We start from the raw sequence: 447167 nt of genomic DNA on the forward strand, positions 1-447167 counted from the left end.
CTGCGGCACGTCGATGCTGACGTGGTAGGTGTGCGGCTTGCCCTGGCCCGGTGCCTTCTCAAGCACTTCCAACACGGTCGGCCGGTCACCCTCCTCGGCAACCGGCTGCACGCGTACGCACCAGTTGCCGTCCCGCGTGCAGTCATAAAGCCCCGACGGTCCAGTCTCACTCGCGATCAGTACCTGTCCCAGCGGCTCCATCACGTTGCCGGCGGCATCGCGCTGCTGCGGCAGGATCGCGCTCTGGGCCAGCGCCAGCAGCGGGGTCGCCAGCAATGCAGTGCACAGGGTGGCGCGGACGGCGGCGGTGGGCATGGATGGCTCCTGCGGATGGGCTTCCGATGGTAACCGTTGCCCGGGCGGCGTCGAGCCATGCTCGTCTGCTGTATGTCGGCAGGAGCAGCCGAGCATAGGGTCGGCTCTACATCATCCGCAATCGCAGCCACCCCAGCCCTTGGCCTTCGAGGTCTGGCCGATACCGGGATTGAACGTGTTGCTCGGGTCCAGCTGCCTGTAGAACCCGGCCAGCGCCGGCTTGGCCGGGTACAGGTGACCGACATTGTGCTCGGCCGGGTACTCGGCACCACGCTGGTCCAGCAATGCCCACATTGCGTGCTCGATCGCCATCGGGTCTTCACCCTTGCGGGCGATGTAGTCCTGGTGGAACACGTGGCACAGGAAGTGCCCGTAATACAGCTTGTGCAGCAGGCGGCCGTCGATATCGGCCGGCAACTGCTCGAACCAGTCGCCGTCATCTCGGCGCAGGGCAATGTCCAGCGCCACGATGTCCTGCACCTGCCCGCGATGCACTTCGCGGTAGCGCACCGCGGCACCGGCCACGGCGAAGCGATGCAGGAACGCCTTGCGCCCCTCCTCGGCCGTGCAGTGGAAAAAGCCGCCTTCGTGCCCGGCGAAGAAGCCGCGCAACCAGGCCTCGGTTTCCGCAGCGTCCTGGGCAGAGACCTTCAGCAACAGGTGATGCTCGTAGCGCTGGCGGAACTCGCCCATGCGCTTGGGCAGGTGCGAGGGCAGCAGGCCGGTCAGAACCTGCATCACCCGGTCAGTCACCCCACGCAGTCCCAGCCGTTCGAACCAGCCGTCGACGCGGCTCTTCAATGCGAACGCGGCAGGTACACGTGCGGTGCCGAGGCGATCGATCAGCAGGAAGCTGTCCTTGCCGTAGCGCTCGCCGATGTCATAGGCATCGCGGTGGATGTACTCACCGGCAATCGGCAGGCGCTCGAAGCCGGTCAGCAGCTGGCGCCGGATCGCCGTGAGGCTGTCGGTGCGGTTGCTGCCGATGTAGAAGACTTCGGCGGCCTCCTTTTCGAAGGTATCCAGGCGCACCGCGAACACCGCCAGCTTGCCGGCCGAACCGGCAGCCTCGTAGTGGCGGCTGGGATCAGCATTGAAGCGCGCCGGGGTATCGGCGTCGACCTTGCGCACTTCGTCGGCGTAGCGCGGATCGGAGGCTGCGCGGCCGTCCCCGTCCCCCACATCCGACGCACTGTAGTCGCCCGCCTGCAGGCGCTGCAGGATCTGCTCGGGCGTATCGCCCAGCGCGATGCCGAGATGGTTGACCAGCTGTAGTTGGCCCTGCGCATCGACCCGCGCGTACAGCGCCAGCTCGGTGTAGGCCGGGCCACGGCGCACCAGCGCGCCGCCGGAGTTGTTGCAGATGCCGCCCAGCACCGAGGCGCCGATGCAGGACGAGCCGATCACCGAATGCGGTTCACGGCCCAGCGGTGCCAGCGTCTGCTCCAGGCGGTCGAGCGTGGCACCGGGCAGGCACAGCACCTGGCGGCCTTCGTTCAACAGCTGGATGCCGGTCAGGCGCAGCGTACTGACCAGCACGATCGGCCGGCCGTAGTCATCGCCGTCCGGGGTCGAGCCACCGGTCAGCCCGGTATTGGCCGCCTGCAGGATGATCGCCGCCCCACCCTGCACCGCTGCCTGCAGCACGCGCCACAGTTCCAGCAAGGTACCCGGGCGCACCACCGCCAGTACCGGGCCATCGCCGAAGCGGTAGCCGCGACGGAAGCGGCGCGTGCCCTTGTCGCCGGTCAGCACATGGCGGCTGCCGACCGCGTCGCGCAACTGTGCCAGCACGGCATCGTGGCCACTCATGGCAGGCTGACCAGCGAATCGCGGCCGATGTCGGCGATGCGGCGCGCACCGGTCAGTGTCATCGCCACGCGCATCTCCTTGGCGATCAGGTCCAGCAGGTTGGCCACGCCGGCCTCGCCCTGCGCGGCCAGCGCATAGACGAAGGCACGCCCCAGCAGCACGGTATCGGCACCGAGCGCCAGCATCCGCACCACGTCCAGGCCGGTACGGACGCCCGAATCGGCGAGAATCTTCAAATCACCCTGTACCGCGTCGGCAATCGCCGGCAGTGCGCGTGCGGTGGACAGCACGCCGTCCAGCTGGCGGCCACCGTGGTTGGAGACCACGATGCCATCGGCACCGAACCTGACCGCATCACGCGCGTCATCCGGGTCGAGGATGCCCTTGATCACCATCGGGCCCTTCCAGAACTCGCGGATCCACTCCAGGTCCTTCCACGAAATGGAGGGATCGAAGTTGCTGCCCAGCCAGCCGATGTAATCCTCCAGCCCGGTCGGGTTGCCACGGTAGGTGGAGATGTTGCCCAGGTCATGCGGGCGGCCGAACAGGCCGACATCCCACGCCCAGTGCGGATGGGTGATGGCCTGGCCGATACGGCGCAGCGAGGCGTTCGGGCCGCTCATGCCCGAGTGGGCATCGCGGTAGCGCGCACCCGGCACCGGCATGTCCACGGTGAACACCAGCGTGGTCACGCCCGCGGCCTGTGCCCGCTCCAGCGCATTGCGCATGAAGCCACGGTCGCGCAGCACGTACAGCTGGAACCACATCGGCCGCTGGATGGCCGGTGCCACTTCCTCGATCGGGCACACCGATACGGTCGACAGCGTGAACGGGATGCCGCGGCTGTCGGCCGCGCGCGCCGCCTGCACTTCACCGCGCCGGGCATACATGCCGGTCAGGCCGACCGGCGCCAGCGCCACCGGCATCGCCAACGTTTCGCCGAACAGCTCGGTTTCCAGGCTCAGGTCGGACATGTTGCGCAGGATGCGCTGGCGCAGCGCGATGTCGGACAGGTCGGAAACGTTGCGCTTCAGCGTGTGCTCGGCATACGCGCCGCCATCGATGTAGTGGAACAGGAACGGCGGCAGCCGCCGTTCGGCAGCAGCACGGTAATCGGTGGAGGCGGAGATGATCATGGGGTCAACCGTGTGGGGAAGGTAGACGCGAGGCCCGCGCACGCCGGGCTTCGTTGTCATCGAGCGTGCGCAGCGTGGTGTGCACGAACTCGAGGTGGGCATGCGCGGCGGCGCGCGCGCGTTCGGGGTCGCCGGCCAGCACCGCGTCCATCATCTCGCGGTGCTGGTCGGACAACGGCGAGAAGGTCCTCGCCGAGGTATAGAGCTTCTCGCGGCTCTGCGAGATGTTGGTCTGCAGCAGCTCGAACAGTCCGCGCATCACCTGCAGCAGCACCAGGTTGTGCGAGGCCTCGGCAATGGACAAGTGGAAGGCCGCGTCGGCCTCCGCTTCACCGGTGGGGTCGTTCTTGCCGTGCGCGTCCATCATGGTCTGGAAGGCCTGCGCGATGCGCGTGCGGTCCTCGTCGGTGGCTCGCAGCGCCGCATGCCAGGCGGTGGCACCTTCCAGCGCGTGGCGGATCTCCAGCACGTCGAAGCGGTATTCCGGGTCGCCCTGGAACAGCGGCAGGTACGGCGCCAGCGGTTCATCCAGCGCCTGCCGCGCGCGCGCCGCCGGTTCGGCCACGTAGGTGCCGCCACCGACCCGTGCGGTCAGCAGGCCCTGGCTGGCCAGCTGCGCGATGGCCTCGCGCAACGCCGTTCGCGAGACCCCCAGCTGCACCGCCAGGGTGCGTTCGGCCGGCAGCCGGTCGCCCGGCTGCAGCCGCTGTTCCTGCACCAGGCCGCGCAGCTGTGCGGCCACCTTGTCCGAGATACGTTGCGTGCTCATGGCGCCATTGTGGCCCGAAGCGCGTAACAGGGGGTCAGGCCGCGCGGCATGGCTCAGGGAATCATCCATGTCAGCCAGTAGGCCTGGGCCAGGGTGATCAGGCCGACCATGGTGGTGAAGACCAGGCTGTGCTTGACCGTGAAACGGAACAGGTCCGATTCCTTGCCGGCCAGGCCAACCGCCGCGCAGGCAATGGCGATCGACTGCGGCGAGATCATCTTGCCGGTGACGCCGCCGGTGGTGTTGGCCGCCACCAGCAGCACGTCGGACACGCCGATCTGCTGTGCGGTGGTCGCCTGCAGCGCCGAGAACAGCGCATTGGACGAGGTGTCCGAGCCGGTCAGGAACACGCCCAGCCAGCCCAAGAACGGCGAGAAGAACGGGAACGCGTCTCCGGTGTGCGCCAATGCCAGCGCCAGCGTTGCCGACAGGCCCGAATAGTTGGCGATGAACGCGAAGGCCAGCACCATGCCGATCGAATAGATCGGCATGCGCAGCTCACGCACGGTTTCGCCGAAGGTCTGCAGCGCCGACCGGGCCGGCATGCGCAGCGCGATGATCGCGATCACCGCCGCGAGGATGATCGAGGTGCCGGTGGCCGAGAACCAGTCGAATTTGTAGACCGCCTCATAGCTGAGCGGCGCGTCCACGATCGGTGGCATCTTCTGCACCCTCTGGTCGAGGCCCGGCACCGGGAGCTTCAGCACCCAGCCTTCCAGCGGGCCGCCTGCCGCGAACAGCGACTTGAACGGCTTGATGCTCCACAGCGTGACCATCGCGGTGAGGATCAGGAACGGCGACCACGCCTTGGCGATCTGGCCGACGCTGTAGCGCGGCGCCTCCAGTGCCTGTGCGGTCGCCTCGGCGCTGGTTTCGGTATCGAAGCGGAAGATCCGTACCGGCTTCCAGCGGCGCAGGAACAGGGTCAGGCAGACCAGCGACGCCAGCGAGGCGGTGATGTCCGGCAGTTCCGGACCGATGAAGTTGGAGGTTAGGTACTGCGCGATGGCGAAGGAGCCACCGGCCACCAGCACCGCCGGCCAGGTTTCCTTGATGCCACGCCAGCCATCCATGATCGCCATGATCCAGAACAGCACGATGACGGTCAGGAACGGCAGCTGGCGGCCGGCCATCTGGCCGATCTCGAAGGCATCCAGGCCGGTGACCTGCCCGGCCACGATGATCGGAATGCCCATTGCACCGAACGCCACCGGCGCGGTGTTGACGATCAGGCACAGGCCGGCGGCATACAGCGGCTTGAAGCCCAACCCGACCAGCAATGCCGCGGTGATCGCCACTGGCGCACCGAAACCGGCCGCGCCTTCCAGGAAGGCACCGAAGGCGAAGCCGACCATCAGCATCTGCAGGCGCTGGTCTTCGGTCACCGACAGGATCGAAGCGCGGATGATGTCGAACTGACCGGTCTTGACCGAGACCTTGTAGAGGAACACCGCGCCGATGATGATCCAGGCAATAGGCCAAAGGCCGTAGACGAAGCCGAAGCCGGCCGCACCCAGCGCCTGGCTCAGCGGCATGCGGTAGAACAGCAGGGCCACGCCAAGCGCGATGGCCACGGTGATCGTGCCGGCCAGCCAGCCCTTCATGCGCAGCACGGCCAGGGCAACGAAGAAGAACGCGATCGGCAGCAGCGCGATCAGGCTCGACAACCACAGGTTGCCGGCGGGGTCGTACAGGTGTTGCCAGGGCTGCATGAAGACTCTCGACTGGATGCGGAAGGTGCCCCACCGCAGGCGGTGGATCGCCGTGGCTGTCGATTATTGGTCGTACCAATAATGATTTCGATCAGACCACTTGCAGCGGATTTAACCGCCACTCCGGCGAGGAACCTATTAGACCATAGGGCTAGATGCCATATTGGTCCGACCATTTAGTCCGCAAGGTAGTGCCGGCCGCTGGCCGGCAATTCGAGATTCCCTACGAGATCCGTTTCTCCAGCCGCCGCATCACTGCCAGCACCAGCACGCACAGCACGCTCACGCCGATGGCAATCACGTACTTGCTGATCCCCACCGCAATCCCGATGGCCGCCGCCATGATCAACGAGCTGGCCGTGGTCAGGCCGCTGACCTGGTCCTCGCGTGACCCACGCAGGATGGTGCCAGCGGCAACGAAGCCGACACAGGCCACCACCGCTTCGATCAGGCGTACCGGATCAACCTGCAGCAGGTCGCGGTAGCGCTCCTGCTGGAAATGCTCGGCCACCGAGTCGCCAAGGCCGACGATCAACGCGGCGGCCCCTGCGATCAGCATGTGCGTACGCAGGCCAGCGGCGTGCTTGCCCATCTCGCGCTCGACGCCGAGCACGCCGCCGAACAGCATCGCTGCGGCAACGCGCAGCAGGATCGAGACATCCTGGGTAAGTTCCATGGGAAAGCTCCGGAATTTTCCCGGAGCGTCGCGCGGCGATCGTGGGACGGCGGTGAAGGCGATGGCACGCCTTCTTCACCGCACGCATTCCTCCACGCATGGCGTGGATCTACTGACCGCATTCGCTCACTGCGCCAGGTAGCCACCATCGATGGCGTAGTACGCGCCGGTCGCGAACGAGGCATCGTCGCTGGCCAGCCAGGCCACCAGCGCCGCCACTTCCTCGGCCGTACCCAGCCGCTTCAAGGCGTGACGGCCTTCCAGCGTGGCGCGCACCTTCGGGTCCATCTTCTCCAGCAGCGGTGTGCTGATGAAGCCCGGGCCGACCGCGTTGACACGAATGCCGTCGGCGGCATGTTCCCACGCGGCGGTCTGGGTCAGCCCGACCACGCCGTGCTTGGCCGCCGCATAAGCGGTGGAACCGGCATACCCCACCTGGCCCAGGATCGAGGCCATGTTGATGATGCTGCCGCCGCTTCCAGCGGCTCGCATTGCCCGGATCTGCGCACGCTGGCACAGGAACACGCTGGTCAGGTTGACGTCGATGACCCGCTGCCAGCCATCGATCGGATAGTCACCGCTGCTGGCGGCCGGCCCGCCGATACCGGCGTTGTTGACCGCCACATGCAGGCCGTCGAGTTCCTTGATCGTGCGCTGCACCGCCGCCTCCACCGCTGCGTCGTCGGTGACGTCCAGCGCGATGCCAATCGCCTGTGCTCCGGCATTGCGCAACTGCGCCACGGTGGCATCCACCGCATCCTGCTTCAGGTCCCAGACCGAGATCCGCGCGCCGGACGCCGCCAGGGTCTGCGCCACGGCCAGACCAATGCCGGACACGCCGCCGGTCACGATCGCGGTCTTGCCGGTGAGTTGGTAATCAATCATCTGCGTTCTCCATCAGTGGGGGTATCGAAGTGGCCTGCAGCAGCCAACCACCCCACCCTACGCGCATTCCTGTGATGGCCTGGCTGACACCGCGTCTACGGGCGATCGTTCCAGCCATGAAACCTCAACTCAAGTTGATGTATGGAATTACGTACGGATATGCATGCAAAACGCCGGCGTATGCTCGGCGGCATTTTCACTTTGGCCGTAATCGTCAATCGTTTTGACCCTATTGGAATCAAAAGCGCGCGAATCGAGGCGACAATGGGAAACGTTTCCAGTTTCTTCGACACACTCCATTCAACCTGGCGTTTCCCCAGCCATCCAGAGTGCCCACGCCACTGCTTCCCAGCATGCCTGCGCGGGTAACGACCGGATCTGCATCTGCGTTGCAGAGCGCGTGGGCGAGGTCATGCCAGCGTCCACCTCCAAAGTACGTGCCGAGCGATGTCCCGATACTTCACTTTTGCCGATTACCGCCGCTTCGGCCACCGTCATGGCTTTGATTACCGCGCTGACCCGGAACACCTGCGCGACGACCAGTGGGCCGGCCATGGCGAGGTCAACGAGCAGTTCCTGCGCGGCGGCATGAGCCTGATCGCCTCCGACGTCCATAATCGCTTTCCTTATGTAGCGACCGCCCAGCAGAGTCCCGGCCTGGCCATCCGCGTGATGCTGCAGGGCCAGGTCGATGTGCGCATTCCGCGACGCGGTGGTTTCACCCTGCGCGCCGGCACGGCGATGACCGCGCACCACCGCGAGCAGGTCGAGATGACCGGTGCGCACCCCGGCGAAACGCGCATGCGCGGCGTCAGCGTCATGGTGCCCGGCCAGATCGATCCGGATCTGTTCCATCTGCCGCAGCTGGAGACCGCGCTCAACAGCCACCTGGAATGCCGCCACTGGGCCATTCCGCATACCCTGCTGCCGGTACTCGGCCAGTTGTTCGACAGCCCATGGGAAGATGGCATCGACGCCTTGTGGCGCGAGGGCGTTGCTCTGCAGCTGCTGGCCGTTGGCCTGAAGGCCGAGGATCTGCAGACCGACCCTGTACGAACGCTGCGGGCCGGCCAGCGCGAGCGCCTGGAGCGCGTGCGTACCTACCTGCATGACGACCCCAGTCACGCCCACAGCCTGGTCGAGCTGGCCCAGCTGGCCTGCATGAGCCCCAGCTCGCTGCGCCGTCATTTCGCCCAGCAGTACGGCTGCTCGGTGTTCGACTACCTGCACGAGCAGCGCATGCGCCACGCCGAACAGGGCCTGCGCGAGGACGGCTGGACGGTCGAGCAGGCCGCCGCCGCCAGCGGCTACCGCCACCCCAGCAACTTCGCCGCGGCATTCCGCAAGCGTTTCGGCCTGGTCCCCAGCCGCTGGCGCACGGGCCCTTCGAAGGTGGGGTGAGGATCCCCGCTCCGGTAGGTGTCGATCTTGGTCGACACGCTGCTGCGCCATCGCGGATGCCGGCCAGCGGCCGGCACTACCGCAGCCGCCTGAATCGACCTGCCATGGCTCCGCTCTGGTGGGTGTCGACCTTGGTCGACACGCTCCCGCGCCATCGCGGATGCCGGCCAGCGGCCGGCACTACCGCAGCCGCCTGAATCGACGTGCCATGGCCCAGCCTTGGTAGGTGTCGACCTTGGTCGACACGCTCCTGCGCCATTGCGGATGCCGGCCGGCGGCCGGCACCACCCCAGCCGCCGGGTATCGCACACCCGGCGGATCTCACTAACCTCAATACACCGGCAGATCGATGTAGCTCGCCTGCGCCGCGCTGTGCCAGACCCGCTGCGTGGCCTTCTGGTAATCGCCCGGCTTGGCCAGGTAGATGTTCGGCACGTAGGTCTGCGGGTTGCGGTCGTACAGCGGGAACAGGCTGGACTGCACCTGCACCATCACCCGGTGGCCCTTCTGGAACGTGTGGTTGGCGTTGGGCAGGTCGAAACGGTACGGCAGCACCTGGTTGGCGGCCAGCGGCTTCGGATCGCTGAAGCTTTCGCGGTAGCGGCCACGGAAGATCGCCAGCGACACCGGCAGCTCGTAGCCCCCCATTTCCGGCGTCGACGCTTCCTGGTCCGGATACACGTCGATCAGCTTCACCACCCAGTCACTGTCGGTGCCACTGGTCGAGGCCTGCAGGTGCACTACCGGCGCGCCGCCGATGCGCAGCGGCGCGGTCAGCGGTTCAGTGATGAAGGTCAGCACGTCCGGGCGACCATCGACAAAGCGCTGGTCCTTGACCAGCCAGGTGGTCCACATATCGCGGTCACCGAAGCGGACCGGACGCGGCACGAACGGCACCGGCTTGGCCGGGTCGGACACGTACTCCTCGAAGTCCCCCTCGCCCGCCGCCGGCGCCTGGAACGCCAGCTTGCCGCCGGCCCGCAGGTACAGCGGCTTGCTGCTGGCGGCACAGCCCTTGTCGCAGCTGCGCGGCCAACCCTTCAGGCGATCCCAGTGGTTTTCGCCGGTGTTGTAGACCAGCACCGGCGGCGTGTCCGCCTTCGGCGCACCGTCCACCAGATACTGGTCGAAGAACGGCTTGAGTACATCACGGCGGAACTGCAGCGCGGTATCGCCATCGAACTTCAGCGCGCCCAATTCGCTGCCGCTGTAGTTCACCTGGCTGTGCCGCCACGGCCCCATCACCAGGTAATTGCGGTTGTTGCCGCTGTCGCGCCCTTCCATTGCCTGGTAGGCGTGGTTGGCGCCCCACATGTCCTCCTGGTCCCACAGGCCCTGCAGCCACATGGTCGGCACCTTCAACGGTGTTTTCGCCATCACCGCGTCCAGCGCCTGACCCTGCCAGAAGCCGTCATAGGCCGGGTGCTCGACCAGCTTCTTCCACCAGGTCAGCTGGTCCACGCCGGTGAAGCGCGCGTAATCGCCAGCCGAACCGATCCGCAGGAAAGTGCTGTAGTCGTCATAGCCGAGGCTGGGCAGCGGCGTACCCTTGCCGCGCTTCTCGGTCTGCATCGCGAAATAGTTGAAGTTGACCTGGCGGAACGCACCGTAGTTGAGCCAGTCGTCGCCCATCCAGCCATCGACCATCGGGCTCTGCGGTGCGGCCACCTTCAGCGCCGGATGCGGGTCGGTCAGCGCCATCACCACGGTGAAGCCCTCGTACGACGAGCCGAGCATGCCGACCTTGCCATTGCTCTCCGGCACGTTCTTCACCAGCCAGTCGATGGTGTCCCAGGCGTCGGTGGAGTGGTCGACTTTGGTGTTGTTCAACGGCCCGCGCAACGGCCGGGTCATCACGTAATCGCCTTCAGAGCCGTACTTGCCACGGATGTCCTGGAACACGCGGATGTAACCGCCGTCGACGAACACCTCGTCGCCCTGCGGCAGCAGGTCGCGCATGCGCGGCGAATCACTGCGGCTGGCGCGGCCAGCGGCATCGTAGGGGGTGCGGGTCAGCAGGATCGGGGCATTGCGGGCGCCCTTGGGCACCACGATCACCGTATACAGCTTGGTGCCATCACGCATCGGCACCATCACCACGCGCTTGTCGTAGTCACGACCGACATCGGGAGCAACGAAGGGCTTGCCGCTGATGTCCGGGGTCATCGGCGGGGTATCGGCGGCCAGCACGGTGCTGGACAGGCAAAGGGCAATGGCTACAGCGACGGCACGCACACGCATGGACAACCCCTCCCGGCAGGAAAGCCTCAAGCCTACTCCTGCCCCGAGCCGTGAGGTGTGGGCGGGCTTTGCATTCTGCGGCGGATGCAGGCAGGACTGATGGCACATGTGCCCGCGGTGCCGCCGCGCTCGCCAACGACCGGTAGTGCCGGCCGCTGGTCGGCAACTTCATGATCCTGGGGCGCGTTACGCGGTTGCCGGCCAGCGGCCGGCACTACCGGTCAGGCCATCGGCACTTCGTGCAACGCAAGCCAACGCCAACGCCCCTGCTCCTGGCGCAGCACCGCCAGCGACTCTCGCCATGTGGGCTGGCCGCCATAGAGCGAATGCCCTTCGCGATAGCGCAGCACCGCCAGCGGTGACAGCGCATCCACCGCCTGCACGGCTTCGATGGAAATCTGCAGCCCTGGACGCGCGCCATGGGCACCCGCGAACAGTGCCTGCACGGCATTCCGGTCCAGCCTGCGACCCGCGATGCCGACCATGCTGAAGTCCGCGCTGAAGTGCGCCATCAGATCCTCCAGCGCATCGGCGCCGACATCGGCACGGAACCAGGCCTGCAGCTTGTCGTGCAGGTGGTGGATTTCATGTTCTGCGGTGGTATCCATCAGATGTTCTCCGGTTGCGAAAGGGTGAGCAACTGCGGCCGGCGCAGCAGCGCCATCGGCAGCAGGGTCAGTACCGCGGCCAGACCCAGCGCCATGCCGGTGGCATGGGTCGGCAGCCATTGCATGGCCAGTGCCAGCACCATCGCGATGGCCGCGGTGCCCAGGCAGAAGCTGAGCTGGCGGTTGAGGTTCCAGAGTGCACTGGCATCGCCCAATGCTTCGCCCTCGACCCCATGGAACGCCAGCGTCTGCGCGGTGCTGCTGCACAGGCTGCCGCCGGCGCCCATCAGCGCGAACAGCAGCCCGGCCAACGCGAAGGCCGGCTGCGGCAGCATCGCCATCAACAGCAGGCCGCTGGCCTGCAGGAGCATGCCCATACGCAGTACCGTGGCCGGGCCGAAGCGCGCCAGCAGGCGCTTGCTGGCCGTGATCGCAATGGCCGAGGCCAGCGCCCAGGGCAGCATCAACGCGCCGATGCGTGCCGCGCTGTAACCGGCCTGGTGCAGCTGCAGGGTACTGACCAACTGGCTGCCGATGAACACACCCGGCACTGCCAGATACACCAGCATTGCCAGGCGCAGCCCGCGATGGGACAGCAGCGACCAGCGCAGCAGGGGCTGCGCCTGCCGACGTGCGTGCCGCAGGTGGGCCGCCGCCAGCAGCAGCGCGACCAGCAGCAACACGGCACCGGCACCGCGATGTCCGGACTCGCCCAGCCAGGTCAGCGCCAGCAGCAACGCGCCCAGCGCCAGCATCGCGGTAGACAGCGCATAGGCCTGCAGGCGCGGCGCACTGCGCGCGCCATCGGCCGGCATCCAGGCCAGCACCAGGCCGATCGCCACCACCGCCAACGGCAGACTGGCCCAGAGCACGCCGCGCCAGGACAACCACTGCACCAGCAACCCGCCCAGCGCCGGCGCCAGTGCCGGCACCAGCAGCGCCACCAGCAGGATGCGGCGGGTCAGCGCGCCACGCTGGTCGGACGTGCATTGTCGGTACGCTGCCGCCTGTGCCACCGGAATCAGCAGGCCACCGGCCAGCCCCTGCAGCAGGCGCCAGCCCAGCAGCCAGCCGATACCCGGTGCGGCGCCGGCCAGCACAGCGGCAACCGCGAACAACAGCAACGCCACCAGCAGCAGGCGACGCTCACCACAGCGCGCGGCCAACCAGGGTGCCAGCGGAATCACCACGCTCAGGCCCAGCATGTAGGCGGTGCCCACCCAGGCCAGGGTGCTGATATCGGCGTGCAGCTCCGCTGCCAATGCCGGATAGGCCACCGTGGCGATGAACATGTTGACCAGATCCAGGGCGAACACCAGCAGGAAGATCGCCTCATGGCGCAGGCGGGGGGACGGCATCGGCGGCGCTCCAGCAGGGAAGCGGCCAGCATGCCGTGCGGGCCTTGTTGGAAAAACACGACAGCAACTGCAACACTGTCAAATCCAATTTGACAATGAATTGCCATGGTCAGCCTCGATCGCTTCGATATCTTCCGCGCCGTGGTCGAGGCCGGCAGCCTCACCGCAGCAGCCGATCGGCTCGGCTTCAGCCGCGCGGTGGTCAGCTTCAACCTGAAGCGGCTGGAGCAGGAGCTGGGCGTGACCCTGCTGTTGCGCAGCACCCGCCACCTGGCCCTGACCGAGGCCGGCGAACAGTTCCTGCAGCACTGCGTGCAGGCGTTGGACGCCGCACAGGCAGCGATCGATGCCGCGCGCCGCGACCAGCACCAGCTTCAGGGCGTGCTGCGCCTGACCACCACGCCGGAGTACGCCCAGCTACGCTTGATTCCTGCGCTGGAGGCGTTCCGTGCGCGGCACCCGGCGCTGCAGCTGCACCTGTCCACGTCTCCCGCGCCGGCGGACCTGATTCCCGAGCGCTTCGACCTGGCGATCCGTCTTGGCCGTCTGCCGGATTCGGGCCTGCACGCCAGCGAACTGGAACGCCATCCACTGTGCCCCGTGGCGGCTCCGTCCCTGCTGGCACGCCTGCCCTCTGCCGATGCTGCCGACGACCCCGTGCAGCTGGGCACCCTGCCCCGCCTCGGCTACCCGCGCCTGGCCGACGTGCCGGTGGTGGCGCCGGATGGCAGCGACGCCCTGTTTGCCACCAACCCGGGCAATGCGGTGGTGCGCGTAGATGGTGCCAGCAGCCTGCGTGCCTTCGCCGTGGCCGGCGCCGGGGTCACCGTGCTGCCACGCTGGCTGATCGAGGACGACCTGGCCCAGGACCGGCTGCGCCCGGTGCTGCGCCAGCACCGCTTCCCGCAGCAGAGCGTATACGCGGTCTACCCGCACAGCACGCAGCCCTCACCGAAGGTGCGGCAGCTGATCGATTTCCTGCGCGGGTGGTCTGAAAGCGGGCGCGGGTAGCCTCCTGCGGCCAATCGCCAGGCCGCAGTGAAGTTACAGAGGGTACGAGCCTCCACGAACATCGCCAACCCAGCTATCGAACAAACTCCCCGGTGTCAGATCGTCACTGTGTGAGAACTTTGGTTCATACGACATTTTCGCCCGCATCTCATTGCTCCCCACAACGTAGTGAATGCGGATCTCAGTAGGCATCTCAGCGCCGAACTCATTGCACTTTTCTTCAAGCGCATCTATTTCATCCAGCCCAGCATCAAGCACCCAAGCCAAGCTCTCATTCAACGAGTCATACATCCCACCTCCAGATTTTCGGACGTCATTCAGCTGTTCCTTCTCCACCACAGAACCGTTAAGTCTGTAGAAGAAATCAAACATTGAAATCCCATCTTCACTCGCAACGAAGATGAATACTTCGTCAGGCGTCGCACCGGCATAATCGAGCGCGAGTCGAACCATGCTCGCCTGAGCGTCTGAAACGTGTTCCTCAAAGATCTTGTTCATTGTTCGATCCTCGTAGCACTCGCTTGAATTGGCACTGACACTGAGTTGACCGAGTGAGTGCGCTCCGTGCTGCTCGGCTCGAGATCACACCTGCTGCAGCCTTCGCTGGGCTGACGCCGCCACCATCTCGTCAGGGTCACCCGTTAGCAGCTCCAGGACCTCCCTGGATACCTTTGGATTGCAGGCGATTCGGTGACGGACGCTTGCATCGGAATCCCTTGCAAGGCGTGACATCAATGCTGGATCCAGCCGGCGCTTGCTCGCAATTTTCCAGCGGACATCTACGTCATCGCTGGCAGCCAACTGCTCGATGATGGCTAGGGGAATCGTTTTGTTTCCGGCAACGCAACGCGCCAGCTCCGGATAGGTCGACAGGATATCGCGCCACGTCTGATCGTCAGCGTGCCGCAAAGCGAACGAGGTATCCGACTCGTTTTCACACAACCGTTTGAATTCCCATGCGCTCGCGATCATTCGCTGGCTCTCCTGCGCCAGCCTTCCAGTATTGGCTGACCGGCAATTGACCTCCAGTGGCAGAAGCGACATGACTATCCGCCCCGGCGCCTGCTGTTCCATCGTCCGCCGGGCATGGCCCGGCGAGCGCAGCGGCACCCCACAAACAGAAACGGCCCCTTTCGGGGCCGTTCCTTCAAGCATCAACAACCCGCAGTATCAGCGCAGCACCTGCTCTACCAGCTGCACGTCCACCGTCTGCAGCGGCTCGGCCGCATTGCGCGACAGCTGCACCTGGTAGGTGCCGCTGTCGATCTTCCACTGGCGCGCCTGTGCATCGTAGTGGGCCAGGGTCTTCGGCTCGGCTTCGATGCGGATGCGGCGCTGTTCGCCCGGCTGCAGGTTCACCTTGTCATAGCCGATCAGGCGGATCGGTGTGGTGCTGCCAGCCGGAAGCTTCAGGTACAGCTGGGCCACGTCGGCACCGGCACGCTTGCCGGTGTTGCGGATGTCGACGCTGGCGACCAGGCGCGAGCCCTCCACGCTCACCTTCAGATTTTCATAGGTGAACGAGGTGTAGGACAGCCCGTGGCCGAAGGCGAAGGTCGGGGTCAGGCCCTTGGCCGCCATCCACTTGTAGCCGACGTTGGCGCCTTCGATATCGAAATCGAACACATCACCGAACGGCTTGGCCGGCTTGAAGCCGAGGCCGTCGATGTGCGGGCGTGGCAGCTGCGATTCGTCCGTCACCCAGGTCACCGGCAGGCGGCCGGACGGATTGGCCTGGCCGGTCAGCAGCGCGGCGATGCCTTCGCCACCACGGATGCCCGGGTACCAGGCCTGCAGCATCGCCGGCACCTGCGCCAGCCACGGCGTGCGCACCGGGCCGTTGGTTTCCAGCACCAGCACGGTCTTCGGGTTGGCCTTGGCCACTGCCGAGATCAGGGCATCCTGGTTGTCCGGCAGCTGCATGTCCGGCAGGTCCACCGATTCGGCGGCCCACTGGGTGGCGAACACGATGGCCACGTCAGCCTGCGCGGCGGCCTTGGCCGCAGCGGCGGCATTGGTCCCGTCCACATACTCGATGGTCGCGTCCGGGCGCGCCGCACGCAGCGATTCCAGCGGCGAGGACGGGTGGAAGATCACCGGGCCCGGCCAGGTGGTCGGCATCACGCCCGGCACCGCATTGGTGCCCTTGGCGGTCACGCCCACCATCGACGAACCACCGCCACCGATCACGCCTTTGTCGGCATGGCCGCCGATGATGACGATGTGCTTCACGCTGTCGGCCAGCGGCAGCAGGTTGCCCTCATTGCGCAGCAGCACGCTGCCTTCTTCCACCGTACGCTGGGCGACGGCGAAACCGGCCTCGGCATCGACCTTCTGGTGCTGCGGCGGGTTGTCGAAGTTGCCATGCAGGAACATCGTGCGCAGGATGCGCGCCACCATGTCGTTCAGGCGCGCCTGCGGCACCACGCCACCGTGCACGGCCAGGCGCAGCGGTTCGTCGAAGAACACCGCCGCGTCGAACACTTCACCGGCCGACTGTTGATCGAGGCCGGCCAGCGCCGCCTTCGAGCCACTGTGCACGCCACCCCAGTCGGACATCACGAAACCGGGGAACTTCCATTCCTGCTTCAGCACCTGGTTCATCAGGTAGCCGTTCTCGCAGCCGTAGGTGCCGTTGATCTTGTTGTACGAGCACATCGCCACACCGGGGCGACCGGCTTCAAGCGCGATCTCGAAGGCCAGCAGGTCCGACTCGTGCATGGCCTGTTCGCCGATGCGCACGTCGTGGAAGTTGCGGCGGGTCTCCATGTCGTTCAGCGCGAAGTGCTTCATCGAGGAGATCACGTGCTGGCTCTGCACGCCCTGGATCAGCGCGCCAACCATCGAGCCGGCCAGCAGCGGATCTTCACCGGCATATTCGAAGTTGCGGCCGTTGCGCGGGTCGCGCTGCAGGTTGACGCTGCCCGACAGCAGGATGTTGAAGCGCTGCTGCCATGCCTCGCGGCCCATCGTGGCGCCACCGGCGAAGGCGACTTCACGGTTCCAGCTCGATGCGGTGGACGGGCCCGACGGCATCGCCGTGGCGAAATCGCCCGGGCGGATGCCACCCGGATTGGTCACGCCGACGCCGGCATCGGCCGATTGCTGCGACGGAATGCCCAACCGCGCCACGCCCGGCACGAAACCGGCCGAACCGACTGCGCCTTCCGGCAGCGGGCCACCGTCCTTGCCCAGCCCGAAGTAGCTGTGCAGCATCTGGAACTTCTCATCCTCGGTCATCGCCTTCAGCAGCAGCGCAGCGCGCGCGTCGGCGTTGAGGGTGGTGTCCATCCACGGCCTGTCGCCATGCGTGTCGGCGGCGTAAGCCAGGGTCAGCAGGGTGGCGCGCAGGGTACTGCCTTCCACCTTGAACGGCGCACTGCTGGCGGCCTGGAAGCCATCGCTGAAATAGCTGGCATCGGCTTCCAGCGCGACACGCGCCGGATCGAAGCCTGCGGCCTTGGCCGATTCACCGGCCACCGCGCCGAGCAGCACCGCCGGTGCACCCAGCCGCGAACGGGTGACCAGCGCCGGCAGCTGCGCCGCACCTGCACCGGCATCGGTATAGACCGCCACGGTGTGGCGGCCATCGTCCAGGCGCAGGTAGTTCAGGCCCGGCTGGTCGGGGCCGGATTCAGCGGCGATCGGCAGCCGGGTCAGCACTGCCTGGCCGCGCTGGGTCTGGCCATCGTCCTTGCCGGCAGCAATGAAGCGGTACTCATAGCCCAGGCCATCGGCCAGCACCTGCAGCGGATCGACCTGGCCGATGCCGCGCTGCACCTGGCGCACGCTCACCGCGTCCACCTGCAGGGTCTTCAGCTGGGCGGCCAGGGCCGGCATCGCCTCGGCGGTCGGGGCCTGTTCCAGGGTCAGCACAGTGAACGCGGCAGGGTCGGCCCAGGCCGGGGCGGCCAGTGCGGCAGACAGGGCCAGGGACAGTGCAAGCGGCTTTGTAAACGTTTTCATCGGCAGGCGTAATTCCGTTGCCAAGGCAATCGGTCCAGGGAAAGTGCCGCCGAAGGGTGCAGCGTTCATGCCGCGCAGGGGTTGCCAGGCAACGTCCCGCAGGCCGATGGACGGGCCGGTCTGCGCGCGGGACCCTCCTCCCGGCGTGACAACCTGCCTGCCCGGGCCGCGCAGGGCGACCCAATCCTGTGAAGATTGTGCGAGGGCGTTCACACCTGTCAACAGGACCTAAGTCACAGGGGCAACCCGGCCAGCGGTTATCAGGCCATCACTGGCGGTCATCAGTGCGCCGCGCGGGCCTGCCGATAATGGAGATCCCTGGCCACGAACCGAGCCCATGACCGTCCACCGCGACTTCGACCATCTCTGGCGTGACCGCTGCGATACGTCCAGCCAGCGCGCGCCGCGCGTGCTGATCCGGGTGTTCGTGGCCCCCGGTGAGCTGGAGCGCAGCGTGGCGTTCTACGAGCAGCTGCAGGGCGTGGTGGCCGATGCGGGGTTCCCGTTTCCGGAGGCCGGCCTGCGTCTGGCGATGGTCGGGGCGTTCCTGTTGATCGAGGGCAGCGAGGCGGCGCTGGCGCCGTTCACTTCGACCACGGGGACACTGCTGGTCGATGACGTTCGGCCCTATCACGACAAGCTGGTCGCGGCTGGCGCCGAGATCATCTTCCCGTTGCAGGTGGTACCGACCGGGGCGGCGTTCAACGCGGTACATCCCGATGGGACGGTGGTCGAGTACGTGCATCACCGGCCCGACCCGCACGGGCGGTGAGGGTGCGCCCGGCACCCGCGGTAGTGCCGGCCGCTGGCCGGCAACCTCAGAAGCAACAGCCGAAGCAAAAGCGGGCTTCCTGTGGGATGGCGGGGTGGGTCCGGTTGCGGGGGACGCCGTGAATCCGTCCCTGGAGGCTCGGTCGCGCCATCCATGGCGCTCACGCCCCCGCAACCGGACCCACCCCGCCTTCGACAATTCGCCGCAATCTGCAGTAGATCCACGCCATGCGTGGATGCTCTTCGATCAATCGTCGAATTGATCGATTTCGATGGAGATTCATCCACGCATGGCGTGGATCTACAATCCCTCCATGTCCTCCCCTGCCCTGCCCTGGAATGGCACGTTGCTGCTGGATGCGCACGCCGCCGTGCTTCACGGCCATGCCGGTGACAGCGCCTCGCATGCGCACTACGCCCATCAACTGCTGTTGAGCGACGGTACGCCCTGGCAGATCGAAGTCGATGGCGTACGGCAGCAGGGCCAAAGGCTGTGGCTGCCCTCCTTCCAGACGCACGCGATCCTGTCGGCGCCGGAAGCAGGCTGCACGGTGTTCCTCGAACCCGCGCATGCCGATCCCGCACAGATCCAGCAGCACCTACACGTACTGCCGGGCAACGTGCTGGAACTGCACGACTGGCTGCCACGACTGAGCCGCCCGCAACCGCTGGACCGCCGCGTGCAGGCGGCGTTGGCCCGTATTGCCCAGCACCTGCCCGGCCCGGTGCCGGCCGCCGATATCGCCGAGGCGGCGCACCTGTCGACCAGCCAGCTGCACCGGCGTTTCCAGTCCGAGCTGGCGGTGACCCTGCGCGGCTGGGTGCTGTGGCAACGGCTGCGCAACGCGCTCATGCATCATCTGCGCGGGCACAGCCTGACCGACAGTGCGCATGCCGCTGGATTCGCCGATCTGGCCCATCTGTCACGCAGCCTGCGCCGCATGTTCGGCATCGGTGCCGCGCAGCTGCAGGGCCTGCAGCTGCACGCGGCCTGACATGTTCGATCATTCGCGCCTGCGCAGGCCTTCCGGCAGCTCCGGCACCTCGCCATGCGGCAGTTCGCGGAACGGCGCCAGCAGCTGGCCCGGATAATCGCGCGGATAGTCCGGTTGGCTGCCGATGCCAAGGTCGCGTTGCTGCAGCCGATAACCCGGCGCATCGAAGGCGGTCCCCAGCAGATGGTCCCAGGCGGTCAGGAACAGGCCGAAGTTGACGTCGCCAGCGGTGCCGTAACGCATGTGGTGGAAGCGGTGCAGCGGCGCCCAGGCCATCACCCGGCCGAGCACGCCGGGACGCATGTCAACGTTGGAGTGCTGCAGCAGCAGCTGGATGGCAATGGCGAAAGCCAGCACCGCAGCCACCGGCATCGGCAGGCCCAACAGCAGCAGCGGCAGCACGCCGCCCACCGCTTCGGCCGCCTGGTGAAGCGGGTGTTTCATCAGCCCGTTGAAGCCGTACATGCGGGTGACGCTGTGGTGCACCGCATGCAGCCGCCACAACCAGCCGATGCGATGGCTGGCGTAGTGCACCAGGGTGATGCCGAGATCAGCGCAGACGATGGCCAGCAGCACCTGCAGCGCGAATGGCCACTGCACCGGCCACAACTGCCACGGAATGATTGCCGCCAGCAGCGGCACCGCCGCGATCGACAGCAGGTTCAGGCTTTCGTTGACCAGTGCATGCAGGGTGTCACGCAGGCTGTCGCCGTGGTCGTGGTTGAACGCGGGGTCGTACGGCCAGGCACGCTCGGCGGCGAACGAGACCGCGATGGCGGCCGCCAGCAAGGCCAGCAGCCACAACGGATCACCGTGGCAATGGCCGACCCAGACGACGGCAGTGGCAACGAAGCCCAGCAGGAACAGCGGGGCATACAGGCGGAGCATCCAGTGCTTCATGGGCAACCCGGAAAGTGAGGGGCCTGCATGCTGGCGCCGCGTATGGGGTGCTGGCTTGAACAAACGACGCAACCCGCACGCACCGGGTAGACGCCGACCTTGGTCGGCGCCGCGTTTCCCACATCCACGCATGGCGCGGCTCTACAATGGCGCCCTCATCGCGCCCGGGGCCGGCATGGATTCCTTCAACCTGATGCGTGCCTTCCGCCGCATCGTCGAACGCGGCGGGCTGGCCCGCGCTGCCGAAGACCTGGGCATGTCGCCGGCCGGCCTGAGCAAGCAGCTGCGCACGCTGGAAGCGCATCTGGGCGTGGTACTGCTGCAGCGGACCACGCGGCGCATGAGCCTGACCGAAACCGGCCACGCCTATTACCGCGAATGCTGCCGCCTGCTCGACGAACTGGAGGCGCTGGAACGCGGCATCGCCGAACAGCGCGGCGACGTGGCCGGGCGCCTGCGCGTCAATGCGCCGCAGTCGTTCGCACTGAGCACGCTGTCGCCGCTGCTGCCGCGCTTCCTGCAGCAGCATCCACAGCTGTCGCTGGACCTGGTGATGGAAGATCGCCTGCTCGATGCAGTCGGTGAGGGTTTCGATGTGTCGCTGCGGCTGCGTGCCGAGCTGGATGATTCACGCCTGGTGGCGCGCCGGCTGGCGTCGCTGCAGCAGGTGCTGTGCGCGGCCCCGTCCTACCTGCGGCAGCATCCGGCACCGCAGGCGGTGGACGATCTGCAGGCGCACAGCGTGCTGGCCTACAGCCTGTCCGACTCGCCCGGCAGCTGGCCGCTGCTCGGCCCCGATGGCCAGGTGACGATCACCCTGCCGGCGCGCGTCACCGTCAACAACAGCCTGCTGCTGCGCGACCTGCTGGTGGCCGGCATGGGCATCGGCGCCCTGCCCTCGTTCCTGGCGGCACCGGCACTGGCCCGTGGCGAACTGCAGCAGGTGCTGCCCGACCACCGCTATCCGCCACGCTTCGTGCATGCGGTCTACCCCACGTCGCGCCACCTGCAGCCCAAGGTGCGTGCGTTCATCGATTTCCTGCACGCCGAGCTGCCCGGCTGCGCTGGCCTGGATTCGTAACCGCCAGCGAAAACTGAGCTGCCCGCGGCGTGCTGTTTCGGCCACGCCGCGCTGCCTAATCTGCCGCCTCCCCTCTCACCGATGGCAGGCAGATGTCTTCCGTTCCTTCCCCCGCCACCGCCGCGCCGGTGGTCGATTTCTTCCACGACGTGGTCTGCGGCTGGTGCTTCGTGCTGGCCCCGCGCCTGCAGCAGGTCTCGGCCGAACTCGGCATCCAGGTGCGCCACCGCAGCTTCGTGCTGCAGGACTCGCGCGCGCAGATGGTCGAGGTGTTCGGCTCGATGGAGCGCGCCAAAGCGATCATCCTGCGCCACTGGACCGACTGCGCCGCGCATGAAGACACCGCGCGCATCGATATCGAAGGCATGCGCGCACAGGACTTCGAGTATCCATCCGGCTGGCTCGGCGCACTGGCCTGCCAGGCCGCCGGCATGCTTGGTGGCAACGACGCCCATGGCGCGATGTTCGATGCCGTGCAGTGGGCGCACCTGCACCAGCACCGCAACATCGGCGATGCCGAAGTACTGCTGGATATCGCCGAATCGCTGGGCCATCCACGTGGCGCCTTCGCTGACCACATGCGCAGCGACACAGTGCGCCAGCGCGTGCAGGCCGATCGTGCCGAAGCCGCTGCCCTCGGCATCCGTTCCATACCCACCGTGATCGGCGGCAACGGCCTGCGCCTGCAGACCCTGCCGCTGCCACACCTGCGCCAGGCCCTGGCGCACCTGGTCGCGGCCTGAGCCGCACCATCCCCCCACCCTGCAAGGAGATTCCCCATGACCCCACGTACCCTGGCCACCGCGCTGGCCCTGCTGCTGGCCGGCACCGCCGCTTCCACCACCGTGTCCGCGCACGAACGCGTTCCCTCCGACCAGCAGGTCGGCACCAGCCCCTGGGGGCCGAAGGACGAGATCGGCCGCCTCAACCTGATCACCGAGGCCTCGCGTGCGGCGATCCTGTCGCGGGTCAGCGGCGGCAAGGCCTATGACCTGGCCACCGAATACTACGTCGGCATGCCCAGCTGGCAGGATGCCGGCGACCCGCACTACCAGTTCTGGATGACCCACACCCCGCGCGGCACGGTGATGGACGACCCGATGGGCGTGGGCGAAACAATGAACCTCACCCGCAGCTACACCGGCACCGCATTCTCGATGTACAGCCACACCGGCACCCACATCGATGCGCTGAACCACTTCGGCATCCACGGGAAGATCTGGAACGGCTTCGAGGCCGACAAGCACCTCGGCGATCGTGGCTGGAATGTCACCGGCATCGAGAAGTTCCCGCCGCTGATCGCGCGTGGCGTGCTGATCGACGTGGCCGCCGCCAAGGGCGTGGACATGCTGCCTGACAGCTACCGCGTCACCCGCCAGGACCTGAAGGATGCGCTGGCACGCCAGAAGGTGAAACTGCAGCAGGGCGACGTGGTGCTGATCCGCACCGGCCGCATGCGCCTGTTCGAACAGCCCAAGGCCTACATGGCCAACCCGCCGGGCATGGGTCTGGACGCGGCACGCTTCCTGGTCGAGGACAGCGGCGCGATGATCGTCGGTGCCGACAACCTCAGCTTCGAGACCTTCCCCTCGGAGGTGTCCGACGACTACGTGCCGCTGCACACCTACCTGCTGGCCCAGCAGGGCGCGCCGATCATCGAGCTGGTGGCGCTGGACGAACTGGCCCGCGACAAGGTCTACGAGTTCGCCTTCATCGGCGGCCCGCTGAAGATCCGCGGCGGCGATGCCGCGCCGCTGCGCCCGGTGGCGCTGCCGGTGCGCCCGTAACCAGGGCCTGTGGGTGCTGACCTTGGTCGGCACTCCTTCCCCCCTTCAGCAACCTGAAACCGGACCCTCCGATTTTATTAGTAATTCTACTCACAAGGCGAGTAGCATGTCTGGTCTCAGCCCCTGATACCGGCCCGTCGATACTCGCGCCATGCCCGCTGTTTCCGCCCGTTCCTGCCGTTTCCAGCCCGCCCGGCGCCTCCCCTGGAGGGCCGGCTGATGGGTGCCGTCGTCGCCCTCGACCGGCTGCTGGACGGGCGCCAGCTGTGGCGCGGCCCGGCCCGCCAGGGGCCGGCCAGCGACCACCTGGCCAGCGGCCACCCGGCACTGGACGCACGCCTGCCCGGCGGTGGCTGGCCCACCAGCGGGCTGTGCGAGGTACTGCAGGCGGCGCCCGGGGTGGGTGAGCTGGCGCTGGTCTGGCCGGCGCTGGCCAAGCTGAGCCTGCGTGACCGCCCGATCGTGCTGGTCGCCCCGCCCTATCGCCCGCATGCCCCGGCCTGGGCGGCAGCCGGGCTGGACCTGGCCCAGCTGCAGATCATCCACGCAGCGCCGAAACAGGCGCTCTGGGCCACCGAGCAGTGCCTGCGCTCTGCCGCCTGCGCGGCGGTGCTGTGCTGGCCACACCAGGCCGACGATCGCGCCCTGCGCCGGCTGCAGGTCGCCGCCGACAGCGGCCAGTGCCTGGGCTTCGTGTTCCGCGAGGCGCAGGCGGCGCGCAATCCCTCTCCGGCCAGCCTGCGCCTGCAGCTCGACCACGGCCAGGTGCGGGTGCTGAAGTGCCGAGGCGGCCTGCCGCCGGCGCAGCCGTTGCCGCTGGCCATCGCCCACTGAGGCCGCGCCATGCACTGGGCCTGCCTGTTGTTGCCGCAGCTGGCGCTGGACAGCGTGCTGCGCCTGCAGCCGGATCCGCAGCGCCCACTGGTGCTGCTGCAGGGGCCGGCACAGCGTCGCGTACTGCGTGCGGTCAGCCCATCGGCACGCGCAGCGGGGCTGCGCCCGGGCATGCTGCTGTCGGCTGCACAGGTGCTGGTGCAGGACATGCACCTGCACGATTACGATCCCAACGCCGAACAGCACACCCGGCAGCTGCTGGCCAGCTGGGCCTACGCCTACAGCTCGCAGGTCAGCCTCGATTTCCCGCATGCACTGGTGCTGGAGATCGGCGCCAGCCGCGCCCTGTTCGGTGACTGGCTGACGATCCAGCAGCGGCTGCGCAACGAACTGCACGAACTCGGCTTCCGTCACCGTCTGGTGGCCGCACCTACCCCACATGCCGCGCGCGTGCTGGCCAACGTCCACGACGGCCTCGGCATCGATGCACAGCAACTGCCGGCGGCGCTGGCGCAGTTGCCCCTGCCGCGCTGCGGCCTGCCCAACGAGGCGGTGACGGTGCTCGGCCGCTCCGGCCTGCGCACGCTGGGCACAGTGCTCGAGCTGCCGCGCGACAGCCTGGCCCGGCGCTTTGCCCCCGAGGTCCTGCAGCAGCTGGATGCACTGCGTGGGCTACCCACCGCGCCACTGCGCTACTACCAGCCACCGGACCGTTTCGATACACGCATCGAATTCGAGTACGAGATCGAATCCAGCCAGGCCCTGTTGTTCCCGCTGCGTCGCCTGCTGCTGGACCTGGCCGCGTTCCTGTGTTCGCGCGATGGCGGCGTGCAGCGCTTCGACCTGCATTTCGAGCACGACCTGCTGCCGGCCAGCGTGCTGACCATCGGCCTGCTGGCACCGGAACGCGATCCCGCGTTGCTGTTCGAGATCGCGCGCAACCGCATGGAAGCGTTCGCCCTGCCGGCCGGCAGCCGCGCACTGCGCCTGCAGGCCGAACAGCTGCCACCGTTCGTGCCCGCCGCGCGCGACCTGTTCGATACCCGCCCGGCACAGGCGATGCCCTGGAACCAGCTGCGCGAGCGCCTGCGCGCGCGGCTGGGCGATGACGCCGTGCAGCCGCTGGCGGTGCAGGCTGATCATCGCCCCGAACGCGCCAGCGGCAGCCAGCCTGCGGCCAAGCCTCCGTCGTACTGGCCGCTGCGCCCTGGCTGGTTGCTGGACACTCCGCAACCGCTGCGTGATCCGCGGCTGCGCATCGTCACCGGGCCGGAGCGGATCGAATCGGGCTGGTGGGACCAGGCCGACGCGCGCCGCGACTACTACGTGGTGGAAACCGCACACGGCCAGCGCGGCTGGGCTTTCCGTGAGCGCAACGATCCGCATGCGCCGTGGATGCTGCACGGCTGGTTCGGCTGAGCCGCCATGCACAGCGAACTGCCCGGCTACGCCGAACTGCACTGCCTGTCGGCCTTCAGTTTCCAGCGTGGTGCTTCGATCGCCGAAGAGCTGTTCGCGCGCGCCGCCGGCCAGGGCTACCGCGCGTTGGCGATCACCGACGAATGCTCGCTGGCCGGCATCGTGCGTGCCTGGCAGGCGGCGAAGGCGCATGGCGTGGCGCTGATCGTCGGCGCCGAATTCCAGGTCGAGGACGGACCCAAGCTGGCCCTGCTGTGCACCGACCAGGCCGCCTATGCCGGGCTGTGCCAGTTGATCACTACCTGCCGGCGGCGCGCGGCCAAGGGCGAGTACCGTTGCCTGCGCGAGGACCTGCTCGGCCTGCCCGACGGCCTGCTGTGCCTGTGGCTGGACCGGCAACCGGCCGCCACCGACCTGGAACTGCTGCGCGCCGGCTTCAATGATCGGCTGTGGCTGGCGGTGGAACTGCACCACGAACACGACGACGCACGCCGCCTGCAGCAGCTGCAGGCCTTCGGCGAACGCCACCGCCTGCCGCTGGTCGCCAGTGGCGATGTGCACATGCACGTGCGACGCCGCCGCGCCCTGCAGGACACGCTGACCGCGATCCGCCACCGCTGCAGCGTGGCCGAAGCCGGCTGGCGCCTGTTTCCCAACGGCGAGCGCCACCTGCGCCCGCGTACCGCGCTGGCCCAGCTGTATCCGCCCGAACTGCTGGCCGAGACCCTGCGCATCGCCGAACGCTGCCACTTCACCCTGGAACAGCTGCAGTACACCTATCCACGCGAGCTGGTGCCGGAGGGGCATGACCCGGACAGCTGGCTGCGCGAGCTGGTCGAAGAAAAGATTCCCTGGCGTTGGCCAGAAGGCATCAAGGACGCACAGCGCAAGCAGATCGAACATGAGCTGGCGTTGATCCGGGAGAAAAACTACGCCTCCTACTTCCTTACCGTGCATGACATCGTGCGCTTCGCCCGCAGCCAGGACATCCTCTGCCAAGGGCGTGGCTCGGCGGCCAATTCGACGGTGTGCTTTGTGCTGGGCGTGACCGAGATCGATCCTGCGCGCAGCAATCTGTTGTTTGAACGCTTCATCTCCGCCGAGCGCAATGAGCCGCCGGACATCGACATCGACTTCGAGCACGAGCGCCGCGAGGAAGTGCTGCAGTACGTGTTCAAGCGCTATGGCCGCGAGCGCGCCGCACTGACCGCAGTAGCAATCAGCTACCGTGGCCGCAGCGCGATCCGCGACGTCGCCCGTGCGCTCGGCCTGCCGATGGACCAGGTCAACGAACTGGGCGCGGCGATGGACCACTGGGGTGGCAGCATCCCGCTGCCGGAAACCCTCCGCGAGCGCGGCTTCGACCCGGACACGCCCTTGATGCGGCGGCTGCTGGCATTGACCGCCGAGCTGATCGACTTCCCACGCCACCTGTCTCAGCATCCGGGCGGTTTCGTCATCTCCGAGCATCCGCTGTCGACCCTGGTGCCGGTGGAAAACGCGGCGATGGCCGACCGCACCGTCATCCAGTGGGACAAGGACGATCTGGATGCCACCGGCCTGATGAAGGTCGACTGCCTGGCGCTGGGCATGCTCACCGCCATCCGCAAATGCCTGGCGATGTTGAAGCAGCACGGCCTGCATGAAGGACGCATGGATGCGATCCCGCCCAAGGATGCAAAGACCTTCGACATGATCTGCGCCGCCGACACCATCGGCGTGTTCCAGATCGAATCGCGCGCCCAGATGGCGATGCTGCCGCGCATGCAGCCACGCACGTTCTATGACCTGGTGATCGAGGTGGCGATCGTGCGCCCTGGCCCGATCCAGGGCGACATGGTGCACCCCTATCTGGAGCGGCGCCGGATCCTGCGCGAACAGGGACCGGACGCGTTGAACGACCCGGACAACCCGCTCTACCCACCGCAGCTGGAACGCGTATTCGCACGCACGCTGGGCGTGCCGCTGTTCCAGGAACAGGTGATGCAGCTGGCGGTGGAAGCGGCCGGCTACACGCCGGGCCAGGCCGATGCCCTGCGCCGCTCGATGGCCGCATGGAAACGCCGTGGCGGCTTGGAGCCGCATCGCGAGAAGCTGCTGTCCGGCATGCTGAAGAACGGCTTCAGCCGCGAGTACGGCGAGCATCTGTTCGAGCAGATCAAGGGCTTCGGTGATTACGGTTTCCCGGAAAGCCACGCCGCCAGCTTCGCCCTGCTGACCTATAACAGCTGCTGGCTGAAATGCCATCACCCCGCCGCGTTCACCGCCAGCCTGATCAACAGCCAGCCGCTGGGCTTCTACAGCCCCGACCAGCTGCTGCAGGACGCGCGCCGGCACGGCATCCGCGTGCTGCCGGTGGACGTGCGCCACAGCGACTGGGACTGCACCCTAGATTTCAGCAAGGGGCCGGCGGCGATCCGGCTCGGCCTGCGCCTGGTCGATGGCTGCAATGAACCCGCCGTGCAGGCCATCATGCGCGAACGTGCGCGGCGCCCGTTCGACGATGTCGGCGACCTGTGCCAGCGCACCGCCCTGGACCGCCGCCAGCAGGGCCTGCTGGCCGATGCCGGTGCGTTGCGTGGGCTCAGTGGCCATCGCCATCGTGCACGCTGGGATATCTCCGGCGTGGAAAACCGGCTGCCGCTGTTCGACCAGGCCCGCGCCACCGCCGAAGCCCGCGTGCCACTGCCCCTGCCCAGCGCCTGGGAGGACATGCAGGCCGATTACCGCAGCACCGGCACCACCCTCGGCCGCCATCCGATCTCGTTCCTGCGTGCGCAGCTGCGCAGCCGTGGCTGCCTGGATGCCGCGCAACTGGCGGGCCATGGCCATGGCCGTCGCGTGCGCATCGCCGGCCTGGTACGCATGCGCCAGCGCCCACAGACCGCCAGCGGTGTCACCTTCCTCACGCTCGAGGATGAGACCGGCATGGTCAACGCCGTGGTCTGGCGGCACCTGGCCGATCGCCAGCACCGGGTGCTGGTCGATACCCAGCTGATGCAGATCGATGGTCGCCTGGAACGCGTCGATGGCGTCCAGCACGTCATCGTGCAACGCATGCATTGCCTGGATGAACTGCTGCAGGGACTGCGCAGCCACAGCCGCGATTTCCACTGACGCCGGGAATCACCGCGTAACGGCCACTGGGTGATGTCGAGCAGGTAGAGGTAGAGTCGACTGTCAGTCGACTTGCGCGCGCCAGCGCGGGAATCTCCGTGATCTGATCGAACAGCAGTCGACTGACAGTCGACTCTACCCATCCCCTTTTGCATCCGCTATCGTCGGCACATCCAAGGAAGGACCACCCGATGCCCCGTGCGCTGCTGCTGACCACCCTGGTGGTCTCCACCCTCGCCCTGCTTGTTTCCGGCTGGACCGCCTGGAACCTGCATCGCAGCCAATCGCCACAGCGCATCATCGAAGCACGCGGCCTGGTCATCCACGATGCAAGCGGCCAGCCGCGGGTGATCCTCGGCGCACCGGTCCCCGACCCGCTCAGCCAGGGCCGCACCCAGGGGCCGCGCGCCACCGCCCTGTCTGGCCTGATCCTGCTTGGCCCCGACGGTTCCGAGCGTGGTGGTTATGGCACCAGCGACCGCGGCGGCGAAGCCCTGCTCACCCTCGACGATGCCACCGGCACTACCGAAGTATTCAAGGTCGTCGCCAACCCGGATCGCGGCGCCAGCCTGATGGTCAAGCACCAGAACAACACCGGCGCCATGCTCACCTCCTGGCAGGGCAAGCCGGAGCTGATGTTCGTCGATGACAGCGGCCAGTCCTACTACGTGCGCCCTGGCGCCAACGCCGCGCCCTGATCGGCTTCTGTAGCGTCGAGCCATGCTCGACGCTACACCCCACACACGGCCGCCAGGTCATCGGCCAGCTGCCGCAGCTGCGTCGTCCCCAGCGCCGCACAGGTGATGCGCAGGCCATGTCCCGGCGCCGCCACCGCGAACACTTCGCCCGCCCGCACATGCCATCCGCGCGAAGCCAGTGCCAGCACCTGAGGATGGCTGTCAGCCGACAACGGCAGCCACAGGTTCAATCCCTCCATTGGCAGCGGCGTCGGCATGCCACGCGCGCGCAGCAACTCCTGCAGCGACTGCAGGCGCTGCTGGTAACGCTCACCTGCCGAGGCGATCTTCGCCCGCTGCGTTGCCGACGCCAGCACCGACGTCGCCGCATCCTGCAGCAGATGACTGACCCAGCCGGTGCCGGACGCCAATCGCAGCCGCAACCGCATCGCGGTTTCTTCATCGCAGGCCAACCAGGCCAGGCGCAGGTCGGGGCCGAGCGGTTTGGACAACGAACGCAACAGCGCCCAGCGCCGGCCATCCAGCGGCAATACCGAGTGGTAGGCCTGCTGCGAAAGCAGCGCGTAATGATCGTCGACCAGCACCGCCACCTGCGGGTAGGCCGCCAGCAGCTGGCGCAACGCCCGTGCCCGCTTCGCATCCAGGCTGGCCCCGGTCGGGTTGTGCGCACGCGGGGTCAGCAGCACCGCGCGTGCACCGGCCTCCAGCGCCTGCCGAAGTGATTCGACCTGCATGCCATGCGCGTCCACCGCCACCGGCAACGGCGCGTGGCCCACGGCATTGAGCACATTGAGGCTGCCGAGGAAGCACGGATCCTCCACCGCGATGCGATCCCCCGGCAGCAGCCAGGCCGCCAGCAGGCGTTCAATGCCATCGACCGCGCCATGGGTCAGCTCCAGCGCATAACCCGCCGGGCAGTCCGCATCCAGCGAGGCGCGCGCCAGCGCCTGCAACCTCGGGTCGACCGTGCCCACGCCATACAGCCGCGGTGCGGCCGGGGCCAGGCGCAGGTTCGGCAGCAGGCGCGGATCCGGATTGCCACCGGCCAGGTCCTGCAGCGCCAGCCCGGGCGTACTGCCCTCGCGCGCCAGCGGCGGCGGCAGGCCACGCACCACCGTGCCGCGGCGGCCCGCCGTGCTGGCCAGGCCCGCCGCATCCAGGCGCTTGTAGGCAGCGGCCACGGTGTTGCGGTTCACGCCCAGCTGCTCGGCCAGTTCACGCACCGGCGGCAGCACGCTGCCGGCCGGCAAGCGGCCCTCGCCGATGCCCTCACGGATGCTGTCGAAGATCGACTCGGCACTGTGCCCGGTGATTTTCATTTTGTCCTATGCCAAAATATCTCTTGTCCTGTGCCAGTGTATCCCACCCTGGCCGCCCTGCATTGGAGGTGCCCGCATGCCCCTTGCCGCCGCCGACTGGCCCGTCGCCCAGTCCGTTGAACAGATCGCCGCCAACCTGGTCACGGTGCGCCAACGCATCGCCGATGCCTGCGCCCGCGTCGGCCGGGACCCGGCCAGCGTGCGCCTGCTGCCGGTCAGCAAGACCGTCGATGAAGCCCGCATCCGCATGGCGGTGGCCGCAGGCTGCCACGAACTTGGCGAGAACAAGGTGCAGGAGGCGCAACGCAAGGCCGAAGCGATGGCCGACCTGGACGTGCACTGGTCGGTGATCGGCCATCTGCAGACCAACAAGGCGCGCTACGTGGCACGCTTTGCCAGCGAGTTCCAGGCGCTGGACAGCCTGCGCGTAGCCGAGGCCCTGCAGCAGCGCCTGCAACTGGAAGAGCGCACCCTGGATGTGTTCGTGCAGGTCAACACCTCGGCCGAACCCAGCAAGTACGGACTGGAACCCGACGCGGTCGAGGCCTTCGTGCAACAGCTGCCAGCCTTCGATCGCCTGCGCGTGCGCGGCCTGATGACCCTGGCCATCTTCACCCCCGACGTCGAGCGCGTGCGCGCCTGCTTCGTGCGCCTGCGCGAACTGCGCGACCAGCTGCAACGCACCGCCCCGCCCGACCTGGACCTGTCGCAGCTGTCGATGGGCATGTCCGGTGATTTCGAAGTGGCCATCGAGGAAGGTGCCACCGTGGTCCGCGTCGGCCAGGCCATTTTCGGCGCCCGCGCCACCCCGGACAGCTTCTACTGGCCGAACAGCGGAGCCCCGGCATGAAGCACGCGGTTGTCCTGCAGCACGTTGCCTTTGAAGACCTCGGCACCCTGCAGCCACTGCTGTTGGCGCAAGGCTGGCAGCTGCAGTTGCTGCAGGCCGGCGTCGATGCGCTCGATGACGCCGAAACCGCCGACCTGCTGGTCGTGCTGGGCGGTCCCATCAGTGCCAATGACACAGGGACCTACCCCTTCGTCAACGACAGCATTGCCCTGCTGCAGCGCCGGCTGCAGCGGCAGCGGCCTACCCTCGGCATCTGCCTGGGTGCACAGCTGATGGCGCGCGCACTCGGTGCCAGTGTCGCTCCCAGTGGTGGCAAGGAAATCGGCTTTGCGCCACTGCTGCTGACCGATGAAGGCCAGCGTTCTCCGCTGCAGTCCCTGCAGGGCATTCCGGTACTGCATTGGCATGGTGAGGCGTTCGAACTTCCGGCCGGCGCACGCCGCCTGGCCAGCACGCCGGCCTGCCGTCACCAGGCGTTCGCCATCGGCAGCCACGCATTGGCCCTGCAATGCCACCCGGAACTGGATGCCCGCCAGTTCGAGCGCTGGCTGATCGGCCACACGCTGGAGCTGGCCCAGGCCGGCATCGATCCCAACGACCTGCGTGCGCAGGCGCGTCGCTATGGCGCACCGCTGGCAGCGGCCGCCACCGCGATGTTCGACCATTGGCTGCAGGATCTGCCGGAGACACCGCAATGAACTACCGATTGCAGATCCACCGCGATGGCGCCCACTGGGGCCACTTCGACTGCAGCGGCCCCGATGCCCTGCAACGCATGGACGCCATTGCCGCACAGCTGCCTGCCGATCAGGGCTTCCAGCTGAAACGGCAGAAAGGTGTCGGCGAAGAGCGCATCCTGTCCAGCAATGCCGATGGCCTGCGGGTACTGGCTTCGCAGATCCAGTACCGCGACATCTGACCCGATGGTAGTGCCGGCCGCTGGCCGGCATCCGGATCTTCCGGCCAGCGGCCGGCACTACCGCGGCTGTTCGCCCGCGTGCGAAGCTTCACGCATGTTGACCCTGCAACGCGGCAACCACCACGGACTGCTCATCGCCCCGCGCTGGCCCTCCACCCGCATCCAACTGGAAGAAGAGGTACTGCAACGCCTGCTCGACGCGCAGGCGATGCTGCCTGCCGGGTTGCGCCTGCTGCTCACCCGTGGCTTCGAACCCGGCCACAGCCGTCTCGGCGGCTTCCGCCGCGCGGTACGACGGCTCGGCATCGCAGCATTCCGCACCTGCTACCCGCAACGCCGCGATGAGATCGATGCCATTTTCGGTGCCAACGGCCACGACATCGATGGCCGTCATGTCGATGTCTCACTGGTACTGCACGGCAAGCGGCTGCGGCTGCTGCCCCTGGGCGTGTTCACCCCACCGCGCTGGCAGGATCGTCGCGTTGCCCGTCATTCCGAAGCCGTCGTGCAGGTGAAGCGCAGCCTGCAGCAGTGCGGCTTCGAGCTGCATCACAACGCCACCGAAGCCCTGCAGATCCACTGCGACTATCGTCCGCGCTGACGCCGCGGTGACCCATGCGTGCCGTGCCTCGCGCCATTGATGCAAATGATTCTCTTTTGCCGTAAGGTGCAGCCGCTGCCCTTGCCGCCGCGGGCTGTTCCCTTTCCCAGTTGTCGCCCGCCCCGTGTCCACGCCTGTCGAACCGACGGATGTCGCGCAGCTGTGCGCGGCCCATTACCGGCCGCTGCACGCCCATGTCCGCCGCAAACTCCCGCAACGCAGCGACGCCGATGACGTCGTCCAGGAAACCTGGCTGCGTGTCGTCAAAGTCGCCGCCAGCGGCCTGCTGAGCAACGGCCGCGCCTATCTGTACCGCGTCGCCCACAACCTGATCGCGGATCACTACCGGCAGCGCCAGCGCCGTCGCGAAGAGGTACTGGATGACACGCAGTTGCAGGCCATCGCCGATCCTGCACCACTGCCCGAGCAGCGACTGCTCGACGCCGAACAGCTGCGCCACCTCGACGCGATCGTCGCCGCGCTGCCACCGCGCTCGCGCCAGGTGTTCCTGCTGGCGCGGGTTGAACGATTGGCGCTTGCCGAGATCGGGCGCCAGCTCGGCATCAGCCGGCAGACCGCGCACGGCCATCTGCTGCGCGCCCTCGTCGCCCTGCAGCAGGTGCCCGGCGCATGAGCCAGGACGCGATCGCGCGCGAAGCCGCACGCTGGTGGCTGGACGGGCACGACGGTGACCGCGACGAGAACGCGTTCGACCAGTGGTTCCAGGCCGACCCCCGACATGCCGCGCAGTACCAGTATCTGCAGCACCTGTGGCAGGCCGGCGCGACGCTGCCCAGCCTGCAGCGGCAACAGCAGCGCAGGCAACGCCGTCGCCTGCGCGAAGCCGGCATTGCGGTGCTGTTGCTGTGTGCGCTGGGTCTCTACAGCCGCCATGCCTCGCCGCCGGTGGCGCAGGTACTGCGTACGGCCGCTGGCGAGATCCGCGATGAGACCCTTCCGGATGGTTCGCATGTCCTGCTGTCACCCGGCAGCGAAGTGAAGGTGCGCATCGATGGGCAGCGCCGCCAGCTCCAGCTGCAGCGTGGCCAGGCCTGGTTCCAGGTCGCCGCCGATGCCGACCGGCCCTTCCAGGTACACACTCCGCAGGGCACCGTCACTGCACTGGGGACCGCATTCGATCTTGCCGTGCAGGGCAACAGCAGCGTGGTCACCGTTACCGAGCATCGCGTGCGCGTGGACAGCGGCAACGCCAGCATGCTAGCCAACGACGGCGAGCAGCTGCGCTTCGATGGGCAGTCAACAGCCCATGCAACAACCACCGCCCCGGGAACACTGGCCTGGCGCGAGCGGCGCCTGCACTGGGTCTCGGCCCCGCTGGCCGACGTCACGCAGGGCCTGGACCGCTGGCACGGCGGGCACACGTGGGTCGTCGGCGAGCAGCTGCGCCAGCAGCCGGTCACCCTGCTTGGCAGTGCCGACGGTGCAGCCAGCAACCGCGACCAGTTGGCCACTCAGTTGCAGGTGCGCGTGCTGCGCCTCGGCGACGGCATACAGGTGTGGCTGCCGCCACGCAGGGAACAGCGTGATGGACCCTGACATCCGGCCTGCGGCTGCGTCTACCCAGGATGACGACGCTCTGCGTCAGCCCCTGGAGCCCCCGATGCTGTGCCCCCGCCCCCTTGTCCTCGCCCTGTCGCTGGCCTGCGCCAGCACCGTTCCACTGCTGCCAAACAGCGCCCACGCGCAGGCCGCCACTCGAAGCTACGATCTGCCCGCCCAGCCACTGGCGGCCGCGCTGGACGCCTACAGCCGGCTGACCGGTGTCGATCTGGTGATCGGCGCGGCGCTTCCCGCTGGCCATGCCGCGCCCGCCCTTCGCGGTGACTTCGACGATGCGCAGGCCCTGACGCGCCTGCTGGCGGGCAGCGGCCTGCGCCCGCGCTTCATCGATGCGCGCCGCGCCACTCTGGAGCCGGCGCCGGCCGAGCGCGGCGATGGCAGCCGCCGCACCGGGCCCTTGCGGGTGCAGGGCAATACCGCGCACGGCCATTCCCCCGGTGCAGGTGCCAGCCAGTATGTACCAGCCACCCGCGATGGCTTTGCGCCTTCGATCGGCAGCGAGCGCGTGGCGATGGCCGAACGCCAGGAAGGCAACAGCCTGCTGCGCTCGATGCCTGGCACCCACAGCTTCCATTCGCGCAGCCAGCCGGGCCTGCAGGTCAACATCCGCGGCATGACCGGTGCTGGCCGGGTCAACACCATGATCGACGGTGTCACCCAGACCTTCCGCAACAATGCCGGGCATGGCTCGGGTGGTCCGTTCGCCTATGTCGATCCTTTCCTGCTGGCCGGCCTGGACGTGCAACGCGGTGCGGTCGCCGGTGGTGATGGTGCGGGTACGCTGGCCGGCAGTGCCAACTTCCGCACGCTGGATATCGACGATCTGCTCGGTGAGGGCCGTGACTGGGGCCTGCGTGCAGGCTATCGCAACGGCAACAACGGCTACGGCAGCGGCCGTACCTTCGCCGGTGCCTGGCGCCACAGTGAAGAGGGTGGCGACCGCCAGTTCGGCCTGCTGGCCGCTGCCAGCAGCAGCCGCAGCAGCGAATACGCGACCGCGCGTGGGCAGAAGAACAACGCCGACCCGGGCAGCCAGCAGCCCAGCAGCTGGCTGTTGAAAGCACGCCTGCAGCCCAGCGACCAACACCGGCTGGACCTGAGCCACATGCGTTACGAAAACGACTTCTACCACAACTATCCGTGGCAGATTTCCGCGCGCAACCAGCGCGCCAGCTACCACTACACGCCCTATTCGCCGTGGATCGACCTGCGTGCAACCTTCGCCGGCAACAAGACCCGGCTGTTCTATCCGCCAGTGGAGGATTCCAGCTACATCGGTCGCCGCACCCACAGCAGCCTGAGCAGCTGGACCGTTGATAACACCAGCCGCTTCGACATCGGGGCACTGCAGGCGCGCTGGAACACCGGCATCAAGCGCCAGTCGGACATCTATGTGGCCGATACCCCCGTCCTGCGCGGTGCCAACCCGCAAGGTCGCAGCCAGCTGGACAGCGTGTTCAGCACGCTGGAGCTGCAGTACGGCATCTACGCGCTGACCGCCGGCCTGCGCCAGGACCGCTTCGGCATCCGTGGCCACATCCCGGTGTGCTCGGATGTGCCCGGCCAGTGTGCGGAGATCAATGGCGGCGGCATCGACGTGCGTCGCACCGAGCGCGCACTCAGCCCCAGCCTGGCGGTATCCTGGCAGGCCACCGACTGGCTGCAACTGTTCGCAGAAGCCTCGCGTACTTCCCGCCCGCCGCGGGTGCAGGAGATGTTCTTCGAGAAGATCCCGCTGGAAGGCATGAGCGATGCCGATGGCGTGGGCGCCAACCCGTTCCTGCGCCGCGAGCGCTCGCGCAACCTGCAGTTCGGCGCCAACCTCAGCACCGACTCGCTGCTGGTCGACGGTGACCTGGCACAGCTGCGGATCACCCGCTTCGACAACCGCATCCGCGACTACATCAAGCCGCAGTACCTGCTGATCGTGCATCCGCCGGAAGTGGAACCGTTCGTGGTGCCGATCGACAGCGATCCGCAGCTCACTGCCTGGACCGATCCCCTGGACGTGGACGACTTCAGCACCACCACGCGCTGGATGAACCACCCCGGCGTGGTGCGCATGCGCGGTATCGAACTGGAAGCGCATTACGCCAGCGAGCACTACCACGCCACGCTGAGCTGGACCCGCTCGCACACCAGTGCGCCGGCCATCGAGTTCGTCAACCTGGAAGACATCACCGCCCTGCCCGACCGCTACTGGACGCTGGACGTGGGCGGCCGCTGGTGGCAGCAGCGCGTGCAGGCCGGCCTGCGCGCCGAGTACTCCGGGCCGACCGAGGAAGGCTACGACTTCTTCCAGACCCGCAAGACCGGCGGCACCGGCGTGCTGCTCGACTTCTACGCCAGCTTCAAGCCCCAGGCCAACACCACGCTGTGGCTGAACATCGAAAACCTGCAGAACAAGGCCTATGACAACAATGCCTCGATCGACAGCATCTTCAGCCCGATCCTGGACCGCGGCAACGGCCGTGGCCGTACCGTCTCGATGGGCGTCAATGTGGCGTTCTAGCCGTCGCTGGCTGCCCGTATGCCTGCTCGCGCTGGCGACCGTGGCCAGCGCGCAGTCGATGCCTGGCTCAGTGATCGACCTGGCCAACGGCCGGCACCTGGACGAAGCCGCGTTCGTGGCGCGTGCGGCGGACGCCCGGAGGCTGATGCTGGGTGAGCGCCATGACCTCGCCGGAGACCACGCCGCCCAGCGCTGGCTGCTGCAGGCGCTGCAGCGGCGGCGCCCGCAGGGTTCGCTGGTGCTGGAAATGATCGCCAGCGAGCGCCAGCCACGCCTGCAGCGGGTGCAGCGCTGGCTGGCCAAGGGCAACCAGGCCGAAGGTGCACGCCTGCAGGAACTGCTGGAATGGGATACGCGTTGGCCGTGGGCCGCGTATGGCGGGCTGGTACAGGATGCTGCCGATGCAGGCACGCCGCTGTTCGGCGGCAACCTGTCGCGTGCCGAGGTCAACGCGCTGCTCGCGTCCACCAAGGGCGTACGGTTCCCGGTGGCCGCTGCCCGCCAGCGCCTGTCGGCGGTGGTGCTGGCCCAGCACGCAGACGCAGCACCGATGCTGGAAGGGATGCTGGCCGTGCAACAGGCCCGCGACACACGCATGGCACAGGTGCTGCTCGATGCGCCCGCGCCGGCGCTGCTGGTAGCGGGGCGCTGGCATGTACTGCGCGGTACCGGGGTACCGGGCTACCTGTCACCGGCTACGCCTGCGCTGGTGATCGCATTGGCTTCGCCGGGTGAAACCGTGGATGCGGCGGATGCCGATCTGCTGTGGGTGCTGGACGATGAGTGAGCGCGGCCAACACTGGCAGGCGATCGCGATCACCGCCGTCCTGCACCTGCTGCCCTTGCTGCTGTTGGTGCACTGGGTGGCAGCGCCGCCGATGCTGCCGCCGCCGGAGCAGGACGTGCGCATCAGCCTGCGCCTGCTGGCGCCGGCCACGCCGCCACAGCCCGTAGAGGAGCGCCAGGCCGACACCCCCAGCCAGGCGCAGCAGGCGCGCGCATCGCAACCGGCAAAGTCGCCCTCGCCACCGAAACCCACCGCCGCGCGCGAGGGCGAGTTGGCCGCCAGCGAAACGGGCGGGACGGGTCGAACGCCGCTGCCGGTCGCCCCGCCGGCGGCCGCGACCGATGCCAGTCCCGCACCGGCATCGATCACGGCCGCTCCGCCCGCTCCAGACGCGCCACCGGCGGACTTCCAGGCCGGCGCCGCCAGCGACCAGTGGGAAGCCCGCCTGATGGCGCGGCTGGAGCGTTACCGCTATTACCCTGCCGCCGCACGCTCGCGCCGGCAGCAGGGCACTGCCTGGGTCAGGGCCAGCATCGACCGCGAAGGCCGCCTGCTGGCTCTGCGGCTGGAACAGTCCAGTGGCCAGCCGATGCTCGATGACGCTGCGCTGCAGACCTTCCGTCGCGCGCAGCCGCTACCGTCCATTCCCGATCAACTGAAGGCACCACAGGAACTGGTGGTGCCGGTGGAGTACTACCTGCGCTAGGCGGCGTAGGCCTCCGCCTCGATCTCGAACAGCATGCCGTCCAGCGCCAGTCGCGGCACCGGGATCAGCGTGCAGGTGGGCGCCGCACGGTTCGGCCAGCGTCGCCGCACCTGGTGGGCGATGATGCCCAGCCGGTCCTCATCGTGGCCGACCACCAGGATGCGCAACCGCGCCACATCAACCAGGCTTGCCTGCGCCGAGCGCAGCGCGGTCTGCAGGTTGTCCAGCGCCTGCCCGACCTGGTCTTCGAAGCTGGGCGAGAGACGGCCCTGCGCATCTTCACCGCCCTGCCCGGCCACGTGGATCACCCGTGCCGGCAGGCGCACCACCGCCACGTGTGAGTAGCCGTTGGCCGAAGGATCGTAGAGGCCCGGTGGATTGAACAGCTCCAGCAGGCCATGGCTGAAGTCCGGTGTGGTCAGCAGGTTCATGCCGCGCGCCTCGTGGGGGTTGCCGGCAGTCTGTGACCTCAACCCCGGTTGAGGTCAAACGGATCCGGTGCAACAGACCGGTCTGCCACGCGCAACGATCACGCGATCCCGTGGAATCGAGCCTGCTCGACTTCCGCTGACGAAAAGCAGTCGAGCAATCTCGACTCTACAGAAGCGTGGTCACGTCCACGCTGGGTCTGCGGTGAAATCGATGGTCAGCCAGAACGTGCTGCCCCGAGCATCCAGCCTGACCGCGATCTCGTCACGCATCGCATCGACCTCGCCCACCGAGCCCAAGGGCGTAGCCGGATCGGCCAGCACATGGATCTCGATGAAGCGCATCCGCCCCATCTTCGCCACGTGGCTGGTGAAACCGGCATAGCCACGCTCGGCCACGAATGCCTGCATGACCTGCTGCACGCGCCGGTCCAGATCATCCGGCGCCACCTGGAGTACTTCGCGCATGGCCTTCCACGCACTGCGCGCCGGTACCGGCAGTACCGCCAGGCTGATCAATGCCAGCACGATCGAATCCAGGTACGGCACCCAGTGGTGCCACTCACCGCCATGCAGGACCAGGGCCAGTACGAAGGCCAGCACTACCGCCAGGCTCATCAAGCCACCCAGCAGCCAGCCCCGTACATCCAGCCACAACAGCGCCGAGCGCAGGCGCCGCGCCCGCTGGGCGACGAACGCCGCCATCGCCAGGTTGCTGGCACTCAGCAGCGCCGCCCACCACAGCGCGGGCCCGAATTTCACCTCGTGTCCGCCCGTGGTCAAACCGATCACCGCGTTGGCCAGCGCATACACGCAGGCCAGCGACAGGATCACACCGCCCAGCGCCTCGACCATCGGCTCCAGGTGCCAGTAGCCGTACTGGAAGCGCGGGCTCTGTTCCCGCGCCACCAGCCGCAGCACCGACAACGACACCAGGGTCAGGGCAACGTCGACCAGGCTGTACACACCGTCGAACAGGATGGCCTGCGATCCCACCAGCAGGCCACCGCTGAAGCCGACCACGCTGACCGCGATGGTGACCCCGATCGAGAACTTCAGGATGCGTTGCTCGCGCGCGGTATCCATCGTTCGCCGAAGGGCCGACCGTCGCCGGTCAGGCCTTCAGTACCTCCACCTTGTACGAGGTCACATCGCCCTCGTTCTCGATGATGAGCCCGTGCACGTCCGACTCGAAGCCCGGGAAGCGGGCATTCTGCTCACGGGCGATGCGCAGCGACTGGATGATCGGCTCATCGCTGTCGCCAAAGCGCTCGCCCGGCATGATGGTCGGAATGCCCGGCGGGTACGGCACCAGCATGGTCGCGGCGATGCGACCACTGACCTGCTCGATGTCGACCCGCTCGATCTCGCCCTTCACCAGGTGGTTGTAGGCATCGGCCGGGGTCATCACCGGGGTTGGCAGATCCACGTACATCTCGCGCATCACCTTGGCCACCGCGAACTCCTGGTTGAACGCATGCAGCGCGTCGCACAGGTCACGCAGGCCCCAACCGGCGTAGGCATTCGGATAGTCGGCGGCCAGCGTCGGCAGTGCCTGGCTGAGCGGCGCATTGCGGTCGTACAGTTCCTTGAAAGCCATCAGTTCGGTGACAAGGGTGCTCCACTTGCCCTTGGTGATGCCCATCGAGAACAGGAACAGCACCGAGTACAGGTTGGTCTTCTCCACGGTGATGCCGCGGCCCCACAGGAACTTGCTCAGCACCGCCGCCGGAATGCCCAGCTTGCCCATGCTGCCGTCCATCGCCAGGCCCGGGGTCAGCAGGGTCACCTTGATCGGGTCGATCAGAACATAGTCATCCACCAGGTTCTCGAAGCCGTGCCAGTGCGCATCCGGCTGCAGGTACCACTCCTCGCGCTTGGCCACCATCGGTGCCGGCGTATCGCCCTTGTCCAGACTGCGCTCGACCTGGGTCGGTTGCCACACGCTGAACCACCAGTCGTCGCGGCCGAGATCATCGCGGACATGCAGCATCGCGCGGCGGAACGCGATCGCCTCGTCATGCATTTCCTGCACCAGCGAACGGCCGGCGTCGCCTTCCATCATCTTCGAGGCCACATCACAGGCCGCGATCACTCCGTAATGCGGGCTGGTCGAGGTGTGCATCATGAACGACTCGTTGAAGCGCTCGGCATCCAGGTTGCGCTGCGCCGAGTTGCGCACGTGGATCATCGAGGCCTGCGAGAACGCGGCCAGCAGCTTGTGCGTGGAATGCGTGGTGAAGATGATCGCATCCTGCTCGCGCGGCTTGCCCTTGGCCATGCCGTAGTGGTTCTCGTAGAACGGATGGAACGCAGCGTAGGCATACCAGGCTTCGTCGAAATGCAGGAAGTCCACCGCGCTGCCGATCTCGTCGGCGATCTTCTCGGCGTTGTAGCACAGGCCATCGTAGGTGGAGTTGGTCACCACTGCGATGCGCGGCTTGGAGCCGGCCTTGTAGGCCTTGCTGGCCAGCGGGTTGGCGGCGATACGCTGCTGCAGCGACTCGGGCGTGAACTGGTCCAGGCTGATCGGGCCGATGATGCCATGCGCGTTGCGGCTGGGGGTGAAGTACACCGGCACCGCGCCGGTCATGATCAGCGCGTGCAGCAGCGACTTGTGGCAGTTGCGGTCGACGAACACCACGTCGCCGCGGGCCACTGTGCCGTGCCAGACGATCTTGTTGGCGGTGGAGGTGCCGTTGGTGACGAAGAAGGTATGGTCGGCACCGAAGTTGCGTGCCGCCTCGTTCTCGGCGTCCTTGATCGGACCAGTATGGTCAAGCAGCGAACCCAGTTCCGGCACCGAGATCGACAGATCGCTTCGCAGCGTGTTTTCGCCATAGAACTGATGGAACGCGCGGCCGACCGGCGATTTGGTGAACGCCACGCCGCCCGCATGGCCAGGCGTATGCCAGGAATAGTTCGACTCGGCCGCGTGATGGATCAGCGCCTTGAAGAACGGCGGCAGCAGGTTCTTCATGTAGTCTTCGGCCGCTCGCATCACCTGTCGCGAGATGAAGCTCTTGGTGTCTTCGAACAGGAAGATGAAGCCGTGAATGTACTTGAGCAGCTTGCTCGGCACCTTCTCGATGGTGCGGCGCTCGCCGTACAGGAACACCGGCAGGTTGGCGCGGCGCGCGCTCTGCTCGCGCAGGAAGGCGGTCAGGCGCTGGAACTCGCCATCCACCTCTTCGCTGCCATCGATCGAGATCAGCACCGCCGACGCCGCCACGTAGGTGCGGGCACCGGCACGGGCATCGTCCAGGTTCAGGCCGCACAGCACGCGCTGGTCGTTGCTGCGCAGCTCTTCCACCAGGGCGCGGATCAGGATGCCGCCGATGCGCGGCGACTCGTAGTCGTTGTCGATGACAATGACCGGGTAGTCCAGGGACTTGAAGTACACGTTGATTCTCCTTGTCTAACTCAGGAACGCTGGGCGCCGGCGCTGATCGCCGAGGCCTCGCGGGCGCGCTGCCGCTGCTGGCGGCGCTCCTCGCTGAAGAAGGGATAGAACACGGTGATGAACAGCACGAACAGGAACGCGTACTGCACGATGGTTCCCGACGAGCCGTAGATCGCCCACAGGCAGTAAACGACGGTCAGGCTGGTCAGGGTCCAGAACGCACCGGTGTGGACCAGGGTGTGCGAGCGCTCGACCACGAAGTAGCAGGCCACGCACGAGTAGATGTAGGGCAGCAGGGTCAGCACCACCGCCGCCGATGTGATCACGTCGAACTGTGCCGACGCGGTTTCCGAGGTGGAAGTGACCAGCACCGCCAAGGTCATCAGCACGGCCACGATCAGCACGCCCTTGACCGGTACGTCGTCCTTGTTGGTCTTGCTGAAGATGCTCGGGAACAGGCCGTCATCGGAGGCCGCCTTGGCGCTCTGCGCGGTCAGCAGGATCCAGCCGCCCAGCGAACCGGCGGCACCGATGAAGGCACACAGGCTGACCAGCGCACCACCCCAGCCACCGACGGCCTTGGCCGCAGCCAGTGCGAACGGCGCATCGGAAGTCTGCAGTTCGCCATTGGGCACCATGCCCATGATCACCGAGGAACTGGCGATATAGGCGATGGCGGCCAGGAACACACCGGCCAGGGTGGCACGGGCCACGTTCTTTTCCGGGCTCTCGACCACACCAGCGGTGACCGAGGCCGACTCGACGCCAATGAAGGCCCACAGCGTCAGCGCCGCGGCGCTGGAGATCGCGCCGAAGTTCGATTCGCCGGACACGTTGTAGGCGCCCTTGAAAATGTCGGCATCGAAGAAGAACCAGCCGAAGATGGCGATGCCCAGGATCGGCACCAGCGCAAAACTGGTGGTGACGGTCTGCACCCGGCTGACGAACGCCGGACCGATCACGTTGGCGAAACTCAGCGCCCACACCAGGATCAGCACCGCGATGCAGCGCACCAGCGGCTCGGACAGGATCGGGAAGAAGTAGCTGAAATAGCCCACTGCGGCGATCGGAATGGCGACGTTGCCGATCCAGTTGGCGAACCAGTAGATGGTGTTGGTCTGGAAGCCCATGTACGGCCCGAACCAGTCGCGCGCATAGGCGTACGGGCCGCCCGCCTTGGGTGCCAGCTTGCCCAGCTTGGCGAACACGAAGGCCAGCAGCAGCGCACCGGCGGTGGTGATCAGCCAGCCCCAGATCGAGGCGGTACCGATCTTGGCCAGACTCGACGGCAACAGGAACACGCCTGAGCCCATCATGTTGCCGGCGACGAGGAAGGTGGCTCCGACCACCCCGATTTTCTTTGCTTCTGCCATGACAATCTCCTGTACTGGCATGAGCCCGGTACAACCGGGCGTGGGGACGGTTACGCTGGCGTACGACCGCTGGCGCTTATTTGATGAAGTTGTATTGCAGGCTGCCCTGCACCCGGACCGTGTCGCCGCGTGCGCCGCCCTGCTGTTCCAGGCGGCCGTACAACAGCTCCATGCCCATCGTCCAGGACGGTGCGGGGCTCCAGATCAGGTTGAATACGCCGTACCGGCTCTGTCGGAAGGCATCGGCCGCCAGTGCGGCGTTCCGCTCCAGGGTCAGCTGGCCGAAGATCAGGTTCGATCGCCACAACTCGGACCAGTAGTGGGTATAGCCGACGAAGCCGCCGTGCAGGTCCAACGCGTCGAGGCGGCCATCGGCACCGACCACCGCGTCCAGCCCGGAGCCGGTCAGGTCGGCGGTATAGCGGCTGAGGCCGCGTCCTCCCAGCGCACCGAACAGCAGCAGGTCGCGCTCGCCCACCGAGGCCGAGCCACTCAGCTGCAGGCCGCCGGCCATTCGCCGGTCGCGCTCGCCATCGCCGTCATAGGCCAGGCTGCGCGCCACCGCGCCCACCTGCAGGTGGCCCCAGTCGCGCTCCATGCGCGCGGTCACGGTTACGTCCGGCAGACGGTTCACCGCAGCCCGCTCATCATTGGCACCGGCAAGTTCAGTCTTCGGGTCTTCGGCCGCCACGGTCAGCGTGTTGCCCTTGCCCATCGTGAAGCTGTGGTGGATGCCGGCCACCAGCAGATAGCCGGCGCCGCCCGGCCCGGCGAAGTCCAGCGTGTCGGGCAGGCTGTCCGGGTCCATGAAGCTGGAGTAGCCATAGCCGGCATAGGTATTGCCGAGCTGTCCATACGCATGCCGCAGGCGGAACTCGTAGCCATCGCTGCTGCCGAAGAAGTCGTTCTCCAGATAGAAGCGCAGGTTGCCGTGCGTGGTTGGACGCCGCGCCTCGAAGCTGAAGCGGGTCTGCTTGGCGTGGATGTTGAAGTTGGAGACATCGCGGTGGCTGCCGCCCACCGGCATCGACGAGGGAATGAACTGATCCTCGTCGCCGGCCGCGCGCGAATCGGCGATGGCATCCAGCTTGGCGTAACCGCCGATGCGGATCACCGTATCAGTGCCGGGTATGGCAAAGAACCCCTTCAGATCCGGGTCGGTCGGGCCCGCCGCACTGTCCGGTCGCGATGCCGCAGTGGACGGATCAGCGACCGAATCGCGCTGCGGCAGTACCGGCTGCGCCACGCCCGGCACCTGGGTGCGATGGATCACGTCGGAAGGGGCGGCAGAGGCCATCGGCGCCATTGCAGGCGCGGCTGTTGCCTGCACAGGCGCAGCATCGCGCTGCTCAAGCCGGTCCAGCCGTTGCTGCATGCGTTCCAGCGCCTGGCGCATGGCGGCCATCTCGCGCCGCAATGCCTGCGCATCCTCTGCATCACCCTGTTGAGCGTACGCCGGCGTGATCGCCAGTGCCCCCAGGCATGCCAGACTCAGTACGGCCAAACGCATTGCATCCTCCCCTGACGAACACTCGCATCACGGTTCCGGAGCGCATGCATGCGCCGCCCTGGCTTCGCGTTGCCGTTGCTGGAAATGCGGGTACTGCGTCGACGACATCGGCCAGCCTGCGCACGGCAGGCAACAGGACGATGACACTGCCCCGCCTGCACCCATGTCGACTCCATCAAGGCCGCGCTGCCAGAGAGGTGGCGACCGCAGCGGTCTGGGTAACAAGCACAGAGTGAGAGTGTCGTGAATGGCTGTGCCGGCCGACCCTGATCAGGGCGTGGCGAGCGCGGCATCCATCGCGCATTGACGCTGTATTCCATGCGTCAAAGGCTAGTCTGTTTGTCGCTTTTGGCCTTGATTGGAATCAAGGCACGATGCTTGATCTCAGTCACGATTCAGACGTGACGACGAACAGACAATGCGCAAGCGGTTGTGTTCGCCTGAGGCAGGAACGCAACAGGCCCGCATGTCACCATGCGGGCCTGTGGTCTACATCATCATGCAGGCGTGGATCAGCGCGGACCAAGCACCGTCTGCAGGTCGTCGCCCTGCGGCAATCCGGCCCGGCGCTGCACCTGGCCCTGTGCATCCTGGAACAGGATGCCCGGGGTGCCCTGGAACCCCATCTCCAGCATCAACACCTGGTTGGCGTCGAGCTTGCCGGCGATCTCGCGGCTGATGTTCGGCAGCGCTTTGATGCCGCCACGGTCGAACTGGTGTTCGTTCTCCAGCAGCGCCGCGCTCGGATCACGTGCGGAGAGGATGGCTGCGGCCTTGGCCGGACTGTCCTCGCGGATCACACCCACCATGATGTGGCGCAGCTGTACCTTGCCGGCGTCGACCCACGGACGGGCCGCCTCCCAGAACTTGTGGCAATACGGGCAGTTGGCATCGCTGAAGGTATAGACCACGCGGGGCGCGTCGGCCTTGCCATCACGTACCCAGGCGCTGGCTTCAAGCTTGGTCCACATTTTGGCCGACATCGGTGCGGCAACCAGCTTCTCGACCGCTTCGGCAGCCACATCATTACCTTCGGCATCGAACAGGCTGCCCACCAGTACGTGCTTGCCATCGGCCGTGACATAGGCCGCTGCAGGCTGCTGCCCTCCCACCACGCCAGCAAAACCGCGCAGGCCGTCCGGCGCATCGAATTCGGCAACGACCTCGAAGCCGTGCTTCTCGATGCCCTTCAGCACCGCTGGGCGGTCGCCCTTGGCGGCAGATGCCGGAGCAGTCGTCGCCGATGCCGTGGCGGCCTTGCCCGGCGGCGTCTGTGCCTGGCTGCAGGCGGCCAATGCCAGCATGACCGGCAGCAGGAGCACCGCCGGGGCGGTGCGCAGGGAAATCGACAACATGGGAACTCCGTAGTGAGATGCCCGCGCAGGCTACCGCAGCCGGCGCAGTTTGTGTTCAAGGCCGGCTGCGGTCAGTTCGCCCAGGTGCAGTTCACGCAGGCGCCCATCGGCACCGAAAAAGAGCGTGGAAGGATACGCCTGAATGCCGAGCACGGTGGAAGCAGCAGCGTCATCATCCAGCAGCACGTTGCCCAGCATCAGTCGTTCGCCGGCGAGGAAACCCTGGACCTCATCCAGGGTTTCACCCTGGTTGAGGAATACGAACTGCACGTCATCATGTGCCTGTTGTGCCGTCGCCAGCACCGGCATCTCACGGCGGCAGGGCCCGCACCATGTGGCCCACAGATTCAGCACCAGCGGCTTGCCGCGGAACTGCTGCAGATCGATACGATCGCCTTGAAGGTCCGCCACCTGCAGCGCCGGCAACGGCATCTGCCGCTCCTGCCATGCCGACAGCAACTGGCCACCAGCGACCCAGAACAACACGCCTACCAGTGCGCTCGTCAGCACCGGTGCACGCAACTGACGCCACGGCCGCAGACGCCATAATCCCCACGACAGCCCGGCCACCAGCACCACCATCAGGTGATAGCCACCATCGGTGACCTGCAGAATGCTCCAGGGCTCCGAACGATAGAGCGCGAAATTCAGCACAACAAAACTGACACGACCACACAGCAGGCCGATCAGCAGCATGTCCAGCACGATGCCTGCTGCCGACGGCAGCGGCATTCCCACTGCCCTGCGCGGCCAAAGACGGGCAACGATCATGGCCAGCAACGTGCACATCAGGATCAACACCACCGGCATCGGTACCGGTCCAACACTCGACATCAGCCCACCTGTTCAAGTTCCACTGCCTGCATGGTCAAAGCGTCACGCCCAGGTTGCAAGCGCTCGCCCGCCACCCATGGTCAGGCCGCACTCCGCCCCAACTGCATTCCGGGGGACGCCTGCAGGCCGCGCAGACTTCCGGCCACCGACGGCATCAACGGTCGCTCCCGCCGCTTGCAGTTGACGTGGCGGCGATAGTTGGCCGGTGTCATGCCCACGATGCGGAGGAACAGACGCCGGAACGCGCTCTGATCAGCGTAGCCCACCCCCCAGGCCACCTCCTCGATGCCTGCGCCCTGCTGCAGCAGGGTCTGCGCCTTGGCAATGCGCAGCCGTTGGCAGTATTCGATCGGCCGCAGACCGGTCGCCCGGAGGAAGCGCCGCTGCAGGGTGCGCGGTTCCAATCCGGAAACCTCGCAGATTGCGGCCAGAGTGGCTCCTCGTGCGGCAGTGGTATGCAGCCAGCGCTGGGCCTTCAGCACATCGCGGTCACCGTGGGCGAAGTTGGCACTGAAACGCTCAAGATCCTGCTGGATTCCTGCGGGCACGACGATCCCAAGCTGTTGCGCGACCGCGCTCGCCACGCCCTGCCCGTGCAGCCGGTACAGCAAACGCAGCCCGAGGAAACGCCATGCCTGCGATCCGCCAACCGTCAGCAGATCGCCATCGTCGACCAGCGCCCGCTCACTGGGCACCCAGCTCACCGCCTGCGCCTGCAACCCTGGATGTCGCCCCAGATCGGGGCCGCTGACCGTTCTTCCGGCCAGCAGTCCCGCACGGGCCAGTACACCGACCCCGTCGCTGGCAGCAGCCAGCAGGCTGCCCCCGTCGTAGTGGGCCCGCAACCAGTCCAGCAGGACCTCTTCGGCGCGCAGACAGGCTCCGGGGCTGATCTGGCCGGGAACCGCGATCACCGCGGGAATGGCGGCGTCGAGCATTTCAGCACCCGCGATGCGGTGTACACCGGTCTGGCTGGCGGGAACGATCCAGCGGGTGACAAGCACACGCTTGAAGGGTCGGCGCTGCTGTTGGGCCAGGCGGTTGGCGACGTGGGCCATTTCGGCCAGCACAGAGGCGGCGGAGGGGTCCCCTCCCGGATATTCGACCACCGCAACCTCTACGAATGCTTCGTTCCTGACTCCCTCCACAGACCACCTCCTCGGTTCGTTGCAGGCCATCGAACGGCCGGTTCAGGCGAAGGGTAGGAACAGGCCCATCTGCGGGGCTATGAAGAAAGTTGCAAAGTGGGCTGAATGCGCGCACCGAGCTGAAGCCTTGACTCTCGACCAGACTCCAGGCTTCACAATGGCCGGCAGGATCCGCAGGAAAGCTGCCATGAACATTGGACAACTGGCCCGTCAGGCGGGCGTGCCGATCGATACGGTCCGCTATTACGAACGGCAGCAGCTGCTGCCGACGGCGGCGCGCTCGGCCGGGGGTTACCGCATCTTCGGCGAGCCGGATCTGCGCCGGCTGCGCTTCATCCGCCGCGCCAAGGCACTGGGCTTCAGCCTAGAGGAAATCGGAGAACTGCTCGCGCTCAGTGATCACCACCAGCAGGACATGGGCAGCGTGCGTGACACCGCGCAGGCCCGCCTGCAGGACATCGCACAACGGATGGCCGAACTGCAGCGCATGCACATCGCGCTGTCGCAGCTGGTCGACGCCTGCCCCGGGCATGGCGCGCTGGACCAGTGCCCGATCCTGGCCGCTCTGACCGACGACACCACCGCCGCAGGCGACTGACATCGGCTTCGCAACACGCGTGAAGAAAAGTGCAACAAATGCTTGCCAACCCCCTGGGGCAAGGCTATTATTTCGCTCCTCAGCGACGTGGGGCCATAGCTCAGCTGGGAGAGCGCCTGCATGGCATGCAGGAGGTCAGCGGTTCGATCCCGCTTGGCTCCACCAATCTTTCGGCATTAGGCCGTCGAAAGGTCGCTAAAGAACATTGATGAGAATTGCGTCCCCATCGTCTAGAGGCCTAGGACATCACCCTTTCACGGTGGCGACCGGGGTTCGAATCCCCGTGGGGACGCCACTCATCACGAACAACGAGGACCCGGCCGATAACCGGGTCTTTTTTGTTCACCGCCTACCGGTATTCAGGGTGTGGCGTTGCGGTTCCCCTGCCCTCGTGGCTGCGGTTGAAACCGGAACGAAAAAAGTTCAAAAAAGACTTCCACAAACGTGAACACGCAGGTATGATAGGCGGCTCGGTAACACGGGGCCATAGCTCAGCTGGGAGAGCGCCTGCATGGCATGCAGGAGGTCAGCGGTTCGATCCCGCTTGGCTCCACCACTTTCGACATTAGGCCGTCGAAGGTTCTACAACTTGAAGTTTTTCGTGCGTCCCCATCGTCTAGAGGCCTAGGACATCACCCTTTCACGGTGGCGACCGGGGTTCGAATCCCCGTGGGGACGCCAGTTTCAAAACGGACTCTGCTCCCGGCAGATCATCCGGAGTTTCATGGGGCCATAGCTCAGCTGGGAGAGCGCCTGCATGGCATGCAGGAGGTCAGCGGTTCGATCCCGCTTGGCTCCACCACTTCGACATTAGGCCGTCGAAGGATCTACAACTTGAAGTTTTCGTGCGTCCCCATCGTCTAGAGGCCTAGGACATCACCCTTTCACGGTGGCGACCGGGGTTCGAATCCCCGTGGGGACGCCAATTCTTGAAAACCCTGGCTTCGGCCGGGGTTTTTCTTTGCCTGAGATTCCCGGGAAAGCCCTGTCCACGCATGGCGTGGATCTACTGCAGGGCCGGGATGGATCCGGCGGCCGGTTGGCCCAGTAGATCCATGCCACAGATCCATGCCACGCATGGATGGCCTCAGCCTGAACACACCTCAGAACCGGCGATACATCCCGATCGATGCAGGTGCGGTGGGTGCGAAACCAAACTGCGCGTACAACCGGTGCGCTTCACCATCGGCCAGAAGGCTGACGTATGCAGACGGCGGCAGGTTCGCCTGCATCCAGCCATCCAGGCGACGCATCACTTCCTTGCCCAGGCCCTGCCCCTGCAGGCGCGGCAGCACGGCGATATCACAGACCTGCAGGTGGCACCCACCATCGCCAACGATGCGGCCCATCGCTACCAGCTCATTGCCCTGGTAGGCGCACACGCCATACAGGGTATTGGGCAGCGCGCGTGCCGCCGCCTCCTGGCTCTTGGCACTGAGGCCCGCCAGCACACGCAGCTGGCAATAGTCTTCGACCGTGGGGACAGCCTCGCGGAACTGGCAGCTGACGGAATCATTCATGCGGTATCTCCCTGTAGGTCGGGCTATCCTGCCGCATCCACGTCGCAACGACTGCGACCCAGGCCTGCAGAGTTCCCATGTGCTATTCCGCCCTGATCCGCGCTGACTACGCCAAGCTGGTCCGCGAGTTCGGTGCCATCCTGTCGCTGGAGGAGTTCGCCGAACTGTACGCGCACGATCCCGGCAAGAAGCGGCCGAAAACCCCCAAGGCCATGGACGACGGCTTTGCCGGCGCGCGCACCGAACAGGGTCGCGACATCGTTGCGAAGATCCAGCAGTGGCATGCGCAGGAACGCCAGAATCTCGAGGCGGAGCTGGCCCGCCAACGCGAGCGCCGCGATATCGCCCACGCGACGCTCGCCACCCGCCCCACCCAGAAGGCACGCAACGACCTGCGCGTGGCCGGCAACCGCATCGAGCGCGCCCAGGCCCGGCTTGAGGACCTGCACCGGGTACAACTACTGCCGCGCGACAACCGCATTTTTCCCGGCACCTACGCGCCGGTGATGGTCAGCGAGAGCGGCCGACGGGTGATCAAGCCGATGCGCTACCAATGCCGGCTGCCGGACAAGCCGGCACGCAACGACGTGCTCTACCCCGGCACCTACAACGCACGACGCGACAGCCTGGAAGGCTATTGGCGCGGCGCGTTCGGCCTTCGCCACGGCGTTGTCGTGGTGCAGGCGTTCTATGAGCACGTACCACGCCACGCGATCGCAGGGCGCGCGCTTGGCCCCAGTGAAAAGGAACAGGATGTGGTGCTGGAGTTTCGCCCCGACCCGCCCCGCGACCTGCTTCTGGCCTGCCTCTGGGCGGAATGGGAGGGACCGGAAGGACGCCTGCTCTCATTCGCCACGATCACCGACACCCCGCCACGCGATGTCGCCGCGGCAGGTCACGATCGCGGCGTGATACCGATCCGCAGGGAGCATCTCGATGCGTGGCTCAACCCCGATCCGGACAACCTGGCCGGGCAGTACAGCATCCTCGACGACCGCGAGGACATCCGTTACCTGTACGAGGAGGCCGGCTGAAGCGCCGTTCTCACGCCGTTGCGCTGGAACGGCCCACCGCACGGCTCAGCGCCCGGGTCAGGTCCGCCGACAGATACGGCTTGACCAGCAGTACTCCGGACAGCATAGACTCGGGCAGCTGCTCAGCCAGCATTCCGGTGGCAAGCACGAACGGTACGCCTCGCGCCGACAATGCTGCCGCCACCGGCTCGCTGGTCTCGTTGCGGGCCAGGCGATAGTCCAGCAGGGCCACATCGGGGACCGAGTCTTCCAGCACGCGCAATGCTTCAGCCACGCTCGCCGCCAACCCGACCACGGTCGCGCCGGCATGCACCAGCTGCATCTGCAGCAAGGCTGCGCTCATCTCGTCGTTCTCGACCACCAGCACCCTCAGGTCCTGCAACACTGTCATCGGCTATGGCTCCTGGAGGCATTCAAGCCGGCGCAGTATAGCCATCGCAGAGCCGATGCCGACAGGAAACGCCTCGATCTGCCTTGCCCCTATGAAAGCCCTGCCCTCCTCGGTTACACTCACACGCTGCCTGCCGGTGTGGCGGAATGGTATACGCAGCTGACTCAAAATCAGCCGGGGGTGACCCCATGAAGGTTCGAGTCCTTTCACCGGCACCACAGCATCAAAGGCCAGGTCCATGACCTGGCCTTTTGCTTTTCAGGCGATGCAGGCCCATATAGCCGCTCCGGTGTCACTGTGCTGACGCAAAACTGCGACCGCTGACAGGGTTGTCGCTAGACGTAGTGCACACTTTTCTTGCCAGCCTCACGTACATCTGCCTATCGTGATCCCGCCGGATCCGGGGGTGGGGGACTGCATGACGTTGCGTGCTGCACTGTTTTTTCTCGTCACGCACGCGCTCGTCATTGCCTTTGTCGGCCCGCAGGACCCGGTCGGCTCCTACCTGATGCTGATCACCGCCCCGCTGCTGGCTGCACTGGCCTGCGTACGGCGTGCACGTGTCAGCCAGGCGGCCTGCCAGTGGCGACTGCTCGGCGCGGCCGTCGGCCTGTTCTCTCTCGCGCTGCTGGCCCTGCTGTACCGCAATGTGGCCGGCCTCGCCCCTGCGCAGATGACCGCCTCAACACTGATCCTGTACGTGTTCTACCGGATCCCCCTGACCTACGTCGCTGCAAGCCCGGGCGGCGGGAACCGCTACATCCGTGCGGTGGACCTCGGGATCATTGCCCTGCTTTGGCTGCTGTACTACCTGCATGCGCGGGCCATGGCGCCGCTGAACACCGCCTTGTGGACGCAGTGCCTGAACACCATGAGCGGCGTGCAGAACAGCCTGGTGTTCTGCTTCGCACTGATCCGTTTCCTGGCCGAGGACGATCCGGACCGCCGCGATTTTTTCCGGACGCTGACGATCTACGCGCTGGGCTACTTCCTGCTGGCCTTCTACATCAATACCTATCAGCCGCAGGTGCCCGACGGCAATTGGGGCGACCTGCTGATCAGTGGACTGTTCGTGCTGCTGGCCATCCTGGCGGGCAGCCATCGTCGCTGCCCGGCAGTGGAGGTATCCCGCAGCCTGCGGCGCATCGTCGATGCCGGCGTACCACTGATGCTGCCCTTGCTGCTGATGCTGGTGGCGCTTCTGGTCGCGCGCCTGCAGCCGACCCTGGCCACGGTCGGCTTCATCGGCTCCCTGCTCGGCTATGCGCTGCGCAGCGTGCTGAGCCAGATCGAGATCCAGCGCCAGCGCGATGAACTGGAAACGCTGGCGCGGCGCGATCCGCTGACCGGACTGGGCAACCGGCGCAGCTTCGATGAATCGCTGGATCGGGCCCACCGCCGCGCGCGCCGCCAGGACCAGGGCCTGGCGGTACTGATGATCGACATCGACCACTTCAAACGGCTGAACGACACCTACGGCCACCCGGAAGGTGATCGGCGCCTGCGTGCCGTCGCCGGCATCCTCGATGGCTGCCTGCAACGGGGCGACGATCTGCTGGCCCGCTATGGCGGCGAAGAGTTCATCGCCGCCCTGCCCTCGCCCGATGCCACCCACGCCCTGGGCCTGGGCGAACGGCTGCGCGCTTCGGTCGAAGCCGCAGCCCTGCCCGCCCCCGTGGCCACCGTCACCATCAGCATCGGCGTGGCCTGGCAGGCACCCGGCGAAGACGGCGATCCGCGCGGCCTGGTCGAACGCGCCGACCAGGCCCTGTATCGCGCCAAGCATGCCGGTCGCAACTGCGTACGCGGCGAGACCGAAACCAAGGAAGAACAGTCCGGTCGCCGCGCCTAGACCGCATGCAGCGCCGCCGCTCCGTGCCGGTGCCCGGCACCGCCCTGCAAGCGGAAGCTGGCCACCGTCTGCAGCAGCTGCGCCGACTGCTCTTCCATGCTGCGTGCTGCCGCCGACGCCTCCTCGACCAGGGCCGCGTTCTGCTGGGTGCCCTGGTCGATCAGATCGACGGCATGGTTCATCTGCTGGATGTCGTCGCTCTGCTGCTGCGAGGCAGTGCTGATTTCGGTCATCAGGTCGCTCACCCGGCGCACGTTGGTCACGATCTCGTCCATGGTGCGGCCCGCGCTCTCAACCTGCGCCGTACCGGCACCCACATTGGCAACCGACTCATCGATCAGGTGCTTGATCTCCTTCGCTGCGCTGGCCGAACGCTGCGACAGCTCGCGGATCTCGGTGGCAACCACGGCAAATCCACGGCCGTGTTCACCGGCACGCGCCGCCTCCACCGCTGCGTTCAGCGCGAGAATGTTGGTCTGGAAGGCGATGCCGTCGATCACCCCGATGATGTCGACGATGCGCCGCGACGAGGCATTGATCACCGCCATCGTCTCGACCACCTCATGCACCACACTGCCGCCGCGCGCAGCGACATCGGCGGCTCCACCGGCCAGCTGGCTCGCCTGGCGCGCGTTGGTGGCGGTGCGCTGCACGGTCTCGGCCAGGCCCTTCATCGACACCGCGGTTTCCTCGAGCGAAGCCGCCTGCTGCTCGGTGCGCTGCGAGAGGTCGCTGTTGCCCTGTGCGATTTCAGTCGCGCCGACCGCGATGGTGTCCGCGGCGAACTTGATCTGGCCGATGATCGCGGCCATCGCCTCGACCAGCGAATTCACGCCTTCGCACAGTTCGGCGATCGAGCCATTCTTGTCGGCGGTGGCCACGCGCTGGGTCAGATCGCCCTGCTTGGCCGCGGCCACCACCTCGCGGGTCTGCGCCACCGCGCGCTGCATGGCCTGGTTTTCATGCACCTGCGCGGTGATGTCGGTGGCGTACTTGACGACCTTGAACGGCTTGCCATTGAGGTCCAGGATCGGGTTGTAGGATGCCTGGATCCAGACCTCACGCCCGCCTTTGCCAAGGCGCCGATACTGGCCGGCGTCGTATTCGCCGCGCCCCAGTTTCTCCCAGAACTGGCGATATTCGATGCTGCTGCGATGCTCGGGCTCGACAAACAACGAATGGTGCTGCCCGCGCACTTCGTCCAGGCTGTAGCCGGTGGCGGCCAGGAAATTGTCATTGGCCGACAGGATGCGGCCATCCATGCTGAACTCGATCACCGCCTGCGACTTGGTGATCGCGGCCAGTTGCCCCGCCGAGTCGGCCGCCTGCAGCTTCTGCGCGGTGATGTCGGTCGCGAACTTGACCACCTTGTACGGCCGCCCCTGGCGGTCCAGTACCGGGTTGTACGAGGCCTGGATCCAGATCTCGCGCTGGCCCTTGCCGAAGCGGCGGTACTGTCCGGCGTCGTATTCGCCGCGCCCCAAGCGCGCCCAGAAGTCGCGGTATTCGGCGCTGCGCGCCAGCTCGGGGTCGACGAACACGGAATGATGCTTGCCCTGGATCTCCTCCAGCCGGTAGCCCATCGCCTGCAGGAAATTGTCATTGGCCTGCAGGATGGTGCCGTCGAGCGCGAACTCGATGACGGCCTGCACGCGATGCAGCGCGGCCACCTGCGCTTCCAGCTCGGTGCGGTCGGTCATCGCCTTCTCTGTGCCGGTGCGTTGCTGCGGCGCCAGTACGCCAAGCAGCGCACGCCACGGCGACCAACGGGTGTGCAGCTCGGCCGGCGCCTGCGCGCCTGCCGTGAAGCCTGGAATAAGCATTGTCTGATCCTCGGTGTCCGGTAAGCGGTTGTGACCCGACGGGCGGGATGCCCGGCGACAACATCAGTTGCCAGGGACTACAGGTGCCAACGGCACCTCTCGAGCGACTGCCAAGAACGTCTGCTGCGGGTGCGATCGGCATCTGGGAGCGGCGGAACACACTGCGCGGACCGCCCATCGGGGGCAGCCTGGGGTCCTGCGGCGGGTGACTGGAGCGGGATCCAGAGGGAGTATCGGCGATGCCGTCAGCCGCTTTAGCGGGATTCCGCGACGTCCGTCGCAACTCCGTGCATTGCAGCCGGAATGCGGTAGACGATTGCCGTGTACTTCACGCCCTGCTCACGTGCTACAGGCAGTCCCCCGAGGGACTCAGCGAGGGAACAGCTGGACAGGTTCTGCTCGGCCACCGGATAGCGGAACGCAGCACAGCGCAGGCGCCCTGAGGCGGCCGACCACACCGCCGCCACGGCTTCGCGACCATAGCCGTGCCCATGCATCATTTCTGCGATCCAGATGCCCAGTTCGGGTTCTGCGTCACGGGCTCGATGCAGGCCTGCCAGGCCAAGGAATACACCGGGGCGTGAACGGCCGGAGGTGCAGCGCGGACTGTCGATGATCCAGTCGTCGGACGTCATGTTCTGCATTGCCTGGGCGCTGGGTACAGCATCGCTCAGCAGAAGGATGCAGCTCAAGGCAAAAAGGTTTACATGACCAATGCGGGATTCCGCGGCAGGAGAATATGACCAGCATGAAGGTCCCGCAGGATGCTCATCGACATGGAGATCGCATGTTCCCTCGCTTTGCCAGCCTTCTCTTCCTGGCCGTGTGCAGCAGCAGCGCGCTGGCCAACGACACCGCCTATCGACCGGCCTTCCACCCGGACCAGCTGAAGGGACCGCCCGCAGGGCGCCCGAACGAAGTGCTGGTGCTGGGCAGCCCGCACCTGTCCGGCCTGCCGGAGACCTTCACGCCGGCGATGCTGGAACCTCTGCTGCAGCGCCTGGAAGCCTGGCGGCCCACCGCGATCGCGGTAGAGAACCTGTCCGGCCTGCAGTGTGACTTCATGCGCCGCAATCCGGCCCGATACGCCGAGAGCGTAGCGGACTACTGCGTCGATCCGGCACCGGCGCAGGCCGCCACCGGCCTGGACGTGCCAAGCGCCAACGTGGAGATGGAACGCCTGCTTGCGGATTGGCCGAAGGCGCCAACCGCCGCCCAGCGACGCCGACTGGCCGCAGTGTTCCTGGCTGCGGGCGAGAGCAGCTCGGCAGTCGTCCAATGGCTGCGGCTGCCCAGGGAAGAGCGACGTGCCTCGGACAGCCTGACACCGGAGCTGGTGCAGTTCCTCGACACGCGCATGGCACGCCGCAACGAGGCCGGCCTGGTGGCCGGCGTCCTCGCCGCGCGCCTGGGGCTGGAGCGGCTGTGGGCGGTCGACGACCACACTGCGGATTCGCCTACACCGGAATCGCAGCAGAAGGCCTACGCTGCCGCCATACGCGGTGCCTGGGACAATTCCTTCGTCAAAGCGCGCAGGGCGGCCGATGAACGACTGGAAGCCAATCTTGCTCAATCGGATGGGTTGCTCGCGATGTATCGCGCCTACAACGCACCCGAGGCCGCGATGCTGGCCTTCAACAGCGATTTCGGCGCGACGCTCGTCGAACCCTCGCCGGAAGGCTTCGGCCGCAACTACGTGGGCTACTGGGAAACCCGCAACCTGCGCATGGTCGCCAACATGCGCGACGTGCTCGGCCAGCACCCGGGCACCCGCATGCTGACCATCGTCGGTGCCTCGCACAAGGGCTACTACGAGGCCTACCTCAACCAGATGCACGATGTGCAGCTGGTCAGTGCAGACGCAGTATTGCGTTGACGGGATGGGTGCCGGCCACCCACCGGCACTATCCTGCAGGGCCCCATCCAGAGGCGCCTGCATGCTCAAGGTCATCGCCGAAGACTTCATCCATCCCGATGCCGTGGACACCGTGCTTCCGCTGTACCGGGAACTGGTCGCGTGCACGCAGCGCGAGCCGCTCTGCCTCGGCTATGAACTGTTCGTGGACCAGAAGGATCCCGGGCACTTCGTCTTCATCGAGCAATGGCCTGACCGCGCCGCCCTGGACATCCACTGCGCCAGCGAACATTTCCAGCGGCTGGTGCCGCAGATCAATGCCTTCCAGCGCGCGCCATGCCGGTTCCTGCTGATGGATGCTGCGCCTCTGTAGTGCCGGCATCAACGCGACGGTGATCCCGGCGCCTGTGCCGCCACAGCACCAGGCTGGCCGCCACCGTGCACGCCAGGGTGAGGGCCAGCAGCGCCACCACGCTCGCCTGCAGCACCGGCAACATTGCCTGGGCGAGACGGTCCTCACGCACCTCCTCCAGCCGGAGCCCGGCCGCCAGGGCCAGGCACCAGCCGACCAGGGCCGGGGCGAAGGCACGCACCGCCATCGGGTTGCAGACATTCATGGGATCACCTGTAAGAGAGGAGGTGCGCGGAGTATTTGCGCCCGCCCTCTCACAGGCTGAGATCAGCCCTCGACGACCTCGGAATCATCGCCCGGCAGCTCACTGGCCTCGCCCTGCACCTGCACGTTGTTGCGGCCCATCGCCTTGGCCCGGTAACACTGGGCATCGGCCGCGGCCACCGCCTGATCCACGCTCATCCCCCCGGCCAGCGGCGCGATGCCGATGCTGGCCCCTACCCGCAACCGGTCCTGGTCCCACGGAATCGACAGCGACGCCAGGGTGTGCAGCAGCTCGCCGCCAATGCGCGCTGCACGACGCGGCGTGCAACCGGACAGGATCACCGCGAACTCATCGCCGCCCAGCCGCGCCACCACATCCGAATCGCGCACCCCGTGACGCAGAACGCTGGCCACCGCCCAGAGCACCGCATCGCCAGCCAGATGGCCCCAGGTATCGTTGATCGGCTTGAACCGATCCAGATCGATGTACATCAGCGACGCGGCCTGGCCGGTACGTTCGACACGGGTGATCGCCTGCTGCAGATGCACCTCGAAGCCACGGCGGTTGCTCAGTTCGGTCAGCGGATCGATCTCGGCCAGATGACGCGCCTCGCGCTGGCGGGCACGCTGCTGGGTATCGTCGCGCAGCACCCAGACCGCGCCTCGCACATGGCCCTCGTCATCGCGCAACCAGGCGCGGGTCAGGTCCACCGGCACCGTGGCGGCACCCAGGCGCAGCAGCAGGTCGGCATGCAGGTCGACCGCATTGCTGTCCGGATCCAGCAGTACCGACACGTCCAGCACCGAACCCGGCGCGTATTCGGTGGTCAGCGCCAGCACATCCTGCACCTTGTGTCCGGCCAGCGACAACGCGCCATCGCCGGCCAACATGCGTACTGCAGCGGCATTGGCGTAATCGATACGGCCATCGAGGCTGACGCTCAGCACCAGGTCGGCCACGGCATCCAGGGTGATGCGGCTGCGCTGTTCGCTCTCGAACAGCCGCTGCTCGCTGCTGCGCTGGGCGGTGATGTCCTGGATCTGCGACACGAAATGCAACGGCTCGCCATGCTCGTTGCGCACCAGCGAGACCGACAATCGGGCCCAGATGACCTTGCCATCGCGATCGAGATAGCGCTTTTCCAGGTGGTAGTGGCTGCGACGCCCGGCCAGCAGGTCCTGCACCAGGGCCAGGTCGGTCTGCAGGTCATCAGGATGGGTGAGGCGCTGGAAATCCACCTGCAGCAGCTCTTCCCGCGGATAGCCGAGGATCCGGCACAGCGCATCGTTGACGTCCAGCCATCGCCCTTCCAGTGACACCAGCGCCATGCCCAGCGCAGCCGAGGTGAACGCACCGGCGAACTTCTCCGCGGACAAGCGCGCTTCGGCCCTCGCCTGCAGGATCTCGGTGATGTCGATGGCCATCCCGACATAGCCGATGCGTACACCGTCGGCACCGTCCATGCGGCTGATCGAGAGGCGTACCTGGCGTGGCTGGCCGTCCTTGCGCAGCAGCGTCCATTGCCGCGAATAGGTCTGGCCATCGGCACGCGCACTGAGTGCCTCGAACACATCTGGCAGTTGGCCATCGGCATCGGCCAGCGGTCGCAGCCAGGCATTCAGTTCCTGCGGATCGTGGAAGGCATCCAGCCGGCGCTGGCCGACCACATCCGCCGCGCTGTAGCCCAGCAGGCGTTGCGCGCCCGTGTTGAACAGGGTGATGGTGCCATCGATATCGGTGGCGATCACCGCCACCTCGTCGGAGGCATCGACCACGGCCTGCAGGCGTTGCCGTGTTTCGGCCGCATCCTGTCGGGCCTGCTGCAGCTCGGTCACGTCGGCATGCGCACCGGCCATCCACAATGGTTTGCCCTGCGCGTCCCATTCGAAGACGCGGCCACGGTCCTGGATCCATATCCACTGGCCATTCTTGTGGCGCATCCGCAGCAGGCACGCGTAGTTGTCGGTGCGCCCCTCGAAATGCTCGTCCAGTGCCGCGTCCGACAGCGCTATGTCATCGGGATGGACCAGCTTCAGGAAGGTCTTCTGGCAGACCGGCTCCAGCTCTTCCAGGCGGTAACCGACAATCTCGGCCCAGCGCGCGTTGACCCGCATCTCGCCGTTCTGCACGTTCCATTCCCAGGTGCCCGCGGCGGTGCCATCGATGATCATCGCCAGCCGCCGACGCTCTTCGGCCAGCGCCTGCAGGCGGCGCTCCAGCAACCCGTTGCCGTTGGTGCCCTGGCCCGCCATCACCGCTGCCCCCGGCCCGCGCAGGCAGGCAGCGGCCGCAGCGCGACGCTGCAGACCTCAACGAAGACGACGGGTCCTGCTGGCGTCATGGCCCTCCCCAGCGACAGCGGGGTGGCCGGACGCCTCCCCTCAAGCGCAAGTGTGCGCAATCACGGGGAAAATCGACAAGTCCCCCGCCACGAATCAAGCGTGACGGGGAACACGGTCCTCAACTACGCTTGGCGCGGGCGAAGGCCTCGGCCAGGGCGTTGTTGGCCGGGGGCGCGGACGCGGCGGGACGGCCGCCATTGCCCTGGCCCCGGATCGGCCCGCGGTTCTGGCCGCCTGCATCCCGGCGCGGACCCTGCCCATGGCCGCGCTCATCACGCTGGCCCGGGCGGCTGGTGGCCTGCCCGGGGGTATCGTCCAGGCGCCGGGTCAGGGCAATGCGCTTGCGCGCCACGTCCACCTCCAGCACCTTCACCTTGACGATATCGCCAGCCTTGACCACGTCACGCGGGTCCTTCACGAAGGTGTCGGACAGCGCCGAAATGTGGATCAGGCCGTCCTGGTGCACGCCGATATCGACGAAGGCACCGAAGGCCGCCACGTTGCTCACCACGCCTTCCAGCACCATGCCTTCGCGCAGGTCCTTGATGTCCTCCACGCCTTCGGCGAAGCGCGCAGCCTTGAACTCCGGACGCGGGTCGCGGCCCGGCTTCTCCAGTTCCTTCAGGATGTCGCGCACGGTCGGCAAGCCGAAGGTGTCATCGGTGAACTGCTCGGCCTTCAGGCCACGCAGGAAGCTGCCATCACCGATCAGCGCCTTGATCGGGCGTGCGGTGCTGGCCACGATGCGCTCGACCACCGGATAGGCTTCGGGGTGCACCGCCGAAGCATCCAGCGGCTGGTCGCCGTCGGCGATGCGCAGGAAGCCGGCGCACTGTTCGAAGGTCTTCTCGCCCAGGCGCGCAACCTTCAGCAGATCCTTGCGGCGCTTGAACGGGCCGTTCTCGTCACGATGGCGCACGATGTTCTCGGCCACCGTGGCCGACAGGCCGGACACCCGCGACAGCAGCGCGGCCGATGCGGTGTTCACGTACACGCCCACGGCGTTCACGCAGTCCTCCACGCGCGCATCCAGCGCCCGTGCCAGCCGGTACTGGTCCACATCGTGCTGGTACTGGCCGACACCGATCGCCTTGGGTTCGATCTTGACCAGTTCGGCCAGCGGGTCCTGCAGGCGACGCGCGATCGACACCGCGCCACGCAGCGACACGTCCAGCCCCGGGAACTCCTTGGCCGCGAACTCGGAGGCCGAGTACACCGAGGCGCCCGCCTCGCTGACCACGACCTTCTGCAGCTTCGGGTTGGCGGCAGCCTTGATCGCTTCGCCGGCCAGCTTGTCGGTTTCGCGGCTGGCGGTGCCGTTGCCGATCGCGATCAGTTCAACGTTGTGCTTGGCGCACAGTTGCTTGATCGTCTGCACCGACTGGTCCCACTGGCGACGTGGCTCATGCGGGTAGATGGTGTCGGTGGCCACCAGCTTGCCTGTGGCATCGACCACGGCGATCTTGCAGCCGGTGCGGATGCCCGGGTCCAGCCCAAGCACGGTCTTCGGGCCCGCCGGTGCGGCCAGCAGCAGATCCTTCAGGTTGTCGCCGAACACCGCGATGGCCTCAGCCTCGGCCTTCTCGCGGGCCTGGTTGAACAGGTCCAGCAGCAGATGGGTGTGCAGCTTGGCGCGCCAGGTCAGGCGGCAGGCGTCCAGCAGCCAGCGATCGGCGGCGCGGCCCCGGTCGGCGATGCCGGCCCTGCGCGCCACGCGGCCTTCGGCGTACTGGTGGCCGGCCTCGGCATCGCTGCCCGGGTCCAGTTCCAGGAACAGGATCTCTTCGCGGCGCGCGCGGAACAGCGCCAGCAACCGGTGCGAAGGAATCTTCGCCAGAGATTCGGCATGTTCGAAATAGTCGCGGTACTTGGCGCCTTCGGTTTCCTTGCCCTCGGCCACGCGGGCACGGATCACGCCGTTCTCTCCCAGCCAGGTGCGCAGCTCGCCCACCAGCGCGGCGTCCTCGCCCCAGCGCTCCATCAGGATCGCGCGCGCACCTTCCAGCGCAGCCTTGGTGTCGGCCACGCCCTTGTCGGTGTTGACGAAGGCGGCCGCGAAGGCCTGCGGATCCTGCGTGGGGTCGGCTAGCAGTCCATCGGCCAGCGGCTCGAGACCGGCCTCGCGGGCGATCTGGGCGCGGGTACGGCGCTTGGGCTTGTACGGCAGGTACAGGTCTTCCAGCCGGCTCTTGGTGTCGGCGGCCAGGATGTCGTTGCGCAGCTCGTCGCTGAGCTTGCCCTGCTCGCCGATGCTGGCCAGCACCGCCGCACGGCGCTCCTCCAGCTCGCGCAGGTAGGTCAGCCGGGTTTCCAGGTTGCGCAGCTGGGTGTCGTCCAGGCCCCCGGTCACTTCCTTGCGGTAGCGCGCGATGAACGGAACGCTGGCGCCCTCGTCGAGCAGGCCGACGGCGGCGCGCACCTGGGCGGACTGGGCACCGATCTCGTCGGCGATGGTCTGGGCGATCTGCTGGGCGAGCGCGCTCTGGGCGTTCTTGGCGTCGTGCATTGCTTCAGGTCTGTGCCGCGGTACGGGAAGATCCCATTCTGGCAATCCACGACGGAGCCGGACAAGGCATTGACAGGGGGCGAGGTTCAGCGGCGGGGCCGGAGTGGACGCCGGCATCCTGGCGGAGAGAGGGCTCGGACTGGCCCTGGGCTGGGATGCCGGCGCGGGCGCGCGATGGTGGGCGCGCCCTGCCGCGTGTTGCGAAGGTCAGCGGTAGTGGCGGGCGGCGCGCTGCATGACGATCTCGTCACGCATGCCTTCCAGGGCCATCAGGCGGACCTTGCCGACACCCTGCAGTTCCATGAACCGCTCCGTGTAGAACTCCGGCCCCAGCGCGGTGTCGGCGCGGGATTTGCTGAAGCCGTAGGGCACCACGCCCTTCTCGCCATCCTTGCTACCACCGACATAAAGAACGATTGCCATGTGATGTATTCCTCCAAATTGCTACTGCGTACTGCACTCGATGAACGATGCTGCGAGCTCATCGAGGGAGAGCTTACCGCGTCGAACCTGACTGGAACGTCACGAAGGCTAATGACGATCGGTTGCATGCAGATGACTGCGGGATCGCAGCAGAATGCTTACGGATCTTTAACTTCCCTCTAACGAATCCGTGGGGGATTCCCGCCAACGGCGCAGCCCCTCGTGGTGGTTTGGTTGTTCGCGGAAAGCTGGTTTCCCGGGGGCTGGCCGGGAGGGTGGGTAGTGCGGGGACGCCGTGAACCCGTCCTTGGGGGCTTGGCCGCGGCATCCATGCCGCGGACACCCCGCCCCACCCACCCTCCCGGCCGCTGACAGGTTCCTGATGCCTGCCTCCCCCCACGGAAAAGAAAAAAGAAGATCAAAAGCAAAAACGGCTTGGCCGGCTGATTTGTTGCTTCCTGTAGAGACCAGCCAAGCCAAGCCATGCCCCGCTCGCGAGCAAGCGCAGCGCGCGACCCGCTTCTGCTGTTCTATTTCTTCTCCGTGGCTGGACGCGCACGGAAACTGTCAGGGGCCGGGCGGGGTGGGTTCGCGGGACCGTTGGCGCCATGGATGGCGCCATCGAGCCCCCAGGGACGGGTTCACGGCGTGTCCCGCGAACCCACCCCGCCCGGCCCAATCGCATGAAACGCATTCCGCGACCACCCACGAGGGGCTGCGCCGTTGGCTGGAAACTACGGCCACCAGCCACGCCCGAACCGGGCGAAATGATCGGCCGCCCGTTCGAACGGATTGCGCGCACTCACCCCGCCGCACAGCAGGTACACCGGCAGGTACAGCGGGCCCAGCACCATGTACTGGTACACGTGCGCCCGTTCGTGATCATCCAGCCGGATCAGCGGCTCCACGCCCCACCCTGCCTGATGCGCATAGGTGCGGCAGGAAATGCCCAGGTCATGGCCGGTATGCAGGATCACGTTCCCCAGAGTGATCGCCCCACCTGGCCCCCACGGCCAGCGGTCGAACACCAGCGCGCAGTCACGGCCGCTCCAGCGCAATGTCGCGCCGCCAAGCATGCCGGCCAGGCCGCCGATCACGCCGAGCAGGGAATTGGGTGACGTCCACACCGCGCCCAGCACCTGCAGCGCGCGCAGCCAGATCGGCCAGGGCGTTGCTCCAGTCTTCAATCGGCCTCGTTGGGGATCAGGAGCCACAGGATCAGGTAGACCAGGATGCCAGGGAAGGCGGCGGAGGCCAGCGAAACCAGCACGTAGATCACCCGCAGCAGGGTCGCATTCCAGCCGAAGCGATGGGCAATGCCGCCCATCACGCCGGCAATCATGCGGTCGTTCAATGAACGCGACAGCGTTTTGGGCGTGGTGTTCATGGCGGCAGCTCCGGGAAACGGACAAGGCAGTCGAACATGGCTCGACTCTACACTGCCCCCATGTCTACGGCGTGCGGTGGCGCAGGGCCTGCAGGCGTGCGCCGAACCAGGCGGCTGCGGTCTGTTCAGGCTGCCCCGGACACTGGATGCGGTAGGGTTTGCCACTCATGCTGCTCTGGCTGGCAGCGCGCTCGATGAACTGCTCGCCGCTGTCCACCATGCCCTTTTTCAGCAGGTAATCGTACTTGCGCTGCAGGTGCGCGCGCGCGTCGCTGCCGTCGTACCAGCTGCCATTGCGCTGGAAACGGCACTGGGAGCCATCCAGGCTGGCGATCAGCTGGGCGATCTCCCGGCGTGCATCCGTACTGGGTGCGGCGTGGGCAAGTGGTGCTGTCAGCAGTGCCGCAAGAATCAACAAAATCCGGTACATCATCACCCCCAAGTCAGTCGAGCATGGCTCGACTCTACAGATCGCGCGCCTTCAACCAGCCATCGATCGTGGCCGGTACTTCGCGCTGCGCGCGGCCGGAAACGTAGATACCAATATGTCCACCACGGAAACTGGACTCGGTGTAGTCGTCCGTGCCCAAACGCCCGCGCATCGCGCGCGAGGCATCCGGTGGCACCAGATGGTCCTGCTCGGCATAGATGTTCAGCACCGGCAGCGTCACCTGCGACAGATCCACCGCTTCCTCGCCGATCCGCACCGTGCCGTTCACCAGCCCATTGCCCTGGTAGAACTGCTTGATGAAATCGCGAAACGCCTCGCCCGCCAGGTCCGGTGAATCGAAGATCCACTTCTCCATGCGCAGGAAATCCTCCAGCGCGGCCTTGTCATCGAGGATGTCGAGCAGGCCGACGTACTTCTGCACGTTCAGGCGGAATGGCTTGAGCATCAGGTAACTGGCATTCATCAGGTCGGCCGGGATGTTGCCCAGCGTGTCGACCAGCAGGTCCACGTCCACCTGCCGCGCCCAATGCGAGAGCATGTTGTCAGCCGTCTGGAAGTCGACCGGGGTGACCATGGTGATCAGCTTGCCCAGCTTCTGCCGGCGCAGCGCGGCGTAGCAGAGTGCGAACACGCCGCCCTGGCAGATGCCGAGCAGGTCCACCGGGTCACCACTGCGCGCACGCAGCGCATCGACCGCGCCGTCGATGTAGCGCAGCAGGTAGTCCTCCAGGGTCTGGAAGCGTTCGGACCGGTCCGGGTAGCCCCAGTCCAGCACGTACACGTCCTGGCCCAGCGCCAGCAGCTTCTGCACCAGCGAACGGTCGGCCTGCAGGTCGACCATGTACGGCCGGTTGACCAGCGCGTAGACGATCAGCAGCGGCGTGCGCCGGGTCGGTGCCTGTTCGCCGACGAAGCGGTACAGCACCACCTTGCCGTCACGCCAGACTTCCTCGCGCGCGGTCACGCCATAGTCCACGTCTTCCACCTGCGGCAGCAGCTTCAGCCCTTCCATCAGCTTGCGCTGCATGGCCAGGGTTTCCTGCATCAGGTCATCGGCGTTGAAGCCCAGTGGTCCCTTCATCGGTCACGCGCCCGAGTGGAAGCGCGAGACGCAGCCTTCTTCGCAGACACCTTCTTTGCAGGCGCCTTCTTCGCCGGCGCGGCCTTCTTCGCGGCTTTGCGCGCGGCCGGCTTCACCTTCGCCGGTGCCGGCTGCGACACCGGATCGACCGCGGCGGTCCCCGCCAGCACCGCCACCTGTGCCTGCAGGCGGCGAAGGCTGCGCTCCAGTTCGGCAATACGGCGATGCGCGGCGTCCATCTCGCTGCGGGTCGGCAGGCCGATACGCTCACTCGTCTGTTCCACCTCGCGCTGCAGGCCGGCGCGCAGGCGCATCTGCGCGTTGCCCAGCGAGGCGTACACCTGCTGGAACGGTTCGGACATGGCGACCTTGGCGTAGGCCTCCTCGGCCACTTCGATCCACAGGTCGAACATCGCGCGGGCGCTGGTCAACTGGCTGCCGGGCTGTTCGTGCTCGGCCAGACGCTGCTCGAACAACGCGAAGGCCTCGTCCAACGCCTGCCTGATCTGATCAACGTAGGCGCGCGAATGCTGCTGGTACTCCTCCTGCGCCCGCAGCAGCGCCTGCCAGCGCGCCTGGTGCTCGCGGCCGGGGCCGAACGCCGGGCTCTGCAGCCACGGGCCCGCCTGCAGCTGGAACTGCTGCAGCCATGCGGCGAATTCGGGCACGGTGGCGCCGGCGTGGGTGCTGCCACGGGCGCCCTGCAGCATCCACTGCAGCATGCCATCGCCCTGCCCCTGCACCGCCTCGCGCCAGGCCTGGGCCACATCGGCACTGCTGGCGTCGCGGCCGGCAAATCGTGCGGCGACCTCCTGCATGGTGCCGTACCAGCTGCCCGCCTGCTCCCGGAACCGGCGCACGGCATCTTCCGGTGCGCCCTGCGCCTGCTCGGGCAACAGCTGGCCCCACCAGTCGAACAACCGCTGCCAGCTGCCGGGGTCGTCACCGGCGGGTGCGCCGGGCGTGCTCGCATGACGCAGGGCATCGCCCCAGGCGCCGAAGTACTGCCGGGCCAGGGTCTCGAAATCGCTGCTGCCGGCGTCGTGGGCCGAGCTGGTCATTGCAGGCCTCCGCTGGGCTGGCTCATGGCTTGGGGATACGCAGGGTCTTGCTGATCATCAGCGACCCGGACAGGGCGAACAACAGCACCATCGGGTGCAGCTGCCACGGGCCGATCTGCCACTGGCCGAACCAGATGTTCTGGCCGATGGCATCGGTACCGGCGGCAATCGCCAGTACGATCACCAGCACCAGGCTGGTCGGGATCGGGGTGCCCTCGAAATACGTGACCTTGCCCTCGTCGCCGGCCAGCGCCTCGGCAGTGACGTTGTAGCGTGCCAGGCGGCTGACACCGCAGCAGACGAAGTAGCTCAGCACCAGCCAGTCCCAGCCGCCCTGCATGCCGCAGGCATAGGCCAGCGCCGCCGGCGCCACGCCGAAGGAGATCACGTCCGACAGCGAGTCCAGCTCGCGGCCGAGGGTGGAGCTGGACTTGCGCCAGCGCGCGATGCGCCCGTCGAGCGCGTCGAAGATGAAGGCCAGCGGGATCAGCGCCATGCCGAACAGCAGGTAGCCGCGCTCGCCGTCCTGCAGGAAGCGCATCGCGGCAAAGACCGCACCGGTGCCGCAGAAAGCATTGGCCAGGGTGAACCAGTCGGCCAGCTGGAATTCGCGCAGCATCGAGAAGTGACGTTTCATGGGGTCTCACGGAGCATCAAGGCCCACAGGTTACCGCGAGCGCCGCCGCTGGCGACAGCGCTGGTAGGCCCCGCCTTCACCGCTCCCTCACCTGCCCTCACCGACGGTGAATTTTTCGCCACCCATCTTGACAGCCTAGGGGGGTGGCGCCTGTCGCGGCTTATCCACAAAGTTGCCCACGCGTAATCCACACCCCCTGTGGACAACCAGATCTCACCGACTGCGACGCTGGACATTTCCTCATCACCCGGAAGCGGGGTTTCCCTACTTCCCAAGCCACAAGGTCGGCGCTATGGTCACCGGCGGACCCGCCGCCGCCACGTCCGAAACTCTGCAACGGACGATGATGATGCTGGATGCTCCCACCCTGGCCGCACAGCTGCGGCAGCCCCACGGCGAGGCCGCGCTGGCGGTGGCCGACTCGATGAACCACAGCAACGGCGCACTCAACCTGGCCGCAATCGGGCTGCTGGCCGTCGGTGCCGGCGAACGGGTCCTGGAGGTCGGCCCGGGCAATGCGGCCTTCGCGCCACTGATGCTGCAGGCCACCGGCAGCCACTATCTGGGCATCGAGCTGTCCACGGCCATGGTCGAGGCCGGCAACCAGCGGCTGGCCGACGCCGGGATGGCCGAACGTGCGGCGATGCGACACGGCGACGCCCATGCACTGCCGGTCGCCGATGCCGCGATGGATGCCGCGCTGGCGGTCAACACCCTGTACTTCTGGCCAAACCTGGCCCCGGTGCTGGACGAACTGGCGCGGGTGCTACGCCGGGGCGGCCGCCTGTGCCTGGCCTTCGGCGATGCCAGCTTCATGCGCAGCCTGCCATTCGCCGCCGACTTCCAGCTGCATGAGCTGGACACGGTGGAGCTGGCGCTGCGGGTATCGGGCTTCCGCGTCTCGGCCTGGCGCAGCCACCGCGAATCCGCGGCCGGCAATGACGGCCAGACCCGAGAAAAGCACTTCCACCTGCTGCTGGCACAGCGGCACTGAAGTGGTAGAGCCGGCCGCTGGCCGGCTGCTCCGGCCATTGCGGATTGCCGGCCAGCGGCCGGCACTACCCAACCTGCACCTGCCGCCAGCGAACAAAGCAGAACACCTGCATCCGCGCCGGATGCGATCCGACCGAGTGGTAGAGCCGGCCGCTGGCCGGCTGCTCCGGCCATTGCGGATTGCCGGCCAGCGGCCGGCACTACCCAACCTGCACCTGCCGCCAGCGAACAAAGCAGAACACCTGCATCACCAGCATGGCCAGCAACCCCAGCGGCCATGCCCACCACAGCCCGGCCAGACCGTGCCGGGACTGCAGCCACATCGCCAACGGCAGCTCCAGCAGCAACACGGCAGCCATGCCCAGCAATGCCGGCAACAGCACCGTGCCGCTGCCGCGCATCACTCCGACCAGCACCGCACTGCCTCCCATCGCCAGCACGCCCCACACCACCGTGCGCAACTGCTGCGTGGCCATTTCGCGCGGCTCTGCGGCCGCCAGGATCAAGCCAGTCAGCCATGGCGCCAGCGCCATCACCAGCAGCACTACGACTGTCAGCATCGCCAGACCCAGCATCACCCCGGTGCGGGCGATGGCAGGCAGCCGTGCCGTACGCCCCGCTCCCATCGCATGCGCGGCGAGGATGGTGGCAGTGATCCCTAGGGACATTGCCGGCAGCTGCACCCAGCTCATCAACTGATTGACCGCACCGTAGGCGGCCGTGGCCGTGTAGCCATAGCGGTTGATCCAGCCCAGCAGCACGATTTCGGCAATGGCCAGGCTGAGCATCTGCAACGAAGACGGTATGCCGATGCGCAGCATCGAACGGATCAGCGCTCCATCAAAGCGGATGGCTTGCAGCAACTCATGCCCCGGGGCCAACGGGTGCCCCATCCGCTGCCACCGCCACATCAGCCAGGCCAGGGCCAGCAGCGAGGCGAGCGCCGCCGAGACTGCCGCACTGGCCGCGCCCAGCTGCGGCAGGCCGGCCCAGCCCAGGATCAGCAGCGGCGTGCACAGCAGGCCGACCACCGTGGCCAGCAGCAGCGCATGCAGCGGCGTTTTGGCATCGCCCACCGCACGGCCCACCGCAGTGGCCAGCCACAGCAGGAAGAACGCCGGTGCCGCCAGCAGCAGGACACGGGCATAGACGATGGATTCGCCGAGGATCGGCGCTGGCGTGCCCAGTGCCGCCAGCAGCTGTGGCGCGAAACCGCCGCCGACCGCCATCACCAGCACTGACAACAGCAGAATCAGTGCCACCGCACTGCCGGCCACCCCGCGAGCCTGTTGCGGCCGGCCCGCTCCCCAGGCCTGGCCGATCAGCACCATCGCACCGGTCGCCAGACCCATTACCAAGGCCAGCAGCAGGAAGAAGACAGGGAAGAACGCTGCGGCGGCGGCCACCGCCTGCGTACCCAGCAGATGGCCGAGGTAGATGTTGTCCAGCGTGCCTGCGGCCAGCTGCAATGCGTTGGTCAGCAGCATCGGCAGCAGCAGGTTCAGATAGGTGTGCCAGAGGGGCGGCGCGACCGGGGGGATGGGATGTGCGGGGGTGTCCATGGGGTTCTCTGGGCAAGGCGCTGCCCTGCCCGGCGTTTCCGCCAGCAAAGCAAGCAAATGGGAGCGGGCGGCCGTGGCCCGCGATCAGGTGGCGCCGCCGCTCAGCAACGGCGCAGTGGCTCAGCCGTCTGCGTGGTCCGAAGAATCATCGAAGGCCAGGCGCAGGGCGTGATTGCGCACATCCTCCGGCCAGCTGCGCAACGCCATTTCCAGGCCCGCCCGGTCGTGCGCGAACAGGACACGGATGGCCTCCTCGAAACCCGGCAGGTCTCCGGCGATGGTCTGCAGGAAGTGATAGGCACGCTCGCTGTGGCGGCGCTGCCGGTCCTTGTCGGCACCAGCACGGCTGGCCGCCTCCACCAGTTTGCGCAGCACTACCGAGGCCCCGCCGGGCTGCTCGGCCAGCCACGCCCAGTGGCGCGGCAGCAGGGTCACTTCGCGTGCGACCACGCCCAGCTTGGGGCGGCCGCGGCCACGCGGAGTTGCCGGCGCCTCTTCGGCAGTAACGTCGGCATCCGCCTCGACGGCGGCGGGAAAGGCTTCGACGACCCGCGCCAGCAGTTCTGCGTCACTGCCGCGCGTATCGAAATCACGGGTGCGGCCGGTAGCGTTGTCGAACACAAGCAGCGGACCGGCAGCGTTGCCGGCGCGCAGCTGTTTCAGCGCAAGCGCTGCCACTTCCGGTGTACCGGAAGCGACCAGGCGGTGGCCGTCGAAGCAACTGAAGGGAGGGAGTCGGGACGCAGGCATGGCAATGGCATCGGAGGTGATGCGCGAATATTGCCCGGGTAATTTGTGTTCGTCAATATTGCCCGGACATTAATCAGCCGGAAGAGCGTGCCAACCAAGGTTGGCACCCACCTGGAAGGTTGATCCCCACTCGAAAGATCGCCCCCCTCCCGATTCGCCGGGTTACAGCCGGCTGTAGGACCAGCTGACCATGCGGCCGTCCTGGTACGGCATCACGCCGTGGAAGGGGCGCGGGTCGGCGTCGAACACCAGTGGCAGGAAGTTGCGGTCGCCCTCCCACATCGGCAGCGTGTCCAGCTTGTCCAGGTCCACCCACTCCAGCGTGCCCTCGTGGTTGCCGCCGTGCGGGGTGCCTTCGAAACTGTCGATGACGAACACGAAGCCCAGCCAGTCCTCGCCGTGCTTGCCGAAACCCGGCCAGCTGATGGTGCCGCGCAGGCGCATGCCGGTGCAGTCGATGCCGGCTTCCTCGGCGATCTCGCGGCGCATCCCTGCCGCAACGTCTTCGGTTGGTTCGATCTTGCCGCCCAGCCCGTTGTACTTGCCCAGGTGGTGGTCACCGGGCCGGGTGTTGCGGTGGATCATCAGCACCTGGCGACGATCGGGCGACAGCACGTAGCCCAGGGTGGCGACGATCGGGGTGTACGGCATGGGCAGCATCCAGCGGCAGGTCAGCCGTGGATTATGGCCGATCAGCGCACCAGCGACAGGCGGCGTTCGGCAGCCGCAGTGGCGCCATCAGGATCGCGGCGCAGGGTGGCCACGCCGTGGCCGCGCTCGGCGAGGTATTCCAGCCACTTGCCGAGGAAGGTGTTCATACGCATGCGGTGGCTGATCAGTTCCGCCGGCGGCGGGTACAGGCCCATGGTGTCCTGCCAGCGGCGGCCGACATAGCAATGGGTGGTCTCAGCCTGGCGCGCGTCACGGTACAGGCGCACGTAGGCCGACGGATCGGGCTCGCCGGTGACCGGGTCGGCCAGGTCGTAGGTCAGCCGCAGCTCCACCGTGTAGCGGTGGCACTCGATCACGTCCAAGCGGACATCCAGGCCGTCGCCGATCGAGGAGATGTAGCTGCCCGCCACCAGTCCGGCCGGTTCGAACAGGCGCACCAGATGGCGATAGTTCTCCGCGTACAGGCCCATGAGCCAGCTCAACCGGCTCAGGCGGGGAATGCGTTCGGTACGGGGCAAGGCTCGGGCCATGGGTCGATCCTACACGTTGGTGCTTCAACGTGGGGGCGTACATGCGCAAGCCAAGCCCTGGGGTAGTGCCGGCCGCTGGCCGGCAGCGCAATATCGCGGCCGAGGGTCCATCGATCAGCCGGCCAGCGGCCGGCTCTACCGGCTCTACCGGCTCTACCGGCTCTACCGGCTCTACCGGCTCTACCGGCTCTACCGGCTCTACCGGAATCAATACAGCTCGCGCTGCAGCCCCAGCGTGGCCAGCACCTTGCTGGAAATCTCCTCGATCGAGGTATGGGTGGTGCTCAGCGTCGGGATCCGCTCCATCTGGAACATCACCTCGGCCGCGGCCACCTCGCGCTTGCAGGTCTCCAGGTTGGCGTAGCGCGAGTTCGGGCGGCGCTCCTGGCGGATCTGCTGCAGGCGGTCCGGGTCGATGGTCAGGCCGAACAGCTTGCGCCGGTAGTTGCGCAGGCGTGGCGGCAGGCGATCGCTTTCCAGGTCCTCGTCGGTCAGCGGGTAGTTGGCCGCACGCACGCCGTAATGCAGGGCCAGGTAGATGCAGGTGGGCGTCTTGCCGGCGCGCGACACCGCCACCAGGATCACGTCGGCATCGTCGTAGTTCACCGCGATACCGTCATCGTGGGTCAGGGCGAAGTTCATCGCGTTGATGCGGCGGTGGTAGGTGTCGAAGTCGACCATGCCGTGGGCCTGGCCGACCCGGGCCAGGCGCGGGCTGGCCAGTTCACGCTCCAGCGGCTCGATGAACGGCGCGAACACATCCAGCATCAGCGCCCCGCTGTCGGCCAGGATCAGGCTCAGGCTCTGGTCCACGCAGGAGTTCACCACGATCGGCCGGACCTGGTACCGCTCCCCTGCCGCCTGGATCCGGGCACAGGCTTCACGCGCTTTTTCGGGGTCGTCGACAAACGACATCCGGTCGGTAATGAAGCTGAACCCGGAGAACTGGGTCAGGAGGCTATGCCCAATGGTTTCAGCGGTGATACCGGTTCCATCGGAAACGTAGAACACCGGACGGATGGTCGACATGCGCGCTTTTACCCCCTACGAAGCTTAAAAAGGCCGCCAGCACAAGCTTGTGCCGACGGTGCTCTGCCCGGCATCATATCGGCTTCTTCCTACGGACGCGGCCACTCAGCCCGCCTCGGGCGATGGCCAAACGGAGCATCGCGCTTGAACGAGAACATCCTGTGGTTGCACGAACTGCGTCTGGCCGATCTGGCCCGCGTAGGCGGCAAGAATTCGTCCCTGGGCGAGATGATCGGCAACCTGGCCGGTCTGGGCGTTTCGGTGCCGGGCGGTTATGCCACCACCGCTGAAGCCTTCAAGGACTTCATCGCGCACAACGACCTGTCCAAGCGCATCTTCGACAAGCTGGCCACGCTGGACGTCGAGGACGTCAACGCGCTGACCGCCGCCGGCAAGGAAATCCGCAGCTGGGTGATCGATGCGCCGCTGCAGCCGCAGCTGGACCAGGACATCCGCACCGCCTACGCCAAGCTGAGCGCCGAAAACGGCGGCGGCGACGTGGCCGTGGCCGTGCGTTCGTCGGCCACCGCCGAGGATCTGCCGGATGCCTCCTTCGCCGGCCAGCAGGAGACCTTCCTCAACGTCACCGGTGCCGACGATGTCGTGCACAAGGTCAAGGAAGTGTTCGCCTCGCTGTACAACGACCGTGCGATCGCCTACCGCGTCCACCACGGCTTCAAGCATGAGGACGTGTTCCTGTCCGCCGGCGTGCAGCTGATGGTGCGTTCGGGCGTCGGTTCCTCCGGCGTGCTGTTCACCCTGGACACCGAGTCCGGCTTCCGCGACGTGGTGTTCGTCACCTCTTCGTTCGGCCTGGGCGAAATGGTCGTGCAGGGTGCGGTCAATCCGGACGAGTACTACGTCTACAAGCCCACCCTGCAGGCCGGCAAGCCGGCGATCCTGCGCCGCTCGCTCGGCAGCAAGGCGATCCGCATGGTGTATTCGGATGTCCCGGGTGAGCGCGTCAGGATCGAGGACACTCCGGTCGAACTGCGCAACACCTTCTCGATCAGCGACGAGGACGTGCAGGAACTGTCCAAGCAGGCGCTGGTCATCGAAAAGCACTACGGCCGCCCGATGGACATCGAGTGGGCCAAGGACGGTGTCAGCGGCAAGCTGTTCATCGTGCAGGCGCGCCCGGAAACGGTGAAGTCGCGCAGCCACGCCACCCAGATCGAGCGCTTCGCGCTGACCGAAAAGGGCGGCAACGTGCTGGCCGAAGGTCGTGCCGTCGGCGCCAAGATCGGTTCGGGCGTGGCCCGCGTGGTCAAGACGCTGGACGACATGAACCGCGTGCAGCCGGGCGACGTGCTGATCGCCGACATGACCGACCCGGATTGGGAACCGGTGATGAAGCGCGCCTCGGCCATCGTCACCAACCGTGGTGGCCGCACCTGCCACGCCGCGATCATCGCGCGCGAGCTGGGCGTGCCGGCCGTGGTCGGTTCGGGCAACGCCACCAAGGTCATCGAAGATGGCCAGCTGGTCACCGTCAGCTGCGCTGAAGGCGATACCGGCTTCATCTACGAAGGCAAGCTCGGCTTCGAGCGCACCACCACCGATCTGGGCAACATGCCGCCGGCCCCGCTGAAGATCATGATGAACGTGGCCAACCCGGAACGTGCCTTCGACTTCGGCCAGCTGCCGAACGCCGGCATCGGCCTGGCCCGCCTGGAAATGATCATCGCCAGCCACATCGGCATCCACCCGAACGCACTGCTGGAATACGACCGCCAGGACGCGGCGACCAAGAAGAAGATCGATGAGAAGATCGCCGGCTACGGTGATCCGGTCAGCTTCTACGTCGACCGCCTGGCCGAAGGCATCGCCACCCTCACCGCCTCGGTTGCACCGAACCCGGTGATCGTGCGCCTGTCGGACTTCAAGTCCAACGAGTACGCCAACCTGATCGGCGGCAGCAACTACGAGCCGCACGAAGAGAACCCGATGATCGGCTTCCGCGGCGCCAGCCGTTACGTCGACCCGAGCTTCTCGGCCGCCTTCGCGCTGGAGTGCAAGGCCGTGCTGCGCGTGCGCAACGAAATGGGCCTGGACAACCTGTGGGTCATGATTCCGTTCGTGCGCACCCTAGAAGAAGGCCGCAAGGTCGTCGAGGTGCTGGAACAGAACGGCCTGAAGCAGGGCGAGAACGGCCTGAAGATCATCATGATGTGCGAAGTGCCGTCCAACGCACTGCTCGCCGATGAGTTCCTGGAGATCTTCGACGGCTTCTCGATCGGCTCCAACGACCTGACCCAGCTGAGCCTGGGCCTGGACCGCGACTCTTCGATCGTTGCGCACCTGTTCGACGAGCGGAACCCGGCAGTGAAGAAGCTGCTGTCGATGGCGATCAAGGCAGCACGAGCCAAGGGCAAGTACGTTGGCATCTGCGGCCAGGGCCCGTCCGATCACCCGGATCTGGCCGAATGGCTGATGCAGGAAGGCATCGAGTCGGTGTCGCTGAACCCGGACACCGTGGTCGATACCTGGCTGCGCCTGGCCAAGCTGAAGGCCAACGGCTGATGCCGTGATGGCTACAGGCTGACGTCGTGTTCATCGGCGTCGGCCGATACTGCTGCTGCATGCAAGCCCCGCCTCTGCGGGGCTTCGTGTTTCTGGCGTGCACGCACGCCCTGCCCCACGCAGACACCGTTTCTCAGCAAAGGACTTCCGCATGATCGCCGCAGCAGCACCCGCCGCCCCCGCCGCAACGCCTTGGTTCCACTCGCTCGACTGGGAACGCCTGCTGGAAACCTACGGCGTGCCGTTGCTGGCCGCGATCGTGGTGCTGCTGGTGGGCCTGTGGGTGGCACGTCGCTTGTCCAATGCAATGCCGCGCGCCACTGCGCGCATGGGTGTGGACCCGATGCTGGGAAGCTTCCTGCGAAACGTGGTCTATGCCACCTCACTGGTGATCGTGGCGCTGCTGGCCATCGACACACTCGGCGTGAAGATCACTCCGCTGCTGGCCGTGCTCGGCACCGCTGGCCTAGCGGTCGGTCTGGCATTGAAGGATTCGCTGTCCAACATCGCCTCGGGCGTGATGCTGGTGACGCTGCGCCCGTTCCGTGTCGGCGACGTAGTGACGGTGGCCGGGCAGACCGGCACCGTGCGCGAAGTGCGCATCTTCCAGACCGTTCTGACTGGCGCCGACAACCAGCACACCACCATTCCGAACACGCTGATCACCGCCGCGCCGATCATCAACCTGACCGCCGAGCCGACGCGCCGCGTCGAACTGGTGATCGGCATCGGCTACGAAGACAACATCCAGCTGGCACGCGACACCGCGCTGGCGCTGATGAAGGCCGACCCGCGTGTGCTGCAGACCCCCGCACCGGACGTGGTGGTGTACGAACTGGGCGCACACGCCATCAACCTCGGCATCCGCTGCTACGTGAAGTCGGCCGACTGGTTCGGCACCAAGGTCACCCTGCTGGAGCAGCTGAAGCTGGGCTATGACAAGGCCGGCATCAACATTCCGTATCCGCAGCAGGACATGCACCTTTACCTGCATGGCAAGGATGGTGGGGTCATGGAGGCTGATGCGCTGGTGCGCGACAAGCCGTGATCCGGCAGTGGAATGCCGGCCAGCGGCCGGCACTACCCCTCGCCGCCTGACTGAAATGCCGGCCAGCGGCCGGCACTACCCCCCTCGCCGCCTGACTGAAATGCCGGCCAGCGGCCGGCACTACCCCCCTCGCCGCCTGACTGAAATGCCGGCCAGCGGCCGGCAGCGCCCAGGATCAGGCCGCGACGCTCTCTTCCAGCGCCGGGTAATCAGTGAAACCCTCCGCACCACCGCCAAAGAACGTGGCGCGATCCGGCGGATTCAGCGTCGCACCCGTACGCAGGCGCTCGGGCAGATCCGGGTTGGCGATGAACGGCCGGCCGAAGCCGATCAGGTCAGCCCAGCCTTCGGCCAGTGCCTGCTCGGCGCGCTCGGCGGTGTACTTGCCGGCGTAGATCAGCGTGCCCGGGTAGACCATGCGCAGCGCCTGCTTGAACGCCACCGGCATCGGCGGTGCATCGTCCCAGTCGGCCTCGGCAATGTGCAGGTAGCCCACCCCCATCTCACCGAGCAGGTGTGCGGCAGCCAGATAGGTCGCCTGCGGCGTATCGTCCACCGCCCCCTGCAGCGTAGTCAGCGGCGCCAGGCGCACGCCTACACGCTCGCCACCGGCAACCTCGACCACCGCCTGCACCACCTCGCGCAGGAAACGCAGGCGATTCTGCAGTGAGCCGCCGTAGGCATCGGTACGCTGGTTGGCCTGCGAATCGATGAACTGGTTGATCAGGTAGCCGTTGGCGCCGTGCAGTTCCACACCATCAAATCCCGCGGCCAGCGCATTGCGCGCGGCCTGCGCGTAATCGGCGACGATGCCGGGAATCTCGTCCTCGCGCAGCGCGCGCGGCATCGAGTGCTGGATCATCTCGCCCACACCGGCTTCGGGACCCGCCCCAGTCGGGTCGACGAACACTTTCACGCCTTCGGCGAGCAATGCCGAGGAAGACACCGGCGCCGCGCCATCGGGCTGCAGGGCCACATGCGAGACACGGCCGACGTGCCACAGCTGGGCGTAGATGCGGCCACCGGCGGCGTGCACCGCATCGGTCACCTGCCGCCAGCCCTGCACCTGCTCGACGCTGTGGATGCCCGGGGTCCAGGCATAGCCCTGGCCCTGCTGGCTGATCTGGGTACCTTCGCTGACGATCAGGCCGGCGCTGGCGCGTTGCGCATAGTAGGCGGCCATTTCCGCGGTGGCGACGTTGCCATCGGCGGCGCGCGAGCGGGTCATCGGCGGCATCACGATGCGGTTGGGCAGCGTCAACGCGCCCAGGCGGTGGGGGGTGAACATCATGGCGGCAATCTCTTGCGGGGGGAGTGCCGCAAAGGATGGGGATGCCGGCTGCCAGGCAACAGGCATGCACTGGCAAAACAATTGTTCCCTCGAGGCAAGGATCACCCGCCACGAGGACTCATCCACGCATGGCGTGGCTCTTCTACTCCAGCCTTGGCTCGATCTTTACCGCACCATGCGCCACGCGGTCATAGCAGGCGCGCACCACGTCTTCCCCGTACTTGCGCTCCAGCCGGCGCACGATGAAGTGGCCGCGCGCCATGTCCTGGTAGTAGTCGGTGAACATGGTATTCAGTGTTGCACCGGCGGCAGCACCGACGATCGGCACCGCCTGTGCGGCGAATTTCTCGGTAACCACCACGCCGAAGCGCGCCGCCACCTTTTCCACCATCTTCGCCAGCAGCTTTCCAGCTTCTTTCGGTGCCACGCCCAAGGTCAGGTCGCGGCCGGTCACCACACGCCCAGCCAGTTCGGCCGAAAGATGCCGCATCACGTCGGTGGTGAAGCCACGGGCCAGGTAGTAGCCGGTCTCGCTGGCGTCGTCGCGCGGCGAGTTGCCACCGAGCGCGAACACCTCCAGGCACGCCTGCCGGGTGCTGAACTCGGACAGGTCGAAGCCCTCGCTGCGGGCCACGTCGGCCACGGCGCGCATCATGATGGTGGTCGACACCGGCAGTTCGATGAACAAGGCCGCGAAACCAAAGGCACCGCCGACCGCGCCCGAAGTGGCTGCCGCCAGCTTGTGCCAACGGGTCGACGCTCCCTTGCCGGGGGTGTTGTCCATGCTCCACAGCGCCGCCTGTGCGGACTTGGACAGCGCCGCCTGCACCGCTCCGTGTATGCGACCGGAGACCGCCTTGGGCAGCGCCTTCACCGCGAACTCCAGCGGCGTGCCGACCAGGTTGGCCATGCGCGCGGTGAGGGTCGGCGCTTCCAGCAGGGCCACCGCCCGCTGCAGGTCGGACCAGTCGCGGGCGTCGTGGGCAATGTCGCGGGGAAGCAGGATGGGCTCGTTCATGGCGCCGATCTTAGCGCCGGGGAGTTGAACGGTTCGTCGCGAGGCACGACAGAGGGGTCGGATCCCTTGCCGCGGGAAATGGATCCGACCCCGACGCCTTGCCGGCCAGCGGCCGGCACTACCAGTTCGCGTGTCACCCGGTCGCGCCGGGCCATGCCCGGCGTTGTTGTTCAGGCCGTGGGCAAGCCCGCCAGCGTGCCCATGAACTGGCGGTAATGGCGCAGCTCGGCGATCGAGTCGTGCACGTCGCTCAGTGCGGTGTGGTTGCTGTTCTTGCCGACGCCAGCGGCCACGCTCGGCGCCCAGCGCTTGGCCAGTTCCTTCACCGTGGATACGTCCAGGTTGCGGTAATGGAAGTACTTCTCCAGGCGCGGCATCTGGCGGTGCAGGAAGCGGCGATCCTGGCAGATCGAGTTGCCGCACATCGGCGAAAGGCCGGCCGGGATCCACTGCGCCAGGAAGTTCACCGTCTGCGCCTCGGCCTGGCCGAGGGTGGTGGTGCTGTCCACCACGCGCTGCCACAGGCCCGAACGACGATGCTGGTTGCGGTTCCACTCGTCCATCGCCTCCAGCGTTTCCAGCGGATGATGGATGGCGAATTCCGGACCTTCGGCCAGTACGTTCAGCTGGGCGTCGGTGACCACGGTGGCGATCTCGATGATCGAATCGTTGTCGGTGTCCAACCCGGTCATTTCCAGGTCGATCCAGATCAGTCGTTCGTTGGCCGCGCCGGTGTCCGCCATTGTGTCGCCTCGTTGCTGGGCAGGCGCGCGGCCTACCGGTGAAGGAAAGAGGCGCCCATCATACCCGTTCGCCCCTCAGCCCTCGCCGACGTGGTCTTCCAGCAGCAGCGGCGGCTTGCCACGCTTGGCGCGGAAATAATTGGTCAGGCGCGTACTGGCTTCCTTGGCCAGCACCCCGCCGTGGATCTCGACCCGGTGGTTGTGGCGGGCATCGCCGAGCAGGTCGAACACGCTGCCGCACGCACCGGTCTTGGGGTCGCTGGCGCCGTAGACCAGGCGCGAAACGCGCGCATGCACGATCGCCATCGCGCACATCGCGCACGGCTCCAAGGTCACGTACAGCGTGCTGCCAAGCAGGCGATGGTTGGCCAGCAGCTTTCCACCGGCCCGCATGGCCACGATCTCGGCATGCGCGCTGGGGTCGTGCGAGGCGATGTTGAGGTTCCAGCCCTCGCCCAGCAGCTGGCCGTCGGCGCCCACCAGCACCGCCCCGACCGGAATCTCGTCGAACTCACGCTGCGCGCGCTCGGCCAGGGCCAGTGCATGGCGCATCCAGTGTTCATCGGCATCGTGCACCGGTACACCCAGGACATCGGTCATGGCGGTTCTCGCTTTTCAACTGGGCCAGGATGGCCGCCGGGGGCGCATTGTACGCCCGGGGCCGTGCAGGCGCCGCTAGCGCGCGTCGAAGCGCTCGCGGGCCGCATCGAGCGCCGGGAAGTTGTGCTCGGCCCAGCGATCCAGGGCGGACAGCGTCTCGACCAGGCCGCGCGCGACCTCGGTCAGGCGGTACTCCACATGCAGTGGTTTGCTGCCCCGGTCACACCGCTCGACCAGCCCATTGCGCTCCAGCTGGCGCAGGGTCTGGGTCAGCACCTTCTGCGAGATGCCTTCGATCTTCCGCAGCAACGCGCCGTTGCGAAGCGGGCCCTGCGCCAATGCCGGCAGCAGCAGCATCACCCACTTGCCTGAAATCAGCGCCAGCGCATCGCGTGCCGAACAGTCGGCGGCATAGACATCCCCGGGAAAGGCCATGGTTACCTCAAGGTGCGTAATTGCCGGCGCATGCCGGCACCGCGAGGATGGTCGCACACTCCTCGAACACCTCGCCCCATGCGCGCCCTGATCCTGCTTGCCCACCCCGAGCCCCGCTCCTTCAATGCACATCTGGCCGCTCAGGCCGCCGAGCAACTGCGGCATGACGCGCTGCAGGTGGACGTGGTCGACCTGTATGCGGAGGGCTTCGATCCGCTGGAAGCGGCTGACCACCATCCGCATCGCCTGCATCCCGGCCACTTCGACGCCCAACGCGAACAGCGGCACAGCGCCGAGCAGGGCAAGCTGCCCGTCGATGTGCAACGTCACCTGCAACTGCTGCGGGCCGCAGACCTGCTGATCCTGCAGTTCCCGCTGTGGTGGTTCGCGGCGCCGGCCATCCTGAAGGGCTGGCTGGACCGCGTACTGGTGTACGGGCCGATGTACAACAGCCGCCTGCGTCATGAGCACGGAGCGATGCGCGGCAAGCGTGCGTTGCTGAGCGTCACCACCGGCTCATCGGCACGGGCCTGCGCAGTCGACGGCCGCGAGGGAGATACCCGGTTGCTGCTGTGGCCCTTGATGTACAGCCTGCGCTACGTTGGCTTCGACGTGATGGAACCGCACGTGGTGCACGGCGTGCGTTCCGGGCTGGGACCGGAGCGCGTGCAGGCCCACGACGAGGCACTGGCTGCAGCGACCCACTACTACCGCGAACGCCTGGCGCAATGGCCGCAGTGGCCCACCGTGCCCTTCAACGACAGCAGCGATTTCGAGGACGGCGTTGTGCTGCGCGCGGAGGCCACTACCTACAGCCCCTTCATCCGCCATCGCAACGCCGGATGAATCCACATCTGCGCGCTGGATCGGGACGCGCCATACTACGCACTCTTTGCAAGCACCTTGGCGAACCCATGATCACCCTCCGCCCCTCCCGCGCCGACGACGGCGCCGCTCTTGTCGACCTCTGGCGCCGCGCCGTCGACGCCACCCACGACTTCCTCAGTGCCGAAGACCGCCAGGCCATCGATGCCGAAGTCGCCGGTTTCCTGCCGCAAGCGCCGATGACCGTTGCTGTCGATGCGCAGGATCGGCCGCTGGGCTTCATGCTGATCGACGGCACGCACATGGAAGCGCTGTTCATCGATCCGGACGTACGTGGCACCGGCATCGGCCGGCAACTGCTGCAGCACGCACTGGCCCAGCATCCGCAGCTGAGTACTGACGTCAACGAACAGAACGCACAGGCCGTCGGCTTCTACCTGCGCATGGGCTTCGTCGAAACCGGACGTTCACCGCTGGATTCGCAAGGCCGTCCGTATCCGCTGATCCACCTTCGGCACAACGGCTGACATCCGTCGGCAGCAGCCACGTGCTAGCGTGGTTGCTTTCGACCAAGGAATGCCGCATGGATGGTGCCAAAGCCCTGTTGACCCTGTTTGCGCTGGGCATCAGCCTGGTCTGGATCCTGGTGCCGTTCGCCATCTTCGCCGTGCGCAACCTGCTGCGTGAAGTACTGGTCGAGCAGCGCCGTACCAATGAACTGCTTGAACACATCGGCGGTTACCGCATTCCGAAGCCGCAACCCGAACCGACCGTCTGGCGCGCGCCCTGAGCAGAAACGTGCCAGGCCCGGATCAGGCCGTCGCCTCGAAGGCCGGTGAGTACTGCACTTCGCCCTGTGCCAACGGAGGCTGCAGGCAAAGTGCCTGGAAGTACTCCGGCGGCACACCCGGCAGCACCAGGCCCGGCTCGGCACAGAAGCCGAAGCGACTGTAATAGGCGGGCTCGCCCAGCAATACACAGCCATGTGCGCCCTGCTGACGCAGTGCTTCAAGTGCGGCATGCATCAGGGCCGCACCGATGCCCTGCCCCTGCCAGGCGGGCAATACCGAAATCGGCCCCAGGCCAAACCAGCCCGTGCTGCCATCGCTGATCGTCACCGGCGACACCGCCACATGGCCGATCACCTTCCCGTCCATCTCGGCCACCAGCGAAACGCTCAGCTCCCCGCGCGCGCGCAGGGCGTCGACGATGAACTGCTCGGTATGGCTGCTGTGCGCAGCGTTCCGGAATGCGGCCTCGGTGAGCGCATGGAGGGTGGCGTGATCATCAATGGCTTCGGCACGGATGGTGTAGTTCATGGCGTAATGCTCGCTTGCGTGAGAGTCGCGTGAATAGGCGACCGTTGTCACAAATTGGCGGCGAAATGTCGAACGCGAAGCGCAATCGCCTGGTCAACCCCGAATCGCCTGTGCCGCAATCGATTCGGCGACGCTGCCGAACGCTGAATGCGTCAAAATTCCGTCACCGACACCTTGCCGTAGCTGGCGCCAGGTTTCCAGAACACTCCATAATCGATAAACCTGTCACCAGGGAAGGATATATGGACACGGACGCACGATGCAGGATGCCGCCATGGATGTAGCCACGCCGACACGCGATGGACGCCACCTGGTACCGATGGGCCTCTTGATGGCGCTGACGGCCTGCTCGCCTTACGCGGACGCAGAGCGTGACGTTGCCGCAGGTGGACGCGGCCTGGCCAAGCTCAACCCGTCACCGCAGCAGGGCTACGAGCTGGTACTGACCCTGAAGGATGCCCCCGGTCCCTTCGCGGTGGTCGAGGGCGTTGCCCAGTACGACGTCAGCAACCACAGGGACTGCGGCCGGGTCCTGTGGGCGACCGGTACCGCCAGCCGTATCACCAGCCAGGAGTTGGTGGAACTACACAAGGTCGACGAGAACGAATACCGCGGCACGTTCTACCTCGACCGCATGCAGGACGAGGACTACTACGGGCGTGGCGTCTGCCATTGGACGCTGACGGGTGTCGGTGCGATGTTGCGCGCTACGACCGGCGAGGCGGATACGCGATTCCTTACGTTCGTCGACAAGGAGCGCATGGAGAGCGACTCACCTCTTACGCTTTATTACCCAAACCTTATCTATCCGCGCGCCGACACTGTCGCCAACTTTGGCGCCAGTGGCGAGGAAGATCCGTCGGGGTACAGCGAAGATCTGCGCGACGCGCTGTTCTCAACCACCACCACTGTGCAGAAGCTCGTGCCATGAGCTGCCAGTTCAACAACCCCTACCCCCAAGGAGGCCGACATTGCGCCACAAGATGATCCCGTGCCTTGCTCTGCTTCTATTGACCGCCTGCAACCCGGAGACCGCCATGAACCAGGAACGTGCCGCTGCCGAAGCCGATGTCGCCCAGGGTGGGCGCGGCCTCGCCAAGCTCAACCCCAGCCCGCGCAAGGCCTATGAACTGGTATTGCGCCTGAAGGATGCACCCGGCGACTTCGCACTGGTCAAGGGCGTAGCGCAGTACGACGTCACCAACGAGGATCAGTGCGGCCACATCGAGCCGGCCACCGGCACAGCTGCACGTATCACCAGCCAGGAACCGGTGGAGCTGCGCAAGGTCGCTGAGGGCGAGTACCGCGGCACGCTATATGTGGACCGCATGCTGGATGAGGACTACTACGGTCGTGGCGTCTGCAAGTGGGAGTTCACCGGTGCCGGGGCAATGCTGAAGGCGACGGGTGCCGAAGAAGAGACCCGCTTCCTCACCTTCGTCGACGCCAAGCCGCTGACCGAAGGTGGCGCCCATACGCTCTACTATCCGGATCTGGTCTATCCGAAGGCAGATCGCGTTCCCAACTTCCCAGCCAGTGGCGAGCCCGATCGCAGCAACTACGCCGCTGATCTGCAGGACAAGCTGTTTACGATCACCCTCTCCGCAAGTGAGGTCGCGCCGTGACCATCACCTCTCAGGACTACGCCGCGTTATCCAATGACGCCTACAAGGATCGGGCCGTCGGCCGACGTGAACCCGGCCAAGAAGAAAAAGTCACGTTAAACGGCCATGAGTACAAGATACTTGAGCATGTCAACAATCGTCTCAACGGCTATCAGGGCACCGTCTATCAGCGCGTAGACACCAAAGAGATCGTCATTGCGCATCGTGGCACCGAGCAGATCGCTCGCGATGCGATTCTGACCGACGGCGGCATGGTGGTTGCGCGCACCAACGTACAGGCGCCTGACGCGATTGCTTTGACACAGAGGACGCTCGAAGGCGCTGCGCTTCAATCCCGCTTGAACGGTGTGCCCGCGCCCCAGGTCACCGTCACCGGTCACTCCCTCGGCGGCGCTCTTGCCCAGATCACCTCGCACCACTTCAACGTCAAGGGCGAGACCTTCAATGCCTACGGCGCGGTCAGCCTCAGCTATCGCATTCCGGAAGGCGGCAACACCATGATCAACCACGTCATGGCCTCCGATCCGGTCAGCGCCGCGTCACCGCATTTCGGCCAGGTACGCATCTATGCCAAGCCCGACGAGATCAAGACGCTCGCGGCAAACGGCTTCAGCAATCACGCCCTGCGTGATCTGATTCCGGACCGCCCGATCATCGCGGCCACCAGCTCGTTCGGTGCGCACAAGCTGGGCAACTTCCTCAACGAAGGCTCGGTACTGAAGCACCCGGAAACGCAGAAGCTGGCGAAAGACAACGCCAAGATGATCGAGGAGTATCGCGACGACGTCGAGTCACTGCGTCGCGGCGTCACCCGCGCTGCACGCGGCATCCCGGGCGGCGCCATCGATCTGTACGACCACATCCGTGGCCCGCTGCAACCCGGTGAGCCGGCCCGTCGCGAGGCGGAGAAGAACGGCCATCACACCAGCATGCTGCGCATGGACGATGCCAACCACCTGGGCAACCCGCTGTTCAACGACGCGATCCGCGGCGTGCACGCACATGACGTGCGCGTTGGCCGCGTGCCGGACGTGATGAGTACGCAGCTGGCGGGCAGCCTGGCGGCGGAGATGCACGCTGCAGGCGGCAAGCGCATCGACGAAGTGGTGATGAACGCCGATGCCTCGCGCAGCTTCGCCGTGCAGGGCCAGGGCGGTGACCCCGCCCACCTTCGCGTGTCGGTGGATACGGCAGTGGCGATGAACACGCCGCTGGAACAGAGCAGCCAGCGCATCGACCAGCAGGCTGCAGGCCAGCGCCTTGCGCTGGAGCGCGACCAACAGCTGGAACAGCAGCAGCATCAGACCCGCAGCCTGCAGGCCTGATGGACAGCGCGGGAGCCGGTCATTCCGGCTCCCGCCTCAGCACCGTGACTCAGGGGCTGGTGGCCGCGACCGGCGCAGATGCACTGGCGGTCACGAACAGATCCGGCCCGGAATCCGGGAAGCCGCCGCAGGCGCGATCGCCCGGCGCGACCGGATCACACGGCCACTGGCTGCGCGAGACCTTGTCGCGCAACTCGAAGCGATCGCCGGTCCAGACCACGAAGGCGAGATGCTCGCGGTTCCAGTCACTGAACGCACGCGCCCCACCCTTCGGCACCGTCTCCGGATACTGCACGAACCAACGCATGGCCGGCCCGAACTGCAGCTTGCTGTGATCCAGCGTGATCCTGCCCCCACGCGCCAGCTGGCGTGCGCGATCCGCCTCGGTCACCTGTGGCATGGCCGGCATCGCTTCGGCGGTAACATCCCTCGGCGGCGCATCGCCACGCACCTGGTACACACGCTGGCCCACATAGGCCTCGCGGCAGCTACCCGCTGGCACACGTACCGGCTCCGCGCTGTAGTCGTCGCGGTTGGCGACCTGGTCGCTGCAGGTGAACGGCGCGGACACCAGGTAGAACGTGCTGTCGGCGTCGCGCCCTTCCAGCGAGCGCACCCAGACGTCGCCCATCCGCACGATGAAGTCCGGGCGCTGGCCGTACCCAGGCACCGCCTTGAACCAGGCCTTCTGCTGTACCTCTCGCTCGCGCCAGTTGCGCGGCGGGTGGATGTCCTGCTCGGGCAGCGCAACCAGCAGAGCGGCCAGATGCGCCGGCATGGTGCCCTGGCAGGCGCCGGTCAGCAGGTCGCCCTGGGTCGCCAGTCGCCCGGCCAGATCCACCGGGCAGCGCGCACCGAGCGCCCGCTCGGTCGCCCGCTCGGGCGGCAATGGCACGATGGCCAATGCGGGCGGTGCGGGTGCTGCCGCCGGAACGGTTCGCTCGACGGTGGCAGGCGGTGCCGTCCCTGCAGGCGCATCAGCGATCGCCTGTGCCGTGGCGTGCGTTTCCGCGACGGGCGGCGCTGTCTCCTGAGCCTGTGCCGAGGCTGCGGCAAGTCCAAGTGACAGCAGCCAGAGCGGCGGCAGGCGGCGCGCGGATGCATTGCAGCGGGCAGCGGCCTGCAGGGCATTCAAGGGAACGATTCGCATGTGGTGTCCTTACGGGTGGGTTTCCATGTCGGCGCCACAGGGCGCCACGCGTCGTACGCAAAACAACGGCGGGCACCCTGCCCGCCGGCACCAAGTGCTACAGGGATCGAGAACGCTGCTCCTGCTCGCGGGCGAGCGCGGCCGTCGGATCCTGCTGCGCAACGCTGGCCGCCAACTGCTGGCTGCTCTGCGCCAGTGACTGCTGGGAGGCCTGCTCCCGGTCAACAGACGCACGCAGCATGGCCGGATCACCCAGCGCGCCCTGCACTGCAAACAGCGTACGGCCGTCGTTGCCCGCCAGCAGATGATCGATGCGCGACAGGCCGGCCTTCTGCGCCCCCAGCGCCAATGCGCCAGCGGTATTGTCGAGCTCCTGTGCACTGCGCAGTCCACTTTGCGGCCCCATCTGCCGCAGGTGCTGGCGCGCATCCTCGAACAATGCGTTGCCGGGCTCACCGGCATGCGACATGTCGCGTGCAACGGTCTGCGCCGGCGCACCGACTTCGCCGCGATCCAGTCGCGCCATCACGTCCGGCGTCAACTTCTGCTGCCAGACCTCAAATCGTTGCCGGCGCGCCTCGATGCCATTGAGCGCGCCGTTGAGCGCATAAGTTGCTTCTCGCACATCATGGCGCGCCCCCTCCGGCACCCGTGTCTGCCACTGCCATACGGCAATACGGCCTGCGTGCTCGGGCTGCGCTGCCAGCTCCGGTTGATTCACCAGGTCCAGATCCAGCGCCTTGCCGGCACGCTCGTAATTCTCCTTGCCGACCAATGGCAGATAGCCGCGGCCGTGGTACTTCAGCGCGTCACCAGGCGCGTCGTTGCCCATGCGCCCGCCGTACATCAACTCAGCCAGGTTTTCCGGGCGACCACGCAGCGCTTCCTGGCGGGCGCTCTCCAACGCGGCGTTGCCATTGCGCCACGCAGCCTCCACCGGGATCTGCGAGATTCCCCGGGTGAAGTTGAAGCTCTCGTTGAGCCGGCTCAAGCCGCGCGACTCGTGCCCTGCCTGGGCCATGAAATTGGCCAGTTCAAGCGGGGAGTCGATGCCGGCTTTGGTCGCCTGTCGCAACAGCTGCGACTCTCTATCGGTCGACACAGTGCAACTCCTGAATCTTCATCAGCGCGGATTCCCTTCCGCCGGTTGGAGCTTGGCTCATGGAAGCGACACCTCGGCAACACTGGATGGGTCGAAGTCCTCGAACCTCACCCTGCCCAGCTCCGCCGCCGAGTAATCCCGGATGTTGGTCGCTTCGGTCTCGATATCCACGACCTTGCGTCTCACCCCGTCAACCCAGCAGGCCTTGTCCGCGGGCGCATAGCGGAACCGGTAGGTGCTGCTCCAGCGCTCGCGGCTACCGCCGTTGGTGATCACGCTGAAGGTGCCCTTCTCGACCATTGCATACGCAAAAGGGTCGCCGGCCAGGCCACCTCGGGTGGAACACGGCACCAGCTTGTCGTTGCGCGCGGCCAGCTGCCAGCGCCCGCGCCCATCACCGCGCAGCAACAGCAGCACCCGGTTTGGCCCGTGCTGGCCGGGCACCAGCCCTTCCGGCGTCGGCTGGTCGATGACCAGCAGCTGATACTCGATGCCATCGCCGTTGAGTTCGCCCCTTACGGCTTCCAGCAGGTTCGCACCGGACGGAACAAATGCCAGGGCATCGTCCATGTGTGCGCCAACCCTGTCTTCCATCCCCTCCCACTCCTTCAATGTGGTCATGCCGATACCCGCCTCCCTGCCCAGCCGGAACGCGTTCCGGCTTATCCGCGCCTGCGCGGACAGGAATCATAGCCTTGCGTACGGCAAGACCGCGATGATGGCGAGCGTCACCCGACGCAGGGGCTGACAGCGTCCTCATTGGACGGAAGAACCCCTGCATTCGGCGGCACTGGCGCGTCATTTTCATGACGCGTGGGGAGCTTACCGCGAGGCGTTCTGCCGCGTCGAAGTGCGAGGAAATCGAAAAGCGGAATTGATCACAGAAAACGGGGCTTAGCGTGAATGGCGCCTTACCTAATGAACAGATCCGCCGTGCAGGCCGTTCTGGCGATCCCGCATTGTCCCTGCGGCAGCTGCTTCCATGCCGCCTTCGCGTTGCATTGCTGCATCGCGACAATGACCGCTCCCTGTTCGGACATGGCGGTGGCGACGCTGGTGGTTTCAGTGCCCAGGCCCGCGTGGGCGACCGCCACGCATTGCGCCTGGAACAGGGTCGCCAACGTACATTCGCCTTTCCCGAACTCCTTGCACTCCTTCATGGATGCACGCTTGGCCTTGCCCCGCGAGCGCATCGAGTTGCTGATGAAGGTGTCGCCGCGGGCATCCATCGCCACGCCACGCACGGTCTGCGCCCAGTTGGGGCGATTGTTGTACGGGGAGCCTGAGCTGCTCACCGGAATGGGCGCACAGCCCTGTACACCCTGGCCACCGATGGGATACATGCCCTGCGGGCAATTGCCTTCGGCAAGCGCGGTGAACGGCAGCAGGCCTGCAATCAGCAGGCACGGGAGAAAAGCGAGGTGGATTCGTTTCATGGGGAGACTCATTCCTTTGCTGCCCATTGTGAGAGGCGGGACGGCCTGAGCAGATGATCGTTGCCCAAACTTGCCTCCCGGGTTGGGAAGGCTTCGCAGAGCAAACACAGGCCCGGGCTAGCCGGGTACAAGATCATTGGAGAACTCGGCGATTCCAACCGGAGTGCGCTGCAAGCCCGATGGTGGCGCAGCCACGCTGAACGCTCAAGGTCAATCGCGTCAGACTGTGCATCAACGCAGGCTCGACTGAAGTAAATCACCCAGTTGAAGTAGAGCCGGGGCGCAGCAAGTTACTGTCGATCACATAGACGCCGTCGCACCAATATCGCCTTCACGTCGGCATGTCGAAGCTTGCCCAAGCCGTTGCCCTGAGCAATCAACACGCTCCAAGCACTGGCTGTCAGGATCCTTTAGCTAGAACGCCTCATAGACCGGCTCAGAACACGCTGAGTAGGCGACTTTGCATTGCGTTCCAGCCGGATCCACGCAGATCTTTTGTGCCTGCGCAATGGCTTCCTTCAAGTCTTTACCGCTCGCAACGCCACCACGCGCCCCATTGCCTTGGCTCTGAGGAACGACCCAAGCCGCACACTGGTTCCGGTACGCGATGAGTACTCGGCAGTCGCGAGCAGCGCGCATGCCGCATCCCTCGAGAGCGACACGCTCCGCATCCTCCTTCGTAGCCCTCCCTGTCGCCACGCCTGCTTCGTTCGTGCTGGGCGAGGAAGCAATGGCACCCCACGTCTTATGCCACTGGCCAGCGGGTTCCGCCCCACGGGCGCTCCCCCCCGCTCCAGGGATGGGGGCACACCCCCCCACCCCTTGATCGCCGATGGGGTACTGGCCGGCCGGGCATCGGCCCTCCGCATTGGCGTTATTGGCAACGAGGAGTGCAGCAAACAGCAGCGTCAGAGTCACGAACGCCGGATTACCGCGTAAAGGTTTGAAATCGGCCATTGTCTTGAATCTCTGAAAATTCACGGCGCCTCAGTCTCACAACTCATTGACCTGTTGCATTTCCTCGCATACCTGGGCTTTGAGTCGGAGCAATCGCGTTATTGACAACAGGGGAGGTTGCTGCGACAGGCGCCCCCACCGAACCACGATCTCCCGACGGCGCCGGCGGCGGAGCCGACATGCCCGGCGGACGACCATCGGCACTCGGCGAGGCACTTGCACCACCGCCTATCTGCGAATATGCCATGAAGGTGCCCAGGGTACCCTGGAAGAACATCGCTGCCATTGGGGGTGTAGTCAGGATCAACGCGGTGAGGATCAGGCCCATGCCTCCCTGCTGCATTGCCTGGCTGGTCATGCCGTCGGACATGCTTTCCTTGAGGATGAATTCCTGCACCAGCGCTGTGGTCCAGAAAGTGGCCGCCACACGTACCACCATGTCCAGTGCGATGGAAACCATCGCTGCAAGTACGGCCATGGAGAACATCGTGCCAATGCCGTAGAACAGCCAACGTTGGAACAACTGCTTGGTCTGGTCGAACAACAGGCAGAGGATGAACAGGGGGCCAAAGCCGATGAACAGCGCCATGGCGATTTCATACAGCATCAGCATCGCACCAGCGGTGATGGCTGGACCTGCGGTGCCCATGCCGATGAAGAACAGTGCCCGCTTCTTGTCCTCCAGCAGCTCCCCGTCATTCATGATCTGGATGGCGTCGATACTGGAAAGCGCCACCTGCATCCATGCCAGGCTCTTGTCGATCTGAGCTTCGGGTGACTCGTTCGAGCCTGTCACGACCTTCGTGATTTCTGCCTTGACGTCGTGGGTGAGGAAGCTCTGAAGGTTGGTGCCGAAAGCGCCCATCGTGGTGGCCGCGCTGACGATCAACGCCGCACGCGCCATATTGGTCACCAGCACCATCATTGAGTCCCGGCTGCGGCCGGTCACGATGCGGAAGCCCTGCACCAGCACCCACAGGGTCATGAGCGTGAGGGCGATGCCGCCGACCCACTGCATCATTTCCCCCATCATGTCGATGCCGAACTTGTTTATCTTGCTTCGCAGGAAGTCGAAGATGAACTTGAAGAACACGAAATCCCCGATCGATTGGACACGTGCAACGTGCCCCATCAAATCCTGGAATCCGCCATTGAAATCAAAATTGGCAATCGACCTGATCATTTCCGCAATCCCTTGATGTATCCCTACCGGACAACCTCGTGGAGCGGGTGCCTATGCACCTGCCCCAAGCGGCGTCAGTCGACGTGCAAAGCGCGTTCCAATGCGGCCGTCTTGACCAGCTGCGAGATGACGCCCGGCTTGCCCTTCAATGCCACGCGCGCCAGCACGCGCTGATTGGCCATCATTGACTCCTGATAGGCGTCGTAGGACCGCATGCGCGCCTCCCACTCCTGCTGCAGCTTGGAAATATCGTTTGCCGTACGCAGGGAGTCACTGTTCACGGCCGAAAGAGTTCCCGCAAGATTGCCATCGGCGCCGCCTCGCCAGCCCATGATCTCAGACAACGACGCGTTGATGCTGGGAATGGTCTTCTCGATGAAATCCACCGTCTCGTTGCGCTTCCGGTTTTCCATCATCTGGATGTTGACGCACAGCTGCTGCTGCTGCGCGTAGAGATCACCGGAGGTATCCAGCACAAACTTCTTCAGCAGGCTGCCAGCGCTGAAGCCCGCCGACGTACGGCAGAGGTCGGCGACCATATAGTCGTCTGGAACCCGCTCCAATGTGGCGCCTGGCGGCAAGCCGAAGTTGTTGATCATGCCCTGGATCTGGACAAGCGCATTTTGGTACTCCTGGAACGTCCTTCTCCACCGAGTTACCTGAGCCGCGTACTCCAGCCCGTCAGCCTTCATTTGCGCCTTCCCTTGGGCAAAGTCCTTCAGTGCCTGCATGAGATTACTGAGGTCGAAGACAGGGTAACCACCGGCCGAAACCGACGTGGTGGAGAACATGACCATGCTCCCCAGCAGGATGGCTGCCAGGCGCTTCTGACGCAGACCGCGGTGGCGCTTGTGATTTCGGGATGTCATGCTCATGTTCTTCTCCAGGGGAATGGATTTCATTCGGCGCTGTCTGATCCAGGGCTTTCAAGCCGCATCGGTTTCGGCAGAGGCCTTGGCTTTACCAGAGCCCTTTCGGTTCTTGTAGAAGTCCTCCAGCCACTGTTCCGGCGTGAGTTCGTCCACGGTGATCCGATTGCGGACTGCAGCCGTCTGCAGCACCCGATGCATGATGTCGATGTTGTCGGTCGAGGCCGAGATCACCGACAGGATGTCGTCCATGCCACGCAGGTTGAGCTGGCAGACACTGGAAGCATGGCCCTGCTTGACCAGGAAGCAGCGCGAGCGCTCGTCCAGTGCCGTGACCACCTTGAACTCCGCCTCGGTCAACTTCAGGCCATCCATGTAGTCGCTCTTGCTGGCGTTCGGGTTCGGCAGCAGGATGAGCGTGGCGGTCTGCTCGATCAGGGCAGCGGAGATATCACTCTTCAGCGCGTCTTCCGGGCTCTGCGTGGCGAAGATGCCCAGGCCGTTCTGCTTACGGATGGTCTTCTGCTTGTTCTTCGCGAACTCCTTCAGGCCACCCTCGCCGTCCAGGATCTTCCAGAATTCGTCCATCACATAGATCAGCGGTCGACCGTCGATCAGCGATTCCAGGCGGTGCAGCAGGTAATTGATGACCGGCACGCGCACTTCGGGATTGTCGATGATGTCGGTGTAGTCGAAGCCGATGATGTTGGCCTTGCTCAGATCCACCGTATCGATCGGATTGTCGAAGACCCAACCCAGCGAATTGCCCGAAGTCCAACGGCGCATGCGCGCATAGAGGCCGTCGTCGCCCATGTTGGGCAGGCTCTTCTGGAAGTTGGTCATGCTGCGCAGATGCATCGGCGTATCGAGCATGCTCTCCACCGCACGGTAGATGTCCTCTTCCTCGCGGGCGCTGTACTCGCGCTTGCCGGCCAGCACCTTGATCAGGTCGGCCAGGAACTGCACGTTCGCTTCGTTGTTCTCGCACTGGAACGGGTTGAAGCCGGTCGGCGCACCGTTCTCCAGGGCCAGATAATTGCCACCGCAGGCACGCACGAAGATCTCCGCACCACGGTCCTTGTCGAAGAAGAAGATGGTCGGTGACGGCTCATACTTCTGAACCTGGCTGAGCAGGAAGTTGATCAGCGCGGTCTTGCCGGTACCGGACTTGCCGATCACCATGGTGTTGGCGATCGCCTTCTCACCCAGCGAATTCTCGGATGGATGGGTGGCATGGAAATTGAAGTAGTACGGCTGGCCGTTGGTGGTCTGCAGCGTGGTCACGCAGTCGCCCCACGGGTTGTTGTGCTGCTTGCCGGTGGCGAAGTTGTGCAGCGGCGACAGGCCGAGGAAATTCAGCGAGCTGACGTTGGCCAGCCGCGTGCGGAAGCGCCAGTTGGCCGGCAGCTGCGAATAGAACGACGAGGTGACTGCCAGATCCTCCTTGGTCGACACGAAACCGGCGTTGGACAGCTCGGCACGGGTCGAGGCCACGTTCTGCGACAGCTTCGCCTGGCTGTCGCCATACACCGCGATGATGAAGTGGTATTCGCCCAGCACGAAGTTGCCTGACGACAGATGATCCATCGCCTGGTCGAGTTCGACGATCTGACTGACCGCCTTGTCGCCCGACGAGATCATCATGCCCTTGGTCCGGTCCAGCACCTTCAATGCGTCCTGGCGCCCCATCGGGCTGAACGAATGGGTGATGACGTACTCGTAGTCCAGATACTTCAGACCATTGAGGATGCCCGGATAGGTCCCCTCGGCATATTCCTTGATATTCAGGATCGCGCCGAAATGGTTAACGCCATTGGGCGTATTGATCACGAAATCGCCGGTCTTGGCCGAGAACATATGACGGCTGACCGGAAGATAGTCTTTCACAGGCGCCGACAGCACCGGTACCGGCTCATCGATGCGGTTGATCAGGTAGCCGAACAGCTCAAGCGTTTCGGAAAACACCACGCCGTTCTTGGCTTCGTACATACCGAGCCGGTAAGGCGCGTAGTCGCGGATCACAGCCTCGACGTTGCCGGCGAGCTCCATCAGCTTCTCGACGGCCTGCTCCTGCTCGGCGCGCAGCTTGTCCACGTTCGCGGACTTCTCCACGAAGCGCTTTCCCGCCACCACCGGGCGATAGATCATCGACAGGTACAGCTCGTTCTGCATGATGCGCTGGGAGGACAGCATGCCCATGTACTGGTCGGACACATCCTGGTTGAAGCGCTGCTTGTAGTAGCTCTTTCCCTTCAGGGTGCGACGGCGCCGGATGTCATGCACCCAGAAGGCAACGTTGACGAAATCCGGTGCGCGCAGCGTCTGCAGCAACCGGTTGAAGGTGTTGTGCCGATGCTCAAGCTCCCATTCTTCGCGCCCCACGAACGGCAGCCCTTCCAGGTGCCACGTCAACAGGTAGTCGCCGCCCGTGGTCTTCACCACATTCGGAGCCACGTGCGACGACAAGGGGATGAATTCGCTGATGGAGGTATCTGGGTTGAACATACGACTGCTTCCAAAAGGTACTGCCGACAAAGATGCGGAGTTGGCCAGGCGGGCGCTCAACGCCCGCCTGGCCGGATCCAGCCCTCAATCCCTGGGGGCTGGCTTGTTGCGGTAGTGATTCGGGTTGAACACCCACATGCCATCATGCTCCTGCACGTTGCGCACCTTGAGCTTGAACATCAGGCGCAGGCCCAGCAGGCGGAAGATCATCTCGTCACGCTTGGCCATCTGCCGCATGATGAAAATGGCCACCGGGATGGTCAGCAGAAACCAGAAGTTCGTGTACATGCTCAGCAGCAACAACCCACCCGCCACCATGAAAAATGGCAGGTAGGGAACGCCCAGGAACATCGCTGGGCGCGTGCATCCCCGGAACAGGACGTTCTTATGCACTGTAGTACTGGACGGCGTGCTTGATCATTTCAAACGCCATGCCAGCGCCGTCGCCACCACCGACCTTGTCGCAGCTGCCAGCCTCCTTGCCGAGCAGCATGCGCGCGATCTGGCCTGCCGCGCCGATCAGCACACCGCCGATGAGGATCGGGGCCACGTCACCGATGCGCTTGTGGGCAAATGCGATCTGGTAACCGGCGAAGATCACGGCGATCGTGACCACGGCGATCGAGGCCATGTTCAGCAGACCGTTGATGTTGGAGAAGAAGCCGCAGACCTTGCCATCGGTGCCGCCGAAGTCGGTACCGCCTGCCAGGGCCTGGGGAGCGAACACGGCACCTGCGAATGCGACGGCCATCAGCATGGTCTTCAGCGTGCGCTGGGCCTGGACGAGGTCGAGATTGAATCGCTTCATGGATTGATTTCCTTGTTGATGGACTAACACAACTGAATCGACCAGCCGGGGGACCGGTCGCACCACGACTTCGTCAGAACACGAAGGCCGCATCCCCTGCGGGAATCTGCTGCACCGGCGTACGGGGCGCCGGTGCGTTGTAGAAATTCTGGGTGTCCGCTGCCGGCGCGTTACGCTCATTCCAGGGGCGCAGCATCACCGGCGCGTTCGCGCCAGCAGCCATCCCGGGCAGCTGTTGCGGCATGGCTGCCCCACCCTGCGCCGCACCAGGCTGCTGATACTGCTGCGGAGCCTGCTGCGGCATGTCGTTTCCGCCCTGCGCCTGTGGCTGCATCATTCGATCGACCGAACCCAGCACCACGCGCGATACCGCCTGGTCGGCGATGTTCAGCAGGCTGCCGCGGGCCATCGCACCGGTCGATGGGTAGACGGTGTAGGCCCGTGCCGGGTCATTGGACGGTACGTACACCGGCGCACTGGCCTGGGCGACGATGCGCGCCTGGGCCGGCGAGGCCGTCTGCGGATGATGTTCGACCCTGACCACCCGACGCTCGCCGCGGCTGACCACGTCAATCGGCGCGACGCCGTTGCTTGCGACCTGCTGACCGCGGCGGATCGAGTCGTAGATCTTCTGCACGTACCCGTGACGGAAGCCGGTCTCGAAGTTGCCCGAGTAGTAGCAGCTGAACGACTTGCCCCAGTCACCACCGGAGCGCTTGTAGCAATCGGCGAGGATGCGCGAACCCGCCTGCAGGTTCGGGCACTGCTGGAAGGCCTTCTCGTAGGAATCCAGCCCGTACTTGCCCAGGTTGTAACGGTTGACCTGGGCCAGGCCAATGGAGAAGTTGTAGCCCTTCTCCTCCAGCATGCGAACGGTGGCCAGCGCCTCGTCGAGGGCCTTGGGCTGGCGCACCAGGGCGCCGCCGACCACGCCGATGGCATAGGGGTTGCGCGACGATTCCACGTTGATGACGTGCTGCATCACGTCCATCGAGACGGCCATTTCCGGGCACGCCATCATTTCCAGTCCTGGCAGCATTGGTCAGCCCTCCTGCCCCTGGGCACGCCCAGGATTGAAGTCGATGCCGGTGATGTAGCGCGAGCCGGCATGTGCCTTGATATGCACGACGATGTCGATGGTCATCATCAACAGTCGCTTGATCACGTTGAACTCCAGGCCCGAACCCTCGGCCGAGGCCTTCACCATCAGCGCCAGCTGATCCCAGGTCTGCTCCGGGCTACCGGCATGGCAACTGGTGATCGAGCCCGGGTGGCCCGATGCGCAGTTGCGGATGAAGTAGAACGCCTCGTCACCGCGCAGCTCGGCCAGGATGATGCGTTCTGGCTTCATGCGCAGGCAGGCTTCCATGCAACTCTTTGCGCTGACATTGCTGGTGCTCTGCCCTCCCTTGGAGTACAGCAGGTGCACCACATTGGGTTGGGTCAGAAACAGCTCGCGTGCGTCCTCGATCGTGACCAGGCGCTCGTTGTCCGGGATATGATTGACCAGCGCTTTCATGAAGGTGGTCTTGCCGCTACCGGTCGCACCGGAGACCACGATGTTCTTGCGGTACATCACCGCACGACGGAAGAACTCTGCGTACTCGCGCTGCTGGCGCAGTTCCAGCAGCTCGCGGTCCTGCTCGCTCAGACTGCCATCCTGTTCCAGGATCTGGTTGAAGAAACCATCCTCGTGGTACTGGGTGAGCGACTTGGTGTGCTTGGACGGCAGGCGGATCGTGATCGAAACCTTGCCGGCATCACAGGCAGGTGGAATCACGAACTGCGCACGCTGGCCGGTGGGGAACGTGAGCGAGACCACCGGATCGGCATCGGTGATGCGCTGGCCGGTGTTGCTTTCGTTCACTACGGCGGTGCAGAACTGCCGGGCCCGCTCGAAGGTCAGGCCCGGCACGTCCACCCGCTGCCACCCGGCCCGGGTTTCCAGGTACAGCTCACCGGGACGGTTGATGCAGATTTCCGTCACTTCCGGGGATGTCATGTACTCGGCGATGCCCAGCACTTCGTACTGATAGCGCAGGAAATCGCTAGAAACGAGGGCGAGGGGTGACACTTCGGCGTCCATGGTTGTTCTTCGGGTTACCGGCGCGGGTTGAGCACGTTGGTGAAGTCAACGTCCTTGGCGACGTAGACGTTCACGATGGTGCCCTGGTTGATGGTGACAGTCGGCGGGCGATTCGAACTGGTGAGGGCTTCGTTGGCGAGACGCTCCATCGTGCGCGCGGTGGCGCTTTCATAGGGCGAACGAACGGCGAAACCATTGCTGGAAACCGTCGTCGACTCTGGGCCATGTTCGGCTGCGGCGTACTTGAAGGCGTCGGCGATCAGGCTGATCATCAACGCCGACGCAATGCGACTACCCCAGTGCGCGCTGTACTGGCCAGGATGACCGGCACCACCCAGCTGATCCACGCCCGGGCTGGACATGGCCACGTCGATGCCATTGGGCGTGGTGATGCGATCCCAGATCACTTCCACGCGCTTGCCCTTGGGACCGCCACCGTACGCACCATAGATCTTGGACCCCTTGGGCAGCAGCAGGCTGCGGCCGTTGATCGAGTAGACCGGCTCGGTCAACAGGCACGACGTATAACCTGCAAGATCGGTGATGATGCGGGTCTCGAGTACACAACGCAGATAGGTGCCACGCACCAGCAGCGCGTCGGGGCTCCGGATGTAGGAAGCATTGGACACATCCTCCACATCAGGCCCGCGGCGCACCTTGGCCGGCGGAGCATTGCCGTTCTGCGCCTGCAGCGCAGCCAACGTGGCCTGCATGTAGGGATCGTCGTTGTCCCCTGCTGCGGCCTGGCCGCCAGCGTCGCCCGTGCCCACGCCTGCGCCACCACTACCGGCAATGCGGCGATCCAGCAGACTCGGGCCACGCTCGACCTCGCGCTCGGGTTCGGCACGAGGAATGAACGTCGGGCCCATCGTTTCCTGCGGCGGTGGCGGCAGCATCGGAATGGGCTCGGCGGCTTCCCGGGCAGCCTCGCGAATCGCGGAGGGTGCAATGATCGGCAGGTCGGGGGTGCTCGAACGTGCAACCTGCGGCGGCGCCTTGGCTTCTTCAGCGTCTTCCTTGCCCTTGCGCAGCAGCAGGAAGCCCATGGCCAGCAACAACACCAGGATGCCGCCGAGGAACAACAGCGCCTTGCGGTTCAAGCGCTGCTCTTCCGCAGAGCGAAGCTGTGGGGCACTGGCATCCAGATCCGGCGCCGCCTCTGCCTGCGCGTGCCCGTAGTAAGGGTTCGCCGATGGCTCCTGAGCCGCAGGCCCCTGTCCGTACGGAGACGGATTCGGATCGTTTTCGGGAGTGTTCTGCTGGCTCATTTCTTCACGTTCCTTCGCAGGCCGACGACGAAGTCGCCGTGGCGGATGACCAGGTACGGGTACGTCCCGTGCACGATCAGCGTATTGCCCTCAACCGTGGTGTTGACCACGAAATCCTCGCCATACTCCTTCTCGCGACCGAATACGGCCGGGAAGATACCGGTCTTGTACTCGGGCGAGTTGGGCAGTTTCAGATAGGTGAAACGGCCATCGTCGTAGGCGTTGACCGGGACCAGCCATCCCATCTTCTTGGCCTTGCTGGTCGAATAGGAGTAGTTGAAGTTGTATTGGCGATCCTTGGCCAGCTCGGTACTGAGCAGCGGCTGCGCCTCCTCCTCGACCGCCGACTGGGCAGGGCCGAACACAGTGTCATTCGGATAGACGAATGCGATCTTGTACTGCACGCCGGCGCGACGGGCCTGCTCAAGCTGGCGCCAGTCGGTGGCAACGACCTTCAGCTCGAAAATGTACGAATGGGTCTCGGTACGCACCATCATGTTGGTGTCGACGTCGACGTTCTTCGGCTTGAGATAGAACACGTTCTCGCGACGGGTGAGTTCCCAGCCGCTGCTGAAGCCGGTGCTGTAGTCGAGGATCTTCTCGTTCGGGCTCAGCTCGATCTGGGTGGTGAGGCCCAGGCCGGTGCGAACCGGGTAGATGCGGTCCTTCTCATACTCGTAGTGGTCAACTGCCTGTGCCATCGCCGCGCTGGAAAACACCAGCGACAGCAACGACAGCAGCGCCCACGCGCTTCCCCTGATTTTTCGACTACTCATCGGTTGCTTGCTCCATCAGCATTTCCGGTGGAATGGTTCGGTGCCGGCATCATTGCCGGCTGTCCCGGCGCGCCCTGCCCCGGCATCGGCTGCCCCTGGACCGGCTGCCCCTGCATGGGCGCACCCTGCATCGGCTGCATCTGCCCATTGGCCGGCACTGCGACAGGCTGACCGGTGGCGGGATCGATCATGGTGGCAGCGGCCGGATTGTTCGGAACGTACATGCCCTGCGCCTGCTGCGCGGCGAGCTGTGCCTGTTGCGCGGCATCCTGGGCCTGCTGCTGCATGGCACCGTCATCCGGCACGGGCACCCCGCGCGCATAGTCGTTGTCGACACGGTACTCCGTGACCTGGAACGCCAATGGGTTGAGCACGCGGTCCTGTTCGGAGAGCGCCAGATTCTGGTTGTACTGGAAGCGCATGGTGACCAGCTGGTTGTCCAGATAGGTCGACACACCGCTGCGCTTGTCGAGCAGGCTGCGCTGGATGCGCACGGACGCGCCACGGAAGCTGCCGTTCGCCTGCACGCCCAGCGGGGTGATGCTGAGGATCTTGACCCTGATCGCCTTGCCCCGGCCGTACATCACGAACGGATTCTGCGGATTGTTGCTGGCATAGCGCTGCTTCATGCTTGCGGCCACGGCATCACTGGACATGACGAACACCAGCTCCCAGTCGCGCAACCCCATCACCGCGGAGTCGTACGACTCGCGCGCCAGCACGTACTGGGCGACATTGCTGCGGTTGACCGCTTCGTTGGTGGTGATCGTCTCGCCCTGGAACGTGCCCCTCAGGCGCGCCACCGTAGCGGTACCCGTGTAGGCATCGGCCATCACCAGGAACGGCACCTTCTCCTTCAGCGGCAGCATGTAGTAGTAGCCGCCAGCCAGTGCCAGCGACATCAGCAATGAGCCGGTGGCGACCCACCAGGCACGGCGCTCACTGCGACGCGCCATGTCGGCCACGGTGATCTCGTAGCTGACCGCCTTGGCGACCGACTGCTCGACCTTGGGACTATTGCCGGGATCCTTCTTGCGGAACATGGATTCTTCCGTACTGCTGAAACATCAATGGGCGTGGCACCCCTGCGACAGGCGCGGGGAGCGGCACGTTCGATGATTTCGAGGTGGACTCAGGTGCCGCTGTTGGAATCAGCGCCCTGTGCCGACGCGGTCGGCGTCGAGCCAGCGCTCTGCACAACGATCTGGTTGCCAACGATGGAGACGGAGATGCCCTGCGCTGCATAGGCCGCCGTCAGATCGATCACGGCCTGCTGAGCGTTGGTGGTATCGATGTTGGAGACCGCGCCGTACAGGGTGAAGTCCGAGCTCAGGCGGTAATCCAGCGTGCGTCCGGAATCCTTGGCCCAGCGCTCGAGCATGGCTTTGAGCGTGCCATCCATCGGCGAGGCCTGGTAGACGTAACTGGAGTACAGCGGGATCTCGGTGGTTGCCGCAGCAAAGCGGTTCACCGGCTTCCAGCGGCCTCCGAAATCCGGAGCGGACTTGGTGGCGCAACCGGCCACCATCAACGCCGCCACTGCGGCGATGGACATTTTCGCGATAAACGCCTGATTCATACGGGCTTCACTTTGACGTACGAAAAAGCAGTCCCGAGCATTGGTCCCCTGGTAGTCCGGCGCTGCGTCGCGCACGCCGGAATCGGAGCGACGCACTGACTGGCAGCACACCCACTCCGGCTCCCCTGCAGCCAACGGCTGCCAACCAAGTCGCGGGGCCGCCAGACACTGCCGGCGACACACCCGCATACCTCACCAACGTCGAAACCATCCATGTTTCATGGCACAAACTCCTGGCCACCCTGCTCTACAACATCTGCCATCCATCACACATTTCTGAACGGCATGCACAGGGTCGCACAACCACGCGTCAATTCCATGTCAGACAAGTCTGAAAATCTATGAACAAATGCCGAATTCTTGACTCAACTCACGTTTTCACGTCAGTGAATATGAATCTACGTCACAAATTTAACGACGTGAATTAGACGTTAAGCATGGGAACGTCGACTTTCGGCAGCAGCCGCGAGGTGAAGTAGCGATCCTTGTAGTAGCGGATCTTGTCGCATTTCACCGGATGCGGTATGCCCTCGTACAGGAACACTTCCTTGTCCGGCCCCATCGCCTTCAGCTCCTGCGGCAGCATCAGTGCCCGCCGCTCCTCGGTGAAGCTGTGGGTCTTCTCGCGGGCGTGCGTGACGTTCTTCTTGCGGATGGTGGTGTAGCCCAGCATGTCCGAATAGTCGTTGGCGTCCTGCTGCTCGCGCGGCGCGTACAGGATCTGCAGCGCGTGGTTGGTGATGATCGTGCGCGAGACTTCCCGGCCGTAGGTGGCGTCGAGCTGGGACATGCTCTGGATGATCGGCAGCAGGCGGATGTTGTAACCGGCCATGTAGGACACCGCCGAGGCGATGATCTCGACCTTGCCGATCGAGGTGAATTCGTCCATCAGCAGCAGGCACTGGTACTTCAGGTCCGGGTTGGACTTGGGCAGTTCCTTGGTGTTGAGGTTGATCAGCTGGCTGAAGAACAGGTTGATGATCAGCCGGCTCTCGGCCAGCTTGTTCGGCTGGATGCCGATGTAGATGGTCATCTTCTTCTTGCGCACGTCGGTCAGCAGGAAGTCGTTGCTGCTGGTGGCCTTGTCCAGCACCGGGTTGATCCAGGGATTGAGCGGTTCCTTGAAGGTGCCCAGGATCGAGGCGAACGTCTCGTCGGCCTGGGACAGCATGTTGGCGAACGCCGAACGCGCGTTGCCACTGAGGAACGAACGCTCCGACAAGGCCTTGAGGTACTTCTTCAGATCGGTGCCATCGCCGGATGACAACCGGTAGACAGAACCCAGCGTCGGCGTGCCCGAGCCGCCCGGGAAGCCACTGCTGCGCTCGTCGTCCCAGTTTTCGAACAGATACAGGGTGAAGGCCATGAACGCGTTGCGCGCCTGGCTGACCCAGAACTTCTGGTCCTCGGCGCCGTCCGGATACAGCATCGCGGCGATGCTCATCAGGTCCGACACCCGGAATGCCGGATCATCGGAGACATAGCTGAGCGGGTTCCAGCGGTGCGTGCGCCGATCCTCGGCGAAGGGATTGAACAGGTAGATCTCCTGGCCCTGGCTGGCGCGCCAGCCGCTGGTCAGGTCGAAGTTCTCCTGCTTGATGTCCAGCACCACCAGCGATTCGCCGTATTCCAGCAGGTTCGGGATGACCACGCCCACGCCCTTGCCTGAACGGGTGGGTGCCGCAAGAATCACGAACTGCTGGCCATCCAGCCGCACCAGTTTGCCGCCATGGCTGCCGACCACGATGCTCTGGCCGGTCTTCTTGAACATGCCATGCCTGGACAGGTCGGCGCCGGTGGCGAAGCGCGCGTCGCCATGCAGCGAGCGCTTGTCCTTCTTCAGCAGCAGCACCAGACCGGTCACCAGCAGGACCAGCAGCGGCAAGCCGAAGCCCACGTAGCCGGCCCACTTGATCTTGCCCACGAACGGCGCAACCTGCGGTTGGCCGATGGCGTGGTAGTACTGGTAGTACGTGTTCCAGGTGAACAGCTTGGTGTCCAACCCCAGGAACAACAGGGCCAGGTAGCCGGAAAACACGAAACCAAGCAGCAGGGTCGCCAGCGTGACGATGGCGATGAGCAGATACTTCTTACTGGGCAACACCCGAATCCTCCATGATGCGCACGAGGGCGCGACGGCCTAGCGGCGGCGCCAGCGCGACGCCTTCTTCCGCAGGTTGTTTTCGTTCTCCAGCCCGGGCTCTTCGCCCTCTTCACGCACCCGCTGCAACAGCAGTTGGCGCGCTTCGGCCAGTGATACCAGGTCGGTCAGACGATCCCCATCGTCGGCGACGACCGCATGGCCGACCACATCGCCCGGAGCGTACACCGGCTCGTAGGACACTGCTACCAGCTGATAGCGGCCACGGGTTTCCAGCACATGCCTGAATTCCTGCATCGCATTCCTCCTTGTCGGGGCAACACTGCGTCCCCTGCCCCGCCATGATGCCCATCGCAGTGTCATCGGCGTATGCACAAGCGCTACGGTTTCTGCGCGAAACTGTCTGCGGATATCCAAGGAGACGCAATGGACTGGGTAGCACTTGCACGCACGCTGGCCACCGAGGCCCACGCGGGCCAGACGGACAAGGCTGACCAGCCTTACATCTGCCATGTGGCGCGGGTGGCGGCCGCGGTGCGCGGCGACGATGACGCCGAAGTGGTGGCCTGGCTGCATGACGTAGCCGAAGACTGCCCGGCGTTTGCCGCACGGATCGAGGTCTTTCCCGCCCCGCTGCGCGAGGCGGTGCAACTGCTCAACCGCGACGCGGCCCCCGACGCGGACAGCTACTACGCGCGCATTGCCGCCCACCCGCTGGCACTGAAGGTGAAGCAGGCCGATCTGGATGACAACGCCGATCCGCAGCGCCTGGCGATGCTCGACGCGGCGACGGCCGGGCGCCTGCGCGGCAAGTATGCGCACGCCCGGGCAGCGCTGGGCCTCTGATCGCGCCGCGCGATGGCGGGTGGGCGAACGTGTCACCGATCAAACGCTGATTTACCCTGAGTGCTGCTGCCCTTGTTGCGGTGCAGCAGTACAATGACCGGCTCCCCGCCCCCATCGCGCCCCGCATGAGCCCCAACTCTTCCCTGGCTGCGCGGCTGACGCCCCGTCAGCGCACCCTGATCATCCTTGCCCTGTCGCTGGGCGGCTTCGCCATCGGCACCAGTGAATTCGCCAGCATGGGCCTGATGCTGGAGATCAGCCGCGGCCTGTCGATTTCCGAAACCCAGGTCGGCCACCTGATCAGCGCCTACGCCATCGGCGTGGTCGTCGGCGCCCCGATCCTCGCCTTCGTCGGCGCCAGCTTCCCTCGCCGCAAGCTGCTGCTGGCACTGATGGGCTTCTATGCCGTCGGCAACCTGGCCAGCGCACTGGCGCCGAACTACGGCACGATGCTCATTGCGCGTTTCGTCGCCGGCCTGCCGCATGGCGCCTACTTCGGCGTGGCGATGCTGGTTGCCGCCGCGATCAGCCCGGCCGGCCAGCGCGGCCAGGCGATGTCGCGCGTGTTGCTGGGCCTGTCGATCGCGATCCTGGTCGGCAATCCGCTGACCACCTGGCTGGGCCAGCAGCTGAGCTGGCGCACCGCCTTTGCCCTGGTCAGCGTGCTGGCCATCGCCACCGTGGCGATGATCGCGCGCTTCCTGCTGCCGGACCCGGACGAGGTTCGTACCTCGCCGATGCGCGAACTGCGCGCCTTCAACACCACCCAGGTGTGGCTGGCGCTGGCGATCGGCGCCGTTGGCTTCGCCGGCATGTTCTGTGTGTTCACCTACCTGGCACCGACCCTGGTGCAGGTCACCGGCGTGGCCGAATCGTGGATGCCGCTGGCGGTGGGCGTGTTCGGCATCGGCGCGATCATCGGCAACATCGCCGGTGGCTGGCTGGTCGACAAGTTCCACTTCAAGGCCGCCGCCGTGGTGCTGCTGTGGTCGATCGTGATGCTGCTGCTGTATCCGCTGGCCGCGCAGTCGGTGTGGACGATCGGTCCGATGATCATTACCGTCGGCACCATGGGCGCGCTGGCGGCAGTGCTGCAGACGCGCCTGATGGACGTGGCCGGCGAAGCACAGACCCTGGCCGCCGCCTCCAACCATGCCGCCTTCAATACCGCCAATGCGCTGGGGCCGTGGCTGGGCGGCATGGCGATCAGTGCCGGCTTCAGCCCGGCCAGCACCGGCTATGTCGGTGCCGCCACCGCCATCGGCGGCCTGCTGCTGTGGTGCGTGGCGGTGATGCTGGACAAGAAGCGCAAGACAGCCGGCGTGGGCAGTCACTGACCTTCGCGCCGGATCGTCAGCTGCTGCGCCCGAGGCGGCGGCGATCCGGCCGCAGCAACGCCGTATCGCCGGCCGCAAGTGTCGGGCGCGCCAGCTCACCGCGCTTGACGCGCTCCAGCACCCGCCGCGAGTTGGCCGCGCAGTCGATGCCCTCCGGCCGCGCCTGGATGTCCTCGATCAGGGCCAGCAGGTGCGCCCGGCTCTCTGCCAGCCGCAACTGCAGCGCCTCGATGTCGGCCACCTTCTGCTGCAGCATCGAGATCAATGCGTCGTGCTGCCACTGGCCCATGTCCGGTGGCAGCAAGGCGCGTATCTCCTCCAGGCTGAAGCCGGCGCGCTGCGCACCGGTAATCAGCTCCAGCAGCAGCACCGCCTGCTCCGGGTAGTCGCGGTAGCCGTTGGCCTGCCGCTGGACGACCAGCAACCCTGCCTCCTCATAGAAGCGGATGCGTGACGCCGCCAGGCCCGTGCGGCGGGCCAGCTCACCGATCTTCATCTGCCTGAATCCTCGACATCGGAACCCATTGACCTTCAATAAAGCTTGAAGGTTAGCGTAGCGCCATTCCCCTGTCCTGGAGCTGTCCCATGTCGCTGTTCTCGCCCCTGGCGCTGCCTTCCGGCGCCCTCATCCGCAACCGCATCGCCAAGGCGGCGATGGAGGAGAACATGGCCGACGCCGACCACGCCCCCTCCGAAGCGCTGCTGCAGTTGTACCAGCGCTGGGCCGACGGCGGCGCCGGACTGATCATCACCGGCAACGTGATGGTTGATGGCCGCGCCATGACCGGCCCCGGCGGCGTGGTGCTGGAGGACGATCGCCACCTGGAGCGTTTCATCGCCTGGGCCGACGCCGCGCGCTCGCGCGGGGTGCAGATGTGGATGCAGATCAACCACCCCGGGCGGCAGATGCCGGCCGCGCTCGGCCAGCCGGCATTGGCTCCTTCGGCGGTCCCCTTGGACATGGGCGCACTGTCCAAACAGTTCGCGCCGCCGCGGGCGATGACCGAGGCGGATATTGAAGACGTGATCGCCCGCTTCATCCGCAGTGCCGAGCTGGCCGAGCGCGCCGGTTTCAGCGGCGTGGAGATCCATGCCGCGCACGGCTACCTGCTCAGCCAGTTCCTGTCGCCGCTGTCGAACCGCCGCGATGACCGCTGGGGTGGCAGCCTGCAGAACCGTGCACGCCTGCTGCTGGAGATCGTGCAGGGTGTGCGCGCGGCGGTGGCGCCCACGTTCGTGGTGGCGGTGAAGCTCAACTCCGCCGACTTCCAGCGGGGTGGCTTCTCGCCCGAGGACGCGCGCGACGTGGTCGAGATGCTGGCGCCCCTCGGCGTGGATCTGGTCGAACTGTCCGGCGGCAGCTATGAAGCACCGGCCATGACCGGCGCCGCACGCGACCAGCGCAGCGTGGCCCGCGAAGCGTACTTCCTCGAATTCGCGCGCGAGATCGCCACGGTGGCAACGATGCCGCTGATGGTCACCGGCGGCATCCGCCGCCGAGAAGTGGCAGAGCAGGTGCTGGCCAGCGGCGTGGCCATGATCGGCATCGCCACGGCGCTGGCGATCAAGCCGGATCTGCCGCAGCACTGGCAGCAGGGCCGCGATCCGGTGCCGACACTGCGCAACATCAACTGGCGCAGCAAGCCGCTGGCGGCCAGTGCGCACATGGCCGCAGTGAAGTATCAGCTGGGCCGGTTGAGCCGGCACCGCCCCACCGCACCCACGATTTCACCGGTATGGGCCCTGCTGCTGGCACAGGCGGCCGCAAAGTGTCGGACCCGCCGCTACCGGCGCTGGATCGGCGCCCGCGCCCTCGCACACTGAGCCGCGCGGTCTTCTCATCGTCGCAGCGATGCTCCACCATCTGCAGGACGGCGGCAGTTCCGCCGCCGGTCGCAGCATGGAGATGGAGCCCACGTGGCAGCAGGATCGACCAGGAACCGCGAGAAGCTGCTCGATGACCTGCTCTCGCTGGGCCGTAACTGGGCGCTGGCGATCGCCATCGCAGGTGCCGGGGCAGCAGTTCACTACAGCGAGTCGGTGTACGAAGCAGGACTCTGGCGAGGCCTGCTGCCTACCATCTGCTTCCTGGTCGCGATCATCTGGATCGTGCTCAGCATCATCCGCTTCGACCTGACCCTCCAGCAGCACTTCGAGCGCAAGCGCACGCGCTGGCTCAGCCGCCTGCTCTATGTCGTGCTGCTGGGTACCGGCATCACCGCCGTGTTCTTCGTGACCGAACTGGCGTCCAACAACCACATCGCAAGGATGTGCGACGCCGTGGCCAACGAACCGGCCAGCCGGATCCACCGGTCCGCCGAGTGCCAGCGCCTGTACCAGCATCGGGCGGCGTACCGGCAGCGGTTGGAATCGGCCGAGGGCGAGTTCGACTGAGCAGATGCATGGGCGAAGGCGCACGAGGACTCACACAGGGGTCCAGCAAGGGTGGATTCGAAATAGTTGTATGGACTTCATTGCAACGCCACGCCACGCTTTCTTGCCAGAATGCCGTGATCGAACGCAGTCCATGAAGTCACCCACCGCCCGCTCCCGTCTCCCCGCCCGGCCGCGGAAAATCGGCAGCGAAGTACGCATCTTCAGGCGCTATCACCAGTACGCCATCGTTGCCGCCGGAGCCGGACCACTGGCAATACTCCTGTTTGCCGTCGCACCCGAACTTGGGCCGCTTCCGGCACTGGGCGCGGCAGCGATTTTCACGCTGTCGCCGCTGATTCTCGGCTTCGTTGTCTATTCCCCACAACGGGACCGGGTGGTACTGGAACAGGATCGTCTGGTATTCCAGCACCGTCCTCCTCTCCCGTTCAAGCAGATCCGGTCCTACAACCTGGACGATCATGTCGATCTGATCCTGATCGATGGACCGAGCGTGCTGCTGCAGCGCACGCGGGCATCGATGCATGATTTCCCAACCTTCCGGGACGCACTGGCAGAGGCGCTCGCAGATCGGCCCGCCAACGCTGCCGCGGCTCCGCAACGTCGCCACTTCTTCGGTGCCTGGCCCGCACGCGTTTGGGGTGCGGGCCTGTTGCTGGCGACGGCGGCACTGGTGATCACGGGCGTACTGCATGGCTGGCCGTTGTACAAAGCACCGATCCTTGGGATCGTGCCCGTGGTGGGCATTGGGCTATTGCTGTCGCGCCGCCGTCACTGATCACGCCGTCGGCGAAGTACACATGGCGTGGATGTGTATTCGGGCACAGTACGCGCGCCGCTCACGCTTGGAACCATCCAGCCACCATGCTCCACGCGCCTGCCCCCGCACATCACGATGCCATCGCCCTGCAGGCGGGCGTGCTCGGCAGCGTATTGGGCGTGGCTCTGTACAAGGCCATCGCGTTGTCGGCGCTGGCGACCGGATCCTTGATCGTGATCGGGCTGTGGCTGCTGGCCTGCGCGCTGCTGGCTGCCTGGGCACTGGCCGCCTGCCTGGCCTGCCTTGCGCTGAGCCGGCGCGTATTCGTGCTGATGCTGGCGCTTAGCATGATCCTGATGATCTGCGTCGCCTGACAGCAGCAGGCGCCGGACTATCGCGCATCTGTTACAGAATAACAAGTGCGATTGGACGGATTGCTCGTGCCCGGGGTCACGGATTTGAATTCCATGGCCAGCCCGGCACCACCCGAGACCTCCCCATGACCCTGCAGCCCCTGCTTCGCGCCTCCCTCACCGCCATTGCCCTGGTCACGCTCAGCGCCTGTGCCACGTACGACGACAGCAACATGCACCAGGCCTGCCAGGAGTCGCCGCATCTGAAGGACCTGCCACCCGAAGTGGCTGCCCGCGAGAGCCGCTGCAACAAGAGCATGGAAGTGTGGTCGAGCGAGCGCAAGGGCAGTGACAGGCCGATCGACCTGAGCGGCAAGAAGAAGGATCTCTGAGCCGCCGGGCATCTTGATCGTTCCAATGCATGCGGATGACCAGCCCGTCACGATCGGGGGGGGCAGGATAAGGCCTCCCCATCAAGACGACTTTCCCGATGCCGGCCACTGGTCACCCTGTCATCCATGCCTTTGAAGCTGTGTTCGACCTGTCTGGCGGGGTGGAGCGCATTACGGCGCTCACTGTCATCTGCCGGCATTGCTCTGAAACCCGCTCGGCCAGCGAAGACAATCTGGTCCAGCTGCCGGGCGGCGCCTTGTTCCGCTGCGACGGATGCGGCAGTCATCAGGCGGTGAGCTATGCGCGGGTTGCCGATTGGCAGGTGAATTCGCTTCTGGGTGTCTGAGGCTGCAATACGACGGTGCCACGACGCAGGCTGTTGGCGCAGAGATGATGGTGAGTCAGAGGGCGCCCCGTGAGCCACCTCGTCCGCCGCGCAGGGCCGATGACAGCCAGGGCAAAGGAACTGTGCAGGGCGCAATGACATCACCTCGGCTAAGCTGCGGCACCTTTCTTCGCGCACGGCCATGCATCCCTTCCCCCTTCCTGTCTCGGCACCCGATCAACTCGCCTACCGACTGCTGCAGGACAGCGACTGGGCCCGTTCCGCCGACGCGACCAACGCTCCTCCCGAACTTCGCGCTCTGCTGGCGATGATCCTGGATTCTCCGGAGCCGCTGTGGATCGCATGGGGCCGCGACAACAAGGCGTTCTTCTTCAACGATGCCTACCTGCCGATGCTGGGCGGCAAGCTGCACGGCGCCATGGGCAGCCGATTGGAAGACGTCTGGGCGGACGTCTGGGCCGACGTCGTCGATGCTGTCAACGAAGCCTTCAGCGGCACGAGCCGCAGTTTCAAGAACATGCCGTTGATGATGGACCGTGATGGCACGTTGCGCGAGACATTCTGGACGTTCTCCTACTCGCCGCTGCGTGCCGGTTGCGGAGGCGTGGCCGGCATCATCTGCATGGTCAGCGAGCAGACCGAGCGGGTGATCGAACGCGACCGGCACACCCGCCAGGTAGCGGCCATCACCGAGCAGGCACGCGAGGCCCATCTTGAACTGGTACGCGCCCGCGAACAGCTGCGGCAGTCGCAGAAGCTGGAGGCCATCGGCCAGCTGACCGGCGGCGTTGCCCACGACTTCAACAATCTGCTGCAGGTCATCACCGGTTCCGTGGACATGCTGCTGCATACCTGGCCGGCCGAAGATGCGCGCCTGCGCTATGTACAGGCGATCGAAACCGCCGCTGACCGCGCCACTCGCCTGACCGCCCAGCTTCTGGCGTTCTCGCGCAGGCAGAGCCTGTCGCCGCAGGTATTCGACCTCTGCGAGAGCATACGCGCGCTTTCAGACATCATCACCACAGTGCTGGGGTGCACGCATCTCCGTGTCGGTGAACCTGCCCGACGCCCCGTTGCCGGTGCTGCTGGACCGGACCCAGCTCGACACCGCACTGATCAACATCGCGGTGAACGCGCGCGACGCCATTGACGGCCACGGCAAGGTGACGATCGATGTGGAACAGCTGACATCGGTGCCTTCCGTACGGTTCGCTGCGCCGATGAAAGGCAACTTCGCTGCTATCAGCGTCAGCGACACCGGTGCCGGTATCGATCCGTCCGTGGTGGACCGGATCTTCGAGCCATTCTTCACCACCAAGGGAGTGGGCGCGGGCACCGGGCTTGGCCTCAGCCAGGTGTTCGGCTTCGTCAAGCAGTCCGAGGGCGAAGTGGACGTACAGAGCCAGGCCGGTGTCGGTACGCGCTTCACGCTGTATCTGCCGCTGGCGCAGGCAAACGCCTCCATCGAGCTGCCGACCGCGCAACCGGGATTGCTGCATGGTCACGGATTGTGCGTGCTGGTGGTGGAAGACAATGTGGATGTGGCCGAATTTGCAGTCGGTGCGCTGCGCGAGCTTGAGTACAACGTCGTACTCGCGCGCAATGCCGACGAAGCACTGGCGGAGCTCGAGCGCGACGCTGCGCGTTTCCACGTGGTGTTCAGCGACGTGGTCATGCCCGGGACCAATGGGCTGGATCTGGCCCGCACCATCCGCAGCCGCCTGCCCGATCTTCCGATCATTCTCACCAGTGGCTACAGCGAACTGCTGGCCCGCGATCCAGGCCACGGTTTCACGCTGCTGCGCAAGCCCTACTCACTGAAGCAGCTGGCCTTGGTGATGACCGAGGCCAGCTGTCGCTCGCAGACGATGGTGACTGCGCATTAGCGGGCAGATCACCGGGTCGGACCGGCCCAGGAAGCAAGCGCTGAATCGAGGCCGGACATATCCCCCCGTGTGCCACAGGCCCAGGCAACGATGCCATCCGGGCGCACCAGCACCGCCCCCAGGCCCGACGCCACATCCCCGGTATCTGCGGCGCAGGCGATGGAAGGCTGCCAGCGTTGGCCATGCTGCGGCGGCGAAGACGCCGGGTCGAAAACAAGCAGCGCCCCCTGCCCCGCTCTCAGCAGTTCGCCCAGGCGGCGGCCATCGACCAACCGGAAGTCCGGCGCGCTCCTGCCGACCAGCGGGTGGTCTCCGTCAAGATCCAGCTGCTGCGAAACACCCCAGATCCGCTCGGCCAGATACGTGGCCCCATCGCGGGTGCTGGCCAGGTCGGCCATGATCGCTGCCAGCGCGCGCGAACCGGGCCCGGGTCGCATCAGCGCAACCTGCGCGCGCGACCAGTCCAGCACCTTGGCGCCCACCGGATGGCGCTCAGCCTGATAGCTGTCCAGCAGCGCCTCATCGGCCTTGCCCCGCGCCACGGCGGCCAGCTTCCAACCGAGGTTCATCGCATCGCCGATGCCGAGGTTCAGTCCCTGGCCGCCCAACGGCGAATGCATGTGCGCGGCATCACCTGCCAACAGCACACGTCCGCTGCGATAGGCCGTCGCCTGGCGCGCAGCATCGGTCCATGTCGTGGCCAGGTGCAATGCAGTGATCGTTGCCTCGCGGCCAGACACCCGCCGCAGCAACGCTTGCGCGGTGAGCCGGTCCAGTGGCGTGCGATGGCCGGCGCCACCATCGAAATCGGCCAGCGCCAGCATGCCTGGCGGGTTGAAATTGCACATCCCGTGATCGGTGAACTGTCGGCCCGGTGTGAGTACACACCCATCTGCCAGTTCGACCAGCAGCGTGTAACCGGTGAACTCTGGCCCGGTTCCAGCGAAGAGGAAGCCCGATTGTTTGCGTACCGTGCTGCGGGCCCCATCACAACCGACCAGCCAGCGGCCGTGGACCCTGCCGGAGCCGGTGTGCACCGCAACCTGCGCCTCGTGCGCATCCACCGCCTGTACCGCCCGCCCGCGTTCGATGCGCACGCCCAGCGCAGTCGCACGTTCGGCGAACACCGCTTCCAGGGCCTGCAGCTCCACCGCCATCTGGGTGCCCGCCGGTGTCGGCAGGCGCCAGCTCCAGCGCGCCTGGTCCACATCGTCCAGTGCAAATGGAATACCCGCGAAGTGCCCACCCAGCGCACGCGGCTGCGCCAGCCAATGGGCGGTGCCGGGCGGCGGCGCGCCCTTGTCGGGCTTGAGCACCTGCGTCGCGGCGACCGCGTCCAACAGGCCGCGCCGATCCAGTGCCTCCAGCGTGGGGGCGTTAAGGCCGCGCAGCCCGAATGGCAGGCGCTTCAACGGCGAACCGGCGGACCCGGCCTGTTCCAGCACCAGCACCGAACACCCGGCCAGGGCCAGTTCGCAGGACAGGAACAGGCCAACCGGGCCAGCACCGGCAATGACGACGTCGTACAGCATCGAGATTCCTTGTGAGCGCCGGGTCGGCGCTCTGGCGGATCAAATGTTACACTCGGTGTACGTTTTCACAAGTGAACCGCCCATGACCCCGCCTCCTGGCCGCCGCGAACAACGCAAGGCCGTGACCAGACAAACGATTTCGGACGTCGCCACCGAGCTGCTCATCCGGCGCGGCTTCGAGGCCGTCTCCATGTCCGAGATCGCCGAAGCCGCGGGCGTCTCACGCAAGACGGTCTTCAACTACTTCGCCAGCAAGGAAGACCTGGTGTTCGACCGGGATGAGGAGGCGCGCACGCTGCTGCGCGAGGGCATGATGGCGCGCAGCGGCCTGACCCCGCTCGCGGCCTTCCAGTCGCTCGTTCGTGAGTTGCTGGAGGCTGGCCATCCGCTGCTGCGCATCAATGCCGGCGCTGTCGCCTTCTGGGGCACCGTGGCGGAGAGCCCGGTACTGGTCGCGCACGCGCGACGGCTGCAGGCGCAGTTGACTGACGATCTGGCGCGATTGATGGCCCACGCTGTCGGCCGGCCCGAACATGACGCCGAAGCGCGACTGGGCGCGGCCATGCTGCTGGCGTCGATGGTGGCGGCCTATGAGAAAGGACTGGCAAGCCAGCTGCAGGGCGAGGACCCGCGTGAGGCCATGCGGCAGCTGATCGTGCGCGGTGCCACCGGGGTACTGGTGGCCTTGGCGGGCACCCCGTATACGGACCCCGGCGCGCGTCCATAGCGCATCCGGGGAATAGGAGCCGAAGTATCGCAAATGCTAATCTTTCTCATTTGCAGACACGTGACCCTCCCCAATGCCCCTGCCCATGCCCCTGCAACGCACCCTGTGCCTGGCACTGACCCTGCACGTGGCGACCCTTGCGCATGCAGCTGAGTCCTCCGCTGCCGCACCCAAGGATCTGGACAAAGTCGAAGTCCGCGGACGCGCACAGACACTGTATCGGGTAGACGATGCCGCGGTCGGCACCCGCACCGATACGCCCCTGGAGCTGGTCCCACAGTCGATCCAGGTCATCCCGCGTGAACTGATCGACGACCAGGCCGCGCGCCAGGTGACCGACCTCTATCGCAGCATCAGCGGCATCAGCTATTTCAGCTATGCCGGGGTGACCCTGCGCGGCTTCCGCCAGGAGAACGTGCTGTATGACGGCCTGCGCGGCGACCCGTACGCAGGATTTTCGGTGCCGCAACTGTTCAACATCGAGCGCGTGGAAGTGCTGAAGGGGCCGGCAGGCGCGCTGTATGGCGGGGGTGATGCGGGCGGTGTCATCAACTACGTGACCCGCAAGCCGAAAGCCAGCGCCGAACGCCGCATCGAGGTCCAGCTCGGCGACAAGGACTTCCTTGCCGGATCGATCGAGGGTACCGGGCCATTCAATGCCATCGGCAGCGTACGCTATCGCGCCGGGATCTATGCCGACAGTGAACAGGGCGTGCGCTGGAACACCGACAGCGAGAGCGTGATCGGCGACGCCTCGCTGGCCTTCGACGTTGGCCAGACCGGCGAGCTGGTGCTGCAGTTCACCGACATCACCCAGAACCTTGGCGGCAACCGCCTGCGTGGCGTGCCGGTCAACGATGCAGGCACGTTCCTGACCGACCGCCGCTGGAACCACAACGAGGCCAGCGACTTCCTCGACATGCGCGCCAAAGTGGCGCTGGCGCAGTACCGTTTCGCGCCGAGCGACACTCTGGACCTGGACTTCGCCGCCCGCTGGTTCAGCAACAACGAACACCAGATGTACCACGAGCCGATGGGCCTGATCGATCGTGACCGCGATGGCGTGGCCGAGTGGATGACCCGCCAGCTGCGCAACCAGATACGCGACAACGAAGCATTCACTGCCAACGGCAATGCCGTCTGGCGGGTGGCCACCGGCACGGTTGAGCACAAGGTGCTGTTCGGCGCCGATGTGTACCAGCTGGATGCGGATTTCACCGCACAGACCGCGAACAGCGCTGACCTTGCGCGTGGCGCCGGGCCGGTGCGCGGCATCGACCTGTTCAATCCCGTGTACGGCGCCAGTACCTGGCACGACTACAACCTGGCGGCCCTGCCCTGGCGCAGCACATCCACCCGCAGCAAGCGCCATGGCGGCTACCTGCAGGACGAACTGGTACTGGGCCCGCGCTGGCATTTGCTGGCCGGGGTGCGCTGGGATGGCTTCAAGGATGAGGATCGCATCACTGGCAACAGTGTGGATGGCAACGATCTCAGCTGGCGGCTGGGCAGCACGTTCACCGTGCGCGAGGGCCTGAACGTCTACGCCAACGTCGCCAGTGGTTTCGTGCCGCAGAGTGCCGCCAACCAGAACCCGGCCGCTGGCGGACCGTTCGATGCCGAGCGCAGCAAGCAGTGGGAAGTAGGCATGAAGTCGCTGCTGGCCGACCGTGTGGCCTTGAACATGGCGGCCTACCGGATCGACCGCAGCAACATCGTGCAGGCCACCGGCGAGGTGATCGGTGGCGTGAACCAGTTGGCCGCGCTGGGCCTGGTACGCAGCACCGGCATGGAGCTTGACCTGCTGGCCGACCTCAGCGAGCGCTGGGTGCTGAATCTGACGTACGCCTACAACGATGCGCGGGTGAAGGACGCCGGACCGAATGGCATCACCAACGCCTCAGGCGACCGATTCGCCAATGCGCCGCGCAACAAGCTGGGGTTGTGGACGCGTTATGACCTGCCGGCGATCAACTCCGCCATCGGCTTTGGCGCGGATCACGTCGGCGAACGCGTCAGCCTGGATGGGCAGACGGTCAAGGCCTACACCGTGTTCGACGTGAGCTGGAAGACCACGTGGAGGCAGTGGCAGTTCCAGGCCAACGTCAAGAACCTGTTCGACAAGGTGTACGCGGCCAGTGGCTTCATTGAACGCAACGGGCATTTCCCCGGAGATCCACGGCGGGTGTATGTGCAGGCGGCCTACAGCTTCTGACCGGAAGCACGTGTAGCGCTGATCCACTGCCGGCAAGCAGATCGTTGCCTGGCACTGGTCCACGCGTGTCCGAAACCGTCGGCACTTCCAGTCACTTGTGCACGATCTCCTCCGCCTGTAGCGTTGCCGTTGCCCAAGGAGGGCTATCAACGGAGTGAAGCATGAAGATTGGATTCAAGCTGTCTGTTGCTATTGCGGCTGCTGCACTGACCCTGGGAATCGGCAGTGCCTCCGCGCAGTCCCGCTGTACCCCTTGCTACACCGCGTATGACGCGTGCCTGGCGGCGGGTAATGGCGAGAAGGTCTGTTACCCGGCGTTTGCTCGTTGCCTGCGGAACAGCGGCTGCACCATCCCGTAAGCCACGCACTGCCGTGATGCGTGCCGGCCCCCATTTCGGGGGCTGGCATTGGCTGGCAGGCGCTGCGCCTTACTACTGAAAAGGTTCCATACGCGACTGGCGGTGTGATTTCATCCCATCCGCATCGCATGGTTCTCGCGCGCCTGCACATCAATTTCCTGCTGGCGTTGCCCGGCAGTCTGCTGGCGATCCAGGTCGACCGCTTTCATCTGCTGCAACGACTGCGCAACCGGCGTCTGTACTGCTATATCCGTGGGCATTGAAGCGCGCAGGTGGGCGGGGTCGGTCATCTCGCCCTGCACCACGAACACGTTCCGCCCTGCGGGAGCGTCGGCCGTCTGGGCGCTCAGCAGCACGTGATCGGCGCGTTCAAGCTGGTTGCGGCGGGCCAAGGCCATCACGCTCGCCACAAGACGCTCGCTGTTCTCATCGTGGGTACGCCCCGCGCTGGCATCGATCGCGGCCACGCCTTCGCGCACCTGCTGCAGCAATGTGTACTCACGGTGGCCAGGACCAATGTCGGCCAGACGGGTCGGCGCCTGTGAGGGATCCGGCACGTCGTCCACGGCTGCGGTAAGCGGGCTGCGGGTAATGGTCCGATACGGGTCGTCCGGGTGGAACTGGGTTCGCTTCTCCAGGCGCTCCAGACGAACCTCGCGCGCGTCGTTGAGTTCGGCGATACGTGAGGGATCGGTGATCTCGCGCAGCGACATGTGACCGCCGCCCGCACTGATGCTGGCCCATTTCCTGTCCGCCTCGAAGTACATCGCGTAGTAGCTGTTGCCACCGATGACGTTCGGATCGACCGCCGAGCGCCCTTCCAGGGCCTGGGTGGCTTCCAGCACGCTCAACCGGGTGAGGTACTGGCCGCCTTTCGTCCATCCCATCTGGCTGATGGCATCGACGCTGGTGTTGCCTACACGCGGGCCTCCGGCGTAGTCATTGTTGAGCATGTTGGTCCAGATCTGTTCCAGCTTCGCGGGGCCGCTCTTCTGCTCAGCCGCCTGCAGCAACACGCGCGGCGTCCAGCAATTGGGATCGAGTTCATGCCGTTCAAATGCACGGTCGTGAGCCAGCATTACATCCTTGCCGGGAAGATTCAGTGCCAGGTCTGGGCGGCGCTCGTTCATCCACTGCTGCCGCAACTCAAGATCTCTTTCGAGCAGTGTCTGCCCAAAGGACTCCCATTGCCGTTCGGTCAACTGTGCATTTGGAAACCGGGATCCCTCTTCCTGCTGGCTCTTCGCGTAGTTCTGTGCATAAGTGTTCGCGACGCGTCCCGGCAGGCTGTCATTGCGTACAACACCCAGTGCCAGTGTCCCGTATCCATCGGCTCCCGGCAGTTGCGACAGGTAGTTCCAGTAAAGCTCGCGGTTGCCGTCTCTGGCATAGCTGCCAAGGACGCTCAGATCTCGCTCGGTCAATCCACTCATACCCTACCCCTTCTCTTCCTTGAATCACCGATCACTTGGACCGGGTGCGCGCGATGACGTCCCTGACGGCCTCTTCCATGCGCTTCCAGTCCTTCAGAAACGCTCTCTTGTAGTCCAGGCTGACGGACAGCTTGTTGTCGATGTCCACGAAGTAATGAACGCAGCCCGCTGCCACTTCCCCGGGCTCACTGATCACCTCGCGCCCCTCCAGCCGCACGCCGTCGCGTCGGAATTCCTCGCCGTCACATTTGATGAACGAGCTGATCCGACCATCGCCCTGGCGTGCGATGTACCAGTCTCTCTCGTAGGCGGGATTGCGGACAGGCGGCTTCCCGTACCGCGCCTCATACTTCTTCGCGTACACCACCATCTTCGCTTCATCGATTGCATAGGGCGTCAGGCCCAAGGTCTGCGGCTTTGCAACGCGTTGATCGAGACGGTCCCTGGGATCCTCCCTTTCCACAGAGCCCTCCTCCGTGATGGCTTCATTTGACGACAGCCTTGAAAGCAGTGTTTCGACGGGAACGCGATCGACGTAGTTGATCCGAATGGCAATCTCCTTCCGGAAATCATTCGTACGCGGATTCGCCCGCGCACCCGGCGCCGTCGGCTTCATGTCCGGCCACTCGATGACCAGCGTCACGCCCTCGCCCGGCCACGGTGCGATCTGGCTGTCCAGGTAGTTGGCCGGAATGCGGAAAGTGTTCGGCCCGAGCTTCACGTCCACGGGCGCATCGGTATAGGTGTGGCCGTTGATCGTGCGGCCGGTCTGGGTTGCGCCGGGCATGGCGGGATTCCTTTCGTGTTCGTTGGACGGTGGCCGCGCACAGGCGCCGGCACTCACTGCAACGGCAAGTGCAAGCGTCAGACACCGGCTGGGGGACATCACGTGCATGGGCATTCCATTGCAGGGTTCCAGCGCCACTATAGGCAACCGGCCGTCCACGGAACAGGAACCGCATCGCAGCCCTTCATGAAACCAGGCTGCGCGCCACATGCGCTGCCTGCAGTACTGCGGATACTGCTTCGGCACTACTCCAGGTCTCAGCCGTCGCTGTCCGTGCCTTTATGGCCGCGATAGGTTTCACCCCACTCGCGCATGGCAAGCAGCACCGGCACCAGCGTGCGGCCGAATTCGGAAAGCTCGTACTCCACCTTCGGCGGCACTTCCGGGTACACGTGGCGGATCACCACCCCGTCAGCCTCCAGTTCCCGCAGCTGGCTGGTCAGCATGGACTGGGTGGCGTTGGGCACACGCCGGGTCAGCTCCATGAAACGTCGCTTGCCTGTCATCAGGTGAAACAGAATGATCGGCTTCCACACGCCGCCCATCACCGACAGCGTGACTTCCACCGCGCAACCGCTCTTGCCATCCCAACGCCTGCTACGCATGCATACTCCGGAAAACCATAGTACCTACGGAAATTCATCGTTCTTGTTGCGATAACGGTGCGAGCCTAGCATGGCCCCATTCCTTGAATGTGAGGCCCAGCATGACGTTCAAAGCACTGCTCACCCGCAAGACGAACAACCAGGTTTCGACCGAGCTGGTCGATTTTGATGAAGCCGATCTGATGGACGGCGACGTTCTGGTGGACGTCGAGTACTCCACGCTGAACTACAAGGATGCGCTCGCCCTGACCGGCAAGAGTCCGGTCATCCGGACGTTCCCGCTCATTCCCGGCATCGATCTGGCAGGTGTGGTGCTGGAATCCAGTAGAGCCGACTTCCAGCCAGGCGACCGCGTTGTGCTCAATGGCTGGGACCTGAGCATGGGACATCACGGCGGGCTGGCCCAGCGCGCGCGCGTGCGGGGCGAATGGCTCAACCGGATTCCCGGCAACTTCAGCACCCGCGACGCCATGGCCATCGGTACCGCAGGCTATACCGCCATGCTGTGCGTACTGGCCCTCGAACATGCGGGGCTGACGCCCGAAAAGGGCGATGTGCTGGTGACCGGCGCCAACGGTGGCGTCGGTTCGATCGCGGTGGCGATCCTCTCAAAGCTGGGCTATCGCGTGGTGGCTGCCACTGGGCGACCTGAACACGCCGAGTATCTGCACAGCCTGGGTGCCGCCGAGATCATCGACCGCGCGCGGCTTTCAGAACCGCGCGAGCGGCCGGTGAGCGCCGAACGCTGGGCCGGGGTGGTGGATGTGGCCGGTGGCCCTACCCTCGTCAACGCCATTGCCGAGACGAAATACCGAGGCGCCGTGGCCGCCTGCGGGCTGGCGCAGAGTGATGAGCTGCATGGCTCGGTGCTGCCCTTCATTCTCCGCAACGTGACGCTTGCCGGCGTGGATTCGGTGAATGCGCCGCAGGACATCCGACAGCGCGCGTGGGACCGGCTTGCCACCGACCTGGATCCGCAGAAGCTCGAAAGTACCGTGCAGTTGATCGGGCTTGCCGAGGTGCTGGACGTCTACGACCAGATCATCCCGGGCAAGGTGCGTGGGCGGATTGTGGTGAATGTGAATGCGTGAGCAGGTCGTCTGGATCAACTGCATCTGATGCAGCTTCCATGCTGCGGCGAATGGTGAACATGCAGTGAAACGACGCGGGCGGTGGTGTCCCCAAGCCACTGCCGCTCGCATACGCTCGGGTTCCCATCGCTGCCTGGACACCCGACATGCCAATGACCGCGTTCGCACTTGCCGCTGCGCTTTCGGGCCTGCCCGACATCACCTGGGAGCGCGAGCGCGCCGAGGATGCGCACCAGCTCATGCTGTGCCAGATCCATCGCGATGCGCTGAAGCAGAACGAGGGCAAGGACGATGCCTATCCGCGTGCCAAAGCGGTCTGCGACCTGCTGGCACGCGAGTACAAGGACAAGTGGGATTTCGATGCGCAGGATGCCCTGGCCGCTTCGGCGGTGGATCTGGACGAGCTGATCCGACGCGGTGATGTGGTGGAAGTACCGCCGACGAAGCAGGATCGCGCCTACGAGTGATGGTACGCGATCCTAGCGCCGTGATCTTCTCGGCCTGCCCCAGGTTGCGGAGCCACGAGCGCGCCTCAGCACCCACACCTCGCCCACCTCAAACCGCCCCCGGCAGCTCGCTCTCGATCTGCTCAACCAACTGATTGAAGACGGGTCTCATCTTCATGATATCCAGCACCGAATCGCCCACTTCATCCAGGATCATGGGGTCCGCACCACAGGAGAGAAGGTAGACAACGGCCTCGAGGCTTTCACTAATCACGGCGTTCGCCATCGGGGTCAATCCAATATCCCCGAGTACGTCGATATTGGTGACGAACGGCATCAACTCTTTGAGTAGATCCACGTCGTTATTGAACGCCGCTATATGCAGCGGCGTATCGTCGTCGATCCCATGGCTTTCCGGACTGGTCAACTCGCAGCCTTCGAAGGTGTGGCACTCATCGAACCTTGACAGAAACCTCTTTAATTCCGGATCCACTGCATTCATCGGGGCATTCCCTCCCAGGCCTTTCTCCAAGCACTGCTTTCACTTAATATGCAGTGAGCCGCCGGATCGTGGCACACCATTGCACAGGTGCATAGTGGCACGTACGGAGCCCGCATCCGGGACGCACGCGATAAACGCGACACCCCGCGACTCCACCGACCACTTCCTGCGCACGCGAAGCCCGTACCGAGGTCAATCCGCGAGCTGACGACCACAGGCGGCTTCCAAGCCCCTTATCATGTGGGCTTAGGGGCTCAATAAGCCCTATTGACGCTTGCAAGGCAGTATCTGGATGTCTATGGAATGGCGCCCCTCGGGCTGGGGCCGACGCGTGACCCGTTCGCCCCATTGGTCGCTGCGGCTTGATGGCGAGTACGTTGAACTCAGTGTCTCCGGCCAGCAGTACAGGTTGCGCGTGGATGGTGATCAGCAGGTGCAGGTCCATCGAGGGGTCTTCTGGTCACGGGTCGAACTGCAGACCGGCGATGCTGCCGGGCTGTGCGTGGACGGGCTCCCCAACGGACGAGCGTCCCGGCTTGCGGGGGCCCTGCAGCACCTGCTCTTTGCGCGAACCACGCGTGGACGCAAGGCCCTGTTCGACACGATTCTGAAGCAGATCCAGTCCTGGTTGGGCGACGCGGATGCCCTCATCGACCGAGGCAGTGCCGGTCGCAGCTGGATCACCCATGAGCAGCAGCAGGCGCTGCTTGCGAAGCGCTCAGACCTGCCCCTGCAGCCGCCTGAGCTGGAGCAGCTGTTCCGCGACGAAGACGTGCATGAAGATCTGCATGCGGACAGCCATCGCGCGGCGCTGGACGCCCTGCGCGACTGGAACCTGGATTGGCCCGCTGCCTGGGCCGAAGCCAATGAGGCCATGACCCTGCGCGAGCTGGTGTTGGCCAGGGACTTCCTGGGCCGGGTCGAGAGCAAGCCGCTGACAGAGGAACAGGCCCGCGCCGTCATCTGCTTCGACAATCGGGTGCAGGTCGTGGCCGCGGCCGGCTCCGGCAAGACCTCCACGATGGTCGCCAAGGCCGCTTATGCCATTGACCGCGGCTTTGTCGAGCCCGAACGCATCGTGATGCTCGCCTTCAACAAGGATGCTGCCAAGGAACTGGAGGAGCGTGCGCAGCGAACCTTCGATCGACTCGGCATGGGCAACACCGTGGTTGAGGCCCGGACCTTCCACGCCCTAGGCCTGGCCATCATCGCCAAGGTCACCGGCCGCAAGCCCGACATCCCCGAATGGACCATTGACGCCACGCTGGGCTTCAACAAGCTGGCCGAGCTGGTGGACGACCTGAAGGATCGCTCGATCCACTTCCGCACCCAGTGGGACATGTTCCGCCTGGTGTTCGGGCGCGACCTGCCGGCATTCGGCGCGGAAATGGAGGCCGATGGCTACGAACGCGATGGCACGCCCTACATCCGCACCCTGCAGGGTGAGCGGGTGAAGAGCCTGGAAGAATGCGTGATCGCCGACTGGCTGTTCTACAACGGCGTGACGTACGACTACGAGCGACGCTACGAGTTCGATACTGCGACAGACACCCACTGCCAGTATCGCCCCAACTTCTATTACCCGCACGCCGGGCTGTATCACGAGCACTTCTCGCTGGATGCGGATGGCCAGGCGCCAGAGCAGCTTCCCGACTACGCCGAAGGTATGCATTGGAAGCGTCAACAGCATGCGGCACGAGGCACCGCCCTTGTTGAAACCACCTCGTTTGGTCTGCGCAGTGGATACGCCCTGCGGGATATGGCGGAGAGGCTTGGCGACTCCGGTGTCGAACTCGACCCCAACCCCGACCGCGAGCTGCCCGAGCAGGGCGCAAAGCCCATGCCGGACGCGGACCTGATCGGCTTGATGCGCACCTTCATTGCCCATGCCAAGAGCAACTGCCTGACGCTGGATGATATGGCGGAGCGCCTGCGACAGATGCCCGAAGACCAGTTCAAGGAACGGCATCGGCGCTTCCTGGAAATCGCCAGCCCTGTTTTCCAGGCCTGGGACAACGCACTGGCTGACGAGCACGGCATCGATTTCGAAGACATGCTCAACATGGCGGCCGGACTGCTGGAACAGGGCCGCTATGAATCGCCCTACGAACTGGTGATGGCCGACGAATTCCAGGATGCCTCGCGCGCCCGCGCCCGGCTCTGCCGTGCCCTGGTCAGCCGCCCCGGCCGCTATCTGTTTGCGGTGGGCGATGACTGGCAATCGATCAATCGTTTCGCCGGTGCCGACGTTTCGGTGATGACCGGATTCCGCGAGTGGATGGGCCATGGCCAGGTGCTGAAACTGGAGCAGACATTCCGCTGCCCCCAGGCGCTCTGCGATGCGTCCAGCCGTTTCGTCAGCCGGAATCCAGCGCAGATTGCCAAGGCGGTTCGTTCTGCCGCACCGGCAATGGGGCCAGTGCTGCAAGCGTTCCAGATGAATCGTCGCGAGGAGCTGCAGGATGGCGTTCGCCAGTACCTCGCCAGGCTGCATCAGCAGCTGTTGTCAGGCGCGGTGCCGCAGGGCCGCAATGGGCGCGTGACTGTATTCATCCTGGGGCGGTATCGCGCCGATCGCAGCGCGGTGCCACCGGATTGGAAGACTGCCTTCGGCAGCACGATGGACGTGGAGTTCCTGACGGTCCATCGGTCGAAGGGACGCGAGGCGGACTACGTGATTCTGCCGGGCATGATCAACCGCAGCTTCCCGAGCCTGCGCGCCGATGACCCGGTCCTTTCGCTGGCAATGCCGGATGGGGATACCTATCCGCTGAGCGAAGAACGGCGGCTGTTCTATGTCGCGCTGACGCGTGCGCGACGCTCGGTGGCCATGTTCACCCTACAGGGGAAGCGTTCGCCGTTCCTGGACGAGCTGGTGAAGGACAGAGCAGTGGAAGTGACCGCGATTTCAGGCGCGGCCATCCACGAAGAGCGCTGCCCGGTGTGCAAGGTCGGCGTGTTCGTGGACCGGATGGGGCCGCATGGGGCCTTCCGGTCGTGCTCCAGTTACCCGTTGTGCCATAACAAACCGAAGGGTGGGCAGCGGGGATGAGAGCATCCCGCTCCCTCCAAATATGCCTGCCTGCATCAGGGCACACAGACACCGTCTCGGTTTCGCCCCCGGCATGATGCACGCCATGGCGTTTCCGGAAACGAAAAAGCCCCGGCAGGACCGAGGCTTTTGTCTGGATGGTGGCGAGGCTGCAGGGTATCGCAAGGTCCCCACGCGTCCTCGCCGCGTCCTATTACGGGAAAATGCAGGCATTCAGACGCAAGCAGTGCATATAGTTCCGGGCACAGATACTCAAGTCTGTACCTGACGCCTCACATGCAATGTACTGGACCTCGCAGACGAAACAAGGGCAGGGGCCTTTCGCCGTGGCGCTGCTGATTCCAAAGTTCAACGCACAGGCCGCAACAGCAACAGAATGCTTGCATCCAATCTTCATGCCATGACTTCGTTCGTCGCCCTCCATGGGCATGCGCAGCCTAGCGCGGATGCCTGATGCATTCAAATTGACCGGCGCCCAGCTCAGTAATTGCGCAACAGAAGCACTTGCCGTCCTTGAATGCGTTACTTCCCTGGTATCGGAGGACGGCACTGGTTTGTTCGTTCACTTGACCCTTGTGGGCGGATGGCTAGGCAGCAAGGGCCGTATGACCCGTCCTGCCATAGGTTGACACCTATGGGGTGGATGATCTGACCGCCCTCAGGCGGCCAAAGACGCCCGATGCACCGCATCGGGCGTCTGCATTTTAAGGGGCAGATGGGGTCGCTCCGCGTTGTAGATCTCCACTGCCTCAGCCACCATCTGCCGGGCCTGTCCCAGGTCCCGTGGGCGACGAAGCAAAAATTCTCCTTTGAGTATCCCGTTGATCCGCTCCGCAAGCGCGTTCTGATAACAGTCGTAGCCGTCGGTCATGGAGCAGGTCAGGCCATGCTTGGTGTGGATGGTCTGGTAGTTGTCCGAGCAGTACTGGATGCCCCGATCCGAATGATGGATCAGGCGCTGCCTCGTTTTTCGCCATTTCAGGGCCATTTCCAGTGCTTGCGCAGTGTGTTCCGTCTGCAGCGTCTCATTCACGCTCCAGCCCACGATCTTGCGTGACCAGACGTCTGTAACCAGGCTCAGGTAAACGATATTTCCGTCAGTGGGCAGGTAGGTGATATCCGCTACCCGCCCCGCCGCTTGTAGCTTCGGTTCAATCAGATGGTGCAGCTTGCGCGTACCCAACCGCGGCTGGCGCGCGCGGCAATCGCTCACCAGCGCCAGCGCCGTGGAATCAGCAGCGTCTCGCCGCTGATGACGGTGTCCAGCCTGATAGAACGCCTGCCGACTGATGCTGAAATGGCGGCAAGCCCTTGCCACGCTTACGCCTTTGAGGCGCCCTTGCGTGAGGACTTGCCGGAAGGCTTTTTTACGATGCGTACCCCGTAATCCTCTTTGAGGACGTCCAAGATCGCCTCGAAGAGCTGCGCCTTCTCGTTCGCCTCTCGCAACTGGACCTGCAAGGCCTTGATCTGTTGTTCCGGCGTAAGCGGCTTGGCCGCGACGGCTTTGGGGACGGTGCTCATGGGAGGGAATGATGCACCAGCTGACCAGTCTTGCCGACCGTGCCGACGAAGCCAGGAAAGGACCGTGCTCCGGCCTTGGATCCCATAACGCTCCTGGGCCTGTTTGTAGGTCAATTCCCCGCGCTCTACCTGGTCGACCACCGACAGCTTGAAGGCCAGCGAATAGTCCCGTTGGCTGCGCCTGATTGTTGATTTCATTGAACATTCCTTTTCCGTAGGGGAAAAGTGTCAACCCAATTCAGGACGGGTCAAGGTCAACATTCAAGGACTGGGCTAGTGAAACCACGGATTACCCTGACGACCTCTCTGAGACCGCCTTGGCTCACAGGATCCGCGATAAAGCCAAAGTAGCCTATAAGCGGGGAACCATGTTGGGGAAGCAGAGAGCGCTCATGATGGCATGGGCCGAGTACTGCGGGAATGCTCCGTTTTCGCCCTGAACGCCATGGACTGGAAGTTGCCCAGAAGCCCGGGTAAGATCGAGCCATCCACAGCACACGCGCCAGGATGGCCATGCCGTCGGTGAATCCTGAAATTTTGAGATGGGCACGCGAAACGGCGGGGATGACGCCGGATGTTGCCGCGTCGAAGCTGGCCCTTAACGACACAAAGCGGGCAACCAAGCTTGATCGCCTGATCGCTCTTGAAACGGGCGAGGACGAGCCCTCCGATGCGATGCTCCTGAGGATGGCCAAAGCCTACCGCAGGCCGCTGCTGTCTTTTTATCTCTCTGCTCCACCTGAACCTGACCGGTCTTCCCTCGATTTCCGCACACTTCCCGAGCGGAGTTCTGCAGATGAGCCGGTGGTTGCAACTTTGTTGCGTGATGTAAAAGCGCGGCAGGCACTTGTTCGCGCATTGCTTGAAGAGGAAGATCAGCCGCCGGTGGGATTCGTAGGGTCTTCGAAGGGCAAGACGTCTGTTGAGTCTGTTCTAGCTAGCGTGGTCAAGTGGAGCGGCATTAGCCGCGACGAATTCAGGCGCGCCAGGAACACGGATGAAGCCTTCTCTTACTTGCGCGAGAAATTCGAGGCGATTGGTATCTACGTCGTGCTGCTAAGTAATCTTGGCACTCACCACACGGATATCGATGTTAGGGCATTCCGAGGAATAGCCCTTTCTGACCCCTTCGCTCCGTTTGTCGTAATTAACAGCCAGGACGCCAAGAGCGCGTGGAGCTTCACTCTGCTGCATGAGGTTTGCCATCTTTGGTTTGGCGAGTCCGGCATCAGCACTTTAAGCACAGAGCTTGCTTCTGAGAGATTTTGCAATGAGGTGGCTAGCACTTTCCTGCTTTCTGCAGAGGAAATAGCCTCCCTACCGCTGCCAGCGAGCAATGCTCCTAACGATTTAGCTGATGCTATGTCTGCCTTTGCGGCGGCGCGCAACATCAGCACAACGCTCGTCGCATTTCGCGCATTTCAAGCCGGCAGGATCTCCGAGGAATCTTGGACCAGCGTTGCGGAATTCATGCGCGCCGAATGGCGCCGTCAAAAGCAGAATGAGAAGGACGCTCGCAAAGATCGAGCAAAAGATGGCGGACCGAACTTTTATGTTGTTCGACGCCATAGGCTTGGCAAGGCACTGGTAGAAACCGCTTACCGGGGGGTGATGGAGGGGAGCCTCAGCCCATCGAAAGCGGCAAAAATCTTGGGCGTTGCGCCTCGTAGTGTGTACCCGCTCTTGAACACGGCAAATGGAAGGGCCGCCTGATGATCTATCTGGTCGATGCGAACGTCGTGATGCAAGCGGCGAACACCTACTTCCGACACTCGTGGGTGCCTGAATTTTGGTCTTGGCTCCACCACCACGGAAGCCTTGGAAACATCAAGATGCCATTGGAAATTTTCCAAGAGATCAAGGACGGCTCCAACAATTCCGAGAAAGACGAGCTTTTTGCTTGGGCGAGTGAAAAGAAGAACAAAGATGCGATTCTCCTTGCGGACTCCGTTACTTCCCCGCTCATTAGAACGGTGATGGAGAATGGGTACTCACTGACATTGAACGAAGTCCAACTCCAGATGATTGGACAAGATCCATTCTTGGTGGCTCATGCCCTAAAGGATCCAGGCAACCGCTGCGTGGTAACCCATGAGGTTAGCCGACCCAAAGCAGCAGCTCACAATAGAAAGCTTCCTGACGCATGCGCCTCAGTTGGAGTGGCTTGCTGCACTCCATTCCAGATGATGCAGAGCTTGGGCTTCAAGACAGCGTGGAATACTCCGCCAGTCGCTCCGAAGACTCTCCCGCTGCCACCAAAACCTTTTGCTACGGCGCCCAACCCGCTGCCCCCTCTGCCCCCCCCCTTCCCGATAAGTCTCCCTGACTAGCTTTGCGGGCACGCTTGTCCCAACCGTCCACCTCGGGCGTGACTGGACCGAAGCTGCGTATGCCCTGCCCTCACCCAAACCTTCATCGGGTACTTCGCACTGGGCTTGGCCTCCTTCGGTGATCGGCGCAGTTACAGCGCCTCTTTGATCCGCGCCACATCTCTAGCCCCAGCCTCAGCTAGGCGCCGGCTTGTTGGTGTTGCTCGAGCGTTGGCGGCAGGCCCGGAGGCGGTTCGAGCGGTTCGCTTGGAGTGGTTTCCAGCAGCCGGGCCAAAGCCGCCCGCAGGTGCATCTCCGGGTACAATCTCGCCGCGCACCAGCGTTCGGCGTAGCGCATACCCTGCCTGATGCTGGACGCACGCACGTCCTTGGTCTGCCACATCTTCCGGCCGTCCAAATGCGCACGCCTGCAGACCCCAGGCCTGCCAAGAGAAATCCTATGGCTGCCTCAAGCACGAAGTGAAGCGTCGCATAGTAGGCATTTACCTACAGCACAACACGGACTTCCATGATCGACAAGTTCATCGGAAATTGACAATGTGATTCATATATGAATGCTTAGTGAATACGGAATTGAGGCTCGGCGTGCCTGACGTCCCTGTCATCGGGCGCCCGATCGAAACACGCTCGATCCCCTCGTTACAACATGAAGGAAGGCAATGTCATCAAAGACTAAGGTTCTAATCCTCTCAGCGGCAATTGCTTTGATTGGAACAGGCATCTGGCGGTTTGCCGCCACCTCCCCCACGTCGCGACAGGACAATGACAGCATCAGAACGCCCACGACTGGCGTGCCCAAGATCACGATAGACGCGAATTCGGTCCCCGCGCCCCATACAACCACAACGACCAGTCTGTCGTCGTCGGCCAACAGATCAGTTCGCGTGCGACATCTATCTGGCAGAGCCTATGTCGTTGAGGACTTCGGGCGTGTGCCGAGTGGCACCGTCGACAAGGTAGTTGCGGAACTTTCGCCATTGGCGATGGCCGGCGATGCGACGGCCTCCTATGGGATCTTTCTAAAGCTCAATGAATGCGCAAACATCAACAGGCGCGCATCCAGGGGAGCCGCCTTGCAAGCCTCGCCAGATGTCGCAGCCGCCTGCAACGACCTTTCGGCGGAAAATGAAGTCAGCTCGAGCAAATGGCTATCGCTTGCTGCAGAGCAGGGGAACATCGGAGCGAGACTGCTCTATGCCGCAGACTCCGAATCAGCTCTGGGCGGACCTGCTGAGCTGCTTCGCAACCCGGACCGCGCAAAGGAATACAAGCAGACAGCCGTAAGCTATCTGCAAGAAATGGCATCTCAAGGTAGCGCCGACGCGCTACTTCAGCTGGGGAATGCCTACCACGCTGGTGTGCTGATCGATGAGGACCAAGTTACAAGCAGAGCGTACTTTGAAGCAGTACGCCTCATGGACCCCTCGATAGTGCCGGCTCGTCAAGTTAGTACCTTGGACAAATCGCTAAGTGGAGAACAGCTCTCCTTAGCCCTAAGAAAGGGAAATCAAATCTATGACTCTTGCTGTCGATAGGAAGTTTTTCCGCATACCCCGCCGCAAGGCCATTCTCATTTTGGTAGCCACTGCCGCGCTCGCCCTTGCTGCAAGCACTTTAGCCTTTGAACGCGGCCCCTACTTCTGCAACGACTGTCACGTGGCATCGCCGGTTCCTGACGCAAGAACCCTGGAAGTCATCAAAGACTCACGCGCACCAATCGATTACGTACCACTCTTCGCGTGGGCGACTGGAACGACGTACCAGATATGCAACGCAACGCATTGCACCGTCTACCACGAGAATTTCGAATCGAACTGGGTAGGCGAAGGTCAGACGCCACGCGAAGGCGTCATGCCCGAGCCAATTTATGAAGGCGGTGGCGGCGGCGGAGACATGGGCGACTGGGGAGGTCACGGCGGAGGGATTGGCGGCCCTGGCTTGGGTGGTGGCTGCGTAGGCAGATGCAACGGCGACGTAGAGGTCGGACCAATTCAGCAAATCTGATAAAACCGTGACCGGCCCAGCTCCACTAGGAGCTGGGTTTTTATTGACGCGCTGCAATCTCAGCCCATGCAAACTTATCTTTACCAGACGACGGTGATGTGGGCGGAATAGCACATGGCGCCATCTGGCCCCGGCCATGTTCAGCCATCGTGATCGCTTCCCGCGGCTACAGCTCAATCGCCGGCTCACTAGCATCCAGCGGCAGCTCCGCCTTTTCCGGCCAGGCAAACGCCTCCGGCTGCGATAGCAGCGCGCCTACCTAGTCCCAGTCTCGATCCCCGCCGGCGGCGCCAGCACCAGTTGCTCCAGCGCCTGGTTGACGGCATCACGCCAGCCGCGCCGCAGCCCGCGTAGAAACTCGGCCCACGCAGGAACCATTGTCATCCAGGTCGGCGACGCGCTGGTAAACCTGAACCCGTTTGAAGCACGGAAAGTGGCCGAACACCTCGTCCTTGCGGCCGATCAGATCGACCAGCGCGCCTCCATCGACCGCAGCAATCCGCAGGCGGCCGCCGCATGAGCGCCGCCCTCGGCCACCACTCCAACGCTGACCGCGCTCTACACCGCCCAGCCTGTGCGCTGGGAGTATCGCAACGAGAAGGACGTGGGCCCGGGCAGTTGGGTCCAGGCCGACGCCGGCTACGTCTACGCCGCCCACCAGCGCGACCTCGTTGTCCGCGCCCTGTTCGAGACCCCGCGCGTCGTCCAGCCCGAGAAGGTTCACGACTTCCAGCGCCACGTCTGTGCTGCGGGGAAAGCCAGGACTGGGCCGGGCCGGATTGCTTCCCGCCCGACAAGAAGGTCGACCCACTCACCCGGCTACCCGTGGAACCGAGCTGGTTCCTTGAACCGCTGAAGTGGATCCAGGATGCCGGCCCCATGCCGGTCAGCACGCACGAACGCCGCCGACGAGCCAGCGAAGCCACCTTCCTGATCGAACAGCTCGAAGCCCACATCGAGGAGTGCAGCCATGACCCAAGAACATATCAGCCACCCGGAAGGGTTGCCGAACTGCGCCACCGGCCACCGCGCGCGCCACATCCACGACAAGCGCTGTGCATCCGCCGGTGGCGGCCACCTGGTCGAGTGCGCTTGCAGGTCGACCAGCAAGCATGCCGAACCCGACAAGGCCATCGCAGCCTGGCGAAGACTGAATCGCCCGGCGCGCAGCGCGCGCCCCACTTCGGTCGAAATGCCGATCGACAACGTTCTGCAGTTCCAGCTTGGGCTGGCCTACCGTCCTGCGAAGGCTCGCGCCATGGGAGGCTATCATGGCCGTGGCTGAAAGACTGGAAGAGCTGCTATCGCTTGATCACGTGAGCCAGATGACCGGTATGGACGCCACCTTTATCTGCGGAGAGATCAAGGCCGGCCGCTTCCGGCGCTCTATCCGCATCAGACGCCGCGCACTCTGGATACAATCCGAGGCGCAAGGCCGGGTTCGGCAGCAGATCGTGCAGAATCGATCTTTGCAGGTGAATGGGTAAGCGGGCGGGCAGCGAAGGCTGTAGAAACAAAAAAGCCCCTGTTTCCAGAGGCTCTTTTAAACAACTGGCGGAGAGAGTGGGATTCGAACCCACGGAAGGTTTAACCCTTCGCCGGTTTTCAAGACCGGTGCCTTAAACCGCTCGGCCATCTCTCCAATCGGGTCCCGGTCGCCCGGGCAGCGGCGTATTCTCGCACGTGAAGGGCATTTGCCCAAGACCACCTTGCCCGTGTCCTCCGCATCCGGCACGGTGGGGGCCTTCACCGCACTCGGAGCCGCCATGGCCCATCTCGATCTGGCCAACCTGCGCACCACCCTGCTGGACGACACCCAGCTGGCCGCAATGGCCCTGCATCGCACGTTCGCCGGGCACCTGCCGGTCAGCAGCGGGCATCTGGTGGTCTGCGATCCGCTGGTCCAGGCCGAGGCGCCCGCGCTGGCCGACTACACCGCCCCGCTGGGCCGACATCCGGTCGAAGTCATCGTGCACAGCGGCCGCCCGGCGTTGGCCGTGGTCTGGTTCAAGCCCCGCGAAGCCCTCAGCGCAACCGCCCTGCACTGGCAGATGGCGCGCTGGACCACGCAGGATCTGACCGGCCTGGATGAAGACAGCTTCATCGGCTATCCGGTCGACGCTGGTATCGGCTGCTTCATGGATACAGACACCCAGCGGGCGCTGCTGGCCCTGATCGAACAGGCCGATGGCGACGAAGACAACGCGTGGTCGGATGCACTGATCGACCACGATGGCCTGGATGTAGGCGCCGAGTACCGCCCCTGGGGCGAGGACTCACCGCATGGCCTGATCGTATTCACCAGCGGCTGGGGCGACGGCGTCTATCCGAGCTACTGGGCGCTGGATACGTCCGGCATTCCGGTCGCTCTGGTCACAGATTTCCTGTGCATCCAGGGCGGTGATGGGCGCGACCAGCGCGAGATTGCCGACCAGGCCTATCGCGACAACCTGCCAGCTGCGGAAGCCGACGCGCTGGCGCGGTTGGTGGCCGCCGTGGAGCGCGATGACGCGGATGCGCTGCGTGACCTGCTGAAGGATGCGCCACAGCGCGCCAACCAGATTGAGCCCGGATGCGGTGGCACCGCCCTGTTCGAGGCGATCCGTCTGGACCGCCCAGAGGCGTTGCGGGTACTGCTGCAGGGCGGCGCCTTGCCGGCCATGCCCGAGCGCCTGCACATGAGCAAGGTGACCAGCTATCTGGACTACGCGCGCTTCCTGAAGAAGCCGCGCAGCGCGGAACTGATGGCGGTGCTGGAAGCGCCGGTCATTGCCGAGCCCACACCGGCCGCACCCCCGCGGCGCAGCTTCTGGGACCGGCTGTTCGGGCGGAACTAATCGGCGCCAGAAAGCAGCAACGCCGGGCATGGCCCGGCGCTACCGTTTCACAGATCGGCGGTGCAGTTGCGGGTAGGTACCTCAGCCCGCGTCCACCGCCAACGCGCCCAGCGCACTGGCCTTGATCCGCTCCTTGGCCTTTTCACAGGCACCACCGCAATCCAGGCGCGAGGCCTCCAGTTGCGGCGGCAGATGTTCGGCCAGGAAGTCGATGAACACGCGCACCGCCGGCAGCAGGCCGCGGCGCGAGGCGAACACGGCATGGCACACGCCCTGCGGCAGCGACCAGTCCGGCAGCACCACTTCCAGCTCGCCGTTGCGCACGGCGTCGGCGCACACGGTTTCCGGCAGCATGGTGATGCCGAAACCGTCCTTCACCATGCTCTGCAGCAGCGGGAAGTCGAAGCCGGCCACGCGCGGCTGCAGGTCGACCCGGCGCACTTCGCCTTCCGGCCCGTGCAGCTCCCAGCGTTGGCGGGCTTCGTCTTCGCTGATGCTGAGGGTGACGTGCTGGGTCAATTCTTCCGGATCCTTCGGCCGGCCAGCGCGGTCCAGGTACTTCGGGCTGGCCACCAGCAATTCCTGCACCTGGCCGAAGCTGCGCATCACCAGGCTGCCGTCATCGTCCAGGCGCGAACGCACGCGCAGGGCCACGTCGTAGCCTTCGTTGATGATGTCCACGCGGCGGTTGCTGATGTTCAGCTGCAGGCGCACCTTCGGGTACTGCTCAAGGAACTTGGGCAGCAGCTTGGGCAGCTGCATCTGCGCCAGTGACACCGGCACGCTGGCGCGCACCACGCCGCGCGGCTCCGCGCTCAGGCGGTCCACCACTTCGCGGGCGGCCTGGGCCTCGGCCAGCATCGTCTGCGCATGGCGGTGCACGCTGGTGCCGACATCGGTGACCGCGAAACGGCGCGTGGAGCGCTGCAGCAGGCGCACGCCCAGGTCGGTTTCCAGCTGGCTGATGCGGCGGCTCAGTCGCGACTTGGGAATACCCAGTGCGCGCTCGGCGGCGGCAAATCCGCCGTGGTCGACCACCATCGCGAAGTAGTACAGATCATTCAGGTCATGCATGCCCGAGTTCCATATCTAGAACAATGCGTGGCATTCAATCACCTTTATTCCGTCTTTGCAACAACCTATCGTTCTCTCCGTCGGCGGGGCCACCCCGCCCCTTCCCTCCAGAACATAGGTGACTGCCATGAAGCTTCTGCATCTCGACGCCAGCGTGCTTGGCGACAATTCCGTCTCGCGCCAGCTGTCGGCCGCCGTGGTTGCCCGCTTCACGGGCCAGATCGATGGCCTGCAGGTCGATTATCGCGATCTTGACGCCAATCCGGTACCGCATCTGCGCAGCAGCTCGCTGGCCAGGACCGATGCCGCCGAGGCGACCGATGCTGAACAGGTGATGCAGCAGTTCCTGGAGGCTGACATCGTGGTGATCGGCGCGCCGATGTACAACTTCAGCATTCCTTCCACGCTGAAGGCCTGGATCGACCGCGTGGCCGTGGCCGGCCGCACCTTCAAGTACACCGAGAACGGCCCGGTGGGCCTGGCCGGTGGCAAGCGGGTGATCATCGCCAGCAGCCGCGGCGGCATCTACACCGACTCGCCGGCCGACTTCCAGGAACCGTTCCTGCGCCAGGTGTTCGCCTTCATGGGCATCAACGAGGTCGAGTTCGTGCGCGCCGAGGGCATCGCCTACTCGCCGCAGCACCGCGAAGACGCGATTGCCGGTGCACTGGCAGCCCTGCCGTCGCACGAAGTGGTCGAAGCCGTCGCTGCATAAGCGTTCCAGCGTTCGGCGCCGCTCTCTCCTCGTCGAGGCGCTGAACGCGGGCCGTGGATCCCCTCCCCCATCCCGGCCCACCCTGGCGGCCCCGCTTTGCGGGGCCGCTTTTTTGCATCAGTAGATCCACGCCATGCGTGGATCGGTGCCATGCGCGGCGCTCACCAGCACGTTAGGCTGGGGCCATGAACTACATCGTGACCACTGCGCACCGCAGCGAATTTCCGCACCCGATCACCCTGCGCCGCGGCCAGGCGCTGGTAGTGGGCGAACGCTATGAAGGCCCGGAGGGCTGGGATGACTGGTTCCTGTGCGAGGCCGAGGGGCAGCACCCCGGTTTCGTCCCGGCGCCGGTGATCGGTCGCGACGCGCAGGGTGGCGCGTTTGCCACGGAGGACTACTGCGCGCGGGAACTGGATGTGGATCCCGGACAGCTGCTGCGTGGGCAGCGCACGCTCAATGGCTGGGCGTGGTGCGTGCCGGAGGCCGGCGACCCGGGATGGGTGCCGTTGGAGAAGGTGCGGGTTGTGGAGTGATCACGGCGGTTCATCCACGCATGGCGTGGATACGGTGCCATGCAAGCATGACACCCACCAGAGACACAGCGGTGCCATGCAAGCATGGCACCCACCCGAGCCGCAGCAGTGCCATGCAAGCATGGCACCCGCCCGATCAGGGAATCAGGCGATGGTTTCCAGGCCGCCCATGTACGGGCGCAGGGCTTCCGGCACGGTGATGCTGCCGTCGGCGTTCTGGTAGTTCTCCATCACCGCGATCATCGCGCGGCCGACGGCCACGCCCGAGCCGTTCAGGGTGTGCGCCAGTTCCGGCTTGCCGGTGGCCGGGTTGCGCCAGCGCGCCTGCATGCGGCGGGCCTGGAAGTCACCACAGTTCGAGCACGAGGAGATCTCGCGGTAGGTCTCCTGCGACGGCAGCCAGACTTCCAGATCGTAGGTCTTCACCGCCGAGAAGCCCATGTCGCCGGTGCACAGCAGCACCTTGCGGTACGGCAGGCCCAGCTTTTCCAGCACCACTTCGGCGCAGCGGGTCATGCGCTGGTGTTCGGCATCGCTGTCTTCCGGGCGGCTGATCGAAACCAGCTCGACCTTCTCGAACTGGTGCTGGCGGATCATGCCGCGCACGTCGCGACCACCGCTGCCGGCCTCGGCACGGAAGCACATCGAGTGGGCGGTCATGCGCAACGGCAGACGTTCGGCATCGACGATCTCGTCGCGCACGATGTTCGTCAGCGGTACTTCCGAGGTCGGGATCAGGTAGCGCGTGGAATCGCCCACGGCCGTCTTGAACAGGTCGTCCTCGAACTTCGGCAGCTGGCTGGTGCCGCGCAGCGAATCGGCGTTGACCAGCAGCGGCACGTTGGTTTCCTCATAGCCGTGCTCGCCGGTGTGCAGGTCGACCATGAACTGGGCCAGCGCACGGTGCAGGCGCGCGATCGGGCCGCGCAGCACGGTGAAGCGCGAGCCGGACAGCTTGGCGGCGGTCTCGCCGTCCAGCCAGCCGTTGCGGGCGCCCAGTTCGACGTGGTCGAGCACCTTGAAATCGAACTGGCGCGGGGTTCCCCAGCGCGACTGCTCGACGTTGTCGTTCTCGTCGGCACCGGCCGGCACGTCATCGGCCGGCAGGTTCGGGATGCCCATCGAGATCGCTTCGATCTTCTCGCGCAGCTCGTCCAGCGCCACTTCCGAGGCCTTCAGCTCGTCGGCGAAGGCTGCGACCTCGGCCATGATGGCCGAGACGTCCTCGCCCTTGGCCTTGGCCTGGCCGATGGCTTTGGAACGGCTGTTGCGCAGGCTCTGCAGCTCCTGGGTCCGCACCTGGATGCGCTTGCGATCAGCCTCCAGGGACTCCAGGGCAGACACGTCGAGCTCGAAGCCGCGGCTGGTGCGCAGGCGTTCGGCGAGGTCGGCGGGCTGGTGGCGGAGCAGGGCTGGATCAAGCATGGCAGGTGTCGTGGTGGGTATCAGGGATGGGATTATCGCTTGTTATACGGATTTCTGCCGCCCGGTTCATTCCCGCCGTGGCAGAATCGAGCCATTCCGTACTGGTCCGGTCCATGTCTGCACCCCGCTCGTCGTCCGCCAAGTCGTTCACTGTGCATATCCCGCGCAACGCCCTGAAGATCGCCGGCATCGCCTTCGGCGTGGGCGTACTGCTGTTCGTGCTGGTCTGGCTGACCGGTCGCGACAAGGAGTTCTTCCGCGCCGATCCTGCCGCCCAGACGCCGCAGGAAACCGCCCAGATCGAGCCCCTGCCGGAGCCGTTGGCTGCTGCGGCCGGTTCCAGCGACATGCCCGATGCCAAGCCGGCCCCGGTGGAGGAAGAAGCACCAAAGCTGGTCGAAACAGCCCCACCGCCGCCTGCCCCCATCGCTGAAGCAGCCCCGGCCGCACCGGGCCCTGCGCCGGCGGCCACCGGCAACAGCCAGCCGATGCCGATTGCCGGCCAGTCGCCGCCACCCGCCTACCCGGCTGCCGCGCTTCGCGCTGGCGAGACCGGCACCGTGGTGGTGCGGGTGGACGTGGACGCCACCGGCTATCCAAACAACGCTACGGTGATCCAGCGCAGCGGTTCACGCGAGCTCGACCGTGCCGCCACGGACGCCGTGCGCCGCTGGCGCTTCACGCCGGCGCAGAGCAACGGCCAGGCCGTCCCCGGCAGCATTGAAGTGCCGTTCGACTTCAAGACGCAGTAACTGAACGCTTCCCGGCAGGCAAACTGAACCCTGCCGGTGGCGTTGACGCAACGCTGACACTTCTCGTCCGTGGCTCGGGCAACACTGCCCACGTCGTCCATTGACGGAAGGAGTTAGCGATGACTGCCACCACCCACGAAGACCTTCATTCGCCGCATCTGCAGGAGGATTCCAGCCTGCAGCACAAACCCACTTCGCCCTGGATGTGGATCGCGCTGATCGTGGCGATGTTTGCTGCCGCCCTGCTCTGGCTGCGTCATTCAAACCAGGAAGACGTGGCACCGGCACCGGTCGGTGAGCGCATGCTTCCAGCCCCCGAGCAGGCAGCGGTGACGGATGCAGCGGCCCCTGCCGCGCGCCAGGCAGCCCCGGCTACTGCTTCGCGGAAGGCCGCGCCGGTAGTGCGCAATCGTGAGGCCCGCCCGCTGGCCAGCAACCGCATGCCCACCTACCCCGCCGCTGCGCTGCGTAGTGGCGTGCAGGGCAGCGTGATCGCCAGCCTGAGTGTCGATACCCGCGGCAACGTCGCCAATGCCGCGATCGTTTCGCGCAGCGGCGAGCGCAGTCGCGATCTGGACCGCGCAGTGCTGAGCACCGTGCAGAACTGGAAGTTCCAGCCGGCGATGCACGAAGGCCGTGCCATCGCCAGCGTGGTGCGGGTCCCGGTGGATTTCCGTACCGAGCAGCGTTGATCGCGGACGAGGGGTTCGTGATGTTTAGACGGAGGCTTCGGCCTCCGTCCTTTTATGCGGGAAAGCGTGCCAACCAAGGTTGGCACCTACCGGGAGATGTGAGCGTGCCAACCAAGGTTGGCACCTACCGGGAGATGTGTGCGTGCCAACCAAGGTCGGCACCTACCGGGCATTGCGATCCGCCGGGCATGACCCGGCGGATGCAGTGACGATCAGGCCAGGTTGAATCCGGCGCTGCGGGCCAGGCCGTCGAAGTCCGGGAAGGACGTGGCGACGTTGGCGATATCGTTGATGCGCACTTCGCCGTCACTGATCTGGCCGGCAATGGCGAACGCCATGGCGATGCGGTGGTCGCCGTGGCTTTCGATGGTGCCGCTGCCCAGGCGCACGCCACCATGCAGGGTGGCACCGTCTTCAGTTTCGTCCACCTGCATGCCCAGCGCGCGCAGGCCGGTGGCCATCGCTGCGAGACGATCGGATTCCTTCACCCGCAGCTCGGCGGCGCCGGTCACCACGGTCTGGCCTTCTGCAGCAGCTGCCGCCACGAACAGCGCCGGGAACTCGTCGATCATGTCCGGCACCAGTTCTTCCGGAATGCGTGCACCCTTCAGCGGGGCATAGCGCACCACCAGGTCCGCCACCGGTTCACCGCCCTGCTCGGCCGGATTCTCTTCGGTGATGTCGGCACCCATCAGGCGCAGCGCGTGCAGCAGGCCGGTGCGGCGCGGGTTCAGGCCAACCTGCTTCAGGCGCAGCTCGGAGCCCGGGATGATGCTGGCAGCCACCAGATAAAACGCCGCAGACGAGAAGTCGGCCGGCACCACGATATCCGTGGCACGAAGGCGTTGGCCGCCGCGCAGGCGCGCCTTGCCCGGCGAGAATTCGATGTCCACGCCGAACGCGGACAGCATGCGTTCGGTGTAGTCGCGGGTCGGGTGCGGCTCGACAACGCTGGTTTCGCCCTGTGCGTACAGGCCTGCCAGCAACACCGCCGACTTGATCTGCGCGCTGGCCACCGGCGAGGCGAAGTCGATGCCATGCAGCGTCTGGCCGCCATGCACGTGCAGCGGCGGCGTGCCGTCATCCTGGGTGTCGATCTTCGCGCCCATCTGCGACAGCGGGCCGGTGACGCGGCGCATCGGTCGGCCGGACAGCGACTCATCGCCGATGAGCGTGCAGTCGAAGGCCTGGCCTGCCAGCAGGCCGGCCAGCAGGCGCATGCCGGTACCGGCGTTGCCGCAGTCCAGCGGCGCATCCGGCGCCTTCAGGCCGTCGATACCGACGCCGTGCACGATGCGCTGCGACGCGCTGGGGGTTTCGATGCGGACGCCCAGCTGGCTGAAGATGCGCGCGGTAGCGCGGGTGTCTTCGCCTTCCAGGAAGCCTTCGATATGCGAGGTGCCATCGGCCAGCGCGGCGAACATCACCGAGCGGTGCGAGACCGACTTGTCGCCGGGAATGGTCAGGCTGCCCTGCAGCGGCTGGCCCTTGCGGGCGATCCAGTGTTGCGCGTTGCTCATCGTTCGATCATTCCGTAAACGCCGGCAGCGCCGGCGATGCATCAGGGAGCGGCGGCCAGGGCCGCCGCAGCAGCACTCAGGGCACGGCCACCGGATAGGAGCCCAGCACCTTGATCTGCGCCGAGTGCGCTTCCAGTTCGGCCAGTGCGGCCTGCATCGGCGCGTCGTCGATGTGGCCGGCCAGGTCGATGAAGAAGCCGTACTCCCACTTGCCGTGGTGCGACGGCCGCGACTCGATGCGGTTCATGCTGATGCCGTGGCGGGCGAACGGGCTGAGCACGTCGAACAGCGCACCGGGCTTGTCATGGATGAACACCAGCACCGAGGTGCGGTCGTGGCCGGAGGTCGGGAAGATGTTGCGGCCCACCACCAGGAAGCGGGTGGTGTTGTCGGCATCGTTCTGGATCGGCTTGGTGACCACCTTCTTCAGGCCGTACACGTGGCCGGCACTCTCGCCGCCGATGGCCGCCGCGTCGTCGGCGTTGCGCGCACGGCGCGCACCTTCGGCGTTGCTGGATACCGGAATCTTCTCGGCCTTCGGCAGGTTGGCGCGCAGCCACGCCGAGGTCTGCATGAACGACTGCGGGTGTGCGTAGATGCGCTCGATGTCCTCGATGCGGCCGCTGCGCGACATCAGGTACTGCTGCACGCGCAGTTCCACTTCGCCACAGATCTTCAGGTTGGAGGTCAGGAACATGTCCAGGGTGATCTGGATGGTGCCCTGCCCCGAATTCTCCACCGGCACCACACCGAAATCGGCGTTGCCCGCTTCCACTTCCTGGAACACTTCCTCGATGCTGGCCATCGGCAGGCCCAGCGCGGAGCGGCCGAAATGCTTGAGCACCGCCTGCTGGCTGAAGGTGCCTTCCGGGCCGAGGTAGCCGATCTTCAGCGGCTCCTGCTGCGCCAGGCAGGCCGACATGATCTCGCGGTAGACGTGCACCAGCAGTTCATCGCTGAGCGGGCCTTCGTTGCGGTCCACCACCATGCGCAGCACCTGCGCTTCGCGCTCGGGGCGGTAGTAGTCGACGGCAGCAGCCAGCTTGCCCTTGGCCTTGCCGACCTGGTGGGCGAAACGTGCGCGCTCGGCGATCAGGCTCTGGATGTCGCGGTCGATCTGGTCGATCTTCGAACGCACATCGGCCAGCGCCAGCGGCGCCAGGGTGGGCGCCGGGTTCGACGCAGCCTTGGACGTGCTCTTGCCCTTGGCCTTGGTGGAGGCGCTGTCCTTGGCCGGTTCGGCCTTCTTCGGCACCTTCTTGCTGGATTTGCTGCTTGCCATCGGAATTCCCTGTTGCGGGGCACGCACCCGACGGTGCGCGCCGTTCATTGCTCAACCGTGACGCTGCTGGAAATCGGCCATGAAGGCGACCAGCGCCTCGGCCCCGGCCAGCGGCATGGCGTTGTACAGCGAAGCCCGGATGCCGCCGACCACCTTGTGGCCCTTCAGCGCCAGCAGGCCAGCGGCCTTGGCTTCGGCGACGAAGCGGGCGTCGAGTTCGACATCGGGCAGGAAGAACGGAATGTTCATGCGCGAACGGGCCGCATGTGCGACTTCATTGCGGTAGAAGCCGCCGGAGCCGTCGATGGCGCCGTACACCAGCGCGGCCTTGGCGGCGTTGCGCTTGGCGAATTCGGTCACGCCGCCCTCGGCCAGCATCCACTTGAACACGAGGCCGGCCAGATACCAGTTCCAGGTCGGCGGGGTGTTGAGCATCGAATCGCGGGCGACGTGCGAGCGGTAATCGAAGATGTCCGCGCGCGGCTGGCCACTGCGCTCGAGCAGGTCGCGGCGGATGATCATCACCGCGATGCCGACCGGGCCCAGGTTCTTCTGCGCGCCGGCGTAGATCACACCATAACGGCGCACATCCAGCGGTTCGCTGGCGATGGACGAGCTGAAGTCGGCGATCAGCGGGACGTTGCCGGTATCGGGCACATCACGGAATTCGACGCCGTGAATGGTCTCGTTGGCGGTGATGTGCACGTAGGCGGCATCGCGCGACAGCTGCCAGTCGGCACGCGCCGGCAGCTCGCGGTAGCCGTGGGCCTCGCTGCTGGCGGCGATGTTGACGTCGACGTAGACCCCGGCCTGCTTGACCGCGGTCTTGCCCCAGTGACCACTGACCACGTAGTCGGCACGCTGGCCGGGGCTGGCGAAGTTGAGCGGGATCAGCGCCTGCTGGGTGGTGGCGCCACCGGACAGGAACAGCACCGCATAGTCGTCGGGGATGTCGAGCAGGCGACGCAGGTCGGCCTCGGCTTCGGCAGCCACGGACATGAATTCCGCGCCGCGATGGCTCATTTCCACGATCGAAGCGCCGGACCCGTGCCAGTCCAGCATTTCCGCCTGCGCCTGGCGCAGGACCGATTCCGGCAAGGTCGCAGGGCCGGCACTGAAGTTGAACGCGCGCGTCATGTCACACCTGTGGGGCAAGACCCCTAGTATGCCGCAGTGCACCAGCCTTGCGGCCTTGTGGCGCAAGGGAAATTTGGTTTCATTGGAATCCATTGGCGACGCGGCCGGCACTACCGTCACCGCGCGACCGTCAGCGCGCGCCGAACCAGAGCAGCAGGCTGAGCACTGCCGCCAGCAACAAGGCGCTGGCCAGCAGCCACGGCCAGCGCCGGACCCTGCGCGGCGTCACCGGCAGCACCGGCGCCTGTTCCGCGTCCTCGCCGGACTCGTCCTCGGCCGGCAACGGCCGCCGACGTGGATCATGCGGCACTTCCAGCACAAAACGATGCTGGCCATCGAACACCACCTGGTCGCCGGCCTGCAGCCAGCAGTGGCGCACGGCTACGCCGTTGACCCGGGTGCCGTCGGCACTGCCGAGGTCGCGCAGCAGCACACGATCACCGTGCACTTCCACGCGGGCGTGCTGTTCGGCGAAGGCCGGATCGTCGATGGCGATGTCGGCGTCGCTGCCGCGGCCGATCAAGCGTGCCCGCGACAGCGTATAGCTGCGGCCATGATGCAGGCCGCCGACACCGCGCAGCAGGCGCTGCTGCTCATCGGTGCCATCGTCGTTCTTCGGCGCGGGTGCCTGCAGCAGGCTCTCGACCTCGCCCTGCAGCACCATCTCCACGCCGTCCACATAGACCGCATCGCCTGCACGCAGCAGCGCCATGCGGCGCACCGGCCGACCATTCACGTGGATGCCACGGATACCGTTGCCGACCTGCAGCCACAGGCCGCGATCGTCCATGCAGAACTGCGCCAGCAGCAGAGCGCCGTGGCCGGCGTCGCCGAGCCGCACGCTGCCGTTGGCCTGGCGCACGATGCGTTGCACCCCGGGCCGCAGCGGCTGGTCGGGCTGTTGTTGTTGACTGAAGTGAACAAGCAGGTTCTGCACGCGGCGCAGCCTAGCAGGTTGGCCGCCAACGAAGAAGAACCTGCGATGAGTGCTTGGCGCGACGGCCCTCGATGCGCACAATGCTCGCCCTCATTGATCATCCCCGCCCTGCGCCAGGAGCCTGCATGTCCACCATCGATGTCCGCCACGCCCACGCCCTGCCCGACGCGCAGGCACGCGCCGCGATCGAACAGGTCGCCGCCAAGCTGTCCGAGCGCTTCGGCCTGAAGTCGTCCTGGGCCGCCGACGTGCTGAACTTCTCTGGCAGCGGCGTGGACGGTGCGATCGAACTGCAGCCGGGCGCCGTGCGCGTCACCGCCAAGCTGGGCTTCCTGCTGTCGGCGATGAAGGGCATGGTCGAGGGCGAGATCCAGCGCGTGCTGAAGGAAAAGCTGGGCTGAACCCCGGCGGCGGCCGTCACGGCCGTGCAACGCCATCGCGCGCTACTCTCGGGGCAGGCCCAACTCCCACGGGAAGTGCGATGAACCAGTACGAAAACGATGACCGCCGCAACGACGACGCCTCGTTCGGTGACCAGGCCGAGCGCTTCTCGCGCAAGCTGAGTGACTCGGCGCAGCAGGTCTGGCTGGCCGGCCTGGGCGCTCTTGGCCGTGCACAGGCCGAAGGCAGCCGCTTCTTCGACGGCCTGGTGAAGGAAGGCGAAGCCTGGGAGGCCCGCCGCCGTGAACGCCACGGCGAACAGGGCCCGGGCTGGCGCGACAACGTGGAATCCTCGCTGGATGAGGCCCGCGAGAAGGCCTCTGGCACCTGGAACAAGGTCGAAAAGGCCTTCGATGACCAGGTGCAGGGCGTGCTCAAGCGCCTGCATGTCCCAACTGCCGATGAGGTGACCGCGCTGGAAGCCCGTATCGACGCCCTGCACGCGCGGCTGGCCAAGCTGGAAAACCGTGCGGCCTCGGGCGCCGATGCTCCCGCCCCGGGCAGCCATCAGTCGCCAGGCAGCGTGCCCTGACCGGCCATTGTTGCAATGCAATAAAATTTGATTGACAATCGCGAGCAACCCGCCAATCGCTTCGGCTGCCGTTTGTTCCCTCCCCTCACGGCTTCAGGATTGGCGGGTTTTTCGTGCCCGCCGTATGCCGATCTGAGCGTTCCATCACGCTTCCTGTCAGGAACGTCCTGACCCAGCCGGATAGTGCGACCTTTACACTGTCGTCTTCCGCATTCGCCCCTTCCGCGCACCTCCTGCATGCTCCCTTGGATCCTGGCCCTGCTGTCGGCCCTGCTTACCTGTTCCCTGGCTGTTGTCTATCTGTGGTGGATCAAGCGGCGGCAGAAGGAGATGCAACTCGGCCTGCAAGCCCTGGCGGGCATGCACTGGCGCGAGTTCTCGGTACTGGTCAAGCGCATGCTGCGCGAACAGCGCGGCCTGCGTGAACTGAATGACCCGGCGGAGGAGTCCCGCGAGCCAAGCAGCGACTTCCTGCTCAGCGACGGCCCCAACCAGTGGCTGGTGTCCTGCAAGCATGGTCTTGCCTACCGTATCGGCACCGCCGCAGTGAACGAGCTGGGGGCTGCTGCGCGCCTGGCCGGCGCCAAGGGCGGCGTGCTGCTGACCGAAGGCCGGATGGAACGCGACGGGCGCAGCGCTGCCGAGAAGCAGGCGGTCGAGGTGCTGGACGGTCCACGCCTGTGGCCGCTGCTGCAGCCCTACCTGCCGGCGGAAATCGAAACCCGTGTGCGTGCCAGCGCCCGCCATGAAGCCCTGCGCCGGATCGCCATTGCCGCGCTCGGCGCGGTCACGCTGGGCCTGCTGGTGGGATTGAGCCTGCAAGGCTTGCATGTGCAGGACACCCCGCCTGTTGCCGAGGTGGCGGACACCCCCGCGCCGGTTGCACCTGCGGTTGAAGCGGCGCCCGAACCGGCGTCGGCCCCCGCCACCACGCCGCCGGCCCCTGCGCCTGCACTGGCCGCGCCCTCAGCCGACGCGCGCAGCAACCCCAACCCGGATGCCGCCACGCTGGAGCGCTTCCAGGCCGATCTGTCCCGCGCCTTGGCCGGCAAGCCCGGTATCGCCAGCGGGGTCTGGCTGACCCGCCAAACGCTGGCGATCAACCGCACGGGCGAGCTGGACGCGGTGTGGCCGCAGGTCTGCGAGGAAGTGCTGCACTACCCCGCCCTGCGCAACGTGCGCATCCAGCTCAACGCCCGCCCCGGCGTGGATGAGCCGGTGCGCTGGCGGCAGTGCGCCACGTACTGATGGGGCCGCATCCACCGTGGCGTGGATTTACTGAACCCCGATGCGCGCCCCCTTGGTAGATCCACGCCACGCGTGGATGCCTTTGCAGAGTTGAGCCACGCGCGAACAGCAGCCGAGCATCGGCTCGGCTCCACATGGCGCCTGCTCAGCCCAATGCCGCGAGATGGGCGATGTAACTGGAGCGCGATTCACCCGCCGCTCTGGCCTGCGCATCCAGCCTCGCCAGGATCCGGCGTGGCAGGCTGATATTGACCCGCTCGATGGTGTCGTCCAGCAGAGCCGGATCAATGCAGATGTACGCAAGAATCCAACGGATGTCCTTGGATGCCTCGGCGGCGATCTTCTGTGGCGCGGAAGGTGTCGGAATCGAGCGCCCCTCATCCAGCGCCGCATCAATCCAGGCGAGCGCAGCTTCCTCGGCAGCGCTGAGCGCATCATCAAGCGTGTCGGCCGCCGAGAAGCACCCCGGCAGATCTGGAACGACCACACCCCACGCGGTGCGCTCATCGCCTGCCTCGATCAGGACTGGATATCGCATGGGCCCTCCTACGTCAGTCCTGCGAGCTTCCGCAACGCCTGCACCAGCCCTTCCCCAGATCCTTCCTTGGGTGAGGAACGGTGATGATGTGAGGGTGCTGCGGGTGCACGAATACATGATGGGATCCGCGGATCCGACGACAGATCCAACATGCCGCTTCCAGATCCCGGATGAGGTCCCTGCTCTTCATGCAAGGACGATACACATCGCACACACGCCCCGACAGAGTTCAAGGCGACAGTCGTTGCGGCCCAGTAGATCCACGCCATGCGTGGAGGGAATCCCTATCGCGCGCCCGGCGCGAAGCGCGCCACCAGGTCCCAGGCATCCCCCAGGAACACCTGGCGCACGCGGGTGATCGGCTGTTCGCCACGCCAGGTCAGGCGTTCGATCACCAAGCAGGCGGTACCGGGCTTCACGTCCAGCAGCTTGGCGGTGGCGGTATCTGCCCCCCAGGCACTGATGCGGTGCTGGGCACGGGTCCACGACACGTTCTGCAGCAGCCAGCTGCCCGGCGCGGTAGTGCTGAAGTCGACCTCCAGTACCTCAGGCACGCCCACCGGGCTGATCAGGCGATGCTCCAGCGCCAGCGGGCGACCATCGGCCAGATGCAGGCAGCGCATCGCCAGCAGGTTTTCCTGTCCGGCCAGCTCGACTTCACCGGCATTGCCGGCATCGGCAAGGCGCAGGTCGCGCTGCAGCAGGCGATAGGTGTACTGGTGGCCGCGCGAGCCAACCTCCATCGCGATATCGGGGATCTCCAGCGCCACCTGCTCCAGGTGCGGGGGTTGCCGCGCCACGAACGAACCGGCACGGCGGCGACGCTCGATCATGCCGCTCTCGGCCAACGCGGTCAGCACTTTGTTCACCGTCATCCGCGAGCAGCCGTACTGCTCCATCAGCTCGTGCTCGTACGGAATCCGGAAGCCCGGCGCCCATTCTCCGCTGAGGATGCGGCTTTCCAGATCGCTGCGGATACGCTGGTTGAGCGTGGCGGACTTGCTGGCCTTCACGTAATGGGGTCTCGGTAGCGGGAGGCGATCAGCCCAGCACGCCACGCAGGGCGGCGGTAAAGGCGGTGGTGATCGCCTCGCGCTGCAGGTGGCGGCCCTCGGCCACGCATTGGCGGCCATGGCGCCAGACCGATCGCAGCGCGCCATTACGTGCGGCGAACACCCAGCTGTCAAGCCATGCGTCATCCTGTCGCGCCTGCAGCGCCGGGTGCCCGGCATCCAGTTCGACCAGGTCGGCACTGCCGCCGATCTGCAGGCCAGCGGCCACGCCCAGCGCCTGTGCACCACCGTGCAGTGCGCCTTCGAACAGGAAGCGGCCGGTACTGCGGGTGGCATCCGGGGCCAGCACGTTGCGACCGCGCAGGGTCAGGCGCTGGCCGTATTCGAGCAGGCGCAGTTCTTCGGCCGCATCGATCAGCACATTGGAATCGGAGCCGACACCGAAGCGCCCGCCCTCGCGCGCGAACGCCTGCATCGGGAACAGGCCGTCGCCCAGATTGGCTTCGGTGATCGGGCACAGGCCGGCCACGGCCTGGCTGGCCACGATGGCGGCGCGCTCATCGTCGGTGATGTGGGTGGCGTGCACCAGGCACCAGCGCGCATCCACCGGTGCATGGTCGTACAGCCACTGCACCGGACGCTGGCCGCTCCAGGCCAGGCAGGCCTCGACTTCACGCATCTGCTCGGCGATATGGATGTGCACCGGGCCGTCGGTCAGCGGCAGCAACGCACTCAATTCCTCGCCGGTGACTGCACGCAGGCTGTGCGGCGCGATGCCGAGCACCGCATCCGGCAGCGCGGCCAGTGCCGGCTTGGCGGCGTCCAGCAGCTGCGCGAAACCGTCCACATCGTGGATCAGGCGACGCTGCGCCGGATTCGGCGGCGCGCCACCGAAATCGGCATGTGCATAGAACACCGGCAGCAGGGTCAGGCCGATACCGGTCTGGTCGGCCGCCGCCGCGATCCGCGCACTCATCTCAGCGCGATTGGCATAGGCGCGACCATCGGCGTCGTGGTGCAGGTAATGGAATTCGCCGACGCGGGTGAAGCCGCTTTCCAGCATTTCCATGTAGGCCTGGGCGGCGATGGCCTGCACTGCGTCCGGGCGCAGATGGGCCAGGAAGCGGTACATCAGTTCACGCCAGCTCCAGAAGCTGTCACCGTCGCCGCCGCCGATCTCGGTCAGCCCGGCCATGCCGCGCTGGAAGGCGTGGCTGTGCAGGTTGGGTAGGCCCGGCACCAGGATGTCGACGCGGGTGTCGCCGTGCTGGGCGCCCTGCCCCGTATGGATCGCCGTGACGCGGCCGTCCTGCACCTGCAGGCGGACATCGCGGGCCCAGCCATCGGCCAGCAGGGCATGGGCGGCATGGAAACAGTGTGGGGAACGCGAATCGGACATGGCTGGACAACCCGAAATGGACGCCTATATTGTATAGACATATAAGCACAGCCGCGTTGTGGATGCCATGCACGTCGATACCCTCTGGTCCAATGTCCACCTGATGACCCTCGATGGCGAGGGGCTGGGTGTCATCCGCGATGGCGTACTGGCCTGCGCTGGCGGCCGCATCGTCCATGTCGGCCCGGCCGGCAGCGACGCCCACCTGCAGCCGACCACCCGCATCGATGGCGAAGGCCGCTGGATCTCGCCCGGCCTGATCGACTGCCACACCCACCTGGTCTACGCCGGCAACCGTGCCAACGAATTCGAGCAGCGCCTGCAGGGCGTCAGCTATGCCGAGATCGCCCGTGCCGGCGGCGGCATCGTCTCCACCGTGCGCGCCACCCGTGCTGCCACCCCGGAACAGCTGGCCCGCGAAAGCCGGCCGCGCCTGCTGGCGATGCGTGCCGAAGGCGTGACCACGATCGAGATCAAGTCCGGCTACGGCCTGACCCTGCCCGACGAACGCAAGCAGCTGCAGGTCGCACGTGCGCTGGGCGAGGAGTGCCGGGTCAACGTGGTGACCACCTTCCTCGGCGCACACGCGATTCCGCCAGGCCGCGAGGCACAGGAATACACCGACGAGGTGTGCAACGTGATGATTCCGGCCATCGCCGCCGAAGGCCTGGCCGAAGCGGTGGACGTGTTCTGCGAGAACATCGCCTTCTCGCCGGCGCAGGCGCGGCAGGTCTTCGAGGCGGCGCGCGCCAACGGGCTGGCGGTGAAGATCCATGCCGAGCAGCTGAGCAACCAGCATGGCGCCGAACTGGCCGCCAGTTTCGGTGCACTCTCGGCCGACCATATCGAACATCTGGATGACGCCGGCATCACCGCGATGGCCGCGGCCGGCACTGTCGCCGTGCTGCTGCCCGGTGCCTTCTATTTCACCCGCGATACCACCCTGCCGCCGATCGGCGCGCTGCGTGCGGCCGGCGTGCCGCTGGCCCTTGCCACCGACAGCAACCCGGGCACCTCGCCACTGACCAGCCCGCTGCTGGCGATGAACATGGGCGCCACCCTGTTCCGCCTGACCGTGGACGAGTGCATCGCCGGCTTCACCCGTGAAGCGGCGCGCGCGCTGGGCCGTGGGGATCGCATCGGCCGCCTGGCCGTGGGCATGGACTGCGACCTGGCGATCTGGGACATCGACGCCCCCGCCGACCTGGTCTATCGCATTGGATTCAACCCGCTGCACGCGCGCGTGGTGCGCGGGCAGCCCGACCTGCCTGCCTCCTGGAGCAACACATGAGCAACACCCTGGTTCTTCGCCCCGGCCACGTCACTCTCGCCCAGTGGCGGCAGGTCTATCGCGGCGCGCCGCTGGCACTGGATCCCGCCGCGCTGCCGGTAGTGCGCGCCAGTGCTGCTGCAGTCGCCGCCATCGTCGCCAAGGGTGCGCCGGTGTATGGCATCAACACCGGCTTCGGCAAGCTGGCCAGCGTGCGCATCGAGCGCGAGGACCTGGCCACCCTGCAGCGCAATATCGTGCTCTCGCACGCTGCTGGCGTGGGCGAACCGATGCCGGCCAGCGTGGTACGGCTGATGATGGCGCTGAAGCTGGTCAGCCTCGCGCAGGGCGCTTCCGGCGTGCGCGAGGAAACCCTGCGGCTGCTCGAAGCGATGCTGGTCAAGAGCGTGCTGCCGGTGGTACCGGCGCAGGGTTCGGTCGGCGCCTCGGGCGACCTCGCGCCGCTCTCGCACCTGGCCAGCGTGATGCTGGGCGTGGGCGAAGCCTTCATCGGTGACGAGCGCCTGCCAGCGGTCGATGCCCTGGCACGTGCCGGCCTGCAGCCGATCGAACTGGGCGCGAAGGAAGGCCTGGCGCTGCTCAACGGCACCCAGTTCTCCACCGCCTATGCGCTGGCCGGCCTGTTCGAGATCGAGACCGTGTTCCAGGCCGCGCTGGTGACCGGCGCGTTGTCGGTGGAAGCGGCCAAGGGCTCGGACACCCCGTTCGACCCGCGTATCCACGCCATCCGCGGCCAGCGCGGGCAGATCGCCACCGCCGCCACCCTGCGCACGCTGATGCAGGGCTCGGGCATCCGCGAGTCGCACCGTGACAACGACGTGCGCGTGCAGGATCCGTACTGTCTGCGCTGCCAGCCGCAGGTGATGGGCGCGGCGCTGGACATCCTGCGCCAGGCCGCGACCACGCTGGAAATCGAAGCCAACGGCGTGTCCGACAATCCGCTGGTGTTCACCGATACCGGCGAAGCACTGTCTGGCGGCAACTTCCACGCCGAGCCAGTCGCCTTTGCCGCCGACATGCTGGCGATGGCGGTGTGCGAGATCGGTTCGATCAGCGAGCGCCGCCTGGCGATGCTGGTGGACCCGGCGCTGTCCGGCCTGCCGGCGTTCCTGACCCCGCGTCCTGGCCTGAATTCCGGCTTCATGATTCCGCAGGTGACCGCCGCTGCGCTGGTCTCGGAAAACAAGCAGCGCGCCTACCCGGCCAGTGTTGATTCGATCCCGACCTCGGCCAACCAGGAAGACCACGTGTCGATGGCCGCGCACGGTGCGCGGCGCCTGATGCAGATGGCCGAGAACGCGGCCAACGTGATCGGCATCGAACTGCTGGCCGCGGCGCAGGGCTGCGACTTCCATGCGCCGCTGCGCTCCAGTGCCGCGCTGGAAGCCGTGCGCGCCACGCTGCGTGCGCAGGTGCCGACGCTGGAAGAAGACCGCTACTTCCATCCGGACATGGTGACGGCCACGAATCTGGTGCGCAGTGGCGCGCTGGCGCAGGGCCTGGGAGAGCTGCTGCCGACCGTGGAACCGCAGGCATGAATGCCCATCCCGAATGGTTGACGGTGCACGAGGGCGACGCCCCGTTGATCGTCAGCTTTCCACATACCGGCAGCGAGCTGCCGCACGATCTGATCGGCGACTACCACTCGCCGTGGCTGGCCCGCCGCGATGCCGACTGGTGGGTGCACGAGCTGTACGACTTCGTGCGTGGCATGGGCGCGACCACGGTGCGCTCGGCAATCTCGCGTTCGGTGATCGACCTCAACCGTGACCCCAGCGGGGTCTCGCTGTACCCGGGCCAGAACACCACCGGCCTGTGCCCGCTGACCACCTTCGACAACCAGCCGCTCTATCACGCTGGGCGCGAGCCGGATGACGCCGAGATCGCCCGGCGCCGCGACACGTATTTCCTGCCCTACCACGATGCGCTGGCCGCACAGATCACCCGCCTGCGTGCACGACACGGCACCGTGGTGGTGTATGACGCGCATTCGATCCGCTCGCACATCCCGCACCTGTTCGACGGCGAACTGCCGCAGTTCAACCTCGGTACCGCCGGCCCGTCCGGCGCACCAGACACCTCCTGCGACAACGCCTTGAGCGACGTGGTGGAGAACCTGCTGAAGATCAGCGGCATGAGCCAGGTGCGCAACGGCCGCTTCAAGGGCGGCTGGATCACCCGCCACTACAGCAACATCGCCGGCGGCGTGCACAGCCTGCAGATGGAGCTGGCCTGCCGTGGCTACATGCACGAACCCCTGCCGGACCAGGTGGACGAACACAGCTGGCCCACCCCGCTCGACCCCGACCACGCCGCACCGCTGCGCCACACCCTGGCGCAGGTGCTCAACGCCTGCCTTGAATTCGCTACGAACCGGAGCGCCGCATGACCCGCAACGACCCGTCCCGCACCATCGCCGCGCCGACCGGCACCACGCTCAATGCCAAGAGCTGGCTGACCGAAGCACCGCTGCGCATGCTGATGAACAACCTGCACCCGGACGTGGCCGAGCGCCCGCAGGAACTGGTGGTGTATGGCGGCATCGGCCGCGCCGCACGCGACTGGGAGAGCTTCGACGCCATCGTCGAAACGCTCAAGCGCCTGGACGATGACCAGACCCTGCTGGTGCAGTCCGGCAAGCCCGTGGGCGTGTTCCGCACCCACGCCGATGCACCGCGCGTGCTGATCGCCAATTCCAACCTGGTGCCGCGCTGGGCCAACTGGGACCACTTCAACGAGCTGGATAAGAAGGGCCTGGCCATGTACGGCCAGATGACCGCCGGCAGCTGGATCTACATCGGTGCGCAGGGCATCGTGCAGGGCACCTACGAGACCTTCGTGGAAATGGGGCGCCAGCATTTCGGCGGCGACCTGACCGGGAAGTGGCTGTTCACCGGTGGCCTCGGCGGCATGGGTGGTGCACAGCCGCTGGCTGCCGTGATGGCCGGCGCCTCCTGCCTGGCCGTCGAGTGCCGCAGGAGCAGCATCGACATGCGCCTGCGCACCGGCTACCTGGATACCTGGACCGACAACCTGGACGAAGCGCTGCGCCTGATCGATGAATCGTGCAAGGCCGGTACGCCGAAGTCGGTGGGCCTGCTCGGCAACGTCGCCGACGTGCTGGCCGAACTTCTCAAGCGCGGCGTGAAGCCGGACCTGCTGACCGACCAGACCTCCGCGCACGACCCGGTGAACGGCTACCTGCCGCAGGGCTGGACGGTCGAGCAGTGGGACGAGAAGCGCGTTTCCGCCCCCAAGGAAGTGGAGAAGGCCGCGCGCGCATCGATGGCCAACCACATCCGCGCCATGCTCGGCTTCCACGCGCTGGGCGTGCCGACCGTGGACTACGGCAACAACCTGCGGCAGATGGCGCTGGAAGAAGGTGTGGCCAATGCCTTCGATTTCCCGGGTTTCGTGCCGGCCTACATCCGCCCGCTGTTCTGCCGTGGCATCGGCCCGTTCCGTTGGGCGGCACTGAGTGGCGACCCGGAAGACATCGCCAAGACCGATGCCAAGGTGAAGGAACTGATTCCGGACAACCCGCACCTGCACCGCTGGCTGGACATGGCCGCCGAGAAGATCAAGTTCCAGGGCCTGCCGGCGCGCATCTGCTGGGTCGGCCTGGGTGATCGTGATCGACTTGGCCTGGCGTTCAACGAGATGGTCGCCAACGGCGAACTGAAGGCGCCGGTGGTGATCGGTCGCGACCATCTGGACAGTGGCAGCGTCGCCTCGCCGAACCGCGAAACCGAAGCGATGGCCGACGGCTCCGACGCGGTGTCCGACTGGCCGCTGCTGAACGCCCTGCTCAACACCGCCAGCGGCGCGACCTGGGTGTCGCTGCATCACGGTGGTGGCGTCGGCATGGGCTTCTCGCAGCACGCCGGCATGGTGATCGTCTGCGACGGCACCGAGGCAGCGGCCAAGCGGATTGGCCGCGTGCTGTGGAACGACCCGGCCACCGGCGTGATGCGCCATGCCGACGCGGGCTATGAGATCGCGATTGAATGCGCGAAGGAAAAGGGGCTGGATCTGCCGGGCATCCTCGGCTGATCGCAGGGGTGCCGGCCAGCGGCCGGCACTACCGGAAACGTGTGGTAGTGCCGGCCGCTGGCCGGCTCTCCCTGATGCGGGAATCGGTGCCCTTGACCCGCTCTTCCGACGTGACCAACATGCGCCATCACCGCTGATGGATCACCGCGATGTACCGCACCCTGGCCGTTGCATTGCTCTGCACGCTGTTTGCGATCCCACCCGTTTCGGCGCTTGAAACTGCCGGCGATCTTTCCAAGCAGCTCAGCACCCAACTGCAGACCAACCGCGAGCGCTACGGCATCGCCGGCCAGGCGGTACTGGTCGCCCACAACGGTCAGGTGCTGTACCAGGGCGCCAGCGGTGAACGTGATCCCGCTACCCATGCGCCCGCCACCGTCGAGACCATCTTCGCCGCGCAGTCGATGGCCAAGCTGCTGACCAGCACGCTGGTGATGCAGTTGGTCGACCAGGGCAAGGTGGATCTGGATGCACCGGCCAGCCGCTATGTGCCGGACCTGCCTGCAGCATGGCAGGCAATCCACGTGCGCGATTTCCTCAACCACAGCTCGGGTATCGGCGAGTACTACGATCGTGTCGACAACCGTTGGGTCAGCAAGGGCTACGCCGGTGTGGCCCCTGACCTTGGCGCTGCACTGAAGGTGGCCGGCGCGGCACCGATGCAGTTCGCCACCGGCAGCCGCGTGCATTACACCCAGGCCAACTACCTGGTGCTGACGGCGTTGCTGCAAGCGCATTACCGCAAGCCCTACCCGGCCATCGCGCGCGAACACATCCTGCAACCGCTGAAGATGACCAGCACCTCATGGGGCGTCACCAGCGTGCCAGCCACGCGCGCGGCGGTGCCTTACATCGGCAAGGACGGCCAACTGCAGCCGGCCAATGAAGATGCCTGGCCGGACTACGGCTGGGGCCATGCCGATCTGCAGACCACCGTGGGTGACATGAACCGTTTCCTGCAGGCGCTGGCGACCGGCAAGCTGTTGCGCACGGCGACCCTGGAAACACTCTGGCAGCCGCAGAAACTGGCCGGTGGCGGCAACAATTTCTTCTCCACGGGATGGGACACCACCCGCAGCGACGGCTACACCCAGGTTGGCCACGATGGCGGCACCCGCGTTCGTGCGCGGTTGGCCTACAAGGGCACGCTGGCCAGCGGCTACTGGGTGTTCGTGTATCTGACCAACGGCAGTGCGCGCAATGTGTGGTCGAGCACGTTGGTGGAAAGCACGATGGCGGTGGTTGCGCCCGGGGAGTTTCCGCACGCTGTGCTGTCCGAGCGGCTGATCGGCTATGCGCTGGATGACAGCACCGATGCGAAACCGCAGATGCGTAGCTGGCTGCGCGACAGCAATGGCGTTCCCACCGGCGAACTGGAACGTGCGATCAATGCCGATGGCTACGCCATCCGCGAGAGTCTGGGTGCCAGCAAGGCACTGAAGGTGTTCGCGCTCAACGCCGAGTTGTATCCGGATTCGGCCAACGCGTGGGACAGCCTGGCCGAGTGCCATGCGGCATTGGGCGATGCAGAGATTGCCAAGGCGCTGTACGCGAAGGCCAAGGCGCTGGCGAAGCCCTCGCCCTAAACCCTGCTGCAGAGCCGAGCCCATGCTCGGCTGCTCTTCGTTGCGATCTCAGGAGACCCGCGCTGCGCGCGATAGCCGAGCATGGACTCGGCTCTACATGGATGTTGCGGGCGGCCATACGCGAGCGACGGGTGACGTGACGCCGCCGACCTGTTAACTTGCGCGCCACTTTGGTAGTTTACAGCATTCCCGCATGTCGCTCTCGTCGTACCGCCCCACCCCCTCGCTGCTGTTCCTGGCCGTTTCCCTCGGCCTCTCTTCCACCGCCGCTGCGGCCCCACAGGCCACCACGCTGGATGCCGTGCAGGTCACCGCTGCCGCCGATGCCAGCGCGCAGGCGCGCGAGGCGCTGAAGCGCGTGCCCGGCGCCAGCAACCTGATCGACATGGCCAAGGCCGACAGCCGACTGTCCACCAGCGCCGATGTGCTGGCCTACCAGCCGGGTATCAGCGCGCAGTCGCCGGGTAATGAGGGCACCAAGATCTCGATCCGTGGCTCGGGCATCAACCGGGGCCCGGGCGCGCACGCCTCGGGTATTGCGGTGTCGATCGACGGCCTGCCACTGACCGGCCCGGGGGGCACGCCCTACGAGCTGCTGGAACCGCTGTGGCTGTCGCGCGTGGAAGTCCTGCGCGGCGCCAACGGCTTCGAGCGCGGTGCGTTGGCGCTGGGTGGTGCCATCGACTACGTCAGCCGCAGCGGTCGTGATTCGGCGGGCGTGCAGCTGCACTACGAAGCCGGCAGCCGTGGCTACCAGAAGCGCGGCATCAGCTGGGGCGGCGTCAGTGGTGATGTCGACTACTTCCTGGCCTACACCGATACCGAATTCGACGGTTACCAGCGTCATACGCGCGGCGACGGCAAGGGTGCGATGGCGAATGTGGGATGGCAGATCACGCCCGACCTGCAGACGCGCTTCTTTGTGCGCTATCGCGAAACCAATCATGAAACGCCCGGCCGCCTGACCCGCGATCAGATCCGCAACGATCCGCGTGCCGCGAATGCGGCCAACCTGGCCATCGATGCACGTCGCCCGCAGCCGGGCAGCACCTGGGTGGGCAACGTCACCACGCTGCAGATCGATGAGGACTCCTCGTTGCAGGCCGGACTGGTCTATCACAAGTACCCGATGGACTTGAACGAGAGCCTGTACCGGCAGCAGCTGGACTACGCCAACCTCAACGCCACGCTGGACTACCGCCGCCGCCACCGGCTGTTCGGCCTGGACAGCGAAACCACGGTCGGCCTGCGCGTCACCCACGATCTGGACGCCGATGTGCGCGAGTCGCTGCGCTTTGCCAGCAACGGCTATGCCGCCGGTACGCGCACGCGTGACTTCCGCCACCACGGCACCGACAGCACGCTGCACGTCAGCAATACCCTCACCTTCAATGACCGCCTGCGCATGCAGACCGGGCTGGCACTGATCAACACCCGTCGCGATGTGCAGGTGACCTGGCCGAGCAGCGGCGGCCGCCTGCGCGACCACGACTGGGACTATGCGCCGCGACTGGGCTTCACCTGGCAGCACAGCGCCCAGACCCAGTGGTTCGGCAACCTCAGCCGCTCGGTGGAGGCGCCGCACCCCTGGTCGATGATCTGGGGCTCGAACCAGTACTTCGGGCCAGGCAATGGCCCGTCCAGCGGCCGCCAGCGCGCGCCGGTGCCGATGCAGAACCAGACCGCCACCACGCTGGAACTGGGCGCGCGCGGTGACGCGGCGCTGGGCCGCTGGGAACTGACCGGCTACTACGCTCACGTGAACCACGAACTGCTGAGCGTCGAACTGCAACCGGTGCCGAACCTGTTCATCGCCGAGAACAACGCCAGCCCCACCGTTCACCGCGGCATCGAGGCCGGATTGGACAGCACGCTGTGGCAGGCTGCACCGGGCCGCCTGTCGCTGCGCCAGGCGTATACCTTCAGCGATTTCCGCTATCGCCACGACGCGCGTTTCGGCAGCAACCGCCTGCCCGGCCTGCCGCGCCACGCCTACCAGGCCGAGCTGCGCTTCGATCATGCATCCGGCCTGTACGCCGCGCTCAATACCGAATACGCCTCGCGCATCGCCGTGGACTACGCCAACAGCTACTGGGCTGACAGCCATGTGATCTTCGGCAGCCGCATCGGCTACGACGCACCCGGTGGCCGCTGGCAGGCCTGGGCGGAGATGCGCAACCTCGGCAACCGCCACTACGCCGCCACGGTCACGCCGGGCTACGACGACGCAGGCAGGGATATTGCCCGCTCGACGCCGGGCGAAGGCCGTGGCATCTACGCTGGTGTGCGTTTGCGGTTTGACTGATGACCGCAGGCGGCGCCGGGTGTGATCCGGCGCCGTCGTTCCAGGATCAGCCGATACGCCAGGCCGGCAGGCGCTCGCTGCGCTTCCAGATGGAAGGTGCGAAACCAATCAACGCCAGCGCCGCCAGCCACTTCGGTGAGGTGTTGAGCAGTGTCGAGGTAAGCGAACCATCGACAGGGGCGGCCATTTCCTGCCACGGGTTGTAGCCCAGGTAGACGACGCTGCCAGCCCACCACAGCAATGCCACACCGACACCCATCAGCAACAGAGCCAGCGTGCGGCAGGTCCAGCGCTGCGAGGTGGTGCCCCACTCGCGGGACGCCGCTACCAGCAGGCCCACCACCAGCAGCGACACCAGTGCAACCAGCCCGATATCGATCTTGTGCCCGATACGCTCGTAGGTGCAGGCGCGGCATCGCGCCTCTTCCGCGGCAGTGGCGGCTTCGGCGCCATCGGCCTGCCCGGCTGCGGGCTGCGCCAGTGCTGCAAACGGCATCAGTACCGCCAGCAGCGTCACCATGATCCAACGAAACAACGTCCTGTTCCTGCGTGCAGCGACATCCATGCGCTCTTCCTCGTCAGTGGTTGTACGTCCAGGGCCGCAGTATGCGGCCGTCCCATACGCCGCCCAGACCCCGTTCCGGGGGTTCGGCCATCCAGCGTTCTTGTTCCCGATGCAGCACGACAAGCTCCCGGTAGACGAAATCGTCGGAACACGAATCCCAGGCGACCGCAATCATAGCCCACTGCCCATCGACGCTGAAAACAGGCCGGGTCAGATAGGCGACGTGGTCGTATGTCCGAGTCGGCCCATGCACCGTTGCCCCGCACCCTTGCTCCCGCAGCGCTCGAAGCCCCGCGCCGTCCATCCGCTGCGCACCGGCCAATGCGGCCGCAGGCACTGGCGTGGACCGGCGATTGACGGGAACCAGGTCCGCCTGCAGCTGCAACCGCAGCGCATGGATGTCCGGCGGCCACCGGTCGTCCAGCGGCAGGACCAGGTCGTCCACCTCCTGGCAGATGGAGGCACTGCTGCCCGGCCAGCAATAGGGCAAGGTCTGCTCCATCACGTAGATGTCCTCCCCCACCGGGTCGGTCAACTGCGGCTGTTCCTGCGGGCGCCATTGATCAACGCGCGTGGACGGTGTCTGCGGTGCGCTGGGCACCTCGCTCAGCGACGATGGCAGAACTGGCGTTGGCTGCGGCACTGGCGGGGGTGGAGGGGGGAATGGGGGGCTCTGCCGGATCGCCAGCGCCATCGCCTCCGCCTGCATCTGCGCTGTTCCCAGGTTGATCGGTAGCCGACCGATCTCCTGCTGCCACTTCGGGCGCAGGCTGCAGATCCCGGCCATGAGCGCCAAGGCCGACAGCGCCGCCGCCAGCGATGCAATGCGTCGCCAGGCGATCCGTTGTTGGCAGTCACGGTTTGGCTTGAACGAGGTATCTATCATCACGACTCCGGCAACGCGGGCCACAGGCCCTGTCCAAAGCTCATATGGCGGACAGGCTCCACTCGAACACGCTCCCAGCCGCCCTTCCTGCGATGCAGAAGGTAGAGGACACGCATCGCCGTTCCTCCACTGCACAGATCCGAGGCGACCGATGCCATTGCCCAGTTCCCATCCAGGCTGAACACAGGACGCTGCAGATAGACAACGCCCAGATCCGGATTGCCCGGGCCACCCGTGCATCCCTCGATACCGCGCGCGCGCCGTTGCTGAAGCTCGTCCCACGTCATCCGTTGCGCCCGCACGTGTGCAAGCTCGAACGCGAGACCGGGTACCCGTGAAGCCCGGCGGTTCGCAACCTGCAGCATCGACTCCAGATGCTGCTGCAGTTGAAAGGACGCCGCACTGTCATCATCGCGCCACTCGACGACGCTGTGACGAACCTGGCAGACCGGGGCGGGATATCCTTCACCGCAGGAAGGCGCAGTCCATTCCATCACAGCGAATGGAATGTCGGGCTCCCAGCCGCGCGGCTCGAAGTGTGCTGGCGCGACGTCTTCCAACCGCACCGCTGCGGTCACGAACCCACTGTTACCGGCCAGCATCGGGGAGGAGACTCCCTTCATTGGAGTCGGTGGAACCGGCGGCTTTCCTGGCGGTGTCGGTCGCAGGTCGATGAGCTCTGCCATCACTTCGGCCTGCATCCGTGCCGTTCCCAGATTGATCGGCGGCGGGCCGACTTCCCGCCGCCACTGCGGGCGCACGCTGGCCAGCAGCGCTACGACCGCAACCATCGATAGAACGACCGTTGTGGCCAGGACGCGTTTCCGTGCAATGCGCTGTCGCATGAAGATCCTGGAAAAGGGAAGCACAGAGGAAACGGTGGCGCCGGTCAACGCGACGATCATGGCCACCGCGTGCGCGGCCAGCCGCACGCACGACTTCACTGCCGCGGCTTCTGGGCAACTTCAATGCACTGATGGAAAAATGGCGCGAGTTCTTCATGCCGCCGCCAGCGGGCGCGTGGCATTGCGGCCAGGGACCTCAGAAACCTGATACTGCATGCGGACATCCTTGCCGGGCACGCGTAGGCGGTGGTGGACGGATTCTAGCGCGATGGGGCCGTGGGTCCATCACCCACAGGCCGCACTGGCGCCGGCCTTGTACCCGCGCGCCGGCGGCTGGATTATGATTTTCCACCAGAAGAGCTATGCGCCACGGCATGCACGCCTCCCAGTTCACCCGCGCCACCGCGCTCGTGATGTTCGTTCCAATGATTGGCCTCGCCGGTTGGGGTTCGTGGTTTGGTAGCCGCTGCTTCAGCGATGGCTGCCTCGGCGTCCTGGTGGCATGGCTTGCCGCCGTGGCCACCTTTGCGGTGCAGGCGTTGCTGGTGCTCCCGACGCATGCCTGGGCCCTCAAGCGGCAGGGATCCCCCGCCTCCCGCAGCTACCTGCGTTGGGGTGGCGCGTCGGCCATCGCTGCCTTCCTGCCCATCGTGCTCGGCTGGGGCTACCTGATGATCTTCCGATGACCTGCTGAGCGTCTTCCGCACACGTATAGCCGGATCAAGGAGGCGCGGCGGCCTTCAGCAACTGCGCGGCCACCTGGTCGAACGGGGCGATGTCCTGCAGTGCGCGGCACATCGCCACGGCGCCTTCCACGCTGGCGATCACCAGGCTGGCCAGTCCATCCGCCGCCGCAGGTTCGTGGCCGTCGGCAATGAAGGCTGCGGCCAGATGCCCCTGCCAGCGCACGAACACCTCTGCGGCGGCCACGCGCGGTTGGCTGGTAACCGCCTCGACCGGCTCTTCGACGGCAGCGGCCAGCACCGGACAACCCGCGCGGAAACCGGACCGCAGCAGGCGCTCGCGCCACATCGCCAGGAACTGCTGCAGGCCCTGCACGGCCCCGCCCTTCAACAACTCAACGAGAAGCGCCTCCACCTTGTCGCCAGCCATGTGGGTGGCGCGCGCCAGCAGCTCCTGCTTGCCGCCGGGAAAGTGGTGATAGGTGGAACCCAGCGGCGCCTCGGCCAGCTTGGTCACCTCACGGATGCTGGTGGCATTGAGACCCACGCGCGCCAGCATCTGTGCCGCAGCATCAATCACGCGTTGTGGCGCATCAGAGGGGCGCGGGCTCACGGCAGGCTCCTTGCCAGGACAGTCGCCATACATTAGCGTACCGGCGATTCTATAACAGTCGTCATAACCATGAATCTCTGGTTCCGCCTGCTCCACCTGCTGCTGTGCAGCCTGTTCCGGCCGAAGCTGGAGGCGCCGTTCGGGGTCTCGCGGCTGCAGTTCCGGGTACTGCCCAACGACCTGGACAGCAACCTGCACATGACCAACGGCCGCTACTGGAACATCTTCGATCTGGGCCGGCTGGACCTGATCCTGCGCATGGGCCTGGGCCGGGTGGCGCTGCGCGAGAAGTGGGCGCCGATCGTCGGCGCCGGCACCATCCAGTTCCGCCGCGAACTGAAGCCGTTCCAGCGCTTCACCTTGGAAACGCGCCTGGTCGGCTGGGTCGGCTCGCGCGGCATCATGGAGCAGCGCGTGCTGATCGGGCCCGAGCAGAAGATCGCCACCCGTGCGCTGCTGGTCACCGGCATCTACGACCGTCGCGCGCGCCAGTTCCTGGGCATGCCTAAGATGATGGAAGCGATCGGCGTGGTTGCCCCGCCCTCGCCGCCGCTCAGTGCAGCCGCCGAGGCGCTGCTGGCGGCCGACGCGGCGTTGAAGCAGGACGACGCCTGAGCTTCAGATGGCGGCTATCTGCATGGGGTGATTTCCCCCGCGACGCTGGCGGCCCGCGCTGCAGTTGGATGTCGCACCCGATCGGCATAGCCGATCCGCTGGTGATCAGTTTCCATGCTCCAGCGCGCGTTTGACCGCTGCCTCGGCCAACGGCGCCATCACCGCATAGCCCTTCGCCGTGGGATGCACGCCATCCTCGGCCAGCTGCGGATCGAGCCCTCCGGCGGCATTGGCCATCGGCGTGTAGTAGTCCAGATAGACCAGCTGCTGTGCATCGGCATAGCGCTTCAATGCCGCGTTCAATGCGCGCACCTTGGGCGCAGGTGCCGTGCCCGGCAGCCACGGGTAATCGCTGACCGGCAGCACCGATGCCAGCACCACGGCGATGCCATGTGCACGCGCCAGGTCCACCATCGCGTGCAGGTTGTCCTCGATCATCGCCTGCGTGGACGGGCCGGTGTTGCCGGCAATGTCGTTGGTGCCGGCCAGGATCACCACCACCTGTGGCTTCAGTGCCAGCACGTCCTGCGGGAAGCGCACCAGCATCTGCGCCGTGGTCTGGCCACTGATGCCACGGTTGAGCCAGCCCTTGCCGGGGAAGAATCCAGCGCTGCCTTCCGCACCCCAGCCTTCGGTGATCGAGTCGCCGAAGAACACCACGCGCGGCTGGCCCGGCACTGCCGCAGGCAGTTGCGCGTTGGCATCACGATAGCGCTGCAGCTCCGGAAAATCGGCCAGGCGCTGCTGCATGAAACGAACCTCGTCGGGGCGCAACTGGTCGATGGGCGTCTGCAGCAGCGGATTGACTGCGACGGCTTCGGCGGCACCCAGCGGAGAAGCCAACGCGAGGCCCAACGTCACGACGGTTGCAGCGGCAAGCTCAACAGGTCCACGCATGCGGGTACTCCTGAAATCATCTTGCGCAGTCTAACGCCCTGCCCTGTGCTCAGCGTGCAGCCGTACGCGCCGCCACACCGGTCACCTTCGCCGGCATCCACATGCCCGGCGTCCAGCCGCTGGCGGCCAGGATCGTTTTCGGGTTGTCCTGCTGGATCAGCGCACGCACCGCATCACGCTTGTCCTTGGCCTGCAGGTAATAGGCCTTGGCGATGCGGTAACCCACCCAGTACCCCAGGTCGTAGGGTTCCTGCGAGCCAGGCTTGTAGTTGTACAGCCACGGCGACAGATCGGTGCTGTCCAGATCCAGCGCGAACGCGCTTTCGATATGCACTTCCCGGCCACGGGTCCAGGCCGCGTGACGCCCATTGCCGACGTTGCCGGAAATCAGCTCGGTGATGAATTCGGCGATGCCCTCGCCCAGCGAAACACGCAGCACTGTCGCGCGCGGGTCACCCGGCTCGAAGTCGATCAGGCCGGTTTGCTGGATGTGCACGTATTCGTGTGCGATCACATGCACGAAGCGATCCTGCACATTGGAATTCATGAAGTCGGCCGCGCACAGCGCTTCCAGACCAACGATCACGCCGCTTTTCGAGGTCAGCCCGACCGGCCGGCCGCGGCCCACCGCGATGGTCACCGGTGGGAACCGGGTCTGCGGGTAGATCGCCTGCAGGTTGGAAAACACCTGCGTCAGGCGTTGCTTCACCGCGGGCAGTTCGGCCAGGCAGTTTCGTCCCTGTGCATACAGCTCGGGCTGGCTGGCGATGGACTCGGCAATGCGTTCGGGAGTGACCCGGCGCGACTTGGCCAGTTCGGCCAGGCCGGCCGACCCCTCGGCCAGGTATCCACGCAGCTGCGCAACGCTGGGTTTACCGCCGGCGCTGTCATAAAGTGCATAGAAACGGCTGACATCCTCGGTGAGGATCTGCGGCCCTGCCGGTACCGCTGCGGTGGCCACGCCTACCGCCCCGGCACAGGCCAGGGCCAACAGGCCGCGCAGGATCATGAACATCGCTCCGTCCTTGGTGGAGTGCATGCGAAGCGCGCAATCTATCACTCCGCCCGGCCCACTGCAGCAGGCGGATGCGGGCGCACCGGCGCTGTGCCAGACTCGCTTCGGCACCTGCCATGGAAGATGGAGCACCGCACGATGATGATCGTTCCCGCGTACTGGGCCGAAGCCCGCCTGCAGGCCCGTTTCCGTGGCCGGCCGGTGGTCGTGCGCCGCTTCGGCTGGTCCGACGAAGGCCCTGCCGAGGCGCAGGTGCACGCCGACCGCCGCGCCAACGAAGCCCTCAATGCCATCCTCGCCGGGCAGGCGCTTCCGCGACGCGAAGTGCGCAGCAACTACGGCGTGGAGGGCGTGCCGATCCGCGAGCAGATCGTGCAGCGCGACGGCGACGTCATCATTACACGCAACAGCTACGGTGCGCTGTGCCTGAACACCCCGGACGTGCTGTTCGCCGACATCGATCATGCGCAGCCACCTGCCGGTTGCGTGATGCCTGCAATCATCGCCGCAGTGCTGCTGTTCGCTGGCGCCGTCATCGGCACTCTGCTGTGGCACTGGCTGGTGGGACTGGTGCTGGGGGTGGCAGCGGTGCTGCTGGTCAACACGGCGATGCTGATGCAGCGCAAGCGGCGCCTGGCCGCGGCCGGTGGCGCCGAAGGCGTAGCCCTGCAGCGGGTCTCGGCCTTCAGCGAACAGCATCCGGACTGGCATCTGCGTACGTACCGCACGCCGGCTGGATTGCGCGTGCTGGCCATGCATGCCACGTTCCTGCCCGAAGACGAGCAGCTGCAGGCGTTCTTCAGAACGCTGGGCGCCGACACCCTGTACGCGCGCATGTGCCGGCTGCAGCACTGCTTCCGTGCGCGCCTGACACCAAAGCCGTGGCGCGTTGGCCTGAGGTACCGCATCCGTCCGCCGGTGGCCGCGTGGTCAGCCGAGCAGGCCAACAACCCGGATCGCCTGGCCTGGATTGCCGAGTACGAAAAGAAGAGTGCCGGCTTCGCCGCGTGCGCCTACCTGCGCAGTTTCGGTGATACCACGCGCATCCATGCCAAGGCCGAGCACGTGCGCGAACTGCACGACCGGTTGGCGCATGCGCAGGACCGCCTGCCGCTGGCGTGAGCTCGGGTGCTCAATCAGCGCTCTGCACGAACGGCTGCCCTGCCAGGGTAGTGCCCAGCCGCACCGCAATCTGCTGTTCACCCTTCTCGAAGGTCGTCGCGCACTGCTTCCCGCCCTTCTGGCACCCCACTTCCGGAAAGCCCTCCAGCGATTCCGGCGCGCCCTGCGCCGGCTTCACCTGCCATCCCGCAGCATCCAGCAGGCGCTTGGCCTTGGCGTAGGGCATGCCGGCGATGATCCCCAGCTGCGCCAGCTCGGTGGGCAGCGACTGGGCATGGGCGTTTGAAACCAGGACCAACGACAACGTTGCAGCAAGAAGGATGGCTTTCATTGCACCGACCCGGGACGAACTCACAGGGTCAGCCTAGCCCATCTGCGTGGCACGCGAATGTGCCGGTAACACGTCGTTACCGAGTCTCCACAGTTGATTGCAGAGCACGTGCGGCTGGTTACAGCCGAGCGTGGGCTCGGCGCTACAGCAGGATGCAGGAAGGCCACCCGGAGGTGGCCTTCCTGTTCTTTCACTTGGCGTTCTTCACGTAGGTGTCGAACCAGTTAAGCATTTCCGCCACCAGCTGCTCGTTCGATTCCAGCGCGGTGTACCAGTGCGGCTCGTTCGGCAGCATCACCAGGCGGGTGGTACCACCGTTGCCGCGGATCGCCTGGTACAGCTTGCGAGACTGGAACGGCTCGGTGCCCGGGTTGGCGTCGTCCTCGCCGTGGACCAGCAGCAGCGGCAGCTTGATCTTGTCGGCATAGAAGAACGGCGAGGCCTTCAGGTACACGTCCTGCGCCTGCCACACCGAGCGACGCTCGTTCTGGAAGCCGAACGGGGTGAAAGTCTTGTTGTACGAACCGCTGGTCGCCACGCCGGCCTTGAACAGCTTGGTGTGCGCGATCAGGTTGGCGGTCATCAGGCCGCCGTGGCTATGACCGGTCACGCCGATGCGGTTGCGGTCGACCACGCCCATGTCCACGGCCTTGTCCACCGCCGCCTTGGCGTCGGCTTCCAGCTGCTCCAGGTAGGTGTCGTAGGCGCTCTTCGGGTCACCCACGATCGGGAACGAGGCGTTGTCGATGATCGCGTAGCCGGCCAGCAGCATCAGGCGGTACGGCTGCAGACGGGTGAAGGTCTGCTGCGAACCGGACACCTGGCCGGCCTGCGCGGCATTGGCGAAGTCGGCCGGGTACGCATACAGGATCGCCGGTACGCGCTGGCCTTCCTTGTAGCCCGGCGGCGTGTACAGGGTGAACGACAGGTCCACGCCGTCGGCACGCTTGTAGGTCACCAGCTGCTTCTTGATCTGGCGCACTTCCGGGGTCGGGTCGACCAGCTTGGTCAGCGCGGTCGCGGTGGACGCGAACTGCGCCTCGCCGGTCTTCGCATCAGCCACTGCCTCACCCTGCTGCCGGATGAAGGCGTTCGGGGGATCGATCACCGACTGGTGCCAGGTCAGGTAGCGCCCCGGCGTGCTGCTGAAACCGAGGAACTGTTCGTAGGCGTCGGCACTGCTGCGGAACAGACGCTCGCTCTTCAGGGTGCCCAGGTCCAGGCGGTCCAGGAACGGACGGTCGCCTTGCGGCGACGCGCCACGGCCGCTGAGGAACACATGGTTGCCCTCACGGCGCACCACCTGCGCGCCATTCGGCAGGCGGGTAAAGACCAGGTTGCCGGGGTTGCCATACAGCTCGTCGCTGGACATGTCCCACAGCAGGCGGCCTTCCTTCTTCGGCTGGTCCACATCGACGATGCGGGTCTGCATCCAGTGGCGGTTCTCGTCGTTCTCGTACTGGAACGCCAAGGCCGGATCGGCGGTCCACGCGAAGCCCTCAAATCGCTGCGCGGTACGGGTGATTTCGGTCGGCTTGCCGTTGAACGGGGCCTTCAGCATCAGCACGCGGTCGCGGTGCGGCACGTTGACCTTCCAGTCGCCCTTGTCCAGTGCCTCGGCATAGACCAGGGTGGCTGGATCGGTGGCACGCCAGTCGAAGCCACGCGGGCCTTCCGGCACGCCATGCACCGGTACGCGATCGGCCAGCGGCAGGCTGGCAATCGGCGTGGATTTGCCGCTGGCGATGTCCAGCACGGCCACGTCGTTGGCGAAGCGCTGGTAGGTCACCGCATGCGAGTACGGCGCCTTGATCGATTCGGTCAGCACGTGCACGCCATCGGGTGCGGCGCTGACTTCGTTGAACAGCGCCGGCTGCCCGACCGGACGCACGCTGTTGGCGGCGGTATCGACCACGGCCAGCTGCGAGGCACCGTAATAAGCGAACAGCTTCTCGTCATGCACGCTGGTCAGCGTGTCGCGGGCCTCGTAGGTGCTGCTCTCGCCACTGCTGCCCAGCGACTCCTGTGCATCCGGGCCGGTCGGTACGCCGCCGTTGGAAGGTGCCGGGCCCTGGTTGGCCGGTACGAGTTTCACCAGCAGGTTCTGGCTGCCGCCCAGCCACTGCACGGTGTAGCCGAAGATCGGGTTCAGCTGCACATTCGGCACCTGCTTCACCTGCCCGGTGGCCGCATCGCCCACCCACAGCTGCACGCTGGTATCAACCGCATTCTGGAAGGCGAAATGGCTGCCATCGGCCGACCACAGCGCGCCGGTGGCGCAGCCCTGCGGCAGGTTGACCTTGGTTTCCTTGCCGCTGCCGATGTCGACCAGGGTGAAGTCGGCCACGCAGGCCGGAATGCCGTAGCCACCGGGCGTGTCATGGCGGCTGCGGTTCTTCGGCTCCAGGCGCACGCCGGCCAGCTTCAGGTACGGCTGGGCGACGCGGCTGATCGACGGGTAGGTTTGCGCGGTGGTCAGCAGCAGGCGCTGGCCGCCCGGGGCCACGTTCGGCGCCGGCGGCGGCGGTGCCTTCAACACCTTGAGCAGCTGTTCCGGCGGCTTCGCGTAATCGGCAAGCGCCGGGCCAGCGGCCAGCAGGCCGACGGTGGCAACGGCAACCGCCGCTGCCAGAGAGGTTCGACGGATGAGCATCCTTATCCCCTGGGGTGTGAATGGGCGCCCGGAATCGGGCATGGACCCGAATCTAGCACCGCAGGGGTTGTCGTGAATGGGCCGGAAGGACTAGTGGCCGGATGGGGCAAAGTGCGGCTCCGGGAGGTGCCGGGGAACTGCCGGCACCTGCCAGGCATGGCCTGGCACTACTGCTGCGCGTGCAGGTCCCAGGTGGCCAGGTAGTCGGGGTCGACCACGATCATGCCGCTGGTGCGCATGCGGTACTCGCCGGGCTCGGCCGGTTGGTACTGGTCCAGCATCGGTGGCAGGTAGCGCTCGTGGCCATCATTCTCGTCGGCCAGCACCACGCCCTCGTCGGCGCTGATGCGCAGCACCGTGCCGGCGTACTGCTCCAGCCCCTTTACCTGACCGTCGCCACCATAGCGGGTAACCCCGACCAATACGACCTTGCCGATCATTTCTTCCGCCTTGGCATCGTCCAAGGTCGGCAGAATGGGAGTGAATTCGTCGCTCATCGGTGCACCTCCGTAGCCTGCAGGACATCGTGGATGAGGTTTCCGCTTCGCAGTGCGCGTCGCTGGCAGCCGAGCAGGTACCCAGCCTGGAGCCTCTGCATCGAGAGTGCCAGTACGCCCATGAACCCAAGGGTTCCTGCAGCAGGATGCTGCCATCGCAGGCGGAAGGGACAGGTGAAGGCCGAAATCGGTCCCCGCCGGTCAGAGGGTTGCGCCTGCACCCACGCTAGAATGCACGCATGCGCACCGTACATGCCCTCCGCTACATCACGCCCTTGCGGGAAGGTGGCTCCCTGCCGGCCGTGGTCGAGACCGACGACGACGGCATGGCCGTGCTGAAGTTCCGTGGCGCCGGCCAGGGCCCGAAAGCGTTGATCGCCGAGCTGATCGCCGGCGAGATGGCACGCACGCTGGGCCTGCCGATTCCGGAAATCCTGTTCGTCGAGCTGGACCGCGAGTTCGCCCGCACCGAGCCCGACCCGGAAATCCAGGAGCTGATCCGCGCCAGCGAGGGCCTGAACCTGGGCCTGGACTATCTGCCCGGCGCGATCAATTACGATCCGGCGGCAATGCCGGTGGATCCAGACCTCGCCTCGCGCATCGTCTGGTTCGATGCGTTCACCAGCAATGTCGATCGCACCACGCGCAACCCGAACCTGATGGTGTGGCATCGAAAGCTGTACCTGATCGATCACGGTGCGGCCATGTACTTCCATCACGACTGGGCCAACGCCGGCGATGCGTGCGAAAAGCCGTTCGTGCTGATCCGCGACCATGTGCTGCTGTCGTTCGCCAGTCGCATCGCCGAGGTGGATGCCGAGCTGGCCGCGCGCCTGACCGATGCCGAGATCGAACGCATCGTCGGCCTGGTGCCGGACAGCTGGCTGGTCAACGAGCCGGCGTTCGACAGCCCCCAAGCCTACCGCCAGGGTTACATCGATTATCTCAAGCACCGCCTGAAAGTGCGTGCGGTGTTCGTGCAGGAGGCCATCCGTGCCCACGCTGCACACGTATGACTATGCGGTCATCCGCGTGGTACCGCGGGTGGAACGCGAGGAGTTCATCAACGTCGGGGTGATCGTCTCCTGCCCTGGCGCGCGCCATCTGGAAGCGGCCATCGAGATCGATCCTGCGCGCCTGCGTGCCTTCGCGCCGGCGTTGGACCAGGAGGCGCTGCAACCATGGCTGGATGCGATCGTGGCCATCTGCCGCGGCGACGCCAGCGCCGGGCCGATCGCGCAACTGCCCGCGCGTGCCCGCTTCCACTTCCTTACCGCCAAGCGCAGTTCGATCGTGCAGATGTCGAGCACGCATGTGGGCCGCACGGCGGACCCTGCGGGTGTGGTGGAACACTTGATGACGAAGATGGTGCGGGTGCCGGCACCTAACGCGTAGCGGCGACTGGTAGAGTCGACTGTTAGTCGATTAACGCACGCAGTGCGGGCTCTTCGGCGGCATTGATTAAGGCAGTCGACTAACAGTCGACTCTACCGGGTCGACTCTGCCCGGCCGACTCTGCCCGGTCGGTTCCATCACCAAGCGCGTTCGCCTGCCGACTCAAGCTCGCTCAACGGCCAGCGGCACCATCCGTACGGATGGTCACCGATCTGCGCGGCAAGACCGGCTCGAACTGGATTTGCCAGAATGTAGCAAGCGTGCCTGTGCAGCGACGCGTCACTGCGGATCGCATGATCGTGATAACCCGCCTGCCAGATTGCACCCTGGCTCCCTCGCCGCCGGTTGATTAGAAAGCTGCTGCGCGCCTTGAAGCGCTGCACGCAGTAGCCCAGCGAATGGCCACGTAGTTGAGCCAGCCAGTGGATGTGATCCGGCATGATCACCCAGGCAAACGATGCAGTCAGGCCTTCCCGATCCATCGATCCGAGGAGCTGCATGGCAAGGTCGGCATTGGCAGGGCTATCGAAAACACGATGGCGGTTCCGGCACACCATGGTGATGGTGTAGACGTTGCCGACTATGGATCGGCGGCCGGCAAGCAGTTGAGGGCTGGGCATGAGTTCGAGAATGCCCGCCAGGATGGATGCTCGACATCGGTTCACTGCCAACGTCAGGATCAGGGATCATCTCGATGCAGCGTCCGGGGATGTGGAGTCGGCTCTACCCGGCCGGTTTTACCACGTCGGCCTATCTGGGCAACGCAAACGCCATCACGTAATCGCCGTTCGGGGTTTCCATGAAATGGTGGCCGCCGGCCATGATCACCACGTACTGGCGCCCGCCCTGCTCGTACACCATCGGATTGGCCTGGCCGCCGGCAGGCAGCTTGGCGTGCCAAAGCTCCTTGCCGGTCTTCAGGTCGATGGCGCGCAGCAGGTCATCGGTGGCGGCGGCGATGAAGATCAGGCCGCTGGCGGTCACTACCGAACCGCCGTTGTTCGGCGTGCCGATCTCGATCGGCAGGCCGGAACGGATGCCGAACGGTCCGTTGCCGCGCGCACTGCCAAACGGACGGTCCCACAGCAGTTTGCCGGTGCGCAGGTCGATGGCACGGATACCGCCATAGGGCGGCTGCTTGCACAGCAGGCCAGTGAACGGCAGCCGCCAGCCGGCGTTGACCTGGATGGCGTAGGGCGTACCCACCTGCGGGTCGCCCGCGCCTTCGGCACCGCCCTTCTCGAACCAGACCTTCTCGCGCGGCAGCCAGCCCAGCCGGTCGGCCTCCGCGCGTGGCACCAGCCGGTTGTAGTTGGGCATGTCGTTGTAGTTGGCCACGATCACGCCGCGGCGCGTATCGATGGACACGCTGCCCCAGTCCGAGCCGCCGTTGTAGCCGGGGTACTCGATGGAATGTCGCTCGCTGCTCGGCGGCGTGTAGAACCCTTCGTAGTACGCCTTGCGGAACTGGATGCGGCAGACCAGCTGGTCAATCGGGGTGATGCCCCACATGTCACGCTCGGTCAGGTCATGTTCGCGGCGCAGCGTGTGGTACAGCGAAAACAGCTGGGTGGGAGAACGCTGCTCGGGTTCGACGCCGCCGACCGGCACCTTGCGCTCTTCGGCGGCAGTCAGGAGCTGGCCGTTGCGGCGATCGAGGATGTACATGTCACCTTGCTTGGTCGGCAGCAGGATCGCCGGCACCTTGCCCGCCGCCGTCGGGTAGTCGATCAGGCTGGCCTGCGAACCCAGGTCGTAGTCCCACACATCCTTGCGCACCGCCTGGAAATGCCAGACCGGCTTGCCGGTGGCCACGTCGATCGCCACCAGCGAGGTCGCGTAGCGGTTCTGGTTCTCCGTGCGCGAGCCACTCCAGTAATCGCCCGCGGCATTGCCCAGCGGCAGGTAGACCAGGCCCAGCGCCTCATCACCGGTGGCGGTGGTCCACATGTTGGGCGTGCCCCGCGTGTAGGTCTGCTCGCGCGGCGGCAGACCGCTGCGCTCGGGCTGGTCCATGTCCCACGCCCAGCGCAGCTTGCCGGTGATGGCGTCGTACGCCTGGATCACGCCCGACGGCGCATCGCGGCGCTGCCCGTCCAGCACCTGGTGGCCGGTCACGATCACGCCGCGCACGATGGCCGGCGGCGAGTTGATCGACACGTAGCCCGGTGGCACCTCGCCCATGCCCAGGGTGATGTCGACCTGGCCGTTGTTGCCGAAGTTGGCGCAGGGGCGGCCGCTGTCCGCGTCCACCGCGATGATGCGACCGTCCAGCGTGCCTTCGATGATGCGCGCCCAGCACGCCGGTCGACTGCCCGGTGCAGCGCTGCGGGTGACGCTGGGAGGCGGTTCCGGCAACGCCAGATCAGCGGCAACATCGGCCAATGCCGCGTCGGCAAGGGTCGGCGTGCTGGGATGTTCGTAATAACTCACACCACGACAGGCAGCGGTATAGGGAATCGAGGCATCCTTCACCTTTGGATCGAACCGCCACAGTTCCTTGCCGCTGCCAGCATCAAGCGCGATCAGGCGGTTGCGCGCGGTGCACAGGTACAGCCGATCGCCGATCTTCAGCGGCGTGGTTTCCGCGCCCCAGCGCTTCTTCGGCATATCGCCGGTACGGAACTGCCAGGCCGGCTGCAGCGTGGCCACATTGGCCGGGGTGATCTGCTGCAGTGGCGAATAGCGGGTACCCGCATTGCTGCGGCCCCACGCCGGCCAGTCGCCCTCGGCGGGCTGGTCAGCCGGCTGCAGGCCCGTGGTATCGCGCGTAGGTTCCAGTCCGGCGCTGACCGCGCCTTCCGGGAACGGCTGATGCCCATCCACTTCACCATGCGGCGCGAAAGCCAGGCCGAAGGCGGCCACGAACACCAGCATCAGCACGCCCGCCACGCTGCGCGACAGGCGTTTTGAAACCGGCTCGCGCAGTGTCGGCGCCAGCAGCGCCAGCACGATGCCGAGCGCAGTCACCAGCCCGAGCCGCGGTACCCAGCGCCAGTAGTCGCTGCCCGATTCCCACCAGGTCCATAGCAGCGTGCCGACGAACACCAGCGCATACAGCAGCGCGCCGCTGCGGCGGTTGCCGAACAACAGGATTCCGCTGGCCAGCAGGCCGAGCCCGGCGATGGCGTAGTACGCCGAGCCACCCAGGCTGAGCAGCCACCCACCGAGGCCACCGATGACCAGGCCGAGCACGACCAGCAGCAGCGACAGCACGGTGACGAGGGGATGCCGGGAGGCGCGGACGGGAGCAGGAGCGGACTGCGGCGTGGCGGACATCGTCGATCTCCGGGGGCAGCATGCGCCGTTATCCCACCGCCTGCGTGAAGCGCGCGCGTATGCGTGGCACCCGGATACGACGACGCCGGCACAGGGCCGGCGTCGTCGGGTACCTCAGGCTCGCGGCAGGATCACTCCTGCGCGGCGTCCTCGCTGCTGGCAGCAGCCGGTGCGCCGTCGGTCGTGGCCGGGGCGGCGGCAGCCACCTCGTCCTCGTCCTCGTCGATCGAGGCATCCATGCGCTCCACCGCCTGCAGCTTCTCGTCCTTGGAGAGGCGGATCAGGGTCACGCCCTGCGTGTTGCGGCCGACGCGGCTGATTTCCGAGCCACGCGTACGCACCAGGGTGCCACCATCGGAGATCAGCAGGACTTCGTCGCTGGAGCCCATCAGCACCGCGGCGACCAGCTTGCCATTGCGCTCGGTGGTCTGGATGCCGATCACGCCCTGGGTGCCACGGCCCTTGCGCGGATAGTCCGGCAGCGGGGTGCGCTTGCCATAGCCGTTCTCGGTGGCGGTCAGGATGTACTGAACGCTGGCGTCGTCGGCGCCTTCGATCACCGCATCGCCATTGCCGACGGCTTCCTCGACACCGCTGTCGTCCTCGTTCTCGTCCTCGATGCCACCGGCACTTTCGGCCACGATCAGGCTGACCACTTCCTCGCCGGCCGGCATCTTGATGCCCCGCACGCCGGTGGCGGTACGGCCCATCGAGCGGACCTTGTCCTCGCCGAAGCGCACGGTCTTGCCGTTGGAAGCGAACAGCAGGATGTCGCGCTGGCCGTCGGTCAGGCCGACGCCGACCAGCGCGTCGCCCTCGTCCAGGTTGATCGCGATCTTGCCGCGCGCCAGACGGAAGGCGAACTCACCCAGCGGGGTCTTCTTGACCGTACCGTTCTTGGTGGCGAAGAACACGAACTGGCCATCGGCGTAATCGCGCACCGGCAGTACGGCCTGCACGCGTTCACCCGGTTCCAGCGGGATCCAGTTGATGATCGGACGGCCGCGGGCGTTGGAGCCCGCTTCCGGCAGCTGGTAGACCGGCAGCCAGAACACCTTGCCCGAACTGGTGAAGGTCAGCAGCGTGTCATGCGTGTTGACCAGCCACAGCTGCTCGATGAAATCCTCTTCCTTGGTCGCCGCCGCACTACGGCCACGACCACCACGGCGCTGCGCGCGGTACACGCTCACCGGCTGGCGCTTCACGTAACCGGCATGCGACACGGTGACCACCACGTCTTCCGGCGCGATCAGGTCGAGGATGTCCAGGTCTTCTTCGCTGTGGCGGATCTCGGTACGACGCTCGTCGCCGAATTCGGCCTTCACACTGACCAGCTCTTCGCGGATCACCTGCAGCAGGCGGTCGGGATCTTCCAGGATGTGGATCAGCCCGGCGATCACTTCCAGCAGCTGCTTGTACTCATCGGTCAGGCGGTCCTGCTCCAGCCCGGTCAGGCGGTGCAGGCGCATTTCCAGGATCTGGGTGGCCTGGATCTCGGTCAGCTGGTAGCCGCCCTCGATCAGGCCCACGCCCTTGGGCAGGTCTTCCGGGCGCGAGGCTTCGGCGCCGGCGGCACCCAGCATCGCACCGACCAGGCCCGGCTCCCACACGCGGGCCAGCATGCGCTCGCGTGCTTCGTTCGGGTTCGGCGAGGTCTTGATCAGTTCGATCATCTCGTCGATGTTGGCCAGCGCGACGGTCAGGCCTTCCAGCACGTGGGCACGGGCGCGCGCCTTGCGCAGCTCGAACACGGTACGGCGGGTGACCACTTCGCGACGGTGGCGGACGAACGCCTCCAGCATCTGCTTGAGGTTCATCAACTGCGGGCGGCCATCGACCAGCGCCACCATGTTGATGCCGAACACCGATTCCATCTGCGTCTGCTGGTACAGGTTGTTCAGCACAACCTCGGCAGATTCACCGCGCTTGATCTCGATGTAGATGCGCATGCCGTCCTTGTCGGACTCATCGCGCAGCTCGCTGATGCCTTCGATCTTCTTTTCCTTGACCAGCTCGGCGATCTTCTCGATCAGACGCGCCTTGTTCACCTGGTAAGGAATTTCAGTGACGATGATCGATTCGCGGCCGTTGTCGGCCACTTCGATATCGGCCTTGGCACGGATGCGCACGCGGCCACGGCCGGTGCGGTAGCCGGCGACGATGCCGGCGGTGCCGTTGATGATGCCGGCGGTCGGGAAATCCGGGCCCGGGATGTACTCCATCAGGCCGTCAACGTCGATTTCCGGGTTGTCGATCAGCGCGATGCAGGCGTTGATCGATTCGCTCAGGTTGTGCGGCGGGATGTTGGTCGCCATGCCCACCGCGATACCGGCCGAACCGTTGACCAGCAGGTTCGGGAACCGGGTCGGCATGACCGTCGGCTCCAGTTCCTTCTCGTCGTAGTTGGGCTGGAAATCGACGGTTTCCTTGTCGATGTCCGCCATCAGCTCATGCGCCAGACGCGACATGCGCGCTTCGGTGTATCGCATTGCCGCGGCGGAGTCGCCATCGATGGAGCCGAAGTTACCCTGGCCATCGACCAGCATGTAACGCAGCGAGAACGGCTGTGCCAGGCGCACTAGCGTGTCGTATACCGACTGATCGCCATGCGGGTGGTACTTACCGATGACGTCACCGACGATACGCGCCGACTTGAAGTAGGGCTTGTTGCTGTGCGCGTTGAGTTCATTCATCGCGAACAGCACGCGGCGATGCACCGGCTTGAGGCCGTCGCGCGCATCCGGGAGCGCGCGGCCCACGATCACGCTCATGGCGTAATCGAGGTAGCTCTTGCGCATCTCGTCTTCCAGGTTGACCTGGATGATTTCCTTGGCGGTTTCTGCCATTCGGGTTCCGTTGTCTGGTAGCGGTCCAGTCCGGCGCAGCCCCCTGCGGGAGGGGGTCGTGCCGGAACCTCGATTCAACCTGCGGATATTACCACAACAGGCCGTTTTCCGCCTCCCTTTACGGGTATTTTACCTGCACAAATCAGGAACTTAGGGGGTTGCCGGCCCGCGGCCGGCACCACCGGGGGGCGGAGGTCACGCGGCCCCTCCCCGCGCGTCAGCCGCCGAAGGCGGCGCGCATGTTCTCCGGGGTCGGGTTCAGGATCACGCCGCGCTCGGTCACGATGGCATCGATCAGCTCACCCGGGGTGACGTCGAATACCGGGTTCCAGGCAGCGATGCCCTCTGCCACCGTGCGGGTGCCGCCCACGCCGTACAGCTCGCCCGGATCGCGCTGCTCGATCTCGATCTGGCTGCCGTCCACGGTCTCCATGTCCACCGTCGAGGACGGCGCCACGACCATGAACTTCACGCCGTGATGGCGGGCGGCGATGGCCAGCTGGTAGGTCCCGATCTTGTTGGCGGTATCGCCGTTGGCGCAGATGCGGTCGGCACCGACGATCACCCACTGCACAGCACCGGTCTTCATCAGGTGCGAGGCGGCCGAATCGGCGATCAGCGTGGCGTCAATGCCATCCTGCTGCAGCTCCCACACGGTCAGGCGCGCGCCCTGCAGCCACGGACGGGTCTCGCCAGCGAACACGCGGGCAATGCGGTGCTGGGCCATGCCGGCGCGGATCACGCCCAGCGCGGTGCCGAAGCCGGCGGTGGCCAGTGAGCCGGTGTTGCAGTGGGTCAGCACGCCGCTGCCGGCTTCGATCAGGCCTGCGCCCAGCGCGCCCATGTGGCGATTGGCGGCCAGGTCTTCCTCCGCGATGGCCTGCGCTTCGGCCTCCAGCTTCGCCTTCCAGTCAGCACCGGCGGCATTCAGGCAACGGCGCATGCGCGCCAGCGCCCAGGCCAGATTGACGGCGGTCGGACGCGAAGCGTTCAGACGCTGCAGCGCCGGTTCCAGCTGCTGCAGCGCGTGCGCACCGTCTGCGGCCTGCACGTCACGTGCGGCCAGCACCACGCCCCAGGCGGCGGCGATGCCGATGGCCGGCGCACCGCGCACGGTCAACGCGTGGATGGCCGCAGCCACGTCGTCGCTGTCATGGCAGACCACATGCTCGACCACGAACGGCAGCTTGCGCTGGTCCAGCAGTTGCAGGGCATCGCCGGTCCACAGGATCGGACGGATATGGTCGTAACGGGCGTAGTCGATGTCGGAGGCAGTGTTCATGGGCCCATTGTAGGGCCACGCCCCCCGGGGTTGGAGCTCGCCCGGCTCAATTCACCGAGAACTCGGCGCGGCAGCCACCGTCCACCCAGATGCCGTTGCGGCTCCAGCCCCAGGTACTGCCTTCCTCGCACGGCGTGCTGGACAGCTGCTCGGAGACGGCGGCACCGACCGAGATGCTGGCGCCGCAGAAACGGCGCTTCTTCGACTTCGATTCACAGGTCAGCCGGCGTGGTACGTCAACGAATCGGCCGTCCTCGTCAGCCACTTCGAAATCCCCCTGGCAACCGCGGCTGGTCCAGACTTCATTGCGCTTGTAGCCCCAGCCCTGCCCTTCGCGGCATGGCAGCGCCGACAGTTGGCGCAGCAGGCGTACTGGCGCGCCATCCAGGCGCACCGGGCAGCTCTGCGGGCGACCATTGGATTCACAACGCACCACGCGACGGACCAGGCGCTTGCCCTCGCTGGCTACCGGCGCGGCACCCGCAGCGCGGCGTGCGCGGAACTCGGCGCGGCAGCCCAGCGTGACCCACACGCCACTGCGGTCGGTACCCCATTCGCTGCCACGGATGCAGCTACTGTTGGAAAGCTGGCGCACCAGGTCGACGCCGTTGCTGACATCGATATCGCAATGCACCCAGCCCATGTCGCGTGATTCGCAGGTCACCACTTCACCGTCGTAGCCGGCCTGCTGGGCAGATGCCGATGACGGCAGCCAGGCACCCCAGAGCGCGATGGAGTAAACCGGTGCAGCGACAACCGCAAACCACTTGACCAAAGCCTTCCCCCAGCAGGAATGGATGAACTGCGTGCCAGTGTCCGGCATCTGCCGTGATAAAAGCATCATCCTGCTTACCGAAGCAAGCGCGGAATCGCGGAATTCCGTTCAGTCTTTGACGTTCAGGAACGCACGTCGCTCATGCGTGGGCAAAGTCGTAGGCCAGCACGTCGGCAATGCGCGTCGTGCGGTTCATCGCCATCAGGAGGCGATCGACCCCCACCGCCACGCCCGCGCACGCCGGCATCGATGGCAGCGCGGCCAGCAGCGCCTCGTCCAGCGCCGGCTGCACCTGGCCACGTTCATGTCGTCGCTGCAGGTCACGCTGGAAGCGCGCGCGCTGCTCGTGGGCGTCGTTCAGTTCGTGATAGCCGTTGGCCAGCTCCACCGCGCCCAGGTACAACTCGAAACGCTCGGCCAGGGGTGGTGTACCGGCACGGATGCGCGCAAGCGCCGCCTGGCTGGACGGCCAGTCATGGACCACGGTCATGACGGTGTCATCAAACTGCGGCTGGATGCGATGGGTCATCAACAGGTCCAGCCAGTCGTCGCGGGTCAAACCGACCGGATCGATGTGCACATCACCCAGCGCGGCCCGCAATGCAGCCTCATCGGCCTCGAACGGGTCCACACCCACGTACTGCCGGAACAGCTCGCGGTAGCTCAGCACGCGCAGCGTCGCACTGCGCCCGACCAGCGCCAGCGCCTGGGCAACCAGCTCGGCGGTCTCCTGCACCAGGCGATGATGATCCCAGCCAACCCGGTACCACTCCAGCATGGTGAACTCCGGGTTGTGGCGGCCGCCCGCCTCGCCATTGCGGAACACCCGGCCCAGTTCGTAACAGTCACCCACGCCCGCCGCCAACAGGCGCTTGAGCGGATACTCCGGCGAGGTGCGAAGCCAGCGGCGGCGTCCGCCGGCATCGACATGGCCGGTGAAATCGGTATGGAAGCTGTCGATGTTCGGCTCGGTGTTGCCGGCCACCGACAGGATCGGCGTTTCCACTTCCAGCACATCGCGTTCGGCGAAGAAGCGGCGGACCAGCGCATTGAGCGCGGCGCGCTGCTGCAGCGCGCGCAGCAGGGCCTCGCTCACAGGATGCCCTCCGGGCGCGGGTGGTCCAGCGGCAGGGTCAGCAGATCGCGGGTGTCATCGATGTAACCGCTCGCCAGATAGAGGCGACGGGCCAGCTCGTTGTGGTGGTTCACTTCCAGGCGCAGGCGGCTTACGCCGCGGCCCCGTGCCCGCTGTTCGCAGATGGCCAGCGCCTGCTTGCCGCGGCCGCGACCACGCGCACGATGGCTCAGGTACAGCTCGTCCAGCAGCATGAAGTGGCCGCCCTGCTCCAGGCTGAAGCCCATCGCGATCACTGCGTAACCGACCACCTCGCCCGCCTCGTCCAGCCACAACAGCACTTCGCCGTTGCGTGGGTCGGCCAGCAGCGCATCCACGCCGCGACGCACGCGCGCGTCGTCGAAGTCGATCCTGTCTTCGGCATAGAACTCGCGCATCAACGCGATCAACAGTTCTTCGTCGGCACGGGTGGCCAGGCGGAAATCCAGTGGGGCAGTCTGCATCGGTATTCCTTTGTGCTTCATGCCGGGTGCCGGGCACCCGGCGGCGTCATCATTCGTGTTCGGCAAGATAGGCCAGCAGGCGGTCCTCATCCCACACCGGCACGCCCAGCGACTGTGCCTTGTCCAGCTTGGAGCCGGCCTCGGTACCGGCCACCACGAAGCTGGTCTTCTTCGACACACTGCCGGAGACCTTGGCACCCAGCGCTTCCAGGCGTTCCTTGGCGGCATCGCGGGTGAGCTGGGCCAGGGTGCCGGTCAGCACCACGGTCTGCCCATCCAGCGGACCCGCCACGATCTCGGCCAGCGCCGGCGCCTTGGCCAGGATCTCCCGCATCGCGTTCTCGGCGGCCAACAGCATCGCACCGTGGCCATCAGCGTCCAGCCATTCGGCCAGACCGCGCGCGGTGTCATCGGGCAGACCGGCGTTGACGAACTGGCCATGCTCGGCATCGAGCACCGCCTGTGCGCCGGGAAGCGCAGCCACCAGCTTTTCGGCGCGCAGGCGGGTGATGCCTGGGATCTCCGACTCGACCAGCAACTGCGCCAGATCCAGCCCTTCGCGCAGCTTGGCACTGGGCGCATGCACATCGGCGATGCGCACCTGGCCGACCTGCAGCAGGTCATCGATGGCCTGCTGGTTGCCCTGCTGCTCGAAGAAGTGGCCAAGCGAACGCGCCACTTCGCCACCGATGTCCGGCACACGCTTGAACAACGGCCACGGCAGGTGGCGGATCAGCTCCAGGTCACCGAACCACTGCGCCAGCGCCTTGGCCGTGCTCTCGCCCACATGCTCGATGCCGAGCGCGAACAGCAGGCGCTCCAGCGTGGCCGCACGACTGGCGTCGATCGCTGCGATCAGGTTGTCGGCCCACTTGGTGGCGATCTTCTTCGTGTTCCATTCGAAGCTGGCCGGCTGCGCCAGCGCCTGCGCGCGCCAGCCCGGATCGTTGCCGTCCAGCTTGAGCACCGCATTGAGCACCGCACCACTGCCCTCGGCGGGAAGGTGCAGCTTCAGCGCCGCTGCCAGCGCCGACGGCTCCTCGGCGTCCAGCACCAGCTTCAAGTGCAGCAGCGTATCGCGGCTGAGCCGGTACAGGTCGGCCACGCTCTTGACGATGCCCGCGTCGACCAGGGTTTCGATGTACTTGTCGCCGAGACCGTCGATGTCCATGGCACGGCGCGAAGCGAAATGGGCAATGGCTTCCTTGCGCTGCGCCGGGCAGGACAGTTCGCCCGAACAACGCCACGCCGCCGCCCCCTCCTCACGCACGATCTCCGAGCCGCACACCGGGCAGCGCGTCGGCATCTGCCACGGCGTGGTGCCCTGCGGGCGGCGGTCGAGAATGACGCTGACCACCTCGGGAATCACGTCGCCAGCGCGGCGCACGATCACGCTGTCGCCAACGCGCACATCGAGGCGCGCGATCTGGTCGGCGTTGTGCAGGGTGGCGTTGGACACGATCACGCCAGCCACAGCCACCGGCGCCAGTCGCGCGACCGGCGTGGCAGCACCGGTGCGGCCGATCTGGATCTCGATCGCCTCCACCGTGGTGCTCTGTTCCTGCGCAGGGAACTTGTGCGCGATGGCCCAGCGCGGCGCACGGGAGACGAAGCCCATCGCCTGCTGACCCGCCCGGTCATCCAGCTTGTAGACCACGCCATCGATATCAAACGGCAGGCCGTCGCGGCGTTCACCGATAGTGCGGTAGTAACCGAGCAGGCCGTCGGTGCCCTCCACCACTTTGCACAGCTCACTGACCGGGAAGCCCCAGGCGCCGAGCTGGGCCAGGGTGCCCGAATGGGTGTCCGGCAGCTCGCCGCCCTGCACTTCGCCGGTGCCGTAGGCGAAGAAACTCAGCCTGCGCTGCGCACTGATCTTCGGGTCGAGCTGGCGCAGCGAACCGGCCGCCGCGTTGCGCGGATTGGCCAGCACCTTGCCGCCCTGCAGGCGCGCACGTTCGTTGTAGGCCTCGAAGTCGGCGCGGGCCATGTAGACCTCGCCGCGCACCTCCAGCACGTCCGGCCAGTCCTTGCCGTGCAGGCGCTTGGGAATGTCACCGATTTCGCGCAGGTTGGCGGTCACGTCCTCGCCGGTACTGCCATCGCCACGGGTCGCGCCAAGCACGAAATGACCATCCTCGTAGCGCAGGCTGATCGCCAGGCCGTCCATCTTCGGCTCGGCCGAGAACCGCAGGCTGCGACGCCCCAGGCGCTCATCGATGCGACGCACGAAATCGGCCACTTCCTCGTCGCTGAAGGCATTGGACAGCGACAACATCGGTACCGCGTGGCGCACTTCCGGGAAGCGGCCAGAGGGGCGCGCACCGACCTGCTGGGTCGGGCTGTCGGCACGGGCCAGTTCCGGGTGCTCGCGCTCCAGCGCTTCCAGCTCGCGCACCATCCGGTCGTAGTCGACGTCGGGGATCTCCGGCGCGTCCAGCTCGTGGTAGGCGCGGTTGGCCTGGGCGATCTGCCGGCGAAGGTCTTCGGCGCGTTCGGCGGGGCTGGGGCTCATCGGGATCCGGTGGTTCTGGGATGGCCGGGGATTCTACCGCGCCCAGCCGTCAGGCCCTGTAACGCCGCCGCCTTTGCAGCGTCGAGCGTGCTCGACGGGCACTCCCCGCTCCGGCAGGTGCCAACCTTCTCCCTCGTTCCGGCAGGTGCCAACCTTGGTTGGCACATCTGCATGGCTCGACGCCACAAAAAGCAGCTTGCCGCCCACCCTCACCGGCGCTAGCGTGCGACGGTCTGCCCTTCGGAATCCTGCCCGTGCCCCTGCCCGCTTCCCGTCGACGCTTCCTGCAACTGGCCGGTGCCGGCCTCGCCGTCGCCGGCAGCGGGCTGCCGCAACTCGGCCATGCCCAACCCGCGACTGCCGCCGCCCCCGCCCCCGCCGAGGGCGCGGTACTGCTGAACTTCAACGAATGCCCCTACGGCCCCTCGGCCGCAGCCCAGCAGGCGGCACGCGACAGCATCGCCGGTTGCGGCCGCTACCGTTTCGCACTGGCCGGTCAGGTGCGCGACGCCTTCATCGAACAGGCCCACATTCCGGCTGATCACGTGCGGCTTTATCCGGGCTCCAGCGAACCGCTGAACCGAGCCGCCGTGCTGTGGACCGGCCCGCAGGCGGGACTGGTAGTCGCCGACCCGACGTTCGAGACGCTGGGCGAGGTCGCCGCCGCACACGGCGCATACGTGCAGAAGGTGCCGCTGCGCAACGATGGCGCACATGACCTGCGCGCGATGGTGGCCGCCGCACACGCGCGCTCGACCGGCCTGCTGTATGTGTGCAACCCGAACAACCCGACCGGCTCGATCAGCCCGCCGGATGAGCTCGCCTGGCTGCTGGCCCACAAGCCTGCGTCCACCCGCGTACTGGTCGACGAGGCCTACCTGCAGTACAGCGAGCAGCCGAGCCTGATCGCGCAGGTGGCGCAGCGCGATGACCTGATCGTGTTGCGCACGTTCTCCAAACTGTATGGCATGGCCGGCCTGCGCCTGGGCGTGGCGGCCGCGCATCCCGACCGCCTGCGCGAACTGGCCAGCCTGGGCGACAACCCGCTACCCGTGCCAGCACTGGCCGCGGCACTGGCCAGCCTGCAGGATCCTCAGTTGATCGCGCAGCGGCGCCTGCAGAATGCCAAGGTGCGGCAGGCCACCGTCGGGTGGCTGGGCAAGCGTGGTTTCAGCTGCGTGCCGTCGGAAGCGAACTGCTTCGTGGTGGATGTGCAGCGCGACGGTGCCGCCTTTGCCAAGGCCATGGCAGACAACGGCGTGATCATCGGCCGCAGCTGGCCGATCTGGCCACAGCGCGTGCGCGTGACCGTCGGCACCGAAGATGAAATGGCCGCGTTCCGCAGGGCATTTGCCAAGGTCGCCGGCGTACCGGCCTGACCCTGTTGGTGGGGGCGAACCTTGGTTCGCCCCATCCACGCATGGCGTGGATCTACTGTTATGGGTGCCGACCGTTGGTCGGCACACCATGGCGCTCACCAGCGCGGGGTCTTGGTCAGCGGCGGCGCCTGGTGCTGGCGATCATAGGCACGCAGTTCGTCACGGATGTGCGCGATGCGCTGCCGGCCGAGAGCGTTGCGGCTGTCGTCCAGCACCACGCCGTCGAGCAGCTCGGCCATGCGCTGCACGGTGGGCAGCATCTTCTCCCAGGCATCCAGCGCGGTCAGCGGCGCCGGCAGGGTCAGGAAGAAGGCGATGGCCGGGGTCTCCATGGCGCGGATGTTGGCCATGTCGAAGCTGCCCGGCTTCATGATGCTGGCCATCGAGAAGATCGGGCCGCGCTCGGGGTGGCCTTCCACCAGTCGGTGGAACACGTTCATGTGGCCGAACACCAGGCCGGTCTTCTCCGCCGCCACCACGATGTCTTCGCCACGCAGCTGTTCGCCGGCGCGAGCGGCCACGAACAGCGACACGATCTTGTCGAAGTCCTGGGTGGCGCGCTTGCCAAGGTCGCTGGCCGCGCCGGCGTCGGTGTCGGCCAGGCCAAGCTCGGCCTGCTCGCCTTCCGAGCCCATGCCCGGCTCTACGCGGCCATCGGCCACAGTGACGCCATCATCGCCCAGCACCGGCTCGCGACGCTCGCCGCCGGTCGGTTCCGCGCTTTCCACGCGACGCCCCTGGGGCTTCTTCTTCGGACGGCCAAACAGGAAGATCGCAGCGATCAACAGCAGGCCGGCGGCCAGGATGCCGATGCGCAACAGTGCCGTGTCGGACATTCGATAGGTTCTCCGGCTAGTTCATTCAGGTAATTAGGATGGCACGTCAGGCCGCGCCCGCCAATCGTGCGGCTTCTTCCAGGTCCACGCTGACCAGGCGGCTGACACCCGGTTCGCGCATGGTCACGCCCGACAGCTGGTGCGCAGCCTCCATCGTCGCCTTGTTGTGGCTGACGAACAGGAACTGCACCTTCTCGCTCATTTCCTTGACCATGTTGGCCAGGCGACCGACGTTGGCTTCATCCAGCGGTGCGTCCACCTCGTCCAGCAGGCAGAACGGTGCCGGATTCAACTGGAAGATGGCGAACACCAGCGCTACTGCGGTCATCGCCTTTTCGCCGCCGGACAGCAGCGAGATGCTGGACACGCGCTTGCCCGGTGGGCGCGCCATGATGGTCACGCCGGTGTCGAGCAGGTCTTCACCGGTCAATTCCAGGTAGGCGTGGCCGCCACCGAACAGGCGCGGGTACAGCGCCTGCACGCCGGCGTTGACACGGTCGAAAGTGTCCTTGAAGCGGCCGCGGGTCTCGCGGTCGATCTTGCGGATGGCATCTTCCAGGGTTTCCAGCGCTGTGGTCAGGTCGGCGTGCTGCGAATCCAGGTAGTCCGAGCGCTGCGAGGCCTCGCCATACTCGTGGATGGCGGCCAGGTTGACCGGCTCCAGCCGGCGCATGCGGCCATCGATCTGGTGCACGGCCTGCTCCCAGTCGCCCAGGCGGGCGTCCTCGGGCAGTGCATTGAGCACGTCCTGCAGCACGAAACCAGCCTTTTCCACCGCCGCCTGCAGGGTATCCGCGCTGAGCACCAGCGCCTGCTGGTCAAGCTTGCGCTGCGAAATACGCTCACGCTGGGCCAATGCCTGTTCGTCGCGCTGGTGGCGGGTCTGCTCGTAGTTGCGCAGCTCGGCGTCGATGCCGTCCAGCATCGTTCGCGCCTCGGTCAGCACGCGATCAGCGCGCACGCGCTCTTCCAGCGCATTCTGGTGCTCGGCCTGCAGCGCTTCGACCGGCGAATCCCCTTCGTCCAGCTGCGAATGCAGCTCGCCCAGGCGCGAATCCAGCTGCCCGCGCTGGGTGCCCATGCGCTCCAGCGCCTGGCTCAACGAGGCCAGCTGCGCACGCTGCGATTCCAGGGTCAGGGCCAGCGAGTGCGCGCGCTCGCGTACCGCACGGGCGGCGTCGCGAGCCAGGTCGCGCGCCTCGGTCAACTGGCGGCGCTCGCCCTCCAGCCGTTGCCGGGTCGATTCCAGGTCGCCCATGCTGCTGACCGCGTTCTCCAACCGCGAGCGCGCTTCACGCGCTTGTTCGTTGTTGGCTTCAATGGTTTCCTGCAGCTGCTTCAGCTCGCCTTCGATGCGATCGATGCGCGTGCGCGCTGCCTCCACCTTGCCCTGCTGGCCCTGCAGCTGGCCGGCCAGTTCGGACACCGCGCGATGGGCCTGGTACAGCGCACGCTGCGCGTCTTCGCGCTGCTGTTCGGCAGCCTGCAGCTGCTCTCGGAAGCCGGCCAGCTGTTCTTCCAGTTCGGCCTCGCGGTCCTGCAGCTGCTCGATCTGCTCACGCAGTTCCTGGATCTCACGTTCGCGCAGCAGCGCGCCCTGCGCGGCGGCACCGGAGCGCGATACGCGCAGCCAGCCCTGGCCCAGGCGCTCGCCACTCTGGGTGATGATCGAATCGCCTTCCGGAAGGCTGGCCTGCAGCACCTTGGCCTCGGACAGATCCCTGGCACCGTGCAGGTGCGCCAGCAGGCGCCGGATCGCTGCCGGGCCACGCACGCGTGCAGCCAGCGAGGTCGGCGCGACCTTCAGGTCCGCGCCATCGTTGGCGACCAGCGCAATGTGGCCCTCGCCCAGTTCGCCCAGCGCGTCGACCAAGCTGGCCGGGTCATCGACCAGCACGCCTTCGATCAACTGGCCGAGCGCGCTTTCCACCGCGTTTTCCCAACCGGCATCGACATCCAGGCGTTCGCCGACACGCGCCGCCGAGTCCAGCCCACGCGCCTTCAGCCAGGCCACGGCAGCACCCTGCTCCTGGCCCAGCGCGGCCTGCTGCAGGGTTTCCAGCGAAGCCAGGCGACCGCGCAGGCCATTGGCCTGCTTGCGCAGTTCGGCCAGTTCGTTCTGGCCATTGCGCTGCTGTTCCTGCACCGCCGCCACGCCCTGCTTGCGCAGCTCGACGTCTTCGCTCAGTTCATCCAGCGCGGTCTTCTGCGTGTCGTGCTGCAGGTGCAGCTGCTCGAAGGCTTCTTCCAGCGCATCCACGTCCAGCCCGGCGCGCTCGGCGGCCAGGGCTTCACGACGCCGGTCGGCATCGAGGATCTGCTTGTCCAGGTAGTCCACGCGCGTGCGCTCGACGTCGCCGGCGCGCGAGGCTTCCGAACTCTGCGAGGTGTGCTGTTCCCAACGCTGCTGCCAGCTGGCCAGCCGGTCTTCAGCCTCGCGCAGGCTTTCCTGCTTTATCTCGTTTTCTTCCTGCAGTTCTTCCAGCTGCGGGGTGGCGGCCTCTACCGACTCCCGCAGCACCCTCAGCTTGGCCTCGTCGCCACTGATGTGCTGCCCCAGTTCGGCCAGGGCCTGCTGGGTTTCGTCGCGCGCCTTGTGCAGGCGCTGCGACAGCTCGCGCTGGTGCTGGATCTGCTGCTCCAGGCGGGCCAGCGTGCTGCCGACCTGATAGACCGCCGCCTGCGCGGTGTTGAGCGCATCGGCGGCCTCTTCGCGACGCACTCGCGAGGTTTCGATGCGGGCCTCTGCGTCGCGCTGATCGGCGATCAGCTGCTGCAGCTTGGTCTCTTCCTGCGAGAGGCCTTCGCGCAGCTTCGACAGGCGCCCATCGAGGCCACGGAATTCCAGCGCCTTCCACTCGGCATCCTTGATCCGGCGCTCTTCCTGCAGGGCCTGGTACTGCTCGGCCTGCTTGGCCTGGCGCTTGAGGTGTTCGAGCTGCTTGCTGATCTCGTCGCGCAGGTCACCCAGCCGGTCCAGGTTCTCACGGGTGTGGCGGATGCGGGTCTCGGTCTCCTTGCGGCGCTCCTTGTACTTGGAGATGCCGGCTGCCTCTTCCAGGTACACGCGCAGGTCTTCCGGGCGCGCCTCGATGATCTGGCTGATCATGCCCTGCTCGATGATCGAGTAGCTGCGCGGGCCCAGACCGGTGCCGAGGAACAGATCGGTGATGTCGCGGCGACGGCACTTGGTGCCGTTGAGGTAATAGTTGCTGGTGCCGTCGCGGCTGACCGTGCGCTTGACCGAGATCTCGTTGAACGAGGCGTACTCACCGGAAATCGTGTGGTCGGAGTTGTCGAAGATCAGCTCGACCGTGGCCTGCGACACCGGCTTGCGGGCATTGGACCCGGAGAAGATCACGTCGGTCAGCGAGTCGCCACGCAGGCGGCTGGCCGAACTCTCGCCCATGACCCAGCGCACGGCGTCGATGATGTTCGACTTGCCGCAGCCATTGGGCCCCACCACGCCGGTCATGTTGGTCGGCAGGTGCAGGGTGGTCGGATCGACGAACGACTTGAAGCCGGACAGCTTGATCGTGGAAAGACGCATAGGGGTTCCGGACTGGGGCCGGCAAGCGGCCTGCGTTTACCCTCCAAGCCATTGATCCTGTTGGGATCGATGCTCGTGGAACGGGTGTGACGCCCTGAGTATACCGATGTGGACGTGTTCTACGAATGGGCGTGGAACATTGCCCACCCCCACCCCGTCGGACGGACCTGGCCCGACACCGCGGAACGGCGCCAAAAACAAAACGGGCACCCTTGCGGGCGCCCGTTCTGCGGTGATGCCAGGCCTTGCGGCGTGGGATCAGGCTTCGGCGACGACGACGACCTTGACGGTGGTCTCGACGTCGGCGTGCAGGTGGACCAGCACGTCGTATTCGCCGATGTTGCGGAAGGCGCCTTCGCCCAGGATGACTTCGCTCTTTTCCAGCGGCAGGCCGGCGGCGGTGAAGGCCTCGGCGATGTCGCGCGGGCCAACCGAGCCGTACAGCTTGCCTTCGGTCGAAGCGTTGGCGGCGATGGTCACGCTCGCGCCTTCCAGCTTGGCCTTGCGGCCTTCAGCGTCGGCGTGGATGGCCTGGGCCTTGGCTTCGTATTCGGCGCGCTTGGCTTCGAACTCGGCCTTGTTGCTCTCGGTGGCCGGCACGGCCTTGCCCTGCGGCACGAGGAAGTTACGGCCGTAGCCCGGCTTCACGTCGACCAGGTCGCCCAGGTTGCCGAGGTTGGTGACTTTCTGCAGGAGGATCAGCTGCATGGTATTGCTCCAGATAAGTTATTCGTTAGCGAGGCGATGCCCCGCAACAAAGGCTGTCCGAATAGCTGGCACAGCGGGGGCGGCGCCGGGCCGCCCCGCCGGCATCAGACGTCGTGGTTGTCGGTGTACGGGATCAGGGCCAGGAAGCGAGCGCGCTTGACGGCGGTCGCCAGCTGGCGCTGGTACTTCGACTTGGTACCGGTGACGCGGCTCGGCACGATCTTGCCGTTCTCGGTCAGGTACTGGCGCAGGGTGTTGAGATCCTTGTAGTCGATCTCCTTCACACCTTCAGCAGTGAACTTGCAGAACTTGCGGCGACGGAAGAACTTGGACATGGGAAGGCTCCTTAGGCGGCGGAAGCGGCGTCGTCGCCGGCTTCGTTGTCAGCGGTGTTGTTGGACTCGCCTTCTTCGTCGTCACGACGACGGCGCTCACCGCGCTCCGGCTTGTCACCCTTCTCGTCCTTGCTCTTCATGATCAGCGACTGCTCGGTGTCAGCCTCGTCACGCTTGATGACCAGGTTGCGCAGCACGGCGTCGTTGAAGCGGAAGCTCTCGGTCAGTTCGTTCAGAACGGCCTGGTCGGCTTCGATGTTCATCAGCACGTAGTGGGCCTTCACCAGGTTCTGGATCGGGTACGCCAGCTGGCGGCGGCCCCAGTCTTCCAGACGGTGGATGGTGCCGTTGCCGTTCTCGACCAGCGACTTGTAGCGCTCGATCATGGCCGGGACCTGCTCGCTCTGGTCCGGGTGGACCATGAACACGATTTCGTAATGACGACTCATGTTTTTTTCTACCTTTCGGATGTGGCCTTGCGGCCGGACAGCCCCCCGCCGTTGATACCGCGGTGGGGCAAGGATTCCCGCCGGGAGGCAGGAAGCCGCGCATTATGGCGCAGATGGGGGTGCCGGGCAACCGGCGGGTCACAAGGCAACCTGAACCGGGGGCGCAGCCCCCATGCCGACCCAGGCTGGCCGCTACCGGAGCCCCGCACAGCCCAAGAATCCGCCTGGATTCACCCCAGGTCGACGTGAAGGCGATGCTGGCCGCATTCCAGGCACTGGAACAGGCAGCCGACCATCATCCCGTCCCGGCTCAGGTGCGCCAAGACCCAGTCGGTGTCGCGTGGATTGACTGCCGCCACATCGGGCCGGACCTGGTCGAGGATGGGCAGCAGATCGTCGCTGCCGGCGAAACCGAGGAAGGCGCAGGGCCGTTCACAATGGCTCAGCCAGACCGATTGCTGCCAGGACGGGTAGCCCGGCGTGCGCTCGCAGATCTCCAGCAGCAGCTCACGAGCGATGCTCGGCGGCGGGTCGGCCGGGTCTGGCGAGACCCCTTCGATATCACTCCAGCCGGTGAATTCACCCTCGTAGCTGGCCGCCGCCCTGCCGTCGGCGATACACCAGGGGCAAAGGTAATCCGGACGCAGACGGGTGTAGAACGGCCCGCGGTAGCGCAGTGTGCGCGGCTGGCCGCAGCAGTCACAGATTCCGTCGACCTCTTCGAAGGAGAGGGCGTAGGCGTTGGGGTGATAGGTAAAAGCCGGTCGTTCCATCCGTGGGGTCCCTGCCGAGCCCCGCGTGCCGACCAAGGTCGGCAGCTACCGGGACGCGCCGGGCCGTCAGGCCTTGTCGGCGTCGGTGGTGAAGCTCTCGCCGCAGCCACACTCGGCGGTGGCATTGGGGTTGCTGAACGTGAAGGTCTCGCTCAGGCCGTGCTTGCCGAAGTCGATCACGGTACCGTCCACCAGCGCCAGGCTCTTGGCGTCGACATAGATCTTCACGCCATCCTGCTCGAACACGGTATCGCCCTCGCGCTCGTCGCGTGCCAGGTCGGTGATGTGGCCCCAGCCGGAGCAACCGGTCTTGGTCACGCCGAAACGCAGGCCCAGCGCACCGGGGGTCTGGGCGACAAAGCGCTGCACGCGCTCGAAGGCAATGGGGGTCAGGCTGACGGCCATGGGGCTACTCCAGAGGTACGGGGACATTATAAGGAGCCGTTGCCGCGAAAAATGCCTCGCAAGCAGAACGCTGCAACCGGTAAACTCCCGTGTTCACAGATCGAGTCGATCAGCAGAGGATTCAAGTCATGACGGTGGTCAGCGTTGAACATGCGCTTGCCGGGAAGATCCCGGAAGGCGGCGAAGTCACGGTACGCGGATGGGTGCGCACGGTGCGCGGTTCAGCGAATCTGGCCTTCGTGAATGTGAGCGACGGCTCCTGCTTCGCCCCGATCCAGGTCGTGGCCGGCGACAGCCTGGCCAACTTCGACGAGATCAAGCGCCTGACCAGCGGCTGCTCGGTCATCGCCACCGGCACCCTGGTGAAGTCGCAGGGCAAGGGCCAGTCGTTCGAGATCCAGGCCAGTGCAGTGGAAGTGGTCGGCTGGGTCGAAGACCCGCTCACCTACCCGATCCAGCCCAAGCCGATGTCGCCGGAGTTCCTGCGCGAAGTGGCGCACCTGCGCCCGCGCACCAACCTGTTCGGCGCGGTCACCCGCATCCGCAACTGCCTGGCCCAGGCCGTGCACCGTTTCTTCCACGAGAACGGCTTCAACTGGATCAGCACCCCGATCATCACCACCTCCGACGCCGAAGGCGCCGGCCAGATGTTCCGCGTGTCCACCCTGGACATGGTGAACCTGCCGCGCGATGAGAAGGGCGCGATCGATTTCAGCCGCGACTTCTTCGGCAAGGAAACCTTCCTGACCGTGTCCGGCCAACTGAACGTCGAGGCCTACTGCCTGGCGCTGAGCAAGGTCTACACCTTCGGCCCGACCTTCCGCGCCGAGAACAGCCACACCACCCGCCACCTGGCGGAGTTCTGGATGATCGAGCCGGAAATCGCCTTCGCCGACCTGGCCGAAGACGCACGCCTGGCCGAAGAGTTCCTGAAGTATCTGTTCCGTGCGGTGCTGAACGAGCGCAGCGACGACCTGGCCTTCATCGCCGAGCGCGTGGACAAGAACGCGATCACCAAGCTGGAAGACTTCATCAACGCACCGTTCGAGCGCATCGACTACACCGACGCGGTCAGCCTGCTGCAGAAGTCCGGCAGGAAGTTCGACTTCCCGGTCGAATGGGGCCTGGACCTGCAGACCGAGCACGAGCGCTGGCTGACCGAGGAACACGTCGGCCGCCCGGTGGTGGTGACCAACTATCCGGAGCACATCAAGGCCTTCTACATGCGCCTGAACGACGACGGCAAGACCGTTGCCGCGATGGACGTGCTGGCCCCGGGCATCGGCGAGATCATCGGCGGCAGCCAGCGCGAAGAGCGCCTGGACGTGCTGGACGCGCGCATGGCCCAGTTCGGCCTGGATCGCGAACACTACAGCTGGTACCGCGATTTCCGCCGCTATGGCTCGGTGCCGCACGCCGGCTTCGGCCTGGGCTTCGAGCGCCTGGTGGTGTACGTCTGCGGGCTGTCCAACATCCGCGATGCGATCCCCTACCCGCGCGCCCCGGGCAGCGCGGACTTCTAAGCCCCATACGACCACGGAGGTACTGCCCCCATGACCCTGTTCTTCGCCCTCTGTTTCGTCGGCGTTGCAGTGGCCGGGTTCAGTGCCTTCGTGATCTTCTGGCCGCTGACCCTGGTGCACGTGCGCGACCGCCATCCGGCGCTCGCCGCGCGCTTCGGCAGCGGCGCCTTCCTCAAGCCCGATGCCCTGGCCTGGCTGCTGCGCCGCGACTATCGGCAGCAACCGGACCGCTCGCTGTCCGGGCTGGCGACACCGGCCTGGGTATCGCTGCTGACCCTGCTGGCCGGACTGGGCATGGCCGCCCTGCTCTGGCTGGCCTCGCTCTGGTAATACGCTCATGAACGACATCACCGCCTCGCGCGACAGCTGGTGGCTGGCCAGCCTCGGCAACACCCTGATCTGGGCGCGCCTGCGCGTTCGCCCGGCCGGCACCGCCGAAGTGCTCGACAGCGATGGCAACACGCTGAGCTACGACAGCGAAGACACCGCCCGTTCGCAGTTGTTCGACGCCGAGTTCGTCGAGTACGACGGCCTGGACGAGGAGGACGCACTGGTGCGCGGCTTCAGCCTGCACGAAGTGCAGCCGCCGCAGGCCGACAGCGACGAGGGTCTGCGTGGCCGCATGATCCAGTCGCTGGGCGGGCGCGCCTGACCCCTGCATGTTCACCCCGCGCGCCTTCGCCGAGACCGACCTGCTCTGGCTGGACCGCCTGCTGGCGCGCGACCCGTTCGTCACCGTGCTCACCCCCGGCAGCGATGGCCTGCCGGAGCTGACCCGGATGCCGGTGCTGTACCGGCGTGACGGCGACCAGATCGAACTGCGCGGCCACTGGGCCCGCGCCAACCCGCAGTCGCGCCACAGCGGCGCGGCCAAGGTACTGGTCGATGGCCCACACGGCTACGTCTCGGCCAGCTGGTATCCGGACAAGGAGCCCGCCGCGCGGGTACCCACCTGGAACTACGCCGCTGCCGAGCTGCGTGGCCAGCTGCAGACCTTCGACGACGCTGATGCGCTGGCCGAACTGGTCGGCGCGATCAGCGACCGCTTCGAAGCCAGCGTCGGCCAGGCCTGGCGGTTCGATGCCGCGCGCGCCGAACACGGCCCGGAGCTGCGCGCCATCGTCGGCTTCCGCTTCCAGGTGGAACACGTGCAGCTGAAGCTGAAACTCAGCCAGAACCATCCCGACGCCAACCAGCAGGCCGTGATCGCCGCACTGGAAGCGCTCGCCTCCCCGTCCTCCCATGAGCTGGCGCAGTGGATGCGCTGGCACCGTGAACAGTCCGCCTCCAGCGGCTGATCACCCCAGCTTCCCGCGACGGCGCGACCAGAACGGCCGCGCCTTGCCCCCACCCGACGCCAGGGATACCGCACATGAAAGACATCCACCGCCTGCTGCAGAACAACCGCGACTGGGCCGACCGCATCGCCAAGGAAGACCCTGAGTTCTTCCAGCAGCTGTCCAAGCAGCAGCATCCGGAATACCTGTGGATCGGCTGCTCCGACTCGCGGGTGCCGGCCAACCAGATCATCGGCATGGCCCCGGGTGAAGTGTTCGTGCACCGCAACGTCGCCAACGTGGTCGCGCACACCGACCTGAACTGCCTGAGCGTGGTGCAGTACGCGGTGGACCAGTTGAAGGTGAAGCACATCCTGATCGTCGGCCACTACGGCTGCGGCGGCGTGCACGCCTGCCTGCACAATACCCGCGTCGGCCTGGCCGACAACTGGCTGCGGCATGTCGGCGACGTGGTGCAGAAGCACCAGGGCATCCTCGATGCGATCGAGGATGACGAGCTGAAGCATGCCCGCCTGTGCGAACTGAACGTGATCGAGCAGGTCGCCAACCTGTGCCGTTCGACCATCGTCGAGGACGCCTGGGCGCGCGGGCAGAAGCTGATGGTGCACGGCTGGGTCTACAGCCTGAAGAACGGCCGGGTCAGCGAAATGGGCATCGATGTCGGTGGACCGGAAGAGCTGAAGCCAGCCTATGAAAAGGCACTGTCCTACGTGCCCCGCCAGGGCCGGCGCGACTGACCTCACTACGGACCACGACCATGCTCGCCTCGCCGATCAACCTGCACGCCTGGATCGAAGAAAACCGCCACCTGCTGAAGCCGCCGGTGGGCAACAAGATGATCGACAACGGCGACTTCATCGTGATGGTCGTGGGCGGGCCGAATTCGCGCACCGACTATCACTACGACGAAGGCCCGGAGTGGTTCTACCAGCTCGAGGGCGAGATGGTGCTGAAGGTGCAGGAGGACGGCGCGGTGCGCGACATTCCGATCCGCGCCGGCGAGATCTTCCTGTTGCCGGCCAGGGTGCCGCACTCGCCGCGGCGCCCGCCCGGCGGCATCGGCCTGGTGGTCGAGCGCAAGCGCCTGCCGCACGAGAAGGACGGCGTGATCTGGCATTGCGAACGCTGCAACCACAAGCTGCACGAAGAGTTCTTCCCGCTGCAGAACATCGAGACCGACCTGCCCAAGGTGTTCGCGCGCTATCACGCCAGCCTGGAGCTGCGTACCTGCAGCCAGTGCGGGCACGTGGATCCGCTGCCGGTGCCGGCGGCGGGCTGACGCCCACACCGGTAGGCGCCCACTTTGGTGGGCGCATGGATCCACGCGCGCCAACCAAGGTGGGCCACTACCAGAAAACGCGGCGCTCGAAGCGTGGCCGCGTCTACCGGGCCATGCCCCAGGCGCTACACTGGCGGTCCCGTTGCAGCCTGTTGCCCGACCATGTCCGACCTGCTCAGCCGCACCCACGCCATTGCCCTGGACGCCGCCGATCCGCTGCGCCCGCTGCGTAACGAATTCCTGATTCCGCGCCATGGCGGTGGCGAGCAGACCTACTTCGTCGGCAACTCGCTGGGCCTGCAGCCGCGTGGCGCCCAGGCCGCGGTGCAGGAAGTGATGAAGCAATGGGGCGAGCTGGCGGTGGAAGGCCACTTCACCGGCCCGACGCAGTGGCTGTCCTACCACCGCCTAGTGAGCGCGCAGCTGGCCCGCGTGGTCGGTGCACTGCCCAGCGAAGTGGTGGCGATGAACACGCTGAGCGTGAACCTGCACCTGATGATGGTCAGCTTCTACCGACCGACCGCGCAGCGCCCGGTGATCCTGATGGAAGCCGGTGCGTTCCCGACCGACCGACACGCGGTCGAAGCGCAGATCCGTTTCCACGGGTTCGACCCCGCCGAGTGCCTGGTGGAAGTGCAACCGGACGAAGCCAACGGAACGATCTCGCTCACCGCGATCGAGCGCGCCATCGCCGAACACGGTCCGCGCCTTGCACTGGTGCTGTGGCCCGGCGTGCAGTACCGCACCGGCCAGGCCTTCGACCTCGATGCAATCACCCGTGCTGCCCGCCTGCAGGGCGCGCGCATCGGCTTCGACCTGGCGCACTCGGTCGGCAACCTGCCGCTGCGCCTGCATGACGTCGCACCCGATTTCGCCGTGTGGTGCCACTACAAATACCTCAACAGCGGCCCGGGTGCGGTGGCCGGCGCGTTCGTGCACGAGCGCCATCACCGCGACACCACGCTGCCGCGCTTTGCCGGCTGGTGGGGCCATGAGGAAGCCACCCGCTTCCAGATGGCACCGCAGTTCACCCCCGCCATCGGTGCCGAAGGCTGGCAGCTCAGCAATCCGCCGATCCTCGGCCTGGCGCCGCTGCGCGCGTCGCTGGACCTGTTCGAGCGCGCCGGCATGGAGGCACTGCGCAGCAAGTCGCTGGCGTTGACCGGCATGCTCGAAGCGCTTGTACGTGCACGCCTGTCCGGCGTGCTCGACATCATCACCCCGGCCGAGCCGCAGCGCCGCGGCTGCCAGCTGTCATTGCGCGTGATCGGTGGGCGCGAGCGCGGCCGTGCGCTGTTCGAGCACCTGCGCGGCATCGGCGTGCTCGGCGACTGGCGCGAGCCGGACGTGATCCGCATCTCGCCCACCCCGCTCTACAACCGCTATCTGGACGTGCACCACTTCGTCGAGGAAGTGGAAGCCTGGGCCGGCCTCTGAGCCGGTCCTTCCCCTACTGCTGGACAGTTCGTTGATCGCACATGCTTCCCGCTCGTTGAGCATTATCGGTGCCGGCCTCGCCGGGTCGCTGCTGGCCATCCTGCTGTCACGCCAGGGCTGGCGCATCACCCTGTACGAACGCCGTGGCGATCCACGCGTGGCCGACTATGAGAGCGGCCGCTCGATCAACCTGGCGCTGGCCGAGCGTGGGCGCAATGCGCTGCGCCAGGCCGGTGTGGAAGACGAGGTCATGGCGCGCGCGGTGATGATGCGCGGACGCATGGTGCATCCGCGCGAAGGCGAACCGCAGCTGCAGCGCTATGGCCGCGACGACAGCGAAGTGATCTGGTCGATCCATCGCAGCGACCTCAACACCACGCTGCTGGAACTGGCCGAACAGGCTGGCGCGACCGTACACTTCCACCGCCGCCTGCACACCGTCGATTTCGACGCCGGCTACGCACGCTTCATCGACGACCGCGACGACAGCCCACATGACATCCGCTTCGACACCCTGATCGGTGCCGATGGTGCAGGCTCGGCCCTGCGCGCGGCGATGAACCGGCGGGCGCCGCTGGGCGAGGACATCGCGTTCCTCGATCACTCCTACAAGGAGCTGGAAATTCCGCCGGCCGACGATGGCAGCTTCCGCATCGAGCGCAACGCGCTGCATATCTGGCCGCGCGGCCATTACATGTGCATCGCCCTGCCCAATCACGAAGGCACCTTCACCGTCACTTTGTTCCTGCCCAACCAGGGCGATCCCAGCTTCGCCACGATCAATACCGGCGCGCAGGCCGAGGCGCTGTTCGCGCGCGAGTTCGCCGACACCCTGCCGCTGATCCCGAACCTGCGCGCAGACTGGGAACAGCACCCGCCGGGCCTGCTTGGCACGCTGACGCTCGATCGCTGGCACCAGCAGGGCCGTGCCGTGCTGATCGGCGACGCCGCGCATGCGATGGTGCCGTTCCACGGCCAGGGCATGAACTGCGCGTTCGAGGACTGCGTTGCGCTGGCCCGCCACCTGATGGAGGCCGATGATCTGGAAGGTGCGTTCGCCGCGTTCGAAGCCGAGCGCAAGCCGAATGCACGTGCCATCCAGCAGATGGCGCTCGAGAACTACCTGGAAATGCGCGACCGCGTCGCCGACCCTGCATTCCTGCTGCAGCGCGAACTGGAACAGGAACTGCAGCGGCGCTGGCCGACCCGCTTCGTGCCGCACTACACCATGGTCACCTTCCTGCACACGCCGTACGCCGAGGCGCTGCGCCGCACCGAACTGCAACGCGACATGCTGGTGGCCGCCACCACCGGCCATGATTCACTGGACAACATCGACTGGGCCGCGCTGGAAGCGCAGATTCATGCGCAGCTGCCGGTCCTGGAGGGCGCGCACTGATGGCTGACAGCTTCCTGTTCTACGATCTGGAAACCTTCGGCCAGGACCCGCGGCGCACGCGCATCTCGCAGTTCGCCGCCATCCGCACCGACGCCGATCTCAACGAAATCGACACCCCGGTCAGCTTCTTCGTGCGCCCGGCCGATGACCTGCTGCCCTCGCCGATGGCCACCCTGGTTACCGGCATCACCCCGCAGCAGGCACTGGCCGAGGGCATCAGCGAGGCCGAGGCCTTCGACCGCATCAACGAGCAGCTGTCGCGCCCCGGCACCTGCGCGCTGGGCTACAACACGCTGCGCTTCGACGATGAGTTCGTCCGCTACGGGCTGTTCCGCAACTTCCACGACCCATACGAACGCGAGTGGCGCAACGGCAATTCGCGCTGGGACCTGCTGGACATGCTGCGGCTGATGCGCGCGATGCGCCCGGACGGCATCCAGTGGCCGCTGCGCGAGGATGGCGCCACCTCGTTCAAGCTCGAACATCTGGCCGAAGCCAACCACGTGCGCGAAGGCGATGCACACGAAGCACTGTCCGACGTGCGCGCCACCATCGGCATGGCGCGGCTGTTCAAGCAGTCGCAACCACGCCTGTGGGACTACGCCCTGAAGCTGCGCGACAAGCGCTTCGTCGGCGGCCTGCTGGACGTGGCCGCGATGAAGCCGGTGCTGCACATTTCCATGCGCTACCCGGCCAGCCGCCTGTGCGCGGCACCGGTGCTGCCGTTGGCCGTGCACCCGACCATCAACAACCGGGTGATCGTGTTCGACCTGGAAGGCGAGATCGACGACCTGCTGGAACTGCCGGCCGAGGTGATCGCACAGCGCCTGTACATGCGCGCCAGCGAGCTGCCCGAAGGCGCGGCACGGGTACCTCTGAAAGAAGTGCATCTGAACAAGGTGCCGGCGCTGATCGCCTGGAACCACCTGCGCGCCGATGATCACGCGCGCCTCGGCCTGGATGTGGCTGCGATCGAAGCCAAGGTGGAGCGCTTGCGCGCGTTCGCCCCGCAGCTGGCCGAAAAAGCCCGGCAGGTCTACAACCAACCCCGCGCCGCCACCGTGGCCGACGTCGATGCCTCGCTGTACGACGGCTTCCTCGGCAACGGTGACAAGCCGCTGCTTGCGCTTGCACGCACCACCGCGCCCGAGCAGCTGGCCGCGCTGGAAGGTCGCTTCCGCGACCCGCGCCTGCCGGAGCTGCTGTTCCGCTACCGCGCGCGCAATCATCCCGACAGCCTCGCGTCGCCTGAACGCCAGCGCTGGCAGGATTACCGCCGCCAGCGCCTGCTCGGAGACGGCGGCCTGGGCGAACTCAACCTGCCCCAGTACCAGCAGCAGCTGGATGCACTGGCCGCTGAAGCGCCCGATGACACCCGGCGCCAGGCCCTGCTGCAATCGCTGCGCGACTGGGGCCAGCACCTGCAGGAGACGCTGTGAGCACTTATTTCTCGGATGCCAGCTTCAAGTTCCTGCGCAGCCTTGCGCGGCACAACGACAAGGCCTGGTTCAACGATCACCGCCAGCAGTACGAAGACCACGTGCGGCAACCGTTCCTGCGCCTGCTGGGCGACCTGCAGCCGGCGCTGGCCGAGGTCAGCGAGCACTTCCGCGCCGATACCCGTGGCGTCGGTGGCTCGCTGTTCCGCATCCATCGTGACGCGCGTTTTTCCAACGACAAGTCGCCGTACAAGACCTGGCAGGGTGCACGCCTGTTCCATGAGCGCCGCCGCGAAGTGGCCGCGCCCTCGTTCTACGTGCACCTGCAGCCGGGCGAGAGCTTCGTCGGCGCCGGCCTGTGGCATCCGGAACCGGAAACCCAGCGCCGCGTACGCCACTTCATCCTCGACAATCCGGGCAGCTGGAAGGCCGCCGCGCATGCACCGGCCCTGCGCAAACGCTTCGATTTCGAGGAGAGCGAAAAGCTGGTGCGGCCCCCGCGTGGCTTCCCGGCCGACTTCGAGTTCATCGACGACCTCAAGCACCGCAACTGGGTGATGTGGCGCTCGCTGGACGATGCCACCATGACCGGCCCGCGCCTGCTGTCCACGCTGGGCAAGGACCTGGCTGGGCTCGGCCCGTTCGTTGACTACCTGTGCGCGGCGCTGGACCTGGAGTTCTGAGCCGCATCACCTGCCGTTCACCACTGGCTGCCTCACTTGCGGCAGTCTGGACAGCATGAAGAAGCTCACTGCACTGGCCGTGCTGCTGGTCCTGTCCTTGGCTGCGTGGTGGTTCGGCGGCCCGTACATGGCCGTGCATGGCCTGTCCAAGGCCATCGAAGAACGCGACACGGCGCGACTGGAACGCTATGTCGATTTCCCTCGCGTGCGCAGCAGCCTGCGCGCCCAGCTCAACGACTATCTGGTACGCCAGGCCGGCCCGGATGTAGCGGCCAGCCCGTTCGGCGCCCTGCTCTACGGCCTTGGCGACCAGCTCGGCGGTGCAGCCGTGGAAACCATGGTGACCCCGACCGGGATCGGCGCAATGCTGCAGGGCCACGTGCTGTGGAAGCGCGGCCGCAATGAACTGCAGGGCGGTGATGCCTTCGGCGCGACCGAGCCGGCACGGCCATTGAAGAACGCCGAGCATCACTTCGAAGCGCTGGACCGCTTCGTGATCGACGTCGATCGCGGCCCCGACCAGCCGCCGATGAAAGTGGTGCTGGAACCGCAGGGCCTGCGCTGGAAGGTGGTGGATCTGCAGTTGGGGATGTCGGGCACCCCGTGACGGGTCATGCCCTTCGACGGTGCTGCTTTCGGTAGGTGCCCACCTTGGTGGGCATGGATCCAGGACGGCGCCAACCAAGGTTGGCGACTACCGCGGTACAGCGCTCTGGTAGATGCCCACCTTGGTGGGCGTCGATGCATGGCAGTGCCAACCAACGGTTGGCACCCACCCGGCATGGTCTCACCCCTCGTTGGCGACACCGTGCGGTACGTGGCCGGCGGCCACGTGTTCGCGCGCACTGTCGATGTTGTGCTGCGAATCATCGAAGAAGATGTCGGCACCGAACGCCTGCAGGAACGGCCCCTTGTGGCGGCCGCCGAGGAACAGCGCTTCGTCCAGGCGCACTCCCCACTCGCGCAGGGTGCGGATTACGCGCTCATGCGCCGGTGCCGAGCGTGCGGTCACCAGCGCAGTGCGGATCGGCGCGCTCTCGCCGGCCGGGAACACTTCCTGCAGCGTATGCAGGGCCGACAGGAAACCGCGGAATGGGCCGCCGCTGAGGGGTTCGCGGGCCCGTTCACGCTCGTGCCGGCCAAACGCCTCCACGCCCTGCTCGCGTGAGATGCGCTCGCTCTCGTCACCGAAGATCACTGCGTCACCGTCGAAGGCGATGCGCAACTGGCCGGCCGGGCGACCGGTATCGATCTGGTCGGCCGCCGCGGCGGCGGTTTCGCCAGGCGGCTTGGGCAGAATGGTCGCCGCGGCGATGCCGTGGCGCAGCGCGCTGCGCACCGATTCCGGGTTGGCCGACAGGAACAGGTCGGTGCCGAACGGCTTCACGTACGGCCAGGTCGGCTCGCCGGCGGTGAACGTTGCGCGGATGATGCCCAGGCCGTAGTGCTGGATCGAATTGAAGATGCGCAGGCCGGTATCGGCCGAGTTGCGCGACAGCAGGATCACCTCGACGCGAGGATTCTCCGGGCTGGCCCCCTGGTTCAAAGCCAGCAGCTTGCGCACCACCGGGAAGGCCACGCCGGGGCCGAGGATATCGTCCTCGTGCTGGCGCTGGAATTCGGCATAGGCCGCCACGCCATCGCTCTCGAACAGCGCGTGGCTTTCCTCGAGGTCGAACAGCGCGCGCGAGGTCACCGCGACGGTCAGCAAACGGGGGGAGTTGTCGCCCATCGGTGGGGGTCCTTCAAGCGGTCGGCACGGCCGGCTGCCCATTGTCCTCAAAAAACGAACTGTTCGCTCAGGATCCGGTCTTCCAGGTTGTGCTCCGGGTCGAACAGCAGGGTCACGCGGCGGTCCTTCGACTCACGGATGGTCACCTCGACCACGTCGCGGGTCTCGTGCGAATCAGCAGTCACGCTGACCGGGCGCTTGTACGGATCGAGCACGCGGAAGCGCACTTCGGTATCGGCCTTCAGGATCGCCCCGCGCCAGCGCCGCGGCCGGTACGGGGCCAACGGCGTCAGCGCGATGGTGTGCGAGCCCAGCGGCAGCACCGGACCATGCGCGGAATAGTTGTAGGCGGTGCTGCCGGCCGGGGTGGCCACCAGCACGCCGTCGCCGATCAGTTCGGCCACGCGCTCCTGGCCGTTCAGATCGATACCGATATGCGCGGCCTGCCGGGTCTGGCGCAGCAGCGAAACGTCGTTGTAGGCCAGCGAGCCGGTACTGGTGCCGGACTCGGTCAGCGCCACCATTTCCAGCGGGCGCAGGTTGGCCGGTTCTGCGCGTGCGATGCGGGCCTGCACGTCGTCGTCTCCACGGTACTGGTTCATCAGGAAGCCGACCGTGCCCAGCTTCATGCCGAACACCGGCTTGCCCAGGTGCCCATGCCGATGCAGGGTCTGCAGCATGAAGCCGTCGCCCCCCAGCGGGCACAGCACGTCGGCCTGCTCCGGCGCGTGATCGCCATAACGCGAGATCATCGCCGCGCGGGCCATCTGCGCGGGCTCGGCGGTGCTGGCCAGGAAAGCGATGCGGGGGGTGTCGCTCATCGGTGGATCCGGGTGGGTGTGCCTGCAAGAGCATACCCGGTAGTGCCGGCCGCTGGCCGGCAGCTGCACCCGGTTGCGGTTCATGCGGCTGCCGGCCAGCGGCCGGCACTACCGTGCAATGCAGAACGGCCCCGCTTTCGCGGGGCCGTTCCGGTTCACGCATGCCAGGCATGGCCTGGCACTACTTCACTTACGCGCCGTGTGCCGCCAGCTGGCCCAGGCGCTGCACCGCGACTGAAACGGTCGGGTAGTCCAGGGTCTTCTGCTCGGCCAGTTCGGCCAGCATCGCCAGGGTGAAGCGCAGGCTGTTGTCGTCACGGCCCATCCAGGCTGCGACCTTGGCTTCCGCGCTGCTGCCCTTGGTGCCCAGCACCTGGCCGGCCAGGTTGCGGTGGTTGGCGGCCAGCTCGTCACGCAGCACGCCACGTGCCACGGCGTGCCAACGACCGTTGACCTCCAGCGCATCGACCTGCTCGAACAGCCACGGCAGCTGCAGGGCATCGCCCAGGCGGAAGTGGACCTTGGACACGTCCACCGGCTTCAGCTTGCGGGTGCGGGCCAGTTCGATGATGTCGAACGCCGGCTCCAGGAAGTGCAGTTCGGCCAGCTGCTGCGCCAGCGCGGACGGCAGGCCCTTTTCCTTCCACTCGGCCACCAGGGCTTCGTAGGTCGGACGCTGCGAATCCGGCAGCACACCCGAGGCAACGCGGATGTCGTTGAACGGACCCTGGTAGCGGTTGACCGCTTCAGTGATGCCCGGCATCGCGCCCGGGCGCGACAGCAGCCAACGCACGAACGAACGCTGCAGCTTCCAGATCACTTCCAGTGCGTCGATCTGCACCGACTCCGGCACCTTGCCGTCGAGTGCATCGATCTGCGCCCACAGCGCGCGCGCATCCAGCGTTTCGCGGCTGATGGTGTAGGCCTTGGCGACCTCGGCGATGGAACGGCCGGTGTCTTCCTGCATGCGCATCAGGAAGGTGGCGCCCATGCGGTTGATGGTCTGGTTGGTCACGGCCGTGGCGATGATTTCGCGCTTCAGGCGGTGACGCTCCATCGCGTCGGCGTACTTCTTCTGCAGCGGGGTCGGGAAGTAACGCTGCAGTTCCTTGGACAGGTACGGATCTTCCGGGATGTCCGATTCCAGCAGCTGGGCGAACGCCACCAGCTTCGAGTAGGACAGCAGCACCGACAGTTCCGGGCGGGTCAGGCCCTGGCCGCGTGCCTTGCGCTGGGACAGCTCGGCGTCGGACGGCAGGAACTCGATCTGGCGATCCAGCAGGCCCTGCTGTTCCAGGGTACGGATGAAGTGCTGCTTGGAACCCAGGCGCTTGACCGCCATCCGCTCCATCAGGCTCAGCGCCTGGTTCTGGCGGTAGTTGTCGTTGAGCACCAGCTCGGCGACTTCATCGGTCATCGAGGCCAGCAGCTTGTTGCGCTGCTCGACGGTCAGCTTCTTGGCCCGCACCACATCGTTGAGCAGGATCTTGATGTTGACTTCGTGGTCGGAGGTGTCGACACCGGCCGAGTTGTCGATGAAGTCGGTGTTGAGCAGCACGCCGGCCTGGGCGGCTTCGATGCGGCCCAGCTGGGTCATGCCCAGGTTGCCGCCCTCGCCCACCACCTTGCAGCGCAGCTCGCCACCGTTCACGCGCAGGGCGTTGTTGGCGCGGTCGCCGACATCGCTGTGCTGCTCGCTGGCAGCCTTCACGTAGGTACCGATGCCGCCGTTCCACAGCAGGTCGACCGGTGCCTTCAGGATCGCGCTCATCAGATCGTTCGGCGACAGCGCCTTGACGTTGTCATCCAGGCCCAGCGCTTCACGCACCTGCGGGGTGATCTCGATCGACTTCAGGCTGCGCGGGTATACGCCGCCGCCCTTGCTGATCAGCTTGGCGTCGTAGTCCGCCCAGCTCGAACGCGGCACGGTGAACAGGCGCTCACGTTCGACGAACGTGGTGGCCGCATCCGGGTTCGGGTCCAGGAAGATGTGGCGGTGGTCGAAGGCAGCGACCAGGCGGATGTGGCGCGACAGCAGCATGCCGTTGCCGAACACGTCGCCGGACATGTCGCCGACGCCGACCGCAGTGAAGTCCTGGGTCTGGCTGTCACGGCCCAGCGCACGGAAGTGGCGCTTGACCGATTCCCACGCACCGCGTGCGGTGATGCCCATGCCCTTGTGGTCATAGCCAACCGAACCACCGGAGGCGAACGCATCGCCCATCCAGAAGCCGTGCGCGATGGCCAGGCCGTTGGCGATGTCGGAGAAGGTCGCGGTGCCCTTGTCGGCGGCCACCACCAGGTACGGATCGTCCATGTCGTGGCGCACGACATCCACCGGCGGCACGATCTTGTTGTTGACGATGTTGTCGGTGATGTCCAGCAGGCCCTGGATGAACAGCTTGTAGCAGGCCACGCCGTTGGCGAAGATCGCGTCGCGGTCGCCGTTCACCGGCGGGGTCTTGGCGAAGAAGCCGCCCTTCGCGCCGACCGGCACGATCACGGTGTTCTTGACCATCTGTGCCTTGACCAGGCCCAGCACTTCGGTACGGAAGTCTTCGCGACGATCCGACCAGCGCAGGCCACCACGGGCGACCGCGCCGAAGCGCAGGTGGGTACCTTCCACGCGCGGGCCGTAGACGAAGATCTCGCGGTACGGGCGCGGCTTCGGCAGGTCCGGCACCAGCGCCGAATCAAACTTGAAGCTGATGACATGGCCGTGCTGGCCGTTGGCATCGGTCTGGTAGTAGCTGGTGCGCAGGGTCGCGTCGATCACGCCCATGAACGAGCGCAGGATGCGGTCCTCGTCCAGGCTGGACACACGGTCCATCAGCTTCAGCAGCGCATCGCGCGCGGCCTGCATCTGCGCGTCGCGGTCACCCTTGCGGGCGTCGACCACGGTCTTGAGCACCTTCAGGGTGGCGTCGTCGCCAGCAGCCAGCACATCGAAGTGGGCCTTCAGCTGGGCCTGGCCGGCGGCGATGTCGTCCTTGCTCTCGTGGCCGGTAGCCGGATCGAAGCGCGCTTCGAACAGCTCGACCAGCAGTCGGGCCAGCAGCGGGTAGCGCGCGAAGGTGCCTTCCACGTAGGCCTGCGAGAACGGCACGCCGGTCTGCAGCAGGTACTTGCAGTAGCCACGCAGCATGGCGACCTGGCGCCAGTGCAGGCCGGCAGCCAGCACCAGGCGGTTGAAGCCGTCGTTCTCGGCATCGCCGTGCCAGACGCGGGCAAAGGTCTCGCCGAAGGCTTCATCGACGCTGGCGGCATCGATCGCGCCGGCGGTCGATTCGACCTCGAAGTCCTGCACGTACACCGGGGCGTTGTCGACCGACAGGCGGTACGGACGCTCGGCGATCACGCGCAGGCCCATGTTTTCCATCATCGGCAGCGCGTCCGACAGCGGGATGTCGTCCAGCTGGCGATACAGCTTCAGGCGCAGGCCATCACCGCTTTCGCGCGGCACGGCCTGCAGGCTCAGGCGCAGGTCGTCCGGGCCGGTCAGGGCATCAAGCTGGCTGACATCGTTGGCCGCAACAGCCGTGCTGTTGTCTTCGATGTAACCGGCCGGCAGCGCCTTGCCGATGCGGGCGGCGATGCGCAGGCCTTCGGTCTCGCCGTGGCGGGCCACCAGCGCTTCGCGCAGGTCGTCCTGCCAGTTGCGCAGGACCTGGGCCAGCTTCTGCTCCAGTTCGGCGGTATCAACGTCGAGCATTTCACCCGGCTTCGGGCGCACGATCAGGTGCACCTGGGCCAGCGGCGATTCGCCCAGCACCACCGAGCTGTCGACGTACTCGCCGTGCAGCGCGTCCCTCAGCATCGCTTCGATGCGCAGGCGCACGTCGGTGTTGAAGCGCTCGCGCGGCAGGTAGACCAGCGCGGAGATGAAACGGCTGTACTTGTCGCGGCGCAGGAACAGGCGGCTGCGCACGCGTTCCTGCAGGCCCAGCACGCCCATCGCGGTGCGGAACAGTTCGTCCTCGCTGGACTGGAACAGTTCTTCGCGCGGCAGCGTTTCCAGGATGTGGCGCAGGGCCTTGCCACTGTGGCTGGCCGGGGCCAGGCCCGACTGCTTCATCACGTGCTCGTGGCGCTGGCGCACCAGCGGGATCTCCCACGGGCGACGGTTGTAGGCACTGGAGGTGAACAGGCCAAGGAAGCGCTGCTCGCCGATGATCTTGCCCTTGGCGTCGAATTCCAGCACGCCGATGTAGTCCATGTAGCCGGCGCGGTGCACGCGCGAACGGGCATTGGTCTTGGTCAGGATCAGCGCGTCCTTCAGGCCGGACGTGGCGTTCAGGCCCTGCGCGGCCAGGGTCTTGACCGGGCGGGCCGCGGACTTGTCCTTGCCGCGCATCAGGCCCAGGCCGGTGTCGTTCAGCGGCGCCAGTACGTCTTCCTTGCCCTGCTTCTCGACGCGGTACTCGCGGTAGCCGAAGAAGGTGAAGTGGTTGTCGGCGGCCCAGCGCAGGAACTCCTGTGCTTCCTTGCGCGATGCATCGTCGACCGGCAGCTGGCGCTTGCCCAGGTCGTCGGCCAGCGCCAGTGCCTTGTCCTTCATCGGCTGCCAGTCGCGCACGATCGCGCGCACTTCGTCCAGCGCCTTGTTGATGGCCTGTTCGATGGCGGCCATGGCTTCGGCCGGCTGGCGGTCGATCTCCAGCAGCATCACCGACTCGGCATCACCCTCGCCGACCTTGACCAGCTTGCCGGCCTTGTCGCGGGTGAAGCGCAGCACCGGGTGGCCCAGCACGTGGACGCCCACGCCCTGCTCGGCCAGCGACATGGTGACCGTATCCACGAGGAACGGCATGTCATCGTTGACGATCTGCAGCACGGTGTGCGGCGATTCCCAACCGTTGGCCTTCGCGGTCGGATTGAACACGCGGACGTTGGCCTTGCCGGCCTTGCGGGCACGCGCGAATTCCAGCGTCTCAGCCGCGAGAGCGGCCCACTCTTCAGCGCTGTGGTGCGGGAACTCGTCCGACTCCATGCGCTTGTAGAAGTCAGTGGCAAAGGCCACTGCTTCGGCCTGTGCGGCCGCGGGGTAGCGCTTGCGCAAGGCCGTGTACACCGGCTCCAGGGAGAAACCAGCGGTCACTGCGACCTCCGACTCTGCTGGTTTCGTCTTGTTCTTCACGGTCTTGGCTGCGGTTTTTTGCGGTTTCATGGCAGAGCGATGCGCTTGCTCAGTTGGGAAAATGAAATTGTAGCCCTACCGCGCGAAAAGGCCTTGCTGCAGGACGGAATAAGCAGATTCGGGTTTGCTGCGGTTCAAACGCCTATTCAGTTCGCACCGGTATGGTGCTGGCGCCTGTTTCAGCACTGCCGACAGGATCGGCAAAACGTGTTACCGGAAGACACACGCGGCGACGCCGATGCGATTCCACAATCCTGAACTGGACGGTATAGTCCACCGCGTGAACCCGGCCTACCTCCCCGTTGCCCTCGATGCACGCGATGAGCGTGTGTTCGACGCCGTACGCGAACTGCTGGCCCAGCAGGGCATGCAGATGAGCATGGAGGCGGTGGCCCAGCACGCCGGCTGCTCCAAGCAGACCCTGTACTCGCGCTACGGCAGCAAGCAGGAACTGCTGCGCCGGGTGATGCAGCGCCACGTCGGCCACGCCACCGGCGCCATGGTTCGTGCACTCCGCACTGACGACCTGCGTGCCAGCCTGCTCCAGTTCGCCACCGACTTCCTGGAGCACTTCAACCAACCGCACGTGGGCCAGGCCTGCCGGCTGATCGCCGCCGACGCGGCCCAGTTTCCCGAAGAGGCGCGTACGCTGTACCGGCATGGAGCCGGCGCACTGACGCTTCATCTTGCTGAATGGATTGAAACCGTTTGCATGCGTGGCCAGCTCCGGCATGACGACCCGCACTTCATGGCCGAACTGCTGCTGAGCATGATTGCCGGTCAGGATTTCGACAAACAGCGTTTCCATACCCCCCATCGTGATGACGCGCGGCTGCGTCGGCGCTGGGCAGAGTTCTCCGTCGACAGCTTCCTGCGCGCCTTCGCGCCTCAGCCGTCGCCGGCCCCGTCTTCAAACCAACCCCGGAGTTCCTCCTGATGACCGCCCCACTCCGCACCCTTGCCTTGACGTGCGCCGTTGCTGTCGCGCTGGCTGCCTGCAAGAAGCCGGAACAGCAGACGCCCCCGCCGCCGGAGGTGGGCGTGATCGACGCCAAGCCGCAGACCCTGCCGCTGCAGCGCGAGCTGGTCGGTCGCCTGTCGCCGTTCCGCAGCGCCGACGTGCGTGCGCGCGTGCCGGGCGTGCTGCTCAAGCGCGTCTACCAGGAAGGCTCGCAGGTCAAGCAGGGCCAGACCCTGTTCCTGATCGACCCGGCGCCGCTGCGTGCCTCGCTCAACGCCTCCGAAGCACAGCTGGCATCGGCCCGCGCGACCTACGCCAACGCCAAGGTGGCCGCCGACCGTGCACGTTCGCTGGCGCCGCAGCAGTTCGTCTCCAAGTCCGACCTGGACAACGCTGAATCGGCCGAGCGTACCGCGCTGGCGGCGGTCAAGCAGGCCGAAGCAGCGGTGACTTCCTCGCGCATCAGCCTGGGCTACACCGAAGTAACCGCACCGATCAGCGGCGTGGCCAACAAGCAGCAGGTCACCGAAGGCGCGCTGGTCGGCCAGGGCGATGTGACCCTGCTGACCACCGTCGACCAGCTCGACCCGCTGTACGTGAACTTCTCGCTGAGCGTGGACGAGCTGACCCAGCTGCGCGCGCAACAGGCCAAGGGCGCGCTGGCGCTGTCGGGCGACGGCAAGGCCACGGTGAACGTCAAGCTGGCCGATGGCAGCACCTACAGCGAGCCGGGCACCCTGGACTTCTCCTCGACCACGGTCGACCCGGCCACCGGTGCGGTGTCGTTGCGCGCGTTGCTGCCGAACCCACAGCAGATCCTGCTGCCGGGCGCCTTCGTCAGCTTCCAGGCCAACCTGGGCGAACGCAACAATGCCTTCCTGGTACCGCAGCAGGCCCTGCTGCGCGACACCACCGGCGGCTACGTGATGGTGGTCGGCGCCGACGGCAAGGTCGTGCGCAAGAACGTGAAGACCGATGGCGCGCAGAACGGCAACTGGCTGGTCAGCGACGGCCTGGCCGCCGGCGACAAGGTGATCGTGGCCGGCGTGCAGAAGGTCAAGGAAGGTGCACCGGCGGTGGCCAAGCCGTGGACCCCGGGGCAGGACGCCAACGGCAAGCCGGCCGCAGGCGGCGCCGCTCCGGCGGGCACCGCACCGGCTGCTGGCAAGGCACCGGCCGACGCGGCCAAGCCCGAGCAGGCCGATGCGGCCAAGCCGGCCGCCACCGATTCGAACAAGCAGTAACGGGAACCTTCCGTCATGCCTAAATTTTTCATCGAACATCCAGTCTTCGCCTGGGTGGTGGCGATCCTGATCTCGCTCAGCGGCGTGATCGCGATCCTCAACCTGGGCGTGGAGTCCTATCCCAACATCGCCCCACCGCAGGTCACCGTCTCGGCCACCTACCCGGGCGCCAGTGCCGACACCACGGAAAAATCGGTCACCCAGGTGATCGAGCAGCAGCTGACCGGTATCGATCACCTGCTGTACTTCAGCTCTTCCTCGTCGTCCAACGGCCGTGCGCAGATCACCCTGACCTTCGAGACGGGTACCGATCCGGACATCGCCCAGGTGCAGGTGCAGAACAAGGTCTCGCTGGCCACGCCACGACTGCCTTCGGAAGTGACCCAGCAGGGCGTGGTGGTGGCCAAGGCCAACGCCGGCTTCCTGATGGTGGTGGCGCTGCAGTCCGATACCCCGACCATCAACCGTGATGCGCTGAACGACATCGTTGGTTCGCGCGTGCTCGACCAGGTCTCGCGTATCCCCGGCGTCGGCAGCACCCAGCAGTTCGGTTCCGAGTACGCCATGAACATCTGGCTGAACCCGGAAAAGATGCAGGGTTATGGCCTGTCGGCCAGCCAGGTGCTGGCTGCGGTGCGCGCGCAGAACGTGCAGTTCGCCGCCGGTGCGCTTGGCTCGGATCCGTCGCCGGAAGGCCAGCACTTCACCGCCACGGTCTCGGCCGAAGGCCGCTTCAGTTCGCCGCAGGAGTTCGAGAACATCATCCTGCGCGCCAACGCTGACGGCTCGCGGGTGCTGTTGAAGGACATCGCCCGCGTTGCCTTCGGTGCCAACAACTACGGTTTCGACACCCAGTACAACGGCAAGCCGACCGGTGCCTTCGCCATCCAGCTGCTGCCGGGCGCCAACGCCCTGAACGTGGCCGAGGCGGTGCGCGCCAAGATGGACGAGCTGCAGCCCAGCTTCCCGGCCGGCGTGACCTGGTTCTCGCCGTACGACAGCACCACCTTCGTCAAGATCTCGATCCAGGAAGTGGTCAAGACGCTGTTTGAAGCAGTGTTCCTGGTGTTCCTGGTGATGCTGATCTTCCTGCAGAACTTCCGCGCCACGCTGATCCCGACCCTGGTCATCCCGGTGGCGCTGCTCGGTACCTTCCTGGGCATGTGGATGATCGGCTTCACGATCAACCAGCTGACCCTGTTCGCGATGGTGCTGGCGATCGGCATCGTGGTCGATGACGCGATCGTGGTGATCGAGAACGTCGAACGCATCATGACCGAGGAAGGCCTGGCGCCGAAGCCGGCCACGCAGAAGGCGATGACCCAGATCACCGGCGCGGTGGTGGCGATCACCGTCGTGCTGGCTGCGGTGTTCATCCCGTCCGCCCTGCAGGGCGGCGCCGCCGGTGAGATCTACAAGCAGTTCGCCCTGACCATCGCCATTTCGATGGCGTTCTCGGCGTTCCTGGCGCTGGGCTTCACCCCGGCGCTGTGCGCGACCTTCCTGAAGCCGACGCACAACGACAATCCGAACATCGTCTACCGCACCTTCAACAAGTACTACGACAAGATCAGCCACACCTATGTCGGCCACATCACCTCGGCGGTGCGCCATGCGCCGCGCTGGATGATCCTGTTCGTGGTGCTCACCGCACTGTGCGGCTTCCTGTTCACCCGCATGCCGGGCAGCTTCCTGCCGGAAGAAGACCAGGGCTATGCGCTGGCGATCGTGCAGCTGCCGCCGGGCTCGACCAAGGGCCAGACCAACGAAGTGTTCGCGCAGATGCGTGGCATCCTGGAAAAGCAGGATGGCTATGAAGGCATGCTGCAGGTGGCCGGCTTCAGCTTCGTCGGTTCCGGCGAGAACGTCGGCATGGGCTTCATCCGCCTGAAGCCGTGGGAGGAACGCAAGTTCACCGCGCCCGAGTTCATCCAGAACATGAACGGCGCGTTCTACGGCATCAAGGAAGCGCAGATCTTCGTGGTCAACCTGCCCACCGTGCAGGGCCTTGGCCAGTTCGGCGGCTTCGACATGTGGCTGCAGGACCGCAGCGGTGCCGGTTACGAGCAGCTGACGCAGGCCCGCAACATCCTGCTCGGCCAGGCCGCGCAGAAGCCGGACCACCTGGTCGGCGTGCGCCCGAACGGCCTGGAAAACGCGCCGCAGCTGCAGCTGCATGTGGACCGCGTGCAGGCGCAGTCGATGGGCATGTCGGTGTCGGACGTGTACAGCACCATCCAGCTGATGCTGGCCCCGGTGTACGTCAACGACTTCTTCTACGAAGGCCGCATCAAGCGCGTGACCATGCAGGCCGATGGTCCGTATCGCACCGGCCAGGAGTCGCTGAAGAGCTTCTACAGCCCCTCCAGCCTGACCAAGAACGCCGATGGCACCAATTCGATGATCCCGCTGAACACGGTGGTCAAGTCCGAATGGGTGTCGGCACCGCCGTCGCTGAGCCGCTACAACGGCTACTCGGCGATCAACATCGTCGGCTCGCAGGCCCCAGGTACCAGCTCGGGCGAGGCGATGCAGACCATGGAGAGCATCGTCAACGACGACCTGCCGGCCGGCTTCGGCTACGACTGGTCGGGCATGTCCTACCAGGAAATCCTGGCTGGCAACGCGGCGACGCTGCTGCTGGTGCTGTCGATCGTAGTGGTGTTCCTGTGCCTGGCCGCGCTGTATGAGAGCTGGTCGATCCCGGTGGCAGTGCTGCTGGTGGTGCCGCTGGGTGTGCTCGGTGCCCTCGGCCTGTCGATGCTGCGCGGCCTGCCCAACGATCTGTTCTTCAAGATCGGCCTGATCACCGTGATCGGCCTGGCGGCGAAGAACGCGATCCTGATCGTGGAGTTCGCGGTGGAGCAGCGCGCCGCCGGCAAGAACCTGCGCGATGCCACCATCGAAGCGGCCCGCCTGCGTTTCCGCCCGATCCTGATGACCTCGTTCGCGTTCATCATGGGCGTGATCCCGATGGCGATCTCCACCGGCGCGGGCGCCAATTCCCGCCACGCCATCGGTACCGGCGTGATCGGCGGCATGCTGTTCGCCACCCTGCTCGGCCTGTTGATGATCCCGGTGTTCTTCGTGGTCGTGCGCCGCATGCTGGGCGACAAGCTGGATGAACCGTCCAAGGAGTTCATGGAACGCCAGCGCGACGCGGATGCAGCACACCGTCCGGATCGTTGATCCAGCGGTGAACTGAAACGAGAAAGGCCCCGGTGCGATCCGGGGCCTTTTTTGTTGCCGCTTCTGGACCCATGCCGCCCCAGGTCGGCATCTACCGGAGCGACGCATACCCGGTAGTCGCCAACCTTGGTGGGCGCTGTCCGGGCAGCGTCTCAGCGCAACACTGCGATCACCACGCATGCCGCCACAATCGCCAGTGCAGGCCATTGCATCGGCAGGAAGAAGAAGTGATGCGGAGCATGCTGCCCAGGTACACGCGGCTTTCGATTGAGCACGAAACCCAGCACCGTGTTGATTGCCGAGCCAAGGCCGAACGCCAGCAGGACCTGGCTGAGTGAAGTATTGCCGCGACCCACCGCTGGATCCGGGAACAGGATGAGGATGAGCAGCACGGCAGCGATCGGTGTGAGCAGGGTCAGCAGCCCTGCGCCTCGATAGATGAGCATGTGGTGGCGTCCATGAACGGTGGAGCATTCTGCGACCAAGGAGCGGGAATGCCAATGAATCGTTGGCATGTCGCCTGCCCGGAGACCGGTCGCATACGGCCTGTACTGAAAAGTCCCTTCCACTGCTGCGCCGACAACGAGGCGCTCAAGGCGTCTACCGGTTTCGCATAAGGCCCCCGCTTTGGATTCCTGGGCGCGCAGAAGTGCGGCACGCCCGGATCGTTGCTATCCAGATGCCTCCACGGCAATCGATCCGATGCCGCCCAGGAGACAGTTCATGGAAAGAGCACCACTACGACGCTTCAGCCGCCCCGCCCTTCTGCTTGGCGCGCTCTTCGCGGCCAGCAGCGTCCAGGACGCACATGCGGCAGGCGTCCTCGTCTGCGACAACTGTCGCGATCCACGCGCACTGGCGCTTTACTCGGGCACGGGGCCCACCATCGTCGTCGACTTCCAGCAGCGCCGGCTCCATGGCTTCGATGTGGAATACGATCGCGAGCTGCGTCGGTATCGCGCCACCAGGGCGCAGATTCCCGGGCCAATCAACGCATCCTTCAATCGGATCATGGGGATGCTCGACAACAACGTGCCAACCGTACAGTTCGCGCCGCGGCAGTGGACCGGAAGAGGAGTCCAGTACGAGGTTCATCCTGATGACCCGCAATACGCCAACGGCATAGGCTTCCCGGAAGAGCACAAGAACCTCAACGCCTACGATGTCGTGCAGATGGCAACCGAGCGATTCAGGCTGGAGAGCGCCATGGGCAAGGCATTCACTGGCGCCACGACATCGTCGAGGGCCTGGAACAGCATGGCGACATTCCTGTCCTCGATCGGCCTGAGCTTCGTCAGCAAGGCCCTCGGAATCGACGGTGCAATCTACAGGATCACCTGGCGCGATGGCTCGAAGACTACGCTGGTCATCGTCTCTTCGTCAGTGGACACCGCCAGATACGTGCAAGGCCAGAGCAAGGACGCCAATGGCAACATGATTCCCGACGGCGCGGCAACCAGCCCCGGCCTGGCCCAACACTTCGCCGGCACCTACAACTTCAACAGCCGGGACGATCTGGATCGATGGATCGACTCCGGTCGCCTCTATGGGGTGAACATGTTCCCCGGTGCTCCACCTGAGTCGCTGCAGATCGTCTGTGAATGGAACGGAACGGATATCGTTTGCCGATTGCCACGTTGATCGCACAAGGGAAACGGGGCGGCAATCGCCGCCCCGTCGCGTCCATCAGCGCAACCCGGTCTCGTTGCGCGCGATCACCAGGCGCTGGATCTCCGAGGTGCCCTCGTAGATCTCGGTGATCTTGGCATCACGGAAGTAACGCTCCAGCGGCATCTCCTTCGAGTACCCCATGCCGCCGTGGATCTGCACCGCCTGGTGCGTGATCCACATCGCTGCTTCCGAAGCGGTCAGTTTGGCCACCGCTGCTTCGGTGCTGAAACGCTTGCCCTGGCCCTTCACCCACGCGGCACGCAGGGTCAGCAGCAGCGCTGCGTCCAGCTTGCACTTCATGTCGGCGATCTTGGCCTGGGTCATCTGGAAGGTGCCGATGGCCGCGCCGAAGGCCTTGCGCTCCTTCACGTATTCCAGGGTCGCCTCATAGGCGGCGCGGGCGATCCCGATGGCCTGCGAGGCGATGCCGATGCGGCCAGCATCGAGCACGCTCATGGCGATCTTGAAGCCCTCGCCTTCCTGGCCCAGCACGTCTTCGGCCTGCGCCACGTAATCGTTGAACTCGATCTCGCAGGTGGCCGAAGCGCGGATGCCCAGCTTCGGCTCGGTCTTGCCGCGACCGAAGCCCGCCTTGTCGGTATCGATGAGGAAGGCGGTGATGCCGCGCGCGCCCTTGTCCGGCTCGCTCATCGCGAACAGCACGATGTACCTGGCCACCGGGCCGGAGGTGATCCAGCTCTTCTTGCCGTTGATGACGAAGGTGCCGTCGGCCTGCTTCACCGCGCGGCAGCGCATGGCGGTGGCATCGGAGCCGGACTGCGGCTCGGTCAGCGCGAACGCGCCGATGGCCTCGCCCTCGGCGATGGCACGCACGTAGGTCTGCTTCTGCTGCTCGGTACCGTGGGTGAGGATGCCGTTGCAGAACAGCGAGTTGTTGACCGACATGATGGTCGAATGGGCTGCGTCGGCGGCGGCGACCTCCACCATCGCCAGCACGTACGCAACCGGGTCCATGCCCGCGCCACCGTATTCGGTCGGCACTTCGATGCCCATCAGGCCGTTCTCGCCCAGCAGGCGGATGTTGTCGAGCGGGAACTCGCCGGTACGGTCATGGTGCTCCGCGCTCGGGGCGATCTTCTCCTGCGCGATGCGCCGCGCAACGTCCTGCAGCATCAACTGCTCTTCGGTAAAGCTGAAATCCACAACACCCTCCCGGGTACATGAAGTTATGGGCTACATACGGCGCGCCCAGGTGCCCCGATTGTACCGGGGCCCGGCTGTTTCCGTACGCTGGCGACTTGACCGCGACGGGCCCTTTCAGCGAATATATCTCTATATCGCGATAGGTAGATATTTATGGATCTTGAAGACTGGTCGACCCGCCTGAAGGTGTTCGCCGATGCGACCCGCGTGCGCCTGCTGGCGCTGCTGGAGCAGGAGGAACTGACCGTGGCCGAACTGTCGGCGATCACCCGGCTGGCACAGCCACGCGTGTCCACCCACCTGGCGCGCCTGAAGGAAGCCGGCCTGGTCCGCGACCGCCGTGCGGGCGTATCGGCCTATTACCGCTTCGACGAGGCCCAGCTGGACCCGGCGCAGCGTGCATTGTGGCATGCCTTGAGCAACGGAAGCGATGACCCGCTGCTGCGCCAGGACGCTGAACGCGTCGCTGCCGTGCTGGCCCACCGCGCCTCCGACCAGAACTGGGCCGACAGCGTGGCCGGCGACATGGAACGCCACTACTCCCCGGGGCGCACCTGGGAAGCCCTCGCCCGCACCGCGCTGCCGCTGCTGGAGACCGGCGACGTGCTGGACATCGCCTCTGGTGACGGCGTGCTGGCCGAACTGGTGGCCCCGCATGCCAAGCGCTACATCTGCATCGACACCAGCGCGCGCGTGGTCGCCGCCGCCAGCGAGCGCCTGCGCCGTCTGCCCAACGTGGAAGTGCGCGAGGGCGACATGCATGCGCTGCCCTTTAAGGACAACAGTTTCGATCTGGTAGTGCTGATGCACGCGCTGACCTACGCCAGCAAGCCGGCGCAGGCGGTGACCGAAGGCGCGCGCGTGCTGCGCCCGGGCGGGCGCCTGCTGCTGTGCAGCCTGGCCCGCCATGAACACAAGGCCGCGGTGGAGGCCTACGGCCACGTCAACCTCGGCTTCAGCGACAAGGAGCTGCGCAGGTTCGTCGACAAGGCCGGCCTGCAGGTATCCAGCCTGGAGACGGTCACCCGCGAGAAGCGTCCGCCGCACTTCGAAGTGATTTCGCTGATCGCCCACAAACCCTGAGCCCGAGAACGCCATGCCTGCCCTGCCCTGGTTGCATCCTGAGCGTGCCAACGCCCTGCTCGACGCCCTGCGCGAGCGGATCCTGATCATCGACGGTGCGATGGGCACGATGATCCAGCGCCACGGCCTGCAGGAAGACGATTACCGTGGCGAACGCTTCGCCGGCGGTTACGATCACAGCCATGGCCCCGGCTGCGACCACGGCACGCCGGAGGGCCATGACCTGAAGGGCAACAACGATCTGCTGCTGCTGACCCGGCCGCAGATCGTCGCAGACATCCACACCGCCTACCTGGAAGCGGGCGCGGACCTGGTCGAGACCAACACCTTCAACGCCACTTCGGTCAGCCAGGCCGACTACCACCTCGAACACCTGGTGTACGAGTTGAACAAGGCCGGCGCTGCGGTCGCGCGCACCTGTTGTGACGCCGTGGCCGCAACCACCCCGGGGAAGCCGCGCTTCGTGATCGGGGTGGTCGGCCCGACCAGCCGCACCGCCTCGATCAGCCCGGACGTGAACGATCCGGGCTTCCGCAACACCAGCTTCGACGAACTGCGCGACACCTACCGCGAAGCCATCGAGGGCCTGATCGACGGCGGCGCCGACACCATCATGGTCGAGACCATCTTCGACACGCTCAACGCCAAGGCCGCGCTGTATGCGCTGGAGGAAGCGTTCGATGCGCGCGGCGCGCGGTTGCCGGTGATGATCTCCGGCACCATCACCGACGCTTCCGGTCGCACCCTGTCCGGGCAGACTGCGGAAGCCTTCCATGCCTCGCTGGCGCATGCTCGGCCGCTGTCGATCGGGCTGAACTGCGCGCTGGGCGCCGATGCGATGCGACCGCACGTGGAAACCCTTGCGCAGGTCGCCGACTGCTACGTCAGCGCACACCCCAATGCCGGTCTGCCCAATGCCTTCGGCGAGTATGACGAGACGCCGGAGGACATGGCCAGCACCCTGCGAGGCTTCGCCGAAGATGGCCTGCTGAACCTGGTCGGCGGCTGCTGCGGCTCCACGCCCGACCATATCCGCGCCATTGCCGCGGCTGTGGCCGGGCTGCCGCCGCGCGCACTGCCCGGCACCCGGGAGCAGGCCGCATGAATGTCGCCGCCACCGTTCCGCACTTCCCGCCCTATTGCTGCTGAGCCGACGCCTGCCATGACGCCTGTCCGCCCTACCCGCCTGTCCGGCCTGGAACCCCTGGTCATCACCCCGGACCTGCTGTTCATCAACGTCGGCGAACGCACCAACGTGACCGGCAGCGCGCAGTTCCGCAAGCTGATCAAGGAAGGCCGCTACGAAGAAGCGGTGGACGTGGCCCGCCAGCAGGTGGCAAGCGGCGCGCAGATCCTCGACGTCAACATGGACGAGGGCCTGATCGATTCGGAAGCGGCGATGACCCGCTACCTCAACCTGATCATGTCCGAGCCGGACATCGCCCGCATCCCGGTGATGGTCGACTCCTCCAAGTGGAGCGTGATCGAGGCCGGCCTGAAGTGCCTGCAGGGCAAGAGCGTGGTCAACTCGATCTCGCTGAAGGAAGGCGAGGCGCTTTTCCGCGAACACGCGCGCAAGGTCCTGCGCTATGGCGCCGCCGCGGTGGTCATGGCCTTCGATGAAAGCGGGCAGGCCGATACGTGTGCGCGCAAGGTCGAGATCTGTACCCGCGCCTACCGCATCCTCGTCGACGAGATCGGCTTCCCACCGCAGGACATCATCTTCGACCCGAACATCTTCGCCGTCGCCACTGGCATCGAAGAACATGACAACTATGCGGTGGACTTCATCGAAGCCACCCGCATCATCAAGCAGACGCTGCCGCACTGCCATGTGTCCGGCGGCGTCTCCAATGTCTCGTTCTCGTTCCGCGGCAACGAAACGGTGCGCCAGGCCATCCATTCGGTGTTCCTGTACCACGCCATCGCCGCCGGCATGGACATGGGCATCGTCAATGCCGGTGCCATGCCGATCTACGATGAGCTGGAGCCGGAGCTGCGTGAGCGCGTGGAGGATGTGATCCTCAACCGCCGCAGCGATGCCACCGAACGCCTGCTGGAGATCGCCGAGCGCTACAAGGGCAGGAAGGGTGCGGCGAAGACCGAAGACCTGGCCTGGCGCGACAAGCCGGTGGCGCAGCGCCTGGCGCATGCACTGGTGCACGGCTTGGATGCCTTTGTCGAGGAAGACACCGAGCTGGCCCGGCAGGCCTCCAGCCGCCCGCTGGACGTGATCGAAGGCCCGCTGATGGACGGCATGAACATCGTCGGTGACCTGTTCGGCGCCGGCAAGATGTTCCTGCCGCAGGTGGTGAAATCCGCGCGTGTGATGAAGAAGGCCGTGGCCTACCTGCTGCCGTACATCGAGGCGGAGAAGGCGCGCAGCGGCGACACTGCCAAGAGCAACGGCAAGATCATCATGGCCACGGTGAAGGGCGATGTGCATGACATCGGCAAGAACATCGTCGGCGTGGTCCTGGCCTGCAACAACTTCGAGGTGGTCGACCTTGGCGTGATGGTGCCGGCGCAGAAGATCCTCGATGCCGCGCGCGAGCACAACGCCGACCTGATCGGCCTGTCCGGTCTGATCACTCCCTCGCTGGAGGAGATGAGCCACGTCGCCCGCGAGATGGAGCGCCAGGGTTTCAATCTGCCGCTGCTGATCGGCGGCGCCACCACCTCGCGCGCGCACACCGCGTTGAAGATCGACCCGCACTACAAAGCGCCTACGGTGTGGGTGAAGGACGCCTCGCGCGCGGTCGGCGTGGCCCAGTCGCTGATCTCGCGCGACCTGCGCGAAGCCTTCGTTGCCGCCAACGAGGCCGACTATGCCGAGATCCGGGCACGGCACCGCAATCGTGGCGATGCCAAGCGCCTGGTGTCGCTGGAACATGCACGCGGGCAGAAGTTCCAGGGCGACTGGGGGAACTACACGCCGCCCGCACCGAAGCAGCCAGGCCTGCACGTCTTCGATGACTATCCGCTGGCCGAGCTGGTCGAGTACATCGACTGGACGCCGTTCTTCCAGGCCTGGGAGCTTGCCGGCAAGTTCCCGGCGATTCTCACCGACGAGATCGTCGGCAGCCAGGCCAGCGAGCTGTACCGCGATGCCCGCGCGATGCTCGACCGCATCGTCGGCGAGAAGTGGCTGACCGCCAAGGCCGTGTTCGGCCTGTGGCCGGCCAACAGCGTCGGCGACGACGTGCGCGTGCAGCACCCACAGGGCGAGACCACCCTGCACTTCCTGCGCCAGCAGGTGGACAAGCCGGCCGAGCGTCCGGATTTCTGCCTGGCCGATTTCATCGCGCCGACCGACAGCGGCAGGCAGGACTGGATCGGCGCGTTCGCGGTCACTGCCGGCATCGGCATCGATGCCCACGTGGCGCGCTTCGAAGCCGAGCATGACGACTACAACGCGATCCTGCTGAAGGCCTTGGCCGACCGCTTCGCCGAAGCCCTGGCCGAGCGCCTGCATCAGCGCGTACGCACGGAATTCTGGGGTTATGACCAGGCCGAGACGCTGGACAACGACGCCCTGATCGATGAGCAGTACCGTGGCATCCGCCCCGCCCCCGGCTATCCGGCGTGCCCCGAGCACAGCGAGAAGCGGCGCCTGTTCGATCTGCTGCGGGCCGAGGCCAACGCCGGCATGGAACTGACCGAGAGCTTTGCGATGCTCCCGACCGCCGCAGTGTCGGGCTACTACTTCAGTCATCCGCAAAGCCAGTACTTCGTGGTCGGGCGCCTCAGCCGCGAGCAGGTCACCGACTACGCCCGGCGCAAGGGCGTGGAGCGCGCCCAGGCCGAGCGCTGGCTGGCCTCCAACCTCGACTACGATCCCGAATGACCCGAAAAGGGGACGGAGAGGATCAAGTCGTCTGTGCCTCAAACGACTTGATCCCCTCCGTCCCCTTTTTGCTTCATCATTCCGCGATGACCGTTCCCGTTGCCCGTCTTTCCAGCTTCTACCTGTTCTATTACGCGGCGCTGGGCGCGTTCACTCCGTACTGGAGCCTGTTCCTCACTGCGCGCGGGATGAGCGTGACCGCCATCAGCGTGATGATGGGGCTGTGGTATGCCACACGCGTGGTTGCACCCAGTGCCTGGACCTCGCTGGCAGCCACCTCACCGCGGCCGATCCGACTGTTGCGCATCGGCTGCGTGCTGACCCTGATCAGCTTCGCCGCATTCCTGCTGCCTCTGCCGCAGCCATGGATGTATCCGGCGATGATCGTGTTCTGCTTCTTCTACAACGCGGTGATGCCGCAGTTCGAGTCGATCACCCTCACCCATCTCGGCAGCGACAGCCACCGCTACGGCCTGATCCGGGTCTGGGGTTCGCTTGGCTTCATCGCCATCGTCACCCTGTTCGGCTGGCTGATCGAAGGTGACGGCACCGCCGGCCGCGCCGGGCTGCTGCCCTGGATGATGCTGCCGCTGTTCGTCCTGCTGGTCGCCTCGGCCTTCAGCAACCACTACGCACGCGACATCGGCAGGACCGGCGGCGATGCCAGCGGCTTCTGGCAGATCGTGCGCCGCCCGCCGGTGCTGGCGTTCTTCCTGGCCGCTTTCATGGAGCAGCTCTCGTTCGGCCCGTACTACACCATCTTCTCGGTCTACATGGACCACCACGGCTATCGCACATCCACGCTCGGCCTGCTCTGGACCATCGGCGTGGTGTTCGAAGTGGGCGTGTTCTTCACCATCGGCCGCTTCTTCCGCCGCTATGACGCCAGCTGGATGCTGCTGATCGCGCTGGTCAGTTCCTGCCTGCGCTGGGCCGTGACCGCACTGTTCCCGGAAAACCTGCCGGTGATGCTGCTGGCGCAGACCGCGCACGCGCTGGGCTTTGCCGCGTTCTTCGCCGCGGCGATGCAGATGCTGGCGATCTACTTCCCCGGACGCCTCAATGGCCATGGCCAAGGCCTGCTGTACGGTTTCTCGTCCGGTGTCGGCGGCGTGCTGGGCGCGCTCATCGCCGGCCAACTGTGGAAAATCGACGAGGGACGCACGGCCTTCCTCGCCGGTAGCGGATTCGCTCTGGTCGGCGCACTGCTGTGCTTCTTCGCGCTGAGCCTGCCGTTGATCCGTGCACGCCGCAGCACTGCGCGCGTCCGGTAACGAAAACGCCGGGCAATGCCCGGCGTTTTCATCGTGCAGCAGGTGCAGTTACCAGACCAGGTCGTCCGGTACCTGGTACTGCGGGTCCGCGTAGGGATCTTCCTCGGCCGGCGCGTTCGGGTCGACCTTCAGTGCCACCGATGCGGCAAACACCGCTTCGGACTGTGCCAGCACTTCGGCGGTCACCAGCAGGTAACGGCCATTGAGCTGGACCACGCCCAGCTCACCGGCATTGAGCGCGGTCAGCTGTTCGGCGGTCACGTAGATGCGCTTGATCTTGCCGCCATACGGGAAGTGGCGAGCGATATCAGCCGCCTCGGAGTTCAGGCCCTTGTCCTTCAGCAGTTCTTCCAGCTTGGCCTTCGCCTCGCGGCGCACGCGTGCTTCTTCCTGCTTCAGGCGCTCGGTCTCGATGCGCTCTTCCTTCTCACGCTGCGCACGGATGGCATAGGCCTTGGCCAGATCCATCTCTTCGGCGCTGCGCGGCTTGCGCGGGCCCTGCTGGCCCGGGCCACGCGACTGGCCGGGCCTGCCCGGGCCACCGTGGCCATGCCCGCGACGCTCACCGGGCTTGTGCTCGCCCTTGCCAGCGCCCTGCGGCTTTCCATTGCCGTTGCCACCCTTGCCCTGCGGGCGGCCATCACGGCGGGGGCCATCATTCTTGCGCTCGGGCTTGGGCGCGGGCTTGAAGCCCAGGCCCATCAGCTGGTCGCGGAGGGTATCGCTCATAGGATTCGGATCAGTAGTGCGGCGGCGGTGGTTCGCTCGCCGGATCGGAAGAATTCAGTGCGTTGCGGACCTTGCCCAGGTCCTCCAGCAGCACACGCAGCACGTCGGCGTTGCGCATGCCCTGCATGCGGGCATCGGCCAGCGCATCGCTCAATTCGGCAAGCGCCTGTTCCTGGAAGGACACGCGCATTTCCAGTTCGACCAGGCGCGCTTCCAGCGCCTGCTCGCGTTCGGTCGGCAGCAGGTCAGACATGCAGCGAACGCCCCCGGCCAATGCCGTAGTACGCCAGGCCGGCAGCTTCCACTTCGGCAGGATCGTACAGATTGCGCCCATCGAACACCGCCGCGTCCTTCAGCTGCTCGCGCAGCTTCTGGAAGTCGGGGCTACGGAACTGCTTCCACTCGGTGACCACCACCAGCGCGTCGGCCCCTTCGAGGGCCTCATCAGCACTGCTGCAGAACACCAGGTCATCGCGCTCGCCGAAGATGCGCTGCGATTCATGCATCGCTTCCGGGTCGTAGGCACGCACCGTGGCACCGCCCTCCCACAGCTGCGCCAGCAGGCGACGGCTGGAGGCTTCACGCATGTCGTCGGTGTTCGGCTTGAAGGCCAGGCCCCACACGGCAAAGGTCCTGCCGCGCACGCCTTCGTCCTCGCCCTTGTCGTAATGACGCTGGATGAGGGAGAACAGGTGGCCCTTCTGCGCATCGTTGACCGCTTCCACCGCGTTCAGCAGCTTCGGCTCAAGACCGTGCTGCTGGGCGGTGCGGGCCAGCGCCTGCACGTCCTTGGGGAAGCAGGAGCCACCGTAGCCGGCGCCCGGGTAGATGAAGTGCCAGCCGATGCGCGGGTCCGAGCCGATGCCCTGGCGGACCTGCTCGACGTCGGCACCGACGCGCTCGGCGATGTTCGCGATTTCGTTCATGAACGAAATCTTGGTCGCCAGCATCGCGTTCGCCGCGTACTTGGTCAGCTCGGCCGAGCGCACGTCCATTTCCACCACGCGGTCGTGGTTGCGGTTGAACGGCGCATACAGACGACGCATCACCGCGACCGACTCCTCGCTGGTCGCACCAATGATGATGCGGTCCGGGCGCATGCAGTCGGCGACCGCGTCGCCTTCCTTCAGGAATTCCGGGTTGGACACCACGTCAAAGGTGATGTCCGCGCCACGCGCGGCAAGTTCTTCAGCAATGGCCGCACGCACCTTGTCGGCGGTGCCCACCGGCACCGTCGACTTGTTGACCACCACGGTCGGCACGCTCATGTGCCGGCCAATGGTACGGGCCACGGCCAGTACGTACTGCAGGTCAGCGCTGCCGTCCTCGTCCGGCGGGGTACCGACGGCGATGAACACCACCTGGCCATGCGCGATCGCGGACGCGGCATCGGTGGTGAATGCCAGCCGCGACGCGGCGTGGTTGGCCTTCACCATCGGCTCCAGGCCGGGCTCATAGATCGGGATGATGCCCTGGTTGAGGCCATCCACCTTGGCCTGGTCGATATCGACGCAGACCACCTGATGACCGACATCGGCCAGGCAGGTACCGGTCACCAGACCTACATAACCGGTACCGAAAATCGCAACGCGCATGTCCGTGCAGGCTCCGTGGTGGCTTACGGCAGGACGCCCAGCAGCTCGACGTCGAACGTCAGAGTCGCGTTCGGGCCGATCGGGCCACCCGGCGTACCGTTCTCGCCATAAGCCAGATTGCCAGGGATCCAGAAGCGGTACTTCGAACCGACCGGCATCAGCGCAACGCCCTCGGTCCAGCCCTTGATCACCTGGTCCAGGCCGAACTCGGCCGGCTGACGACCATAGGAGCTGTCGAACACGGTGCCGTTGAGCAGCTTGCCTTCATAGTTCACGCGCACCTTGCTGCTCGGCAGCGGGCGCTCGCCGCTACCCGGGCGGATGACCTGGTACTGCAGGCCCGAGGCCGTCGTCACGACGCCCGGCTGGGTCTTGTTCTTGGCCAGGAAGGCATTGCCTTCTTCGCGGTTGGTCTGCGCAGCAGCGGCAGCCTTGGCCTGCATTTCAGCCTGCTTGCTGCCCATGAAGGCCTGGATGGTGGCGGTCGCGTCAGCTTCCGTCATCTTCGGCTGGCCCTTGGTCAGGCCGGTGCTGATCGCGTCAAACAGCGAGGCAACATCGATGTCGTCCTTCAGCTGCGCCAACGACGGGCCCACAGAGTAGGAACCGATCATCTGCGACACCTTGACGCGGTCGACCTTCGGCGGCTGCGAACCCGGCGCCATGCCCGGCACCTGCTGGCCGCTGCGGGCCATCACGACCTGGCGCAGGGCCGCGTCGGTGGCCTTGGCCTGTTCCTGGGTGATCTGCGGCTGCAGGCCTTCGAACGAACGCTCCACGGCGGTGCGCAGCGCGGCCACGTCGATCTCATCGGCGATCGGGGTGAACGACTTGGCCACGTCCAGGCCGATGGCGTAGCCGAGCTTCTGCTTGGGGGAATTCAAGGTTGCGGTCTCCTTGGCGGCTGCGGGGGCAGCCGATTGTTGCGACAGAGCGACACCTGAAGTGCCCATCGCCAGAATCAGAACCGACGCCGCGGCGCCGCGCATTCCCATCTTCATTCGCTGCATTCCTGGAAGTGTCTGGGCGCCGACGTCGGCGCGAAAAGAAGCATTGTCGCACGCATGCCGTCGATGTCGAGGCATCCGTGCCGGATATCAATGTGCGGCCGCTGCGGCCAGTGCCTTGTCGATGGCCGCAGTCAGCTGCGGATCATCCGGCGTCACCTTGCTGGCGAACTGGGCGATGACCTTGCCATCGCGGCCGACCAGGTACTTGTGGAAATTCCAGCCCGGTGCCACGCCGGTGGCCGCGGTCAACCGTTGATAGAGCGGCGTCGCCTCCGCACCGACCACGTGCACCTTCTCGAACATCGGGAACTTGACCCCGTAGGTGAGCGTGCAGAAATCCTGGATCTGCTTCTCGTCACCGGGCTCCTGGCCCTTGAAATCGTTGGACGGGAAGCCGAGCACGGCAAAACCTCGGCCGGCATAGCGCTTCTGCAGCGCCTCCAGGCCTTCGTACTGAGGGGTATAGCCGCACTTGCTTGCGGTATTGACCACCAGCAGCACCTGTCCGTGGTAGCGCTGCTGCAGGTTGACCTGCTGCTTGCTGGCCAGCGGGCGGTAGTCGAGGTCGAGAAGATCGGCCGCCAGCACCTGGGTGGAACCGGCCAGGCCGGCTACCAGCAGGGTCAGCAGGGACAGGCCGCGCAGGCGGCGCGGCATAACGGTCGGCAAGGGCATCGAGAGCAGTCCGCGGTGGCCATTCACAGGGCCGGCCGGTAGCGGCCGGAGTCGGCCGAACTATAGCACCGGGCCCCCTTCCCCCTTGTTGCAAGGGGCGCCTGGGGCTTTGCGCGGCGTGGCGCTTTCCTGCACGACCCGCCAGCAACGGCGCAGTAATGACATAGCATGGACAACGCTGAATGGAAGGCGGGCCTGGGTCGGCCCGCGCCAGAACCGGATTTCCCTTCCGAATCAATCGGATAAACGGATATTTCAGCGATTTGACCACCCCCTGCCATCAGTTGGGGACGGCAAGGGGTTGCACGTAGGCGTGCCGGTGTTATAGTTGCATACAACACCAGTCACCTGAGACAGGGGGAAGCCATGAACGCCCGGATCCGTCGCAACCTCACCGCACCCGCGGCCGCTGCTGTTTCGACCCTGATCGTGCTGGCCTGGCTGGCCACGCCCACCGCCCCCGCCTCGCCCGACAGTGCGCAGGATGCAATCGCTACACCGGCCGGGAACGCCGATTCCTCCCCCCCTCCCCCGCGTCGGCTGCACAGCTCCCTGTCCATGCCGTATTTCTCGTTCGCCCAGCCGCTGACCCCACGGAGCTGAATATGAGCGACATCCAGTGGAGCGACGGCGCTCCCATCTACCGTCAGTTGAAGGAGCGCGTGATCGCCATGATGCTCGACGGAATCCTCAAGCCGGGCGATGCCCTGCCTTCGGTGCGCCAGGTGGCCGCCGATTACCAACTGAACCCCATCACCGTTTCGCGCGCTTACCAGGAACTGGCCGACGAAGGTCTGGTCGAAAAGCGCCGCGGGCTGGGCATGTTCATGACCGAGCAGGCCGCCACGCAGCTGCGCAGCAGCGAGCGCGAGCGCTTCCTCAATGAAGAATGGCCGGCCGTGCTGGAGCGCATCCAGCGCCTGGGCCTGAGCCTCGACGAATTGCTGCCCCAGGGGAAAGTCTGATGAATAGCACCGCAAGCGAACCGGTCATCACCGCCCGCGGCCTGCGCAAGGCCTACAAGTCCACCGTTGCCCTCGACAGTGCCAGCTTCAGCATTCCGAGCGGGCGCATCGTCGGCCTGATCGGTCCCAATGGCGCCGGCAAGACCACCGCGCTGAAGGCCATTCTTGGCCTCACCTCGGTGGAAGGTGAGTTGAGCGTGCTCGGGCGCGACCCGCGGCTGCACCGCGACGAACTGATGAACGACATCTGCTTCATCGCCGACGTCGCCGTGCTGCCGCGCTGGCTGAAGGTGCGCGAAGCCATCGATTTCGTCGCCGGCGTGCATCCGCGCTTCGACCGCGCCCGCTGCGAGCGCTTCCTGGCCAACACCAAGCTGCAGCCGAAGCAGCGCGTGCGCGAGCTGTCCAAGGGCATGATCGTGCAGCTGCACCTGGCACTGGTGATGGCCATCGATGCCCGCATCCTGGTACTGGACGAGCCCACCCTGGGCCTGGACATCCTGTACCGCAAGGAGTTCTACCAGCGCCTGCTGGAAGACTATTTCGACGAGCAGAAGACCATCATCGTCACCACCCACCAGGTGGAAGAGATCGAGCACATCCTCAGCGACGTCATGTTCATCCGTGATGGCCGCATCGTGCTCGATGCGGAAATGGACGAGGTCGGCCAGCGTTACACGGAACTGCTGGTCAACGCCGACCAGCTGGAGACCGCGCGCGCCCTGAAGCCGATCGACGAACGCAGCCTGGCGTTCGGCAAGACCGTGATGCTGTTCGACGGCGTACCGCGCGCCCAGCTTTCCACCCTTGGCGAGACCCGCAGCCCGGGCCTGGCCGACCTGTTCGTCGCCGTCATGAAGGGGACCTACGCATGAATGCCGTCAACCATCCCGTCAGCCCCCTCGGCACGCTGCGCTGGCTGCTCAAGCGCGAGTACTGGGAAAACCGCGGCGGTTTCCTGTATGCCCCGCTGATCGCCGGCCTGATCTCGCTGGTGATGAGCACCGTCGGCATCGCCTTCGGCCTGTTCGCGCTGAACCGCGCGGCGCGCAACGGTGCGCTGCATGTCGATGGCGAGAGCGTGAACGTCAATGGCCTGGACCTGGCGCTGCTCACCCGCAACATCGACGGCAAGGACCTTGCCGACCTCGGTAACGGCCTTGACCTGACCCTGGTGCTCAGCTCGGCATGGCCGTTCCTGGTGCTGGCCTTCGTGGTGTTCTTCTATTGCCTCGGCGCCCTGTACGACGACCGCCGCGACCGCAGCATCCTGTTCTGGAAGTCGTTGCCGCTGTCGGATACCCAGACCGTGCTGTCCAAGGTCATCAGCGCACTGGTCGTGGCACCGCTGATCGCGGTGATTGCCGGCATCATCACCATGTTCGGCTTCATGCTGATCATCAGCATCGTCGCGCTGATGCACGGTGGCAGCCCGATGGCGCTGATCTGGGGGCCCGCCAGCCCGTTGACCCTGGCCGCTGGCCACCTGAGCTGGATTCCGGTCTACGCGCTTTGGGCCCTGCCCACTGCAGGGTGGCTGCTGCTGTGCTCGGCCTGGGCCAAGAGCAAGCCGTTCCTGTGGGCGGTGATGCTGCCACTGTTTGCCGGCGTCATCGTAAGCACCACCAAGATCATGCCGCTGTTCGGCCTGACCACCGGCTGGTTCTGGCAGAACATCGTCGGCCGCCTGCTGCTGGGCGGCGTGCCCGGCATGGACCTGCTGTACCGCCTCGGCGCAGGTGAAGGTTCGCGCCGCGACCTGGATTCGGTGGTCAGCCTGATGTCCCCCGCCTCGCAGCTGAAGTCGCTGGCGATGCCGGAGCTGTGGATCGGCGCCGTCGTCGGTGCAGTGTTCATCTTCCTTGCCATCCGCCTGCGCAAGCGCGCCGGCGAGATCTGATCCCATCCATCCGGAGGCACCACCCATGCGTTCTCTGCTCGCCTGTTCTGCGTTGTTGCTGTTGCCGTTGTCGGCGCTGGCCGCCGATGCTCCGAATTGCAAGTTCACTGCCGCCCGGGCACTGAAGCTGGACGTGGCCGGTGCCAGGACGGTGGTGTTCGAGGTCAACCAGCATGACCTGAAGGTGGTCGCCAGCGCTGGCGGCGGCCAGCTGGACGGCCGCGCCTGCGCGTCCAGCCAGGAATGGCTGGACCAGCTGGTACTGGACCAGCGCAAGGTGGGCGACAAGCTGGTGGTGAGCCTGCGCCGCGACGGCCGCCAAAGCGGCATCAGCCTGGGCAACAGCTACGCCTGGCTGGATATCCGTGGCAGCGTGCCGGACAACCTGCCGCTGCAGTTCAAGGTCGGCTCGGGTGACGCCAGCGTGGAGAACGCACAGTCGCTCAGCGTGGACGTCGGCTCCGGTGACGCGGTGGCCCGCGGTACCCGTGGCAGCATCCACGCTGCAGTGGGTTCCGGCGACCTCAACATCGATGGCGGCAGTTCGCTGAATCTGCTGTCGCTGGGTTCGGGCGACGTCAATGCCCGCAACATCGGCGGCGATGCCATCACCGGCACTGTCGGTTCGGGTGACCTGAAGATCACCGATGTGCGTGGCAACGCACGCCTGGATACGGTCGGCTCCGGCGACATCGAGTTCAAGCGCGTGCAGGGCAGCGTCGAAGTCGGCGTGGTCGGCTCCGGTGGCATCGATCTGGCCGATATCGGCGGCAACGTGCATGTGCGCAGCCACGGCTCGGGCGACATCCAGGTGGACGGCGTACGCGGCAGCCTGACCGTCGATCACAGCGGCAGCGGCGATATCGAACACCGCAACGTCAGCGGCCGGGTCACCCTGCCGCGCAGCAAGTAATCCTCTTCCACACACGTCCAGGGGAACATCATGAACCTGTTGCGCCTGCTGCCCGCCACCCTGCTGTGCCTGCCGCTGATCGCCTGTGGTGGCACGTCCTCCGCCCCCGACAAGAGCGTCGGCAAGAGCGTCGCCGAAGCCACCAGCGGCGTCGGCCAGACCGTCAAGGAAGCCATGGACGATGCCCGCAAGGACATCGCCCAGGGCAACATCAAGATCTCGGCCGACAAGCAGCCGCGTGCGGAGATCACGCCGGATGGCCGCCTGCTGATCGCCGGCAAGGAGGTCGCCGCCAACGACGTCCAGCGCCGCCACCTGCAGGAGTACCGCGGTCACGTGGTCGCCGTTGCGATGGCGGGCATGGATGTCGGGCTGGCCGGCGCCAAGCTCGGCGCCAACGCCGCCGGTGAAGCGCTGAAGGGCATCTTCAGCGGCGACAGCGAAGGGGTGGAGAAGCGCATCAACGCCGAAGCCGCCAAGATCGAGGCCCAGGCCAAGCGCATCTGCGATCGCCTGCCGGCGATGCTGGCCAGCCAGCAGGCACTGGCGCGCGAGCTGCCGGCATTCAAGCCCTACGCGACGATGGACCAGAGCGACGTGGACGACTGCGGCAAGGACAACTCGGTCACGTTCTCCAACTGAGACAAATCGACGCACCCGACCGGCTGCGGCCTTCCGTTGCCGGTCGGGCACTGTCGGCGGGCTTACAATGGGGGCCCCGGATGCCCCCGAACCGAACGCCATGAAGAAGTTGTTCCTGCTGCTGGCCACCCTGCTCTGCCTGGGCCTGGTCGGCTGCGACAAGGATTACCGCAATCACCGCGCCGAGCGCGGCAAGCCCAAGATTTCCGTCAGCGAAGGCATGGTGACCGTGCGCCGCCCGCCGGCACCGAACATCATCATCCTCGGCGACGGCACGATGAAGGTGGACGAGATCCAGATTCCGCTGGACGACGGGCAGAAGCAGATGCTGCAGACGATGTTCGGCAAGCTGCAGGTGCTGCGCCAGAACACGCTGGTGGCCGCACCGGCCGATCCGAACATGCAGCCGGTGAAGATCCAGCCGCCGGAGGGCATGGAGGTGATCCCGGCCGACCTGATCCAGCGCATCCCCGAGTTCAAGGATTACACCGACACCTTCGGCAACATCGTCGCCGACCGTCGCTGAAGAAAAACGCCGCCCGAGGGCGGCGTTCTTCGTTTCCGTAGAGTCGAGCCATGCCCGACTCCGGAACAACCGTCGAGCGTGGCTCGACTCTGCAACCGGCAGATCACCCCCCGGCGCCACCACCGCCAGCCTGGATGCCACCAGCAGTCAGCGCAGTCGGGTCCAGCAGGCGACGCAGCTCGGCCTCGTCAAGCCCGCTGTCTTCCAGCGCCACGTCCAGCACCGGGCGCTGTTCCTTGTAGGCACGCTTGGCAATCGCCGCTGCCTTCTCGTAGCCGATGATCGGGTTCAGCGCGGTGACCAGGATCGGGTTGCGCGCCAGCGCCTCGGCCACGCGGTCCTCGCGCACCTTCAGCCCGGCGATCGCGCTGTCGGCCAGCAGCCTGGACACATTGGCCAGCAGGCCGATGCCATCGAGCAGGTTCACCGCGATCAACGGCAGGGTGACGTTGAGCTGGAAGTTGCCGGTCTGCCCGGCCACGGTGATCGCGGTGTGGTGGCCGATCACCTGCGCGCAGGCCATCACCGTGGCTTCCGGAATGACCGGGTTGACCTTGCCCGGCATGATCGAGCTGCCCGGCTGCAGTGCCGGCAGTTCGATCTCGCCCAGCCCGGCCAGCGGACCGGCATTCATCCAGCGCAGGTCATTGGCGATCTTGATCAGTGCCACGGCCAGCGCATTGAGCTGGCCGGACAGTTCCACCGCATCGTCCTGAGCGGCCAGGCCTTCGAACTTGTTCTCGGCGCTGTCGAACTTGAAACCGGTCTGCTGCTTCAGCGCCTTGGCCACCTGCGCGCCGAAGCGCGGGTCGGCGTTGATGCCGGTACCGATGGCGGTGCCGCCCAGCGGCAACCGGCGCACGCGCTTGAGGCTGTCTTCGATGCGCTCCTGCGCCGAGGCCAGCTGCGCCGACCACGCACCGAATTCCTGCTCGAAGGTGAGCGGCATCGCGTCCATCAGGTGGGTACGGCCGGTCTTGACCACCTTGCGCAGGCTGCGGCCCTTCTTGTCCAGGGTCTTGCGCAGGTGCACCAGCGCCGGCAGCAGCTGCTCGTGCGTCGCCAGCACCGCCGACACCCGCAGCGCAGTCGGAATCACGTCATTGGAGCTCTGCCCCTGGTTGACGTGGTCATTGGGATGCACGGTGGTCTTGCCCGCCTTGCCGGCACGGTTGGCCAGGGTGGCGATGACCTCATTGGCATTCATGTTCGACGACGTGCCCGAACCCGTCTGGTAGACGTCGATCGGGAACTGCGCGTCCCAGTTGCCGGCGGCCACTTCGGCAGCAGCGGTCTGGATGGCCTTGGCCACATTCTTCGGCAGGTGGCCCAGCTCGGCGTTGACGCCGGCGGCTGCGCCCTTGACCAGGCCCAGGGCGCGGATGAAACCGCGCGGCATGCGCTGGCCCGACACCGGGAAATTCTGCACGGCGCGCTGGGTCTGGGCGCCCCACAGGGCATCCGCAGGCACCTGCAGCTCGCCCATGCTGTCGTGTTCGATTCTGAAACCCTTGCTTGCAGCTTTGCTCATTGCATCAACTCCGCACTACTTCAGTTGGGGAAAGGGAAGCGGCGGCTGGCAGGGTGTCGCTTCCCGGGCTGGCGGCTGCGGCCACAATACTCCCTTGCCCGCAGCATGGGATGACGAGGGCGGGCCAGATCGTTCCACCTGCACGGCCGTTCTGCGCGCGCAAGGGTAGTGCCGGCCGCTGGCCGGCAACCACGCCCGGCCTACGCCGCCATGGCTTGCCGGCCGGCGGCCGGCACTACCTGACCGGCACGTCGTAGAATATGGCCCCCGCCGCTCGTCCCAGCCCTGCCGACATGTCCGATTCCGCCCTGCTCGCCCTGTCCCCGCTCGATGGCCGCTACGCCGGCAAGGTCGACGCCCTGCGCCCGATCTTCTCCGAATACGGCCTGATCAAGGCCCGCATCGTGGTCGAGGTGGAATGGCTGCTGGCGCTGGCCGCCGAACCGGGCATCGTCGAACTGGCGCCGTTCTCCGACGCCGCCGTCGCCCGCCTGCGCGAGCTGGCCGCCCGCTTCAGCCCGGCCCAGGCCGCGCGCGTGAAGGAGATCGAGCGCACCACCAACCATGATGTCAAGGCGGTGGAGTACTTCATCAAGGAACAGCTGAAGGACGACGCCGAGCTGGCCCCGGCGCTGGAATTCGTGCATTTCGCCTGCACCAGCGAAGACATCAACAACCTCAGCTACGGCCTGATGCTGGAACAGGCCCGCCGCGAGGTGCTGCTGCCGACCCTGGACGGCATCGCCACCACGCTGCGCAACCTCGCCCACGCCCAGGCCGGCCAGCCGATGCTGTCGCGCACCCACGGCCAGACCGCCTCGCCGACCACGCTGGGCAAGGAGCTGGCCAACGTGGTCGCGCGCCTGGAGCGCCAGCGCAGGCAGATCGCCGCGGTCGAGCTGACCGGCAAGATCAACGGCGCGGTCGGCAACTACAACGCCCACGTGGCCAGCTACCCGGACGTGGACTGGCCGGCCTTCGCCGAGCGCTTCGTGACCGGCCTGGGCCTGGTGTTCAACCCGTACACCACGCAGATCGAGCCGCACGACAATGTTGCCGAGATCGGCGATGCCGCACGCCGCGCCAACATCATCCTGATCGACCTGGCCCGCGACATCTGGGGCTACATCTCGCTGGGCTACTTCAAGCAGCGCCTGAAGGACGGCGAAGTCGGCTCGTCGACGATGCCGCACAAGGTCAATCCGATCGATTTCGAGAATGCGGAAGGCAACTTCGGTATCGCCAACGCGCTGTTCGAGCACTTCAGCGCGAAGCTGCCGATCAGCCGCTGGCAGCGTGACCTGACCGATTCCACCGTGCTGCGCGCACTGGGCACCGCGTTCGGCCACAGCCAGGTGGCGCTGGATTCGCTGGCCAAGGGCCTGGGCAAGCTGGAAGTGAACCCGCAGCGTCTGGATGCCGATCTGGACGCGGCCTGGGAAGTGCTGGCCGAGGCCGTGCAGACGGTGATGCGCCGCCACGGCCTGCCGAACCCGTATGAGCAGCTGAAGGCGCTGACCCGCGGCCAGGGCATCACGGCCGAGTCGATGCGTGCGTTCGTGCAGGGGCTTGAGTTGCCGGCGGATGCGAAGCAGCGCCTGCTGGAGATGACCCCGGGCAGCTACACCGGCCTGGCCGAGTCGCTGGCGAAGAAGATCTAAGGGGTTTCCTTTGCGGCGGCGGCCGCGGGCGCTGCCTGCGGCAGGCAACGGCAACATCAACGTCAAGAGCGGCTCTGGGTTATTGCCTCGCTTGGCGGGGCGGGTTGGGTTCGCGGGGGACGCCGTGAACCCGTCCCTGGGGGCTTGGCCGCGGCATCCATGCCGCGGACACCCCCGCGAACCCAACCCGCCCCACCTCTGACAGATTCCCGGTGACGGATCGAAGAGCATTGGGTTGTCGGGACGGAATTTGAAAGAGGGACGCGGCTTCGCCGCGTCCCTCTTTTGTTTTGGCACGAGCAAGCGCAGCGCGCGACCCGCTGTTGCTTTTGCTTTTCTTCTTCCATTCCGTGGCGGGCCGCGCAGGAAACTGCCAGGGGCCGGGCGGGGTGGGTTCGCGGGACCGTTGGCGCCATGGATGGCGCCATCGAGCCCCCAGGGACGGGTTCACGGCGTGTCCCGCGAACCCACCCCGCCCGGCCAAACCCATGAAGCCGGTCGACTAACAGTCGACCCTACCCAGATGTCGCCACGAGGGGCTCCGCCGTTGGCCGGACACCCCGCGACAAACCCGCGCACGTGCGCAATCCCCACGAACGGCGGACAATGGAGACCTCAGGCGGCCCGCTGCGCCGCCCCTCCCGCTTTCCGCTGCAAGGATTCCCCCATGGCCGCCCGCAAGTCCTCCGCCCCCCTGATCGAAGTCACCGCCCGCCCCGGCCAGCCGCTGGGCATGGCGCCGGCCACCTTCCTGCGCGACTTCTGGCAGAAGCGCCCGCTGCTGATCCGCAACGCCTTCCCCGACTTCCAGACCCCGGTGCAGCCGGAAGACCTGGCCGGGCTGGCCTGCGAAGAAGGCGTGCTGGCGCGCCTGATCGAGCACGACAAGACCCAGGACGGCTGGCGCGTGCGTACCGGCCCGTTCCAGGAAGACGTGTTCCCCGCCCTGCCCGACCACGACTGGACCCTGCTGGTGCAGGACGTGGACAAGTGGGACCCGGACGTGCGCGCCCTGATCGAGCACTTCAGCTTCCTGCCGCGCTGGCGCATGGATGACGTAATGATCAGCTTCGCCGCCACCGGCGGCTCGGTCGGCGCCCACGTCGACCAGTACGACGTATTCCTGCTGCAGGCCCACGGCCACCGCCGCTGGCAGATCGATGCCAGCGAATCGATCAAGGGCAGGCAGCCGCCGCTGGGCTTCCGCCCGGACGTGGAACTGAAGCTGCTGAAGGTGTTCAAGCCGACCCACGACTGGGTGCTGGCGCCGGGCGACATGCTGTACCTGCCGCCGAACGTGCCGCACCACGGCGTCGCTGAAGACCCCTGCCTGACCTTCTCCTTCGGCATGCGTGCGCCGTCCTCGGCCGAGCTGATCAGCGACTACCTGGACACCCTGATCGCCGACGCCGACGAGAACATCCGCTACCAGGATGCCGACCTGAAGGTGCCGGCCGACCCGAACGAGATCGACACGGTGGCGATGGCGCGGGTGATCACCGCGCTCAATGCCATCCGCATGAACGATCCGGACAAGCTGGGTGACTGGTTCGGCCGTTTCATCACCACCTACCGCGCGGCCGGCGAAGTGATGGCTCACCAGGCCGCACCGGCACTGGAGGAAGTGGCCCAGGCCCTGGCCTCGGGCCTGCTGCTGCAGCGTCATCCGTGGGCACGCCTGGCCTGGCGCCGGGCCAAGCGCGGCGCCAGCCTGTACGTCAGTGGCCAGGACTTCGCGCTGCCGGTGAAGGACGCGCAGCGCCTGGCCGGCGCCGAGCAGCTCGATGCCGCCGCCTATCGCGGCCTGTCCGACAAGGGCCGCGCGGTGGTCCAGCAGCTGTTGGTCGGTGGCGTGTTCCAGCTGATCGATCCGAACGAGGTGTATGACGCTGAAGATGAGGATGACGGCGAAGACGCCGTGGTGCTCGGCGAAGTGGTCGAAGGGCGTGACCGTGTCGACGCGATCGACGCCGACGCGGTGTCCGACGATGTCCACACCGTGACCGTGCACGACGACGGCATCGAGGTCATCGTCAACTTCGAGGATCACGACGAAGACGACAGCGACGACGGTCGCGCCTGAGCCCTGCCATGGTCCGGGTCCAGCAGGTCAGCCACGCCGACGCCCACGTTGCCATCCACGACGTGCGCCAACGCGTGTTCGTGCAGGAACAGGGCATCGCCGCCGAACTGGAACGCGATGCGCTGGACCCGCTCAGCGCCCATGTGTTGGCGCTGGACAGTGACAACCAGCCGGTCGGCACCGGTCGGCTGGCCCCGGACGGCCGCATCGGCCGCATGGCGGTGTTGGCCAGCCATCGCAGCCACGGGGTCGGTGAGGCCCTGCTGGAGGCACTGGTCGAGGCCGGGCGCAGGCTCGGCCTGGCCGAGCTGCACCTGCACGCCCAGCTGCCCGCCCGCGATTTCTATGCCCGCCAGGGCTTCCTGCCGGAAGGCGAGGTATTCGAGGAGGCCGGCATCGGCCACCAGCAGATGCGCCGCCGGTTGGGCGCGGCCAGTGCCATCGACAGTCGCGAGCAGGCGGTGGCCATCACCACGGCCATCGTCCACCGCGCCCGCCGCCAAGTGTGGCTGCACAGCCGTCAGCTGGACCCGGGACTGCTCGACGCGCCGCCGGTACAGGCCGCCCTGCGCCGCTTCGTCACCGCCCGCCACGACAAGCAGCTGCGGGTGATCGTGCACGACGCCGCCGCCATCGCGTCTGCCGGGGCGCCGCTGCTGGCCTTGGCCCAGCGCCTGCCCAGTGTGATCCAGTTCCGCGAGGTCACCGACCCGGTCGACCGTGCGCTGGCCTCGGCCTGCCTGCTCAACGACGCCGGCGACTTCTACTTTCGTCTGATCGGTCATCGCCTCGACGGCGAGGCAGGCGTCGCACTGCCTGCACGTTCGCAGCCGTTCGAGCAGCAATTGCAGCGGGTCTGGGACCGTTCGCGCGATTGCAGCGAACTGCGTGCGCTCGGCATCTGAGCGGGTACCGCCTACTCAACCTGTCTGGAAGCGGCACCGGGGGACCCGGGATGCCCGTTTTGGTGCCCCTTCCTGTCCGGATGGGGGTACAATTTGGCTGTTTGAACGCGCCCGCGCAGGGCTATTCATCTTCCTGCCGGGTCCTTCTGAAGCCATACCCCACAAAGCGAATCAACACCCTCCATCGTGGACAATCAACTGAAGCAGTTTGCGCAATCTTCGCAGCTCGCCGGCGGCAACGCCTCCTATGTCGAGGACCTGTACGAGCAGTACCTGGTCTCCCCGGACAGTGTCGATCCCAAATGGAAGACCTACTTCGACGGCTTCAAGGGCCGCGAAGCAGGCGACATTCCGCACTCGGCCGTCATCTCCCACATTGCGGACGCGGCCAAGGAAGCGCTGAAGGCCGGCACCGGCAACGGTGCGGGCGACGAGCGTGAACGCAATGTCGGTCGTCTGATCACCGCCTACCGCTCGCGTGGCCACCTGGACGCCTGCCTCGATCCGCTGGGCCTGGCCGCGCCGGTCAACACCCCGGACCTGGGCCTGCCGTTCCACAGCCTGTCCGATGCCGACCTCAACAGCGAGTTCAGCACCGGCGGCGTCGGTGGCCAGCCGCGCATGAAGCTGCGCGACCTGCTGGCACGCCTGAAGGCGACCTACACCGGCTCGATCGGTGCGGAGTTCATGCACATCTCCGAGGTCGAGCAGCGCCAGTGGATCTACAAGAAGCTGGAAGCAGCCGGCGGCAACTACCAACTGGACGCTGACACCCAGCGCCGCACCCTGGAGCGCCTGACCGCGGCCGAAGGCCTGGAGCGCTACCTGCACACCAAGTACGTCGGCCAGAAGCGCTTCTCGCTGGAAGGCGGCGACTCGCTGATCCCGATGATGGACACCATCATCCGCAGCGCCGGCAAGGATGGCGTCAAGGACGTGGTGATCGGCATGGCCCACCGCGGCCGCCTGAACGTGCTGGTCAACACCCTCGGCAAGAACCCGCGCAAGCTGTTCGACGAGTTCGAAGGCAAGTTCGAGCACGACGAGCACGCTTCTGCCGGCGACGTGAAGTACCACATGGGCTTCTCGGCCGACGTGGCTACCGACGGCGGCCCGGTGCACCTGGCGCTGGCGTTCAACCCGTCGCACCTGGAAATCGCCGACCCGGTCGTGGCCGGTTCCGTGCGTTCGCGCCAGGAGCGCCGCAAGGACACCGCACGCAAGCAGGTCATGCCGATCCTGATCCACGGCGATGCGGCCTTCTCGGGCCAGGGCGTGGTCATGGAGCTGTTCCAGATGTCGCAGGCCCGCGGCTTCGCCGTCGGCGGCACCGTGCACATCGTGGTCAACAACCAGGTCGGCTTCACCACCTCCAACCCGCTGGACACGCGCTCCACGCGCTACGCCACCGACGTGGCGAAGATGATCGCCGCCCCGGTGCTGCACGTGAACGGCGATGATCCGGAAGCGGTGGTGTTCGCCGCGCAGCTGGCCTTCGAGTTCCGCCAGAAGTTCGCCAAGGACGTGGTCATCGACCTGATGTGCTACCGCCGTTGGGGCCACAACGAGGCCGACGAGCCGGCGATCACCCAGCCGCTGATGTACCAGGTGATCCGCAAGCACCCGACCACCCGCGAGATGTACGCCGAGCAGCTGGAAAAGTCAGGCGTGATCGCTGCCGGTGCCGGCAAGGCGATGGTCGATGCCTACCGCGAGAAGCTCGATGCCGGTGAAGTGACCACCGAGCTGGCCAAGGTCGAGAAGACCCCGCCGACCAGCCCGCTGTTCGTCGATTGGCCGAAGCTGCTGGAAGGCAAGCTGTCCGACCCGGTCTCGACCAAGGTCGAGAAGAACAAGCTGGTCGAACTGGCCAAGCTGATCAACACCATTCCCGAAGACGTGCAGCTGCACTCGCGCGTGGCCAAGGTCTATGACGACCGCCGCAAGATGGCCGCCGGCGAGATCCCGGGCGACTGGGGCTTTGCCGAGAACCTGGCCTACGCCACCCTGCTCGACGAAGGCCACGCACTGCGCCTGGTCGGCCAGGACGTCGGTCGCGGTACGTTCACCCACCGCCACGCGATCCTGCACGACCAGAAGACCGACAACTACTACATGCCGCTGCGGCAGCTGGTGGATTCGCCGGAGAAGGCCACCGTCATCGATTCGCTGCTGAGCGAAGAAGCGGTGATGGCCTACGAGTACGGCTTCTCCACCACCGATCCGAACACGCTGTGCATCTGGGAAGGCCAGTTCGGCGACTTCGCCAACGGCGCCCAGGTGGTGATCGACCAGTTCATCGCCGCCGGTGAAGCCAAGTGGGGCCGCATTTCCGGCCTGACCCTGCTGCTGCCGCATGGCTATGAAGGGCAAGGCCCGGAGCACAGCTCGGCGCGCCTGGAGCGCTTCCTGCAGCTGTGTGCACTGGAGAACATGCTGGTGGTGGTTCCGTCCACCCCGGCACAGGCCTTCCACATGCTGCGCCGCCAGCTGCACCTGACCACCCGCAAGCCGCTGGTGGTGATGTCGCCGAAGTCGCTGCTGCGCCACAAGCTGGCCGTGTCGACCCTGGACGAACTGGCCAACGGCGAGTTCCAGCACCTGATCGGCGACGCCAGTGCGGACGCCAAGAAGGTCAAGCGCGTGGTGCTGTGCTCGGGCAAGGTCTACTACGACCTGCTGGAAGACCAGACCAAGCGTGGCCAGGACGACGTGGCGATCATCCGCGTGGAGCAGCTGTATCCGTTCCCGCGTGCGCTGCTGGCTGCCGAGCTGAAGAAGTACGGCAAGGCCACCGACGTGGTGTGGACGCAGGAAGAACCGCAGAACCAGGGTGCGTGGTACCAGATCCGCCACCACCTGCAGTTCTGCCTGGCCGATGGCCAGAACCTGCACTACGCCGGTCGCGCACGTTCGGCGTCGCCGGCTGCCGGTCACATGGCTGACCACATCCGCGAACAGCAGCAGCTGATCGCCGACGCGCTGGTCAACCCGTTCAACGACACGTTCGCTGAATAATCCTCCCCCTATTTAGAAGACAAACCAGGAAGCTCCCGCAATGGCCACCGAAGTCAAAGCCCCGGTACTGCCCGAATCCGTCGCCGACGGCACCATCGCCACCTGGCACAAGAAGGTGGGCGACGCCGTCAAGCGCGACGAAAACCTGCTTGACCTGGAAACCGACAAGGTCGTCCTGGAAGTGCCGTCGCCGGTCGACGGCGTGCTGAAGGAAATCAAGTTCGCCGAAGGCTCGACCGTGACCTCCAGCCAGGTCGTGGCGATCATCGAAGAAGGCGCCGTGGCTGCTGCCCCGGCTCCGGCTGCCGAAGCCGCTCCGGCTGCAGCCGCTGCCCCGGCCGCTGCTGCTCCGGCCGCTGCCGCCGCTCCGGCCCCGGCCGCCAAGTCGGCCGCCGATGCGCTGCCGCCGGGCGCCCGCTTCACCGCCATCACCGAAGGCGTGAACCCGGCCGACGTCGACGGCACCGGCCGTCGCGGCGCGGTGACCAAGGAAGACATCGTCAACTTCGCCCGCAACGGCGGCGCCGGCAAGGCCGGTGGTGCACGTCCGGAAGAACGCGTGCCGATGACCCGCATCCGCAAGCGCATTGCCGAGCGCCTGATGGAGTCGAAGAACTCCACCGCCATGCTGACCACCTTCAACGAAGTCGACCTGTCCAAGGTGTCGGCGGCGCGCAAGGAACTGCAGGACGAGTTCGTCAAGGCCCACGGCATCAAGCTGGGCTTCATGAGCTTCTTCGTGAAGGCCGCCGCCAACGCGCTGCAGCGCTTCCCGCTGGTCAACGCCTCGATCGACGGCGACGACATCATCTACCACGGCTACTCGGACATCTCGATCGCCGTCTCGACCGAAAAGGGCCTGGTCACCCCGGTCCTGCGCAATGTCGAGCGCATGTCGTTCGCCGACATCGAGAAGACCATCGCCGACTACGCCAAGAAGGCGCGTGACGGCAAGCTGGGCCTGGATGAACTGCAGGGCGGCACCTTCACCGTGACCAACGGCGGCACCTTCGGTTCGCTGCTGTCGACCCCGATCATCAACCCGCCGCAGAGCGCCATCCTGGGCATGCACGCCATCAAGGAGCGTCCGATCGCCCAGAACGGCCAGGTCGTGATCGCGCCGATGATGTACCTGGCGCTGTCGTACGACCACCGCATCATCGACGGCAAGGATTCGGTGCAGTTCCTGGTGGACATCAAGAACCAGCTGGAAAACCCGGGCCGCATGCTGTTCGGCCTGTAAGACACCTCCCGCCCCTCCGCGCCTGCGCGGAGGGGTTCTGGTAATGCATCAAGGAATAATTCAATGGCTGAACAATTCGACGTCGTCGTCATCGGTGCCGGCCCGGCCGGTTACCACGCTGCCATCCGCGCGGCCCAGCTGGGCCTGAAGACCGCCTGCATCGACGCGGCGCTGGGCAAGGACGGCAAGCCGGCCCTCGGCGGCACCTGCCTGCGCGTGGGCTGCATCCCGTCCAAGGCGCTGCTGGATTCCTCGCGCCAGTTCTGGAACATGGGCCACATCTTTGGCGACCACGGCATCAGCTTCAAGGATGCCAAGATCGACGTCGAGGCGATGGTTGGCCGCAAGGACAAGATCGTCAAGCAGTTCACCGGCGGCATCGGCATGCTGTTCAAGGCCAACAAGGTCGCTGCCTATTATGGTTTTGGCGAACTGCAGCCGGGCAACGTGGTCAAGGTCACCCAGCATGACGGTTCCATCGTCGAGCTGAAGGGCACCAACGTCATCATCGCGGCCGGTTCGGATTCGATCGAACTGCCGTTCGCCAAGTTCGACGGCGAGACCATCGTCGACAACGTCGGCGGCCTGGACTTCACCGAAGTGCCGAACCGCCTGGCGGTGATCGGCGCCGGCGTCATCGGCCTGGAACTGGGCAGCGTGTGGAAGCGCCTGGGCGCGGAAGTCACCATCCTCGAAGCCATGCCGGAGTTCCTGGCGGCTGCCGACGCCGAAGTGGCCAAGACCGCTGCCAAGGAATTCAAGAAGCAGGGCCTGGACATCCGCCTCGGTGCCAAGGTCTCCAAGACCGAGATCACCGGCAAGGGCAAGAAGAAGGAAGTCGTTGTCACCTACACCGACAGCGAAGGCGAAAAGACCCTGACCGTGGACAAGCTGCTGGTGGCCGTTGGCCGTCGCGCCGCCACCAAGGGCCTGCTGGCCGAAGGCACCGGCGTCAAGATCAACGAGCGCGGCCAGATCGAAGTCGACGCGCACTGCCACACCGGCGTCAACGGCGTGTGGGCGGTCGGCGACTGCGTGCGCGGCCCGATGCTGGCGCACAAGGGCTTCGAGGAAGGCATCGCGGTGGCTGAGCTGATCGCCGGCCTGCCGGGCCACGTCAACTTCGACACCATTCCGTGGGTCATCTACACCGAGCCGGAACTGGCCTGGGTCGGCAAGACCGAAGCCCAGCTGAAGGCCGAAGGCATTCCGTACAAGGCCGGCAGCTTCCCGTTCGCCGCCAACGGCCGTGCCGTGGCGATGATCGAGCCGGCTGGCTTCGTGAAGATCCTGGCCCATGCCGAAACCGATCGCATCCTCGGCATGCACCTGGTCGGCGCCAACGTCTCCGAACTGGTGCACGAAGGCGTGCTGACCATGGAGTTCAGCGGTTCGGCCGATGACCTGGCCCGCATCTGCCACGCCCACCCGTCGCTGTCGGAAGTGATCCACGACGCGGCGATGGCGGTCAGCAAGCGCGCCATCCACAAGGCGAACTGATCGTTCGCTGGTAGTGCCGGCCGCTGGCCGGCATCACCCGGATACGAAAAACCTCGCTTCGGCGGGGTTTTTTGTTGCCCGTTTCCCTGTAGCGCAGAGCATGGACTCGGCGCTACACCTTTCCAGCCGGCTTCTTCGGTGGATCCTCGCAGACCCTGTGCTGCACAATCGTATTGCCGACCTTCCATTCCTTCGCGACCCTGCAGCGCTCCTTGGCTTTCGGCGCAGAGACCGCCGCAGCATTGGCCTCGTCAGCCGCAGCGGTCTGCTGGCGTTCCAGCCACACCGAAGGCGGTGCTGGAGGTGCAGCCAGTACCGGGCCCGCCAACAGGACCAGTCCGACCAGCAACACAGCTCTCATGCCGCCACCGGCCCGCCGCCGAGCAGGCGCGCGGGCAGCATGAACAGCGCGCGCAGGAACGCAAACAGCGCCGAGAAGGTGATGCCGACCAGGCGGAACGGCAGGCTCAGCAGCCACACGAACGGCCAGGCGATCAGGGCAAGGATCGCCAGCGGCCAGCACAGCACGAACAGCAGGCACCACACACCGAGCGCGAACAGGGTCTTCATCACGGTCTCCTTGTGGCGGCACCTTGCCGCCTGCGGACACCTTGGCGCCCCGCTCTGGCCGCCCGCAAACGGTTTGCGACGAAACCGGGCTGGGGGCGATGAAACCAGTGGTTCATGCGGTTGCCGGCCAGCGGCCGGCACTACCCGCCATCGATCAGGATCAGATTCACACAGGGACCGCGCCCGGGCGGCCGTGGGCCACCTGGAAGCGCGCCGCGGTCCGCACTGCGGCATCCCGGCGCAGCACGCTGTCGGAGAAGCGCAGTTCGGCATCCACGGTCTGCCGGTTCAGCTGCAGCTTCCACCAGCCGCGGCGGTCGCCGTCGAAATAGCGGATGTGCGGGTTCTGCGCTATCGACGGCCCATAGTACGGCCCGTACGGTGTGTCGTCGCCGCCGCTGCTGATCGCCGGAGCGATGAATTCGGTGGCGACGACCGGCGCGCTGGCCGCGTCGAAATCCAGCTTCAGGTCGTTGACGAAAGTGGAATGCCAGTCACCACCGAGCACGATGGCATTGCCCTGCCCGCCTGCCTGCATCGCCTGCAGCAATCGCTTGCGTGCGGCGGGATAGCCGTCCCAGGCATCGTTCCAGAAGCGCTCTCGCGCCGTGCCGCCGTCCAGCCGCAGCTGCGCCATCAGCAGCTGCTGCACCACCACGTTCCAGCGCGTGCCGCGTGCGGCCGCCATCGACTGCGCGAACCAGGCTTCCTGGCCCACGCCCAGCATGCTCATGCGTGGATCCAACGCAGCGTCGCAGCGCGGCGACTCGCCCACCCCGCAGGGATTGGCCGGACGGAACTGGCGGCAGTCGAGCAGCGCAAGCTGTGCCAGATCGCCGTAACGCAGGCGCCGATGCACGCGCAGGCCACCGTTGCCCGCAGGCGTACTACGCATCGGCAGGTGTTCGTAGAACGCGCGGTAGGCCGCCGCGCGGCGAACGATGAAGTCCTCCGTCGAGACGCCGGGCTTCTCCGGATGGATGCCGGAGTAATCGTTCTGCACTTCGTGGTCGTCCCAGATCACCGCGAACGCGTGGGCGGCGTGCGCGGCCTGAAGATCGGGATCGAGCTTGTACAGCGCGTACTGGTCGCGGTAGCGCTCCAGGCCAACGGTCTCGCCACTGAAGCGTTCCGCATCCAGCGTGCGTCCGCGCGCGTTCTGCAGTGGGCTGTACTCGTACAGGTAGTCACCGGCATGCAGCACCAGGTCGACATCACTCTTCGCGATATCGCGCAGCACCGGGTAGTAGCCACTGTTCCAGGCCTGGCAGGTGCACAGGGCCAGCCGCAGCTGCTGCAGCTGCGTGTCGGGCAGCGGCGCGGTGCGGAAGTGGCCGACCGCGCTTTCCTCGTCACCGTCGCAGGCAAAACGGTAGTAGTAGTCGCGGCCTGGGCGCAGGCCATTGACCTCCACGTGCACCGAATGGGCCAGCTCGGGCACCGCCGCGGCGACGCCACGCTGCACCAGCCGGCGCATGCCCGGGTCTTCGGCCACGAACCAGCGCACCGGCACCGCCCGCGATGGCATGCCGCCACCGTTGAGTGGGTCCGGCGCCAGACGCGTCCACAGTACGGCTCCCTGCGGATCCGGATCGCCGGCGGCGACGCCCAGGGTGAACGGATCACGCCCCAACCGCGGGCGCGGGCCGGCCGTGGCCAGCCCCGGCATCGCCGCCAGTGCGATCGCCGCCCCCGTGCCCTGCCATGCCATGCGCAACAGGCGACGACGGCTTTCCGGATCGACGGGGCCGCGCATCAGAAGTGCACGGTGGCGGTGGCCATCACCTGCCGCGGCGCGCCAACCTGCATGGTCGCCAGGCTGCGGGTCGGGTCGGCGGCGTAGGTGCCGTTGGTATTGATCGAGGACAGGTAGCGCTTGTCGGTCAGGTTGGTCAGGTTCAGCGCCACGGTCAGGTTCTGCGCCGGGCCGAGCGTGCCGAAGTCATAGGCCACCGAAGCGTTGACCAGCCAGTAGCTGGGCACCGACACGTCGTTGGTATAGGTCACGTAACGCTTGCCGACATGGTTGGCGGCCAGGCGCAGGTCCCACGGGCCCGGGGTCCAGGCCAGGGTGCTGGCGAACATCCATTCCGGGGTGTCGACGGTCTTCTTGCCGCGGGTCGGCACCACGCCGTTGTTGACGTAGTCGTTGTCGTAGGTGCTGTCATTCCACGACAGCGCGTTGGACCAGGTCAGGTCCTGCATCGGCTTCAGCTGCAGGGTCGCCTCGGCGCCGCGGCTGGTTACCGAACCGACGTTGGAGAACAGCGCCGGGCAACCGAGGATGCCCACGCACTGCGCGATGGCCAGCAGACGGTTGTCGAACTTGACGTCGTACACCGCTACCGAGGCTTCATAGCCCTGGCCGTAGCCGCGCCAGCCCAGCTCGATGGTGCGCGACTGTTCCGGCTTCAGGTTCTTCGCGCTGGCATCGAAGGCGGCCTGCGGCACGTTGAACGGGCTGCCCACGCCCAGCGCGTAGGCGGCCACGTTCTTGGCGAACGAGCCGAAGATCTCGTTGCCCTCGTTGAGCTTGAAGTTGAAGCCCGCCTGCGGGAGCAGGCCCTTCTTCGAGGTCAGGCTGCTGTTGTTGGCATAGCTGCCCAGCGGCGTGCGCACGCGGGTGCGGGTGTGCGGCGACTTCGCGCCGATGTCGATGGTCAGGCGGTCATCGAACAGGCGGAAGCGGTCCTGCACGTAGAACTGGCGGGTGATGGTGGTGTAGCGCTGGTGCCACACGCGCTGGTCCGGATTGCGCAGGAAGAAGTCGTCGGTGATCGGGCCGTCGATGTAGTAGAAGTTGCGCTGCACGCTGTGGCCGTTGTCTTCGTACCACAGGCCCGCCTCCAGTTCGTGGCCCGCCACGTTCCAGGTGAACGCCGAGGTCACGCCGGTGCGGTCAATCGCATACTCGGTGGTGCGGATCGAGATCGGGATCTCGCGGCTGGTGCCCGGGTTGGACGGATTGGACGGGCTGAACCAATGGCCCTGGCCACGGTTGCTGTGGTTGTAGACGTTGACCTTCAGGCGCATCGACTCGTTCAGGCCGAAATCACCGGCAATGCTGGACACATCGTCATTGCGCAGGCCGTGACCGGAGTAATAGGCGTCCCACGGGCTGTTGACGCCACCACTGTACTTTCCGCGTGCAGCAGCCACCGCGCGATCCCAGTCCGGCGCGTAGTTGTCCCAGTCCCAGCCGAGGCGATCGATCATCTCCAGCGACAGGTCCTGGTAGTCGGCCTCGACGCGGCGCGAAGCGTTGAACAGCGCGGTGATCCTGCTGTCCGTGCCGAAGTTGTAGGTGGCCTTGCCGTTGAACTGCTTCAGTTCCTGCGAGCCCTTGCCCTTCCACTTGTCGCCTTCGGAATACACGCCGGACAGGTAAGCGGCAAAGCCCTGGTGGTCGCCGGTATCGAGGCGCGCATAGCTGCGGCGCGCATTGTCGCTGCCGAAGCTCTGTGCCAGCACGACCCCATATTCGGTGGACGGATCGATCGAGTAGAACTGGAACACGCCGCCGAGGTTGCTGGTGGACGGCGTACCCAGCGCACCAATGCCGGTGGAGACCTCCGCACCGCCCAGGTTCTCGCTGATCACCGCGCGGCTGATGTGCAGGCCGTTGCTGTTGCCGTAGGCCATGTTGCCCAGCGGAATGCCATCGAGGGTGTAGCCCAGGCGATTCTGGTTGAAGCCACGCAGGCTGATGCTGGTGGACCATTCGTAGGCGCCGGTGGCATCGGCCGATTCGAAATGCACGCCCGGCTTGGCCGCCAGCAGCTTCAGCGGGTTGGCACCGGGCGGCAGGACCTTCATGTCCTCGGCGGTCACGCGCTGCACCTGGCGGGCTTCGCCGCGGCCGATCACCGAGATCGAATCGAGGGTCGTGGCCGACTGCGCGTCGGTCGCGGGGGCGGTTTCAGCGACAGCCAGCGACGGCAGCGAAGCACAGACCAGCAGGGCCAGCAGATTGCGGCGAAGCGGAGCGTGGGACGGCATGGAGGCGGATTCCTTGGGCACGCTGGACGCCGAAGGGCGGCGTCGAAGAGCAGCAGCGGCGGAATCGTAGAAGCCTCGCGTTACATGTCATTTACACGCCACGTACGGAAGATTGGCGTTCTGAATGGTTTGCAAGCCGTGGGGTGGTTGCCGGCCAGCGGCCGGCACTACGGTTATTCGAATGAGCCGACCGAGTCGTGGGCCAGGTTGTCGAAGCGGGTGTACTCACCGAAGAACTTCAGCTTGCACGATCCGGTCGGGCCACCACGGTGCTTGCCGATGATGATCTCGGCCAGGCCCTTGTCCGGCGAATTTTCCTTGTTGTAGTAATCGTCGCGGTAGATGAACACGATCATGTCCGCGTCCTGCTCGATTGCACCCGATTCGCGAAGGTCGGCCATCACCGGGCGCTTGTCGGTACGTGTTTCCAGCGATCGGTTGAGCTGCGACAGCGCGATCACCGGCACGTGCAGTTCCTTGGCCAGGCCCTTCAGCGAACGCGAGATCTCCGAGATTTCGGTGGCGCGGTTTTCACTGTTGCCCGGCACGCTCATCAGCTGCAGGTAGTCGATCACCACCAGGCCCAGGTCGTGCTCGCGCTTGAGGCGGCGGCACTTGGAACGCAGCACTTCCGGCGACACGCCCGGCGTATCGTCGATGAAGATCTTGGTTTCCTTCAGCATCTTGATCGCGCTGGTGACGCGGCTCCAGTCTTCATCTTCCAGCTGGCCGGTACGCAGGCGCTGCGCGTTGATGCGGCCGTTGGAGGAGATCAGGCGCATCGCCAGCTGCGAGGCCGACATTTCCATCGAGAACACCGCCACGCCCTTCTTCGACTTGATCGCCGCGTACTCGGCAATGTTCAGTGCAAAAGTCGTCTTGCCCATGGCCGGGCGCGCGGCGAGGATGATCAGGTCGGTCGGCTGCAGGCCGGCAGTCATCGCATCGAAGTCGTTGTAGCCGGTCGGCAGGCCGGTGATGTTGCCGCCGTTCTCGAAGCGGTTGCGCAGTTCCTCGAAGGCATCCTTCAGCGCGCCAGGCATCGCCACGAAGTCGGTACGGCCGCGTGCACCCTGTTCAGCGATGGCGAACACGCTCTTCTCCGCAGAGGCCAGCAGCTCACTGCTGTCACGGCCCTCAGGCTGGAAGCCATCGTTGACGATGTCGGTGCCGACCTGGATCAGCTGCCGCAGCACGGCCTTGTCACGCACGATCTCGGCATAGGCCACGATGTTGGCCGCCGATGGCGTGGTGCTCGCCAGCTCGATCAGGTAGGCACCATCGCCCACCAGTTCCAGCTTGCCCTGTGATTCGAACCACTCGCCCAGGGTCACCGCGTCGAACGGCCGCTCGCGCTCGGACAGCTCACGGATCGCGCGGTAGATCATCTGGTGATCGCGGCGGTAGAAATCGCCCTCGGTCAGCTGGTCGTTGACCCGGTCGTAGGCCTCCGGCGCCAGCATCAGACCACCCAGCACCGCCTGCTCGGCTTCCACCGAATGCGGCGGAACGCGCAACTGGTCGATACGCGATTCGTCGCGATCACGATCAAAGCCATCACCGCGCTCTCTGCGGTTGGAACGGAAGCCGGAACGAGCGGACATGCTGCGGTGTTTCCTGCAAAAGTGGGCCGGACGAGTGTAGGCATGCGCCGACCCCGGCAGCCATGGACAAGCCTGTGGATAAGCCGTGGAGAAACGGGGGATATCCGCCAGTGCCTGGCCACTCTGGCGCGGGGGCGTCGCAGTGCCTGCGACGGGCGCCGTTGCGGCGCCCGGGTGGGTCATTATCGCAGATCAGGCGGCCAGGGTCGGATTCCGTGCAGCGCACGGGCTCCGGTGCTCAGCGGAACGTGGGGCCAGGGCCCGCCGCTGCGCGCCGGGATCCCGACCCGCGGCCTGGCTGCTGCTACCCCATCGGTCTCAGTCGCCCTTCACATGCACCGCGATCAGTGCCAGGAACCGGTCCACGTAGCCCTGCAGGAATTTCTGCGTGCCCTCGTTGTGGATCGTGCCGTCGGCGTCGATCAGGCCGTCCTTGAAATGGATGAACGCCTCGGGCTGGCCGAGCACGTGCATGTCCAGGAAGGCCAGGCTGTTGCGCAGGTGCTGCTGGGCCACGGCGGTGCCGATCTGGCCGATGGAGGCGCCGATCACCGCCGCCGGCTTGCCGGCAAACGCACTGTCACCGTAGGGGCGCGAGCCGATGTCGATGGCGTTCTTCAGCACGCCTGGCACCGACCGGTTGTATTCGGGGGTCACGAACAGCACCGCGTCGGCGGCGCGCACCTGATCCTTCAGCCGGGTGCCCTGAGGCGGGTACTGGCCATCGAAATCCTGGTCGTACAGCGGTAGATCACCAATCTGCACGTACTGAAAGCGCGCGCGGTCGCCAGCGATCTTCTCCAGCGCATGGGCCAGCTTGCGGTTGCAGGAATCCTTGCGCAGGCTGCCGACGAACACGGCGATGGTGGGGACGGACATAGGGACATACTCCTCACGGTGCGGGAGGCCCAGCCTAGACGCCGGGCCCGTGCCGTCCGGTGAAGATCAGCCCCCGGTCACGCGGGTCCGCACCTGCCGCCAATGCGCCTGCCAGGCCTGGAACATCAGCACGTTCCACAGGTGGGTATGCCACTTGCGCTGGCCGCCCAGGAACTGCTGCCACAGCGGCTGCACCGCCGCCGCCGACAGCACGCCTTCGCGCTCCAGGCGCGCCGGCTGCAACAGATCTTCGGCCCACGGCCGCAGGTCGCCCTTCAGCCAGTCGCTGACCGGCGCGCCGAACCCGCGCTTGGGCCGGTGCACCATCGACTGCGGCACGTAGCGGCCAAGCACGCGCTTGAGCAGCACCTTGCTGGTGGTTTCGCTGCGCTTGAAGCCCAGCGGCAGCGACCAGGCGAACTCGGCCACGCGCCAGTCCAGCAGCGGCGCGCGTGCCTCCAGGCTGACCGCCATCGAGGTGCGGTCGACCTTGCAGAGCAGGTCATCCGGCAGGTAGGTCACGTAATCGGCCAGCATCATCGCGTCGGCCGGCGTGCCGGCACCGTGCAGCGGATCGGCCAGGTCGTAGAAGCTGCCGGCGGCCTGTGCGCCGGGCACTGCCGCGGCGGGGTCGCGCCAGCGCGAGATGCGGTTGCGGTACACGTCGCCAATGCCACGCGCGCCGGACTCGGCCAACAGCGCGGCCAGTCCGCCGGTCCGCGAGGCCTCGCCCTGGTGCTGCGCGCGCGCGCCCATCCAGCGTCGCAGCGGGCCCGGCACGCGGCCCAGCATCTGCCAGTTGCGCAGCGCGCGCACGTAGCGGGTATAGCCGAAGAACAGCTCATCACCGCCGTCGCCAGACAACGCCACGGTCACGCCCTGCCGCGCCAGCCGGGCGACCAGCGCGGTCGGCACCTGCGAGGCATCGGCAAAGGGTTCGTCGAACATTGCCGGCAGCTGCGGCACGACTGCCAGTGCATCCGCGCCGCTGACGTAGAGCTCGGTATGGTCGCAGCCCAGATGCGTGGCCAGTTCCCTGGCCAGCGGTGCCTCGTCGTGGCCCGAATCGGTGAAGCCGATGCTGAAGCTGTGCACCGGCTGCCCGCTCTGCGCCTGCATCAGCGCCGCCACCAGCGACGAATCGGTACCGCCGGACAGGAACACGCCCACCGGCACGTCGGCCACCATGCGCAGCGCCACCGCGTCGCGCAGCAGCCCGTCCAGCTGCTCCTCTGCCTCCTCGATGCGGCCCTGGAACGGCGCAGCCAGTGCCGCCTGCATGCGTGCACGCGCATCCCAGTACGGGCGCTGCGCCTGCTCCGGGCGATGCGCCGATGCACCCGCCGCTACGGCTTCGGCGTCCAGGCGCAGCACGCGGCCGGGCATCAGCTTGTAGCAGCGCTGGTGGATGCTGTGCGGGGCCGGAATGTAATCCAACCGCAGCAACAGGGTCAGCGCGTCGCGGTCGATGTCGTTGTCGAACGCCGGGTGCTGCCACAGCGCTTTCAGTTCGGAACCGAACACCAGAGTGTCACCGGCCCAGCCGTAGTACAGCGGCTTCTTGCCAACGCGGTCGCGTGCCAGCCACAGGCACTGCGCCTGGCGGTCCCACAGCGCGATGGCGAACATGCCGTTGCAACGCTGCAGGGTTTCTTCCATGCCCCACTGCAGGATCGCCGCGAGCAGCACTTCGGTGTCGGAATGGCCACGGAAAGCATGCCCCAGCGGCTCCAGTTCGGCACGCAGGGCGGCGAAGTTGTAGACCTCGCCGTTGTAGGCCATCACGTAGCGGCCATCGGACGAGGCCATCGGCTGGTGGCCCAGCGGCGACAGATCGAGAATGCTCAGCCGACGGTGCGCCAGCGCGATGCCTGCCGCGGCATCGACCCAGCTGCCGCCATCATCCGGCCCGCGGTGGTGCAGCGCCTCGCCCATGGCCAGGACCTGCGCCTGCAGCACCTCGGCCGACGCCACCGGCGCCGGCAACAACATTCCCGCCAATCCACACATGCATCAAGGTTCCTGCGCCAGTTCAAGGGCGGCGCCAATCACCGCATTGTCGCTTGGAAGCCCGAACATTGCTGCCCCTGCCAGCGGGGTATAGGTATCGGCGCCGCAGACCCGGCGCAGCGGCAGGTGGCCGAAACCGGCCTCGACCAGTGCGGTGACCACGCCCTCGCCCACCCCTCCACTGTGGCGGCCCTCGTCCAGCACCAGCACGCGCCGTGCGCTGGCGGCCTGGCTGGCGATGAAGCCGGCATCCAGCGGCACCAGCCAGCGCAGGTCGACCACCCGTACCTGCCAGCCCAGCTGCTGTTCGATGGCCCGCGCTGCGCGCAGCGCCATCGGCACGCCATTGCCGTAGGTGTAGACCACCAGGTCGCCAGCCTCCGGCCCGTAAACACGGCCTTCGCCCGGCACCAGTGCCCGGCCCTGGGCCGGGTAGTCGAACAGCCACTGGCCATCGCCCGGCTCATGCAGGTCCTTGCTCATGTACAGCGCGATCGGCTCGAGGAACACCGCCACGCGCCCATCCACCCGGGCCAGCGCCGCCAGCGTGCGCAGCATCATCACCGCATCGTCGCCGCGCGATGGGCAGCCGACCACCAGCCCGGGGATGTCGCGCAGGGCGGTGACCGAGTTGTCGTTGTGGAAATGGCCGCCGAAACCCTTCTGGTAGCCCAGCCCGGCCACCCGCACCAGCATCGGGTTGCGGTACTGGTCGTTGGAGAAGAACTGCAGCGAACAGGCTTCGCCACGCAGCTGGTCGATGGCGTTGTGCAGGTAGGCAAGGTACTGGATCTCCGGGATCGGCAGCATGCCCATGTTGGCCAGGCCCTGCGCCATGCCCAGGATCATGGTCTCGTCCAGCAGGGTGTTGAACACCCGGCGCGGCCCGAAGCGGCGCAGCAGATCCTTGGTGACGGTGTAGACACCGCCCTTCTGCGCCACGTCCTCGCCGAACAGCAGGCTCTGCGGATACTTGGCCAGCAGCTCCTGCAGACCATGGTTGATCTGGATTGCGAGATGCCGCGGCACCTGTCGTTCCGGCAATGCCTCGGCACCGCCATAGAGTGCCTCGCGTGCTTCGGCAGCGACCTCGCGCTGCGCTTCGGCCTGCACCGCTACAGGGGTGTACGGTGCCAGCGGCGCCATCACCTCCCGCAGCGACTGCAGCTTCGCACTGCCTTCGGCATCGGCGGCAGCGGCCATGCAGCGCGCGCGCATCGTTTCGTAGGCCACTTCGATGGCGGCCGCATCCATCCAGCCTGATTCCAGCGCGATCTGCGCCGAGCGCAGCAGCGGATCCTGCGCCTCGGCCGCGCACAGTTCCGGCAGCGCGCGCCATTCCACTTCAAAGTCGGTGCCGGCATGACCCATCAGGCGCGTGGTGCGCAGATGCAGGAATGTCGGCCGCCGCGTGCGCCGGCAGTGTTCCACCGCCGCCTGCACCTGGGCGTGCCCGGTGGCCAGGTCGAGGCCATCGGCAAAGAAATAGTCCAGCCCCGGCTGGTGGCTGAAGCGCTCGGCGATCCAGCCATCGGGGGTCTTCACCGAGATGCCCAGGCCGTTGTCCTCGCAGACGAACAGGATCGGCGCCGGTAGTTTCTGGTAGGCCGACCACATCGCGGTATTGAAGGCGGTCTGCGCGGTGGCGTGGTTGGCCGACGCATCGCCGAACGAGCACAGCACGATGCTGTCGGTGGGAATGGGCAGCGCCTGCCCCAGCCGCTTGCCACTCTCGATGGCCAGCGCGGTACCCAGCGCCTTGGGCAGGTGCGACGCAATCGTCGAGGTCTGCGGCAGCACCCACAATGGCTTGCTGCCCCACACCTTGTGGCGGCCACCGCTGGCCGGATCATCCGCGCTGGCGGCGAAGGACAGTGCCGCATCGCGCAGCGGATCGATACCCGGCACCTGCCGCGAACGCTCGGCCATGAAGGCGCCGGAACGATAGTGCAGGAAGGCAGGATCGGTGTACCGGCAGGCCCGCGCCAGCAGCGCGTTGCCTTCATGGCCGGACGAACCAATGGTGTAGAAGACCTTGTTCTGCACGCGCAGCACGCGCGCCATCAGGTCCAGCTGGCGGCTGGCCAGCTGCGAGTCGAACAGTTCATCGAAGGCGGCAGCGGTGAGCGTACTGCCGGGCAGGATCGGAGCATCTGCCGCGGGTCGCGGGCGCGGCGTCCCGCGCCACCCGCGCACCGCCTCAAGGAAATTGACGTCGCACACCTCGGCGCGGTTGAGCCCCCGCATGCGCGCGGGAATCGGATCCGGAACCACAGCGAACATCGAACACCCTCCGTGTCGTTGTTGCGTTCCGCCCGGCAATACCGGGCGCTACCCTGTGGGCATCAGGCCGCCTCGAAGCGCGAGCGCACCTCGGCGGTCACCGCCGGCATCGGCAGGAAGCGCGGCTGCGCACGCACCCGCTGCAGCCAGGCGCGAACTTCCGGGAACGGCTCCAGGTTGATGCCGCCCTCGCCCGCCACATCGGTATAGGCAAACAGGGCGATATCGGCAATGCCGTATCCGCTGCCGGTGAACCACTGCGCTTCGCGCAGGTGCTGCTCCATCACCGCCAACGCGGTGGCGGCACGCTCGTGCAGGCGTGGCAGTTCGGCACGGCGTGGCGAGTCGGGCGCCGTCCAGCCCCGGATGAAGCGCGCTACCGCCACGCACGGCTCGTGCGTGTACTGCTCGAAGAACATCCAGCTCAACGCCTGCGCACGCTCCCAGCCATCGCTGGGCAGGTAGGGCGTGCCTTCGGCCAGCCAGAACAGGATCGCGTTGGACTCGGTCAGCACGCGGCCGTCGTCGCGGACGATCAGCGGCACCTTGGCATTCGGGTTGAGCGCCAGGAATTCGGGCGTGTGGGTCTGGCCATGGGCACTGTCCACTTCCACCCAGCGGTAACGGCTGCCGAGCTGCTCAAGCAGCAGCCGGACCTTGTGGCAATTGCCCGAGACCGACATGCCATGCACCGTCAGCGGGACGCGCTCTTCCACCATTGCCTGCTCCATCGGATCCGGCCGGCGGCCGGCTGCGTGCAGTCTGGCAAGTGCGCCAGGGAATGCCAAGCGCGGATGCAGCATGGCACCCCGGTAGTGCCGGCCGCTGGCCGGCATCCTCCATGCAGCTGGATCCAAGCGATTGCCGGCCAGCGGCCGGCACTACCGGGCCACGTTCAGCGTGCACGCTGCCGCCACTGTTCGCGCGACTGGCCCCAGATCTGCATCGGTTTGTCGTTGTACGGCGGCGGCAGTTCGCCCATCCGCAGCAACGTGCTGCCCAGCTTGCGCGCGACCGCCCGCGAGTTGTCGTTGTTCTCGGCGATGGTATGGATCACCTCGTGCCAACCCAGCGTGTCGAAGGCCCAGTCGATCGCCGCGACCGCCGCTTCCGGCGCATAGCCCCGGCCCCAGCTGGCGCGGCGGATGCCCCAGCCGACCTCGGTACCCGGCCAGTCCTGCGGTTGCCAGGGGCCCATCCGCCCGATCCAGTCCCCGCTGGATTTTTCGATCACGCTGAACATCGAAAAGCCGAACAGCTGCCAGGCGCCAGCCAGGCTGCAGAAGCCGCGCCAGGCTACCGAAGGCGGCTGCACGCCACCGAGGGTGCGCATCGTTTCCTCGTCGGCGCAGAACGCCAGATAGGGTTCGTAGTCCTCGCGCAGCAGCGGACGCAGGATCAGGCGCTCGGTTTCCAGGCGCAGGTCGAAGATGCTCATGCCGACTCCATGTCGAAGGGGCCACCATGATGGTGGATTCCGCCTCCACACCGATGAATGCCCGCGCTCACAACGAAACGGGCCGGCATGCGCCGGCCCGTCGGGTACAGCACGTATTCTGGATTACTGGCGCGTGGCCGCAGTGGCGCCGGCAGCAGCGGTCTGCGTGACCAGCTGGCCATCGACCACCGGCAGGCGATCGCTGGCCGGCTTGTTGTCCATGCGCACGGTCTTCTCGGCGCCGTCGTAGCGGTAGGTCACGTTGTAGCCCTTCACCACGTCATTGGTGCCCATGGCGATGCGGTTGCCCGGCTTGCTGGCCATGCGCATGGTGCCGGTGGTGCCGTCCTCGTTGCGGTAGGTCACGTTGTAGCCGGTAACACGGCTCGACTCGGAGGTGGCGGTCTCGGTGTGGCACTGGCGCTCGGTGCGGTTGACCACGCGGCCACCCACATGGCGCTTGTCGATCTGGTTGCCGATGAAGCCACCGGCCACGGCACCGGCTGCGGTCGCGGCCTTCTTGCCGTTGCCACCGCCGACCTGGTTGCCGAGCAGGCCGCCGACCACCGCGCCGACCACGGTGCCGCCGACGTTGCCGTCACGCTCCGGCAGGCGCTCCTGCACGGTCACGTCCTGGCAGACCTCGTGCGGGGTCTGGGTGGTGGAGGTCTCGCGCACGGGATCGGTGCCGATCACGGTGGCGTAGGCCTTCTGCTTCTCGGTGATCGGGTCGACCTTCAGCACGTCGGCGTATTCCAGCCCGCGCGGTGCAGACGGGTCGAGCTTGTCACCACGCGCGCCATCGTCAACGGCATTGCCGTCAACCAGCCGCGATTCACCGTTGGGGGTTCCGGCGCTGATGGAATCAGGCGACTTGTCGCCGCTCTTCATGAAGGCGGCGGTGGCGATGCCACCGACCAGCAGCGCGCCCGCTGCGACCAGGACAGTTGTAGTTGTGCTTTTCATGACCTGCTCCTTGCGGACCATCCGCAACGTTCTCGGCCCAGATTGCAGCATGCACTGCCTGAACGGAATCTCCACATTTCCTGCTCATTCCTGTAACCCATTCAGCATCGGGAAATGCTGGGCCCGTGGTAGCGTTTGCATATTCCCCACGAGGATCCACGCCATGGCCAACCCGATGCTGCTGCCGGTACTGCAATGGGCCCGCCGGCTGCGCTACCCCACCCTGTTCAAGCTGACCGCCGGCCTGTTCGTGCTGACCCTGTTCATTCCCGACCCGATTCCGTTCGTCGACGAGCTGGTACTGGGCTTCGGCACCCTGCTGCTGGCCAACTGGAAGAGCCGCAATACAGTCCCGGCCCCGCCGCCGCTGGAACAGCGTTGATCCCGCTGGTCGACAGCCACTGCCATCTGGATGCCAGTGAATTCGATGCTGACCGCACGGCGGTGATCGAGCGCGCGGGCGCCGCGGGCGTGCGCAAGCAGGTGGTACCGGCCGTCACGGCCGCCAGCTGGCCGAAGCTGCGCGAGGTCTGCCGGCAGGCACCGGGGCTGTACCCGGCCTACGGCCTGCATCCGATGTTCCTGGCCGAGCACCGGCCCGACCATCTGCCGCTGCTGCGCGAATGGATCGTTCGCGAACGCCCGTGCGCGATCGGCGAATGCGGGCTGGACTTCTTCGTCGAGGGACTGGATGCAGAGGCGCAACAGGCGTACTTCATCGGCCAGCTGCAACTGGCCCGCGAGTTCGAGCTGCCGGTGATCGTGCATGCGCGACGCGCGGTGGATGCGGTCATTGCCGCGATCCGTCGCGTCGGCGGCCTGCGCGGCGTGGTGCACAGCTTTTCCGGCAGCCCGGAACAGGCCGCGCAACTGCATCGGCAAGGCTTCCTGCTCGGTCTCGGCGGTCCGCTGACCTACGAACGCGCGCAACGGCTGCAGCGCCTGGTGCGCGGGATGCCGCTGGAACAGCTGCTGCTGGAGACCGACGCGCCCGACCAGCCTGACGCCGGCATCCGCGGCCAGCGCAACGAACCAGCGCGACTGGCAGTCATCGCCCGCCACGTGGCCGCACTGCGCGGGATGGAGCTGGACGCGGTGGCCCAGGCCACGACGGAGAATGCGCGGCGCCTGTTCGCGCTGCCGGCAATGTAACGGGTAGGTACCGGCCGCTGGCCGGCACCATCCATCACACCTCGCTGGACTCGACCACTTCGGCCTTCACCTTCTTCGGCTCCAGCAGCATTTCAAGCGCCTTGCCGACCGCCGCGAAGGCGAAGGCACCGGTGATGTGGGTTGCCGCACCGAGGCCTGCGCCACAGTCCAGTTTCAATGCAGCATCCGCACCGAGGTTCGGGCGGATGCCGCAGACGCTGCCATCGGCCTGCGGATACTTCACGTTTTCCAGCGAGTACACCGCCGGTACGCCAAAATAGCGCTTGGCATTCTTCGGGAAATTGAACTCGCTGCGCAGCTTCTTGCGGATCAGCGCCAGCATGGCGTCGTGCTCGGTGCGCGAGACATCGCGGATGCGCACCAGGGTCGGATCGGTGCGACCACCAGCAGCCCCCACGGTCAGCAGCGGCAGCTTGCGGCGGCGGCACCAGGCGATCGTCTCGACCTTCACCCGGAAGCTGTCGCAGGCATCGATCACCAGGTCGAATCGACGGTCCAGCAACTCGGCCATGTTCGACACGGTCAGGAATGCCTGCACGGCATCGACCTCGATGTCCGGGTTGATCGCACGGCAACGCTCGGCCATCGCCTCGGCCTTGTTGCGGCCGTAGTTGCCTTCCATCGCCGGCAGCTGCCGGTTGGTGTTGGACACGCAGATGTCATCGGCGTCGATCAGGGTCAGGTGGCCGACCGCCGAACGCGCCAGCGCTTCCACCACCCACGAGCCGACCCCGCCCATGCCCACCACTGCCACGCGGCTGCCCTGCAGGCGCTCGAGCGCACCTACGCCATACAGCCGTTCGATGCCGGCGAAGCGTTGTTTGACCTGTTCGTTCATGCGGCTATTTTAACGTGCAGGCGCCAGTGCCTACAGCGCGCCGGCATCGAACCCACCGTTGCACGCCCGGAGAGCCCGCCATGAACGCCAGCCCGCCCCGCCGCCCGTCCACTGCCCAGCGGTACCTGTTCGTGCTGTGCCTGGGCCTGCTGATCGGCCTGGTCGCCACGGTCGTGGTCGGCCGCGCCCTGCAGGCCCGCCGCGACCCGTTCCCTGACAGCCTGATGCAGGTGATGCAGCGGCAATCGCAGCTGCTGCAGCAGGCCCAGCAGCAGAACCGCTGCAGCCTGGCCGACAGCGTGCCGCGGCTGCAGGCCCTGCGCCTTCTGTCCAACGATTTCGACCTGGCCTTTCCCGGGCTGAAGGACAACGGCCGGTTCCAGCAGCACGCCAGCCAACTGCGCGGCAACCTCAACGCCGCATTGGCGGCTCCGCCCAGTGACTGCACCGCCCTGGCCAAGGTCGTGGAAACCGTGCAGGCCGATTGCCGCGCCTGCCACCAGGACTTCCGCTGACGCGCATTCATCCTGTAGCCGGGCAAGGCACGCCTGGTTGGCACCTTGTTCACGTTCGAAAGGAGAGGATTCGTCCACCCTGCTGCATGACGCAGTACCACCCAACACACCCGCCTTCACGGCCAGGAGACGCTCCATGAAGATCCAGCTCATTGCCGCCAGCGCCATCGCTACCCTCGCCCTGGCTGGCTGTGCCACCTCGCCCGGCTACGGTGGCGGTGGTTACAACAACGGCTACAACAATGGTGGCTACGGCAACAACGGCGGTTACAACCAGGGCCGTTGCGCTGACTGTGGCATCGTCACCCGCATCAACACCGTGCCGTCGGGCCGCACCGCGCCCAGCGCGACCGGCGCCATCCTCGGCGGCATCGTCGGTGCCGTGGCCGGCCATGAGATCTCCGATCACACCGGTGGCAGCCGTGGCAACAAGAACATCGCTGCGGCCGCAGGCGCGGTCGGTGGCGCGCTGGCCGGCAACCAGATCCAGAAGAACGTCACCAGCGATACCTACGACATCAGCGTGCGCATGGACGATGGCCGCACCATCGTGGTCAACCAGCGCGACCTCGGCGGCATCCGTGAAAACACCTACGTGCGCGTGGTCAACGGCAAGGTCATCCTGCGCTGACCTGCGCCGGGCCGGCGGCAAAGAAAAAGGCCCGCTTGCGCGGGCCTTTTTCATGTGACGGCTTGCAGCGCGATCAGGTCGGCTGCACGGCGTCGGCCTGCAGGCCCTTCTGGCCCTGCACGACGGTGAAGGTGACCTTCTGGCCTTCCTTCAGGCTCTTGAAGCCCTGGGTCTGGATGGCACGGAAGTGCACGAACACGTCTTCGCCGTTTTCACGGCTGATGAAGCCGAAGCCCTTTGCATCGTTGAACCACTTGACGGTACCGGTCTCGCGATCAGACATCTCACTAACTCCCTGGTGACTCTCTCTTGTTGTTGGAAACGCCTGGTGGGCGGCTGACAAGCAAGGGGGAAGCGAGGTGCATCGATGCAGCGGATCGGGAAGATCTTGCTTCATCAGGCCACGATCCACGGTGACCTTGCCAAGCTCAGCGACTGCAACTTAACCCGCCCAAAACGAAAAAGCAACTGGCAAAATCTTTCACTGTCAACCCCAAAACGGCGACCATACGGGACAGCATGGGACTCTCATTCATCTTATATCTGCTAGCGGTCATTTTTGTCCTTGTCGGCATCGCCGGAATCATCCTGCCGGCCCTGCCCGGCATCCCGCTGGTGTTCATCGGACTGCTGCTGGCGGCCTGGGCGGACGGCTTCACCCACGTCGGCTGGCCGACCCTGGTCGCGCTGGGCGTACTGACCGTCCTCTCGCTGCTGGTGGACGTGCTGGCCACGGTGGTGGGTGCGCAGCGGGTCGGTGCCAGCCGCAAGGCGCTGTGGGGTACGTTCGTCGGCAGCATCGTCGGCCTGTTCTTCATGCCGATCGGCCTCTTTGCAGGCCCCCTGATCGGCGCCCTGGCCGGCGAGTATTGGCACACCCGCGAACTGGGGCGCTCGACCAGGGTAGGCCTGGCCACCTGGCTCGGCATCCTGCTCGGCCTGGCGCTGAAACTGGCGGTGGTGATCGCGATGCTGGGGCTGTTCGCCTTCGCCTGGTTCCTGTAACCCGCACTGCCTTCACGCCGCGCGCACGCGGTGCCCGTGCATAAACCGTGGGGGCTGGCCGTGAACCGGTGCAGCCGCCACACTGTGCGATTCCCGTATTCACCTAAGGGCCTGCTGCAATGACCCTGTCTCCGCTGCTTCCCCGTCTCGCGCCGCTGGCGCTGGCCCTGGCCAGTGCGCCGCTGGCCGCGCAGGAGTTCGCGCCCAGCGCCGAAGCCTCGCCGGCCGCGTGCGCGGCGATTACCACCGATGCTGCCCGCCTGGCCTGTTATGACCGCCAGTTCGGCCGTACCCCGCAGGCCACTGCCGAGGCCGACGCTGCGGCCGAGGCGGCCGCGCAGGCCCGTCGCGAAGAACGCCAGACTGCACGCGTGAGCCAGGGCGAAGAGAAGCTGCGCGAGCGGGTCAGCGATCTGTTCCGTCCAGCAGCCCCTGACAGCGCACTGGCCAATGCTGGCCGCGGTTCGCTGCTGGACAGCCGCTGGGAACTGGCCGAGGACTCCAAGCTGGGCCCGTTCCAGCTGCGCGCCTACAAGCCGGTGTACCTGCTGCCGGCGTTCTGGACCAGCGATCGCAACACCACGCCGCATTCGCCGAACCCGGCCAACACGGTCACCACGCCGCAGGTGCTGGACAGTGCCGAGCTGAAGTTCCAGATCAGTTTCAAGACCAAGATCGCCGAGAACCTGTTCGGCGACAATGGCGACATCTGGGCCGGCTACACCCAGAGCTCGCGCTGGCAGGCCTACAACGGCGAGGATTCGCGCCCGTTCCGCGAAACCAATTACGAGCCGGAAGTGATGATGGTGTTCCGCAACGGCTACTCGATCGGTGGCTGGCGCGGGCGCATGACCGGCATCGCGCTGAACCACCAATCCAACGGCCGCGCCGACCCGCTTTCGCGCAGCTGGAACCGGGTGATGCTCAACATCGGCCTGGACCGCGAGAACTGGGCGCTGGTGCTGCGCCCCTGGTACCGCATTCCCGAGACCCGCAGCGACGACAACAACCCGGACATCGAGGATTACATGGGCCGCGGTGATGCGACCCTGACCTGGAACCGCAACGGCCACGAAGTCTCGCTGATGGCGCGCCATTCGCTGCGCACCGGCAGCCGCTCGCACGGTGCCCTGCAGCTGGATTACGGTTTCCCGATCAGCAACCTGCTGCGCGGGCATGTGCAGGTGTTCGACGGTTATGGCGAAAGCCTGATCGACTACAACCACAAGGCCACCTACGTGGGCGTGGGCGTGTCGCTGCTGGAGTGGTTCTGATGCCCGTGACGATCTGGCACAACCCGACCTGCAGCAACTCGCGCGGCGCATTGAAGCTGATACGTGATGCCGGCTTTGATCCAGTGGTGATCGAGTACCTCGGCAATCCACCCGATGTGGCCACACTGCGCCAGGTGCTGGCCGAATCAGAATTGAGCGCACGTGATCTGGTGCGCAGCAAGGAAGCGCAGTTCGCCGAACTGGGCCTGGAAGGTGCGGACGAGGCCACGCTGCTGGCCGCGATGGCCGAACACCCGCGACTGATCAACCGCCCCGTGGTGCGCACGGACAAGGGCACACGCCTGTGCCGTCCACCGGAAACAGTGCTGGAGATCCTGTAACCCGCCTCGCCGCCGCTTAGCGGAGCGTGTTGGTAGAGTCGACTGTTGGTAGAGTCGACTGTTAGTCGACTCCCTCCTCACCCTTCATACGCATCCGCGGAAAAGCCCGCACTGCGTGCGATAGTCGACTGACAGTCGACTCTACCCCAGCGCCCCCCTTCTACCCGGACGCCCTCCTCCCCGGCTGGCTTACAGCCAGTCGGTGATGCCTTCGCGGCGGTACACCTCGGCGAACGCCGGGCGCGCCTTCATCAACGTGGCGTGCGCCTTCAGTACCGGCCAGGTGTCGGTGGGCCTGGGCATGTTGCGCGACCAGCGCATCAGCATCACCAGCATGTAGTCGACCACGCAGGGCGTGGCGCCCAGCAGGTAGGGGCCATGTGCATGCAGGTGCGCGGCCACATGCTGCCAGGCCGCTTCCAGGCGCTGCCGTGCCATGCCGCGGCTGGCCTCGATATTCGCCTCGCCCGCCATTTCGTGTGGATAGAACCAGGCTCGATAGGCCGGCTGCAGCGTATTGGCACACCAGAACATCCAGCGGTAGGCATCGGCGCGCTGCGGCGTGCCCAGCGCGGGCAGCAGGTTGGCGTCCGGATGGCGATCAGCCAGGTACAACGCAATGGCCGCCGCTTCGGTCAGTACCAGGCCATCGATCAGCAGGGTCGGCACCACACCGGCCGGATTCAGCGCCAGGTACTGCGCCGACTTGTGCTCGCGCGCGTCGAAATCCAGCAGCACCAGTTCATGCTCGATGCCCAGCTCGATCAGCAGCCAGTGCACCACCAGCGCGGCGGTACTGGTCGAACCATACAGCGTGGTGCTCATGCAGAAGATCCTGTACAGGTGGATCAGCCGATTATGCGCCCGCGCGCACGATCGTTGCTCAGCCGCAGCTGCTCATGCAGGAATCCCGGCGTTCGCCGCAGGACATCATCGGCGCGCGCATCGTGCAGTCATGCGTCTTCAGTTCGCAGGCACGGCGCAGGTCCGGGTTGCCCACGTCCTTGCAGCGCTTGTCCGGCGCCGGCACCATCCGCTGCTCGCAATTGCTCTGGCGGCTGCCGAGAGAGTCATTCTGCGCCATGCAGCTGCGATAGCCGGCCTGGCACTGCACGCGGCACTGCGCCGATGCAGGGAAATCCGCGCCTTCGTACGACGCTGGGGTGCTGCAGCCGGCCAGCGCCAGCAGCATGCCTATCGCGATGAATCGATGCAGGGCCATGGACACGTCCTGTGCGAGGGTGTGCCGACCGTAGCAGAGCAAGGGCTACAGGCGCGTTAATCCTCCCCCCGGATACAACAACGGCGCCACCCGGGCGCCGTTGTCTGGACCGGAGCGCGCGGGGAGTTACTCCACCACCACCGGAATCTTGCCGATGCGGGCCTGCCATTCGCGCGGGCCGGTCTTGTGCACCGATTCACCGGTGGAGTCGACTGCCACGGTCACCGGCATGTCCTGCACGGTGAACTCGTAGATCGCCTCCATGCCCAGGTCAGCGAAACCAACCACCTTGGCGGCCTTGATCGCCTTGGACACCAGGTAGGCCGAGCCACCCACGGCCATCAGGTAGGCCGACTTGTGCTTCTTGATCGCCTCGATCGCGGCCGGGCCGCGCTCGGCCTTGCCGACCATGCCCAGCAGGCCGGTCTGTGCCAGCACCTGCTCGGTGAACTTGTCCATGCGGGTGGCGGTGGTCGGGCCGGCCGGGCCCACCACTTCGTCGCGCACCGGATCGACCGGGCCGACGTAGTAGATGAAGCGGCCCTTCAGATCGACCGGCAGTTGCTCGCCCTTGTTGAGCATGTCGACCATGCGCTTGTGCGCGGCATCGCGGCCGGTCAGCAGCTTGCCGTTGAGCAGCAGGGTCTGGCCCGGCTTCCAGCTGGCCACGTCTTCCGGCGTGATCGTGTCCAGGTCCACGCGGGTGCCCTTGGACGCGTCGTAGGTCAGCTTCGGCCAGTCTTCCAGCGACGGCGGGTCCAGCATCACCGGGCCGCTGCCATCGAGGGTGAAGTGCGCATGGCGGGTGGCCGCGCAGTTCGGGATCATCGCCACCGGCAGGTTGGCCGCGTGGGTCGGATAGTCGTTGATCTTGATGTCGAGCACGGTGGTCAGGCCACCCAGGCCCTGCGCACCGATGCCCAGCGCGTTGACCTTCTCGTACAGCTCCAGGCGCAGCTCTTCGATGCGGTTGGACGCACCACGGGCCTGCAGCTCGGTGATGTCGATCGGCTCCATCAGCGCTTCCTTGGCCAGCAGCATCGCCTTCTCGGCGGTGCCACCGATGCCGATGCCGAGCATGCCCGGCGGGCACCAGCCGGCGCCCATGGTCGGCACGGTCTTCAGCACCCAGTCGACGATCGAGTCGGACGGGTTGAGCATGGCGAACTTGGTCTTCGCTTCCGAACCACCGCCCTTGGCGGCGACGATCACGTCGACCTTGTTGCCCGGCACGACCTTGACGTTGACCACGCCCGGGGTGTTGTCCTTGGTGTTGATGCGCTTGCCGGCCGGATCAGCCAGCACCGAAGCGCGCAGCTTGTTGTCCGGGTGCATGTAGGCACGGCGCACGCCTTCATTGGCCATGTCTTCCACGCCCATGGTGGCGTCGTCCCAGCGCACGTCCATGCCGATTTCCAGGAACACGGTGACGATGCCGGTGTCCTGGCAGATCGGACGGTGGCCTTCGGCGCACATCCGCGAATTGATCAGGATCTGGGCCATCGCTTCCTTCGCGGCCGGCGACTCCTCGCGCTCGTAAGCGGCGGCGAGGTTCTTGATGTAGTCGACCGGGTGGTAGTACGAGATGTACTGCAGCGCGTCGGCGATGGACTGGATGAGGTCTTCCTGCTTGATCGATGTCACGTCTTGCTCGCTTGCTCGAGGCTGGCGGGGGTAATCCGCCCATTTTACCCCCTCCCCCGGCCCCGGGGTGGTAGTGCCGGCCGCTGGCCGGCAAGATTCCCCCGACGCTCTGTCACGCCACGCGCCACTGCGGCGTCCTTGCCCACATGAACGCCGAAACCGCTTTCCAGACCCACCGCCCGCGCCTGATGGCCCTGGCCTACCGCCTGCTTGGCAGCCGCGCCGACGCCGAAGACGTGGTCCAGGATGCCTGGCTGCGCTGGTCCGGCGCCGACCCGGCGGCCGTCCGCGACCCCGAAGCCTGGCTGGTCACCACCACCACCCGGCTCGGCCTGGACCGGCTGCGCGCGGCCAAGCGCGAGCGCCTGCACTACGTCGGCCCATGGCTGGCCGAGCCGCTGGCGGTCACCCTGGAGCCCGACCCGGCGCCCGGCCCGGCCCAGCTGCCTGCGCTGGCCGACGACGTTTCGGTCGCCTTCCTGACCCTGCTTGAACAGCTCGGCCCCGAGGAACGCGCCGCCTTCCTGCTGAAGGAGGCCTTCGACCACGACTACCGCGAAATCGCCGAGCTGATCGGCCACAGCGAGGCCAACTGCCGGCAGCTGGTGCACCGTGCCCGGCAGCGCCTGCAGGCCGGACGGCCGCGCTTCAACGCCGATGCCAGCCAGCACCGGCAGCTGCTGGCGCGCTTCATGGATGCCTCGCAGCGCGGCGACAGCGAGGCGATCCAGGCCCTGCTGCACACCAACGCGTTGCTGGTGTCCGACGGCGGCGGCGTGGTCACCGCAGCGGTGCGCCCGCTGCTGGGCGCCGAGCGCATCGGTCGCCTGTTCTGGGCGATTGCCCGCCGCGGCGCGGTGCATCCGGCCCAGCTGGGTTACGTCAACGGCGAGCCGGCGATCCTGCGCTTTGTCGGTGATCGCTTGCACTCGGTCACCACCATCGAGGTGGTCGATGGCCGCATCGCCAACGTGTACAGCGTGTTGAATCCGGAAAAGCTGCCGGGGGTTGTCACGCGCGGCGACGCTGCGGCGTCCTGGTAGTGAAAGGCGGCCATCGTGGCCGCCGTGGAGCCTCCGATGTCCAATCACACTTCTCCCCGCGTCCCCTACACCCGCCTGGCCGCCGAGGCCTTCAAGGGCCTGCTGGCCACCAGCCAGGCGGTGCATGACAGCTCGATCGATCCGACCCTGATGGAACTGGTGTTCCTGCGCGTGTCGCAGCTCAACGGCTGCGGCTACTGCATGGACATGCACGGCACGGCGCTGCGCAAGGGCGGCATCGAGCCGCGCAAGCTGGACACACTGCCGGCATGGCACGAGAGCCGCTTCTTCGACGAACGCGAGCGCGCGGCGCTGGGCTGGGCCGAGGCACTGACCCGGCTGACCGACGGTGCGCCGTCGCAGGCGGCGTTCGATGCGTTGGCGCCGCACTTCGATGAGAAGGGCATCAGTGACCTGAGCATGGGCATCGCGGTGATCAATGCCTGGAACCGCCTCGGTGCGGGGTTGCTGCCGCCGCTGCCGGCCTGACCCACCCCGCCTTCGACAGTTCATCGGTGCTGCTGGTAGGTGTCGACCTTGGTCGACACGGTAGATCCACGCTACGCGTGGATGCGGGAGAGTCGGATCCCTTCGCTTCGCGAAGGGCTCTGACCCGCTGTGGGTCGCTGGGGTCAGAGCCCTTTGCCGCGCAAAGGGATCTGACCCCGGTGCCGGCCACACGCCTGCACTGACCCCCTCTGCACGTATCAGGCGCGCAGAATACGCGCATGCCTGCCACCCCCGCCGCTGGCGCTGACGCCGCGAAGAAACCCAGCCTGCGCCAGCGCTTCAGGGCGATGCGCAACCTGCCGCCGTTCCTGCGCATGGTCTGGAAGACCAGTCCCGCGCTCACCCTGGCCAGCCTCGGGCTGCGCCTGATCCGCGCGCTGCTGCCGGTGGCGATGCTGTACGTCGGCAAGCTGATCATCGACAGCGCCCTGCACCTGAGCCAGCACGACGCGGGCTTCCCGCCGCTGGGCGAAGCGCTGTCCAGCGGCGTGCTGAATCCGCTGCTGGGCCTGCTGGCGCTGGAATTCGGCCTGGCCATCGCCTCGGACCTGCTCGGCCGGCTGGTCAGCTACGCCGATGCCCTGCTCTCCGAGCTGTTCGCCAACGTCACCAGCATCCGGCTGATGGAACACGCGGCGACGCTGGATCTGGAGGACTTCGAGGACCCGGACCTGCAGGACAAGCTGGACCGTGCGCGGCGCCAGACCATGGGCCGGATGAACCTGATGAGCCAGCTGTTCGGCCAGGTCCAGGACGCGATCACCGTGGCCAGCCTCGCCGTCGGCCTGCTGGTCTACGCGCCGTGGCTGATCCTGCTGCTGGCGCTGGCACTGGTGCCGGCCTTCATCGGTGAATCGCACTTCAACGCGGCCGGCTACAGCCTCAACTTCCAGTGGACGCCCGAGCGCCGCCAGCTCGACTACCTGCGCCAGCTCGGTGCCAGCGTGGAAACGGCCAAGGAAGTGAAGATCTACAACCTGCACCGCTTCCTGGTGGAACGCTACCGGCGGCTGTCGGTGGCGCTGTTCCAGGCCAACCGTGCACTGGCCCGGCGCCGCGCGTTCTGGGGCACGCTGCTGGCTGCGCTGGGCACGCTGGGGTATTACACCGCCTACGCCTACATTGCCTGGCGCACGGTGCGCGGCGACTTTTCGATCGGCGACCTGACCTTCCTTGCCGGCAGCTTCCTGCGCTTGCGCCAGCTGCTGGAAGGCCTGCTGATCGGCTTCTCGCAGGTGGCCAGCCAGGCGCTGTACCTGGACGACCTGTTCTCGTTCTTCCAGATCGAGCCGGAAATCCATTCGCGTGAAGGCGCGATACGCGTGCCGCAGCCGATCCGCCAGGGCTTCGTGTTCGAGAACGTCGGCTTCCGCTATCCCGATGCCGAACAGTGGGCGGTGCGCCACCTCGATTTCCAGCTGCAGGCCGGCGAAGTGCTGGCCCTGGTCGGCGAGAACGGCGCGGGCAAGACCACGCTGGTGAAACTGCTGGCACGGCTGTACGAGCCGGACGAAGGCCGCATCCTGCTCGACGGCCGCGACCTGCGCGACTACGACCTGGACGACCTGCGCGCCAACCTCGGGGTGATCTTCCAGGACTTCGTGCGCTACAACCTCAGCGCCGGCGAGAACATCGGCGTCGGCCAGGTCGAGGCGATGGACGACCAGGCACGCATCGCCGATGCCGCGCGGCGAGGCATGGCCGAGGAAGTGATCGACGACCTGCCCGGCGGCTACGACCAGCTGATCGGGCGCCGCTTCAAGCAGGGCGTGGACCTGTCCGGTGGCCAGTGGCAGAAGATCGCCATTGCCCGCGCGTGGATGCGCAATGCGCAGGTGATGATCCTGGATGAGCCAACGGCAGCGCTGGACGCGCGCAGTGAGTTCGAAGTGTTCCAGCGGTTCAGGGAGCTGGCGGATAATCGTACGGCAGTGCTGATTTCCCACCGTTTCTCTTCGGTACGCATGGCCGATCGCATCCTGGTGCTGGCCGATGGCCGCATCGAGGCCAGCGGCACCCATGCGCAGCTGATGGCCCAGGGAGGACGGTACGCCGAGCTGTTCGAGCTGCAGGCGGCGGGTTACCGCTGAGAACGCCTCTCGTTCCGCCCAATGAGAACCCGTCTCATTTGAGATAGAATCAACCCCGACGACTTTCGATAGATACGCCCATGTCCTCCGCTTTCGGCGCCGAAACGGTGCTTGAGGTCCGTCACTGGACCGATGCCTACTTCAGTTTCACCACTACCCGCGACAGCGGCTTCCGCTTCGAGAACGGCCAGTTCGTGATGATCGGCCTGGAAACCGAGGCACGGCCGCTGCTGCGCGCCTATTCCATCGCCAGCGCCAACTGGGAAGAGCACCTGGAGTTCTTCAGCATCAAGGTGCAGGACGGCCCGCTGACCTCGCGCCTGCAGCACATCAAGCCGGGCGACAAGGTGCTGGTCGGCAAGAAGCCCACCGGCACCCTGCTGATCAGCGACCTGCACCCGGGCAGGAACCTGTACCTGCTGGGCACGGGCACCGGCATGGCGCCGTGGCTGTCGGTCATCAAGGACCCGGAGACCTACGAGCGCTTCGAGAAGGTGATCCTCTGCCACGGCGTGCGCTACGAGAAGGATCTGGCCTACCGCGATTACTTCGAGAAGGAACTGCGTGAGCACGAGTTCCTGGGAGAGATGATCGGCGACAAGCTGCTGTACTACCCCGCGGTCACCCGCGAGCCGTTCGCCAACCAGGGCCGCCTGACCCAGCTGATGGAAAGCGGCCAGATGCAGCGCACCCTCGGCCTGCCGGAGCTGAGCCCGGAAAACGACCGCGCGATGATCTGCGGCAGCCCGCAGATGCTGGCTGATCTGCGCAGCGTGCTCGATGCCCGCGGCTTCCAGGTCTCGCCGCGCATCGGCCAGCCGGGCCACTACGTGTTCGAGCGCGCGTTCGTCGAGAAATGATCTGCAACGGCAGCCGGCCGCCGGCCGGCTCTCCGTGCGCTCCGGGATTGCCGGCCAGCGGCCGGCACTACCCCCTTCACAGCAGCGCTTCGATCGCGCTGCGCAGCTGTTCCGGCCTGGTGGTTGGCGCAAAGCGCGCAGCCACCCGCCCTTGGCGATCGACCAGGAACTTGCTGAAATTCCACTTGATGCGGGCGCTACCCAGCAGGCCGCGCTTCTCGCGTGACAGCCATGCCCACAACGGATCAGCCCCCTCGCCGTTGACCTCGATCTTCTCCGAAAGCGGGAAGCTGACCGGATAATCCAGCGAACAGAACTGGCGGATCTGCGCGGCGTCCCCCGGCTCCTGCGCGCCGAACTGGTTGCATGGGAAGCCGATCACCACCAGGCCACGCTCGCGATACTCCTGCCACAGCTGTTCCAGCCCGGTGTACTGCGGGGTGAAGCCACAGCGGCTGGCGACATTGACCAGCAACAGCGGGTGACCCCGGTACCCGGCGAGGGCCTGTGGCTGGCCGTCGAGGTCGCGGAAGCTGAAATCGTAGGCAGTGGTCATGGCGGTGAACCGTGGGCGGTGAATGCATGGTACCCGCGCCCGGCCGCGGCAACATGCCTTTTGACACAAGTGCGGGCGCCGCCGGCCGGGTTACCCTCGGGCCCTTGTTTGCCTTACCGGAGTTCCTGCCTTGACCACCCGCCTTGCCCTTGCCGTGGCCATGTCCCTCGGCCTTGCCCTGCCCGCCTTCTCGGCCGGCGCCGCCACCCCGGCCGCCAGCAGCACCGCCCAGCAGGCCAATCCCTTCTTCGCCGAAAGCCCGCTGCCGCTGCACTTCCCGCAGTTCGACAAGATCAAGGACAGCGACTTCGCCCCGGCCTTCGACGCCGGCATGGCGCAGCAGCTGAAGGAAGTGGAGGCCATCGCCAACAACAAGGCCAAGCCGACCTTCGACAACACCATCATCGCCCTGGAAAAGAGCGGTGATGTCCTCGACCGCGCGACCACCGTGTTCTTCAGCCTGATCGGTGCCGACACCAACGACACCCGCAAGAAGCTGCAGGCCGACTACTCGGCGAAGTTCGCCGCGCACAGCGATGCGATCGCGCTGAACGGCAAGCTGTTCGCCCGCATCCAGGCGCTGTATGACACCCGCAGCCAGCTGGGCCTGGACGCCGAAGGCGTGCGCCTGGTCGAGAAGTACTACGACAACTACGTGCGCGCAGGCGCCAAGCTGTCCGACGCCGACAAGGCCAAGCTGAAGGAGATGAACGCCGAGCTGGCCAACCTGGGTACCAAGTTCAGCCAGAACGTGCAGTCGGAGGTGAACGCTTCGGCGATCACCGTCGACGACGTCAAGCAACTGGACGGCCTGTCCAAGGAGCAGATCGCCGCCGCCGCCGAAGCCGCCAAGGCCCGCGGCCAGGACGGCAAGTACGTGATCACCCTGCTCAACACCACCGGCCAGCCGCCGCTGACCAACCTGGCCAACCGCGCCCTGCGCCAGAAGATCTACGAAGCATCGGTGAGCCGCGGCAGCCGCGGCGGTGAGTTCGACAACACCGCGCTGGTCTCGCGCATCATGCAGCTGCGCGCCGACAAGGCCAAGCTGATGGGCTTCCCGAACTTCGCCGCCTACAACCTGACCAACCAGACCGCCAAGACCCCCGAAGCGGTCAACGCGATGCTGGGCAAGCTGGCCCCGGCCGCGGTGGCCAACGCCAAGCGTGAAGCCGCCGACCTGCAGGCGATGATCGACCAGGAACAGAAGGCCGCTGGCAAGCCGACGTTCAAGCTGGAACCGTGGGACTGGGCCTTCTACAGCGAGAAGGTGCGCCAGGCCAAGTACAACTTCGACGAGTCGCAGCTGAAGCCGTACTTCGAAATGAAGAACGTGCTGGAGAACGGCGTGTTCTACGCCGCGGGCCAGGAATTCGGCCTGACCTTCAAGCAGCGCACCGACCTGCCGGTCTACCACGATGACGTCACCGTCTACGACGTGTTCGACGCCGACGGCAGCCAGCTGGCGATCTTCATCTTCGACCCGTATGCACGCGCCTCCAAGCGCGGTGGCGCGTGGATGAACTCCTACGTCTCGCAGTCCAAGCTGACCGGCTTCAAGCCGGTGGTCGCCAATCACCTGAACATTCCGAAGCCGCCGGCCGGCCAGCCGACCCTGCTGACCTGGGACGAGGTGAACACCACGTTCCACGAGTTCGGCCACGCCCTGCACGGCATGTTCTCCAACGTGAAGTACCCGTACTTCTCGGGCACCTCGGTGCCGCGTGACTTCGTCGAGTTCCCCTCGCAGGTCAACGAGATGTGGGCCGACAACCCGGTCATCCTGAAGAACTACGCCAAGCACTACCAGAATGGTTCGGCGATGCCGCAGGCACTGCTGGACAAGGTGCTGGCGGCAGCCAAGTTCAACCAGGGCTTCGCTACCACCGAGTACCTGGGTGCGGCCATGCTGGACCAGCGCTGGCACCAGATCGGCGCCGACCAGGTGCCGGCCGCCAAGGACGTGATGGCCTTCGAGCGCGCCGCGCTGGAGAAGGACGGCATCTACTACGCGCCGGTGCCGCCGCGCTACAAGACCCCGTACTTCAGCCACATCATGGGCGGCTATTCGGCCGGTTACTACGCCTACATCTGGTCGGAAGTGCTCGACGCCAACACCCAGAAGTGGTTCAAGGACAACGGCGGCCTGAGCCGCAAGAACGGCGACCACTTCCGCGCCACCCTGCTGTCCAAGGGCGGCAGCGTCGACGCGATGCAGCTGTTCCGCGATTTCGCCGGCCACGAGCCGCAGATCGAACCGCTGCTGGAAAAGCGTGGCCTGACCGGCGCCGGCAACTGATCGCCCGCGCAGTAGCCTGAAACGAAAAACCGCCCGGGAAACCGGGCGGTTTTTTTGTTGGGACATCCACGCATGGCGTGGATCTACTGGTGGGTGCCGACCGTTGGTCGGCACGATCCATTCGCGCCACGAACCCCGGCATCATCGATCCACACATGACGCACTCCAGTAGATCCGCGCCATGCGTGGATGCGCTTCCAGATCAGCGCCGAAACAGTCGCTCCCACCACCGTCGTTTCGGCGCACCGGGCGCGGCAGCGGCAGTCGATGCGATATCCGGGTGCGCCGCCACGAACTCCGCCAGCTGGGCCGCTGCGGCTTCCGCATAAAGGATCGCGCCATCCGGCGCGCAGTTCAGCAGATTGCTCAAGCTGGTCGATGCATTGAGATCCATCGGGTTCGGCTCGACCACCTCGCTGGCCTCCAGCAATCCGCATCCGCTGGCGATCGCTTCATCGACAACACGCCAGAAAACGACCAGGCGTCCATCGGAGAACAGCTCCTCCAGGCGCGCAGCAAGTGCGCTGTCCACTGCATAATCAGCGCGTAATTGCTTCAGCCGGGCATGCGTGATGAACACGCCACCACCATAGTTTTCACGTAGATGGTTGCCGGCGGCAGCATCCGCCCACTGCAACGGCACCAGTTGCCGCCAGTCCGCGAAATACCGGGCGACCACCGGATCGTCGATGAAAAACGAAAGGGCGCTCCCGCGGAGATAGTGATACCGCCGAAGGTGGCCGGCCACGATCGCCAGGTACAAAGCGTGCCCCTTCTCGAAAGGCACGTCGGCGCTGATCGAGCGAGCCTCGTCGATGCGTTCCTGCAACTGCTCCATGCAGAACGGCTCGATCCGGAACCGCTGTTGCAGCGCCTCGACCAGCGTCACGTCCTCCAGAGCACGGAAATAGATGTCACGGATCTCCGAATCCGCGACTGGATGGTAGGTGATGTCCCAACCCATGCTGCAACGCCTTCAGGAATGCGGTAATCCCGCCGACCCAACAGCGTAGCGTCGACGACGCCCACGCGCGGAGCTGACCGTGCAACACACGGATTTGGCGTCAGTAAGTATCGCATCCGGCCTGATCTACCCCTGCGCACCCTCAGCGTGGCGCCACGTACCCACCCGGTACGCCTTCCGGCGACAGCACCAGCTGCCACAGCTGCGCGTGCCGGCAGCGGAAGGTGGCCATCGATCCGGCCAGGTAGAACCGCCACATGCGGCGGAAATGCTCGTCGTAGCGCGCGTCCAGCTGCGGCCACGCCGCTTCCACGTTGCGTCGCCAAGCCTGCAGGGTGAGGTCGTAGTCGGTGCCGAAGTTGTGCCAGTCCTCCAGCACGAAGCGCCCTTCGAACGCCTTGCTGATCTGCACCGCCGACGGCAGCATTGAATTGGGGAAGATGTAGCGCGCGATCCACGGATCGGTGCGATGCCGCGAGATGTTGGTGCCGATGGTGTGCAGCAGCAGCAACCCGCGCGAAGACAGGCAGCGCCTGGCCACCTCGAAGAAACTGGCGTAGTTCTTGTCGCCGACATGCTCGAACATGCCGATCGAGAAGATCGCATCGAACGGCTCATCCAGTTCGCGATAGTCCTGCAGGCGGATCTCGATCGGCAGGCCGGCGCACAGTTCGCGTGCGAACCCGGCCTGTTCCTGCGAAATGGTCACGCCGACGCCGCTGACGCCGTAGCGCTCTGCTGCGAACTTCAGGGCTTCACCCCAGCCACAGCCGATGTCCAGCACACGCTGCCCGGGGCGCAGCCCCAGCTTGCGGCAGACCAGGTCCAGCTTGGCCTCCTGCGCGGCATCGAGATCACCGGCATGGCGCCAGTAGCCGCAGCTGTACACCAGGCGTTGGCCGAGCATGGCCTGGTAGAGGTCGTTGCCAAGATCGTAGTGGCGGCGGCCCACTTCGTAGCTGCCCTGCCCGACCTGCAGGTTGAACAGGCGCGCCTTCAGCGCATCGGCCACTTCGCGCCAACCGTGCACCCGTTCATCCAGGTGTGCCTGCATCAGGTGGACGAGGAATTCATCGAGGACGTTGGCATCCCACCAACCGTCCATGTAGCTCTCGCCGAGGCCGAGCGAGCCGTGCGCCATGACCCGCGCGAAGAAACGCGGGTCATGCACCTGGATGTCCTGTGGCTGGGTGCCGCCGATGCGGACCCCGGCTTCCTGCAGCAGGCCGGCGACCCGCTCCTGCAACCCTGTATCCACGCCACCTCCTCGACTGCGGTCAACCGCGTGCGAACAGCTCCACGTAGTCCTTGGCCACGTGCGGCAACAGCACCGCCGCCGGTACGTCGGCGGTCTGGGTGCCGTCCGAGTATGGACCCACCTGGTACGGCGGGAAAACAAAGCGCAGCGCGGTGATCTGCCCCTTGTCGTTGGTCAGCGGCTGGAACTGGCTGAAATTGTCGGCCTGGGGGCCGGTACCGTCGGCGATCATGCGCGATGCGTTACGCAGCGATTCCTGCAGCTGGGCCGGGTCCATGTCCTCGCCACTGAGGCGGGTGGCCACGCGTTCGCGCAGCTGGTCGGCGACGAAATCACTGATCGCCTTCCAGCCCTTGGCATCGGCCACCAGCTTGTCGGCACTGAGCATCTGCTGCTGCGCCGGCAGCCATACGAAACGCGCCACCAGCGGCTCGCCGTGGGCGCCACCGGTATAGCGGCTGCCATCGGCACTGACCACCACCAGCTGCGGCGTTTCCAGCAGCTTCTCGAAGCTCAGCGACAGTTCGTAGGGCATGGTGGGCTTGTCATTGCCGAGCCCGTCCAGTGCCTGCTGCAGGTCGCTGCGTGCGCTGGTTGCGTAGTTCTGCAGCGCGCGCGCCAGGCCCGGGTAGCGATCGATGCCGGCCGGGTAGCTGATGCCCACCACTTCGCGCTCGTTGTTCTCGATCACGTCGCGCAGGTCCAGCGGCGCTTCCGTGGCCGGCGTTTCACCTGCGGCAGTGGCCTCGGCGGCGGGGGCCGCGTCGGTCGCCGGTGCCGGCTCGCTTTCACGCTGGCAACCGGCCAGCAACAGCACGCCCACCACGCCGGCCAGCACGCTGCCGTGCAATGGCCGGTTGTTTCCAATCTTCATCGGGATCCCCTGTTCATGTTTGCACATCATCGCCTGCCATGGCTGAAGCGTGGCCCGCTGGCATTCAGCCAGCGAGCAGGTCGTGGTACTCCTCGTGCCGCTGCAGGAAGGCCTCGGCGTAGGAACATGCCGGCACCACCTTGTACTTCTGCTCGCGGGCAAAGCGCAGTGCCACGCGGGTCAGCTCACCTGCGATGCCACGGCCGGCAATCGGCTCAGGTACCTCGGTGTGGGTGATGACCATGCGCCTGCGCTTGATCTGGTAATCGAGCACCGCCAGCTGTCCGCGCACACGGGCGGTGAAGCGATGGTTGGCCAGGTCGTGTTCGACCTCGTAGGCCAGACCGGGGGGCGTGACCGAAGCCATGGAACTGTCTCCTGCGGCGACTGCGTGGATGGTGCGCAGCCGGGCGCCATGATCGCGTGAAGCCTGAACAGGGGCAAGTCCAATCCATTCACGTCAGTTTTCGACCCTCAAGCTGGAGCGAGGGCGGCCGCTATCGCCTGTGGAGGGGTACGGCCATGCTGGCACGGCCCTTGCGACCGTTGATCATGCGCACCACCGCGGAGGCTCCGATGCACCCCAGCGATTCCCATTCCGACACCGACCGCGCCCTGCTGGAGGGCCTGCTGCAGCTGGCGGTGGAAGGGCAGACCGAAGATCAGGATTTCCAGCGCATCGGCGAAGAGGTATTCGCCCGCCTGCTGGACACCTACGGCCAGCAGACCCGCGCCTGACCAGGAGCGGGTCCCTGCCCCCGGGGGCGGATCCAGTGGATCCGACCCCGGCCCCTCAACCGCCGCCGAGGCGGAAGGTCGGGTTGGAAAGCTCGCGCAGGAAGTGGGTGAAGATGCTCGGCTGCATGGCCAGCATGAAGATCACACCGAACGCCGCGCCCGCCAGGTGGGCGCTGTGGTTGATGCGATCACCACCGCGCTTGTCCATCCAGATGCTGTAGCCCACGTAGAACGCGGCATAGACAATGGCCGGTGCCGGGATGAAGAACACCAGGATGATCGACCACGGCTTGATCAGGATGAAGGCGAACAACACCGCCGACACCGCCCCGGACGCGCCTAGGCTCAGGTAGTTCGGGTTCTTCTGGTTCTTCAGGTAGCTGGGCAGGATCGAGACCAGCAGCGCACCGATGTAGAACGCCGGGTAGGTCAGGTAGCTGCCGGTCAGCTGCACCATCACGCTCTCGATGAATCCCCCGAAGAAGAACAGGGTGATCATGTTGAAGATCAGGTGCGACCAGTCGGCGTGGATGAAGCCATAGGTCACCAGCCGGTCGTACTGGCGGTGACGGTCGATGGCCGGCGGCCACAGGATCAGGCGGTCGGCCAGCTTGCGGTTGTTGAACGCCATCCACGACAGGAGGGCGGTGATGGCGATCAACAGCAGATTGACGGGGGTCATGTCAGGCTCAGGCGCTACGGTAGTTGTCGACCATACGATAGCGTTTCGCGTACCAACCGAAGGCCAACGCCGCGACGAAGGCGAAACCGGCGAAGAAGAACATCAGGAATGCCGCCTCGCTCAGGCCCGTACTGGCGATCTTGTGGGTCACCGCATCGTTGCGCACAGCAGCGTTGGACAGCAGCACCCACAGGTTGCCGATGGTGGTGGTCAGGTTCCAGAAGCTCATCACCACGCCCTTCATCGCCTGCGGCGCCTGGCTGTAGGCGAACTCCAGGCCGGTGGCCGAGACCAGCACCTCACCGAAGGTCAGCAGCGCATACGGCAGCATCTGCCAGAAGATCGACATGGCATTGCCACCGTCCATCACCACCTGGATGCCGCCGACCACGATCCAGGCCAGGCCGCTGAAGGCGATGCCGGCGGTCATGCGGCGCAGCGCGGTCGGCTCGAAGCCGAAGCGGCGCAGGGCCGGGTACAGCACCAGGTTGTTGAACGGAATCAGGATCATCACCAGCAGCGGGTTCAGCGCCTGCATCTGCGAGGCGGTGAACCAGCTCGGCATCTGCATCTGCTGGCCCTGCAGGACCCAGGTCGAGGCCTTCTGGTCGAACAGCGAGAAGAACGGCGTGGTCAGGGCGAAGATCACCAGCACGCGCAGCACCGAGCGCACGCCTTCAACCGCTTCGGCCGGATGCTGGCCACGGGCGCGATCAAGCTGCAGCCAGGTGCCACCGCCGATGCCCGCCAGGATCGACACCAGCGCCAGGCACAGGCAGATGACGATGCCCAGCGAGCCGACCAAGCCGAACGAGGCCGCTGCCAGCACCAGGCCGAGCACGGCGATCACCAGGCCCGGACGGCCCTGGCCGGCCACGCGCGTGGTCAGTGCGGTACGCACCACGTTGGCGAACGAATGCGGGTCCTTCGGCGGCAGCGGTACCAGCACGTAGCGCTTGCGACCCAGCCAGAACACGAAAGTGGCGATGAACATCAGGATGCCCGGGATGCCGAACGCCCACTGCGGGCCCCAGTTCTTCAGCACCAGCGGGATCAGCAGCGAGGCGAACAGCGAGCCGAAGTTGATGATCCAGTAGAAGGCGTCGAAAACGATCTTGGCCAGGTGCTTGTTGCTCTGGTCGAACTGGTCGCCCATGAACGAGGCCACCAGCGGCTTGATGCCACCGGCACCCAGCGCAATCAGGCCCAGGCCGAGGAAGAAGCCCTCGCGGCTGTTCTCGAACAGCGCCAGGCACAGATGGCCGGCACAGTAGACCAGGCTGAACCAGAGAATGGTGTGGTACTTGCCGAAGAACCTGTCGGCCAGCCAGCCTCCGAGCAGCGGGAAGAAATACACGCCGATCATGAAGCTGTGCATGATGTCCTTGGCTTCACCGGCACGGCCTTCCGCAGTGATTTCCTGCAGCAGCAGCGAGGTGATCAGGAACTGCACCAGGATGTTGCGCATCCCGTAGAAACTGAACCTCTCGCAGGCCTCATTGCCGATGATGTACGGGATCTGGCGCGGCATCTTTCCCTGGCCGGCGATGGGGGCAACTGCGTCGTGGCTCATCCTGTAAGGCAATCCTGCAAAGCGAAAGGCGCAAGGTTACCGGAAGCGGGGCTTGCGAAGCACGCTGCAGGGCTGCATGACAACGGTGCCAATCCGTGGCAGGCAACGTCACTACATGCCGGAAGTCACGGCACCTGCACGACAAAAGCGTAAACTTATCGTTATGCGCCCCCTCGCCCACGCCCGTCTCCTGCTCAGCTGTCTCGTGCTGCTGCTGGCGTTGCAGGCACAGGCGCGGCCGCAGGCACCGGCCGCCGCCAGCGGTGAGCCCGAGCCCCGGCAGCTGACCGTGGCCGCGCTGGAACTGCCCAGCCGCGATGATGCGCAGTGGAAGCAGCGCCGCGAACAGGTGGCGCACCTGCTCACCGAGCTGCAGCCGGACGTGATCTCCGTACAGCAGGTGCTGCAGCAGCAGGGCCGCAATCCAGCCTGCTGGCTGGCCAGCCGGCTGCGCTACAGCTGCGACTTCGTTACCGCCGATCCGCCCAGCCAGCCGTTGCGACACGGCAACGCGATGCTGACCCGGCTGCCGGTCAGCGAGGATGGCGTGACCCTGCTGCACCCACCCGGCACCTTCAGCGCCGCCGGCATGATGCGGCTGAAGCTGGGCCAGGCGCTGGTCAACATCTATGTGGCACGGCTGCGCCCGGACCCGGACGAGGCCACTGCCCGCCAGCACCAGACCAGCGACCTGATGACCTGGATCGGCGCCACCGCCGAGGGCATGCCCAGCCTGATCGCCGGTGATTTCTCGGCAACCACCGTCGAGCTCGTGCGCAGTACCCCGGGGTTCCAGCCGGCCCGGCGCAATCCGGGCGGCCGCCCCGAGCCGCCGGCGGCCAGCGGCGGTGGCGCCAGTGGTCATGGCCTGGACGTGCTGTTCCAGGTCAAGCACTTCGGCGGCATCCGCCAGCAGCCGATCCTGCTGCCGGCCGACGGCGACCTGCCGGGCCTGCGTCTGGGCGTAATGGCCACCCTGCGCCTGCAGGGCGATGCGGCCACGGCCGAATAGGTAGTGCCGGCCGCTGGCCGGCATTCCAGGGCTGCCGGCCAGCGGCCGGCACTACCAATGCGGAAAACAAAAAGGCCGGGGTTTCCCCCGGCCTTTTCTGTTCATCCCGTTACCACGATCAGGCAATCGCTTCCTGGTAACGGCGCTCGACTTCGTTCCAGTCGATGACGTTGAAGAACGCGCCGATGTATTCCGGGCGGCGGTTCTGGTACTTCAGGTAGTACGCGTGTTCCCACACGTCCAGGCCGAGGATGGGGGTGTTGCCTTCCATCAGCGGGCTGTCCTGGTTGCCGGTGCTCTCGACCACCACCTTCTTGTCCGGAGTCACGCTCAGCCAGGCCCAGCCGCTGCCGAAACGGGTCAGCGCTGCCTTGGTAAAGGCGTCCTTGAACTTGTCGAAGCCGCCCAGGTCCTTGTCGATGGCCTTGGCCACGTCGCCCACCGGGTTACCGCCCGCGTTCGGTGCCATCACGGTCCAGAACAGCGAGTGGTTGGCATGGCCGCCACCGTTGTTGCGCACCGGACCCTGCAGGTTCTCCGGCAGCGACTTGAGCTTCTTCACCAGTTCTTCGACCGGCAGGTCAGCGTACTCGGTGCCTTCCAGCGCCGCGTTGACGTTGTTGATGTAGGTCTGGTGATGCTTGGTGTGATGGATTTCCATCGTCGCCGCATCGATATGCGGTTCCAGCGCGTCGTAGGCGTAGGACAGCTTGGGCAGGGTATAGGCCATGATGCATCTCCTGATTGCGAGGGCACCCGACGGTGTCGGGCGTTGCGCGGTGAATGATGGGGACAGACCGCCAGATTACCAAGGGGTATGTAAAGGAAATTGCGTCCTGCCGGTGAGCACGACGGCAATTGTTACGCAGCGGTGACGCAGCGCCGTCCTCATGCACCGTGCAGCGCGCAGGCGCTACAGTGCGAGCACCACCCTCGCCCGCTTCCTTGCCCATGCGCAACCCCCGGCTGCTGATCACCGCCATCGCCCTGCTGCTGCTCGGCCTGGTCGTCAACCATTTCATGCAGCGCCCGCCGGCGCCGCAGTTCGCGCCGGACCTGCAGGGTGCGCCTGCCGCGCGCGCACCGGCCACGGCCACGCCCGGCAAGGACAATGGCCTGCCCGCGTTCCTGCCCGCCGAAGCCCGGCAGACCATCGCGCTGATCCAACGCGGCGGGCCGTTCCCGCACCGCCAGGATGGCAGCGCCTTCGGCAACCGCGAACAGCAGCTGCCGCAGCGTCCGCGCGGTTACTACCGCGAATACACCGTGGACACCCCCGGCGCGCGCACCCGTGGCACGCGTCGCATCGTCACCGGCGGCGATCCGCCGGAGGCGTGGTACTACACCGACGACCACTACGAATCGTTCCGCAGCTTCACCGTACCGGCCCAGGGAGCGCAGTGATGAGCCACGACGATTTCGGCCTCGGCCTGCATGACATCAACAATGCCGGCGTCTACGCCATCGACAGCGACGACATCGGCGCACTGGCCGCAGCGATGCGCGATGCCGGCCTGAAGGTGATCCGCATCGACCTGGAAGGCGTCGCCGACAAGCGCACCCTGCTCGCCCGGCTGGCGGCGCAGCTGGATTTCCCGGCTGGCTTCGGCGGCAACTGGGATGCACTGTCGGACAACCTGCGTGATCTGCAGTGGCTGCCGGCGAACGGCTACGCGTTGTTCCTGGCCGATGTGGATGCGCTGCGTGCCGCCACGCAGAAGGACTTCGACACCCTTCTGGACGTGCTGGATGAAGCCAGCCGCGATTGGGTCGGTCGCGACGTGCCGTTCTGGGTGTTCCTGTCACAGAGCGCGTAAGGGCAACGCCCTGGCAGGCGCCGCCCCTGGTCGACGCGCGTGCTCCGGTAGATGCCGACCTTGGTCGGCGCTTCTGTGCCAACCAAGGTTGGCACCTACCAAAGCGCGAGCCGGCCAACGTGTGGGGCGCGGCTCCCCTGCCTACCGGCTCCCGTCATCTTCCTGCAGCTCTTTCTTGAACGGAATGTCCGGCGGCGGCCGTGCCACCGCCGGCTGGTCCTGCATGTTCGGATTGGTGAGGCCGCAGCCGCCACCCGCCTGCAGGATCGAGATCACGCAGGAGATCTTCGTACCGGTGCCCGGCAACGGAATCTCCATCGACTTGATGCCCTTGCGCACCCATTCGGCCAGCAGTGATTCCTGCGGCACCCAGTACTTGTCGAACGAGGTCGGCGTGTAGTCGTACGGCGGTCGCTTCAACCAGGTGCCAGACTGCGCGATGCGCTCCTTGCTCCAGCCATCGTTGGCGCCACCGGGGGCACCACGTTCGGCGTGACCGCCACCTTCCTGCCCCGGCACGCGCACGCTGCCGTCGGCATTGAACAGGCCATTGCCCTTGCCGGCGGCACTGGCCTGGCTTGCGCCCCTGCTGGCGCCGTCGTGGTTGCGGCTCGACGCGCCCCAGTCGTCGCCCTTGGCAGGCGTAGCCCAGTTGCCCGGGTTGGGAGCCGGACGCGCGCCGGCCTGGGCCGGTGTCGTGCTGGAGGCGGATGGCCGTGGCGTGCTGCTGTTGGCCTGGGTTGCAGTGCTACTGGCCGCAGGCGCGGGCGTTGCCGCTGGCCCGCTGCCACTGGACGTTGAAGGCGCCGCCGCGGGTGCCGACGCAACTTCGCGCTCGCGCACCTGCAGGTCACGGCCTGCCGGCGCACGCACGGTCGGCTCGCGCCCGGCCACAGCAGCCATCCGTACCTGCGGATCGACCACGGCCTGCACTTCGCGCTCGCGCACCTGCACATCGCGCTGCGGCACACGGACCTGTACATCGGCCGTGCGCAGCGGCTGCGATATCGCCGGTGCATCGACCGTACTGATTTCACGCTCCTGCACCGGGATGTCACGCAGCTGCGGCGTCCGCACCGCGATCTCCGGCGCACGCAGTGCGGCCGGGGCCGGCGGCGCCTGCACCGGCTGCACGCTGCGCTCGCGCACCGTCGGTACCGTGTCGCGCGGCACGATGCTGATCTCCGTGCGCGGCACGCTGACAGGTGGCACCACGAAATCCGCACTGGCCTCGGCTACTTCGGTGGCCTGCACCGGAGACGGCGGCGGTGCCGCGACCGGCGCCGGCTCGGATTCGGCGGGCGGCGGTGGCACGCTGGCCACTGCAGCCGGAGCGGGTGCGGACGCAGCTGCCGACGCGGACGCCGGACGCGGCTCAGGCGCCGTTGCGGCCCCTGCGTTCTGGCCAGCTGCAACCTGGCCCGGCGGTGCAGCGGCCGCCGCTTCCGCACCTGGCTGATCGCCACCGCCCTCCTGGGTAGCGCGACCGACGAACTCCACCTGCACGCGCTCGCCCTCGGCGCCTTGTTCTTCCGGTGCCGAGGTGCGGATCACTGCCACCCATAGCAGCAGCATGAAGAACAGCAGATGCAGCAGCGCACTGGCCAAGGCCGAGACCCAACGCATCCAGCGCTGGTCGCGCGGCGCAGCATCCCAGTCCTGCCAGAACAGACGGCGCAACGCTTGCCAGGGTGACAGCCGGGGCAACTGCCCGGGTGGCCCTGGCAGCGGACGCGGCAGCAGCACCGCGATCAACTCGCTGGCGTGCAGCGGCCGCGGCAACGGACCGAGCGAGCGCAGCCACAGCGCCCAGCCATACGGCAGGCGCGTGGTTTTCTCGAGGACGGCCCTGGGCTGCTGGCGGGCCAGCAGCAGGTCGATGAACTGCTCGGCCCGGGTCAGAGGCACGCGTCAGCGATCAGGCGGCGTTGCCGCGAGGGATATACGGCGCGTGGCCACTGTCGTGGTCGGTCGCGTCGCGCACGGCGGTCACGCCCGGCACGCGGCCCATCAGGGTCTTTTCAATGCCCTGCTTGAGGGTCACGTCGGCCATGCCGCAGCCCTGGCAACCGCCACCGAAGCGCAGCAGCACCACGCCTTCGGCCGAAACTTCCTGCACGGCCACCTTGCCGCCATGCGAGGCCAGCTGCGGATTGATTTCGTTTTCCACCACCCAGTGCACGCGCTCGACCAGCGAAGCGGCATCGCCGGGCGCTTCGCCCTTGATGCGCGGCGCCTTGATGGTCAGCTGCTGGGTACCGGCACTGCCGGCGACGATGTCGATCTCGGCGCCATCGAGCCAACCGACGCTGCCGGCATCAACGTAAAGCGTGAAACCATCGCAGTCCACCGCCCACTCGTCGCCGAGCAGGTCGGTCGGTTCGGCGAACTCCAGCCGGGCGTCGGCGCGCGGGGTGCCGGGATCGACCGCGCTCAAGCGCACACCCATGCCGGGCACGCCCTCGCGTTCGATCAGCTTGCGGAAATGGGTCTGGGCAGTGTCGGAGATCTGGATCATCAGGCTATTCTAGCCAAGTAAGCGTCAGCCGCTCATTCGATTTATACACCGTCCGGCGCATTGTTCAGTCAACACGAGGTGGAGATTCCCATGGCCGACCTGATTCCACTGGCCCAGGCCCGTTGCGTGCCGCGCAAAGGCAGCGACCACAAGCTCGGCGAAGCCCGCCTGGCCGAACTGCTGCCGCAGATTCCCGGCTGGGAGCTGAGCGAGGGCGGACAGGCCCTGACGCGCACCTTCCGCTTCAAGGATTACTACGCCACCATGGCCTTCGTGAACGCGCTGGCCTGGATTGCCCACCGCGAGGACCACCATCCGGACCTGGGCGTGCACTACGACCGCGCCGTGGTGCGCTTTTCCACCCACGACGTGGGCGGCCTGAGCGAGAACGACTTCATCTGCGCTGCGAAGACTTCGGCCCTGACGGAGCAACTGCCATGAACGTACGCTTGCTGAGCCTGTCCCTGATTGCTGCGACCGGCCTGGCCGGCTGTGGCCCGTCGGAACCGCCGGCACCACCGCCGCCGCCGCCGACCGAAGTGGCCGCGGTGAAGACGCCGCCACCGCAGTACCCGCTTGAACTGGCCTGCATGGGCGTAGGCGGCACCAGCACCTTCAAGGTGACCATCGGCACCGACGGCAAGCCAAGCGAGGTCGCCCTGCTGACCGGCGCCGGCAACCCGCAGCTGGACGAACTGGCCAAAACGGCCGTTCAGGGCTGGCAGTTCAAGGCCGCCACCCGCAATGGCGCTGCCGTGCCGGCCACCATCCAGGTGCCGGTCAGCTTCAACCCGCCGCAGCCGAAGCCCGATCAGTGCTTCGCCATCGAAGAACGCCTGCGCCGCGGCGGCTGATCGCGCGCGCCCCGACGAGGCCAGCCGACGCCCGCCTCGCCCTCCCCGCCCCGGGCTCATCCGGGGCGGCTGTCTGTTGACCAGGACCGCGTCGGTACATGCTGCAGATTCCCCCCGAAAATGTCTGGATCGCACTGGCGGTCACCCTCGCGGCCGGCCTGGCCACTGCCATCGGCAGCCTGCTGGTGCTGTTCTCGCGCCGCCCCAATCCGCGCCTGCTGGCGTTCGGCCTGGCCTTCGCCGGCGGCGCGATGGTCTACGTGTCGCTATCGGAAATCCTCAACAAATCCATCGCCTCGTTCGCCCTGGCCTATGGCGAGCGCACCGGCTTCACCTACGGCACGCTGGCCTTCCTGGCCGGCGTGATCGTGATCGTGCTGATCGATCACTTCATTCCCAATCCGCATGACAGCCTGGACAAACAGGACCCTGCGTTCCGCGAGAACAGCCGCGAGTACCTGAAGCGGGTCGCGCTGCTGACCTCGGTGGCGATCACCGCGCACAATTTCCCGGAAGGCCTGGCGACCTTCTTCGCTACGCTGGAAAGCCCGTCGGTGGGCATGCCGCTGGCCTTCGCCATCGCCATCCACAACATTCCCGAGGGCATCGCGATCGCGGTGCCGGTGTACTTCGCCACCCAGAACAAGTTCTATGCGTTCAGTGCCAGCCTGCTGTCCGGCCTGGCTGAGCCGGTGGGCGCGGTGCTGGGCTACTGGTTGTTGTCAGGATCGCTGTCGCACGCCACGTTTGGCTGGGTGTTCGGACTGATCGCCGGCGTGATGGTGTTCCTGGCGCTGGACGAGCTGCTGCCGGCAGCCAAGCGCTATGCCAAGGGCCACGAGACGGTATATGGCCTGGTGGCCGGCATGGGCACCCTGGCGATCAGTCTGGTGCTGTTCAAGTGGTGAGGGGTTCCCGGCCAACGGGCTGAGCCCCCTCGCGGCTGGCACGTTCCGCAGTATCGAAAGGTCACGGGCGGGGCCGGCTTGCAGGGGACGCCGTGAACCCGTCCATGGGGGCTTGTCCGCGGCATCCATGCCGCAGACACCCCTGCAAGCCGGCCCCGCCCGTGCCCCGTCATTCTTCCGTGCACGCCAGCCGCGCGATGAAAAGATTGAAGAGCGAAGCGCGCGCTGCGCGCGTGAGTCGAGTACGACTCGAGTCTACAAAGGCTGCGTGCGGGTATGGGCCTACGCTGCGGATGTCCGGGTCCGCCTTGTAGCGAGCCGAGCACCGCAGGTCCGGCGAGGGCGAAGAGGCGCGGGTGTCTGAGCGCTGCGAATGGCGCCGACCAAGCGCCCGGCGCCGCCGAACTGCCGTCAGCGCAGGCGGTCCAGCGCCTCGACCAGCTCATCGGCCAGCGGCGCGTTCAGCACATACGGGCTCTTGCCGTCGTCCAGCGCGAACTCCAGCGAGGCCGCGTGCAGGAACAGACGCTTCAGCCCGATCTGCTCACGAAGCCGCTTGTTGACCGCCGGATCGCCGTATTTGTCGTCGCCGGCCACCGGATGCCCCAGGTGCTGGGCATGCACGCGGATCTGGTGGGTACGGCCGGTCTCGATGCGCACCTCGCAATAGGAATGGCCGCCGCGGCGCTCCAGCACCCGGAAGTGGCTGATCGATTCCTTGCCGATCGCGTTGACCTGCACATGGCGCTCGCCGCCCTGGCGCAGGCCGACATGCAGCGGCGCATCGACCGTCATCACCCCGTCGGGCATGCGCCCGGCCAGCAGGGTCAGGTAGCGCTTGCGGATGCCGGCGCCGTGGTCTTCACGCAGCAGCGCCTGCAGTTCGCTCAGCGCCGAGCGCTTCTTGGCCACGATCAGCAGGCCCGAGGTGTCGCGATCCAGCCGGTGGACCAGCTCCAGGGTCTGCCCCGGGCGCAGCGCGCGCAGGGTCTCGATGGCGCCGAAGCTGATGCCGCTGCCGCCGTGGCTGGCCACGCCGGTGGGCTTGTTCAGGGCCAGCAGGCGCGCGTCCTCGAAGACGATGGCCTGCTCCAGCCGGCGCATGAATGCCTCCGGGGGACCCACCTTGTCTCCCTCTTCGGTGAGACGAACCGGCGGCACGCGCACTTCGTCGCCCGCCTCCAGCTTGCGCTCGGCCTTGGCGCGGCCGCCGTTCACCCGTACCTGGCCACTGCGCACCAGCTTGTAGACCAGGCTGCGCGGGGCACCCTTCAGCTGGCCGAGCAGGAAGTTGTCCAGGCGCTGGCCGGCGCGGTCGGCGGGAACGGTGATCATGCGCACGGAAGGCTTGTCGCCAGCGGGCTTGGTGGGGTCTTGGGCGGTCATCAGGCTGTTTATTCTGTTACACTCGGGGGGCGAGATAAGGGATTGATTTCGTTGGAAGTTACTCAGGGCCAGAAGCCCAGCTTCCGACGAATCCGGCACAGTGCGCGACCACCGCCCGCGGGGCGGCCATGTTAGCGGCTCACCGGCCTTCCCGGCCATCGCCGGATGCCTGACACGCAACCGTGCTGAACATGTCCCGCGTGGCGCTCCAGCCTGGCTGACAGCTGCCTGCGGCCCTGCAACACCCAAAAACCATAAGAGTGAAGCGCTCCCGCGGCCTGCCGTGGTGTCGTAGCGCTGGAAACCCAAGCCGCCCTCCCCGCGCTTGCGCGAATGGGCGGCGAGCCGTGTCCAGAGGCGAAACCCCATGGCGTTCCGCGCGGTAGCCGCTTGCGAGGAACGCAACAATGAAGCGAATGCTGATCAACGCCACGCAGGCTGAAGAGCTGCGTGTTGCCATCGTGGATGGCCAGTCGTTGTATGACATCGACATCGAACAGCCGTCGAAGGAACAGAAGAAGTCCAACATCTACAAGGGCCGGATCTTCCGCATCGAGCCCTCGCTGGAAGCGGCCTTCGTCGAGTACGGCGGTGGCCGCCATGGCTTCCTGCCGCTGAAGGAAATCTCCCGCGACTACTTCCAGGCCGGTGTCGACCACAACAAGGCCGGCATCCGCGAGCTGCTGAAGGAAGGCCAGGAGATCGTCGTCCAGGTCGACAAGGAAGAGCGTGGCAACAAGGGCGCCGCCCTGACCACGTTCATTTCGCTGGCCGGCCGCTACATGGTGCTGATGCCGAACTCGCCCAGCGCCGGCGGTGTGTCGCGCCGCATCGAGGGCGAAGACCGGGCCGCGCTGAAGGACGCCCTGGACAAGCTGAACATCCCCGACGACATGGGCGTGATCATCCGTACCGCCGGCGTCGGCCGCGATGCGGAAGAACTGCAGTGGGACCTGGACTACCTGCTCAATGTCTGGCGCGCCATTGCCGAAGCGGCACTGAGCAAGCCCGCCCCGTTCCTGATCTACCAGGAATCGCGCCTGATCGTGCGCGCCCTGCGTGACTACCTGCGCGCCGACATCGGCGAGATCCTGGTGGACACCGAGGAGATGTACGAGCACGCCCGCGAATTCATGCAGCAGGTGATGCCGCAGACCCTGCGCAAGCTCAAGCACTACAAGGACGACATTCCGCTGTTCAATCGCTTCCAGATCGAATCGCAGATCGAAGGCGCCTACGAGCGCAACGTGCGCCTGCCGTCGGGCGGCTCGATCGTGGTCGACCAGACTGAAGCGCTGACCGCCGTCGACGTGAACTCCTCGCGCGCCACCAAGGGCAGCGACATCGAGGACACCGCGTTCCAGACCAACCTGGAAGCGGCCGAGGAAGTGGCCCGCCAGCTGCGCCTGCGTGACCTGGGCGGCCTGGTGGTGATCGACTTCATCGACATGGCCTCCAACAAGCACCAGCGCGAAGTCGAGAACCGCCTCGCCAACGCGCTGAAGTACGACCGCGCGCGCGTGCAGGTCGGCCGCATCTCGCGCTTCGGCCTGCTGGAAATGAGCCGCCAGCGCCTGCGCCCGAGCCTGGGCGAGTCCAGCCAGATCGTCTGCCCGCGTTGTGACGGCCACGGCCGCATGCGCAGCGTCGAGTCGCTGTCGCTGTCGATCATCCGCGTGGCTGAAGAGCATGCGATGAAGGAGAACACCGGGCAGGTGCTGGTGCAGGCCCCGGTGGAGATCGCCAATTACCTGCTGAACGAGAAGCGCAGCGCCCTGCGCGAGATCGAACAGCGCCACGAGGCGCCGATCGTGATCGTCGCCGACGAGCAGCTGCACACCCCGCACTACACCGTGACCCGCCTGCGCGAGAACGAGCTGGGTGAAGAAAGCAGCAAGCCCAGCTACCAGCGCGGCACCCCGCGCAAGCTGCCGGTGCACGCGCTGACCAAGGGCCAGCTGAACATCCCGCCGCCGGCGGTGACCCAGGTCAAGCACACCTCCCCGGCCCCGGTGCGCGAGGAAGTGGAGCCGGCCGCGGCCGCTCCGGCCCCGGTCGCTGCAGCCCCTGTTGCGCCGGCCCCGGCGGGCGGCGTGATCGGTTGGCTCAAGCGCGTGTTCGGTGGCGAACCGGCGCCCGCGCCGGCACCGGCTGCCCCGGCTGCACGCCAGCAGCAGGACGGCGGTCGCAAGGACCGCAACAAGGATCGCAACAAGGACCGCAAGGACCGTCGCGACGACAATCGTGGCAATGGCAACGCGCAGCAGCAGAAGGATGGCGGCAACCGCAAGGACCGCGGCGAGCAGCGCAAGGACGGCCGCAACGGCAATAACGGCAATGCGCAGCAGCAGCCGCAGCAGGGCAAGCAGAAGGAGCCGCAGCACAAGGATGGCCAGCAGCCGCCGCAGCAGCAGAACAAGCCGCGCAACGAGCAGCAGGGCCAGAACCAGAACCAGCAACCGAAGCTGAAGCAGCCCAAGCAGCCGCGCCCGCAGCAGCAGGACGGTGACAAGCCGGCCGAGAAGCCGCAGCGCAATGCCGCCGAAGCACCTGCCGAAGCCGTGACCGCAGCTGCAGCCGTAGCCGCTACGGCCGTCGCCGCCAATGGGGTGAACGCGCAGGAAGCCACCGCCCCGGTCGCCCCGGTCGCCCCGGTGGAAGCGGCCGCACCGGTCGACGCCGCTGCCAATGCGGCCAGTGCGACCGACGTGGTCGCAGTTGCCGCTGAAGAGGCTGCAACCGACGCCAATGGCGAGCAGGCTGGCGAAGGCGCAACCCGCCGTCGCCGTGGCCGTCGTGGTGGCCGTCGTCGTCGCCGCGGTGGCGCCGAGAACGCCGCCGGCAGCGACGCCCTGGGTGATGACCAGGACGAGGGTGATGACAGTGATGACGCCGACGGCGCCGAGCCGAACATCGACAGCACTGCCGGCACTGCGCCGGTCGCGGCTGTGCAGCCCACGCGTTCGCAGCCGGAGTTCGACTTCGATGACGAAGCCGAGCCGGTCGCTGTCGAAGCCGAGAAGCCAGCCCGTGCTGCCGCCGCTGTTGTCGCCACGCCGGTTGCCGTGGTGAGCAGCGCTGTGGTCGAAGCCGCCGCCCCGGTCGTGGCTGAAGTGCAGGCACCGGTCGAAGCTGCGAAGACCGAAGTGGTGTCCTCGCCGGTGCAGACCAGCATGCTCGATGCCATCGACGCCGCGACCCCGGTCCAGCCGGTCGCCGCTGCCGCACCGGTCGCCAACGCCACTCCGGTGGTGGACGCTGCTGCGCCGGCCATCGAAGCAAAGCCGGTTGTGGCTGAAACGGCCGCGGTGGTTGAAGCCGCTCCGGTGATCGAAGCGAAGCCGGTCGCAGTCGAGGCCGCGCCGGTCGTGGAATCGAAGCCGCAGGTGGTTGAAGCAACCCCGGTGGTTGAAACCAAGCCGGTGGCCAGTGAGAGTGCCCCGGTGGTGGAGGCCGCCCCGGCCGTTGAAGCCACGCCGGTCGTCGAGACTGCGCCGATCGTGGAACAGCCGGTCGCTCCGGTGGCGGTCGAAGCCGCACCGATCGAAGCCGCCGCCCCGAGCGCTGATGCGGTGGTGACGCCGTCGATCGATCCGGTCGCCGATGGCCATGCCGACGCTGCAGCCCAGGCTGCAGAAGCCAAGGCTGATGAAGAAGACGAAGAGGCCGCCAAGCGCACGCCGCCGGCGAACTGATCGCTCCTTGATAGCGTGAAAACGAACCGGCGGGGATCAATGATCCCCGCCGTTTTTGTTTGTGCTTCGGGCCGAACCGTGCCAACCAAGGTTGGCACCCACCAGGGCACAACCCGCGCACGGTCACCGCTTTGGTGGAGGCCAACCTTGGTTGGCGCCGTTGATCGAGTGCACGCGGACACGCCCGTGCCAACCAAGGTTGGCACCTACCCAGGCGTGTCCCGTCAGGGTTTCGGCGCGAACTGCAGGCGGGTCCACACGCCGTAGTGGTCCGAGGCCCAGCGACCGCTGTCGTCGGGCTGGTCGAACAGGATCTTCGCCTCGCGCGCGACCATCTCGTCCTGCTGGAAGAAGATGTGGTCGATCCGCGACGTCGCCTGGTAATAGTGGCGGTTGAGCGTACTGACCCCGGACAGATCGGTGTTGACGTGCACGCTACCGTAACTGTCGCCGTAGTGGCTGCGCAGCTCGCTCAGATCGCCGGCATCCACCAGTGCATTGAAGTCACCTGCGATCACCACCGGCGCGCCCGCCGACGTCGCGCTGATGAAGCGCAGCAGGTCCTCGACCTGGCTGCGACGGATGCGTTGTCCGCTCTCATCACTGCGCTCGTTCAGATGCGTGGCGTAGACGTTTACCGGCGTGCCATCGACGTCGATGCGCAGGTGGGCCACGGTGCGGTAGTCGTCCAAGGGCTGCAGCAGATGATCCCCCTGGGCAAGGATCGGCCGCCGGGTCAGAAGCGCATTGCCGTAGCGCTTGGGCGCGCCGACCGCATCGGTGGACACGAACACGTACTTGTAGCCAAGTTGGCTGGCCAGCCATTGCGCCTGGTTTCGCACGTTGCGGCGTTGGATCACCTCCTGCAGGGCAACCGCATCCGGCTGCAGGCGCTTGAGTTCGGCCAGGATGGTGCGGCGCCGGCGTGGCCAGTCCTCGCGGTCATGATGCAGATTGAAGGTGACCATGCTCATGCCTGGCGCGGTGGCGACATCAGCCGCTGCCCCGGCGGCTGGATCGGCCGCCATCACGGCGCCCGGCAGTGCCAATGCAATGGCCAGCCCCAGGGCGCGCACGATCGTGCGCACTCTTGCCCCCTGCTGCTTCATCGTTACTGCCCCTTGCGCTCGGCGCGGCGCACCGCGCTCGGTACATCGATCTCGACCCGCGCCGGCAGCTGGTGCACGTGCAGTTCCTTGTTGACCCATTCGGCCGCTTCGCCGTTGATCGTCGCCTCGGCCGGATCACCGGCGTACGGCCACGGCAACACCACGCCACCGACCGGTGGCACCAGGCCCGGCTGCACCTCCAGCACCAGCTGCCTGTCGCTGCGCTGCAGGCGGTAGTTGAGCTGGCCCTGCGGCGTGCGCAGGCCCTGCACGGCGATGCCCTCGCCCTGCAGCCAGGCGCTCGGAATGCCGGCGGCCAGCACCAGCGCATCGTCCATGTCACGACTGTACGCGAACATGTCCAAGGCCGAGCGCACGAAGTCCGAGGCTACCCAGGCGTGCGGCAGGTCACCGACGAAGAACGGCTTGCGCGGCGTGCGCGAGACCACCTCGGCCCACTGGTTCCAGGCCTGCGGCGCACGGTCCCTGAAGAAGAACTCGGTGGCCTGCCAGGCGCGGTCACGCCAGCCCAGGCGTACGAACGCCGCCACGTTGCGCCACTCGTACGGGGTGTAGTCCTTCCACTCACGCTTGCCGTCGCGGCGGGCCACGAACTCCTTCCAATAGCGCTCGAAGGTCGCCTCCAGTGCCTGCTGCGGCAGTCGGCCCTGCTCGCCGCCCGGCGCCAGCGCGATGGTGGTCGAGGTCGCATCGAAATCGCCCAGCTCGGCCGAGCCCGGCAGGTAGTCGATGTCGTGCTGCTGCATCGCCGACAGCAGCGAGGCCTGCAGGTCATCACGGAACTGGTCACGCGATCCGGCGATCTGCATCGCCTCGACCTTGCCCAGCTGGGCCGCCAGCGATGCCGCGTCCGTGTAGCCGCGCAACGCCCAGAAATTATCCCAGTACGAATGCATCGGCTTGGCCGAATAGCCTTCGTGGCTGATCGAGGCCGGCATCATCCCGTAGAAGGCAGGATTGCGTGCGCGGTTTTCCTCGGTGCGCTCGCTGGCGCGCAGCTGCTCCATGTAGTTGTAGGCGCCCTGCACGTGCGGCCACATCAGCTCGGTGAACGTGCTGTCGCCGGTGTAGCGTCCATACTCGGCAATGCTGTAGATCAGTTCGCCATGGCTGTCGTTCTCCGGTACCGGGTCGCTGCCGCGCGCGTCGACGCAGCACGGCACCTTGCCGTTCTCGAACTGGTACGGCGCATACCAGTTGATGTAGTCACGCACGGCATCGCTGCGCCCCATGCGCAGCAGGCCCTCGGAAATCATCGCGCCATCGCGGATCCAGCTGCGCGCGTACGAGCGCGTGCCCGGCTGCAGGCGTGGGCCAACCCGCGAGATCAGCATGTGCGCGACGGCCGTGCGCAGGGTATCGACCAGTGCCTGGCCCGCAGCCGGCACCTGCAGCGAGACCACGCCCAGCTTCTGCCGCCATTGATCGGCCACCTGCGCCTGCGCCTTGGCCACGTCCAGCGCCTGCGGCGCCCAGCCACCGGTCTGCGGCAGCACCACCGCCACTTCGCGGCTCTGGCCGGGCTCGAGCTTGATCGTGTACATCAGCGCACCCGACGCCATGCCGGTGCTGTCCTTCACTGCGGTCGTGGCCGGGTACTTGCCGCTTTCCAGATGCATCGCATCGAGCTTGCCATCGAACGTACTGGCAAAGCGCGCATCCGGCACCTGCAGCGGATAGATGCGCGGCTCACCGTTGACCCGAACCAGCTGTTCGCCCACATCCAGTGCATCGATGCGGCTGAAGCCACCGACGGTGTTGAGGAACTGGGTGGGCGGGTTGACCTGCCACGGACGGATTGCCAGCGCCAGGGTGTACTCGTGCGCGACCTTGTCCGGATTGCTCAGCCGGTAGCGGCCGATCAGCTGCGCGCGCTCGGGCGTGCCCTGCACGAAACTGGTCACCGAAAGCCCGGCCTTCTCATGCACCCAGTCGACGGTGGCGATCGGCAGGTAGTGATCCTGCAGCGACTGGGTGATGGCGACCTTCGACCAGTCCAGCAGCTTGCCGTCCAGGCGGATGAACGGCTCGATGCTGAAGCTGCCCTTGGCCGGCTCCAGCGCGCCATCCTCGCTGATCAGCGCCTGTTCCTGGCCACCATCGAGGCCGAGCAGGGTCCAGTACGGCTGTTCGCCCACATAGGCACGCGGCGACGAGCCTCGCGGCAGATCGGCGGCCACCGAGGACAGGAAGGCATTGGGCGTGGCGGCGAAGGCCAGCGGCTTGAGTGCTATGTCACGGATGCCATAGCGCCAGTTCGGGCCATCGCGCAGATCGAAACGCACGTAGCGCGCGTCGGTATCCGGCAGCGCCAGCCAATCGCGCCCCCCCGCAGCGCCGGTCACCTCGCGCACAGTGCGCCAGTCCCGGCCATCCTCGGACGTCCGCACGGTGTAGCGATTGGCTTCCAGGTTCGGCAGCCAATCGATCACTACACCGCCGATCTCGCGGCTCTTGTGCAGGTCCAGGCTGATGGTCTGCTGCTTGACGCCACCGCTGATCCAGAACGTGTCGCTCTTGCCGTCGATCATGCGGTCCTGCAGCGCGGTGGCCGTATCGGCAATCACCGATGGCACCAACGCCGAATCATCCTGCGGCGGCAGGCCCTGCAGGGTCAGCTTGTCGAAGCACACCGTGCCGCGGCCACCGACCTTGCTGTAGATCGTGAACTCGACGGCGGCGCTTCGTGCCATCTCCTTCTCGGGCGAGGGACCCCACGCCTTGTCGATCTGGCGCCGACGGTACTCGACCGGCGTCCACGCCTTGGGGAAGCTGTAGCCGGGCCGGTTGACCCACCAGACGTTGTCGCCGCTGGCATCGATCAACTTGAACTGCAGGTCGTTGCCCGGCGATTCGCCACGCAGCTGGAATCCGAAGCGGTAATTGACCGGGTATTCGATGTTCAGCGCGCGGCGGATGCCGACGTAGCCGGAGACATCGTGGAAGTCATAGTCCAGGCACAGCGCGCGGCCACCACCGGCACCACTGACCGGACGCAGCGAACCGCTGACCTGGTCGGACAGCACCAGCGTCCAGGCTGCGATGTCGTCGAAGTCGTCCAGCACCTTCGGTGCCGGCAGCGCCGGAGGTGCGGCGATCGCCAGGGAAGTCCACAACAGGCCCAGTCCAACGGCGATCGCTCGCTTCATCCCTTGACGCTCCCCAGCAACAGACCTTGGATGTAGTACCGCTGCAGCACCAGGAACAGCGCCAGCACCGGGACCACGGTGACCACCGCGCCAGCCATCATCATTTCCACGTCCATGATGTGCTCGCGCGAGAGGGTGGCCAGTGCCACCGGCAAAGTGTAGTGCTCCTGGTCGGTCAGCACGATCAATGGCCACATGAAATCGTTCCATGCGCCCATGAAGGTGAAGATCGCCAGGGTCACCAGCACCGGCTTGAGCATCGGCAGCACGATCTGGAAGAAAATGCGCAGCTCCCCTGCCCCGTCGATGCGCGCCGCTTCCAGCAGTTCGTCCGGGATGGAACGCGCGTACTGGCGTACCAGGAAGATGCCGAACACGCTGGCCAGCGCTGGCACGATCACGCCACCGAAGCTGTTGACCAGGCCCAGCTGCTTCATCAGCAGGAACAGCGGCAGCATCGCCACCTGCGCCGGAATCACCAGCGCCGCCATCAGCACCTGGAACAGGCGCTCGCGGCCGACGAAGTTGAGCTTGGCGAACGCGTAGCCGGCCATGGTGTTGAGCAGCAGCGAACCGACCGTGATGCCGAGCGACACCAGCAGGCTGTTGGCGAAGTTGCCGCCCATGCCAGTGCGCGCGAACAGCTCATGGTAGTTGTGCGTGGTGATGCTGGAAGGCAGCAGCGGCGGCGGGAAATGGCTGGCCTCGCCCTGCGGCATGAACGAGACCGAGAGCATCCACAACAGCGGTGCCAGGCTGACCAGGGCCAGCACCAGCAACGCACCATTGATCAACCACGGGTACCAGCGCGACTGGCCGATTTCACGACTCATACCAACTGCCTCTTGCGGCCGAAACGCAGCATCACGGTGGTCACCGCCAGGATGATCAGGAACAGCAGGAACGCCACGGCGGAGGCGCGTCCCAGGTTCCACCACTTGAAGCCTTCCTCGAACATGAAATACAGCACGCTGACGGTGCTCTGCAGTGGGTCGCCGCGGGTCATCACGTAGGGTTCGGCGAACAGCTGGAAGTAGCCGGACACGGTGATCACGCCGACCACCAGCAGCACCGGGCCGAGCATCGGCAGGGTGATGTGCAGGAACTGCTTCCAGCGCGAGGCACCGTCGATGCGCGCGGCCTCGTACAGGTCATGCGGGATCGCCTGCAGGCCGGCCAGGAAGATCACCATGTTGTAGCCGAAGTTCTTCCACACCGCGAACAGCATGATGGTCGGCATCGCCCAGTTGGGATCGCCCAGCCAGTCGATCGGGCTGATGCCCAGATGGCCCAGGCCGTAGTTCACCAGGCCGTAGCTGGTATGGAACAGGTAGCGCCAGATCACCGCCACCGCCACCAGCGTGGTCACCACCGGCGCGAACAACGCAGTGCGGAACAGCGCCTTGAGGCGCGCGGCCGGCGCATTCAGCAGCATTGCCGCGCCCAGCGATACGCCGATCGACAAGGGCACGCCGATCAACACGAAGTAAGTGGTATTCCACAGCGACTTCCAGAACATCGGTGTCTGCAGCAGATCGATGTAGTTGCCGAGGCCGACAAAGCGCAGGTTGCTGCTGTCAGCCAGGGCATACAGGTCGAAGTCGGTCACGCTCAGCGCCAGCGCCGAAGCCACCGGCAGGCCGAAGAACACGCCCAGCACGATCAGCGAGGGACCGGCGAAAATCCAGCCGGCGAGTGAAGTACGTTTCATTGCGCGCTCCCGGCGGCCACGGCACTGCTCGATTGCGGCGACGGAACGCGCTGCTGCAGGCGTTGTTGTTCATGCATCCAGCGGCGCTTTGCCAGCACCTTGTCCACGCGCTGGTCGAGTTCTTCGACGGCCTTGTCCTGCGGCAGGCCACCGCGCACCACCTTCTCGGTGACGATGCGCATTTCCTGCACGATGCGCTCCCATTCGAGCACCTTCGGCGTCGGCTTGACCCGCTCCAGCTGGTCACGGAACGCTGCGGCCAGCGGATCGTTGGCCAGCGACGGCGCACTCCACGTGCTGCGGCGTGGCGGCAGGTCGCCGATGATCGAATGGAAACGTGCCTGGATCTGCGGGCGCGACAGGAACTCGATCAGCTTCCACGACGCCTCCTTCTGCTGCGACTTGCGGAAGATCACCAAGCTGGTGCCACCGGCGATGCCCGCGCCCGGACCATCCGGCCCCGGCAGCGCTGCGGTGCCCCACAGCCCTTCCAGTTCCTTCGGCTGCAGCTTCTTGAACTCGCGGATGTTCCATGGGCCGGAAATGTAGAAGACGTTGAAGCCGCGGAAGAACTCATCCCAGACGTTTGAGATCTGCGTCTCGGACATCTTCGGCGCCCAGCCCTGCTCGAACATGTTGGCGTAGAACGCCAGCGTGCGGCGGAAGCCGGGGCTGCTGAAGTTGCCGCGGGTGTCATCATCGCGCAGCAGCGGATCGGGCTGCTGCAGTGCCAGCGACAGCTGCTGCTCGAACTCGTTGATCGGCATCAGCACCGCATAGCGGTTCGGGCCCTGCATGCGCTTGATCGCCGCCATCTGCTCATCCCACTCCTGCCACGTGCGCGGCGGGTGGTCGTAGCCGGCCTTGGCCAGCAGGTCCTTGCGGTAGTAGATCAGGCGCGTATCGACATACCACGGCACGCCGACCAGCTCGCCGTGGATCACGTTGGTGTCCCAGATGCCCTGGAAATAGTCCTTCTCATCGACCACGGCAGAGTGATCGACGAACGGCTGCAACGGGGTCAGCGCATCGAGCTCGGCGAACTCCGGCACCCAGGTGTTGCCGAGCTGGCACACGTCCGGCAGGCCGTCGGCGGCGAACGCGGTCAGCAGCTTTTCGTGCGCAGCGGTCCACGGGATGTTCTGCACGTCCACCTTGATGCCCGGGTTCTCGGCTTCGAACTCATGGATCAGTTCGCTGACCACCTCGGCTTCCCGGCCCATTGCCCAGAAGCGCACAGTGGTGGTGCCCGGTTCGGTGCGGGCGCAGCCGGCCACGGCCAGTGCGGCCAGGGTTGGCAGTGTCCAGCGGCGCAGACGGTCGATCCAGTTCGGCATCGGGTTACTTGCCCTGGCCTGTGTTGCGGTTGGCATTGTTCTTCTGTTCCTGCGCGGCAGCCGCGCGTGATTCGGCGATACCCACCGCGCGTGCCGCCGCGGCCTTTTCGTCTTTCTGCAGTTCCAGCGGCTGGAACGAACCTTCCGGCGCCAGCCAGCCACCACTGAACCCCGCCCGCTCCAGGCCCTTGCGGATGTACGGGTTCTTCTTCATCACTTCCCAGACGAAATCATTGCGATAGTTGGCGATCATGGTCAGGATCGGCCCCTGGTCGATGGCGATGTAGTCGCTGGCGACCCAGCCACGATCCGGCACCACGCGGCCGGTCTTGATCGGGATGTCGTAGTTGAAGCTGGGATTGAACGAATCCAGGAAGCCGTAGCTGGAATAGATGTAATCGCCGTAGCGCTTGTGCATCTCCAGCGTGGCCGGGATCACCTGTTCCGGCGCGAACACCACCGACGCGATCGCGGCGGTCGGAGCGATGGTGCCGTCATCGAAGTTTTCGCGCAGGCCAGCGCCGCGCGAAGAGTAATGGCGGAACTGGCGCTGCTCGCCACGGTATTCCTGCGTGGTGTTCTGCGGGCCATCGCTGGCGGTCAGGCCCCAGACGTTCTCGCCGTAATCCTTCCACTGCATCGGGTTGGCGATGGCGTACTCACGCTGGGCCAGTGCGGCCGAGCGGCTGTTGAGGAAGTAGGTGCTGCCGCGCTCGCGCATGTAGGCGTCCTGGATGTCGCGGAAGTCGATCCAGACGTGGCTGTACTGGTGGCCGAACAGTGGGCCGAAGGACAGGTATTCCTGGCCTTGGTAGACCCCCCAGTCGTTGTCATAGGTGCGCGTCCACACCGTCCACGCATCCGGGCTGACCGGGTGCGTCGGCGAACCGAGGGCAAGGATGTAGACCATCATGGCCTCGTTGTAGCCCATCCAGTCGTGGTCGATGAAACCGCTCTCGGGGAACCAGCCCATCGAGATCAGCGGCGCACGCTGCTGCAGCCAGGGCCAGTCGACCTTCCTGTACAACGTGTCGGCGATCTGGCGGATTTCCTTCTCGCGCGGATCGTCACCGTCGTAGTACGACTGCGCGAACAGCACCCCCATCATCAGCAGCGCGGTATCCACCGAGGACAGTTCGACCCAGCTGTCGTAGCGACGGCCTTCCTGCATGTCCAGGAAGTGGTAATAGAAGCCCTTGTAACCCGCCTTGCCGGTACGCTGCGGGCCCATCGGCACGTCGCGGAAGAATTTCAGGGTAGTCAGGGTGCGGTCGATCGCCTGGTTGCGGCTGACCCAGCCGTTCTCGATGCCGATCGGATACGCGGTCAGTGCGAAGCCGACCGAGGCGATGCTGGCGAACGGCCGCGACGGATAGCGGTCCGGGGTCAGGCCATTGATCTCGTTGGTGGTATCCCAGAAGAACTGGAAGGTGCGGCGCTCGATGTCATCGAACAGCGGCGGCAGCTCAGGTTTCATCGGCCGCGGCGGTGCATCGGCCTCGATCAGGATCACCGGCGGCCGCGGCTTGGCAGGCTCCTGCTGGGCCGGCTGGCAGGCGGCCACGGCCAGGCTCAACGCTGCGGCGGACAACAGATGACGTGCCTGCATGGCGCGATTTCTCCGGTGGTCTGATCGATGGGAAAGCATACCGTCCAATGATCTGAAATCGTTTACAAGGTGCGTTCTTAAAAAACCACGAAAAACGTGGTTTGACACCGCGATCATTGCCCATGCCGATGCCCCCTGACCGGCAGCGGCATGGGCAATGGACCGGCACAGGGCCGGCCATTGCTGTTTTCACGCGCCCGATGCCGCCGGCGGAGCGGCGGCATCGGGGTCATGCATCCATCCGGGCTTAGAAGCGGAAGCCCACTTCGGCCTTGACCTGGCGCGGCGTACCGACGATGTCGCCGGTCTCGTTGTAGCTCGCGGTCAACTTGCCATTCTTGTAGTAGTTGTAGTTCGAGAAATTGTCGAAGTTGAACACATTGATGATGTCGATACGCGCATACAGCTCGGTATCGCCCGGCATCTTGAACGTCTTCGTCGCCTGCAGGTCGACCGAGCGATAACCGAAGATCTTGCCACCCAGCAGGAACTTGCCGTTGCCACCCGGAACCGCCGCCATCGGGGTCGGCAGGTCGAAGCCATTGGCCTGCGGCACGCCGTACCAGTCGTTGATCGCGGTCGGGGTGGCCAGGGTGATCTTGCCACCGAAGGTGATGCCCCAGAAGCCCGCATACGAACCGGTCACCACCAGGCGGTGACGCGGCGCGCCGTTGGAGCGGATGGTCGGGTAGTCACCGATCACGCCACGGTCGAACGCGTAGTGCTCGTTGATGTCACGGTTGTGGCGGGCGGTGGTCCAGGTATAGGCGATGGAGGTGCCCCAGCCGCTTTCCTGGGTGAACGGCTTCTGCGCCGACAACAGGATCTGGGTAGCACGGGTCTTGATGCCCTGCTGGCCGATGATCAGGCTGCCGAAGCCCGGCACGTTGCAGCTCCACGCCTGGCCCAGACCGGCTTCGGTGCCACCGCACAGACGCGGATCGTCGAAGAAGTTGCCGGTCGGGTAGCGGTTGCCCAGGGTGAAGGCGAAGCCGTCATAGGTGAGCGTGCGCGAGATGGTGGCGTCGGTCAGCCAGTCGCCGATCTGGTTGCTCATGCCCAGGCTGAACTGGTCAGCGTAGGGCACCTTCAGATTGTTGTTCAGCAGGTCGACTTCCAAGCCGGCATTGCTGGTCGAACCGACCAGGCTCTGGAGGTTGCCGATACCGTTGAGCAGGTTCGGGTTCCAGTCATAGCACGCGGCGTTGCCCTGGAAGCACTGACCGGTTGCCGGATTGCGGAAGTAGATCGTCGGCTGCGGCAGGGCCAGCTTGGTGGTTTCCAGCTGCAGGTAGTCGAACAGGTCGCGGTCGTAGGAACGACCGGCACCACCGTGGATCACGTGCTGCTCGTCGGCATTGATGTCATACGAGAAACCCAGACGCGGCTGCCAGGCATTCTTGAATGCCTTGCGGTTGTGGCCGTTGCTGATGTAATCGTTGATGTTCAGGCCGCTCAGCGCCAGCGTGTCAGCGTAGCTCTGGCCAGCGGCGGCACGCGGATCCTGCGCGAACAGCGCATTGACCACTTCCGGCGGGGTCACGAAGTCCAGATAGGACGGGTTCTTCTCGTAGTCCCAGCGCAGGCCGAGGTTCAGCTGCAGGTGGTCGTTGACCTGCCAGTCATCCTGGATGAACAGACCGATCTGCTTCACCTTCGAGCGCACTTCGCCGGACACGCCGGACACGCCGGTGACCGGCTTCACGAACTGTGCCTTGTACGGGATGCTGTCCGGGAAAGTCGGGTTGTCGATGGTGTAGTAGAACTGCGGATTGATCTGGGCCGCATCGGAGGCGTACAGGTCGATCTGCTTGTACTTGGCACCCATCTTGATGGTGTGGTCGCCCGCCCACTGGATGCCATCCAGGGTCAGGTTGTCTTCGATCGACCAGCCCTTCTGGCCCTTCACCTGCGACGACATTGCCGAGGAACCACCGATCGAGACGATGGCGCGCTCCTCGTTCTTGCCGTCCGGCGCGGTGTAGTTGAAACCGTTGCCCATGCTCAGCGGCTTGGGATTGTTGAACGAATCCTCGTGGGTAACCATCAGCTCGTTGTAGTAACGCTCACCGCTGTGGTTCCAGCGCAGCGCGTAACGGCGGTCAGTGTTCTTGGTTTCCTTGCCGTGCATCGGCGCGGTCTGGTCCGAGAACTGCTGCTGGGTTTCATCACGGTCCTGGAAGGTCAGTTCCAGGCGATCGTTGTCGGTCGGCTCGAAGTCGACCTTGGCGAAGATCAGGTCCTGCTGGAACGGCTGGCTGGCCGGGCCCAGGCCGGCCTGGGCATCAGCCGGGACGCGGTTGGCCTTGTTGGTCACCGAACCATGCGGTGCGATGGTCACCGGCAGATCGAAGCGCTTGGCTTCATAGGTCACGAAGAAGTGGGCCTTGTCCTTGACGATCGGGCCGCCCAGGGCGAAGCCGTATTCCTTCTCGGCCGAATCCTCCTTGCCCTTGCCCGGCTGACGCTCGGCCGGGGTCATCGCGCGCATGCTGTCGTTGGTATAACGGTAGAAGGTTTCACCCTTGAACTCGTTGGTACCCGACTTGGTCGCGGCCGTGACCGCTGCACTGGACACCTGGCCGTACTCGGCCTTGTAGTTGCCGGTGATGACCTTGTACTCGCCGATGGCCAGCTGCGGGAACGGGTTACCGGCACTGCCGGACTGACCGGCCACGCCGCCGCCCTTGACGTAGCTCTTCTGGCCCACACCGTCGATGTACACGTTGGTGCCGTCGGAGTTGGTGGCACCGCCGCGCAGCGAGGTGTTGCCCTTGGCGTCGCGGGTGAAGATCATGCCCGGCACCGCGTCGGCGAACTCCAGGAAGTTGCGCGAGACCTGCGGGGTGGTCTGGATCTGCTGCAGGCTGACGGTCTTGCCGACTTCGGACGTGCGCACTTCCTGCAGCAGGGTCGGCGCGACGACGTTGACAGTGTCCAGGTTGGTGGCTGCGGTCGTACCCGGGGTGCTGCTGGCAGCGCCGGCAAAGTTCAGGGTAGCGGTCGAGGCCACGGTGACGGTGACCTTCTGCGACTGGCCGTTGGCGACCACGTCATAGGTGCCCGGGTCCAGGCCCATCAGCGAGTAGCTTCCATCGGCACGGACGGTACCGCGACGGACGGTGCCGGTGGCCACGTTGGTGGCGGTCACCTCGGCGCCGGCCTGCGCGCCGGAAACCTGGCCGCGCAGGCTGGCATTGGCCGACTGCGCCATGACGTTCGGAGCAGCAGCCAGCATCAGGCAGCTGACCAGTGCGGTGCTCAGCAGCCGGCGCGCCGGCGTGCGGAAGGTGGTGTGCATCATCAACTCAATCTCCGGGTGGCGGTAACCGCTTGCGCGGTCCCTGCGATCAATCAAAAAAGAAGGAACGCCTCCGGCTTCAACGGCCGGATGGCGGAGTGGTGGAATCGCGAACTATCAAGCGGGGAACCAGGGTCTGCTTGTCCCCTGTCCCATCCGTGGAGGTGCCGTCCATCAACTGCATCAGGCGCGTCATGGCCCGATCGCCGAGTTCGGCGATGCTGACCTGCATGGTGGTCAGCGACGGGTGGACGAAACGCGCCAGTGGAATGTCATCGAAACCGGCCAGGGCGACGTCGGACGGAACGTGGACACCTGCCTGCGTGAACGCATACAGGCAACCCAGCGCCATCATGTCGTTGGCGGCGAACACGGCATCAGGCAGCGCTCCGGCTGCCAACAACTCCTGACCGGCGCGATGGCCGGAAGCTTCGTCGAAATCACCGGGCAGCTCGATGCCTTCGGCGTCACTGCCGAAAGCCGCCAACGCGTCACGGAAGCCACGCAGGCGCTCGCGCGCGTCGAAGTTGAGGTCCGGGCCAGAAATGAAAGCGATACGGCGGTGACCCGCGTCAAGCAGATGGCGGGTCATCGCCATCGCACCGGCATGGTCATCGATGCTCAGCACCGGGTGGTCCTGCCCGGGCAGATAGGTGTTGATCAACACCGTTGGCAACGACTGCGGCAGGTTGTCGGTCAGGAATCCCGGGCTCTCCGCATAGGGCGAGAGCACCAGCAGGCCGTCGACGCGGCCGCGCATGGCGCGCAGGGCAGCGCCCTGCTGCTCCTGGTCACCGTGGTAACTGGACACCAGCAGGTGCTGGCGGCGGTTGCGGGCGACGTTGTCGATGCCGCGCATCAGCTCGGAGAAGAATTCGCCGTACAGGTCAGGCAGTACCACGCCCACCGTATTGGTGCGACGGCTGCTGAGGCTGCGGGCGGCGGCGTGCGGGGTGTAACGCAGCCGTGCGGCCACCTCCAGCACAAGCTGGCGGACCGGTTCGGCGACATTTTCATGCCCGTTGAGCGCGCGGGAAACCGTGGCCACGGAGACCCGGGCTTCGCGAGCGACGTCTTTGATTGTGATAGCTGCCTTGTTCACGAAGCCGCCCTCCACGGCTTGGACCTACCAGCATTGGCGCGGAATGTAAGCGTTTCCATCTGGGCTTGTAAACAGTCCGTTAGGCGAATGTCCTGAAATGGACATGGAAATCTGTCTGTGGCGAGCCCGCTGACGGACCCGCCAGGACAGTGTGGGACAAGGGCTCAGCCCTGTTCTGACGGGGTCAATGCGCGAATGGACAGCGCGTGGATGTCGGTCTCCATCATCGCGCCCAGCGCGGCATAGACCGCGCGATGCCGGGCCAGTGGACCCAGTCCGGCGAAGCGTTCACTGACCACATGCACGTTGAAGTGGCCGCGACCATCGCGCGCACCGGCGTGGCCGGCATGACGATGACTGTCGTCTTCGATTTCCAGCACGCTCGGGGCCAGCGCCTGCTGCAGTGCGTCACGCATCCGCTCGATCCGCTCCGCGTTCACGGCAGGACCTTGCGGAACGGACGCACCTGTACATGGGTGTAGACGCCCGCGGCTACGTAAGGGTCGGCATCAGCCCAGGCCTGGGCCTGCACGAGCGACTCGAACTGCGCGATCACCACCGAACCACTGAAGCCGGCCGGGCCCGGGTCCTCGCTGTCTACTGCCGGGCACGGTCCGGCCAGCAGCAGGCGGCCTTCGTCGCGCAGCGCGTGCAGGCGCGCCAGGTGTTCCGGACGTGCCTGCAGTCGCTGTGCCAGCACGTCCTGGCCGTCATAGCCTTCAATCACATACCACACGGCATTTCCTCGCTTGCGTTGTCGGGTGCGCAGATTCTAGCCAATGCCGCCCTCGCCCCAGCCCGGCTGGACACTGGCGCGACAAAGGCTTACCCTAGACACCATTGCACGTGGCTGGATGCAGCAGCCCGTCGGTTTCTGTGGCCAACGCAGCCCCCGACGACCGTCCCGCTGCTTCGAACCGGACCACCTGGCCGGGCCACGTAGACGACCTCCCCGTAGTTCCGTCGCTGCCGTTTCCTGCGGCGCGTCCTGCTGTTTGATATGTGTGGAATCGCGCCGATCCCGGCGTGTCTGGTGCCGTGGGGCGCCGTGGCGTTGGCCCGGTGAACCCGCTGCCGCGACTGGTCCGATGCAATCCTGATGTCCATTAGATGACTTCCGAACTCGCGCTCGACGCGAACCCGCCAACCCGGCCGCCCGCCCCCCAGCAGCAGGAAATGCCGCTGGCCGTGGTGCATGGGCAACCGGTCCTGCAGATTCCGCAGGACCTGTACATCCCGCCGGACGCGCTGGAAGTCATCCTGGATGCCTTCGAAGGCCCGCTGGACCTGCTGTTGTACCTGATCCGCCGCCAGAACCTGGACGTACTGGACATTCCCGTGGCCGAGATCACCCGGCAGTACGTGGAATACATCACCGTGATGCGCGAGCTGCGCTTCGAGCTGGCCGCCGAGTACCTGGTCATGGCCGCGATCCTGGCCGAGGTGAAGTCGCGCATGCTGCTGCCGCGCCCGGTCAGCGAGGAAGGCGATGAGGCCGACCCGCGCGCCGAACTGGTGCGCCGCCTGCAGGAGTACGAACGCTTCAAGCAGGCCGCCGAGGACATCGACGCCCTGCCCCGCCAGGACCGCGACACCACGGTGGCACACGCCTTCATGCCCGAACGTGCTGCGGTGAAGCTGCCGCCGCCGGTGGACCTGAAGGAAATGCTGCTGGCCCTGCACGACGTGCTCAAGCGCGCCGAGCTGTTCAGTGGCCACGCCATCAAGCGCGAGGCGCTGAGCGTGCGGCAGCGCATGGGCGAAGTGCTGGGCCGGCTTGAAGATGGCAAGTTCTACCGTTTTGAAGGGCTGTTCACCGCAGAAGAAGGCAAGCTGGGCGTGCTGGTCACGTTCCTGGCGGTGCTGGAACTGGCCAAGGAACAGCTGCTGGACATCGTCCAGGAAGAGCCGCTGGCACCGATCTACGTGAAGTCCCTGGCCGCCGGCAACACCAATGCCCCGCTGCAGTTCAGCAGCGAGTTCGACGACAACGACGCCGCCAACGAGAACGAGTGAGCGCTGACTGCCGATGGACCAAACGCTGATCAACCGCATTGTCGAGGGTGCCCTGCTGGCCTCCAGCCAGCCGCTCACCCTGGCCCAGCTGAAAGACCTGTTCCCGGAAGAGGAGCCGGCACCGCCGGGCAGCATCGAACGTGCGCTTGAGCGCCTGCGCGAAGCCTGCGAAGGCCGTGGCGTGGAACTGGTCGAGGTCGCCTCCGGCTTCCGCTACCAGGTGACCGGCGAAGTGCATGGCTGGATCAGCCGGCTGTGGACCGAACGCAAGACCCGCTATACCCGTGCCACCCTGGAAACCCTGGCGCTGATCGCCTATCGGCAGCCGATCACCCGTGGCGAGATCGAGCAGGTGCGCGGCGTGGCGGTCAGCAGCAACATCATCCAGGCGCTGGAGGAACGCGAGTGGATCCGCGTGGTCGGCCACCGCGACGTGCCCGGCAAGCCTGCCCTGTTCGGCACCACCAAGGGCTTCCTGGACTACTTCGGCCTGAAGCGCCTGGACGAGTTGCCGCCGCTGTCGGAACTGAAGGACCTGGGCGAGCTGGAACCCCAGCTGGCCCTGGACCGCGACGCACCGGCCGCCGCCAGTGCCGAGGGTCCGGACATTTCGGCTGGCGCCGATGGCGCTGCTGCCAACGATGACGCCGGCCTGGCCGGCAGCGACACCCCCGATTCCGCCGACGCAGCGTCTGCGTCGGCTTCCGATGAGCAAGCACCTTCGCCCCTTGATGATGGGCACCCCGATTCCGCGCCGGGCGAGCGCGCGGTGCCCCTGAACGAACGCGAAGACAACGCCGTCGCGATGACGACCGTGGCTGTTGACCAAGCCGATTCCGAACCAGAGGCCGACCCCGAAACCGTCGGCCGGAGCAAAACTGATGAGTGACACCCCCCGTAACAAGCTCTCGCTCAAGCGCGAAGCCACCTCCGAACAGTTCAAGCTGGAAGAGCGCCTGCACAAGGTGCTGGCCCAGGCCGGCCTGGGTTCGCGCCGCGCGCTGGAACAGCGCATCGCCGAAGGCCTGGTCAAGGTCAACGGTGAAGTCGCGCAGACCGGCATGTCGGTCAAGAGCGGCGACAAGATCGAGCTGGATGGCCGCGGCTTCGTCGCCACCGCCCTGGCCGAACCGTCGCGCGTGCTGGTCTACAACAAGCCGGAAGGCGAAGTGACCACCCGCGAAGACCCCGAAGGCCGCCCGACCGTGTTCGAATCGCTGCCGCCGCTGAAGGGCGCGCGCTGGATCGCCATCGGCCGCCTGGACATCAACACCACCGGCCTGCTGCTGGCCACCACCGACGGTGAACTGGCCAACGCCATGATGCACCCGTCGTTCGAGGTCGAGCGCGAGTACGTGGTGCGCGTGCGCGCCCCGGAAGGTGAGGAGAAGGTCTCCGACGCCATCGTCGACCGCCTCGCACGCGGCGTGGCACTGGAAGACGGCCCGGCCAAGTTCGACGAGATCGAACGCATCGGCGGCACCGACTCGCACGACTGGTTCCGCGTCGTGGTGAAGGAAGGCCGCAACCGCGAAGTGCGCCGTCTGTGGGAGTCGCAGGGCTGCCAGGTCAGCCGCCTGAAGCGCACCCGCTACGGCAAGGTGAGCCTGCCGCGCGAACTGGCCCGTGGCCATTCGGTGGAACTGGGCACCGCCCAGGTTGAAGCCCTGCGTGCGCAGCTGAAGCTGGAAGAAGGCGCGCCGTCGGCTCTGACCCTGCAGCCGGTGATCGGCCAGCGTCGCGCCGCCAAGACCACCGTGCGCGTGCGCGAAGGTGGCCGTGGCAATGCCTACGTCAACGGCCATAACACCGCGGACGAAGGCCGCGAGCTGCGTCGCTTCGACAACGTCCGCGAAGACCGCGGCCGTGGCCGCGGCGGCAAGGGCGGCGGTTTCAAGGGTGGCCTGACGGTCAGCGGTGAAGCAGCAGCCAAGCAGTCGCAGAAGCCGTTCAAGCAGCGCACCCAGAAGAACGACCGTTCGCTGCCGGAAGGCAACCCGGCCGCGTTCCGCACCTGGTACGTGCCGGATGGCGTGAGCACGGGCCCGAGCGGCCATCGCAATGCCGGTCCGGGCGCGCGCGGCCCGGGTGCCCGTGGTCCGGGCGCAGGCGGCCAGGGCCGTCCGTACGGCAAGCCGAAAGGTCCGGGCGCGGGTGGCGGACAGGGCCGTGGCGGTTTCGGCGGTGAAGGCCGTGGCGGCGCAGGCGGCCAGGGTCGTCCGGCCGGTGCCGGCAACCGCTCGCAGGGCCAGGGCAACAAGCACCCGTATGGCCATCCGGGCAATGCCCCGAGCTTCCCGTCCGACCACGCCACGCCGGGCTTCAACCCGTATGGCAGCCCCAAGCCGGCGCAGGGCGCCCGTCCGGGCGGTCGCGGGCCGGGTGGTGGCAACCGTGGTCCGGGCGGCAATCGCGGCCCCGGCGGTCCGGGTGGCAACCGTGGCCCGGGTGGCCCCGGCGGCAACCGCGGTCCGGGCGGCCCGCGCCGCAGCGGCCCGCGCGGCGGCTGATCACCGGCACGCCTGAAATGAAAAACCCCGGCGCAGGCCGGGGTTTTTCGTTGAAAAGGGGACGGAGGGGATTAAGTCGTTTTTGCCACGGCCTGTGTCAAAGGGGCGAAAGCGACTTAATCCCCTCCGTCCCCTTTTGCGTGGCGCTGGAACGCGGCGGGTGTGGTGCCGGTCATGCCGCGGAAGAAGGCGATGAACGGGCTCTCGGCGGAGAAGCCGGTGTCCTGCGCCACGTGCGCCACGCGTTGGCCCAGCAGCAGCAACTCCATGGCCCGCATCAGGCGCCATTGCTGGCGCCAGGCCTGGTAGCTCATGCCGGTATCACGCTGCATCAACCGGCCGACGGTACGCGCGCTCAGGCCCGTGCGCGCGGCCAGCTCCCCCAGTTCGGGCGGCAGCTGTTCGGCCACCGGGAGGCACCGTGCGATCCGCGGATCACGAGGCAGAGGCAGGTCCATCGGCGCCACCGGTGCAGCAGCGATTTCCAGCACGCACAACGCCAGTTGGTGGTGCGCGCGCGGCGACTGCCAGTCATGGTCGAACGGCGCCTGCGCGATCGGCTCCAGCAAGGCCTGCAGCAGCGACCCCACGCCGATGATCGCCGGCTGCCGGGGCAGCTGGGCCGACAGCGTGGCGTCGAAGTACAACGAACGGTAGTCGACCGCCTGGCGCATCTGCGCGCGATGGCGCAGCCCGCCCGGAATCCACGCGGCGCGCGCGGGCGGCAGCAGGCTGATGCGATCACCGTAGGTCAGGCGCGTGCAGCCCTGCCGGGTATACAGCAGCTGCGCGCGTGCATGCTGGTGCCAACCCGAGTCGTGATCCGCCAGTGAGGCTGCAATCCCCAGCACCGGAGCGCTCCAGGCATCGGCGTCGAAGTGCGCGTGCGGCTGCAACCAGGCCATGTCTTATTTCATACATTCGATGACAGGATAGACAGAGTGCGCCATTGCGGACGCGACCACAATGCGCGGCCCTGTTCCTGGAGCGCCCGCATGTCGCGCCGCCTGTTGTTGCTCACCATTGCACTGCTGATGTTCCCGCAGTTGGCACAGACCCTGTACAGCCCGGCCCTGGCCGATCTGGCCGAACGCTTCGCCCTGCCGCCGAGTGCCGCCAGCCAGGCCATGAGCCTGTACCTGTTCGGCTTCGCTGCAGGCGTGCTGCTGTGGGGGCGCCTGGCCGATCGTATCGGTCGTCGCCCTGCCCTGCTATGCGGGCTGGCCGTGTTCGCACTGGCCGCCTGCGGCGGCCTGCTGGCCAGCACCTTCGGCCAGGTCCTGCTGGCACAGGCACTGGCCGCACTGGGTGCGGCGGCGGCCTCGGTGGTAACCCAGACCGTACTACGCGACCACCTGCAGGGACCCGCGTTGGCGCAGGCATTCTCCTGGATCGGCATGGCCCTGGCCCTGAGCCCGGCCATCGGCCTTGCACTGGGCACGCTGCTGGTCGCCGCCCATGGCTATGTCGGCGTACAGTCCGGCCTGCTGCTGATCGCTGCCCTGCTGGCAGTCGCATGCCTGGCGGGCCTGCGCGAAAGCCGCCCTGCACAGATCCCGCACGCGCCCATGCTGCCGTTGCTGCGGGAACTGCTGCGCGATCGCTGGATCTGGTCACACGCGTTGCTGGTGATGGCCTTCAACGTGGCAATGTACAGCTGGTATGTGCTCGGCCCCTTCGTGTTTGCGCGCCTGGACTGGCCAGCCACCTGGTTCGGCGCCAGCGGCGCGGTGCTGGCACTGGGCTCGGCACTGGGCGCGTGGGGCAATGGCCGCCTGCTGCGTGCAGGCGTTGCCGCAACCACGCGCATCCGCATCGCTGCAGGACTGGTCCTGACGGGAGGCCTGCTGGCCGCGCTGCTGCATGATCACCCTGCCCTGATCGCGGCGATGGTGCCGGTGGTGACGGGCTTCGGCCTTGCCATTCCCAATGTGCTCGGCCAGGCCCTGCGCGGCTATCCACACTGTCTCGGCAGCGCAGGCGCGCTGTTCGGCCTGCTCTACTACCTGTTGATCGGTGCGGCAATGGCGCTGGTCGGTGCAGTGCAGATGCTGGCACCGACCGTTATCGCGTGTGGCCTGCTGGCGCTCTGGCTGAAGCGGGGTCGGTCAATTGACGGCGAAAGCCCGGGACGTGCAGCGCCTCGGTGAAGAAACCGCTCCTGCGGCCATGGGGACCCCGGGTCCCTGCCCCGGGGCCAGGATCAGCGGGCAACCGACTACTGGACGTTGATCACTTCGTCCATCGGCGCCAGGAAGTTGCCGGCATTGTTGCGCGACGCCGAGATCACGTAGGTTCCAGGCGTTGCGATGGTCGCGGTGCAATGTCGGATCGGCGTGGTGTTGCCACCGTCGAGATTGTCATTGGTACGGCACAGGAACTGGCCATTGGCATACACCGAGAAATTACTCGTTCCATCCACCTGGCCGCCCCCTGTGATGTAGATTTCCGAGGGCGAGCCCGCCACACGCGGCAAGGTCCCAATCTCGAACCGGGACGTCACGGGATGCGGCAACAGCCTTGGACAGGACACGACGATTCCGCTGTCGGACAGGCAGACTTCGGCGTGGGCGATGGCGGGCGCGGCGATGAGGGCCACGAGCAGCACGGACGTTCTGAACTCCATTCAGCGTCTCCTATGATCCCCAGCAGAATCGCTGGGATGTCCCTGTTATTCACTGCAGGGTTACTGCGGGATCAAGGAAACGTTAATCGCTGCGCGCACACAGCCCCCGGATCACGGCGGGATCCCTTGTGGGCGGGGGCGTTGCACGCCTGCGCTGGGGCTGCCACTCATCCCTTCCTGATGACTTCACGTCGATGCAGGATGCCCACCATCGCGCAGCACATTTCGTGCCTGTCCCAATGTTCACACCCCGGGTTAGGAATTGCTGCAAACACGAGGTGTTGTGCACCACGCCCGGAATTCACATCCGGTTGCTGGCTATCGTGCGCGCGCTCCCACACAAGGCAGATGCCCATGATCACCATCACCGCCGAACAGGCCCGCGCCAACGTCGATGCCGCCAAGCGCCCGATCGAACTGTTCTACCGCGATCTCGACAACGCCATCCAGATCGGCTCGGAAAATGGCCGCCGCTACATCGTGTTCGGCTTCAGCCAGGTGATGGCCAGCGAGCAGCTCGTCGAAGACGTGGTCGCACAGCTGCTGAAGAATGGTTTCGGTGTCGAACGGTTGTTGAGCGATTCCGAACAGCACTACATCCGCATCAGCTGGGGAACTGCCGCGCCGTCGCGCCTCAGCGCCGGCTGAGGGTGAACGCGGTGCCGTCCACGCCCAGATCCCAGCCCTTGCCGGTACCGGACAGGGCCAGCGAGATGTCGCCCTTGGTCATCACCTGCGCGTTGCTGGACTTCACCGCACCGGCATGCGCGCCGACCGAGGCGTAAGTACCCAGCAGCTCGTTGACGCTGACTGCGCCGGTGAAGCTGCCACGTCCGTTGGTGATCTTCGACTTGCCCACGGTCAGGCCGCCGCCCTTCATCTGGATGCGCACCGGCATGCTGGCGCCATTGCTGCAGGTGACCGTGCCATTGCCGGATGCAGTCTTGTAGATCAGCGACCAGCCAGAGAGGTTGTAGCGCAGCTCGCAGTCGAGGTTGCCAGCGGCGTGCGCGGCCGGGGCCAGCGATGCGGCAGACAGGGCAAGCAGCAGGGCGAAGGGCTTGTTCATGGCAGGACTTCCAGTTCGGTCGGACTGCCGGCGAATCTAGCAGCGCGCGCGTGCACGTTGGATGCAGGCGCACGCGCTGGTGCAGCAGTGTTCAGGCCGGTGCACAGGCCTGTTCGTCCAGGTGGAAGGCATCGGCATCGAGCATCGCCGGGAAACGCGCGCGGTGTGCGGCCAGCGCCTCGGCCGAGATGGTGGTGGTGACCACCTGTTCGCGCTCGCGGATCTCCACCTGCGGCTGGCCGAGGAAATCCAGCACCGCGCTGTCGCCTGCGTAGTGCAGCTGGTTGCCATCGACGCCGACACGGTTCACCGCCGCCACGAAGCACAGGTTCTCGATCGCCCGCGCACGCAGCAGCGTCTTCCACGCATAGGCGCGCGCCGACGGCCAGTTGGCGACGAAGATCTGCAGGTCGAAATCCAGCTGCTGCGGACGCTCCACGTTATAGCGGTTGCGGCAGAACACCGGGAAACGCAGGTCGTAGCAGACCTGCGGATTGATCCGCCAGCCCTTCCATTCCACGCTCAGGCGGTCGCGACCGGCGGCATAGCGCTCGTGCTCGCCGCCGTAGCGGAACAGGTGGCGCTTGTCGTAGTACTGCAGGTCGCCATCGGGCGTGGCGAACAGCAGGCGGTTGTAGACGCCCTCGCCGTCGCGCAGCTGCACGCTGCCGATCACCGCCGCGTTCAAGGTTCTGGCCTGTTCGCGCACCCAGGCCACGGTCGGGCCGTCCATGCCTTCGGCCTGGGCAATGGCGTCGTTGGAGAAACCACTGGTGAAGGTCTCCGGCAGGATCACCAGGTCGGTGGTGCCGGCCAGCGGTGCCAGCAGCGCGCCGTAGTAGGCGCGGTTGCCGGCCGGATCGTGCCAGCGGGTGTCGCCCTGGACGAGGGAAATGCGCAGGTCCTGCATGTTCACGCCTCCGCTCAGAGCAGGCGCAGGCGTTCGATCGCCGCGTCCATCGTTGCTTCATTCTTGGCAAAGCACAGGCGCACCAGGCGCTGGCCGGCCGGCGGGTTTTCGTAGAACGGCGACAGCGGGATCGCGGTCACGCCCTTCTCGATGGTCAGCCACTTCACGAACTCATGGTCCGGCAGGTCGCTGATGGCCGAGTAGTCGACCAGCTGGAAGTAGCCGCCGGGGACCGGCAGCGCCTTCAGGCGGGTGCCGGCCAGCTGCTCGCGGAAACGGTCGCGCTTGGCCTGGTAGAACGCGCCCAGCTCCAGGTGGTGTTCGGGTTCGTCGCGGATCATCGCGGCGAAGCCGTACTGCGCCGGGCCGAAGCTGGTGAAGGTGTTGTACTGGTGCACCTTGCGGAACTCGGCGGTCAGTGCCGGTGGTGCGATCGCATAGCCGATCTTCCAGCCGGTGCAGTGATAGGTCTTGCCGAAGCTAGAGATCACGAACGCGCGCTCGCGCAGTTCCGGGTAGCGCAGCGCCGATTCATGGCGGCGGCCGTCGTAGATGATGTGTTCGTACACCTCATCTGAGATCAGGTAGATCTGCGTGCCACGCAGCAGCTCGGCCAGTGCCTGCATGTCCTGCGCCGACAGCATCGCGCCGGACGGGTTGTGCGGGGTGTTGACGATCAGCATGCGGGTGCGCGGGGTGATCGCCGCACGCACGCGGTCCCAGTCGACCGCGAAGGTCTGCGGATCCAGCGACACATGCACGGCCTTGGCACCGGCCAGGTCGATCGCCGGTTCATAGCAGTCATACGCCGGGTCGAGCACGATCACTTCCTCGCCGGCACGCACCACGGCGTGGATGGCGTTGAAGATGGCCTCGGTACCGCCACTGGTGACGGTGATCTCGCTGTCCGCATCGACCTGCGCGCCGTAGCAGTCCAGCGCCTTCTGCGCGATGGCCTGGCGCAGCGGCGCCACGCCGGTCATCGGCGGGTACTGGTTCAGCCCGGCGGCCATCGCCCTGGCGGTCTCGTCGATCAGGCGCTGCGGCGCCGAAAAGTCCGGAAAACCCTGGCCCAGGTTGACTGCGCCGTGTTCGGCGGCGAGCTGGGACATCACGGTGAAGATCGTGGTACCGACCTTGGGCAGCTTGGTGTTCGGTTGCATCGGCCTGGGCTGTGGGGGAACAGGCCTGCGAGTTTACGCAATCCGCGCGTCGGTAGTGCCGGCCGCTGGCCGGCCCCCCTGGGACGATCTGCGACGCCGGGTCGCATCTGCCGGCCAGCGGCCGGCACTACCATCGGCATTCACCGCTACAATTGCCATCGCACTCCGGCATGAAGACCCCTGCCCCTTGAACACCCCTGCATTGCTGGCCGCCAGCGGCCTGAGCTTCTCCCGCAATGACGAGCCGGTGTTCGGCCCGCTGGACTTCCATGTGGACGCCGGCGAAGCCCTGCTGGTGCAGGGCGGCAATGGCGCCGGCAAGACCACCCTGCTGCGCGTGCTGGCCGGCCTGGCCCGGCCCGGCGCCGGCCAGGTGCGGATCGACGGCAAGCCGGCGAGCAATGCCGAACGTGCACGCTACGTGGCCTACCTCAGCCATCTGCCGGCCCTGAAGCCAGACCTGGACACGCTGGAGAACCTGCACTTCCTGTGCGGCCTGCATGGACGGCGTGCGCGGCAGATGCCCGGCAACGCGCTGGCCATCGTGGGCCTGGCCGGTTATGAGGACACTCTCGTTCGGCATCTGTCCGCCGGGCAGAAGCGGCGGCTGGCACTGGCACGCATCTGGCTGTCGCCGGCGCCGCTGTGGCTGCTGGACGAGCCCTATGCCAACCTCGACCTGGAGGGCATCACCCTGGTCAACCGCATGATCTCGGCGCACCTGCGTGCCGGCGGCGCTGCGCTGGTCACCACCCATGGCGCCTATGCCGCACCGCCGGTGCGTACCCGCCAGCTCGACCTCGGCGGTGCCGCATGATCGCGCCGGGTACCGAGCCAGGCCTGTGGCAGACCGCAGGCGCCCTGCTCAAGCGCGACCTGCGCCTGCTCTGGCGCCGCCGCGGCGATGCGCTGCAACCCCTGCTGTTCGCGGTGCTGGTAGTGGTGCTGTTCGCGCTGGCCCAAGGCCGCGAACCACAGCTGCTGGCCGCCACCGCCGGCGCGGTGCTGTGGCTTGCTGTGCTGCTGGCGGGCCAGCTGTCGCTGGATTCACTGTTCCGTTCCGACGCTGAAGATGGCTCGCTGGAACAGTGGCTGCTGGCACCGGTGCCGCTGGCCTGGCTGGTGCTGGTGCGCGTGCTCCTGCACTGGGCGACCACTGCGCTGCCGCTGATCGTGGTCAGCCCGCTGTTGGCCGAAATGCTGCATCTGCCGCATGACCAGCTGCCGATGTTGCTGGCATCGTTGCTGCTGGGAACGCCGTTGCTGAGCCTGATCGGTGGCGTGGTCGCCGCACTGACCGTTGGCATCCGACGCTCTGGTATTCTCGTGGCGCTGCTGTCGCTGCCGCTGTACGTGCCGGTGCTTGTGTTCGGCGCCGGCAGCCTGGCGGCAGCCGGACGCGGGCAGGATCCGGTCGGTGCGCTGCTGATGCTGGGCGCTGGCCTGCTGCTCGCGCTGGTGCTGGCTCCGCTGGCCACTGCCGCTGCAATACGTATTTCTCTGAGTTGACCGAGCTGAGAGCCAATCCACCCCTGCTGGATAGCCGCCACGCATGAATCCGATTGTCCGCTGGTTCCACCAACTCGGTTCGCCTCCCACGTTCGACCGTTTCGCTGCCCGCTGGTCGCGGGTGTTCTACCTCGCGGCGATGCCGGTGCTGCTGGTCGGCATGTGGCAGGCGCTGCTGGTGGTGCCGCCGGAAGCCAAGCAGCTGGACAGCTTCCGCATCCTTTACATCCACGTGCCCAGTGCCTGGATGAGCCTGTTCGTATTCGCGCTGATGGCGCTGTATGCCGCCATCGCGCTGATCTGGCGGATCAAGGTCTGCGAGATCCTGGCCATGGCCTGCGCGCCGATGGGCGCCGGTTTCACCCTGATCACCCTGCTGACCGGCAGCATCTGGGGCAAGGGTACCTGGGGCACCTGGTGGGACTGGGACCCGCGCATGACCAGCGAGCTGGTGCTGCTGTTCCTGTACCTGGGCGTGATCGGCCTCTACCACGCCATCGAGGACCGCCGCAGCGCCGCACGTGCGGCGGGACTGCTGGCCATCGTCGGCGTCAGCCTGCTGCCGGTGATCCGCTATTCGGTGGACTGGTGGGGCGGCCTGCATCAGCGCCAGTCGATCAACGTGTTCGGTGAATCGGCGATCAGCAGCGCGATGATCGCGCCGCTGTGGTGGATGGTGATCGGCACCAAGTTCTGGTTCGCCGGTTCGGTGCTGGCCAAGGCGCGCGCCGACAATCTCGACCGCGAGGCCGGCAAGGCCTGGGTCGGTGGACGCGTCGGTGCCGAACGCCCGGTCCGGGAGGCCCAGCCATGACCCACCTTCCCTATGTGATCGGCGCCTACGCCGTGTTCGTGCTGGTGCTCGGCGCCGACGCCATCGGTTCGTGGCTGCGCCTGCGCGTGGCACGCCGGCTGGCACTGGCCCGCCAGCAGCGGCAGCAGACCCGCGCCGGCAGGCAGGACGCAGCTGTGCCGCTGTCGACGGAGCTGGAACGATGACCCCGGTACAGCGTCGCCGCTTGGCATGGGTGCTGCTGGCCCTGCTCGCCTCCGGCCTGGCCACTGCGCTGGTGGCGATGGCACTGGAGCGCAACATCGCCTACCTGTACACGCCTTCGGAAGTGCTGCGCGGTGATGTCGATGCGCAGTCGCGCTTCCGCTTGGGCGGCATGGTGGTGAAGGGCTCTTTCAATCGGCCGGTCGGCTCGCTGGAAGCACGTTTTGAAGTGACCGACGGCGACGCGCAGCTGGCAGTGACCACCTCGCGGATCCTGCCGGACATGTTCGCCGAAGGCACGGCGGTGGTCGCCAGCGGCCGCCTGCAGGGCGGCACCTTCGTCGCCGACGAAGTGCTGGCCAAGCACGATGAGAAGTACGTGCCGAAGGAAGTGGCCGACAAGATGGGCGATGCCCACCGCAAGCACGATGTGCCGGTGACGGCCCCCGAGGTGCGCTGAGTGCTGCCCGAACTGGGTCAGATCCTGCTGATGTGCGCATTGCTGGCCTCGCTGCTGCAGGCCGGCCTGCCGCTGGTCGGCGCACATCGCAACAACACGGCATGGATGGCGGTCGCACGGCCAGCCGCGTTCGCGCAGCTGCTGCTGCTTGCCGGCGCGTTCGCGGTGCTGACCGCCGCATTCGTGCAGCAGGATTTCTCAGTGCGCTACGTGGCCGAGAACTCCAATTCGCTGCTGCCGATGATCTACCGCTATTCGGCGGTCTGGGGCGCGCATGAAGGCTCACTGCTGATGTGGGCGCTGGTGCTGGCATTGTGGACCGGCGCGGTGGCGCTGTTCTCCCGGCACCTGCCGGCACCGGTGCAGGCGCGCGTACTGGCGGTGATGGGCATCGTCAGCGTCGGCTTCCTCGCCTTCCTGATCTTCACTTCCAACCCGTTCCTGCGCCTGAACCCGGCGCCGCTGGAAGGGCGCGATCTCAACCCACTGCTGCAGGACCCGGGGCTGATCATCCATCCACCGATGCTGTACATCGGTTACGTGGGTTTCGCCGTTCCGTTCGCATTCGCGGTGGCGGCGCTGCTGGAAGGTCGCGTGGATGCGCGCTGGCTGCGCTGGACGCGGCCGTGGACGAACGTCGCGTGGGGCTTCCTGACCCTGGGCATCGCGCTGGGCAGCTGGTGGGCCTACTACGAGCTGGGCTGGGGTGGCTGGTGGTTCTGGGACCCGGTGGAGAACGCCAGCTTCATGCCATGGCTGGTCGGTGCGGCACTGATCCATTCGCAGGCCGTCACTGAAAAGCGCGGCACGTTCGGCAGTTGGACCCTGCTGCTGGCGATCGCGGCCTTCGCGCTGTCGCTGCTGGGCACCTTCCTGGTCCGCTCCGGTGTGCTGACCAGCGTGCATTCGTTCGCCGCCGATCCCTCGCGTGGCCTGTTCATCCTGGTGTTCCTGTCGGTGCTGGTCGGTGGCAGCCTGCTGCTGTACGCGCTGCGCGCCAGCCAGCTGAGCGTGGACGCCGACGACCCGCGCCGTGGCTTCACTGCCACCTCGCGCGAGACCCTGCTGCTGGCCAACAACCTGCTGCTGGCCACGGCCTGCGCGATGGTGCTGCTCGGCACGCTGTATCCGTTGCTGGCCGATGCGCTGTCGCTGGGCAAGATCTCGGTCGGCCCGCCCTACTTCGGCAGCCTGTTCCTGCTGCTGATGGCGCCAATGATCCTGCTGCTGCCGTTCGGCCCGCTGGTGAAATGGCAGCGTGACCAGCCCTCGCGCGCCTTCGCGCTGCTGGCACCGTGGCTGGGCCTGGCGCTGCTGCTGGGCGCGCTGGCCTGGTGGCAGGCGCCGCAGAACGGCTGGAAGGCCGGCATCGGCGTGGCCGCTGCGGCCTGGGTCGCACTCGGTACCGCACGCTTCGTCTGGCAGCGACTGCGCGGCAACGGCCGCTTCACCGCCGAAATGCTCGGCATGATCGTTGCCCACGCCGGCATCGCCGTGTTCCTGGCCGGCGCGCTGCTGGTGGAAGCCTTGAACGTGCAGCGCGAAGTGGCGCTGGCCCCGGGCCAGCAGCTGGTGATCGGTCGCTACGAAGTGCGCTTCGAGGGCGTGGACCATCGCGAAGGCCCCAATTTCATCGCCGACCGCGGTCACCTGCGGGTGTTCCGCGAAGGCCGCGAACTGGCCCTGCTGCACCCGGAGAAGCGCCAGTACGCCAGCGGCGGCCAGGTGATGACCGAGGCCGGCATCGATGCACGCTTCGACGGCGATGTCTACGTAGCATTGGGCGAGCCGCTGGGCAACAATGCATGGGCGGTACGGGTGCACATCAAGCCGTTCGTGCGCTGGATCTGGCTGGGCGCGCTGCTGATGGCCCTGGGCGGATTCATCACCGCCGCCGACCGCCGTTTCCGTCGTCCGTAGGAGTTTCCATGTCCGAGTCCCCCGCCCCGCGCCCCTCCCGCCCGCTGCCGCCGGTAGCCATCGTGATCGGCGTGCTGTTCTTCTTCGGCCTGCTCGGGCTGATGATCTACGGGGTTATGAAATCGGGTGATCCGCAGCGCGACGTGCTGCCATCGGCGCTGATCGACAAGCCGGCGCCAGCGTTCGCGCTGCCGGTGCTGCACGACCCGGAAATGATCGTGCACAGCGACGAACTGCGTGGCGCGCCGTACCTGTTGAACGTGTGGGGCAGCTGGTGCGCGGCCTGCCGCGAGGAACACCCGGTGCTGACCCGTTTCGCCGAGAGCAAGCGCGTGCGCGTGATCGGCTACAACTGGAAGGATGAACCGACCGATGCCCTGCATTGGCTGGAACAGCTGGGCAACCCGTTCATGGTCGTGCTCAGCGACGTGGAAGGCCGCACCGCGATCGACTGGGGCGTGACCGCCGCACCGGAAACCTTCCTTGTCGACGGCAGCGGCATCGTGCGCTGGAAGTACAGCGGTGCGATGACCCAGCGCGTGGTCGACGAGAAGCTGATCCCGGCGCTGGAGAAGATCGAGAAGGCCCAGGGCAATGCCGGCAGCACGCTGCACACGGCGCCCTGAGCCCATGCGCTGGCTGCTGGCGCTGCTGCTCCTGATGCCGCCGCTGGCCGCGCTGGCACAGCAGCCGCTGCATGATCCGCAGCCGCTGCAGTTCCGCGATGGCGCCGAAGAACGCCGCTTCCACGACCTGGCCGCGCAGCTGCGCTGCGTGCAGTGCCAGAACCAGTCGCTGGCCGATTCCAACGCGCAGATCGCGCAGGACCTGCGCCGCGAGGTGCTGCAGCTGATGCAGCAGGGCCACGACGACGCGCAGATCAAGCAGTTCCTGGTCGCGCGCTACGGTGAGTTCGTGCTCTATCAGCCACCGTTGCAGCCGGGCACCTGGCTGCTCTGGGGCGGCCCCCTGCTGATGCTCGGTGCGGGTGCTCTGGTGGTGCTCGGCATCGTCCGCCGCCGTGGCCGCACGGTTGGCGCCGCAGCGGCCGGCAAGGCCGATGAAGGAGACGGCTGGTGAGCCATTGGCTGCCGGTGCTGGCCGGTCTGGTTGCTGCGTTGATGGCAGTGCTGGTGCTGTGGCCGCTGCGCCACTCTGGCCGCCGCGGTTTCGTGGTCGGCGTGTTCGCACTGGGCGTGGCCGGTGCCTGCCTGTATCTGCTGGTCGGTGATCCGCGTGCAGCACAGGTGCAACCGACGCCTTCGGTAGCCACCCTGCGCGATGGCGTGCAGGCCCTGCAGGATGCACTGAAGCGTGACCCACAGCGGGCCGATGGCTGGGCGCTGCTGGGCCGGTCGCAAGCCGAACTGGGCAATGCCGCAGCCGCGGCGGACGCGTTCGCGCGGGCCGCCACTCTCGCCCCGGAAGACCCCGGCGTGCTGGTGGAAGCGGCGCAGGCACGTGCGCAGGCCGATGCCGGCAAGCAGTTCGATGACACGGCGATGGCCTGGCTGCAGCAGGCGCGTGCGCTGGCGCCCGATGCCGAGCGTGCCAGCTGGCTGCTGGGTATCGCCCTGCGCCAGCGCGGAAAGAATGCCGAGGCCGCAGATGTGTGGAGCGGCCTGCTGCCACGGCTTGAGCCCGGCGCCGCGCAGGCGCTGCAGGCGCAGATCGCCATCGCCCGTGAAGCCGCCGGTCAGCCGTCCGATGCAGCCGTTGCGGCGCCACCGGCGCTGTTGCAGGTGCGCGTGCAGTTGCCTGCGTTGAAGGGCACCGAGTGGCCGGCCAGCACCCAGGTATTCGTGCTGGCCCGCGCCGTGGGTGGACCGCCGATGCCGGTGGCCGCACGCAAGCTGCCCTTGGCCGGATTCCCGGCCACGGTCGGGCTGGGTGACGCTGACAGCCCGATGCCAACCGCACCGCTGTCGGCCCATCGCGAAGTGGAAGTGCTGGCACGCATCTCGCGCACCGGCAGCGCCAACCGCAGCGAGGATGACCTGCAGAGCGTACCGGTGAAGGTGAGCCTGCCCCACGACGGTGTTGTGGAGCTGCGCTTCCCGTAGCGCGCCGCGGTAGTGCCGGCCGCTGGCCGGCAACCACGCAGGCGCATCAGGATTCATGAGGTTGCCGGCCAGCGGCCGGCACTACCTGCATCGCCGATGGAAACCAGCGTGTCGCCAGCTCCACATGCGGCCCCGCTAGAATGCCTGCATGACCGAATTCATCCCGCCCGGCACCCGCTTCCACGCCCTGCCCTCGCCCTTCCCGTTCAAGCGCGGCGGCGCCCTGCACGGCGCGCGGGTGGCCTATGAAACCTGGGGAACACTGGCGGCCGACGCCAGCAACGCGATCCTGATCGTGACCGGCCTCTCGCCGGATGCACATGCGGCAGCCAACGACGCCAACCCGGCAGCGGGCTGGTGGGAAGGCATGGTCGGACCCGGCAAGGCGATCGATACCGACCGCTGGTTCGTGGTCTGCGTGAACTCGCTGGGCAGCTGCAAGGGCTCGACCGGTCCGGCCTCGCTCAACCCGGCCACCGGCCAACCGTATCGTCTCGACTTCCCCGAGCTGTCGATCGAAGACGGCGCGCGCGCCGCGATCGAAGTCGTGCGCGCCCTGGGCATCGAACAGCTGGCCTGCGTGGTCGGCAATTCGATGGGCGGCATGACCGCGCTGGCCGTGCTGATGCTGCACCCGGGCATCGCGCGCAGCCACGTCAACATTTCCGGCAGTGCGCAGGCGCTGCCGTTCTCCATCGCGATCCGCTCGCTGCAGCGCGAAGCGATCCGCCTTGATCCACGCTGGAATGGTGGCCACTACGACGACGACGCGTATCCCGAGTCCGGCATGCGCATGGCGCGCAAGCTGGGCGTGATCACCTACCGTTCGGCACTGGAATGGGATGGCCGCTTTGGCCGCGTGCGGCTGGATTCGGACCAGACCGACGACGATCCGTTCGGCCTCGAATTCCAGGTGGAAAGTTACCTGGAAGGCCACGCACGGCGCTTCGTGCGTTTCTTCGACCCCAACTGCTATCTGTACCTGAGCCGCTCGATGGACTGGTTCGACCTGGCCGAGTACGCCGATGGCGATGTGCTGGCCGGGCTGGCGAAGATCCGGGTGGAGAAGGCGCTGGCCATCGGCGCCAACACCGACATCCTGTTCCCGGTGCAGCAGCAGCAGCAGGTCGCCGATGGCCTGCGTGCCGGAGGCGCTGACGCCCATTTCATCGGATTGGAGTCACCGCAGGGTCACGACGCCTTCCTGGTCGACTTCGATCGTTTCGGCCCCGCCGTGCGCGGCTTCCTCGACGCGCTGTAGTGGCTTGGCGGCGCAACCTGGCGCTCGCCGCGTTCGGCGCGTTGATCGCGCTGATGGTCAGCGGTGTGCTGCCGCTGTGGCTGGGCGGTTGGTGCATGCTGGCCAGCGCGGTTTCGTTCGCGCTGTACGGCCAGGACAAGCGCGCGGCGCAGCGAAAGCAATGGCGCATTCCCGAACGCACCCTGCAACTGCTGGCCTTTGCCGGTGGCTGGCCGGGCGCGCTGCTGGGCCAGGCGCTGTTCCGACACAAGCACCGCAAGGCCGCATTCCAGTGGGTGTTCTGGTTGTGCGTGCTGGCCAACGTGGCCTCGATCGCGGTGATGCTGCGCGAGTTCTCGCGGTAACCCTCGCAATCGGTAGTGCCGGCCGCTGGCCGGCAATTCCGTGTCCGCATCAAGCGCCATGAGGTTGCCGGCCAGCGGCCGGCACTACCGGTTCACGCTTCGCGGACCAGAGCCCCGTCGCGCAACCGGTACTGCGCATCGACCACGCCTTCGGGCAGGTCGTCGTGGGTGATCATCAACAGGCTGCGCCCGTCCAGCAAACCGGAAAGGTCCTGCAGCAACGCACGTGCGGTATCCACGTCGAGGCCTTCGGTCGGTTCGTCCAGCAGCAGGATCGGCGCATTGCGCAGCAGTGCACGGGCCAACGCCAACCGCCGCGCCTGCCCGGCCGACATCGTCGCGCCGTTCTCGCCCACCCAGGCCTGCAGGCCGCCGTTGCGCTCGGCCCATTCGCCCAGGCGCACGCGGCGCAGCACCGCCCACAAGGCGGCGTCGCTGGCATCGGGATCACCCAACCGCAGGTTCTCGGCCACGCTGCCGGCAAACACCGGCGCGTTCTGCGGCAGCCACGCCAGTTGCCGGTGCCAGTCGGCCTGGGCGAAATCACGCAGGTCGCGGCCACCGTAGGTCAGCCGTCCCTGCTGCGGATCCCACAGCCGCAGCAGCAGGCTCGACAGCGTGGTCTTCCCACTGCCGCTGTCGCCGCGAATCGCGATGCGTTCGCTTGGCGCCAGGGTCAGCTGCAGGCCGGACAACACCGGCCGCGCGCCGCCTGGCCACTGGAAATGCACGTCATCCCAATGCACGCGCGCAGCCGGCGGCACCACCTGTGGCGCCTGCGGATCGTCCACCGTCGGCGCTTGCTCGACGATCGCCTGCAGGCGATCGGCGGCAATGCGCCCGGACTGCAGCGACTGCCAGGCCAGGCCCATGCCGGCCCACAGCTCGACCAACGCCACGGTCAGGAACACCAAACCTGCGGCCATTTCCGGTGCGATGCGCTGCTGCTCGGCCGCGTGCAGGGCCAACGCCAGCATCGCCACCAGGCCCAGCCCCGCCACCAGGCCGTGCAGGGTCGAGGCCGCGATCAGGCGCCAGCGGCGGCGGCGGTCACGCGATGCCAGCTGCTTGGCAGCTACGCGTACCCTCAGCTGCCACGCTGCATCGGCATGCAGCGCGGCCAGGTCACCCGCACCTTCCAACCCTTCAAAGGCCGCGGTGCGCAATGCGGCACGATGCGCGGCACGGTCGGCCTCTTCGTCGTCATGGCCACGCACGCCCAGCCACGGCACGCCGAAGGCGATCAGCAGCGCCAGCACCGCCAGCAGCACCGCAGCCGACGGCAGGATCAGTGCCGCCGAAACGATCGCGACCAGCGACAATCCGCCCAACGCCACCAGCGGCCCGATCGCACGCACCAGCAGGCCGTCCACTTCACCGATGTCGCCGAGCAGGCGCGCCAGAAGGTCGCCGGTGCGCGTAGCCCCCAATCGTGCGGGTGCCAGCGGCAACGCGCGGCGGAAGAACCACACGCGCAGGTCGCGGGCGATGCGCAGCGTGGCGTCGTGGCCGACCAGCTTCTCGAAATAGCGCGACACGATGCGCGCCATCGTCAGCCCGCGTATACCCGCGGACGGTGAGAAGAAGTTGAAGCCTTGGCCGAGGCCGGCCGCGCCAGCCAACGCGGCGGCGGTGAGGAAGCCACCGGACAGGCCAAGCAATGCGGTGCCGGCCAGCATGGTGGTCCACAGCAGCAGCACGGTCAGCAGCAGGCGCGGCCGATGGCGCAGGAACACCGCGCGCAGCGAATCAGGCGAACGGCTCATGCGCGCACCGCCTGTGCCGGTTCGACCAGGCGCCCTTCCGGCAGCAGCAGGCAGCGGTCGGCCCAGGCGATCACCGCCGGGCTGTGGGTGGCGACCACCACACTGCGGCCCCGCGCATAGGCAGCCAGGCTGCGCAGCAGTGCGGCCTCGGTATCGGCGTCGAGAAACGCGGTGGGTTCGTCCAGCAACAGGACCTGCGGGTCGCGCAGCAACAACCGGGCCAGGCCGATACGACGGGCTTCGCCGCCGGACAGGCCGAAGCCACGTTCGCCGATCACCGTGTCCAGGCCCTGTGGCAGGCGCTGTGCGAACTGCAGCACCTGCGCGGCCTCGGCCACCGCACGAAGACGCGCATCGCTGGCACCCGGATCGGCCAGCCGCAGGTTGTCGGCGATGCTGCCGTGGAACAGGTAGGGGCGCTGGCTGGCATAGGCCACCTGCACACCGGGACGCAGCTGCAGCTTGCCGGCGCGCGGCGGCAGCCAGCCGGCCAGCGCTTCCAGCAGGGTGCTTTTACCGGAACCGCTGGGACCAACCAGGGCCAGGCGCTGGCCCGGCTCCAGCCGCAGGTCCAGATCCCGCAGCACATCCTGCGGCGCGCCCAGCGGGCGCAGCACCAGCCCTTGTGCCTGCAGCGGCGGCAACGCGGCCTCGGCCGGCTCCACCGCCAGCGGTGCAACCTCGTTCTCGACCAGGCCCTGCTCATCGGGCAGCGACTGCAGCAGGCGCTCCACTTCGGCGGCGGCGGCCAGTGCATTGGCGCGATCATGGTAGTGCGCGGCCAGCCGTCGCAGCGGCGCATAGAATTCCGGTGCCAGCAGCAGGCAGAACAGCCCCGCACCCAGCGTCGGCACCGCTGCATGCAGCGACATCATGCCCAGATAGCTCAGGCCCAGGTACAGCGCCACCATCGCCACGCTCACCGAGGCGAAGAATTCCAGCACCGTGGACGACAGGAAGGCAATCCGCAGCACCTTCAGCGTGCGCACGCGCACGCCTTCAGCGGCAGCCTCGATACCCTCCAGCTCGGCGTCACCGCGGCCATACAGGCGTAGCAGGCCCAGGCCCTTGATGCGGTCGGCGAAATGGCCGCTCATGCGTGCCAGCTCACCCAGCTGCGCACGGCCGGCCGCTTCGGCGCCCCAGCCCACCAGCATCATGAAAAACGGCACCAGTGGCGCGGTGAACAGCAGGATCAGCGCCACCACCCAGTCCACCCAGGCCACCGCGGCCAGGATCAGCAGCGGCACCACCACCACTTCAGTGCGCACCGGCAGGAAGCCGCTGTAATAGCTCTCGATCGCATCACCGTGATGCAGCATCAGTTCGCCCAGTTCGCCGGTGCGGCGCTGCCGCAGCCACAGTGGGCCGTGGCCCAGCAGGCGTGCGAACACGCGTTCGCGCAATGCCAGGCGCGCGGCGTCGGCCACGTCACCGGCGGCGGCCTGGGTGGCGCTGCCCAGCAGGGTGCGCAGCACCAGGATCACCGCCAATCCCGCCAGCACCGGCAGGCCAGAGGCCAGCGGCACGCGCTCCACCAGCACCTGCTGCACCAGCCAGGCGATGGCGGCAGCCTGGCCGATCAACAGTGCGCCGGACAGGCTGATGCACAGCGCGGCCAGGCGCTGGCGGCCCCGGGCGGAGCGTGCCAGGTCGGCCAGCCAGGCCGTGCGCACACGCCGCTGGCGGGCGGTTTCAGCTTCCGGGGACAGGCCGTCAGGGGTCGTTTCGGCAGCGCTCAAGAGGTCTTCACGGGCAACGGGGGAGACACGGCATTGTAGGCGCAGGCAATAGCCCGCCCCTGCGGCCGGCGGTCGCAGTCTTCATCAGGTTGGCATACGATCAACCGGGGCACCTGTTCATACATTGATCTGGATCAAGGCTGTTTGAAGTAGTCGGTCACATCATTCACGTCGTAGACCACCCTTCCCGCCACCTGCAACGGCACTATCCAACGAGGTAGCCAGGCCATGATTGATCAGACAGTCGTAGAACTGTCGCGGCTGCAATTCGCGCTGACCGCGATGTACCACTTCCTATTCGTACCGCTCACCCTCGGCCTGTCCTTCATGGTGGCCATCATGGAGAGCGTGTATGTGATGACCGGCAAGGAGATCTGGCGCAGGATGACCCTGTTCTGGGGCGTCCTGTTCGGCATCAACTTCGCCATGGGCGTTGCCACCGGCATCGTCATGGAATTCCAGTTCGGCATGAACTGGTCCTACTACAGCCACTACGTGGGTGACATCTTCGGTGCGCCACTGGCGATCGAAGGCCTGATGGCGTTCTTCCTGGAAGCCACCTTCGTCGGCCTGTTCTTCTTCGGCTGGAACCGCCTGAGCAAGGTCAAGCACCTGATGGTGACCTGGCTGATGGCGCTGGGGACCAACCTGTCGGCGATCTGGATCCTGGTGGCCAATGGCTGGATGCAGAACCCGACCGGTGCGGTGTTCAACCCGGAAACCATGCGCATGGAAGTGGTCGACTTCATGGCGGTGGTGTTCAACCCGGTGGCGCAGGCCAAGTTCGTGCACACCGTCAGCGCCGGCTACGTGACCGGTGCGGTGTTCGTGATGGCGATCAGCGCGTTGTTCCTGCTGCGCAACAAGCACAAGGACCTGGCCCGCCGTTCGTTTGCGGTGGCCGCGGCGTTCGGCCTGCTGTCATCGCTGTCGGTGGTCGTGCTGGGTGACGAGAGCGGTTACGCCGCCAGCGAACACCAGAAGATGAAGCTGGCCGCGATCGAAGCGATGTGGGAGACCGAGCGTGCACCGGCCGACTTCACCGCCTTCGGCATCCCCAACCAGGAGACCCACCAGAACGACTACGCGGTGAAGATCCCCTACCTGATGGGCCTGATCGCCACCCGCTCGTTGAACCAGCCGATTCCCGGCATCCTGGAACTGGTCGAGCGCGCCGAACACCGCGTGCGTGGCGGCCAGCTGGCCTACGGTGCATTGGAACGCCTGCGCGCCAACAAGAACGACGTTGAAGCGCGCGAGATGTTCGACCGTCACTGGCAGGACCTGGGCCACGGCCTGCTGCTCAAGCGCTATCGCGATGACATCCTCAACGCCACCCCGCAGGAAATCTCGCAGGCGGCGATGGACACGGTGCCTCGCGTGATGCCGTTGTTCTGGACCTTCCGCGTGATGGCCGGCCTCGGCTTCTACCTCATCGCTTTCTTCGCCCTGGCCTTCTACTACTCCTGCCGCAACAATTTCCAGGACAAGCGCTGGTTCCTCAAGCTGGCCCTGTGGACGCTGCCGGCACCGTGGATCGCGATCGAGTGCGGCTGGTTCGTGGCCGAGTATGGTCGCCAGCCGTGGGCGGTCGATGGCGTGCTGCCGACCTTCTATGCAGCATCGGGGCTGGCCCTGCATGAAATCGTGCTGACCCTGGCCGGCTTCACTGCCATCTACACCGCGCTGATCGTGGTCGAGATCAAGCTGATGCTCAAGGCGATCCGCAAGGGTCCGGACGAGGTGCTGCCGTCACTGCAGTCGCCCCAGCCGCATGCTTCCCACAATGCCTCGGCGCCGGCCGCCGGCCAGGCCTGAGGCAGGAGAACCAAGATGGATTTCATTCTTCTGGACTACACCACGCTGCGCGTGATCTGGTGGCTGCTGCTCGGCATCCTGCTGATCGGTTTCGCCGTGATGGATGGTTTCGACCTGGGCGTGGGCACCCTGCTGCCCTTCGTCGCCCGCAACGACGCTGAGCGCCGGCTGGTGATCAATACCATCGGTCCGGTATGGGAAGGCAACCAGGTGTGGCTGATCCTGGGCGGCGGCGCGATCTTCGCCGCATGGCCGCCGCTCTACGCGGTCAGCTTCTCCGGGTTCTACCTGGCGATGTTCGTGATCCTGTTCGCGCTGATCCTGCGACCGGTCGGCTTCAAGTTCCGCAGCAAGATGCCCAGCGAGCGCTGGCGCAACACCTGGGACTGGGCGCTGTTCATCGGTGGCTTCATCCCGGCGCTGATCATGGGCGTGGCGGTGGGCAACGTGGTGCTGGGCGTGCCGTTCCACTTCGATGACAGCATGCGCATCTTCTACACCGGCTCGTTCTTCGGCCTGCTGATGCCCTTCGCGCTGCTGGCCGGCCTGCTCAGCGTGTCGATGCTGGTCGCCCACGGTGCCGCCATGCTGGTGCTGAAGACCGACGGCCCGGTGGCCGAACGTGCGGCCCGTTTCGGCAGCATCGCCGCGATCATCGCCTTCGTGCTGTTCGCGGTGGGCGGTGCCTGGGTGGCCTTCGGCCTGCCGGGTTACCAGATCACCTCGCAGGTGGTCACCGACGGCGCCACCAATCCGCTGCTGAAGACCGCCGAACTCGGCGCCGCCGGTGGCTGGATGCGCAACTACAGCGCCATGCCGGCCACGATCCTGGCGCCGCTGCTGGGCCTGGCCGGACTGCTGGCCAGTGCGGTACTGCTGCGGGCCCGTCGCGGCGGCTTGGCCTTCATCGCCTCCGGGGCCGCCATCGCCGGCATCATCCTGACCGTCGGCTTTGCGATCTTCCCGTTCCTGCTGCCGTCCTCGAGCCAGCCCACCTCCAGCCTGACCGTGTGGGACGCCTCGTCCAGCCACCTGACCCTGTGGATCATGCTGCTGGCCACGGCGGTGTTCCTGCCGATCATCCTCGCCTACACCACCTGGGTGTACCGCGTGCTGAAGGGCAAGACCACCACCGAAGAGATGGGCAACAACCCGAACGCGTATTGATTGCTTGCACGTGTGCCGACCAACGGTCGGCACCTACCCGGAATGAAGGAGACTGATCATGTGGTATTTCGCCTGGATTCTCGGTGCCGGCCTCGCCTCGACGGTGGCCATCCTCAACGGCATGTGGTTCGAAGCCCGCGAGCAGAACCGCATCGAGAAGGAAAATCGTCGCTGAGCTGTAAAAAAGCCTTGCCGCCTTGGCCTTCACACGGTATCTTAGGCGGCTCCTTCGGGGTGTAGCTCAGTCTGGTAGAGCGCTACGTTCGGGACGTAGAGGTCGCAGGTTCGAATCCTGTCTCCCCGACCACTTCGGTGGTCGCATTGAAGCCTGGTGAAGTCGTCCAGGCTTTTTTGTTCCCTGAAGTGGCACTGCTTCGGCAGTGTGAAGAAAACAGCATTCACCCCTTGCCGCCATCGGGGTGAATCGCTAGAATAGGCGGCTCCCTTCGGGGTGTAGCTCAGTCTGGTAGAGCGCTACGTTCGGGACGTAGAGGTCGCAGGTTCGAATCCTGTCTCCCCGACCACTTCGGTGGTCACCAAGAAGCCTGGAAGACATCACTGTCCTCCGGGTTTTTTTGTATCAGGCACCTGGCCGCCCGCATGACGGGACCTTGCCGGAGCCCGCACGTACAATGGCCGCGCTGCCGGCCCGCCAGCAGCCCCCACCTCCACCTGCCGCTTCGGCGTAGACCGATGCCGGCGCTGCATGCCATTTCCGCGGCATGCGACACCTGCAAGGACCACCGATGAGTTCCTCCACTTCCGATTCGCCGTCGCTGCTGCACGGTCGTGTCCTCGCGTTTGCCGCGATCCTGCTGGCAGCGGTCAACCTGCGCACGGCGGTCACCTCGATCACCCCGCTGCTCGACGTACTCGGCCAGCAGTTCGGCTTCGGCACCACCATGACCGGCGTGCTGGGCATGCTGCCGACCGCCTCGTTCGCGCTGTTCGGTGTGGCCACGCCGGCGCTGGCGCGGCGCCTGGGCCTGGAGCGCACCACGCTGCTGGCGATGGTGATGGCGATGGCCGGCCTGCTGCTGCGCTCCAGTGCCGGCAACGTCGGCACGCTGCTGCTCGGTTCGGTGCTGGCACTGGCCGGCATGGGCATCGGCAACGTGGTGGTGCCGCCGCTGGTAAAGCGCTACTTCGCCAACAAGGTCGGCACCATGAGCACGCTCTACATCAGCGTGCTGCAGCTGGGCACCATGCTGCCCGCATTGCTCGCGGTACCGATGGCCAACGCCGCTGGCTGGCGCGTGTCGCTGGGCATGTGGGCACTGCTGGCACTGGCTGCCGCACTGCCGTGGCTGGTTCTGGCCAGGCGCGCACCGAAGCCGCAGGCAGATGCCACCGACCCGGCCGCACAGCCGCATGGGAAAGTCTGGCGCACCTCACTGGGCTGGAGCATGACGCTGATGTTCGGCATGACTTCGCTGATGACCTATTCGATGTTCACCTGGCTGCCACGCATCGTGGTCGAGGCCGGCGGCACACCGGCCTTTGGTGGCGTGATGGTGGCGGTGTTCTCGGCGCTCGGGCTGCTGCCGTCGCTGGTCATTCCATCCATGGCAGTTCGCATGCAGAACCCGTTCCCGCTGGTGCTGATCGGCTTCTTCTCGTTCGTGATCGCCTTCACCGGCCTGCTGCTGGCACCGATGAAGGCCCCCCTGCTGTGGGCGTGCCTGCTCGGCGTCGGTCCATCCACCTTCCCGCTGGCGCTGACCCTGATCAACCTGCGCACGCGCACCCCCACCGGCTCGGCGGCACTGTCCGGCTTCATGCAGGGCGTGGGTTACAGCTTCAGCTGTCTGGGGCCGTTCCTGGTCGGCTGGCTGCATACGGTCAGCAACGGCTGGACGCTCCCGTTCAGCTTCCTGTTCGGCTGCGCCACCCTGATGCTGTGCGCCTCCTGGGTGGCCTGCAAGCCGCGCAAGCTGGAAGACCTCTGGTAAGCCGCAACCGGCCCTACCTACCGCTCGTCAGCCCGTCTGCGCATTTTGACACCGGGCTGACAATTCCGGGCGGATAGTGCCCACGAATGCCCATCCTTGCCGCGTGCCGGCATCGGGCATGGGGGCGGCAGCGCCGCCCAGGCCGCCATTCGGTGTGCGGGGGACTCTCGTTTCAGACAAGACATTGCAGGTCGCTGTCCGGGTTTGTATCCGTCCTTGCTGGACGGGAATGCACGAAGGGAGTGACGCGGGCCACGGCCACGCCAAAAGCTGGCATGTGATGTGCGTCACATTTCTCAGGTTGTCTGGTTCGGAAGCCAAGGGGGTCCCCAATGGTTGTCCACCGCCGGCTGGCGCTCTGCGTCGGCCTTGCCTGTACCGCCCTGGCCTGGGCCAGCAGCGCTGCCCCGCCTGACCGCGAGGCGGCCCTGGCCGAGATCGGCCGCTACCGCGACCAGGCCCGCTGGCTGGATGCCCTCGGCGCGATCGAGCGCGCCAGCCAAGAGCAACCCAACGACGACCTGCTGTTCAAGCTGCGCGTACTGACCCTGGGCGACATCGGCAACGCCTGGCGCGCCTGGGAGCTGTACCAGCAGCGCCCGCAACTGTTCGACGCTGCACAGAAGCAACGCATCGAAGGCGACTACCTGGCCAAGCTTGTGGTCTGGAGCCTGGCCTACAGCAGCAGCGAAGACAGCCGCCTGGAAGAAGCCGAATCGACCCTGGCGCGCATGCAGCGCTACCTGGGCAGCGAGGGCACCCCGCCCGCGCAGGCGCCGCTTCGCGTCCGCATGGACCGGCTGATCCTGCTCAACCGGCTGGGCCGCCATGCGCAGGTGCGCGAGGAAGCCCGCGCACTGCAGGCCGAAGGCCATGCCCTGCCCGACTATGTGCTGCCTGCGGTCGGCGATTCGCTGATGGGCACCCTGCATCCGGAAGAAGCCATACCGGTGCTGCAGGCGGCAGTGGCCGGCGACCCGACACGCGATGCCTCGCATTCGGAACTGGCCTATGCCTACCTTGAGAGCGAGCAGCAGGAAAAGGCGATCGACCTGCTGCAGGCCTGGCGTGACAAGGAGCCGGCGTGGCGCTGGAGCAACGGCAAGTCACCGTACGCGAACTGGTCACGTTACGAGGCCGACCTGAATCTGGCGATGGTACGCGCCTACAGCGGCGACCTGCGCACCGCACAGCACGACCTGGAATCGATGGTCGACATCGCACCGGGCAACGGCGGCCTGCAGAGCGCGCTGGGCAGCGTGTACATGATGCGCGGATGGCCACGCATGGCACTGCAGCGCCAGCAGATGGCACATGCGCTGGACCCTCGCGACATAGAGCCGCGGCTGGGCATGGAGGAGGCCTACGTCGCCCTGCAGCGCGATGACCTGGCAAGGCCACTGCACGACGATCTTGTCGCACGCTACCCGACCCAACCCGCCGTCGAACGCATGGACCAGGCCTGGCGGGCGCATCGCGGTTGGCAGCTGAAGGCATGGACCGACATTGGTCGCAGCTCCGGCGGTGGCGGCACCTCGCCGCTGGGCAACAACGACCGTCACTACGGCATCGAAGTGCAGACACCGGTGCTCGACGACCGCTGGCGGTTGTTCGCCTTCGCCGACAGGCGCTCGGTCGACTTCCAGGACCAGCGCATCGACCCGCTGTGGCTGGGCGCGGGCGTACGCTACCGCTTTGGCCAGCTGGATGCGGAAGCGGCGGTACTGCGCGCCAACGACCACATTGGCGATACCGGCCTGCGCATCGGCGTGGGTTGGCAGTTCAACGATTACTGGCATGCCGGGCTGGTGGCCGCACGCAATGACCCGGAAGCCTCGATGCAGGCGCGCGTGGCGGGCATCAGCGCTGACAGCGTGAGCGCGCAGGTCGACTACCGGCGCAGCGAGCTGACCCACTGGATGTTCGGCGCCAGCCGCTTCCGCTACGACGACGGCAACCACCGCGAGCTGTTCAGCACCAGCATCGAACAGCGCCTGCTGACCCGCCCGCGCTGGTTGATCGACGGCCTGGCCAGTGCCTACACCAGCCGGGGCAGCCGCGACGACGCGCCCTACTTCAACCCGAAGCGCGACCGCATGGTCGAGATCGGGCTGCGCATCGACCAGCAGCTGTGGCGGCACTACGAGCGCCACTTCCGGCACCGCCTGACGGTCTCGCTGGGTGACTACTGGCAGGACGGCTTCGGCAGCGCTCTGGTCCCTTCGGTGTCCTACATGCACGAATGGCAGCTGGGCCAGGGCCGCGTGTTCGAGTACGGCGTGCGCTGGTCGCGGCCGGTCTACGACGGCCACCGCGAGCGTCATATCGGCTTCGAAGCCGCACTGCGCTGGGGAGAGTGACATGGCCCGCATCCTGCGACTGATCGTGCTCCTGCTGCTGGCCGCCACGCCGCCGGCGTTCGCGCAGCAGGCCCTGCATCTCGATGCCACTGACAACGGCCTGCTGATCCTCAGCTACCACGACATCCGCGACCGGGTCGCGGCCAAGGGCGACGCCGATACCTACGCGGTGAGCACGCAGAACTTCGCTGCGCACCTGGATTGGCTGGGGGCACACGGCTACCACCCGGTGTCGCTGTCGCAGGTGATCGACGCCTCCCAGGGACGCGCCACGCTGCCACCGAAACCGGTACTGCTGACCTTCGATGATGGCCTGCGCAGCGTCTACGACAAGGCGTTCCCGCTGCTGCAGGCGTACCGCTACCCGGCGCTGGTGGCAGTGATCACCGATTACGTGGACATGGCGCCCGGGCGCACGATCGACTATGGCTACCGGCCGTTCGGCCACGATGACTTCGTTACCTGGGCGCAGCTGAAGCAGATGCACGACAGCGGCCTGATCGAAGTGGCCAGCCATACCGACGACCTGCACCACGGAGTGCTTGCCAATCCGCAGGGCAATTCGACGCCAGCGGTGGTCACCCGCATCTACCGGCCGGCCACGCGCAGCTACGAGAGCGAGGCGCAGTACGAGCAGCGCCTGCGCGCCGATCTCGGCCGCAGCGTGCAGCGCATCCAGCAGCACCTGGGCGTGCGCCCGCGCGCCATCGTCTGGCCGTACGCCGCCTACAACCAGTTGAGCAACGACATCGCCGAACAGCTGGGCATGCCGGTGTCCTTCGATCTGGAAGGCCGCAGCACACCAGTGGCCAGCGACCTGCATGGGCTGGCGCGCTTCCTGGTCAGCGACAACCCGACCGTGGAGGGCCTGGCCTACGAGCTGCGGCGCGACGTTGCGCTCGACGGCATCCGCGCGTTGCAGGTCGACCTGGATGATGTGTACGACCCGGACCCGGCGCAGCAGGGGCGCAACCTCGATGCGCTGATCGAGCGGGTCAAGCGCATTTCGCCCACCCACGTCTACCTGCAGGCGTTCGCCGATCCGGACGGCAACAACACCGCCGATGCACTGTACTTTCCCAACCGGCACATGCCGATGCGCGCGGACCTGTTCAGCCGGGTCGCCTGGCAGCTGAAGTCGCGCGCGGGGGTGAAGGTCTACGCATGGCTGCCGGTGCTCGGCTTCGAGCTGCCCGACCCCGTGCAGCGCAAGGCACTGGCGATCCACAACGGCGATGCCGACGGCATGTACCGGCTGGACTTCACCAATCCGAAGGCACGCCAGATCATGCTCGACATCTACGAGGATCTGGCCGTCAACTCGTACTTCGAAGGCCTGCTCTTCCATGATGATGGCTACCTGCGCGACACAGAACTGCCGACGCTGGCGGCCGGCGACGATGGCAGCGCTCGCACCCGGGCGCTGATCGACTTCACCCTGGCCCTGCGCGACAGTGCGCAGCGTTGGCGGCCGAAGCTGGCCACGGTGCGCAACCTGTACGCGGAGCCGGTGCTGCGTCCGCAGAGCGAAGCCTGGTTCGCGCAGCGCCTGGACCTGTTCAACAAGGCCTACGACCAGACCGCACTGATGGCGATGCCGTGGATGGAAGGCAGCAGGCATCCGGAACGCTGGCTCGACCAGCTGCTGGCCGCGGTGCGTGCGCACGATCCCCAGTTGCAGCACACCCTGTTCGAACTGCAGACCGTCGATTGGCGCAGCGGGCAACCGATTCCCGCCGAGCGGCTGCGCGCGCAGATCCGCCAGCTGCAGGCGCAGGGCGTGCACCACTTCGCCTGGTACCCGGATGACTTCATCGCCGGCCAGCCTTCCACCCATGATGCCCGCGCGGCGATGTCCGCCGGCAACTTCCCGTACCCGGAGAAGTGACATGGACATGCACCCGCTGCTGCAGGTCCTGTTCCAGTTCGCCTTCTACTACCCGATGGTGATGGCGTTCTTCTGGATGTCGGGCGGCCTGTATTACTACTTCCGGCGCGAACGCCATTCGCGCCCACGCAACGACCCGCCGCTGATGGTCGATCCACCGTTCGCGAGCCTGTTGATTCCCTGCCACAACGAGTCCGCGAACATCGACGACACACTCGGCGCGGCGCTGGCACAGCGCTATCCGGCCGACTACGAGGTGATCGCCATCGACGATGGCAGCAGTGATGATACCGGCGCCCGGCTCGACGTGCTGGCGGCGAAGCATCCGCGGCTGCGCGTGCTGCACCTGGACCGCAACCTCGGCAAGGCCAACGCGCTGCGCATGGGTGCGCTGGCGGCCCGCTCGGAGTACCTGGTGTGCATCGATGGCGATGCCATGCTGGAGGAACACGCCCTGCACTGGATGGTCTGGCACCTGGTCAGCGGCAACCGCGTCGGTGCGGTCACCGGCAACCCGCGCATCCGCAACCGTTCCACCCTGCTTGGACGCCTGCAGGTGGCCGAATTCTCCTCGATCATCGGCATGATCAAGCGCGCGCAGCGCGTGTACGGGCGCATCTTCACCATCTCCGGAGTGATCGCCGGCTTTCGCCGCACCGCCCTGCACCAGGTCGGCTGGTGGTCGGACGACATGGTGACCGAAGACATCGACATCAGCTGGCGCCTGCAGCGTGCGCATTGGGACATCCGCTACGAACCCAACGCGCTGTGCTTCATCCTGATGCCGGAAACGCTGAAGGGTCTGTGGCGGCAACGGCTGCGCTGGGCGCAGGGTGGCGTGGAAGTGATGCTGCGGCATGCGCGTTCACTGCTGCACTGGAAGGAACGGCGCATGTGGGGCGTACTGCTGGAGTACGTGCTGAGCGTGATCTGGGCCTACACCATGTTGTTCATCGTGGTGCTGTGGGTGCTGGGCAAGCTCATCGACCTGCCGCCGCAGCTGTACATCGCCAGCCTGCTGCCGCAATGGCATGGCGTGATCCTGGCCCTGGTCTGCCTGATGCAGTTCGCCAGCAGCCTGATCATCGACCGTCGTTACGAAACACAGATTGGACGCAACTACTTCTGGGTCATCTGGTACCCGATGGCGTACTGGCTGATCAGTCTTTCCACCACCCTGGTGGCGTTGCCGAAGACCCTGCTGCGCCGTCGCAGCAAGCGCGCCACCTGGACCAGTCCCGATCGGGGGATCCGATGAACGCACAACGCCCGTCCAACCGCTTCGACTCGCGGATGATCCGCAAGCCGCATCGCCAACCACGCTTCCAGCGCACCGCCTGGGGCTTCGTCACCCTCGCGTTCTGGGGGTTCTACTTCTACCTGTGGGCACCGTTGGTGACCCTGTTCTCGTGGCTGATCGGCGGCCAGCTGGCCTGGCAGCAGCTGTACCAACGGCAAAGCCAGTTCGACCCCTATGTGCTGGTGGCACTGCCGCTGATGCTGCTGTGTGCCAGCGTGCTGCTGATCGGCTGGGCCGAGTACAACCGCGCGCGCTTCCGTGGCCACGAGCGACGCCTGCCGCGACCGCTGGCCAGCCTCAATGAAGTCGCGGCCGATCTGGGTGCCAGCACCGGCCTTGCCGAGCGCCTGCTGGGCTGCAAGGCCGCCACGCTGCACATGGACGATCACGCGCGGCCGATCGGTATCCGCCGCGAGGTGGTGTGACGCCCCGGTAGTCGCCGACCCTGGTCGGCGCTTGCTTGGGTAGCTGCCGACCCTGGTCGGCGCTTGGGCCTGGTGGGCGCCGACCTTGGTCGGCACCGGGGTCCACCGCGAAGGGCATCCGCGCATCGCGTGGATCTACTTGCGCGTCTGCCCTTCACCGCGCACGACGAATCGTTCGACGGTGAGTGCTTCCAGGCCCATTGGGCCGTACGCATGCAGGCGCGTGGTGGAAATGCCGATCTCGCTGCCCAGGCCCAGCTGTCCACCGTCGGAGAAGCGCGACGAGGCATTGACCATCACCACCGCCGAGCGCAGTGCGTTGACGAAGCGCTCGGCATGGCCGGCGTCTTCGGTGGCGATCACTTCGGTATGGTCGGAGGTATAGGCACGGATGTGCGCGATGGCCGCCTCGAGGTCATCAACCACGCGCACGGCCAGCACCAGGTCGAGGAACTCGGCAGCGTAGTCGTCTTCGCTGGCGGCGGTGCTGCCCGGCAGCAGCGGCTGCGCGTTCGTGTCGGCGCGCAGCTCCACGCCACGCTCACCGAGCGCCTGCGCCACGCGCGGCAGGAAGGCTTCGGCCACATCACGATGCACCAGCAGGGTTTCCAGCGAGTTGCAGGCCGACGGACGGCTGCACTTGCCGTCCACCAGAAGGTCGATGGCTTTGCCGAGGTCGGCGCTGGCATCCACGAACAGGTGGCAGACACCCTTGTAGTGCTTGATCACCGGCACCCGCGCATGCTCGGAAACGAAGCGGATCAGGCCTTCGCCGCCGCGCGGAATCGCCAGATCGATCAGTTCATGCAGCTGCAGCAGCTCCAGCATTGCTTCGCGGCGCAGGTCGGTCAGCACGGTCACTGCCGCCGCCGGTACGCCATTGGCCTGCAGGGCGCCGGCCAGCGCCAGGGCGATGGCGGTGTTGGAGTGGATCGCTTCGGAACCACCGCGCAGGATCACGCCATTGCCGGCCTTCAGGCACAGCGCGGCCGCTTCGGCGGTCACGTTAGGGCGCGCCTCGTAGATCATCGCGATCACGCCCAGCGGCACGCGCACCTTCTGCACGCGGATACCGTTTGGACGCACATCGTCGCGGGTGATCTGGCCGACGGGATCGGGCAGCGCGGCGACCTCTCGCACGGCTTCGGCCATCGCGAACAGGCGTGCCGGGTCCAGCGCCAGGCGGTCGAGCATGGCACTGCCAATGCCTTTCTCGCGCGCAGCGGCAAGGTCGCGCGCATTACCGGCCAGGATCAGCCCGGCATTCACTTCCAGCGCCTGGGCCATTGCCAGCAGCAGCGTGCGGCGCGCCGCACTGTCGAGGCCGGCAACGATCTGGGCCGCGTCACGGCAGGCACGCGCCTGCGCTTCGATTTCGCTCATCGGGGAGTCCTTCAAACCGGTCATGGCAGCACCAGATCGTCGCGATGGACGACACTGCCACCGTAGTTGTAGCCCAGCACGGCCTCGATGTCGCGCGAATGGCGGCCAGCGATCCGGCGCACATCATCGGCCGCATACTGGCTGACGCCGCGCGCCACGCAGACGCGGCCCTGTGGCGCGTTCCAGCACACCTGCACCATGTCGCCACGGCGGAACATGCCCTCCGCGCCGGTGATGCCGCCGGGCAGCAGCGAGGCGCCCTTCTCGCGCATCGCCTGCGCCGCGCCGGCATCGATCACGATCGCACCCTCGACCAGCGGCGCGTGCCGCAGCCAGTGCTTGCGGGCCGCCTCACGGCTGCGCGCGGCGTGGATACGGGTACCGAACAGGCGGTCCTGGGCCAGCGCGCGTACCACATCACCGCTGCGGCCATTGAACAGATAGGTTTCGATGCCGAGACGACCCGCCTTCGCTGCCGCTTCCAGCTTGGTCCGCATGCCGCCGGTACCGGCGCGCGAGCCGGCGCCGCCGGCCATCGCCAGCACCTCGTCACTCAGTTCCGGCACCTCGTGCAACGGCCGCGCATCGGCCACGGTGCGCGGGTCGGCGCTGTACAGTCCGTCGATGTCGGTGGCAATGAACAGCGCATCGGCATCAACCAGCGCCGCCACGGTGGCGGCCAGGTTGTCGTTGTCGCCGAGCTTGAGTTCGTCCACCGACACGGTGTCGTTCTCGTTGACCACCGGCAACGCGCCCAGCCGCAGCAGTTCGTTGAGCGTGGCGCGGGCGTTGAGGTAGCGGCGGCGGTTGCGCAGGTCGTCATGGGTCAGCAGCACCTGCGCCACCGGGCGCTCGAAGAAGCGCTGCCAGAGCCCGATCAGCTGGGCCTGGCCGAGCGCAGCCAGCGCCTGCCGCGCCGCCATCGCCGCGCCAGGCTCATCGGCCCGCGGCAGGATCGCGCGCCCGGCAGCGACCGCGCCGGAAGACACGATCACCACCTCGCGCCCGGCCAGGACATTGGCCGAGACGAACTGCGCCAGGCCCAGCGCGTGGCGTGGTGACAGGCCGCCGCCATCGGCTGCCAGCAGGCTGCTGCCGACCTTCAGCACCGCACGCCGCCATGGCGGCAGCGCTTGTTCGGGGAACGGCGAGGCGACGTTGGCAGCGTGCGGGATCATCGGTCAGTGTCTCAGCGGGTGTTCCATTCGTGCACGGTCAGCTCGGAGGCCTGCATCGTCACCAGCGGATCGGTGGCGACGATGGCCTGCGCCTGCGCCAGGCTGTCCACGTTGCACAGCACATAAGCGCCACCACTGCCGTCGGCGAAACCACCAGTCAGCTGCAGCTTGCCCTGCGCCTGCAACGCATCGAGGAAATCGCGGTGCGGCTGCACCGCTGCATCGTTGAAGTCCGGCCGGCGCATCGCCATCACCAGGTAGACAGTGCCCGCCATCAGGACAGCGCCTGCCAGCGCGCGCGCAGTTCGTCCAGGCGCAGGTCGGCGGCCGAACCCGGCGACACGCGCGCGGCGAGGCTGCCTTCCGGAGTACGCCCCTGCCCTGCACTGTCGGCACCGGCCGCAGCGGCCTTGTAGGCCTCACGGAACGGCACGCCGGCCACGGCCGCTTCCACCGCCACGTCGGTGGCATACATGCCCGAATCGATGGCCGCACGCAGCTTGTCGTCACGCCATTCCAGGTTGGCCAGCAGCGCCGGCAGCAGCTCCAGCGCGGCCAGGCCACGGCCGAAGCCGTGGAAGATGGCACCCTTGGACGACTGCAGATCGCGGTGGTAGCCCGACGGCAGCGACAGCAGCTGCTCGATCTCGGTGCGCGCTGCGGCGACGCTGGCGTGGGTCGCACGCATCAGCTCGATCACGTCCGGGTTGCGCTTGTTGGGCATGATCGAACTGCCGGTGGTGTACTGCGCCGGCAGCGCGACGAAGCCGAACTCGGCGCTGGTGAACAGCGACAGGTCCCAGGCGATACGGCGCAGGTCCAGCGTGGCACCACCGAGCGCTTCCAGCGCGGCCAGCTCGAACTTGCCGCGCGACAGCTGTGCGTAGATCGGCGAGATCTGCATGCGCGCGAAACCGAGCGCGGCCGTGGTGTGCTCGCGGTCCAGCGGCAGGTTCACGCCGTAGCCGGCAGCCGTGCCGAGCGGATTGGCATCGACCAGCGCATGGGTGTCACGCGCGCGGATGGCATTGTCGATGAAGGCCTCGGCCCAGCCCGCCCACCACATGCCGGCCGAGGACACTACGGCGCGCTGGATGTGGGTGTAGCCGGGAATCGGCAGGTCCTTCTCGGCCTGTGCGCGGTCCAGCGCGACCTTGGCCACTTCGGCGCTGAGCTGTGCCACGCGCTGCAGCTTCTCCTTCAGCCACAGGCGGGTGGCGACCAGGATCTGGTCGTTGCGGCTGCGGCCGGTGTGGATCTTGCGGCCGGCATCGCCGAGGCGTCCGGTCAGGCGCGCTTCGATCGCCGAGTGGCCATCCTCATACTGGGTATCGAGCACGAAGCGGCCTTCGCGGAAGTCCTGCGCCAGCACCTCCAGTTCGCGCAGCAGGCCGTCCAGCTCGTCGGCACTGAGGATGCCGATGTGCTGCAGGCCTTGCGCATGTGCGGCGCTGGCGGCGATGTCATGCAGGAAGAACTCGCGGTCGAGGATCACGTCGTCGCCGGCGAGGAAGGTCTGGATCTGGGCGTCGACAGCGACGCCGGGCTTCTGCCAAAGAAGGTCTGCCATGGGGGCTCCGGAAGGCGTGTTCAGTGCGGGATGGACATCAGTTCATCGATGCCCAACGCGAGGTTGAGGTTCTGCATGGCCTGGGTGGCCGCGCCCTTGAGCAGGTTGTCCAGGGTCGCCACCACGACGACCCGCTTGCCGCCCGGCGCGAGCGTGAAGCCACCGACCTGGGCACCGTGTCGGCCGGCGATGCGGCTGACCCACGGCGCTTCATCCATCACGTCGATCAGGGGTTCGCCGGCATAGGCCTGCTGGAAGCGCTCGACGATCTGTTCGCGGGTCTGCACGCGGTTCAGCCACAGGTTGGCGGTAAGCGTGATGCCCCGGAAATGCGGCGCGACATGTGGCATGAATTCAACAGCCACACCCAGCTGCACCGACACCTCGCGCTCGTGCACGTGGTTGGTCAGCGCGTAGGGCATCAGGTTGTCGGCCAGCAGTTCGACGTTGTTCTTGTCCGACGGCGTGGTACCGGCGCCGGAGTAGCCGGAGACACCGAAGCACTGCGGCGGACCGGCCAGCAGGTCCAGCAGCGGATGCACCGCCAGCTGCATCGCCGTGGCATAGCAGCCCGGGTTGCTGATGTGCTTCTGGCCGTTGTAGCGGCCGCGGGTCAGTTCCGGCAGGCCGTAGTACCAGCTGTTGTCGAAGCGGTAGTCGGCCGAGAGATCGACGATGACGGTGTCCGGCTTCGCCGCTTCCAGCGCAGCCACGAACGGTGCGGCCAGGCCATTGGGCAGGGCCAGGATCACTGCGTCCACACCCTTGGCCGCCACCGCGTCGGCGTCCAGGTTCTCGTACTGCAGATCGCCCTGGAATTCCGGGTGATGGTCGGACAGGTGCTGCCCGGCGCGCTCGCGCGAGGAGACGAAAGCCAGTTCCAGCCGCGGATGGGCGGCCACCAGCTTGATCAGCTCGGCGCCGGTATGGCCACGGGCACCGATGATGCCAAGGGTAAAGGTCGAATCGTTCATGCGTGGCTGTCCAGGCGGTACTGCAGGTGGCGCTTCACGCCCTGCCATTCCGCGTCGATGATGGAGAAGATGACGGTGTCGCGCGGCGTGCCGTCGGCATGCCGCTTGTGGTTGCGCAGCACGCCATCCTGCTTGGCGCCGAGGCGGGCGATGGCAGTGCGCGAGGTGGCGTTGAACCAGCTGGTTTCCAGCACCACGCTGATGCAGCCCAGCGTTTCGAAGGCGTGCTGCAGCAGCAACAGCTTGGCTTCGGTGTTGGCGCCGGTACGCTGCACGCGCGGCGCATACCAGGTGTAGCCGAGGCTGAGTTTCGGCACACCGGCATCCATGTCATAGAAACGGGTACTGCCAACGATTCCGCCAGCCGCATCACGGATCACGAACGGCAGCACCTTGCCTTCGCTCTGCGCCTGCAGCGCTGCCCGCACATAGGTCTCGGCCTGTTCCGGCGACGGCACCTGGGTGTACCAGAGCTGGTCCAGGCCGCTGCCTTCAAGCGCATCGCGCAGGCCGGGCACGTGTTCCATCTGCAGCGGCTGCAGGGTTACGTGCCGGCCGCGCAGGGTAGGAACCGTGTTCCAGGCATCGAGGTTGCTCATTGCTCAGCCCTGCAGGCTCGGGGTGCGCTGCGCGCAATGATCGACATAGGTCTTGATCCGGTCGATGCCATCGGCACCGAACCAGAATACCTTCCAGTGGTCCTGCTTGTAGCAGCCGTCGGATTCGGCGTAGTAGAAGTGATTGATCGGGTTGCCATGGCGCGAGCGCCAGAACAGCTGCGGCGTCTCTTCCAGCATCACGTTCCAGACCGCACGACCCAGGCCCTCGCCCTGCGCGTCGTCGAGCACGGCGAACTTGTCCAGGTACACGCCCTCTGCCTCGTCGGTGAGGATGACCGCGGTGCGGTAGTTCTCGCTGACGTAGGCACGCAACAGCTTGGTCTTCTCGAAATAGTCCGGCACCAGCGCGCGGCCGAAGCTGGATTCGATCAGGCCCTTCAGGCGCGGCAGGTCCAGTTCGTTCCAGGCGGTGGCGCGCAGCACCTTTTCACCCTTGCGCACCAGCGTGCCCGAACCCTTGTGGGTGAACAGTTCCTTGGCCAGGTCGGCCGGGCGCGTGATCGACACCGACGATTCCAGCGGCAGGCGGTCGAGCAGATCCTTGATCTGTTCGATCTTCACCTTCATGCCGCCGTGGATCCACGGCTGCGCGATCAGGTGGTCGTACTCGGTGGACAGGTTGATCGAATCGATCACGTTGCCCGCCTCGTCCAGCAGGCCGCCCGTGCCGGTCAGGAAGATGATCTTGTACGGCTGCAGTTCCTGTACCAGCTCGTTGGCGGCGAAGTCGGCGTTGACGTTGAGGATCTGGCCGCCGGCGGTCTCGCCCAGGCTGGTGATGACCGGGATCGAGCCGGCGCGCAGGCTGGCCTCGATCGGTGCCAGGTTGACCTTCTTCACCTCGCCCACCAGGCCGTAGGTATCCAGATCCAGGTACTCGGCTTCGAACACGCCGCCGGTGATCGAGGTGGCGCGCGCGCCGTTCTGCTGCAGCGCCTCGACCAGCCGCAGGTTGGACTGCTGAAACACCCGGCGCACGATCGCCAGCGCTTCCGGCGAGGTCACGCGCAGGCCGTTCACGGTCTGCTTCTCGATGCCGGCGGCCGACAGTTCGGCATCCAGCTGCGGGCCGGCGCCGTGCAGCACGATCGGGGTCAGCCCGACTTCCTGCAGGAACGACAGCGAAGAGGTCAGCGCGTCGAGGTCGTCGCGCAGCACCGCGCCGCCGACCTTGACCACGGCGAAGCGCTTGGCATCCAGCTGCGAGAAGCGCTTGAGGTACTGGCTGATCTCCTTCGCGCTGGCCATGCTGGAAAGCAGGCGCACGATGGTCTGGCGGGTCTGGCGATGGGGCTGGAGGGCAGGAGACATTTCGGTTTCGTCGGAAAGGGAAGAATCAGGCGCCGGCGGCGATGATGCGGTGCACGGCGTCGGTGTAGCGCTGCAACTGCTCCAGCGTCACGAACTCATCGGCGGTGTGGGCCTGGGCGATGTCACCCGGGCCGAACACCAGCGTGGTGTAACCACCGGCCGAGAACAGCGAGGCTTCGGTCCAGAAGTCCACCGCGTTGCCGATCGGCAGTTCCAGCGCATCGGCCACGTCACGTGCCAGCAGGCGGCGGTTCTCGGCTTCGGCGATGTCGCCGGCCGGCAGGCTGGGGCCACGGAAGGTTTCGGTGAATACCGCCGCTTCCGGCTCGGCGAAACCGGCGAAGGTGGCCAGCAACGCGTCGATGTTCATCGACGGCAGCGGACGGAAGCCGAAGCGCACTTCGGCAGCGGGTGCGATCATGTTGGCCTTGATCCCGCCTTCGACGCGGCCGATGTTGAAGCGCAGGCCGGTCAGCCCACCGAAGCGCGCCGAAGCCAGCGATTCCACATGGTCCAGCGCGCGGTTGCCCCAGCGCATCGCCTGGTGCAGCGCGCTGGCAGCCGCATCCTGCTTGCCCGAGGCGTGCCCTGCACGACCGGCGAACTGCATCAGCACCGAGCTGATGCCGCGATGCGCCAGCACCGCTTCGCTCATGGTCGGCTCGGCCACCAGCACCGCTTCGTACGGAATGCCGCGGGCCAGGAACGCGGCGATGCAGCGCGGATCGTTGGCTTCTTCATCGCTGGAGAACAGGAACGCGGCATCACCATCGCTGGCATTGGCCGCAGCCACCAGTGCAGCGGCCGCGCCCTTGATATCACACACGCCCAGGCCGACCACGCGGTCGTCCAGGCGCCGCATCACATGCGGGTCGGCACTCCAGTGCGGCGAGTCCGGCACCGTATCCAGGTGCACGTTGAACAGGTACTTCGGCGTACCACGCACGGCGTACAGGCTGACCGCGCCCGCGCCATGGTCGATCACCTCGACGTTGAAGCCGGGCAGGTTCGCGCGCAGGTAATCGAAGATGCCACCGGTGGTGATCGCACGCGGCGGGTTGCGGGTGTCGAAAGACACCAGGGCCTGCAGGTGATCGAGCGTCTGTTCAAGCATGTGTCTGAATATCCGTAGGGTTCCAAATCGGTAGTGCCGGCCGCTGGCCGGCTCCGCAATGATCCAGCCGTGCCACGAGCCGGCCAGCGGCCGGCACTACCCTCCATCGACGTTGCGAGGCGCCGGCCAGCGGCCGGCACCCCGTCACAGGTCAACCACGATTGACCTGCGCATAGACAGTGGAGCTCATCCCGAACAGCTTGATGAAGCCTTCGGCCTCCTCCACGCCCCAGTCGGCCGACTGCGCGTAGGTGGCACCCTTGGTGTTGAGCAGGTGCGGCGACTTCACCGCCACTGCATCGACGCGGCCACCGCGGGTTTCCAGCACCACTTCACCGTTGACCTTGGCCTGCGAGGACTTCAGGAAGGCTTCGATGTCGGTCTTCAGCGGATCGTGGTAGAAGCCTTCGTACACCAGCTCCACCCACTTGCGCGCCACGTCCGGCTTGAAGCGGTTCTGCTGCTTGGTCAGCACCGCATCTTCCAGCGCGCGGTGTGCGGCCAGCAGCGAGACCAGGCCCGGGGCCTCGAACACGATGCGGCCCTTCAGGCCGATCACGGTGTCGCCGGTGTACACGCCGCGACCGACGCCGTACGGGGCGAACAGCTTGTTGAGCTGGGCCAGGATCTGGTCGCCCGGCAGCGCCTTGCCGTTCAGTTCAACGGCTTCGCCTTCAACGAACTTCAGGGTGACGGTCAGCGCCTGTTCCGGCCACTCGCTGCGCGGTGCGCACCAGCCACGAGCGCCCTCGCCCGGGGCTTCCCAACGGTCGATCTCGCCGCCGGACATGGTCAGGCCCAGCAGGTTCTCGTTGATGGTGTAGGCCTGCTGCTTGGCGCGCACGCCGAAGCCGCGCTCTTCCAGGTACTTCTGCTCGTAGGCGCGGGTCTGGGTGTGTTCCTTCTGGATCTCGCGGATCGGCGCGATGATCTGGTAGTCACCCAGCGCCTTCACGGCCAGGTCGAAGCGGACCTGGTCGTTGCCCATGCCGGTGCAACCGTGGGCGATGATGTTGGTGCCCAGTTCGGCGGCGCGCTTCAGCGCGGCATCGACGATCAGGTAGCGGTCCGAGACCAGCAGCGGGTACTGGCCCTGGTAGCCTTCGCCGGCCCACACGAACGGCTTGACGAAGCCTTCCCAGATGGCCGGGCCACCGTTGACGGTGACGTGGCTGGTCACGCCCAGTTCGGCGGCGCGCTTTTCGATGAAATCGCGCTCTTCATCATCCACGCCGCCGGTGTCGGCGAACACGGTGTGCACGTTGTAGCCGCGCTCCTGCAGGTACGGCACGCAGAAGCTGGTATCCAGGCCGCCGGAGAAGGCGAGAACGACGTCTTTGTTGCTCATGGGAGTCAGGTCCACTTGGGGGATGGGAATTCGGTAGAGCCGACCGTTGGTCGGCTGGAATGATGGATGCGCCGCTGCGGGAGCAGCCGACCAACGGTCGGCGCTACCCCTTGTTCGATCTAGCGCCCGGCAACCGCCGCCATGATCGCCTTCTGCACGTGCAGGCGGTTCTCGGCTTCGTTGATGGCGATGCACTGCGGCGAATCCATCACCGCGTCGGTGGCCTTCACGTTCCGGCGCAGCGGCAGGCAGTGGCTGAACACACCGTTGTTGGTCAGTGCCATCTTCCGCTCGTCCACGATGAAGTGCTTGAACTGGTCGCGGATCGGCTTCTCCGGCTCCCAGTTGCCGAAGAACGGCAGCGCGCCCCAGCTCTTGGCGTAGACCACGTCGGCGCCGGCGTAGGCGCTGTCGATGTCATGGCTGATCTTCAGCGAACCGCCGCTCTCGGCCACGTTCTGCTCGGCCCAGCCCATGTAGCGATCGTCGAGGATGTAGTCGGCGGTCGGGCACAGCAGGGTCACGTCCATGCCCATGCGGGTGGCGATGGTCAGTGCCGAGTTGGCCACGGCGGTGTTCAGCGGCTTGGGGTGGTAGGTCCAGGTCAGCACGTACTTCTTGCCACGCAGGTCCTGGGTGCCGAAGTGCTCCTGCAGGGCCATGACGTGGGCCAGCTCCTGGCACGGGTGGGTGATGGTCTCCATGTTGATGACCGGCACCGGCGAATACTTGGCGAAGCTGTTGAGGACGATGTCCTGGCGATCGTAGGCCCAGTCGATGAACTTGGGGAACGCACGCACGGCGATGATGTCGCAGTAACGCCCCAGCACCTTGGCCACTTCCGCAATGTGCTCCTCGGTATCGCCGTCCATCACCGTGCCGAGGTTGAACTCGATCGGCCACGCATCCTTGCCCGGCTGCAGCACCACCGCGTGGGCGCCGAGCTGGAACGCGCCCAGTTCGAAGCTGGTGCGGGTGCGCATGGAGGGGTTGAAGAACACCAGCGCGATCGACTTGCCCTTGAGCTGGTCGCCGAGCTTGTTGCGCTTGAACAGCGCGGCCTGGGTCAGCAGCGCGTCAAGATCGCTGCGGCTCCAGTCCTGGGTGTTCAGGAAGTGCTTGGGGGACATCATCTTTCCTTGCGTGGCGGCGCCGGGTTCGACGCGGTGGAAGGGAAAAGCAGGAAGCAAAGGTGGATCGAAAAGGTTGCAGTTGCAGCTTTCAGCACATGCATTTTTGAAGCGCTGAAACGAAAAAACCCAGCCGGCGGGCTGGGTTTTTTTCGGACGAACAGCAGAAAGCTCCGGTTACCCAGCGAGGATGTGGGGTTCCGGTCGACGCGCACGCGAGGTCATGCCCGACGCCTGTCGGGCTGCGCTGCTGTCGTGCTGGAAGTCGGTGAGCTTCATGGCCGCCAATCTTTGCATGCGGCCGGGGCCGACGCAAGGGGCCGGGGTCGCAGAATCAGGGATTACCGGCGGCGCCCTGCTCGGGGCCGACCCAGGGGGTGATCGAAACCCGGATCTTCAGCCGGTTGCCGGGGTCCTCCGGCAGGCGCGACCGGTACTTGGTGCCCTTGTAGACGTAATCCACGTCATAGGCGATCGGCCGGCGGAATTCACGCCCGACCGGCACGATGCGGCAGTCGCGGGTCAGCATCGGGCCGTTGTTGGCCGGTGCCGGGGCAGGCGTCTCGGCGGCGGTCTCCTCGGAGACCTCTTCATCGCTGCGCTTGAACATCGAGCGCACCGAGTCCCAGAAGCGGCTGATCCGGCCCTTGTCCTCGACCGGCTCTTCACCGGTGACGTTGACCGGGGCCAGGGTGCGGGTCGAGATCGGCTCGCAATGCTCCTCGGTGCGGGTCGCGCGCAGGGTCTGGAACACCGGCTCGACGTTCAGCACCTGCGCATAGTCGAACTTCACGTTCTCGACGATCACCACCCGGTTGCGCGGCTCGGCCTCCTGCGCCTGGGCCACGGCGGCCGTCGCCGACAGGCAGGCCAGGGTCAGCAACGCGGTGGATTTCAGTGGCGACGGGAGCAAGGACACGGCAATAGTGTAGGCAGTGACGAGCGCAAGGGGCTGAACATTACCCGTCCACGCCGCTCCTGCCCACCCCACCTTGGGTGGAGCCGGCGTCCACCGGTGGCAATCGGCGCCCCAAAGCGGGCCGACACGTTCTAAAATCACAGGCTTGTCCCCCAGCCACAGCCCCATGACCCTGCGCCTGCACAACAACCTGACTCGCCAGCTCGAACCGTTCACCCCGCTCGATCCGGCCTGTCCGACCCTGTATGTGTGCGGCCCCACGGTCTACAACTACGTGCACATCGGCAACGCCCGTGGCCCGGTGGTGTTCGGGGTGCTGGCCGATCTGCTGCGGCGGCGTTTCGGTGGCCTGCGCTACGCGCGCAACATCACCGACGTGGACGACAAGATCAACACCGCTGCACGCGAGCAGGGGGTGCCGATCAGCACCATCACCGACAGGTTCGCCGCCGCCTACCGTGAAGACATGGCCGCGCTGGGCGTGGTGCCGCCGGACATCGAGCCGGAAGTGACTGCGCACATGCCGCAGATCATCACCATGATCGAGCAGCTGATCGCCAATGGTCATGCCTATGCCGCCGAAGGCCACGTGCTGTTCGCGGTGGCCAGCTTCGACGGCTACGGCAAGCTCTCGCGACGCGATCCGGAAGAGATGCTGGCCGGCGCCCGCGTCGATGTCGCCCCCTACAAGCGTGATCCGGGCGATTTCGTGCTGTGGAAGCCCTCCACCGACGACCTGCCCGGCTGGGAATCGCCCTGGGGCCGTGGCCGCCCGGGCTGGCACATCGAATGCTCGGCGATGGCGGCCGCCCATCTGGGCGAGACCATCGACATCCATGCCGGCGGTGTCGACCTGCAGTTCCCGCACCACGAGAACGAGATCGCGCAGAGCGAATGCGCGCATGGCGGCAGGATCTTTGCCCGCTACTGGCTGCACAACGGCATGCTCAACTTCGGCGGCGCCAAGATGAGCAAGTCGCTGGGCAACATCGAGCGCGTACACGACCTGGTGCGCCAGCATCCGCCGGAAGCGCTGCGTCTGGCCCTGCTGTCGGCCCATTACCGGCAGCCGCTGGACTGGTCCGATGGCCTGATCGAGCAGTCGGTGCGCACCCTGGACCGCCTGTACGGCACGCTGCGCGAGCTGGCGTCGATCGAAGCCAGCGCGGTGATCCCGGCCAGCGTCGAGGCGACCCTGGATGACGACCTGAACACCCCGCAGGCGCTGGCCGAAGTGGCCCGCATCGCCGCCGATGCACGCCGCGCCACCGACCCGGCCGAACAGGCACGGCTGAAGGGCGAGCTGCTCGGCGCCGGCCTGGCGCTGGGCCTGCTGCAGGCCGATCCGGCGCAGTGGTTCGGTACCGCTGCGGGCGATGACGGCGACGATGCCCGCATCCAGGGCCTGATCGACGAGCGTGCTGCGGCCAAGAAAGCGCGTGATTTCGCGCGTTCCGATGCCATCCGCGACCAGCTGGCCGCCGAAGGCATCGTGCTGGAAGACACCCCGCAGGGCGTGCGCTGGTCGCGCAAGCGCGGCTGACCTGCCCTGCCCCGTGGCCGGCCCGCCGGCCACGCCCCCACTGTAGAGACTGTTGTGACCGACTCCCCGTTCCCGCTTGAACCTACCGCCGCCGAGGCCCAGACCGCCATCGCCGAGGAATTCGGCTTCTTCGGCGACTGGTCCGAGCGCTACCAGTACCTGATCGACCTCGGCCGCAAGCTGCCCGCCTTCCCGGACGAATGGAAGACCGAAGAGCACCGCCTCCTCGGCTGCCAGTCGATGGTCTGGATCGTGCCGGAAGGCAACGCGCAGTCGCTGCGCTTCCATGCCATCAGTGATTCGGCCATCGTTTCCGGCCTGATCTTCCTGGCCCTGCGCGTGTACTCCGGGCGCTCGGCACAGGAAATCCTGGACACCGAGCCCAGCTACATCCAGGACATCGGCCTGGCCCGTCACCTCTCCCCCACCCGCAGCAACGGCGTGGCGGCGATGCTGGCCTTCATCCGCGAGACCGCGCAGGCCCAGCTGCAGCGCGACCCGTCGTGAGCGAGCCTGCCACAGCCGAAGACACCGCGCTGGGCCTGCTGTCCCGGCCCGGTTTCGCCAAGCTGCTGGCCTACCGCATCTTCGCAATGCTGTCCTACCAGGTGGTGGCGGTCACCGTCGGCTGGCACATCTACGAAGTCACCCGCAATCCGTTCTCGCTGGGCCTGGTCGGCCTGGCCGAGGTGCTGCCGTTCTTCTGCGTGGCGCCGTTCGCCGGCTATCTGGTCGACCACCTGCCGCGCCGTCGGCTGGGCATGGTCGCCTGTTCCGGGCTGATCGCCACGGCGCTGGTGCTGACCGGCGTTGCGACGGGTTGGCTGCCGTTCGAGGGCGTGTGGCCGATCTATGCGGCCATCGCCCTGACCGGCATGGTCCGCGCCTTCCTGTCGCCAATCTACAACGCACTGTTCGCCCGCGTGCTGGCCCGTGACCAGTTCGCACGTGGCGCTGGCCTCGGCGCGGTGGTGTTCCAGGCCGGCATGGTGGCCGGCCCGGCGCTGGGCGGCGTGCTGGTCGGCTTCGGCGGCAAGGGCCTGTCCTACGCGGTGGCTACGGCCTTTGCGCTGGTGGCGATGGCCTGCCTGGCCACGCTGAAAGTGGAGGAGCCGGTGCACACCGGTCCGGCCGCGCCGATCTTCAAGAGCATCGCCGAAGGCGCGCGATTCGTGGTCGGCAACCGGATCATGGTCGGCGCGATGGCACTGGACATGTTCTCGGTGCTGCTGGGCGGCGTGGTGGCGATGCTGCCGGCCTTCCTGCACGAAATCCTGCACCACGGCCCCGAAGGCCTGGGCATCCTGCGCGCGATGCCGGCGCTGGGTTCGGTGTGCGTGGGCCTGTGGCTGGCCCGCCACCCGCTGCACCGCAATGCCGGCCGCGTGTTGCTGTTCGCGGTGGGCGGGTTCGGCCTGTGCGTGATCGGCTTCGGGCTGTCGCAGCACTTCTGGCTGTCGGCGCTGATCCTGCTGTTCTATGGGGCCTTCGATGGCGTCTCGGTGGTGATCCGTTCGACCATCCTGCAGTTGGCCACGCCGGAAGAAATGCGCGGACGGGTGTCCTCGATCAACGGCATCTTCATCAGTTCGTCCAACGAGCTGGGCGCGTTCTATGCCGGCACGATGGCCCGTCTGCTGGGGCTGGTGCCTGCAGTGGTGCTGGGTGGGTTTGCGGTGCTGAGCGTGGCCGGGATCACCGCGTGGAAGAACCCGACGCTGCGGAAGTTGAATCTGCGCGACCTGCAGTGACCCTGCGGAGAGCGCGTTCGGCGGCGCCGGGCGTTTGACTGGCCACGTCACTTTCCCTCGATGAATGGGTTTGTCACTTTCTTTGCGCGCGCAAAGAAAGTAACCAAAGAAACGCGCCGCCATCCGCGAGCCGGTGCTGCGCACCGGTGCCCTGCGCTCCTCGGTGAATCAGGGGACGGCGCCGAACTCGCTGCGCTCAAACAGCGGCGCCTCTTCGCCCCCGATTCCCCTGCGGTGCTCGGCTCGCTACAAGGCGGACCCAAGTCAACGGCCACAACTGCCCGTGCCAGCCACGGTCGCTTACCAACGATCCCCCAACAAAAAACCCAGCCGAAGCCGGGTTTTCTGCATGACCATACAACGAGCGGGAATCAGTCGCCCTGCTGCTTCTGCAGGTGCTCCCAACGCTCCTGGGCGTCGATGGTGCGTTCGGCGGTGAGGCGCGCTTCCAAGCGCTCCAGGCCGATTTCCTCGCCGGTGTCGACGCAGTAACCGTAGTCGCCCGCTTCCAGGCGCTTCAGGGTGCTGTCGATCTTGCCGATCAGCTTGCGATAGCGGTCGCGGGTACGCAGTTCCAGCGAGTTCTCGGTCTCGCGGGTCGCACGCTCGGCTTCGTCGCCGATATCACGCACTTCCTCGCGCAGGTTCTCGATGGTCTGCTTGGACTCTTCCACCAGGTCCGCGCGCCAGTTCTGCAGGCGCTGGCGGAAGTACTCCTGCTGCAGCGGGCTCATGTATTCCTCTTCCGAGGACGGCTTGTAGCCAGCCGGCAGGATCGGGCGGCCGGTGGCCTCGTCGGTCTTGTACTCGACCACCTTGTACTTGCTGCGCGGGGCCGGTGCCGCCGAGCGGGCGGCGACGGCCACGGCAACCTTGCCGACAGGGCGCGACACGGTCTTCGGAGCGGAATCGGATTTCACGGCGGTTTTGGCAGGCGATTTCGAAACGGGCACGGGATTCTTGGATTGCGGGGCCTTCGAGGCGGCAGGAGCGGCGGCCGGGGCCGGCTTGGAGGCCGGTTGGGCTGCTGCCACTGCCACGGTCTTGGCCGGGACAGGCTTGGCCGGAGCCGGCTTGGCAGCAGGCTTCGGTGCGGACTTCACTACTGGGGCCGGGGTCGGCTTTACGGCCGGCGCGGCAACATTCTTGGCAACCTTCTTTACAGCGGCAGGCGTGGCGACCGGCTTGGCCGCAGCGACCTTCTTTGCTGCGGGCTTGGCGACCGGCTTGGCTGCAGCCTTCTTCACCACCGCCTTCGGCGCCGGCTTGGTTGCTGCCTTCTTCGCCACTGGCTTGGCGGCAGCCTTCTTCACCGGCGCAGCCTTGCTGGCGGCCTTCTTCACCACCGGCGCCTTCTTGCTGGCAGCGGCAGGCTTGGCCTTGGCGGGCGCAGCAGCCTTCTTCGCCACCGGCTTGGTTGCCTTGACCGGCGTTTTCTTTGCGGTGGCCTTCCTGGCCGCCGGTTGCGAGGACGCTACCTTGGTCGCCGGCTTGCTGGCCGGTTTCCTGGCAACGGGCTTTGCCGCCAACTTCTTCACAACAGGCTTGGCGGTTTTCTTGGCGGCCGTTGCGGCCTTCTTTGCAGTTTTTTTAGCAGCCACGAAACGCTCTTCCTTGGATTCCCCGGGGCCCGGGAAAGCGGGCCTTTATAGCCTACCCGACCCGCAGCAGCAACCTCGGCACCCTGCTCCATTCAGTCCTGGAGTCAAGGCGCCCTTGGAGGCAGTCCGACGAACACGGACCGCCTTGCGCGGTACGGAACCTGGCCAGCACCCGCAGGTGCTGGTACCGGTCGCAGGCCATCGGCGACATGCGACCAACGGCCCATCCTGCACAAATGCGGCCTTCATGCCAACTGGCATAAGATGACTGGGTGATCTCGCGCCTGCTCATTGCCCTGCTGCGCTTCTACAAGCGCTTCATCAGCCCCTTGCTGGGGCCACGCTGCCGTTTCGTGCCGAGCTGTTCTGAATACGCGATGGAAGCCATCTCGCGGCACGGCCCGCTGCGCGGCAGCTGGCTGGCTGCACGCCGGCTCGGTCGCTGCCACCCGTTCCATCCCGGCGGCTTCGACCCCGTGCCCGAGTCTCCCAACGCCCCCTCTTGCCGTTGCACAGGAAAACACTGACATGTCCTCCACCCTCATCACCAACGCCCGGATGGTCAACGAAGGCCGCACCTTCGACGGCGACCTGCGCATCGAGAACGGCCGCATCGCGCAGATCGGCAGCGGGCTGGCGCCGCGCGACGGCGAACAGGTGGTGGATGCGGCCGGACGCTGGCTGCTGCCCGGCATGATCGATGACCAGGTGCACTTCCGCGAACCGGGCCTGACCCACAAGGGCGACATCGCCAGCGAATCGGCCGCGGCCGTGGCCGGTGGCCTGACCAGCTTCATGGACATGCCCAACACCAACCCGCCGACGCTGGATTCGACCATCCTGGAAGCCAAGTACGAGCTCGCGCGCGGCCGCGCCTGGGCCAACTATGGCTTTTACCACGGCGCCAGCAATGACAACCTCGACGCGATCCGTGCCCTGGATCCGAAGAAGGCCCCGGGCGTGAAGGTGTTCATGGGTGCTTCGACCGGCAACATGCTGGTGGACAACCCGGAAACGCTGGATGCGATCTTCCGCGAATGCCCGACCCCGATCATCACGCACTGCGAAGACACGCCGATGATCGATGCCAACCTGAAGGCCTTCCAGGAAAAGTACGGCGATGCGCTGACCCCTGACATGCATCCGGACATCCGTTCGCGCGAGGCCTGCATCAAGTCGACCCGCCTGGCGATGTCGCTGGCGCGCAAGCACGGCACCCGCCTGCATGTGCTGCACATCTCCACCGCCGACGAGCTGGCGCTGTTCGAGAAGGGCCCGCTGATCCGCGCCGACGGCAGCCGCAAGCAGATCACCGCCGAGACCTGCGTGCACTTCCTGCACTTCGCGCGCCCGGACTATGCGACCAAGGGCAACCTGATCAAGTGCAACCCGGCCATCAAGGAAGTGTCCGACCGCGAGGCGATCACCGCTGCGCTGGCCGACGACGTGCTGGACGTGCTGGCCACCGACCACGCGCCGCACACCTGGGAAGAGAAGCAGAAGCCGTACGCGCAGGCACCGTCGGGCCTGCCGCTGGTGCAGTACGCGCTGGTGGCCGCGCTGGAGCGCGTGCACGAAGGCAAGCTGACCCGCGAACAGGTGGTGCAGAAATTCGCCCACGCGCCGGCACAGTTGTTCGACGTGGAAGAACGCGGCTTCCTGCGCGAAGGCTACTTCGCCGACCTGGTGCTTGTGGAAGACGTGCCGTTCACCGTCAAGCGCGAGGACGTGCTGTCCAAGTGCGGCTGGTCGCCGTTCGAAGGCACGACCTTCCGTTCGCGCGTGGCCTCCACCTGGGTCAACGGCCAGCTGGTGTGGGATGGCAGCAAACTGGTGGGCGAACCCGCCGGCCAGCGCATGACCTACGACCGCTGATGCGCGCGGCCCTATTTACCGGGGCGCTGCTGCTGGCGGCGCCCCTGCTCAGCGTACCGTCGGCTCACGCGCAGGATGCCATCGGCAGCCTGATCGACAGCCGCGTGGTGTTCCCGGCCAGTGCGTCGCAGGGCGCACTGGTGATCGGCAAGGTGCCCGCCGGCAGCCGCGTGCAGTACGCCGGCCGCCAGCTGCGGGTGAGCGGCTACGGCAGCGTGGTGTTCGGCATCGGCCGCGACGAGAAGGGACCATTGCGCGTGCAGGTGCAGCGCCCCGATGGTGGCAGCGAGACCGCGACCATTGTGGTGACGCCGCGCGACTGGCCCACCGAGCGGGTCAACGGCGTGCCGCCGAAGACGGTCAACCCGCCGCCGGCGATTGCCGAGCGGATCAAGCGCGAACAGGCGCAGGTGACCGCCGCGCGTGCCCGCGATGACGACCGCACCGACTTCACCCAGACCTTCATCTGGCCGGTGCAGGGCCGCATCAGCGGTCGCTTCGGCAATGCGCGCGTGTACAACGGGCAGCCCGGTGCCGGTCATTCCGGCATGGACATCGCGGTACCGACCGGCACGCCGGTGAAGGCACCGGCCGCCGGCATCGTCACCTTCGCCGGGCCGGACCTGTACCTGACCGGCGGTACGCTGCTGCTCGACCACGGTTTCGGGGTCAGTTCCAACTTCCTGCACCTGTCGCGCATCGACGTAAAAGTTGGCGACCGTGTGGAACAAGGCCAGGTGATCGCCGCGGTCGGCGCCACCGGCCGTGCCACCGGCCCGCACCTGCACTGGGGCATGAACTGGTTCGATACCCGTATCGATCCGCTACTGGTACTGGAACGCAAGTAACGCGCGCAATGCGCTTTGGTGGGTGCCAACCTTGGTCGGCACAACCTCACAGAGCGTGCGGACCAAGGTCCGCACCCACCAGAAGCCGTCAATAGCGCCGATCGATCAACCGCGCGCGGCCCACCACACGCGCAACAAGGTGCGCACCGGGGTCGCTTCAATCGGCTTGCCTGCGGCCTGCGCGGCAACGCGGGCGCGCGCCAGGCTGGACCACACACGGCGCGGGCGCGGACCGGGCACGCGGCTGCCCCAACCCTTCAACAGATGCTGCGCCCAGCGCTGTGCAGCCGTGCTGGCATCACCGTCCAGCAGGCTGCGCGGTACACCGGCCACGCCGGCATCCTGTAGGCGCTGGGCCAGGGTCTGCAGCTGCACCGCACGGCCGGCACCGGTGCGCGGCTTGTCCGCGAACAAGGCCGCCTCGACCGCGGCCACGGCTTCAGCGTAGTTGGCCAGCGCACGCTCGGCACTGGCGGCGTCCAGCGCGACGGTGCGTGCTTCAACCAGATCCGGCAACGCCTCGGCCAACTGCGCCCACGGCGCACGCACCGGCTCCAGCAGACGGCCCAGTGGATGGCGCGAACGATGCCCGGCCCAGCTGCGCAGTTCCTCGCCCCACCATGCCAGCTTGGCATCGGCCGGCAGCGGATCGCCGCCGGTATTGAGCATGTCGTCGAACTCCTGCAGCAGCGCGAACCACGCCTCGGCAAGTTCGCGTTGCGATTCGGCCACGAACGGGGCGGCCACCGACCATTCCGGCCAACGGCTGCGCCACTTGTCGAGGAAACTGTCCAGCGCGGTACTGCTCACTACGTGATTCCTTACGGCTGGGCCGGGGCTGCCGGCCGGGTCGGCCAGAGACTGGCCAGTTGCAGAAGTTCGGCGTTCTCGACCAGCACGTCGGCCTGCCAGGCCAGCGGGTCGTCGCTGTGCAGGCGGTAGCCCCACAGCGCCGCCACCGACGGCATGGCGGCAGCGCGTGCGGCGATGATGTCGCGCTCGTCGTCACCCACGTACACGCAGTCTTCGGCGGCAATGCCAATGGCCTGCGCAGCGTGCAGCAGCGGCAGCGGGTGCGGCTTGCGTTCGGCCAGGCTGTCACCACCGACCAGTACCGCACAGCGCTGCTGCCAGCCATGCTGCGGCAGGATCAGGCGCGCCAGGTACTCGGGTTTGTTGGTGACGATGCCCCACACCGTACCGGCCTCATCCAGCGCGGCGAGCATGCCGGCCACGCCGTCGAACAGCACTGCGTGCTGGCCGATCAATGCTTCATAGCGCTGCAGGAATTCCGGGATCAGTGCATCGCGCGCAGCGGCATCCAGGTCCGGGAACGCGGCCGAGACCATCGCCCGCGAGCCCTTCGACACCACCGGGCGCAGTGCGGCCGAATCGATGGGTGCACGACCACGTTCGGCCAGCATCGCGTTGCAGGTGGCGACGAAGTCCGGCGCGCTGTCCAGCAACGTGCCATCCAGGTCGAACAGCACCGCACGCGGGAAGCGGGCGGAGGTCATGCCGGCTTGACCGCGTAGGCCAGGTAGTTGATGTCGGTGCGGCTGCTCAGGCGGGCGTGGTTGCGCCACGGCTCGTAGGCCATGCCGCTGACGTCCACCAGCTGCATGTCGGCCTCGCGCAGCCAGCGCGCCAGCTCGGCCGGCCTGATGAATTCCTGGTAGTGGTGCGTGCCCTTGGGCAGCAGCCGCGCCACGTACTCGGCACCGACAATCGCCACTGCGAAGGCGGCAGCGGTGCGGTTGATGGTCGACAGGAACAGGTGGCCGCCCGGCTTCAGCAGGCGCTTGCAGGCCTCGATGATCGCGCCCGGGTCTGGCACGTGCTCCAGCATTTCCATGCAGGTCACCACATCGAAGCTGCCCGGCTGCTCGGCGGCCAGGTCCTCGGCGGCCTGCACCCGGTAATCGACCTTGGCGCCGCTTTCCAGCGCATGCAGGCGCGCGACCTTGACCAGCTCCGGGGCCAGGTCGATGGCGGTGACGTCGGCGCCGGCCTGGGCCAGCGCTTCGCTCAACAGGCCGCCACCGCAACCGATGTCGAGTACGCGTGCGCCGCGCAGCGGAACGCGGTCGGCCACGTATTTCAGGCGCACCGGGTTCAGCGCATGCAGCGGCTTCTGCGGGCCGTCAGCGTCCCACCAGCGGTTGGCCAGCGCGGCGAACTTGTCCAGCTCGGCCTGATCGAAATTGGAGGAAGCGTGGGGGGCAGTCATGAGGGAGTCCTTGCGGCGCCGGGGTTCAGGCGCGGATATGACGGATGCGCTCGCGCCACTGGCGCGCGTTGGCGATGATGCCCGGCAGGTCCATGCCGACCAGCTCGCGCTGCACCAGCTTCGGCTTGCCGGCGATCCAGACGTCGCTGACCTGCTGGCGGCCGGTGGCGTACACCAGCTGCGACAGCACGTTGTGCAGCGGCTGGGTTTCCAGTGCGGACAGGTCGACGCAGACCAGGTCGGCCTGCTTGCCGACTTCGATCGAACCGATGCGCTCGCCGAAGCCCAGCGCGCGGGCACCGCCCAGGGTGGACGCGCGCAGCGTGGTCGCCGCGTCCAGCGCGGTGGCGTCATCGGCCACGGCCTTGGCCAGGATCGCCGCGGTGCGGTTCTCGCTGAACATGTCCAGGTCGTTGTTGCTGGCGCAGCCATCGGTGCCGATCGCCAGGTTCACGCCGGCGCGCTGCAGGGCGCAGGCCGGGCAGAAACCGGAGGCGAGCTTCAGGTTCGATTCCGGGCAATGCACCACGCTGACGCCACGCTCGGCGCACAGGTGGATTTCCGCATCGGTCAGCTGGGTCATGTGCACCGCGATCAGGCGGTCGTTGACCAGGCCGAGGCGATCCAGCCGCGCCAGCGGGCGCTGGCCGTGCAGCTTGATCGAATCGTTGATCTCCTGCGCGGTCTCGTGGGTGTGCAGGTGCACCTGCATGTCGAGCTGGTCGGACAGCATCCGCACCCGCTCGAAGTTGGCATCGTTGACCGTATAGGGCGCATGCGGCGCGAACGCGGTGCCGATCAGCGGATCGGTGCGCCACTGGTCGTGCAGTTCACCGGCCTTGGCGAAGTACTCGTCGTCGGTCTTGGCCCAGGCGGTGGGGAAATCGATGATGACCGCGCCGACCAGCGCGCGGAAACCATGCTTCTTGTAGACGGCGGCCTGCACATCGCCGAAGAAGTAGTTCTCGTTGGCGCAGGTGGTGCCGCCGCGCAGCATCTCGGCGATGGCCAGGGTGGTGCCGTCGGCGACGAATTCGGGGCCGATCACCGCCGCTTCCACCGGCCAGATGTGCTGCTGCAGCCAGGTCATCAGCGGCAGGTCGTCGGCGACGCCGCGCAGCAGGGTCATCGGGTTGTGCGTGTGCGCATTGACCAGGCCCGGCATCAGCGCCGCCTCGGGGCGGCTGACCACCTGGGTGGCGCGGAACCGTGCGCGCGCCTCGGCACGCGGCAGGATGGCCACGATCTCGCTGCCACGCACGGCAACGGCATGGTCTTCCAGCACCACCGCATGCGGCTCGATCGGAACGACGTAACCGGCTTCGATGAGCAGGTCGCAGGCTTCGGGGAGGTGCGGGCTATCGCTCATGCGGGCTCACTGGCTGGGGGGCGGCGAGATACTTCTGGGGGACACGCCCCTGAGTCAGGGGCTGCCGCGAAGCGGCGGGGTCTGGAGACCCGTGAAGCGGAGCCCATGATCTGCCGAAGCAGATCATGGGAGCGCCAGCGCGAACGCGATGGCGCGTATCCGGCCAGCGGCCGGCACTACCGTAATCCGGCTGCGCCGGATTACTTGACGCGTGCGGAGTATTCGCCCGAACGGGTGTCGACGCGGATCACTTCGTCCTGGTTCACGAACAGCGGCACGCGGACCACGGCGCCGGTTTCCAGGGTGGCCGGCTTGCCGCCGCCGCCCGAGGTGTCGCCACGGACGCCCGGATCGGTTTCGGTGATCTTCAGCTCGACGAAGTTCGGCGGCTGCACGAAGATCGGCTCACCGTTCCACAGAGTGACCACGCAGGACTCCTCGCCCTTCAGCCACTTCTCGGCGCCGCCCATGCCGGCCTTGGTGGCCTGGACCTGCTCGAAGGATTCCGGGTCCATGAAGTGCCAGTACTCGCCGTCGCTGTACATGAAGTTCATGTCGGTATCGACGACGTCGGCTGCATCCAGCGAGTCGGTCGACTTCATGGTCACTTCCTGGGTACGGCCGTCCTTGATCAGGCGGTACTTCACGCGGGTGAAGGCCTGGCCCTTGCCCGGCTTGACGTATTCGGTGTCGATGATGACGGCCGGTTGGTTGTTGACCAGGATCTTCATCCCGTTCTTGACGTCGTTCATGCCGTAGCTGGCCATGCGTAAACTCCTGAGTGGCAAAAACGCCGCGGGTGCGGCGAGCCGTTAGAATGGAAAGCCCACCGGATGCCGGTGGGCGACTGTTTTCTGCCCCCATGATAACCGCAGGCCCCTCTCCATGCAGCTTTCCGCCTTCCCCCGGCCCCAGTCGCCAGGCGCGCCCGCGCGCTGGCAGCAGCTCTGGCGCCAGGCACTGCGCGACCCGCAGGCGCTGCTGGCCCGGCTGCAGCTGGACCCGGCGGCACTGGGCGTCTCCGAAGCGGCCATGGCCCAGTTCGCGCTGCGCGTGCCGGAGGGGTTCGTGGCCCGCATGCGCAAGGGCGATCCGGCCGACCCGCTGCTGCGCCAGGTGCTGCCGATCGACGCGGAAATGCGACCGGCGCCCGGGTTCAGCTTCGATGCGGTGGGCGATGGCGCGGCCAAGAAGGCCACCGGCGTCATCCAGAAGTACCGTGGCCGCGCCCTGCTGGTGGCGACGGGCAGCTGTGCGATCAACTGCCGCTACTGCTTCCGCCGCCACTTCGACTATGGCGCGGAAAATGCAGCCAAGGGCGGCTGGCAGGAGGCCGTAGCCGCCATTGCGGCCGACCCGGACATCGACGAAGTGATCCTGTCCGGCGGAGACCCGCTGTCGCTGGCCACGCACAAGCTGGTCGAGCTGACCGACGCCCTGCGCGCGATCCCGCATATCCGTCGCCTGCGCATCCATACCCGGCTGCCGATCGTGCTGCCGGAGCGCGTGGACGATGAACTGGTCTCCTGGCTGGGCAGCCTGCCGTGGCCGCTGGCGATCGTGGTCCACGCCAATCACGCCAATGAATTCGACGCCAGCGTGGACGCGGCGATGGCCCGCCTGCGCGGCATCGGCGCCCAGCTGCTGAACCAGGCGGTGTTGCTGCGCGGGGTCAACGACAGCGTGCAGGCCCTGCAGGACCTGAGCGAGCGCAGCTTCGCCGCCGGCGTACTGCCCTACTACCTGCATCAGCTGGACCGGGTCGAGGGCGTGGCCCACTTCGAAGTGGACGATGCCCAGGCCAAGGCGCTGATTGCCGGCCTGACCGCACGCCTGTCCGGTTATCTGATCCCGAAACTGGTGCGCGAACTGCCCGGCGACCCGAGCAAGCGCCCGGTGTAACAAAAAAGGGGACGGAGGGAATTAAGTCGCTTATGCATTTGCGACTTAATTCCCTCCGTCCCCTTTTTTGGGGTCAGACGCCCGATTCGATCATCCGAACCACTTCGGTGGCGGTCACCGGATGGCTCAGCCAGTAGCCCTGGCCAAGGTCGCAGCCGCGCTGCGCCAGCAGCTCGAACTGCGCCTGCTGCTCGATGCCTTCGGCCACCACGGTGATGCCCAGCGCGTGGGCCATGGCGATGATCGCTGTGGTCAGCGCGAGGTCGTCGGGATCACGCTGCATGTCGGCCACGAAGCTCTTGTCGATCTTCACGCCGTCCACGGGCACCTGGCGCAGATGACTGAGCCCGGAGAAGCCGGTCCCGAAATCATCCAGCCAGACCTTCACACCGGTGCGGTGCAGCTTGTCCAGCAGCTGCGCGGCAACCATCTCGTCGCCGATCACGGCGGTTTCGGTCAGCTCCAGGTGCAGGCGCGACGCCGGCAGCCCGGACTCATGCAGGCACTGCGCGACCAGCGCCGGCAGTTCACCGCCGCGCAACTGCCGTGGCGACACGTTCACCGACACGAACAGGTCGTCCCCGGCCGCCCCGCGCGGCCACTGCGAGGCTTCCATGCAGGCCGCGCGCAGCACCTTCGGGCCGATGATCTCGATCAGCCCACTCTGCTCGGCCACTTCGATGAACACCGAGGGCGGGATCGTGCCCAGTGTCGGATGCTGCCAGCGCAGTAGAACTTCGACGCCGACCATGCGGCGGTCGCGCATGCGGAAGATCGGCTGGTAGGCCAGGCGCAGTTCGCCGCGCTCCCAGGCACCGCGCAGCTCCTGTTCCATATGCACGCGACGCTCGACCGCATGGTCCATCGCCCGGCTGTAATAGCGATAGCAGTTCTTGCCGGCCATCTTCGCCTGGTACATGGCGATGTCGCCGTTCTTCAACAGGGTGGTCGCATCGGCCGCATCGTCGGGGAACAGGGTCACGCCGATCGAGGTACCCAGGAACAGTTCCCTACCCTGCACCACCAGCGGCTTGCCCAGCTCGCGCACCAGCACTTCGGCCAGCACCCGCGCGTTGGCGGCCACATCACCGTCGCCCACCAGGATCACGAACTCGTCGCCGCCGAAGCGCGCCAGCAGGGCCTCATCGCCCCCGGCCTCGGTGACCGCGCGGCCGATACGCTGGGCGAACTGCAGCAATGCCTCATCGCCGGCTTCATGGCCAAGGGTGTCATTGACCCGCTTGAAGTCGTCGATATCGGCGAACAGCAGCCCCAACCGGTGATTGGCGGCACGGGCAGCCATCAACCGATGATCAAGCGCCTCGCGGAATGCCAGCCGGTTGGTCAGCCCGGTCAGCGCGTCGGTATAGGCCATGCGCCGCACTTCGCGGTCATGGCGGGCGATCGCATCACGCATGCGGGCGAAGCCGCGCACCAGCTCACCCACTTCGTCGTCACGGGTGTTCTCGGCCAGGGGCGTCTGGTAGTCACCGGCCTCGATGCGACGGGCAGCGACGGCAAGATCACGGATCGGCGCGACCAGGGTGCGCTGCACGTACAGGATCACCACCACGCCGATCACCACCAGCAACCCCAGCATCAGCAGCAACCAACCCAGGTGGCGGCTGCCGACCAGTTGCAGGCGCTCGCCAAGGGTGGCGTTGGCCGCCTGTTCGCGTTGCTGCACTTCGTCCAGCGCCATGCCGACGCGGACGCCGCCGATGCGCTGGTTGCCAACCATGATCGGCATCGTGTTGTCCAGCACCTTCGGCGATTCCTGCACCAGCAAGGTCTGCGCCGCCGCAGCCTTGGGTGCCAGGGGATCGGCCATCGGCTGGCCGAATCCCGGGACCTCGACCGAGCCGTCGTGCACCAGCCGGCCGCGCTCGTCGAACACCAGTACATAGCGCACCACCGGCTGTCGCGCCGTGCTGCGCACCAGCACGCCGACCTGGTCCAGGTCGCGGTGATACAGCGGGTTGGCCAGCGCATCGGACAACTCGCGTGCCATCGCCTCGCCGCGGGTGCGCACCTCGCTCTGCATCGCCGTCTGGCGCCCCAGCAGCACCGCCAGGATGGCGACCACCACGACCATCGCTCCGCCCATCGCCAGCAGGAACCGGGCCTGCATCCCCGAGCCGAGCCACTTCATTCCACTTCCATCCGCACGCGCGTCAATCCTTGTTTCAATTCATCCAACCGCTGCTGCGCATGCGCATCGACACGGTGGAAACCGGAAGTGCCAAAAAACCGATGCAACGCGCCCTGTGCCTGCGGGTCGCTGGCTGCCTGCAGCAGGACTTCCTGCAGGCGGTCGCGCACCCGGGCATCGAGGTCGGCGCGGACCATCTCCACCGCACGCGGATAGGGTTCGGTGCGCAGCAGTTCGCGGAAATCGCGCCGGAATGCAGCCGGCACCCGCCGCTCGTCGTTCCAGTCCACGCTGCTCACCGCCCCCACATCCGCCATCCCCTTGTGCACGTACGTCGCGATGTTCAACTCGCTGCGCGCGAACACATACCCCACGCTGTCACGCCCTGGCACGTCCCAGACCCCGGCCAGGATCTGCGGCGACAGGCCATGGTCCAGCAGGGTCATCACTGGTACCAGGTAGGCGCTGGTGGATGCCGTGTTCTGCAGGGCCAGGCGATGGCCGCGCAGATCCTGCACCCGCTGGATGGGACTGTCGCTGCGCACGAAGAACACCGTCTGGTATTCGCGCACCCCGTTGCGCTCGGTCAACAGCAGCGGCCGCGCACCACTGCGCTGGCCCAGTGCCACCGCCGTACCGGAGGTTTCCGTGACCCAGTCGACCCGTCCCCGCCGCAGATAGCTGGCCATCTGCTGCGGGTCGCGGGCCATCAGTACCCGCCCCTCCTGGATGCCGACGTCATGCATGCGCGCCACCACGTAGTCCAGCAGGGGTTGCAGCTGCTCGTAGTGAGCCCGGGGGTCATCGCTGATCCGGCCCAGCACCAGCACCGGATCCGGTGCTGCATGCACGGCTCCGGCCAGCAGGACCATGGCCAGGCTCAGCAGTCCCCCCTGCATTGCCTTTCGCAGACCCGACACAGACGTCATCCCCCCCTGGGTATCCAGACAGACTACCCGAAAAAATGAGAACGTCGTCAGCTGTCCTTGCTGCCGGCCTGGGCCAGACGCGCCATGCGCTGGGTGTCGGCGAGGATGCCGCGCAACAGGCGCACTTCCTGCTCGCTCGGCTCGCTGCGCAGGAACAGGCGGCGCAGCTTGCGCATCGCCGATTCCGGCGCGCGGCCCTTGTGGAAATCGATCTCGCCCAGGGTGTCGCCGAGCTGGGCGAAGAAGCTCTCCATCTGCTCATGGCTGGCGGCCTGTTCGCGGAAGCCCGGCTCGGCGTCGGCGGCCGGCTGCGCGCCCAGCAGCTGCATGCGCGTTTCGTACGCCAGCACCTGCACGGCGGCGGCCAGGTTGAGCGAGCTGAACTCCGGGTCTGACGGGATGTGCACTGCGGCGTGGCAGAGCTGCAGCTCCTCATTGGTCAGGCCGGTGCGCTCGCGGCCGAATACCAGTGCGACCTCGGCACCTTCGCTCGCCTTGGCCACCGCACGGGCGGCAGCGTCGGCCGGCAGGTATTCCTCCAGCTGGACGCGGCGGGCACGGGCCGTGCAACCCAGTACCAGGCGGCAGTCAGCCACGGCCTCGGCCAGGGTGGCCACCACCGGAGCGTCCCCCAGCACGTCTTCGGCACCGGCCGAGCGGCGGAAGGCCTCCTCGTCCAGCGGCTTTTCGGGGGCGACCAGCACCAGGCGGGCCAGGCCCATGGTCTTCAGGGCGCGGGCGGCAGCCCCCATGTTGCCGGGGTGCTGGGTACCGACCAGGACGAATCGGAGGCGGGTGGCGGCGGGAAACTGGGACATGAACAGGGAAAAGGTCGAGCTGGACGATGACCAATGGTAAACTGTGCGGCCGGCCACTGCGCCGGACCCGCTCTTTTCCCCCGCCAGTCCATCTCTTCTGCCTTTCCGGGAGCCCACGCCATGCAGAAACCCGCCGTCACCGTCATGGTCAAGGCCGCCCGCCTCGCCGGCAACGTCCTGTTGCGCAACATCAACAAGCTCGAGGCACTGAACGTGGTGCAGAAGGGCCGGATGGACTACGCCAGCGAAGTGGATGCGGACGCGGAAAAGGTCATCGTCAAGGAACTCAAGCGCGCCTACCCGGATTACGGCATCTTCGGTGAAGAAGGTGGCGTGCAGGGCGAGCGCCGCCAGATGTGGGTCATCGACCCGCTGGATGGCACCAGCAACTACCTGCGCGGCGTGCCGCACTACTGCGTGTCGATCGCCCTGGTCGAGAACGGCGAGCCGACCGATGCCGTCATCTTCGATCCGCTGCGCAATGAACTGTTCACCGCCAGCCGTGGCGCCGGCGCCGTGCTGAACGACCGCCGCATCCGCGTGGCCGACCGCAAGGATCTGGAAGGCACGATGATCCACACCGGCTTCGCCCCGCGCGAACGCAGCCGCGCCAGCGCGCAGCTGAAGTCGGTCGACACCCTGCTGGTCCAGGCTGAGGACATCCGCCGCACCGGTTCGGCCGCGCTGGACCTGGCCTACGTGGCCTGCGGCCGCGCCGACGCCTATTTCGAAGCCGGCGTGAAGGCGTGGGACATCGCTGCCGGCCTGCTGCTGGTCCGCGAGGCGGGTGGCAAGGTCTGCGACTTCAAGGGCGCGACCCTGGGCCGGATGGACAACCGTGGCCCGGAGACCCACCAGATCGTTGCCGGCAACCTGAAGGTGGCCGAGTCGCTGCAGAAGGTGCTGGTGAACACTGGCTACGCGGCGGAGTTCGACGCGAAGTTCTGAGGTTTCGCGTAAAGCGGTTCATGGAGACGGCACCTGCGAAGGTGCCGTTTTCGTATCCGCAGTGATCGTGCTTGTCACTTTCTTTGCTCGTGCAAAGAAAGTAACCAAAGAAACACGCCGCCAGGGCGCGAGCCGATGCTGCGCATCGGTACCCTGCGCTCAAGGCGGGTCCCAAGGTCAAATGCCACAGCTGCATCCAGTAGATCCACGCCACGCGTGGATGCTTTTGCCGTTGAACTTGACTTCCAGTCCGCCTTGAGCGAGCCGAGCATCGCAGGGGAATCAGGGGCGGAGAGGCGCCGGTGTTTGAGCGCAGCGAGTTCGGCGCCGTCCCCTGATTCACCGAGAAGCGCAGGGTACCGGCGCGTAGCGACGGCTCGCGGCCGGCGGAGCGTTTCTTTGGTTACTTTCTTTGCGCGCAAAGAAAGTGACACCCCCCCGCGGTCGCGGAAATGATCCTAGGCATCGCCTGGCGCCACCAATGCGTGCGCGCGCAAAACAAAAACGCCCGGCGCGAGGCCAGGCGTTCCTGCACTGCTTTACAAGTGAAAGCTCACGCCACCGTCGACGCCCGCAGCGCGGCGATGCGCTCTTCCAGCGGCGGATGGCTCATGAACAGCTTCTTCGCCGTCGAACCGGCAATACCGAAAGCGGCAATCTGGGTCGGCAGCGTGCTCTGGCCGTGGTTGAGCTGCAGGCGCTCCAGCGCGGCGATCATCTTCTGGCGGCCGGCCAGCGAGGCACCGCCGGCGTCGGCGCGGAACTCGCGGTGGCGCGAGAACCACATCGAGATCATGGTGGCGAACAGGCCGAACACCATCTCCAGCACGAACACGATGATGTAATAGGCGAAGCCACGGCCGCCGCCTTCGCGGTTGCCCGACAGCGCGCTGTCGATGATGCCGCCGACCACGCGGGCCAGCACGATCACGAAGGTGTTCAGCACGCCCTGCAGCAGCGCCATGGTGATCATGTCACCGTTGGCGACGTGGGCGATCTCGTGGCCCAGCACCGCTTCGGCCTCGTCTTCGCTCATGTTGTGCAGCAGGCCGGTGGACACCGCGACCAGTGCGTTGTTGCGGTTGGCGCCAGTGGCGAAGGCGTTGATCTCCGGGCCTTCGTACACCGCTACTTCGGGCATGCCGATACCGGCCGCCTTGGCCTGGCGCTCGACGGTGGCCAGCAGCCAGCGCTCGGTCTGGTTGCGCGGCTCGGTGATCACCACCGCACCGGTGGAGCGCTTGGCCATCCACTTGGAGAGCAGCAGCGAGATGAAGGAGCCACCGAAGCCGAAGATCGCGGCCATGACCAGCAGGCCGCTCATCTGGCTTGGATTGACCCCGAGCAACGACATCACGATGCTGGCGAGAATCAGGACCGCGAAGTTGGTCGCCAGGAACAGGGCAATGCGGGTAAACATGGGAAAATCCGGCTCGGAAGGGGTCGATACCGGTCAATTTGCGGTGTGGTCAGCTTGAATTCAAGCGCCAACCTGACCGACGATTCAGCCAGCATGACCTCCCCCATTCCCTGCGGTCGTTTCGCGCCCTCGCCGACCGGCCTGCTCCATCCCGGATCCCTGCTCGCCGCCTTCGGCAGCTGGCTGCTCGCGCGACATAACGGCGGCTTGTGGCGGCTGCGCATCGAAGACGTCGATCCACCACGCACCGTGCCCGGCGCCGCCGAGTCACAGCTGCGGGCGCTGGCAGCGTTCGGCCTGGTCCACGATGGCCCGATCCTCTGGCAGAGCACCCGCGGCGAGGCCTACCAGGCCGCGCTGGACGTGCTGCTGGCCAGCGACCAGGCCTTTGTCTGCCACTGCAGCCGCAGCGACCTGGCCGCCAACGGCGGCATCCACCATCGTTGCGTCGCCCGGCAACCTCGACCGGACCCTGCCGTCCGCTTCCGCGTGCCACCGGGCAGCATCGTGCACTTCGACGATGGCCTGCGTGGACCGCAGCAGCAGGACGTGCACGCCGAAGTCGGCGACTTCGTGCTGCGCCGCGCCGATGGCTGCTGGGCCTACCAGTTGGCGGTGGTGGTCGATGACGCCGTACAAGGAGTGACCGAAGTGGTGCGCGGCGCCGACCTGCTCGACTCCACCGCGCGGCAGATCCTGCTGCAGCAGGCATTGGGGCTGGCGGTGCCGCGCTACTGGCACCTGCCGCTGCTGCTGGATGCGCCAGGCCACAAACTGTCCAAGTCGCTGGCGGCGCTGCCGGTGGACAGTTCGCACCCGCTGCCCGTGCTGCGCCAGCTCTGGAAGCTGCTCGGCCAGGCACCTGGGGCGCTGGAACCTGGGCACGACCTGGATACGCTGCTGGCCACCGCTCGGCAGGCCTTCGACCCGGCACGACTGCCGCGGACCGACATCCTGTTGCCAGCCGGCGCACTTTCCGCGCCGATGTTGCAGAATCCCCCTTCCCCCACCCGACACCCGGACAACACTCCATGACATCTCGCGTCGCACTGGTCACCGGCGGAACCGGCGGCATCGGCACCGCCATCTGCCAACGCCTGGCCGACCAGGGCCACCGGGTCGCCACCAACTACCGCGACGAGGCCAAGGCCCGCGCCTGGCAGCAGGCAATGACCGAACGCGGCTACAGCGTGTCGATCTTCCCGGGCGATGTCTCCGATCCAGGCAGCGCCGAAGCGCTGGTGCGCGCCGTCGAGGCCGAGCTGGGCCCGGTCGAGATCCTGGTCAACAACGCGGGCATCACCCGCGACACCACGTTCCATCGCATGCGCGCGGACCAGTGGCACGATGTGATCAACACCAACCTCAATTCGGTGTTCAACGTCACCCGCCCGGTCATCGAGGGCATGCGCCGCCGCGGCTGGGGCCGGGTCATCCAGATCAGTTCGATCAACGGCCTGAAGGGCCAGTACGGCCAGGCCAACTACGCGGCGGCCAAGGCCGGCATGCACGGCTTCACCATCTCGCTGGCACGCGAGAACGCCGGCTTCGGCATTACCGTCAACACCATTTCGCCCGGCTACGTCGCGACCGACATGGTGATGGCGGTGCCGGAAGAAGTGCGCGCCAAGATCGTCGCCGACATTCCCACCGGGCGCCTCGGCAGGCCGGAGGAAATCGCTTACGGGGTGTCCTTCCTGGTGGCGGAGGAAGCCTCGTGGATCACCGGCAGCAACCTGGACATCAATGGCGGCCACCATATGGGTTGGTAAGCCGCGCCGGCCTCGGCGGCGCACACCCGCCGCCCCTGCCGATGGTCATGCTGCGCAGCACGCAAACCCTTGTTGCGCAACATGATCCCCTGTGAAAGCCAAGCCTGGCGGGGGCTGAGGCGGTTGCAACGGCTGCTGCACTGCGCCATGCTTCGCATCTACTGTGACGAGTGACCGCTTCAATGGCTGCGACCCGCATCATCAAGAAGTATCCGAACCGCCGTCTCTACGACACCGAGATCTCCAGCTACATCACCATCGAGGACGTGCGCCAGCTGATCCTGGACGGTGAAGACTTCGAAGTCCGTGACGCCAAGAGCGGCGACGACCTCACCCGTTCGGTCCTGCTGCAGATCATCGCCGACCAGGAACAGGACGGCGAACCGATGCTGTCCACCCAGCTGCTGAGCCAGCTGATCCGCTTCTACGGCGATTCCCTGCAGGGCTTCATGGGCAACTACCTGGAGCGCAGCATGCAGGTCTTCCTCGACCAGCAGCAGCAGTTCCGCCAGCAGATGGGCAACCTGCTGGGCCAGACCCCGTGGGCGATGATGAACCAGTTGACCGAGCGCAACCTGGAGCTGTGGCAGGAATTCCAGCGCAGCATGGGCACCGGTTTCGGTGGTCCGCGACCGGGTGGCACGGGTACCGGCACCGGTACCGGCAACAAGCCCAACGAACCCGGTACCGGCACCGGCGGCAAGACCCGCCGCTGAGCCGATGTACCGGCAGATACGAAAACGGCGCGCCCAATGGCGCGCCGCTTTGTTTTGTGCCCCGGGGGAGCATCAACGTTTCGCTTTGCACCCCGTGCATACGCGTTCGACCTTGTAGCCCTTCGCCTTCAGCTTCTCGACCACGCCGTCACCGCCCAGAAGGTGCAGCGTACCGACCACCACCAGCGTGCCACCCTGCCCGGCCTGCAGGTACGGCAGCAGCTTCGGTACCCACGCATCGTTGCGCCCGGTGTTGATGCGCTGGTAAAGCTGCGGGTACTGCTGGCGCATTTCCGCGGCCATCTTCGTCCACAACACGCGCTCATCGCCTCGCCGCCAGGCATCATGCAGCTGGCGCGCCTGCTCATCGCCCTTGCCCGCCTGATCCAGCGCCTCGGACAGCATCTGTCGCTGCTCCTGCACGGTCATGCCGTCGAGCATGCCGATCTGGGTATCGATGTCTTCCAACCCAGCGGTCCTGCGGCCGGTCTTCTGCGCGCGCTCCATGAAATGACGGTCCAGGCCCAGCGCCGGGTCCAGGCCCATCTTCTGCATCTGCCCGACCGAAATGCTCAGGCCGACGAACCAGGGCTTCATGCCCTGCATCTGTGCCAACGGAAGCTTGTTCTCGGATGCGAACGCCTGCAGCTTCTGCCAGGTGGCCGCGTCGAGATCGCGCTTGAGCTCGCTGCCATCGGTGCGCACGGCAGCCTGCACCATACGGCTGGCCAGCTGCGGCGACTGCATGTCCTCCGGCGACAGTTCGAACACGACCCGCTGCGAGGCCTCGAAGGCCTGCTCGACATCGGGCGAGAGCGGGTAGTCCTGCGGTTTCAACAGGTGGAATGATCCAAGCAGGTATACGCGTGAATCACCCGGGCCGGTCACCTTCCACAGCAGCGGCACCGGCGGCTTGGCCGCCGCCGTGGCCGCGGCGTCGGTGGCCGGTGCATTGCGCGCCGGTGCCAGCGGTGCGATTGCAAACGCTGCCATCAGCAGCGTTGCACGGAACAGTCCCTTCAACGGCATCTCAGCCCTCTCCTTCAGACAGGTGGTAGGCCTTCTCGCCCGCTTCCATGCGCAGGTCCAGCCGGTTTTCCGGCGGCGCCAGCGGGCACGTGGCATAGGCGGTGAATGCACACGGCGGGTTGTAGGCATGATTGAAATCGATGCGTAGCGTGCCGTCGGCTGCCGGCGCATCGGTATCCAGGTAGCGCCCGGCCGGATAACTGCCGCGGCCACTGGTGCGGTCGGCAAAGATCAGGAACAGCGGCTGCCCGGTGGCTCCGATCGCCTCCAGCCGCCATGTGCGGCCGTCGCGTTCGAATTCGACCGCACCCGCATTGGGCATCTCGGTGGTCAGGCCGGTGATGTCGACAATGGGCAGGGTCTTGCCCGCCGGATGCGGGATGAAACGTGCCTGCACCTGCCAGTCCGGGCCACCCGGCCAGTACTCCAACCCGGCGAAATCACGGCGCGCCGGCGCATCGGCATGCTTGACCCGCAGCGCATCGCGCGGCCCGCGCCGGATGATGCTGAGCTGGCCCTTGCCACCGTCGAAGGCCAACAGGGTTGGCTGCGGATCCTTGTCGGTGTCGATGCGGATACGGCCGCGCACCGGCTGGCCATCATGGCTGACATCCACACCGGCTTCGGGCGTGAACCACCACTGGCTGCCCTCGCGACGCAGCAGGCCCAGCTTGTCCGGGCCGACCGTCAGGCGGATGCCATTGGTGGCACCACTGCCGACGAAGTGCGATTTGTTCTGCAGCCAGTGCAGGCCGACCAAGGCCGTCCAGCCATCGGGCCGGGTCAGGTCCTGGTAGCGGGCCACCCGCCATTGCTGCTGCGCGGCCGCATAGGCCGGATCTTCGGTAACCTTCGGCGCCGGCGGTGTTGCCGGACTGCACGCGGCCAACAGCAAGGCGGCCAGCAGGCCGCCCATTCCCCGATAACGCATCGATGCTCCCCTCAACGTCCGCGCAGGAACCAGCGGTCGATCTCCGCCAGCGAAAAACGGGCCCAGGTCGGCCGGCCGTGGTTGCACTGGCCAGACCGTTCGGTGATTTCCATGTCGCGCAGCAGCGCGTTCATTTCCGGCACGGTCAGGCGCCGGTTGGCACGCACCGCACCGTGACAGGCCATGGTCGACAGCAGTTCGTCACGCGCGCTGGCCACGCGGCGGCTTTGGCCGTGCTCGCGCAGGTCGGTCAGCACATCGCGCAGCAGCCCCTCCGGTTCGGCATGCGCCAACAGCGCTGGAATACTGCGCACGTGCAGCGATCCGGGACCGGCACGGGTCACCTCGAAGCCGAGCGCCGCCAACGTTTCGGCTTCACTTTCGGCGGTGTCGGCTTCGCGCTCGCCCACGGCGAGTGTGATCGGCACCAGCAGCGGCTGCGACTGCAGGCCGATACCGTCGTGCGCGTTCTTCAGGCGCTCGTAGCCGATGCGCTCGTGCGCGGCATGCATGTCGACCACGATCAGGCCTTCTGCGTTCTCGGCCAGGATGTAGATGCCGTGCAGCTGCGCGATCGCGTAGCCCAGCGGCGGTACGCCGGCGTTGGCACTGGTCACCGGCAGTCCGTTCTCGGTCGGCATCGGCGGCAGCGCAGCACCGCGTTCGGCACCGGCCGGCGCGGCATACAGCGCGGCATAGGCCGCCGGTGCATCGGCCACCTGCAGTCCAAGGGGCTGCTGCGGGCGCCAGCCGGAAAAACCACCACCACCGCCACCCGAGCCGGCACCGGGCGCAGGTCCACGCGCCAGCCCGAAACCCGATGCGCCCGCGCTCGATGCCATCGGTGCAGCAGCGGCGTCCACCGGATGCACCGGACCCGCACCGATCTCCTGCGCCGACATGCCGGCGCGGGTATCAGCCAGCGCGTCCTTCAGCGTGCGGTAGACGAAATCGTGCACCAGCCGCGAATCACGGAAGCGAACCTCGTGCTTGGCCGGGTGCACGTTGACGTCAACGCGGGTCGGGTCGAGCTCGAGGAACAGCACATAGGCTGGCTGGCGGCCGTGGTACAGCACATCGCCGTAAGCCATCTTCACCGCATGGGCGACGCTGCGGTCGCGCACCGAGCGGCCGTTGACGTACAGGTACTGCTGGTCGGCGCTGGCGCGCGAATAATGCGGCTGCGCGATCCAGCCGTGCAGGCGCAGGCCGGCACCACTGTGGTCAACGCGCACGGCCTGGTTGGCGAAATCCTCGCCCAGCGTTTCGGCCAGGCGCGCATCGGAATACAGATCGCCCGGCTTATAGCGGCGCGAGGCCTTGCCGTTGTGCGACACGCGCAGCTCGACATCCGGTCGCGCAAGCGCCAGCGAACGCAACCACTCTTCGATATGGCCCAGTTCGGTACGCTCGGCGCGCAGGAACTTGCGGCGCGCCGGTACGTTGTAGAACAGCTCGCGCACTTCCACCGTGGTGCCCGGTGCATGCGCACGGGGCGTCACTTCGCCGATCTTGCCGCCTTCGATCTGCAGTGCCGAACCGTGTTCGTCATGCGCGCGACGCGAGGACAGGGTAAAGCGGCTGACCGAGGCGATCGACGGCAGCGCTTCGCCACGGAACCCGAGCGTGGCCACCGATTCGAGGTCGTCCAGATCGGCGATCTTGCTGGTGGCGTGGCGCGAGACCGCCAGCGGCAGCTGTTCCGGCGCGATGCCACTGCCATTGTCGCGGATGCGGATCAGGCGGACACCACCCTCTTCAAGATCGATATCAACGCGGCTGGCACCGGCATCGATCGCGTTCTCGACCAGCTCCTTGACCACCGACGCAGGACGTTCGACCACTTCGCCGGCGGCGATCTGGTTGATCAGGATTTCCGGCAACGGCCGGATCGGGCGCGGTCCGGGCGCGCTCATGGGAGAGGATGGGCAGCAGACTTCATGGGTTGATGATAGCGGAGCCGCCCCGTGTAGAGTCGACTGTCAGTCGACTGCCCTCCGCCGGGCGGCGAAAACCCCGCGCTGCGCGCGTAGTCGACTGACAGTCGACGCTACAGAAAGCAGCAACCTGCCTTCGGCGGGTTACTTGCTGCCGCCGGCCATGGTCCCGGCAGCGTCGATCTCGGCCTGGGCACGGGCTGCGTACAGCGTGCCCGGCGGTGGCTGGCGGCTGAAGAAGGTGTGCACGCCATCGAGCACGGCGCCGGCGATCTTGCGCTGGTAGGCCGGGTCGATCAGGCGGCGCTCTTCGTCCGGGTTGGAGATGAACGCGGTTTCCACCAGCATCGCCGGCATGTCCGAGGTGCGCAGCACGGCGAAGTTCGCACGTTCGATGTTCGGCTTGTGGTTGTTGCCGATCCGCTTCAGGCCGCCCAGCACGTGGCCGGCGGCATCTTCAGATGCCTTCATGTAACCGCTCTGGGCAAGGTCCAGCAGCACGTTGGCAAGCGTGCCTTCGGTCTGCTGCAGGCGCACGCCACCCACCAGGTCGGCCGCGTTTTCCTTGTCCGCCAGCCAGCGGGCGCGCTGCGAAGAGGCGCCCTTGGTCGACAGCACGTATACCGACGAACCAGTGGCCGAACGGTTTTCGGCCGCGTCGGCATGGATCGAAATGAAGATGTCGGCCTTGTTTGCACGTGCCTTCTGCGCACGCATCGGCAGCGGGATGAACACGTCGCTGTCGCGGGTCAGATAGGCCTTCAGACCCGGCGTCGCATTGACCTGGCGGGCCAGCTCACGCGCCACCGCCAGGGTGACATCCTTTTCGCGTTTGCCGGTCGGGCCGATCGCGCCCGGATCCTGGCCGCCATGGCCCGGATCGATGGCGACCACCAGATGACGCATGCCGGCCTGCATGCGGATGCGCGAGGCATCGCTGGGCATGGCCGGGCGCGGCGGTTCCACCGGCGTCGGCGCCGGTGCAGGCACGGTAGCCGGCGGCGTGGTCACCACGGCGGCGGTGCGCTGGCCGGCCAGGATCGCGGCCGGCGAGGAAGAAGGTGAGCTGCTGGCCACGGTACCGGCCGCCGCAACCTGGGCCGGCGCGGTGGACGGCGCCGGGGTCGGCGTGGCCGGTGTGGCGGCAGTGGCACTGGCCTGCTGCCGCACCTGCGCGGTCAGCAGTGCGGTCGCACGTGCGGCATCGGAACGCGACTGTGCGCTTTCAGCCGGGGTCGGCCCGGGCGTCGCCACCGGTGCCTGCGGCTGCACCGCCGGTGTCGCTGCCGGACGGCTGGCGGCCACGGCCGGGCCATCGCCCGGCCATTCGATCACCAGCTTGGATTCATTGCCCTCCCGCTGCATCTGCGGGCGGAACGGCGCCACCGATTCAGCGAGATCGAAAACGACACGGAAGGTGCCCGGCACCGGCTGTCCGGTACGCACCGCCGTAACCACGCCCTGCGCAGCCGGCATCTTCAGGTTGCGTATGGCGCTGGAGTCAGGGAAGTCGACCACCAGACGGTTCGGACCGGCCAGAGAAAGCGTCTTGTAGCCGCCACTGCCGACCAGCGAGATCTCGGCACGGGTGCCGGTGGCGCCGGTATTCAGCAGGACCTGGCGGACTTCACCGGCCCACGCACTGACGCTCGCCAGACCCAGTCCGACGGCGGCACAGATAGCGATGAGACGGTTCCCCGGGCGCATGGCTCAGGATTCAATCACCGCGCTGAACGGAATGCAACACCTTTTTCCTTAATAATCCGTAACCTGCCGGTCTTTGTTCTCGTCAGCCGACAGAAATGGCCTGCAAGTCGCCCCCTTGGGGAAGCCGCTTCAGCCACTCATGTCCGACGTCGCTGGCTCCGGTGAGACGGACGCGGCGCCCCTGCCCCTCGATCTCCAACGCCACCACCAGGTCGGTCGGCGGCAGCGCGCCAGCGCCGCGTTCCGGCCATTCCACCAGCCACAACACCGCGCTGCCCTCGTCCAGGCCCAGGAAATCGAGTTCGCCGGCCTGGCCGATCCGGTACAGGTCCAGGTGCCAGGCCTCGCCACCGGTGGCCAGCGGATAGCGCTCGACCAGGGTGTAGGTCGGGCTGCGGATCGCGCCCTGCACGCCCAGCGCGCGCAGCAGTGCGCGTGCGGTGGTGGATTTGCCGGCGCCCAGGTCGCCGCGCAGTTCGATCAGCGCCTGCGGCGGTCGGGTCGCCGCCAGCCACTGCCCGAGCAGTTCGGTGGCATCGCTGTCGGCAAGGAAGAATTCAGTCATGAAGAGCGTTCCGGGTTGGCCAGTTGCCGCAGCGGCACCAGCAGATCAGTGGGAAGCATGCCGCGCGCGCCGTCGGCGGCCGCAGCGTCGCCGGCGAGCGCGTGCAGCAGTGCGCCAGCGGCGGCAGCGTCGAAGGCGGCCAGGCCCTGCGCGCGCAGGCTGGCAATGATGCCGGTGAGCAGGTCGCCCATGCCCCCCACGGCCATGCCGGGGTTGCCTGCAGCAATCAGCCGTGGCACCTGCCCGGGCGCCGTCACGATGCTGCCCGCGCCCTTCAGCACCACCACGGCGTGGAAGCGTTCGGCCAACGCCCGCGCACAGCGGTAGCGATCAGCCTGGATGTCAGCGGTACTGCAGCCGAGCAGGCGCGCGGCCTCGCCCGGATGTGGCGTAAGGATCGCCTCCGGCAGCGCGCGCGGATCCTGCGCCAGCAGATTCAGCGCATCGGCATCAACCACCAGCGGTTTGTCGCTGTCCAACACCTGCGCAAACATTGCGCGTGCCCATTCGTCCTGGCCCAGGCCGGGGCCGATCGCCACCACCCTGGCCTTGTCCAGCAGCGCCGGCAGCACATCGCCATCTTCAAGCGCATGGGTCATCGCCTCGGGAAGCCGGGCCAGCAACGGGCCGACGTGATCGCGCCGGGTGGCCAGGCTCAACAGTCCCGCGCCGGCACGCAGTGCCGCTTCGGCCGCCATCGCGATGGCCCCACCGCTGCCATGGTTGCCGCCGACGCACAGCACGTGCCCGGATTCGCCCTTGTGGGTATTGGCACGACGCGGCGGCAGCAGTGCCGGCAAGCGAGCCTGGGTCCAGTGCTCTGCGGCGGGTGACACGCCCTGCCATGCGGCCGTGGGTCGCTGCAGCGGCGCCAACGCCTTCCGCCCGCAATGATCCAGCGCATCGCCGGTATACAGCCCGCGATGCGGCACGATGAACTGCAGGGTCAAAGCAGCCTTCACCGCCTCGCCCGGTACGGCGCCCCGGTCGGCATCGACGCCACTGGGGACGTCCAGCGCCAGAACCGGTGCCGTCTGCGCGTTGAGGGCGGCGATCAGCGCCTGCGCCACGCCTTCCGGCGCGCGATCGAAGCCCAGACCGAACAGGGCATCGACCCAGATATCGGCCTCGGGCAGCGCGCCGTCGAAATCGGTGATGGTGCCGCCGTCGGACTTGAATTCCGATGCTGCACGCTGTGCCAGCGACGTCGCCGGTGGCTTGCCCGGCAAGGCGATCACCGTCACCGCGCGCCCGGCCTTCCGTGCATGGCGGGCCAGCACCAGGCCGTCGCCACCGTTGTTGCCTGCTCCGACCACCACGCCGATCCGCTGCGCCTCCGGCCAATGCTGCAGCAGGCACTGCCAGGCGGCCTGGCCGGCCTGCGCCATCAGGCCCCAACCACCCTCGGCGGCCAGCGCCGAGGCCTGCGCATCAAGCGCACGCGCGGCAGCGGAATCGAAAAGATCGGCAAGGTTGACCATGCAGGGATTTTATACTGGTGCACATGTCCCCCGCCCCCGTCCCTGTCGATCCGGCCCAGGCCGTGCAGCGCATCCGCGAACTGGCGCGTGCGCATGGCTTCCAGCGCTGCGGTATCGCCGGCATCGAGCTGGGCGAGGACGAGGCGCACCTGGCCGACTGGCTGGGCCAGGGCCTGTACGGCACGATGGACTGGATGGCGCGCCACGGCACCCTGCGTGCGCGCCCGGCCGAGCTGCTGCCCGGCACCGTACGGGTGATCTCGGTGGGCATGGACTACAGCCACAAGGACGACACCGAAGCCTGGGCAACCCTGGCCGACCCGGGCCGCGCCTACGTGGCCCGTTACGCCTTGGGCCGCGACTACCACAAGCTGATGCGCAACCGCCTGCAGAAGCTGGCCACGCAGATCAACGATGAAGTGGCACCGCTGGGCTACCGCGTGTTCGTCGATTCGGCGCCCGTGCTGGAACGCGCACTGGCGCGCAATGCCGGCCTGGGCTGGATCGGCAAGCACACCTGCCTGATCGATCGCCATGGCGGCTCCTGGTTCTTCATCGGCGAGATCTACATCGATATCCCGCTGCCGATCGATGCACCGGCCACGGCACACTGCGGCACCTGCACGCGCTGCATCGATGTCTGCCCGACCCAGGCCATCACCGGCCCGCAGCGGCTGGACGCGCGGCGCTGTATTTCCTACCTGACCATCGAGCACGACGGTGCCATCCCCGAAGACATGCGGCCGTTGATCGGCAACCGCATCTACGGCTGTGACGACTGCCAGCTGGTCTGCCCCTGGAACAAGTTCGCCAAGCGTACCGACGAAGCCGATTTCCGCGCGCGCAACAACCTCGACACTGCCCGTCTGGACCAGCTGTTTGCCTGGGACGAAGCCGAATTCCTGCGCCGTACCGAAGGCAGCCCGATCCGGCGCAGCGGCCATGAACGCTGGCTGCGCAACATCGCCGTGGCACTGGGCAATGCACCGTCCTCGGCCGAAGCGTTGGCCGCGTTGCATACCCGCGTCGATGATCCCTCGCCGCTGGTGCGTGAACACGTGCAGTGGGCGCTGGGCCAGCACACGGTGCGCTGACGTGCGATCCTGAGCCCCCGTTCCGCCCGCAGCACGCCGTTCCCATGCAGCCACGCAACAACGACATCCTCACCCCCAGCCAGCTCAACACCCTGGCCCGCGACCTGCTGGAAGGCAGCTTCCCGGCGATCTGGGTCGAGGCCGAACTGGGCAGCGTGGCGCGTCCCGCCTCCGGGCATCTGTATTTGACCCTGAAGGATGCGCGTGCGCAGCTGCGCGCGGCAATGTTCCGGATGAAGGCGCAGTACCTGAAGTTCGTGCCGCGCGAAGGCATGCGCGTGCTGGTGCGCGGCAAGGTGACGCTGTACGACGCCCGTGGCGAGTACCAGATGGTGCTGGACCACATGGAGGAAGCCGGCGAAGGCGCGCTGCGCCGCGCGTTCGAAGAGCTGAAGGCACGCCTGGAGGCCGAAGGCCTGTTCGACCCGGCACGCAAACGGCCGCTGCCGGCGCACGTGCAGCGCCTGGCGGTGATCACCTCGCCCACCGGCGCCGCCGTGCGCGACGTGCTGAGCGTGCTCGGCCGCCGCTTCCCGCTGCTGGAAGTGGACCTGCTGCCGACCCTGGTGCAGGGCAGCAGCGCCGCTGCACAGATCACCCGCCTGCTGCAGGCCGCCGATGCCAGTGGCCGCTACGACGTGATCCTGCTGACCCGTGGCGGCGGTTCACTGGAAGACCTGTGGGCCTTCAACGATGAAGCACTGGCCCGCGCGATCGCCGCCAGCCGCACCCCGGTAGTGTCGGCGGTGGGCCATGAAACCGACTTCAGCCTCAGCGATTTTGCCGCCGACCTGCGCGCACCAACGCCGTCGGTGGCAGCCGAGCTGCTGGTACCGGACCAGCGCGAACTGGCCCTGCGCCTGCGCCGTACGGCCGCGCGCATGGTGCAGCTGCAACGGCATGCGATGCAGCAGGCGATGCAGCGTGCCGACCGCGCCCTGCTGCGCCTGAACGCACAGAGCCCGCAGGCGCGGCTGGACCTGTTGCGCCGCCGTCAGCTCGATCTGGGCCGGCGCCTGCATGCGGTCTTCAACCAGCAGCAGGAGCGCCGTGCCGCACGCCTGCGCCATGCGGCCGCGGTACTGCGCGGGCACCATCCGCAACGCCAGCTCGACGCGATGCAGCGCCGCCTGGCTGCCCTGCGCGGGCGGCCGCAGGCCGCGATGCAGCGTCTGCTGGAGCGCGATGCACTGCGACTGCGCGGGCTGGCGCGTTCACTGGAAGCGGTCAGCCCGCTGGCCACCGTGGCCCGCGGCTACAGCATCCTGACCCGCAGCGACGATGGTGCGCTGGTGCGGCACATCGACCAGGTGCAGCCCGGTGACGCGCTGCAGGCCCGCGTTGGCGACGGCGTGATCGACGTGCAGGTCAAGTAAAGGGGTGTTCGGCAGGGCTGCGCCCTGCACCTGCAGAGGCTTCAAGCAACGGCCGAAGCAACAGCCAAAGCGGCTCTGGATTGCTGATGGTTTGGCGGGGCGGTGTGGCTGTGCAGGACACGCCGTAAACCCATCCCTGGGGGCTCGATGGCGCCATCCATGGCGCCAACGGTCCTGCACAGCCACACCGCCCCACCCTCGACAGCTTCCCGATGACGGTCGGTAGATCCACGCCATGCGTGGATGAATCTCTGTCAGATATCGAATCAATTCGGGGTCAGATCCGTTTCCGTAGGAAAACGGATCTGACCCCACGCCATTCCGACAGATCCCGAGAATCTGTCGAAGGCGGGGTGGGTCCGGTTGCGGGGGAGTGAGCCGCATGGATGCGGCGACCGAGCTTACATGGACGTACTTGCAGCGGCCCCCGCAACCGGACCCACCCCGCCATCCCACGGAATGCACGCTGTTGCTGTTGCTGTTGCTGTTGCTTCGGCAGGTGCAGGGCGCAGCCCTGCCGAACACCACCCTACTTCGCCTGCTCGCAGAACTTCTGCCGGTACTCGAGCGCCTTCGGCATCAGCGCCTGCAGGTTCTGGATGCGGGTGCCCGGGTTCGGGTGGGTGGAGGCAAACTCCGGCGGTGCCTGGCCGCCACTCGCCTGGCCCATGCGCTGCCACAGCGGCACCGCCTCGCGGGGATCGAAGCACGCCGCTGCGGCCAGCATCAGCCCCACTTCATCCGCCTGTGTCTCGTGGCTGCGCGCATACGGCAGCAGGTAGCCATAGCCCATCGCCGACATCATCATCTGTTGCTGCTGCGCATCCATGCCGCTGGCGGCGCCGGCCACCTGGCCGATCTGGGTCAGCTTCTGCTGGGCCATGCGCTGTGCACCATGGCGCAGCAGCGCATGGGCGATCTCATGCCCCATCACCACCGCCATCGCATCGCGGGTGCGTGCTACCGGCACCAGCCCGGTATAGACCGCCATCTTGCCGCCCGGCAGGCAGAACGCATTGGCCTGGTCGGACGGGATCACATTCACTTCCCACTGGAAATCCCGCGCGAAATGCGCCGGCTGCACGCCGTGCTCCTGGGCCAGCTCGGTCTCCACCACATCGACCTTGGCAATCAGGCGCTGGGCGATGTCACGCACATCGCGCGCGATCGGTGCATTGGGGTCCATCGGCCGTTCCTGCGACAGGATCTGCTGGTAGGCCTGCAGCCCCAGCGCGGTTTCCTGGCGCGCGTCCAGGCTGCTGTCGATCATCACCTTCTCGCCGGTGTACGGATCGACCGTGCGGTTGGAGAACCAGTAGAACAGCGCATAGCCGGCGGCCAGCAGCAGCACCCACCAGCGGATGTTGCCGAACAGGCCACGCCGCTGTGGGCCTTGCGACGAGCGGGAGAAGGGATCGTTGCGCATCGGGGGACTTCCTGCTGGCCCCGCCGGCTGGCGGGCACGGCGCAATCTTAGTGCGCCGCTGCCCGCAGCGGGTGAAGCCGGGTGCCGCTCAGATGCCGCGCACCAGGCGGAAGCCGATGCGGGCATTGGTGGTATCCGAATCCTGGGACTGCCGCCAGGCCGCGCGGGTCTGCTCGGGGGCATTGGCCCAGTTGCCACCGCGGATCACCCGCGACCGGCAGCCCGGGTTGAACCAGGCGACGCCATCGGACGGTGCGCGGCGGTAGCTGGCATGCCAGCAGTCGGCCACCCATTCGCTGAGGTTGCCGCCCATATCGTGCAGACCGAAGGCATTGGCCTGGAAGCTGGCCACCGGCGCCGGCCCCCACCAGCCATCGCCGTACCCGATAAACGCGTTGTGCCAGTGCCGTCCCGAAGGCGAAACGTCCTTGCTGCCGGTGAAGTTGCCGCTGCCTGGCGGCGGCACGCCGGCATCGCCCCACGGATAGCGGCCACTGCTGCCAGCGCGCAGCGCGTACTCGAACTCGGCTTCGCTGGGCAGCCGGTAGCTGCGGCCAGTCTGCTCGGACAGCCATGCCGCATAATTCTCGGCATCACGCACACTGACGTGCATCACCGGCGAGTTGCCCAGCGCGCGACCGCCGTCGTAGTCGGAACGCCAGTCCACGCCGCTGCGGCGGATGAAATTGCCGCTGCGTTCGTCGTAGACCACCGAATGGCCACGCCGGGTCGCGCGCGGGCGCGCATTGGAGGCTTTCACGTAGCGCTCGAAATCGCTGACGGTGATCTCGGTGATCGCCATGGCAAAGCCGCGATCGAAGCGCACGTAGTGCGACGGACGCTCGGCATCACTCGAGCCCGGCTCGGCATCGCCTGCACCCATCTGGAAGCCACCGTGGGGCACCACCACCATCTGCGGTCCGCGCCCCCCATCGCGCATCGCATCACTGAACACCTGTCCCGGCCGGAAGCTCCCGTAATGGGTGGCCAGGTCGATGCGCTCGCGAAGCTGGCCCACCACTGCATCACCCGGCAGAGCGATGCGAAGCGCCTCGGCCAGCTTCTCGCGCGCCGGCTTCAGGCCTTGTGGCGTGGCAAGGTCACGCAGTCCGTCATCACGCAGCTGCAGCAGCGTGGCGGCGCGGATCTGCTCGATGCGTTCGAAGGCGTCGGCGATCGTCGGCGACGAATCGCGCACTTTGCTGGCTTCGGCCAGCCAGGTACCCGCACTGGCGAAATCGCGCGCCCGAGCAGCCTCTTCGGCACGGCGGATCAACCCGCTCTCGGCTGCGGCCAGGCCCTGCCGTGCGCGGCTGTTGTCTTCATCCAGCGCCAGCGCCTCACGGAAGTTGCCGATGGCACCGTCGCCATCCTCACCGATACGGTCCGAGCGCAGGTCCTCCTCGCCAGCACGGTTGTAGGCCACCACCCGTTGCGCCAGCTCCACCCGCGCCTGCAGCGCACGCACCTGCTCGTCCTTCGGCGACAGGGTCAGCAACACCAGTGCCTGGCGGCTGGCCTCGGCCAGCGCCTCGCGCTGCTTCAGCGGCCGCACCAGCAGGGCATCGGCCAGCTGCTGCAGTCGCTGGCGGGCACGCTGCAGGCCCAGCCGGGCCTGGCGGTCATCCGGGTCTTCTTCCTGCACCGCCAGCCACAGCGGAATGGCGGCATCCGCATCTTCATAGAGCCGACCTTCAGCGAACGCCTGCTCGGCGGCGCGCCGCAACTGGGCAAGGCTGCGGCCCTGGCGGTCCACCCGTGGCGGCGTCCACTGCTGTACGTCCTCGGCGGCATCTTCACCGGCGATGGTCACGCTGCCCTGCCCGGCCTGCGAACTGGCATTGGCGCCGGTGTCGGCGCCCTCGGCCGCGCGCGCCTCTTCGCTGGCGGCCCGTTCCGCCGGCGCGGACGGCGACGGCGTGCAGCCGGCCAGGGCCACGGCCAGGGCGGTGCACAGCACGGGCGACAACGGAAAACGCAAGCAGAGCCTCCTTCAGCACAGACGCGGACCGACGTTAGGCTATTCTCCCCTGCCTGAGCAAACCCGAGTAGTAGGCCCTGACCCGTGGCAACCTGGATCACCACCCCCGCCGAGCTGGATGCGTACTTCCAGCAGCGCCCGACCCGCATCGGCCTGGACACCGAATTCATCCGTGAACGCACCTTCTGGCCGCAGCTGGCCCTGGTGCAGATGGCGGTCGGGCAGGACATCCTGCTCATCGACCCGCTGATTCCCGGCATGACCGAGGCGCTCGCGCATTGGCTGGCCGATGAATCCATCACCAAGGTAATGCACAGCGCCAGCGAAGACCTGGTTGCCTTCAAGTGGGCCTGCGGCGTGCTGCCGCGACCGCTGTTCGACACCCAGATCGGGGCGTCGCTGGCCGGCATCGGCGGCGGCATGGGCTACCAGAAGCTGGTGGCGGAGATCACCGGCGTGGCGCTGGCCAAGGGCGAGACCCGCTCGGACTGGATGCGCCGCCCGCTGTCCGAGTCGCAGCTGCAGTACGCCGCCGACGATGTCGAGCACCTGTTCGCACTGCACGACGCCATTGATGCCAGGCTGCAGGCGCTGGGCCGCCAGCAGTGGTTGCGCGACGATGGCGAGCGCCTGCTGGCCAGCGTCGCCAACGATGAAGATCGCTGGCCGCACCTGGCGATGCGCTCGGCACAGTTCCTTGATGCCGCCGCACAGCACCGCCTGTTGCGCCTGCTGCGCTGGCGTGATGTGCAGGCACGCTGCAGCGACCGCCCGCGAAGCTGGATCCTGGACAACGAGCTGGCCGCCACTCTGGCGCGCACGCCTCCGGCCGACGAGGCAGCGCTGGGCAAGCTGTTCGAGCAGTTCCCAAAGGCACCGCGCAAGCTGGCCAGCGCCGTGTGGCAGGCGCTGTCCACGCCGCTGGCCGACGAAGCCGACGCGCCGCTGGCGCTGCCGGCCAACGACAGCAACAAGCAGGCGCTGAAGAAGCTGCAGGATGCCGTGGCCGAGCGCAGCCGCGAACTGGGACTGCCAGATGGCATCCTTGCCTCGCGCAAGCACCTGGAAAGCTATCTGGAACGTCGCCAATGGCCCGCCGCACTGGCCGGCTGGCGCCAGCAGGAACTGGAGTCGCGCCTGCAGGCGCTGCTGCCGGCGAACTAGCAACCCGCATCGACCGCCTCACGGGGCGGCCCTGCCAATGCTCGACAAGGACATTGCTGCGTGCCTGCATGGCCCTCTTCCTGCATGTCACGATGGATGATCGGCTCGCTGCTGCTGGCCAGCAGCACCCCTGCATGGATCGCAGCAGCCAGCTCAACGCCTACGCGGCACTGACGGGCGGGCTGGATCTGGCCCGTTCGGTTCACTACCTCGCGCTTTCGGCACGCCTGATCGAACAGGCCCCCGCTGCCAGCGAGCAGGACAAGCTCGAACCCTGGCTGCATCCGCACGCCCTGATGCACGGCTATTTCCCGGAATCGAGGCGTAGAGACAGGGCCAGGGCACACTCGCCTACCGGCCCGAGCTGCTGCTTGCCTTTCCGCTGCACATGGACGATCTGCAACGCGAACGCCTGTTCCGGGTGACGGGATTCACCTTCAAGCCTCCTGCTGAATGCCATCGACACGGCAGCCGCATGTCCTGCTTGCCGCCGCTAACGACCGCGCTTCTAATGTCCAGCCTCGTACTCGCTGGATTGCAGCAATGACAAACGGATTTGCAAAAGACGGGCTTTCCCCCGAAGACCTTGCCTGGCGCGTGCAGGCGCGCACTGCGCTGCAGGAACGGCGCTATGCCGAACTGGATGCGTTGCTTGCTCCACATGAGCTGGCCTGGCTGCAGGGAGAGAATGCGCTGCCCGGCATCCGCTGGCGGCTGCGCAACCTGCACGACGCCACGCTGACGCTGGAAGCCCGCCTGCAACAGGCCCAGCAGTGGGCCTCGGCCGCCCCCGGCAGCTACTACGCCTGGCTTTGCCTGGGCGTCTGCTGGCAGGACGCTGCCGGCGAACTGCGCAGCGCCGATGTTGCAGCACTGGTCGAAGACAGCCAGTGGCTGGCGGCGCAGCTGGCCCGCGACCATGCCGTGCACGCCTACCTGCAGGCGATGCCGCTGTCGCCACGACCTGCGTTGGCGCTGGATGGCATCAAGCGCATCACCAGCTACCTGCGCGAACCGAACTGGCTGCGTGCGCTGCAGGCCGGGGAACCCGCCGCATCCGATGACGCCACGCTGGCCGAGCACTACCCTCAAGCCTGGCCAAAGGCATTGCAGCTGCTGTCGCGCTTCGGCACGCCGTTGCAGACGCTGCCGGATACGCTGCCCCCGTTGCTGCGCGAGCGCAGCCAGGACGATTTCGACGCACCACTGGCGTACTGGATGCGCCTGGTACTGGAGCAGCGCCCGGACGATCTGGCCACGCTGGAAGACACCCTGTACTTCCTGTACCCGCGCTGGGGCGGCAGCCGTGAGGCGATGGAGAACTTCATCGAGGGTAGCTGGTGCCGTGGCCTGGAACTGGCGCAGAGCAACGCGCTGCGGTGGCACAAGGAGCAGGACTGGATGGGCGATCTGCCCCACCGTGAGGATGCCGAGGCCGTGGCCGCGCACGAGCGCGCCTACACGCAGATCCTCGACTGGCACCTGGACCGCCACCTGCGCGCGCAGGTGCTGGCCCAGCGCGCCGGGCTGCGCTACCGTCTTGGCCGCGTTGAAGACAGCGAAGGCGTCGTGCAGTGGGATCCGGACCACATGCAGGCGGTGCTTGAAGATCTGCAGCAGGCATGGACATTGGACCGCGATGTGGTCCTGCATGAGGGGCTCAGCAATCTCGAGGCCTGCACCTGGTTCGCCCATGTCGACGGTGCCGAAGCACTGTTCGCACAGGTGGTGGACTATGCCGCGCGCGAAGGCGATTCGGCGATCGGCCTGCTGTGGGCCGCCACCGCCATCGAGCATGGTCTGCTCGGCCAGGCCAGCGACCCGACACGCGCCAGTGTCCTGCTGCAGCGCGCGTTGAAGCTTGCGCAGCAGGACGACACCTCGGCGGTGACGTTCGCCGCCAATCTGTTCTGTGATGTTTCGCAAGCCGCAGGCTTGTCGCTACTGCAGCGCATGGCGGACGATGGCGACGCCGGCGCGATGTCGGCACTGTGCGACCTGTACAAGGGCCGCCTCGGCGGCCGCGACCAACCGCAGTTCGCCGATGCGGAAAAGGCCGCCTACTGGCAGGAGCGTGCGGTGGAAGGCGGCGACCTGATCGCCACCTACAACCTGGCCGTGCGCCTCGTCGCCGCAGGCGGCGCGGAGAATGAAGCGCGTGCGCGCGAGCTGTACCTGCGCTGCCTGGATGAGGCCGAGGCCGGCGAGCGCGTGTGGGGCCCAACCTGCCGCAACCTGGCCTGCCTGGCATTCGATGGCCGGAACGACGCGCACAAGCGCGAAGCGGTCGAACGCGCCTTGATTCCGCTGTGGTGGCGCGGCGACGACGACGACAAGCTGTGGGCTGCCGGCTATCTGGCCGACATCTACCACTTCGGTAACGGCGTCCCGGCCAATGCATTCCTCGCCCTGACCTGGCTGCAGCGTGCCAGCGAGATCGATCCGGAGTATGTGGACGTGGTACGCCTGGCACCGCTGATCAACGGCGAAGGCCGCTGGTTCGGTGCCAGCCGCGCACGCAAGCAGCAGGAACAGGACCGGCAGCAGGTGGACAGCGCCACCTGGGCCCTGACCTTCGGCCAGCGCAGCCAGGACAGCAACCTCACTGCGGTCTGAAGCAACGAAAAGGGCGGCCCGGTAATCCGGGCCGCCCTTTGCATTCCAGCAGCGCGATGGCGGGATGCTCCGCCATCGCGACAGCGCATTACCAGTTCATGTTCAGCGAGACACCGACGGTACGCGGTTCGTTGTAGACCGCGGCCATGTAGTTCTCGATCACGCCCTTGAGGTTCTTCTCATTGGTGATGTTGCGCGCGAACAGCGCCACTTCGTAGGCACCGTAGTTGCCCGAGTAGCCGATCTTCAGGCCACCCTCGAAGTCACCCTTGGAGTTGAACTCCTTGCTGTCGTACAGCACGAAGCTGGTGTAACCCTGCTTGTTCCAGTCGGTGGACACGAACATGGTGCCGGCATCGCTGACCGGGAAGTCGTAGCGGGCGGCCAGGTTGACGTTGTACTTCGGCGCGTTCGGCAGCGGGTTGCCGTCGATCTGGGCGAAGGTGTTGGCACCGACCTTGATGGTCGGGTCGCCGACGGTGCAGACCACCTGGCCGTTGAGGCCGCAGACCTGCGCGTAAACGCGCTTGTCCTTGATCTCGCTGTGCAGCAGGCTCAGGCCGGCGCTCAGGGTCAGGTTCGGGATCGGGCGCAGCTCCATATCGGCTTCGAACCCGTAGGCCTTGGCCTTGTCGGCGTTGAACAGCACGCCGTTGCCGTCCGAATCGTTGCCGTTGAGCTGGATGTCGTTGACGGTGTAGGTGAACGCGGTGGCGTTCAGGCGCAGGCGGTTGTCCCACAGGCTGCTCTTCACGCCCGCTTCCCAGGACAGGATCGTCTCGGAATCGGCGGTGGTGAAGTCGGCATTGAACACCGCCGAACGCCCTTGGATGGTCGGGCCGCGGAAGCCACGCGCGACCTTGGCGTAGACGCTCACGTCCGGCGTGATCTGATACATCGCGCTCAGATCCCAGCTCGGGGTGGTGTCGGACATCCTGACGTCGGTGCGGCCCTTGTAGGTGACCACGCCGGCGGCAGTGTCAGCGGTCTTCAGCAGGCGGGTGTGCTTCTCGTCCTTGGTCTGGCGCAGGCCGGCGGTAACGGTGAACTTGTCGGTGAAGGCGTAGCTGATCTGGCCGAAACCGGCCCACGAGGTGTTCTTGTTGCGCAGGCGCACCCAGTTGTTCGGGTTGCGGGCCGCGCCCTGCAGGAACCACGCGCGCTGGTAGAAGTCGGTGGTGTCGCTGCCGTTGAAGTAGAACGCACCGGCCTGCCACTGCAGGGCGCTGTCATCATGGCTGGCCAGGCGGAATTCCTGGGTCCACTGGTCCAGGTCACGGATGCGGCCCATCGACTGGCCGTAGCCGTTCGGCACGCCGTTGATCGGGAAGTTCACCGCGGCGCCGCCGTCGGTGTCGCCGCGGCTGTAGCCGGAGGTGGTTTCGTAGGCGGTGATCGAGGTGAAGTCGATCGCGCCGAAGTCATAACGCGCCTTCACCGAACCGCCGTAGGTCTTGTAGGCCTGCGGGTTGTTGTCGGCTTCGTCGTAGGCGACCTTGTCGCGCGGCACGTCGGTCTTGTTCGAGCCCTTGGTCAGCGCACCGCGCAGGAACAGGGTCGAGGTGCCCTCGTAATCACGGGCGTGGGCCGAGGCCAGGATCGAGAACTGGTCGCTCGGGGTCAGCAGCAGCTGCGCGCGTACGTTGCGGTCATCGAAGCCGCCCATGGCGTTCTTCTTCGGGCTGACCGTGCCGTCGGCGCTCGGGCCCTTGTAGGTGTTGTCGACGTAGTCGTCGCGGTGCTGGTACAGGGCCGACACGCGGAACGAGGCGATGTCGTTGATCGGGCCGCCGAAGCCGCCGTCGATCGACACGCTGTTATAGGTCGCATAGCTGGCACTGACGCGGCCGGTGTAATCCTGGGTCGGCTTCAGGGTGTCGAACTTGACAATGCCGGCGGTGGTGTTGCGGCCGAACAGCGAACCCTGCGGGCCGCGCAGCACTTCCACCTGGTCCACGTCATAGACCGGGTTGGACTTCAGCACCACGTGCTCCAGCACCACGTCGTCCTGGATGATCGACACCGGCTGCGAGGCACCCAGGTAGAAGTCGATGTTGCCCAGGCCACGGATGTAGAAGCGCGGGAAGATGCGGCCGGTGGTGGTTTCCGCATACAGGCTCGGCACGCGGCCGGACAGCGCCAGCAGGGTGTCATCGCCGCCGGCGGTGAAGTCGCGCATGCGCTCGCCCTGCACCACGCCCACCGAGACCGGCACTTCCTGCAGGTTCTGCTCGCGGTGTTCGGCGGTCACGGTGATGGTGTCCAGCCCGGTCGGGGTCGGCGCGCTGTCCTGCGCGGCGGCACCGAAGCTGCCGACCAGGGCCAGGCCGGCACAGGCCAGGGCCAGCGGGTGGCGGCGGAAGGAAACAAGGGAAGACGACAGACCCGACAGGCGGCGGGAATCGGAATGGGAGGGCATGAAATGCTCTGAGGAGGCGTCCGTCCGGCCTGCGCGGGCCGGGCGGCAAAAAGGGGGAAAACTGCGCAAGCGGCCATTATCCCCCAAATTGTTACGATTTCGTTGCGCGACCCCCAAACCCGGCGAAACAAGCGGTTTCGGCACAGTCAGCCAGCACCGCCTGGGGTCAGATCCGTTTCCCAAGGGAGAACGGATCTGACCCCGGATCTCAGGGCAACGGGGTCAACGCGACATCGACCATCGCCAGCAGGCGCTCGCGGCTGATGCCGTCACGCGCCTGCACCGAAATGCCGTGCAGCACCGTAGCGAAGTGATCGCCCAGTGCCTGCACCGCCACATCGCCGGCCAGCTCCCCTTCGGACTGCGCCTGCTGCAGGCGCGCGATGATCGCCGCCGTACGCTGGCGACGATGGCTGGCCAACCAGTCCCGCACGCCTTCGCCATCGGGCGAGACGCTGCTGGCCGAGGACACCACCAGGCAGCCGTGCGGCCGCCCACGTCGGGTGTAGGTCAGCACGGCTTCGCGCAGCATGGAGCCGATCGCCTCACGCAGCGTGGCCTGCTCCAGCGCGCGCGGCGCGAAGCCGCCCTCGCCTTCCTCGTACAGCGCGACGGCTTCGCGGAACAACTGCTCCTTGCTGCCGAACGCGGCGTAGATGCGTGCGGAGGCGATGCCCAGTGCTTCGACCAGTGCCGACATCGACGTGCCTTCATAGCCGTGCTGCCAGAACAGCAGCATCGCCTTGCGCAACGCCTGGTCCCTGTCGAATTCGCGCGGTCGCCCTGCCATCTGCCTGCCTGCTCCAGTGAGGCGCGCAGTGTAACGCGGGTGTTGACCATCGCGAGGGTCGCGCCTATTCTTTGTCGACCGACAAACAATTGGAGCAACACATGCAGACCCTCAAGGGCCCCAGCCTGCACCTGGCGCAGTTCGCCGGCGACCAGGCCCCGTTCAACTCACTTGCCAGCATTGCCGAGTGGGCCGCTGGCCACGGTTTCAAGGCACTGCAGATCCCGGCCTGGGATGCACGCCTGTTTGACCTGGCCACCGCCGCCGACAGCCAGGACTACTGCGACGACATCCGCGGCACCCTGGCTGAGCACGGTCTGCAGGTCAGCGAGCTCACCACCCACATCCTCGGCCAGCTGGTGGCCGTGCATCCGGCCTACGATGAACTCTGCGATGGCTTCGCGCCGGAAGCACTGCGCGGCAACCCGAAGGCGCGCAGCGAATGGGCGCAGCAGCAACTGCACCTGGCCGCCCGTGCCTCCCGCCGGCTGGGCCTGCAGGACATGGGCACCTTCTCCGGCTCATTCGCCTGGCCCTACCTGTTCCCGTTCCCGCAGCGCCCGCCGGGCCTGATCGATGCCGCCTTCGACGAACTCGCGCGCCGCTGGCGGCCGATCCTCGATACCTGCGAGGACAACGGCATCAACCTCTGTTACGAGATCCATCCCAGCGAAGACCTGCATGACGGCACCAGCTTCGAGCGCTTCTTCGAGCGCGTCGGTCAGCACCAGCGCTGCCGCATCCTGTTCGATCCCAGCCACTTCGTGCTGCAGCAGCTGGACTACCTGGAGTACCTGGACATCTATCACCCGCTGATCCGCATGTTCCATGTCAAGGATGCGGAGTTCCGTCCCAGCGGCCGCCAGGGCATCTATGGCGGCTACGCCGACTGGACCGAACGGGCCGGTCGCTTCCGCTCGCTGGGCGATGGCCAGGTCGACTTCAAGTCGATCTTCTCCAAGCTGGCCCAGTACGACTACCAGGGGTGGGCGACGCTGGAGTGGGAGTGCTGCCTGAAGGACCAGGAAGCCGGTGCACGCGAAGGCGCTGCATTCATCCGCGACCACATCATTCCGGTCACCGACAAGATCTTCGACGACTTCGCCGGTGCTCCGATCAGCACCGCGCAGATGCAGCACATGCTCGGCATCGCCTGAGCCCCCACGGAGCACTCCCCCATGACCCCTTCCCTTCCCGCTAGCGCTGCCGGCGACGACGCCCTGCGCCACCACTACCTGCGCATCGATGGCCAGCGCGTGCATTGCGTCTCCGCCGGCCACGGCGAACCGGTGCTGTTGATTCCCGGCTGGCCGCAGACTTGGTATGCCTGGCGCCATGTGCTGCACGCCCTGGCCCAGGCCGGTTTCGAAGCCATCGCGGTTGATCCGCCGGGCATCGGCGAATCTGACCGCCCTGCCCACGGCTACGACACCGGCAGTGCCGCCGCCGTCCTGCACCAGACCATGCGGGCGCTGGGCCACGAGCGCTACCAGGTGGTCGGCCATGACATCGGCATGTGGATCGCCTATGCACTGGCCAGCGACCAGCCGCAGGCGGTGCGCCAACTGGCGGTCACCGAAGCGGTGATTCCCGGCCTGGCGCCGGAACCGGGCATCTTCGCCGCACCGGCCGACAACATCTTCCTCTGGCACTTCATGTTCAACCAGGTGGCCGATCTGCCCGAGGCGCTCATCAGCGGTCGCGAGCGCGCCTACCTGGAATTCATGTTCGACCGCTGGTCGTACCGCCGCGATGCGGTGGCCGCCGATACCTACATCGCCGCGTACAGCCGCCCCGGCGCACTGCGGGCCGGCTTCGCCTGGTACCGCGCGATTCCGGAAACCATCCGCCAGAACAAGGAACGTGCGCAGCGCCGGCTGGCGATGCCGGTGCTGGCCATCGGCGCCGAGCACGCCACCGCCGATGCGCCGATGCTCACCCTGCAGCCACATGCCGATGACGTGCGCGGCAGCATCGTGCCGGGCTGCGGCCATTTCATCATGGAAGAAGCGCCGCAGGCATTCCTTGCACAGCTGCTGCCGTTCCTGCAGGAGGCACACCATGCAGCTTGAACCGGCGCTGCAGCAGTTCGTCGACGCCGTGGCGTCGCAGCCATTGCCCGACGACCTGCGGGAACTGCGTGCGATCAGCGAGAGCGCGCTGCCCCAGCTGCAGGGCGCGCCGCAGCCGGTTGCGCATGTGATCGAACATGCGGTGATCGCACGCGACGGGCATGCATTGGAAGTCCGCCTTTACACACCGGAAGGGCTGCCCGATGGACCGGCGCCGGCCCTGCTGTTCGCGCATGGCGGCGGCTGGTTCCAGTGTTCGCTGGCGGTCTACGACGGTCCCTGTCGCGCTTTGGCCAATGCCGGCGGCTGCGTGATTGTCGCCGTGGGCTACCGGCTGGCGCCGGAACATCCGTTCCCGGTTCCACTGCATGACGTCGCCGACGCCTGGCACTGGTTGCAGGACAACGCCAGGCACCTCGGGCTGGACCCACAGCGGCTGGCGATCGGTGGCGACAGTGCCGGCGGCAATCTGGCAGCCGCCTGCTGCCTGCGGCTGCGCGATCTCGGCCTGCCGCAGCCACGCCACCAGTTGCTGATGTACCCGGCACTGGATGCCGGCATGGGCAGCGACTCCTATCGCGAGTACGCCAGTGGCTACTACCTCAGCGCCGAACTGATGCAGCGTTGCTGGCAGGCCTATCTCGGTGATCCTGCCACACCGCCGGCACTGGCCTCGCCTGCCCATGCAACGGATCTGCATGGACTGGCACCAGCCTCAGTACTCAGCTGCGAGCACGACCCGCTGCGTGATGAGGCCGAACAGTACGCACGGCGGCTGCAGGCGGCAGGTGTCGACTGCACGCTCGAGCGGCTGCCGGGGATGATCCATGCCTGCATCCACCAGCACGCGGTCAGTGCCAGCACCGACGTGGCGGCACATTGTGCCGGCGCGCTGCTGCGCCGGGCCCTGTCCTGAACCAGTCAGGGGCGGTAGCCGACGCGGCGCGACCACCGTCCCGGCCCGGCGCTTGGCAAGCCCGGCAGGCAGCGCTACACTGAAACCCTGCCGTGGGGCCATAGCTCAGCTGGGAGAGCGCGTCGTTCGCAATGACGAGGTCAGGAGTTCGATCCTCCTTGGCTCCACCACTATTCAGACAAAACAGCGTGCCGCGAGGCGCGCTTTTTTGTTTTTCAAGGGTTTAACCGGCATCTGCGTGAATACGGATGATCCGTGTCCGACCATCTTTCGAGCCGTTTTCCTACGTTTGGCTTAAGCCGAACTTACGGAAACAAGCCCGATGCGGATTGCCCTCACTAAGAAAACCGTTGCTACTGTTCTACCGAAGGATCGCCCCTACGAGCTCAGGGACGCGCAGGTGCGCGGTCTACTGCTCCGGGTGCAGCCCTCTGGATACAAAGCTTGGATTGTCACTTGGGCGCACGGAAAGCGCCGTACGCTTGGGTCTACCGATCATATCTCGCTTGACCAGGCTCGAGACATTGCCCGCAAAGTGATGGCCGAGTACGTCCAATCGGGCTTACCCAACATCGCAAAGCCCGAGCTCCCAAGGATCACGCTCCAAGCGTATCTGGACGACCACTACGCCCTTTGGGCCAAAACAGAGCTGAAGCGGGCGGACGACGCGCTGCGCCGCATCGAACAGGCCTTCGCTGACCTGTTGCCTATGACCTTAAAAGATATCAACGCCAAAGTCATCGAACGATGGTGGGTCACGCGGCTGAAGGACACTGTTCGACCCGGTGTGAGACAAACAATCACAAAGGCCACCGCATCGCGGAATTTGGCTACCCTGCGGTCAGCCCTGTCCAAGGCAGTTAAGTGGGGAATGCTGGAAACTAACCCCGTCACGGAAGCCGCACTGAAGCTCGCGAAGCCTCGTAGCGTAGTCCGCTTCCTCAGTCCCGCTGAGGAACACTCCTTGCGTGCTGCTCTCACATCCCGCGACCGTGCCATTTCGGTGGCACGTAAGTCGGGGAACAGATGGCGGGCAGATCGTAGACGCGCACTGCTTCCCGAAATATCTATAGGAGCCTACGCCGACCATTTGCACCCATTGGTGCTCCTGGCTATGAACACCGGTCTTCGTAAGGGTGAGCTACTTCTGCTGGACTGGTCGGATATCAATGCGCAGTCGCGGATGCTGACCGTTCGACCTGAACATGCCAAGTCGGGTAGGCAACGCCATGTGCCACTGAATGGTGAGGCGATGACGGTACTGCGTCAGTGGGCTTCGCAGTCAACGGTGGCTGGACGTGTGTTTGGTGTTGCTGGCACGAAGTCATCGTGGGAGAAGCTGCTGATCGATGCCAAAATCACCAACTTCCGGTTTCACGATTTGCGTCATCATTTTGCCAGTAAGCTCGTGATGGCCGGGGTGGACTTGAACACTGTTCGAGAACTGTTGGGCCATGCCGACCTCACTATGACTCTGCGCTACGCTCATCTTGCGCCAGAACATCTCGCCGCAGCTGTAGCTAAACTGACCACCTGAGCCGCCACTTGCGCCCTCAACAGCCGAGCGAAAGTCGCACAGGGGAATACTAAGCGCACCCCTGGTGCGAGAGCTTTGACTATCCTCAGCGCGCAAATGGGCACAGATCAATGCGAACGCAATTCCTCATCATATCAATTTATCCACATCCGAGGAATCATCATAAACCTCTCTTCATACAGCGCGAATCATTTTCCCAGATAATGATTCCTCACTTGATAGCTTCATGCATGGCCTCAACTATCTGCTCAATGAAATCAATTGCAATTTCGACGTCCTGCTCCAAAATCGGCCATCGCAAGCCGGGATAGCTGGGATCGATGTCTGCCTCGTGCGCAATCTTATTCCGCCGGCCGACAATAAGCGTCAGTTTAGCCTTAAGATCTGCCTCCTTTTGGTTCAATAGCTCCCCGATACGCGACCAAATCTTAATCGAGGTGAACAAACGGATCGCGTCCGCAATCTTTTCCGGCTGCTGGAATGACAGGAAGCTATGGCGGTCTCGAACTTCGCCTTCAAACCATCCACTCTGCAACGCGGGCGCTATGGGCACCGCTCCGATTGACACTTTGAATCGCGAGAATGCATCTGTCTTGGGTCGTTTTCCTTCAAATACCTCAGTCATTCCTATCGCCGTCGCTTCATGGACGTAGTAGTCCATCGCGCTAACGATAAGCACAATCTGGGCCCGAAGGATATCCGATGGATCGAGTGCATTCGTGGCAATGTGATTCACTGCCTTGTGGATGCCACCAAGGTGTCGGACTCTCGCAACGCTTGCCCGAAAGGCATCAATCGCAGGCTGCATGTGATGTAAGTGCAATGATCTTATCAGCAGCAGTTTCGAACAGCTCTTTGAATTTATTCATCGACTTCCTTGTTCGCTCAAGCACAATTCCGTCCTGTTCCAACTGGTCGTCAGTCAGTGCAAATACGGGCACCTTGTGCTTCTGAGATAGCGCGATAAGACCATTGAAGTCTGACATCTGAAGCAATGGCTTAGTCGGATCGGCATCCGCCTCGAGGTATACTGCCTGATCCAAGAGCATTCCGCAGGCATCCAATGACGGGAGCAGACGGCTCTTTACACCAGCTTCAATTTCGTCAATCCATTTCTGGAACGCAGCGGACGGCGTCTGACCTTCGCGAATTCGATATTTTTGTATAACCGTCCCTAGGAACTTTGGATTGACTGAAGGGTAAGGATAAGTGGCCTTTTGAAGAACAGATGAGGCCTGGGCTTGCGTGGCCCAAGACTTCCACTTCGGCAAAACAGTCGCCAGTGATTCAGTAGCCATGACCGAGAAGTAATCTGGCGCCATAGGCACCAAGAAGAAGTCACTAGTCATCAGCAGGTTCTGATTTATCGGACCGAGACTAGGGCTCATGTCAACGATAATGAAATCACAACCATAATGCTGGGCCGTTAAGTGGAACAAATGATTTATGGAGCCTGGAAGGTTCTGCAGAGTGACCAATGAGCCCGACAACTCCTGGGCTATTCCAAGCGTTACCTCGTACTCAGCCAACCCAATATGACCCGGAATCAGGAACAAATTATCCTGCCCTTCGATGACCTCGCATTCGACAGGAACAATCGGCGCGGGCCGTGATTCAAACGCAGGGGCCAGCCCGTCCCGAATATTTCGCACGCCTCCAGCTTCATAGACAGCAGCAAAATCTTCAGTTCCTTTGAACCCTAGAACCATACCGGTGAGATTGCACTGCGGGTCACAGTCGGCAAGCAACACCCTCTTGCCCTTTTCTGCAAGCATCCAACCCAAATTGAATGCGGTTGTAGTCTTGCTAACGCCACCTTTGTGGTTGAAAAGCGAAATCTGGACGGCCATCCGGCCTCTCCCTGGTCGGTTGTATGAAGTGGATTTCTTACTAATCGCTTGCTGTTGGATCGCTTGCTGGCTTGCTGGCGGCGAGCGACAGAATCGAGTCACGCTGTTCCTGTGAGAATGCATCGTACGCCAAAATCCAGTCCGCCATCCCACGGTCATGCGCGAACAAATACGCCAACGGCACACCTAGCGCTTCGGCGAGCGCAGCGGCAGTGTCCATATCCGCGCGGGACGTCTGCTGCTCATATCTATTGACACGCGTGCTTCCGGCCTGCTTGGTCATCCCGATCTTGGCTCCCAGCGCGCGCTGTGATACGTCCCGCATCGCACGGGCTTCCTTTAATCGCTTCGCAAATATTGCTGTTGCTTTGTCGGACAAGTGAAATCAGCAGTGAGGAACCACTGGCATCTTCACACTTGCGCTTCACTATGCGTAGACTCTACATTTACTGAAGTGGGTCGTAAAGAGCATTTGATGCGGACGACCCGCATTCTTCGTTGCAGGAGTCTTTATGAAGCACTACCCGTTACCCGTCCCACCACCTACGACCATTGCAGGCTGCGCCGCTTATTCTGCCGCCATCGCAGATGCTGACCCGGCCCTTACTAAGCCAATCTTCGCTAGTTGCGGGGCTAACGTAACCCAGGATGCCGCGCCCCAGATCATCCCATCGTGCATTGAGGCCCACCTATGAACATCAAAGTGTTCGGCTGGTGGCTCATCTTGCTGGGCGTGCTGGGCATGCTAGGCACGGGAGTCGGTTACTTCTCTTTGAAAGACCGGGCTAACCACGCATACATGCAGAGTATCCTCACGCTTGGAAGCGCCCGATCAGCCGAATGGCAAGGCGAAGCACACGAAGCGAAACACACACAAGAGCGACTAGTCGCGCTGATGGTCGGAAGCGGGGTCGCCCTGCTCATCGGGATCGGAATGTGCCTTGCTAATGGCGGTACAGCTGGCCGAAAAAGGTCCTGCCCACAATGTGCTGAAATCGTTTTGGCGGCAGCCTTCGTCTGCAAACATTGCGGAGCCAAACTCGCACCTCAACAGCCCGAGTCTCGCCCCACTAGCTCCTACCGGGCTTTGGCGAAAGCCGCAGAAGAAGCGGAGCGACGAACGCCAAGACCATAGCTTCGGAAGGCCTCTTTTAGGGTCATCAGTAGTCGCCACAATTCCCAAGGCCATGGCACGGGAAATTTGAGGAGCAGAAGAATTCCCGCGCCAACATGACACCTAACAGCCCCCCGCACTTCATACATGGCCCCATGTACTCAAAAAGTGCTACAGCGGTTGAACTTGGCAGGAAACGAGAGTCTTACCGATCACGAAGATGATGCATTTTGACGAGCAATCACTTGAGGTTTGCATGTGGTTGACACGATGCAGCTACCAGATGATGGACCTCGCAGCGCTGGCGGCGGTGAAGTACCGCTGCCCGCAAAAAGACCACCATCGAGAGTGCGTTGGACATCAAAGGCATGGAGGAATAATTTGTGTCGCCGGTAGGCTTGCAATGAATCTCATCAGACTTACCCGCCTTGCTCCCTCCTACCTCTACCCTTCCCCACAATACCTTCTCTTTCAGGAGGCAAACCGCCCCCAACCCCACACAGAAGCGGGGATTGGTGGCAGCCTGCTGAAATGAGAAGGTCTTCTCTCTCAGACACTCGATCCTTGCGGCACTGATCTGTAGCTCGGCTTCGTCTGATCGTCAGGCAACGAAGCTCGCATCACCGGCGCGGCTGCCACGACCCCCTGGGAGGGAACCGCACCGCTTGCCCCTGAGCCGGATATCTTCTGGGGCGAGCCAAGCACTGCGCTTGGCTGATTTGCCATCCCGAACGTAGGCGTCCCGATAAAGATGGCAAATGCCTGCCTCAACTAGCAGACAAACTAATCATCCAACATTGACGACAAATTGTCAACACTGTGTTCCTTTATTGGAACTAATGATCGGTCATGACCTGTATGGAGTCTTCGTAATGACTCCCTTTTTCGGCATTGATCGGACGTTACGCCCCAGTGCGTGTCTAGGACTTCCAGATTCGAGCGCGCGACGCGCGAGCAGTAGCCGCCTGCAAAAGCCCCACGCGATAGCTCCTGTACGCGCTCCTGGGGTGCATCTAGCGATAGCGCCCTCCCCTACGTGCCGCACCCCGCATGGCGCGCAGAGCACGCCAGAGCCCGCAAATAGCGAGTCTCACCAGAGCTTCCGTCACAAGCCGGGAACCCAGGCCCAGCGCGACACCGCACCCCACTCGCTCGGCATCGGCTTAGGCGGCACTTAGCCACCACCGTACTGAGGATCCCTCCTAACCTATCCAGTTGAATCACAAGCCCCGAAGCGACAGCTCAGCTGGGAGAGCGCGTCGTTCGCAATGACGAGGTCAGGAGTTCGATCCTCCTTGGCTCCACCACTTTTCAGAAGAACCCGCAGATCCTCGCGATCTGCGGGTTTTTTCTTTTCCGGGTGCTGGCTCAGGCAGGCTCCTGGCCGCCATCCTTGCGCTGCGGGCTGCGCGAATGCGTATCGCGCACCTCTTGATCGCGCTGCCCCGGCCGCTGCCTGGCCACATCGTCCTGCTTCCTGTCCTGGCGGCTTTCCTGCACGCCCTGCTTCGGATCGTTCTGGCGGTTGCTGCGCACGTTCATCGAACACTCCCTCGCCGGCGGAAAGCCCGCGCTGGCCTCCACGCTAGAGACTGCCGGGTAAGCCGCAGGTCAACCTGCCGCCAACGCCGCGTGCAGCCGCGCACTCAGGTCCGCGTGATCGACACCCCGCCCTCCACGCGCATCGCGGTGCCGGTAACGAAACTGCTTTCGTCGCTGGCCAGGAACAGCGCCGCGTTGGCGATCTCCTCTGGCTCGGCCATGCGCTTGAGTGCGTGCAGCGAGCGCACGAAGTCGCGGGCATCGCCGGTCGGTGCCGCCTGCCGGCCCATCTCGGTATCGGTGCCACCAGGCAGCAGCACGTTGCTGCGCACGCCGTGCGCGCCGTATTCGGCGGCGATCACCTGGCTCAGGCCGATCAGCCCGGCCTTGCTTGACGCATAGGCCGCCATGCCGGGGAAGCCCACCGTGTGGCCGACGAAAGTGCCGACGAACACCAGCGAGCCGCCGCCACGTGCCAGCAGTGCCGGCAACTGCGCACGTGCGGCATGGAAGGCCGCATCCAGATTGGTCGCCATCACCTCGCGCCAGGCGTCCACCGGGAACTCCGCCGCCGGCATGCCCGGGCCGAGCATGCCGGCATTGTTGAGGGAGATGTCCAGGCCGCCGAATGACCGCTGGGCCAGATCGACCAGCGCCTGCGCCGTGCCCGGATCGGCCACGTCAGCGGCATGCACCACGGCTTCGCCACCGGCGGCGCGAATCTGCTCGGCCAGCGCCTGCAGCGGCTCCGGTCGCCGTGCGTTGAGCACCAGCCTTGCCCCTTCGGCAGCAAAGCGCAGGGCGCTGGCGCGGCCAATGCCAGCGCTGGCACCGGTGATGAGAGCGATCTTGTTGTTCAGGCGCATGGTCGTGGTGCCGGTTGTGAAGTGGCCGCCACGATGCCGCGCCTTCGGCCTGCCAACACTCCGTTTCCGGGCCTGGCCCGTCGGTGCAGGAAACGGAGTTTCCGCAGAACCGGCACGTGCCAGAATCCGCCCATGGACAGCACCGCCTCCCCCACGACCGACGCCCGCGTCGAACGGGTCTGCCGCCATCTGCAGGCCAGCCTCGACGAACCCTCGCTGCAGGAACTGGCCGACATCGCAGGCTGCAGCCCGACCCGCCTGCATCGCCTGTTCAAGGAGGCCACCGGGCTGACCCCGAAGCAGTACGCTGCGGCACTGCGCGCCGACCGCCTGCGCACCGGGCTGCAACAGCAGGAACGCATCACCGATGCCTTCCACGATGCCGGCTTCGGTTCCAGTGGGCGCTTCTACGAGAACGCACCGAAGTTGCTGGGCATGACGCCCAAGCAATGGCGCGCAGGTGGTCGCGGCGAAGTCATCCACTTCGCGCTTGCCGAAAGCTCACTGGGCAGCGTGCTGGTGGCCAGCAGTGCCACCGGCGTGGTTGCGATCCTGCTCGGCGACGATCCGGAGACGCTGCTGCAGTCATTGCAGCAACGCTTCCGCCAAGCCGAACTGGTCGGTGCCGACCAGGGCTATGAGCAACTGGTGGCACAGGTGGTAGGCCTGGTCGAGGATCCTTCGCGAGGCGCCACGCTGCCGCTGGATATCCGCGGCACCGCGTTCCAGCAACGGGTGTGGCAGGCACTGCAGCAGATTCCGCGCGGGCAGACCGCGTCATATGCGGATGTCGCCGCGCGCATCGGCGCCCCGCGCTCGAGCCGTGCGGTTGCCCGCGCATGCGCGAGCAACCCGCTGGCGGTGGCAGTCCCCTGCCACCGCGTGGTGCGCCGCGACGGCGACCTGTCCGGCTATGCGTGGGGCGTAGCGCGCAAGCGCGAACTGCTGCGCCGGGAAAAGGCCTCGACTGCCTGAAGCAGGTGCCGACCTTGATCGGCACGCTCAGCTTCCGGTAGGTGCCGACCTTGGTCGGCACGCCGCCAAGCCCTCAATCCAGCTTCACCACCAACTTGCCGAAGTTGCGCCCCTGCAGCAGCCCGAAGAACGCCTCCGGCGCATTCTCCAGCCCTTCCACCACATCCTCGCGGTACTGGATGCGACCTTCGCGCAGCCACTGCCGCATCTCGCGTTCGAAGTCCGGCCACAGGTGGTTGAAGTCGTGCACGATGAAACCACGCACGGTCAGGCGCTGGCGCAGGATCTGGCTGAACAGTGCGGGCAACCGGTCCGGGCCGGGCTGCTCGACGCCCCGCTCGTTGTAGGTGGCGATGGTGCCGCACACCGGAATGCGGGCGAAGTCGTTGAGCAGCGGCAGCACTGCATCCAGCACGTGCCCGCCCACGTTCTCGAAGTACACGTCGATGCCCGCGGGCACCGCCGCGCGCAGCTGTTCGGCAAAGTCGGCCGCACGATGATCCAGCGCCACGTCCACGCCCAGCGTCTGCAGGTAGGCACGCTTGGCTTCACCACCGGCGATGGCGACCACGCGCGCGCCCTGCAGCTTCGCCAGCTGCGCGACAGTTGCGCCCACCGGACCGGTCGCGGCCGCGACCACCAGCGTCTCGCCCGGCTTCAGGCGGGCGATCTCATGCAGGCTGGAATACGCAGTGAATCCGGGCATGCCATACACGCCGAGCGCCGTGCTCAGTGGCAGCCCGGCCGGATCGAGGCGACGCCCCAGCGCCTTGGCCGGCAGCACTGCGTGGGTCTGCCAGCCACCCGGCGCCAGCAGCAGATCTCCGACCGCCACACCTTCGGCGTTGGATCGCAGCACTTCGGCCACGGTCTGGCCCTCCATCACCGCGCCCACCGCCACCGGCGCGGCATACGAGGGGCCCTCGTCCATGCGTCCACGCATGTACGGGTCCAGCGACAGGTAGCGGTTGCGCAGCAGCACTTCGCCATTCCCCAATGCCGGCAGCGCAGCCTGTTCCAGACGGAAGTTGGCCGCGCTTGGTGCGCCCTGCGGACGCGAGGCCAGCACGATACGGGAGGTAGCGAGGGAATCGGACATGGTGACCGGCTCTGCTGTTGCCAGCATCAGGAAAGGAATGCCGACACTACGCCGCAACGATCGCCGGCAACGGCCATGAAAACAGCGTTCCATGGACCCGCGCGGCGCGGGTCCGGCGCAGCCCTTGCTCTTGCAGCTTTGGCGATCGCGGCGATCTGCTGATTTCCACCGCAGACGATGATCGACTGACCACGCCCCCCGCCCACAACGGAGGATCAAGCACTTGCGAGCCCACAGACGGCAATGTGAAGAAATCTTGGCAAAACGCTTGCCGAAGGCAGCCGACCTCCGTAATATACGCGTCCTTGGCAGCGACCTCGCTGCAACGAAACATGTGGCCGAGTAGCTCAGTTGGTAGAGCAGGGGATTGAAAATCCCCGTGTCGGCGGTTCGATTCCGTCTTCGGCCACCACTTTCGAAGGCCTGCAGAAATGCGGGTCTTTTTTTTCCGGAAACCGGGTTTGATCACGGTTGCCACACAATTTGGCCGAGTAGCTCAGTTGGTAGAGCAGGGGATTGAAAATCCCCGTGTCGGCGGTTCGATTCCGTCCTCGGCCACCAGTTTTGATTGCGATATAAAATTCGATGAAACAAAGCCTTGCAGTGATGCGGGGCTTTTTTTATTTTCAGAGTTCGTTGGCGAGTGCCGGGCCTTGGGTAGCACCGGGGTAGCACGCCACGTCAAATCAGGGGGATCGAAAATGTTTCGACAATTTGCCGCGGCGTCGGTTGGCGCACTGTTGCTGTCCGCCTGCAGCATGACGCTGCCTGTCCGCGGTCAGATCCAAGGATCCGATGAGCAGTTCACTGGCACCGCCACCGGCCGAATGGACGGCGGTGGCGAGCTATCCATCGTTTCCAACAAGGGCGCCACCTGCAAAGGGACGTTTGTCTATGCCGAACGCAGGAAGGGCGAAGGCGTCTTCACCTGCGATGACGGGCGCACAGGCCCCTTCCAATTCGTATCTACCGGCACGCGTGGGACCGGATACGGCGACCTGGGTGGCCAGCGCTTCACCTTCACGTTTGGAAAGATCTGACGCAGACCGCCTAGCCATCACGCAGCCTGGCCGGGATCGTCGGCCAGCTGCTGGCGAATGTACTGCTCCCGCCGACGCAGCCCCTCATCGATGGTCAGCAGGGCCTTGCCGATCTGCGCATCCAGCGCGGCGGGAGTGGCCTTGACCATCTCATGATTCGGATCCAGGTGGCCAACCGCCAGCCAAAGCCGGCCCTGCACCAACGGAGTCGCGTCGATACTCGCAGCGCTGTTGAAAACCGAAGCCGCACCAGCAGTGGCAAGGTCGTTGTGAGTTTGGCCGCGGTGCGCGCGTTCCATCCGGCGTGCAGCTTCCTGAGCCTGCTGCAATGCAGCCCATTCCCGGCCCAGCGTCTCCAAGGCAGTGGCCACGCGATCAAACGCCGGCCGCACTGCCTGCACGCAAGCATGGGCCTTCGCCCGATCTGACTCGATGCAATCAAGGCTGGCGCGCATGCTCTCATTGTGATCGCGCTGATCCAGCGCGCGCAGCGCGGCTTCAATGGCACGCAGTTCGTTGGTTGCGCCGTTCACACCTGCATAGTTCGATGCTAGGCGCTGCGGCGCTGCTACATCGCCTTCCGCCGCTTCCAAGGCAATGCGCTCCTGTGCCTTGATGAGGTCGCGGATGCTGGCGCTAAGCTCGCTTCTGCGTGCGTTGAGTCCCGCGCGCGTCTCAGCCGCGGAACGCGTACTGGTGTTTCCGTTGGTGGTGGTCATGGTGTTCTCCGGTTAGGCAAGTGGGCAGTCAGAGGGGGTTGTAGGGTTCACCGTGGTCGACATCCGGCGCCGCCGGCACGGTGATGCGGATGGGCGGTGCTGGTTTCGCAGGTGGTGCTGCCGCGGATGCCTGTGTCGGCAGCACTGTCGCGGCGTGCTGGGAAGCTGCAGGCTGCTCTGTGGGCCTGGTCATGACGACCATGGAAAGAGAACCCGCCACCAGGTCTTCCAGGGTCGAGCCGCCAAAGCCTGCGGACAGGGCACCGCGCGCACGAGCGGCGGCGACTTCTTCTTCCTCGGCCGCATCCACTGCAGGACGCAGCTTCGGAATCGTGCGGTCCAGGAGCAGCGCGGCGGCGGCCAGGTCACCATCCTTTGCCTTCGTCATGACAGCGGCCACGACTGCGCGCAGATCGTCTTCGGTGACCACGCCGTCACGCAGCAGGTCACGAATCAGATTCGGGGCTGACTTCGTGCCTGGCGGCCGTCCGGCAGGGTTGCCGCTGCGGCCCTTCTGAAACCTGCTCATTTCCTGTTGCTCCCTGATCCCCGCCTGTTGCGGGCGTTGTTGAGGCCGATGATGGCGAAGTGCCGCAGCAGCGCGGCGCTGTTGCCGGCCCCGGCGTCCTCCACCAGGTTGCGCAGCCATGGCAGTTGCTTGGCCGCGTCCTGATAAGCCTGCCTGGCCAACTGCACGTTGGCGTTGTATTTGGGTCCCCATTCCTTGCGCAGCGAGGCCTCCGTCTTCTGACGGGTGGAATCCATCTCGTCCAGGCCGGGCAGATCGCCCTTGATCCAGCGCGCGTTCCAGAATTCAAGCTCGCCGGCAATCTCGCGTGCCGCTTCGGAAGGCACCGCCATGCCATGGAGCACAGCCGCGGCCTGCTGCCGCCCCTCAGCGAGAATCGCTGCCTCTTCTTCGTTGCCGTCAAAGCGGGCCTGCATCTGCAGGGTGTCGAAAGGCTCGCTCAGCGTCTGCTGGTCGTAGTCGTCGGCGCTTTCGAGAGGGCGCCCGCCATCCGGATACATGCGGTCCGCATCGGTCAGCGGCTGCGCGACAAGCTCATCAACCGTTGCATCCGGCTGCTCCGGCTCACGATGCATGTCGCCGTACATCGTGTCGAACTTCGATCCGTCCTGCGTCGGCTTCGCATCGGCGTTCACTGCAGCCGAAGTCACAGCACCCTCATCCCGCTTCATCTCGGGATACATCCGTTCCCAGGGCAGATCGCGCGGCGAGGCGCTGGTGGCCGGAGGCGTGGGTCGTGCCGCAGGAGTGCGAGCGTCTGAGCCAGCGGACGAGGAAGTGGTGCGCCCGGAGTCGTTGGCGGGTGCATGAGTCGTCATGTCGGGATACATCGATGCCGCCTGGCGTGCAGCTACATCGTTCGGGTGGTCGGTCATGGAAGGCCTCAATGATGGTGGGTCAGGAATCAGGTGCAGCGCGGCGGGCTGGGGCACGGGCGCAGTAACAGCTGGGTCAGGTGGGCGCGGGCCGTCTCGCTTCCCCGCTCGAAGCTGCCGTGTTTCGATGCTTCTCGGTTGCTTCCGCCATGGCCTTGCGCATTTCCGCGTCGGCCGCCTCGCCCTCGCCATAGGCGCCGATGCTGCGCTGCTGCCGGATCCACGCCAGGGCGTTTTCCAGCTTGGATTCTGACTTCGCCAGTGCGGCCTTCGCGCCGAACGATTCCGGCGGCGGTGCCTGGGCCGTCACCTGCTTGTCTTTCATCGGCTCGTCTGTCCAGCGCTCACCGTTGATGTACGTGTCGCCATGCGGGATGAAGCCACGTCCCCACTGGTCATCCTCTGCTTCCATGCGGCGCACATGGGCGATCAGCTTGTCGGCGTGCGCGTCCAGCCCTTTCGCCTTCCACTTCGCCAGCGCCTTCGCGCGACCCTTCTTAACGGGATACGCGGCCCAGAACTCGGGAAACCGTGCCGCGGTCTGCGCCGGCTTCTCGCCGCGGATGCGCTTCGGCAATGCCGGATCGACAGGCAGTTCATCAGCAGGCGCGCCCGGTGTCGGCGTATTGCCAGCGCCCCCTTGGCTGTCGATCTTCTCCGGATCATCGGCATGCAGTGCAGTCGGCGCGGCCGAATGCACGGTGGCCTTTGCAGGTTCATGAAGCAGGTTCAATGAAGCAGGTTCGGGGAGCGTCGGTGCGCCTACCCCGAGGCGCGTCGGCGCGCCTACCCGAGGCTCATATCTGCGCCTAGGCGCATCGCTGCACCTAGGCTCACCCTCGCACCTAGGTGCGTCGCTGCACCTACCCGGCCGGTAACGGTTCGGCTTTCCCGGCCCGCCGGAGTCGCGCTGCAGGATGCCGCCGACGACCAGCTTCCGGATGCTCCGGGTCACCGTCGAACGGCACAGCCCGGCGTCGGTCGCGATGCGTGAATAGCCCGGCCATGCCGTGCCGTCAGCGCCGATGCGGTCCAAGATCGCCCACAGCACGGCGATGTCCCCGCGCGACAAGTCAGGACGGCGCGACGCTGCGCCTACTAGGCGCCAGCAACCCACAAGTCCTGCATGCCCTTGCTGGCCCACACGAGCGCCGCTATCGTGGCCATGCAGTGTCCCGTCGTCGGTCCCTGCCTCGCCCGGCCCGCAAGCCGGGCGTTTCATTTCAGGCGCCAGCACGCGGCACCTCCCGCCTGATCGCTTCGGCAAGCTGCAGCAGGTGACGCCGTGCGCCTTCCAGGCCCACAGCCAGCCGTTCGGCATCGTCTGCATTCGGCGCACGGTGAAGCGCCGAGAGCCGGGCATGAATCTCGTCGCCCAAGGCCTGCAGGTCGTTTGCGAGTTCCTGCGCATCCGGCTGCCGATGGCGGTACAGCGCCGCCAGCGCGGCGACGTGCGCGTGGGCATCCATGTCAGGAACCCTGAGCCGGCTCGACGCGATTGGCCGCCAGGAACTGTTCGAGGTCGGTCCTGTCGTAGGCGATGCGGCGCCCGAGCTTGATGTAGGCCGGACCACGACGCCTCAACCTCCAATCTTGGAGCGTGCGCTGGGTGATGCCAAGGAAAGAGGCCGCGTCACGCTCGGACAGGCGGACGGACTGAGTGTTCTGCTGCATGGTGACGTGTCCCATCGGTATGTCTGGGACAAGCGTGCGTGCCGCGCAGCAACGAAGGTCGCTGTTGTGCGAGTTTCGTCGCGATTTCTACAGCGAAGCGACGAAGCGATCCAGGTAACCGATCAGAACGGCGAGTTCGTCGGCGTCCATCTTCCCCTGCAAACGAGCGCGCGCCGCCTCGGTCAGCAGACGATCAAGCAAGAGCCCAGCCGGGGACTTCAACGCCTCCCGGTGGCGGGCTTCCAATCCTTGACCTGACATCCCGCGCCATTTCTCTTGACCGTTCCGACCGACAAGCCCGTTGCAAACCGTGCGGATGGTGACTTTGGGATTGGGTTCGAGAGGGGACGCGGTGCCTCGCTTCCGGACGAGGCCGCGCCACACCGCCAGCACCAGTTCTCCTTGTTCCCTGTGGGTCCATTTGCTCTTGCCTTGACGGGGCTTCCTGACCTCGACCTGCGGTCGCTTCGTCAGCGCCATCACCGCTTCGGCAAGGATGGATTCTCCACCGTCCGCGATGGCCTGCATGACAGCGCTGGGATCGAGTCCAGCATCCTTCCACTGCTCTGCTGCATGCGCCATCGACCCGGCAAGAGTCGCGCCCCTGCGTTCCGCCTCCCAGCGGGCATATGCGTCCAACAACGCCGCGTCTCTCTCCCCGCCGTCGCTCGTCAGTACCGTGGGCAGGGCGGGCGGCGATTCAACGACGACTGTGGCCTTGCCTTTCATCGGCCGGCCACACGCAAAGGGACGACGTTACCGTCACGCGGCTCAGCCAGCGCCACACTTTCCAACCGCTCCATCGGCACCCGCAGCCGTTCCACATCGTCTGCGAGGTAGCCAGCGGTCACGTCGCCGGACTGCGCGTGCGCGGCGATGCGCTTCAAGGCGTAGGCGGAGACATCCATCGCTTCCAGCAGCGTCAGCGCGGTGCGACGCAGGTCGTGGGGCGACCAGGTGATGGGGTTGCCTTCGGCATCCGCAATCTTGGCCAGGAATCGCACTGACAGGCGACCCAGGGGCTTGTCCGGATCCAGGCCGGGGAACACCAGCGTGGGCGACCTTGGCGCTGCCGCCCGCGCCTTCAACATCGCCAGCATTGCCGGCCCCAGGGGCAGTGCATGGGACAGCTTGCCCTTCATGCGGTCGGCAGGGACGGTGATCGTCTTGGCCTTGAAATCAACTTCGGTCCAATGCAGTCCAGCGGCAGAGGTCCACCGCAGCCCGGTGCACAGGATCAGCAGTACAAGGTCGCGCTGCGTGCCGGCCAGGTCGGGCGGCAGATCGTCGGGCAATCCACGGACCGACGTGACGAACTCGGCCAGCGCCTGCCCGAGTAGCGCGCGCTTGCGCCGCGGCACGTTGCCCCAGCCCTTGGTGGCAGTGATCCGGCGCGCAACATCCGGCAGGTCCAGGTCACGTTCGGCACGCAGGTAGTTCACGACGGCCCTCAGCGCTCGCACAGCGCCGTCCGCACGCGCCGGACTTGCGGTGATGCGGTCGCGGTCACGCGCGTGCCCCACGCGAGCCTGAGCGGTAATGGGGCGCGTCTTCCGGTTCCGGTGGCGGTCGCGAACCCACTCCGGCGTCATTTCGGCCAGGGGCTTGTCCCACCAATCGCCGAACGTGGTCCGCAGGTCTCGCTCATACGTGGAGCGGGTCGCCGGCCGCAGTCCGTCCTTTTCAGCCAGATAGATCGCCAGCCCATCAGCCAGCGTCAGGCTGGCGCGCTCAGACTCCACCCGGCGCTGGCGCTTCTCGGCAGACAGGTCGCGCCCTTCCAGCATGGCCCCGACCGCCAGCTGAGCGCGCTTGCGTGCCTGCTCCACCGGCAAGTCATCCGCGGACCCCAACTGCACGCGACGCATCGGGCCACCAGGAATGCGCTTCAACACCGACCAACTGGCCGACGTAGCGCTGACCCGCAGGCGCAGTGCTGGCACTTTGCCGTCTTGGTACTCAACGCGGCCCACTCGGGCGGCATCTCGCAGCGCACGCACGCGCGCCTCGGTGAAGGTGATCGTTTCTGCCACTGCATGCACTCCGGTCGTCTTGGGTAGCACCGGGGTAGCAGGATCGCCCGCAAACGCCGGAACCGTCCGTTATAGGATGCACCGCAAGTGCATGATAAACAATGGGTATCAGTAGATCCCCGTATCCAGTGATACCAGCTGGCCTAGGATTGAAAATCCCCGTGTCGGCGGTTCGATTCCGTCTTCGGCCACCATCTTCAGAGACCTGCAGAAATGCAGGTCTTTTTTTTTGCGTGCGGCCTGCCATCCACGCATGGCGTGGATCTACCTGGCGCTGGCCCCTTCCATGGCCTCGATCCATGCCGGGCCACCGCCGTCTGGTTGACGAAACATTTACACCGGTACCCGCCGCGGCACCTACGCTGCAGATTCCTGCCGGAGCCTGCCGATGCAATTGCGCCCCACCCTGCTCGCCTGCCTGCTGCTGGCCGCCGCCCCGGTGATCGCCGCCGAACCGGTGCGTGCAGTCGACACGCTGGACATCGACCGCTATGCAGGCCAATGGCACGAGATCGCTCACCTGCCGGTGTCATTCCAGAAGCAGTGCGTCGGCGAGATCACCGCCAACTACGGGCTGCGCCGCGATGGCCGCATCAGTGTCACCAATGCCTGCCGCAACGCCAACGGAGAACGCGTGATCGCCGAAGGCGTTGCACGCCCGGTGGCTGGCCATCCCGGCCAACTGCAGGTGCGCTTCATTCCGGACTGGCTGAGCTGGGTGCCACTGGTCTGGGCCGACTACTGGGTGCTGGCGCTGGACCCGGACTACCAGTGGGCCCTGGTCGGTGAACCAGACCGGAAATACCTGTGGATCCTCTCGCGCCTGCCGGAAATGGATCGCGCCCGGTTCGAGCAGTTGAAGGAAAAAGCCGAAGCCATGGGCTACGACCTGCGCCCGCTGCGCCTGATGGCCCCGCTTCGCGATACGCCCGCCGATTGAGCCGCAGTTCAATCCGTACGCGCACCGTGCGCGTGAAGATCCAGCGCTGCGCACGCCCCGCCGCCATCTTCACGCGCTACCCTCTGCGACGGCTCGCCACAGGCGATCCAAACGACCATACGCCGTAGTATGCTTATTCCAACGCACCGCCTCCAGAGGACCTGCGCCCATGCTCCACCGTTTCCGTATCGCCTTGATCGTCCTGAGCACCCTCGCCCTTGCCGCCTGTGGCAACGGCATCGTCAAGCGTGTTTCGGAACCGGCGGCCAGCCTGCAGCAGCTGACCGTGCGCGCCGACGGCAACTGGACCGTGGCGCTGCGCCTGCAGAACTTCAGCTCGATGCCGATGACTTTCGATGATGTGTCGCTGGCGCTGACCGTGGGCGATGCCGAGGCCGGCACCCTGCAGGCCAAGCCCGGTATCTCCATCGGCGGCACCTCCGCGGATGTCATCAATGTCGACCTGGTGCCCAGTTCGGCCGCACGCCTGGTGGTGGCCGATGCACTGGCCGGCAACCGCACCCTGGCCTATGGCCTGAAGGGAACGGTCGCGGCCACGCCGCAGGAAAAGAAGCAGCGCAGCTTCGACATCAGCAGCCGCAGCACCCTCAACCAGGCCCCGGGCCTGCCGGGCGTGCTGCGCTGATTTCCACCTTCCGTCGCGGCGCCTGGCGCCGCTCTCCCCTGCCCTGATCAAATCGAGACGTACCGATGAGCAGCTACACCGCCCCGCTTTCCGACCTCCGTTTCGCCCTGCACGACGTGCTCAAGGTCGAACCCCTGTTCGCCCGCCTGGGCTTCACCGACGCCACCGCCGACGTGGTCGATGCCGTGCTGGAAGAAGCTGGCCGTTTCAGCGCCACCGTGCTGGCCCCGCTCAACAGCGTTGGCGATGAGATCGGCTGCGTGCTCGACCAGGCCACCGGTGAAGTGACCACCCCGCCCGGCTTCAAGCAGGCCTACGACCAGTTCGTCGATGGCGGCTGGACCGGCCTGACCGCCTCGCCGGAACTGGGTGGCCAGGGCCTGCCGCACACCCTCGGCGTGCCGCTCAACGAAATGATCAACGCCGCCAACCTGGCGTGGGGCAACTTCCCGCTGCTCTCGCACGGCGCCATCGAAGCGCTGAAGCAGCACGGCGAGGCCTGGCAGCACGAGGCCTTCCTCAAGCCGCTGATCGAGGGCCGCTGGACCGGCACCATGTGCCTGACCGAGCCGCACTGCGGTACCGACCTGGGCCTGCTGAAGACCAAGGCCGAGCCCAACGCCGATGGCAGCTACTCGATCACCGGCACCAAGATCTTCATCACCGCCGGCGAGCACGACCTGACCGAAAACATCGTGCACCTGGTGCTCGCCAAGCTGCCCGACGCCCCTCCGGGCGCCAAGGGCATCTCGCTGTTCGTCACGCCCAAGTTCAAGGTCGACCGCGAGGGCAATGTCGGCGAGCGCAACGCACTGCGCTGCGGCTCGATCGAGCACAAGATGGGTATCAAGGGTTCGGTCACCTGCGTGATGAACTTCGACGGTGCGCAGGGTTACCTGGTCGGCCAGCCGCACAAGGGCCTGCAGGCCATGTTCACCATGATGAACACCGCGCGCCTGGGCGTCGGCCTTCAGGGCATCGGCCTGTCCGAGCGCGCTTACCAGAACGCACTGAAGTACAGCCGTGAACGCCTGCAGTCGCGCGCCCTGAGCGGTGCGAAATTCCCGGACAAGCCGGCCGACCCGATCCTGGTGCACCCGGATGTGCGCCGCATGCTGCTGACGGTGAAGTCGCTGGTCGAGGGCAGCCGCCTGCTGGCCCTGCACGCCGCCACCCTGATCGACATTGCCCATCACGCCGAGGACGCCGCCGAGCGCGAGCGCGCCGACACCCTGGTGAGCTTCCTGACCCCGATCTCCAAGGCCTGCCAGACCGAATGGGGCATCGAGAACACCTACAACGCCCTGCAGTGCTTCGGTGGCCACGGCTACATCCGCGAACACGGCATGGAACAGCTGGCCCGCGATGCGCGCATCACCACGCTGTATGAAGGCACCACCGGCATCCAGGCGCTGGACCTGATCGGCCGCAAGACCGCCTCCAGCCAGGGCGCCGGCCTGAAGCTGATGCTGGCCGAGATCGAAGCCTTCGCCAAGGAACACGAGGGCAACGAAGCGCTGGCCGAGTTCATTGGCCCGCTGCGCGCCAAGGCCGCCGAATGGGGCAAGCTGACCCTGGACGTGCTGCAGCGCGCGGCCGGCAATCCAGACGAACTGGGTGCGGCCAGCTACGACTACCTGTTCTATTCGGGCTACGTGGTACTGGCCTACTGGTGGGCCCGCAGCGTGGCCGCCGCCGACGCCAGCGCGCACGGCGCCGCCTTCGCCCAGGGCAAGCGCGAAACCGCTCGCTTCTACTTCGCCCGCGTGCTGCCGCGCACGCTCAGCCACGCTGCCGCGATCCAGTCCGGCGCCGCCCCGCTGATGACGATGGACGACGAGCGCTTCGGCGCCTGATCCGGCTGCCGCCCGGCACCCGCGGTAGTGCCGGCCGCTGGCCGGCAACCGCAATAGCAACAGGTGCATCCCGGTGGATGGCGGGGCGGTGTGGGTTGGCAGGACACGCCGTAAACCCATCCTTGGGGGCTCGATGGCGCCATCCATGGCGCCAACGGTCCTGCCAACCCACACCGCCCCGCCTCTGACAGTCCCCCGCGATCTGCCGTAGATCCACGCCATGCGTGGATGGAAACCACCGAAATCCCTCTGGAGAAAAGCCCCCCTTTGTTAAGGGGGGCGCGCCGACGGCGCAGGGGATAGGAGGAATGCGTGGGCATCCCAACCCGCCATCGGCGGGCTGGGATGCGGAATGCGCGGACCTGAATGTTGACGATTTGCGTATCGCCGACAGGCGATACACAAATCGTCAACATTCAGGTATAAGCTGTTCTCCCGATGGAGACAGACACTACACGCTTGGGTCTGATCGAAGCCGGAGCTCCGTTTTCTGCTCCGGGCGCCGAAGCATCGCCCAACGCCACGACGCTGCATCGCCCCGGTTCGGTCCGGCTGCTCTCGCTTGATGCCCACGGACGCGTACTGGACTGGATCACCTGGCAGGATGCGGCGTGCCTCTACGCCCGCGAAGCGGTGGCCTGGACGCTGGGCGATCCCTGCCTGCACATCCACGGCGGCACCAATCGCTTCAGCGGCCTGCAGAGCGGCATGGACCTGCACCCGATCATCGCCGCGCGCGGCCATGCCCGCTCCCGCGCGATCGACCCCACGCCGAACCTGACCAACCCGGCCCTGTTCGCCCGCGACGCCCACCTGTGCATGTACTGCGGCCAGCAGTTCAACCGCCCCACGCTCACCCGCGACCACGTCGTGCCACTGTCCAAAGGCGGCCTGGACTGCTGGGAAAACGTGGTCACCGCCTGTTTCCACTGCAACTCGCGCAAGAGCGACCGCACCCCGCAGCAGGCCGGAATGCCGCTGCTGGCCGTGCCCTACCGGCCCAGCTGGATCGAGCACCTGATCCTGTCCAACCGCAACATCCTGGCCGACCAGATGGCCTTCCTGAAGGCGCAATTGCCCAAGCGGTCGAAACTGAGCACCTGAACGCCTGAAAATGCAACCCTCACCGTCCTGTCACGGACGGCGGCGTTTGCTTGCCCCACCCCCGTTTGAGGGCGAAAATGGGCATTCAGAAAAAGTGCGAACATGATGATCGACTCTGCCCGCTATCCCCGCCTCGCGCGCATCCAGACGCCGGATGACCTGCGCACGTTCGACGAATCCGAACTGAGGGCGGTTGCCGACGAACTGCGCGCCTACCTCATCGAATCGGTGGGCAAGAGCGGTGGCCACTTCGCCGCCGGCCTGGGCGTGATCGAACTCACCGTGGCCCTGCACTACCTGTACCAGACTCCGGTCGACCAGCTGGTCTGGGACGTCGGTCACCAGACCTACCCGCACAAGATCCTGACCGGGCGCCGCGACCAGATCCACACCGTCAAGCAGAAGGACGGCGTCGCGCCATTCCCGAAGCGCGAGGAGAGCGAATACGACACCTTTGGCGTCGGCCACTCCTCCACCTCGATCTCGGCGGCACTCGGCATGGCCATTGCCCGCCAGTCCGAAGGCGACGACCGCAAGATCGTGGCGGTGATCGGTGACGGTGCGATGACCGCCGGCATGGCCTTCGAAGCGCTGATGCACGCCGGCGGCATGGACCCGGAACCGAACCTGCTGGTGATCCTCAACGACAACAACATGTCGATCTCCGAGGCGGTCGGCGGCCTGACCAAGATGCTCGGCCGTGCCACCGGCAGCCGCACGCTCAATGCGCTGCGCGAAGGCGGCAAGAAGATCCTCGGTGACAAGAAGAACAACCCGGCGCGTTTCGTGAAGCGCTGGGAAGAACACTGGAAGGGCATGTTCGTGCCGTCCACGATGTTCGAGGAGATGGGCTTCCACTACACCGGCCCGATCGACGGCCACGACATGCCCGCCCTGCTGTCCACGCTGAAGACGCTGCGCGCCTCCAAGGGCCCGAAGCTGCTGCACGTGATGACCACCAAGGGCAAGGGCTACGAGCCGGCCGAAGGCGACCAGATCGGTTACCACGCCGTGGGCCCGTTCGATCCGGACAAGGGCTTGGTGGCCAAGGCCGGTGCCAAGAAGCCGACCTATACCGATGTGTTCAGCGACTGGCTGTGCGATGCCGCCGCCGCCGAGCCCCGCCTGTACGGCATCACCCCGGCGATGCGCGAAGGCTCCGGCCTGGTGCGTTTCAGCAAGGAATACCCGCAGCGCTATTTCGACGTGGCGATTGCCGAACAGCATGCGGTCACCCTCGCCGCCGGCATGGCCACCCAGGGTGGCAAGCCGGTGGTGGCGATCTACTCGACCTTCCTGCAGCGCGCGTACGACCAGCTGGTACATGACGTGGCGATCCAGGACCTGGACGTGCTGTTCGCGATCGACCGCGCCGGCGTGGTCGGCCCGGACGGTGCGACCCATGCCGGCAACCTCGACCTGAGCTTCCTGCGCTGCGTGCCCAACCTGGTGGTGATGGCACCGTCCAACGAAGCCGAGTGCCGGCAGATGCTCAGCACCGGCCTGCAGCACCCGGGCCCGGCCGCCGTGCGCTACCCGCGCGGCACCGGCACCGGCGTTGCAGCCGGCACCGACCTGTCCACCCTGCCGATCGGCAAGGGCGAACTGCGCCTGCAGGGCAGCCGCATTGCCCTGCTCGCCTTCGGCAGCACCGTGGCCGCCGCCGAGCAGGTCGGCCGCGAACTGGGCCTGAGCGTGGTCAACATGCGTTTCATCAAGCCGCTGGACCGCGAGCTGGTGCTGGCTGTCGCCGCCCAGCACGAAGGCCTGGTGACGATCGAAGACAACGTGGTGGCCGGTGGCGCCGGTTCAGGCGTCGGCGAGCTGCTCAATGCCGAAGGCGTGCTGCGCCCGATCCTGCACCTGGGCCTGCCCGACAGCTACCAGCACCATGCCAGCCGCGAGGACCTGCTGGCCGAAGCAGGCATCGACGCCGCGGGCATCCGTACGGCCGTGCTCAAGCGTTGGCCGCAGCTGGCCACAGGTACCCCGCCGCTGAGCGCGGCGGGCTGAGGCCGATTGCCACCCAGTGGATCCGCGCATGGCGTGGATAGCGGGGCCCGGAAACAGGACCTGGCCGGAAACCCCGCCCTCAGCCGTAGCTGACCGCTTCCACGAAGGCACCGCTGGCTTCCACGCGCACGGCAGCGCGCTGCCCGGTATCGACAAAGTGCAGGCGCGCCAGGGTTTCAGCGAAGTCGAAGGCGCGGGCACCGTCGCGGAAATCGATCGGCTCCGGCCGGTCCGGATGCAGCACGCGCCATTGGCGCTGTTCGCATTGCAGGCGGATCAACATGCGGCTCACTCCTTGAGGCAGCGTATCGACGGTAGCGGGACATTCCTGCCGATCACGGCAGGCATCGTCGCAACAGATCAGGGACACACAGAGATGCCCTGATCGCAGAAGATACGACAGTTCAAAATGTGAGCTGTATCAGATTTTTCTGATTTTAGAGGGGCGCGCTCAGTTCACCTGGAACTGTGCCCGGCAGCCGTCGCTGACCCAGATGCCACGACGATCCCAGCCCCAGGTCTGGCCCTCGATGCAGGCACTGCGCGAATCCTGGCGAACCAGGCGCACGCCGCGGCGGATGCGGGCGTCGCAGTACTCCTGGCGATGCCCATTGGAATGACAGGTGATCACCTCACCGCCGCCCCAACCGTTGCCGTTGCCGTTGCCCCAACCACCCCCATTGCCCCAACCACCCCCATTGCCCCAGCCGCCACCACGACGGTACTCGCCGACGAACTCGGCGCGGCAGCCCTGGGTCACCCATACGCCATAGCGCGACTGGCCCCAGGTCTCACCTTCCACGCACGGCGAGCCGGACAACTGGCGGATCATCCGCGCGCGGCCCTCCAGACGGCACTCGTTGCTACGGTTCTTGATCGACTCGCAGCGCACGATGCCGCTGCCTTCGCGGCCACCGTAGCGGTCATCGTCATAGCCGTAGCCATAGCTCTGCGCCTGGGCGCCACCCGCCGCCGCCAGCATCGGCAGCAGGGTGCAGGCCAGGGTACGCCAGGTGAGTGCCTTGCCCATCGAGATCTCCAGATGAATACGATGGCGCAAGCATCCGGGATTCCCGGCACGGCGCACAGGGGGGCGCGTGACGCCGGTTTTTCCCCATTCAAACAACGCAACCGTAGCTGACTGCACGCAACGACCGGCGTCAGTCTCCTACGTGCAGGGCATCCACCGCGCTGCCGAGCGCCTCGACCCGCACCGTGCTGCGCTGGCCGGTGCGACGGTGGTGCTCGAGGGCCCGCGCCGCGGCGGCATCGAAAGCCTCGGCGCCCCGCGCATATCGGGTTGCGTCATGCACCTGCGGATCCAGCACGGACCAGTGCCGGGCGTTGCGTTGAACGGTAATGACCATGAGGGGCTCCTGCGGATGGAAGGATGCGACGGCAGGCGGACGGTCCACGTGCCGGTACACCTTCAGGCTAGCGATCACCTCAGGGGTGGCCCATCAGATTTGTACGAAAATGCCGCGCCCTCCGGTCAGCCCTTTGCCTGCCCTCACATCCCTGAGTCCATTTAGCCTGTTCATTCCGTGATTCTTGTCACGGAGTCTGCCGGGCTTCACACTACCGTCATCAACAGGGGCCCCTTCCACATGCGCACCTTCTTCTCGCAGCAGCGTTGGACGCTGCTGAAGTTCTATTTCGTGGCCAGCTACCTCGTGCTGATCGAGGAACTGATCCGCGCCGCCATGCACTGAGCGCTTGCTGCAGGGCTATTTGCGACAGACACTGTCGCTTTAGGCACGGAGCCCGCCCGATGAAAGCGCTTCTTCTGATTCCAGCCCTGCTGGTGCTGTCCGCCTGTGCCAACCAGCATCAGGCCGCTGCGCGTGCCGATACGGCGGCCACTTCGCCTGCCACGCCGAAGGTCGGTGGCGACCGCGATGCCCACGGTTGCATCGGTTCGGCCGGCTACCAGTGGTGCGAGCACAGCCAGCGTTGCGAACGTCCGTGGGAACTGGCGCAGGCACAGGGCCTGGCCAACACCGCCGAAGCCATCGATGCCTACTGCGCGAAGCCGGCCAGCCCGGCGCGCAAGTGAGTCGGGCCGCCCATGGCTGAGCTGAGTCCGGTCCCCACCCTGGCCCCAGGCCGCTACCGCCACTTCAAGGGCGGCGAGTACGAAGTGCTCGACATCGTCCGCAGCAGCGAGACCCTGCAGCCGATGGTGCTGTACCGCGCGCTGTATGGCGAAGGTGGCCTGTGGGTACGCCCGTACGCCATGTTCGTCGAGCAGGTGCCCGGCGAGCACGGACCGCAACCGCGTTTCGCCCGCGTCGACGCATGAGGATTCCGCTGCCGGCCACGGCCGGCAGCGCGCGGTAGCGCGGCGGGCCTGCGTTACAATCGTACCGTCCAGTCGGTTTCTTCCCGCCATGTCCGCATCCCCCTCCCGTTCGCGCCGCAAGGCGCCCGACAGCGTGCGCCAGTCACTGCTGCAGGCCACCATTGAAGTGATCGGCCGTAACGGCCTGGCCGCGCTGACCGTGCAGGACGTCGCGCAGGCCGCCGGTGTCAGCAAGGGTGCGTTGTTCCATCATTTCAGCAGCAAGCAGGTGCTGGTGGATGAAGCCATCGGAGCGCTGATTGGAGAATTCGAAGCGCGCGTGCGCGCCCTGCTGCAGGAAAACCCCGAAGGCCATGCCCGTTTCAGCCGCGCCTATGTGCAGGCCAACTTCGAGCATCTGCTGCAGCAGGAGCAGGACAACGACATCGGCCTGACCTTGGGCAACCTGATGGAACCGGGCCTGCTTGCGCACTGGCGCAACTGGAAGCGCGCGATGCTGGCCGAGTTCCCAGCCGAAGCCGGCGACCCACGGCTGTACGCGGCGCGCTGCGCTGCCGATGGCTACTGGGCCACGGCCTATGGGCGTCCGCTGGACGAGGAAGAACGTGCCAATGCATTGGCCATGGCCGAACAGGCCCTGAAACTGTGCGACCCGCAGTGAGCTGGAGCGCTCGATGAATCCCTACCTCTACCTTGCCGCTGCCATCGTGCTGGAAGTGATTGCCACATCACTGCTGAAGGCATCCGACGGCATGAGCCGGCTGGCGCCGACACTGGGCGCACTGGTCGGCTACGGGCTGTGCTTCTACCTGCTGTCGATGACCATGAAGTCGATCCCGACCGGCATCGCCTACGCAATCTGGTCCGGCGTCGGCATCGTGCTGATCTCACTGATCGGGCTGGTGGTGTTCAAGCAGCGCCTGGATGCACCGGCGTTGATCGGCATCGGCCTGATCTGCGCCGGCGTACTGGTGATCAACCTGTTCTCGCGCAGCAGCGCGCACTGAGCACGCTGCTGCGCGATCAACGCTAGCTGACCTTCTTCGCTACGGTCATGCCGAGCAGGAACAGCACCACGGCGATGATGATGCCGGCCCAGAACAGGAACTTGGCGATACCGACCGCGGCACCGGCAATGCCACCGAAGCCGAGCACGCCTGCGATCACACCGATGACGGCGAAGATGATGGCCCACTTGATCATGTCAAACCTTTCCCCGCGGGGACTGCGTACTGGATGATCAGGCTAGGCCGTGGCCGATGCGGCAATCGTGAACAGGCCGCGTGCGCGGCGTGAATCAGCGCGGACGGAAGCGCAGCAGCGCGACGGCAAACGCCAGGAACACGCTGCCCACCAGGCGCTCGAACCAGCGTCGCGCAAACGGCTTGGCCAACCAGCGGCGAAGGCCATGGCCACCGGCCGCATACATCACGTACCAGAACAGTTCGCACGCGGCAAAGGTGGCCACCAGCACGCTGTACTGCAGCGCCTGGCCGCGTGACGGGTCGACGAACTGCGGCAGGAACGCCGCCGCGAACAGCAGCAGCTTGGGATTGCTCAGGCCCACCAGAAGGCCACCACGGAACACCTTCCACGCGCCCAGCGAGGCCGCAACCGGCGGCGTAGCATCGACCGTCACCGGCGGTGCCGGCCGGCAACTGTCACGCCATGCCTTCAGGCCCAGCCAGGCCAGATAGGCCACGCCCAGATAACGCAGCACCTCGAACAGCATCGGCGACGAATGCAGCAGCGCACTCAGGCCTGCTGCGGAGGCCGCCAGCACCAGCAGCATCGCCAGCAGGCAGCCGGCCATCGCCGGCACACTGCCACGGAACCCCAGCCCGACGCTGCGACCGAGGATATGCAGCATGTTCGGCCCCGGCGTACCACACAGAACGAACACCGTGGCGAGGAACCACCACCAGGTATGCAGGGCCATAGCGCACATCCACTTCAGAAGATCCAACCAGCATAGAGTGCGCCGGGCCTGCCGCGGCACACACAGCGCAGCATGGATGTGGTGGTTACAGATCGCCGCCATCGGCAACCGGGCACCATCTGTGCTGCAATGAGGGCTCCTGGCACGGAGCGGCGCATGAAGACCCTTGGCCTGATTGGTGGCATGAGCTGGGAAAGCTCGGCCCAGTACTACCGGCTCATCAACGAGGAGGTACGGCGGCGGCTCGGCGCTGCGCACTCGGCACAGCTGCTGCTGTGGTCGGTGGATTTCGCCGGCATCAAGCAGTTGCAGCACGAGGGCGACTGGGACACCCTGGGTGACCACATGGTCGATGGCGCGCGGCGCCTGCAGGCGGGCGGCGCCGACCTGCTGCTGATCTGCACCAATACCATGCACAAGCTGACCGATCGCATCGAGGCGGCCTGCACGCTGCCGCTGCTGCATATTGCCGACCCCACCGCCCAGGCCATCGTGCAGGCAGGCGCACGCAAGGTGGGCCTGCTCGGCACCGCCTTCACCATGGAACAGGACTTCTACCGCGGCCGGCTGCAGGATCGCTTCGGACTGGAGGTGCTGGTACCCGAAGCCGATGATCGTCGCAGCGTGCACGACATCATCTACCAGGAGTTGATCGCTGGTGTGGTCAGCGAGCACTCACGACAGGTCTATGCCGGCGTGATCGCGCGACTGGTGGCGCGCGGTGCCGAAGCAATCATTCTTGGCTGCACCGAGATCATGCTGCTGGTACGCCCGGAGGACAGTGCAGTGCCGCTGTTCGATACCACCGCCCTGCATGCGCGGGCCGCCGTGGACACGGCCCTGGCTTGAATCAATGCGCGCCGGAGCGCGGAATCAGTCCGCGCCCTGCACTTCCAGCGCGGTGATCAGCCACTCGACCACCGCCGATGAATCGCACAGGAAGAAGATGGCGTCACCGGAGCGTGCTTCGGTAAGCAGCCGATAGACCGTGATCGCCACCGCCGACTGGTTGGCGATGAACACTTCCGGGCTGCGCGGCCCTTCACTATGCCCGGCAACGGCATGCAATGCCTTGCGCGCAGCCACAGTGGCAGCCGGGTCCGCGCTGCGGGTCAGTTCCGGCCCGCGCAGCCCCCAGGCAACGAACACATGCTTGCCCTTGAACGTAGTGTCCAAGACCCGCACCTCGGCGCCACCTGCGTCGGCCGAGCGATGAATGACGGTACTGCTGATCAACGCAACCCCCTGTGGTCGTCGTGGTCCGCGCATCCTCTCCCGTAGGCCGCCCGCACACCAGTGACGGCAGCCACAGGCTGCGCCGCAGGCGTGGAAGACATGTAAGAAGGTGTAAACCGATGCGATCGGATGTGCAGCGATGATACGGGATGTAAGCCTCTGCATGGGCTGGTGCGCACTACTAAATCCCTCCTGAGCCACTTCCGGAACGATGCGTTCCGACGGCCCCGTGCTGGGTCATTCTTGCCGCCCGAATCCCCGCCCGAGGCTCCCCATGACCCTTCGCCCGCTGCTGCCGATCACCGGCGCCGCCCTTGCCCTGCTGCTGGCCGCCACCGCCGTGGCCGCCCAGGACTACGACACTGATCACATTCCAGCGCTGCGCTGCGAATCCCAGTTCAACAAGACCGAGCAATGCCCCATCGAGGGACCGATGCGCCTGGCCAGGCAGCTGTCGGTGACCCGTTGCGTGGAAGACCAGAACTGGGGCCAGAGCCGGCGCATGCTGTGGGTGACCGACGGCTGCCGCGCCGAGTTCGTTGCCGACGAACACGGCCGCTGGCCGGGACGTGGCCGCAGCCGTGATCGCGACAACGAGGGCGAACGCCTGGTCTGCGAGTCCTACGAGAACAAGGACAAGGAGTGCCGGATTCGCGTGCGCCATGAGGTACGGCTGGTCAGGCAGAAATCGGTGACAGCCTGCATCGAGGACCGCAACTGGGGCTGGGACCGCCGTGGGGTGTGGGTCAGCGACGGCTGCCGTGCCGAGTTCCGGGTGTATTGACTGCCGGCCGCGCGCTGGCTGCATCGAGCAGGCATGCGTGCCAGGCGGAGTCGATAGACTATGGCCTGCACGGCAGGGAGCACGACATGGAACGATGGTATCTGGCGACGCTGCTGGCGTTGATCCTGCATCAGATCGACGCTGCGTTCTGGCAGGAATGGGCCATGTTCCATGTCCCCGGTGGCATCCAGGGCTTCCTGCTGTTCAACCTGTTCGCAGTCGGCGCCGTGCTTTGGGGTTATCGCCAGATCGTGCTGGGCACATCCACGGCGCGCAGCTATGCACTGGCGTGCGGGGGGCTCGGCATTGGCACGGCACTGATCCATCTGGCCTTCGCCCTGTTCGGTCGCAGTGAATTCCACCTGCCGCTGTCGATTGCCGTCCTGCTCGCCTGCTTTGTGTCGGGTGGCGGCCTGTTGCTGAAGCTGCGCCCGCAATGAACCGGACGTCCTCTTCTCCACACCTGCGCGACGGCATTCCGCAGGACGCAGATGCCTTGATCGCGCTCGACAGCGTGGCAGCCACTGATCCACGGCGGATCATGCAGATTGCCGACTGGCTGGCGCACGGCGTCGTGCAGGTCGCCGAGCAGGACGGCAAGATCGTCGGCTACCTGGTCATCCATCACCACTTCTTTGGCGAAGCCTTCATTGAAATGTTGATGGTGGCGCGCGAACAGCGCAGCCAGGGCATCGGCGCCATCCTGCTGCGGCACGCGATCACGTGGCGCGGTGGCGGCAAGCTGTTCACCTCAACCAATGCCTCCAACACGGGCATGCAACGCCTGCTCGCTGCCGCCGGCTTCGTGGGCAGCGGCATCGTGCATGGCCTGGATGAAGGCGATCCGGAACTCATCTACCGCTTCGCGGAAGACTGATCAGATCTGCAGAACGCACAAAAAAGCCCGCGCATTGCTGCGCAGGCTCCTTGATTCATCACAGTGGTCGGGACGGCCGGATTCGAACCGACGACCCTCTGCCCCCCAGGCATCGTTACAGATAGGCCCATCCTGTTGATCTGTAAGGGTTTCAGGCCTGCGCGAGGCCTCCCAAAAGTGCAGATTGCGCCCCAATCCGATCAATCACTTACGCGCGGATAGGGTGCAGCCTAGCCCTACCCGATCCAGCCGAATGGCGGATCCTGGTCGGCCTTGGCCAGCCGGTTCCCCCGGACCTTCTCCTGCCACGCCAGGATCTTGGCCACATCCTCCCGCAGCCTGTCCTCGTGCCTGGCCACCCACAGCTCGGCCCCTGCCCGGCCCTGCTCGTAGCTGCTGCACCAGCGGAACGGACCGCCGGGCCCATGGCGGTGCCGGTCCAGAGAGGCAATCCAGATGCCGTCGTTCACCCGCTGGGCCATGGCCACCACCCACACGCTGTGGCAGGCGATCACGGTCAACGAGTCATTCGGGAGGCTGGCAGACCTGGTCGTCCAGCGGAAATCGGCGGGGAGCGGCATGGCCGGGAGGATACGGCCGGCCGTCGCAGATCCTGCGAACGAGCCGGCCACCTCCCTGAACCGTTCGGCCTGAGTCAACCCAGGCTCGCCCCGGCTGGTTCAGTCGATCGGGATGGTCATTCCGCTGCTGTTTGACCCAAAGGCGATCGGGCCTCGCGTTGCCCCTATTCCTGGCGTCCATTCGTAGACCAGGACGCCGGCTGTACTTGTCACTCCTACATACAGCACCAAGCCATCTCGAGAGAATGAAACACCCCGACCAAGACCGGCCGGGCCGCCTGGCAAGGGATAGGCAGCTCCAACCCCATTTGCTGGATCCCATAGATACAGATGCATCTTGACAGAGAACGAACTACCAAAGACAACCGCTCGCGCCGCATCAGACAGCACGACCATGCCCTGCGCATTCTGGCCAAAGGCTGCAATTCGATCTTCGAATCCGTTGGGTCCGATCTTGTAGATATGGCAAGACGGGGTAGAGCTACAGACGGCCGCAAGATGGGTTCCCGACTCATTGATCGAGATCGACATAACCTGAGATGGAGGAAGCACAGCAGGGCCGTTAACGCGTTCTCCGAACCCGTTCACATCATCCCAACGATAGGCAAACAGATAGGGATAGCGGTCAACAACCAAGTAGACGATATCTCCCTTGGGATTGAATGCAGCGAACAGAACCGTGTCGATCAGCGGGGTTTCTGGATTGGGATAGGGCGTTCCTATGCCAGCCGGGCTGACCCGTTGAGCCCGCACGTAGGGCGCCACCGTGTGACCGATGACTACAGCAGCGCCTGACCTTGAGAAGGCGGCGCAGCGACCTTGGCCAGGAAGCGCTGGCGTGATAGCGGGGAATTCAGAACCGATTACGCCTTCCTGACTCACTGGGTAGATGGAAACCCCTGGCGCCAGGTTGTAGGTGGCTGCCCCCAATGTGGCGTCGTCGCTCGCCGCTACAAGATAGGTATTGCTCTTATCAGAGGTTGTGGACGTTCCAAGTACGTCAATCACATTGGCCGCGTGCCTGTATCCACCGCAGAGCAGATACGGATTGACGAACTGCGCAAAGAACTTGTAAGACGCCGGCCTGGCAGCAATGGTGATCGGGCCGCTCCATACGAAAGAACGTCCTGTTGCATCGTTGACCCGAAGAACGACGTTCAGGACTGTTTCGAAGTTGATGCCCGCCGATGAAACCGTATGATCCCATTGGAAGTTGTCGACAAAGAGAATCTTGTTCTCGCGGTACCGGATGCCGTTGCCTGCCACGTTGATGGTCGCAGCCCCGGGCGGAGCAGCGCCGAACACCGACGACGGGTACACGCGGTTCTTGCTGGCCGACATGACCTGGTTGCCTTCGACGGTGTGGATCACTTCGCCGGAGGCGTTGCGGTACTCGAGCATGACCGAGCCACCGGCGTTGCCCTCCGATGACGCACCCTGCCGCACGTCGCACTTCGCGGTGGTGATCTGGCCGGGCTGGACCGTGTAGCGGGCAGCGTTCGAGATCCGGGAAGTGCCCCAGTTGCCCCAGTAGCCCGCCGACCACTGACCGGAAGGCGGGTTCTCGGTGGTGATGTTCCAGCCCGGCCCCAGTTCCCAACCCGTCTGGCCTTGCTCGAAATCAGGATTGGCGATCGGCGCCTGCGCGGTCAGATAGGCCGGCCAGGCCACAACAACCTCTTTGGTGGCCTGGTCGACCCGCACCTGCGTGCCGTCGGGCAGCTTGTCGCCACCGATCTGCAGCACGCTGCAGCCGCCAATGCTGTTGCGGATCTGCAGGCGGCCCTCGTAGGCCTGCGAGGGCTTGGCTCGGGCGAACCTGCCGTTGACGTAGAGCGCCGGCTGGTAGACGTCCTGGTCCAGGTCTGGGCGGTCGTAGATGCGCGCGACCATGTCAGTTCGCCCTCTGGCCGACCAGGTACACCCGCAGCCCCTTGGCCAGCGAGCTACCGACCTGGTCCACGTCGATGGTGATTTCGTCACCCTTGGCCAGGATGTTGCCGCCCACCTCGTAGACGGCCGGAATGGCCGCCGTGGTGGTGCTGCGTTCGTTGTTGTCGAAGGTCAGCTTCGTGGACAGGATGCTGGTGCCGTTGCGGTTCACGTCCACCGTCAGCACCACACCTGCCGCCTGGGCCACCGAAAGCGTGGCGTATATCCCGCCGCTGGCCACCGGATCCAGCAGCATGCCGTAGGGCATGAACAAGCTGTCCTTACCGGTGCCTGTCTGGATGTTGTTGCCCATGTTCACTGAGCGGTCGATCAGGTCGAACGACTGCAAATCGGGGGATGCCGCGATGCGCAGCAGGTCGCCGGCCGCCACCCAGGCGTCAGCGTCCGGCGCAATGCAGGTGGCGCTGATGATGCTGCGCGGCCCGCGGCACTTGGCCTGGAAGCTCACCGGGATGTTCAGTTGCCCTGCCCCATCCTGGATCGCCAGCGTTACGGCGCCGTCGCCCAGCTGCAGCACCGAGAAGAACTGGCCTTCCTTCCAGTCGACGCTGCCGCCGGTGTTCTTGCGAATGGTGATCGTGATGGGGCTGGCCGAGTTGGCCAGGATCAGGGTGTTGTGCGAGCCACCGTCTACGGTGGTGCTGGCGCTCACGCTCACGATGCGGGGGGCGACGGTGTAGACCGGGGGCTGCCCAATCCACGGCCGAGCGTAGCCGCGCAGGGTCGTAAAGCCGCGCACGCCGTCACCCAGCGGCGGGTTGAAGCGGATGGCCGGCGGGGCGCCAAGCACGCCCGGAACAATGGTGAACGCTCCATCGATGCCCGGCTTCGACACGGGGTAGACGTTCGACCCTGCCGCTGTCTCCACCGCCGTGTCGTAGAACAGCGGATCCAGCACGTCGGCCCCCGCCAGCGGGAAGTCGGTCACAACCCCATCGCCCTCGAACGCCCAAAACTTCGGCGTGACGCCAATGGTGCCGCCACCGCCTTGGATCTGCTCGATCAGCACCAGCGCCGACCGGCGATTCAGTGCGTCGGCGTCAGCGACCGCATCGCCAACGCGCACGATCCGGTTGCCCTTCGCGTCCCACACAATGTCGCCGCTGCCATCGGGATCCGGCACCAGCAGCATCGCATCTGCCGCGAGCTGCTGAATCATCATCACCGGCGCATCCTGGTCCTCGTTGAGGGTCTGCGCCAGCAGATCGCCCAGGTTCTCGTAGTTGATGACGCGGACAATCGGCATCGCCCGGTGCAGCACCACCTTGGCATTGGCTGCAGGTGGAGCCACGAACACGACATTGCCGCCGGCAGGATTGCCCACACCGTCCACGGTGTAGTGCGTGCCGAGCGTTCGGACAAGGCCGTTCACGGTGACCCGAATGTGGGCCGCCTCGAGGATGCGGAAGCTGTAGGGGAACACCGTCGTAACGCCGTTGGCGATCGAGGTGTTGGGGCCGGTGTAGGCGGGGACGGTCATGGCGGCACCTGCGGGAGACTGCAGCAGATGGTCGGCCCGCGCCCCCTTCGGGTTCCCGACTATTTCCCGCGGTGCTGGTCCAGGCAGTCGGCGGTGTGGGCGCGCTTGTTCTCGCTGTCCTCATAGGCGCCGACGGCACCCACATAGGCCGCGGCCCACTTCAGCCAGTCACCGCCCGTCGGTGGCGCCGGCGGCCGCTGGGCAATCACTCGTTCGCTGCACCCGGCAGGCGGCACGTATGGCTCGGTCGTGCGCCTCCCGAGCAATGCGCAGGACGTCAGCAGCAGCGGCAGGGTCAGAATCGGAAGAAGTCGCATGGATAGCCTCCACCGCCTTGGCGGTGCGTTCGCGGGTTTCGTGGGCTTCCAGGTCGACGGCGGCGGCAGTGTCGCGGCTGATCTGGACGCTGGTGCTGGTGGCCCGGACCTGGGCTTGCAGCGCCTTGTTCTCGGCTGAGGTGGCGGCGTCCGTTCGCCCCTTCAGGTAGTAGCAGCCGCCGATCGATAGCAGCACCACCACCATTGCCATGGTGATTGCCTGTCGCGGGGTCATTACAGGGTTCCTCTGCAGGTGGCCATTTCCCACTGCCGGCGGTCGATGATGCCGCCGCACTTCGAACGCCACTGCGGCAGCGAGCAGTCGCGTTTGGCGCCGTCGATGGTGACGAAGCGCCACTTCCAGATTTCGTCGCAGGCGGCAGTGCGCTCGCCGGCGTTCAGGCGCTTGGCCGCGGTGCTGGTGCAGAAGCCATTGGTGCCGACGTTGTAGGCGAAGTGGCCCCAGGCCTTCACCTCGTGGAATTCGAACTCACCGCGGACGCAGCGGCCCATGTTGTGCAGCATGGCCTGTACATAGTCCTGCTCGAGCTTCCCGCACTCGGCTGGGGTGTAGCGCCGACCGGGAACAACGGCCGGCCCGGTGATGCCGGCGCAGACGGTCCAGATGCCGCCCGAGTCTCGATAGGGCACGTACTTCCTGCCCTCGTGCGCGGAGTTGTCCTGGCCGAGAGCTGCGACCAACGCCAGGATCAGCGCGGCCGGTGCGGCGGCAAACCCGAACTTGCGGCCCTTGCCGCTCGGTGCTTGGTCAGCCACGGCGGGCCACCTTGGCGAGTACCCGGCGGACGGTAGCCCATCGGGCCATCCACCATGCGCTCCAATCACCCCAGTTCTTCACCACTACTGTGAACGTCTGCGCCAGGGTGAAGACGATGGTGCAGACCACGGCCACGTCGCTGAGCGTGTACCCGGGGTTGTACGTGCCGACCGTGACGCCGGCGGCCGGGGCAATCTTCGCCGCGGCCACGGCAAGGTCTTGGGTGATCTGCTCTTTCATCGAGGCTCCGAACGGGTGGACGTTCAGCGCTCGAACACGACCTCATGCTCCCCTGCGCTGTGGCGCCAATCGTCCCGCGCGGTGATGTTCGGATTCCCGACTATCTGCCCGACTCGTTCAGGTGTATCGGTCAGCGCGCCCGCGCCGGCGTCCAGATAGTCGTCCTTCTGGTTTGGCGCCGTCGGGATCCATTCCTTCATCTGATCCCACAACGGGCCGCGCAGCACGCTCACGTGCGCCCACAGCTGGCCGCCCGATTCCAGCAGCGGCTCCCAGGCCTCGAGGATGCGACGGCTCTTGTTGGCCACGGCCTGTTCAACGGCAACGCCGCAGCGCAGCCGGCGCTGCTTCAGCGCGGCCTTCAGCACCGCCGGCGCAAACGCGCCGATGCCGTTGGTTTCCACCACCACGCGCGGCAGGTTCAGCGTCTCGATCAGGTCGCACAGCTGCCACACTTGGCCGCCGGTGATGACCTTTCCTGTGTCGTCGAACTCCGCCACCTCGCCGGTCAACTGCTCCATGCGGTGCAGGTAGCGCCGGCCGATCAGGTCCTGCAGCACCACGGCGACGGCCGACACGTCGGAGTTGAGCTTGCCGCTGGCCGGATCCCAGCGCACCGACGCCATGGCGATCTGCACGCCGCCCAGGAACATGGCCGCCGTGCCGTTGGCCTTCCTGATGACGGCCTCGACGTCGTAGGGGGTGATCCGCTCCGGGTCTAGGCGGATCTCTTCGATGGGTTTGGCTTCGAGCATGTACTGGCTGTCCCATGCGTTGAGGGTGCGCGTCTCCTTCCGGCGCAGCTCGATCTCATTCCGGTCGAACCGCTCCGGCCAGGCGCAGCCGCTGTAGATATCCAGCACGGCGCCGGGCGGCTTGGCGAGAACCACCTCGCCGCGGTCCACCTGGTAGTCGGTGCCCTCGACCAGCACCCGGGCGTGCTTGTGGATGCCGACCACCACATACAGCCCGTCCTCGGCCGGCGTGAACTTGATGGGGTACCGGGTCTTGCTGTCGGTCTGCTTGTACCGTGTGGCGTGCGCGAACAGCGGGATGATCAGCGTGGATGCGCCGGCCGCGATGCGCTCCGGGTAGATGCTGTCGTGCGTGTGCGGCGTGCCGATGAAGGTCTTTTGCGCGCCAGGCACCGCAATGTGGGTCGATTCGCTGATGCGCTGCCTCAGCTTCAGCCGCGCCTCTGGCGTCTCAATGTTGCCGGGCACCTCGATATCGTCGAAGTCCACGGCGTCGGCGCGGGCGCCGGTGGCGTTCGTGTTCACCCCGACAGCGCGCATGCTGGCGTTGCGAGCATCTTTCGCACCCACTACCCAAAACTTCTTTGCACCAGGCCGCTTCGGCAGCATCCCGATGCAGAGCGGATGGATGCGAAGAACGTTGATCACGTCTGCCGTGAGCATTCCGGCGGTTGGCCCATCAGCGGACCAAACCAACGACCGATGCGTGCGGTTCCGGTAGAGCTTCCAAGCCTTGAACACCGCGTAGATCGTGGACTTCGCCGCGCCGCGGAACACCATCAGCACCCGCTCTGGATCCGTGCAGGTTTCCAGCCACGTGCAGATGCGCACATGCAGCAAGGGCACGGTCCACCCCTGGACACGTGCCCACATCATGAAGAACGTCAGGAAGGAAACCTCACGGCTTGCCATGGATCTTCGCCACCTCGTCGGCGCGGCGCTGCTGCTTCAGCACCTGGTCGAGCAGCCGATTGCCTTCCTTCTCCGCCGCAGCTACCTCGGCTTCCAGCCCGCCGTCGCCGTCCTGGTCATCCGCGGCCCCCACCTCACCGGCGCCACCGTTGCCGCTGCTGTCCCGCTGGATCATCGACACCAGCGAGCCGACGCGCAGCAGCAGCCCACCGGTGGCCGCCGCATTGCGCTTGCACCAGTAGCGGTCGCCGCGCTCGGCCTTGTCCATCTCGCTGGGCGCCTTGCCGGCGCCGGTCCACGTGGCCGGGTCGGCTTCCTCAATGAAGGCCTCGGCCAGCTTCTCGCTCAGGGCCTGCAGCCGCAGGTATTGGTCCTCGCGCATGTCACTCTCCCGCTGCAGCTGCGACGTTGGGGGCGCGCTCTGGCACTGCCTCGCCCGGCTCCCACCAGTATTGCTGGTTCCAATCCTTCTGCGCGCGCTTGCGCATGCGTCGCAGATATCCCGGACTCAGCTGCTCCTGCAGGTCATGGAACACCATGTGGTCGGTGGCGCCACGGAGATACCACAGGTTGATGAAGGGGGTGTTCCCCTTTGCGAACCGCAGCGCCTCTCCGCCCAGGTCGTCCAGCTTGTCATCGGCCTTGTTCTCGTCGGCGATCGCCCAGCCGGCGCCCTTGCGCGCGATGGTGAACCCATCCATCACGGTGCCGAACACCGGGCCGAGCATCGAGGTCCAGTTGGCCTGACCACCGCGGTTATCGCCGCCCATGCCGGTGTAGAGAATGTCGCCGAAGATGCCCAGCCCGCCGCCCTGCGCAGCCGCCGCCAGCCAAAATTTCCCGGTCGTCATGTCGCGCGGATCTTTGCCGTCGCGCAGATCCTTCAGCTGCAGCGCCACCGCACCGAACAGCTGCAGGCTCGTCAGCATCGCCGCGCTATAGGCGACCTTGCCCTGCGTGGTCGGTATGTTGCGCAGCCTGCGCAGGTGCTTGTCGACGATCGCCAGCGGAAACGCCTTGAAAAGCATCAGGGAGCGAAGCGCTTCGCCGCCCAGCGTGCCGGCCTTGGTGCCCTGCTGCAGGCTCGCGCGAGTGGTCAAGTCAGGCGCCAGGATCGCAGTGCGGGCCTCGCTGTCGAGGTAGCCCAGCAGCCGAGCGGTTGCGCGGTTCAGATCTGCCTCGCTGGCGTCGACGGCGCGGATCCCGTCCTTGGTCAGCATGCCGTCCTGTGCCGGCGCCTGCTGCCAAATCTTCCAGTCGGCCTCAGTTACGCCGGCGGAAGCCATGCGTCGAAGTGAACCCTCGTCGAGATCCGCCCATGCAGTCTGCCGATGCCGTTCAAGGACTCGAGACAGAATCAGCGCGTACCCGCGGCGCAGGCTGTTGGTCCAGCCTTCAACGAGGGTCAGCTTCATGGTGCTGTTGGCCAGCTTCGCCGACCAGCCCTGTGCGAGGTTGTCCTGATGCCAGCGTGTCATTTCGCCGGCGATCTCGTCCATGCCGATGGCCAGGTCGTGCGCCATGTTCCGCTTTCCCTTCCCGAAGCCGGAGAACAGCGACCTCATCGCGCCCCCCGTCGGCACGCCGGCCGAGCGCGCGACCAGCACCTGCAGTGGCGCGTCCGTGATCGAGGACAGCATCACACTCTGCAGCTTTGCCGCCACGGTGAAGTTGCGCACGCCCTGGAAGAACTGCGCCATCGCTGGACTTACTGGCTGGGCAGTCACGCCCGTGAGCGTGTCCCAGGTCATGTCGAGGGTCGCCAGCTCGTGCCAGGCCGCGCGGGCGCCGGTGACATTGTCTGCCTTCTCGGCGGTGTCCTTCAGCAGTCGATAGGTGCTGTTGGGATTGGCGCCAAACTCTTCCATCAGTCCGATGTTCTTGGCCATGCCGCCCACGTGGCCCAGGATCGCGTCCATCATCGAGCCCCGGCCGAAGTCGGCCAGGTAATCCAGATGGCTGTCGGCGTCCTTGAAGTGCAGCACGCGGTGCGCGTCATCGAACCGGCTGGCGCGCGACCCCTGCCCTGCGGCACCCGGCACGCGCTTGTTGCGGCCCTCGGTGGCAATCGTGTCGTATGCCTTGCGCAGCAGGTCCAGGACCTCAGCATCGCCCATGGCCTCGCCGTCCTCGCGCAGGTACTGCTCTCGGCGCAGGCGCGGGAACACGTAGTCGACCCATGCGTCCTTGCCGGCCTTCGCAATGCGCCCCACGTCGTGCGGCTGCGGCAGATAGCCATAGTCGAGCCGGCCAATGTCGGTACCGGCGGCGTTCGAACGGAGGCGCATGTCCTCGAGCGCGGCAATGTAGGTGGCGGCAGCCTTGGCCATCTTCGGGTCGCTGGTATCGCCGTCCACCACCGCGCGGGCGAATGCCCGAACTGAATCTGGGTCGTGCATCAGGCCCAGGAACTTCGGTTCCACAGCCTGTACGGCGTCGACCAGCTCCGACAGGTACTCGTTGCGCACGCCCGAAATGTAGTCGTCGGCCTGGCGCATGCGCTCGAACAGCGCGGAGTGATGCGGGTTCTTCACTCCCTGCGCGGCCAGCTGCGCCGCACGCGCGGCCTGACGCTCAGTTTCCCGAACCTGCGCCGTCAGCCGCGAAGCCCGGCGGAACGCGGCCTTCTCAGCATCTGCGATGGCCTCAGCCTGCGCGGCTTCCGCTGCACGCTGCAGGCGCTGCTCGTGCGACAACGTGCGCCACTGGTCATCGGTGCGCGCCAGCTGGCGCATATGCCTGGCCAGATCCGTCTCGATCCGGGCCACTTCGGTGGTGGTGGGCTCGCGGCCAATGGCGGCGGCCACTTCTTGAACGCATGCAGGCTGCATCATCCCCTCCGCAGGAAGCAGTTGACGGCCGCCTGGAAGGCGGTGGCATCGGTGGTTGCTCGGGCCAGATCGGCCTCGATATCGGCGACCTCGTCAGCGACGGTGCGGTGCACGGCGCCGCCGTCGGCATCGGCGCCGACTACGATCGAGGCATCAGGGTTTTGCGCCGCCAGCTGACGGGCGGCATCGAGGGGCGTTTCGGGAGCGGGGCTTACTTCGCCGCGGCTGCCGGCTTCCCGGCCAGGCGAGCCTTGCGCGCCGCCTTGGCGTCGGCTATTTCCTGCCAGATCTCGCCCCAGCGCTGCTGGTGCGCCGCGTCCTGGGCCGCTGAATCCTCGGTAGAGGTCTTCAGCGAGTCCGCCGGCACGGGCTTGGTCGAGGGCGTCTTGGAGGCTGCCATAGAGGCTATCTTCCTCCACTCGGGGGAGGCTTGCAAGATCGGTCATTTTCTGCTGACCCTTGCCGCCGCTGTTGTCGATGACGTCGATGTTGACCCGGGGGTCATCCGCATAACGGGCGGCCAGAGCCTCGATGGTCGGGCGCACCCCAGCGTGCGTGCGGGCATGCTCCCGCAGCGGCACAGTGCGGCCGGTGCCGAAACGCTCAACCTGGCGCTGGGCGCGTGGGATTGCGCCATTGGTCAGCGCATCCACCGGATCCCGGTACACATAGACGATATCGACGTCCCGGCCTGCGGCCAGCGCCTGCTCGATCTTGTCCACGGCCGAACTGAGGGTGTTCATGTTCGTGTCGTAGATGATTTCTGGCCGGCCACCCACCTCGCCGCGGGCCTTCAGCGCCGAGGTCTTGCCTGCCCCGGTGCCGCCGGCGGTGAACAACACCGTCGAATCGAAGCCCTCCGGGGTCGGCTGGGCCAGCTTCTGCTCGTACAGCAGCTTGATGGTGTCGCTTGCCGCCTCGTGCACGTCCGCGCTGCGGGTGCGGTCGGCGAGGTATTCCGGCGACAGCTCGCGGGCGGTGTCCGTGTTCAGCACCCGGCCGCCGTCAGATTCTTCCAGGGAGGCGTATTCGCGGAGCAACTTGTCCGGGTCCGTCACCAGGCGCTCGCGCAGGGCCTGCCCGGCCGGGTTGGTGTCGACCAGCCCCCCGTCCGGCAGCACGCCGGCACGCTTGGCGCGCTGGTTCCAGTTGGCGATCGCCTCGTCCTTGGTCAGGCCCCGCAGGTAGGGATTGGCCTCGAGCTGCCCGCGGCTCAGGATGCGGTCCATCGGGGTGGCGCCATCGGAGCGGGCGAAGCGCCGGCCACCGGCCAAGCCGAAGTGATGCGCGGCATACAGGGTGTAGGCGTCGACTGGCAGCCCCTCGGCCTGCAACCCCGCGGTGTTCTCCGCATCGAGCGCCGCCACCATTTCCGCCGAGCGTGCCGGATCCGTTCGCATCGCCAGCAGCTGCGCGTCGTCCAGTCCCTGCGCCCATTCCGGCTTGGTCTTGGCCACCATTCGGCGCCAAGTGCCGGCGGTGAACTGATCGATGCCCAGCGCGGTGGATTCCGGGTTACGCGCATCAGCACGGCCGCCTGACTCGAGCGCGCGGCGGAAGGCCGGGTAACCCGACAGCGCCGCAACCGGTGCCGCTGCCTGATCGGCCAGCGGCAGCAGGAAGTCTGACGGTCGGATCGTGTCGACCACGTTCACCGGCTCGCCGCGCGCCAGCTGCTCGAGCGCATCCTGCAGCGCGTCCTGGCCCCGGATAGCCGCACCTTCATCAGCCACCAGCGGATCGGTGGCAGTGCGCTGGAAGCGGTCGGCGTTGCGCGCCGTCAGCAGTGCATCGCGCTGATCGAGCGGCACACGGGGGGCCATGGCGTGCGCCAAAGCGCCGAACGCGACGCCGGTGAGTAGGTCGACCGTCCGCGCCTCCGCGTCGAGCGGATCGAAGGCCTTGGCCTGCTCATCGTTGCCGCCGGCCTTCAGCGCCGCGTACTGCGCTCCCGACATGCCAGCACCCAGCAACACGTTTCCGGCGGCACCGGTGGCCAGCCGCTGCGACAGGGTGGTGCCGAACGCTGCCGGCAGCTTGAACCCGGCCAGCGTGCCCACCGAACCTGCCAGCCCTACCGCCTGCGCAGTGCCGGCGCCGACACCCTGCTTGACCAGTGAGGCCGGCCGCTCGAGGCCTTCATTCGCCGCCAACAACGCAGGGTTGCCACCTGCCGCCGCCAGCGGCAGCACGATCTCGGCAAGGCCGCCAAGCACGCGCCCAGCAGTACCGGTTTCGGTAGGGTCCGGCGTCCAGGCGTCGACTGCGCGCTGTCCGATCCCCTCCACCACGTCGGCGAAGTAGGCATCCTGGCCTGCCGTGGTGGCGCCTCGCGCCGGGTTGGCCACGCCCTGCGCCTGCAGGAAGTCGGCCACGTCGTCGGTCATAAAGGACGAAAGGTAGTCGTCACGCGCCACCACCGGCACCGCGCCGGCCGTCAGCACAGCGGCACCGGTTCGGGCACCGCCGCGCATGGTGCCGCTGAAAATGGACGAGCCCAGGCCTTCGAAGAACCCGGGCTTCACCTTCGATAGATCCAGCGGGTTGGCCACCGCCTGTTCGTCGAGCTGCTTGCGGCCCTGCTCGTCCAGATCGAAAACGCTCATCGGCCGCTCCCGGTGATGGTGATGGTCAGGGGCTTGCCGTCCTTGGTCGTCAGGAACTCGCGCCCGCGGGTCACGTAGTAGGTGCGTTCGCTCTGCTGGCGCAGGCCGTACTTGCTGAAGCTACCCACCACCGTGTCGGGCAAGCCCGCCGCCTTCGCGGACTCGGTGAATGCCTGCTCCGCCTGGTCTTCGAAGGTGTCCGAGCCCATGCCCCACGGCGCCAGCACCTCGCCCCGGCCGTTCACGTCCACCACTTCGCCGAGGGATGCCGTAATCGCCTTCTTCATGCGATCGCTGTTCACCTCGGCCGAGTGGTCGCCGTCGGCGGCAGACTGCCCGGTGTAGAACGCGCGCACGGCCTGCATGGCCACGTCAGCAGCACCAGGACGGCCTGCGAACAGGGCGCCGGTGTCGCGGGTGAACTGGTCGCGGAACTCCTTTTCCGGTGGCAGCGGGAACTTGGAATCGCCCTTCCCCTGCAGCAGCCGGTTGCCCTCGAGCATGGTGGCGGCGACGTCCCGGCCGTTGGCCGCCTCGTTGGCCCCGAACATGTGCTTCTGCAGCGTCACCTGCGCGCGCTCGCGCGTGGCCAGCATGCCGGCGTAGGCGACCACCGGCTGTTCCGGTGCCAACTGCTTCATGGCCGCGTTGAACACCTTGTCATCCATGGTCGCCGTGCGCAGCTGCGACAGCATTTCTGCCTGCTGCCGGCTGGTGCCCTGCTTCAGCTGCTCGCCAAGCGCCTGCACTTCCTGCGGCAGCAGGACAGCCATCTGGACCTGCGAGCCGTAGCGCTTGCGCATGCCATCGATGGTGGCCGCGCGGTTCTGCAGCTGCGCACCCACCTCCCAGGCATCGGCGGGGCTGGCCAGCGCTGCCAGGTTCAGCGGCTCAACCTCGCCACCTTCGCGCGATGCGTTGAACAGCAGCGGCGTCTCGTCCAGCTGCTTCTGCGCCGCCTCGATCGCCGAGCGCGTGCGCGCCAGGTTCTCCTTGCGCTGCACGGTGCCACCGGCAGTGGCCAGCTCTGCCTCGGCCTTCTGCAGGTAGGTCTGCTGCTGTGCCGTCGGCATGCGCAGCACCTTCTGGACTTCCTTTTCCTCGGCCACGCGCTGGTCGAATTCGGCGCGCACGTCGGGGCTGGCGCCCTTCATCGAATCGGCCCAGGCCGTCCACATTTCCGGCGTGGCCGGCACGGCGCTGGCAATCTGCCGATCGATCTGGCCCAGCACGCGCTGCGCTTTGGCATCGATCCGGTCGGCTGCCCGCTCGGCTCGGTCCTGCAGGGTCTGCTGCCGGGTCATCACCTGCGACAGCAGCGCGTTGCGCTTCTCGGGATCCAGCTTGTCGGCATAGAAGCCGTCGCTACTGGACAGGTCCGTTTCCAGCGTCTTCAGCGCTGCGGGATCCTCGCGCGCGAAGATCGCCCGTTGGGTGGCCTGCGACGTCCAGGTGCGGTCGTAGAAGTCCTGCAGCGCCTTGCCCACCGCTGCGTCGCTCAGTCCGGCCTGCTTGGCCAGTGGCGCGAATGCCTGCGCACGTTGATTGACCGCGGCGATATCGGCGCCGGGCATGCCAGCGATCTTGCCCAGCTTGTCCAGGGCCGCGTCGAACTGCCCGCGGAAATCCGCGCGCTTGGCCGTGCGCGCCACCCGATCGACGCCCAGCTGGCCGGCAGTGACCGTGCGCTGCAGGCCCCGGTCGTAGGCCAGCTGCAAATCGGGAGTGAGCCCGGCAACGGCCGGCTTTTCGATCTTGCCGACGGCTTCCTGGTAGCGGCTGGGCGCCTCGGCATACGGCACCGTGCCGGTGGCTACGTCGTCCTCGAGCTTGCGCTGGACGTCACCCACCTGCAGCTCGTAGTCCAGCTGGGCATTGGCCGCCTTCGCGCGCGCCAGGCCCTCAGCCTCCCGTGCGTCTTCGGCGGCCATGGATGCGCCAAGCTGCGCAGCCACGCTGCCCAGCTGCCCGACCGCCTGCGCGACCTCCCCTACCCCCGCGCCACTGACGCGGGACCGCACCAGCGGCGCGGTGCCGCCACCCTGGCCGAACTGGCCGATATCGATGCGTGCCATATCAGCGGCCCCCGCTCAGGTTGCTGGTGCGCTTCCAGCCTCGGGCAATGCTCGACCCGGTACTGAGCAGCGACGTCCCCGCGTTGATGTAGCCGCTGGTCCGTGCCTGCTGGCCGGCGTAGCGCGCACCGTCGGCCTCTGCATTGAGCCGGACCGCGCGGTCGTTGCCGCCAGTCAGGGTGAGGAACGCATCTTCCGAGGCGCCGCGGGAGATCTCTTCGTCGATCTTCAGCGCAGTGGAGCTGTTCACGTCGACGCCGGATGCTGCCAGCGCGGCCACCGCTTCGCTGCGCTGCCGCTTCGACGCCTTCAGGATCCGCTCGGCTTCCACCTGCGCGGCCCCGCGCTCGGCGCGCGAGTCGGCCTCTGCCTGCGCTGCCAGGTAGTTGTTGTACTTGCTCTGCTGCTCGCCCTGATAGATAGCGGCGCCGGCACTGAGCGCCAGGGCGCCCCACTGGATGACCGGGATTACTGCCATACCCATGGTTCAGTCTCCTTCGAACTCGAAAACAATGCCGGTGCGGCGGAAGCCCAACTTTTCGTACAGCTGGGCCGTGCGGTCGGTGGTCACGCCGGTGGTAACGCCTACCTGGATCAGGTCGGCGCCCTGCTCCTTCGCCCAGGCACAGAAGGCGCGCACCAGCCCTGCAGCCAGCGCCGCGCCGCGTGCGCCAGGCTCGACGAACACCCCGTATTCGCCGGCGACCTTGGCCGGGGTGAACCAGCTTTCTTCGCAGTAGCCGGCCATGACGCCGACCACGCGGCCGGCCTGCTCGGCCACCAGCACCACCCCAGCGCCATCCATCAGGCCCTGAAACAGGCGCGCCATCTTGTCGATGGCGAAGGGATACCGGCGGTAGTCCGATTCGGCGTGCATCTGCTCCGCCAGGATCAGCAGCGCGCCCATGTCGTCGTCGGTTGCGAACCGGATCATTTGTTCACCGTCATGGTTGTAATCACCGCCTGCAGGTGGAAGGGATACGGCTGCGGCTGGGTGATCTCCATGTGGAAGTCGCCAAGCTCCCAGCCCAGCTGTTCAACACGTTGATCGCCGGTAAGCAGCGGCGGGGGCTGGTCCAGCACGCCGAGGCCTGTCTGCCGCGAGAACATCACTTGGCCGTTGACGACCAGTCCCGTCGAGTTGAGGACGCGCACCACGATCTCGGACACGCGGATGTTGCTGCTCTGCGCGGATCCAGAATCGCTGTACATTTCCGGCCGCAGCAGCTTCACGCGTGGTTCGAAGCCAAGGCCGATCTCGATCTGCTTGGCCGCCCGTTCAATGGTGATCTGACCGCCGGCCACAACACGGTCGTTCAGCACCACACCGTCGGCCTTCACCTTGACCGTCTTCCCTTCGAGGTGGCTTAGCCCCAGCCAGGTGGTATCGCCGGCCACGCTGGTCGCGGTGACACAGGCATCTGTCATCACGTCGCGGTCGAAGCGCTCCACATAGCGCTGCTGCACGCCATTCACGATCCGGCTGACGATTGCCCAGGTTTGGTCTTTGTCGTCGAGCGGCAGCGTGGCCACCGCAATGAATCGCCCTTCCGTGACCTGCCTGGACCAGCCAACCACGTCCTGATCGCGGTCGAGCGCGCAGGTTGCCAGCTGGCCATCGTTTCGCACGCAGTGCAGCAGCGAATCGGGCTCGGCCTCATAGGCGCTGCCGGTGATCCCGCCGACCGTCATGTGGTCGGCCAGCACCGTCAGCTCGGGGGCGCCGTACTGCGCGGTGTCGATGCGATCGGCCGACAGTGCGCGCAGCTTGCGGTTGGCACGCTGGGTAAACACCAGCTCCCTGCCAACGCGCTCGGGCGAGACGTCGCCGCAGCCAAAGCTGGACTGGTTGCGGATCTGCACGTTCGTGGGCGTGATCGGCTTGTCCAGGCTGCCCTGCAGGGTGAACTCGCCGCCGTTGGTCAGCGCCACGAGGGCGTTTACCTGGGTCAGGTGCCGGATCAGGTTCTGCCGGTCGCTGGCCAGGTCGAACGACACCGCATCGTCGTCGTTGGTGCCCAGTTCGAAGTTGAGGTATTCGCCGATGCGCGAGCCCCACACGGTTTGCGGGAACGCGCGGGAGCCGGCCAGCCACAGGCGCTGCTCGAAGAACGTCCCCGTGCCCGGGTAGCCGTTGCGGCCACCCCATACGGTGCCCTTCAGCACCCACGCCAGCGCCGGCACTGCCACCAGCGCAGTGAGCGCGCGCCGCACCGTCGCCGTGGCCACCGTCGACGAGGTGACAGCATCGATCTGCACGAGCCCGGCGTTCAGCTCTACCCACTTGCCCACGTCAACCGAGCGCCAGCCCGGCGCGTCCAGCGTAAGCGTCACCGAAGCGCCCACCGGGGGCAGGTCGGTACCGGTGCCGCCCGGATAGCTCGGCGTCAGCACCGCCAGCGGGCTGCCAGTGATCACCCACTGACCGGCGGCGATGGTCAGGGACGGGAATGGCGTCTGAGTGTCCACAGTGGCCGTGGTCGCGCTGGTCACCGCAGTGATGACGGCCAGGCCGCCAAGGCCCTCGATCTCGCGGCCAACGTCTGCGCCCAGGAACGCCGCACCGCTGGTGGTGATGGTGCGCCCCGGGCCGAGTGCCAGGCTGTCCAGGGTCATGGTCACGGGCGGGGCATAGCCCACCTCACCGAAAGGTTCTTCCACCCACGGCACCGCCTCGAGGATCCATGAGGCATCGCCGAATCGGCGCAGGCGGCGGGTCACGTAGTCCGGGTGGAACAGGAACATCGTGTCGCCGCTCTGCACGTAATCGATGGTGGCCAGATCCGCCTCGGCATAGTCGGTGGGGATCTCGAACGGCACGAACACGCCCGGCGTCGACTCAACCTGCACCTGTGCCCCGTTGCCGAGGAATACGCGCATGTAGGCGTCCCCGACCTCGAGCATGTAGGCCTGCGACCGGCTGAACACGTAGGGCACCAGCACGGCGTACTTGTCCTGGTGCTTGGCATGGGCGGCGTAGCGCAGGCCCGGCCGGCGCTGCACGCCGCCCTGCACCATGATGATGACGTTCTCGAGGATCTCGGCCGCATTGCGGTAGCGGTCGATATCGCTGCGCCCGTAGAGCTTCGGGCTTATCTCGCCGGCGGTGAAGTTGGTTTGTGCTGGGGTCAGGCGCATGGTCAGCCCCTCATCCGGCTCTGCAGCAGCGGGAAGTCGCCGAACGTCTCGGGCGGATCGTCCTGGCCATCGGTGGCGCGGGCCTCGCGCAGCAGGTCCCGCAGCTCGATCTTCTTGGCTTCCTCCACGCTGGTGCTGGCGGTGATCGGGTACGCCAGGCGCGCAGCCACCGCGAGGGTCATCACGTCCACCAGCAGCGTGTCCCACTGGTCTTCCGGCACATCGGCGCCGTAGAGCAGCGGCAGCACCGGCTCGTTGCACAACAGGTAGCGACCCTCGCTGCGGTAGTCGAGGCGGCCCCGGGTGTAGCGGTCGCCTACGTCCCAAGTGCGCAGCCAGTCGCCCGGAAGTAGGAAGCGATGGGCGTAACCGAAGGCCGGCTTCTGCTCGTCCGGGGACAGCAGCACGCGGCGCGCGCAGGTGTTCCAGTAGTGGCCGCGCAGGATGGCCAGTCGCAGGCCCGGGTACAGGCCGGCGCAGAGCTTGGCTCGGTCGAGGTTGGAGCCCGTGCCCTCGGACTCGCTGAAGCTGGCAATCGGCTTGGCGCCGAGCATCATCAGCGCGTTGGAGCAGATCGTGATGCGGTCAGTCATGGTGCGCGGCCCTCAAAAAAAGCCGGGCGCACTCGGCGCCCGGATGGTTTCCTGTTGCTATCCGGGTTAGGAACCTGGATCAGTTGCCGTCGATGAAGTGGCCCTTCAGGGCAATGCTGCCGGCAGCGGTCGCGCCAGCGGTCAGGGTGGCGGCCACGTCGTAGTAGACGCCCGGGTCAGCGGCCAGGCCCAGCACGCGCCACACCGGCCATTCCAGCTTGTCCGGGGTGACGGTGCCCGACTCGATCAGGACGTTCGTGCCGTTCTGCGCGGCGGCCAGATCGACCGCGGTGCCGAACAGGCCGGCGTTGACGACAGCACCTGCGTTTCGGGTCGGCAGGTCGTACAGACCGATATCAGCTGCCGCGCCGGTGATCGCGGTGCAGGACAGCAGGAGCGCGCTAACGCGCCAGCTGGAATGCACCGAGAACAGGCGCAGCACGCTGGCCGCGCTGTCGCCGTTAGCCACGGCGATCACGCCGATCGATTCCTTGACGCGGCCAGACGCCAGCTTGGTCGGCGCCGAGTTGCTGTTGAGCTGGGAAGGGATGCCGTCGCGCTGTGCGAGAGCGGCGGAGAGCTTGTTCACGACTGCCATGGTGGCTACCTCGTATGCGGAAGGATTGGTTCCAGGGGCGGCCGAAGCCGCGCCCCGTGGTGGGTCAGTTGTTGTTGTCCAGCACGTCGATCTGGACCACCTTGACCTCTTCCGAACGCACGGCACCGATGGACTGCTTGCCGTAGATGCGAACGTTGAAGCCCTTGCCCGGGTCTTCGCCGACCTTGGTGGTGGTGTCCTCGCCAATGCCCAGGGTCACACCGGACTTCGCCCAGGCGTACAGGCTGCGGGTGGTGCCAACCAGCGGGGTCCGCTCGATCGGGATCCAGGTGAAGCCCATCCAGCGGCCTTCGATATCGCCCTGCTCGAGGAACTTGGCCGCGATGAAGTCGGCCGAGGTCAGGGTGGTATCGGCCAGCACGTCGGCCGCAGCCTGCGCGCTGTAGGTGATGAACAGCTCTTCGCCGTTGTGGCCGTCAGCCTCGTTGCGGCGGAACAGCTTCTTCGCCTGGATGATCTTGGCCTTCGTCAGGCCCGAGGCGTTCACTGCGATCTTCTGCGTGTTCGGCAGGGCGACGTTGCCGACCGTGGAGCGCGAATTGCCACCCATCGCGGCAATGATCACGTCATCCTTCGAGCGGTTGAAGGACTGCACCATGGCCTTGACGTAGTCGCTCGACGGATCCACCAGCATGCGGATCTTGTCCTGATCGTCGACCATGTCGCCGTCTTCCCAGTCGTACAGGTCGACATAGCGGGTGCCGTGGATCTGATCGTTGATCGGGGTGTCACCGTGACGCACCAGGCGGCGCTGCGCGGTGCGCTGGCCGAGGAAGTTGATCGACTTCGACATGCCGCGGATGCCCGACTCGATCGAAACACAACGCTCGAGGCGGGACTGGGTCTGCTGTGCCACGTGCTTGAAGTTGTCCGCGAACTGCTGCACGAAGGCTTCGGTGATCTGGTTGCTCATATAGGGCTCCGAAGGGGTTGAAGGGGGCTCGTGCCTGCCCGGGTGTCCCTTGCGGGGCCGTGCGGTTCGCGTGGCAACGTCGCGGGCTTACGCGGGTATCCGGGTGCCACCCCGGGCCGATGGCTGGCAGGATGGCTGTGCGGCCCATTCGGAATCCCGACTATTTGCGCGGGCACAAAAAAGCCCCGCGGCGGGCGGGGCCTTTTCGTTCGGCGCTCGGACTGGTCAGCGGACGGCTGCACCACCGAGCTTCTGCTGCTGGTTGCCGTAGCGGCGCTGGTACAGGGCTTCCATCTTCTGCATAAGCGCCTTGTGCTGCGGGTGGTTCTTGTCGCCGTAGGCAGGATTGGCGCGGATCTCGTCCACCTGGTCCTGCCAGTCCTGCTGCGCCACCGGATCGGCGGAGATCGGCTTGTCCTCGCCCATTTCCTTGCCGATGCTGGCCATCAGGGCCAGGAAGTCGGGATCGTTGCCGAACTTCTGCATCACGTTGTCATAGTTGCCGGGCTGGCCGGCCGGTGCTGCGAAGCCCTGTGTGGCGCGGGCGGCGCGCTGCAGGCCCGACTTCATGGCGGCCTCGTCCTTCCACACTGCCGACAGCGTCTGGCGGGCTTCATCGGCGCCCAGCTGCAGGTTGGCCTCGAACAGCTGCGGCGCGAACTGCAGGTATTCGCCCACGAAGAACTGCATCGCCTCGTTGCTGATGCCCTTCGCGTGCGCCTTGGCTGCCAGATCCTTGTAGATGGGGTCGGCCATGAAGTCCTGCAGGTCGACGCCTTCGACCAGAGCCTTGCCATCGGCATCGGCCGGCACGGTCAGCTGGTAGCTGTCGGGGTTCTCCGGCACGGTGCCGGTGGCCCCGCTGCCCAGCTTCGCCTCGAGGGCCTTGTAACCCTCACCCAGCTTGCGGGCCGATGCTTGAAAGTCGATTTCGTCCTTGCCGTCGACCTTTACACGGTACTTCTCCGGCAGCCACGCGGCTTCCTCTCCCGCGCCTTGTTGGAGTAGCGAGGCAGCGTCTCCCGCGCCCGCCGCGCCGGCAGCTGCTGCTGCGGCATCGGTACCGCCCGCACCTGCGGCCGAGGTGTCTTCATGGTTGCTGCTCATGTTCATCGGGTTCTGCTCCGTTTGCTCGGTTGATCTGATTGAGGATGAAGGTGGGGACCGACAGCGCCCCCGCGTTGAAATCCGTCTGCCGCTGGCCTTCCTGGCCGCCACGGACGTAGGGGTTACCGCCGAAGCGGCGCACCAGGTCCTCGAGGATCAGCGCCCCCTCGGCGTGGTTCTCGAACACCCGGGCGTACATTTCCGGCGTCACTCGCTCGCGCTGGTCGGTCATGCGGCGGCCTGCTGGCCCATGGCCTGCTGTGCTGCACCCATGGCCATCTGCTCAGTGGCCGCGGCCTGGCGCTGCTCGTCCGCTGCCTGCTGCTTGGCCTGCTGAATTTCCAGTACCTCGTCCTGGCTGCGCAGCACGTCCGGCGGAACACCCAGGCCCTCTGCGGTGATGCGCACTGCAGCGGCGGTATCCAGCTGGTCGAAGACGCTGGTATCGCCGGTGGCCTTTGCCAGAGCGCCCATGTTCAGCACCAGGCGCTCGATCGCGGTCACTTCCTCGAGACGCTGCGCGCGGGCCAGCGGCGAGACGTACTTCACCGTGTACTCGCGGTCAGCCAGGGACTCGGGGGGCTGGCCCAGCACACCCGCACGGGCGGCGATGCCGAAGCAGCGGGTGACCATCGGGCGCAGGTACTCGGCCTGCAGGCGGCCATAGATCGGCCCCAGCAGCTGGCGGATCAGCTCCACCCGCACGTGCACCTCGGTGGCCGTCATGGCTGGGCCGTCCTGCGGCTGCAGCTGATCGGCCATGAAGATCTTGCGAATGGCCGCCTGCAGGTGGGTCACCATGTACTCAGCCAGCTGGAAGTCGCTGCCGGTCTTCAGCTCCTTCATTGAGTCGACCGAGTTGGCCACGATGACCTTGCGCGGGCCGACCTTGACCGTGCGCGGGTTCAGGACACCGTCGTCCTCGGCGATCCACATGCCGGCGATGGCGATATCCGCCGCAGCCAGCTGCATGGCCTTCAGCTCGTTGAGCACGCGCATGTCGGGCAGCGCGTCGAAGGCCGGGCCTACGCCATAGGCGCTGTTCGGCAGGCGCATCCAGCGCGGCACCACACACGGGAACTCGTGGTAGCCGGACTCGCGCACCAGGTGCTTTGTGTTGGCCTCGACCACACAGGACGCGAAGGGCAGGTTCCTGGCCAGGCGCGCGCCGACCACGTGCATGGGCCGCGGCTCAATGCAGGTGATGAAGCACACCAGTTCCAGAGGCTTGTCCCTGACCAGCTTCTGCAGGGGCTCGCTCAGATTCTCGACACCGAACTGCGCCGCGGCTGCTTCGGCGGTCAGCTTGTGCTCGCGGTAGATGGTGTCGACCAGGCCATCGGCGCGGGTGCTGGCCACGTAGCACGTGGCGATCGGCCACTGCTGGAAGCTGAAACCGCCGTCGGGCGCCTCATCGATGTAGAGGACGAACCAGCCCGCGGCGACCGCATCCAGGCAACCCTCGTAGCCTTCGGCGTCGAAGTTGGATTGGTGGATGTTGGTCCAGACGGTGTCGG

Annotated in this window: 418 protein-coding genes, 14 tRNA genes and 4 pseudogenes (2 of these 436 cut by a window edge); 199 read left to right on the top strand and 237 right to left on the bottom strand. The window is 66.2% G+C overall.

What is annotated here, in order from left to right; translation table 11 throughout:
- The 7 genes from AC5P99_RS03210 to AC5P99_RS03240 form a co-directional block, all read right to left on the bottom strand.
- Positions 1-315: the start of a hypothetical protein gene (locus tag AC5P99_RS03210; protein WP_049451829.1), read on the bottom strand. Its footprint begins 570 nt before the window's first position; only the first 315 of its 885 coding nucleotides appear in the window; its start codon is at positions 313-315; the stop codon falls past the left edge of the window.
- Between the two features lie 111 nt (positions 316-426).
- Entirely contained in the window at positions 427-2127 is a 1701-nt protein-coding gene (gene dld / locus AC5P99_RS03215) for a D-lactate dehydrogenase (protein WP_088437074.1), read from the bottom strand.
- Positions 2124-3263 (bottom strand): FMN-dependent L-lactate dehydrogenase LldD, encoded by a 1140-nt coding sequence (gene lldD, locus AC5P99_RS03220; RefSeq protein WP_005413771.1) that lies wholly within the window; start codon positions 3261-3263, stop codon positions 2124-2126. Before lldD ends, dld begins: the two co-directional genes overlap by 4 nt.
- 4 nt (positions 3264-3267) lie before the next feature.
- Positions 3268-4032, bottom strand: a complete 765-nt coding sequence (lldR, locus tag AC5P99_RS03225; RefSeq protein ID WP_005410034.1) for a transcriptional regulator LldR — start codon at positions 4030-4032, stop codon at positions 3268-3270.
- Between the two features lie 53 nt (positions 4033-4085).
- Positions 4086-5744, bottom strand: coding sequence for an L-lactate permease (lldP, locus tag AC5P99_RS03230; protein ID WP_005413772.1), 1659 nt, complete (start codon positions 5742-5744; stop codon positions 4086-4088).
- Positions 5745-5967: 223 nt separating this feature from the next.
- Positions 5968-6420 (bottom strand): MgtC/SapB family protein, encoded by a 453-nt coding sequence (locus AC5P99_RS03235; protein WP_005413774.1) that lies wholly within the window; start codon positions 6418-6420, stop codon positions 5968-5970.
- 126 nt (positions 6421-6546) lie between these two features.
- Positions 6547-7305, bottom strand: coding sequence for an SDR family NAD(P)-dependent oxidoreductase (locus AC5P99_RS03240; protein ID WP_012480580.1), 759 nt, complete (start codon positions 7303-7305; stop codon positions 6547-6549).
- Between the two features lie 447 nt (positions 7306-7752).
- Here AC5P99_RS03240 and AC5P99_RS03245 point away from each other — a divergent pair, with 447 nt between their 5' ends.
- Positions 7753-8706 carry a helix-turn-helix transcriptional regulator gene (locus AC5P99_RS03245; RefSeq protein WP_062607259.1) on the top strand — a complete coding sequence of 318 codons (954 nt, stop codon included), beginning with the start codon at positions 7753-7755 and terminating at the stop codon, positions 8704-8706.
- Positions 8707-9036: 330 nt separating this feature from the next.
- Here the strand turns inward: AC5P99_RS03245 and AC5P99_RS03250 are convergent, their stop codons facing one another.
- The 3 genes from AC5P99_RS03250 to AC5P99_RS03260 form a co-directional block, all read right to left on the bottom strand.
- Positions 9037-10947, bottom strand: a complete 1911-nt coding sequence (locus AC5P99_RS03250) for a CocE/NonD family hydrolase (protein WP_049451822.1) — start codon at positions 10945-10947, stop codon at positions 9037-9039.
- Positions 10948-11168: 221 nt separating this feature from the next.
- Positions 11169-11555 carry a DUF4440 domain-containing protein gene (locus AC5P99_RS03255; RefSeq protein ID WP_262091263.1) on the bottom strand — a complete coding sequence of 129 codons (387 nt, stop codon included), beginning with the start codon at positions 11553-11555 and terminating at the stop codon, positions 11169-11171.
- The gene (locus AC5P99_RS03260) at positions 11555-12913 is read right to left on the bottom strand and encodes an MFS transporter (RefSeq protein WP_262233645.1); all 1359 of its coding nucleotides are present in this window, start codon (positions 12911-12913) and stop codon (positions 11555-11557) included. The genes AC5P99_RS03255 and AC5P99_RS03260 overlap by 1 nt, the downstream gene beginning before the upstream one ends.
- A 105-nt stretch (positions 12914-13018) precedes the next feature.
- On the opposite strand from AC5P99_RS03260, the gene AC5P99_RS03265 reads away from it, so the two are divergent.
- On the top strand, positions 13019-13924 hold the full coding sequence (locus AC5P99_RS03265) for a LysR family transcriptional regulator (protein WP_322534314.1): 906 nt from the start codon (positions 13019-13021) through the stop codon (positions 13922-13924).
- A gap of 33 nt (positions 13925-13957) precedes the next feature.
- Here AC5P99_RS03265 and AC5P99_RS03270 read toward each other — a convergent pair whose 3' ends face one another.
- The 3 genes from AC5P99_RS03270 to AC5P99_RS03280 all read right to left on the bottom strand — a co-directional run bounded on the left by AC5P99_RS03270 (position 13958) and on the right by AC5P99_RS03280 (position 17890).
- Positions 13958-14422, bottom strand: coding sequence for a hypothetical protein (locus AC5P99_RS03270; RefSeq protein WP_099604922.1), 465 nt, complete (start codon positions 14420-14422; stop codon positions 13958-13960).
- Between the two features lie 84 nt (positions 14423-14506).
- Positions 14507-15085 (bottom strand): hypothetical protein, encoded by a 579-nt coding sequence (locus AC5P99_RS03275; protein WP_262091266.1) that lies wholly within the window; start codon positions 15083-15085, stop codon positions 14507-14509.
- Positions 15086-15094: 9 nt separating this feature from the next.
- A complete protein-coding gene (locus AC5P99_RS03280) occupies positions 15095-17890 on the bottom strand; it encodes a beta-glucosidase family protein (RefSeq protein ID WP_099604921.1) in 2796 nt (931 codons plus the stop codon).
- Positions 17891-18227: 337 nt separating this feature from the next.
- On the opposite strand from AC5P99_RS03280, the gene AC5P99_RS03285 reads away from it, so the two are divergent.
- Both AC5P99_RS03285 and AC5P99_RS03290 read left to right on the top strand, forming a co-directional pair.
- On the top strand, positions 18228-18662 hold the full coding sequence (locus AC5P99_RS03285; RefSeq protein WP_021204492.1) for a VOC family protein: 435 nt from the start codon (positions 18228-18230) through the stop codon (positions 18660-18662).
- A gap of 289 nt (positions 18663-18951) precedes the next feature.
- The gene (locus tag AC5P99_RS03290) at positions 18952-19656 is read left to right on the top strand and encodes an AraC family transcriptional regulator (RefSeq protein WP_099604920.1); all 705 of its coding nucleotides are present in this window, start codon (positions 18952-18954) and stop codon (positions 19654-19656) included.
- A 9-nt stretch (positions 19657-19665) separates the two neighbouring features.
- Here the strand turns inward: AC5P99_RS03290 and AC5P99_RS03295 are convergent, their stop codons facing one another.
- A complete protein-coding gene (locus AC5P99_RS03295) occupies positions 19666-20544 on the bottom strand; it encodes a sterol desaturase family protein (RefSeq protein WP_227843662.1) in 879 nt (292 codons plus the stop codon).
- Positions 20545-20686: 142 nt separating this feature from the next.
- Here AC5P99_RS03295 and AC5P99_RS03300 point away from each other — a divergent pair, with 142 nt between their 5' ends.
- The 7 genes from AC5P99_RS03300 (at position 20687) to AC5P99_RS03330 (ending at position 29492) form a co-directional block, all read left to right on the top strand.
- A complete protein-coding gene (locus AC5P99_RS03300) occupies positions 20687-21637 on the top strand; it encodes a LysR family transcriptional regulator (RefSeq protein ID WP_197572955.1) in 951 nt (316 codons plus the stop codon).
- A gap of 92 nt (positions 21638-21729) precedes the next feature.
- Positions 21730-22380 carry a DsbA family oxidoreductase gene (locus AC5P99_RS03305; RefSeq protein ID WP_123958699.1) on the top strand — a complete coding sequence of 217 codons (651 nt, stop codon included), beginning with the start codon at positions 21730-21732 and terminating at the stop codon, positions 22378-22380.
- 36 nt (positions 22381-22416) lie between these two features.
- Positions 22417-23424, top strand: a complete 1008-nt coding sequence (locus AC5P99_RS03310; RefSeq protein ID WP_164221541.1) for a cyclase family protein — start codon at positions 22417-22419, stop codon at positions 23422-23424.
- A 219-nt stretch (positions 23425-23643) separates the two neighbouring features.
- Positions 23644-24258, top strand: a complete 615-nt coding sequence (gene imuA, locus AC5P99_RS03315) for a translesion DNA synthesis-associated protein ImuA (protein ID WP_005413787.1) — start codon at positions 23644-23646, stop codon at positions 24256-24258.
- A 9-nt stretch (positions 24259-24267) separates the two neighbouring features.
- Positions 24268-25677: a Y-family DNA polymerase gene (locus AC5P99_RS03320; protein WP_111687426.1), complete on the top strand. Its 1410-nt coding sequence runs from the start codon at positions 24268-24270 to the stop codon at positions 25675-25677.
- 6 nt (positions 25678-25683) lie between these two features.
- Entirely contained in the window at positions 25684-28794 is a 3111-nt protein-coding gene (locus AC5P99_RS03325; RefSeq protein WP_187757574.1) for an error-prone DNA polymerase, read from the top strand.
- A 191-nt stretch (positions 28795-28985) separates the two neighbouring features.
- Positions 28986-29492 (top strand): hypothetical protein, encoded by a 507-nt coding sequence (locus AC5P99_RS03330; protein WP_005410054.1) that lies wholly within the window; start codon positions 28986-28988, stop codon positions 29490-29492.
- Between the two features lie 32 nt (positions 29493-29524).
- Here the strand turns inward: AC5P99_RS03330 and ptsJ are convergent, their stop codons facing one another.
- On the bottom strand, positions 29525-30811 hold the full coding sequence (gene ptsJ / locus AC5P99_RS03335) for a MocR-like B6 salvage transcription factor PtsJ (protein ID WP_005413790.1): 1287 nt from the start codon (positions 30809-30811) through the stop codon (positions 29525-29527).
- 76 nt (positions 30812-30887) lie between these two features.
- Between ptsJ and AC5P99_RS03340 the strand changes: the two genes are divergently transcribed.
- The 9 genes from AC5P99_RS03340 (at position 30888) to AC5P99_RS03380 (ending at position 38767) form a co-directional block, all read left to right on the top strand.
- Positions 30888-31661 (top strand): YggS family pyridoxal phosphate-dependent enzyme, encoded by a 774-nt coding sequence (locus AC5P99_RS03340; protein ID WP_464049855.1) that lies wholly within the window; start codon positions 30888-30890, stop codon positions 31659-31661.
- The gene (locus AC5P99_RS03345; RefSeq protein WP_099474597.1) at positions 31658-32359 is read left to right on the top strand and encodes a glutamine amidotransferase; all 702 of its coding nucleotides are present in this window, start codon (positions 31658-31660) and stop codon (positions 32357-32359) included. The genes AC5P99_RS03340 and AC5P99_RS03345 overlap by 4 nt, the downstream gene beginning before the upstream one ends.
- The gene (locus AC5P99_RS03350; RefSeq protein WP_005410058.1) at positions 32356-32580 is read left to right on the top strand and encodes a hypothetical protein; all 225 of its coding nucleotides are present in this window, start codon (positions 32356-32358) and stop codon (positions 32578-32580) included. Before AC5P99_RS03345 ends, AC5P99_RS03350 begins: the two co-directional genes overlap by 4 nt.
- 94 nt (positions 32581-32674) lie before the next feature.
- Positions 32675-33181, top strand: coding sequence for a hypothetical protein (locus AC5P99_RS03355; RefSeq protein WP_024956788.1), 507 nt, complete (start codon positions 32675-32677; stop codon positions 33179-33181).
- A gap of 124 nt (positions 33182-33305) precedes the next feature.
- Positions 33306-33815 (top strand): RNA polymerase sigma factor, encoded by a 510-nt coding sequence (locus tag AC5P99_RS03360; protein WP_285311575.1) that lies wholly within the window; start codon positions 33306-33308, stop codon positions 33813-33815.
- Positions 33812-34738, top strand: a complete 927-nt coding sequence (locus AC5P99_RS03365; protein ID WP_285311576.1) for a FecR family protein — start codon at positions 33812-33814, stop codon at positions 34736-34738. The genes AC5P99_RS03360 and AC5P99_RS03365 overlap by 4 nt, the downstream gene beginning before the upstream one ends.
- 64 nt (positions 34739-34802) lie before the next feature.
- Positions 34803-37274, top strand: a complete 2472-nt coding sequence (locus AC5P99_RS03370; RefSeq protein ID WP_495212897.1) for a TonB-dependent receptor — start codon at positions 34803-34805, stop codon at positions 37272-37274.
- Positions 37261-38061, top strand: a complete 801-nt coding sequence (locus tag AC5P99_RS03375; RefSeq protein ID WP_024957824.1) for a ChaN family lipoprotein — start codon at positions 37261-37263, stop codon at positions 38059-38061. Before AC5P99_RS03370 ends, AC5P99_RS03375 begins: the two co-directional genes overlap by 14 nt.
- The gene (locus AC5P99_RS03380) at positions 38054-38767 is read left to right on the top strand and encodes an energy transducer TonB family protein (RefSeq protein ID WP_495212898.1); all 714 of its coding nucleotides are present in this window, start codon (positions 38054-38056) and stop codon (positions 38765-38767) included. The genes AC5P99_RS03375 and AC5P99_RS03380 overlap by 8 nt, the downstream gene beginning before the upstream one ends.
- Here AC5P99_RS03380 and AC5P99_RS03385 read toward each other — a convergent pair.
- The 8 genes from AC5P99_RS03385 to AC5P99_RS03420 form a co-directional block, all read right to left on the bottom strand.
- Positions 38764-39198, bottom strand: coding sequence for a RidA family protein (locus AC5P99_RS03385; RefSeq protein WP_005410065.1), 435 nt, complete (start codon positions 39196-39198; stop codon positions 38764-38766). The two genes, AC5P99_RS03380 and AC5P99_RS03385, sit on opposite strands and share 4 nt — an antisense overlap.
- Before the next feature lie 180 nt (positions 39199-39378).
- Entirely contained in the window at positions 39379-40281 is a 903-nt protein-coding gene (locus AC5P99_RS03390) for a cation diffusion facilitator family transporter (RefSeq protein ID WP_005413800.1), read from the bottom strand.
- Between the two features lie 28 nt (positions 40282-40309).
- Positions 40310-42598 (bottom strand): Orn/Lys/Arg family decarboxylase, encoded by a 2289-nt coding sequence (locus AC5P99_RS03395; protein ID WP_495212899.1) that lies wholly within the window; start codon positions 42596-42598, stop codon positions 40310-40312.
- A 20-nt stretch (positions 42599-42618) separates the two neighbouring features.
- A complete protein-coding gene (gene adiC / locus AC5P99_RS03400; RefSeq protein WP_495212900.1) occupies positions 42619-43971 on the bottom strand; it encodes an arginine/agmatine antiporter in 1353 nt (450 codons plus the stop codon).
- A 76-nt stretch (positions 43972-44047) separates the two neighbouring features.
- A complete protein-coding gene (locus tag AC5P99_RS03405) occupies positions 44048-45481 on the bottom strand; it encodes a DcaP family trimeric outer membrane transporter (protein WP_322534319.1) in 1434 nt (477 codons plus the stop codon).
- Positions 45482-45993: 512 nt separating this feature from the next.
- A complete protein-coding gene (gene dsbG, locus AC5P99_RS03410; protein WP_005410070.1) occupies positions 45994-46836 on the bottom strand; it encodes a thiol:disulfide interchange protein DsbG in 843 nt (280 codons plus the stop codon).
- A gap of 30 nt (positions 46837-46866) precedes the next feature.
- The gene (locus AC5P99_RS03415; protein ID WP_495212901.1) at positions 46867-47670 is read right to left on the bottom strand and encodes a TlpA family protein disulfide reductase; all 804 of its coding nucleotides are present in this window, start codon (positions 47668-47670) and stop codon (positions 46867-46869) included.
- A gap of 80 nt (positions 47671-47750) precedes the next feature.
- A complete protein-coding gene (locus AC5P99_RS03420) occupies positions 47751-48818 on the bottom strand; it encodes a GlxA family transcriptional regulator (protein WP_005410072.1) in 1068 nt (355 codons plus the stop codon).
- 187 nt (positions 48819-49005) lie between these two features.
- On the opposite strand from AC5P99_RS03420, the gene AC5P99_RS03425 reads away from it, so the two are divergent.
- The 7 genes from AC5P99_RS03425 (at position 49006) to AC5P99_RS03455 (ending at position 50341) form a co-directional block, all read left to right on the top strand.
- Entirely contained in the window at positions 49006-49416 is a 411-nt protein-coding gene (locus AC5P99_RS03425; RefSeq protein ID WP_005410073.1) for a heavy metal-responsive transcriptional regulator, read from the top strand.
- Positions 49417-49505: 89 nt separating this feature from the next.
- Positions 49506-49581: transfer RNA gene (locus tag AC5P99_RS03430), tRNA-Ala, on the top strand.
- Positions 49582-49635: 54 nt separating this feature from the next.
- Positions 49636-49711 (top strand) — tRNA-Glu (locus tag AC5P99_RS03435).
- Between the two features lie 185 nt (positions 49712-49896).
- Positions 49897-49972: transfer RNA gene (locus tag AC5P99_RS03440), tRNA-Ala, on the top strand.
- Positions 49973-50021: 49 nt separating this feature from the next.
- Positions 50022-50097, top strand: a tRNA-Glu gene (locus tag AC5P99_RS03445).
- Between the two features lie 45 nt (positions 50098-50142).
- Positions 50143-50218, top strand: a tRNA-Ala gene (locus AC5P99_RS03450).
- A 47-nt stretch (positions 50219-50265) separates the two neighbouring features.
- Positions 50266-50341 (top strand) — tRNA-Glu (locus AC5P99_RS03455).
- 178 nt (positions 50342-50519) lie between these two features.
- Here the strand turns inward: AC5P99_RS03455 and AC5P99_RS03460 are convergent.
- Entirely contained in the window at positions 50520-50936 is a 417-nt protein-coding gene (locus AC5P99_RS03460; protein WP_005410074.1) for a GNAT family N-acetyltransferase, read from the bottom strand.
- Positions 50937-51013: 77 nt separating this feature from the next.
- On the opposite strand from AC5P99_RS03460, the gene AC5P99_RS03465 reads away from it, so the two are divergent.
- Complete coding sequence (locus tag AC5P99_RS03465) at positions 51014-51970, top strand: SOS response-associated peptidase family protein (RefSeq protein WP_495212902.1); 957 nt, start codon at positions 51014-51016, stop codon at positions 51968-51970.
- Between the two features lie 10 nt (positions 51971-51980).
- Here the strand turns inward: AC5P99_RS03465 and AC5P99_RS03470 are convergent, their stop codons facing one another.
- Positions 51981-52361 (bottom strand): response regulator, encoded by a 381-nt coding sequence (locus AC5P99_RS03470; protein WP_005410076.1) that lies wholly within the window; start codon positions 52359-52361, stop codon positions 51981-51983.
- Positions 52362-52493: 132 nt separating this feature from the next.
- Here AC5P99_RS03470 and AC5P99_RS03475 point away from each other — a divergent pair.
- Both AC5P99_RS03475 and AC5P99_RS03480 read left to right on the top strand, forming a co-directional pair.
- Positions 52494-52579: transfer RNA gene (locus AC5P99_RS03475), tRNA-Leu, on the top strand.
- Between the two features lie 200 nt (positions 52580-52779).
- A complete protein-coding gene (locus tag AC5P99_RS03480) occupies positions 52780-54213 on the top strand; it encodes a GGDEF domain-containing protein (RefSeq protein ID WP_495212903.1) in 1434 nt (477 codons plus the stop codon).
- Here the strand turns inward: AC5P99_RS03480 and AC5P99_RS03485 are convergent.
- Positions 54210-56036, bottom strand: a complete 1827-nt coding sequence (locus AC5P99_RS03485; RefSeq protein WP_088436255.1) for a methyl-accepting chemotaxis protein — start codon at positions 56034-56036, stop codon at positions 54210-54212. The two genes, AC5P99_RS03480 and AC5P99_RS03485, sit on opposite strands and share 4 nt — an antisense overlap.
- Before the next feature lie 254 nt (positions 56037-56290).
- Positions 56291-56671 carry a GNAT family N-acetyltransferase gene (locus tag AC5P99_RS03490; RefSeq protein WP_237398658.1) on the bottom strand — a complete coding sequence of 127 codons (381 nt, stop codon included), beginning with the start codon at positions 56669-56671 and terminating at the stop codon, positions 56291-56293.
- A 152-nt stretch (positions 56672-56823) separates the two neighbouring features.
- Between AC5P99_RS03490 and AC5P99_RS03495 the strand changes: the two genes are divergently transcribed.
- On the top strand, positions 56824-57912 hold the full coding sequence (locus AC5P99_RS03495) for a DUF5694 domain-containing protein (protein WP_495212904.1): 1089 nt from the start codon (positions 56824-56826) through the stop codon (positions 57910-57912).
- Positions 57913-57973: 61 nt separating this feature from the next.
- On the top strand, positions 57974-58264 hold the full coding sequence (locus AC5P99_RS03500) for a putative quinol monooxygenase (protein ID WP_005410081.1): 291 nt from the start codon (positions 57974-57976) through the stop codon (positions 58262-58264).
- On the opposite strand, the gene AC5P99_RS03505 is transcribed toward AC5P99_RS03500, so the two are convergent.
- The 10 genes from AC5P99_RS03505 to AC5P99_RS03550 all read right to left on the bottom strand — a co-directional run bounded on the left by AC5P99_RS03505 (position 58206) and on the right by AC5P99_RS03550 (position 68396).
- Positions 58206-58508, bottom strand: coding sequence for a hypothetical protein (locus tag AC5P99_RS03505; protein ID WP_012480609.1), 303 nt, complete (start codon positions 58506-58508; stop codon positions 58206-58208). The genes AC5P99_RS03500 and AC5P99_RS03505 overlap by 59 nt on opposite strands.
- 62 nt (positions 58509-58570) lie before the next feature.
- Positions 58571-60760 carry a PAS domain S-box protein gene (locus AC5P99_RS03510; RefSeq protein WP_005410083.1) on the bottom strand — a complete coding sequence of 730 codons (2190 nt, stop codon included), beginning with the start codon at positions 60758-60760 and terminating at the stop codon, positions 58571-58573.
- A gap of 208 nt (positions 60761-60968) precedes the next feature.
- Entirely contained in the window at positions 60969-63356 is a 2388-nt protein-coding gene (locus AC5P99_RS03515) for a Tex family protein (protein ID WP_187757570.1), read from the bottom strand.
- Between the two features lie 207 nt (positions 63357-63563).
- A complete protein-coding gene (locus AC5P99_RS03520; protein WP_005410085.1) occupies positions 63564-63779 on the bottom strand; it encodes a hypothetical protein in 216 nt (71 codons plus the stop codon).
- Between the two features lie 734 nt (positions 63780-64513).
- On the bottom strand, positions 64514-64966 hold the full coding sequence (locus tag AC5P99_RS03525) for a hypothetical protein (RefSeq protein ID WP_005413812.1): 453 nt from the start codon (positions 64964-64966) through the stop codon (positions 64514-64516).
- The gene (locus AC5P99_RS03530; RefSeq protein WP_005410087.1) at positions 64963-65166 is read right to left on the bottom strand and encodes a PspC domain-containing protein; all 204 of its coding nucleotides are present in this window, start codon (positions 65164-65166) and stop codon (positions 64963-64965) included. Before AC5P99_RS03530 ends, AC5P99_RS03525 begins: the two co-directional genes overlap by 4 nt.
- Positions 65167-65230: 64 nt before the next feature.
- On the bottom strand, positions 65231-65599 hold the full coding sequence (locus AC5P99_RS03535; RefSeq protein WP_187757442.1) for a YfeK family protein: 369 nt from the start codon (positions 65597-65599) through the stop codon (positions 65231-65233).
- 31 nt (positions 65600-65630) lie between these two features.
- Complete coding sequence (gene phaC, locus AC5P99_RS03540; protein ID WP_012480614.1) at positions 65631-66698, bottom strand: class III poly(R)-hydroxyalkanoic acid synthase subunit PhaC; 1068 nt, start codon at positions 66696-66698, stop codon at positions 65631-65633.
- On the bottom strand, positions 66695-67759 hold the full coding sequence (gene phaE, locus AC5P99_RS03545; RefSeq protein WP_262091272.1) for a class III poly(R)-hydroxyalkanoic acid synthase subunit PhaE: 1065 nt from the start codon (positions 67757-67759) through the stop codon (positions 66695-66697). Before phaE ends, phaC begins: the two co-directional genes overlap by 4 nt.
- Positions 67760-67781: 22 nt before the next feature.
- Positions 67782-68396 carry a CDP-alcohol phosphatidyltransferase family protein gene (locus AC5P99_RS03550; protein ID WP_014647547.1) on the bottom strand — a complete coding sequence of 205 codons (615 nt, stop codon included), beginning with the start codon at positions 68394-68396 and terminating at the stop codon, positions 67782-67784.
- Between the two features lie 343 nt (positions 68397-68739).
- On the opposite strand from AC5P99_RS03550, the gene AC5P99_RS03555 reads away from it, so the two are divergent.
- Positions 68740-69390 (top strand): class I SAM-dependent methyltransferase, encoded by a 651-nt coding sequence (locus AC5P99_RS03555; protein ID WP_088436215.1) that lies wholly within the window; start codon positions 68740-68742, stop codon positions 69388-69390.
- A gap of 199 nt (positions 69391-69589) precedes the next feature.
- Here the strand turns inward: AC5P99_RS03555 and AC5P99_RS03560 are convergent, their stop codons facing one another.
- The 5 genes from AC5P99_RS03560 to ppsR form a co-directional block, all read right to left on the bottom strand.
- A complete protein-coding gene (locus AC5P99_RS03560) occupies positions 69590-70951 on the bottom strand; it encodes an MATE family efflux transporter (protein ID WP_495212905.1) in 1362 nt (453 codons plus the stop codon).
- A 120-nt stretch (positions 70952-71071) separates the two neighbouring features.
- A complete protein-coding gene (locus tag AC5P99_RS03565; RefSeq protein WP_049453673.1) occupies positions 71072-71701 on the bottom strand; it encodes a DUF2239 family protein in 630 nt (209 codons plus the stop codon).
- A 162-nt stretch (positions 71702-71863) separates the two neighbouring features.
- Positions 71864-72352, bottom strand: a complete 489-nt coding sequence (locus AC5P99_RS03570) for an NUDIX hydrolase (RefSeq protein WP_005413820.1) — start codon at positions 72350-72352, stop codon at positions 71864-71866.
- 41 nt (positions 72353-72393) lie between these two features.
- Positions 72394-72903, bottom strand: a complete 510-nt coding sequence (locus AC5P99_RS03575) for a DUF1249 domain-containing protein (RefSeq protein ID WP_032966899.1) — start codon at positions 72901-72903, stop codon at positions 72394-72396.
- 207 nt (positions 72904-73110) lie between these two features.
- Complete coding sequence (gene ppsR / locus AC5P99_RS03580) at positions 73111-73932, bottom strand: posphoenolpyruvate synthetase regulatory kinase/phosphorylase PpsR (RefSeq protein WP_005410097.1); 822 nt, start codon at positions 73930-73932, stop codon at positions 73111-73113.
- Positions 73933-74076: 144 nt separating this feature from the next.
- Here ppsR and ppsA point away from each other — a divergent pair, with 144 nt between their 5' ends.
- Together ppsA and AC5P99_RS03590 are read left to right on the top strand one after the other, a co-directional pair.
- A complete protein-coding gene (ppsA, locus tag AC5P99_RS03585) occupies positions 74077-76455 on the top strand; it encodes a phosphoenolpyruvate synthase (protein WP_005410098.1) in 2379 nt (792 codons plus the stop codon).
- Between the two features lie 151 nt (positions 76456-76606).
- Entirely contained in the window at positions 76607-77503 is an 897-nt protein-coding gene (locus AC5P99_RS03590; protein ID WP_088436217.1) for a mechanosensitive ion channel family protein, read from the top strand.
- A 175-nt stretch (positions 77504-77678) separates the two neighbouring features.
- Here AC5P99_RS03590 and AC5P99_RS03595 read toward each other — a convergent pair whose 3' ends face one another.
- From AC5P99_RS03595 to AC5P99_RS03615, 5 genes are all read right to left on the bottom strand, one after another.
- Entirely contained in the window at positions 77679-78794 is a 1116-nt protein-coding gene (locus AC5P99_RS03595) for an alkene reductase (protein ID WP_088436218.1), read from the bottom strand.
- A gap of 142 nt (positions 78795-78936) precedes the next feature.
- The gene (locus AC5P99_RS03600) at positions 78937-79812 is read right to left on the bottom strand and encodes an EcsC family protein (RefSeq protein WP_033833153.1); all 876 of its coding nucleotides are present in this window, start codon (positions 79810-79812) and stop codon (positions 78937-78939) included.
- A 170-nt stretch (positions 79813-79982) separates the two neighbouring features.
- On the bottom strand, positions 79983-80555 hold the full coding sequence (gene orn, locus AC5P99_RS03605; RefSeq protein ID WP_049449100.1) for an oligoribonuclease: 573 nt from the start codon (positions 80553-80555) through the stop codon (positions 79983-79985).
- A gap of 75 nt (positions 80556-80630) precedes the next feature.
- A complete protein-coding gene (tadA, locus tag AC5P99_RS03610; RefSeq protein ID WP_005410103.1) occupies positions 80631-81155 on the bottom strand; it encodes a tRNA adenosine(34) deaminase TadA in 525 nt (174 codons plus the stop codon).
- Positions 81156-81230: 75 nt separating this feature from the next.
- Positions 81231-81590, bottom strand: a complete 360-nt coding sequence (locus AC5P99_RS03615; protein WP_005410104.1) for a winged helix-turn-helix transcriptional regulator — start codon at positions 81588-81590, stop codon at positions 81231-81233.
- Between the two features lie 78 nt (positions 81591-81668).
- Between AC5P99_RS03615 and AC5P99_RS03620 the strand changes: the two genes are divergently transcribed.
- From AC5P99_RS03620 to AC5P99_RS03630, 3 genes are all read left to right on the top strand, one after another.
- Positions 81669-82436 carry an NAD(P)H-dependent oxidoreductase gene (locus AC5P99_RS03620; RefSeq protein ID WP_049449097.1) on the top strand — a complete coding sequence of 256 codons (768 nt, stop codon included), beginning with the start codon at positions 81669-81671 and terminating at the stop codon, positions 82434-82436.
- Between the two features lie 68 nt (positions 82437-82504).
- Positions 82505-82942: an acetyltransferase gene (locus AC5P99_RS03625; protein ID WP_049449095.1), complete on the top strand. Its 438-nt coding sequence runs from the start codon at positions 82505-82507 to the stop codon at positions 82940-82942.
- A 56-nt stretch (positions 82943-82998) separates the two neighbouring features.
- Positions 82999-83205, top strand: a complete 207-nt coding sequence (locus AC5P99_RS03630; RefSeq protein ID WP_005410107.1) for a hypothetical protein — start codon at positions 82999-83001, stop codon at positions 83203-83205.
- Positions 83206-83227: 22 nt separating this feature from the next.
- On the opposite strand, the gene AC5P99_RS03635 is transcribed toward AC5P99_RS03630, so the two are convergent.
- The gene (locus AC5P99_RS03635) at positions 83228-83734 is read right to left on the bottom strand and encodes a GNAT family N-acetyltransferase (RefSeq protein ID WP_088436219.1); all 507 of its coding nucleotides are present in this window, start codon (positions 83732-83734) and stop codon (positions 83228-83230) included.
- A gap of 274 nt (positions 83735-84008) precedes the next feature.
- On the opposite strand from AC5P99_RS03635, the gene AC5P99_RS03640 reads away from it, so the two are divergent.
- From AC5P99_RS03640 to AC5P99_RS03650, 3 genes are read left to right on the top strand one after another with little or no spacing between them, the layout of a single operon-like run.
- The gene (locus AC5P99_RS03640) at positions 84009-84665 is read left to right on the top strand and encodes a hypothetical protein (protein ID WP_062607457.1); all 657 of its coding nucleotides are present in this window, start codon (positions 84009-84011) and stop codon (positions 84663-84665) included.
- 40 nt (positions 84666-84705) lie between these two features.
- Positions 84706-85359, top strand: a complete 654-nt coding sequence (locus AC5P99_RS03645) for a hypothetical protein (RefSeq protein ID WP_005413833.1) — start codon at positions 84706-84708, stop codon at positions 85357-85359.
- On the top strand, positions 85356-86684 hold the full coding sequence (locus AC5P99_RS03650; RefSeq protein ID WP_005410111.1) for an XVIPCD domain-containing protein: 1329 nt from the start codon (positions 85356-85358) through the stop codon (positions 86682-86684). Before AC5P99_RS03645 ends, AC5P99_RS03650 begins: the two co-directional genes overlap by 4 nt.
- 49 nt (positions 86685-86733) lie before the next feature.
- Here AC5P99_RS03650 and AC5P99_RS03655 read toward each other — a convergent pair whose 3' ends face one another.
- The 18 genes from AC5P99_RS03655 to AC5P99_RS03740 all read right to left on the bottom strand — a co-directional run bounded on the left by AC5P99_RS03655 (position 86734) and on the right by AC5P99_RS03740 (position 104801).
- Positions 86734-87834 (bottom strand): hypothetical protein, encoded by a 1101-nt coding sequence (locus AC5P99_RS03655; protein WP_012480630.1) that lies wholly within the window; start codon positions 87832-87834, stop codon positions 86734-86736.
- Between the two features lie 97 nt (positions 87835-87931).
- Positions 87932-88936, bottom strand: a complete 1005-nt coding sequence (locus AC5P99_RS03660) for an XVIPCD domain-containing protein (RefSeq protein WP_012480631.1) — start codon at positions 88934-88936, stop codon at positions 87932-87934.
- Positions 88937-88993: 57 nt separating this feature from the next.
- Entirely contained in the window at positions 88994-89530 is a 537-nt protein-coding gene (locus AC5P99_RS03665) for a hypothetical protein (RefSeq protein WP_005410114.1), read from the bottom strand.
- A gap of 317 nt (positions 89531-89847) precedes the next feature.
- A complete protein-coding gene (locus tag AC5P99_RS03670) occupies positions 89848-90399 on the bottom strand; it encodes a DUF4189 domain-containing protein (RefSeq protein ID WP_254919432.1) in 552 nt (183 codons plus the stop codon).
- Between the two features lie 387 nt (positions 90400-90786).
- The gene (locus tag AC5P99_RS03675; protein WP_088436220.1) at positions 90787-91329 is read right to left on the bottom strand and encodes a DUF4189 domain-containing protein; all 543 of its coding nucleotides are present in this window, start codon (positions 91327-91329) and stop codon (positions 90787-90789) included.
- A gap of 43 nt (positions 91330-91372) precedes the next feature.
- Complete coding sequence (locus AC5P99_RS03680) at positions 91373-92512, bottom strand: TrbL/VirB6 family protein (protein WP_049402204.1); 1140 nt, start codon at positions 92510-92512, stop codon at positions 91373-91375.
- A 74-nt stretch (positions 92513-92586) separates the two neighbouring features.
- Positions 92587-93414, bottom strand: coding sequence for a hypothetical protein (locus AC5P99_RS03685; protein WP_024958425.1), 828 nt, complete (start codon positions 93412-93414; stop codon positions 92587-92589).
- Between the two features lie 24 nt (positions 93415-93438).
- Positions 93439-95886, bottom strand: a complete 2448-nt coding sequence (locus AC5P99_RS03690) for a VirB4 family type IV secretion/conjugal transfer ATPase (protein WP_495212906.1) — start codon at positions 95884-95886, stop codon at positions 93439-93441.
- 84 nt (positions 95887-95970) lie between these two features.
- Positions 95971-96279: a VirB3 family type IV secretion system protein gene (locus AC5P99_RS03695; RefSeq protein ID WP_012480639.1), complete on the bottom strand. Its 309-nt coding sequence runs from the start codon at positions 96277-96279 to the stop codon at positions 95971-95973.
- Positions 96272-96694 carry a TrbC/VirB2 family protein gene (locus AC5P99_RS03700; protein ID WP_033833163.1) on the bottom strand — a complete coding sequence of 141 codons (423 nt, stop codon included), beginning with the start codon at positions 96692-96694 and terminating at the stop codon, positions 96272-96274. The genes AC5P99_RS03695 and AC5P99_RS03700 overlap by 8 nt, the downstream gene beginning before the upstream one ends.
- A gap of 73 nt (positions 96695-96767) precedes the next feature.
- Positions 96768-97733 carry a lytic transglycosylase domain-containing protein gene (locus tag AC5P99_RS03705; RefSeq protein WP_495212907.1) on the bottom strand — a complete coding sequence of 322 codons (966 nt, stop codon included), beginning with the start codon at positions 97731-97733 and terminating at the stop codon, positions 96768-96770.
- A 3-nt stretch (positions 97734-97736) separates the two neighbouring features.
- Complete coding sequence (virB11, locus tag AC5P99_RS03710) at positions 97737-98780, bottom strand: P-type DNA transfer ATPase VirB11 (protein WP_012480642.1); 1044 nt, start codon at positions 98778-98780, stop codon at positions 97737-97739.
- 14 nt (positions 98781-98794) lie between these two features.
- Positions 98795-100048 (bottom strand): TrbI/VirB10 family protein, encoded by a 1254-nt coding sequence (locus AC5P99_RS03715; RefSeq protein ID WP_012480643.1) that lies wholly within the window; start codon positions 100046-100048, stop codon positions 98795-98797.
- A complete protein-coding gene (locus AC5P99_RS03720; protein ID WP_012480644.1) occupies positions 100045-100824 on the bottom strand; it encodes a TrbG/VirB9 family P-type conjugative transfer protein in 780 nt (259 codons plus the stop codon). The genes AC5P99_RS03715 and AC5P99_RS03720 overlap by 4 nt, the downstream gene beginning before the upstream one ends.
- On the bottom strand, positions 100821-101867 hold the full coding sequence (locus tag AC5P99_RS03725) for a VirB8 family type IV secretion system protein (RefSeq protein ID WP_012480645.1): 1047 nt from the start codon (positions 101865-101867) through the stop codon (positions 100821-100823). Before AC5P99_RS03725 ends, AC5P99_RS03720 begins: the two co-directional genes overlap by 4 nt.
- Positions 101868-101956: 89 nt before the next feature.
- A complete protein-coding gene (locus AC5P99_RS03730; RefSeq protein WP_012480646.1) occupies positions 101957-102403 on the bottom strand; it encodes a hypothetical protein in 447 nt (148 codons plus the stop codon).
- A gap of 424 nt (positions 102404-102827) precedes the next feature.
- Entirely contained in the window at positions 102828-104507 is a 1680-nt protein-coding gene (locus AC5P99_RS03735) for a type IV secretory system conjugative DNA transfer family protein (RefSeq protein ID WP_049449080.1), read from the bottom strand.
- Positions 104508-104543: 36 nt separating this feature from the next.
- A complete protein-coding gene (locus tag AC5P99_RS03740; RefSeq protein WP_005410128.1) occupies positions 104544-104801 on the bottom strand; it encodes a hypothetical protein in 258 nt (85 codons plus the stop codon).
- Positions 104802-104930: 129 nt separating this feature from the next.
- On the opposite strand from AC5P99_RS03740, the gene AC5P99_RS03745 reads away from it, so the two are divergent.
- Both AC5P99_RS03745 and AC5P99_RS03750 read left to right on the top strand, forming a co-directional pair.
- Positions 104931-105350, top strand: a complete 420-nt coding sequence (locus AC5P99_RS03745) for an HD domain-containing protein (protein WP_088436598.1) — start codon at positions 104931-104933, stop codon at positions 105348-105350.
- Positions 105351-105475: 125 nt separating this feature from the next.
- A complete protein-coding gene (locus AC5P99_RS03750) occupies positions 105476-106687 on the top strand; it encodes an MFS transporter (protein ID WP_049449076.1) in 1212 nt (403 codons plus the stop codon).
- A 16-nt stretch (positions 106688-106703) separates the two neighbouring features.
- Here AC5P99_RS03750 and AC5P99_RS03755 read toward each other — a convergent pair whose 3' ends face one another.
- Entirely contained in the window at positions 106704-107183 is a 480-nt protein-coding gene (locus tag AC5P99_RS03755) for a MerR family transcriptional regulator (protein ID WP_088436597.1), read from the bottom strand.
- Between the two features lie 89 nt (positions 107184-107272).
- On the opposite strand from AC5P99_RS03755, the gene AC5P99_RS03760 reads away from it, so the two are divergent.
- From AC5P99_RS03760 to AC5P99_RS03790, 7 genes and pseudogenes are all read left to right on the top strand, one after another.
- The gene (locus tag AC5P99_RS03760; RefSeq protein WP_088436596.1) at positions 107273-108511 is read left to right on the top strand and encodes an NADH:flavin oxidoreductase/NADH oxidase family protein; all 1239 of its coding nucleotides are present in this window, start codon (positions 107273-107275) and stop codon (positions 108509-108511) included.
- 93 nt (positions 108512-108604) lie between these two features.
- Positions 108605-109081, top strand: a complete 477-nt coding sequence (locus AC5P99_RS03765; protein ID WP_005413845.1) for a hypothetical protein — start codon at positions 108605-108607, stop codon at positions 109079-109081.
- Between the two features lie 133 nt (positions 109082-109214).
- A complete protein-coding gene (locus AC5P99_RS03770; protein WP_012480650.1) occupies positions 109215-109859 on the top strand; it encodes a hypothetical protein in 645 nt (214 codons plus the stop codon).
- An 86-nt stretch (positions 109860-109945) separates the two neighbouring features.
- Positions 109946-110215 (top strand): hypothetical protein, encoded by a 270-nt coding sequence (locus tag AC5P99_RS03775; RefSeq protein ID WP_005410135.1) that lies wholly within the window; start codon positions 109946-109948, stop codon positions 110213-110215.
- A gap of 125 nt (positions 110216-110340) precedes the next feature.
- Positions 110341-110586, top strand: coding sequence for a hypothetical protein (locus AC5P99_RS03780; protein ID WP_088436595.1), 246 nt, complete (start codon positions 110341-110343; stop codon positions 110584-110586).
- Between the two features lie 98 nt (positions 110587-110684).
- Positions 110685-110933, top strand: coding sequence for a hypothetical protein (locus AC5P99_RS03785; protein ID WP_088436594.1), 249 nt, complete (start codon positions 110685-110687; stop codon positions 110931-110933).
- A 181-nt stretch (positions 110934-111114) separates the two neighbouring features.
- Positions 111115-112819: pseudogene (locus AC5P99_RS03790) on the top strand (ATP-binding protein).
- Positions 112820-112827: 8 nt separating this feature from the next.
- On the opposite strand, the gene AC5P99_RS03795 reads toward AC5P99_RS03790, so the two are convergent.
- Positions 112828-114351 carry an FAD-dependent monooxygenase gene (locus tag AC5P99_RS03795; protein ID WP_088436592.1) on the bottom strand — a complete coding sequence of 508 codons (1524 nt, stop codon included), beginning with the start codon at positions 114349-114351 and terminating at the stop codon, positions 112828-112830.
- 82 nt (positions 114352-114433) lie between these two features.
- On the opposite strand from AC5P99_RS03795, the gene AC5P99_RS03800 reads away from it, so the two are divergent.
- The 3 genes from AC5P99_RS03800 to AC5P99_RS03810 all read left to right on the top strand — a co-directional run bounded on the left by AC5P99_RS03800 (position 114434) and on the right by AC5P99_RS03810 (position 117652).
- Positions 114434-115078, top strand: coding sequence for a TetR/AcrR family transcriptional regulator (locus tag AC5P99_RS03800; RefSeq protein WP_495212908.1), 645 nt, complete (start codon positions 114434-114436; stop codon positions 115076-115078).
- A 73-nt stretch (positions 115079-115151) separates the two neighbouring features.
- Positions 115152-117293, top strand: coding sequence for a TonB-dependent siderophore receptor (locus AC5P99_RS03805; protein ID WP_495212909.1), 2142 nt, complete (start codon positions 115152-115154; stop codon positions 117291-117293).
- A gap of 161 nt (positions 117294-117454) precedes the next feature.
- Entirely contained in the window at positions 117455-117652 is a 198-nt protein-coding gene (locus AC5P99_RS03810; protein ID WP_005410142.1) for a hypothetical protein, read from the top strand.
- Positions 117653-117762: 110 nt separating this feature from the next.
- Here the strand turns inward: AC5P99_RS03810 and AC5P99_RS03815 are convergent, their stop codons facing one another.
- The 3 genes from AC5P99_RS03815 to AC5P99_RS03825 form a co-directional block, all read right to left on the bottom strand.
- Positions 117763-119085, bottom strand: a complete 1323-nt coding sequence (locus tag AC5P99_RS03815; protein ID WP_049449068.1) for a Smlt3024 family type IV secretion system effector — start codon at positions 119083-119085, stop codon at positions 117763-117765.
- 31 nt (positions 119086-119116) lie between these two features.
- Positions 119117-119980, bottom strand: coding sequence for a Smlt3025 familytype IV secretion system inhibitor (locus AC5P99_RS03820; protein ID WP_088436602.1), 864 nt, complete (start codon positions 119978-119980; stop codon positions 119117-119119).
- Positions 119981-120129: 149 nt separating this feature from the next.
- Complete coding sequence (locus AC5P99_RS03825; protein WP_049449066.1) at positions 120130-120477, bottom strand: winged helix-turn-helix transcriptional regulator; 348 nt, start codon at positions 120475-120477, stop codon at positions 120130-120132.
- Positions 120478-120578: 101 nt separating this feature from the next.
- Here AC5P99_RS03825 and acuI point away from each other — a divergent pair, with 101 nt between their 5' ends.
- Both acuI and AC5P99_RS03835 read left to right on the top strand, forming a co-directional pair.
- Positions 120579-121568 (top strand): acrylyl-CoA reductase (NADPH), encoded by a 990-nt coding sequence (gene acuI / locus AC5P99_RS03830; RefSeq protein ID WP_024956405.1) that lies wholly within the window; start codon positions 120579-120581, stop codon positions 121566-121568.
- A gap of 146 nt (positions 121569-121714) precedes the next feature.
- Positions 121715-122035 (top strand): hypothetical protein, encoded by a 321-nt coding sequence (locus tag AC5P99_RS03835; protein ID WP_005410147.1) that lies wholly within the window; start codon positions 121715-121717, stop codon positions 122033-122035.
- A gap of 88 nt (positions 122036-122123) precedes the next feature.
- Here the strand turns inward: AC5P99_RS03835 and AC5P99_RS03840 are convergent, their stop codons facing one another.
- Complete coding sequence (locus AC5P99_RS03840) at positions 122124-122516, bottom strand: ankyrin repeat domain-containing protein (protein ID WP_088436590.1); 393 nt, start codon at positions 122514-122516, stop codon at positions 122124-122126.
- Between the two features lie 298 nt (positions 122517-122814).
- On the opposite strand from AC5P99_RS03840, the gene AC5P99_RS03845 reads away from it, so the two are divergent.
- Entirely contained in the window at positions 122815-125568 is a 2754-nt protein-coding gene (locus tag AC5P99_RS03845; protein WP_088436589.1) for a UvrD-helicase domain-containing protein, read from the top strand.
- 658 nt (positions 125569-126226) lie between these two features.
- Here the strand turns inward: AC5P99_RS03845 and AC5P99_RS03850 are convergent.
- Positions 126227-127290, bottom strand: a pseudogene (locus AC5P99_RS03850) (IS3 family transposase).
- 315 nt (positions 127291-127605) lie between these two features.
- Between AC5P99_RS03850 and AC5P99_RS03855 the strand changes: the two are divergent.
- Positions 127606-128805 (top strand): XRE family transcriptional regulator, encoded by a 1200-nt coding sequence (locus AC5P99_RS03855; RefSeq protein WP_164222110.1) that lies wholly within the window; start codon positions 127606-127608, stop codon positions 128803-128805.
- A complete protein-coding gene (locus AC5P99_RS03860) occupies positions 128805-129422 on the top strand; it encodes a DUF4411 family protein (protein ID WP_495212910.1) in 618 nt (205 codons plus the stop codon). Before AC5P99_RS03855 ends, AC5P99_RS03860 begins: the two co-directional genes overlap by 1 nt.
- Here the strand turns inward: AC5P99_RS03860 and AC5P99_RS03865 are convergent.
- Positions 129419-129849 (bottom strand): annotated as a pseudogene (locus AC5P99_RS03865) (hypothetical protein); the annotation flags it as partial. The gene AC5P99_RS03860 and the pseudogene AC5P99_RS03865 sit on opposite strands and share 4 nt — an antisense overlap.
- Before the next feature lie 232 nt (positions 129850-130081).
- On the opposite strand from AC5P99_RS03865, the gene AC5P99_RS03870 reads away from it, so the two are divergent.
- Positions 130082-130957 (top strand): SEL1-like repeat protein, encoded by an 876-nt coding sequence (locus AC5P99_RS03870; RefSeq protein WP_123958719.1) that lies wholly within the window; start codon positions 130082-130084, stop codon positions 130955-130957.
- Positions 130938-131426, top strand: a complete 489-nt coding sequence (locus AC5P99_RS03875) for a hypothetical protein (protein ID WP_123958720.1) — start codon at positions 130938-130940, stop codon at positions 131424-131426. The genes AC5P99_RS03870 and AC5P99_RS03875 overlap by 20 nt, the downstream gene beginning before the upstream one ends.
- A gap of 325 nt (positions 131427-131751) precedes the next feature.
- On the opposite strand, the gene AC5P99_RS03880 is transcribed toward AC5P99_RS03875, so the two are convergent.
- Positions 131752-132165, bottom strand: coding sequence for a hypothetical protein (locus AC5P99_RS03880; protein WP_123958721.1), 414 nt, complete (start codon positions 132163-132165; stop codon positions 131752-131754).
- A 231-nt stretch (positions 132166-132396) separates the two neighbouring features.
- On the opposite strand from AC5P99_RS03880, the gene AC5P99_RS03885 reads away from it, so the two are divergent.
- The gene (locus AC5P99_RS03885) at positions 132397-132711 is read left to right on the top strand and encodes a hypothetical protein (protein WP_059034753.1); all 315 of its coding nucleotides are present in this window, start codon (positions 132397-132399) and stop codon (positions 132709-132711) included.
- Entirely contained in the window at positions 132698-132913 is a 216-nt protein-coding gene (locus tag AC5P99_RS03890; RefSeq protein WP_059034754.1) for a hypothetical protein, read from the top strand. Before AC5P99_RS03885 ends, AC5P99_RS03890 begins: the two co-directional genes overlap by 14 nt.
- Positions 132914-132978: 65 nt before the next feature.
- Here AC5P99_RS03890 and AC5P99_RS03895 read toward each other — a convergent pair.
- A tRNA-Ser gene (locus AC5P99_RS03895) sits at positions 132979-133068 on the bottom strand.
- 124 nt (positions 133069-133192) lie between these two features.
- Between AC5P99_RS03895 and AC5P99_RS03900 the strand changes: the two genes are divergently transcribed.
- Positions 133193-134263 (top strand): DUF4241 domain-containing protein, encoded by a 1071-nt coding sequence (locus AC5P99_RS03900; RefSeq protein WP_088436587.1) that lies wholly within the window; start codon positions 133193-133195, stop codon positions 134261-134263.
- A gap of 81 nt (positions 134264-134344) precedes the next feature.
- On the opposite strand, the gene AC5P99_RS03905 is transcribed toward AC5P99_RS03900, so the two are convergent.
- Entirely contained in the window at positions 134345-135337 is a 993-nt protein-coding gene (locus tag AC5P99_RS03905; RefSeq protein ID WP_005410175.1) for a LysR family transcriptional regulator, read from the bottom strand.
- Between the two features lie 127 nt (positions 135338-135464).
- On the opposite strand from AC5P99_RS03905, the gene AC5P99_RS03910 reads away from it, so the two are divergent.
- Together AC5P99_RS03910 and AC5P99_RS03915 are read left to right on the top strand one after the other, a co-directional pair.
- Complete coding sequence (locus AC5P99_RS03910; protein ID WP_005413862.1) at positions 135465-136052, top strand: FMN-dependent NADH-azoreductase; 588 nt, start codon at positions 135465-135467, stop codon at positions 136050-136052.
- Positions 136053-136237: 185 nt separating this feature from the next.
- Positions 136238-136588: an SH3 domain-containing protein gene (locus tag AC5P99_RS03915; RefSeq protein WP_005413863.1), complete on the top strand. Its 351-nt coding sequence runs from the start codon at positions 136238-136240 to the stop codon at positions 136586-136588.
- 144 nt (positions 136589-136732) lie between these two features.
- Here AC5P99_RS03915 and serS read toward each other — a convergent pair whose 3' ends face one another.
- Entirely contained in the window at positions 136733-138013 is a 1281-nt protein-coding gene (gene serS / locus AC5P99_RS03920; RefSeq protein ID WP_005410178.1) for a serine--tRNA ligase, read from the bottom strand.
- Positions 138014-138126: 113 nt separating this feature from the next.
- Here serS and AC5P99_RS03925 point away from each other — a divergent pair, with 113 nt between their 5' ends.
- A complete protein-coding gene (locus AC5P99_RS03925; protein ID WP_010480562.1) occupies positions 138127-138765 on the top strand; it encodes an energy transducer TonB in 639 nt (212 codons plus the stop codon).
- Between the two features lie 119 nt (positions 138766-138884).
- Complete coding sequence (locus tag AC5P99_RS03930; protein ID WP_049449052.1) at positions 138885-139457, top strand: energy transducer TonB; 573 nt, start codon at positions 138885-138887, stop codon at positions 139455-139457.
- 212 nt (positions 139458-139669) lie between these two features.
- Here AC5P99_RS03930 and aroA read toward each other — a convergent pair whose 3' ends face one another.
- The 4 genes from aroA to AC5P99_RS03950 form a co-directional block, all read right to left on the bottom strand.
- Positions 139670-140977 (bottom strand): 3-phosphoshikimate 1-carboxyvinyltransferase, encoded by a 1308-nt coding sequence (aroA, locus tag AC5P99_RS03935; RefSeq protein ID WP_024956387.1) that lies wholly within the window; start codon positions 140975-140977, stop codon positions 139670-139672.
- A 76-nt stretch (positions 140978-141053) separates the two neighbouring features.
- Positions 141054-142259: a prephenate dehydratase gene (gene pheA, locus AC5P99_RS03940; RefSeq protein ID WP_024956386.1), complete on the bottom strand. Its 1206-nt coding sequence runs from the start codon at positions 142257-142259 to the stop codon at positions 141054-141056.
- A 51-nt stretch (positions 142260-142310) separates the two neighbouring features.
- Positions 142311-143396, bottom strand: a complete 1086-nt coding sequence (serC, locus tag AC5P99_RS03945; RefSeq protein ID WP_088436586.1) for a 3-phosphoserine/phosphohydroxythreonine transaminase — start codon at positions 143394-143396, stop codon at positions 142311-142313.
- Positions 143397-143526: 130 nt separating this feature from the next.
- Positions 143527-144333 carry an FHA domain-containing protein gene (locus AC5P99_RS03950; protein WP_005410184.1) on the bottom strand — a complete coding sequence of 269 codons (807 nt, stop codon included), beginning with the start codon at positions 144331-144333 and terminating at the stop codon, positions 143527-143529.
- Between the two features lie 125 nt (positions 144334-144458).
- On the opposite strand from AC5P99_RS03950, the gene AC5P99_RS03955 reads away from it, so the two are divergent.
- From AC5P99_RS03955 to AC5P99_RS03965, 3 genes are all read left to right on the top strand, one after another.
- Positions 144459-144734 carry a polyhydroxyalkanoic acid system family protein gene (locus tag AC5P99_RS03955; RefSeq protein WP_005410185.1) on the top strand — a complete coding sequence of 92 codons (276 nt, stop codon included), beginning with the start codon at positions 144459-144461 and terminating at the stop codon, positions 144732-144734.
- 80 nt (positions 144735-144814) lie between these two features.
- Positions 144815-145306 carry a phasin family protein gene (locus AC5P99_RS03960; protein WP_024956383.1) on the top strand — a complete coding sequence of 164 codons (492 nt, stop codon included), beginning with the start codon at positions 144815-144817 and terminating at the stop codon, positions 145304-145306.
- Between the two features lie 237 nt (positions 145307-145543).
- Positions 145544-146554, top strand: a complete 1011-nt coding sequence (locus AC5P99_RS03965; protein ID WP_111172481.1) for a restriction endonuclease — start codon at positions 145544-145546, stop codon at positions 146552-146554.
- 145 nt (positions 146555-146699) lie between these two features.
- Here the strand turns inward: AC5P99_RS03965 and AC5P99_RS03970 are convergent, their stop codons facing one another.
- The 4 genes from AC5P99_RS03970 to AC5P99_RS03985 form a co-directional block, all read right to left on the bottom strand.
- Positions 146700-147092, bottom strand: a complete 393-nt coding sequence (locus AC5P99_RS03970; protein ID WP_005410188.1) for a type II toxin-antitoxin system HicB family antitoxin — start codon at positions 147090-147092, stop codon at positions 146700-146702.
- A 13-nt stretch (positions 147093-147105) separates the two neighbouring features.
- Positions 147106-147282, bottom strand: coding sequence for a type II toxin-antitoxin system HicA family toxin (locus tag AC5P99_RS03975; protein ID WP_076738546.1), 177 nt, complete (start codon positions 147280-147282; stop codon positions 147106-147108).
- 94 nt (positions 147283-147376) lie between these two features.
- Positions 147377-148105, bottom strand: coding sequence for a histidine utilization transcriptional repressor HutC (gene hutC / locus AC5P99_RS03980; RefSeq protein WP_005410189.1), 729 nt, complete (start codon positions 148103-148105; stop codon positions 147377-147379).
- Between the two features lie 28 nt (positions 148106-148133).
- On the bottom strand, positions 148134-149504 hold the full coding sequence (locus AC5P99_RS03985) for a formimidoylglutamate deiminase (RefSeq protein ID WP_088436584.1): 1371 nt from the start codon (positions 149502-149504) through the stop codon (positions 148134-148136).
- A gap of 67 nt (positions 149505-149571) precedes the next feature.
- On the opposite strand from AC5P99_RS03985, the gene hutI reads away from it, so the two are divergent.
- From hutI to AC5P99_RS04015, 6 genes are all read left to right on the top strand, one after another.
- Complete coding sequence (gene hutI, locus AC5P99_RS03990) at positions 149572-150795, top strand: imidazolonepropionase (RefSeq protein ID WP_088436601.1); 1224 nt, start codon at positions 149572-149574, stop codon at positions 150793-150795.
- On the top strand, positions 150792-152333 hold the full coding sequence (gene hutH, locus AC5P99_RS03995; protein WP_123958793.1) for a histidine ammonia-lyase: 1542 nt from the start codon (positions 150792-150794) through the stop codon (positions 152331-152333). The genes hutI and hutH overlap by 4 nt, the downstream gene beginning before the upstream one ends.
- The gene (gene hutG / locus AC5P99_RS04000; protein WP_088436582.1) at positions 152330-153184 is read left to right on the top strand and encodes an N-formylglutamate deformylase; all 855 of its coding nucleotides are present in this window, start codon (positions 152330-152332) and stop codon (positions 153182-153184) included. Before hutH ends, hutG begins: the two co-directional genes overlap by 4 nt.
- Entirely contained in the window at positions 153181-154848 is a 1668-nt protein-coding gene (hutU, locus tag AC5P99_RS04005) for a urocanate hydratase (protein WP_088436581.1), read from the top strand. Before hutG ends, hutU begins: the two co-directional genes overlap by 4 nt.
- Positions 154849-154997: 149 nt before the next feature.
- Positions 154998-156434: a serine hydrolase domain-containing protein gene (locus AC5P99_RS04010; protein ID WP_495212911.1), complete on the top strand. Its 1437-nt coding sequence runs from the start codon at positions 154998-155000 to the stop codon at positions 156432-156434.
- Positions 156435-156627: 193 nt separating this feature from the next.
- Entirely contained in the window at positions 156628-158739 is a 2112-nt protein-coding gene (locus tag AC5P99_RS04015) for a TonB-dependent receptor family protein (protein ID WP_329753425.1), read from the top strand.
- A 46-nt stretch (positions 158740-158785) separates the two neighbouring features.
- Here AC5P99_RS04015 and AC5P99_RS04020 read toward each other — a convergent pair whose 3' ends face one another.
- From AC5P99_RS04020 to AC5P99_RS04030, 3 genes are read right to left on the bottom strand one after another with little or no spacing between them, the layout of a single operon-like run.
- A complete protein-coding gene (locus AC5P99_RS04020) occupies positions 158786-159304 on the bottom strand; it encodes a hypothetical protein (protein ID WP_495212912.1) in 519 nt (172 codons plus the stop codon).
- A 13-nt stretch (positions 159305-159317) separates the two neighbouring features.
- On the bottom strand, positions 159318-160190 hold the full coding sequence (locus AC5P99_RS04025; protein ID WP_049449030.1) for a hypothetical protein: 873 nt from the start codon (positions 160188-160190) through the stop codon (positions 159318-159320).
- Positions 160190-161095 carry an energy transducer TonB gene (locus AC5P99_RS04030; RefSeq protein WP_495212913.1) on the bottom strand — a complete coding sequence of 302 codons (906 nt, stop codon included), beginning with the start codon at positions 161093-161095 and terminating at the stop codon, positions 160190-160192. The genes AC5P99_RS04025 and AC5P99_RS04030 overlap by 1 nt, the downstream gene beginning before the upstream one ends.
- A gap of 314 nt (positions 161096-161409) precedes the next feature.
- Between AC5P99_RS04030 and AC5P99_RS04035 the strand changes: the two genes are divergently transcribed.
- The gene (locus AC5P99_RS04035) at positions 161410-161721 is read left to right on the top strand and encodes a hypothetical protein (protein ID WP_249341853.1); all 312 of its coding nucleotides are present in this window, start codon (positions 161410-161412) and stop codon (positions 161719-161721) included.
- 34 nt (positions 161722-161755) lie between these two features.
- Here AC5P99_RS04035 and AC5P99_RS04040 read toward each other — a convergent pair whose 3' ends face one another.
- The gene (locus AC5P99_RS04040) at positions 161756-162331 is read right to left on the bottom strand and encodes a TetR/AcrR family transcriptional regulator (RefSeq protein WP_065183680.1); all 576 of its coding nucleotides are present in this window, start codon (positions 162329-162331) and stop codon (positions 161756-161758) included.
- A 69-nt stretch (positions 162332-162400) separates the two neighbouring features.
- Here AC5P99_RS04040 and AC5P99_RS04045 point away from each other — a divergent pair, with 69 nt between their 5' ends.
- Positions 162401-162946, top strand: a complete 546-nt coding sequence (locus AC5P99_RS04045) for a thioesterase family protein (RefSeq protein ID WP_049397600.1) — start codon at positions 162401-162403, stop codon at positions 162944-162946.
- Positions 162947-163051: 105 nt separating this feature from the next.
- On the opposite strand, the gene AC5P99_RS04050 is transcribed toward AC5P99_RS04045, so the two are convergent.
- The gene (locus tag AC5P99_RS04050) at positions 163052-163843 is read right to left on the bottom strand and encodes an SGNH/GDSL hydrolase family protein (protein WP_088436576.1); all 792 of its coding nucleotides are present in this window, start codon (positions 163841-163843) and stop codon (positions 163052-163054) included.
- A 49-nt stretch (positions 163844-163892) separates the two neighbouring features.
- Positions 163893-164858 (bottom strand): DUF2268 domain-containing putative Zn-dependent protease, encoded by a 966-nt coding sequence (locus AC5P99_RS04055; protein ID WP_049449019.1) that lies wholly within the window; start codon positions 164856-164858, stop codon positions 163893-163895.
- 138 nt (positions 164859-164996) lie between these two features.
- Here AC5P99_RS04055 and AC5P99_RS04060 point away from each other — a divergent pair, with 138 nt between their 5' ends.
- The gene (locus AC5P99_RS04060) at positions 164997-165980 is read left to right on the top strand and encodes a hypothetical protein (RefSeq protein WP_049449105.1); all 984 of its coding nucleotides are present in this window, start codon (positions 164997-164999) and stop codon (positions 165978-165980) included.
- 10 nt (positions 165981-165990) lie between these two features.
- Here the strand turns inward: AC5P99_RS04060 and AC5P99_RS04065 are convergent, their stop codons facing one another.
- The 3 genes from AC5P99_RS04065 to AC5P99_RS04075 all read right to left on the bottom strand — a co-directional run bounded on the left by AC5P99_RS04065 (position 165991) and on the right by AC5P99_RS04075 (position 169461).
- A complete protein-coding gene (locus tag AC5P99_RS04065; protein ID WP_049449017.1) occupies positions 165991-166311 on the bottom strand; it encodes a hypothetical protein in 321 nt (106 codons plus the stop codon).
- A gap of 190 nt (positions 166312-166501) precedes the next feature.
- On the bottom strand, positions 166502-168964 hold the full coding sequence (locus AC5P99_RS04070; RefSeq protein WP_049449015.1) for a S9 family peptidase: 2463 nt from the start codon (positions 168962-168964) through the stop codon (positions 166502-166504).
- A 167-nt stretch (positions 168965-169131) separates the two neighbouring features.
- Entirely contained in the window at positions 169132-169461 is a 330-nt protein-coding gene (locus AC5P99_RS04075; protein ID WP_005413891.1) for a hypothetical protein, read from the bottom strand.
- A gap of 239 nt (positions 169462-169700) precedes the next feature.
- On the opposite strand from AC5P99_RS04075, the gene AC5P99_RS04080 reads away from it, so the two are divergent.
- Together AC5P99_RS04080 and AC5P99_RS04085 are read left to right on the top strand one after the other, a co-directional pair.
- Positions 169701-170477, top strand: coding sequence for a HipA family kinase (locus AC5P99_RS04080; protein WP_049449013.1), 777 nt, complete (start codon positions 169701-169703; stop codon positions 170475-170477).
- The gene (locus AC5P99_RS04085; protein WP_024957221.1) at positions 170455-170856 is read left to right on the top strand and encodes a DUF3037 domain-containing protein; all 402 of its coding nucleotides are present in this window, start codon (positions 170455-170457) and stop codon (positions 170854-170856) included. The genes AC5P99_RS04080 and AC5P99_RS04085 overlap by 23 nt, the downstream gene beginning before the upstream one ends.
- Before the next feature lie 137 nt (positions 170857-170993).
- Here AC5P99_RS04085 and AC5P99_RS04090 read toward each other — a convergent pair whose 3' ends face one another.
- The 8 genes from AC5P99_RS04090 to ligA all read right to left on the bottom strand — a co-directional run bounded on the left by AC5P99_RS04090 (position 170994) and on the right by ligA (position 183137).
- Positions 170994-171476 carry an REP-associated tyrosine transposase gene (locus tag AC5P99_RS04090; protein WP_024957222.1) on the bottom strand — a complete coding sequence of 161 codons (483 nt, stop codon included), beginning with the start codon at positions 171474-171476 and terminating at the stop codon, positions 170994-170996.
- Positions 171477-171606: 130 nt separating this feature from the next.
- A complete protein-coding gene (locus AC5P99_RS04095; RefSeq protein WP_495212914.1) occupies positions 171607-174135 on the bottom strand; it encodes a membrane-bound PQQ-dependent dehydrogenase, glucose/quinate/shikimate family in 2529 nt (842 codons plus the stop codon).
- A gap of 131 nt (positions 174136-174266) precedes the next feature.
- Positions 174267-176981: a DNA gyrase subunit A gene (gene gyrA / locus AC5P99_RS04100; protein WP_088436572.1), complete on the bottom strand. Its 2715-nt coding sequence runs from the start codon at positions 176979-176981 to the stop codon at positions 174267-174269.
- A gap of 217 nt (positions 176982-177198) precedes the next feature.
- On the bottom strand, positions 177199-178263 hold the full coding sequence (gene mtnA / locus AC5P99_RS04105; protein ID WP_049449007.1) for an S-methyl-5-thioribose-1-phosphate isomerase: 1065 nt from the start codon (positions 178261-178263) through the stop codon (positions 177199-177201).
- 46 nt (positions 178264-178309) lie between these two features.
- On the bottom strand, positions 178310-179038 hold the full coding sequence (locus AC5P99_RS04110) for a DUF3011 domain-containing protein (RefSeq protein WP_005413902.1): 729 nt from the start codon (positions 179036-179038) through the stop codon (positions 178310-178312).
- A gap of 139 nt (positions 179039-179177) precedes the next feature.
- A complete protein-coding gene (epmA, locus tag AC5P99_RS04115; protein ID WP_088436571.1) occupies positions 179178-180134 on the bottom strand; it encodes an EF-P lysine aminoacylase EpmA in 957 nt (318 codons plus the stop codon).
- Positions 180131-180616: a GNAT family N-acetyltransferase gene (locus AC5P99_RS04120; protein ID WP_010480482.1), complete on the bottom strand. Its 486-nt coding sequence runs from the start codon at positions 180614-180616 to the stop codon at positions 180131-180133. Before AC5P99_RS04120 ends, epmA begins: the two co-directional genes overlap by 4 nt.
- Positions 180617-180665: 49 nt before the next feature.
- The gene (gene ligA, locus AC5P99_RS04125) at positions 180666-183137 is read right to left on the bottom strand and encodes an NAD-dependent DNA ligase LigA (RefSeq protein WP_176414797.1); all 2472 of its coding nucleotides are present in this window, start codon (positions 183135-183137) and stop codon (positions 180666-180668) included.
- A 248-nt stretch (positions 183138-183385) separates the two neighbouring features.
- On the opposite strand from ligA, the gene AC5P99_RS04130 reads away from it, so the two are divergent.
- The gene (locus AC5P99_RS04130) at positions 183386-184510 is read left to right on the top strand and encodes a pyridoxal phosphate-dependent aminotransferase (RefSeq protein WP_099605151.1); all 1125 of its coding nucleotides are present in this window, start codon (positions 183386-183388) and stop codon (positions 184508-184510) included.
- A gap of 95 nt (positions 184511-184605) precedes the next feature.
- Here the strand turns inward: AC5P99_RS04130 and zipA are convergent, their stop codons facing one another.
- The 7 genes from zipA to AC5P99_RS04165 form a co-directional block, all read right to left on the bottom strand.
- On the bottom strand, positions 184606-185346 hold the full coding sequence (gene zipA / locus AC5P99_RS04135) for a cell division protein ZipA (protein WP_005410225.1): 741 nt from the start codon (positions 185344-185346) through the stop codon (positions 184606-184608).
- A 46-nt stretch (positions 185347-185392) separates the two neighbouring features.
- On the bottom strand, positions 185393-188896 hold the full coding sequence (smc, locus tag AC5P99_RS04140; protein WP_088436568.1) for a chromosome segregation protein SMC: 3504 nt from the start codon (positions 188894-188896) through the stop codon (positions 185393-185395).
- 258 nt (positions 188897-189154) lie between these two features.
- Positions 189155-189604: a 50S ribosomal protein L9 gene (gene rplI / locus AC5P99_RS04145; RefSeq protein WP_005410227.1), complete on the bottom strand. Its 450-nt coding sequence runs from the start codon at positions 189602-189604 to the stop codon at positions 189155-189157.
- Between the two features lie 104 nt (positions 189605-189708).
- Positions 189709-189939 carry a 30S ribosomal protein S18 gene (rpsR, locus tag AC5P99_RS04150; RefSeq protein ID WP_002804494.1) on the bottom strand — a complete coding sequence of 77 codons (231 nt, stop codon included), beginning with the start codon at positions 189937-189939 and terminating at the stop codon, positions 189709-189711.
- An 11-nt stretch (positions 189940-189950) separates the two neighbouring features.
- Complete coding sequence (rpsF, locus tag AC5P99_RS04155; protein WP_005410228.1) at positions 189951-190388, bottom strand: 30S ribosomal protein S6; 438 nt, start codon at positions 190386-190388, stop codon at positions 189951-189953.
- A 230-nt stretch (positions 190389-190618) separates the two neighbouring features.
- Positions 190619-191161 (bottom strand): CbrC family protein, encoded by a 543-nt coding sequence (locus tag AC5P99_RS04160; RefSeq protein WP_049448999.1) that lies wholly within the window; start codon positions 191159-191161, stop codon positions 190619-190621.
- Positions 191162-191227: 66 nt separating this feature from the next.
- Complete coding sequence (locus tag AC5P99_RS04165; RefSeq protein ID WP_005410230.1) at positions 191228-191566, bottom strand: HesB/IscA family protein; 339 nt, start codon at positions 191564-191566, stop codon at positions 191228-191230.
- Positions 191567-191694: 128 nt separating this feature from the next.
- On the opposite strand from AC5P99_RS04165, the gene asnS reads away from it, so the two are divergent.
- From asnS to AC5P99_RS04220, 11 genes are all read left to right on the top strand, one after another.
- Positions 191695-193089, top strand: a complete 1395-nt coding sequence (gene asnS, locus AC5P99_RS04170) for an asparagine--tRNA ligase (protein ID WP_005410231.1) — start codon at positions 191695-191697, stop codon at positions 193087-193089.
- A 30-nt stretch (positions 193090-193119) separates the two neighbouring features.
- Positions 193120-193419: a hypothetical protein gene (locus AC5P99_RS04175; protein ID WP_005410232.1), complete on the top strand. Its 300-nt coding sequence runs from the start codon at positions 193120-193122 to the stop codon at positions 193417-193419.
- 7 nt (positions 193420-193426) lie between these two features.
- Positions 193427-193741 (top strand): hypothetical protein, encoded by a 315-nt coding sequence (locus AC5P99_RS04180; RefSeq protein ID WP_006453002.1) that lies wholly within the window; start codon positions 193427-193429, stop codon positions 193739-193741.
- Positions 193742-193748: 7 nt separating this feature from the next.
- On the top strand, positions 193749-194387 hold the full coding sequence (locus AC5P99_RS04185; RefSeq protein ID WP_049448997.1) for an FMN-binding negative transcriptional regulator: 639 nt from the start codon (positions 193749-193751) through the stop codon (positions 194385-194387).
- 74 nt (positions 194388-194461) lie between these two features.
- Complete coding sequence (gene can, locus AC5P99_RS04190; protein WP_005413910.1) at positions 194462-195124, top strand: carbonate dehydratase; 663 nt, start codon at positions 194462-194464, stop codon at positions 195122-195124.
- Between the two features lie 20 nt (positions 195125-195144).
- Positions 195145-195666 (top strand): 3-hydroxyanthranilate 3,4-dioxygenase, encoded by a 522-nt coding sequence (locus AC5P99_RS04195; protein WP_005413911.1) that lies wholly within the window; start codon positions 195145-195147, stop codon positions 195664-195666.
- 162 nt (positions 195667-195828) lie between these two features.
- Entirely contained in the window at positions 195829-197103 is a 1275-nt protein-coding gene (kynU, locus tag AC5P99_RS04200) for a kynureninase (protein WP_012480764.1), read from the top strand.
- 31 nt (positions 197104-197134) lie between these two features.
- Entirely contained in the window at positions 197135-198502 is a 1368-nt protein-coding gene (locus AC5P99_RS04205; RefSeq protein WP_012480765.1) for an FAD-dependent oxidoreductase, read from the top strand.
- Positions 198502-199941, top strand: a complete 1440-nt coding sequence (sbcB, locus tag AC5P99_RS04210) for an exodeoxyribonuclease I (protein ID WP_099473775.1) — start codon at positions 198502-198504, stop codon at positions 199939-199941. Before AC5P99_RS04205 ends, sbcB begins: the two co-directional genes overlap by 1 nt.
- Complete coding sequence (locus AC5P99_RS04215; protein WP_005410240.1) at positions 199938-200624, top strand: DUF2461 domain-containing protein; 687 nt, start codon at positions 199938-199940, stop codon at positions 200622-200624. The genes sbcB and AC5P99_RS04215 overlap by 4 nt, the downstream gene beginning before the upstream one ends.
- Positions 200625-200679: 55 nt before the next feature.
- The gene (locus tag AC5P99_RS04220) at positions 200680-201231 is read left to right on the top strand and encodes a DUF2939 domain-containing protein (RefSeq protein WP_088436566.1); all 552 of its coding nucleotides are present in this window, start codon (positions 200680-200682) and stop codon (positions 201229-201231) included.
- 180 nt (positions 201232-201411) lie between these two features.
- Here AC5P99_RS04220 and AC5P99_RS04225 read toward each other — a convergent pair whose 3' ends face one another.
- The 3 genes from AC5P99_RS04225 to AC5P99_RS04235 form a co-directional block, all read right to left on the bottom strand.
- Entirely contained in the window at positions 201412-202356 is a 945-nt protein-coding gene (locus AC5P99_RS04225; protein ID WP_005410242.1) for a 5'-nucleotidase, read from the bottom strand.
- Between the two features lie 47 nt (positions 202357-202403).
- Positions 202404-203177, bottom strand: coding sequence for an NAD kinase (locus tag AC5P99_RS04230; protein WP_005410243.1), 774 nt, complete (start codon positions 203175-203177; stop codon positions 202404-202406).
- A 190-nt stretch (positions 203178-203367) separates the two neighbouring features.
- Positions 203368-208344 (bottom strand): NAD-glutamate dehydrogenase, encoded by a 4977-nt coding sequence (locus AC5P99_RS04235; RefSeq protein ID WP_088436565.1) that lies wholly within the window; start codon positions 208342-208344, stop codon positions 203368-203370.
- Positions 208345-208594: 250 nt separating this feature from the next.
- On the opposite strand from AC5P99_RS04235, the gene AC5P99_RS04240 reads away from it, so the two are divergent.
- The 3 genes from AC5P99_RS04240 to AC5P99_RS04250 are packed head-to-tail and all read left to right on the top strand — an operon-like array spanning position 208595 to position 213708.
- Entirely contained in the window at positions 208595-209251 is a 657-nt protein-coding gene (locus tag AC5P99_RS04240; RefSeq protein ID WP_005410245.1) for a TetR/AcrR family transcriptional regulator, read from the top strand.
- Positions 209251-210519, top strand: a complete 1269-nt coding sequence (locus tag AC5P99_RS04245; RefSeq protein ID WP_049448991.1) for an efflux RND transporter periplasmic adaptor subunit — start codon at positions 209251-209253, stop codon at positions 210517-210519. Before AC5P99_RS04240 ends, AC5P99_RS04245 begins: the two co-directional genes overlap by 1 nt.
- 15 nt (positions 210520-210534) lie before the next feature.
- Positions 210535-213708 carry a multidrug efflux RND transporter permease subunit gene (locus tag AC5P99_RS04250; protein ID WP_005413921.1) on the top strand — a complete coding sequence of 1058 codons (3174 nt, stop codon included), beginning with the start codon at positions 210535-210537 and terminating at the stop codon, positions 213706-213708.
- Positions 213709-213860: 152 nt separating this feature from the next.
- On the opposite strand, the gene AC5P99_RS04255 is transcribed toward AC5P99_RS04250, so the two are convergent.
- Positions 213861-214223, bottom strand: coding sequence for a hypothetical protein (locus AC5P99_RS04255; RefSeq protein ID WP_239522811.1), 363 nt, complete (start codon positions 214221-214223; stop codon positions 213861-213863).
- A 208-nt stretch (positions 214224-214431) separates the two neighbouring features.
- Between AC5P99_RS04255 and AC5P99_RS04260 the strand changes: the two genes are divergently transcribed.
- Entirely contained in the window at positions 214432-215349 is a 918-nt protein-coding gene (locus tag AC5P99_RS04260; protein WP_088436563.1) for a hypothetical protein, read from the top strand.
- Between the two features lie 45 nt (positions 215350-215394).
- On the opposite strand, the gene AC5P99_RS04265 is transcribed toward AC5P99_RS04260, so the two are convergent.
- Positions 215395-216543: an acyl-CoA dehydrogenase family protein gene (locus AC5P99_RS04265; RefSeq protein ID WP_005410250.1), complete on the bottom strand. Its 1149-nt coding sequence runs from the start codon at positions 216541-216543 to the stop codon at positions 215395-215397.
- Positions 216544-216696: 153 nt separating this feature from the next.
- Here AC5P99_RS04265 and AC5P99_RS04270 point away from each other — a divergent pair, with 153 nt between their 5' ends.
- From AC5P99_RS04270 to AC5P99_RS04285, 4 genes are all read left to right on the top strand, one after another.
- Complete coding sequence (locus tag AC5P99_RS04270) at positions 216697-217626, top strand: ArsR/SmtB family transcription factor (protein WP_005410251.1); 930 nt, start codon at positions 216697-216699, stop codon at positions 217624-217626.
- A gap of 13 nt (positions 217627-217639) precedes the next feature.
- Positions 217640-218731 (top strand): homocysteine S-methyltransferase family protein, encoded by a 1092-nt coding sequence (locus AC5P99_RS04275; RefSeq protein WP_033835833.1) that lies wholly within the window; start codon positions 217640-217642, stop codon positions 218729-218731.
- 57 nt (positions 218732-218788) lie between these two features.
- The gene (gene metH, locus AC5P99_RS04280; RefSeq protein WP_049448980.1) at positions 218789-221473 is read left to right on the top strand and encodes a methionine synthase; all 2685 of its coding nucleotides are present in this window, start codon (positions 218789-218791) and stop codon (positions 221471-221473) included.
- A gap of 86 nt (positions 221474-221559) precedes the next feature.
- Positions 221560-222747 (top strand): MFS transporter, encoded by a 1188-nt coding sequence (locus AC5P99_RS04285; protein ID WP_088436562.1) that lies wholly within the window; start codon positions 221560-221562, stop codon positions 222745-222747.
- Positions 222748-222795: 48 nt separating this feature from the next.
- Here AC5P99_RS04285 and AC5P99_RS04290 read toward each other — a convergent pair whose 3' ends face one another.
- The 5 genes from AC5P99_RS04290 to AC5P99_RS04310 all read right to left on the bottom strand — a co-directional run bounded on the left by AC5P99_RS04290 (position 222796) and on the right by AC5P99_RS04310 (position 226756).
- A complete protein-coding gene (locus AC5P99_RS04290) occupies positions 222796-223476 on the bottom strand; it encodes a DUF2058 domain-containing protein (protein ID WP_005410255.1) in 681 nt (226 codons plus the stop codon).
- A 10-nt stretch (positions 223477-223486) separates the two neighbouring features.
- Entirely contained in the window at positions 223487-223729 is a 243-nt protein-coding gene (locus tag AC5P99_RS04295; protein WP_005410256.1) for a SlyX family protein, read from the bottom strand.
- Positions 223722-225071, bottom strand: coding sequence for a UDP-glucose dehydrogenase family protein (locus AC5P99_RS04300; RefSeq protein WP_495212915.1), 1350 nt, complete (start codon positions 225069-225071; stop codon positions 223722-223724). Before AC5P99_RS04300 ends, AC5P99_RS04295 begins: the two co-directional genes overlap by 8 nt.
- 23 nt (positions 225072-225094) lie before the next feature.
- Entirely contained in the window at positions 225095-226072 is a 978-nt protein-coding gene (locus tag AC5P99_RS04305) for an FKBP-type peptidyl-prolyl cis-trans isomerase (RefSeq protein ID WP_005413927.1), read from the bottom strand.
- A 96-nt stretch (positions 226073-226168) separates the two neighbouring features.
- Positions 226169-226756: a glutathione peroxidase gene (locus AC5P99_RS04310; RefSeq protein WP_005410259.1), complete on the bottom strand. Its 588-nt coding sequence runs from the start codon at positions 226754-226756 to the stop codon at positions 226169-226171.
- A 366-nt stretch (positions 226757-227122) separates the two neighbouring features.
- On the opposite strand from AC5P99_RS04310, the gene AC5P99_RS04315 reads away from it, so the two are divergent.
- The 7 genes from AC5P99_RS04315 (at position 227123) to AC5P99_RS04345 (ending at position 231702) form a co-directional block, all read left to right on the top strand.
- The gene (locus AC5P99_RS04315; protein WP_005410260.1) at positions 227123-227359 is read left to right on the top strand and encodes a hypothetical protein; all 237 of its coding nucleotides are present in this window, start codon (positions 227123-227125) and stop codon (positions 227357-227359) included.
- Positions 227360-227361: 2 nt separating this feature from the next.
- Positions 227362-227721: a GntR family transcriptional regulator gene (locus tag AC5P99_RS04320; protein ID WP_005410261.1), complete on the top strand. Its 360-nt coding sequence runs from the start codon at positions 227362-227364 to the stop codon at positions 227719-227721.
- Positions 227721-228596, top strand: a complete 876-nt coding sequence (locus tag AC5P99_RS04325) for an ABC transporter ATP-binding protein (RefSeq protein WP_005410262.1) — start codon at positions 227721-227723, stop codon at positions 228594-228596. The genes AC5P99_RS04320 and AC5P99_RS04325 overlap by 1 nt, the downstream gene beginning before the upstream one ends.
- On the top strand, positions 228593-229621 hold the full coding sequence (locus AC5P99_RS04330; protein ID WP_024958485.1) for an ABC-2 transporter permease: 1029 nt from the start codon (positions 228593-228595) through the stop codon (positions 229619-229621). Before AC5P99_RS04325 ends, AC5P99_RS04330 begins: the two co-directional genes overlap by 4 nt.
- 25 nt (positions 229622-229646) lie before the next feature.
- A complete protein-coding gene (locus AC5P99_RS04335) occupies positions 229647-230534 on the top strand; it encodes a GIN domain-containing protein (RefSeq protein ID WP_088436560.1) in 888 nt (295 codons plus the stop codon).
- Positions 230535-230564: 30 nt separating this feature from the next.
- Positions 230565-231176 carry a YggN family protein gene (locus AC5P99_RS04340; RefSeq protein ID WP_005413931.1) on the top strand — a complete coding sequence of 204 codons (612 nt, stop codon included), beginning with the start codon at positions 230565-230567 and terminating at the stop codon, positions 231174-231176.
- 100 nt (positions 231177-231276) lie between these two features.
- A complete protein-coding gene (locus AC5P99_RS04345; RefSeq protein ID WP_005413932.1) occupies positions 231277-231702 on the top strand; it encodes a hypothetical protein in 426 nt (141 codons plus the stop codon).
- A gap of 103 nt (positions 231703-231805) precedes the next feature.
- Here the strand turns inward: AC5P99_RS04345 and AC5P99_RS04350 are convergent, their stop codons facing one another.
- Positions 231806-233233 (bottom strand): class II fumarate hydratase, encoded by a 1428-nt coding sequence (locus AC5P99_RS04350; protein ID WP_012480781.1) that lies wholly within the window; start codon positions 233231-233233, stop codon positions 231806-231808.
- 293 nt (positions 233234-233526) lie between these two features.
- Between AC5P99_RS04350 and purB the strand changes: the two genes are divergently transcribed.
- The 6 genes from purB (at position 233527) to lpdA (ending at position 243643) form a co-directional block, all read left to right on the top strand.
- Positions 233527-234894 (top strand): adenylosuccinate lyase, encoded by a 1368-nt coding sequence (purB, locus tag AC5P99_RS04355; RefSeq protein ID WP_187757423.1) that lies wholly within the window; start codon positions 233527-233529, stop codon positions 234892-234894.
- A 667-nt stretch (positions 234895-235561) separates the two neighbouring features.
- Positions 235562-236977, top strand: coding sequence for a ribosomal protein uL16 3-hydroxylase (locus AC5P99_RS04360; protein WP_049451501.1), 1416 nt, complete (start codon positions 235562-235564; stop codon positions 236975-236977).
- Between the two features lie 8 nt (positions 236978-236985).
- On the top strand, positions 236986-237882 hold the full coding sequence (locus tag AC5P99_RS04365; protein WP_088436789.1) for a GNAT family N-acetyltransferase: 897 nt from the start codon (positions 236986-236988) through the stop codon (positions 237880-237882).
- A 186-nt stretch (positions 237883-238068) separates the two neighbouring features.
- A complete protein-coding gene (locus AC5P99_RS04370) occupies positions 238069-240900 on the top strand; it encodes a 2-oxoglutarate dehydrogenase E1 component (protein WP_088436788.1) in 2832 nt (943 codons plus the stop codon).
- A gap of 40 nt (positions 240901-240940) precedes the next feature.
- A complete protein-coding gene (gene sucB / locus AC5P99_RS04375; RefSeq protein WP_005410272.1) occupies positions 240941-242143 on the top strand; it encodes a dihydrolipoyllysine-residue succinyltransferase in 1203 nt (400 codons plus the stop codon).
- 63 nt (positions 242144-242206) lie between these two features.
- Positions 242207-243643: a dihydrolipoyl dehydrogenase gene (gene lpdA / locus AC5P99_RS04380; RefSeq protein WP_088436787.1), complete on the top strand. Its 1437-nt coding sequence runs from the start codon at positions 242207-242209 to the stop codon at positions 243641-243643.
- 112 nt (positions 243644-243755) lie between these two features.
- Here the strand turns inward: lpdA and AC5P99_RS04385 are convergent, their stop codons facing one another.
- From AC5P99_RS04385 to AC5P99_RS04435, 11 genes are all read right to left on the bottom strand, one after another.
- On the bottom strand, positions 243756-244004 hold the full coding sequence (locus AC5P99_RS04385; protein ID WP_088436786.1) for a hypothetical protein: 249 nt from the start codon (positions 244002-244004) through the stop codon (positions 243756-243758).
- The gene (locus AC5P99_RS04390) at positions 244001-244213 is read right to left on the bottom strand and encodes a hypothetical protein (protein WP_005410275.1); all 213 of its coding nucleotides are present in this window, start codon (positions 244211-244213) and stop codon (positions 244001-244003) included. Before AC5P99_RS04390 ends, AC5P99_RS04385 begins: the two co-directional genes overlap by 4 nt.
- Before the next feature lie 166 nt (positions 244214-244379).
- Positions 244380-245969: an alkaline phosphatase D family protein gene (locus AC5P99_RS04395; RefSeq protein WP_088436785.1), complete on the bottom strand. Its 1590-nt coding sequence runs from the start codon at positions 245967-245969 to the stop codon at positions 244380-244382.
- On the bottom strand, positions 245969-248212 hold the full coding sequence (locus AC5P99_RS04400; protein WP_005413943.1) for a TonB-dependent receptor family protein: 2244 nt from the start codon (positions 248210-248212) through the stop codon (positions 245969-245971). Before AC5P99_RS04400 ends, AC5P99_RS04395 begins: the two co-directional genes overlap by 1 nt.
- Positions 248213-248385: 173 nt before the next feature.
- Entirely contained in the window at positions 248386-249816 is a 1431-nt protein-coding gene (locus AC5P99_RS04405; protein ID WP_005410278.1) for a replicative DNA helicase, read from the bottom strand.
- A gap of 318 nt (positions 249817-250134) precedes the next feature.
- The gene (locus tag AC5P99_RS04410; RefSeq protein ID WP_005410279.1) at positions 250135-250695 is read right to left on the bottom strand and encodes an NADPH-dependent FMN reductase; all 561 of its coding nucleotides are present in this window, start codon (positions 250693-250695) and stop codon (positions 250135-250137) included.
- 66 nt (positions 250696-250761) lie between these two features.
- Positions 250762-252705, bottom strand: a complete 1944-nt coding sequence (gene asnB, locus AC5P99_RS04415) for an asparagine synthase (glutamine-hydrolyzing) (protein ID WP_049451492.1) — start codon at positions 252703-252705, stop codon at positions 250762-250764.
- A gap of 3 nt (positions 252706-252708) precedes the next feature.
- Positions 252709-254988 carry a transketolase C-terminal domain-containing protein gene (locus AC5P99_RS04420; RefSeq protein WP_049451491.1) on the bottom strand — a complete coding sequence of 760 codons (2280 nt, stop codon included), beginning with the start codon at positions 254986-254988 and terminating at the stop codon, positions 252709-252711.
- A 62-nt stretch (positions 254989-255050) separates the two neighbouring features.
- Positions 255051-255707: a glutathione S-transferase family protein gene (locus AC5P99_RS04425; RefSeq protein WP_032967224.1), complete on the bottom strand. Its 657-nt coding sequence runs from the start codon at positions 255705-255707 to the stop codon at positions 255051-255053.
- Positions 255708-255883: 176 nt separating this feature from the next.
- The gene (locus AC5P99_RS04430; RefSeq protein WP_005410283.1) at positions 255884-256426 is read right to left on the bottom strand and encodes a GNAT family N-acetyltransferase; all 543 of its coding nucleotides are present in this window, start codon (positions 256424-256426) and stop codon (positions 255884-255886) included.
- 123 nt (positions 256427-256549) lie between these two features.
- The gene (locus AC5P99_RS04435) at positions 256550-257392 is read right to left on the bottom strand and encodes a glycine zipper 2TM domain-containing protein (protein WP_005410284.1); all 843 of its coding nucleotides are present in this window, start codon (positions 257390-257392) and stop codon (positions 256550-256552) included.
- A 163-nt stretch (positions 257393-257555) separates the two neighbouring features.
- Here AC5P99_RS04435 and AC5P99_RS04440 point away from each other — a divergent pair, with 163 nt between their 5' ends.
- Both AC5P99_RS04440 and AC5P99_RS04445 read left to right on the top strand, forming a co-directional pair.
- On the top strand, positions 257556-257774 hold the full coding sequence (locus AC5P99_RS04440) for a DUF6116 family protein (RefSeq protein ID WP_005410285.1): 219 nt from the start codon (positions 257556-257558) through the stop codon (positions 257772-257774).
- Positions 257771-258544: a TatD family hydrolase gene (locus tag AC5P99_RS04445; RefSeq protein ID WP_080353144.1), complete on the top strand. Its 774-nt coding sequence runs from the start codon at positions 257771-257773 to the stop codon at positions 258542-258544. Before AC5P99_RS04440 ends, AC5P99_RS04445 begins: the two co-directional genes overlap by 4 nt.
- A 34-nt stretch (positions 258545-258578) precedes the next feature.
- Here AC5P99_RS04445 and AC5P99_RS04450 read toward each other — a convergent pair whose 3' ends face one another.
- Positions 258579-259403 carry a tRNA threonylcarbamoyladenosine dehydratase gene (locus AC5P99_RS04450; RefSeq protein ID WP_049451489.1) on the bottom strand — a complete coding sequence of 275 codons (825 nt, stop codon included), beginning with the start codon at positions 259401-259403 and terminating at the stop codon, positions 258579-258581.
- An 80-nt stretch (positions 259404-259483) separates the two neighbouring features.
- On the opposite strand from AC5P99_RS04450, the gene AC5P99_RS04455 reads away from it, so the two are divergent.
- Both AC5P99_RS04455 and AC5P99_RS04460 read left to right on the top strand, forming a co-directional pair.
- Complete coding sequence (locus AC5P99_RS04455; RefSeq protein ID WP_049451487.1) at positions 259484-259918, top strand: cytochrome c; 435 nt, start codon at positions 259484-259486, stop codon at positions 259916-259918.
- A 136-nt stretch (positions 259919-260054) separates the two neighbouring features.
- Complete coding sequence (locus AC5P99_RS04460) at positions 260055-260549, top strand: glycine zipper 2TM domain-containing protein (protein ID WP_005410289.1); 495 nt, start codon at positions 260055-260057, stop codon at positions 260547-260549.
- A 73-nt stretch (positions 260550-260622) separates the two neighbouring features.
- Here AC5P99_RS04460 and AC5P99_RS04465 read toward each other — a convergent pair whose 3' ends face one another.
- A complete protein-coding gene (locus tag AC5P99_RS04465; protein ID WP_005410290.1) occupies positions 260623-260832 on the bottom strand; it encodes a cold-shock protein in 210 nt (69 codons plus the stop codon).
- Positions 260833-261068: 236 nt separating this feature from the next.
- Between AC5P99_RS04465 and AC5P99_RS04470 the strand changes: the two genes are divergently transcribed.
- From AC5P99_RS04470 to arsC, 3 genes are all read left to right on the top strand, one after another.
- Complete coding sequence (locus AC5P99_RS04470) at positions 261069-261554, top strand: DUF456 domain-containing protein (protein ID WP_043034719.1); 486 nt, start codon at positions 261069-261071, stop codon at positions 261552-261554.
- Between the two features lie 119 nt (positions 261555-261673).
- Positions 261674-262828 (top strand): phospholipase A, encoded by a 1155-nt coding sequence (locus tag AC5P99_RS04475; RefSeq protein WP_005413953.1) that lies wholly within the window; start codon positions 261674-261676, stop codon positions 262826-262828.
- Entirely contained in the window at positions 262828-263169 is a 342-nt protein-coding gene (gene arsC / locus AC5P99_RS04480; protein WP_049451484.1) for an arsenate reductase (glutaredoxin), read from the top strand. The genes AC5P99_RS04475 and arsC overlap by 1 nt, the downstream gene beginning before the upstream one ends.
- A gap of 189 nt (positions 263170-263358) precedes the next feature.
- Here the strand turns inward: arsC and AC5P99_RS04485 are convergent, their stop codons facing one another.
- The 3 genes from AC5P99_RS04485 to AC5P99_RS04495 all read right to left on the bottom strand — a co-directional run bounded on the left by AC5P99_RS04485 (position 263359) and on the right by AC5P99_RS04495 (position 266035).
- Positions 263359-263994 (bottom strand): glutathione S-transferase family protein, encoded by a 636-nt coding sequence (locus AC5P99_RS04485; protein WP_049451482.1) that lies wholly within the window; start codon positions 263992-263994, stop codon positions 263359-263361.
- A 58-nt stretch (positions 263995-264052) separates the two neighbouring features.
- Positions 264053-264391: a hypothetical protein gene (locus AC5P99_RS04490; protein ID WP_049451479.1), complete on the bottom strand. Its 339-nt coding sequence runs from the start codon at positions 264389-264391 to the stop codon at positions 264053-264055.
- A gap of 126 nt (positions 264392-264517) precedes the next feature.
- Entirely contained in the window at positions 264518-266035 is a 1518-nt protein-coding gene (locus AC5P99_RS04495; RefSeq protein ID WP_005410296.1) for a fumarate hydratase, read from the bottom strand.
- A gap of 146 nt (positions 266036-266181) precedes the next feature.
- Between AC5P99_RS04495 and AC5P99_RS04500 the strand changes: the two genes are divergently transcribed.
- The 4 genes from AC5P99_RS04500 (at position 266182) to AC5P99_RS04515 (ending at position 270538) form a co-directional block, all read left to right on the top strand.
- Positions 266182-267078 carry an RNA polymerase sigma-70 factor gene (locus AC5P99_RS04500; protein WP_495212916.1) on the top strand — a complete coding sequence of 299 codons (897 nt, stop codon included), beginning with the start codon at positions 266182-266184 and terminating at the stop codon, positions 267076-267078.
- Positions 267079-267114: 36 nt separating this feature from the next.
- Positions 267115-267567, top strand: coding sequence for a carboxymuconolactone decarboxylase family protein (locus AC5P99_RS04505; RefSeq protein ID WP_005413960.1), 453 nt, complete (start codon positions 267115-267117; stop codon positions 267565-267567).
- A gap of 239 nt (positions 267568-267806) precedes the next feature.
- Positions 267807-269678 (top strand): ABC transporter ATP-binding protein, encoded by a 1872-nt coding sequence (locus AC5P99_RS04510; RefSeq protein WP_049451476.1) that lies wholly within the window; start codon positions 267807-267809, stop codon positions 269676-269678.
- 80 nt (positions 269679-269758) lie between these two features.
- Positions 269759-270538 carry a ferredoxin--NADP reductase gene (locus tag AC5P99_RS04515; protein WP_005410300.1) on the top strand — a complete coding sequence of 260 codons (780 nt, stop codon included), beginning with the start codon at positions 269759-269761 and terminating at the stop codon, positions 270536-270538.
- 76 nt (positions 270539-270614) lie between these two features.
- Here AC5P99_RS04515 and AC5P99_RS04520 read toward each other — a convergent pair whose 3' ends face one another.
- Complete coding sequence (locus AC5P99_RS04520) at positions 270615-271094, bottom strand: glutathione peroxidase (protein ID WP_005413962.1); 480 nt, start codon at positions 271092-271094, stop codon at positions 270615-270617.
- A gap of 130 nt (positions 271095-271224) precedes the next feature.
- On the opposite strand from AC5P99_RS04520, the gene AC5P99_RS04525 reads away from it, so the two are divergent.
- The gene (locus AC5P99_RS04525) at positions 271225-273393 is read left to right on the top strand and encodes a M3 family metallopeptidase (RefSeq protein WP_495212917.1); all 2169 of its coding nucleotides are present in this window, start codon (positions 271225-271227) and stop codon (positions 273391-273393) included.
- A gap of 202 nt (positions 273394-273595) precedes the next feature.
- Here AC5P99_RS04525 and AC5P99_RS04530 read toward each other — a convergent pair whose 3' ends face one another.
- The 4 genes from AC5P99_RS04530 to AC5P99_RS04545 all read right to left on the bottom strand — a co-directional run bounded on the left by AC5P99_RS04530 (position 273596) and on the right by AC5P99_RS04545 (position 276856).
- Positions 273596-274357 carry a hypothetical protein gene (locus AC5P99_RS04530; protein WP_049451469.1) on the bottom strand — a complete coding sequence of 254 codons (762 nt, stop codon included), beginning with the start codon at positions 274355-274357 and terminating at the stop codon, positions 273596-273598.
- 142 nt (positions 274358-274499) lie between these two features.
- Complete coding sequence (gene cfa, locus AC5P99_RS04535) at positions 274500-275615, bottom strand: cyclopropane fatty acyl phospholipid synthase (RefSeq protein WP_049451468.1); 1116 nt, start codon at positions 275613-275615, stop codon at positions 274500-274502.
- 19 nt (positions 275616-275634) lie between these two features.
- Positions 275635-276516 carry a DUF3298 and DUF4163 domain-containing protein gene (locus AC5P99_RS04540; RefSeq protein ID WP_049451503.1) on the bottom strand — a complete coding sequence of 294 codons (882 nt, stop codon included), beginning with the start codon at positions 276514-276516 and terminating at the stop codon, positions 275635-275637.
- Between the two features lie 37 nt (positions 276517-276553).
- A complete protein-coding gene (locus AC5P99_RS04545) occupies positions 276554-276856 on the bottom strand; it encodes a GNAT family N-acetyltransferase (protein WP_005410305.1) in 303 nt (100 codons plus the stop codon).
- 209 nt (positions 276857-277065) lie between these two features.
- Here AC5P99_RS04545 and AC5P99_RS04550 point away from each other — a divergent pair, with 209 nt between their 5' ends.
- On the top strand, positions 277066-277227 hold the full coding sequence (locus tag AC5P99_RS04550) for a hypothetical protein (protein ID WP_005413966.1): 162 nt from the start codon (positions 277066-277068) through the stop codon (positions 277225-277227).
- A gap of 55 nt (positions 277228-277282) precedes the next feature.
- On the opposite strand, the gene AC5P99_RS04555 is transcribed toward AC5P99_RS04550, so the two are convergent.
- On the bottom strand, positions 277283-277909 hold the full coding sequence (locus AC5P99_RS04555) for a rhomboid family intramembrane serine protease (RefSeq protein ID WP_005410307.1): 627 nt from the start codon (positions 277907-277909) through the stop codon (positions 277283-277285).
- Between the two features lie 7 nt (positions 277910-277916).
- Entirely contained in the window at positions 277917-279482 is a 1566-nt protein-coding gene (locus tag AC5P99_RS04560) for a POT-type proton-dependent oligopeptide transporter (RefSeq protein ID WP_005413967.1), read from the bottom strand.
- 163 nt (positions 279483-279645) lie between these two features.
- On the opposite strand from AC5P99_RS04560, the gene AC5P99_RS04565 reads away from it, so the two are divergent.
- Positions 279646-280494: an endonuclease/exonuclease/phosphatase family protein gene (locus AC5P99_RS04565; RefSeq protein WP_495212918.1), complete on the top strand. Its 849-nt coding sequence runs from the start codon at positions 279646-279648 to the stop codon at positions 280492-280494.
- 118 nt (positions 280495-280612) lie between these two features.
- On the opposite strand, the gene AC5P99_RS04570 is transcribed toward AC5P99_RS04565, so the two are convergent.
- Positions 280613-281224, bottom strand: a complete 612-nt coding sequence (locus AC5P99_RS04570; protein WP_005410310.1) for a superoxide dismutase — start codon at positions 281222-281224, stop codon at positions 280613-280615.
- Positions 281225-281445: 221 nt separating this feature from the next.
- Between AC5P99_RS04570 and AC5P99_RS04575 the strand changes: the two genes are divergently transcribed.
- The gene (locus tag AC5P99_RS04575) at positions 281446-281898 is read left to right on the top strand and encodes a guanyl-specific ribonuclease (protein ID WP_049451456.1); all 453 of its coding nucleotides are present in this window, start codon (positions 281446-281448) and stop codon (positions 281896-281898) included.
- Entirely contained in the window at positions 281898-282311 is a 414-nt protein-coding gene (locus tag AC5P99_RS04580) for a barstar family protein (RefSeq protein WP_049451454.1), read from the top strand. Before AC5P99_RS04575 ends, AC5P99_RS04580 begins: the two co-directional genes overlap by 1 nt.
- Before the next feature lie 141 nt (positions 282312-282452).
- Here the strand turns inward: AC5P99_RS04580 and AC5P99_RS04585 are convergent, their stop codons facing one another.
- Together AC5P99_RS04585 and AC5P99_RS04590 are read right to left on the bottom strand one after the other, a co-directional pair.
- Positions 282453-284219 carry a hypothetical protein gene (locus AC5P99_RS04585; protein ID WP_049451453.1) on the bottom strand — a complete coding sequence of 589 codons (1767 nt, stop codon included), beginning with the start codon at positions 284217-284219 and terminating at the stop codon, positions 282453-282455.
- A gap of 10 nt (positions 284220-284229) precedes the next feature.
- A complete protein-coding gene (locus AC5P99_RS04590; RefSeq protein ID WP_005410314.1) occupies positions 284230-284829 on the bottom strand; it encodes an NfuA family Fe-S biogenesis protein in 600 nt (199 codons plus the stop codon).
- A 90-nt stretch (positions 284830-284919) separates the two neighbouring features.
- Here AC5P99_RS04590 and AC5P99_RS04595 point away from each other — a divergent pair, with 90 nt between their 5' ends.
- The 3 genes from AC5P99_RS04595 (at position 284920) to zupT (ending at position 286591) form a co-directional block, all read left to right on the top strand.
- Positions 284920-285270 (top strand): 4a-hydroxytetrahydrobiopterin dehydratase, encoded by a 351-nt coding sequence (locus AC5P99_RS04595; protein ID WP_005410315.1) that lies wholly within the window; start codon positions 284920-284922, stop codon positions 285268-285270.
- A complete protein-coding gene (locus AC5P99_RS04600) occupies positions 285267-285683 on the top strand; it encodes an energy transducer TonB (RefSeq protein ID WP_005410316.1) in 417 nt (138 codons plus the stop codon). The genes AC5P99_RS04595 and AC5P99_RS04600 overlap by 4 nt, the downstream gene beginning before the upstream one ends.
- Positions 285684-285781: 98 nt before the next feature.
- Positions 285782-286591 carry a zinc transporter ZupT gene (gene zupT / locus AC5P99_RS04605; protein WP_005410317.1) on the top strand — a complete coding sequence of 270 codons (810 nt, stop codon included), beginning with the start codon at positions 285782-285784 and terminating at the stop codon, positions 286589-286591.
- Positions 286592-287002: 411 nt separating this feature from the next.
- Here the strand turns inward: zupT and AC5P99_RS04610 are convergent, their stop codons facing one another.
- Complete coding sequence (locus AC5P99_RS04610; protein WP_012480803.1) at positions 287003-287977, bottom strand: RluA family pseudouridine synthase; 975 nt, start codon at positions 287975-287977, stop codon at positions 287003-287005.
- 407 nt (positions 287978-288384) lie between these two features.
- Between AC5P99_RS04610 and rne the strand changes: the two genes are divergently transcribed.
- The gene (rne, locus tag AC5P99_RS04615) at positions 288385-291672 is read left to right on the top strand and encodes a ribonuclease E (protein ID WP_495212919.1); all 3288 of its coding nucleotides are present in this window, start codon (positions 288385-288387) and stop codon (positions 291670-291672) included.
- A 224-nt stretch (positions 291673-291896) separates the two neighbouring features.
- On the opposite strand, the gene AC5P99_RS04620 is transcribed toward rne, so the two are convergent.
- The 10 genes from AC5P99_RS04620 to AC5P99_RS04665 all read right to left on the bottom strand — a co-directional run bounded on the left by AC5P99_RS04620 (position 291897) and on the right by AC5P99_RS04665 (position 305747).
- On the bottom strand, positions 291897-292781 hold the full coding sequence (locus tag AC5P99_RS04620) for an endonuclease/exonuclease/phosphatase family protein (protein ID WP_049451712.1): 885 nt from the start codon (positions 292779-292781) through the stop codon (positions 291897-291899).
- A gap of 2 nt (positions 292782-292783) precedes the next feature.
- Positions 292784-295951, bottom strand: a complete 3168-nt coding sequence (locus AC5P99_RS04625; RefSeq protein WP_495212920.1) for a discoidin domain-containing protein — start codon at positions 295949-295951, stop codon at positions 292784-292786.
- Positions 295948-296784 (bottom strand): carbohydrate ABC transporter permease, encoded by an 837-nt coding sequence (locus AC5P99_RS04630; protein WP_005410322.1) that lies wholly within the window; start codon positions 296782-296784, stop codon positions 295948-295950. Before AC5P99_RS04630 ends, AC5P99_RS04625 begins: the two co-directional genes overlap by 4 nt.
- On the bottom strand, positions 296781-297662 hold the full coding sequence (locus AC5P99_RS04635; RefSeq protein ID WP_495212921.1) for a carbohydrate ABC transporter permease: 882 nt from the start codon (positions 297660-297662) through the stop codon (positions 296781-296783). Before AC5P99_RS04635 ends, AC5P99_RS04630 begins: the two co-directional genes overlap by 4 nt.
- Complete coding sequence (locus AC5P99_RS04640) at positions 297659-298999, bottom strand: sugar ABC transporter substrate-binding protein (RefSeq protein WP_329768980.1); 1341 nt, start codon at positions 298997-298999, stop codon at positions 297659-297661. The genes AC5P99_RS04635 and AC5P99_RS04640 overlap by 4 nt, the downstream gene beginning before the upstream one ends.
- 4 nt (positions 299000-299003) lie before the next feature.
- Positions 299004-300608, bottom strand: coding sequence for a glucoamylase family protein (locus AC5P99_RS04645; RefSeq protein WP_049451706.1), 1605 nt, complete (start codon positions 300606-300608; stop codon positions 299004-299006).
- Between the two features lie 247 nt (positions 300609-300855).
- Entirely contained in the window at positions 300856-303912 is a 3057-nt protein-coding gene (locus tag AC5P99_RS04650; protein WP_005410326.1) for a TonB-dependent receptor, read from the bottom strand.
- Between the two features lie 76 nt (positions 303913-303988).
- Complete coding sequence (locus tag AC5P99_RS04655) at positions 303989-305026, bottom strand: LacI family DNA-binding transcriptional regulator (RefSeq protein WP_012480808.1); 1038 nt, start codon at positions 305024-305026, stop codon at positions 303989-303991.
- Positions 305027-305175: 149 nt separating this feature from the next.
- Positions 305176-305427: a BolA family protein gene (locus tag AC5P99_RS04660; protein ID WP_032963317.1), complete on the bottom strand. Its 252-nt coding sequence runs from the start codon at positions 305425-305427 to the stop codon at positions 305176-305178.
- Between the two features lie 20 nt (positions 305428-305447).
- Positions 305448-305747 (bottom strand): YciI family protein, encoded by a 300-nt coding sequence (locus tag AC5P99_RS04665; RefSeq protein ID WP_005410329.1) that lies wholly within the window; start codon positions 305745-305747, stop codon positions 305448-305450.
- 374 nt (positions 305748-306121) lie between these two features.
- Here AC5P99_RS04665 and AC5P99_RS04670 point away from each other — a divergent pair, with 374 nt between their 5' ends.
- From AC5P99_RS04670 to AC5P99_RS04680, 3 genes are read left to right on the top strand one after another with little or no spacing between them, the layout of a single operon-like run.
- Complete coding sequence (locus tag AC5P99_RS04670) at positions 306122-307027, top strand: segregation and condensation protein A (protein WP_005410330.1); 906 nt, start codon at positions 306122-306124, stop codon at positions 307025-307027.
- A 13-nt stretch (positions 307028-307040) separates the two neighbouring features.
- Positions 307041-307916, top strand: a complete 876-nt coding sequence (gene scpB, locus AC5P99_RS04675; RefSeq protein ID WP_005410331.1) for an SMC-Scp complex subunit ScpB — start codon at positions 307041-307043, stop codon at positions 307914-307916.
- Entirely contained in the window at positions 307909-309537 is a 1629-nt protein-coding gene (locus AC5P99_RS04680; RefSeq protein ID WP_005413982.1) for a pseudouridine synthase, read from the top strand. Before scpB ends, AC5P99_RS04680 begins: the two co-directional genes overlap by 8 nt.
- 116 nt (positions 309538-309653) lie before the next feature.
- Here the strand turns inward: AC5P99_RS04680 and AC5P99_RS04685 are convergent, their stop codons facing one another.
- On the bottom strand, positions 309654-310442 hold the full coding sequence (locus AC5P99_RS04685) for an AraC family transcriptional regulator (RefSeq protein ID WP_005410333.1): 789 nt from the start codon (positions 310440-310442) through the stop codon (positions 309654-309656).
- Positions 310443-310532: 90 nt separating this feature from the next.
- On the opposite strand from AC5P99_RS04685, the gene AC5P99_RS04690 reads away from it, so the two are divergent.
- Positions 310533-311687, top strand: coding sequence for an MFS transporter (locus AC5P99_RS04690; RefSeq protein ID WP_049451700.1), 1155 nt, complete (start codon positions 310533-310535; stop codon positions 311685-311687).
- A 68-nt stretch (positions 311688-311755) separates the two neighbouring features.
- Here AC5P99_RS04690 and AC5P99_RS04695 read toward each other — a convergent pair whose 3' ends face one another.
- Positions 311756-312163 carry a hypothetical protein gene (locus AC5P99_RS04695; protein ID WP_049451698.1) on the bottom strand — a complete coding sequence of 136 codons (408 nt, stop codon included), beginning with the start codon at positions 312161-312163 and terminating at the stop codon, positions 311756-311758.
- Between the two features lie 354 nt (positions 312164-312517).
- On the opposite strand from AC5P99_RS04695, the gene AC5P99_RS04700 reads away from it, so the two are divergent.
- Positions 312518-312811 (top strand): hypothetical protein, encoded by a 294-nt coding sequence (locus tag AC5P99_RS04700; protein ID WP_005413984.1) that lies wholly within the window; start codon positions 312518-312520, stop codon positions 312809-312811.
- Here AC5P99_RS04700 and AC5P99_RS04705 read toward each other — a convergent pair.
- The 3 genes from AC5P99_RS04705 to AC5P99_RS04715 form a co-directional block, all read right to left on the bottom strand.
- Positions 312798-313232, bottom strand: a complete 435-nt coding sequence (locus AC5P99_RS04705; RefSeq protein ID WP_005410336.1) for a hypothetical protein — start codon at positions 313230-313232, stop codon at positions 312798-312800. The genes AC5P99_RS04700 and AC5P99_RS04705 overlap by 14 nt on opposite strands.
- 91 nt (positions 313233-313323) lie before the next feature.
- Positions 313324-314142 (bottom strand): amidohydrolase, encoded by an 819-nt coding sequence (locus AC5P99_RS04710; protein WP_049451696.1) that lies wholly within the window; start codon positions 314140-314142, stop codon positions 313324-313326.
- Positions 314143-314156: 14 nt separating this feature from the next.
- A complete protein-coding gene (locus AC5P99_RS04715) occupies positions 314157-315305 on the bottom strand; it encodes a pyridoxal phosphate-dependent aminotransferase (protein WP_005410338.1) in 1149 nt (382 codons plus the stop codon).
- 247 nt (positions 315306-315552) lie between these two features.
- Between AC5P99_RS04715 and ccmA the strand changes: the two genes are divergently transcribed.
- From ccmA to AC5P99_RS04770, 11 genes are all read left to right on the top strand, one after another.
- Positions 315553-316122: a heme ABC exporter ATP-binding protein CcmA gene (gene ccmA / locus AC5P99_RS04720; RefSeq protein WP_407070841.1), complete on the top strand. Its 570-nt coding sequence runs from the start codon at positions 315553-315555 to the stop codon at positions 316120-316122.
- Entirely contained in the window at positions 316119-316814 is a 696-nt protein-coding gene (gene ccmB, locus AC5P99_RS04725) for a heme exporter protein CcmB (RefSeq protein ID WP_005410340.1), read from the top strand. The genes ccmA and ccmB overlap by 4 nt, the downstream gene beginning before the upstream one ends.
- A gap of 43 nt (positions 316815-316857) precedes the next feature.
- Positions 316858-317628 carry a heme ABC transporter permease CcmC gene (gene ccmC, locus AC5P99_RS04730; RefSeq protein WP_043035336.1) on the top strand — a complete coding sequence of 257 codons (771 nt, stop codon included), beginning with the start codon at positions 316858-316860 and terminating at the stop codon, positions 317626-317628.
- On the top strand, positions 317625-317813 hold the full coding sequence (ccmD, locus tag AC5P99_RS04735; protein WP_005413988.1) for a heme exporter protein CcmD: 189 nt from the start codon (positions 317625-317627) through the stop codon (positions 317811-317813). Before ccmC ends, ccmD begins: the two co-directional genes overlap by 4 nt.
- Complete coding sequence (gene ccmE, locus AC5P99_RS04740) at positions 317810-318271, top strand: cytochrome c maturation protein CcmE (RefSeq protein WP_005413989.1); 462 nt, start codon at positions 317810-317812, stop codon at positions 318269-318271. The genes ccmD and ccmE overlap by 4 nt, the downstream gene beginning before the upstream one ends.
- Positions 318272-320191 carry a heme lyase CcmF/NrfE family subunit gene (locus AC5P99_RS04745; protein WP_169448335.1) on the top strand — a complete coding sequence of 640 codons (1920 nt, stop codon included), beginning with the start codon at positions 318272-318274 and terminating at the stop codon, positions 320189-320191.
- Between the two features lie 8 nt (positions 320192-320199).
- Positions 320200-320817 (top strand): DsbE family thiol:disulfide interchange protein, encoded by a 618-nt coding sequence (locus AC5P99_RS04750; RefSeq protein WP_005410345.1) that lies wholly within the window; start codon positions 320200-320202, stop codon positions 320815-320817.
- A 4-nt stretch (positions 320818-320821) separates the two neighbouring features.
- Positions 320822-321271, top strand: coding sequence for a cytochrome c-type biogenesis protein (locus AC5P99_RS04755; protein WP_099606086.1), 450 nt, complete (start codon positions 320822-320824; stop codon positions 321269-321271).
- On the top strand, positions 321265-322254 hold the full coding sequence (locus tag AC5P99_RS04760) for a tetratricopeptide repeat protein (RefSeq protein ID WP_169448334.1): 990 nt from the start codon (positions 321265-321267) through the stop codon (positions 322252-322254). Before AC5P99_RS04755 ends, AC5P99_RS04760 begins: the two co-directional genes overlap by 7 nt.
- A gap of 148 nt (positions 322255-322402) precedes the next feature.
- Positions 322403-323515: a homoserine O-acetyltransferase MetX gene (gene metX / locus AC5P99_RS04765; RefSeq protein WP_005413993.1), complete on the top strand. Its 1113-nt coding sequence runs from the start codon at positions 322403-322405 to the stop codon at positions 323513-323515.
- Positions 323515-323859 (top strand): DUF1294 domain-containing protein, encoded by a 345-nt coding sequence (locus tag AC5P99_RS04770; RefSeq protein ID WP_005413994.1) that lies wholly within the window; start codon positions 323515-323517, stop codon positions 323857-323859. Before metX ends, AC5P99_RS04770 begins: the two co-directional genes overlap by 1 nt.
- 92 nt (positions 323860-323951) lie before the next feature.
- Here the strand turns inward: AC5P99_RS04770 and cydC are convergent, their stop codons facing one another.
- Both cydC and cydD read right to left on the bottom strand, forming a co-directional pair.
- Positions 323952-325625 carry a thiol reductant ABC exporter subunit CydC gene (gene cydC, locus AC5P99_RS04775; RefSeq protein ID WP_495212922.1) on the bottom strand — a complete coding sequence of 558 codons (1674 nt, stop codon included), beginning with the start codon at positions 325623-325625 and terminating at the stop codon, positions 323952-323954.
- Positions 325622-327367: a thiol reductant ABC exporter subunit CydD gene (gene cydD / locus AC5P99_RS04780; RefSeq protein WP_043035342.1), complete on the bottom strand. Its 1746-nt coding sequence runs from the start codon at positions 327365-327367 to the stop codon at positions 325622-325624. The genes cydC and cydD overlap by 4 nt, the downstream gene beginning before the upstream one ends.
- Before the next feature lie 228 nt (positions 327368-327595).
- On the opposite strand from cydD, the gene AC5P99_RS04785 reads away from it, so the two are divergent.
- The 10 genes from AC5P99_RS04785 to pgaD all read left to right on the top strand — a co-directional run bounded on the left by AC5P99_RS04785 (position 327596) and on the right by pgaD (position 338277).
- On the top strand, positions 327596-329185 hold the full coding sequence (locus AC5P99_RS04785) for a cytochrome ubiquinol oxidase subunit I (RefSeq protein ID WP_005410352.1): 1590 nt from the start codon (positions 327596-327598) through the stop codon (positions 329183-329185).
- Positions 329186-329200: 15 nt separating this feature from the next.
- Positions 329201-330352, top strand: a complete 1152-nt coding sequence (gene cydB, locus AC5P99_RS04790; protein ID WP_005410353.1) for a cytochrome d ubiquinol oxidase subunit II — start codon at positions 329201-329203, stop codon at positions 330350-330352.
- Between the two features lie 58 nt (positions 330353-330410).
- Complete coding sequence (gene cydX / locus AC5P99_RS04795; RefSeq protein WP_005410354.1) at positions 330411-330527, top strand: cytochrome bd-I oxidase subunit CydX; 117 nt, start codon at positions 330411-330413, stop codon at positions 330525-330527.
- A 55-nt stretch (positions 330528-330582) separates the two neighbouring features.
- Positions 330583-330659, top strand: a tRNA-Pro gene (locus AC5P99_RS04800).
- 140 nt (positions 330660-330799) lie between these two features.
- Positions 330800-330876: transfer RNA gene (locus tag AC5P99_RS04805), tRNA-Pro, on the top strand.
- A 222-nt stretch (positions 330877-331098) separates the two neighbouring features.
- Complete coding sequence (locus tag AC5P99_RS04810) at positions 331099-332304, top strand: CynX/NimT family MFS transporter (protein WP_005413997.1); 1206 nt, start codon at positions 331099-331101, stop codon at positions 332302-332304.
- A 332-nt stretch (positions 332305-332636) separates the two neighbouring features.
- Positions 332637-334664, top strand: a complete 2028-nt coding sequence (gene pgaA / locus AC5P99_RS04815; protein ID WP_049451681.1) for a poly-beta-1,6 N-acetyl-D-glucosamine export porin PgaA — start codon at positions 332637-332639, stop codon at positions 334662-334664.
- A 1-nt stretch (position 334665) separates the two neighbouring features.
- On the top strand, positions 334666-336552 hold the full coding sequence (gene pgaB / locus AC5P99_RS04820) for a poly-beta-1,6-N-acetyl-D-glucosamine N-deacetylase PgaB (protein ID WP_005413999.1): 1887 nt from the start codon (positions 334666-334668) through the stop codon (positions 336550-336552).
- A gap of 1 nt (position 336553) precedes the next feature.
- Positions 336554-337810 carry a poly-beta-1,6-N-acetyl-D-glucosamine synthase gene (gene pgaC, locus AC5P99_RS04825; protein ID WP_495212923.1) on the top strand — a complete coding sequence of 419 codons (1257 nt, stop codon included), beginning with the start codon at positions 336554-336556 and terminating at the stop codon, positions 337808-337810.
- The gene (pgaD, locus tag AC5P99_RS04830) at positions 337807-338277 is read left to right on the top strand and encodes a poly-beta-1,6-N-acetyl-D-glucosamine biosynthesis protein PgaD (protein ID WP_012480823.1); all 471 of its coding nucleotides are present in this window, start codon (positions 337807-337809) and stop codon (positions 338275-338277) included. Before pgaC ends, pgaD begins: the two co-directional genes overlap by 4 nt.
- Before the next feature lie 135 nt (positions 338278-338412).
- On the opposite strand, the gene AC5P99_RS04835 is transcribed toward pgaD, so the two are convergent.
- From AC5P99_RS04835 to AC5P99_RS04885, 11 genes are all read right to left on the bottom strand, one after another.
- A complete protein-coding gene (locus AC5P99_RS04835) occupies positions 338413-339684 on the bottom strand; it encodes a glutamate-5-semialdehyde dehydrogenase (RefSeq protein WP_043035347.1) in 1272 nt (423 codons plus the stop codon).
- Positions 339681-340838 (bottom strand): glutamate 5-kinase, encoded by a 1158-nt coding sequence (gene proB, locus AC5P99_RS04840; RefSeq protein WP_088435926.1) that lies wholly within the window; start codon positions 340836-340838, stop codon positions 339681-339683. The genes AC5P99_RS04835 and proB overlap by 4 nt, the downstream gene beginning before the upstream one ends.
- Before the next feature lie 11 nt (positions 340839-340849).
- Positions 340850-341113 carry a YciI family protein gene (locus tag AC5P99_RS04845; RefSeq protein ID WP_005414003.1) on the bottom strand — a complete coding sequence of 88 codons (264 nt, stop codon included), beginning with the start codon at positions 341111-341113 and terminating at the stop codon, positions 340850-340852.
- Positions 341113-342408 carry an argininosuccinate lyase gene (gene argH / locus AC5P99_RS04850; protein ID WP_024958391.1) on the bottom strand — a complete coding sequence of 432 codons (1296 nt, stop codon included), beginning with the start codon at positions 342406-342408 and terminating at the stop codon, positions 341113-341115. The genes AC5P99_RS04845 and argH overlap by 1 nt, the downstream gene beginning before the upstream one ends.
- Before the next feature lie 20 nt (positions 342409-342428).
- Complete coding sequence (gene argC / locus AC5P99_RS04855) at positions 342429-343382, bottom strand: N-acetyl-gamma-glutamyl-phosphate reductase (protein WP_049451675.1); 954 nt, start codon at positions 343380-343382, stop codon at positions 342429-342431.
- Positions 343379-343981 carry a GNAT family N-acetyltransferase gene (locus AC5P99_RS04860; protein WP_049451674.1) on the bottom strand — a complete coding sequence of 201 codons (603 nt, stop codon included), beginning with the start codon at positions 343979-343981 and terminating at the stop codon, positions 343379-343381. Before AC5P99_RS04860 ends, argC begins: the two co-directional genes overlap by 4 nt.
- A gap of 3 nt (positions 343982-343984) precedes the next feature.
- Entirely contained in the window at positions 343985-345313 is a 1329-nt protein-coding gene (locus AC5P99_RS04865; RefSeq protein WP_049451671.1) for an acetylglutamate kinase, read from the bottom strand.
- 25 nt (positions 345314-345338) lie between these two features.
- Positions 345339-346427, bottom strand: coding sequence for an acetylornithine deacetylase (locus tag AC5P99_RS04870; RefSeq protein WP_005410367.1), 1089 nt, complete (start codon positions 346425-346427; stop codon positions 345339-345341).
- A gap of 151 nt (positions 346428-346578) precedes the next feature.
- On the bottom strand, positions 346579-347775 hold the full coding sequence (locus tag AC5P99_RS04875) for an argininosuccinate synthase (protein ID WP_005410368.1): 1197 nt from the start codon (positions 347773-347775) through the stop codon (positions 346579-346581).
- 119 nt (positions 347776-347894) lie between these two features.
- A complete protein-coding gene (locus tag AC5P99_RS04880) occupies positions 347895-348905 on the bottom strand; it encodes an N-acetylornithine carbamoyltransferase (protein ID WP_005410369.1) in 1011 nt (336 codons plus the stop codon).
- A gap of 334 nt (positions 348906-349239) precedes the next feature.
- Positions 349240-349803, bottom strand: coding sequence for a glycine zipper 2TM domain-containing protein (locus AC5P99_RS04885; protein ID WP_024958440.1), 564 nt, complete (start codon positions 349801-349803; stop codon positions 349240-349242).
- Positions 349804-349990: 187 nt separating this feature from the next.
- Between AC5P99_RS04885 and cysS the strand changes: the two genes are divergently transcribed.
- The 3 genes from cysS to AC5P99_RS04900 are packed head-to-tail and all read left to right on the top strand — an operon-like array spanning position 349991 to position 353118.
- On the top strand, positions 349991-351367 hold the full coding sequence (cysS, locus tag AC5P99_RS04890; RefSeq protein WP_049451669.1) for a cysteine--tRNA ligase: 1377 nt from the start codon (positions 349991-349993) through the stop codon (positions 351365-351367).
- A 54-nt stretch (positions 351368-351421) separates the two neighbouring features.
- Positions 351422-351874: a SufE family protein gene (locus AC5P99_RS04895; protein ID WP_005410372.1), complete on the top strand. Its 453-nt coding sequence runs from the start codon at positions 351422-351424 to the stop codon at positions 351872-351874.
- On the top strand, positions 351871-353118 hold the full coding sequence (locus AC5P99_RS04900) for an MFS transporter (protein WP_088435928.1): 1248 nt from the start codon (positions 351871-351873) through the stop codon (positions 353116-353118). Before AC5P99_RS04895 ends, AC5P99_RS04900 begins: the two co-directional genes overlap by 4 nt.
- A gap of 371 nt (positions 353119-353489) precedes the next feature.
- Here AC5P99_RS04900 and dksA read toward each other — a convergent pair whose 3' ends face one another.
- Positions 353490-354719 carry an RNA polymerase-binding protein DksA gene (gene dksA / locus AC5P99_RS04905; RefSeq protein ID WP_099606075.1) on the bottom strand — a complete coding sequence of 410 codons (1230 nt, stop codon included), beginning with the start codon at positions 354717-354719 and terminating at the stop codon, positions 353490-353492.
- 272 nt (positions 354720-354991) lie between these two features.
- On the opposite strand from dksA, the gene yidD reads away from it, so the two are divergent.
- The 3 genes from yidD to AC5P99_RS04920 are packed head-to-tail and all read left to right on the top strand — an operon-like array spanning position 354992 to position 357442.
- On the top strand, positions 354992-355246 hold the full coding sequence (gene yidD, locus AC5P99_RS04910; protein WP_005414016.1) for a membrane protein insertion efficiency factor YidD: 255 nt from the start codon (positions 354992-354994) through the stop codon (positions 355244-355246).
- 1 nt (position 355247) lies between these two features.
- Positions 355248-356594, top strand: a complete 1347-nt coding sequence (locus AC5P99_RS04915; RefSeq protein WP_012480835.1) for a dihydroorotase — start codon at positions 355248-355250, stop codon at positions 356592-356594.
- Positions 356594-357442 carry a M23 family metallopeptidase gene (locus AC5P99_RS04920; protein ID WP_164222840.1) on the top strand — a complete coding sequence of 283 codons (849 nt, stop codon included), beginning with the start codon at positions 356594-356596 and terminating at the stop codon, positions 357440-357442. Before AC5P99_RS04915 ends, AC5P99_RS04920 begins: the two co-directional genes overlap by 1 nt.
- Before the next feature lie 105 nt (positions 357443-357547).
- Here AC5P99_RS04920 and AC5P99_RS04925 read toward each other — a convergent pair whose 3' ends face one another.
- The 5 genes from AC5P99_RS04925 to efp all read right to left on the bottom strand — a co-directional run bounded on the left by AC5P99_RS04925 (position 357548) and on the right by efp (position 361808).
- Positions 357548-358252, bottom strand: coding sequence for an isoprenoid biosynthesis enzyme family protein (locus AC5P99_RS04925; RefSeq protein ID WP_049451661.1), 705 nt, complete (start codon positions 358250-358252; stop codon positions 357548-357550).
- A gap of 11 nt (positions 358253-358263) precedes the next feature.
- A complete protein-coding gene (locus tag AC5P99_RS04930) occupies positions 358264-358959 on the bottom strand; it encodes a phosphoglycolate phosphatase (protein WP_049451659.1) in 696 nt (231 codons plus the stop codon).
- Positions 358956-359672 (bottom strand): bifunctional 2-polyprenyl-6-hydroxyphenol methylase/3-demethylubiquinol 3-O-methyltransferase UbiG, encoded by a 717-nt coding sequence (gene ubiG / locus AC5P99_RS04935; protein WP_049451657.1) that lies wholly within the window; start codon positions 359670-359672, stop codon positions 358956-358958. Before ubiG ends, AC5P99_RS04930 begins: the two co-directional genes overlap by 4 nt.
- Positions 359673-359697: 25 nt before the next feature.
- Entirely contained in the window at positions 359698-361041 is a 1344-nt protein-coding gene (locus tag AC5P99_RS04940; RefSeq protein ID WP_005410380.1) for a TRZ/ATZ family hydrolase, read from the bottom strand.
- Between the two features lie 200 nt (positions 361042-361241).
- Entirely contained in the window at positions 361242-361808 is a 567-nt protein-coding gene (gene efp, locus AC5P99_RS04945; protein ID WP_005410381.1) for an elongation factor P, read from the bottom strand.
- A gap of 118 nt (positions 361809-361926) precedes the next feature.
- Between efp and epmB the strand changes: the two genes are divergently transcribed.
- Positions 361927-362943 (top strand): EF-P beta-lysylation protein EpmB, encoded by a 1017-nt coding sequence (gene epmB, locus AC5P99_RS04950; protein WP_476470595.1) that lies wholly within the window; start codon positions 361927-361929, stop codon positions 362941-362943.
- Positions 362944-363016: 73 nt separating this feature from the next.
- Here epmB and AC5P99_RS04955 read toward each other — a convergent pair whose 3' ends face one another.
- From AC5P99_RS04955 to AC5P99_RS04965, 3 genes are read right to left on the bottom strand one after another with little or no spacing between them, the layout of a single operon-like run.
- Positions 363017-365095, bottom strand: a complete 2079-nt coding sequence (locus AC5P99_RS04955; RefSeq protein WP_495212924.1) for a putative bifunctional diguanylate cyclase/phosphodiesterase — start codon at positions 365093-365095, stop codon at positions 363017-363019.
- Positions 365092-366024 (bottom strand): phosphate/phosphite/phosphonate ABC transporter substrate-binding protein, encoded by a 933-nt coding sequence (locus AC5P99_RS04960; protein WP_049451653.1) that lies wholly within the window; start codon positions 366022-366024, stop codon positions 365092-365094. Before AC5P99_RS04960 ends, AC5P99_RS04955 begins: the two co-directional genes overlap by 4 nt.
- A gap of 47 nt (positions 366025-366071) precedes the next feature.
- Positions 366072-366842 carry an RNA methyltransferase gene (locus AC5P99_RS04965; protein WP_099606072.1) on the bottom strand — a complete coding sequence of 257 codons (771 nt, stop codon included), beginning with the start codon at positions 366840-366842 and terminating at the stop codon, positions 366072-366074.
- A 120-nt stretch (positions 366843-366962) separates the two neighbouring features.
- On the opposite strand from AC5P99_RS04965, the gene AC5P99_RS04970 reads away from it, so the two are divergent.
- Positions 366963-367790, top strand: coding sequence for an inositol monophosphatase family protein (locus tag AC5P99_RS04970; protein ID WP_005410386.1), 828 nt, complete (start codon positions 366963-366965; stop codon positions 367788-367790).
- 553 nt (positions 367791-368343) lie between these two features.
- Here the strand turns inward: AC5P99_RS04970 and htpX are convergent.
- Positions 368344-369210 carry a protease HtpX gene (gene htpX / locus AC5P99_RS04975; protein ID WP_005410387.1) on the bottom strand — a complete coding sequence of 289 codons (867 nt, stop codon included), beginning with the start codon at positions 369208-369210 and terminating at the stop codon, positions 368344-368346.
- Positions 369211-369303: 93 nt separating this feature from the next.
- Here htpX and gluQRS point away from each other — a divergent pair, with 93 nt between their 5' ends.
- The 3 genes from gluQRS to phaR all read left to right on the top strand — a co-directional run bounded on the left by gluQRS (position 369304) and on the right by phaR (position 371698).
- Positions 369304-370245, top strand: a complete 942-nt coding sequence (gene gluQRS, locus AC5P99_RS04980) for a tRNA glutamyl-Q(34) synthetase GluQRS (RefSeq protein ID WP_049459988.1) — start codon at positions 369304-369306, stop codon at positions 370243-370245.
- Positions 370242-370982, top strand: a complete 741-nt coding sequence (gene phbB, locus AC5P99_RS04985) for an acetoacetyl-CoA reductase (protein ID WP_049451650.1) — start codon at positions 370242-370244, stop codon at positions 370980-370982. The genes gluQRS and phbB overlap by 4 nt, the downstream gene beginning before the upstream one ends.
- Positions 370983-371164: 182 nt before the next feature.
- Positions 371165-371698 carry a polyhydroxyalkanoate synthesis repressor PhaR gene (phaR, locus tag AC5P99_RS04990; RefSeq protein WP_049451648.1) on the top strand — a complete coding sequence of 178 codons (534 nt, stop codon included), beginning with the start codon at positions 371165-371167 and terminating at the stop codon, positions 371696-371698.
- Between the two features lie 72 nt (positions 371699-371770).
- Here phaR and AC5P99_RS04995 read toward each other — a convergent pair whose 3' ends face one another.
- The 6 genes from AC5P99_RS04995 to AC5P99_RS05020 form a co-directional block, all read right to left on the bottom strand.
- Positions 371771-372727, bottom strand: coding sequence for a TraB/GumN family protein (locus tag AC5P99_RS04995; protein ID WP_024958298.1), 957 nt, complete (start codon positions 372725-372727; stop codon positions 371771-371773).
- Position 372728: 1 nt separating this feature from the next.
- A complete protein-coding gene (locus tag AC5P99_RS05000; protein WP_005410393.1) occupies positions 372729-373658 on the bottom strand; it encodes a DUF1684 domain-containing protein in 930 nt (309 codons plus the stop codon).
- 11 nt (positions 373659-373669) lie between these two features.
- Complete coding sequence (gene mutL / locus AC5P99_RS05005) at positions 373670-375574, bottom strand: DNA mismatch repair endonuclease MutL (RefSeq protein WP_495212925.1); 1905 nt, start codon at positions 375572-375574, stop codon at positions 373670-373672.
- Positions 375575-375739: 165 nt separating this feature from the next.
- Positions 375740-377302, bottom strand: a complete 1563-nt coding sequence (locus tag AC5P99_RS05010) for an N-acetylmuramoyl-L-alanine amidase (RefSeq protein ID WP_099606064.1) — start codon at positions 377300-377302, stop codon at positions 375740-375742.
- A gap of 82 nt (positions 377303-377384) precedes the next feature.
- Positions 377385-377867, bottom strand: coding sequence for a tRNA (adenosine(37)-N6)-threonylcarbamoyltransferase complex ATPase subunit type 1 TsaE (tsaE, locus tag AC5P99_RS05015; RefSeq protein ID WP_088435934.1), 483 nt, complete (start codon positions 377865-377867; stop codon positions 377385-377387).
- Positions 377864-379348, bottom strand: coding sequence for an NAD(P)H-hydrate dehydratase (locus AC5P99_RS05020; protein WP_495212926.1), 1485 nt, complete (start codon positions 379346-379348; stop codon positions 377864-377866). The genes tsaE and AC5P99_RS05020 overlap by 4 nt, the downstream gene beginning before the upstream one ends.
- A gap of 23 nt (positions 379349-379371) precedes the next feature.
- On the opposite strand from AC5P99_RS05020, the gene queG reads away from it, so the two are divergent.
- Both queG and xseA read left to right on the top strand, forming a co-directional pair.
- On the top strand, positions 379372-380442 hold the full coding sequence (gene queG, locus AC5P99_RS05025) for a tRNA epoxyqueuosine(34) reductase QueG (protein ID WP_032966929.1): 1071 nt from the start codon (positions 379372-379374) through the stop codon (positions 380440-380442).
- 44 nt (positions 380443-380486) lie between these two features.
- Complete coding sequence (gene xseA / locus AC5P99_RS05030) at positions 380487-381818, top strand: exodeoxyribonuclease VII large subunit (RefSeq protein WP_169448323.1); 1332 nt, start codon at positions 380487-380489, stop codon at positions 381816-381818.
- 529 nt (positions 381819-382347) lie between these two features.
- On the opposite strand, the gene AC5P99_RS05035 is transcribed toward xseA, so the two are convergent.
- Together AC5P99_RS05035 and AC5P99_RS05040 are read right to left on the bottom strand one after the other, a co-directional pair.
- Positions 382348-383244: a M48 family metallopeptidase gene (locus AC5P99_RS05035; protein WP_169448322.1), complete on the bottom strand. Its 897-nt coding sequence runs from the start codon at positions 383242-383244 to the stop codon at positions 382348-382350.
- 88 nt (positions 383245-383332) lie between these two features.
- The gene (locus tag AC5P99_RS05040) at positions 383333-385225 is read right to left on the bottom strand and encodes a formylglycine-generating enzyme family protein (protein WP_495212927.1); all 1893 of its coding nucleotides are present in this window, start codon (positions 385223-385225) and stop codon (positions 383333-383335) included.
- Between the two features lie 84 nt (positions 385226-385309).
- Here AC5P99_RS05040 and rnd point away from each other — a divergent pair, with 84 nt between their 5' ends.
- The 3 genes from rnd (at position 385310) to AC5P99_RS05055 (ending at position 389005) form a co-directional block, all read left to right on the top strand.
- Positions 385310-386389 carry a ribonuclease D gene (rnd, locus tag AC5P99_RS05045; protein WP_495212928.1) on the top strand — a complete coding sequence of 360 codons (1080 nt, stop codon included), beginning with the start codon at positions 385310-385312 and terminating at the stop codon, positions 386387-386389.
- Between the two features lie 68 nt (positions 386390-386457).
- Positions 386458-386814 carry a hypothetical protein gene (locus tag AC5P99_RS05050; protein ID WP_239667386.1) on the top strand — a complete coding sequence of 119 codons (357 nt, stop codon included), beginning with the start codon at positions 386458-386460 and terminating at the stop codon, positions 386812-386814.
- Positions 386815-386932: 118 nt separating this feature from the next.
- Complete coding sequence (locus AC5P99_RS05055; protein ID WP_495212929.1) at positions 386933-389005, top strand: DUF4034 domain-containing protein; 2073 nt, start codon at positions 386933-386935, stop codon at positions 389003-389005.
- Positions 389006-389093: 88 nt separating this feature from the next.
- On the opposite strand, the gene AC5P99_RS05060 is transcribed toward AC5P99_RS05055, so the two are convergent.
- Positions 389094-391424, bottom strand: coding sequence for a TonB-dependent receptor (locus tag AC5P99_RS05060; protein ID WP_495212930.1), 2331 nt, complete (start codon positions 391422-391424; stop codon positions 389094-389096).
- A 208-nt stretch (positions 391425-391632) separates the two neighbouring features.
- Complete coding sequence (locus AC5P99_RS05065) at positions 391633-392214, bottom strand: TetR/AcrR family transcriptional regulator (protein ID WP_099490306.1); 582 nt, start codon at positions 392212-392214, stop codon at positions 391633-391635.
- Between the two features lie 101 nt (positions 392215-392315).
- Between AC5P99_RS05065 and AC5P99_RS05070 the strand changes: the two genes are divergently transcribed.
- The 5 genes from AC5P99_RS05070 (at position 392316) to AC5P99_RS05090 (ending at position 396739) form a co-directional block, all read left to right on the top strand.
- On the top strand, positions 392316-393371 hold the full coding sequence (locus AC5P99_RS05070; protein WP_049429325.1) for a sugar phosphate isomerase/epimerase family protein: 1056 nt from the start codon (positions 392316-392318) through the stop codon (positions 393369-393371).
- Positions 393372-393392: 21 nt separating this feature from the next.
- The gene (locus AC5P99_RS05075; RefSeq protein WP_495212931.1) at positions 393393-394286 is read left to right on the top strand and encodes an alpha/beta fold hydrolase; all 894 of its coding nucleotides are present in this window, start codon (positions 393393-393395) and stop codon (positions 394284-394286) included.
- Positions 394276-395202, top strand: coding sequence for an alpha/beta hydrolase (locus tag AC5P99_RS05080; RefSeq protein WP_495212932.1), 927 nt, complete (start codon positions 394276-394278; stop codon positions 395200-395202). The genes AC5P99_RS05075 and AC5P99_RS05080 overlap by 11 nt, the downstream gene beginning before the upstream one ends.
- 94 nt (positions 395203-395296) lie before the next feature.
- Positions 395297-395372: transfer RNA gene (locus AC5P99_RS05085), tRNA-Ala, on the top strand.
- Positions 395373-395524: 152 nt separating this feature from the next.
- On the top strand, positions 395525-396739 hold the full coding sequence (locus AC5P99_RS05090) for a site-specific integrase (RefSeq protein WP_263468938.1): 1215 nt from the start codon (positions 395525-395527) through the stop codon (positions 396737-396739).
- Positions 396740-396950: 211 nt separating this feature from the next.
- Here AC5P99_RS05090 and AC5P99_RS05095 read toward each other — a convergent pair whose 3' ends face one another.
- Genes AC5P99_RS05095 through AC5P99_RS05105 form a run of 3 tightly spaced genes read right to left on the bottom strand, consistent with a single transcriptional unit; the run spans position 396951 to position 398968 of the window.
- Positions 396951-397547, bottom strand: a complete 597-nt coding sequence (locus AC5P99_RS05095; RefSeq protein WP_263468939.1) for a HEPN domain-containing protein — start codon at positions 397545-397547, stop codon at positions 396951-396953.
- Positions 397531-398589: a ParA family protein gene (locus AC5P99_RS05100; RefSeq protein WP_263468940.1), complete on the bottom strand. Its 1059-nt coding sequence runs from the start codon at positions 398587-398589 to the stop codon at positions 397531-397533. Before AC5P99_RS05100 ends, AC5P99_RS05095 begins: the two co-directional genes overlap by 17 nt.
- A gap of 40 nt (positions 398590-398629) precedes the next feature.
- A complete protein-coding gene (locus AC5P99_RS05105; RefSeq protein WP_263468941.1) occupies positions 398630-398968 on the bottom strand; it encodes a helix-turn-helix domain-containing protein in 339 nt (112 codons plus the stop codon).
- A gap of 1966 nt (positions 398969-400934) precedes the next feature.
- On the opposite strand from AC5P99_RS05105, the gene AC5P99_RS05110 reads away from it, so the two are divergent.
- A tRNA-Ala gene (locus tag AC5P99_RS05110) sits at positions 400935-401010 on the top strand.
- A gap of 61 nt (positions 401011-401071) precedes the next feature.
- On the opposite strand, the gene AC5P99_RS05115 is transcribed toward AC5P99_RS05110, so the two are convergent.
- Positions 401072-401245 (bottom strand): hypothetical protein, encoded by a 174-nt coding sequence (locus tag AC5P99_RS05115; RefSeq protein ID WP_005414043.1) that lies wholly within the window; start codon positions 401243-401245, stop codon positions 401072-401074.
- Between the two features lie 104 nt (positions 401246-401349).
- Positions 401350-402111, bottom strand: coding sequence for an SDR family oxidoreductase (locus AC5P99_RS05120; RefSeq protein WP_005414044.1), 762 nt, complete (start codon positions 402109-402111; stop codon positions 401350-401352).
- Positions 402112-402243: 132 nt separating this feature from the next.
- Between AC5P99_RS05120 and AC5P99_RS05125 the strand changes: the two genes are divergently transcribed.
- Entirely contained in the window at positions 402244-403086 is an 843-nt protein-coding gene (locus tag AC5P99_RS05125; protein WP_049448362.1) for a bifunctional transcriptional activator/DNA repair enzyme AdaA, read from the top strand.
- 73 nt (positions 403087-403159) lie between these two features.
- On the opposite strand, the gene curA is transcribed toward AC5P99_RS05125, so the two are convergent.
- On the bottom strand, positions 403160-404185 hold the full coding sequence (gene curA, locus AC5P99_RS05130; protein ID WP_197613990.1) for an NADPH-dependent curcumin/dihydrocurcumin reductase: 1026 nt from the start codon (positions 404183-404185) through the stop codon (positions 403160-403162).
- A 336-nt stretch (positions 404186-404521) separates the two neighbouring features.
- On the opposite strand from curA, the gene AC5P99_RS05135 reads away from it, so the two are divergent.
- The 3 genes from AC5P99_RS05135 to AC5P99_RS05145 all read left to right on the top strand — a co-directional run bounded on the left by AC5P99_RS05135 (position 404522) and on the right by AC5P99_RS05145 (position 405225).
- A tRNA-Phe gene (locus AC5P99_RS05135) sits at positions 404522-404597 on the top strand.
- Positions 404598-404670: 73 nt separating this feature from the next.
- Positions 404671-404746: transfer RNA gene (locus AC5P99_RS05140), tRNA-Phe, on the top strand.
- Positions 404747-404886: 140 nt separating this feature from the next.
- On the top strand, positions 404887-405225 hold the full coding sequence (locus AC5P99_RS05145; RefSeq protein ID WP_232149077.1) for a hypothetical protein: 339 nt from the start codon (positions 404887-404889) through the stop codon (positions 405223-405225).
- Positions 405226-405242: 17 nt separating this feature from the next.
- On the opposite strand, the gene AC5P99_RS05150 is transcribed toward AC5P99_RS05145, so the two are convergent.
- From AC5P99_RS05150 to AC5P99_RS05190, 9 genes and pseudogenes are all read right to left on the bottom strand, one after another.
- Positions 405243-405944 (bottom strand): hypothetical protein, encoded by a 702-nt coding sequence (locus AC5P99_RS05150; protein ID WP_232149076.1) that lies wholly within the window; start codon positions 405942-405944, stop codon positions 405243-405245.
- Positions 405945-405972: 28 nt separating this feature from the next.
- Entirely contained in the window at positions 405973-406473 is a 501-nt protein-coding gene (locus AC5P99_RS05155; protein WP_490664843.1) for a DUF5681 domain-containing protein, read from the bottom strand.
- Entirely contained in the window at positions 406470-407348 is an 879-nt protein-coding gene (locus AC5P99_RS05160) for a hypothetical protein (RefSeq protein WP_232149072.1), read from the bottom strand. The genes AC5P99_RS05155 and AC5P99_RS05160 overlap by 4 nt, the downstream gene beginning before the upstream one ends.
- 76 nt (positions 407349-407424) lie before the next feature.
- Positions 407425-408081 (bottom strand): LvrA C-terminal domain-related protein, encoded by a 657-nt coding sequence (locus tag AC5P99_RS05165; RefSeq protein WP_232149070.1) that lies wholly within the window; start codon positions 408079-408081, stop codon positions 407425-407427.
- A gap of 204 nt (positions 408082-408285) precedes the next feature.
- Positions 408286-408678 (bottom strand): annotated as a pseudogene (locus AC5P99_RS05170) (helix-turn-helix domain-containing protein); the annotation flags it as partial.
- Positions 408572-408817 carry a hypothetical protein gene (locus AC5P99_RS05175; protein ID WP_232149068.1) on the bottom strand — a complete coding sequence of 82 codons (246 nt, stop codon included), beginning with the start codon at positions 408815-408817 and terminating at the stop codon, positions 408572-408574. The pseudogene AC5P99_RS05170 and the gene AC5P99_RS05175, both read right to left, overlap by 107 nt.
- Position 408818: 1 nt before the next feature.
- Entirely contained in the window at positions 408819-409022 is a 204-nt protein-coding gene (locus tag AC5P99_RS05180; protein WP_232149067.1) for a helix-turn-helix domain-containing protein, read from the bottom strand.
- Between the two features lie 87 nt (positions 409023-409109).
- Positions 409110-409751, bottom strand: a complete 642-nt coding sequence (locus AC5P99_RS05185; protein ID WP_490664845.1) for a hypothetical protein — start codon at positions 409749-409751, stop codon at positions 409110-409112.
- Positions 409748-411055 carry a tyrosine-type recombinase/integrase gene (locus AC5P99_RS05190; protein WP_232149065.1) on the bottom strand — a complete coding sequence of 436 codons (1308 nt, stop codon included), beginning with the start codon at positions 411053-411055 and terminating at the stop codon, positions 409748-409750. Before AC5P99_RS05190 ends, AC5P99_RS05185 begins: the two co-directional genes overlap by 4 nt.
- A gap of 388 nt (positions 411056-411443) precedes the next feature.
- On the opposite strand from AC5P99_RS05190, the gene AC5P99_RS05195 reads away from it, so the two are divergent.
- The 5 genes from AC5P99_RS05195 to dxs all read left to right on the top strand — a co-directional run bounded on the left by AC5P99_RS05195 (position 411444) and on the right by dxs (position 417614).
- Positions 411444-411995 (top strand): lipocalin family protein, encoded by a 552-nt coding sequence (locus AC5P99_RS05195; protein ID WP_495212933.1) that lies wholly within the window; start codon positions 411444-411446, stop codon positions 411993-411995.
- Between the two features lie 169 nt (positions 411996-412164).
- Positions 412165-412641, top strand: coding sequence for an LEA/WHy family protein (locus AC5P99_RS05200; protein ID WP_024958014.1), 477 nt, complete (start codon positions 412165-412167; stop codon positions 412639-412641).
- A 65-nt stretch (positions 412642-412706) separates the two neighbouring features.
- The gene (locus AC5P99_RS05205; protein WP_049451212.1) at positions 412707-414497 is read left to right on the top strand and encodes an acyl-CoA dehydrogenase C-terminal domain-containing protein; all 1791 of its coding nucleotides are present in this window, start codon (positions 412707-412709) and stop codon (positions 414495-414497) included.
- A gap of 438 nt (positions 414498-414935) precedes the next feature.
- Positions 414936-415601, top strand: coding sequence for an HNH endonuclease (locus AC5P99_RS05210; RefSeq protein WP_005410414.1), 666 nt, complete (start codon positions 414936-414938; stop codon positions 415599-415601).
- A 105-nt stretch (positions 415602-415706) separates the two neighbouring features.
- Positions 415707-417614: a 1-deoxy-D-xylulose-5-phosphate synthase gene (gene dxs, locus AC5P99_RS05215; RefSeq protein ID WP_049451215.1), complete on the top strand. Its 1908-nt coding sequence runs from the start codon at positions 415707-415709 to the stop codon at positions 417612-417614.
- A 79-nt stretch (positions 417615-417693) separates the two neighbouring features.
- On the opposite strand, the gene AC5P99_RS05220 is transcribed toward dxs, so the two are convergent.
- From AC5P99_RS05220 to AC5P99_RS05230, 3 genes are all read right to left on the bottom strand, one after another.
- A complete protein-coding gene (locus AC5P99_RS05220; RefSeq protein WP_005410416.1) occupies positions 417694-417897 on the bottom strand; it encodes a hypothetical protein in 204 nt (67 codons plus the stop codon).
- Positions 417898-418065: 168 nt separating this feature from the next.
- The gene (locus tag AC5P99_RS05225; RefSeq protein WP_495212934.1) at positions 418066-418644 is read right to left on the bottom strand and encodes a DUF3011 domain-containing protein; all 579 of its coding nucleotides are present in this window, start codon (positions 418642-418644) and stop codon (positions 418066-418068) included.
- A gap of 130 nt (positions 418645-418774) precedes the next feature.
- A complete protein-coding gene (locus AC5P99_RS05230) occupies positions 418775-418981 on the bottom strand; it encodes a hypothetical protein (protein ID WP_088437052.1) in 207 nt (68 codons plus the stop codon).
- A gap of 404 nt (positions 418982-419385) precedes the next feature.
- Here AC5P99_RS05230 and AC5P99_RS05235 point away from each other — a divergent pair, with 404 nt between their 5' ends.
- The 4 genes from AC5P99_RS05235 to AC5P99_RS05250 all read left to right on the top strand — a co-directional run bounded on the left by AC5P99_RS05235 (position 419386) and on the right by AC5P99_RS05250 (position 420923).
- The gene (locus tag AC5P99_RS05235) at positions 419386-419670 is read left to right on the top strand and encodes a hypothetical protein (protein ID WP_005410420.1); all 285 of its coding nucleotides are present in this window, start codon (positions 419386-419388) and stop codon (positions 419668-419670) included.
- Between the two features lie 12 nt (positions 419671-419682).
- Positions 419683-419916 (top strand): DUF1653 domain-containing protein, encoded by a 234-nt coding sequence (locus AC5P99_RS05240; protein ID WP_495212935.1) that lies wholly within the window; start codon positions 419683-419685, stop codon positions 419914-419916.
- A gap of 88 nt (positions 419917-420004) precedes the next feature.
- Positions 420005-420577, top strand: coding sequence for a TetR/AcrR family transcriptional regulator (locus tag AC5P99_RS05245; RefSeq protein WP_285309827.1), 573 nt, complete (start codon positions 420005-420007; stop codon positions 420575-420577).
- 13 nt (positions 420578-420590) lie between these two features.
- On the top strand, positions 420591-420923 hold the full coding sequence (locus tag AC5P99_RS05250; RefSeq protein WP_005410423.1) for an SMR family transporter: 333 nt from the start codon (positions 420591-420593) through the stop codon (positions 420921-420923).
- Positions 420924-420945: 22 nt separating this feature from the next.
- On the opposite strand, the gene AC5P99_RS05255 is transcribed toward AC5P99_RS05250, so the two are convergent.
- Both AC5P99_RS05255 and AC5P99_RS05260 read right to left on the bottom strand, forming a co-directional pair.
- Positions 420946-421119, bottom strand: a complete 174-nt coding sequence (locus AC5P99_RS05255) for a DUF1328 domain-containing protein (RefSeq protein ID WP_005410424.1) — start codon at positions 421117-421119, stop codon at positions 420946-420948.
- Positions 421120-421213: 94 nt separating this feature from the next.
- A complete protein-coding gene (locus AC5P99_RS05260) occupies positions 421214-421855 on the bottom strand; it encodes a LysE family translocator (RefSeq protein WP_005410425.1) in 642 nt (213 codons plus the stop codon).
- Between the two features lie 156 nt (positions 421856-422011).
- On the opposite strand from AC5P99_RS05260, the gene AC5P99_RS05265 reads away from it, so the two are divergent.
- On the top strand, positions 422012-422704 hold the full coding sequence (locus AC5P99_RS05265; RefSeq protein WP_495212936.1) for an aspartate/glutamate racemase family protein: 693 nt from the start codon (positions 422012-422014) through the stop codon (positions 422702-422704).
- Positions 422705-422728: 24 nt separating this feature from the next.
- On the opposite strand, the gene AC5P99_RS05270 is transcribed toward AC5P99_RS05265, so the two are convergent.
- Positions 422729-423124 (bottom strand): hypothetical protein, encoded by a 396-nt coding sequence (locus tag AC5P99_RS05270; protein WP_032964285.1) that lies wholly within the window; start codon positions 423122-423124, stop codon positions 422729-422731.
- A gap of 241 nt (positions 423125-423365) precedes the next feature.
- On the opposite strand from AC5P99_RS05270, the gene AC5P99_RS05275 reads away from it, so the two are divergent.
- The 3 genes from AC5P99_RS05275 (at position 423366) to AC5P99_RS05285 (ending at position 424752) form a co-directional block, all read left to right on the top strand.
- The gene (locus AC5P99_RS05275) at positions 423366-423875 is read left to right on the top strand and encodes a DUF3011 domain-containing protein (protein ID WP_005410428.1); all 510 of its coding nucleotides are present in this window, start codon (positions 423366-423368) and stop codon (positions 423873-423875) included.
- A gap of 86 nt (positions 423876-423961) precedes the next feature.
- Positions 423962-424315, top strand: a complete 354-nt coding sequence (locus tag AC5P99_RS05280) for a DUF6713 family protein (RefSeq protein ID WP_495212937.1) — start codon at positions 423962-423964, stop codon at positions 424313-424315.
- Positions 424312-424752 carry a GNAT family N-acetyltransferase gene (locus AC5P99_RS05285; protein ID WP_005414059.1) on the top strand — a complete coding sequence of 147 codons (441 nt, stop codon included), beginning with the start codon at positions 424312-424314 and terminating at the stop codon, positions 424750-424752. Before AC5P99_RS05280 ends, AC5P99_RS05285 begins: the two co-directional genes overlap by 4 nt.
- 236 nt (positions 424753-424988) lie before the next feature.
- Here the strand turns inward: AC5P99_RS05285 and AC5P99_RS05290 are convergent, their stop codons facing one another.
- The 20 genes from AC5P99_RS05290 to AC5P99_RS05385 form a co-directional block, all read right to left on the bottom strand.
- Positions 424989-425273, bottom strand: a complete 285-nt coding sequence (locus tag AC5P99_RS05290) for a hypothetical protein (RefSeq protein WP_258017256.1) — start codon at positions 425271-425273, stop codon at positions 424989-424991.
- A gap of 159 nt (positions 425274-425432) precedes the next feature.
- Positions 425433-427226 (bottom strand): hypothetical protein, encoded by a 1794-nt coding sequence (locus AC5P99_RS05295; RefSeq protein WP_495212938.1) that lies wholly within the window; start codon positions 427224-427226, stop codon positions 425433-425435.
- Position 427227: 1 nt separating this feature from the next.
- A complete protein-coding gene (locus tag AC5P99_RS05300) occupies positions 427228-428766 on the bottom strand; it encodes a hypothetical protein (RefSeq protein WP_495212939.1) in 1539 nt (512 codons plus the stop codon).
- 168 nt (positions 428767-428934) lie between these two features.
- Positions 428935-429318: a hypothetical protein gene (locus AC5P99_RS05305; RefSeq protein WP_495212940.1), complete on the bottom strand. Its 384-nt coding sequence runs from the start codon at positions 429316-429318 to the stop codon at positions 428935-428937.
- Positions 429318-429860 carry a lysozyme gene (locus AC5P99_RS05310; RefSeq protein WP_495212941.1) on the bottom strand — a complete coding sequence of 181 codons (543 nt, stop codon included), beginning with the start codon at positions 429858-429860 and terminating at the stop codon, positions 429318-429320. The genes AC5P99_RS05305 and AC5P99_RS05310 overlap by 1 nt, the downstream gene beginning before the upstream one ends.
- Positions 429853-430101 carry a hypothetical protein gene (locus AC5P99_RS05315; RefSeq protein WP_111188062.1) on the bottom strand — a complete coding sequence of 83 codons (249 nt, stop codon included), beginning with the start codon at positions 430099-430101 and terminating at the stop codon, positions 429853-429855. The genes AC5P99_RS05310 and AC5P99_RS05315 overlap by 8 nt, the downstream gene beginning before the upstream one ends.
- A gap of 23 nt (positions 430102-430124) precedes the next feature.
- Positions 430125-431768 carry a phage terminase large subunit gene (gene terL, locus AC5P99_RS05320; RefSeq protein WP_495212942.1) on the bottom strand — a complete coding sequence of 548 codons (1644 nt, stop codon included), beginning with the start codon at positions 431766-431768 and terminating at the stop codon, positions 430125-430127.
- Positions 431755-432150, bottom strand: coding sequence for a hypothetical protein (locus tag AC5P99_RS05325; protein ID WP_495212943.1), 396 nt, complete (start codon positions 432148-432150; stop codon positions 431755-431757). The genes terL and AC5P99_RS05325 overlap by 14 nt, the downstream gene beginning before the upstream one ends.
- A gap of 1 nt (position 432151) precedes the next feature.
- Positions 432152-434602 carry a hypothetical protein gene (locus AC5P99_RS05330; protein ID WP_495212944.1) on the bottom strand — a complete coding sequence of 817 codons (2451 nt, stop codon included), beginning with the start codon at positions 434600-434602 and terminating at the stop codon, positions 432152-432154.
- Positions 434599-437205: a zeta toxin family protein gene (locus tag AC5P99_RS05335; protein WP_495212945.1), complete on the bottom strand. Its 2607-nt coding sequence runs from the start codon at positions 437203-437205 to the stop codon at positions 434599-434601. The genes AC5P99_RS05330 and AC5P99_RS05335 overlap by 4 nt, the downstream gene beginning before the upstream one ends.
- Positions 437202-439280 (bottom strand): hypothetical protein, encoded by a 2079-nt coding sequence (locus AC5P99_RS05340; protein WP_495212946.1) that lies wholly within the window; start codon positions 439278-439280, stop codon positions 437202-437204. Before AC5P99_RS05340 ends, AC5P99_RS05335 begins: the two co-directional genes overlap by 4 nt.
- 1 nt (position 439281) lies before the next feature.
- A complete protein-coding gene (locus AC5P99_RS05345; RefSeq protein WP_495212947.1) occupies positions 439282-439764 on the bottom strand; it encodes a hypothetical protein in 483 nt (160 codons plus the stop codon).
- A gap of 3 nt (positions 439765-439767) precedes the next feature.
- Positions 439768-440214: a GNAT family N-acetyltransferase gene (locus tag AC5P99_RS05350; protein ID WP_495212948.1), complete on the bottom strand. Its 447-nt coding sequence runs from the start codon at positions 440212-440214 to the stop codon at positions 439768-439770.
- Complete coding sequence (locus AC5P99_RS05355; RefSeq protein WP_495212949.1) at positions 440211-442418, bottom strand: phage tail protein; 2208 nt, start codon at positions 442416-442418, stop codon at positions 440211-440213. The genes AC5P99_RS05350 and AC5P99_RS05355 overlap by 4 nt, the downstream gene beginning before the upstream one ends.
- Positions 442419-442420: 2 nt before the next feature.
- A complete protein-coding gene (locus tag AC5P99_RS05360) occupies positions 442421-443011 on the bottom strand; it encodes a hypothetical protein (protein ID WP_495212950.1) in 591 nt (196 codons plus the stop codon).
- A 79-nt stretch (positions 443012-443090) separates the two neighbouring features.
- Positions 443091-443600: a hypothetical protein gene (locus AC5P99_RS05365; RefSeq protein WP_495212951.1), complete on the bottom strand. Its 510-nt coding sequence runs from the start codon at positions 443598-443600 to the stop codon at positions 443091-443093.
- Between the two features lie 73 nt (positions 443601-443673).
- Positions 443674-444543 (bottom strand): phage capsid protein, encoded by an 870-nt coding sequence (locus AC5P99_RS05370; RefSeq protein WP_414615971.1) that lies wholly within the window; start codon positions 444541-444543, stop codon positions 443674-443676.
- Between the two features lie 225 nt (positions 444544-444768).
- Positions 444769-445650 carry a hypothetical protein gene (locus AC5P99_RS05375; RefSeq protein WP_495212952.1) on the bottom strand — a complete coding sequence of 294 codons (882 nt, stop codon included), beginning with the start codon at positions 445648-445650 and terminating at the stop codon, positions 444769-444771.
- Positions 445634-445882 carry a Bbp19 family protein gene (locus tag AC5P99_RS05380; protein ID WP_414488078.1) on the bottom strand — a complete coding sequence of 83 codons (249 nt, stop codon included), beginning with the start codon at positions 445880-445882 and terminating at the stop codon, positions 445634-445636. The genes AC5P99_RS05375 and AC5P99_RS05380 overlap by 17 nt, the downstream gene beginning before the upstream one ends.
- Positions 445879-447167: the 3' portion of a portal protein gene (locus tag AC5P99_RS05385; protein ID WP_495212953.1), read on the bottom strand. The gene runs 310 nt beyond the window's last position; 1289 of the gene's 1599 nt are visible here — the last part of the coding sequence; its start codon lies off the right edge, out of view — the gene reads right to left on this strand; its stop codon occupies positions 445879-445881. Before AC5P99_RS05385 ends, AC5P99_RS05380 begins: the two co-directional genes overlap by 4 nt.

The organism is Stenotrophomonas sp. YJH_SMC_80, from assembly GCF_059372495.1.

What these genes read in the sequence shown, in the direction of transcription:
- dld (WP_088437074.1), bottom strand. Translation starts at nt 2,127, where the DNA reads ATGAGTGGCCACGATGCCGTGCTGGCACAGTTGCGCGACGCGGTCGGC.
- lldD (WP_005413771.1), bottom strand. Translation starts at nt 3,263, where the DNA reads ATGATCATCTCCGCCTCCACCGATTACCGTGCTGCTGCCGAACGGCGG.
- lldR (WP_005410034.1), bottom strand. Translation starts at nt 4,032, where the DNA reads ATGAGCACGCAACGTATCTCGGACAAGGTGGCCGCACAGCTGCGCGGC.
- lldP (WP_005413772.1), bottom strand. Translation starts at nt 5,744, where the DNA reads ATGCAGCCCTGGCAACACCTGTACGACCCCGCCGGCAACCTGTGGTTG.
- AC5P99_RS03235 (WP_005413774.1), bottom strand. Translation starts at nt 6,420, where the DNA reads ATGGAACTTACCCAGGATGTCTCGATCCTGCTGCGCGTTGCCGCAGCG.
- AC5P99_RS03240 (WP_012480580.1), bottom strand. Translation starts at nt 7,305, where the DNA reads ATGATTGATTACCAACTCACCGGCAAGACCGCGATCGTGACCGGCGGC.
- AC5P99_RS03245 (WP_062607259.1), top strand. Translation starts at nt 7,753, where the DNA reads ATGTCCCGATACTTCACTTTTGCCGATTACCGCCGCTTCGGCCACCGT.
- AC5P99_RS03250 (WP_049451822.1), bottom strand. Translation starts at nt 10,947, where the DNA reads ATGCGTGTGCGTGCCGTCGCTGTAGCCATTGCCCTTTGCCTGTCCAGC.
- AC5P99_RS03255 (WP_262091263.1), bottom strand. Translation starts at nt 11,555, where the DNA reads ATGGATACCACCGCAGAACATGAAATCCACCACCTGCACGACAAGCTG.
- AC5P99_RS03260 (WP_262233645.1), bottom strand. Translation starts at nt 12,913, where the DNA reads ATGCCGTCCCCCCGCCTGCGCCATGAGGCGATCTTCCTGCTGGTGTTC.
- AC5P99_RS03265 (WP_322534314.1), top strand. Translation starts at nt 13,019, where the DNA reads ATGGTCAGCCTCGATCGCTTCGATATCTTCCGCGCCGTGGTCGAGGCC.
- AC5P99_RS03270 (WP_099604922.1), bottom strand. Translation starts at nt 14,422, where the DNA reads ATGAACAAGATCTTTGAGGAACACGTTTCAGACGCTCAGGCGAGCATG.
- AC5P99_RS03280 (WP_099604921.1), bottom strand. Translation starts at nt 17,890, where the DNA reads ATGAAAACGTTTACAAAGCCGCTTGCACTGTCCCTGGCCCTGTCTGCC.
- AC5P99_RS03285 (WP_021204492.1), top strand. Translation starts at nt 18,228, where the DNA reads ATGACCGTCCACCGCGACTTCGACCATCTCTGGCGTGACCGCTGCGAT.
- AC5P99_RS03290 (WP_099604920.1), top strand. Translation starts at nt 18,952, where the DNA reads ATGGCGTGGATCTACAATCCCTCCATGTCCTCCCCTGCCCTGCCCTGG.
- AC5P99_RS03295 (WP_227843662.1), bottom strand. Translation starts at nt 20,544, where the DNA reads ATGCTCCGCCTGTATGCCCCGCTGTTCCTGCTGGGCTTCGTTGCCACT.
- AC5P99_RS03300 (WP_197572955.1), top strand. Translation starts at nt 20,687, where the DNA reads ATGGCGCGGCTCTACAATGGCGCCCTCATCGCGCCCGGGGCCGGCATG.
- AC5P99_RS03305 (WP_123958699.1), top strand. Translation starts at nt 21,730, where the DNA reads ATGTCTTCCGTTCCTTCCCCCGCCACCGCCGCGCCGGTGGTCGATTTC.
- AC5P99_RS03310 (WP_164221541.1), top strand. Translation starts at nt 22,417, where the DNA reads ATGACCCCACGTACCCTGGCCACCGCGCTGGCCCTGCTGCTGGCCGGC.
- imuA (WP_005413787.1), top strand. Translation starts at nt 23,644, where the DNA reads ATGGGTGCCGTCGTCGCCCTCGACCGGCTGCTGGACGGGCGCCAGCTG.
- AC5P99_RS03320 (WP_111687426.1), top strand. Translation starts at nt 24,268, where the DNA reads ATGCACTGGGCCTGCCTGTTGTTGCCGCAGCTGGCGCTGGACAGCGTG.
- AC5P99_RS03325 (WP_187757574.1), top strand. Translation starts at nt 25,684, where the DNA reads ATGCACAGCGAACTGCCCGGCTACGCCGAACTGCACTGCCTGTCGGCC.
- AC5P99_RS03330 (WP_005410054.1), top strand. Translation starts at nt 28,986, where the DNA reads ATGCCCCGTGCGCTGCTGCTGACCACCCTGGTGGTCTCCACCCTCGCC.
- ptsJ (WP_005413790.1), bottom strand. Translation starts at nt 30,811, where the DNA reads ATGAAAATCACCGGGCACAGTGCCGAGTCGATCTTCGACAGCATCCGT.
- AC5P99_RS03340 (WP_464049855.1), top strand. Translation starts at nt 30,888, where the DNA reads ATGCCCCTTGCCGCCGCCGACTGGCCCGTCGCCCAGTCCGTTGAACAG.
- AC5P99_RS03345 (WP_099474597.1), top strand. Translation starts at nt 31,658, where the DNA reads ATGAAGCACGCGGTTGTCCTGCAGCACGTTGCCTTTGAAGACCTCGGC.
- AC5P99_RS03350 (WP_005410058.1), top strand. Translation starts at nt 32,356, where the DNA reads ATGAACTACCGATTGCAGATCCACCGCGATGGCGCCCACTGGGGCCAC.
- AC5P99_RS03355 (WP_024956788.1), top strand. Translation starts at nt 32,675, where the DNA reads ATGTTGACCCTGCAACGCGGCAACCACCACGGACTGCTCATCGCCCCG.
- AC5P99_RS03365 (WP_285311576.1), top strand. Translation starts at nt 33,812, where the DNA reads ATGAGCCAGGACGCGATCGCGCGCGAAGCCGCACGCTGGTGGCTGGAC.
- AC5P99_RS03370 (WP_495212897.1), top strand. Translation starts at nt 34,803, where the DNA reads ATGCTGTGCCCCCGCCCCCTTGTCCTCGCCCTGTCGCTGGCCTGCGCC.
- AC5P99_RS03375 (WP_024957824.1), top strand. Translation starts at nt 37,261, where the DNA reads ATGTGGCGTTCTAGCCGTCGCTGGCTGCCCGTATGCCTGCTCGCGCTG.
- AC5P99_RS03380 (WP_495212898.1), top strand. Translation starts at nt 38,054, where the DNA reads ATGAGTGAGCGCGGCCAACACTGGCAGGCGATCGCGATCACCGCCGTC.
- AC5P99_RS03385 (WP_005410065.1), bottom strand. Translation starts at nt 39,198, where the DNA reads ATGAACCTGCTGACCACACCGGACTTCAGCCATGGCCTGCTGGAGCTG.
- AC5P99_RS03390 (WP_005413800.1), bottom strand. Translation starts at nt 40,281, where the DNA reads ATGGATACCGCGCGCGAGCAACGCATCCTGAAGTTCTCGATCGGGGTC.
- adiC (WP_495212900.1), bottom strand. Translation starts at nt 43,971, where the DNA reads ATGGCAGAAGCAAAGAAAATCGGGGTGGTCGGAGCCACCTTCCTCGTC.
- AC5P99_RS03405 (WP_322534319.1), bottom strand. Translation starts at nt 45,481, where the DNA reads ATGCGTTTGGCCGTACTGAGTCTGGCATGCCTGGGGGCACTGGCGATC.
- dsbG (WP_005410070.1), bottom strand. Translation starts at nt 46,836, where the DNA reads ATGTTGTCGATTTCCCTGCGCACCGCCCCGGCGGTGCTCCTGCTGCCG.
- AC5P99_RS03415 (WP_495212901.1), bottom strand. Translation starts at nt 47,670, where the DNA reads ATGTCGAGTGTTGGACCGGTACCGATGCCGGTGGTGTTGATCCTGATG.
- AC5P99_RS03425 (WP_005410073.1), top strand. Translation starts at nt 49,006, where the DNA reads ATGAACATTGGACAACTGGCCCGTCAGGCGGGCGTGCCGATCGATACG.
- AC5P99_RS03460 (WP_005410074.1), bottom strand. Translation starts at nt 50,936, where the DNA reads ATGAATGATTCCGTCAGCTGCCAGTTCCGCGAGGCTGTCCCCACGGTC.
- AC5P99_RS03465 (WP_495212902.1), top strand. Translation starts at nt 51,014, where the DNA reads ATGTGCTATTCCGCCCTGATCCGCGCTGACTACGCCAAGCTGGTCCGC.
- AC5P99_RS03470 (WP_005410076.1), bottom strand. Translation starts at nt 52,361, where the DNA reads ATGACAGTGTTGCAGGACCTGAGGGTGCTGGTGGTCGAGAACGACGAG.
- AC5P99_RS03480 (WP_495212903.1), top strand. Translation starts at nt 52,780, where the DNA reads ATGACGTTGCGTGCTGCACTGTTTTTTCTCGTCACGCACGCGCTCGTC.
- AC5P99_RS03485 (WP_088436255.1), bottom strand. Translation starts at nt 56,036, where the DNA reads ATGCTTATTCCAGGCTTCACGGCAGGCGCGCAGGCGCCGGCCGAGCTG.
- AC5P99_RS03490 (WP_237398658.1), bottom strand. Translation starts at nt 56,671, where the DNA reads ATGACGTCCGACGACTGGATCATCGACAGTCCGCGCTGCACCTCCGGC.
- AC5P99_RS03495 (WP_495212904.1), top strand. Translation starts at nt 56,824, where the DNA reads ATGTTCCCTCGCTTTGCCAGCCTTCTCTTCCTGGCCGTGTGCAGCAGC.
- AC5P99_RS03500 (WP_005410081.1), top strand. Translation starts at nt 57,974, where the DNA reads ATGCTCAAGGTCATCGCCGAAGACTTCATCCATCCCGATGCCGTGGAC.
- AC5P99_RS03505 (WP_012480609.1), bottom strand. Translation starts at nt 58,508, where the DNA reads ATGAATGTCTGCAACCCGATGGCGGTGCGTGCCTTCGCCCCGGCCCTG.
- AC5P99_RS03510 (WP_005410083.1), bottom strand. Translation starts at nt 60,760, where the DNA reads ATGGCGGGCCAGGGCACCAACGGCAACGGGTTGCTGGAGCGCCGCCTG.
- AC5P99_RS03515 (WP_187757570.1), bottom strand. Translation starts at nt 63,356, where the DNA reads ATGCACGACGCCAAGAACGCCCAGAGCGCGCTCGCCCAGCAGATCGCC.
- AC5P99_RS03520 (WP_005410085.1), bottom strand. Translation starts at nt 63,779, where the DNA reads ATGGCAATCGTTCTTTATGTCGGTGGTAGCAAGGATGGCGAGAAGGGC.
- AC5P99_RS03530 (WP_005410087.1), bottom strand. Translation starts at nt 65,166, where the DNA reads ATGAACACCACGCCCAAAACGCTGTCGCGTTCATTGAACGACCGCATG.
- AC5P99_RS03535 (WP_187757442.1), bottom strand. Translation starts at nt 65,599, where the DNA reads ATGATGTACCGGATTTTGTTGATTCTTGCGGCACTGCTGACAGCACCA.
- phaC (WP_012480614.1), bottom strand. Translation starts at nt 66,698, where the DNA reads ATGAAGGGACCACTGGGCTTCAACGCCGATGACCTGATGCAGGAAACC.
- phaE (WP_262091272.1), bottom strand. Translation starts at nt 67,759, where the DNA reads ATGACCAGCTCGGCCCACGACGCCGGCAGCAGCGATTTCGAGACCCTG.
- AC5P99_RS03550 (WP_014647547.1), bottom strand. Translation starts at nt 68,396, where the DNA reads ATGAAACGTCACTTCTCGATGCTGCGCGAATTCCAGCTGGCCGACTGG.
- AC5P99_RS03555 (WP_088436215.1), top strand. Translation starts at nt 68,740, where the DNA reads ATGATGATGCTGGATGCTCCCACCCTGGCCGCACAGCTGCGGCAGCCC.
- AC5P99_RS03560 (WP_495212905.1), bottom strand. Translation starts at nt 70,951, where the DNA reads ATGGACACCCCCGCACATCCCATCCCCCCGGTCGCGCCGCCCCTCTGG.
- AC5P99_RS03565 (WP_049453673.1), bottom strand. Translation starts at nt 71,701, where the DNA reads ATGCCTGCGTCCCGACTCCCTCCCTTCAGTTGCTTCGACGGCCACCGC.
- AC5P99_RS03570 (WP_005413820.1), bottom strand. Translation starts at nt 72,352, where the DNA reads ATGCCGTACACCCCGATCGTCGCCACCCTGGGCTACGTGCTGTCGCCC.
- AC5P99_RS03575 (WP_032966899.1), bottom strand. Translation starts at nt 72,903, where the DNA reads ATGGCCCGAGCCTTGCCCCGTACCGAACGCATTCCCCGCCTGAGCCGG.
- ppsR (WP_005410097.1), bottom strand. Translation starts at nt 73,932, where the DNA reads ATGTCGACCATCCGTCCGGTGTTCTACGTTTCCGATGGAACCGGTATC.
- AC5P99_RS03590 (WP_088436217.1), top strand. Translation starts at nt 76,607, where the DNA reads ATGATCGCCGCAGCAGCACCCGCCGCCCCCGCCGCAACGCCTTGGTTC.
- AC5P99_RS03595 (WP_088436218.1), bottom strand. Translation starts at nt 78,794, where the DNA reads ATGATGTTCACCCCCCACCGCCTGGGCGCGTTGACGCTGCCCAACCGC.
- AC5P99_RS03600 (WP_033833153.1), bottom strand. Translation starts at nt 79,812, where the DNA reads ATGAACGAGCCCATCCTGCTTCCCCGCGACATTGCCCACGACGCCCGC.
- orn (WP_049449100.1), bottom strand. Translation starts at nt 80,555, where the DNA reads ATGGCGGACACCGGCGCGGCCAACGAACGACTGATCTGGATCGACCTG.
- tadA (WP_005410103.1), bottom strand. Translation starts at nt 81,155, where the DNA reads ATGACCGATGTCCTGGGTGTACCGGTGCACGATGCCGATGAACACTGG.
- AC5P99_RS03615 (WP_005410104.1), bottom strand. Translation starts at nt 81,590, where the DNA reads ATGGCCTTTCCCGGGGATGTCTATGCCGCCGACTGTTCGGCACGCGAT.
- AC5P99_RS03620 (WP_049449097.1), top strand. Translation starts at nt 81,669, where the DNA reads ATGCGCGCCCTGATCCTGCTTGCCCACCCCGAGCCCCGCTCCTTCAAT.
- AC5P99_RS03625 (WP_049449095.1), top strand. Translation starts at nt 82,505, where the DNA reads ATGATCACCCTCCGCCCCTCCCGCGCCGACGACGGCGCCGCTCTTGTC.
- AC5P99_RS03630 (WP_005410107.1), top strand. Translation starts at nt 82,999, where the DNA reads ATGGATGGTGCCAAAGCCCTGTTGACCCTGTTTGCGCTGGGCATCAGC.
- AC5P99_RS03635 (WP_088436219.1), bottom strand. Translation starts at nt 83,734, where the DNA reads ATGAACTACACCATCCGTGCCGAAGCCATTGATGATCACGCCACCCTC.
- AC5P99_RS03640 (WP_062607457.1), top strand. Translation starts at nt 84,009, where the DNA reads ATGGATGTAGCCACGCCGACACGCGATGGACGCCACCTGGTACCGATG.
- AC5P99_RS03655 (WP_012480630.1), bottom strand. Translation starts at nt 87,834, where the DNA reads ATGCGAATCGTTCCCTTGAATGCCCTGCAGGCCGCTGCCCGCTGCAAT.
- AC5P99_RS03665 (WP_005410114.1), bottom strand. Translation starts at nt 89,530, where the DNA reads ATGGAAGACAGGGTTGGCGCACACATGGACGATGCCCTGGCATTTGTT.
- AC5P99_RS03670 (WP_254919432.1), bottom strand. Translation starts at nt 90,399, where the DNA reads ATGGGCAGCAAAGGAATGAGTCTCCCCATGAAACGAATCCACCTCGCT.
- AC5P99_RS03675 (WP_088436220.1), bottom strand. Translation starts at nt 91,329, where the DNA reads ATGGCCGATTTCAAACCTTTACGCGGTAATCCGGCGTTCGTGACTCTG.
- AC5P99_RS03680 (WP_049402204.1), bottom strand. Translation starts at nt 92,512, where the DNA reads ATGATCAGGTCGATTGCCAATTTTGATTTCAATGGCGGATTCCAGGAT.
- AC5P99_RS03685 (WP_024958425.1), bottom strand. Translation starts at nt 93,414, where the DNA reads ATGAAATCCATTCCCCTGGAGAAGAACATGAGCATGACATCCCGAAAT.
- AC5P99_RS03690 (WP_495212906.1), bottom strand. Translation starts at nt 95,886, where the DNA reads ATGTTCAACCCAGATACCTCCATCAGCGAATTCATCCCCTTGTCGTCG.
- AC5P99_RS03700 (WP_033833163.1), bottom strand. Translation starts at nt 96,694, where the DNA reads ATGAAGCGATTCAATCTCGACCTCGTCCAGGCCCAGCGCACGCTGAAG.
- AC5P99_RS03705 (WP_495212907.1), bottom strand. Translation starts at nt 97,733, where the DNA reads ATGCTGCCAGGACTGGAAATGATGGCGTGCCCGGAAATGGCCGTCTCG.
- virB11 (WP_012480642.1), bottom strand. Translation starts at nt 98,780, where the DNA reads ATGGACGCCGAAGTGTCACCCCTCGCCCTCGTTTCTAGCGATTTCCTG.
- AC5P99_RS03715 (WP_012480643.1), bottom strand. Translation starts at nt 100,048, where the DNA reads ATGAGCCAGCAGAACACTCCCGAAAACGATCCGAATCCGTCTCCGTAC.
- AC5P99_RS03720 (WP_012480644.1), bottom strand. Translation starts at nt 100,824, where the DNA reads ATGAGTAGTCGAAAAATCAGGGGAAGCGCGTGGGCGCTGCTGTCGTTG.
- AC5P99_RS03725 (WP_012480645.1), bottom strand. Translation starts at nt 101,867, where the DNA reads ATGTTCCGCAAGAAGGATCCCGGCAATAGTCCCAAGGTCGAGCAGTCG.
- AC5P99_RS03730 (WP_012480646.1), bottom strand. Translation starts at nt 102,403, where the DNA reads ATGAATCAGGCGTTTATCGCGAAAATGTCCATCGCCGCAGTGGCGGCG.
- AC5P99_RS03740 (WP_005410128.1), bottom strand. Translation starts at nt 104,801, where the DNA reads ATGCAGGAATTCAGGCATGTGCTGGAAACCCGTGGCCGCTATCAGCTG.
- AC5P99_RS03745 (WP_088436598.1), top strand. Translation starts at nt 104,931, where the DNA reads ATGGACTGGGTAGCACTTGCACGCACGCTGGCCACCGAGGCCCACGCG.
- AC5P99_RS03750 (WP_049449076.1), top strand. Translation starts at nt 105,476, where the DNA reads ATGAGCCCCAACTCTTCCCTGGCTGCGCGGCTGACGCCCCGTCAGCGC.
- AC5P99_RS03755 (WP_088436597.1), bottom strand. Translation starts at nt 107,183, where the DNA reads ATGAAGATCGGTGAGCTGGCCCGCCGCACGGGCCTGGCGGCGTCACGC.
- AC5P99_RS03760 (WP_088436596.1), top strand. Translation starts at nt 107,273, where the DNA reads ATGTCGCTGTTCTCGCCCCTGGCGCTGCCTTCCGGCGCCCTCATCCGC.
- AC5P99_RS03770 (WP_012480650.1), top strand. Translation starts at nt 109,215, where the DNA reads ATGAAGTCACCCACCGCCCGCTCCCGTCTCCCCGCCCGGCCGCGGAAA.
- AC5P99_RS03775 (WP_005410135.1), top strand. Translation starts at nt 109,946, where the DNA reads ATGCTCCACGCGCCTGCCCCCGCACATCACGATGCCATCGCCCTGCAG.
- AC5P99_RS03780 (WP_088436595.1), top strand. Translation starts at nt 110,341, where the DNA reads ATGACCCTGCAGCCCCTGCTTCGCGCCTCCCTCACCGCCATTGCCCTG.
- AC5P99_RS03785 (WP_088436594.1), top strand. Translation starts at nt 110,685, where the DNA reads ATGCCGGCCACTGGTCACCCTGTCATCCATGCCTTTGAAGCTGTGTTC.
- AC5P99_RS03795 (WP_088436592.1), bottom strand. Translation starts at nt 114,351, where the DNA reads ATGCTGTACGACGTCGTCATTGCCGGTGCTGGCCCGGTTGGCCTGTTC.
- AC5P99_RS03800 (WP_495212908.1), top strand. Translation starts at nt 114,434, where the DNA reads ATGACCCCGCCTCCTGGCCGCCGCGAACAACGCAAGGCCGTGACCAGA.
- AC5P99_RS03805 (WP_495212909.1), top strand. Translation starts at nt 115,152, where the DNA reads ATGCCCCTGCCCATGCCCCTGCAACGCACCCTGTGCCTGGCACTGACC.
- AC5P99_RS03810 (WP_005410142.1), top strand. Translation starts at nt 117,455, where the DNA reads ATGAAGATTGGATTCAAGCTGTCTGTTGCTATTGCGGCTGCTGCACTG.
- AC5P99_RS03815 (WP_049449068.1), bottom strand. Translation starts at nt 119,085, where the DNA reads ATGAGTGGATTGACCGAGCGAGATCTGAGCGTCCTTGGCAGCTATGCC.
- AC5P99_RS03820 (WP_088436602.1), bottom strand. Translation starts at nt 119,980, where the DNA reads ATGCACGTGATGTCCCCCAGCCGGTGTCTGACGCTTGCACTTGCCGTT.
- AC5P99_RS03825 (WP_049449066.1), bottom strand. Translation starts at nt 120,477, where the DNA reads ATGCGTAGCAGGCGTTGGGATGGCAAGAGCGGTTGCGCGGTGGAAGTC.
- acuI (WP_024956405.1), top strand. Translation starts at nt 120,579, where the DNA reads ATGACGTTCAAAGCACTGCTCACCCGCAAGACGAACAACCAGGTTTCG.
- AC5P99_RS03835 (WP_005410147.1), top strand. Translation starts at nt 121,715, where the DNA reads ATGCCAATGACCGCGTTCGCACTTGCCGCTGCGCTTTCGGGCCTGCCC.
- AC5P99_RS03840 (WP_088436590.1), bottom strand. Translation starts at nt 122,516, where the DNA reads ATGAATGCAGTGGATCCGGAATTAAAGAGGTTTCTGTCAAGGTTCGAT.
- AC5P99_RS03845 (WP_088436589.1), top strand. Translation starts at nt 122,815, where the DNA reads ATGGAATGGCGCCCCTCGGGCTGGGGCCGACGCGTGACCCGTTCGCCC.
- AC5P99_RS03855 (WP_164222110.1), top strand. Translation starts at nt 127,606, where the DNA reads ATGCCGTCGGTGAATCCTGAAATTTTGAGATGGGCACGCGAAACGGCG.
- AC5P99_RS03860 (WP_495212910.1), top strand. Translation starts at nt 128,805, where the DNA reads ATGATCTATCTGGTCGATGCGAACGTCGTGATGCAAGCGGCGAACACC.
- AC5P99_RS03870 (WP_123958719.1), top strand. Translation starts at nt 130,082, where the DNA reads ATGTCATCAAAGACTAAGGTTCTAATCCTCTCAGCGGCAATTGCTTTG.
- AC5P99_RS03875 (WP_123958720.1), top strand. Translation starts at nt 130,938, where the DNA reads ATGACTCTTGCTGTCGATAGGAAGTTTTTCCGCATACCCCGCCGCAAG.
- AC5P99_RS03885 (WP_059034753.1), top strand. Translation starts at nt 132,397, where the DNA reads ATGACCCAAGAACATATCAGCCACCCGGAAGGGTTGCCGAACTGCGCC.
- AC5P99_RS03890 (WP_059034754.1), top strand. Translation starts at nt 132,698, where the DNA reads ATGGCCGTGGCTGAAAGACTGGAAGAGCTGCTATCGCTTGATCACGTG.
- AC5P99_RS03900 (WP_088436587.1), top strand. Translation starts at nt 133,193, where the DNA reads ATGGCCCATCTCGATCTGGCCAACCTGCGCACCACCCTGCTGGACGAC.
- AC5P99_RS03905 (WP_005410175.1), bottom strand. Translation starts at nt 135,337, where the DNA reads ATGCATGACCTGAATGATCTGTACTACTTCGCGATGGTGGTCGACCAC.
- AC5P99_RS03910 (WP_005413862.1), top strand. Translation starts at nt 135,465, where the DNA reads ATGAAGCTTCTGCATCTCGACGCCAGCGTGCTTGGCGACAATTCCGTC.
- AC5P99_RS03915 (WP_005413863.1), top strand. Translation starts at nt 136,238, where the DNA reads ATGAACTACATCGTGACCACTGCGCACCGCAGCGAATTTCCGCACCCG.
- serS (WP_005410178.1), bottom strand. Translation starts at nt 138,013, where the DNA reads ATGCTTGATCCAGCCCTGCTCCGCCACCAGCCCGCCGACCTCGCCGAA.
- AC5P99_RS03925 (WP_010480562.1), top strand. Translation starts at nt 138,127, where the DNA reads ATGTCTGCACCCCGCTCGTCGTCCGCCAAGTCGTTCACTGTGCATATC.
- AC5P99_RS03930 (WP_049449052.1), top strand. Translation starts at nt 138,885, where the DNA reads ATGACTGCCACCACCCACGAAGACCTTCATTCGCCGCATCTGCAGGAG.
- aroA (WP_024956387.1), bottom strand. Translation starts at nt 140,977, where the DNA reads ATGAGCAACGCGCAACACTGGATCGCCCGCAAGGGCCAGCCGCTGCAG.
- pheA (WP_024956386.1), bottom strand. Translation starts at nt 142,259, where the DNA reads ATGGCAAGCAGCAAATCCAGCAAGAAGGTGCCGAAGAAGGCCGAACCG.
- serC (WP_088436586.1), bottom strand. Translation starts at nt 143,396, where the DNA reads ATGACGCGCGCGTTCAACTTCAGTGCCGGCCCTGCGACCTTGCCGGAA.
- AC5P99_RS03955 (WP_005410185.1), top strand. Translation starts at nt 144,459, where the DNA reads ATGTCCACCATCGATGTCCGCCACGCCCACGCCCTGCCCGACGCGCAG.
- AC5P99_RS03960 (WP_024956383.1), top strand. Translation starts at nt 144,815, where the DNA reads ATGAACCAGTACGAAAACGATGACCGCCGCAACGACGACGCCTCGTTC.
- AC5P99_RS03965 (WP_111172481.1), top strand. Translation starts at nt 145,544, where the DNA reads ATGCTCCCTTGGATCCTGGCCCTGCTGTCGGCCCTGCTTACCTGTTCC.
- AC5P99_RS03970 (WP_005410188.1), bottom strand. Translation starts at nt 147,092, where the DNA reads ATGCGATATCCAGTCCTGATCGAGGCAGGCGATGAGCGCACCGCGTGG.
- AC5P99_RS03975 (WP_076738546.1), bottom strand. Translation starts at nt 147,282, where the DNA reads ATGAAGAGCAGGGACCTCATCCGGGATCTGGAAGCGGCATGTTGGATC.
- AC5P99_RS03985 (WP_088436584.1), bottom strand. Translation starts at nt 149,504, where the DNA reads ATGTCCGATTCGCGTTCCCCACACTGTTTCCATGCCGCCCATGCCCTG.
- hutI (WP_088436601.1), top strand. Translation starts at nt 149,572, where the DNA reads ATGCACGTCGATACCCTCTGGTCCAATGTCCACCTGATGACCCTCGAT.
- hutH (WP_123958793.1), top strand. Translation starts at nt 150,792, where the DNA reads ATGAGCAACACCCTGGTTCTTCGCCCCGGCCACGTCACTCTCGCCCAG.
- hutG (WP_088436582.1), top strand. Translation starts at nt 152,330, where the DNA reads ATGAATGCCCATCCCGAATGGTTGACGGTGCACGAGGGCGACGCCCCG.
- hutU (WP_088436581.1), top strand. Translation starts at nt 153,181, where the DNA reads ATGACCCGCAACGACCCGTCCCGCACCATCGCCGCGCCGACCGGCACC.
- AC5P99_RS04010 (WP_495212911.1), top strand. Translation starts at nt 154,998, where the DNA reads ATGTACCGCACCCTGGCCGTTGCATTGCTCTGCACGCTGTTTGCGATC.
- AC5P99_RS04015 (WP_329753425.1), top strand. Translation starts at nt 156,628, where the DNA reads ATGTCGCTCTCGTCGTACCGCCCCACCCCCTCGCTGCTGTTCCTGGCC.
- AC5P99_RS04020 (WP_495212912.1), bottom strand. Translation starts at nt 159,304, where the DNA reads ATGGATGTCGCTGCACGCAGGAACAGGACGTTGTTTCGTTGGATCATG.
- AC5P99_RS04025 (WP_049449030.1), bottom strand. Translation starts at nt 160,190, where the DNA reads ATGATAGATACCTCGTTCAAGCCAAACCGTGACTGCCAACAACGGATC.
- AC5P99_RS04030 (WP_495212913.1), bottom strand. Translation starts at nt 161,095, where the DNA reads ATGATCGTCGCGTTGACCGGCGCCACCGTTTCCTCTGTGCTTCCCTTT.
- AC5P99_RS04035 (WP_249341853.1), top strand. Translation starts at nt 161,410, where the DNA reads ATGCACGCCTCCCAGTTCACCCGCGCCACCGCGCTCGTGATGTTCGTT.
- AC5P99_RS04045 (WP_049397600.1), top strand. Translation starts at nt 162,401, where the DNA reads ATGAATCTCTGGTTCCGCCTGCTCCACCTGCTGCTGTGCAGCCTGTTC.
- AC5P99_RS04050 (WP_088436576.1), bottom strand. Translation starts at nt 163,843, where the DNA reads ATGCGTGGACCTGTTGAGCTTGCCGCTGCAACCGTCGTGACGTTGGGC.
- AC5P99_RS04055 (WP_049449019.1), bottom strand. Translation starts at nt 164,858, where the DNA reads ATGTTCATGATCCTGCGCGGCCTGTTGGCCCTGGCCTGTGCCGGGGCG.
- AC5P99_RS04060 (WP_049449105.1), top strand. Translation starts at nt 164,997, where the DNA reads ATGATGATCGTTCCCGCGTACTGGGCCGAAGCCCGCCTGCAGGCCCGT.
- AC5P99_RS04065 (WP_049449017.1), bottom strand. Translation starts at nt 166,311, where the DNA reads ATGAAAGCCATCCTTCTTGCTGCAACGTTGTCGTTGGTCCTGGTTTCA.
- AC5P99_RS04070 (WP_049449015.1), bottom strand. Translation starts at nt 168,964, where the DNA reads ATGCTCATCCGTCGAACCTCTCTGGCAGCGGCGGTTGCCGTTGCCACC.
- AC5P99_RS04075 (WP_005413891.1), bottom strand. Translation starts at nt 169,461, where the DNA reads ATGAGCGACGAATTCACTCCCATTCTGCCGACCTTGGACGATGCCAAG.
- AC5P99_RS04080 (WP_049449013.1), top strand. Translation starts at nt 169,701, where the DNA reads ATGCGCACCGTACATGCCCTCCGCTACATCACGCCCTTGCGGGAAGGT.
- AC5P99_RS04090 (WP_024957222.1), bottom strand. Translation starts at nt 171,476, where the DNA reads ATGCCCAGCCCTCAACTGCTTGCCGGCCGCCGATCCATAGTCGGCAAC.
- AC5P99_RS04095 (WP_495212914.1), bottom strand. Translation starts at nt 174,135, where the DNA reads ATGTCCGCCACGCCGCAGTCCGCTCCTGCTCCCGTCCGCGCCTCCCGG.
- gyrA (WP_088436572.1), bottom strand. Translation starts at nt 176,981, where the DNA reads ATGGCAGAAACCGCCAAGGAAATCATCCAGGTCAACCTGGAAGACGAG.
- mtnA (WP_049449007.1), bottom strand. Translation starts at nt 178,263, where the DNA reads ATGAACACTGCCTCCGACATCGACTACGCCCGTTACGACCATATCCGT.
- AC5P99_RS04120 (WP_010480482.1), bottom strand. Translation starts at nt 180,616, where the DNA reads ATGCAGACTGCCCCACTGGATTTCCGCCTGGCCACCCGTGCCGACGAA.
- zipA (WP_005410225.1), bottom strand. Translation starts at nt 185,346, where the DNA reads ATGTCCGACACGGCACTGTTGCGCATCGGCATCCTGGCCGCCGGCCTG.
- smc (WP_088436568.1), bottom strand. Translation starts at nt 188,896, where the DNA reads ATGCGTCTTTCCACGATCAAGCTGTCCGGCTTCAAGTCGTTCGTCGAT.
- rplI (WP_005410227.1), bottom strand. Translation starts at nt 189,604, where the DNA reads ATGCAGCTGATCCTCCTGCAGAAAGTCACCAACCTCGGCAACCTGGGC.
- rpsR (WP_002804494.1), bottom strand. Translation starts at nt 189,939, where the DNA reads ATGTCCAAGTTCTTCCGTCGCCGCAAGTTCTGCAAGTTCACTGCTGAA.
- rpsF (WP_005410228.1), bottom strand. Translation starts at nt 190,388, where the DNA reads ATGAGTCGTCATTACGAAATCGTGTTCATGGTCCACCCGGACCAGAGC.
- AC5P99_RS04160 (WP_049448999.1), bottom strand. Translation starts at nt 191,161, where the DNA reads ATGGAACGACCGGCTTTTACCTATCACCCCAACGCCTACGCCCTCTCC.
- AC5P99_RS04165 (WP_005410230.1), bottom strand. Translation starts at nt 191,566, where the DNA reads ATGGCCGTCAGCCTGACCCCCATTGCCTTCGAGCGCGTGCAGCGCTTT.
- asnS (WP_005410231.1), top strand. Translation starts at nt 191,695, where the DNA reads ATGACGGTGGTCAGCGTTGAACATGCGCTTGCCGGGAAGATCCCGGAA.
- AC5P99_RS04175 (WP_005410232.1), top strand. Translation starts at nt 193,120, where the DNA reads ATGACCCTGTTCTTCGCCCTCTGTTTCGTCGGCGTTGCAGTGGCCGGG.
- AC5P99_RS04180 (WP_006453002.1), top strand. Translation starts at nt 193,427, where the DNA reads ATGAACGACATCACCGCCTCGCGCGACAGCTGGTGGCTGGCCAGCCTC.
- AC5P99_RS04185 (WP_049448997.1), top strand. Translation starts at nt 193,749, where the DNA reads ATGTTCACCCCGCGCGCCTTCGCCGAGACCGACCTGCTCTGGCTGGAC.
- can (WP_005413910.1), top strand. Translation starts at nt 194,462, where the DNA reads ATGAAAGACATCCACCGCCTGCTGCAGAACAACCGCGACTGGGCCGAC.
- AC5P99_RS04195 (WP_005413911.1), top strand. Translation starts at nt 195,145, where the DNA reads ATGCTCGCCTCGCCGATCAACCTGCACGCCTGGATCGAAGAAAACCGC.
- kynU (WP_012480764.1), top strand. Translation starts at nt 195,829, where the DNA reads ATGTCCGACCTGCTCAGCCGCACCCACGCCATTGCCCTGGACGCCGCC.
- sbcB (WP_099473775.1), top strand. Translation starts at nt 198,502, where the DNA reads ATGGCTGACAGCTTCCTGTTCTACGATCTGGAAACCTTCGGCCAGGAC.
- AC5P99_RS04220 (WP_088436566.1), top strand. Translation starts at nt 200,680, where the DNA reads ATGAAGAAGCTCACTGCACTGGCCGTGCTGCTGGTCCTGTCCTTGGCT.
- AC5P99_RS04225 (WP_005410242.1), bottom strand. Translation starts at nt 202,356, where the DNA reads ATGGGCGACAACTCCCCCCGTTTGCTGACCGTCGCGGTGACCTCGCGC.
- AC5P99_RS04230 (WP_005410243.1), bottom strand. Translation starts at nt 203,177, where the DNA reads ATGAGCGACACCCCCCGCATCGCTTTCCTGGCCAGCACCGCCGAGCCC.
- AC5P99_RS04235 (WP_088436565.1), bottom strand. Translation starts at nt 208,344, where the DNA reads ATGAAACCGCAAAAAACCGCAGCCAAGACCGTGAAGAACAAGACGAAA.
- AC5P99_RS04245 (WP_049448991.1), top strand. Translation starts at nt 209,251, where the DNA reads ATGACCGCCCCACTCCGCACCCTTGCCTTGACGTGCGCCGTTGCTGTC.
- AC5P99_RS04250 (WP_005413921.1), top strand. Translation starts at nt 210,535, where the DNA reads ATGCCTAAATTTTTCATCGAACATCCAGTCTTCGCCTGGGTGGTGGCG.
- AC5P99_RS04255 (WP_239522811.1), bottom strand. Translation starts at nt 214,223, where the DNA reads ATGCCAACGATTCATTGGCATTCCCGCTCCTTGGTCGCAGAATGCTCC.
- AC5P99_RS04260 (WP_088436563.1), top strand. Translation starts at nt 214,432, where the DNA reads ATGGAAAGAGCACCACTACGACGCTTCAGCCGCCCCGCCCTTCTGCTT.
- AC5P99_RS04270 (WP_005410251.1), top strand. Translation starts at nt 216,697, where the DNA reads ATGGATCTTGAAGACTGGTCGACCCGCCTGAAGGTGTTCGCCGATGCG.
- AC5P99_RS04275 (WP_033835833.1), top strand. Translation starts at nt 217,640, where the DNA reads ATGCCTGCCCTGCCCTGGTTGCATCCTGAGCGTGCCAACGCCCTGCTC.
- metH (WP_049448980.1), top strand. Translation starts at nt 218,789, where the DNA reads ATGACGCCTGTCCGCCCTACCCGCCTGTCCGGCCTGGAACCCCTGGTC.
- AC5P99_RS04285 (WP_088436562.1), top strand. Translation starts at nt 221,560, where the DNA reads ATGACCGTTCCCGTTGCCCGTCTTTCCAGCTTCTACCTGTTCTATTAC.
- AC5P99_RS04290 (WP_005410255.1), bottom strand. Translation starts at nt 223,476, where the DNA reads ATGAGCGATACCCTCCGCGACCAGCTGATGGGCCTGGGCTTCAAGCCC.
- AC5P99_RS04295 (WP_005410256.1), bottom strand. Translation starts at nt 223,729, where the DNA reads ATGTCTGACCTGCTGCCGACCGAACGCGAGCAGGCGCTGGAAGCGCGC.
- AC5P99_RS04300 (WP_495212915.1), bottom strand. Translation starts at nt 225,071, where the DNA reads ATGCGCGTTGCGATTTTCGGTACCGGTTATGTAGGTCTGGTGACCGGT.
- AC5P99_RS04305 (WP_005413927.1), bottom strand. Translation starts at nt 226,072, where the DNA reads ATGAAGATGGGAATGCGCGGCGCCGCGGCGTCGGTTCTGATTCTGGCG.
- AC5P99_RS04310 (WP_005410259.1), bottom strand. Translation starts at nt 226,756, where the DNA reads ATGCCCTTGCCGACCGTTATGCCGCGCCGCCTGCGCGGCCTGTCCCTG.
- AC5P99_RS04315 (WP_005410260.1), top strand. Translation starts at nt 227,123, where the DNA reads ATGAACGCCCGGATCCGTCGCAACCTCACCGCACCCGCGGCCGCTGCT.
- AC5P99_RS04320 (WP_005410261.1), top strand. Translation starts at nt 227,362, where the DNA reads ATGAGCGACATCCAGTGGAGCGACGGCGCTCCCATCTACCGTCAGTTG.
- AC5P99_RS04325 (WP_005410262.1), top strand. Translation starts at nt 227,721, where the DNA reads ATGAATAGCACCGCAAGCGAACCGGTCATCACCGCCCGCGGCCTGCGC.
- AC5P99_RS04330 (WP_024958485.1), top strand. Translation starts at nt 228,593, where the DNA reads ATGAATGCCGTCAACCATCCCGTCAGCCCCCTCGGCACGCTGCGCTGG.
- AC5P99_RS04335 (WP_088436560.1), top strand. Translation starts at nt 229,647, where the DNA reads ATGCGTTCTCTGCTCGCCTGTTCTGCGTTGTTGCTGTTGCCGTTGTCG.
- AC5P99_RS04340 (WP_005413931.1), top strand. Translation starts at nt 230,565, where the DNA reads ATGAACCTGTTGCGCCTGCTGCCCGCCACCCTGCTGTGCCTGCCGCTG.
- AC5P99_RS04345 (WP_005413932.1), top strand. Translation starts at nt 231,277, where the DNA reads ATGAAGAAGTTGTTCCTGCTGCTGGCCACCCTGCTCTGCCTGGGCCTG.
- AC5P99_RS04350 (WP_012480781.1), bottom strand. Translation starts at nt 233,233, where the DNA reads ATGAGCAAAGCTGCAAGCAAGGGTTTCAGAATCGAACACGACAGCATG.
- purB (WP_187757423.1), top strand. Translation starts at nt 233,527, where the DNA reads ATGTCCGATTCCGCCCTGCTCGCCCTGTCCCCGCTCGATGGCCGCTAC.
- AC5P99_RS04360 (WP_049451501.1), top strand. Translation starts at nt 235,562, where the DNA reads ATGGCCGCCCGCAAGTCCTCCGCCCCCCTGATCGAAGTCACCGCCCGC.
- AC5P99_RS04365 (WP_088436789.1), top strand. Translation starts at nt 236,986, where the DNA reads ATGGTCCGGGTCCAGCAGGTCAGCCACGCCGACGCCCACGTTGCCATC.
- sucB (WP_005410272.1), top strand. Translation starts at nt 240,941, where the DNA reads ATGGCCACCGAAGTCAAAGCCCCGGTACTGCCCGAATCCGTCGCCGAC.
- lpdA (WP_088436787.1), top strand. Translation starts at nt 242,207, where the DNA reads ATGGCTGAACAATTCGACGTCGTCGTCATCGGTGCCGGCCCGGCCGGT.
- AC5P99_RS04385 (WP_088436786.1), bottom strand. Translation starts at nt 244,004, where the DNA reads ATGAGAGCTGTGTTGCTGGTCGGACTGGTCCTGTTGGCGGGCCCGGTA.
- AC5P99_RS04390 (WP_005410275.1), bottom strand. Translation starts at nt 244,213, where the DNA reads ATGAAGACCCTGTTCGCGCTCGGTGTGTGGTGCCTGCTGTTCGTGCTG.
- AC5P99_RS04395 (WP_088436785.1), bottom strand. Translation starts at nt 245,969, where the DNA reads ATGCGCGGCCCCGTCGATCCGGAAAGCCGTCGTCGCCTGTTGCGCATG.
- AC5P99_RS04400 (WP_005413943.1), bottom strand. Translation starts at nt 248,212, where the DNA reads ATGCCGTCCCACGCTCCGCTTCGCCGCAATCTGCTGGCCCTGCTGGTC.
- AC5P99_RS04405 (WP_005410278.1), bottom strand. Translation starts at nt 249,816, where the DNA reads ATGTCCGCTCGTTCCGGCTTCCGTTCCAACCGCAGAGAGCGCGGTGAT.
- AC5P99_RS04410 (WP_005410279.1), bottom strand. Translation starts at nt 250,695, where the DNA reads ATGTCCGTCCCCACCATCGCCGTGTTCGTCGGCAGCCTGCGCAAGGAT.
- asnB (WP_049451492.1), bottom strand. Translation starts at nt 252,705, where the DNA reads ATGTGTGGATTGGCGGGAATGTTGTTGCCGGCGCCGGTGGCGTCGGCC.
- AC5P99_RS04420 (WP_049451491.1), bottom strand. Translation starts at nt 254,988, where the DNA reads ATGTTCGCTGTGGTTCCGGATCCGATTCCCGCGCGCATGCGGGGGCTC.
- AC5P99_RS04425 (WP_032967224.1), bottom strand. Translation starts at nt 255,707, where the DNA reads ATGGTGGAAGAGCGCGTCCCGCTGACGGTGCATGGCATGTCGGTCTCG.
- AC5P99_RS04430 (WP_005410283.1), bottom strand. Translation starts at nt 256,426, where the DNA reads ATGAGCATCTTCGACCTGCGCCTGGAAACCGAGCGCCTGATCCTGCGT.
- AC5P99_RS04435 (WP_005410284.1), bottom strand. Translation starts at nt 257,392, where the DNA reads ATGAAAAGCACAACTACAACTGTCCTGGTCGCAGCGGGCGCGCTGCTG.
- AC5P99_RS04440 (WP_005410285.1), top strand. Translation starts at nt 257,556, where the DNA reads ATGGCCAACCCGATGCTGCTGCCGGTACTGCAATGGGCCCGCCGGCTG.
- AC5P99_RS04450 (WP_049451489.1), bottom strand. Translation starts at nt 259,403, where the DNA reads ATGAACGAACAGGTCAAACAACGCTTCGCCGGCATCGAACGGCTGTAT.
- AC5P99_RS04455 (WP_049451487.1), top strand. Translation starts at nt 259,484, where the DNA reads ATGAACGCCAGCCCGCCCCGCCGCCCGTCCACTGCCCAGCGGTACCTG.
- AC5P99_RS04460 (WP_005410289.1), top strand. Translation starts at nt 260,055, where the DNA reads ATGAAGATCCAGCTCATTGCCGCCAGCGCCATCGCTACCCTCGCCCTG.
- AC5P99_RS04465 (WP_005410290.1), bottom strand. Translation starts at nt 260,832, where the DNA reads ATGTCTGATCGCGAGACCGGTACCGTCAAGTGGTTCAACGATGCAAAG.
- AC5P99_RS04470 (WP_043034719.1), top strand. Translation starts at nt 261,069, where the DNA reads ATGGGACTCTCATTCATCTTATATCTGCTAGCGGTCATTTTTGTCCTT.
- AC5P99_RS04475 (WP_005413953.1), top strand. Translation starts at nt 261,674, where the DNA reads ATGACCCTGTCTCCGCTGCTTCCCCGTCTCGCGCCGCTGGCGCTGGCC.
- arsC (WP_049451484.1), top strand. Translation starts at nt 262,828, where the DNA reads ATGCCCGTGACGATCTGGCACAACCCGACCTGCAGCAACTCGCGCGGC.
- AC5P99_RS04485 (WP_049451482.1), bottom strand. Translation starts at nt 263,994, where the DNA reads ATGAGCACCACGCTGTATGGTTCGACCAGTACCGCCGCGCTGGTGGTG.
- AC5P99_RS04490 (WP_049451479.1), bottom strand. Translation starts at nt 264,391, where the DNA reads ATGGCCCTGCATCGATTCATCGCGATAGGCATGCTGCTGGCGCTGGCC.
- AC5P99_RS04500 (WP_495212916.1), top strand. Translation starts at nt 266,182, where the DNA reads ATGAACGCCGAAACCGCTTTCCAGACCCACCGCCCGCGCCTGATGGCC.
- AC5P99_RS04505 (WP_005413960.1), top strand. Translation starts at nt 267,115, where the DNA reads ATGTCCAATCACACTTCTCCCCGCGTCCCCTACACCCGCCTGGCCGCC.
- AC5P99_RS04510 (WP_049451476.1), top strand. Translation starts at nt 267,807, where the DNA reads ATGCCTGCCACCCCCGCCGCTGGCGCTGACGCCGCGAAGAAACCCAGC.
- AC5P99_RS04515 (WP_005410300.1), top strand. Translation starts at nt 269,759, where the DNA reads ATGTCCTCCGCTTTCGGCGCCGAAACGGTGCTTGAGGTCCGTCACTGG.
- AC5P99_RS04520 (WP_005413962.1), bottom strand. Translation starts at nt 271,094, where the DNA reads ATGACCACTGCCTACGATTTCAGCTTCCGCGACCTCGACGGCCAGCCA.
- AC5P99_RS04530 (WP_049451469.1), bottom strand. Translation starts at nt 274,357, where the DNA reads ATGGGTTGGGACATCACCTACCATCCAGTCGCGGATTCGGAGATCCGT.
- AC5P99_RS04540 (WP_049451503.1), bottom strand. Translation starts at nt 276,516, where the DNA reads ATGTGCAAACATGAACAGGGGATCCCGATGAAGATTGGAAACAACCGG.
- AC5P99_RS04545 (WP_005410305.1), bottom strand. Translation starts at nt 276,856, where the DNA reads ATGGCTTCGGTCACGCCCCCCGGTCTGGCCTACGAGGTCGAACACGAC.
- AC5P99_RS04550 (WP_005413966.1), top strand. Translation starts at nt 277,066, where the DNA reads ATGCACCCCAGCGATTCCCATTCCGACACCGACCGCGCCCTGCTGGAG.
- AC5P99_RS04555 (WP_005410307.1), bottom strand. Translation starts at nt 277,909, where the DNA reads ATGACCCCCGTCAATCTGCTGTTGATCGCCATCACCGCCCTCCTGTCG.
- AC5P99_RS04560 (WP_005413967.1), bottom strand. Translation starts at nt 279,482, where the DNA reads ATGAGCCACGACGCAGTTGCCCCCATCGCCGGCCAGGGAAAGATGCCG.
- AC5P99_RS04565 (WP_495212918.1), top strand. Translation starts at nt 279,646, where the DNA reads ATGCGCCCCCTCGCCCACGCCCGTCTCCTGCTCAGCTGTCTCGTGCTG.
- AC5P99_RS04570 (WP_005410310.1), bottom strand. Translation starts at nt 281,224, where the DNA reads ATGGCCTATACCCTGCCCAAGCTGTCCTACGCCTACGACGCGCTGGAA.
- AC5P99_RS04575 (WP_049451456.1), top strand. Translation starts at nt 281,446, where the DNA reads ATGCGCAACCCCCGGCTGCTGATCACCGCCATCGCCCTGCTGCTGCTC.
- AC5P99_RS04580 (WP_049451454.1), top strand. Translation starts at nt 281,898, where the DNA reads ATGAGCCACGACGATTTCGGCCTCGGCCTGCATGACATCAACAATGCC.
- AC5P99_RS04590 (WP_005410314.1), bottom strand. Translation starts at nt 284,829, where the DNA reads ATGATCCAGATCTCCGACACTGCCCAGACCCATTTCCGCAAGCTGATC.
- AC5P99_RS04595 (WP_005410315.1), top strand. Translation starts at nt 284,920, where the DNA reads ATGGCCGACCTGATTCCACTGGCCCAGGCCCGTTGCGTGCCGCGCAAA.
- AC5P99_RS04600 (WP_005410316.1), top strand. Translation starts at nt 285,267, where the DNA reads ATGAACGTACGCTTGCTGAGCCTGTCCCTGATTGCTGCGACCGGCCTG.
- zupT (WP_005410317.1), top strand. Translation starts at nt 285,782, where the DNA reads ATGCTGCAGATTCCCCCCGAAAATGTCTGGATCGCACTGGCGGTCACC.
- AC5P99_RS04610 (WP_012480803.1), bottom strand. Translation starts at nt 287,977, where the DNA reads ATGACCGCCCAAGACCCCACCAAGCCCGCTGGCGACAAGCCTTCCGTG.
- rne (WP_495212919.1), top strand. Translation starts at nt 288,385, where the DNA reads ATGAAGCGAATGCTGATCAACGCCACGCAGGCTGAAGAGCTGCGTGTT.
- AC5P99_RS04620 (WP_049451712.1), bottom strand. Translation starts at nt 292,781, where the DNA reads ATGAAGCAGCAGGGGGCAAGAGTGCGCACGATCGTGCGCGCCCTGGGG.
- AC5P99_RS04625 (WP_495212920.1), bottom strand. Translation starts at nt 295,951, where the DNA reads ATGAAGCGAGCGATCGCCGTTGGACTGGGCCTGTTGTGGACTTCCCTG.
- AC5P99_RS04630 (WP_005410322.1), bottom strand. Translation starts at nt 296,784, where the DNA reads ATGAGTCGTGAAATCGGCCAGTCGCGCTGGTACCCGTGGTTGATCAAT.
- AC5P99_RS04635 (WP_495212921.1), bottom strand. Translation starts at nt 297,662, where the DNA reads ATGAAACGTACTTCACTCGCCGGCTGGATTTTCGCCGGTCCCTCGCTG.
- AC5P99_RS04640 (WP_329768980.1), bottom strand. Translation starts at nt 298,999, where the DNA reads ATGCCGAACTGGATCGACCGTCTGCGCCGCTGGACACTGCCAACCCTG.
- AC5P99_RS04645 (WP_049451706.1), bottom strand. Translation starts at nt 300,608, where the DNA reads ATGCAGGCACGTCATCTGTTGTCCGCCGCAGCGTTGAGCCTGGCCGTG.
- AC5P99_RS04650 (WP_005410326.1), bottom strand. Translation starts at nt 303,912, where the DNA reads ATGATGCACACCACCTTCCGCACGCCGGCGCGCCGGCTGCTGAGCACC.
- AC5P99_RS04660 (WP_032963317.1), bottom strand. Translation starts at nt 305,427, where the DNA reads ATGCGTGACGCACTGCAGCAGGCGCTGGCCCCGAGCGTGCTGGAAATC.
- AC5P99_RS04670 (WP_005410330.1), top strand. Translation starts at nt 306,122, where the DNA reads ATGACTTCCGAACTCGCGCTCGACGCGAACCCGCCAACCCGGCCGCCC.
- scpB (WP_005410331.1), top strand. Translation starts at nt 307,041, where the DNA reads ATGGACCAAACGCTGATCAACCGCATTGTCGAGGGTGCCCTGCTGGCC.
- AC5P99_RS04680 (WP_005413982.1), top strand. Translation starts at nt 307,909, where the DNA reads ATGAGTGACACCCCCCGTAACAAGCTCTCGCTCAAGCGCGAAGCCACC.
- AC5P99_RS04685 (WP_005410333.1), bottom strand. Translation starts at nt 310,442, where the DNA reads ATGGCCTGGTTGCAGCCGCACGCGCACTTCGACGCCGATGCCTGGAGC.
- AC5P99_RS04690 (WP_049451700.1), top strand. Translation starts at nt 310,533, where the DNA reads ATGTCGCGCCGCCTGTTGTTGCTCACCATTGCACTGCTGATGTTCCCG.
- AC5P99_RS04695 (WP_049451698.1), bottom strand. Translation starts at nt 312,163, where the DNA reads ATGGAGTTCAGAACGTCCGTGCTGCTCGTGGCCCTCATCGCCGCGCCC.
- AC5P99_RS04700 (WP_005413984.1), top strand. Translation starts at nt 312,518, where the DNA reads ATGATCACCATCACCGCCGAACAGGCCCGCGCCAACGTCGATGCCGCC.
- AC5P99_RS04705 (WP_005410336.1), bottom strand. Translation starts at nt 313,232, where the DNA reads ATGAACAAGCCCTTCGCCCTGCTGCTTGCCCTGTCTGCCGCATCGCTG.
- AC5P99_RS04710 (WP_049451696.1), bottom strand. Translation starts at nt 314,142, where the DNA reads ATGCAGGACCTGCGCATTTCCCTCGTCCAGGGCGACACCCGCTGGCAC.
- AC5P99_RS04715 (WP_005410338.1), bottom strand. Translation starts at nt 315,305, where the DNA reads ATGCAACCGAACACCAAGCTGCCCAAGGTCGGTACCACGATCTTCACC.
- ccmB (WP_005410340.1), top strand. Translation starts at nt 316,119, where the DNA reads ATGATCGCGCCGGGTACCGAGCCAGGCCTGTGGCAGACCGCAGGCGCC.
- ccmC (WP_043035336.1), top strand. Translation starts at nt 316,858, where the DNA reads ATGAATCCGATTGTCCGCTGGTTCCACCAACTCGGTTCGCCTCCCACG.
- ccmD (WP_005413988.1), top strand. Translation starts at nt 317,625, where the DNA reads ATGACCCACCTTCCCTATGTGATCGGCGCCTACGCCGTGTTCGTGCTG.
- ccmE (WP_005413989.1), top strand. Translation starts at nt 317,810, where the DNA reads ATGACCCCGGTACAGCGTCGCCGCTTGGCATGGGTGCTGCTGGCCCTG.
- AC5P99_RS04750 (WP_005410345.1), top strand. Translation starts at nt 320,200, where the DNA reads ATGTCCGAGTCCCCCGCCCCGCGCCCCTCCCGCCCGCTGCCGCCGGTA.
- AC5P99_RS04755 (WP_099606086.1), top strand. Translation starts at nt 320,822, where the DNA reads ATGCGCTGGCTGCTGGCGCTGCTGCTCCTGATGCCGCCGCTGGCCGCG.
- metX (WP_005413993.1), top strand. Translation starts at nt 322,403, where the DNA reads ATGACCGAATTCATCCCGCCCGGCACCCGCTTCCACGCCCTGCCCTCG.
- cydC (WP_495212922.1), bottom strand. Translation starts at nt 325,625, where the DNA reads ATGAGCCGTTCGCCTGATTCGCTGCGCGCGGTGTTCCTGCGCCATCGG.
- AC5P99_RS04785 (WP_005410352.1), top strand. Translation starts at nt 327,596, where the DNA reads ATGATTGATCAGACAGTCGTAGAACTGTCGCGGCTGCAATTCGCGCTG.
- cydB (WP_005410353.1), top strand. Translation starts at nt 329,201, where the DNA reads ATGGATTTCATTCTTCTGGACTACACCACGCTGCGCGTGATCTGGTGG.
- cydX (WP_005410354.1), top strand. Translation starts at nt 330,411, where the DNA reads ATGTGGTATTTCGCCTGGATTCTCGGTGCCGGCCTCGCCTCGACGGTG.
- AC5P99_RS04810 (WP_005413997.1), top strand. Translation starts at nt 331,099, where the DNA reads ATGAGTTCCTCCACTTCCGATTCGCCGTCGCTGCTGCACGGTCGTGTC.
- pgaA (WP_049451681.1), top strand. Translation starts at nt 332,637, where the DNA reads ATGGTTGTCCACCGCCGGCTGGCGCTCTGCGTCGGCCTTGCCTGTACC.
- pgaB (WP_005413999.1), top strand. Translation starts at nt 334,666, where the DNA reads ATGGCCCGCATCCTGCGACTGATCGTGCTCCTGCTGCTGGCCGCCACG.
- pgaC (WP_495212923.1), top strand. Translation starts at nt 336,554, where the DNA reads ATGGACATGCACCCGCTGCTGCAGGTCCTGTTCCAGTTCGCCTTCTAC.
- pgaD (WP_012480823.1), top strand. Translation starts at nt 337,807, where the DNA reads ATGAACGCACAACGCCCGTCCAACCGCTTCGACTCGCGGATGATCCGC.
- AC5P99_RS04835 (WP_043035347.1), bottom strand. Translation starts at nt 339,684, where the DNA reads ATGACCGGTTTGAAGGACTCCCCGATGAGCGAAATCGAAGCGCAGGCG.
- proB (WP_088435926.1), bottom strand. Translation starts at nt 340,838, where the DNA reads ATGATCCCGCACGCTGCCAACGTCGCCTCGCCGTTCCCCGAACAAGCG.
- AC5P99_RS04845 (WP_005414003.1), bottom strand. Translation starts at nt 341,113, where the DNA reads ATGGCGGGCACTGTCTACCTGGTGATGGCGATGCGCCGGCCGGACTTC.
- argH (WP_024958391.1), bottom strand. Translation starts at nt 342,408, where the DNA reads ATGGCAGACCTTCTTTGGCAGAAGCCCGGCGTCGCTGTCGACGCCCAG.
- argC (WP_049451675.1), bottom strand. Translation starts at nt 343,382, where the DNA reads ATGAACGATTCGACCTTTACCCTTGGCATCATCGGTGCCCGTGGCCAT.
- AC5P99_RS04860 (WP_049451674.1), bottom strand. Translation starts at nt 343,981, where the DNA reads ATGAGCAACCTCGATGCCTGGAACACGGTTCCTACCCTGCGCGGCCGG.
- AC5P99_RS04865 (WP_049451671.1), bottom strand. Translation starts at nt 345,313, where the DNA reads ATGTCTCCTGCCCTCCAGCCCCATCGCCAGACCCGCCAGACCATCGTG.
- AC5P99_RS04870 (WP_005410367.1), bottom strand. Translation starts at nt 346,427, where the DNA reads ATGCTTGAACAGACGCTCGATCACCTGCAGGCCCTGGTGTCTTTCGAC.
- AC5P99_RS04875 (WP_005410368.1), bottom strand. Translation starts at nt 347,775, where the DNA reads ATGAGCAACAAAGACGTCGTTCTCGCCTTCTCCGGCGGCCTGGATACC.
- AC5P99_RS04880 (WP_005410369.1), bottom strand. Translation starts at nt 348,905, where the DNA reads ATGTCCCCCAAGCACTTCCTGAACACCCAGGACTGGAGCCGCAGCGAT.
- cysS (WP_049451669.1), top strand. Translation starts at nt 349,991, where the DNA reads ATGACCCTGCGCCTGCACAACAACCTGACTCGCCAGCTCGAACCGTTC.
- AC5P99_RS04915 (WP_012480835.1), top strand. Translation starts at nt 355,248, where the DNA reads ATGTCCTCCACCCTCATCACCAACGCCCGGATGGTCAACGAAGGCCGC.
- AC5P99_RS04920 (WP_164222840.1), top strand. Translation starts at nt 356,594, where the DNA reads ATGCGCGCGGCCCTATTTACCGGGGCGCTGCTGCTGGCGGCGCCCCTG.
- AC5P99_RS04930 (WP_049451659.1), bottom strand. Translation starts at nt 358,959, where the DNA reads ATGACCTCCGCCCGCTTCCCGCGTGCGGTGCTGTTCGACCTGGATGGC.
- ubiG (WP_049451657.1), bottom strand. Translation starts at nt 359,672, where the DNA reads ATGACTGCCCCCCACGCTTCCTCCAATTTCGATCAGGCCGAGCTGGAC.
- AC5P99_RS04940 (WP_005410380.1), bottom strand. Translation starts at nt 361,041, where the DNA reads ATGAGCGATAGCCCGCACCTCCCCGAAGCCTGCGACCTGCTCATCGAA.
- efp (WP_005410381.1), bottom strand. Translation starts at nt 361,808, where the DNA reads ATGGCCAGCTACGGCATGAACGACGTCAAGAACGGGATGAAGATCCTG.
- epmB (WP_476470595.1), top strand. Translation starts at nt 361,927, where the DNA reads ATGCAGCTTTCCGCCTTCCCCCGGCCCCAGTCGCCAGGCGCGCCCGCG.
- AC5P99_RS04955 (WP_495212924.1), bottom strand. Translation starts at nt 365,095, where the DNA reads ATGAAGTGGCTCGGCTCGGGGATGCAGGCCCGGTTCCTGCTGGCGATG.
- AC5P99_RS04960 (WP_049451653.1), bottom strand. Translation starts at nt 366,024, where the DNA reads ATGACGTCTGTGTCGGGTCTGCGAAAGGCAATGCAGGGGGGACTGCTG.
- AC5P99_RS04965 (WP_099606072.1), bottom strand. Translation starts at nt 366,842, where the DNA reads ATGTCCCAGTTTCCCGCCGCCACCCGCCTCCGATTCGTCCTGGTCGGT.
- AC5P99_RS04970 (WP_005410386.1), top strand. Translation starts at nt 366,963, where the DNA reads ATGCAGAAACCCGCCGTCACCGTCATGGTCAAGGCCGCCCGCCTCGCC.
- htpX (WP_005410387.1), bottom strand. Translation starts at nt 369,210, where the DNA reads ATGTTTACCCGCATTGCCCTGTTCCTGGCGACCAACTTCGCGGTCCTG.
- gluQRS (WP_049459988.1), top strand. Translation starts at nt 369,304, where the DNA reads ATGACCTCCCCCATTCCCTGCGGTCGTTTCGCGCCCTCGCCGACCGGC.
- phbB (WP_049451650.1), top strand. Translation starts at nt 370,242, where the DNA reads ATGACATCTCGCGTCGCACTGGTCACCGGCGGAACCGGCGGCATCGGC.
- phaR (WP_049451648.1), top strand. Translation starts at nt 371,165, where the DNA reads ATGGCTGCGACCCGCATCATCAAGAAGTATCCGAACCGCCGTCTCTAC.
- AC5P99_RS04995 (WP_024958298.1), bottom strand. Translation starts at nt 372,727, where the DNA reads ATGCCGTTGAAGGGACTGTTCCGTGCAACGCTGCTGATGGCAGCGTTT.
- AC5P99_RS05000 (WP_005410393.1), bottom strand. Translation starts at nt 373,658, where the DNA reads ATGCGTTATCGGGGAATGGGCGGCCTGCTGGCCGCCTTGCTGTTGGCC.
- mutL (WP_495212925.1), bottom strand. Translation starts at nt 375,574, where the DNA reads ATGAGCGCGCCCGGACCGCGCCCGATCCGGCCGTTGCCGGAAATCCTG.
- AC5P99_RS05010 (WP_099606064.1), bottom strand. Translation starts at nt 377,302, where the DNA reads ATGCGCCCGGGGAACCGTCTCATCGCTATCTGTGCCGCCGTCGGACTG.
- tsaE (WP_088435934.1), bottom strand. Translation starts at nt 377,867, where the DNA reads ATGACTGAATTCTTCCTTGCCGACAGCGATGCCACCGAACTGCTCGGG.
- AC5P99_RS05020 (WP_495212926.1), bottom strand. Translation starts at nt 379,348, where the DNA reads ATGGTCAACCTTGCCGATCTTTTCGATTCCGCTGCCGCGCGTGCGCTT.
- queG (WP_032966929.1), top strand. Translation starts at nt 379,372, where the DNA reads ATGTCCCCCGCCCCCGTCCCTGTCGATCCGGCCCAGGCCGTGCAGCGC.
- xseA (WP_169448323.1), top strand. Translation starts at nt 380,487, where the DNA reads ATGCAGCCACGCAACAACGACATCCTCACCCCCAGCCAGCTCAACACC.
- AC5P99_RS05035 (WP_169448322.1), bottom strand. Translation starts at nt 383,244, where the DNA reads ATGCGCAACGATCCCTTCTCCCGCTCGTCGCAAGGCCCACAGCGGCGT.
- AC5P99_RS05050 (WP_239667386.1), top strand. Translation starts at nt 386,458, where the DNA reads ATGGCCCTCTTCCTGCATGTCACGATGGATGATCGGCTCGCTGCTGCT.
- AC5P99_RS05055 (WP_495212929.1), top strand. Translation starts at nt 386,933, where the DNA reads ATGACAAACGGATTTGCAAAAGACGGGCTTTCCCCCGAAGACCTTGCC.
- AC5P99_RS05060 (WP_495212930.1), bottom strand. Translation starts at nt 391,424, where the DNA reads ATGCCCTCCCATTCCGATTCCCGCCGCCTGTCGGGTCTGTCGTCTTCC.
- AC5P99_RS05065 (WP_099490306.1), bottom strand. Translation starts at nt 392,214, where the DNA reads ATGGCAGGGCGACCGCGCGAATTCGACAGGGACCAGGCGTTGCGCAAG.
- AC5P99_RS05070 (WP_049429325.1), top strand. Translation starts at nt 392,316, where the DNA reads ATGCAGACCCTCAAGGGCCCCAGCCTGCACCTGGCGCAGTTCGCCGGC.
- AC5P99_RS05075 (WP_495212931.1), top strand. Translation starts at nt 393,393, where the DNA reads ATGACCCCTTCCCTTCCCGCTAGCGCTGCCGGCGACGACGCCCTGCGC.
- AC5P99_RS05080 (WP_495212932.1), top strand. Translation starts at nt 394,276, where the DNA reads ATGCAGCTTGAACCGGCGCTGCAGCAGTTCGTCGACGCCGTGGCGTCG.
- AC5P99_RS05090 (WP_263468938.1), top strand. Translation starts at nt 395,525, where the DNA reads ATGCGGATTGCCCTCACTAAGAAAACCGTTGCTACTGTTCTACCGAAG.
- AC5P99_RS05095 (WP_263468939.1), bottom strand. Translation starts at nt 397,547, where the DNA reads ATGCAGCCTGCGATTGATGCCTTTCGGGCAAGCGTTGCGAGAGTCCGA.
- AC5P99_RS05100 (WP_263468940.1), bottom strand. Translation starts at nt 398,589, where the DNA reads ATGGCCGTCCAGATTTCGCTTTTCAACCACAAAGGTGGCGTTAGCAAG.
- AC5P99_RS05115 (WP_005414043.1), bottom strand. Translation starts at nt 401,245, where the DNA reads ATGAACGTGCGCAGCAACCGCCAGAACGATCCGAAGCAGGGCGTGCAG.
- AC5P99_RS05120 (WP_005414044.1), bottom strand. Translation starts at nt 402,111, where the DNA reads ATGCGCCTGAACAACAAGATCGCTCTCATCACCGGTGCCAGCGCTGGC.
- AC5P99_RS05125 (WP_049448362.1), top strand. Translation starts at nt 402,244, where the DNA reads ATGGACAGCACCGCCTCCCCCACGACCGACGCCCGCGTCGAACGGGTC.
- curA (WP_197613990.1), bottom strand. Translation starts at nt 404,185, where the DNA reads ATGTCCGATTCCCTCGCTACCTCCCGTATCGTGCTGGCCTCGCGTCCG.
- AC5P99_RS05145 (WP_232149077.1), top strand. Translation starts at nt 404,887, where the DNA reads ATGTTTCGACAATTTGCCGCGGCGTCGGTTGGCGCACTGTTGCTGTCC.
- AC5P99_RS05150 (WP_232149076.1), bottom strand. Translation starts at nt 405,944, where the DNA reads ATGACCACCACCAACGGAAACACCAGTACGCGTTCCGCGGCTGAGACG.
- AC5P99_RS05155 (WP_490664843.1), bottom strand. Translation starts at nt 406,473, where the DNA reads ATGAGCAGGTTTCAGAAGGGCCGCAGCGGCAACCCTGCCGGACGGCCG.
- AC5P99_RS05160 (WP_232149072.1), bottom strand. Translation starts at nt 407,348, where the DNA reads ATGACCGACCACCCGAACGATGTAGCTGCACGCCAGGCGGCATCGATG.
- AC5P99_RS05175 (WP_232149068.1), bottom strand. Translation starts at nt 408,817, where the DNA reads ATGGATGCCCACGCGCACGTCGCCGCGCTGGCGGCGCTGTACCGCCAT.
- AC5P99_RS05180 (WP_232149067.1), bottom strand. Translation starts at nt 409,022, where the DNA reads ATGCAGCAGAACACTCAGTCCGTCCGCCTGTCCGAGCGTGACGCGGCC.
- AC5P99_RS05185 (WP_490664845.1), bottom strand. Translation starts at nt 409,751, where the DNA reads ATGAAAGGCAAGGCCACAGTCGTCGTTGAATCGCCGCCCGCCCTGCCC.
- AC5P99_RS05195 (WP_495212933.1), top strand. Translation starts at nt 411,444, where the DNA reads ATGCAATTGCGCCCCACCCTGCTCGCCTGCCTGCTGCTGGCCGCCGCC.
- AC5P99_RS05200 (WP_024958014.1), top strand. Translation starts at nt 412,165, where the DNA reads ATGCTCCACCGTTTCCGTATCGCCTTGATCGTCCTGAGCACCCTCGCC.
- AC5P99_RS05205 (WP_049451212.1), top strand. Translation starts at nt 412,707, where the DNA reads ATGAGCAGCTACACCGCCCCGCTTTCCGACCTCCGTTTCGCCCTGCAC.
- AC5P99_RS05210 (WP_005410414.1), top strand. Translation starts at nt 414,936, where the DNA reads ATGGAGACAGACACTACACGCTTGGGTCTGATCGAAGCCGGAGCTCCG.
- dxs (WP_049451215.1), top strand. Translation starts at nt 415,707, where the DNA reads ATGATCGACTCTGCCCGCTATCCCCGCCTCGCGCGCATCCAGACGCCG.
- AC5P99_RS05220 (WP_005410416.1), bottom strand. Translation starts at nt 417,897, where the DNA reads ATGTTGATCCGCCTGCAATGCGAACAGCGCCAATGGCGCGTGCTGCAT.
- AC5P99_RS05225 (WP_495212934.1), bottom strand. Translation starts at nt 418,644, where the DNA reads ATGGGCAAGGCACTCACCTGGCGTACCCTGGCCTGCACCCTGCTGCCG.
- AC5P99_RS05230 (WP_088437052.1), bottom strand. Translation starts at nt 418,981, where the DNA reads ATGGTCATTACCGTTCAACGCAACGCCCGGCACTGGTCCGTGCTGGAT.
- AC5P99_RS05235 (WP_005410420.1), top strand. Translation starts at nt 419,386, where the DNA reads ATGAAAGCGCTTCTTCTGATTCCAGCCCTGCTGGTGCTGTCCGCCTGT.
- AC5P99_RS05240 (WP_495212935.1), top strand. Translation starts at nt 419,683, where the DNA reads ATGGCTGAGCTGAGTCCGGTCCCCACCCTGGCCCCAGGCCGCTACCGC.
- AC5P99_RS05245 (WP_285309827.1), top strand. Translation starts at nt 420,005, where the DNA reads ATGTCCGCATCCCCCTCCCGTTCGCGCCGCAAGGCGCCCGACAGCGTG.
- AC5P99_RS05250 (WP_005410423.1), top strand. Translation starts at nt 420,591, where the DNA reads ATGAATCCCTACCTCTACCTTGCCGCTGCCATCGTGCTGGAAGTGATT.
- AC5P99_RS05255 (WP_005410424.1), bottom strand. Translation starts at nt 421,119, where the DNA reads ATGATCAAGTGGGCCATCATCTTCGCCGTCATCGGTGTGATCGCAGGC.
- AC5P99_RS05260 (WP_005410425.1), bottom strand. Translation starts at nt 421,855, where the DNA reads ATGGCCCTGCATACCTGGTGGTGGTTCCTCGCCACGGTGTTCGTTCTG.
- AC5P99_RS05265 (WP_495212936.1), top strand. Translation starts at nt 422,012, where the DNA reads ATGAAGACCCTTGGCCTGATTGGTGGCATGAGCTGGGAAAGCTCGGCC.
- AC5P99_RS05270 (WP_032964285.1), bottom strand. Translation starts at nt 423,124, where the DNA reads ATGCGCGGACCACGACGACCACAGGGGGTTGCGTTGATCAGCAGTACC.
- AC5P99_RS05275 (WP_005410428.1), top strand. Translation starts at nt 423,366, where the DNA reads ATGACCCTTCGCCCGCTGCTGCCGATCACCGGCGCCGCCCTTGCCCTG.
- AC5P99_RS05280 (WP_495212937.1), top strand. Translation starts at nt 423,962, where the DNA reads ATGGAACGATGGTATCTGGCGACGCTGCTGGCGTTGATCCTGCATCAG.
- AC5P99_RS05285 (WP_005414059.1), top strand. Translation starts at nt 424,312, where the DNA reads ATGAACCGGACGTCCTCTTCTCCACACCTGCGCGACGGCATTCCGCAG.
- AC5P99_RS05295 (WP_495212938.1), bottom strand. Translation starts at nt 427,226, where the DNA reads ATGGTCGCGCGCATCTACGACCGCCCAGACCTGGACCAGGACGTCTAC.
- AC5P99_RS05300 (WP_495212939.1), bottom strand. Translation starts at nt 428,766, where the DNA reads ATGACCGTCCCCGCCTACACCGGCCCCAACACCTCGATCGCCAACGGC.
- AC5P99_RS05305 (WP_495212940.1), bottom strand. Translation starts at nt 429,318, where the DNA reads ATGACCCCGCGACAGGCAATCACCATGGCAATGGTGGTGGTGCTGCTA.
- AC5P99_RS05315 (WP_111188062.1), bottom strand. Translation starts at nt 430,101, where the DNA reads ATGAAAGAGCAGATCACCCAAGACCTTGCCGTGGCCGCGGCGAAGATT.
- terL (WP_495212942.1), bottom strand. Translation starts at nt 431,768, where the DNA reads ATGGCAAGCCGTGAGGTTTCCTTCCTGACGTTCTTCATGATGTGGGCA.
- AC5P99_RS05325 (WP_495212943.1), bottom strand. Translation starts at nt 432,150, where the DNA reads ATGCGCGAGGACCAATACCTGCGGCTGCAGGCCCTGAGCGAGAAGCTG.
- AC5P99_RS05330 (WP_495212944.1), bottom strand. Translation starts at nt 434,602, where the DNA reads ATGATGCAGCCTGCATGCGTTCAAGAAGTGGCCGCCGCCATTGGCCGC.
- AC5P99_RS05335 (WP_495212945.1), bottom strand. Translation starts at nt 437,205, where the DNA reads ATGAGCGTTTTCGATCTGGACGAGCAGGGCCGCAAGCAGCTCGACGAA.
- AC5P99_RS05340 (WP_495212946.1), bottom strand. Translation starts at nt 439,280, where the DNA reads ATGGCACGCATCGATATCGGCCAGTTCGGCCAGGGTGGCGGCACCGCG.
- AC5P99_RS05345 (WP_495212947.1), bottom strand. Translation starts at nt 439,764, where the DNA reads ATGGGTATGGCAGTAATCCCGGTCATCCAGTGGGGCGCCCTGGCGCTC.
- AC5P99_RS05350 (WP_495212948.1), bottom strand. Translation starts at nt 440,214, where the DNA reads ATGATCCGGTTCGCAACCGACGACGACATGGGCGCGCTGCTGATCCTG.
- AC5P99_RS05355 (WP_495212949.1), bottom strand. Translation starts at nt 442,418, where the DNA reads ATGCGCCTGACCCCAGCACAAACCAACTTCACCGCCGGCGAGATAAGC.
- AC5P99_RS05360 (WP_495212950.1), bottom strand. Translation starts at nt 443,011, where the DNA reads ATGACTGACCGCATCACGATCTGCTCCAACGCGCTGATGATGCTCGGC.
- AC5P99_RS05370 (WP_414615971.1), bottom strand. Translation starts at nt 444,543, where the DNA reads ATGAGCAACCAGATCACCGAAGCCTTCGTGCAGCAGTTCGCGGACAAC.
- AC5P99_RS05375 (WP_495212952.1), bottom strand. Translation starts at nt 445,650, where the DNA reads ATGAGCAGCAACCATGAAGACACCTCGGCCGCAGGTGCGGGCGGTACC.
- AC5P99_RS05380 (WP_414488078.1), bottom strand. Translation starts at nt 445,882, where the DNA reads ATGACCGACCAGCGCGAGCGAGTGACGCCGGAAATGTACGCCCGGGTG.